Source organism: Burkholderia sp. FERM BP-3421, assembly GCF_028657905.1.
Taxonomy (GTDB): domain Bacteria; phylum Pseudomonadota; class Gammaproteobacteria; order Burkholderiales; family Burkholderiaceae; genus Burkholderia.
The window spans coordinates 1948733-2410105 of sequence record NZ_CP117781.1 but is presented as its reverse complement, the minus strand read 5'-3'; the positions used below and the strand labels follow the sequence as shown (position 1 = coordinate 2410105).

349 protein-coding genes, 1 tRNA gene and 21 pseudogenes (2 of these 371 only partly in view) are annotated in these 461373 nt (G+C 68.9%); 225 read left to right on the top strand and 146 right to left on the bottom strand.

The genetic code is table 11. The annotated features are described in order from the left end of the window. From Bsp3421_RS13470 to Bsp3421_RS13415, 12 genes are all read left to right on the top strand, one after another. On the top strand, positions 1-811 hold the 3' portion of the coding sequence (locus Bsp3421_RS13470; RefSeq protein WP_443111447.1) for an ABC transporter substrate-binding protein. Its footprint begins 131 nt before the window's first position; 811 of the gene's 942 nt are visible here — the last part of the coding sequence; its start codon lies off the left edge, out of view; its stop codon occupies positions 809-811. A gap of 27 nt (positions 812-838) precedes the next feature. After that, a complete protein-coding gene (locus Bsp3421_RS13465; protein WP_273996442.1) occupies positions 839-1840 on the top strand; it encodes an LLM class flavin-dependent oxidoreductase in 1002 nt (333 codons plus the stop codon). Between the two features lie 27 nt (positions 1841-1867). Then, positions 1868-3190, top strand: coding sequence for an LLM class flavin-dependent oxidoreductase (locus Bsp3421_RS13460; RefSeq protein WP_273996441.1), 1323 nt, complete (start codon positions 1868-1870; stop codon positions 3188-3190). A gap of 25 nt (positions 3191-3215) precedes the next feature. Next, entirely contained in the window at positions 3216-4994 is a 1779-nt protein-coding gene (locus Bsp3421_RS13455; RefSeq protein ID WP_273996440.1) for an amino acid ABC transporter permease/ATP-binding protein, read from the top strand. After that, the gene (locus Bsp3421_RS13450) at positions 4994-5962 is read left to right on the top strand and encodes an ABC transporter substrate-binding protein (RefSeq protein WP_273996439.1); all 969 of its coding nucleotides are present in this window, start codon (positions 4994-4996) and stop codon (positions 5960-5962) included. Before Bsp3421_RS13455 ends, Bsp3421_RS13450 begins: the two co-directional genes overlap by 1 nt. Positions 5963-6705: 743 nt before the next feature. Beyond that, a complete protein-coding gene (gene fdnG, locus Bsp3421_RS13445; RefSeq protein WP_273996438.1) occupies positions 6706-9777 on the top strand; it encodes a formate dehydrogenase-N subunit alpha in 3072 nt (1023 codons plus the stop codon). A gap of 10 nt (positions 9778-9787) precedes the next feature. Further along, on the top strand, positions 9788-10702 hold the full coding sequence (gene fdxH, locus Bsp3421_RS13440; protein WP_273996437.1) for a formate dehydrogenase subunit beta: 915 nt from the start codon (positions 9788-9790) through the stop codon (positions 10700-10702). Next, on the top strand, positions 10699-11325 hold the full coding sequence (locus Bsp3421_RS13435) for a formate dehydrogenase subunit gamma (RefSeq protein ID WP_252987206.1): 627 nt from the start codon (positions 10699-10701) through the stop codon (positions 11323-11325). Before fdxH ends, Bsp3421_RS13435 begins: the two co-directional genes overlap by 4 nt. A 146-nt stretch (positions 11326-11471) precedes the next feature. Next, positions 11472-12413 carry a formate dehydrogenase accessory protein FdhE gene (fdhE, locus tag Bsp3421_RS13430; protein WP_273996436.1) on the top strand — a complete coding sequence of 314 codons (942 nt, stop codon included), beginning with the start codon at positions 11472-11474 and terminating at the stop codon, positions 12411-12413. Then, positions 12410-13867: an L-seryl-tRNA(Sec) selenium transferase gene (selA, locus tag Bsp3421_RS13425; protein ID WP_273998390.1), complete on the top strand. Its 1458-nt coding sequence runs from the start codon at positions 12410-12412 to the stop codon at positions 13865-13867. The genes fdhE and selA overlap by 4 nt, the downstream gene beginning before the upstream one ends. Next, positions 13864-15786, top strand: coding sequence for a selenocysteine-specific translation elongation factor (gene selB, locus Bsp3421_RS13420; protein WP_273996435.1), 1923 nt, complete (start codon positions 13864-13866; stop codon positions 15784-15786). The genes selA and selB overlap by 4 nt, the downstream gene beginning before the upstream one ends. Before the next feature lie 25 nt (positions 15787-15811). Next, positions 15812-15907, top strand: a tRNA-Sec gene (locus tag Bsp3421_RS13415). Between the two features lie 247 nt (positions 15908-16154). Here the strand turns inward: Bsp3421_RS13415 and Bsp3421_RS13410 are convergent. The 3 genes from Bsp3421_RS13410 to Bsp3421_RS13400 all read right to left on the bottom strand — a co-directional run bounded on the left by Bsp3421_RS13410 (position 16155) and on the right by Bsp3421_RS13400 (position 18783). Beyond that, complete coding sequence (locus Bsp3421_RS13410; protein ID WP_273996434.1) at positions 16155-16757, bottom strand: hypothetical protein; 603 nt, start codon at positions 16755-16757, stop codon at positions 16155-16157. Positions 16758-16828: 71 nt separating this feature from the next. Further along, positions 16829-17515, bottom strand: a complete 687-nt coding sequence (locus Bsp3421_RS13405) for a hypothetical protein (RefSeq protein WP_273996433.1) — start codon at positions 17513-17515, stop codon at positions 16829-16831. 296 nt (positions 17516-17811) lie between these two features. Next, on the bottom strand, positions 17812-18783 hold the full coding sequence (locus Bsp3421_RS13400; protein ID WP_273998387.1) for an AraC family transcriptional regulator: 972 nt from the start codon (positions 18781-18783) through the stop codon (positions 17812-17814). A gap of 94 nt (positions 18784-18877) precedes the next feature. On the opposite strand from Bsp3421_RS13400, the gene Bsp3421_RS13395 reads away from it, so the two are divergent. Next, a complete protein-coding gene (locus Bsp3421_RS13395) occupies positions 18878-19708 on the top strand; it encodes an oxidoreductase (RefSeq protein WP_273996432.1) in 831 nt (276 codons plus the stop codon). A 234-nt stretch (positions 19709-19942) separates the two neighbouring features. Here the strand turns inward: Bsp3421_RS13395 and Bsp3421_RS13390 are convergent, their stop codons facing one another. Then, complete coding sequence (locus Bsp3421_RS13390; protein ID WP_273996431.1) at positions 19943-20692, bottom strand: SDR family NAD(P)-dependent oxidoreductase; 750 nt, start codon at positions 20690-20692, stop codon at positions 19943-19945. 23 nt (positions 20693-20715) lie between these two features. Next, entirely contained in the window at positions 20716-21591 is an 876-nt protein-coding gene (locus Bsp3421_RS13385) for a MaoC/PaaZ C-terminal domain-containing protein (RefSeq protein WP_273996430.1), read from the bottom strand. A 243-nt stretch (positions 21592-21834) separates the two neighbouring features. Between Bsp3421_RS13385 and Bsp3421_RS13380 the strand changes: the two genes are divergently transcribed. The 3 genes from Bsp3421_RS13380 (at position 21835) to Bsp3421_RS13370 (ending at position 25032) form a co-directional block, all read left to right on the top strand. After that, on the top strand, positions 21835-22986 hold the full coding sequence (locus tag Bsp3421_RS13380) for an acyl-CoA dehydrogenase family protein (RefSeq protein WP_273996429.1): 1152 nt from the start codon (positions 21835-21837) through the stop codon (positions 22984-22986). 381 nt (positions 22987-23367) lie between these two features. Beyond that, the gene (locus Bsp3421_RS13375; RefSeq protein WP_273996427.1) at positions 23368-24237 is read left to right on the top strand and encodes an IclR family transcriptional regulator; all 870 of its coding nucleotides are present in this window, start codon (positions 23368-23370) and stop codon (positions 24235-24237) included. A 33-nt stretch (positions 24238-24270) separates the two neighbouring features. Then, a complete protein-coding gene (locus Bsp3421_RS13370) occupies positions 24271-25032 on the top strand; it encodes an IclR family transcriptional regulator (protein ID WP_273996426.1) in 762 nt (253 codons plus the stop codon). A 106-nt stretch (positions 25033-25138) separates the two neighbouring features. Here Bsp3421_RS13370 and Bsp3421_RS13365 read toward each other — a convergent pair whose 3' ends face one another. From Bsp3421_RS13365 to Bsp3421_RS13350, 4 genes and pseudogenes are all read right to left on the bottom strand, one after another. Continuing rightward, positions 25139-25990 (bottom strand): HpcH/HpaI aldolase/citrate lyase family protein, encoded by an 852-nt coding sequence (locus Bsp3421_RS13365; RefSeq protein WP_273996425.1) that lies wholly within the window; start codon positions 25988-25990, stop codon positions 25139-25141. Positions 25991-25993: 3 nt separating this feature from the next. Continuing rightward, the gene (locus Bsp3421_RS13360; protein ID WP_273996424.1) at positions 25994-27184 is read right to left on the bottom strand and encodes a CaiB/BaiF CoA transferase family protein; all 1191 of its coding nucleotides are present in this window, start codon (positions 27182-27184) and stop codon (positions 25994-25996) included. A gap of 8 nt (positions 27185-27192) precedes the next feature. Then, positions 27193-28044, bottom strand: coding sequence for an acyl-CoA dehydrogenase (locus Bsp3421_RS13355; protein ID WP_273996423.1), 852 nt, complete (start codon positions 28042-28044; stop codon positions 27193-27195). A 69-nt stretch (positions 28045-28113) separates the two neighbouring features. Further along, a pseudogene (locus tag Bsp3421_RS13350) lies at positions 28114-29286 on the bottom strand (acyl-CoA dehydrogenase family protein). A gap of 110 nt (positions 29287-29396) precedes the next feature. Between Bsp3421_RS13350 and Bsp3421_RS13345 the strand changes: the two are divergent. Continuing rightward, the gene (locus Bsp3421_RS13345) at positions 29397-30326 is read left to right on the top strand and encodes a LysR substrate-binding domain-containing protein (protein WP_273996422.1); all 930 of its coding nucleotides are present in this window, start codon (positions 29397-29399) and stop codon (positions 30324-30326) included. Positions 30327-30723: 397 nt separating this feature from the next. Here the strand turns inward: Bsp3421_RS13345 and Bsp3421_RS13340 are convergent, their stop codons facing one another. Continuing rightward, complete coding sequence (locus tag Bsp3421_RS13340; protein ID WP_273996421.1) at positions 30724-32598, bottom strand: alkaline phosphatase family protein; 1875 nt, start codon at positions 32596-32598, stop codon at positions 30724-30726. Between the two features lie 513 nt (positions 32599-33111). Then, the gene (locus tag Bsp3421_RS13335) at positions 33112-34704 is read right to left on the bottom strand and encodes a S53 family peptidase (protein WP_273996420.1); all 1593 of its coding nucleotides are present in this window, start codon (positions 34702-34704) and stop codon (positions 33112-33114) included. On the opposite strand from Bsp3421_RS13335, the gene Bsp3421_RS13330 reads away from it, so the two are divergent. Further along, entirely contained in the window at positions 34703-34858 is a 156-nt protein-coding gene (locus tag Bsp3421_RS13330; protein ID WP_273996419.1) for a hypothetical protein, read from the top strand. The two genes, Bsp3421_RS13335 and Bsp3421_RS13330, sit on opposite strands and share 2 nt — an antisense overlap. A gap of 643 nt (positions 34859-35501) precedes the next feature. On the opposite strand, the gene Bsp3421_RS13325 is transcribed toward Bsp3421_RS13330, so the two are convergent. From Bsp3421_RS13325 to Bsp3421_RS13310, 4 genes are all read right to left on the bottom strand, one after another. Continuing rightward, on the bottom strand, positions 35502-36263 hold the full coding sequence (locus Bsp3421_RS13325) for a class I SAM-dependent methyltransferase (RefSeq protein WP_273996418.1): 762 nt from the start codon (positions 36261-36263) through the stop codon (positions 35502-35504). A 60-nt stretch (positions 36264-36323) separates the two neighbouring features. After that, positions 36324-37526 carry a multidrug effflux MFS transporter gene (locus tag Bsp3421_RS13320; protein ID WP_273996417.1) on the bottom strand — a complete coding sequence of 401 codons (1203 nt, stop codon included), beginning with the start codon at positions 37524-37526 and terminating at the stop codon, positions 36324-36326. Between the two features lie 90 nt (positions 37527-37616). Further along, positions 37617-38132 (bottom strand): GNAT family N-acetyltransferase, encoded by a 516-nt coding sequence (locus tag Bsp3421_RS13315; RefSeq protein ID WP_273996416.1) that lies wholly within the window; start codon positions 38130-38132, stop codon positions 37617-37619. A gap of 196 nt (positions 38133-38328) precedes the next feature. Then, complete coding sequence (locus tag Bsp3421_RS13310) at positions 38329-38586, bottom strand: YjhX family toxin (RefSeq protein ID WP_273996415.1); 258 nt, start codon at positions 38584-38586, stop codon at positions 38329-38331. Between Bsp3421_RS13310 and Bsp3421_RS13305 the strand changes: the two genes are divergently transcribed. Beyond that, positions 38585-38755, top strand: a complete 171-nt coding sequence (locus tag Bsp3421_RS13305) for a hypothetical protein (protein ID WP_252985715.1) — start codon at positions 38585-38587, stop codon at positions 38753-38755. The genes Bsp3421_RS13310 and Bsp3421_RS13305 overlap by 2 nt on opposite strands. A gap of 283 nt (positions 38756-39038) precedes the next feature. Further along, positions 39039-39812, top strand: coding sequence for a CDP-diacylglycerol diphosphatase (locus tag Bsp3421_RS13300; RefSeq protein ID WP_273996414.1), 774 nt, complete (start codon positions 39039-39041; stop codon positions 39810-39812). Between the two features lie 44 nt (positions 39813-39856). On the opposite strand, the gene Bsp3421_RS13295 is transcribed toward Bsp3421_RS13300, so the two are convergent. Beyond that, positions 39857-40600 (bottom strand): GNAT family N-acetyltransferase, encoded by a 744-nt coding sequence (locus Bsp3421_RS13295; protein ID WP_273996413.1) that lies wholly within the window; start codon positions 40598-40600, stop codon positions 39857-39859. Between the two features lie 270 nt (positions 40601-40870). Here Bsp3421_RS13295 and Bsp3421_RS13290 point away from each other — a divergent pair, with 270 nt between their 5' ends. The 11 genes from Bsp3421_RS13290 to Bsp3421_RS13240 all read left to right on the top strand — a co-directional run bounded on the left by Bsp3421_RS13290 (position 40871) and on the right by Bsp3421_RS13240 (position 52026). Next, entirely contained in the window at positions 40871-41908 is a 1038-nt protein-coding gene (locus Bsp3421_RS13290) for a Dyp-type peroxidase (protein WP_273996412.1), read from the top strand. Continuing rightward, positions 41901-42695 carry a family 1 encapsulin nanocompartment shell protein gene (locus Bsp3421_RS13285; protein WP_273996411.1) on the top strand — a complete coding sequence of 265 codons (795 nt, stop codon included), beginning with the start codon at positions 41901-41903 and terminating at the stop codon, positions 42693-42695. The genes Bsp3421_RS13290 and Bsp3421_RS13285 overlap by 8 nt, the downstream gene beginning before the upstream one ends. A 101-nt stretch (positions 42696-42796) precedes the next feature. Continuing rightward, positions 42797-43681, top strand: a complete 885-nt coding sequence (locus Bsp3421_RS13280; RefSeq protein ID WP_273996410.1) for a LysR family transcriptional regulator — start codon at positions 42797-42799, stop codon at positions 43679-43681. A 142-nt stretch (positions 43682-43823) separates the two neighbouring features. Continuing rightward, positions 43824-44756, top strand: coding sequence for an AEC family transporter (locus tag Bsp3421_RS13275; protein ID WP_273996409.1), 933 nt, complete (start codon positions 43824-43826; stop codon positions 44754-44756). 61 nt (positions 44757-44817) lie between these two features. After that, positions 44818-45738, top strand: a complete 921-nt coding sequence (locus Bsp3421_RS13270; RefSeq protein ID WP_273996408.1) for a DMT family transporter — start codon at positions 44818-44820, stop codon at positions 45736-45738. 580 nt (positions 45739-46318) lie between these two features. After that, entirely contained in the window at positions 46319-47071 is a 753-nt protein-coding gene (locus tag Bsp3421_RS13265) for a hypothetical protein (protein WP_273996407.1), read from the top strand. A gap of 68 nt (positions 47072-47139) precedes the next feature. Next, positions 47140-48249 carry a glycosyltransferase family 4 protein gene (locus Bsp3421_RS13260; protein ID WP_273996405.1) on the top strand — a complete coding sequence of 370 codons (1110 nt, stop codon included), beginning with the start codon at positions 47140-47142 and terminating at the stop codon, positions 48247-48249. Between the two features lie 164 nt (positions 48250-48413). After that, complete coding sequence (locus Bsp3421_RS13255) at positions 48414-48782, top strand: VOC family protein (protein ID WP_273996404.1); 369 nt, start codon at positions 48414-48416, stop codon at positions 48780-48782. 36 nt (positions 48783-48818) lie between these two features. Then, positions 48819-49853, top strand: coding sequence for an alpha/beta hydrolase family protein (locus tag Bsp3421_RS13250; RefSeq protein WP_273996403.1), 1035 nt, complete (start codon positions 48819-48821; stop codon positions 49851-49853). Between the two features lie 348 nt (positions 49854-50201). Then, a complete protein-coding gene (locus Bsp3421_RS13245) occupies positions 50202-50657 on the top strand; it encodes a GNAT family N-acetyltransferase (RefSeq protein ID WP_273996402.1) in 456 nt (151 codons plus the stop codon). A gap of 55 nt (positions 50658-50712) precedes the next feature. After that, positions 50713-52026 carry an Nramp family divalent metal transporter gene (locus Bsp3421_RS13240; RefSeq protein ID WP_273996401.1) on the top strand — a complete coding sequence of 438 codons (1314 nt, stop codon included), beginning with the start codon at positions 50713-50715 and terminating at the stop codon, positions 52024-52026. 33 nt (positions 52027-52059) lie between these two features. Here the strand turns inward: Bsp3421_RS13240 and Bsp3421_RS13235 are convergent, their stop codons facing one another. Continuing rightward, positions 52060-53403 (bottom strand): cation:proton antiporter, encoded by a 1344-nt coding sequence (locus tag Bsp3421_RS13235; RefSeq protein WP_273996400.1) that lies wholly within the window; start codon positions 53401-53403, stop codon positions 52060-52062. 748 nt (positions 53404-54151) lie between these two features. Here Bsp3421_RS13235 and Bsp3421_RS13230 point away from each other — a divergent pair. From Bsp3421_RS13230 to asnB, 7 genes are all read left to right on the top strand, one after another. Then, positions 54152-54439: a hypothetical protein gene (locus tag Bsp3421_RS13230; RefSeq protein ID WP_273996399.1), complete on the top strand. Its 288-nt coding sequence runs from the start codon at positions 54152-54154 to the stop codon at positions 54437-54439. Positions 54440-54598: 159 nt separating this feature from the next. Next, positions 54599-55495, top strand: a complete 897-nt coding sequence (locus tag Bsp3421_RS13225) for a 2OG-Fe(II) oxygenase (RefSeq protein ID WP_273996398.1) — start codon at positions 54599-54601, stop codon at positions 55493-55495. Then, positions 55476-57275, top strand: coding sequence for a fatty acyl-AMP ligase (locus Bsp3421_RS13220; protein WP_273996397.1), 1800 nt, complete (start codon positions 55476-55478; stop codon positions 57273-57275). Before Bsp3421_RS13225 ends, Bsp3421_RS13220 begins: the two co-directional genes overlap by 20 nt. A gap of 14 nt (positions 57276-57289) precedes the next feature. After that, a complete protein-coding gene (locus tag Bsp3421_RS13215; protein WP_273996396.1) occupies positions 57290-58750 on the top strand; it encodes an acyl-CoA-binding protein in 1461 nt (486 codons plus the stop codon). Then, a complete protein-coding gene (locus tag Bsp3421_RS13210; protein ID WP_273996395.1) occupies positions 58747-66033 on the top strand; it encodes a type I polyketide synthase in 7287 nt (2428 codons plus the stop codon). Before Bsp3421_RS13215 ends, Bsp3421_RS13210 begins: the two co-directional genes overlap by 4 nt. Beyond that, a complete protein-coding gene (locus Bsp3421_RS13205) occupies positions 66030-67064 on the top strand; it encodes a TauD/TfdA family dioxygenase (protein ID WP_273996394.1) in 1035 nt (344 codons plus the stop codon). The genes Bsp3421_RS13210 and Bsp3421_RS13205 overlap by 4 nt, the downstream gene beginning before the upstream one ends. Before the next feature lie 46 nt (positions 67065-67110). Then, positions 67111-68952 carry an asparagine synthase (glutamine-hydrolyzing) gene (gene asnB / locus Bsp3421_RS13200; RefSeq protein WP_273996393.1) on the top strand — a complete coding sequence of 614 codons (1842 nt, stop codon included), beginning with the start codon at positions 67111-67113 and terminating at the stop codon, positions 68950-68952. Positions 68953-68982: 30 nt separating this feature from the next. Here asnB and Bsp3421_RS13195 read toward each other — a convergent pair whose 3' ends face one another. Both Bsp3421_RS13195 and Bsp3421_RS13190 read right to left on the bottom strand, forming a co-directional pair. Next, positions 68983-69444 carry a hypothetical protein gene (locus tag Bsp3421_RS13195; protein ID WP_273996392.1) on the bottom strand — a complete coding sequence of 154 codons (462 nt, stop codon included), beginning with the start codon at positions 69442-69444 and terminating at the stop codon, positions 68983-68985. A 52-nt stretch (positions 69445-69496) separates the two neighbouring features. Further along, positions 69497-72859, bottom strand: a complete 3363-nt coding sequence (locus tag Bsp3421_RS13190; RefSeq protein WP_273996391.1) for a type 2 lanthipeptide synthetase LanM family protein — start codon at positions 72857-72859, stop codon at positions 69497-69499. A 237-nt stretch (positions 72860-73096) separates the two neighbouring features. Here Bsp3421_RS13190 and Bsp3421_RS13185 point away from each other — a divergent pair, with 237 nt between their 5' ends. The 5 genes from Bsp3421_RS13185 to Bsp3421_RS13165 all read left to right on the top strand — a co-directional run bounded on the left by Bsp3421_RS13185 (position 73097) and on the right by Bsp3421_RS13165 (position 86258). Continuing rightward, positions 73097-73300 carry a hypothetical protein gene (locus tag Bsp3421_RS13185; protein ID WP_273996390.1) on the top strand — a complete coding sequence of 68 codons (204 nt, stop codon included), beginning with the start codon at positions 73097-73099 and terminating at the stop codon, positions 73298-73300. Next, positions 73300-79293, top strand: a complete 5994-nt coding sequence (locus tag Bsp3421_RS13180) for a non-ribosomal peptide synthetase (protein ID WP_273996389.1) — start codon at positions 73300-73302, stop codon at positions 79291-79293. The genes Bsp3421_RS13185 and Bsp3421_RS13180 overlap by 1 nt, the downstream gene beginning before the upstream one ends. A 5-nt stretch (positions 79294-79298) precedes the next feature. Next, entirely contained in the window at positions 79299-81122 is a 1824-nt protein-coding gene (locus Bsp3421_RS13175; protein ID WP_273996388.1) for a non-ribosomal peptide synthetase, read from the top strand. Further along, entirely contained in the window at positions 81119-85345 is a 4227-nt protein-coding gene (locus tag Bsp3421_RS13170) for a non-ribosomal peptide synthetase (RefSeq protein ID WP_273996387.1), read from the top strand. Before Bsp3421_RS13175 ends, Bsp3421_RS13170 begins: the two co-directional genes overlap by 4 nt. 232 nt (positions 85346-85577) lie before the next feature. Continuing rightward, entirely contained in the window at positions 85578-86258 is a 681-nt protein-coding gene (locus Bsp3421_RS13165; protein ID WP_273996386.1) for a hypothetical protein, read from the top strand. A 43-nt stretch (positions 86259-86301) separates the two neighbouring features. On the opposite strand, the gene Bsp3421_RS13160 is transcribed toward Bsp3421_RS13165, so the two are convergent. The 7 genes from Bsp3421_RS13160 to Bsp3421_RS13130 all read right to left on the bottom strand — a co-directional run bounded on the left by Bsp3421_RS13160 (position 86302) and on the right by Bsp3421_RS13130 (position 93053). Next, positions 86302-87114, bottom strand: coding sequence for a hypothetical protein (locus tag Bsp3421_RS13160; RefSeq protein ID WP_273996385.1), 813 nt, complete (start codon positions 87112-87114; stop codon positions 86302-86304). A 128-nt stretch (positions 87115-87242) separates the two neighbouring features. Continuing rightward, the gene (locus Bsp3421_RS13155; RefSeq protein ID WP_273996384.1) at positions 87243-87887 is read right to left on the bottom strand and encodes an ABC transporter permease subunit; all 645 of its coding nucleotides are present in this window, start codon (positions 87885-87887) and stop codon (positions 87243-87245) included. After that, a complete protein-coding gene (locus tag Bsp3421_RS13150) occupies positions 87874-89475 on the bottom strand; it encodes a transporter substrate-binding domain-containing protein (protein WP_273996383.1) in 1602 nt (533 codons plus the stop codon). Before Bsp3421_RS13150 ends, Bsp3421_RS13155 begins: the two co-directional genes overlap by 14 nt. Continuing rightward, entirely contained in the window at positions 89472-90272 is an 801-nt protein-coding gene (locus tag Bsp3421_RS13145; protein WP_273996382.1) for a class I SAM-dependent methyltransferase, read from the bottom strand. Before Bsp3421_RS13145 ends, Bsp3421_RS13150 begins: the two co-directional genes overlap by 4 nt. Positions 90273-90295: 23 nt before the next feature. Beyond that, on the bottom strand, positions 90296-91570 hold the full coding sequence (locus Bsp3421_RS13140; protein ID WP_273996381.1) for a TAXI family TRAP transporter solute-binding subunit: 1275 nt from the start codon (positions 91568-91570) through the stop codon (positions 90296-90298). 232 nt (positions 91571-91802) lie between these two features. Further along, a complete protein-coding gene (locus Bsp3421_RS13135) occupies positions 91803-91967 on the bottom strand; it encodes a hypothetical protein (RefSeq protein WP_273996380.1) in 165 nt (54 codons plus the stop codon). 48 nt (positions 91968-92015) lie between these two features. Further along, complete coding sequence (locus tag Bsp3421_RS13130; protein WP_273996379.1) at positions 92016-93053, bottom strand: alpha/beta hydrolase family protein; 1038 nt, start codon at positions 93051-93053, stop codon at positions 92016-92018. Between the two features lie 32 nt (positions 93054-93085). Between Bsp3421_RS13130 and Bsp3421_RS13125 the strand changes: the two genes are divergently transcribed. From Bsp3421_RS13125 to Bsp3421_RS13115, 3 genes are all read left to right on the top strand, one after another. Beyond that, positions 93086-93811 carry a TetR/AcrR family transcriptional regulator gene (locus Bsp3421_RS13125; protein WP_273996378.1) on the top strand — a complete coding sequence of 242 codons (726 nt, stop codon included), beginning with the start codon at positions 93086-93088 and terminating at the stop codon, positions 93809-93811. Positions 93812-93846: 35 nt separating this feature from the next. Beyond that, positions 93847-94122, top strand: a complete 276-nt coding sequence (locus Bsp3421_RS13120) for a hypothetical protein (protein ID WP_273996377.1) — start codon at positions 93847-93849, stop codon at positions 94120-94122. Between the two features lie 134 nt (positions 94123-94256). Further along, positions 94257-95318 (top strand): NAD(P)/FAD-dependent oxidoreductase, encoded by a 1062-nt coding sequence (locus Bsp3421_RS13115; RefSeq protein WP_273996376.1) that lies wholly within the window; start codon positions 94257-94259, stop codon positions 95316-95318. 231 nt (positions 95319-95549) lie between these two features. Here the strand turns inward: Bsp3421_RS13115 and Bsp3421_RS13110 are convergent, their stop codons facing one another. Together Bsp3421_RS13110 and Bsp3421_RS13105 are read right to left on the bottom strand one after the other, a co-directional pair. After that, positions 95550-96305 (bottom strand): anti-sigma factor family protein, encoded by a 756-nt coding sequence (locus Bsp3421_RS13110; RefSeq protein ID WP_273996375.1) that lies wholly within the window; start codon positions 96303-96305, stop codon positions 95550-95552. Next, positions 96302-96823: a sigma-70 family RNA polymerase sigma factor gene (locus Bsp3421_RS13105; RefSeq protein ID WP_252987964.1), complete on the bottom strand. Its 522-nt coding sequence runs from the start codon at positions 96821-96823 to the stop codon at positions 96302-96304. Before Bsp3421_RS13105 ends, Bsp3421_RS13110 begins: the two co-directional genes overlap by 4 nt. A 158-nt stretch (positions 96824-96981) precedes the next feature. On the opposite strand from Bsp3421_RS13105, the gene Bsp3421_RS13100 reads away from it, so the two are divergent. Both Bsp3421_RS13100 and Bsp3421_RS13095 read left to right on the top strand, forming a co-directional pair. Beyond that, on the top strand, positions 96982-98073 hold the full coding sequence (locus tag Bsp3421_RS13100) for a catalase family peroxidase (RefSeq protein ID WP_273996374.1): 1092 nt from the start codon (positions 96982-96984) through the stop codon (positions 98071-98073). Beyond that, positions 98073-98606, top strand: a complete 534-nt coding sequence (locus tag Bsp3421_RS13095) for a cytochrome b (protein ID WP_273996373.1) — start codon at positions 98073-98075, stop codon at positions 98604-98606. Before Bsp3421_RS13100 ends, Bsp3421_RS13095 begins: the two co-directional genes overlap by 1 nt. Before the next feature lie 272 nt (positions 98607-98878). Here the strand turns inward: Bsp3421_RS13095 and Bsp3421_RS13090 are convergent, their stop codons facing one another. The 3 genes from Bsp3421_RS13090 to Bsp3421_RS13080 form a co-directional block, all read right to left on the bottom strand. Beyond that, positions 98879-99370: a GNAT family N-acetyltransferase gene (locus tag Bsp3421_RS13090; protein ID WP_273996372.1), complete on the bottom strand. Its 492-nt coding sequence runs from the start codon at positions 99368-99370 to the stop codon at positions 98879-98881. Between the two features lie 257 nt (positions 99371-99627). Continuing rightward, positions 99628-100872: an NAD(P)/FAD-dependent oxidoreductase gene (locus tag Bsp3421_RS13085; protein ID WP_273996371.1), complete on the bottom strand. Its 1245-nt coding sequence runs from the start codon at positions 100870-100872 to the stop codon at positions 99628-99630. 25 nt (positions 100873-100897) lie between these two features. Further along, a complete protein-coding gene (locus tag Bsp3421_RS13080; protein ID WP_273996370.1) occupies positions 100898-101251 on the bottom strand; it encodes a RidA family protein in 354 nt (117 codons plus the stop codon). A 269-nt stretch (positions 101252-101520) separates the two neighbouring features. On the opposite strand from Bsp3421_RS13080, the pseudogene Bsp3421_RS13075 reads away from it, so the two are divergent. From Bsp3421_RS13075 to Bsp3421_RS13060, 3 genes and pseudogenes are all read left to right on the top strand, one after another. Next, positions 101521-102163, top strand: a pseudogene (locus Bsp3421_RS13075) (helix-turn-helix domain-containing protein). Between the two features lie 227 nt (positions 102164-102390). After that, positions 102391-103050: an RNA polymerase sigma factor gene (locus Bsp3421_RS13070; RefSeq protein WP_273996369.1), complete on the top strand. Its 660-nt coding sequence runs from the start codon at positions 102391-102393 to the stop codon at positions 103048-103050. Between the two features lie 417 nt (positions 103051-103467). Beyond that, positions 103468-103955: pseudogene (locus Bsp3421_RS13060) on the top strand (periplasmic heavy metal sensor). A 250-nt stretch (positions 103956-104205) separates the two neighbouring features. Here the strand turns inward: Bsp3421_RS13060 and Bsp3421_RS13055 are convergent. The 4 genes from Bsp3421_RS13055 to Bsp3421_RS13040 form a co-directional block, all read right to left on the bottom strand. Continuing rightward, on the bottom strand, positions 104206-105285 hold the full coding sequence (locus Bsp3421_RS13055) for a hypothetical protein (RefSeq protein ID WP_273996368.1): 1080 nt from the start codon (positions 105283-105285) through the stop codon (positions 104206-104208). A 487-nt stretch (positions 105286-105772) separates the two neighbouring features. After that, positions 105773-106018 carry a hypothetical protein gene (locus Bsp3421_RS13050; RefSeq protein ID WP_273996367.1) on the bottom strand — a complete coding sequence of 82 codons (246 nt, stop codon included), beginning with the start codon at positions 106016-106018 and terminating at the stop codon, positions 105773-105775. Next, positions 106015-107259, bottom strand: coding sequence for an alkaline phosphatase family protein (locus Bsp3421_RS13045; RefSeq protein WP_273996366.1), 1245 nt, complete (start codon positions 107257-107259; stop codon positions 106015-106017). The genes Bsp3421_RS13050 and Bsp3421_RS13045 overlap by 4 nt, the downstream gene beginning before the upstream one ends. A gap of 267 nt (positions 107260-107526) precedes the next feature. After that, positions 107527-109290, bottom strand: coding sequence for an aspartyl protease family protein (locus tag Bsp3421_RS13040; protein ID WP_273996365.1), 1764 nt, complete (start codon positions 109288-109290; stop codon positions 107527-107529). A gap of 390 nt (positions 109291-109680) precedes the next feature. On the opposite strand from Bsp3421_RS13040, the pseudogene Bsp3421_RS13035 reads away from it, so the two are divergent. From Bsp3421_RS13035 to Bsp3421_RS13020, 4 genes and pseudogenes are all read left to right on the top strand, one after another. Further along, a pseudogene (locus Bsp3421_RS13035) lies at positions 109681-111136 on the top strand (DUF1800 domain-containing protein). Positions 111137-111140: 4 nt separating this feature from the next. Next, positions 111141-112292: a DUF1501 domain-containing protein gene (locus Bsp3421_RS13030; protein WP_273996364.1), complete on the top strand. Its 1152-nt coding sequence runs from the start codon at positions 111141-111143 to the stop codon at positions 112290-112292. 78 nt (positions 112293-112370) lie between these two features. Then, positions 112371-112592, top strand: a complete 222-nt coding sequence (locus tag Bsp3421_RS13025; RefSeq protein WP_273996363.1) for a hypothetical protein — start codon at positions 112371-112373, stop codon at positions 112590-112592. 64 nt (positions 112593-112656) lie between these two features. Further along, on the top strand, positions 112657-113001 hold the full coding sequence (locus Bsp3421_RS13020) for a hypothetical protein (RefSeq protein ID WP_273996362.1): 345 nt from the start codon (positions 112657-112659) through the stop codon (positions 112999-113001). Positions 113002-113026: 25 nt separating this feature from the next. On the opposite strand, the gene Bsp3421_RS13015 is transcribed toward Bsp3421_RS13020, so the two are convergent. Further along, entirely contained in the window at positions 113027-114406 is a 1380-nt protein-coding gene (locus Bsp3421_RS13015) for a hypothetical protein (protein WP_273996361.1), read from the bottom strand. Between the two features lie 414 nt (positions 114407-114820). On the opposite strand from Bsp3421_RS13015, the gene Bsp3421_RS13010 reads away from it, so the two are divergent. Then, positions 114821-115930, top strand: coding sequence for a hypothetical protein (locus Bsp3421_RS13010; RefSeq protein WP_273996360.1), 1110 nt, complete (start codon positions 114821-114823; stop codon positions 115928-115930). A gap of 51 nt (positions 115931-115981) precedes the next feature. Here the strand turns inward: Bsp3421_RS13010 and Bsp3421_RS13005 are convergent, their stop codons facing one another. From Bsp3421_RS13005 to Bsp3421_RS12960, 9 genes and pseudogenes are all read right to left on the bottom strand, one after another. Beyond that, a complete protein-coding gene (locus Bsp3421_RS13005; protein WP_273996359.1) occupies positions 115982-117577 on the bottom strand; it encodes a hypothetical protein in 1596 nt (531 codons plus the stop codon). A gap of 46 nt (positions 117578-117623) precedes the next feature. Then, a complete protein-coding gene (gene sctT, locus Bsp3421_RS13000) occupies positions 117624-118430 on the bottom strand; it encodes a type III secretion system export apparatus subunit SctT (RefSeq protein ID WP_273996358.1) in 807 nt (268 codons plus the stop codon). Beyond that, a complete protein-coding gene (locus Bsp3421_RS12995; RefSeq protein WP_273996357.1) occupies positions 118427-118933 on the bottom strand; it encodes a type III secretion protein HrpB7 in 507 nt (168 codons plus the stop codon). The genes sctT and Bsp3421_RS12995 overlap by 4 nt, the downstream gene beginning before the upstream one ends. Then, complete coding sequence (gene sctN / locus Bsp3421_RS12990) at positions 118930-120261, bottom strand: type III secretion system ATPase SctN (protein ID WP_273998386.1); 1332 nt, start codon at positions 120259-120261, stop codon at positions 118930-118932. The genes Bsp3421_RS12995 and sctN overlap by 4 nt, the downstream gene beginning before the upstream one ends. Beyond that, entirely contained in the window at positions 120258-120974 is a 717-nt protein-coding gene (gene sctL / locus Bsp3421_RS12985; RefSeq protein WP_273996356.1) for a type III secretion system stator protein SctL, read from the bottom strand. Before sctL ends, sctN begins: the two co-directional genes overlap by 4 nt. Further along, positions 120959-121611 (bottom strand): annotated as a pseudogene (locus Bsp3421_RS12980) (type III secretion protein HrpB4). The gene sctL and the pseudogene Bsp3421_RS12980 overlap by 16 nt, the downstream one beginning before the upstream one ends. Further along, positions 121608-122355: pseudogene (sctJ, locus tag Bsp3421_RS12970) on the bottom strand (type III secretion system inner membrane ring lipoprotein SctJ). The pseudogenes Bsp3421_RS12980 and sctJ overlap by 4 nt, the downstream one beginning before the upstream one ends. Positions 122356-122400: 45 nt before the next feature. After that, positions 122401-122796 (bottom strand): type III secretion protein HrpB2, encoded by a 396-nt coding sequence (locus Bsp3421_RS12965; protein WP_273996355.1) that lies wholly within the window; start codon positions 122794-122796, stop codon positions 122401-122403. A gap of 16 nt (positions 122797-122812) precedes the next feature. Next, the gene (locus Bsp3421_RS12960) at positions 122813-123373 is read right to left on the bottom strand and encodes an HrpB1 family type III secretion system apparatus protein (RefSeq protein WP_273996354.1); all 561 of its coding nucleotides are present in this window, start codon (positions 123371-123373) and stop codon (positions 122813-122815) included. 220 nt (positions 123374-123593) lie between these two features. On the opposite strand from Bsp3421_RS12960, the gene sctU reads away from it, so the two are divergent. The 12 genes from sctU (at position 123594) to Bsp3421_RS12900 (ending at position 134442) form a co-directional block, all read left to right on the top strand. Next, positions 123594-124691 carry a type III secretion system export apparatus subunit SctU gene (gene sctU, locus Bsp3421_RS12955; RefSeq protein ID WP_273996353.1) on the top strand — a complete coding sequence of 366 codons (1098 nt, stop codon included), beginning with the start codon at positions 123594-123596 and terminating at the stop codon, positions 124689-124691. Next, the gene (gene sctV / locus Bsp3421_RS12950) at positions 124688-126742 is read left to right on the top strand and encodes a type III secretion system export apparatus subunit SctV (protein WP_273996351.1); all 2055 of its coding nucleotides are present in this window, start codon (positions 124688-124690) and stop codon (positions 126740-126742) included. Before sctU ends, sctV begins: the two co-directional genes overlap by 4 nt. Positions 126743-126753: 11 nt before the next feature. After that, positions 126754-127347: a type III secretion system protein SctP gene (gene sctP / locus Bsp3421_RS12945; protein WP_273996350.1), complete on the top strand. Its 594-nt coding sequence runs from the start codon at positions 126754-126756 to the stop codon at positions 127345-127347. Positions 127348-127548: 201 nt separating this feature from the next. Continuing rightward, positions 127549-128646: a type III secretion system cytoplasmic ring protein SctQ gene (gene sctQ, locus Bsp3421_RS12940; protein WP_443111513.1), complete on the top strand. Its 1098-nt coding sequence runs from the start codon at positions 127549-127551 to the stop codon at positions 128644-128646. Continuing rightward, positions 128633-129283 (top strand): type III secretion system export apparatus subunit SctR, encoded by a 651-nt coding sequence (gene sctR / locus Bsp3421_RS12935; protein WP_273996348.1) that lies wholly within the window; start codon positions 128633-128635, stop codon positions 129281-129283. The genes sctQ and sctR overlap by 14 nt, the downstream gene beginning before the upstream one ends. Positions 129284-129302: 19 nt before the next feature. After that, a complete protein-coding gene (sctS, locus tag Bsp3421_RS12930; protein ID WP_273996346.1) occupies positions 129303-129566 on the top strand; it encodes a type III secretion system export apparatus subunit SctS in 264 nt (87 codons plus the stop codon). Then, on the top strand, positions 129563-130444 hold the full coding sequence (locus Bsp3421_RS12925) for a type III secretion system protein (protein WP_443111446.1): 882 nt from the start codon (positions 129563-129565) through the stop codon (positions 130442-130444). The genes sctS and Bsp3421_RS12925 overlap by 4 nt, the downstream gene beginning before the upstream one ends. A gap of 178 nt (positions 130445-130622) precedes the next feature. Further along, the gene (hrpD5, locus tag Bsp3421_RS12920; RefSeq protein ID WP_273996345.1) at positions 130623-131621 is read left to right on the top strand and encodes an HrpD5 family protein; all 999 of its coding nucleotides are present in this window, start codon (positions 130623-130625) and stop codon (positions 131619-131621) included. 13 nt (positions 131622-131634) lie between these two features. Then, the gene (locus Bsp3421_RS12915) at positions 131635-131889 is read left to right on the top strand and encodes a type III secretion protein (protein WP_273996344.1); all 255 of its coding nucleotides are present in this window, start codon (positions 131635-131637) and stop codon (positions 131887-131889) included. 172 nt (positions 131890-132061) lie between these two features. Further along, a complete protein-coding gene (locus Bsp3421_RS12910) occupies positions 132062-132277 on the top strand; it encodes a hypothetical protein (protein WP_273996343.1) in 216 nt (71 codons plus the stop codon). An 88-nt stretch (positions 132278-132365) separates the two neighbouring features. Beyond that, a complete protein-coding gene (locus Bsp3421_RS12905) occupies positions 132366-132821 on the top strand; it encodes a CesT family type III secretion system chaperone (RefSeq protein ID WP_273996342.1) in 456 nt (151 codons plus the stop codon). A 169-nt stretch (positions 132822-132990) separates the two neighbouring features. Continuing rightward, positions 132991-134442 carry a helix-turn-helix transcriptional regulator gene (locus Bsp3421_RS12900; protein WP_273996341.1) on the top strand — a complete coding sequence of 484 codons (1452 nt, stop codon included), beginning with the start codon at positions 132991-132993 and terminating at the stop codon, positions 134440-134442. A 353-nt stretch (positions 134443-134795) separates the two neighbouring features. Here Bsp3421_RS12900 and Bsp3421_RS12895 read toward each other — a convergent pair whose 3' ends face one another. The 3 genes from Bsp3421_RS12895 to Bsp3421_RS12885 form a co-directional block, all read right to left on the bottom strand. Next, a complete protein-coding gene (locus Bsp3421_RS12895) occupies positions 134796-135563 on the bottom strand; it encodes a hypothetical protein (RefSeq protein WP_273996340.1) in 768 nt (255 codons plus the stop codon). A 144-nt stretch (positions 135564-135707) separates the two neighbouring features. After that, a complete protein-coding gene (locus Bsp3421_RS12890; RefSeq protein ID WP_273996339.1) occupies positions 135708-136175 on the bottom strand; it encodes an HrpB1 family type III secretion system apparatus protein in 468 nt (155 codons plus the stop codon). Positions 136176-136184: 9 nt separating this feature from the next. Continuing rightward, positions 136185-136460 (bottom strand): hypothetical protein, encoded by a 276-nt coding sequence (locus Bsp3421_RS12885; protein ID WP_273996338.1) that lies wholly within the window; start codon positions 136458-136460, stop codon positions 136185-136187. Here Bsp3421_RS12885 and Bsp3421_RS12880 point away from each other — a divergent pair. From Bsp3421_RS12880 to Bsp3421_RS12865, 4 genes are all read left to right on the top strand, one after another. After that, complete coding sequence (locus Bsp3421_RS12880; RefSeq protein WP_273996337.1) at positions 136447-137016, top strand: hypothetical protein; 570 nt, start codon at positions 136447-136449, stop codon at positions 137014-137016. The genes Bsp3421_RS12885 and Bsp3421_RS12880 overlap by 14 nt on opposite strands. Before the next feature lie 124 nt (positions 137017-137140). Next, positions 137141-138211, top strand: a complete 1071-nt coding sequence (locus tag Bsp3421_RS12875) for a sensor histidine kinase (protein ID WP_273998379.1) — start codon at positions 137141-137143, stop codon at positions 138209-138211. A 53-nt stretch (positions 138212-138264) separates the two neighbouring features. After that, positions 138265-139029, top strand: coding sequence for a response regulator transcription factor (locus Bsp3421_RS12870; protein WP_273996336.1), 765 nt, complete (start codon positions 138265-138267; stop codon positions 139027-139029). Beyond that, positions 139026-140534, top strand: coding sequence for a secretion protein (locus Bsp3421_RS12865; protein ID WP_273996335.1), 1509 nt, complete (start codon positions 139026-139028; stop codon positions 140532-140534). The genes Bsp3421_RS12870 and Bsp3421_RS12865 overlap by 4 nt, the downstream gene beginning before the upstream one ends. A 174-nt stretch (positions 140535-140708) precedes the next feature. Here the strand turns inward: Bsp3421_RS12865 and Bsp3421_RS12860 are convergent, their stop codons facing one another. Further along, positions 140709-141815 carry a type IV pilus twitching motility protein PilT gene (locus tag Bsp3421_RS12860; RefSeq protein WP_273996334.1) on the bottom strand — a complete coding sequence of 369 codons (1107 nt, stop codon included), beginning with the start codon at positions 141813-141815 and terminating at the stop codon, positions 140709-140711. 300 nt (positions 141816-142115) lie between these two features. Between Bsp3421_RS12860 and Bsp3421_RS12855 the strand changes: the two genes are divergently transcribed. The 10 genes from Bsp3421_RS12855 (at position 142116) to sctC (ending at position 153442) form a co-directional block, all read left to right on the top strand. After that, positions 142116-142613: a toxin co-regulated pilus biosynthesis Q family protein gene (locus tag Bsp3421_RS12855; RefSeq protein WP_273996333.1), complete on the top strand. Its 498-nt coding sequence runs from the start codon at positions 142116-142118 to the stop codon at positions 142611-142613. Then, positions 142613-144346: a PilN family type IVB pilus formation outer membrane protein gene (pilN, locus tag Bsp3421_RS12850; RefSeq protein ID WP_273996332.1), complete on the top strand. Its 1734-nt coding sequence runs from the start codon at positions 142613-142615 to the stop codon at positions 144344-144346. Before Bsp3421_RS12855 ends, pilN begins: the two co-directional genes overlap by 1 nt. Then, positions 144343-145638 carry a type 4b pilus protein PilO2 gene (gene pilO2, locus Bsp3421_RS12845; RefSeq protein WP_273996331.1) on the top strand — a complete coding sequence of 432 codons (1296 nt, stop codon included), beginning with the start codon at positions 144343-144345 and terminating at the stop codon, positions 145636-145638. Before pilN ends, pilO2 begins: the two co-directional genes overlap by 4 nt. Beyond that, positions 145628-146131 carry a type IV pilus biogenesis protein PilP gene (gene pilP / locus Bsp3421_RS12840; RefSeq protein WP_443111445.1) on the top strand — a complete coding sequence of 168 codons (504 nt, stop codon included), beginning with the start codon at positions 145628-145630 and terminating at the stop codon, positions 146129-146131. Before pilO2 ends, pilP begins: the two co-directional genes overlap by 11 nt. Next, positions 146128-147696 (top strand): GspE/PulE family protein, encoded by a 1569-nt coding sequence (locus Bsp3421_RS12835; protein WP_273996330.1) that lies wholly within the window; start codon positions 146128-146130, stop codon positions 147694-147696. Before pilP ends, Bsp3421_RS12835 begins: the two co-directional genes overlap by 4 nt. Further along, on the top strand, positions 147686-148762 hold the full coding sequence (locus Bsp3421_RS12830; RefSeq protein ID WP_273996329.1) for a type II secretion system F family protein: 1077 nt from the start codon (positions 147686-147688) through the stop codon (positions 148760-148762). The genes Bsp3421_RS12835 and Bsp3421_RS12830 overlap by 11 nt, the downstream gene beginning before the upstream one ends. 36 nt (positions 148763-148798) lie before the next feature. Continuing rightward, complete coding sequence (locus Bsp3421_RS12825) at positions 148799-149350, top strand: type 4 pilus major pilin (protein ID WP_273996328.1); 552 nt, start codon at positions 148799-148801, stop codon at positions 149348-149350. 30 nt (positions 149351-149380) lie between these two features. Beyond that, the gene (gene pilM / locus Bsp3421_RS12820; protein WP_273996326.1) at positions 149381-149863 is read left to right on the top strand and encodes a type IV pilus biogenesis protein PilM; all 483 of its coding nucleotides are present in this window, start codon (positions 149381-149383) and stop codon (positions 149861-149863) included. Further along, entirely contained in the window at positions 149863-151530 is a 1668-nt protein-coding gene (locus Bsp3421_RS12815; protein ID WP_273996325.1) for a PulJ/GspJ family protein, read from the top strand. The genes pilM and Bsp3421_RS12815 overlap by 1 nt, the downstream gene beginning before the upstream one ends. A gap of 109 nt (positions 151531-151639) precedes the next feature. Beyond that, complete coding sequence (gene sctC / locus Bsp3421_RS12810; protein WP_273996324.1) at positions 151640-153442, top strand: type III secretion system outer membrane ring subunit SctC; 1803 nt, start codon at positions 151640-151642, stop codon at positions 153440-153442. 233 nt (positions 153443-153675) lie between these two features. Here sctC and Bsp3421_RS12805 read toward each other — a convergent pair whose 3' ends face one another. Beyond that, on the bottom strand, positions 153676-154506 hold the full coding sequence (locus Bsp3421_RS12805; protein WP_273996323.1) for a lectin OAA family protein: 831 nt from the start codon (positions 154504-154506) through the stop codon (positions 153676-153678). Between the two features lie 742 nt (positions 154507-155248). Between Bsp3421_RS12805 and Bsp3421_RS12800 the strand changes: the two genes are divergently transcribed. Together Bsp3421_RS12800 and Bsp3421_RS12795 are read left to right on the top strand one after the other, a co-directional pair. Continuing rightward, the gene (locus Bsp3421_RS12800) at positions 155249-155824 is read left to right on the top strand and encodes a hypothetical protein (protein WP_273996322.1); all 576 of its coding nucleotides are present in this window, start codon (positions 155249-155251) and stop codon (positions 155822-155824) included. Between the two features lie 19 nt (positions 155825-155843). Next, positions 155844-162737 carry a beta strand repeat-containing protein gene (locus tag Bsp3421_RS12795; protein ID WP_273996321.1) on the top strand — a complete coding sequence of 2298 codons (6894 nt, stop codon included), beginning with the start codon at positions 155844-155846 and terminating at the stop codon, positions 162735-162737. 82 nt (positions 162738-162819) lie between these two features. On the opposite strand, the gene Bsp3421_RS12790 is transcribed toward Bsp3421_RS12795, so the two are convergent. Both Bsp3421_RS12790 and Bsp3421_RS12785 read right to left on the bottom strand, forming a co-directional pair. Next, positions 162820-163617 carry a transporter substrate-binding domain-containing protein gene (locus Bsp3421_RS12790; RefSeq protein ID WP_273996320.1) on the bottom strand — a complete coding sequence of 266 codons (798 nt, stop codon included), beginning with the start codon at positions 163615-163617 and terminating at the stop codon, positions 162820-162822. A 151-nt stretch (positions 163618-163768) separates the two neighbouring features. After that, positions 163769-164554, bottom strand: coding sequence for an alpha/beta fold hydrolase (locus Bsp3421_RS12785; protein WP_443111444.1), 786 nt, complete (start codon positions 164552-164554; stop codon positions 163769-163771). A gap of 294 nt (positions 164555-164848) precedes the next feature. Here Bsp3421_RS12785 and Bsp3421_RS12780 point away from each other — a divergent pair. The 4 genes and pseudogenes from Bsp3421_RS12780 to Bsp3421_RS12765 form a co-directional block, all read left to right on the top strand. Then, positions 164849-164968: pseudogene (locus tag Bsp3421_RS12780) on the top strand (transposase); the annotation flags it as partial. Positions 164969-165212: 244 nt separating this feature from the next. Then, positions 165213-165413 (top strand): polymorphic toxin type 15 domain-containing protein, encoded by a 201-nt coding sequence (locus Bsp3421_RS34370; RefSeq protein ID WP_443111512.1) that lies wholly within the window; start codon positions 165213-165215, stop codon positions 165411-165413. Beyond that, positions 165410-166054 (top strand): GAD-like domain-containing protein, encoded by a 645-nt coding sequence (locus Bsp3421_RS12775; protein WP_273996319.1) that lies wholly within the window; start codon positions 165410-165412, stop codon positions 166052-166054. The genes Bsp3421_RS34370 and Bsp3421_RS12775 overlap by 4 nt, the downstream gene beginning before the upstream one ends. 242 nt (positions 166055-166296) lie before the next feature. Beyond that, complete coding sequence (locus Bsp3421_RS12765) at positions 166297-166683, top strand: MerR family transcriptional regulator (RefSeq protein WP_273996318.1); 387 nt, start codon at positions 166297-166299, stop codon at positions 166681-166683. Between the two features lie 96 nt (positions 166684-166779). On the opposite strand, the gene Bsp3421_RS12760 is transcribed toward Bsp3421_RS12765, so the two are convergent. Beyond that, the gene (locus Bsp3421_RS12760; protein WP_273996317.1) at positions 166780-167631 is read right to left on the bottom strand and encodes a hypothetical protein; all 852 of its coding nucleotides are present in this window, start codon (positions 167629-167631) and stop codon (positions 166780-166782) included. A gap of 658 nt (positions 167632-168289) precedes the next feature. Between Bsp3421_RS12760 and Bsp3421_RS12755 the strand changes: the two genes are divergently transcribed. Continuing rightward, positions 168290-168817 (top strand): ATP phosphoribosyltransferase regulatory subunit, encoded by a 528-nt coding sequence (locus Bsp3421_RS12755; RefSeq protein WP_273996316.1) that lies wholly within the window; start codon positions 168290-168292, stop codon positions 168815-168817. 112 nt (positions 168818-168929) lie between these two features. Here the strand turns inward: Bsp3421_RS12755 and Bsp3421_RS12750 are convergent, their stop codons facing one another. After that, on the bottom strand, positions 168930-169349 hold the full coding sequence (locus tag Bsp3421_RS12750; protein ID WP_273996315.1) for a PPC domain-containing DNA-binding protein: 420 nt from the start codon (positions 169347-169349) through the stop codon (positions 168930-168932). A gap of 223 nt (positions 169350-169572) precedes the next feature. Here Bsp3421_RS12750 and Bsp3421_RS12745 point away from each other — a divergent pair, with 223 nt between their 5' ends. Then, positions 169573-169974, top strand: a complete 402-nt coding sequence (locus Bsp3421_RS12745) for a hypothetical protein (RefSeq protein WP_273996314.1) — start codon at positions 169573-169575, stop codon at positions 169972-169974. A gap of 39 nt (positions 169975-170013) precedes the next feature. Here the strand turns inward: Bsp3421_RS12745 and Bsp3421_RS12740 are convergent, their stop codons facing one another. After that, complete coding sequence (locus Bsp3421_RS12740; RefSeq protein WP_273996313.1) at positions 170014-170535, bottom strand: DinB family protein; 522 nt, start codon at positions 170533-170535, stop codon at positions 170014-170016. Between the two features lie 155 nt (positions 170536-170690). Here Bsp3421_RS12740 and Bsp3421_RS12735 point away from each other — a divergent pair, with 155 nt between their 5' ends. Next, positions 170691-171239: a TetR/AcrR family transcriptional regulator gene (locus Bsp3421_RS12735; protein WP_273998377.1), complete on the top strand. Its 549-nt coding sequence runs from the start codon at positions 170691-170693 to the stop codon at positions 171237-171239. Positions 171240-171287: 48 nt separating this feature from the next. Here Bsp3421_RS12735 and Bsp3421_RS12730 read toward each other — a convergent pair. From Bsp3421_RS12730 to Bsp3421_RS12720, 3 genes and pseudogenes are all read right to left on the bottom strand, one after another. After that, positions 171288-171991, bottom strand: a pseudogene (locus tag Bsp3421_RS12730) (GNAT family N-acetyltransferase); the annotation flags it as partial. 104 nt (positions 171992-172095) lie between these two features. Next, on the bottom strand, positions 172096-173355 hold the full coding sequence (locus Bsp3421_RS12725) for an S-layer protein (protein ID WP_273996312.1): 1260 nt from the start codon (positions 173353-173355) through the stop codon (positions 172096-172098). Between the two features lie 508 nt (positions 173356-173863). Next, positions 173864-174652: a sulfite exporter TauE/SafE family protein gene (locus Bsp3421_RS12720; protein WP_273996311.1), complete on the bottom strand. Its 789-nt coding sequence runs from the start codon at positions 174650-174652 to the stop codon at positions 173864-173866. 396 nt (positions 174653-175048) lie between these two features. Between Bsp3421_RS12720 and Bsp3421_RS12715 the strand changes: the two genes are divergently transcribed. The 3 genes from Bsp3421_RS12715 (at position 175049) to Bsp3421_RS12705 (ending at position 178163) form a co-directional block, all read left to right on the top strand. Next, positions 175049-175546 (top strand): hypothetical protein, encoded by a 498-nt coding sequence (locus Bsp3421_RS12715; RefSeq protein WP_273996310.1) that lies wholly within the window; start codon positions 175049-175051, stop codon positions 175544-175546. A gap of 178 nt (positions 175547-175724) precedes the next feature. Next, positions 175725-177647 (top strand): collagenase, encoded by a 1923-nt coding sequence (locus tag Bsp3421_RS12710; RefSeq protein ID WP_273996309.1) that lies wholly within the window; start codon positions 175725-175727, stop codon positions 177645-177647. A 144-nt stretch (positions 177648-177791) separates the two neighbouring features. Then, a complete protein-coding gene (locus Bsp3421_RS12705) occupies positions 177792-178163 on the top strand; it encodes an MAPEG family protein (RefSeq protein WP_273996308.1) in 372 nt (123 codons plus the stop codon). A 45-nt stretch (positions 178164-178208) separates the two neighbouring features. On the opposite strand, the gene Bsp3421_RS12700 is transcribed toward Bsp3421_RS12705, so the two are convergent. After that, entirely contained in the window at positions 178209-179396 is a 1188-nt protein-coding gene (locus Bsp3421_RS12700; RefSeq protein ID WP_273996307.1) for a YncE family protein, read from the bottom strand. Positions 179397-179926: 530 nt separating this feature from the next. On the opposite strand from Bsp3421_RS12700, the gene Bsp3421_RS12695 reads away from it, so the two are divergent. The 9 genes from Bsp3421_RS12695 (at position 179927) to pelG (ending at position 194533) form a co-directional block, all read left to right on the top strand. Then, entirely contained in the window at positions 179927-180397 is a 471-nt protein-coding gene (locus tag Bsp3421_RS12695; protein WP_273996306.1) for a hypothetical protein, read from the top strand. 27 nt (positions 180398-180424) lie between these two features. After that, complete coding sequence (locus Bsp3421_RS12690) at positions 180425-180784, top strand: DUF4440 domain-containing protein (RefSeq protein WP_273996305.1); 360 nt, start codon at positions 180425-180427, stop codon at positions 180782-180784. Between the two features lie 266 nt (positions 180785-181050). After that, complete coding sequence (locus Bsp3421_RS12685; protein WP_273996304.1) at positions 181051-183963, top strand: bifunctional glycoside hydrolase 114/ polysaccharide deacetylase family protein; 2913 nt, start codon at positions 181051-181053, stop codon at positions 183961-183963. Beyond that, complete coding sequence (locus Bsp3421_RS12680) at positions 183938-188308, top strand: tetratricopeptide repeat protein (protein WP_273996303.1); 4371 nt, start codon at positions 183938-183940, stop codon at positions 188306-188308. The genes Bsp3421_RS12685 and Bsp3421_RS12680 overlap by 26 nt, the downstream gene beginning before the upstream one ends. A gap of 43 nt (positions 188309-188351) precedes the next feature. Next, positions 188352-188900, top strand: coding sequence for a penicillin-binding protein activator LpoB (locus Bsp3421_RS12675; RefSeq protein ID WP_273998375.1), 549 nt, complete (start codon positions 188352-188354; stop codon positions 188898-188900). A gap of 43 nt (positions 188901-188943) precedes the next feature. Then, entirely contained in the window at positions 188944-190410 is a 1467-nt protein-coding gene (locus Bsp3421_RS12670) for a PelD GGDEF domain-containing protein (protein ID WP_273996302.1), read from the top strand. Continuing rightward, a complete protein-coding gene (locus tag Bsp3421_RS12665; protein WP_273996301.1) occupies positions 190397-191557 on the top strand; it encodes a sugar ABC transporter permease in 1161 nt (386 codons plus the stop codon). The genes Bsp3421_RS12670 and Bsp3421_RS12665 overlap by 14 nt, the downstream gene beginning before the upstream one ends. A gap of 8 nt (positions 191558-191565) precedes the next feature. Next, a complete protein-coding gene (gene pelF / locus Bsp3421_RS12660; protein WP_273996300.1) occupies positions 191566-193143 on the top strand; it encodes a GT4 family glycosyltransferase PelF in 1578 nt (525 codons plus the stop codon). Positions 193144-193162: 19 nt separating this feature from the next. Beyond that, positions 193163-194533: an exopolysaccharide Pel transporter PelG gene (gene pelG / locus Bsp3421_RS12655; protein WP_273996299.1), complete on the top strand. Its 1371-nt coding sequence runs from the start codon at positions 193163-193165 to the stop codon at positions 194531-194533. Between the two features lie 9 nt (positions 194534-194542). Here pelG and Bsp3421_RS12650 read toward each other — a convergent pair whose 3' ends face one another. Continuing rightward, positions 194543-195559 carry a diguanylate cyclase domain-containing protein gene (locus tag Bsp3421_RS12650; protein ID WP_443111443.1) on the bottom strand — a complete coding sequence of 339 codons (1017 nt, stop codon included), beginning with the start codon at positions 195557-195559 and terminating at the stop codon, positions 194543-194545. Between the two features lie 618 nt (positions 195560-196177). Here Bsp3421_RS12650 and Bsp3421_RS12645 point away from each other — a divergent pair. Continuing rightward, positions 196178-196720, top strand: a complete 543-nt coding sequence (locus Bsp3421_RS12645; RefSeq protein WP_273996298.1) for a DUF3592 domain-containing protein — start codon at positions 196178-196180, stop codon at positions 196718-196720. A gap of 165 nt (positions 196721-196885) precedes the next feature. On the opposite strand, the gene ahpF is transcribed toward Bsp3421_RS12645, so the two are convergent. From ahpF to phnF, 8 genes are all read right to left on the bottom strand, one after another. Further along, a complete protein-coding gene (gene ahpF / locus Bsp3421_RS12640) occupies positions 196886-198493 on the bottom strand; it encodes an alkyl hydroperoxide reductase subunit F (RefSeq protein WP_273996297.1) in 1608 nt (535 codons plus the stop codon). A 145-nt stretch (positions 198494-198638) separates the two neighbouring features. Beyond that, entirely contained in the window at positions 198639-199202 is a 564-nt protein-coding gene (ahpC, locus tag Bsp3421_RS12635) for an alkyl hydroperoxide reductase subunit C (RefSeq protein WP_273996296.1), read from the bottom strand. A 203-nt stretch (positions 199203-199405) separates the two neighbouring features. Next, the gene (locus Bsp3421_RS12630; RefSeq protein ID WP_273996295.1) at positions 199406-201106 is read right to left on the bottom strand and encodes a M4 family metallopeptidase; all 1701 of its coding nucleotides are present in this window, start codon (positions 201104-201106) and stop codon (positions 199406-199408) included. A gap of 621 nt (positions 201107-201727) precedes the next feature. Continuing rightward, a complete protein-coding gene (locus Bsp3421_RS12625) occupies positions 201728-202807 on the bottom strand; it encodes a lytic polysaccharide monooxygenase (protein WP_337995261.1) in 1080 nt (359 codons plus the stop codon). A 42-nt stretch (positions 202808-202849) separates the two neighbouring features. Continuing rightward, positions 202850-204457, bottom strand: coding sequence for an FAD-dependent oxidoreductase (locus Bsp3421_RS12620; protein ID WP_273996294.1), 1608 nt, complete (start codon positions 204455-204457; stop codon positions 202850-202852). A gap of 153 nt (positions 204458-204610) precedes the next feature. Further along, the gene (phnN, locus tag Bsp3421_RS12615; protein WP_273996293.1) at positions 204611-205159 is read right to left on the bottom strand and encodes a phosphonate metabolism protein/1,5-bisphosphokinase (PRPP-forming) PhnN; all 549 of its coding nucleotides are present in this window, start codon (positions 205157-205159) and stop codon (positions 204611-204613) included. Then, entirely contained in the window at positions 205156-205983 is an 828-nt protein-coding gene (locus Bsp3421_RS12610) for a DUF1045 domain-containing protein (RefSeq protein WP_273996292.1), read from the bottom strand. Before Bsp3421_RS12610 ends, phnN begins: the two co-directional genes overlap by 4 nt. Next, the gene (gene phnF, locus Bsp3421_RS12605) at positions 205973-206749 is read right to left on the bottom strand and encodes a phosphonate metabolism transcriptional regulator PhnF (protein WP_273996291.1); all 777 of its coding nucleotides are present in this window, start codon (positions 206747-206749) and stop codon (positions 205973-205975) included. The genes Bsp3421_RS12610 and phnF overlap by 11 nt, the downstream gene beginning before the upstream one ends. A 149-nt stretch (positions 206750-206898) precedes the next feature. Here phnF and phnG point away from each other — a divergent pair, with 149 nt between their 5' ends. The 8 genes and pseudogenes from phnG to Bsp3421_RS12565 form a co-directional block, all read left to right on the top strand. Further along, entirely contained in the window at positions 206899-207396 is a 498-nt protein-coding gene (gene phnG / locus Bsp3421_RS12600; RefSeq protein ID WP_273996290.1) for a phosphonate C-P lyase system protein PhnG, read from the top strand. Continuing rightward, positions 207396-208028, top strand: coding sequence for a phosphonate C-P lyase system protein PhnH (phnH, locus tag Bsp3421_RS12595; RefSeq protein WP_443111442.1), 633 nt, complete (start codon positions 207396-207398; stop codon positions 208026-208028). Before phnG ends, phnH begins: the two co-directional genes overlap by 1 nt. Continuing rightward, positions 208028-209179, top strand: a complete 1152-nt coding sequence (locus tag Bsp3421_RS12590; protein WP_337995260.1) for a carbon-phosphorus lyase complex subunit PhnI — start codon at positions 208028-208030, stop codon at positions 209177-209179. Before phnH ends, Bsp3421_RS12590 begins: the two co-directional genes overlap by 1 nt. Beyond that, positions 209176-210099 (top strand): alpha-D-ribose 1-methylphosphonate 5-phosphate C-P-lyase PhnJ, encoded by a 924-nt coding sequence (locus Bsp3421_RS12585; protein WP_273996289.1) that lies wholly within the window; start codon positions 209176-209178, stop codon positions 210097-210099. Before Bsp3421_RS12590 ends, Bsp3421_RS12585 begins: the two co-directional genes overlap by 4 nt. Next, positions 210096-210866: a phosphonate C-P lyase system protein PhnK gene (gene phnK, locus Bsp3421_RS12580; protein WP_252984902.1), complete on the top strand. Its 771-nt coding sequence runs from the start codon at positions 210096-210098 to the stop codon at positions 210864-210866. The genes Bsp3421_RS12585 and phnK overlap by 4 nt, the downstream gene beginning before the upstream one ends. An 8-nt stretch (positions 210867-210874) precedes the next feature. Continuing rightward, positions 210875-211636: a phosphonate C-P lyase system protein PhnL gene (phnL, locus tag Bsp3421_RS12575; protein WP_443111441.1), complete on the top strand. Its 762-nt coding sequence runs from the start codon at positions 210875-210877 to the stop codon at positions 211634-211636. 29 nt (positions 211637-211665) lie between these two features. Then, positions 211666-212799 (top strand): alpha-D-ribose 1-methylphosphonate 5-triphosphate diphosphatase, encoded by a 1134-nt coding sequence (locus tag Bsp3421_RS12570; RefSeq protein WP_273996287.1) that lies wholly within the window; start codon positions 211666-211668, stop codon positions 212797-212799. Between the two features lie 194 nt (positions 212800-212993). Then, positions 212994-213482, top strand: a pseudogene (locus Bsp3421_RS12565) (EAL domain-containing protein); the annotation flags it as partial. Between the two features lie 103 nt (positions 213483-213585). On the opposite strand, the gene Bsp3421_RS12560 reads toward Bsp3421_RS12565, so the two are convergent. Beyond that, positions 213586-214473, bottom strand: a complete 888-nt coding sequence (locus tag Bsp3421_RS12560) for a LysR family transcriptional regulator (RefSeq protein WP_273996285.1) — start codon at positions 214471-214473, stop codon at positions 213586-213588. Positions 214474-214573: 100 nt separating this feature from the next. On the opposite strand from Bsp3421_RS12560, the gene Bsp3421_RS12555 reads away from it, so the two are divergent. Beyond that, positions 214574-215164, top strand: a complete 591-nt coding sequence (locus Bsp3421_RS12555) for a LysE family translocator (RefSeq protein WP_273996284.1) — start codon at positions 214574-214576, stop codon at positions 215162-215164. A 2-nt stretch (positions 215165-215166) separates the two neighbouring features. Further along, the gene (locus tag Bsp3421_RS12550; protein ID WP_273996283.1) at positions 215167-215550 is read left to right on the top strand and encodes a cupin domain-containing protein; all 384 of its coding nucleotides are present in this window, start codon (positions 215167-215169) and stop codon (positions 215548-215550) included. A gap of 84 nt (positions 215551-215634) precedes the next feature. Here Bsp3421_RS12550 and Bsp3421_RS12545 read toward each other — a convergent pair whose 3' ends face one another. Together Bsp3421_RS12545 and Bsp3421_RS12540 are read right to left on the bottom strand one after the other, a co-directional pair. Next, positions 215635-216603, bottom strand: a complete 969-nt coding sequence (locus Bsp3421_RS12545) for an alpha/beta hydrolase family protein (protein ID WP_273996282.1) — start codon at positions 216601-216603, stop codon at positions 215635-215637. A gap of 408 nt (positions 216604-217011) precedes the next feature. Continuing rightward, the gene (locus Bsp3421_RS12540) at positions 217012-218238 is read right to left on the bottom strand and encodes an FAD-dependent oxidoreductase (protein WP_273996281.1); all 1227 of its coding nucleotides are present in this window, start codon (positions 218236-218238) and stop codon (positions 217012-217014) included. Positions 218239-218357: 119 nt separating this feature from the next. Between Bsp3421_RS12540 and Bsp3421_RS12535 the strand changes: the two genes are divergently transcribed. The 3 genes from Bsp3421_RS12535 to poxB all read left to right on the top strand — a co-directional run bounded on the left by Bsp3421_RS12535 (position 218358) and on the right by poxB (position 221685). Beyond that, the gene (locus Bsp3421_RS12535; RefSeq protein WP_273996280.1) at positions 218358-219152 is read left to right on the top strand and encodes an AraC family transcriptional regulator; all 795 of its coding nucleotides are present in this window, start codon (positions 218358-218360) and stop codon (positions 219150-219152) included. A 140-nt stretch (positions 219153-219292) separates the two neighbouring features. Beyond that, on the top strand, positions 219293-219820 hold the full coding sequence (gene ripB, locus Bsp3421_RS12530; RefSeq protein ID WP_273996279.1) for a (R)-specific enoyl-CoA hydratase RipB/Ich: 528 nt from the start codon (positions 219293-219295) through the stop codon (positions 219818-219820). Positions 219821-219960: 140 nt separating this feature from the next. Further along, positions 219961-221685, top strand: coding sequence for a ubiquinone-dependent pyruvate dehydrogenase (gene poxB, locus Bsp3421_RS12525; RefSeq protein WP_273996278.1), 1725 nt, complete (start codon positions 219961-219963; stop codon positions 221683-221685). Positions 221686-221700: 15 nt separating this feature from the next. Here poxB and Bsp3421_RS12520 read toward each other — a convergent pair whose 3' ends face one another. Continuing rightward, positions 221701-222507: a class I SAM-dependent methyltransferase gene (locus Bsp3421_RS12520; protein WP_273996277.1), complete on the bottom strand. Its 807-nt coding sequence runs from the start codon at positions 222505-222507 to the stop codon at positions 221701-221703. A 248-nt stretch (positions 222508-222755) separates the two neighbouring features. On the opposite strand from Bsp3421_RS12520, the gene Bsp3421_RS12515 reads away from it, so the two are divergent. After that, the gene (locus Bsp3421_RS12515) at positions 222756-223376 is read left to right on the top strand and encodes a response regulator transcription factor (RefSeq protein WP_273996276.1); all 621 of its coding nucleotides are present in this window, start codon (positions 222756-222758) and stop codon (positions 223374-223376) included. A gap of 14 nt (positions 223377-223390) precedes the next feature. Here the strand turns inward: Bsp3421_RS12515 and Bsp3421_RS12510 are convergent, their stop codons facing one another. The 4 genes from Bsp3421_RS12510 to Bsp3421_RS12495 form a co-directional block, all read right to left on the bottom strand. After that, positions 223391-225034, bottom strand: a complete 1644-nt coding sequence (locus Bsp3421_RS12510) for a S8 family peptidase (RefSeq protein ID WP_443111440.1) — start codon at positions 225032-225034, stop codon at positions 223391-223393. 841 nt (positions 225035-225875) lie between these two features. Then, complete coding sequence (locus tag Bsp3421_RS12505; protein WP_273996275.1) at positions 225876-226355, bottom strand: hypothetical protein; 480 nt, start codon at positions 226353-226355, stop codon at positions 225876-225878. Between the two features lie 55 nt (positions 226356-226410). Further along, positions 226411-227007 (bottom strand): nitroreductase family protein, encoded by a 597-nt coding sequence (locus tag Bsp3421_RS12500; protein WP_273996274.1) that lies wholly within the window; start codon positions 227005-227007, stop codon positions 226411-226413. A 99-nt stretch (positions 227008-227106) separates the two neighbouring features. Beyond that, positions 227107-227763, bottom strand: a complete 657-nt coding sequence (locus Bsp3421_RS12495; protein ID WP_273996273.1) for a cation diffusion facilitator family transporter — start codon at positions 227761-227763, stop codon at positions 227107-227109. A 272-nt stretch (positions 227764-228035) separates the two neighbouring features. Between Bsp3421_RS12495 and Bsp3421_RS12490 the strand changes: the two genes are divergently transcribed. The 7 genes and pseudogenes from Bsp3421_RS12490 to Bsp3421_RS12460 all read left to right on the top strand — a co-directional run bounded on the left by Bsp3421_RS12490 (position 228036) and on the right by Bsp3421_RS12460 (position 236461). Next, the gene (locus Bsp3421_RS12490; protein WP_273996272.1) at positions 228036-229451 is read left to right on the top strand and encodes a circularly permuted type 2 ATP-grasp protein; all 1416 of its coding nucleotides are present in this window, start codon (positions 228036-228038) and stop codon (positions 229449-229451) included. Between the two features lie 35 nt (positions 229452-229486). Beyond that, a complete protein-coding gene (locus Bsp3421_RS12485) occupies positions 229487-230428 on the top strand; it encodes an alpha-E domain-containing protein (protein ID WP_273996271.1) in 942 nt (313 codons plus the stop codon). Positions 230429-230436: 8 nt separating this feature from the next. Beyond that, positions 230437-231375 (top strand): transglutaminase family protein, encoded by a 939-nt coding sequence (locus Bsp3421_RS12480; RefSeq protein ID WP_273996270.1) that lies wholly within the window; start codon positions 230437-230439, stop codon positions 231373-231375. A 197-nt stretch (positions 231376-231572) separates the two neighbouring features. Then, positions 231573-234168 (top strand): annotated as a pseudogene (locus Bsp3421_RS12475) (circularly permuted type 2 ATP-grasp protein). Then, complete coding sequence (locus tag Bsp3421_RS12470) at positions 234159-235157, top strand: transglutaminase family protein (protein ID WP_443111439.1); 999 nt, start codon at positions 234159-234161, stop codon at positions 235155-235157. Before Bsp3421_RS12475 ends, Bsp3421_RS12470 begins: the two are co-directional and overlap by 10 nt. Before the next feature lie 167 nt (positions 235158-235324). After that, entirely contained in the window at positions 235325-235768 is a 444-nt protein-coding gene (locus Bsp3421_RS12465; RefSeq protein WP_273996268.1) for a hypothetical protein, read from the top strand. 294 nt (positions 235769-236062) lie between these two features. After that, entirely contained in the window at positions 236063-236461 is a 399-nt protein-coding gene (locus tag Bsp3421_RS12460) for a VOC family protein (RefSeq protein ID WP_273996267.1), read from the top strand. A 30-nt stretch (positions 236462-236491) separates the two neighbouring features. Here the strand turns inward: Bsp3421_RS12460 and Bsp3421_RS12455 are convergent, their stop codons facing one another. Then, positions 236492-236941: a GNAT family N-acetyltransferase gene (locus Bsp3421_RS12455; protein WP_273996266.1), complete on the bottom strand. Its 450-nt coding sequence runs from the start codon at positions 236939-236941 to the stop codon at positions 236492-236494. A gap of 415 nt (positions 236942-237356) precedes the next feature. On the opposite strand from Bsp3421_RS12455, the gene Bsp3421_RS12450 reads away from it, so the two are divergent. After that, a complete protein-coding gene (locus Bsp3421_RS12450) occupies positions 237357-237899 on the top strand; it encodes a GNAT family N-acetyltransferase (RefSeq protein ID WP_273996265.1) in 543 nt (180 codons plus the stop codon). A 91-nt stretch (positions 237900-237990) separates the two neighbouring features. Here Bsp3421_RS12450 and Bsp3421_RS12445 read toward each other — a convergent pair whose 3' ends face one another. The 3 genes from Bsp3421_RS12445 to Bsp3421_RS12435 form a co-directional block, all read right to left on the bottom strand. Continuing rightward, complete coding sequence (locus Bsp3421_RS12445) at positions 237991-238449, bottom strand: GNAT family N-acetyltransferase (protein ID WP_273996264.1); 459 nt, start codon at positions 238447-238449, stop codon at positions 237991-237993. A gap of 97 nt (positions 238450-238546) precedes the next feature. Beyond that, positions 238547-240169 (bottom strand): methyl-accepting chemotaxis protein, encoded by a 1623-nt coding sequence (locus Bsp3421_RS12440; RefSeq protein WP_273996263.1) that lies wholly within the window; start codon positions 240167-240169, stop codon positions 238547-238549. A 642-nt stretch (positions 240170-240811) separates the two neighbouring features. After that, a complete protein-coding gene (locus tag Bsp3421_RS12435) occupies positions 240812-241708 on the bottom strand; it encodes a LysR family transcriptional regulator (protein ID WP_273996262.1) in 897 nt (298 codons plus the stop codon). A 114-nt stretch (positions 241709-241822) separates the two neighbouring features. Here Bsp3421_RS12435 and Bsp3421_RS12430 point away from each other — a divergent pair, with 114 nt between their 5' ends. Next, entirely contained in the window at positions 241823-243064 is a 1242-nt protein-coding gene (locus Bsp3421_RS12430; RefSeq protein ID WP_443111438.1) for an MFS transporter, read from the top strand. 53 nt (positions 243065-243117) lie between these two features. On the opposite strand, the gene Bsp3421_RS12425 is transcribed toward Bsp3421_RS12430, so the two are convergent. After that, on the bottom strand, positions 243118-243822 hold the full coding sequence (locus tag Bsp3421_RS12425; RefSeq protein WP_273998370.1) for an SDR family NAD(P)-dependent oxidoreductase: 705 nt from the start codon (positions 243820-243822) through the stop codon (positions 243118-243120). Between the two features lie 177 nt (positions 243823-243999). Between Bsp3421_RS12425 and Bsp3421_RS12420 the strand changes: the two genes are divergently transcribed. Next, a complete protein-coding gene (locus tag Bsp3421_RS12420) occupies positions 244000-244929 on the top strand; it encodes a LysR family transcriptional regulator (RefSeq protein ID WP_273996260.1) in 930 nt (309 codons plus the stop codon). Between the two features lie 114 nt (positions 244930-245043). Here the strand turns inward: Bsp3421_RS12420 and Bsp3421_RS12415 are convergent, their stop codons facing one another. From Bsp3421_RS12415 to Bsp3421_RS12380, 8 genes are all read right to left on the bottom strand, one after another. Next, the gene (locus tag Bsp3421_RS12415) at positions 245044-245421 is read right to left on the bottom strand and encodes a cytochrome c (protein ID WP_273996259.1); all 378 of its coding nucleotides are present in this window, start codon (positions 245419-245421) and stop codon (positions 245044-245046) included. A 274-nt stretch (positions 245422-245695) separates the two neighbouring features. Further along, positions 245696-246763 (bottom strand): 2-aminoethylphosphonate aminotransferase, encoded by a 1068-nt coding sequence (locus Bsp3421_RS12410; protein ID WP_273996258.1) that lies wholly within the window; start codon positions 246761-246763, stop codon positions 245696-245698. A gap of 12 nt (positions 246764-246775) precedes the next feature. Continuing rightward, on the bottom strand, positions 246776-247936 hold the full coding sequence (gene aepY / locus Bsp3421_RS12405) for a phosphonopyruvate decarboxylase (protein WP_273996257.1): 1161 nt from the start codon (positions 247934-247936) through the stop codon (positions 246776-246778). Continuing rightward, a complete protein-coding gene (aepX, locus tag Bsp3421_RS12400) occupies positions 247933-249618 on the bottom strand; it encodes a phosphoenolpyruvate mutase (RefSeq protein ID WP_273996256.1) in 1686 nt (561 codons plus the stop codon). Before aepX ends, aepY begins: the two co-directional genes overlap by 4 nt. Beyond that, the gene (locus Bsp3421_RS12395; RefSeq protein WP_273996255.1) at positions 249615-250379 is read right to left on the bottom strand and encodes a phosphocholine cytidylyltransferase family protein; all 765 of its coding nucleotides are present in this window, start codon (positions 250377-250379) and stop codon (positions 249615-249617) included. Before Bsp3421_RS12395 ends, aepX begins: the two co-directional genes overlap by 4 nt. Before the next feature lie 43 nt (positions 250380-250422). Further along, on the bottom strand, positions 250423-251427 hold the full coding sequence (locus Bsp3421_RS12390) for an HpnL family protein (RefSeq protein ID WP_273996254.1): 1005 nt from the start codon (positions 251425-251427) through the stop codon (positions 250423-250425). Next, positions 251424-252227 (bottom strand): HalD/BesD family halogenase, encoded by an 804-nt coding sequence (locus tag Bsp3421_RS12385; protein ID WP_273996253.1) that lies wholly within the window; start codon positions 252225-252227, stop codon positions 251424-251426. The genes Bsp3421_RS12390 and Bsp3421_RS12385 overlap by 4 nt, the downstream gene beginning before the upstream one ends. After that, positions 252224-252907, bottom strand: a complete 684-nt coding sequence (locus Bsp3421_RS12380; protein WP_273996251.1) for a CDP-alcohol phosphatidyltransferase family protein — start codon at positions 252905-252907, stop codon at positions 252224-252226. Before Bsp3421_RS12380 ends, Bsp3421_RS12385 begins: the two co-directional genes overlap by 4 nt. A gap of 361 nt (positions 252908-253268) precedes the next feature. On the opposite strand from Bsp3421_RS12380, the gene Bsp3421_RS12375 reads away from it, so the two are divergent. Next, positions 253269-254783: an acetyl-CoA hydrolase/transferase family protein gene (locus tag Bsp3421_RS12375; protein ID WP_273996250.1), complete on the top strand. Its 1515-nt coding sequence runs from the start codon at positions 253269-253271 to the stop codon at positions 254781-254783. A 48-nt stretch (positions 254784-254831) separates the two neighbouring features. Here the strand turns inward: Bsp3421_RS12375 and Bsp3421_RS12370 are convergent, their stop codons facing one another. Next, complete coding sequence (locus Bsp3421_RS12370; protein ID WP_273996249.1) at positions 254832-255521, bottom strand: response regulator transcription factor; 690 nt, start codon at positions 255519-255521, stop codon at positions 254832-254834. 251 nt (positions 255522-255772) lie between these two features. Then, positions 255773-255994 carry a hypothetical protein gene (locus Bsp3421_RS12365; RefSeq protein WP_273996248.1) on the bottom strand — a complete coding sequence of 74 codons (222 nt, stop codon included), beginning with the start codon at positions 255992-255994 and terminating at the stop codon, positions 255773-255775. 474 nt (positions 255995-256468) lie between these two features. On the opposite strand from Bsp3421_RS12365, the gene Bsp3421_RS12360 reads away from it, so the two are divergent. Genes Bsp3421_RS12360 through Bsp3421_RS12350 form a run of 3 tightly spaced genes read left to right on the top strand, consistent with a single transcriptional unit; the run spans position 256469 to position 258175 of the window. Then, positions 256469-256936 carry a rhodanese-like domain-containing protein gene (locus Bsp3421_RS12360; RefSeq protein WP_273996247.1) on the top strand — a complete coding sequence of 156 codons (468 nt, stop codon included), beginning with the start codon at positions 256469-256471 and terminating at the stop codon, positions 256934-256936. Positions 256937-256976: 40 nt separating this feature from the next. Continuing rightward, the gene (gene epsC / locus Bsp3421_RS12355) at positions 256977-257933 is read left to right on the top strand and encodes a serine O-acetyltransferase EpsC (protein WP_273996246.1); all 957 of its coding nucleotides are present in this window, start codon (positions 256977-256979) and stop codon (positions 257931-257933) included. After that, positions 257930-258175, top strand: a complete 246-nt coding sequence (locus tag Bsp3421_RS12350; RefSeq protein ID WP_273996245.1) for a helix-turn-helix domain-containing protein — start codon at positions 257930-257932, stop codon at positions 258173-258175. Before epsC ends, Bsp3421_RS12350 begins: the two co-directional genes overlap by 4 nt. Positions 258176-258322: 147 nt before the next feature. Here Bsp3421_RS12350 and Bsp3421_RS12345 read toward each other — a convergent pair whose 3' ends face one another. Then, on the bottom strand, positions 258323-258499 hold the full coding sequence (locus Bsp3421_RS12345; RefSeq protein ID WP_273996244.1) for a hypothetical protein: 177 nt from the start codon (positions 258497-258499) through the stop codon (positions 258323-258325). A gap of 211 nt (positions 258500-258710) precedes the next feature. Here Bsp3421_RS12345 and Bsp3421_RS12340 point away from each other — a divergent pair, with 211 nt between their 5' ends. The 4 genes from Bsp3421_RS12340 (at position 258711) to Bsp3421_RS12325 (ending at position 264663) form a co-directional block, all read left to right on the top strand. Next, positions 258711-259643, top strand: a complete 933-nt coding sequence (locus Bsp3421_RS12340) for a family 2A encapsulin nanocompartment shell protein (protein WP_273996243.1) — start codon at positions 258711-258713, stop codon at positions 259641-259643. Further along, the gene (locus Bsp3421_RS12335; protein ID WP_273996242.1) at positions 259618-261624 is read left to right on the top strand and encodes a family 2A encapsulin nanocompartment cargo protein cysteine desulfurase; all 2007 of its coding nucleotides are present in this window, start codon (positions 259618-259620) and stop codon (positions 261622-261624) included. Before Bsp3421_RS12340 ends, Bsp3421_RS12335 begins: the two co-directional genes overlap by 26 nt. A gap of 389 nt (positions 261625-262013) precedes the next feature. Then, the gene (locus Bsp3421_RS12330) at positions 262014-263831 is read left to right on the top strand and encodes a DUF4153 domain-containing protein (protein ID WP_273996241.1); all 1818 of its coding nucleotides are present in this window, start codon (positions 262014-262016) and stop codon (positions 263829-263831) included. Positions 263832-264156: 325 nt separating this feature from the next. Then, positions 264157-264663 carry a GNAT family N-acetyltransferase gene (locus Bsp3421_RS12325; protein WP_273996240.1) on the top strand — a complete coding sequence of 169 codons (507 nt, stop codon included), beginning with the start codon at positions 264157-264159 and terminating at the stop codon, positions 264661-264663. A 264-nt stretch (positions 264664-264927) separates the two neighbouring features. Here the strand turns inward: Bsp3421_RS12325 and Bsp3421_RS12320 are convergent, their stop codons facing one another. Then, a complete protein-coding gene (locus tag Bsp3421_RS12320; RefSeq protein ID WP_273996239.1) occupies positions 264928-265287 on the bottom strand; it encodes a hypothetical protein in 360 nt (119 codons plus the stop codon). A 219-nt stretch (positions 265288-265506) separates the two neighbouring features. On the opposite strand from Bsp3421_RS12320, the gene Bsp3421_RS12315 reads away from it, so the two are divergent. Further along, a complete protein-coding gene (locus Bsp3421_RS12315; protein ID WP_273996238.1) occupies positions 265507-266979 on the top strand; it encodes an aminotransferase-like domain-containing protein in 1473 nt (490 codons plus the stop codon). 18 nt (positions 266980-266997) lie between these two features. On the opposite strand, the gene Bsp3421_RS12310 is transcribed toward Bsp3421_RS12315, so the two are convergent. From Bsp3421_RS12310 to Bsp3421_RS12295, 4 genes are all read right to left on the bottom strand, one after another. Then, on the bottom strand, positions 266998-267270 hold the full coding sequence (locus Bsp3421_RS12310) for a hypothetical protein (protein ID WP_273996237.1): 273 nt from the start codon (positions 267268-267270) through the stop codon (positions 266998-267000). A 71-nt stretch (positions 267271-267341) separates the two neighbouring features. Further along, a complete protein-coding gene (locus Bsp3421_RS12305) occupies positions 267342-268883 on the bottom strand; it encodes a class I adenylate-forming enzyme family protein (RefSeq protein WP_273996236.1) in 1542 nt (513 codons plus the stop codon). A gap of 70 nt (positions 268884-268953) precedes the next feature. Continuing rightward, positions 268954-270114 (bottom strand): aromatic ring-hydroxylating oxygenase subunit alpha, encoded by a 1161-nt coding sequence (locus tag Bsp3421_RS12300; protein ID WP_273996235.1) that lies wholly within the window; start codon positions 270112-270114, stop codon positions 268954-268956. A gap of 60 nt (positions 270115-270174) precedes the next feature. After that, the gene (locus Bsp3421_RS12295; RefSeq protein ID WP_273996234.1) at positions 270175-270582 is read right to left on the bottom strand and encodes a PaaI family thioesterase; all 408 of its coding nucleotides are present in this window, start codon (positions 270580-270582) and stop codon (positions 270175-270177) included. A gap of 111 nt (positions 270583-270693) precedes the next feature. Between Bsp3421_RS12295 and Bsp3421_RS12290 the strand changes: the two genes are divergently transcribed. Continuing rightward, entirely contained in the window at positions 270694-271389 is a 696-nt protein-coding gene (locus Bsp3421_RS12290; protein WP_273996233.1) for a TetR/AcrR family transcriptional regulator, read from the top strand. 10 nt (positions 271390-271399) lie between these two features. Here Bsp3421_RS12290 and Bsp3421_RS12285 read toward each other — a convergent pair whose 3' ends face one another. The 4 genes from Bsp3421_RS12285 to Bsp3421_RS12270 all read right to left on the bottom strand — a co-directional run bounded on the left by Bsp3421_RS12285 (position 271400) and on the right by Bsp3421_RS12270 (position 276361). Further along, positions 271400-272731 carry a cytochrome-c peroxidase gene (locus tag Bsp3421_RS12285; protein ID WP_273996232.1) on the bottom strand — a complete coding sequence of 444 codons (1332 nt, stop codon included), beginning with the start codon at positions 272729-272731 and terminating at the stop codon, positions 271400-271402. Then, on the bottom strand, positions 272728-274194 hold the full coding sequence (locus Bsp3421_RS12280; RefSeq protein WP_273996231.1) for a metallophosphoesterase family protein: 1467 nt from the start codon (positions 274192-274194) through the stop codon (positions 272728-272730). Before Bsp3421_RS12280 ends, Bsp3421_RS12285 begins: the two co-directional genes overlap by 4 nt. Before the next feature lie 113 nt (positions 274195-274307). Beyond that, on the bottom strand, positions 274308-275552 hold the full coding sequence (locus Bsp3421_RS12275; protein ID WP_273998368.1) for an NYN domain-containing protein: 1245 nt from the start codon (positions 275550-275552) through the stop codon (positions 274308-274310). Between the two features lie 158 nt (positions 275553-275710). Further along, the gene (locus Bsp3421_RS12270; protein ID WP_273996230.1) at positions 275711-276361 is read right to left on the bottom strand and encodes an HAD family hydrolase; all 651 of its coding nucleotides are present in this window, start codon (positions 276359-276361) and stop codon (positions 275711-275713) included. Between the two features lie 125 nt (positions 276362-276486). On the opposite strand from Bsp3421_RS12270, the pseudogene Bsp3421_RS12265 reads away from it, so the two are divergent. Next, positions 276487-277383: pseudogene (locus Bsp3421_RS12265) on the top strand (MBL fold metallo-hydrolase); the annotation flags it as partial. Positions 277384-277388: 5 nt separating this feature from the next. Continuing rightward, positions 277389-278798, top strand: coding sequence for an aminotransferase class I/II-fold pyridoxal phosphate-dependent enzyme (locus Bsp3421_RS12260; protein WP_273996228.1), 1410 nt, complete (start codon positions 277389-277391; stop codon positions 278796-278798). A 3-nt stretch (positions 278799-278801) separates the two neighbouring features. Here the strand turns inward: Bsp3421_RS12260 and panB are convergent, their stop codons facing one another. Together panB and Bsp3421_RS12250 are read right to left on the bottom strand one after the other, a co-directional pair. Then, positions 278802-279632: a 3-methyl-2-oxobutanoate hydroxymethyltransferase gene (gene panB, locus Bsp3421_RS12255; RefSeq protein WP_273996227.1), complete on the bottom strand. Its 831-nt coding sequence runs from the start codon at positions 279630-279632 to the stop codon at positions 278802-278804. Between the two features lie 112 nt (positions 279633-279744). After that, the gene (locus Bsp3421_RS12250; protein WP_273996226.1) at positions 279745-280071 is read right to left on the bottom strand and encodes a hypothetical protein; all 327 of its coding nucleotides are present in this window, start codon (positions 280069-280071) and stop codon (positions 279745-279747) included. A gap of 170 nt (positions 280072-280241) precedes the next feature. Here Bsp3421_RS12250 and Bsp3421_RS12245 point away from each other — a divergent pair, with 170 nt between their 5' ends. Continuing rightward, the gene (locus tag Bsp3421_RS12245) at positions 280242-281405 is read left to right on the top strand and encodes a serine hydrolase domain-containing protein (RefSeq protein ID WP_273996225.1); all 1164 of its coding nucleotides are present in this window, start codon (positions 280242-280244) and stop codon (positions 281403-281405) included. A 71-nt stretch (positions 281406-281476) separates the two neighbouring features. On the opposite strand, the gene Bsp3421_RS12240 is transcribed toward Bsp3421_RS12245, so the two are convergent. Both Bsp3421_RS12240 and Bsp3421_RS12235 read right to left on the bottom strand, forming a co-directional pair. Then, positions 281477-283504, bottom strand: a complete 2028-nt coding sequence (locus tag Bsp3421_RS12240) for a BCCT family transporter (protein ID WP_273996224.1) — start codon at positions 283502-283504, stop codon at positions 281477-281479. A gap of 255 nt (positions 283505-283759) precedes the next feature. Beyond that, a pseudogene (locus tag Bsp3421_RS12235) lies at positions 283760-285435 on the bottom strand (S8 family peptidase). Positions 285436-286388: 953 nt separating this feature from the next. On the opposite strand from Bsp3421_RS12235, the gene Bsp3421_RS12230 reads away from it, so the two are divergent. From Bsp3421_RS12230 to Bsp3421_RS12040, 42 genes and pseudogenes are all read left to right on the top strand, one after another. Beyond that, positions 286389-286625 carry a hypothetical protein gene (locus Bsp3421_RS12230; RefSeq protein ID WP_273996223.1) on the top strand — a complete coding sequence of 79 codons (237 nt, stop codon included), beginning with the start codon at positions 286389-286391 and terminating at the stop codon, positions 286623-286625. After that, positions 286622-286972, top strand: a complete 351-nt coding sequence (locus Bsp3421_RS12225; protein ID WP_273996222.1) for a hypothetical protein — start codon at positions 286622-286624, stop codon at positions 286970-286972. Before Bsp3421_RS12230 ends, Bsp3421_RS12225 begins: the two co-directional genes overlap by 4 nt. 342 nt (positions 286973-287314) lie before the next feature. Next, positions 287315-288259: a MurR/RpiR family transcriptional regulator gene (locus tag Bsp3421_RS12220; protein WP_273996221.1), complete on the top strand. Its 945-nt coding sequence runs from the start codon at positions 287315-287317 to the stop codon at positions 288257-288259. Beyond that, the gene (locus Bsp3421_RS12215; RefSeq protein WP_273996220.1) at positions 288256-289245 is read left to right on the top strand and encodes an isoaspartyl peptidase/L-asparaginase family protein; all 990 of its coding nucleotides are present in this window, start codon (positions 288256-288258) and stop codon (positions 289243-289245) included. Before Bsp3421_RS12220 ends, Bsp3421_RS12215 begins: the two co-directional genes overlap by 4 nt. Positions 289246-289275: 30 nt before the next feature. Then, positions 289276-291159, top strand: coding sequence for a dipeptide ABC transporter ATP-binding protein (locus Bsp3421_RS12210; protein WP_273996219.1), 1884 nt, complete (start codon positions 289276-289278; stop codon positions 291157-291159). 86 nt (positions 291160-291245) lie between these two features. Then, positions 291246-292802 carry a glutathione ABC transporter substrate-binding protein GsiB gene (gene gsiB, locus Bsp3421_RS12205; protein ID WP_273996218.1) on the top strand — a complete coding sequence of 519 codons (1557 nt, stop codon included), beginning with the start codon at positions 291246-291248 and terminating at the stop codon, positions 292800-292802. Positions 292803-292864: 62 nt separating this feature from the next. Continuing rightward, entirely contained in the window at positions 292865-293785 is a 921-nt protein-coding gene (gene gsiC / locus Bsp3421_RS12200) for a glutathione ABC transporter permease GsiC (protein ID WP_273996217.1), read from the top strand. Positions 293786-293792: 7 nt separating this feature from the next. Then, positions 293793-294695, top strand: coding sequence for a glutathione ABC transporter permease GsiD (gene gsiD, locus Bsp3421_RS12195; RefSeq protein WP_273996216.1), 903 nt, complete (start codon positions 293793-293795; stop codon positions 294693-294695). Continuing rightward, positions 294695-295774 carry a DmpA family aminopeptidase gene (locus Bsp3421_RS12190; protein WP_273996215.1) on the top strand — a complete coding sequence of 360 codons (1080 nt, stop codon included), beginning with the start codon at positions 294695-294697 and terminating at the stop codon, positions 295772-295774. Before gsiD ends, Bsp3421_RS12190 begins: the two co-directional genes overlap by 1 nt. Next, entirely contained in the window at positions 295771-296598 is an 828-nt protein-coding gene (locus Bsp3421_RS12185; RefSeq protein ID WP_273996214.1) for a M55 family metallopeptidase, read from the top strand. The genes Bsp3421_RS12190 and Bsp3421_RS12185 overlap by 4 nt, the downstream gene beginning before the upstream one ends. Positions 296599-297516: 918 nt before the next feature. Then, positions 297517-297780 (top strand): hypothetical protein, encoded by a 264-nt coding sequence (locus Bsp3421_RS12180; RefSeq protein WP_273996213.1) that lies wholly within the window; start codon positions 297517-297519, stop codon positions 297778-297780. Between the two features lie 833 nt (positions 297781-298613). Further along, entirely contained in the window at positions 298614-299864 is a 1251-nt protein-coding gene (locus tag Bsp3421_RS12175) for a pyridoxal phosphate-dependent decarboxylase family protein (RefSeq protein WP_273996212.1), read from the top strand. A 10-nt stretch (positions 299865-299874) separates the two neighbouring features. Beyond that, positions 299875-307797: a non-ribosomal peptide synthetase gene (locus Bsp3421_RS12170; protein ID WP_273996211.1), complete on the top strand. Its 7923-nt coding sequence runs from the start codon at positions 299875-299877 to the stop codon at positions 307795-307797. 16 nt (positions 307798-307813) lie between these two features. After that, positions 307814-308776 (top strand): TauD/TfdA family dioxygenase, encoded by a 963-nt coding sequence (locus Bsp3421_RS12165; protein ID WP_273996210.1) that lies wholly within the window; start codon positions 307814-307816, stop codon positions 308774-308776. 37 nt (positions 308777-308813) lie between these two features. Further along, on the top strand, positions 308814-311378 hold the full coding sequence (locus Bsp3421_RS12160; RefSeq protein WP_273996209.1) for a non-ribosomal peptide synthetase: 2565 nt from the start codon (positions 308814-308816) through the stop codon (positions 311376-311378). After that, complete coding sequence (locus Bsp3421_RS12155) at positions 311375-314848, top strand: amino acid adenylation domain-containing protein (RefSeq protein WP_273996208.1); 3474 nt, start codon at positions 311375-311377, stop codon at positions 314846-314848. Before Bsp3421_RS12160 ends, Bsp3421_RS12155 begins: the two co-directional genes overlap by 4 nt. Continuing rightward, positions 314730-315215 (top strand): annotated as a pseudogene (locus Bsp3421_RS34365) (condensation domain-containing protein); the annotation flags it as partial. The gene Bsp3421_RS12155 and the pseudogene Bsp3421_RS34365, both read left to right, overlap by 119 nt. 64 nt (positions 315216-315279) lie before the next feature. Beyond that, a pseudogene (locus Bsp3421_RS12150) lies at positions 315280-317194 on the top strand (non-ribosomal peptide synthetase). A gap of 120 nt (positions 317195-317314) precedes the next feature. Further along, entirely contained in the window at positions 317315-318556 is a 1242-nt protein-coding gene (locus Bsp3421_RS12145) for an alpha/beta fold hydrolase (RefSeq protein WP_273996206.1), read from the top strand. 7 nt (positions 318557-318563) lie between these two features. After that, positions 318564-318725, top strand: coding sequence for a hypothetical protein (locus Bsp3421_RS12140; protein WP_273996205.1), 162 nt, complete (start codon positions 318564-318566; stop codon positions 318723-318725). Between the two features lie 38 nt (positions 318726-318763). Continuing rightward, the gene (locus tag Bsp3421_RS12135; protein WP_273996204.1) at positions 318764-319441 is read left to right on the top strand and encodes a hypothetical protein; all 678 of its coding nucleotides are present in this window, start codon (positions 318764-318766) and stop codon (positions 319439-319441) included. Next, positions 319438-319971 (top strand): hypothetical protein, encoded by a 534-nt coding sequence (locus Bsp3421_RS12130; protein ID WP_273996203.1) that lies wholly within the window; start codon positions 319438-319440, stop codon positions 319969-319971. Before Bsp3421_RS12135 ends, Bsp3421_RS12130 begins: the two co-directional genes overlap by 4 nt. Positions 319972-320072: 101 nt before the next feature. Continuing rightward, complete coding sequence (locus tag Bsp3421_RS12125) at positions 320073-320690, top strand: ATP-binding cassette domain-containing protein (protein WP_273996202.1); 618 nt, start codon at positions 320073-320075, stop codon at positions 320688-320690. Between the two features lie 250 nt (positions 320691-320940). Continuing rightward, the gene (locus Bsp3421_RS12120) at positions 320941-321687 is read left to right on the top strand and encodes a thioesterase II family protein (protein ID WP_273996201.1); all 747 of its coding nucleotides are present in this window, start codon (positions 320941-320943) and stop codon (positions 321685-321687) included. Then, a complete protein-coding gene (locus Bsp3421_RS12115) occupies positions 321684-322784 on the top strand; it encodes an efflux RND transporter periplasmic adaptor subunit (RefSeq protein ID WP_273996200.1) in 1101 nt (366 codons plus the stop codon). Before Bsp3421_RS12120 ends, Bsp3421_RS12115 begins: the two co-directional genes overlap by 4 nt. Then, positions 322781-323455 carry an ABC transporter ATP-binding protein gene (locus Bsp3421_RS12110; protein ID WP_273996199.1) on the top strand — a complete coding sequence of 225 codons (675 nt, stop codon included), beginning with the start codon at positions 322781-322783 and terminating at the stop codon, positions 323453-323455. Before Bsp3421_RS12115 ends, Bsp3421_RS12110 begins: the two co-directional genes overlap by 4 nt. A 2-nt stretch (positions 323456-323457) precedes the next feature. Then, positions 323458-324816 carry an ABC transporter permease gene (locus Bsp3421_RS12105; RefSeq protein ID WP_273998367.1) on the top strand — a complete coding sequence of 453 codons (1359 nt, stop codon included), beginning with the start codon at positions 323458-323460 and terminating at the stop codon, positions 324814-324816. Further along, positions 324809-326194, top strand: coding sequence for a TolC family protein (locus Bsp3421_RS12100; protein WP_273996198.1), 1386 nt, complete (start codon positions 324809-324811; stop codon positions 326192-326194). The genes Bsp3421_RS12105 and Bsp3421_RS12100 overlap by 8 nt, the downstream gene beginning before the upstream one ends. A gap of 84 nt (positions 326195-326278) precedes the next feature. Continuing rightward, entirely contained in the window at positions 326279-328030 is a 1752-nt protein-coding gene (locus Bsp3421_RS12095) for a fatty acyl-AMP ligase (RefSeq protein ID WP_273996197.1), read from the top strand. 40 nt (positions 328031-328070) lie between these two features. Further along, positions 328071-330740: a non-ribosomal peptide synthetase gene (locus Bsp3421_RS12090; RefSeq protein ID WP_273996196.1), complete on the top strand. Its 2670-nt coding sequence runs from the start codon at positions 328071-328073 to the stop codon at positions 330738-330740. Positions 330741-330796: 56 nt separating this feature from the next. Further along, positions 330797-333889, top strand: coding sequence for an amino acid adenylation domain-containing protein (locus Bsp3421_RS12085; protein ID WP_273996195.1), 3093 nt, complete (start codon positions 330797-330799; stop codon positions 333887-333889). Beyond that, positions 333822-334061: pseudogene (locus Bsp3421_RS34360) on the top strand (hypothetical protein); the annotation flags it as partial. The gene Bsp3421_RS12085 and the pseudogene Bsp3421_RS34360, both read left to right, overlap by 68 nt. Positions 334062-334189: 128 nt before the next feature. Beyond that, positions 334190-337714: an amino acid adenylation domain-containing protein gene (locus Bsp3421_RS12080; RefSeq protein ID WP_273996194.1), complete on the top strand. Its 3525-nt coding sequence runs from the start codon at positions 334190-334192 to the stop codon at positions 337712-337714. Then, positions 337711-342459, top strand: a complete 4749-nt coding sequence (locus Bsp3421_RS12075) for an amino acid adenylation domain-containing protein (protein ID WP_443111437.1) — start codon at positions 337711-337713, stop codon at positions 342457-342459. The genes Bsp3421_RS12080 and Bsp3421_RS12075 overlap by 4 nt, the downstream gene beginning before the upstream one ends. Beyond that, positions 342341-342703, top strand: a pseudogene (locus Bsp3421_RS34355) (condensation domain-containing protein); the annotation flags it as partial. The gene Bsp3421_RS12075 and the pseudogene Bsp3421_RS34355, both read left to right, overlap by 119 nt. A gap of 82 nt (positions 342704-342785) precedes the next feature. Further along, positions 342786-343070, top strand: a pseudogene (locus Bsp3421_RS34350) (condensation domain-containing protein); the annotation flags it as partial. Positions 343071-343149: 79 nt separating this feature from the next. Further along, entirely contained in the window at positions 343150-346833 is a 3684-nt protein-coding gene (locus tag Bsp3421_RS12065; RefSeq protein WP_273996191.1) for an amino acid adenylation domain-containing protein, read from the top strand. 81 nt (positions 346834-346914) lie between these two features. After that, positions 346915-347127, top strand: coding sequence for an MbtH family protein (locus Bsp3421_RS12060; protein ID WP_273996190.1), 213 nt, complete (start codon positions 346915-346917; stop codon positions 347125-347127). 164 nt (positions 347128-347291) lie between these two features. After that, positions 347292-349004: a cyclic peptide export ABC transporter gene (locus tag Bsp3421_RS12055; RefSeq protein ID WP_273996189.1), complete on the top strand. Its 1713-nt coding sequence runs from the start codon at positions 347292-347294 to the stop codon at positions 349002-349004. Positions 349005-349042: 38 nt separating this feature from the next. Then, entirely contained in the window at positions 349043-349813 is a 771-nt protein-coding gene (locus Bsp3421_RS12050; RefSeq protein ID WP_273996188.1) for a 2OG-Fe(II) oxygenase, read from the top strand. Positions 349814-349921: 108 nt separating this feature from the next. After that, entirely contained in the window at positions 349922-358723 is an 8802-nt protein-coding gene (locus Bsp3421_RS12045) for a non-ribosomal peptide synthetase/type I polyketide synthase (protein WP_273996187.1), read from the top strand. Continuing rightward, positions 358723-360159 (top strand): glycosyltransferase family 4 protein, encoded by a 1437-nt coding sequence (locus Bsp3421_RS12040; RefSeq protein WP_273996186.1) that lies wholly within the window; start codon positions 358723-358725, stop codon positions 360157-360159. The genes Bsp3421_RS12045 and Bsp3421_RS12040 overlap by 1 nt, the downstream gene beginning before the upstream one ends. A 225-nt stretch (positions 360160-360384) precedes the next feature. On the opposite strand, the gene pcaG is transcribed toward Bsp3421_RS12040, so the two are convergent. Together pcaG and pcaH are read right to left on the bottom strand one after the other, a co-directional pair. Then, positions 360385-360981, bottom strand: a complete 597-nt coding sequence (gene pcaG, locus Bsp3421_RS12035; protein WP_273996185.1) for a protocatechuate 3,4-dioxygenase subunit alpha — start codon at positions 360979-360981, stop codon at positions 360385-360387. Between the two features lie 2 nt (positions 360982-360983). Next, positions 360984-361688 (bottom strand): protocatechuate 3,4-dioxygenase subunit beta, encoded by a 705-nt coding sequence (gene pcaH, locus Bsp3421_RS12030; protein WP_273996184.1) that lies wholly within the window; start codon positions 361686-361688, stop codon positions 360984-360986. Positions 361689-361793: 105 nt separating this feature from the next. Here pcaH and pcaQ point away from each other — a divergent pair, with 105 nt between their 5' ends. Continuing rightward, positions 361794-362783: a pca operon transcription factor PcaQ gene (gene pcaQ, locus Bsp3421_RS12025; RefSeq protein ID WP_273996183.1), complete on the top strand. Its 990-nt coding sequence runs from the start codon at positions 361794-361796 to the stop codon at positions 362781-362783. A 114-nt stretch (positions 362784-362897) separates the two neighbouring features. After that, the gene (locus Bsp3421_RS12020) at positions 362898-364370 is read left to right on the top strand and encodes a GGDEF domain-containing protein (RefSeq protein ID WP_273998366.1); all 1473 of its coding nucleotides are present in this window, start codon (positions 362898-362900) and stop codon (positions 364368-364370) included. A gap of 34 nt (positions 364371-364404) precedes the next feature. Here Bsp3421_RS12020 and Bsp3421_RS12015 read toward each other — a convergent pair whose 3' ends face one another. After that, positions 364405-364689 (bottom strand): hypothetical protein, encoded by a 285-nt coding sequence (locus Bsp3421_RS12015; protein ID WP_273996182.1) that lies wholly within the window; start codon positions 364687-364689, stop codon positions 364405-364407. A 2-nt stretch (positions 364690-364691) separates the two neighbouring features. Continuing rightward, positions 364692-365366, bottom strand: a complete 675-nt coding sequence (locus tag Bsp3421_RS12010) for an O-methyltransferase (RefSeq protein WP_273996181.1) — start codon at positions 365364-365366, stop codon at positions 364692-364694. Positions 365367-365681: 315 nt separating this feature from the next. Here Bsp3421_RS12010 and Bsp3421_RS12005 point away from each other — a divergent pair, with 315 nt between their 5' ends. Beyond that, positions 365682-366110 carry a hypothetical protein gene (locus Bsp3421_RS12005; RefSeq protein ID WP_273996180.1) on the top strand — a complete coding sequence of 143 codons (429 nt, stop codon included), beginning with the start codon at positions 365682-365684 and terminating at the stop codon, positions 366108-366110. 94 nt (positions 366111-366204) lie between these two features. Here the strand turns inward: Bsp3421_RS12005 and Bsp3421_RS12000 are convergent, their stop codons facing one another. Both Bsp3421_RS12000 and Bsp3421_RS11995 read right to left on the bottom strand, forming a co-directional pair. Then, positions 366205-367500, bottom strand: coding sequence for an APC family permease (locus Bsp3421_RS12000; RefSeq protein WP_273996179.1), 1296 nt, complete (start codon positions 367498-367500; stop codon positions 366205-366207). Between the two features lie 107 nt (positions 367501-367607). Then, positions 367608-371987, bottom strand: a complete 4380-nt coding sequence (locus Bsp3421_RS11995) for a DEAD/DEAH box helicase (protein WP_273996178.1) — start codon at positions 371985-371987, stop codon at positions 367608-367610. Here Bsp3421_RS11995 and Bsp3421_RS11990 point away from each other — a divergent pair. Further along, positions 371937-372491 carry a hypothetical protein gene (locus Bsp3421_RS11990; RefSeq protein ID WP_273996177.1) on the top strand — a complete coding sequence of 185 codons (555 nt, stop codon included), beginning with the start codon at positions 371937-371939 and terminating at the stop codon, positions 372489-372491. The genes Bsp3421_RS11995 and Bsp3421_RS11990 overlap by 51 nt on opposite strands. 6 nt (positions 372492-372497) lie before the next feature. Here Bsp3421_RS11990 and Bsp3421_RS11985 read toward each other — a convergent pair whose 3' ends face one another. Further along, positions 372498-373016, bottom strand: coding sequence for a metal-dependent hydrolase (locus tag Bsp3421_RS11985; RefSeq protein WP_273996176.1), 519 nt, complete (start codon positions 373014-373016; stop codon positions 372498-372500). A gap of 273 nt (positions 373017-373289) precedes the next feature. Here Bsp3421_RS11985 and ggt point away from each other — a divergent pair, with 273 nt between their 5' ends. Continuing rightward, positions 373290-375008, top strand: a complete 1719-nt coding sequence (ggt, locus tag Bsp3421_RS11980; RefSeq protein WP_273996175.1) for a gamma-glutamyltransferase — start codon at positions 373290-373292, stop codon at positions 375006-375008. A gap of 255 nt (positions 375009-375263) precedes the next feature. Next, a complete protein-coding gene (locus Bsp3421_RS11975; protein WP_273998365.1) occupies positions 375264-375929 on the top strand; it encodes a glutathione S-transferase family protein in 666 nt (221 codons plus the stop codon). Between the two features lie 221 nt (positions 375930-376150). Here the strand turns inward: Bsp3421_RS11975 and Bsp3421_RS11970 are convergent, their stop codons facing one another. Then, positions 376151-377488, bottom strand: a complete 1338-nt coding sequence (locus Bsp3421_RS11970) for a TolC family protein (protein ID WP_273996174.1) — start codon at positions 377486-377488, stop codon at positions 376151-376153. A gap of 370 nt (positions 377489-377858) precedes the next feature. On the opposite strand from Bsp3421_RS11970, the gene Bsp3421_RS11965 reads away from it, so the two are divergent. The 9 genes from Bsp3421_RS11965 (at position 377859) to Bsp3421_RS11925 (ending at position 388785) form a co-directional block, all read left to right on the top strand. Beyond that, positions 377859-378032 carry a hypothetical protein gene (locus Bsp3421_RS11965; protein ID WP_273996173.1) on the top strand — a complete coding sequence of 58 codons (174 nt, stop codon included), beginning with the start codon at positions 377859-377861 and terminating at the stop codon, positions 378030-378032. Between the two features lie 231 nt (positions 378033-378263). Further along, a complete protein-coding gene (locus Bsp3421_RS11960) occupies positions 378264-378446 on the top strand; it encodes a hypothetical protein (RefSeq protein ID WP_273996172.1) in 183 nt (60 codons plus the stop codon). 133 nt (positions 378447-378579) lie between these two features. Beyond that, positions 378580-380700, top strand: coding sequence for a peptidase domain-containing ABC transporter (locus tag Bsp3421_RS11955; protein ID WP_273996171.1), 2121 nt, complete (start codon positions 378580-378582; stop codon positions 380698-380700). Further along, a complete protein-coding gene (locus Bsp3421_RS11950) occupies positions 380697-381719 on the top strand; it encodes a hypothetical protein (RefSeq protein WP_273996170.1) in 1023 nt (340 codons plus the stop codon). Before Bsp3421_RS11955 ends, Bsp3421_RS11950 begins: the two co-directional genes overlap by 4 nt. A gap of 12 nt (positions 381720-381731) precedes the next feature. Continuing rightward, positions 381732-383027, top strand: coding sequence for an HlyD family secretion protein (locus Bsp3421_RS11945; protein WP_273996169.1), 1296 nt, complete (start codon positions 381732-381734; stop codon positions 383025-383027). Between the two features lie 10 nt (positions 383028-383037). Then, the gene (locus Bsp3421_RS11940; RefSeq protein WP_443111511.1) at positions 383038-384486 is read left to right on the top strand and encodes an OmpW family outer membrane protein; all 1449 of its coding nucleotides are present in this window, start codon (positions 383038-383040) and stop codon (positions 384484-384486) included. Between the two features lie 72 nt (positions 384487-384558). Continuing rightward, positions 384559-385503: a polyphosphate kinase 2 gene (gene ppk2, locus Bsp3421_RS11935; RefSeq protein WP_273996168.1), complete on the top strand. Its 945-nt coding sequence runs from the start codon at positions 384559-384561 to the stop codon at positions 385501-385503. Positions 385504-385688: 185 nt separating this feature from the next. Further along, the gene (ilvA, locus tag Bsp3421_RS11930; protein WP_273996167.1) at positions 385689-387278 is read left to right on the top strand and encodes a threonine ammonia-lyase, biosynthetic; all 1590 of its coding nucleotides are present in this window, start codon (positions 385689-385691) and stop codon (positions 387276-387278) included. A gap of 265 nt (positions 387279-387543) precedes the next feature. Beyond that, a complete protein-coding gene (locus Bsp3421_RS11925; RefSeq protein ID WP_273996166.1) occupies positions 387544-388785 on the top strand; it encodes an NRAMP family divalent metal transporter in 1242 nt (413 codons plus the stop codon). A gap of 226 nt (positions 388786-389011) precedes the next feature. Here the strand turns inward: Bsp3421_RS11925 and Bsp3421_RS11920 are convergent, their stop codons facing one another. Both Bsp3421_RS11920 and Bsp3421_RS11915 read right to left on the bottom strand, forming a co-directional pair. After that, the gene (locus Bsp3421_RS11920; protein WP_443111436.1) at positions 389012-390067 is read right to left on the bottom strand and encodes a DMT family transporter; all 1056 of its coding nucleotides are present in this window, start codon (positions 390065-390067) and stop codon (positions 389012-389014) included. Between the two features lie 13 nt (positions 390068-390080). Continuing rightward, positions 390081-390800, bottom strand: coding sequence for a YceH family protein (locus Bsp3421_RS11915; protein ID WP_273996165.1), 720 nt, complete (start codon positions 390798-390800; stop codon positions 390081-390083). A 132-nt stretch (positions 390801-390932) separates the two neighbouring features. Here Bsp3421_RS11915 and Bsp3421_RS11910 point away from each other — a divergent pair, with 132 nt between their 5' ends. Then, the gene (locus Bsp3421_RS11910) at positions 390933-391823 is read left to right on the top strand and encodes a class I SAM-dependent methyltransferase (RefSeq protein ID WP_273996164.1); all 891 of its coding nucleotides are present in this window, start codon (positions 390933-390935) and stop codon (positions 391821-391823) included. A 52-nt stretch (positions 391824-391875) separates the two neighbouring features. Here Bsp3421_RS11910 and Bsp3421_RS11905 read toward each other — a convergent pair whose 3' ends face one another. The 12 genes from Bsp3421_RS11905 to Bsp3421_RS11850 form a co-directional block, all read right to left on the bottom strand. Then, complete coding sequence (locus tag Bsp3421_RS11905; RefSeq protein ID WP_273996163.1) at positions 391876-394164, bottom strand: xanthine dehydrogenase family protein molybdopterin-binding subunit; 2289 nt, start codon at positions 394162-394164, stop codon at positions 391876-391878. Beyond that, entirely contained in the window at positions 394161-394643 is a 483-nt protein-coding gene (locus tag Bsp3421_RS11900) for a (2Fe-2S)-binding protein (protein ID WP_273996162.1), read from the bottom strand. Before Bsp3421_RS11900 ends, Bsp3421_RS11905 begins: the two co-directional genes overlap by 4 nt. Positions 394644-395045: 402 nt before the next feature. Then, positions 395046-396107 carry an FUSC family protein gene (locus Bsp3421_RS11895; RefSeq protein ID WP_443111435.1) on the bottom strand — a complete coding sequence of 354 codons (1062 nt, stop codon included), beginning with the start codon at positions 396105-396107 and terminating at the stop codon, positions 395046-395048. A gap of 84 nt (positions 396108-396191) precedes the next feature. Next, on the bottom strand, positions 396192-396782 hold the full coding sequence (locus Bsp3421_RS11890) for an IMPACT family protein (RefSeq protein ID WP_273996160.1): 591 nt from the start codon (positions 396780-396782) through the stop codon (positions 396192-396194). 289 nt (positions 396783-397071) lie between these two features. Then, entirely contained in the window at positions 397072-397521 is a 450-nt protein-coding gene (locus tag Bsp3421_RS11885; RefSeq protein ID WP_273996159.1) for a PaaI family thioesterase, read from the bottom strand. 59 nt (positions 397522-397580) lie between these two features. Beyond that, positions 397581-399407, bottom strand: coding sequence for a fatty acyl-AMP ligase (locus Bsp3421_RS11880; protein ID WP_273996158.1), 1827 nt, complete (start codon positions 399405-399407; stop codon positions 397581-397583). Further along, complete coding sequence (locus tag Bsp3421_RS11875) at positions 399395-400186, bottom strand: thioesterase II family protein (protein WP_273996156.1); 792 nt, start codon at positions 400184-400186, stop codon at positions 399395-399397. Before Bsp3421_RS11875 ends, Bsp3421_RS11880 begins: the two co-directional genes overlap by 13 nt. Further along, positions 400176-401474, bottom strand: coding sequence for a cytochrome P450 (locus Bsp3421_RS11870; RefSeq protein ID WP_273996155.1), 1299 nt, complete (start codon positions 401472-401474; stop codon positions 400176-400178). The genes Bsp3421_RS11875 and Bsp3421_RS11870 overlap by 11 nt, the downstream gene beginning before the upstream one ends. Before the next feature lie 12 nt (positions 401475-401486). Next, positions 401487-402389 carry a class I SAM-dependent methyltransferase gene (locus tag Bsp3421_RS11865; RefSeq protein ID WP_273996154.1) on the bottom strand — a complete coding sequence of 301 codons (903 nt, stop codon included), beginning with the start codon at positions 402387-402389 and terminating at the stop codon, positions 401487-401489. 42 nt (positions 402390-402431) lie between these two features. Further along, positions 402432-402704 carry an acyl carrier protein gene (locus tag Bsp3421_RS11860; protein WP_273996153.1) on the bottom strand — a complete coding sequence of 91 codons (273 nt, stop codon included), beginning with the start codon at positions 402702-402704 and terminating at the stop codon, positions 402432-402434. A 41-nt stretch (positions 402705-402745) separates the two neighbouring features. After that, entirely contained in the window at positions 402746-403717 is a 972-nt protein-coding gene (locus Bsp3421_RS11855) for an acyl-CoA desaturase (protein WP_273996152.1), read from the bottom strand. Further along, entirely contained in the window at positions 403714-404205 is a 492-nt protein-coding gene (locus tag Bsp3421_RS11850; protein ID WP_273996151.1) for a PaaI family thioesterase, read from the bottom strand. The genes Bsp3421_RS11855 and Bsp3421_RS11850 overlap by 4 nt, the downstream gene beginning before the upstream one ends. Before the next feature lie 1125 nt (positions 404206-405330). Here Bsp3421_RS11850 and Bsp3421_RS11845 point away from each other — a divergent pair. The 3 genes from Bsp3421_RS11845 to Bsp3421_RS11835 all read left to right on the top strand — a co-directional run bounded on the left by Bsp3421_RS11845 (position 405331) and on the right by Bsp3421_RS11835 (position 410022). Further along, positions 405331-405975: a LuxR family transcriptional regulator gene (locus Bsp3421_RS11845; RefSeq protein WP_273996149.1), complete on the top strand. Its 645-nt coding sequence runs from the start codon at positions 405331-405333 to the stop codon at positions 405973-405975. A gap of 469 nt (positions 405976-406444) precedes the next feature. Further along, positions 406445-407557, top strand: coding sequence for a GGDEF domain-containing protein (locus Bsp3421_RS11840; protein ID WP_337995259.1), 1113 nt, complete (start codon positions 406445-406447; stop codon positions 407555-407557). 740 nt (positions 407558-408297) lie between these two features. Then, on the top strand, positions 408298-410022 hold the full coding sequence (locus Bsp3421_RS11835) for a cation:proton antiporter domain-containing protein (protein WP_273996148.1): 1725 nt from the start codon (positions 408298-408300) through the stop codon (positions 410020-410022). Between the two features lie 39 nt (positions 410023-410061). Here the strand turns inward: Bsp3421_RS11835 and Bsp3421_RS11830 are convergent, their stop codons facing one another. The 6 genes from Bsp3421_RS11830 to Bsp3421_RS11805 all read right to left on the bottom strand — a co-directional run bounded on the left by Bsp3421_RS11830 (position 410062) and on the right by Bsp3421_RS11805 (position 416824). Continuing rightward, positions 410062-410832 carry an SDR family oxidoreductase gene (locus Bsp3421_RS11830; RefSeq protein ID WP_273996147.1) on the bottom strand — a complete coding sequence of 257 codons (771 nt, stop codon included), beginning with the start codon at positions 410830-410832 and terminating at the stop codon, positions 410062-410064. A 22-nt stretch (positions 410833-410854) separates the two neighbouring features. Further along, positions 410855-411853, bottom strand: a complete 999-nt coding sequence (locus Bsp3421_RS11825; protein WP_273996146.1) for an arabinose ABC transporter substrate-binding protein — start codon at positions 411851-411853, stop codon at positions 410855-410857. Between the two features lie 158 nt (positions 411854-412011). Further along, entirely contained in the window at positions 412012-413805 is a 1794-nt protein-coding gene (locus tag Bsp3421_RS11820) for a peptidoglycan D,D-transpeptidase FtsI family protein (protein ID WP_273996145.1), read from the bottom strand. A gap of 433 nt (positions 413806-414238) precedes the next feature. Next, complete coding sequence (locus Bsp3421_RS11815) at positions 414239-415789, bottom strand: methyl-accepting chemotaxis protein (protein ID WP_273996144.1); 1551 nt, start codon at positions 415787-415789, stop codon at positions 414239-414241. Positions 415790-415980: 191 nt separating this feature from the next. Continuing rightward, positions 415981-416118 (bottom strand): hypothetical protein, encoded by a 138-nt coding sequence (locus tag Bsp3421_RS11810; protein ID WP_273996143.1) that lies wholly within the window; start codon positions 416116-416118, stop codon positions 415981-415983. 103 nt (positions 416119-416221) lie between these two features. After that, positions 416222-416824, bottom strand: coding sequence for a nucleotidyltransferase family protein (locus Bsp3421_RS11805; protein ID WP_273996142.1), 603 nt, complete (start codon positions 416822-416824; stop codon positions 416222-416224). Positions 416825-416963: 139 nt separating this feature from the next. On the opposite strand from Bsp3421_RS11805, the gene Bsp3421_RS11800 reads away from it, so the two are divergent. Beyond that, positions 416964-417557, top strand: coding sequence for a cysteine hydrolase family protein (locus tag Bsp3421_RS11800; RefSeq protein ID WP_273996141.1), 594 nt, complete (start codon positions 416964-416966; stop codon positions 417555-417557). 308 nt (positions 417558-417865) lie between these two features. Here Bsp3421_RS11800 and Bsp3421_RS11795 read toward each other — a convergent pair whose 3' ends face one another. Next, entirely contained in the window at positions 417866-418513 is a 648-nt protein-coding gene (locus tag Bsp3421_RS11795) for a response regulator (RefSeq protein ID WP_273996140.1), read from the bottom strand. Continuing rightward, entirely contained in the window at positions 418510-420603 is a 2094-nt protein-coding gene (locus tag Bsp3421_RS11790) for a PAS domain S-box protein (protein ID WP_273996139.1), read from the bottom strand. The genes Bsp3421_RS11795 and Bsp3421_RS11790 overlap by 4 nt, the downstream gene beginning before the upstream one ends. A 274-nt stretch (positions 420604-420877) precedes the next feature. Here Bsp3421_RS11790 and Bsp3421_RS11785 point away from each other — a divergent pair, with 274 nt between their 5' ends. Continuing rightward, positions 420878-421345: a universal stress protein gene (locus Bsp3421_RS11785; RefSeq protein WP_273998359.1), complete on the top strand. Its 468-nt coding sequence runs from the start codon at positions 420878-420880 to the stop codon at positions 421343-421345. 142 nt (positions 421346-421487) lie between these two features. Here the strand turns inward: Bsp3421_RS11785 and Bsp3421_RS34010 are convergent. The 3 genes and pseudogenes from Bsp3421_RS34010 to Bsp3421_RS11775 all read right to left on the bottom strand — a co-directional run. Further along, positions 421488-425261, bottom strand: a pseudogene (locus tag Bsp3421_RS34010) (YadA-like family protein); the annotation flags it as partial. A 444-nt stretch (positions 425262-425705) separates the two neighbouring features. After that, positions 425706-425786 (bottom strand): annotated as a pseudogene (locus tag Bsp3421_RS34345) (ESPR domain-containing protein); the annotation flags it as partial. A 63-nt stretch (positions 425787-425849) separates the two neighbouring features. Beyond that, positions 425850-426338 carry a hypothetical protein gene (locus tag Bsp3421_RS11775; RefSeq protein WP_273996137.1) on the bottom strand — a complete coding sequence of 163 codons (489 nt, stop codon included), beginning with the start codon at positions 426336-426338 and terminating at the stop codon, positions 425850-425852. Positions 426339-426362: 24 nt separating this feature from the next. Between Bsp3421_RS11775 and Bsp3421_RS11770 the strand changes: the two genes are divergently transcribed. The 8 genes from Bsp3421_RS11770 to Bsp3421_RS11735 all read left to right on the top strand — a co-directional run bounded on the left by Bsp3421_RS11770 (position 426363) and on the right by Bsp3421_RS11735 (position 433502). Next, positions 426363-427418: a zinc ribbon domain-containing protein gene (locus Bsp3421_RS11770; protein WP_273996136.1), complete on the top strand. Its 1056-nt coding sequence runs from the start codon at positions 426363-426365 to the stop codon at positions 427416-427418. 107 nt (positions 427419-427525) lie between these two features. Continuing rightward, positions 427526-428545, top strand: a complete 1020-nt coding sequence (locus tag Bsp3421_RS11765) for a VTT domain-containing protein (RefSeq protein WP_273996135.1) — start codon at positions 427526-427528, stop codon at positions 428543-428545. Between the two features lie 204 nt (positions 428546-428749). Beyond that, entirely contained in the window at positions 428750-429790 is a 1041-nt protein-coding gene (locus tag Bsp3421_RS11760) for an isopenicillin N synthase family dioxygenase (RefSeq protein ID WP_273996134.1), read from the top strand. 65 nt (positions 429791-429855) lie between these two features. After that, positions 429856-430692 carry a MetQ/NlpA family ABC transporter substrate-binding protein gene (locus tag Bsp3421_RS11755; RefSeq protein ID WP_273996133.1) on the top strand — a complete coding sequence of 279 codons (837 nt, stop codon included), beginning with the start codon at positions 429856-429858 and terminating at the stop codon, positions 430690-430692. A 34-nt stretch (positions 430693-430726) separates the two neighbouring features. Then, the gene (locus Bsp3421_RS11750; RefSeq protein WP_273996132.1) at positions 430727-431395 is read left to right on the top strand and encodes a methionine ABC transporter permease; all 669 of its coding nucleotides are present in this window, start codon (positions 430727-430729) and stop codon (positions 431393-431395) included. A 142-nt stretch (positions 431396-431537) separates the two neighbouring features. Next, entirely contained in the window at positions 431538-432299 is a 762-nt protein-coding gene (locus Bsp3421_RS11745) for an SDR family NAD(P)-dependent oxidoreductase (protein WP_273996131.1), read from the top strand. 16 nt (positions 432300-432315) lie between these two features. Continuing rightward, a complete protein-coding gene (locus tag Bsp3421_RS11740) occupies positions 432316-433173 on the top strand; it encodes a CmcJ/NvfI family oxidoreductase (RefSeq protein ID WP_273996130.1) in 858 nt (285 codons plus the stop codon). Further along, positions 433170-433502: a hypothetical protein gene (locus Bsp3421_RS11735; protein ID WP_273996129.1), complete on the top strand. Its 333-nt coding sequence runs from the start codon at positions 433170-433172 to the stop codon at positions 433500-433502. The genes Bsp3421_RS11740 and Bsp3421_RS11735 overlap by 4 nt, the downstream gene beginning before the upstream one ends. A 142-nt stretch (positions 433503-433644) precedes the next feature. Here the strand turns inward: Bsp3421_RS11735 and Bsp3421_RS11730 are convergent, their stop codons facing one another. From Bsp3421_RS11730 to Bsp3421_RS11720, 3 genes are all read right to left on the bottom strand, one after another. After that, the gene (locus Bsp3421_RS11730) at positions 433645-435498 is read right to left on the bottom strand and encodes an alpha-galactosidase (protein ID WP_273996128.1); all 1854 of its coding nucleotides are present in this window, start codon (positions 435496-435498) and stop codon (positions 433645-433647) included. Positions 435499-435702: 204 nt separating this feature from the next. Next, the gene (locus tag Bsp3421_RS11725; protein WP_273996127.1) at positions 435703-436572 is read right to left on the bottom strand and encodes a MurR/RpiR family transcriptional regulator; all 870 of its coding nucleotides are present in this window, start codon (positions 436570-436572) and stop codon (positions 435703-435705) included. Positions 436573-437341: 769 nt separating this feature from the next. Next, on the bottom strand, positions 437342-437593 hold the full coding sequence (locus tag Bsp3421_RS11720) for a hypothetical protein (protein ID WP_273996126.1): 252 nt from the start codon (positions 437591-437593) through the stop codon (positions 437342-437344). 113 nt (positions 437594-437706) lie between these two features. On the opposite strand from Bsp3421_RS11720, the gene Bsp3421_RS11715 reads away from it, so the two are divergent. From Bsp3421_RS11715 to Bsp3421_RS11700, 4 genes and pseudogenes are all read left to right on the top strand, one after another. Further along, positions 437707-439701 (top strand): beta-galactosidase, encoded by a 1995-nt coding sequence (locus Bsp3421_RS11715; RefSeq protein ID WP_273996125.1) that lies wholly within the window; start codon positions 437707-437709, stop codon positions 439699-439701. 67 nt (positions 439702-439768) lie between these two features. Continuing rightward, a complete protein-coding gene (locus tag Bsp3421_RS11710) occupies positions 439769-441583 on the top strand; it encodes an RICIN domain-containing protein (protein ID WP_273996124.1) in 1815 nt (604 codons plus the stop codon). A gap of 654 nt (positions 441584-442237) precedes the next feature. Beyond that, positions 442238-443563, top strand: coding sequence for an amino acid permease (locus tag Bsp3421_RS11705; protein WP_443111510.1), 1326 nt, complete (start codon positions 442238-442240; stop codon positions 443561-443563). An 89-nt stretch (positions 443564-443652) separates the two neighbouring features. Continuing rightward, positions 443653-444759: pseudogene (locus Bsp3421_RS11700) on the top strand (IS5 family transposase). Between the two features lie 236 nt (positions 444760-444995). Here the strand turns inward: Bsp3421_RS11700 and Bsp3421_RS11695 are convergent. The 4 genes from Bsp3421_RS11695 to Bsp3421_RS11680 are packed head-to-tail and all read right to left on the bottom strand — an operon-like array spanning position 444996 to position 450584. Beyond that, a complete protein-coding gene (locus Bsp3421_RS11695; RefSeq protein WP_273996122.1) occupies positions 444996-446108 on the bottom strand; it encodes a Rieske 2Fe-2S domain-containing protein in 1113 nt (370 codons plus the stop codon). A gap of 24 nt (positions 446109-446132) precedes the next feature. Next, entirely contained in the window at positions 446133-447833 is a 1701-nt protein-coding gene (locus tag Bsp3421_RS11690; protein ID WP_273996121.1) for an NAD(P)/FAD-dependent oxidoreductase, read from the bottom strand. Between the two features lie 49 nt (positions 447834-447882). Beyond that, positions 447883-448968 carry a monodechloroaminopyrrolnitrin synthase PrnB family protein gene (locus Bsp3421_RS11685; RefSeq protein ID WP_273996120.1) on the bottom strand — a complete coding sequence of 362 codons (1086 nt, stop codon included), beginning with the start codon at positions 448966-448968 and terminating at the stop codon, positions 447883-447885. Further along, positions 448965-450584, bottom strand: coding sequence for a tryptophan halogenase family protein (locus tag Bsp3421_RS11680; RefSeq protein ID WP_273996119.1), 1620 nt, complete (start codon positions 450582-450584; stop codon positions 448965-448967). The genes Bsp3421_RS11685 and Bsp3421_RS11680 overlap by 4 nt, the downstream gene beginning before the upstream one ends. An 833-nt stretch (positions 450585-451417) precedes the next feature. Here Bsp3421_RS11680 and Bsp3421_RS11675 point away from each other — a divergent pair. The 3 genes and pseudogenes from Bsp3421_RS11675 to Bsp3421_RS11665 all read left to right on the top strand — a co-directional run bounded on the left by Bsp3421_RS11675 (position 451418) and on the right by Bsp3421_RS11665 (position 455576). Then, a pseudogene (locus Bsp3421_RS11675) lies at positions 451418-452204 on the top strand (transposase). A 176-nt stretch (positions 452205-452380) separates the two neighbouring features. Then, the gene (locus tag Bsp3421_RS11670; protein ID WP_273996118.1) at positions 452381-453550 is read left to right on the top strand and encodes an alpha/beta hydrolase family protein; all 1170 of its coding nucleotides are present in this window, start codon (positions 452381-452383) and stop codon (positions 453548-453550) included. Between the two features lie 226 nt (positions 453551-453776). Continuing rightward, positions 453777-455576: a methyl-accepting chemotaxis protein gene (locus Bsp3421_RS11665; protein WP_273996117.1), complete on the top strand. Its 1800-nt coding sequence runs from the start codon at positions 453777-453779 to the stop codon at positions 455574-455576. Positions 455577-455750: 174 nt separating this feature from the next. Here Bsp3421_RS11665 and Bsp3421_RS11660 read toward each other — a convergent pair whose 3' ends face one another. Then, the gene (locus Bsp3421_RS11660; protein WP_273996116.1) at positions 455751-455993 is read right to left on the bottom strand and encodes a helix-turn-helix domain-containing protein; all 243 of its coding nucleotides are present in this window, start codon (positions 455991-455993) and stop codon (positions 455751-455753) included. Positions 455994-456147: 154 nt separating this feature from the next. Between Bsp3421_RS11660 and Bsp3421_RS11655 the strand changes: the two genes are divergently transcribed. From Bsp3421_RS11655 to Bsp3421_RS11630, 6 genes are all read left to right on the top strand, one after another. Beyond that, positions 456148-456441, top strand: coding sequence for an H-NS histone family protein (locus Bsp3421_RS11655; protein ID WP_273996115.1), 294 nt, complete (start codon positions 456148-456150; stop codon positions 456439-456441). 104 nt (positions 456442-456545) lie between these two features. After that, positions 456546-457346 (top strand): Crp/Fnr family transcriptional regulator, encoded by an 801-nt coding sequence (locus tag Bsp3421_RS11650; RefSeq protein ID WP_273996114.1) that lies wholly within the window; start codon positions 456546-456548, stop codon positions 457344-457346. Positions 457347-457449: 103 nt separating this feature from the next. Next, positions 457450-457701, top strand: coding sequence for a hypothetical protein (locus Bsp3421_RS11645; RefSeq protein ID WP_273996112.1), 252 nt, complete (start codon positions 457450-457452; stop codon positions 457699-457701). 585 nt (positions 457702-458286) lie between these two features. Beyond that, positions 458287-459228, top strand: coding sequence for a TauD/TfdA dioxygenase family protein (locus Bsp3421_RS11640; RefSeq protein ID WP_273996111.1), 942 nt, complete (start codon positions 458287-458289; stop codon positions 459226-459228). A 204-nt stretch (positions 459229-459432) separates the two neighbouring features. After that, the gene (locus Bsp3421_RS11635) at positions 459433-461088 is read left to right on the top strand and encodes an ABC transporter permease (protein WP_273996110.1); all 1656 of its coding nucleotides are present in this window, start codon (positions 459433-459435) and stop codon (positions 461086-461088) included. Between the two features lie 57 nt (positions 461089-461145). Continuing rightward, on the top strand, positions 461146-461373 hold the 5' end (the start) of the coding sequence (locus tag Bsp3421_RS11630) for an arylsulfatase (RefSeq protein ID WP_273996109.1). It continues 1419 nt past the right edge of the window; 228 of the gene's 1647 nt are visible here — the first part of the coding sequence; the start codon lies at positions 461146-461148; its stop codon lies off the right edge, out of view.

Here is a 461373-nt window from a genome sequence, read left to right as displayed (position 1 = left end):
CGCCGATCCGGCCGCGATCCGCACGGTGCCCGCATCCTTCAAGTTCGTCGAGGCGGGCACGCTGACCGTCGGCATTTCGCCCAGCGATCCGCCGCTCGGCACGTACGCGACGGATGCGCGCACCGTCGTCGGTTTCGACGCGGATCTCGCGCAGCTGATCGCCGACAGTCTCGGCAAAAAGCTGCGGCTCGTGCCGCTCGCGTGGCCGGATTGGCCGCTCGCGCTCGACTCGGGCCGGGTCGACGTGGTGCTCTCGAACGTGACGGTCACCGAGGAGCGCAAGGAGAAATTCGATTTCTCGAGCTATCGGCAGGACCTGGTCGGCTTCTACGTGAAGTCGGACAGCCGGATCGCCGCGATCCGCGAGCCGAAGGACGTGGCCGGGCTGCGCGTGATCACGGATTCGGGCACGAACCAGGAGAAGATCCTGCTCGAATGGAGCCGTGAGAATGTCGCGAAGGGCCTGAAGCCGGTCGCGGTCCAGTATTACGACGACCGCGCGACGGCGGGCGTCGCGCTGCAGTCGGGCCGCGCGGACGCGATCTTCAGCGTCAACTCGATCTATGCGTACCAGGCGGCGGTGCAGCACGGCCGGATCCGGCTCGTGGGCACGCTGAGCGGCGGCTGGCCGCGCACCGCGGACATCGCCGCGACGACGCGCAAGGGCAGCGGTTTCGCCGCGCCGCTCACGCAGGTGGTGAACGACCTGATCCAGGGCGGCACGTACCGCAAGGTGCTGGACCGCTGGAGCCTGGGCTCGGAAGCGATCGATCGCGCCCGGACCAATCCGCCCGGCTTGCCGAAGCGCTGACCCGCCGCGACCTTCTCCCCGACGCCCATGACCTACGCCCTCTCATTGCTGGACAAGAGCCCGCTCGCCGACGGGGCGAGCGCCGCCGATGCCTTGCGTTTCACGGTGGCGCTCGCGCGGCGCGCCGAGCAGCTCGGCTATCGCCGCTTCTGGGTGGCCGAGCACCACGGCGCGGCCGGCCTCGCCAGTTCCGCGCCGGAGATCGTCGTCGCGCATCTGCTCGCGCATACCTCGCGGATCCGGATCGGCTCGGGCGGCGTGATGCTGCAGCACTACAGTCCGTTCAAGGTGGCCGAGACCTTCAAGCTGCTCGCCGCGCTCGCGCCGGGCCGCGTCGATCTCGGCGTCGGCAAGGCGCCGGGCGGGCTGCCGCTCACCACGCGCGCGCTGCAGTCGCGCCACGACAAGGCCAGGAAAGCCGATTTCGACGCGCAGCTCGCCGAGCTGAACGCGTTCCTCGACTGGGGCGTCGACGAGAACCATCCGCTCGCCGGCGCGCTCGCGATGCCGACGCCGCCCGAGCCGCCCGAACGGATCCTGCTCGGCGGCTCGCCGGACAGCGCGGCGCTGGCGGCGCGGCTCGGCTGGCAGTTCTGCTACGCGGGCCACTTCAACGGCGACGAGGACACCATCGCGCGCGCGCTCGACACCTACCGGCAGGCGAGCGGCCGCTCGCCGCTGCTCGCGCTGTTCGCGGTGGTCGCGCCGACCGAGGCGCGCGCGGCGCAGCTGATCGGCGCGCTGCGCATCTACAAGCTGAAGCTCGCGGGCGGGCAGAGCTTCAATCTCGGCAGCGCGCAGGCCGCCGCCGAATTCGCGCGGCAAAGCGGCGCGGCCGACTATCGGATCGACGAGCTGCGGCCGCACATCGTCGCCGGCACGCCCGACCACGTGCATCGCGAGCTGGCGGCGCTGAGCGCGCGGCTCGGGGTCGACGAATTCGTCGTCGACTCGCCGGTGACCGACTATGCGGCGCGTCTCGAATCGGTCGAACTGCTGGCGCATGCGCGGCAGTCGGCGCGCGCCTGACCCTCTTCTTGGCAAGCGGACCTCATCATGACCCAGCAATCCATCCCGTTCGGCATCATGCTGCAGGGCGGGGGCAGTCACATGAACGCGTGGAAGCACCCGAGCAACCCGCCCGACGCGAGCATCAATTTCGCGTTCATCGCGGACATCGCGCGCAAGGCGGAGGCGCTCGGCTTTGCGTTCGCGTTCGTCGCCGACGGCCTGTACATCAACGAGAAATCGATCCCGCACTTCCTGAACCGCTTCGAGCCGATCTCGATCCTGTCCGCGCTGGCCGCGCTGACCTCGAAGATCGGGCTGGCCGGCACGGTGTCGACGTCGTACAGCCAGCCGTTCACGGTCGCGCGGCAGTTCGCGTCGCTCGACGTGATCAGCGGGGGGCGGGCCGGCTGGAACGTCGTGACGACGCCGCTCGAAGGCACCGCGAAGAACTACGGCGCGACCCATCCTGAGCACGCGCTGCGCTACGAGATCGCCGACGAATACCTGAGCGTCGCGCAGGGGCTGTGGGACAGCTGGGACGACGACGCGTTCGTGCGCGATCGCGCGGGCGGCCGTTTCTTCGACCGCGACAAGCTGCATACGCTCGATCACGCGGGCCGCTTCTTCCAGGTCGCGGGGCCGCTCAACATCCAGCGCTCGCCGCAGGGGCAGCCGGTGATCTTCCAGGCCGGCTCGTCCGACGACGGCATCGCGCTCGCGGGCAAGTATGCCGACGCGGTGTTCACGCATTCGCCGTCGCTCGACGAGACCCACGCGTTCACGCAGCGCGTGCGGCAAAGCGCGCGCGATCATGGCCGGCGGGGCGAGGAGGTGAAGATCTTTCCGGGGATCGGGCCGGTGGTCGGGCGCACGGCCGCCGAAGCCGAGGACAAGTACCGCGCGATCCGCGACCTGCTGACGATCGACGAGGCGCTGGCCTACCTCGGCCGCTTCTTCGATCACCACGATTTCACGCAGTACCCGCTCGACGCGCCGTTTCCCGAACTGGGCGAGCTGGGCCGCAACAGCTTCCGCTCGACCACCGACCGGATCAAGGCCGACGCGCGCGCGAAGGGGCTCACGCTGCGCGAGATCGCGCTGGCCGTCGCGACGCCGCGCCCGGATTTCATCGGCACCGGCGAACAGGTCGCGGACGAGATCATCCGCTGGGTCGACGCGGGCGCGGCCGACGGCTTCATCCTCGGGTTTCCGGTGCAGGCGCAGGGCGTCGACGATTTCGCCGAGCTGGTGATCCCGGCGCTCGAGGCGCGCGGCCGCTACCAGCGCACGCTGCCCGGCCGCACGCTGCGCGACCACCTCGGGCTCGCGCGCAAGACGAGCCGCCACGCGGACTACGAACCGGCCTGAGCCGGTCGACAGGAGGGAATGGACGATGAGCGACACCACCCGGATCGTCGGCGGCGCGCTGCCCGCCCTGGGCGCGACCGCATCCGCCGACGCCGCGCGCTACCGGATCGTGCCGGCCCGCCATCGCGCGCGCACCGCCGGCACCGTGTTCGGCGTCGTGCTGATCGCGCTGGTGCTGCATTCGCTGTTCGGCAACCCGAACTGGGGCTGGCCGGTGTTCGCCGAATGGTTCCTGTCGGAGCCGGTGCTGTCCGGCCTCGCGCGCACGCTGTGGCTGACGCTGCTCGGCGCGCTGTTCGGCGTCACGCTCGGCGTGCCGCTCGCGCTCGCGCGCGCGTCGCGTTCGCGGGTGCTGGCGGCGAGCGCGTGGATCTTCATCTGGCTGTTCCGCTCGATCCCGTTGATCGTGCTGCTGCTGGTGCTGAACAATCTCGGCTACCTGTACGAGCATATCCGGCTCGGGGTGCCGTTTACCGACCTCACGTTCGTGGATATTTCCACCACCGAACTGGTGGGCCCGTTCCTGGCCGCGGTGCTGGGCCTCACGCTCAATCACGCGGCGTTTTCCGCCGAGGTGATCCGCGGCGGGATCCTGTCGGTCGACCAGGGGCAGCTGGAGGCCGCCGCCGCGCTCGGCCTGCCGCGCGCGCGCCAGGTTTGGCGGATCGTGTTGCCGCAGGCGATGCGCGCGATCCTGCCGACCGCGTTCAACGACCTGATCACGCTCGCGAAAGGGACGTCGATGGTGTACGTGCTGGCGATGCCGGAGCTGTTCTACACGGTGCAGGTCATCTATCGCCGCAATCTCGAAGTGATTCCGCTGCTGATGGTGGCGACCGTCTGGTATCTGATCATCCTGACCGTGCTGTCGGTGATCCAGGCGCAGGTCGAGCGCCACTTCGCGCGCGGCGCGCTGCGCAATCCGCCGCCGTCGCTGCTCGACGCGTGGCGCGCGCGCCGCGCTGCGGCGCGGCGGCCGGCCGCCTTGGCGCCGGCCCCGACACCCGCGCGCGGGTCGGGCTGGCAGTCCGGCGCGCGGCGGCCGGGCGGACAGGTCGCGATCCATCGCGTCTCGAAGAGCTTCGGTTCGCACAAGGTGCTCGACAACCTCTCGTTCGTCGCGGCGCCGGGCAGCGTGACGGTGATCCTCGGGCAGTCCGGGTCCGGCAAGTCGACGCTGCTGCGCACGATCAATCACCTGGAGCGCGTGGACGACGGCTTCATCGACATCGACGGCGAACTGGTCGGCTACCGGCGCGAAGGCGACACGCTCTACGAACTGAGCGAGCGCGAGGTGCTGCGGCGGCGCATCGACGTCGGGATGGTGTTTCAGAGCTTCAACCTGTTTCCGCACCTGAGCGTGCTCGGCAATCTGATCGAGGCGCCCGTCGCGCTGGGTCTCGCGACGCGTGACGACGCCGAGCGCGACGCGCGCGAGCTGCTGGCGCGGGTGGGGCTGGCGGCGAAGGCCGACGCGTATCCGCGCCAGCTGTCGGGCGGCCAGCAGCAGCGGGTCGCGATTGCGCGCGCGCTCGCGCTGCGGCCGAAGGTGCTGCTGTTCGACGAACCGACGTCGGCGCTCGATCCGGAGCTGGTCAATGAAGTGCTGGACGTGATCAAGGAACTGGCGCGCTCCGGCACGACGCTCGTGATCGTCACGCATGAAATCGGCTTCGCGCGCGAGGTGGCCGATACCGTGCTGTTCATGGAGCAGGGGCGCATCGTCGAATCCGGCACGCCGGCGCAGGTGCTGGGCGCGCCCGCGCATCCGCGCACCCGCGCGTTCCTGTCGAAGGTGCTGTGATGCGGCGCGCGACCGGGGCCGCCGAGCCTGCGCAGCCGCGCCGGCGCGCGTGGCTGGCGGCGCTGCTCGCCACGGGCGTCGCGCCGGCGTCGGCGTGGGCGGCGGCGACGGGCGCGCGTGCGGTGGACCTCGATCCGCGCCAGGCGGGCCGGGTGCGCGCCGAACCAGATCCGCGTGCGATCGACGCGGCGCGCGGCTATCGCTGGGCGGCGGCGGGCGCGTTCACGGTCGCGATCGCGCCGCATGCGCCGCCCGTGGCGACCTACGCGACGGACGCGCGGACGGTGGTCGGCGCGGACGCCGACTACGCGCAACTGATCGCCGACGCGCTCGGCCGGACGCTGCGGCTGCTGCCGATCGCGTGGGCGGACTGGCCGCTCGGCCTCAGTTCCGGGAAGTACGACGCGGTGATTTCCAATGTCGGCGTGACGGAGCAGCGCAAGGAGAAGTTCGATTTCACGACCTACCGGCTCGGCTTGCATGGCTTCTACGTGCGCGATGCGAGCCCGGTCAGGCGGATCGCCGGGCCGGCGGACGTGGCGGGCCTGCGCATCATCACCGGAGCGGGGACGAGCCAGGAGCGGATCCTGCTCGAGTGGAACCGGCGCAACGCCGCGCAGGGGCTGCGGCCGGCCGTGCTGCAGTACTACGACGACGATGCGGTCGCGCGGGTCGCGCTGCTGACGGGGCGCGCGGACGCCGAGCTGAATCCGGATGCGTCGCTCGCGTACGCGGCGGCGCAGGGCGCGGGCATCCGGCGCGTGGGCGGCGTGAACGCGGGCTGGCCGGCGAACGCGGATGTCGCGATCGCGACGCGCAAGGGCAGCGGTCTGGCCGACGCGCTGACGATCGCGACCAACGACCTGATCCGCGACGGCCGGTATGGGCGCGCGCTCGCGCGATGGGGCTTGCAGGACGAGGCGGTGGCGAAGTCGGAGACGAATCCGCCGGGCTTGCCGAGGTTTTGAGGGGAGGGGCGAGCGAGCCGCTTATCGGCACTCGGATTCGACGTCCGGGTTCGAAGCGGTGCGGAGGGCGCCTGGCGTTTGCAATGTTGTGTTTTGGGGTTGAGGCGATTATCCATATCCGCAGAAGCCCAGGTCGGCGATGGCGAGGGAATTCCGGGACGGACGGGGTGATTGGCCGAGATTGAGGTTGAATGGGGCTTCGCCTATATGGCGGTCCCGTCGCCATGAGCATCACGTCTCACTCGTGCGCGCCGTACGCCATGCCTTCCAGCCGCACCGACACCTTCAATTGCAGATCGCCGATCGACTGCTTCGACACCTCGGTCTCACCGCTGCCGGCATCGAGCGCCGTTTTCATCTTTTCCACGTCGGCGGGTGTGTAGCCGGCGTCTACCGACGCGAAGCAGAAATGAGGCGTCGGTCACGCATCAATTCCTGCCTGCGCCGACACCGCGATTTCGCCCCGCCGAATGCTCCGGATTCGTCCGATTCAGCGTGCCCAGGCGAAATTTCGCACCCGCATCTGATAAGCTTACGGCCCTGTAAGGCCGCCGTTCCTAGCCATCGTGCCCCTGTTGTCATATAACAGAAGGGCGTGCAGGCGAAAGTGCCGGCGGCCCGCCGCAGCCCAGGCTGCACGGCCTGGAACTTCGTCGAAGCGCAGCAGCAAGCGCGCAGCCGTCGTAGAATCCGGCCGGCACCGTAGTTTTAAGTGTCCCCCTAATACACCAGCCGAGACCACCATGCTACACATGTCCCGGCGCCAGTTCATGAAGGTGACCGCCACGACGCTCGCCGGCTCGAGTCTTGCCCTGATGGGCTTCTCGCCAGCCGAAGCGCTCGCCGAGGTGCGTCAATACAAGCTGGCGCGTACAGTTGAAACCCGCAACACCTGTCCGTACTGCTCGGTCGGCTGCGGCATCCTGATGTACAGCCTCGGCGACGGCGCGAAGAATGCGCAGCCGAGCATCATCCACATCGAAGGCGATCCCGATCACCCGGTCAATCGCGGCACGCTGTGCCCGAAGGGCGCGAGCCTGATCGACTTCATCCACAGCCCGAGCCGCCTGACGCAGCCGGAATACCGCGCGGCCGGCTCGGACAAGTGGGAGCCGATCTCGTGGACCGATGCGCTCGACCGCATCGCGAAGCTGATGAAGGAAGACCGCGACGCGAACTTCGTCGAGACGACGGAAGACGGCGCGAAGGTCAACCGCTGGCTGACCACGGGCATGCTCGCCGCGTCGGCGGGCAGCAACGAGGTGGGCTATCTGACGCACAAGACCGTGCGCAGCATGGGGATGCTTGCATTCGACAACCAGGCGCGTGTCTGACACGGCCCGACGGTGGCAGGTCTTGCCCCGACGTTTGGCCGCGGCGCGATGACGAACCATTGGGTCGACATCAAGAACGCTGACGTGATCCTGGTAATGGGCGGCAATGCCGCCGAAGCGCACCCGTGCGGTTTCAAGTGGGTGACCGAAGCGAAGGCGCACCGCAAGGCGCGGCTGATCGTGGTCGACCCGCGTTTCACGCGCACCGCCTCCGTGGCGGACTACTACGCGCCGATTCGCACCGGCTCGGATATCGCATTCCTCGGCGGGATCATCAATTACCTGCTGACGAACGACAAGATCCAGCACGAGTACGTGAAGAACTACACGGACTTCTCGTTCATCGTGCGCGAGGATTTCACCTTCAACGACGGCATCTATTCCGGCTACAACGCGGAGAAGCACGCGTATCCGGACAAGTCGAGCTGGGACTACGAGCGCGGCGAGGACGGCTTCGTGAAGGTCGACCCGACGCTCGCGCATCCGCGTTGCGTCTACAACCTGCTCAAGCAGCATTACTCGCGCTATACGCCCGAGATGGTCGAGAAGGTTTGCGGCACGCCGAAGGACAAGTTCCTCAAGGTGTGCGAGATGCTCGCGACCACCGCCGTTCCCGGCCGCGCCGGCACGGTGCTGTATGCGCTCGGCTGGACCCACCACTCGATCGGCGCGCAGATCATCCGCACGGGCGCGATGGTGCAGCTGCTGCTCGGCAACATCGGCATCGCGGGCGGCGGCATGAACGCGCTGCGCGGCCACTCGAACATCCAGGGCCTGACGGACCTCGGCCTGATGTCGAACCTGCTGCCGGGCTACATGACGCTGCCGTCGCAGGGCGAGCAGGATTTCGAAGGCTATATCCAGAAGCGCGTGCAGCAGCCGATGCGGCCGAACCAGCTCAGCTACTGGAAGAACTACCGCGCGTTCCACGTGAGCTTCATGAAGTCGTGGTGGGGCGACGCGGCCACGGTCGACAACAACTGGGGCTACGACTACCTGCCGAAGCTCGACAAGCCGTACGACCTGTTGCAGACCATCGAGCTGATGGCGGCCGGCAAGATGAACGGCTACATCTGCCAGGGCTTCAACCCGCTCGCGGCGGCCCCGTCGAAGGTCAAGACGGCGGCTGCGCTCGCCAGGCTGAAGTGGCTCGTGATCATGGATCCGCTCGCGACCGAGACGTCCGAGTTCTGGAAGAACCACGGCGACTACAACGACGTCGACGCGTCGCAGATCCAGACCGAGGTGTTCCGCCTGCCGACCACCTGCTTCGCGGAAGAGCGCGGCTCGCTGGTGAGCTCGTCGCGCGTGCTGCAATGGCACTGGAAGGGCGCGGAGCCGCCGGGCCAGGCGCGCAGCGATCTCGAGATCATGTCGGGGATCTTCCTGCGGATGCGCGAGGCCTACAAGAAGGACGGCGGCAAGTTCCCCGATCCGATCGTCAACCTGACCTGGCCGTACGCGGACCCGGAAAGCCCGACGCCCGAGGAACTCGCGATGGAGTTCAACGGCCGCGCGCTCGCGGACCTGCCCGACCCGAAGGATGCGACCAAGACGCTCGTGAAGAAGGGCGAGCAGCTGGCCGCCTTCGCGCAGCTCAAGGACGACGGCAGCACCGCGAGCGGCTGCTGGATCTTCTGCGGCGCGTGGACGCAGGCCGGCAACCAGATGGGGCGGCGCGACAATTCCGACCCGACCGGCATCGGCCAGACGCTCGGCTGGGCGTGGGCGTGGCCCGCGAACCGGCGGATCCTGTACAACCGCGCCTCGTGCGACGTGAGCGGCAAGCCGTTCGACCCGACCCGCAAGCTGATCGGCTGGAACGGCAAGACCTGGAGCGGCCCGGACGTCGCCGACTTCAAGGCGGACGAGCCGCCCGAGACCGGCATGGGCCCGTTCATCATGAATCCGGAAGGCGTCGCGCGCTTCTTCGCGCGCGCGGGGATGAACGAAGGTCCGTTCCCCGAGCACTACGAGCCGTTCGAGACGCCGCTCGCCGCGAACCCGTTCCATCCGAACAACCCGCAGGCGCTGAACAATCCGGCCGCCCGCGTGTTCCCGGACGATCGCAAGATGTTCGGCAAGTCGGACAAGTTCCCGTACGCGGCGACCACCTACCGGCTCACCGAGCACTTCCACTACTGGACGAAGCACGCGCGCCTGAACGCGATCGTGCAGCCCCAGCAGTTCGTCGAGATCGGCGAGGATCTCGCGAAGGACGTGGGCGTCGTGCACGGCGATCGCGTGAAGGTGTCGTCGATGCGCGGCTACATCATCGCGGTCGCGCTCGTCACGAAGCGGATCAAGCCGCTGATGGTCGACGGCAGGAAGGTACAGACGGTCGGCATTCCGTTGCACTGGGGCTTCAAGGGTCTGACGAAGCCCGGCTATCTCGCGAACACCCTGACTCCGTCCGTCGGCGACGGCAACTCGCAGACACCGGAATTCAAGTCGTTCCTGGTGAACGTGGAAAAGGCGTAAGGGGAACGAGATGGCATTGCAATCGCTTGATATCAAACGGGTCTCCGCCACCACCACCCCGCCGCCCACGGTGCGGGAGCCGGTGACGGGGAGCGTGGCGAAACTGATCGACGTGTCGAAGTGCATCGGCTGCAAGGCCTGCCAGACCGCGTGCATGGAGTGGAACGACCTGCGCGACGAGGTGGGCACGAACGTCGGCGTGTACGACAACCCGGCCGACCTGTCCGAGCATTCGTGGACCGTGATGCGGTTCTCCGAATACGAGAATCCGGACGGCAACCTCGAATGGCTGATCCGCAAGGACGGCTGCATGCACTGCGAGGATCCGGGCTGCCTGAAGGCCTGCCCGTCGCCGGGCGCGATCGTGCAGTACAACAACGGCATCGTCGATTTCCACGAGGAAAACTGCATCGGCTGCGGCTACTGCGTGACGGGCTGCCCGTTCAACGTGCCGCGCATCTCGAAGAAGGACCATCGCGCGTACAAGTGCACGCTCTGTTCCGACCGCGTCGCGGTCGGCCAGGAACCGGCCTGCGTGAAGACCTGCCCGACGGGCGCGATCGTGTTCGGCACCAAGGAGGACATGAAGCAGCACGCGGCCGAGCGGATCGAGGACCTGAAGGAGCGCGGCTTCGAGCACGCCGGGCTGTACGACCCGCAAGGCGTGGGCGGCACCCACGTGATGTACGTGCTGCATCACGCGGACAAGCCGTCGCTGTACCACGGGCTGCCCGACAACCCGTCGATCAGCCCGATGGTGAAGTTCTGGAAGGGCATCGCGAAGCCGCTGGCGGTCGCCGGCATCGCGCTGTCGGCGCTGGCGGGCTTCTTCCACTACACGCGCGTCGGGCCGAACGAGGTGACGGACGACGAGGAAGCCGCCGCCCGCGACGAGGCGCGCCGCATCAAGGAGGACGTGAAATGAGCCAGCGAGACCCGAACCTGATCGTGCGCTACACGCCGAACGAGCGCAGCAATCACTGGATCACGGCCATCACGTTCGTGCTGCTCGCGCTGTCCGGGCTCGCGCTGTTTCATCCGTCGATGTTCTGGATGACCGCGCTGTTCGGCGGCGGGCAGTGGACGCGGATCCTGCATCCGTTCGTCGGCGTCGTGATGTTCGTGTCGTTCGCGATCATGGTGGTGCGCTACTGGCACCACAACCTGCTCGACGCGGACGACCGCCAGTGGCTCAAGCAGATCGACGACGTGCTCACGAACCACGAGGAGAACCTGCCGCCCGTCGGCCGCTATAACGCCGGACAGAAGCTGCTATTCTTCACGCTGGTCGCCTGTCTGCTGCTGTTGCTGCTGTCGGGCATCGTGATCTGGCGGCGCTATTTTTCGTTCTACTTCCCGATCGGGGTGATACGCGCGGCGGCGGTCGTGCATGCGGCGGCGGCCTTCGTGCTGATCTCCAGCATCATCGTCCACATCTACGCGGCCCTGTGGGTGAAGGGCTCGATCGGCGCGATGGTGCGCGGCACGGTCACGCTCGGCTGGGCGCGCAAGCACCATCCGAAGTGGTTCCGCGAAAACGTGAAGTAAGCGCGCATTCCGCGTCCCGGCCGTTGCGCGCCGGGGCCGATGCGGCGGCCGGGCCGGCCGCGCCGGGCGCCTCGCGGCGCACCGCGCGGCCGGCCGCCGCGATCAGGGCGCCGATTGTTCGGCGCTTGTTTTTTTAGGGCACGCTCGTGACTAATGTGACACAGAAGATTCTCGATCCGAATGAAATCGCCACGCTCGATCATTCGGCCATTCCGCGCTTTCGCCTGCCGGAGCGCGGCACGGCATTCGCTGCGCGCGCGGCGCGCCTGCGCAAGCTCGCCGACCTGAACCCGATCAGCGGCTACCTGCGGCTGATGGCGACCGTCGTCGACGCGCAGCATGAAGCGCTGCAGACGCTCGACGGCCGGATGCCGTCGGAAGAATCGATCCGCCAGGCGCAGCAGCATTCGATGCCGCTCGCGCCCGCGCTGGCCGGCGAACGCGATCCGCAATGGCGCGAGGTGCTGCAGCGCGTGCTCGATCACGTCGAACGCGCGGGCCTCGTGAACCCGCCGCTCGCGAAGTTGATCGACGGGCTGCGGCTCAAGACGCCGGCCGAACTCGACGCGCAGGCCGACGCGATCGCCGCGCTGCGGCTCGCCGAGGTCGAGCCGGCGACGGCGCCGTTCATCATGGCGGCGCTGCAGGTCGTGTGGACCGACTACGCGACCCGCATCAAGCCCGCCGACGTGCCGTACCTCGACCAGCCGGGCCTGTGCCCGGTATGCGGTTCGCATCCGGTCGCGAGCGTCGTGCGCGTGGGCGGCCAGTATCAGGGCTACCGCTTCGTGCAATGCGGGCTGTGCACGACCGAATGGCACGTGGTGCGCGCCAAGTGCTCGCACTGCGATTCGACGAAGGGCATCGCCTATCACGGCATCGAGGGCGGCAGCGAGGCGGTGAAGGCCGAGTCGTGCGACGAGTGCCATACGTACCGGAAGATCGGCTACCAGGACAAGGATTACGAGTTCGAGCCGCTCGCCGACGATCTCGCGAGCCTCACGCTCGACCTGCTCATGAACGAGGCCGGTTACCAGCGCAGCACGCCGAACCCGCTGCTGTGGCCGGAACTGCCGGCCGACGCATGACGGGCGGGCCGGACGTGGGCGCAGCCGGGGCCGACGGGCGGCAGGCGCTGCTCGCGCGCGTGCCGTCGGTCGAGCGCGTGCTGTCGTCGGCGGCGTGCGTCGCGCTCGTCGCCGAGCATGGCCGCACGCGCGTGCTCGATGCCGTGCGCGCGTCGCTCGACGCGTGGCGCGACGCCGTGCGGCGCGATGCCGCGCATGCCGCACCGCTCGACGACGGCTCGATCGCCGCCGACGTGCGCGCGCGGCTCGCCGCGCAGGACGCGAGCCGGCTGCGCGCCGTGTTCAATCTGACGGGCACCGTGCTGCACACCAATCTCGGGCGGGCGCTGTTGCCCGACGACGCGGTGCGCGCGGTGATGCAGGCGCTCACGCAGCCGATGAATCTCGAGTTCGATCTGGCGACCGGGCGGCGCGGCGATCGCGACGACCTGATCGACGCGCTGATCTGCGAGCTGACCGGCGCGGAGGCGGCGACCGTCGTCAACAACAATGCGGCGGCCGTGCTGCTGAGCCTGTCCGCGCTGGCGGCGCGTCGCGAGGTCGTGGTGTCGCGCGGCGAACTGGTGGAGATCGGCGGCGCGTTCCGGATTCCGGACATCATGAGCCGCGCGGGCGCGAAGCTGCGCGAGGTCGGCACGACCAACCGCACCCATCTGCGCGACTACGCCGAGGCGATCGGGCCGCGCACCGCGATGCTGATGAAGGTGCATTGCAGCAATTACGCGATCAGCGGCTTCACGAAGGAAGTCACGCTGGACGAACTGGCGCCGCTCGCGCGCGAGCGCGGCCTGCCGGTCGCGGTCGACCTCGGCAGCGGCACGCTCGCGGATCTCACGCAGTGGGGCCTGCCGAAGGAGACCACGGTGCGCGAGACCGTCGAGGCGGGCGCCGACCTCGTGACGTTCAGCGGCGACAAGCTGCTGGGCGGCCCGCAGGCCGGGCTCATCGTCGGCCGCCGGGAGTTGATCGCGAAGATCAAGAAACATCCGCTCAAGCGCGCGCTGCGCGTCGGCAAGCTGACGCTCGCGGCGCTCGAACCGGTGCTGCGCCTGTATCGCGCGCCGGAGCTGCTGCGCGAGCGCCTGACCACGCTGCGCCTGCTCACGCGTGGGCAGGCGGAGATCGCGGCGACGGCGGAGCGGCTGCGGCCGGCGTTGCAGCAGGCGCTCGGCGCGGCCTATGCGGTCAGCGTCGAGCCGATGTTCAGCCAGATCGGCAGCGGGGCGCTGCCGGTCGACCAGCTGCCGAGCTGCGGGCTCGTCGTGCGCGCGGCCGACGGCAAGCGCAGCGGGCGCGCGTTGTTGCAGCTGGAGCGGCGCCTGCGCGCATGGCCGCGCGCGGTGATCGGGCGGATCGCGGACGACGCGCTGCGCCTCGATCTGCGCTGCCTGGAAGCGGCCGACGAGGCCGAGCTGATCGCGCAGTGCTTGCGCGAGGCGGGGTCGCACGCATGATCGTCGGTACGGCAGGACACATCGATCACGGCAAGACGACGCTGGTGCGCGCGCTCACGGGCGTCGACACCGATCGCCTGAAGGAAGAGAAGGCGCGCGGCATCTCGATCGAGCTGGGCTATGCGTATGCGCCGCTCGACAACGGCGAGGTGCTCGGGCTGATCGATGTGCCGGGCCACGAGAAGCTCGTGCATACGATGGCGGCCGGCGCGTGCGGGATCGACTTCGCGCTGCTCGTGATCGCGGCCGATGACGGCGTGATGCCGCAGACGCGCGAGCACCTGGCGATCCTGCAGCTGCTCGGCGTCGCGCATGGCGCGGTGGCGGTGACGAAGTGTGACCGGGTCGACGCGGCCCGGCTCGCGCAGGTGCGCGACGAGATTCGCGCCTGGCTCGCGCCGACGGCGCTCGCGCAGGCGGAACTGTTCGATACGCGCGCGACCGAACCCGACGATCCGGGCGTGGCCGTGCTCAACGCGCACCTGCGCGCCGCGGCGCGCGCGTGGCGTGCGCGCCGCGACGATGGGCTGTTCCGGCTCGCGGTCGATCGCGTGTTCACGCTGACGGGGCAGGGCACCGTCGTGACGGGCACGGCGTTCGCGGGACAGGTGCGCACCGGCGACACGTTGAGCGTGGTGCGCAGCGGCGAAGCGGTGCGCGTGCGCAGCATCCATGCGCAGAATCGCGCGACCGACGCGGGCCGCGCGGGCGAACGTTGCGCGCTCAACCTCGCGGGCATCGACAAGGCCGCGCTCGCGCGCGGCGACACGATCGCGGATGCGCGGCTCGGCGAGGCGTCGCCGCGTCTCGACGTCGAGCTGACGCTGCTGCCCGATGCGGCGCTCACGCTCACGCACTGGGCGCCGCTGCACGTGCATCTCGGCACGCTGCATCGGGTGGCGCATGTCGCGCTGCTGGACGGCGAGACGCTGGCGGCCGGACAGCGCGCGCGGGTGCAGCTGATTTTCGATGAACCGGTGTTCGCGGTGCCGGGCGACCGCTTCATCGTGCGCAATGCGCAGGCGACGCAGACGGTGGGCGGCGGGCGCGTGCTCGATCCGTTCGGTCCGGCGCGCAAGCGGCGCACGCCCGCGCGGCACGCGTGGCTCGATGCGCTCGCGGCCTGGCTCGATGAAGGCCGGCTCGACGCGCTGCTCGACGAGGCGCCGCTCGGGATCGGCACGGCGACGCTCGTGCATCTGACCGGGCTGCCGCACGAGGCGCTGGCCGTGCCCGCCGACGCGGTGCGCGTGGCCTTGCCGGGCAAGTCCGGCGATGCGGCGCTGCTGGTCGCGCGTCGCCACTGGGATGCGCTGCGCGCGAAGGTGCTGGCGACGCTGCAGGCGTTTCACGCGCGCTCGCCCGACGAGCAGGGGCCGGACGTCGCGCGCCTGCGGCGCATGGCCGCGCCGCTCGCCGACGATGCGCTGTGGCGCGCGCTGGTCGACGCGCTGGTCGCGGGCGGCGAGGTGGTGCGCAGCGGGCCGTGGCTGCACCTGCCGTCGCATGCGGTGAGCTTCGATGCGCGCGAGGAAGCGTTGGCGCGGCAATTGCTGCCGCTCGTGCAGGCGGGGCGCTACGATCCGCCGTGGGTGCGCGATCTCGGCTCGGCCACCGGCGCGGGCGAGGAGCCGGTGCGCGCGCTGCTGCGCAAGCTCGCGCGGCGCGGCGACGTGCATCAGGTCGTGCGCGACCTGTTCTATCACGGCGACGTGATCGCCGAGCTGGCGCGCGTGATCGCGACGCTGGCCGAGGCGCGCGGCGGCGCGGTCGACGCGGCGACGTTCCGCGATGCGACCGGGCTCGGACGCAAGCGGGCGATCCAGATCCTCGAATTCTTCGACCGGGTTGGGTATACTCGCTTCCATCGCGATTTACATCTGTTGCGCGCGGACAGCCGGCTGCTCGGTTCGTCGTAGTCGCGCGCATGTTTCACGTTCCCCGGGAAGGCATGCGTATCCGGTGGTGCGGCTGGGCTTCAAACCCAGTTGGGGGCGTCTACCGCTCCCAGGTCGGTTCGACTCCGGCTGCCTTCCGCCATGAGGCACGTAGATCGCCTCGGCAAACGCCCCGGGCAACGCGAACACTCGCGTAGCCCCGCGGCCTCTGCCGAGATCCCGGCGGCCCCGGCCCTGATGCAGCCGCATCGACTCATGTACCGGCATCGGCGACGCCTGCGCGATCGCCTTGAAGTGGGTGACCTTCTCCGCAATCGCGCGTCGGCGGTCGACCGACCTGACAACACCACCCGGCATGAGATCCGCGCGAAGCGGATCTCGGTGGCTGATTAGCTGCAGCTCTTCAGTGCGGCTCGTCTCACTGACGTCTCTACGCTGTGCGGGGTTGTGCCGGCCTCCATTGATTTCTTTGAGATCTTGGACGCTCGTACGAATATTGCAGCTGCGGCTGCATTGGCGTCGGCTGCGGCGCCTCCAGCGGCTGTTTTCCCTTTGCTGGCCGCGTTGGCCGCCTGAGCCACGATGCCACGCGTGGAGATGCTCGAATTCATGATTTGATTGATGGCACCAGGGACCTCCGCTATCCCCATCACGACTGAAAAGGCCTCTGTCACAACGTTAAAAATATCCATTACTTCGGCATCCGTATTGACGAACGGATCTCGATAGGCAGGGCTTGTCACCTGGTAACCCTTTGTCGGGCAGTCGTCGTATATTGCGGTGCCGGATCCATAATTCGCGGCCGTCATCGTGCACTGAGAGAGCGGCTTCCCGCCGACGATCCAGTCGCCGCTGCTGGATTTCTTGACTACCTTGTATGGGTCGCTTTGAGCAATCGAGGCATCGGATAATGAAAAAATGATGGCGATGCACGCCAGTGTTCTGATCTTGCTCGCCGAAATGGCTTGTTTGAAAATGGATGTGCTGTTCATCTTGTGCCTCACAGTGATATGGGATCTTTGGGTGGCGAAACTCAATCGACGTTTTGATTCGGCACGCATGCTCAGCATTTGTTTCCGAGACTTTGCACATATTTTTGAAGATCTCGCCCGCCGGTCATGTCATTGCCATCGAATCTCTTGATCACCGTCGGCCTGATTCCTTCGGCCGTGGACCACGGAACGGCAACTTCAAATCCACCATCGACTAATGGAACACGTAGAACCGCAGCATCTACTCCCCATTTTCTCAAGACATTTTTATCGCCGAGCTGATCCATAAGCGGCTTGTTGACGTCCAATCCCAGTGCCTTTTTTATATCGTTGGGATTTTTGGCATCCAGGTTAATGGTGATCTCCCTGACTTTGCCGGGAATCTTGGCTTGCGTGACTGCTCCGGCGACTTTGTCTGCTTTCCTGGGATCGCTCTCCCACATGGAGTCCGGCGCGCCAGCGTATGCCGCTGCGACATCTTGGCTCTCGCCCAAATACCAGGCCTTCCATTCCGGACTGTCGTTTCCGCCTGTTGGCGTCCGTTTTATTCCGTTCAACACTGAGTCGACATTCCCGTAGGTCACGCCGTGGTATCCACTGTATCCATCTTTCAAATCTCTCTGAGAGGTGATGACGTCATTGGGATTGGCTGAGGATGCGATGGGATAGGTCAGGGTGGTTGCCGTGATTGCGCCAGCTGCAATAAAGTAAAAATTCAACACCAGGCGAATGAGATTTGATTTAACTTTGCGATGCATGGCATGCTCCAGTTTAAATTAAATATCCCCGGTGCTTGGTAGCAAGAATCTTGATGGTATTGTCGTTTAATATGGGCATCAAAATTCGCGTTTAGTATGGCGGCGGCCAAACTCTATTTCGATGACGCGGAAATTAAAATTTTGTCGAACGCGCGTCATGGTCGACCCTCGTCGCGACGGAGATGGCGCGGGCGCCAAACATGCCCGCGTGGAGTCATCGATCGTGTCAAGCATCTCCAGGACGGTCGCCCACCCATTGATCGCGGACGAAGCTGTCGCTTCAGCTCATGCCCAATTCAATGCGACGACACATAGATCGCATCGGCAAGCGTCTCCGGCAACGCGAAACGCTCGCGCATCCGTCTCGTCTCCGCCGCCGGCGTCAACCCGAACAGGCGTTTGAATTCCCGGCTGAACTGGGACGCGCTCCCGTAGCCCACGGCGTGTCCCGCGGCCTCCGCCGTCAGATCCTGGCGGATCATCAGCAAGCGGGCCTGATGCAGCCGCGTCGACTTCACGTACTGCATCGGCGACACCCGCGTGATCGCCTTGAAGTGGCTATGGAAGCTCGGGATGCTCATGCCCGCTTCCTCGGCCAGTTGCGTGACGTCGAGGGGCTGCGCGTAGCCGGCATGAATCAGGCGCAGTGACCGGCCTATCCGGCCGAACTGGCCGCGCATCGCCAGCGCCTCGCGCATCGGCCCGCCCTGGGCGCCGGTGAGTACGCGAAAGTACAGCTCCCGCAGCAGGCCCGGGCCCAGCACGGCGGCTTCGAGCGGTCGATGCAGCGCCTCGAGCAAGCGCAATACCGAGGCTTGCATCGCATCGTCCATCGGCGTCGACATCATGCTCTGGGGGACGTGCACGGGCGCCATGCCGCCCGCGCGGTCGATCTGCGCCGCGAGTTCGGCGGCCAATGTGAAATCGAGGTGAAGATACAGCGCGAGCAGCGGATGCTCAGGCGTGGCGTCGGTTTCCATGTCGAACGGCACGGGCACGGAGACGGCCAGATAGTGACGCTCGTCGTACAGATAGAGCCGGTCGCCGAAGTAGCCCCGCTTGCGGCCCTGGCACACGATCACGATGCCGGGGTCGTACAGAACCGGCGTGCGCGAGAGCGCCCGGTCCGAGCGCAGGAGGCGCACGCTCGGGAGCGCCGTCAGGTTGTAGCCCTCGTCGGGCGCCAGCGCGCGCAGCAGGGCGACCATGCGCGCCCGGCTGCGACGGGGCAGATCCGGAGGCGGGTTCGAGATGCGCTTCAGGCTCATAGTTTTAGGCAAGATAATCAGCGGATCTTGGCTTATCCGATGCGGTTCGCCAGACTAACATGCATTCTCCAATCGACATTCGGGAGAAAGGCTCATGGCATCCGGCAAAATCCTGCTCATCACGGGCGTCAGCAGCGGCTTTGGCCGCGCGCTCGCGCACGAAGCGCTGGCGGTGGGGCACACGGTCGTCGGCACGGTGCGAAGCGCGCAGGCCAGGCGCGACTTCGAATCCCTGTCCGGGCAGGCCCGGGGGCGCGTGCTCGATGTGACCGATTTCGATGTGATCGACGGCGTCGTCGCGGACATCGAGGCCGATGTGGGCCCCATCGATGTTCTCGTCAACAACGCGGGCTACGGCCACGAGGGCATCATGGAGGAATCGGCGCTATCGGACATGCGCAAGCAGTTCGATGTGAACGTGTTCGGCGCGGTGGCGATGATGAAGGCCGTCCTGCCTCACATGCGCAAGCGCCGCCGCGGGCACATCCTGAACATCACGTCGATGGGCGGCTTCATCACCATGCCCGGGATTGCCTACTACTGCGGCAGCAAGTTCGCGCTGGAGGGGATTTCCGAAGCGCTGGGCAAGGAAGTCGAGCCGCTCGGCGTGGCCGTGACGGCCGTGGCGCCGGGTTCGTTCCGCACCGACTGGGCGGGCCGCTCGATGGCGCGCACGCCGCGCTCGATCGCGGACTACGACGCGCTCTTCGATCCGATCCGCAAGGCCCGCGAGGACAAGAGCGGCAAGCAACAGGGCGATCCCCGGAAAGCCGCGCGCGCGATGCTCGACGTCATCGCCGCGGAGCGCCCGCCCGCGCATCTGCTGCTCGGCAGCGATGCGCTCGGGCTCGTGCGGGACAAGCTGTCGGCATTGGCGCATGAAATCGGTGCATGGGAGGCCGTGACGGTCTCGACGGATGGTTGAGCGCGCAAGCAAGGGATGGCCCGGATCGTGGAGGCTTCCGCGCCGCCGCGTGACCGGGATATCCGCGGGTCGAGCGTGGAGCGGCAGCGTCGGGATTGCGCCCTGGCATCGATCTTGGCCCCCGGCGTTCGTTTGCGCATTCATCGATCGGGCTCGGCTTCCTGGATGCCGTCTATCGCCAGCCCGCGCTTGTTTCGCGACGGCGGTTGTCGTTCCTGCGACGTCGGTACAGGATCAACCGTAGCGCCCGCCCGTGACGTGCAGCACTTCGCCGCTGATGAAGCCGGCGCGCTCGCTGGCGAGGAAGGCCACGGCGTCGGCGACGTCTTCCGGGCGACCGGCGCGCTTGATCGGCTGGGCGGCCAGCGCGCGCGCCTTGATCGCCTCGTAGGTCGGGAGCGCCTGCACCATTTCCGTTTCCATGAAGCCGGGCGCGACGCAGTTCGAGGTGATGCCGTAGCGGCCTTCCTCCAGCGACAGCGCCTTGGCCATGCCGATCAGGCCGGCCTTGGCGGCGGCGTAGTTGGCCTGCGTGGGGTTGCCCAGGTAGGCGCGCGAGCTGATGTTGATCAGTCGTCCCCAGCCCTGCTCGATGAAGTGCGGCATGACGGCCCGGGCGGCCAGGAACGCGCCCTTGAGCATCACGTCGATGACGAAATCCCAATCGTCCTCGCTCATCTTCACCAGGTACGTGTCGCGCGGCGCGCCCGCATTGTTCACGAGAATGTGCACGCCGCCGAATTCCGCGACCGTTTCGTCGACGAGGCGTCGCACGTCGGCTTCGCGCGTGATGTCGCCCACGATGCAGTGCGCGGCGAGGCCGTCGTCCCGCAGCGCCTTGGCCGTGGCTTGCGCGAGTTCGGCATTGATGTCGGTGACGACGACGTGCGCGCCTTCCTGCGCGAGCCGGCGCGCCGTGGCCGCGCCGAGGCCGCGCGCGGAGCCGGTGACGATGGCGACCTTGCCGGTCAAACCCAGATCCATGCGTATCTCCTGAAAAGAACCGTTCAGCGCAGGTCGACCCGCGCGTTGTTCACTACCACCACGTTGCGTTCGACGGCGGTGACGCGCAGCGAAACCGCGCGGCCGTCGACCCACATCTCGGTGCGCAGCGTGTCGCCGGGCCAGGCCGGCGCGGTAAAGCGCACGCGCATGCCCGCGAAATGCTCGTCGTCGTAGTCGAGCACCGTGCGCAGCACCGCGTGCGCGGCTATGCCCATCAGCGCCATGCCGTGCAGGATCGGGCGCGGAAAGCCCGCCGACGCGGCCACGGCGGGGTCGGCGTGCAGCGGATTGAGATCGCCGCTCAGGCGGTAGATCAGCGCCAGTTGCGCGGGCGTGCGCAGCTCGCACACGCGATCGGGCGGGCCGTCGGGCATGGCGTGAGGCGTCGGCGGCGCGCCGGCGCCGCCGCCTGTGTCGAAACCGCCGTCGCCGCGCAACAGGCTCAGTTGCACCACGGTGGCAAGCAGGCGGCCCGTGTCGGCATCGGTGACGTCGCGCGTCTGCTGGAGAAGCGCGCCGGTGTTTTCTCCTTTGTCCCACAGGCCGGTGATGCGCGTCGCGCCCGTGACGCGGCCGCTGGCCGGCAAGGGCGCGTGCAGCCGGATCTCCTGCCCGGCGTGCAGGATCCGCTGCCAGGTGATGCCCGTGTCCGGCTCGCGCGCCCAGAAACCCGGGTAGGCGAGCACGTTCGCCATGGTCGGCAGCGCGCGCAGCGATCGACCGTCCTCGCCTTCGTAGACGTAGCGCAGTTGCCTCGCGTCGAGCGGGTCGGTTCCCAGCCCCAGGCCGAGCGCGTACAACTGCGTATCGCGCAGCGAATACGCATGCTCGATGGGGGCAAAGGGGCGGGCCAGCAGCGAATCGGCTTGGAGCGGCATGGCGTACGTGACGGCAGTGGACCCGGCTCGTACGATGCAACCGCGCCGGGCATGCCGTCAACGGATGGGCGCACAGTGTTCCGTACCTTGGCAGCAGCCGGGGCGGGTCGGGCCGCGCCGTCGCCAATACCCGCCGCGTCGGCGCGTTTTCATCTTCCGGAACGTTCTCCGCGAGGCGGTTGTTTCGCGCCGGCGGCCGGCGCACTATTGCGTCGATTCCACTCTCTTTCAAGGCGCGTCGACATGATTCGCGATCCGGAAACGCTCAATGGCCTGCTCGACTCCATCGCTCGATTCGTTCGCGAGCGCCTCCTGCCCAACGAGGCGCAGGTCGCCGAAACCGACGAGATTCCCGAGGAGATCGTCGCCGACATGAAGGCGATGGGCCTGTTCGGCCTCACCATTCCCGAGCGCTTCGGCGGCCTCGATCTGACCATGGAGGAAGAGGTGCTCGCGGTGTTCGAACTGTGCCGCGCGTCGCCGGTGTTTCGCTCGGTGCTCGGCACGACGGTCGGCATCGGCTCGCAGGGCATCGTGCTCGACGGTACGCCCGAACAGCAGGCGCAGTACCTGCCGCGCCTCGCGACCGGCGAACTGATCGCGTCCTTCGCGCTGACCGAACCGGAAGCCGGCTCCGATGCGGCCTCGCTGCGCACCACGGCGCTTCGGGACGGCGACGACTACGTGGTCAACGGCACCAAGCGTTTCATCACGAACGCGCCGCATGCGGGCATCTTCACGTTGATGGCCCGCACCAATCCGCAAGACAAGGGCGCGGGCGGCATCTCGGCCTTCATCGTCGACGCCGGGACGCCCGGTATCAGCTTCGGCAAACGCGACCGGAAGATGGGGCAGCAAGGCGCGCATACCTGTGACGTGATCTTCGAGAACGTGCGCGTGCCGGCCGCCAACCTGATCGGCGGAAAGGAGGGGCAGGGCTTCAAGACGGCGATGAAGGTGCTGGACAAGGGCCGCATCCATATCGCCGCGGTGTGCGTGGCCGTGGCCGAGCGCATGCTGTCGATGGCGTTGACCTATGCGCTGGAGCGCAGGCAGTTCGGCAAGCCCATCGCCGAGTTCCAGCTCGTGCAGGCCATGCTGGCCGACAGCAAGGCCGAGATCTACGCGGCCCGCTGCATGGTGGTGGACGCCGCGCGCCGACGCGACGCCCGGCAGCCCGTCGGCACCGAGGCGTCGTGCGCGAAGCTGTTCGCGTCCGAGATGTGCGGCCGCGTGGCCGACCGTGCGGTGCAGATCTTCGGCGGCGCGGGCTACATGGCCGAATACGCGATCGAGCGCTTCTACCGCGATGTGCGCCTGTTCCGCATCTACGAAGGGACGAGCCAGATCCAGCAGCTGGTCATCGCCCGCAACATGATCCGCGATGCGCAGTGACGCGCCGGGGCGTCGAGGCGGCGGCCGAGGCGGGCGCCGTTGCCCGTGGCGCCGGACGGCGGCCGCTCCTCGTCATGCGCTTCGCGCAAGCGATGTCCTGTTCCGTACATTGACCTGTTCCGGCGCAGCCGTTCCGCCAGGAAACGATCGGGAGCCGGCTGTCTCCCGCCCTGGGTGCGTCATTTCCATGCCCGCAGCGTTTCCAGAGTACGGAACAACCTGGCGCGACCATTGACTCGCTGGCGGTTGGCCCGTGTAATGCGAGGCATCGGACGTACTCATCCCATGCGTGCCGCCATGTCGCGCGGCGCGCCGCGGCGGCGGCCCGGAGCCGGGTTCAGCGCCGCGTTCACAGCCGAATCGAGGCAAACGGAGCAATCGATGCCGCCGCATGCACACCGGGCAACGCCGTCCCTGCCGGCGCAGCAGGACGCGAGGGGGCGCGATGCGCCGGATGCCGGCGGCGAGCGGGCGGAAGACGGGCCCGCATCGCAGGCGATGGTCGTTCCGCTGGCGCGGAGTCTCGCGATCCTGGCCGCGTTTTCGCCGCATGAGCCATGGCTCGGCAATCAGGACCTCGTGCTCGAAACGGGCATCCCCGCGCCGACGATCACGCGGATGGCGCGTTCGCTCGTCGCGCTCGGCTACCTGCATTATTCGCCGCAGCGCCGCCGGTATCGGCTGGCCGCCCCCGTGCTGTCGCTCGGCTACGCCGCGATCGCGCATGCCAACGTCCCGCTGCTCGGGCGGCTCGACATGCAGGCGTTCGCGAACGCGAGCGAAACCTATGTGATGCTCGGTACGCGGGATCGCCTCGACGTGATCGTTCTGGACACGTGCGCGAGCGAACCGGCGTCGGTCGATCTCAAGCTGGACGCGGGCACACGTCTGCGCATCGCGTCGTCGCCGATGGGCTGGGCCCTGCTGGCGGCCTTGCCGGAACTCGAACGCTTCTACCTGCTCGGCAACATCGAACGCAAGGCGGGACGCGACTGGCCCGGCCAGCGCCGCCGGATCAGCGGGGGTATTGCCCAGGTGCATGACGTCGGCTATTGCATGTCGCTCGGCGAATGGGAGCCGGACCTGACGATTCTCGCCGTTCCGCTGCGGGTTCAGGATCACGCGCCGCTCGTGCTGGCCTGTATCGGACGCAGCGCGAGGCTGGGGCGCGCGCGGGTCGAGCGGGAACTCGGGCCCAGGCTGGTCGCGGCCGCGCGGCATGTCCAGGCGCAGTCCGCCGTCATCGACTGACGCGCACATGGGCGAGACCGACAGGCAAGCAGCATGACGCTGACCATCGAACGCGGGCTCGACGTGCTCCACGCATTTCGCGGGGCCCGCACGCCGCTGTCCAATGCGGAACTGGTGCGGCGCACCGGTTTGTCGAAGGCGACGGTGTCCCGCCTGACGACGACCCTGATCTCGATCGGCTATCTGCGCAGGGTGGGCGGCGGGCGCTTGTTCGAACTCGGCGCCGGCGCATTGCGCATCGGACATGCGTATCTGGAAGCGAATCCCGTCACGCGCCTGGTCACGCCCGTGATGCAGCAGCTTGCCGACAAGCTGAGCTTCTCGGTTGCGTTGGCGGTGCCGCACCGGCTCGACATGGTGTATATCGCGTCGCGCGCGGGCGCCAGGATCGCCACGCTGCGGCTTGGCGTCGGTTCGCTGTTGCCGATCGCGTCGACCGCGGTCGGGCGCGCCTATCTGTATGGGCTGCCGGGCGAGGCGCGCGCGCCGTTGGTGGCCGAGCTGCTCGACGCGGCCGGAGACGAGGCGGACAGGGTTCGCGAGAACCTCGAGGCGGCGTTCGAGGATCTGCGGCGGTCGGGCGTATGCATGTCGGTCGGCGGCTATCAGCGCGACGCCTACGGCATTGCATTGCCGATCGTGATCGGCCGCACGCGCACGTTGATGGCGCTGAATTGCGGTGCGGTGGAGCCGGAGCCGGATGTGGCGGCGATCCGCGCGCGCGTGATTCCCGAGTTGAAGGCGATGGCGGAAACCCTGTCCTTCATCTTGCGCGACGTCGACTGCGCGCTTTGATGCCGGGACATGCCGGGTTCACTCGGGATTGACCGGGTCGCGTAGCGCGCACCCGGCGCGGATTCGCGCTCGGCGGCGGCTGCGGCGAGGCCGACCCGGCCGGCGCTCAGGCCCGTGCGCCGGCCACGATCGTCTCGGCCAGGCGGATGACGGGCAGGTCGACCATGCGTCCGTCGAGGCTGAACGCCGCGCCGCCGTGCCGCGCGGCTTCCTCGATCACGCGGTGCGCCCAGGCCTGCTCGTCCGCCGAATAGCCCATGACCTCGTTGACGCCGGCGACCTGCGCCGGGTGGATGCACAGCTTGCCGCCGAACCCGAACGCGCGGGCGCGCCGGGCGTCGGCCGCGAGACGCTCGGCGTCGTCGGTGCGGGTGGTCACGCCGTCGATCGGCGCGGGCAGGCGGGCGCGCCGTGAGGCGGCCACCAGCGCGTTGCGCGCGAAGGCCAGCTCCGCTTCGTCCGGCGAGGCGCGCATGCCCAGGTCGAGCTGGAAATCGAGGTGGCCGAAGGCGAGGCGCGCCACCTGCGGGTCGCGCGCGAGCGTGTCGGCCGCGTCCAGCCCGGCCAGCGATTCGACCAACGCCACGAGCCGCGCGTGCGCCCCAAGCTGTTCCGCGACGCGGCGCAGCGCGTGCGCGTCTTCGGACTTGGGCAGCATCACTGTGACGCCGTGCATTGTCCAGTCGCGCAGCAGCGCGAGGTCCGCCGCGTGCCAGGCGGTGTCGACGGCATTCACGCGCACGAGCGTGCGCCAGCGTTGTCCGGAGGTCAGCCGCGGCAGGTGCTGCGCGAGCTGCGCGCGTGCGCGGTCCTTGCCGTCCGCGGCGACGGCATCCTCGAGATCGATGATGACGCAGTCGGCCGCCGATTCGAGCGCCTTGGCGAAACGCTCGGGCCGGTTGGCCGGCACGAACAGCAGGCTGCGTGCGTGAAGGACGGGAGAGCGGGCGGTGGACATGGTTCAGATGACGCCTGCGGCGCGCAATCGTTCGATATCGGCCTCGCTGCGCCCGAGTTCGCGGAGGATCTGCGCGGTGTGCCCGCCCAGCGCGGGGACAGGGTCCATGCGCGCATCGAAGCTGTCGACCGTGGCGGGCGGCAGCAGCGCGCGCAGCTCGCCGGCGGGCGAATCAATGGTGCGAAAGCGCCGGCGGGCCTGGAGTTGCGGATGGGACCAGAGATCGCCGACCTGATTGACGGCGGCATTGGCGATCTGCGCGTCGTCCAGGCGCGCGATCACCTCCTGCGCGGTGAGGTCGGCGAACGTCTGTTCGATCACGGCTTGCAGCTCGGCGCGGTGTTCCGAGCGGCGCACGTTGGCGTCGAAGCGCGGATCGGTCGCCAACGCGGGGTTGCGCAACACGGTGTCGCAGAACGCCTTCCACTCGCGTTCGTTCTGCAGGCCCAGCATCACCACCCGGCCGTCGCCCGCCTTGAACGGGCCGTAAGGGTAGATGGTGGCGTGCGCCGCGCCGTTGCGGCCCGGGGGCGGCTGGCCGTCGTATGCGTAGTACAAGGGAAAGCCCATCCATTCGCCCAGCGCTTCGAGCATGGAGATCTCGACGTGCGAGCCCACGCCGGTGAGGCCGCGTTGCAGCAGCGCGCTGAGGATGCCGGTGTACGCATACATGCCGGCCGCGATGTCCGCGATCGAATTGCCGGCCTTGCTGGGCTCGTCGGGCGTGCCCGTGACCGACAGGAACGCCGCTTCGCTCTGGATCAGCAGGTCGTAGGCTTTCTTGTCGCGATAGGGGCCGTCGGCGCCGTAGCCCGAGATGTCGCAGACGATGAGCCGGGGATGCTTCGCGTGCAGCGCCTCGAACGACAGGCCCATGCGCGCGGCCGCGCCGGGCGCGAGGTTCTGCACGAGCACGTCTGCCTGGGCCGTGAGCTCGCCGAGCACGGCCTGGGCGGCGGGCTGTTTCAGATCCAGCGTGAGGCTTTCCTTCGAGCGGTTGGTCCAGACGAAGTGCGAGGCGAGGCCGCGCGTGCGGTGATCGTAGGCGCGCGCGAAGTCGCCCACGCCCGGGCGCTCCACCTTGATCACGCGCGCGCCCAGGTCGGCGAGCTGGCGGGTGCAGAAAGGCGCGGCGATCGCGTGTTCGAGCGTGACGACGGTCATTCCGCTCAGGGGGCCGGGTCGAGCTTGCATGGTCGGTGCTACTCCAGTTCGGCGCTGGCCTGCATGGCCAGCTGGCCCTGCGGGCCGCATGCCCACAAGCGGGCGGTGTGTGTCTCGAGCGCGCCGTTCACCGTGAACGGCGCGGTGTCGAACAAGGGGCTGACCGCCTTGAACGCGAAGCTGCGAATGGTTCGGTCGGGGTGCGCGCGGCGCAGCGCTTCCAGCAGCAGCGTGGCGATCAGCGGACCGTGCACCACGAGGCCCGGATAGCCTTCCTCCTGCGTCGCGTACGGCCGGTCGTAGTGGATCCGGTGGCCGTTGAAGGTCAGCGCCGAAAAACGCATCAGCAACACCGGATCGGGCGTGATGACGTGCGAGTATTGCGCGTCGTCCGGCGCGGGCCGCGGAGGCGGCGCGTCCGCCGCGGCGGGAGGCGGTGCGTCGCGATACACGATGTCCTGTTCTTCGCGGATGGCCACGCCTTGCGCGTCGCCGACCTCGTGCCGCACGGTCACGAAGACCAACCGGCCGCTGCGGCCCGACCTGCTCTTCACGTTCGTGATCGTGGAGCGTCGTTCGGCCGGCGCATCCATGTCCAGCGGGCGCAGGAACGCGAGCCGTCCGCCGGCCCACATGCGGCGCGGCAGCGTGACGGGCGGCAGGAAGCCGCCGCGCTGCGGATGACCGTCGACGCCGAGGTGGGACTGGCGCTCGCCCGGGAGAAAATACAGCCAGTGCCACAGCGGCGGCAGGGTCGCGGGCGGCGTGGCGTCCTGCGCGTAGTCCAGCGTGGCCTGCATGAGGCGGACAGGGGATGGCGTGATCCGGTCCGCGCGCGTTTCGCAGCGACCGATCCAGGCATCGAAGGAATCGGGATTGTCGAGACTCATGTCGTTTCGCTCATCGATGAGGGCAGGCGTCGGGCGTGTCGCGGGCGCTTGCGGTCGCCCTTGCCGCGCTCAATAGGAGCGGGGCAACTCCAGCACGTGCTCGGCCACATGCCCCAGGATCATGTTGGTGGAGATCGGCGCGACCTGGTACAGACGCGTCTCGCGGAATTTGCGCTCCACGTCGTATTCGCAGGCGAAACCGAAGCCGCCGTGCGTTTGCAGGCAGGCATTGGCGGCTTCCTAGCTGGCCTTGGCGGCCAGGTACTTGGCCATGTTGGCCTCGACCCCTGCGTTCTGCCGGGCGTCGATCTTCTCGCACGCGCGCCAGCGCATCAGGTTCGCGGCCTCCAGCTCGATGAACGATTCGGCCAGCGGAAACTGGATGCCCTGGTTCTGCCCGATCGGGCGGCCGAACACCTTGCGCTCGACCGCGTAGTCGCGCGCCTTTTCCAGGAACCAGTAGCCGTCGCCGATGCACTCGGCCGCGATCAGCGTGCGCTCGGCGTTCAGTCCTTCGAAGATCACCTTCAGGCCCTTGCCTTCGGCGCCCAGCAGCGCGTCCTCCGGCAACTCCAGGTTGTCGAAGAACAACTCGTTGGTCTCGTGGTTGACCATGTTGAGGATGGGCCGCACCGTGAGGCCATTGCCGATCGCCTGCTCCAGCTCGACGATGAAACACGACAGGCCGTCGCTCTTCTTCCGCACCTGATCGAGCGGCGTGGTGCGCGCGAGCAGGATCAGCAGATCGCTGTGCCGGACCCGCGAGATCCAGACTTTCTGGCCGTTGACGACCCACCGGCCGTCTTTCCTGACGGCCGTGGTCGTGAGCCTGGTGGTGTCGCTGCCCGTGGTGGGCTCGGTCACGCCCATCGACTGCACGCGCAGCTCGCCCGACGCGATGCGGGGCAGATAGCGCGCCTTCTGCGCATCGGTGCCGCTGAACACGATGGTGTTCATCACGTACATCTGGCCGTGGCACGCGCCCGAATTGCCGCCGGCGCGGTTGATCTCTTCCATGATGACCGACGCTTCGGCCATCGACAGGCCCGGGCCGCCGTAGTCCTGCGGGATCAGCGCGGCCAGCCAGCCGGCCTCGGTGAGCGCGGTGACGAACGCCTCGGGGTAGCCGCGTTCCTCGTCGATCTTGCGATGGTATTCGGGCGGAAATTGACGACACAGGCCGCGCACGGCGTCGCGGATCTCCTGATAGGCGTCGGGGGCGGAAAAAATGGAGGCGCTCATGAACCCTGTCTCGTCATTGGCGGGGATGGTCCATAATAAGTATTGATGGATGTCTGAAAAAATAGAATTTCCTGATCGATGTATCAGTTTTCGGTATCGAGGTATCCGCGATGGATCTCAAGCAACTGCGCGCCTTCGTCACCGTGGCCGAGACCGGCAACGTCACGCGTGCCGCCGCCCTGTTGAATCTCGTGCAGCCCGCCGTGTCGCGCCAGTTGCGCCTGCTGGAGGACGACATGGGGACGGAGCTGTTCGAGCGCGGCCGCCACGGCATGCAGCTCACGCCGTCGGGCAAGACCATGCTCGAATACGCGCGCCGCATCCTCAACGAGGTGGCGCGCGCCAAGGCCGAGATCCAGCCCACCGAGGGGCCGGTGGCGGGCATCGTCAGCATCGGCCTGCTGGCCAGCACGTCGGACCTGCTGGCCACGCGGCTGGCGGGCGAGGTCGCGCGACGCTATCCGCACATCCGCCTGCGGCTCACGATCGGCTATGCCGGGCATCTGCAGGACTGGCTCGAAGCAGGGGATGTCGACGCCGCGCTGCTGTACGGGCAGAAGGAGACGCCCGCGTTGCACGTCAAGGCGCTGATCGAGGAAAGCCTGTGGGCCGTGGCGGCGCCGTCCGCCGGGCTGTCGCGCAAGCGGCCGCTCGCGCTTGCGCGCGTCGCGAGCGAGCCGTTCATCTTGCCCGCCGCGCCACAGGGCCTGCGCGCCGCGATCGAGCACGCCGTGGCCGAGGCGGGGCTGACCTTGCGGGTGTTCGCCGAGACCAATGCGTTGAGCGTGCAGAAGGAACTCGTCGCGCAAGGCCACGGCTGGACGATCCTGCCGGCCGTGGGCGTGACGCAGGAGGTCGAGCGCGGCGTACTGAGCGCGGCGCCGCTGGCGCCCCCGGGCGTGCGGCGCACGATCGTGCTGGCGGCGCCCAGCAGCCGACAGGCCACGGCGCCCGTGCGCTGCGTGGTCGGCGTGCTGCTCGACTGCGTGAAGCACACGTTCGAAGCGGGCTGCTGGCCCGATGCGCGCTGGCTCGGTTAGGCGATGGTCCGACCGCCGGGCCGCGACGGTTCGCGCATCGGGGCGGTTCCGCGTGCGGACGGACGCTTGCCGGAGCGAAGCGTGGCGCGATGCGCTGGTCCGACGTGCATCGGATCGAGCGGACGATGTGCGGGGCGCGTGACGGTCCGGTGTCCGGATGCGTGTCGCGCGAGGCTTTTCCGTGGAGGCGTCGCGCGCGTGACGGCTTTCGATATGTCAGTGCGTCGACGAGCAGCGAGAAGGTGGACGACGCGTGGCGTCGATTCGCCTCGTAGCGGCGGCAGCCCTCGAACGTCTTGCGCCAGGGCGTCAGCACCTGAAGGCTCGAACTGAACGCGGGCGCTCGACCCGGTTCAGTTCGGCCCGGATGCGCGGGAGGCGCCGGGCGGCAAGCGGCTCAGAACGTCCAGGCATACCCCGCCGCCGACTGCGGGCCGAAGACCTGGCATGGGCTGTTGCCCGCGCTCAATACCAGCGAATCCGAGAGCGTGGTCCCCGCGGCCACGGTGTAGTGATACACCTTCTGGGCCGGGGTCAGCGCGTTGGCATAGACGATGAAGGTCGATGTCGCGGCCGATTTCGAGTTGTCGAAGTTCAGCGTGATCGAGGTGCCGCTCCGGCTGGCCGTGACCTTGTAGTTGTAGGGCAGCGGGGCGGCCGGCCGCGTACCGGCGCCGACGCCCGGCGAGAACGTGCTGGCGTCCGTGTAGGGATAGGGCGCGTACACCGAGTTGGGCCCGTTGCTCGGCTCCGTGATCTTCCAGCCGGTGACGTCGGTGTCGCTCGGCGTGTTGCTCGGCGACGCGAGGTTGAGCGTCTCCGTCAGGTCGCCGCACACGGCGCGACGCCAGGCCGAGATGTTCGCGCACTGGACCGCGCTCGCCGGATATCCCTTCGCCGCGAGCCAGGTTTCGAGGAAGCGGACGATCGACGTATGGTCGGACAGCCGCGATGCGACGCGGCCGCCCTTGCTCCACGGCGACACGACGATCATCGGCACGCGCGGCCCGAGGCCGATCGGCTCCGATCCGTAGGTCTCGTCGCCGAGATCGATGGGTGCGCCGCCCGCGGTCGTCAGGTTGTGCTTGCCGTAGCCGGCGAGCGGCGGAATCGGCGCGGGCACGTGGTCGAAGTAGCCGTCGTTCTCGTCGTAGGTGATGAAGATCGCGCATTTCCCCCAGACGTCCCTGCTGCCGATGATCGTGTTGATCACGCGTTCGGCGAACGTCTCGCCCGCGCTCGACGTGGCGGTCGGATGCTCGCAGTAGGTGTACGGCGCAACGATCCACGATACGGCCGGGAACGTGCTCTTGCCCTGCGCATCCTTGCCTTGCAGGTCGGCCTGCAGGGAGGCGATCAGCGCATCGGCCGAATGCGCGTCGTCGTCGCCGGATTTGCCGGCGTAGCTGCGCGCTTTCGCGATCTTGCCGGCGTCGCCGCCGCGCCGGAAGTTGTTGAAATAGGCGAGCCCGTTGTCGCCGTAGTTGCCGTAGCCCTGGTAGACCTTCCAGCTGACCTTGTTCGCTTCCAGCACGTCGGCGTAGGTCTGCCAGGTCCAGCCGTTCTGGCTGCCGCTGTCCTTCGCGATGTCCGACGTGGTGTTGCTTTCCCACAGATCGTCGTTCTCGACGATGTAGTGCTTCCAGAGCGGGTTGGTGATCGTGCCGCCGCCCGAGGTGCCGGTCCACAGGAACCGGCGGTTCGGATTGGTCGGGCCGAACAGCGAGCAGTGGTAGGCGTCGCAGATCGTGAAGGCGTTCGCGAGCGCGTAGTAGAACGGCAGGTCGGCGGGCTTCAGATAGCCCATCGTCCAGTAGCCCTTTTTCTGCACCCACGCGTTCCAGCTGCTCCAGGTCTGCTGCGATCCCTTCCACGAGTGATCGAGGTTGACGCCCTGGTAATTGACGGGCGTCGAGGTCCCGGGGTTGAGCGGGTAGGGCATCACGTTGGCGACGAGCTTCCCCGACGGGTCCTTGGCCGCATAGCTGCCGGACGACAGGTTCGGCTGATACCAGACCGGCTTGCCGCTCGGCAGCGGCGTCGGGTACGGGTCCGACAGGCCGCGTACGCCGGGCAGCATGCCGAAGTAGTGGTCGAACGAGCGGTTCTCCTGCATGAACACGATGATGTGCTCGATGCCGGCCAGCGTCGTCGGCTGGGTCGTCTGGGCGAGCGCGTTGCGGATCGCGGGGGGCAGCACCGATGCGACGCCGGCCGCCGCCAGCGTGTGGGTGCCCAGCTTCAGGAAGTCGCGGCGTTTTTTTGAGGTCATGGGGAGTCCGACTCGAGTTATCCAGCGATTGCGGGGGACTTCATCGTGCTCGTCGAAGGCACGCAGGACGATAGCCGTGCTGCATGAGACTAAGATGACAACGCGATAGCGAACGCCTGTCGCGTGGCGTATGACGCGGCGGGTGGGATAACTGGAGAGTGTGAAATCAAAAAGCGGGCGTGCCGACAGGATCCGACGGAATCCTGTCCAATTGCGACCGACGGCGGTGCGTGGAACCGACCCGATGGCGCTTGTCGGCGAGGTTGGCTCGGCGGCGCATGCGGCTCGCGCCGTATGGTGTCGCTCCGGGGCGACGCCGGGTGACGATGCGCGAGCGCATCGATGATGGCGACGATTGAAGAGTCGGAAATGATCGACGCTTCGGATTGGCCGGCGATTTTGTTTCGGATTGGGAATCAATGGGCGGCGTCGCGCGAGCCAAGCATCAGGTCCAATGAGATCGCCCCGGGTGACCCGGGGCGATCGACCTCGTGCGCGACGTGCGCGGCTGCTTTACTGCGTCAGCACGTTGATCAGGTTGGCCTGCGGGCTGCCCCAGCCCGTCACGAGGTCGAAGCCGGTCGTGGAGGAGAAGCTGCCGGACTTGCCGCTCGTGATGTCGTGGAAGGTCGACTTATACGTCGTGCTGAGCGCCCCCTTGACCTCGTTGTTCGCGTAGATCACCGGGTTGATGTAGCCGACCGGCGCCTTGCCGTTGTTGGCCGCCTGCTGGTTGGCGAGCGCGATGAAGCCCGCCCACATCGGCGCGGCGAAGCTCGTGCCGCCGTACTCGTTGGCGGTGCAGTCGGTCTGGTCCGAGCACACGTAGAACGTGAAGTTGGCGTTCGCGGCGACGTCCGGCCCGTTGCGCAACGTCTTCGAGCCCTTGTTCGTCGAGGTGATGATGCCGGTGGCCGCCTGCCATGACGGGATCTTGATGCCGTCCGGCGAAATGCCGCCGCCGCTGTCGACCCACGCCGTTTCAGACTTCCAGGCGCCCGCCGCCGAGCCTGTCGTCAGGTCGGTGCCGCCTACTCCCACGACATATGCGTCGTCGGCCGGCCACGCCTCGTTCGACGACGACCACGTCGAGCTGTCGCCCGACGCCGCGAAGAACGTCTGGCCCTGTGCGGCCATCTGCTCGAAGTACGGGTCCAGCGTCGTGTTGTCGGCCGGCGTCCAGCCCCACGAGCAGCCGATGGTCGTCGGCAGCGGGTTGGCGGTCGTCATCGCGCTGATGATCGCGGTGTCGGTGTTGCCGACGTACATGGTCAGGCTGGCGAGCCCGGGGGCCATGCCGAGCGCCTGCGTCATGTCGAGCGTCTGTTCGCCGTCGTCGCAGTTCTGGTCCTCGGTGCACGAGGTGCTGGTGCCGTCGGTCGAGGTCAGCGTGATCGGGACGTTGTTGGTCTGGCCGACGTTGTTGTAGTAGGTGGTCAGGTCGTCGAGATCGGTGCCCTCGTATTCCCACAGCCCCAGGTTCTGGCCGGCGCCCGTCAGCGCCGTGCCGCCGTAGTACGCGGCGCGCATGTCGCTGCCGAGGAACGAGGCCGACGGGCCCGAGCCCGTCGTCGCGCGCGGCGAAACGGCGTCGGCGGTGACGCCGAGCGTCTTCGCGACCGCGCTCCGCTTGACGTACAGCGGATGCGGGATCGAGTAGTTGTCGAGGCCCGAGACGTGCCAGAGCGGTTTTTCGAGCGCGGTGGTCGGTTCGCGGTCCGGGCCGTAGAACGTCCGGTTCTCGGTCGGATGCTGGTAGGTGCGGATCTTCACGTTGAAGGCCTTTTCGACCGAGGCGACCGGGCCCGAGACCTGGATGTCCATGCGGTCGCGATTGCCGCCCACGATCGTCAGGCCGGACTTGACCAGATACTGGGCGGCGGCCTCATAGTCCGCGAGCGTCGGGCCGAATTTCTCCGTGAACTGCTTCGGCGTGATGTAGTGGCGGAAGTTCGGGCTGGCGGGGTTGGTCACGTCGGCCACGAAGGCATCCAGGCCGGCCTTGTCGCGCAGGGGCAGCACGACGTCGAGTTTCATCGTCTGCGTCTCGGCAAGGCTGCTCGTCGCCATCGCCACCTTCGACGCGGCGCGCACGTGATGCGTCATGACCGCCGCGGCCTGCGCCGTCGCCGCGAAGCCGCATGCCATCGCCATGCCGATGGAGAGCGAGATCGCCGTCCTGGCCAGGCCGGATGATTTCCGGGAGAAAACGTTCTTGGTATCGTCGAAACGGTTCATCAGTAGCCACCTCATGAGTTGAGAGCGAATTGTGTTCGCCGCGATATTGGATAATCACTTCTCAAACGGACTACGTTCAGACACCTGATGATGCTTGGTTGTTTTTAAATAAACGCCATGAAGTTCGTGGTGCGAAATGTCATCTGCTGCGCCGCATTAATTTTTTTGACTGGGTAAGTCAATTGAAAAGAAATTGATGCGGTGGCTAGAAGCTAATTGAATTAATTTTGACGATCTACTGCGAAAAATGGTAGGGCGGAATCAGCGGCGTGTAATTTGAGATGCTCTTGAAGACACGTTGTCTTTCAATTCTGTCTGGTTATTTTTTTGTAAGGCGTCGTGGGGATTTTCGCGGGAAATATATTGATTCAGGGGATTGCGGGCTTCAGGCGGGGAAGGGCCGCCGGGGATGTATGACCGCATGCTTACGCAATGACAGTTGGGCTGTAAGCCAGGGGCCGGCGTGACGCGGTGGTCGAGATGGAGAATTCGGCCGCGATGCGGCGCGCGGTACCAGTCGGGTGCGCGATCCGGCGTGGTTTACGCCGGATCGCATGGCGCGCGGGCCGGTGCGGACCTGAGGTGGCTGTGCAGCAATCGGAGGCGCGACGGGGTGATGATGGGCCGAACCGAACCGGCGCGCCGCGCATCCCGGCGAGGCGCAATCAGATCGATTCCAGCACGAAAAATGCATATCCGTAGAAATCGGCGTATTTGGCATAAAGACCGATTTCATTAAAATGATCGTCAAGAATGAATTGCGCTTCCGGATTATCGATAAATGAAATCCGGAGATCGTCGATCTTTCTGCTGAGTGGCGTGTAATACTCGTCCCACCAATCCTCGGGTTTCATAATCAGATCGCCGCGCGCGAAATAATTGCATTCGGCGGCGATTTTCCGCAGGGAATCCATATTTCGCATCGCCGGATACACGGACCAGAAATCGCGCACGGAGGTCGGCGCATCGTTCCTGAGCCAGACAGGTTCCGCGATGGCGAGCATGCCGTTCGGTTTCAGGAGGCATCGCCATTCCCGCAGTGCCCGCTCGAAGCCGATCACGTACGCGGCGCCCTGGCACCAGATCAGGTCGAAGCTCGCGGGCTCGAAGGCGAGGGCGTTCATGTCGCCCCGGACGACGTCGAGGCGTTCGGCGAATCCGCGTGCCGCGGCTTTGCGTTCGAGCGCGCGGAGGAACGGCGCGTGGCAATCGAGCGCCGTGATGCGCGCGTTCGGCAGCAGCGTCGCGAGGTCCACGGTCTGCGCGCCCGTGCCGCAACCGATGTCGAGCACCTTCGCGTCGTCAGGCAGCGGCTGCGCCAGTGTCAGCGCCTGCATGGCGGTGCCCAGGCTGCCGGGCCCTTCGCGCGGAAGGTCGCCGTGCAGCGCGTCGAAAATACGTTGTTGGAGGAGGGTCTGGTTTTCCACGGAGTATGAAGAACGTCGAGTATCGGGAAGGGAGCCGATTCGGCCTCCTTCCCGGATGGATTACGGAGCGCACGCGCGGGCCGCCGCCCGGCCGCCCAGCGTGAAGCGCGTCAGGACGAGGGCCAGCAGCGCGCTCAGGGTCATGCCCGCCACCATCGGCAGCGGGCTGTCGCTCGAGAACAGGCCCATCAGGCCGGTCGCCACGGCGCCCGTCATCATCTGCAGCGTGCCGAGCAGCGCGGAAGCCGTGCCGGCGATGCTGCCGTGCGTGTCGAGCGCGAGCACCGAGGTGGTGGGAATCATCCATCCCATGAACGCGCTGGCGAAGAAGTACAGCGTCAGCAGCACCCACAGCCGGTCGCCGCCCGCGAGATAGTGCGCGAGCAGGGCCAGCAGCGCGACACTGCATCCGAGCACGCTGAAGCGGATCACCCGCGCGATGCCGAAGCGTTCGCACAAGGGCCCGTTGAGCTGGGCCGCGCCGAAGAACGCAGCCGCGTTCACGCCGAAGGCGATGCCGTAGAGCGTGGGCGACAGGCCGTAGTGCTCGATCAGCACGAACGGCGAGTTGGCCAGGTAGATGAAGAAGATCGCGAACGCGAAGCTGCCGATGAAGACGAGGCCGAGGTAATGGCGGTCGCGCAGCAGCTGCGCATAGGCGCGCAGGACGCTGCCGAGGCTGCTTTCGACGCGCGCGTCGGCGTTGCGCGTTTCCGCCAGCATGCCGGCGGCCAGCGCGAGCCCTGCCACCGCCGCGAACGTCACGGCCCAGAACACGCCGCGCCAGCTGGTATGGGCGATCACGACGCTGCCCACCAGCGGCGCGAGGATCGGCGAGACGCTGAGCACCAGCATCAGCAGCGACATCAGCCGCGCCGCGTCGTTGCCGGTATGCAGGTCGCGCACGACGGCGCGCGGGATCACCATGCCGGCGGCCGCGCCGAGGCCCTGCACGAAGCGCAGCGCGACCAGCGTCTCGATGCGGGTCGCGAGCGCGCAGCCGATGCTCGCGACGACGAACAGCGCGAGGCCGGCATAGAGCGGCGGCTTGCGCCCGACCATGTCCGACACCGGGCCGTAGAACAGCTGGCCGATGCCGAGCGAGACGAAGAACGCGGTGAGGCTCAACTGGACGCTGCCCATGTCCGCGCCCAGGCTGCGGCCGATGACCGGCAGCGCGGGCAGGTACATGTCCACGGCGAACGGCCCGATCGCGGAGATCAGGCCCAGGATCACGGCGACTCTGTAGAAACGGTGATTCATCGATTCATCTCGGTAATGGCGCGTGGACATCGGGCCCGCGCGCGGGGTGTATGCGGAGCGGGGCGCGCGGCGCGCCCCCGCGTCGCCGGTTTATTCGACTGCCTCGAAGGCCGCGTGGTACCGCACGTCGCCGGCGGGGACGTCGCCCGTCAAGGGCAGCGCCTGGAAATATTCCTGCGGGACGCCGGGCAGCGTCAGGCCCGGATGCGTCCGGAACCCGAAGCGCCCGTAATACGCGGGATTGCCGAGCACGACGCAGCCGTGGCCGCCGTGCGCTTTCAATGCGTCGAGCGCGGCCGTGATCAGCAGCGAGCCGATGCCGCGACCCTGCTGGTCGGGCTGCACGGAAACCGGGCCGAGACCGTACCAGCCGGCTGCGCCGGATGCGATCGCGACGGGCGAGATCGCGACGTGGCCCACGACCGCGCCGTCGTGTTCCGCGACGAGGGAGAGGGACAACTGTCCCGCGCGTCGCAGCGCGTCGACGATGAACTGCTCGGTATGGCTCGAATGCGTTTCGTCGCGGAACGCGGCTTCCGTGATCCGGTGGATGCGGTCGAGGTCGGCGTCGCGCTCGGGGCGAATGGTGATGGATGCGTGTTTCATGTCGGTTTGCCTGTCTTGCTCGATGAATGAGGGAGGGCGGGTGCGCCCTCCGTCGGTGTCGGGTCGTCGTTCGGGGTCGGTCGGGCCGCGATCGGTCGGGCCGCGAAGCCCGGCGGCTGACGACGGCCCGTTCCGGGCCTGCCGCCGGCCGCCGCGCGTATCGGGCGCGCATCGTCGCGACGTGGGCGCGCGCGCGTCAGCGGTTGTCCGCTTGCGAACGCACGGCGCGCAGCCCGGCCGGATTGACCCGATACGGCCGGCCGTCCTGGGACCGGATCAGCCGTTTGGTCTTGAGCCGGGTGAAAACGCTCAGCGTGCAGTCGGACAGGACGTACCCGTCGCGGGTGAAACACTGGGCGGATGTGATGTTGCCGGCCGCGTCGCGCGTCAGCACGATGCAGCCACCTTTGGCGAGGACGTGGAGGGTCCGTTGCTCGGGCCTGGAGAGGTTCATGTTGGAATTCGAACGCAGTAATCTGAATGTGCATAACCAGCGCGCACCAAAAACGGGTGCCCGCCAAGCTTTTTTGCCCATCGATAACCGAAACACCTTGCTTGCGCAGGGTTTGGGTTATCGGATTACCGCAATCTCCAACATACAGGCCTTGTTCAATGCAACGTAAAGGAAGCCCTTCGAGGGCCGGGATATCAGCAGGTGCCGGGCAACGTGCCAGCGCCACACCTGAAATATCGAGGTCGGGAGGATAGCACATCGGCGGCGCAGCGAAAAGCCGGCGGCCGCTGGCGCGAGGCGCGCGCACGCGCTCAAGGCAGACGTCGCGCGCGTCGAGGCGTCCCGTCGCGACGGCTTCGGCGGCGACGGCTCGCGACGCCGGTTTCCCTCCGGCCCGTCACGCTCTTATCATGCGTGCTGCGATGCGGGCCCTGTCAATTGTCGAGGTGTCGATGAATCGGAAAATCACGTTTTCCCTCGTGCCGGTTGTGCTGCTGGTCGCGGTTCTCGCGGCGTATTTCCTGTATGGTCGCGGCAATCCCCATGCGCTGTGGGAGATCGTCAGCCAGCGGTGCGTGCCGGACCAGACCGCGAACGGCAAACCCGATCCGTGCCTGAAGGTCGATCTCGCCGCGCAGTACGTGGTGCTCAAGGATCTGCGCGGCCCGTATCACGACCTGGTCATGCCGACCCACCGCGTGACGGGCATCGAGTCGCCGCTGCTTCAGGCGGCCGGCGCGCCGAGTTTCTTCGCGGCCGCGTGGAACGAACGCGGCCGCCTCGCGCAGGAATTCGGCAGGCCGATCGACGATGCCTATCTGTCGTTCGCGATCAACTCGAAATACGGGCGCTCGCAGGATCAGCTGCACATCCACGTGTCCTGTCTGAAGCCCGAGGTCTATCACCTGCTGGAAGGGGCGCAGCGCGACATCGGCCCGGACTGGGCGCCGCTCGCGCAGCGGATCAACGGGCACGTCTATCTGGCGAAGCGCCTCGGTTCGGACGACCTGGTCCGCGAGAATCCGTTCAGGATCGTCGACGCCTATGCGCGGCGCCGCGAGGACAGCATCGCGAAGTTCGGCCTCGCCGTGGTCAGGCTGCGGGACGGCGGCATGGCCTTGCTGGCGAATCGACTGGACGTCATCCCGGATTTCAACTGGGGCTCCGCGGAAGAAATCCAGGACTTCACGTGCGCGGTGGTCGGCGGCGCGGCCGCGCACCAGTAAGCGCCCGCCACCGCCTGCCGCGTTCCCGCGCGAGCGCGCCGCGCTTACACGTCGGAATCGGGCGACACGACTTCCCAGGTGCCGTACGTGGTCAGGCCGACGGAGCGCGCCAGCGCCACCGATGCGGCGTTGTCGAGCTGACAGCGATACTGCGGCTCGCATCCCTGCGCATAGGCATGCCGGCAGAGCGCGCGCACCACCTTGCGCGCGTGGCCGTGCCCGCGCGCGTGAGCGAGCGTGAGCACGCCGAGGTCGGCCAGGCGCGAGTCTTCCCACGCGTACATGCTGGCCGCGCTGACGAGCCGCTCGCCTTGGAACGCACCGAATACCGCCCGGTGCGCCAGTTCCACGTAGGCGTCGTCGAGGTCCTGCTCCGATGCGCACGACTCGAACGCGGCAAACGCCTCGGCATCGCGCGTCGTCAGCGCGCGCACGCCGGGAGGCTCGGGCTCCGCCAGCAGCGCGTATTTTTCCGCCGCCGAAAAGTAGAGCAGGTAATCCGCGCCATGCAGGACGAGGTTGGCGTCCGCGAGGCGACGGCGGAAGCTGTCCGCCGACGGCTTGCGCAGTTCACGCAGGCCCATGCGTCCGGCCAGCTCGGGCGTGACGACCGCCATCGCCAGGCCGTCGGGGCGCGTCAGCACCATGACCCGCGAATCGTCGTCGAGATCGGGATTGGCGGCGAGCGTGAAGCGCGCGTCGCGGTACAGGATCTCGCCGCTCAGGAACGACGCATTCCAGAAGTTGGAGATCGTGGTCGAGAAGCGAGGGGCCGGGCGGTCGGTCATCGTGTCGTTCGGTGGTGGCGTGATGGACGGGGCGCGGGCCGCCGGCGGCCCGCCCGGGTATCGGCGGCGCGTCCGGCGCGTCCAAGCGACACACGATCGTAACCGATGCGCATCGGCCTTGCAGGCGCCGCGGCCGGGCGGCTCCCCCGGCCTCGATCAGGCGGGACGCGGGGCCGCGCCGCACGCTGCGCGCGGCCGCGTCGCGTTGACAATCGACGACGCTGCATATAAGAATGAGTGCCCCCCGCCCCCCCAGAAGAGCGCGCGCCGATGCCCGTCGATCTCCCCGAACCGCAAGCCGTTTCCAGCCCCGTCACCCGCAGCGCCATCTTCATCGTCGCCACCCTCGCCGCCGGCGCGGCCCAGGCCGGCACCGTGCGCGCCTGGTGCGCCGACGTCGCGGCGCTGGTCCGCGCGGTCGGCTCGCGCGTGCCGGCCGGCAACCTGTCGTGCGTGTGCGGCTTCAGTTCCGGCGCCTGGGACTCGCTGTTCGGCGCGCCGCGCCCCGCCGCGCTGCATCCGTTCCGCGAGTTCGGCGCGGGCGGGCGCGTCGCGGCGGCGACGCCCGGCGATCTGCTGCTGCATATCCGCGCGGACGCGGCCGACCTGTGCTTCGAACTCGCGACGCAACTGCTCGCGCGTCTTGGCGACGCCGTCACGGTGGTCGACGAGGTGCATGGCTTCCGCTATTTCGATCAGCGCAGCATGGTCGGCTTCGTCGACGGCACGGAGAATCCGGTCGGCCGCGAGGCCGCGCATTTCACCGAGATCGGCGCCGACGATCCCGGGTTCGCGGCCGGCAGCTACGTGATCGTGCAGAAGTACCTGCACGACATGGCCGCCTGGAACGCGCTGCCCGTCGACATGCAGGAACGCATCATCGGCCGCACCAAGCACGACAACATCGAACTCGACGACACGGCCAAGCCGAGCTGGGCGCACAACGCGCTGACGTCGATCGTCGAGGACGGCGAGGAGGTCAAGATCCTGCGCGACAACATGCCGTTCGGCCGTCCCGGCGCGAACGAGTTCGGCACGTACTTCATCGGCTACGCGCGCACCCCCGCGCCGATCGAACAGATGCTCGAGAACATGTTCGTCGGCGTGCCGCCCGGCAATTACGATCGTCTGCTCGACTACAGCCGCGCGGTGACGGGCGGGCTGTTCTTCGTGCCGTCCGCGACGCTGCTGGAAACGCTTGCCGAGCGCGTGCCCGACGCGGCCGCGCCCGCTTCCGACGCGCCCGTTGCCGAGGTCGGCGACGGCTCCCTGAACATCGGCTCACTCAAAGGAACGCACCATGAATAACCTGCATCGTGAACTCGCGCCCATTTCGGCCGCCGCCTGGTCGCAGATCGAGGAGGAGGTCGCGCGCACCTTCAGGCGTTCCGTCGCGGGCCGCCGCGTGGTCGACGTCAAGGGGCCGAACGGCGCGGCGTTCGCGGGCGTCGGCACCGGTCACCAGCGTGCGATCACGGCGCCCCAGCAAGGCGTGGGCGCGCGGCTGCGCGACTATCGCGGGGTGGTCGAGCTGACGGTGCCGTTCGAGCTGCAGCGCGAGGCGATCGACGATGTCGAGCGCGGCTCCAACGATTCCGACTGGCAGCCCGCGAAGGACGCGGCCAAGGCGCTGGCGTTCGCGGAAGACCGGGCGATCTTCGACGGCTACAAGGCGGCCGGGATCGTCGGCGTGCGCGAGGGCGCGTCGAATCCGAAGGTCGCGCTGCCGAAGAGCGTCGCCGACTACCCGGCCGCGATCAGCGGCGCGCTCGAAGCGCTGAAGCTCGCGGGCGTCGACGGTCCGTATTCGGTGCTGCTCGGCGCCGATGCGTACACCGCGCTCAACGAGGCCAGCGACCAGGGCTATCCGGTCGTCGAGCACATCAAGCGCATCGTCAACGGCGAGATCGTGTGGGCGCCCGCGCTCACGGGCGGCAGCGTGTTGTCGACCCGGGGCGGCGATTTCGAGCTGCATCTCGGCCAGGATCTGTCGATCGGATATCAAAGCCACACGGACAAGCTCGTGAAGCTCTACTTGCGCGAAACCTTCACGTTCCTGATGCTGACGGGCGAGGCCTCGGTCCGGGTCGGCTGACCTGCCCGCGGCGCCGGCCGGTCCGCCGCGCGCCGCCCGCGCTCCTTCTTCCGGCCCCGCGCCGCCAGCAGGCGGACACGGGGCATCTTCCTCATCCCGCCATGTCACTCCGCGCCCTGAGAACCCTGGTCGCCGTCGCCCGTCATCAGACCTTCGCGCGCGCCGGCGAGGCGATCGGCCTCACGCAGTCGGCGGTGAGCCTGCAGATCAAGACCCTCGAAAGCGAATTCAACGTGCAGCTGTTCGACCGCACGCGGCGGCAGCCGATGCTGACCGAGGCCGGCCGCATCCTGCTCGCGCAGGCGGAGCAGGTGCTCGCGCTGTACGACCGGATTCCCGATGCGCTCAGCGACGAACAGCGGCTGGTCGGGCGGCTGCGCGTCGGCGCGATCCAGACGGCGCTGTCCGGCCCGCTGCCGGACGCGCTGCTGGCGATCCGGCGCGCGCATCCGTCCTTGCGCATCCACGTGTCGGCGGGCATGTCGATCGAGCTTGCGCATCGGGTCGCGGCGGGCGAACTCGACGCGGCCGTCACGACCCAGCCGGTCCGGCCGTATCCGGCCGGGCTCGCGTGGACGACGCTGTACGAAGATCGCTTCTGGCTGCTCGCGCCGCTGCAATACGCGACGCGCGATGCGCGCGCCTTGCTCGAGGCGCTGCCGTTCATCCGCTTCGACGCGCAGGCATGGGCGGGCCGGATGATCGCCGCCGAACTGCGTCGGCTCGGCGTGCGGGTGCGCGAGGAGATGGTGCTCGACAGCGCGGAGACGATCGTCCGGATGGTCGCGAACGGCCTCGGCGCGGCGATCGTCGCGCTGCCCGACGCAACGCTCGCGCGCCTGCCGCCCGTCGCGCGGCTGCCGTTCGGGCAGCCGCAGATGGGCCGCCCGGTCGTGCTGCTCGAACACCAGTCGCGCCCCGCGCAGCGCTTCGCGCAGGCCTTCGCCGCCCAGGTCGCCGAATCTGGCATGAGAATTTCTTATTGATCGCCCGAGAATTCACCATTATTTCCGTGGGTTCAACGTGCTAACTTGGCGACGTCGTCCATTCAACGAGCGTCACCATGTCGTACCGAGGGCGGGTTTCCATCGCGGCACATCGTGAGCCGCACGGCAGCGGGGCGCGACGATGAGCGCCGCCATCGTGCTGGCGCTCGCGCCGGTCGCGCTGCTGGTCGCGCTGGGCCATGCGCTCGCGCGCGGCGGTGTCGTCACCGCCGCGTTCTGGTCGCAGGCCGAGCGGCTCTGTTATTACCTCCTGCTGCCCGCGCTGTTCGCCGATCATCTCGCGAGCGTGCGTCTGTCGTCGCTGCCGGTCGCGCCGCTCGCGCTCACGCTGGTCGGCTCCACCGCGCTGGTCGCGGGCGGGCTCGCGCTGGCGCGTCCGCTCGTCCGCGTCGACGGAGCCGCGTTCACGTCGGTGTTCCAGGGGGCGATCCGCTTCAACAACTACGTCGGCGCGGCGGTCGCGGTCGCGCTGTTCGGCGCGCAGGGCGGGGCGCTCGCCGCCGTGTGCGTGGCGATCATCGTGCCGCTCGTGAACCTGATCTGCGTCGCGGTGTTCGCCTGCCACGGCGCGTTGCGTCCCGACGCCCGCGCGCTCGCGCGTCATGTGCTCGCGAATCCGCTCGTGCTCGGCTGCCTGCTCGGCATCGCGCTGCAGACGGCCGGCGTCGGCTTTCCGCCCGTGATCGCGCCGGTCGTGCGCGCGCTCGGCGCGGCGTCGATGCCACTGGGCCTGATGTGCGTCGGCGCCGCGCTGCGCTTCGGCGCGCTGCGCGCCTGGGCGGGGCCGGTCGCGGTCGCCTCGGCGTGCAAGTTCGTCGCGCTGCCCGCTGCCGCATGGCTGGTCGGGCATGCGCTCGGCCTGGGCGGCGCGGCGCTGACGGTCGCGCTGCTGTTCCAGGCGCTGCCGACGTCCTCCGCGTCCTACCTGATGGCGCGCCAGCTCGGCGGCGACGCGCCGCTGATGGCCGGCATCACCGCGCTCCAGACGCTCGCCGCGATGGCGGCCGTGCCGCTCGTCGTCGGCGCGCTCGACGCGTGGCCGGGCTGGCGCTGATTGTTCCTCTCGACTCGATCTCATGCATACCCGAACCGCCCCGTCTCCCCTCGATCAAGCGATGGCATCGTCATCGGCACCCGATGCGCCCGCGCGCGCCGCCATCTATGCGAAGCTGACGCTGGTCGCGTTGTTCTGGGGCGGGACCTTCGTCGCCGGCCGCCTGCTGGCCGGCGCGATGTCGCCGTCGCAGGCGGCGATGGGCCGCTTCGGCGTCGCCGCCGTGCTGCTGGTGTTGCTGGCGTGGCGGTACGAGGGCGGGCTGCCGCGACTCGATGCGCGCCAGGTCGCGACGACCTTCGCGCTCGGGCTGACCGGCATCTTCGCCTACAACCTGTGCTTTTTCGCCGCGCTGGCCCGCATGCCGGCCGGCCGCACCGCGCTGTTCGTCGCGCTGACGCCGATCGTCACCGCGCTGCTGTTGGCGGGCCTGCTGCGCGAGCGGATGTCGGCGACGCGCTGGATCGGCATCGGGATCGCGTTGTCGGGCGCGCTGCTCGTGATCGGTCGCGGGCACCTGCTCGCGCTGTTCAGCGACTTGCGCGGCACCTTCGGCGCGGGCGAGTGCTACATGCTCGGCGCGGTCGCGAGCTGGAGCGCGTATACGATCATCGGCCGCCACGCGCTCAAGGGGCTTTCGCCGCTGGCCGCGACGACCTACGCCACGCTGTGGGGGCTCGCGCTGCTGGTTGGCGCGCATCTGCTGACGCCCGCGACGGGCGAGGGCGCGGGCATCGGCTGGCAGGCGGCGGTCGCGATCCTGTACCTCGGCGCGATCGGCACGGTGGTCGGGTTCGTCTGGTATTACCAGGGCATTCGCGCGCTCGGGCCGGCGCGCGCGGCGGTCTTCACCAATCTCGTGCCGGTGTTCGGCGTGCTGCTCGCGGTCGGGCTGCTCGGCGAGACGCTGAGCCTGTCGATGCTCGCGGGCGGGGCGCTCGTCATCGCCGGGGTCGCGCTGGCCAATCGCGGAGCGCGCTGACCAATCGCGGGGCGCGCTGAGGCGGCGCGGAGCGTGGGCGACGCGGGTGGCGGTGGCCGGCCGTCGGGCGGGAGCGGGAGAGGCAACGCGAATCCGCTTTGAGCCGTCGCCGCGTATCCGCGCGCCCATTCGATTGTCGGCAGCGGTGCTGCCTCCGAGGTGCCGGCGCAGTGCGGACCTACCGGGTTTCGGTCACGCGCGGCGCAGGCCGGCTGGTGAAATCGGAAGAACCGATCCAGCAACACGCGAGCGCGAGCGACTGCAACCCGCGCCGCGGTCGGCGCGGCTCCCTGTCCGGGTGGAGCCCGCGGTGGCGCTTCCACCCAAGCGACGCGGACGGCTTCGGCGTTTTCGCGCTTTGCCTGCGCGTACCGACAGGCATGGTTTTCCGATTGTAAGGAAAAGAAGCGGATCGTCAGCACATCGAACTCGATCGCTCCGATGAGCGGTATGCTGTCGGGCACAGGAGCATGCGATCCCGATCCGCCGCCGCGCGGCGGACGAGGTATCCGTCGGCGCGCCCGTTCGCGCAGCGCCGACGGCGGCGCCTCCCGCTCACATGGAGAACAAGGAACCGTTCATGTCCGACACATTTTCGCTTGCCGTCGCCACGCCCTCGCATAGAGGGCTCTTCACCACGTCCTATGTCCGCAGCGTCTGGGGGCTCCAGAAAGCCTGCCTCGCTCGCGGGATACGTGTCGAACTCCTGACGTTGACCAATCAGAGCTTGGTCGACCGGGCGAGAAACATCATTACGAGCTTCTTTCTTTACAAGACCGACTACAGCCACATGCTGTTTCTCGACGACGACATGGGCTTCAATGTCGACGACATCATGCGCATGCTCGACTGGCATCAATACGACGTGGTGGCCGCCATGTATCCACGCAAGGAGATCGACTGGACCCGGATCAAGGAGGCCGTACTGGCGCATCCGGAGATCGACCCCGCGCTGTTGCCGCAGATAGCCGGCCAGTACGGGGGCATGCACACGTTCCTGCAGGAAGGCGATACGCCGGCGGGCGCGCTCGACGCGCCGATGCCGGTGCGCGAAACCGGCACCGGCATCATGCTGATTGCGCGTGCGTGTCTTGAGCATCTGGCGCAACAGAATATTCCCAGCGCCAAACCCGGCGGCGCGACGGACTTTCCCGTCCATGAATTCTTCAGCCAGAAAGTCATCGACGACCGGCTCGTCGGCGAGGATTTCTACTTCTGCAATCTCGTGAGGGAGCACGGCCGGACGGTCTATGGATGCGCGTGGCCCAATGTCGTTCATACGGGGACATGCGATTTCATCGGGGATTTTCCGTCGATTATGTCGCTATCCTGATCATTTGGCGTGGAAGGGATCTGGAATATCGACATCGGGCGTGGGCGGCGCCACATGGGGGTTTTTCAATGAAGCTGGCTTTTCTGGATCCGATGTCTTGGGACTACGACACGGAGACGCCCTTGCTCCGTCCACTCGGAGGCTCGCAATCGGCTTTGTGCTATCTGGCGGCCGAGCTGGCCAGGCAGGGCCAAGACGTCTCGATTATCAACGGCGCCAGCGAGCCGGGGCGAGATGCGAATGGCGTACGAATTCTCTCGTATCTTCATGCGCTTCAGGACACGACGCTGATGAACGGCTTTGATGCGGTCATTGTGCTGAATCTGGCTGTCGGCAACACGTTGCGAGACACGTTGGGAATCAAAGTCCCCCTTGTCTTGTGGACCGGCCATGCGTCCGACCAGCAAGCCGTGGCGCAACTGCGGCAGAGTCAGGAGCGCGCGGCTTGGCGGGGCTTTGCATTTGTCAGCCAGTGGCAGGCCGCCGCCTATCAGAGGGCATTTTCGATCCCGCCCGACAAGGGCAAGGTCATTCACAACGGGATCGCCCCTGCGTTCGCCTCCGAAGCCGTCTCTTTGCCCTGGTATGCCGGGCGACGCGATCCCGTACTCGCGTACACCAGCACGCCCTTCAGGGGGCTTTCCCATCTCCTCGACGCGTTTCCGGCCATCCGCGATGCGGTTCCGAATGTTCGTCTGAAGGTCTTTTCCAGTATGGCCGTCTACAACGTCGCTCCTGAGCAGGATGAGTACCAGGACATTTATGAACGTTGTCGTCGAATGGAGGGCGTCACGTATGTCAGCGCGATCAGCCAGCCGGCGCTGGCAAAAGAACTGTCGCAATGCGCCGCTCTGGCTTATCCGTCCGTTTTCGCTGAAACGTTCTGCATCGCGGCGGCCGAGGCATTGGCCAGTGGCGCAAGTTTGCTGACCACCAACTGGGGGGCGCTGCCATCCCTGTTCGGTGAGTACGGAGCGTTCATGGACCTGCCCTCGGATCATCGGGAATGGGCGCCTCTGTACAGTGCGCTCGTGATCGACAGCCTCGAGAGGGATCTCGCGGAGCCGGAGGCGAGTCAGATCCGACGGCAGGCGCGTATCGAAGCCGTGCGTCAACGTTTCTCCTGGCCGTCCTTGGCGGGATCCTGGGTCGGTTGGCTGGATGCCGTTCTCGCCTAGTCCGCTGGACGGAATGAATGGGGCTGGATACGGACAGGCCCGTTCTCAACAGGCGATTCGATGACGATCTCCCGTTCGCCTCACCTCATCGCACTCTGCTGACAGATTCTGACAGTGACGACGCGTAGGATCGGCGTCGTCATTTTCGTGTCAGGAGGACAACGATGACCGCACCCAATCTCGTGATTCTTTACGTCGACGATCCGCTGCGCAGCGCCGGATTTTATGAAAAACTGTCCGGCCGCGCGCCGGCGGCCGTATTCCCGACCTACGTGGCCTTTGCCTTCGACAACGGCTTGCAGCTCGGTTTGTGGTCGACGCGCGCGGAGAATTTCGTATCGGGCGGCACGGGGCATCGCTCGGAACTGACGTTCCTGGCCGACACCGAGGCCGAGGTGGACCGGCTCCACGCGGCATGGCGCGCGCTCGGCGTGACGATCGAGCAGGCGCCGATGGCGGCGGTGTTCGGGCGCACGTTCGTCGCGCTCGATCCGGACGGGCACCGGCTGCGGGTCTGCACCCCGGACAAATAGCACGGCCGGCGTGCACATCGAACCAGGAGGCGTGGCATGAAGGGCGACGTGGGGCAACGACAACAGGGCGACGCCGCGCCGCGCGTGGGCGGCGGCGCGGCGCGCCTGCGTCGGCGTGCGGCCTGCTGGCTGCTTGCCGGCGCGCTCGGCGCGGCGATTGCGCTACCCGCGACGCCCGCCGCGTCGGCCGAGGCGCTGTTGTCGCCGTTTCCGATCGAACGGGACGACCACAGCCGTATCGATTACTACCTCGAACGCCGCGCGCCGTCCGCGCGCGGCGGCACCTTGCTCGTGGTGCTGCAGGGTTCGGACTGCAACAGCGTCAGGCAAGTCGAGGCGATCCGCCGCGATCTGGCCGGCGTGCTGCCCGACGCGGATCTGCTGACGATCGAGAAGTACGGCATCACGGCGGCGTTGCCCTACAGCGCGGACCCGGACCGGCCGGATTGCCCGGCCGCCCATGTGGAGCACGACACGCCCATGCGGCGCGCGCGCGACGCGGCGGCGGTCGTTGCGCGGCTGGCGGCCGAGAACGGATACGCGAAGGTCGTGGCGATCGGCGGCAGCGAGGGCGGGGTCGTCGCGAACCTGCTGACGGCGCGCTCGACGCTCGTCGACGCGACGATCGCGTTCGGAGGCGGCGGCCGCTGGTTTCTCGACGACGTGCTGCATAGCATCGCAGTCTCCGATCTGCCTGCCGCGCAGCGCGCCCAGGCCGTCGGCGGCATGCGTGCGCTGGCCCGGTCGATCGCGGATGGCGAGCCGGTGCCCGCGATGAGCGGCCACGGCGTCGCATGGTGGCGGACCGTGTTCGGCACCGATCAGCTGGCTGTGTTGCGCGAGGTGCGTACGCCCGTGCTGCTGATCCAGGGCGCGGAGGACGAGGCGGCATCGACGGCCGCCGCACGGCGACTTGCCGTCGCGCTCGCGAGGGCGGGGCGCGACAACGTCCGCCTGGTGGTCTACCCCGGGCTGGATCATCGCCTGCGCGGGCCCGACGGCGTCAGCCAGATGGCGCGCGTAGCCGCCGACATGACGACCTGGCTGCGCGAACGCGGGTTCGCGGATTGAGCGGCCGCGCGGCGGCGGCAGGCAGCGGACCTTCGGTCCGCCGGCCGCGAGCCGCCGAAGCCGCGCCGAAGCCGCGCCGAAGCCGCGCCGAAGCCGCGCCGAAGCCGCGCCGAAGCCGCGCCGAAGCCGCGCCGAAGCCGCGCCGAAGCCGCGCCGAAGCCGCGCCGAAGCCGCGCCGAAGCCGCGCCGAAGCCGCGCCGAAACCGCGCCGAAACCGCGCCGAAACCGCGCCGAAACCGCGCCGAAACCGCGCCGAAGCCACGCCGAAGCCACGCCGAAACTGCGCCGAAACTGCGCCGAAGCCCCCGAAGCCCCGAAGCCAGCGCCGAACATCAACGGAACATGAACATGGATCCCCCCCGATACCGCGCCGCGACGCCCGGCGACGCCCGCGCCTGCATCGACTTGCGCGGCCGCACGCGCGAGAACGCATTCACCGAGGCCCGGCTGCGCGAGCTTGGCATCACCATCGACAGCTGGGCCGCGGGCATCCGTGACGGCAGCTTGCCGGGGCAGGTGTGCTGCGTTGGCGGCCGGATGGTCGGCTACTGTTTCGGCGAGCGCGACAGCGGCGAGATCGTCGTGCTCGCGCTGCTGCCGGACTACGAGGGGCGCGGCATCGGCCGCGCGCTGCTCGCGCAGGTGGTCGAGTCGTTCCGGGCGCGCGGGTTCCAGCGCCTGTTCCTCGGCTGCACGATCGATCCGGCCGCGCGTTCGCACGGCTTCCATCGCCGCCTCGGCTGGATTTCCACCGGCCGGCTCGACGCAGCGGGGGACGAGATCCTCGAACTGCGGCTCGCGTGAGCCGCGCGGCGGCATGCGTAAAATGCCGCTATCCGACTCCCGCCCCGCCGCCCCAATGCCTCTGCCGACCCTGCCCACCGCGCCGTTCTGCCCTGCCGAAGTCAAGGGCAGCATCGTCATCGACGCCGGCCTGTCGCGCTTCGCGAAACTGCGCCGCTTCGCCGGCCCGGGCCTGCTGGTGGCGATCGGCTACATGGACCCCGGCAACTGGGCGACCGATCTCCAGGCCGGCTCCCGGTTCGGCTACGCGCTGCTGTGGGTCGTCGCGCTGTCGAGCCTCGCCGCGATCTTCCTGCAGATGCTCGCGGCCCGGCTCGGGCTCGTCACGGGCATGGATCTCGCGCAGGCCAGCGATGCGCGCTACGGGCGGGTCGGGCGCGTCGTGCAATGGCTGACCGCCGAGGTGTCGATCATCGCCTGCGACATCGCCGAGGTGCTCGGCTGCGCGCTCGCGTTCAAGCTGCTGCTCGGCGTGCCGCTCGCGTGGGGCATCGTGCTCACCGCGCTCGATACGGTGATCGTGCTCGGCCTGCAAGGCAAGGGCTTCCGTCAGATCGAGGCGATCGTGCTCGGGCTGATCGGCACGATGGCGGCCTGCTTCATCGCGCAGCTCGCGATGGTGCCGCCCGACTGGCACGCGGTGGCGCGCGGCCTGATTCCGGGCGATCCCGGGCACGACCGCAAGGATGCGATCGTGCTCGCGCTCGGCATCGTCGGCGCGACCATCATGCCGCACAATCTGTACCTGCATTCGTCGGTCGTGCAGACGCGGCGCATCGAGGGCGGCCCGCGCGGCGCGCTGCGCGACACGCTCGCGATGGTGCGCATCGACACCTGGGTGTCGCTCGTGATCGCAATGCTCGTCAACGCGGCGCTCCTGGTGCTGGCCGGCGCGGCGTTCCACGCGACCGGACGCACCGACGTGGCCGACATCGAACACGCCTACACCCTGATCACGCCGATCGCGGGCAGCGCCGCCGCGCTGCTGTTCGGCGTCGCGCTGCTCGCGTCCGGGCAAAGCTCGACGCTGACCGGCACGATCGCCGGGCAGGTGATCATGGACGGCTTCCTGCACGTGAAGATCCCGTGCTATCAGCGCCGCCTGATCACGCGCGGGCTCGCGCTCGTGCCCGCGCTGATCGGCGTGCTGTGGCTCGGCGACGGCTCGGTCGGCGAGCTGCTGGTGTGGAGCCAGGTGTTGTTGAGCCTGCAACTGCCGTTCGCGATGTGGCCGCTGATCCGCTCGGTCAGCGATCGCGCGCGGATGGGCGAGCATGCGATCGGCGGCGTCACGCGCGTGGTCGCGTGGGGGCTGTTCGCGCTGATCTGCGGCACCAACCTGATGCTGATCGCGAGCGGCGCGCAGTGAGCGCGCCGCTCGACGGCGGCGATGCCGCTGCCGTTACGCGGGCCGGTCCGGCATCCGCGCGCGCAGCGCGGCGTCCGCCTCGGCCGCACCCGCTGCCGCGGCGCCGCCGCCCGGCTCCGCGAGCGTGGGCAGCTCGCCCAGCGCACGCGCGCGGCGGCCGTACACCAGCTCGAACAGCGGGGTGGTCATCAGCGTGGTCAGCACGGTCATCAGCACCATCATCGAAAACAGCGCCGGGCTGATCACGCGCTCCTGCATGCCGATATTCAGGATGATCAGCTCCATCAGCCCGCGCGTGTTCATCAGCGACGCGATGCCGAGGCTCGTGCGGTTGTCCTGGCCCGTGATGCGCGCGGCGAGCCAGCATGCGCCGGCCTTGCCGGCGACCGAGACGACGAGGATCGCCGCGGTCAGCGGCGCGAGCGCCGGCTCGGTGAGCAGCGTGAGGCGCGTGTTCAATCCCGAATAGGCGAAGAAGATCGGCAGCAGCAACGCGAGCGTGAACGGCTCCAGCTGCCGGCGCAGCTCGCTCGCGAGGCGCCCGCGCGGCATCGCCGCGCCGAGGATGAAGCCGCCGAACACCGCGTGCACGCCCACCCGGTCCATCGCGTACGCGGCGAGCATGAACAGCAGCAGCACGACCGACAGCAGGGTCGGGCCGACCTGGCGGTCGCGCTCGGCCCACTGGCCGAGCGGCGCGAGCAGGCGCGGCCCGAACGCGATCATGCAGACCGCGAAGCCGATGCAGCCGGTCACCGCGCGCCATGCGGCGGCGGCGTCGCCGCTGAAGGTCGCCAGCACGATCGCGAGCACGATCCAGGCGCCCGCGTCGTCGACTGCGCCGGCGGACAGCACCAGCGTGCCGAGCCGCGTGTCGTTCAGGCCGCGCTCGTGGATGATGCGCGCGAGCATCGGAAACGCGGTGATCGAGATGGCGGCCCCCATGAACAGCGTGGCCTGCAACGGGCTCGGATGGCCGGGAAACAACCCCGGCGTGTTCAGCAGCCATGGCACCAGCAGGATCGCGCCGGCGAACGGCGCGGCCATCCCGAACACCGACACGGCGATCGCGCTCTTGCTGTTGGCGCGGAAGTGGTCGCTCCGGAAGCCGAGCCCGACGATGAACATATAGAGGCCGATGCCGAGCTGCGCGCAGGCATACAGCACGCCCTTCGATTCCGGTGGGAAGATGGCTTGCTGCAGGGTGGGGGCGACGAGCCCGAACAGCGACGGCCCCAGCACGACGCCCGCGAGCATTTCGCCGACCACGCGCGGCTGCTTCAGCCAGCGCTCCGTCAGCCAGCCGACGGCCCGGCATGCGGCGATGATGACGAACAGCTGCAGGAAAAAGATGCTGCCAAGCTCGCTGAGCTTCACGATGGTCTCCAGGCTTGCGCGCGGCGGCCGCCGGCCGTGAGTCGTATGCGGCGGGAGAGCACGCGCGCCTGCCGGCGGGCGTGACGGACTGGATTAAACCATTCGCGCGCGGCGCGGCGCAATTCAAATATACAAACGCATCCGGACTGTCCGGATTCCATTTCATTCAATAAGAAAAAATAATGAAAGGCAATGCGTCGTGGAATGAGATGCGCCGCTTTGAATTTCCGGGAATTCACTGGTGAAATTCTGGCTTGTTCCGTCGGATTTGTCTCGCTTTGGACGGTTTCTTGCGGTCTGATTTTATCGAAAGCCAATCGTCCGGTAATAGTTGGATATTGGAAAAATAGAGGAAAAGTTTGTTTTCATTTCGATGGTCAATCGGCCGGATTGCTCGAAAAGCGTGATTTTAAAAGGGTAAACGAGAAGTGATGGCCGTTCCGGAAGCCGTCATTCTTTAATTAAGTGCTGGCTTCCAGTTTGATTGCATTGCGCGTGTGGCAGGAATGAAAAAATCGAATTCCTTGTGTTCATGGATCATTGGTTTAGCGCTTTCTGGCAAAAATTTTCGCTGTTCGTATATGAAATTAAATGAAATGCTATTAGGATCGAATCTTGCATAAAATAGCTTGAAAAATTGGATAGTGTGTCTCCATACTGAGGTGGGCGTGACGGCTCGCGGGCAGGTAGCGGGATTCCGGTCACGCTCATCATGTCAACATAATTTCCTGAGAGGTGTGTTATGGCGATGGACCAGCTGGTGGACTTCCTGAAGAAGTGCGACAAGCGGACCGACCAGAAGTTGTTCGAGGATGCCAAGGTTGCGACGAAGAACGGCGGCGACAAGGTTGCGTCGGCCGCGCACTTGATCGCCGAAGTGGGCAAGAAGAAGGGCTTCTCGTTCTCCGAGCAGGAAGTCACGCAATACATCCACTCGGTGAAGACGGACTACTACACGAACGCCACCGTCCGGACCCTGATGGACGCCTACTGCTCGACCAGCTGCCACATCGGCAGCCAGATCCAGCGGCAGTGATTTTCCCGGCGTTGCGCTAGGAAGCGGCCGCCCGCTGCGTTCCGAAAGGACGCGGGCGGCCTCCTGGCGTGCGGCGTGTGTACCGGTTCGCTTGATTTCCACCCGGTCGGCGCGGGCTTGCCGCGATCTCGGCCGGATGTGCTTCCAGGAGGATGACGTATGTCAGTGGCCCGATCCGCCGGCGCCCGCACGGTCATTTCCGTGCCGGACGAGGCCGAGCCGCCTTATCGTTTCGAGGAACTCGACGCCGCCGACCTGGCCGGGACGCGGCCGAACGGTCTCGCCGACATCAGCGAGGGCCGGGTCGACGGCCTGATCATCCACAACGCCTTTTCGCGCGAGGAGATCGAGCGCGTCTCGAGCCGCCTGACGCGGCGCGAGCCGCTGCCCGATTCGCCGTTCGGCAAGGTGCTGATCTACGGCCCCGCGCTGTATATCGCCGAATCGGATCTCGAGCGCTACCGCCGCGAGGCGGCCGAGTTCCGGGTGTTCTGCGCGCAGTTGTTCGAGGGCGGCCGCGATTTCTCCTCGCGCATCGCCGAGCTGCTGGGCGCGATGACGGGCGGCCGCGGCCTGCGGGTGCCCAATGCGCCCGACGGCGAACCGTATACCCACGCGACCGTGCGCGTGCTGGAAGTCGGGCAGGGCATCGGCTGGCATTTCGAGAATCAGTTCCTGCACGCGACGCGCGGCTATCGCCACCTGTCCACGCTGGTCAGCCATACCGATCATCTCGGCTTCTTCATCGTGCTCGAGGCGCCGCGCGCGGGCGGCGAGCTGATGCTGTACGGCATGCGCTGGGAAGAGACCGAATGGCTCGACAAGGAGCGCGGCGGCATCGCGCACACGGGCACGATCCGCGGCCGGCCGATCACCGACGTGATGGAGAACTATCCGCGCATGTCGGTGACGCCGCCGCCCGGGTCGCTCCTCGTGTTCAACGGCGGCACCATCCTGCATCGGGTCGTGCCGGTCGCGGAGGGCGGCCGGCGCGTGACGATCGGCGGCTTCATCGCGTTTTCGAAAGGGAGGCAGGATGTCTATTACTGGAGCTGACGTCGTCACGCCACCGCTCCTCGCCCCGGCGCTCTCCCTGCCTTGCTCCGATCTCAACCAGCTGCTGCGCGGCCGCGCCGAACGCACGCCCGAGCAGCTTGCCTATCACTTCCCGCGCAACGGCGACGAGCCCGGCGACGCGCTGACCTACGCGATGCTCGACCGCGGCGCGCGCGCCCGCGCGGCGCACCTGCTGCGCCACGGCCGCGCGGGCGACCGGGTGCTGTTGTTCCCGGGCGGCGCGGCGTTCCTGGTCGCGTTCTTCGGTTGCCTGTACGCACGGATGATCGCGGTATGCGTCGACCTGCCGCGCGCCGGCCGCCCGATGACGCGGCTCCTGCCGATCCTGCGCGAAGCCGCGCCGCGTCTCGCGCTCGGGCCGGACAGCCTGGCGGCCGACCGGCCGGATCTCGACGCGCTGCTGCGCGAGGCGGGCTGCACGCTGCTCGCGGGCGGCGGCGCCGACGCGCCGCTGCCGGCGGCGGACGTGCCGCTGCCCGGTCCGGACGCGCTCGCGTGGCTGCAATACACCTCGGGTTCGGTCAGCGAGCCGAAGGGCGTGATGGTCAGCCACGGCAATGCGCTCGCGACGCTGTGCGACATCGACCGCGCCTCGCGGCACGGCCCCGACAGCTGCATGGTCAGCTGGCTGCCGGTGTTCCACGACATGGGGCTGCTGTACGGCGTGCTGCAGCCGCTCTACAACGGCTTTCCGTGTCACCAGCTCGCGCCGATGACCTTCCTGCAGCAGCCGATGCGCTGGCTGCGCGCGATCACGCACTTCGGCGCGACGCACACGGCCGCGCCGAACTTCGCGTTCCAGCTGTGCGTCGACACCGCCGATCCGCGCCGGACCGCGGGGCTCGACCTGCATACGCTGAAGGTGGCGATCAACGGCGCGGAGCCCGTGCGCGACGATGTCGTGCGCCGCTTCGTCGAGACGTTCGCGCCGTTCGGCCTCGGTCCCGACGTGGTGTGCCCGGGCTACGGGCTCGCGGAGACGGCGCTGAAGGTCGCCACGCATCCGCGCGGCGCGCCGCTGCGCCGCTTCGCGATCGATCCCGCCGCGCTCGCGCGCGGCCGGGTGGCGGCGCGCTCCGAGGCGGACGGCGGACGCGTGCTGCTCGGACACGGCGCGAGCTGCATCGACGCGCGCGTCGAGATCGTCGACCCGCGCACGCTGCGCCCCTGCGCGCCCGATCAGGTGGGCGAGATCTGGGTGGCCGGCGCGGCGGTCGCGCAGGGCTACTGGCAGCGGCCGCAGGAGACCGCCGAGACGTTCGGCGCGCGGCTCGCCGACAGCGGCGACGGGCCGTTCCTGCGCACCGGCGATCTCGGCTTCGTCGCGGACGGCGACCTGTTCGTCACGGGCCGCCTCAAGGACGTGATCATCATCCACGGCCGCAACCACTATCCGCAGGATCTCGAACGCACCGCGCAGGCGAGCCACGCGGCGCTGCGGATCGACCACGGCGCGGCGTTCTCGATCGACGCGGCGGACGGCGAGCAGCTCGTGATCGTCCAGGAGGTGCGCCGCAGCCATCTGCGCGACCTCGACCCCGCGCAGGCGACCGACAGCATCCGCCGCGCGATCGCGGAGCTGCACGACGTGGGCAACGCGCGCATCGTGCTGATCGCGCCGGGCACGATCACCAAGACGACGAGCGGAAAAATTCAGCGGGCGGCCTGTCGCGCCGCCTATCTGGCCGGCACGCTGGCGCAGGTTCATGCGAGCGGCCGTCCTTACCAAGCCCCGGCCGACGGGGCGCATCTCGAGTGATGGGGAGACTTCACATGTTGTCAGCCGAGCAGCTTGAGCACTTCAACACCAAGGGTTGGGTGAAGGTCGATCTGTTTTCGCCCGCCGAGGTCGCCGTCATCCAGGATTGCCTGGAAACCAATGGCCGCCTGATCGAAGAGGCGGACGGGCAGCAGGTCATGACCTTCTTCAACAACGTGCTCGGACTCGAAACGCCGCGCGACCTGCACCTGTATCACGAGCCGCTGAAGGCGATGTTCCGCAAGCCGGAGCTGATCGGGAAGCTGAACCAGATGGTCGGTCCCGACCTGCTGCTGTGGTACACCAACGTGTTCTGCAAGATGCCGGGCCAGGGCGTGATCAAGTGGCACCAGGCGATCGAGCACTACTCGTCGAGCGACATCGATTTCTCGAAGAAGACCCTCGTCTATCCGGACGACGAGGAACGTCACGTGAACCTCACCGTGTGGGTCGCGATCGACAACGTGGATAAGGAAAACGGCTGCATGCGCTTCGCGAACGGCTCGCAGTCGACCGCGTTCGAGATCATCCCGAGCGCCGCGCCGGCGGCCGACGGCATCTTCGCGGGCATCAGCGCGCACAAGACGATCTGGCAGCGCAACCAGCAGTATTCGTTCGCCTACGCGTTCGACGAGAACGACTGGGAAGTCGAGGACGTGCCGGTGCGCGCCGGCCAGGCGATCATCTTCACCGAGCGCACCATGCACTGCTCGTATCCGAATCATTCGACGCGGCGCCGGCTCGGCATCATCGGCCGCTACGTCGGCCCGGACGTGCTGGTCTACCCGGGGCGGCAGACGCAGGAATGGATCGATGAAAACGGCCACGACGTGCGTCGCCACTACAACGTGCTCGTGTCGGGCGAGGATCGCTTCAAGCGCAACGTGGTGCGCGACAACCACGATCTCGACGCCGACGAAGTGGCGTTCCACGCGCTGTACAACGCATTCCGGCTCGGCCGCATCGCGCTGCCGGAAAACGAGGTCGGGCTGGAGCTGAGCGCGCTGGAGCAGCAGATCCTGTACGGCGACAACACGGAGCCGCAGCCGAACCCCGTGCTGCATCCGCGCCGCTTCGTGCAGTGGCAGGCGTGGCAGCAGCTGCGCGGCACCGAGCGCGGCGCGGCGATGCGTCGCTTCCATGCGCTGGCCTCGCAGCTGCCCACGCGCGGCGCGGGCGGCACGGCGCCCGTCGTGCAGGTGCGCGGCGCGGCGCGCGCGGCCGATCGCGAGGCGATCCAGGCCTGGATCGTCGCCTACCTCGCCGAGGCGCTGGGCCGGCCGGCCGAGGAGATCGACATCGAGGTGCCGATCGTCGATTACGGGCTGTCGTCGGTCGAGATCGTGCGGATGACGGGCGACCTCAGCGACTGGCTGTCGCGCGACCTCGCGCCCACGCTCGGCTACGACTATCCGACCGTCGCCGCGCTCGCGGGGCATCTCGCGCCCGCGGCGCATCCGGAACTGACCGCATGACGCGCGTGCAGGCGTCGGCGGCGCCGTCGGGGGCCGCCGCGCCGCGCGCGGGCGGCGTACCGGTCGCGATCGTCGGGATGGGTTGCCGGTTTCCCGGCGCGCGCGACGTCGCGGCGTTCTGGGCGCTGTTGCGCGACGGCGTCGACGCGGTGCGCGAGGTGCCGGCCGAGCGCTGGAACCTCGCGGACTTCTACGACCCGCGCGAGGACGCCCCGGGCAAGATGGTCACGCGCTGGGGCGGCTTCGTCGACGACGTCGACCAGTTCGACGCGGAGTTCTTCGGCATTTCGCGGCGCGAAGCCGAGCGCATGGACCCGCAGCAGCGGCTCGTGATGGAGACCGCGTGGGCCGCGCTCGAGGATGCCGGCATCTCGCCGCACAGTTTGCGCGGCGGCGACGCGGGCGTGTTCGTCGGGATCGGCAACACCGACTACATGCGCATGCTGTGCCGCGATCCGGACCGCATCGATCGCTACGACGGCACGGGCAGCACGCCCAGCTTCGCCGCGAACCGGCTGTCCTATTTCCTCGACCTGCACGGGCCGAGCCTCGGCATGGAGAGCGCGTGTTCGTCGTCGCTGGTCGCGCTGCATGTCGCGTGCCGCAGCCTGCGCGAGGGCGAGACCTCGCTCGCGATCGCGGGCGGGGTGAACCTCGTGCTGTCGCCGGACATGACGGTCGCGTTCTCGCAGGCGCGCATGATGTCGCCGACGGGCCGCTGCCGCGCGTTCGACGCGGACGCCGACGGTTACGTGCGCGGCGAGGGCTGCGGGGTGGTGATCCTGAAGCGGCTCGACGACGCGCTCGCGGCCGGCGACCGGATCCTCGCGGTGATCCGCGGTTCCGCCGTGAACCAGGACGGCACCAGCAACGGCATCACCGCGCCGAACGGCCAGGCGCAGCAGGCCGTGATCCGCCGCGCGTGCGCGGACGCCGGCGTCGCGCCCGCGCGCATCGGCTATGTCGAGGCGCACGGCACCGGCACGAAGGTGGGCGATCCGATCGAGATGCGCGCGCTGCAGACGGTGCTCGGCGAAGGGCGCGCGCCGGATGCATGGTGCCGGGTCGGCTCGGTGAAGACCAACATCGGGCACCTGGAGGCGGCGGCCGGCATCGCGGGCCTGATCAAGACCGTGCTGGTGCTGCGGCATCGGCAGATCCCGCCGCATCTGCATCTGCACACGCTCAATCCGTACCTCGCGCTCGACGGCACGCCGTTCGAGATCCCGCGCACGCTGACGTCCTGGCCGGACGGCGACGCGCCGCGCGTGGCCGGGCTCAGCGGCTTCAGCTTCGGCGGCACCAATTGCCATCTGATCGTCGAGGAAGCGCCGGTCGAGACGCCGCGCGCGCAGCCGGCGGATGCGGCGCGCGTCTGCCTGCTGCCGCTGTCGGCGCGCAGCCTGCCCGCGCTGCGCGCGCTCGCCGATGCCTTTGCGCGCGGGTTGAATGAGGATCGTACGGCGTGCGAACCGTCGCCGCTGGCCGCGCTGGCCGCGCTGGGCCGCACGGCCGCGCTCGGGCGCGCGCATTTTCCGCACCGCCTCGCGGTGACGGCGAACTCGCGCGCGCAACTCGCGACGCGCCTGTCGGGCTGGCTCGACGGCCGCGCGGACTGGGGCGGCGTGCAGCGCACGGCCGCGCGCCACGCGAGCCCGGACCTTGTATTCATGATGACCGGGCAGGGCGCGGGGCAGGTCGGCGCGGGCCAGGGGCTGTATCGCGAGCAGCCGGCGTTCCGGCGCGCGGTCGAGCGTTGCGATGACGTGCTGCGCGCCTTGGGCGCGCCGGGCGGGATCGGGCGGCTGCTGCGCGGCGAAGGGCCGCCGCCGCGCGCCGATGATCCCGAGCAGGTGCAGCCCGCCGTGTTCGTGCTCGGCTACGCGCTGGCCGAATTGTGGCGCGCGTGGGGCATCCGCCCGCGCGCGGTGCTGGGGCACAGCCTCGGCGAATATGTCGCGGCCTGCGTGGCGGGCGCGGTCGACCTGGAGCCGGCGCTCGCGCTGGTCGCGGCGCGCGGCCGGCTGACGGCGGCGCTGGCCGAGCCGGGGGGCATGGCGGTGCTGTTCGCCTCGGCCGAGACCGTGTCGGGCCTGCTGGCGCGCGAGCCGGGGCGCCTCGCGCTCGCCGCGTTCAACGGACCGCAGGCGACGGTCGTCTCCGGCGACGCGGCGGCGCTCGACGCGCTGCTGCAAGCGGGCGCGGCGCAACGCATCGAGGGTCGCCGGCTCGACACCACCCATGCATTCCATTCGCCGCTGATGCAGCCGATGGTCGAGGCGTTTCGCGCGGAGGCGGCGCGCGTCGACTGGCGGCCGCCGTCGATCCCGCTCGTGGCGGGACTGACGGGAACCGTCTGGCCGGCGGGGAGCGCGCCCGATGCCGACTACTGGTGCCGCCACCTGCTCGAACCGGTGCGCTTCGTCGACAGCCTGCGCGGCGTCACGGCGGGCGGGGCGAAGCTGCTCCTGGAGCTGGGCGCGGGCGCGGCGCTGACGCGCCTCGGCGCGCGCGGCGGGTATGGGGAGGCGGCGCACTTCATCGCGTCGCTGCCGCCGGACCGGGACGAGAGCGGCGCGCTGCTCGATGCGCTCGGCGTCCTGTACGCGCACGGCAAGGACGTGGACTGGCGCGGCGTATACGGCCGGGAGGACGCGCGTCCTGTCCCGCTGCCGGGCTACCCGTTCCAGCGCCAGCGGTACTGGTACACGGATACGCCGGCGGCGGCCGGCGCGTCGGCGATGGGCGCGGCGAACGAGCCGGCCATCGCGGAACGTCCGCCGCACGTGGACGGCGCACCGGCCGCGCCGGCTCGGGCAGCCCACGCCGACGACCATCGCGCGCCCGGGGTCGGCGCGCGCGCGGCCAGTGCCGTGGCGATCGCGTCTCCCGCCTTGCGCGCCGATGCGCCGGTGCGTCACGCGCCGCCGGCCGCCTCGCGCGACGCGCGGATTCTCGCGATCCTGATCGCGGAATTCGGCCGGCTTTTGCACGGCGACCCCGATGCGCTCGATCCGGACGCCTCGTTTCTCGAACTGGGCGCGGATTCGCTGGTGCTGGTCGATGCCGTGCATCGGATCGAACAACGCTTCGGCATCCAGATCAGCGCGCGACAGCTGTTTTCCGACATCCCGACGCCGCGCGCGCTGGCCGCGCATCTGGCCGCGCTCGCGCCGGCCGGTGACGAGGCCGACGAGGCCGACGCGAGGGAGCGGCCGGCGTCCGGCACGCCCGAGACGACCGCGACGACCGCGGATCGGGCCGCGCTCATCGATCTGATCCGGCAGCAGCAACGCTTGCTCGCGCAACAGCTTGCGCTGCTGCAGGCGAGCGCGGAGGTGACGCCCGTTCCCGCCGCGCGGCAGGCGACGCCGTTCGCGCTTGCCGCCGCCGCAGCGATCGCGCCGTCGGCCGCGGCTGTGCCGGCGGCGCTGAGCCCCACGCAGCGGCGCTACCTCGACCAGCTGACGGCGCGCTACGTGGCGCGCACGGGCGGCTCGCGCGCGCGCGCCGCGGCAAGCCGGGCGGCGCTCGCCGACAGCCGCGCGAGCGCCGGTTTCCGGCCCTCGATCAAGGAGATGCTGTACCCGATCGTCGGCAGTCACGGCGCGGGCGCCTGTTTTCACGACGTGGACGGCAACGCGTACCTGGATCTCACGATGGGCTTCGGCGTGTCGTTGTTCGGCCATCAGCCCGACTTCGTCGGCGCGGCGCTGACCGGGCAATGGCAGCGGGGCTTGCAGGTCGGTCCGCAGTCGCCGCTCGCGGGCGAGGTGGCCGAACTGATCCGCGACCTGACGGGCGTCGAGCGGGTCGCGTTCTGCAACACCGGCACCGAGGCGGTGATGACGGCCGTGCGTCTCGCGCGCGCGGCCACCGGCCGCACCAAGGTCGCGCTGTTCTCGGGTGCGTACCACGGCCACGCGGACGGGCTGCTGGTCGCCGCGCCGGGGCGGCCCGGCAGCGCGGGCGTCACGCCCGGCGCGGTCGCCGACGTGCTGATGTTCGACTACGGCGAGCCGCACGCGCTGGAGCAGATCGAGGCCTGCGCCGGCGAACTCGCGGCGATCCTCGTCGAGCCGGTGCAGAGCCGGCGGCCCGAGCTGCAACCGCGCGCGTTCCTGCGGCGGCTGCGCGAGATCGCGAACGCGCACGGCGCGGCGCTCGTGTTCGACGAGGTGCTGACCGGCTTCCGGATTCATCCGGGCGGCGCGCAGGCCTGGTTCGACGTGCGCGCGGATCTGGTCGCGTACGGCAAGATCGTAGGCGGCGGCCTGCCGATCGGCGTGGTCGGCGGTCGCGCGCGCTTCCTCGACGGCATCGACGGCGGCGCATGGGACTACGGCGACGCGAGCGGCCCGCATGCCGAGACGGTGTTCTTCGCGGGCACCTTCAACAAGAACCATCTGACGATGGCGACCGCGCGCGCGGTGCTGACGCACCTCAAGGCGGCCGGCCCGGCGTTGCAGGAGACGCTCAATGCGCGCACGGCGCGGCTCGCGGACACGCTCAACACGATGCTCGCGAGCCGCGGCGCGCCGGTGCGGGTCGCCCATTTCGGCTCGCTGTTCCGGTTCCAGGTGAGCGGCAATCTCGATCCGTTCTTCTACGGCCTCGTCGACAAGGGGCTGTACGTGTGGGAGGGGCGCACCTGCTTCCTGTCCACCGCGCATACCGAGGCCGATCTCGCGACGATCGTCGAGCGGGTCACGGCGGTCGTCGACGAGCTGGCGCAGGCCGGCTGGTTCGGCGCGCCGGCGGTCGCCGCGGACGATGCCGCTGCGGCAGCCGATGCTGCGGCGGCCGTCGCGCTGCCGTCGTCGGCGGCGCTGGGCCAGGATCTCGCGGGCACGCTCGCGCTGCTGCGCGCGCGCCACGATCTCGGCACCTACGCGCGCGGCATGGCGTGGCTCGAACGACGCGCGGTGGAGCATATCGACGCGGCGTTCGTCGCGCTCGGCCATCGCGCGCAGCCGGGCGCGGTGGTGACGGACGAGGGGCTGGCGGCCGAGTTGGGCGTCGTGTCCGCGCAGCGCCGCTTGTTCGGCCGGCTGTTGCAGATCCTCGCCGAAGAAGGGCGCCTCGAAGCGGACGGCCCCGGCCGCTGGCGCGCGCGCGCCGCCTCTGCGCCGATCGCGGCCGGCGAGCCGGCGAGCGCCGAAGGCGCGGCGGTGGCCCACGAGCGCGGCCTGCTCGAACGCTGCGGCGCGGCGCTGGCCGACGTGCTGCGCGGCGCGCGCCATCCGCTCGAAGTGCTCGCGCCCGGCGGCGATCTCGCGCCGCTGCGCACGCTGTACACCGCGTCGCCGATGGCGCGCGCGATGAACACGCTCGCGCGCGACGCGGTGGCGGCGGCGGTGCGCGCCGCGCCGGCGGACGCGACGGTGCGTCTCCTCGAAGTCGGCGCGGGCACGGGCGGCACCACCGCCTACGTCGTGCCGGCGCTGCCGGCCGGGCGCGTGGAATACGTGTTCAGCGATCTGTCGCCGCGTTTCCTCGACGACGCGCGCCGGCAGTTCGCCGAGTATCCGTTCATGGCCTACCGGCTGCTCGACATCGAACAGCCGCCGCGGCCCGACGAACAGGCCGACATCGTGATCGCGGCCAACGTGCTGCATGCGACCGCCGACCTGGGCCGCACGCTCGACCAGCTGCGCGCGCGGCTGCGTCCGGGCGGGCTGCTGTTCGTGCTGGAAGGCAGCGGGCGGGCGCGCTGGCTCGATCTCGTGTTCGGCCTCACCGACGGCTGGTGGCTGTTCGCCGATCACGCGGTGCGCCCCGACTATCCGCTGCTCGACGCCGATGCGTGGCTCGACCAGCTGGCCGCGCATGGTTTCGCGGACGCGGTCGCGCTGCGCTCCGGCGAGCGCGACGGCCCGGGCGCGCAGACCCTGCTGATCGCGGGCGCGGCGCGTCGTTTCGCGTTGAGCCCGATCCAGCACGCGATCTGGGTGGCGTCGCGGGTCGGCCCGCCGGGCGCGTACCACGAATCGCTGACGGTGAGGCTGGGCGGCGCGCCCGATCGCGAGGCGCTGGCTCAGGCGGTGCGCCTGCTGCTGCGCCGGCATGACGCGCTGCGCATGCGCGTCGACGCCGACGGCGCGCACCAGCGCATCGGGCCGCCCGGCGACGGGCTGGTGCCGGTCGCGTTGCCGGCGGGCGAGCCGCATGCGCAGGCGCGCGCGTGGCTCGACGCGGAGCTGGCGCGGCCGTTCGACCTGACGACCGAGCCGCCGGTGCGGTTTCACCTGCTCGATCTCGGCGACGACGCGCACGACCTCGTGGTGAGCGCGCATCACGTGCTGCTCGACGGCCTGTCGCTCGTGACGCTCGCGCGCGAACTGGGGCAGGCCTATGCGGCGCTCGCGACGGGCGGCGCGCCCGCGTGGTCCGCCGCGCCGTCGTTCGCCGCGCATCTCGAACGCACCGGCCCGGCCGCGCAGCCCGCGCGCTGGGCGGCGAGCCGCGACTACTGGCGCGCGCGGCTCGCGCCGCCGCTGCCGCGCATCGCGCTGCCGCTCGACCGGCCGCGCTCGGCGCGCCGCCCGCACCTCGGCGCGCGGCTGCGCGGCGCGATGCCGGCGGGGCTCGGCGATACGCTCACGGCGCTCGCGACGGCGCACGGCTGCACGCTGTTCATGGTGCTGCTCGCGGGCTTTCGCGTGCTGCTGCACGGCCTCGCCGGTCCCGGCGAGGCGCTCGTCGGCATCTCGGCGGCGGGCCAGAGCGCGGACGGCGAGGCGGCGCTGGTCGGCTGCTGCGTCAACGTGCTGCCGCTGCGGCTCGCCGATGCGCCGGAACAGCGCGTCGACGCCCTGCTCGCGGCGGTGCGCGGCGAGGTGCTGGACGCCTGCGATCATCAATGGGTGTCGCTCGCGGAGATCGCGGCGGACCTGGACCTGCCGCGCGACGCGGGACGTCCGTTGATCGACGTGCATTTCAACTATGACAAGGTCGAGGGGGGCGTCGGCTACGGGCCGCTCGCGGTGGCGTTCGAGACGAATCACGCGGGCGCCGCGCGTCGCGACCTGACCTGGAATCCGGTCGAGGTCGACGGGCAGCTCGCGCTGATCGTCGACTACGACGCGGACCTGTTCGACGCAGCGACGGTGGAGGGGTGGATGGACGACTATGCATGGCTGCTTGCGCGGATGGCGGCGCAGCCGGACTTGAGCATCGCGGCGCTGGCGTCCGAGCGCGCGGCGCGGCGCGCGCAAGCGCTCGCGCAACGCGACGGCGCGCGCCTGCGCACGGCGCGGCGGCGCGCCGGGGGGCCGGCATGAGCGGGGCGCTGCCGACGGGGCCGATGGGCGGCCCGGGGCTCGCGCGCCGCCAGGCGACGTCGCTCGCGGCGAACCGCTTCGTGGCGATCACGCGCCCGGTCGCGCCCGCGCGCCTGCCGCTCGTGGTCGAGGCGCAGCTGGCCGACCTGAGCCTGCCCGCGTGGGCGGCCGATCATCGCGACCTGATCGAGCGCGCGCTCGACGAAACCGGCGCGATCCTGTTCCGCGGCTTCGTCGCGCCGTCGGCCGAGGCGTTCCGCGCGTTCATGGCGGCCGTGTCGAGCGCGCCGATGGCGTATCGCTACGGCTCGACGCCGCGTCGCGAGGTGGAGCCGGGCATCTACACGTCGACCGAGTATCCGGCCGCCGAGACGATCCCGCTGCACAACGAGATGGCCTACGCGCGCGAGTGGCCGGCGCGCATCGCGTTCTGCTGCCGGGTGCCGGCCGCGCGCGGCGGCGAGACGCCGATCTGCGACAGCCGTGCGGTGCTCGCCGCGATTCCCGCCGCGACGCGCGCGCGTTTCGAGGCGCACGGCGTGATGTACGTGCGGCACTACCGGCCCGGCGTCGACCTGCCGTGGCAGCAGGTGTTCGGCACCGAGCGCCGCGACGAGCTGGCCGCCTACTGCTACGCGCAGGGCATCGAGCACGCGTGGCGCGACGACGGGACGCTGGCGACCTGGCAGGTGTGCCAGGCGACGCTCGCCCATCCGCGCACGGGCGCGCCGGTATGGTTCAACCAGGCGCACCTGTTCCATGTGTCGGCGCTCGCGCCCCCCGTGCGCGACGCGCTGCTGGCCCGCTACGGCGAGCAGGGCCTGCCGCGCAACGCGTGCTACGGCGACGGCGCGCCGCTGACGGCGGACGATCTCGCGGCGATCCGCGCGGCCTATGCGCGCGAGCGGGCGATGTTCGCGTGGCGGCGCGGCGACGTGCTGCTGCTGGACAACGTGCTCGCCGCGCATGGGCGGCAGCCGTTCGAGGGGCCGCGCGAGGTGGTGGTCGCGATGGCGGACCCGCGCCCATGACGGCGCGCGGCGCGCAAGCGCGGGGGGCCTGACGATGTGCGGCTTCGTGGGCTGCCTGGATCTGTACCAGCGGCGACCGGTCGACGAACCGGCGATCCGCTCGATGACGGCCGCGCTCACGCATCGCGGCCCGGATGCGGAGGGCGTGCTGATCGACGCGGGGTTCGGCGTCGGCTTCCGTCGCCTCGCGATCGTCGACATCGCGGGCGGCGACCAGCCGCTCCTGAACGAGGACGGTTCGCTCGTGCTGGTCTGCAACGGCGAGATCTTCAACGATCGCGAGCTGGCGGAGCGGTGGCTCGGCGGCCGCCATCGGCTCAGGACCCGCAGCGATTGCGAGGTGATCCTGCATCTGTACGAGGAGCTGGGCGACCGGCTGCTCGATCACCTGAACGGCCAGTTCGCGTTCGCGCTGTACGACCGCGAGGCGCGCCGCCTGCTGCTCGCGCGCGATCCGGTGGGGATCGCGCCGCTGTTCTACACGGTGGTCGACGGCTACCTGATCTTCGGGTCGGAGATCAAGGCGATCCTCAGGCATCCGAAGGTGCGCGCCGAACTCGATCCGGTCGGCCTCGACCAGGTGCTGTGCTTTCCGGGGCTGGTGAGCCCGCGCACGATGTTCTCCGGCATTCACGCGCTGCCGCCCGGCTGCGCGCTCGTGTGCGCGGCGGGCGCGCCCGTCCTCAAGCGCTACTGGGATCTCGACTATCCGGACGGCGCGGTCGAGCCGGCGCGCGATGTCGACGCCTACGTCGACGAGCTGGCCGCGTGCTTCGAGGGCGCGGTGCGCCGCCGGCTGCGCGCCGACGTGCCGGTCGGCGTGTACCTGAGCGGCGGGCTCGATTCCTCGCTGGTCGCGGCGATGATGCGACGCCTGCAACCGGACGCCCCACTGAGTTCGTTCGCGGTGGCGTTCGACGATCCGGCGGTCAGCGAGCAGCGCTACCAGCGCCTGATGGCCGACACGCTGCGCACCGAGCATCACGAGATCCGCTTCGACGACGACGAGATCCAGCGCCGCTTCACGCAGATGATCTATCACGCCGAATGCCCGGTGAAGGAGACCTACAACACCTGCGTGCTCGCGCTCGCGGAGACGACGCGCGCGGCCGGGATCAAGGTGGTGCTCGGCGGCGAGGGCGCGGACGAGTTGTTCGCGGGCTATCCGGGCTACCGGTTCGATGCGTTCGCCGCGCTGTCCGAGGGCGGCGCGCGCGTGCCCGACGCGGAGCTGCGCTGCCGCGAGCGGCTGTGGGGCGACGCGACGGTCGGCTACGAGCGGCGCTATGCGGAATTCGCCGCGCGCCGCGCCGCGCTGTACTCCGACGCGCTGCTCGATCGCTTCGAGACCGACGGCGATGCGTTGTCGACGCAGCTGGTCGACCCCGCGCGGCTGCGCGGACGGCATCCCGTGCACCAGCGCTCGTATCTCGACATGAAGCTGCGCCTCGCGGATCACCTGCTCGGCGATCACGGCGACCACATGCTGATGGCGCATTCCGTCGAGGGCCGCTATCCGTTCCTCGATCGCGAGCTGATCGAGTGCGCGCGCCGCATGCCGGCCGACCTCAAGCTGCGCGACTTCGAGGAGAAGTACGTGCTGAAGCGGATGGCCGCGCGCTGGGTGCCCGACGCGATCGCGCGGCGCGAGAAGTTCGGCTTCCACGCGGCCGCGAGCCCGGCGCTGCTGCGCTCGGGCGCGGCCTGGGTCGACGCGCTGCTGTCGCCCGAGCGGATCCGGCGCGACGGCTATTTCCGCGTCGACACGGTCGAGGCGCTGAAGGCGCGCTGCCGCGCGCGCGACACCACGCTCGACCCGCGCCATGACGACGACATGCTGCTCGTCGTGCTGTCGTTCAACGTGCTGCTGGACACTTTCTTCTCCTGACGCCGCCGGGCCGGGCGGCGTCGGGCCGGCTCACGCCGCGACGCGCCGCTCGCGCACCAGCATGTAGCCGCGCAGGTTGCCGGTCTCGGCGTCGAACTGCTGGATCGTGCGCACGCGCCGCGCCGGATCGATCAGCGTGAAGGTCTCGGTGGCGAGCACCGCGCCCGTCCGCGCGAGCCGCACGTCGAGCAGCAGCACGTGCGGCGCGGCTTCCGTCGCGGTCATGCGGAACGTGTCGTAGGGCGCATCGGGGCTCGTCAGCCGCATCACGCCGGGCGCGAACGCATGGCCGAGGAAGCGCCAGAGGTCGGCGCGGCCGTCTTCGTAGGTGTTCTCGTTGGACTGCACCCAGCGTCCCGCCTCGATCCGTTGCGTGACGACGCAGGCATAGCGCTTGATTTCACGGCCTTCCGTGTCGAGGCACTGGAAATCGCCGTGCCAGACACCGGTCAGGCGGGGCAGCAGAGCGAATTCGTCGAGTGTCAGGGGCATCGTGTCGATCTCCGGAAGAGGGGTGGGAAGGCGCTTCATGCGGGTCCTCGCGTCATTCGAACAGCAGCACGCTCGGCACGCGCGTGGGCGCGGCGAGCCGCAGCATCTGGTAGCCGATCCCGGCCGTGCCCTGGAACAGGCCCGGGTTGCGCGCGCTCGCGGGCAGGTTGCCGAACAGCCGGAAGCCGCCGGCCGTGTCGGCGCGCGCGAGGATCTGCGCGGCGAGGCGGCCGGCCTCGTCGCGCGCGGCGTCGCGCCCGGGATGCAGGCCGGCCGACAGCAGCGTGTCGACGAGGCCGAAGCCGCCGCAGCACAGATGGTCGAGCGCGGGCAGGCCGGCCGCGCGCGTGGTGGCGAGCGCGGCGTCGAGTTCGGCGCGGGCCTCGCCGCCGGCGGCGTCGGCCCCCGCGTCGAGCGCGAGGCCGGCGGCGCGCGCGAGCCCGATTCCGGGCGCGCCGTGGCACCAGCTGAGCGCGAAGCCGGGCGGATCGTCGGGCATGCGGTAGTCGGGCCAGTTGCGCGCGCGCACGTCATAGCACGCGCGCTCGTAGGCGATGCCGTCGCGCGCCGCCGCGCGGTAGTCGGGCCGCGCGGTCGCCGCGTGCAGCCGCTGCAGCGCGTAGGCGATGCCGGCCGCGCCGTGCGAGAAGCCGGTCAGCGGGATCGGGCCGAGCGTGCGCCACGCGGGCGGGAAGCCGGGGCGCGCGTGGCGGCGCGCGAGCAGATGGTCGCCGCAGGCGATCGCGGCGCGCAGCACGGCGGCGTCGCCGGTCGCCTCGTGCAGCGCGAGCAGGCCGAGCAGCGCGCCGGCCGCGCCGTCGATCACGTCGAGCCGGTCGTCGGCGGCGATCAGGCTCGCGTCGATGCCGCGCGCGGCCGCGCGGGCGCTGTCGAGCAGCGCGGCGTCGTCGCGCCAGCGCGCGATCCGGGTCAGCGCGTAGACGATCGAGCCGAGCCCGCTCGCGCCGCCGAGGCCGAGCCGACGCGCGAGCGCGCGGCCGTGGGCCGGCGCGGCGTCGTTGAACAGGCGGCGCACCGGCGCGAGCGTATCGGCGAGCAGCGCGGCGTGCGGATCGCCGCCGTCGCCGCGCGCGTGGGCGAGCGCGGCGAGGAACAGCGCGATGCCGCAGCGGCCGTCGTAGAGATTGACGCCGACCGGTTCGAACTGGAAGCGCCGCGCCTTCGCCGCGTAGCGCAGGCCGAGCCAGGTCACGCGACCGCGCGGATCGCGCAGCGCGTGGCCGGCCAGTTCGTCGGCGAGCGCGCCGGCCTGGGCGATCAGTTGCGCGGCGGCGGGGCCGGTCGAGGCGGGAGCGGGAGCCTGCGCGGGGCGGTTGAGGCTGCCGCGGGCGTCGGCATCGGCGGAGCGCGCGGACGCGCCGTGGTCGTGACGCGCGGAGCTGGCGAGGAAACTGCCGCGTATCAGCGCGAGCTGCAACGCGAGGTCGGTTTCGTCGAGCCCGCGCAGCCGCTCGATCACGCGCGCGACGCCGGTGCCGTCGAAGGCGTCCGGGAGCGGCGCGTCGACGCCGGCTTCGAGCGCCTGCGAGCCGCCCGTGGTGCCGAAGTAGGGAATGTCGAGCCGTTCGAGCGCGCGGGTTTCGGCGTCGAGCGCGGGCCACAGCGGCCCCGGTTCGGCGGCCGCGACGAGCGGCGCGCTCAGCCGGTCGAGCTCGATGCTGCGCTCGACGCCGTCGCGCAGGTGTTGCGGCAGGCCGGCCTGTTCGAGCGCCGCGCCGTACACCTCGGTCGGGCGCAGCAGGAAGCGCACCGGCAGGTCGTGCAGCGTCGCGAGCCAGCCGGCGTCGTCGAGCAGCGTCGCGCGATGGCGCGCGAGCAGCCGGTATTGCGCGGCGAAGCCCGCGCACAGGGCATCGACATGGTCGGCCGGCGTCGCCGGCCGGCCGGCGAGGGACGGCAGGTTGTCGTGGGCGGGCAGGCTCGCGTCGCGCGGCAGCAGCGCGATGCGGTCGGTGTTGACGCCGCTCCAGCCCAGCGCCTGCCAGGGCGCGGGCTGGCTCGCGCCGCGCCCGAGGCCGCTGATGTCGTAGGCGATGCGCGCCTCGGCGTCGAACGACCAGCGCGGCAGCAGGCCGCTGCGCAGCACCGAGTCCGCGAACGCGCGCGCATCCTCGTCGAGCGGATCGGCCGCGCGCTGCGCGGCGGCCGCGGGGCGCGGATGCATGAGGGTCTCGGTGTCGACCAGCACCGGATGCTCGCCCGCGGCGATCAGGTTTTCGCTGTGCAGGTCGTTCGCGTCGAGCGCATAGGCGAGGCACAGCAGCATGCCGGCGCGCCGGTAGAAGCGATCGAGCGCGGCGCGGTCCGCGCAGGGCCGCGCGCTCGCGCAGGTCAGCGCCCAGCCGTACGCGCCGCGATCGAGGTGGTCGAGGGTGGCGTGCGCGGGCGTCGCGCCGAGCGCGTTGCAGCGCGCGAGCAGCGCGTTGAACGCGATTTCCGGCGCGACGCTGCGCGGCTTGTAGACCACCGCGCCGCCCTGCGCGAAGCGCACGATCTTCACCGCGCGGCCGCCGTGATGCGCGTCGGACAGATCCTGGCGCAGCGCGGTCACCGGGCCGGGCGCGCCGCCCGCCGCGCGGCGCAGCGTGTCCAGGTCGGCCGCGAGCCGGTGCAGGAATTCCACGAGTTCGTCGCGCCAGTCCTCGAGCGCCGTGACGATCAGGCGGGCGAGCACCGGATAGGTGTCGAACAGCGCGGCATAGCCTTGCGCGCAGTGCAGCGCGACGAAGCGGCGATGCCAGTGGTCGGGGGGATCCTCGTCCAGGAACGGCAGGGGCAGGTTCAGGTGCGCGGGCCGGTCGGTCGCGAATTCGAGGCCCAGCGTGCGGCCCGCGAGGTCGGTCACGCGGCGCAGCAGCGCGCGCTCCGCATCGAGATACGCGGAGGGCGCGAACCAGTCCGACAGATCGCCGCCCGATGCGGCGCGCAAGGGCGCCAGCGCGTCGCGCAGCTGTTCGCGCGCCAGCGCGAGCGCCGGCAGCCACAGCGCCTCGAACGGCAGCGGGTCGTCGGGATCGAGCGCGAATCCGAGCGGGGTGGGCGCGCTCGCGAGCGGGGAAGGCGCGACGCCCGGCGCGTCCTGGACGAACGCGCGCGCCGCGCGCTGCAGCGCGCCGAACGTCGCGAGCCACGCCGGCAAGGTCGACGGCGCGGGCAGGCCGGGCGCGAGCGCGGCGAGCGCCGTGGCCGGCGCGATGCCGCTCCAGGCGAGCCGGCGCGTGAACAGCGCGGCATCGTCGCCCGCCACCGCCCGACGCCAGCGCGCGAGCCGCGCGGCCGCGACCGGCTGGTCCGCCGCCGGACAGCTGAAGCCGCTCGCCGCGGCGAAGGCGAGACGTTCGGGCAGCGAGCGGGCGCGCGCGGCGAGCTGGCGGAGCGTGTCGGGTCCGGTCATGGCCTGGTCATCCGACAGAGGTGCATCACGCCCGATTTCCGGGCGTCTCTTCAATCCTTCATTTTCATTCATTGCGAACAACCCATTTGATTATTCATTTTTATGAAATCAGAACAATCGAGGCGATCATTTATTTGATTGATTTTTAAATGGGGTAATAACCGGTTGCCCTGGTTTTAATGAACTGGGATTATAGGCGCGCCTTGGGTGGCGCGCGCCGGTTGTCGGACGGGATTTATGCTGATACGCTGGCTGCGCGCGGGGAGCGCGCAAAAAAAAGCAGAGGGCGGGGTGGTGCGGGTAATGGATTTTCCGTCTATTTTCCTTGACCGGAGCCTGGTAATGATTTTGACCGGCGTAATGCGTAATTGCTTTATTTCGAATAAACCCATTCAATTATTCCAGCGCGGCGATCGCAGGCGAGCCGGGGCCGGTTCGTGATGGCCGACGGATTCGGCCTATCCCCCCAGCAGCGCCGGGCATGGCAACTGGGCGCGGGCGCGCCGGCGTCGCCGTATCGGGTGTGCGCGACGCTCGCGGTGCGCGGCCCGCTCGATGCCGACGCGCTGCAGTCCGCGTGGCGCGCGATCGTCGCGCATCAGGAAATCCTGCGCACCGTCTTTCACTGCCCACCGGGCCTGACCGTGCCCTTGCAGGTCATCGGCGAAACCGGCCCGGCCGCGTCGTGCGGCCCTGACGACACGGCGCCCGCGCGCGCGTGGCAGGCCTTGCGCGATGCGCGCTTCGAGGTGGGCGCGAGCGCGCCGGTCCAGGCGCGGATCGTGACCGTATCGCCCGGCGAACATCGGCTGATGCTCGCGGCCTCGGCGCTGTGCGCCGATCCCGACAGCATCGCGGCGCTGGCCCGCGCGCTCGGCCGCGCGCTGAGCGGTGAGGCCGGGCCCGAGGTGGTCCAGCAGGCGGATTACGCGCAGTGGCAGAGCGAGTTGCTCGCTTCCGACGATTGGGCGGCGGGGCGCGCGTTCTGGCGCGACACGCTGCGTCGCGCGGCCGCCGCGCCGCGCGCGCTGCCGCTCGCGCATCGCGCGGCGGCGGAGGCCGGCTTCGCGCCCGCCGAACGGGCGCTGAGCGTGCCGGCCGGGACGGTCGACGCGCTGCGCGCTGCTGCGGCGGCGTGGGGCGTGTCCGCGCGCGCCTGCGTGCTGGCCGCGTGGCTCGCGACGCTCGCCCGGCTCGGCGGCGCCGACGCCGTGGCGATGGGCGTGCTGACCAACCTGCGGCGCTTCGATGAATTGGCGGAAGCGATCGGGCCGTTGTCGAAGGTGCTGCCGGTCGTGCTGGAGGTCGACGCGGGCGCGGGCTTCAGGGCGTTGGCCGAGCGCGTCGAGACGGCGCTGCGGGACGCGGCCGGGCAGGGCGACTGCTTCGCCTGGGACCCGGCGGACGACGCGCCGTCCTGCATGCCGGCGGGCTTCGATTTCCTCGCGCCCGAGCCGGCGGCGCACGGCGACGTGAGCGTGCGCGTGACGCGCGTGCGCGGCGCGATCGAGCGTTTCCAGATACAGCTGTCGTGCGTGATGGAGGCGGCCGGCGGCGTATGCGAGGCCGTGTTGCAATACGACGCCGGCTGTTTCGGCGAGGACGACGTCGCGGTGTACGGCGACGTGTTCACGCGCCTGCTCGGCGCGGCCCTGCAGCAGCCCGACGCCGCGCTGGACACGCTCGCGGGTCCGCCCGACGACGCGCTCGCGCCGCTGCGCGATGCGCTGCGCGCGTATCGCGCGCCGCCGGCGGACGGGCCGGGCGTCGACGTGCGGATCGCGGCCGCCGCGCACGACGCGCCCGAGCGGACCGCGGTGATGTGCGACGGCGAGGCGCTGACCTATCGCGAGCTCGACGCGCTGGCGAACCAGTGGGCGCGCCGCCTGATCGCGCAGGGCGTCGAGCCGGGACAGATCGTGCTCCTGATGGTCGAGCGCTCGGTGTGGCTGCCGGTCTACCTGCTCGCGATCCTCAAGGCGGGCGCGGCGTATCTGCCGCTCGACGCCGACACGCCGGCCGGCCGCGTCGAGCAGGTCGCGGCCGCGACGGCGGCGGTCTGGCTGCTGACCGACGTCGCCACCGCGCCGGACACGCTGCGCCGCATCGCGGCGGGCGACGCGCGCGCGGCGGTCGCCGCGTTCGATGCGGCGCCGCTGAGCCGCGCGACGGCGGGCGCGCTCGCCTACGTCGTGATGACCTCGGGGTCGACCGGGCAGCCGAAGGGCGTCGCGATCGAGCATCGGCAGCTCGCGCACTACGCGGACGGCGCGATCGCCCGCCTCGCGCTCGCGGGCTGCGCGAGCTTCGCGCTCGTGTCGAGCGTGGCGGCCGATCTCGGCTACACGATGCTGTATCCGGCGCTGCTGCTCGGCGGCCGGCTCGTGATCGCGGGCCGCCGCGACCGGCTCGACGCGGGCGCGCTCGCGCGCCGTTTCGAGGAGGCGGGCGGCATCGACTGCCTGAAGATCGCGCCGAGCCACCTGGTTGCGCTGCTCGACGCGAGCCCCGCGCCGGCCGCGCTGCTGCCGCGCGCGCGGCTGATCCTCGGCGGCGAGGCCTTCGAATTCGCGCTGGCCGCGCGGCTGCGCGCGCTCGCGCCCGACTGCCGGCTGTTCAATCACTACGGCCCGACCGAAACCACGGTCGGCGCGCTCGCGGGCGAGCTGCCGGCGGATCTCGCGGCATGCGCGTCGGCGACCGTGCCGCTCGGCGCGCCGCTGCCCGGCGTGATCGCCTATGTGGCCGACGCGGCGCTGCGCCCGGTCGCGGACGGTTGCGTCGGCGAGCTGTGCATCGGCGGCGGCGGCGTCGCGCGCGGCTACCAGCACGCGCCGGAGCAGACCGCGGCGCGCTTCGCGACGCTCGCGCCGCTCGGGCCCGACAGCCCCGCGGCGCGCTTCTACCGGACGGGCGACCGCGTGCGCCGGCTGCCCGACGGCAGCATCGAGTTCGTCGGCCGCGCCGATCGACAGGTCAAGCTGCACGGCTTCCGGATCGAGCTGGGCGAGATCGAGGCGGCGGCGCGCACGCATCCGCGCGTCGCGGAGGCCGCGGCGCTCGTGCGCGACGTGACGTCGGGCCACGCGGGCCTCGTGCTGTTCTTCAGCGCGCGCGGCCGCTGCGACGCCGACGACGTGCGCCGTCATCTGCGCGAACGGCTGCCCGCGCACATGCAGCCGTCGCGGCTCGTGCGGCTGGACGCGCTGCCGCTCGCGCGCAGCGGCAAGATCGACGCGCGCGCGCTCGCCGAAGCGCCGCTCCCGGCGGCGGACGCGGCCGGCCACGTCGCGCCGCGCGATGCGACCGAAGCGCGGCTCGCGGCGATCTGGGCGGAGGTGATCGGCGTCGCGCAGGTCGGCGTGCACGACGACTTCTTCCATCTCGGCGGCGATTCGATCCTGGGCATCCAGATCGTCGCGCGCGCGAACGACGCCGGCTTGCGCGTCAGCGTGCAGCACCTGTTCGAGCAGCGCACCATCGCGGCGCTGGCCGCCGTCGCGCTGCCGGCCCAGCCGATCGTCGCGGAGCAGGGCGCGGTGGCCGGCCCGCTGCCGCTCACGCCGGTCCAGCACTGGTTCTTCGAGCGCCTGCCGCCGACGCCGTCGCACTGGACCATGTCGCTGCTGGTCGAGGCGGAAGCCGATCTCGACGTCGCGCGGCTCGAACAGGCGCTCGCGCACACGATCCGCCATCACGACGCGCTGCGCATCGCGTTTGCCGAAGCGGACGGCCGCTGGCGCCAGGTCAACGAGGCCGAGGTCGCGCCCGGCGCGATCGACGTCGTCGACCTGACGGCATTGCCCGAAGGCGCACGCGCCGCCGCGCTCGACGCGCACGCGAGCCGCGTGCAGACGAGCCTCGACCTCGCGCGCGCGCCGCTGCTGAAGATCGCGGTTTACCGGCTCGGCGCGGCGCAGGGCGTGCGGATCCTGTTCGTCGCGCATCACCTGGTGATGGACGCGGTGTCATGGCGGCTGCTGACGGAGACGCTGCGCGAGGCCTACGCGGCGCTCGCGGCCGGCGCGCCGGTCGCGCTGCCGGCCAAGACTTCGTCGTACCGGCACTGGGCGCATGCGCTGGCCGCCTACGCGGCCTCGGACGACGCGCGGCATGGCGCGGCGCAGTGGCGCGCGCTCGCGGGCGATGCGCCCGCGCCGCTGCCCGTCGACCTGCCGGGCGGCGCGAACACGGTCGGCGCGGCCGCGACGGTCGAGGTTGCGCTCGACGCCGACACGACCCGCGCGCTGCTGCGCGACGTGCCGATCGCCTACCAGACCCGCATCAACGATGCGCTGCTGACCGCGTTGGCGCGCGCGCTGTGCGGCTTCACGGGCGGCGAGACGGTGTGCGTCGAGCTGGAGGGGCACGGGCGCGAACCGTGGTTGCCGGATGTCGACTGCTCGCGCACGCTCGGCTGGTTCACCGCGCGCTGGCCGCAATGGCTGCGCGTCGCGCGCGGCGACGACATCGGCGCGGCGCTGCGCGTGGTGAAGGATCAGCTGCGGCGCGTGCCGGACGGCGGCATCGGCTACGGCGTGCTGCGCTACCTCGCGCCGCCGGCGCTCGCGGCCGAATTCGCCGCGTGGCCCGAGCCCGAGGTCGGCTTCAATTATCTCGGGCAGGTCGACCAGATGTTCGCGGCGGGCGGCTGGCGTCTCGCGACCGGCGCGACCGGGGCGGAGCGCGCGCCCGAAGGCGTGCGGCGGCAGCTGATCTCGATCGACGCGATGGTGACGCGCGGCGTGTTGCGGATGCGCTGGACCTATGCGGGCGCGCTGTTCCGGCGCGCCACGATCGAGCGGCTCGCGGCGCGCTGCCTGGAGGCGCTGCGCGAGATCGTCGCGCATTGCGCGGCGGAGCTGCACGGCGCGTACACGCCGTCCGATTTCCCGCTCGCCACGCTGACGCAGGCGCAGCTCGACGCGCTGGCCGCGCGCTATGCGCGCGTCGAGCCGGGCCGGCTGTCGAATCTGCAGCAGCTCGTGAAGCTGCACTACCTGCTGGAGGACTACCGCGAGGAGCAATACCAGCAGATGCTGCGGCGGCTCGCGATCGAGGACATCTTCCGGCTGTCGCCGCTGCAGCAGGGGCTGATGTTCGACATCCTGTACGCCGACGATCCGTCGCTGTACAAGGTGCAGAAAGTGTTCGCGCTCGACGGCCCGCTCGATCCCGCCACCCTGCAGGCCGCCTGGGCCAAGGTCGTGGCGCGCCATCCGAGCCTGCGCACGGTGTTCGTGTGGGATGGGCTCGACGCGCCGGTGCAGATGGTGCTGAGCCATGTCGACGTGCCGTGGCGCGCGCTCGACTGGTCGGCGCTGCCCGCGGCCGAGCGCGACGCGGCGCTCGCGGCGTGCTGCGCGCACGAATGGGCGCAGCCGCTCGCGTTCGACACGCCGCCGCTGATGCGGCTCGCGCTCGCGCGCATCGCGCCCGACCGGCACCTGCTGGTGTGGACCCACCATCACCTGATCCTCGACGGCTGGTGCAATTCGGTGCTGTTCCGCGAGCTGTTCGAACACGTGCTCGCGTTGCAGACCGGGCGTGCGCACTATCCGCCCTTGCCGGGCCGCTATCGCGACTATGTCGCGTGGCTCGCGCGCCGGCCCGCCGGCATCGACGCCGCGTACTGGCGCGCGGCGCTCGACGGCCTGCCCGCGCTCGCGCATGCGCCGCTCGCGTTCGCGCGCGCGGCCGGCGAGGCGGCGCGCGACCCCGCGCCCGGGGGCGCGCCCGACAACTTCGGATTCCGGATCGACGCCGAGGCGACCCGCGCGCTGCAGGCGCTCGCGCGGCGCGCGGGGCTGACCGTCGGCGCGCTGCTGCACGCGGCCTGGGCGCTGGTGCTGTGGCGGATCGGCGGCTCGCGCGACGTGGTGTTCGGCGTGACCGTGGCGGCGCGGCCCGCCGAGCTGCCCGCGATCGAATCGATCGTCGGCCTGATGATCAACGTGCTGCCGCTGCGCGTGAGGGTCGAGCCGGAGCGCATCCTGGCCGACTGGGTGCGCGACGTGCACGACCGCCAGACCGCGCTGCTCGACCACCAGTACGCGTCGCTCGCCGAGATCCGCCAATGGGCCGGCGTGGAGCCGGGCCAGCCGCTGTTCGACAGCCACCTGAGCTTCGAGAACTACCCGGTCGACGACGACCTGCGCGCGGCGGCGCGGCCGCTGCGCATCGCCGAGGTGCATTCGTCGTATCACAGCGCGTTCCCGCTCAGCATCACCATCGAGCCGGGCGAGGCGTTCAGCGTCGACGTGAACTACGACCCGGCGCGCTTCGCGCGCGCCGACCTGCTGGCGGTGTTCGCGCGCTGGCGCGACCTGCTGCACGCGCTGCCGGCCGCGTTCGACCAGCCGGTTTCCGCCTGCCCGTTCGACATCCCCGGTGCGCGGCCGCTGGCCGCCGCCGTCACCGATTCCGAGGTCTAGCCATCATGCGCACACCGCAGCCGTTCATCCACGACTGGTTCAGCGACGTCGCCGCGCGCACGCCCGACGCGATCGCGATCGCGCACGGCGCGCGACAGGTCGCCTACGCGACGCTCGACGACGAATCGGACCGGCTCGCCAACCGCCTGCGCGCGGACGGCGTGGCCGTCGGGCAGACGATCGCGATCCTGGCCGCCGATCCGGTGCGCTTCGTGAGCGCCGTGCTCGGCGTGCTGAAGGCGGGCGGGGTGTTCGTGCCGCTCGATCCGCGCCTGCCCGCCGCCCGGCGCCAGGCGATCGTCGACGAGGTCGCGCCGCGCCTGCTGCTCGCGGACGCCGAGCTGGCCGTGGCCGCGCGCGAGCTGGCGCGCGGCGCGCCGCTGCTGACGATCGACGAGGCGGTCACGGGGCCGGCGGGCCGGCCGGGCCTCGCGCTCGACCCGGACGCGCCGTGCTACGTGTTCTTCAGCTCGGGCAGCACCGGGCGGCCCAAGGGCATCGTCGGCCGTCTGAAGGCGATCGATCATTTCATCCGCTGGGAGATCGGCGCGCTCGGAATCGGCCCGGACGCGCGCGTGTCGCAGCTGACGGCCACCGGCTTCGACGCGGTGCTGCGCGAGCTGTTCGTGCCGCTGTGCGCGGGCGGCACGCTGGTCGCGCCGCCGCGCCGCGATGCGCTGTTCGACGCGGCCGCGCTGCTGCGCTGGCTCGAGGACGAGCGGATCACGCTGCTGCACGGCGTGCCGTCGCTGTTCTTCGGCCTGCTCGGCGAACCCTTGCGCGCGGCCAACCTGCCGGCGCTGCGCCACGTCCTGCTCGCGGGCGAGGTGGTGCCGCCGGGCGCGGCCGACCGCTGGCTGTCGGTGTTCGGCGAGCGGATCGCGCTCGTCAATCTGTACGGCCCGAGCGAGACGACGATGGTGAAGTTCGCGCACCGGATCCGCGACGAGGACCGGCGGCGCGCGTCGATTCCGATCGGCCGGCCGATCGACGGCACCGAGGCGCTGCTGCTCGACGAGGCGCTCGCGCTGTGCGCGCCGGGCGCGGTGGGCGAGATCCATATCCGCACCGCGTATCGCAGCCTCGGCTATCTGAACCGTCCCGATCTGACGGAGGCCGCCTTCATTCCGAACCCGCACGGCGACGGCGATCCGGACGACCTGCTGTACCGCACCGGCGATTTCGGGCGGCTGGGGCCGGACGGCGTGTACGAGTTCCTCGGCCGCAAGGATGCGCAGCTGAAGATCCGCGGCGTGCGGGTCGAGCCGGCCGAGATCGAGGAGGCGCTGCGCGCGCATCCGGCGATCCGCGATGCCGGCGTCGCGGCGCTGCCCGACGGCGACGGGTCATTGACGCTGCGGGCCTGGGTGACCGCGCCCGACGGCGTGGACGAAACCGCGCTGCGCGCGTGGCTCGCGGCGCGCCTGCCGGATGCGCTGGTGCCGGGCGCGTTCGTCGTGGTCGCGGCGCTGCCGCGCACGGCGAGCGGCAAGCTCGACCGGGCCGCGCTGCCGGCGCTCGAACCGGTCGCGGCGGCCGCGCAGGCCGACACGGCCGCGCCGCCGCGCACCGACACAGAGCGCCGCCTGGCCGCGATCTGGTCCGCGGTGCTCGGCCGCGACCGGATCGGCGTGGACGACAACTTCTTCCGCATCGGCGGCCATTCGCTGCTCGTGATGTCGATGATGTCGCGCGTGCGGCGCGAGTTCGGCGATGCGCTGGTGTTGCGGCATTTCTTCGCGGGCCCGACGCTGGCTGCGTTCGCGCGCCAGATCGACACGCTGGGCGCGACGCCCGGCGCGGACGCGCTCGAGATCGGCGAGCTGTGAGCGTCGCGCAGCTGTTGGCGCAGCTCGGCGAGGCGGGCATCGCGCTCGTCGCCGATGGCGAGCGGCTGCATTTCGCGGCGGCGTCCGGCGAGTTCACGCCCGCGTTGCGCGATGCGGTGCGCGCGCGGCGCGACGCGGTGCTGGCCGCGCTCGGCGGCGGCGCGGGCCGCGCGCTCGCGGGCCGGCTGCCCCTGTCGTTCGCGCAGCGCAGCCGCAGCCTGTGGTATCTCGACCGGCTCACGCCGGGCCATCCGGCCTATCTGATGACGGGCCGCTTCCGGCTGCGCGGGGCGTTCGACGCCGCGCGCTTCGCACGGGCGCTGCGCGGGTTGGCGGCCCGCCATCCGTTCTGCCGCGCGGCGGTGCTCGAACAGGCCGGCCAGCCGGTGCTCACGATCGCGGCGGCCGTTGACGTGCCGTTCGACCGGGTCGACGTCGCGGGCCTCGCGCCCGACGAGGCCGGCGCGCGCGCGCGGCAGGCGCTGGAACACGCCGTCACGCAGCCTTTCGATCTCGCGCGCGCGCCGCTGCTGCGCGCGGTCGCCGTGCACCGCGCACCGGACGACTGGTGGCTCGCGTTCGCGATCCACCACCTGATCGCCGACGAATGGTCGATCGGCATCCTGATGCGCGAGCTGTCCGCGCTCTATGCGGACGGCGATGCGCGCGCGCTGCCGCCGCCGACCTCGGCCGAGGCGTTGCTGCAGGTCGCGCGCGCGGCCGGCGACGCGCAGCGCGAAGCCGACCTCGACCACTGGCGTCGCACGCTCGCGGCGCCGCTGCCGGTGCTCGACCTGCCGACCCGGGGGCCGCGTCCCGCGCGCCAGCAGATCGCGGGCGCGCGGGTGCGGCGCAAGCTGCCGGCGCGGCTCGCGGGCGCGATCGACGCGCTCGCGCGCCGGCACGGGGCGACGCCGTTCATGGTGTATGCGAGCGCGTTCCTGGTGGTGCTCGCGCGGCAGGCGGAACAGGACGAGATCGTGCTCGGCACGGTGGTCGCGGGACGGGACCAACCCGGCCTCGACACGCTGGTCGGCTGTTTCGTGAACACGCTCGCGCTGCGCTGCGACCTGTCCGGCGATCCGACGTTCGGTGCATTGCTGGAGCGGGTGCGCGGCGTCGCGCAGGCCGCGTACGCGCATGGCGCCACGCCGTTCGAGCGGGTGGTCGAGGCGCTCGCGCCCGAGCGCGATCCGGCGCGGCCGCCGCTGTGCCAGGCGGCGATCGTGCTCGAGAACGCGCCGGCCGGCGCGCTCGCGCTGCCGGGCGTCGATCTCGAATCGATCGACACCGATCCGGTCGCCGCGAAATTCGACCTGACCTTGGTGATCGCCGCGCGGCCCGACGGGCTGTATGCGATGCTCGACTACACGGTCGCGCTGTTCAGCGAGGACGCGATGCAGCGCCTGCTCGGCCAGCTGACGACGCTGCTCGATGCGGCGCTGGCCGCGCCCGACACGCGCTGCGCGCGGCTGCCGCTGCTCGCGGACGACGAGACGGCGCGGCTCGCGGCGTTCGAGGCGGGGCCGCCCGCGCCGGCGCGCGCGCCGTGCCGGCTCGATGCGCTGTTCGCCGCGCAGGCGCGCCGCACGCCGGACCGCATCGCGTTGTCGATGGCGGGCGCGGCGCTCGACTATCGCGCGCTCGAACGCTGGGTCGAGCAGGTGGCCGCGCAATGGACGGCGCGCGGCATCGGCGCGGGCGCGATCGTGGGGCTGTGCGTCGAGCGCTCGTTCGAGATGGTGGTCGCGGTGCTGGCGGTGCTGCGCACCGGCGCGGCCTATCTGCCGCTCGATCCCACATATCCGCCGGAGCGCCTGCGCGCGATGACGACGCAGACCCGGCTCGCCGCGCTGCTCACGCGCGCGGATGCGGCGCTGCCGGTCGGGCTGCGCGACGCGCTCGGCGACGCGCCGTGCATCACGGTGCCGCCGCGCGAGGCGGTGCTTGCGGCGACGGCGGCGGTATCCGTGTCTTCGGCATCCTCGGCCGTGGCAGCGGCCGTGGCCGCGTCTGCGGCGCCGAATGTGTCCAATGCGTCCAATGTGTCCGCCGCCTCCGGCGGCGCCGACCCGCTCGCGTGCGTGCTCTACACCTCGGGTTCGACCGCGCAACCGAAGGGGGTGCGAATCGGCCACCTGGGCCTGTGCAATCTCGCGCTCGCGCAGATCGACGCGTTCGGCATCCATGCGGACAGCCGCGTGCTGCAGTTCGCATCGCTGAACTTCGATGCGTCCACGAGCGAGCTGTTCAGCGCGCTGCTGAGCGGCGCGACGCTGTGCCTCGCCGAAGCGGGGCGGCTGCTCGACGATCTCGGCGGCGTGCTGCGCGACGAGCGGATCAGCGTCGCGACGCTGCCGCCCGCCGTGCTGCGCCTGCTCGACCCCCAGCCCTTGCCGGCGCTGGCGACGCTCGTCGTCGCGGGCGATGCGTGCCCGCTCGATCTGGCGCGGCACTGGGCGCGCGGGCGGCGTTTCCTGAACGCGTACGGGCCGACCGAAGCGAGCGTATGCGCGACGATCGGCGCGTTCACGCCGGCGCAGGACAGCCTGACGATCGGGCGGCCGATGGCGGGGATGGCGGTGCGCATCCTCGACGCGCAGGGCGCGCGCGCGCCGATCGGCGTCGCGGGCGATCTGTATATCGGCGGCGTCGGCGTGTCGCACGGCTACAGCGGCGCGCCGGCGCTGACGGCCGAACGCTTCGCGCCGGATCGGCACGCGCACGAGGCGGGGGCGCGCTGCTACGCGAGCGGCGATCGCGCGCGCTGGCGCGAGGACGGCCGGCTCGATTTCCTGGGCCGGCGCGATCGGCAGGTCAAGCTGCGCGGGATGCGGGTCGAGCCCGCCGAGATCGAGGCGGCGCTCGTGTCGCATCCGGCGGTGGCGGCCGCGGTGGTGGTCGCGCGTGCGGACGAGAGCGGCGAGCGCTATCTGGCCGCCTACGTCACGCCGCGCGCCGACGCGGGCGCGCCGCTCGACGAGACGGCGCTCAGGCGCTGGCTGCGCGAGCGCCTGCCGCCGCATCTGGTGCCGGGCGCGATCGTGGCGCTCGCCGCGCTGCCGCTCGGGCCGAACGGCAAGGTCGAGCATCGCGCGCTGCCCGCGCCGGACCTCACGCGGGCAGCCGCGCGCGCCGCGGTCGCGCCGCGCGACGATACGGAGGCGCGTCTGTTCGCGCTATGGCGCGGCATGCTGCCGGCGGCGGGCGCGTTCGGCGTGACCGACGATTTCTTCGCGCTCGGCGGCCATTCGCTGCTCGCGGTGCGCTTGCTGGCGGCGCTCGAACCGCTGTTCGGCCGGCGTCTGCCGGTCTCGGCGCTGGTGACCGCGCCGACCATCGAGGCGCTGGCCCGGCTGCTGCGCGATGCGCCGGCCGCCGCGCGCTGGTCGCCGCTCGTCGCGCTGCGCGCGCCGGGGCCGGGCGCGCCGTTGTTCTGCGTGCATCCGCTCGGCGGCAACCTGCTCGGCTATCTGCCGCTCGTGCGGCATCTGCCCGGCCGGTTCGCGGTCTACGGCCTGCAGGCGCCCGGCATCGACGCGGATACGCAGCCCTGCGCGAGCCTGGCCGAACTGGCCGCGCGCCATCTCGACGCCTTGCTGGCGGTCCAGCCGGCGCCGCCGTTCCTGCTGGCCGGGCATTCGTTCGGCGGCCTCGTGGCGTTCGAGATGGCGTCGCAGCTGCGCGCGCGCGGCCTGCCGGTGGCGCGCCTGATCGTGATGGACACGCCCGCGCCGATCGAGGCGAACCGCCCCGCGCCCGTCGTCGACGACGGCGAATGGCTGTTGCGGCGGGTGCGCGTGCTCGAACGCTTCGGCGACATCGATCTGGAACTGTCGGCCGACGCGTTCCTGGCGCTGTCGGCGGAGGCGCAGCGCGACCGCTTTCTCGCGCTGATGCGCGAGGCGGGTCTGCTGCCGGCCGATGCGGGGGCGGCGCTGGTGGACCGGGTGCTCGCGGTGCAGCGGGCGAGCCAGCAGGCGATCCGCGACTACCGGCCCGCACGCTACGACGGCGCGATTCATCTGATCCGCGCGGCCGACCACGCGAGCGCGGCGCGCGACGCGGACGAGGCGCGCGCGTTCGCGGACCCGTTGCTCGATTGGCCGGCGCTGACCTCGGGCCCGGTGATCGCGGCCACCGCGCCGGGAGACCACATCACGATGCTGGCGGAGCCGCAGGCGGCCGAGGTCGCCGCGATCCTGCACGACTGGCTCGCATGAGACGCGCGAACCGGGGGCGGCGTCGGATGCCGAATCGCGCGCCAGGTTGTGCGCGCAACGCAATGACCCGCATCGCGCGGCCCGCAAGCGGGCGCGCGGCGCGGACGTGACAGCGCGCGTCGGGCCGGCCGAGCAGGCCGGACGGCGCGCATGCGAGGCGGCTCGGGCGGCGCTGCGGCGCGGCCCGGGCCGCGAGAACGAAGCAGCACCTTGATCCGGAAAGGAGGAGCGCATGACGACAGCGGTTGCCCACGCTACCCAGAACACTTATCTTGCCTCGCTCGACGCGGCGATGACCCGCTCGCGCGCGATCGGCCTGTCCGAATACGAGACCCGGCTGGCGTTCGATCCCGCGCTGGCCGTTGATCTCGCGGCGGTGCGCGAGAAAGTCGTCGAGGATTTCTCGGACGGCTGGCTCGAGGACACGTCGGCGCTGCCCGGGCGCTGCTATCTGGTCGCGCGCGATCTGTCCTACATCCTGATGAACATGAAGATCCCGCACGCGATCACGATCGGCAACGTGCTGCTCGACGGCGCGCCTTATTTCACGACGACGCTCGCGTCGCTGCATGCGGATCTCGACGACGGCTATATCGCGAACGAGCCGGCGAACGCGCATTGCTGGATCACGCTGCTCGACGGCTCGATCGTCGACGGCACGCTCAATGCATCGATCGCGCACAAGGAGGGCGCGGCCGCGCCGATCCCGTTCGAGCAGGCGGTGTACGCGAAGCGCCACGACCAGCAGGACCGGCTCGACTACGTGCCGCTGCTGACGGGCTTCCACTATCACATGCGGGTGGTGACGAATCCGTACCAGGACCGCCACTACGAGACCTACATGAAGTGGTTCATCGACTATCGCAAGTGCGCGCAGTCCGACTGGTGGAAGGATCAGGTCGCGCGGCAGTGAGCGCCGCGCGCCGCGGGCGTGGCCCGCGGCGCGGCGGGCCCGCTCAGCGGGGCGGAATGGTCTTCCTGGTATCGATCGCGTACTTGTTCGTGCCGGTCTTGACCCAGTCGGTGCTCACGAGCGGCTGCACGCGGGTGATCTGCGCGACGCTTTCGAGGTTCTTCGCGATCTCGGTCACGCGGGCGTCGGTCGGATTGGCCTGGTAGGCCACCATCGCATCCCGGATCGCGACCAGCGTATCGAAGCGCTTCTGTCCGATGATGTATTTCGCGTTGGTCTCGAAGTTCTCGCCGGGATCATCGGTGCGGAACTGGCCCGACGGCCCGATGAACAGGTTGCCGGGCATCCAGGCGACGTATTCGAGGAAATCGTCGGTGCCCGGCGCGGTCGTGGCGCCGCCGGGTTTCACGTAGCCGCTGCCGAGCCGCTTCGCGAAGGTCGACGCCTGCTCCGCCGCCGCCGCGTTGCCGCCGCCGATCTTCGCGTAGTCGGGAATGTGGTTGCCGAGCATGGTGAAGTATTTGCCGGCGAGCGCCGTTCGCGACTGGCTTTGCCAGAGGAGATTGAAGAAATCCCGGATCGTGTTGTACGGGATGATGTGATGCCGCGATACGCCGATCGGATAATCGAGTCCGCTGCCCGATTTCGTGAGCGCGGTGTTGTAGTTGTCCAGGTTCGCATAAGGCTGGGAAGGCCGGTCGTTGCTGAAGGCGATCTTGTACTGGCCGGCCGGATAATCGCTGCCCTGCGCCGGCGGCGCTTGCTGCACCTCGGTCGTGACCTGGGCCATCGCGACCGATCGAACCACGCCGAAAGCCGTCAGAATACCGATCAACATGATGCGTTTCATTTTCATGGTGCGCTCCTGGTTGGTGATGTCTACAGCGGGAAAATAGGTGCTTCGACGACGTGCCGGACCGAATGGTCGCATTTGCGCGAAGGCGATCGTTTAATCGAAATCAGGCCGGCGAGGCGAATCCCGAATCAACTGAGGACGCGCCGGCCGAGCGCGCGTGAGAGCGCGCCGATCGCCGCCGTCGCCGACCAGCAGAACAGGAAGAAGCCCGCCATCGCATACAGGTACACCCACAGCATCACGCTGTTTCCGCCGGGCAGCGCGACGAGCGTGTTGCAGCGGCTCACCAGTTCCGGCACGCCGATGACCGAGGCCGTCGACGACGCCATCACGATCGTCACGCTGAAGCTGCCCCAGTCCGACACCAGCGCGGGCAGCGCCTGACGGCGCGCGGCCGGCGCTGCGCGCCGCGCGCGCGCGAGGCTGTCCGACACGAAGGCCGCGACCGCGAGCGAGAGCGCCAGCGCGGCCTTGAGCCAGGCGGGCAGCGGCACCTGCAGGCCGAGCGCGGGGAGCGTCAGCGTGTCGGGCAGCACGAACGCGAGATAGAACTGGAACACGAAGGTCGGGATGCCGCGCAGCAACGCGGTCGCGGCGCGACCCGCGCGCGCCCGCGCGCGGCGCGGCGAGGCGCGCAGGCGCGCGAGCAGCGCGCCGCACGACGTGCCGATCGCGAGCGCGGCCAGCGCGATCGCGACGTTCCACAGGAAGCCGCCCGCGAGGAACGGTGTCCAGGCGATCAGGCGCGCGGCGATGGGGTCAGCCGCGTTCATCGCCGAGCCGCCGTTCGATCCGGTTCAGCGCCCAGACGACCGCGCAGACCACCAGCACGAAGCACACGGTCAGGGTGTTCATCATGGTCGCCGCGTTGTCGTGCTCGACGATGATCGAGGTCGACACCGACAGCAGCTCGGGGACGGCGATCGCGCTCGCCATCATGGTCGCCTTGGTCACGTTGACGAGCAGCGCCGTGAGCGGCGCCGCGGCGCGCCGCAGCGCGATGCCGAGCGTGGCCGGCCGCAGCCGGAAGCCGGGCGTGCGCACGCGCTCGCGCGCCGCCGCGTCGTCGAGCGCGCGCATCACGCCCGCGCCGGTGCACGCGCTCAGCGCGAGCACGACCACCCAGAACGCATCGAAGCGCCAGTGCCAGCGCGCGGCCGCGAGACCGCCGACGCCGAACATCAGCACATAGGTTTGCAGCAGTGGCGGCGTCATCCGCGCCACGAGCGCGAGCCCGCGCAGCATCGCGGGCAGCAGCGGCAGCTCGCACGCGGCCGCGAGCGCGAGCCCCGCGCCGCCGAGTACGCTGCCCGCGATGCAGCACAGCGTGAGCGCGAGCGTGAGGCCGAGCGCATGCAGGAAGGCCGCGCGCTCGTAGTCGTCGTAGACGTAGGTCAGGTTGACGCCGGTGCGCTCGTAGACACTCAGGCCCCAGCGGCGCAGGCCCGTCACGTTCTCGGCCGTGACGAAGGCCGGATTGCGGCATGCGACCGGCCAGCCGCCGTCGGGCAGGCGGGCGCACAGATAGCCGCCGTCCGGCGTGCGGCGGGTCCACAGTGCATGCATGGCCGCGAGAAACGGCGAGGCCGGCAGGCGCCACTTGCGTTCGAGCGCGAGCAGCGTGCCCTGCCGGTGCCAGTCGGCCACCGCGTCGCCGAGGAAGCGCGCGAGCGGATCGCCGGCCGCGTCGCGCGCGATCGCGAGGGCCCAGGGTGTCGTCAGCGCGGACGGCAAGGCGATCCGGTAGCCGCGCCACGCGGGATCGCGCAGGTCGCCCGCGATCGCGGCGTCGTCGAACAGCCAGCCCGCGCAGCGGCCGTCGCGCACCGCGAGCTTCGCGTCGCGCCCGTTGCCGTAGACCTGCAGGTTCAACTGGTAGCGCAGCGCCACGGCCCGGTTGAAGTAGCTGCCCTGCGTCGCGCAGACCGTCGCGCCGCGCAGGTCGGCCCAGGTCCGTATCTCGCTCGCGGGCGGCACCATCAGCGTCACGCCCGACGCGTAGTAGTCGGGCTCCACCAGCGTCGCGATCCGGCGGCGCGCGGTGGTGTCCGCGAGCGTGGCGATCGTCACGTCGGCGCGGCCGTCGTTCAGCACCTGCAGGCGATTCACGCTGGTCACGCCGAGCGTGCGCAGCCGCACGCCGAGCCGGCGCGCGAGGTCGGCCGCGAGATCGTGCTCGAAGCCCTGCTGGCTCGCATCGGCCGCCAGCATGCCGAAGGGCGGATAGTCGGTCTTCACGCCGACCACCAGCACGCCGCGTTCGCGGATCGCGGCGAGCCGGTCGGCCGCCCGCGCGTCGCCCGCCGCGAGCAGCAGGCAGACCGCGAGCCACAGGCAGCCGGCGGGCGGCGGGCGCTTCATACGGCGACGGCCAGCACGCGGATGCCGTAGCCGAGCGCGGGCGGCAGCCGGCGCGCGAGCGCGCGGTCAAGGCGCGCGAGGCGGGGCGAACGCGTCACGCACCACTCGGGCAGCAGGCTCTCGGCCTCGCAATGGCGGAGCGCGAAGCCGGCGATCTCCAGTTCGCCGCGCAGTTCCTGGACCGTGTACAGGTGGTAGAAGAAGGTCAGCGCTTCGCCCGCCACGCGGCGCGTGAACGCGACGCTGCCGGGTTCGTCGAGCGGCGGCCGGGCCCGCGCGAGCGCGCGCATGAGCCCGCAGCGCGCGAGATCGAACGGCCGGCGGCGGCGGCGCGACGGCACCGACAGGATCAGCCGTCCGTCGTCGTGCAGCAGCATCCGCAGCCGGCGCAACGCGTCGATGCGCGCCGCGCGGTCGCCGAGATGGGACAGCACGCCGAACAGCAGCAGCGCGAGATCATGCGGGCCGGTGCGCGTGAGCGCGGCGAGATCGTCGTGCACGAAACACACGCGATCCGCGTGGGGCGTGCGTGCGAGCGCGTGCTCGAATTCGCGCAGCGACGCACCGGAGATGTCGTAGGCGGTCACGCGCGCAGGCGTGAGCGCCAGCAGCGCGAGCGCATAGCGGCCGTTGCCGCAGCCGAAGTCGAGGATCCGCGCCGCCTCGCGCGCGCCGTTCGCGAGCAGATAGTCGAGCGTCGCTTCGTTGGGGCGCGGGTAGCGGCGGCGATAGCCTTGGCCGCTGAAATAGCGGTCGTAGGTGTGCCGCATCTGGTCGGCGATGTATCGACTGAGCATGCAGGGCTCCGATGGCGAGGGGATCAGCCGCGCGCGGGCAGCGCGGTCTCGTGCAGGACGCGGGCGGCGCGCAGCTCGGCGAGCAGGTCGCCGATGTCCTGCCGCTCGTTCTCGATGCCGGTCTCGATGCGTTGCAGCAGCGCCCGGGCGCGCGCGGACAGCGGCCGGCTTGCCGCGTCGCGGCGGCGCAGCCACCACAGCGCGCCGTGAGCGAGCGCATGCACGCCGATGCGGCGGATCTTCTCGAGTTCGCCGATGACCTTGAACACGCTGGTCGCGAGCCAGAGCGCGAGGAGCGGCGCGAGATAGGCGTCGATCACGCTCGCGAGGGCGGGCGGCAGGTGCGCGTAGATCCACGGCACGCCGCTCGCGTAGAAGGTGTCGACGAAGCCGTTGGTCTGGCCCGCGCCGCCCGAGTCGCGCGGGAATTCGCCCGGGCCGTTCACGTAGCTGCCCGCGCGGTGCGCGTCGCGCATCGCGGCGAGCACCGCGTAGGCGGTCGCGGGCGGCAGGTCGCTGCGCGCGACCACCGAGATCGTCGCGGCGAGCAGCGGCACGTCGCGCTCGGGCACGTCGCGTTGCAGGTCGTAGATGCCGGCCGGCACGTGGACCTCCTTCAGGAACGGCAGCTTCTTCGTGATCGCCTCGCGCTGCGCAAGCGGCATCAGCGTCAGGTCCGGCCGTTTCGCGAGGTCCGCCATCAGCGCGCTGTCCGCGCCGAGCATGAACAGGCCGGCGTCGAATTCATGGGTCTTGAGGCGCTCGATCGCGTCGTGCAGCGGCAGGAATGCAATGCGGGTGTTGCCCGCATCGATGCCGCTGAGCGCGAAGATGCGCAGCAGGGTGCGGCTCGTCAGGCTGTGCTCGGGCGGCAGCACGAGCGACAGGCCGCGCAGGTCCGCGAACGACGCGTCGGGCCGCGCCGTCGCCACGTCGCGCTGCGCGAACACGAAGATCGGCTGCAGCTGGATGTCGCCGAGCGGGATCAGCGCGCTGTTGCCCGCCGCCGCATGGCCGTCGGCGACGAAACCGAGGTCGAGGCGCGCGCGCGGATCGGCCACGCGCGCGCCGATCTCGTCGGTGTTGGCGATCGGCACGATGTCGACCCGATAGCCGTGCGCCTCGAGCAACTGCTGGTACTGGCGCGCGGTCTGGTAATAGCTGCCGTCGACCGGGCCGGCCGCGATGCGCAGGTGGTGCGACGGCAGCACGTGCGCGGCCGCGCCGGCGAGGAGCAGCAGCACGATGAAGGCGGGCAGCAGCGGCGGGCGCTTCAGGTGGCGAAAGAGTGTGCGCATGTCGATGGATTCGGTCGGGACGGACGCGCCGTGCGTGGCGCGGATCGTCGGCATGCACGGTCCGCGCCGCGCGGGAGGGCGCGGTGAATCCATTCTGGGTGCGCGTCGCCGACGTTCCTATGGAGCAGGCGTCATGGGACGGATGGCAGGCGAGGCGGCAGGGGAAGGGGCGCCGCCGGCGGAGCGGGGGACGCGCGCGGGCGCGTCCGGTGGGTTTCGCGTGAGGGGGACGTTACAGCCAGCCCGGCCGGCCGCCGAGACGGGCGGGGCGGATGTTGCCGGAGCGGCGTTCCGGATCGTTCGTGTATTCCGGGTGATTCGACATGACGCCGGTGGCGCAACCTTCGAACAGGCACACGCTGAGGAACGCGAAGCAAATCGAGCGTAGCGATTTCATTGGGGTATCAAGAAAAGAAGAAAGGACGAAGACGGGAGACAAGATGATTCAATCCGCGCCGGGCGCGGCTTGCGCGTTGATCCAGCCGGTGAGCCGCGCGAGCGCGCCGGGTTCGTAGGCGCGCCTGCCCAGGCACGCGAACAGGGCCTGCTTCCACAGCGGCCAGTCCGATTCGAGCTGGTAGTCGAACCAGCGCGCGCGCAGCAGCGCATGGGTCGCCCCGGGCGCGATCTCCGCCAGATGGTCGGGGTGGCCGGCGAAGGCGCGGCGATAGGCGTTCGCTTCGTCGATCGGATCGACGTTGCGGTCCCACGCACCCCACAGCGCGAGCACCGGGCCTTGCATCGTCGCGAGCGCGGACGTCGCATCCTCCGCGTAGTTGAGCGTGATGAAGCGGAACCGGCGCGGTGCGATGTCGGGCCGCGCGCGCGGATCGGCCGGCGCGTGCGCGGCGCCGAACAGGCGGTCGTTGTCCGCGTATTCGGCGCGCAGGCGGCGCTCGATCGCGGCGCGGTCGGCGCCCTGCGCTTCCATCCGCTGCCGCGTGTAGTACATCCCCTGGGCGCGCCAGCTGACCGCGCCGCCGACGATCGCCGAGAAGGCCGGCCGGAACGCGCTCGCGACCCGGGGCACCACCCAGCCGCCCTGGGAGAAGCCGAGCAGGCCGATCGGATGCGCGCCCGCGGTGGCCTCCCGGACGCGCAGCCATGCGGCGCGCGTCTCGTCCGCGCGGTCCGCCATCGATTGATCGAGCCAGTCCCCGCCGCTGTCGCCGACGCCCGCCTTGTCCCACGAGAACACGCCGATGCCCGCCGCGAGCAGGCTGTTGACGAGCGGCAGGTAGTGGTCTTGATCGAAGCGCGTGCGCGGACCGTCGCCGTGCACGAGCAGCGCGATCGGCGCTGCTCGCCGGTGGCGCGGCAGCACCAGCGTGCCGGCCAGCTCGGCGTGGCCGGCGCGAAAGCGCAGCGGGGTGCTGTCGGCATCCTGCAACTCGAAGTCGGACAACCCGCGCCAGGCCCATGCGCCGAACGCGAACGCGACGAGCAGCGCCGGCAGGATGACGCGGGTGAGGGTCTTCTTCAAGGACGGGCTCCAGGAACGGGTCAAAGGCGTTCATGCTCGATGGCGGCGGGGACGGCCTGGCTGTCACGGCGCGCTTGACGCCCCGATGCGCATCGATAAATAATAGATCGAGCAGTCAGTCTATTAAAGAATGCGATGTTCGTCCAGTCAGGGAGTGGGCAATGAGAAAAGTCGATCCGGAAAAAGTGGAAGCGAAACGCCGACGGATTCTCGACGCGGCGATCGAATGCTTCGCGCGCGGGGGATTCCACGGCACCTCGACGGCGGAAATCTGCGCGGCGGCGGACATGAGCCCGGGCAACCTGTTTCATTATTTCCCGAGCAAGGCCGCGATCATCGAGGCGATCGCGCAGGAAGACCAGCGCGAGATGGCCGCCCTGTTCGCGCGCCATGCCGACGCCGCCGATGCATTGCAGGCGATCGCGGACATCGCGGTCGAGATGATGAAGCTCGGGAGCGAGCCGACCTATGCGCGCATCAGCATCGAGATCGCGGCCGAGGCGTCGCGCAATCCCGAGATCGCCGCGCTGTTCGCCGCGAACGAGGCGCGCGTGACCGACGGCATGGCGGCGCTGATCCGGCGCGGCATCGCGCAGGGCGCGATCGATGCGAGCCTGAAGCCGGAGTTGGCCGCGACCTGGCTGATCGCCCTCGCGGAAGGCGCGATCGGGCGCATCGTGCTCGCGCCGGGGTTCAAGGTGCGCACGCATGCGCCGGTGCTGCGCAAGCTCATCGAACGTTGGTTGCGCGCGCATTGAACGGAGGTATACCGGCGATTTCACAGGACACCGTCATGAAGCGAATTTTCGGAGTACGCTGGCGTACCGTCGGGCGCGTGCTGGTGCGCGTCCGGTGCAGCACGGCGATGTTCTCGTTGCTGATCCTGATCGTCGGGAGCGTCGCGAGCCTGGGTCATGCGGCGACACGCATGGATGCGCGCGCAACCGGTTCGTCAGCCAGTGCGGCGGGCGTCGGGCGGGACGGCGGCGCGGCGCGGGGGTGCGCTGCCGCTGGCCCCGGGCGTGCGGGGCAGGCGAGCCTGCGCGCGCGGCGAGAATGCGCCGCTTGAACGATCCGGCGACTTGAAGCGGTGGCATTCCCGCGCGTGTTTCGCCGCATGCGCGGGAGAACACCGAGAACCACACGGCGGCAGCACGACAGACGCGGCACGGGGCAAGCCGCGCGACAACACGGAGAAACGGGATGACGGACGGGATCGTGGTGGTGGGGGCGGGCATCGTCGGCGCGTCGATCGCCTATCACCTGGCGAGCCGGGGCGTGCGCGTGACGCTCGTCGAGCAGGACGCGCCGGGCGCGGGCGCGACCGGGCGCGCCTTCGGCTGGATCAATCCGGGCGCGGACGGGCCGCCCGCCGCCGCCGTGCTGCGCGCGCTCGCGGTGACCGAGTATCGGCGGCTCGAACGCGAGCTGGGCGTGCCGCTCGTCAACTGGAGCGGCGCGTTGACCTACGGCGCCGATGCCGGCGGCGCGGAGCCGATCGCGCGGGTCGCGTGGCTCGATCGCGAACAGGTCGGCCGGCTGGAGCCGAACCTGGTCGATCCGCCCGAGCGGGCGCGCTATGCGCAGGACGAGGGCGCGCTCGAACCGGAAGCGGTCGCGCGCCTGCTGGTCGAGCGCGCCTGTGCGCATCGCGCCGCTTATCTGGGCGAGACCCGCGTGCACGCGCTGTGTCGGGACGGCGCGCGCGTCACCGGCGTGCAGGTCGACGGCGGCGTGTTGTACGCGGACACGGTGGTGCTCGCGGCCGGCGTGCGGACGGCCGCGCTCGCCGCATCGGCGGGCGTCGTGCTGCCGGTGGACACGTCGCCGGCGATCCGGATCCGGGTGGCCGCGCCGCCGGGGCGGCTGCGGACCATCGTGTCGAACCGGGACTTCGAAGCGCGCGAGGCGGCGGACGGTTCGCTCGTGCTGGCCGAGGACTATCTCGACGACGATGGCCCGGATGGCCCCGAGGCCATTGCCGGGCGCGCGCTCGACGCGGTCCGGCGCACCTTGCGCGGCGCGGAGGGAGCCACGCTCGGCGAGGTCGCGGTCGGCCGGCGTCCGATGCCGGCCGACGCCGCACCCGTGATCGGCACGTGCGCCGATGCGCCGGGCCTGTACGTCGCGGTCATGCATTCAGGGGTGACGCTGGCGGCGGCCGTGGGGCGGCTCGTCGCCGATGCGCTGCGGCTCGGCGGCACGCCGCGCGCGCTCGCGCCGTGCAGTCCCGATCGTTTCGCCGGCGCGCGCCGATCGCGTTAGCGGGGCGGGCGGGATGCCGGCCGAGGGGCGGCGGGAGAAGGCCGGGCGACGCGCGCCGGCTGTCCCTGCCCGTGTTCGACGCGCGTCGCGCGCAACCGGGACGACGCGACGCGCATCGTCCCCATGCAAGTCAGTGGGTCATGCTGCGTTCCGGCCGTCCGGACAGGCTGAACCGTCGTTCTTGTCGGCGGCGGTTGCCAGGCACGGACGGAGCGGCGCGCATCGCGCCGCTCAAGTCTGCTGGTCGAGCGCCTGCGCGAGTGCCTTTTCGCCGAGGCTTCCGGCCGGCCCGACCACCGCGAAATTGAGCCCGTTCACCGATCCATACCGCGCCAGCAACGCGCCGTCCACCCGCTCCCCGGCCGCCATCAGCCGGTGCGCCGATTCCGGCGGCCGGAGGTAGAAGCTCAGCTTGCGGCCCGCGTCGTCCTCATAGAGCACCATCGCAGCCGCGCCGCGCTCGGTGGCGAACAAGCGCCCGCCGACCGGCCTGAACCCGGCCGCGCCCAGGTCCGGCAGCCTCGCCGACGCCCCCACGCGCTTGGCGAGCCATGCCTGCAAATCCTCCGCGCTCGCCGGCCGGTAATCCACCTGCGCGGTTTGATCGACCACCATCATCTTGTAGGCCTCGACCGCATCGCTCATCGGCGCGACGGGCGTCGGCGCGTTCCACCCGCGCGCCTGCCATCCGCCGAACGTCCCCAGTCCGATGCAGAAAATCAACGAAGCCGCCATCGCCAGGCGCATCCGCGCGCGTTCCGTCCGCCGCGCGCGGAGCGCCGCGGGATCGAGCGCCGGGTTGTCGGCCGGCATGCGCACGCTCTCCAGCGCCGCCCTCAACCGCTGCGCGTCCTGCTGCCAGCGCTGAACCTGTTCCGCGCGCGCCGGATGCAGCGCGAGAAAGCGCTCGACCGCGGCGCGCGCGTCATCGTCGAGCTGGCCGTCGACATAGGCCTGGAGGTCGTGTTCGTTCGGAGGGATGTTCATTTCTTCATCAGGCGGAGAGAAGGAGCGGGAAGCTCGCCGTCGCTGAGCTGGCGCAGCGCCTGGCGCGCGCGGGAGAGCCGCGACATCACGGTGCCGATCGGCACGTCGAGCAGGTCGGCGACTTCCTGGTAGCTGAAGCCCTCGACCGCGACGAGCAGCAGCAGGCTGCGCTGTTCGTCCGAGAGCCGGCCGAACGCTTCGAGCGTCGCGCGCGCCGCGAACTCGCGCTCGGCGGACGGCCAGTGCGCCTCATCGTCGTCGCCGAGACGGCCGAGCAGCCACGCGTAGCGCTTCGCGCTGCGCTTGCCGTCGAGAAACTGCCGATACAGGATCGTGAACAGCCAGCTGCGCAGCGAGGCGTCGTCGCGGCGGCTCGTCCAGCGCGACAGCGCGCGCTCGAGCGTCGACTGGACGAGATCGTCGGCCGCGTGGACGTCGCGCGCGAGCCAGAGCGCGAAGCGTCGCAGCCTGGGGATGAGTTCGCGCAAGGCGTCGTCGTCGAGGGCGGTGGAGGGCATGGCCGGGCCGGTTGCCGAAAGGGTCGAGATGCCGCGTAAGACGCCGGTCGGTGTCTATTATTCCATCAAGCAGAGGAAAAAATTTTCGTGGAATAAAGCGGTGCGGGTGGCGTCCTACGCGGGTTCGACAATGATCTGACGATCGGGAGCACACATTCATGGAGCGATCTTCTTCCTCTTCTTCGCCGCAGCGCGAGCCCGGGCGCGGGTGGTGGCGCTGGGCCGCGATCGGCGGCGCGGTGGCCGGCGTGGCCGTCGCGTTCGGGTATGCGGGCGGGTGGCTCGCGCCCGCGCGTCTGACCCCGCAGCGGCTCGTCGATGCGCTGCAGGCCAACGGCGGCGTTCATCCGGGTTACCGGCGCAATCACGCGAAGGGCGTGTGCGTGACCGGCTATTTCGAAGGCAACGGGGCCGCGAGCGCGTATTCGGTCGCGCCGTTCTTCAAGGCGGTGCGCACGCCGGTGGTCGGGCGCTTCGCGTTGCCGGGCGGGAATCCTTACGCGGCCGACAGCAGCGTGCCGATCCGCAGCCTCGCGCTGAAGCTGACCGCGCCCGACGGCGAGCAATGGCGGACCGGAATGAACGCGATGCCCGTGTTTCCCGTGGCGACGCCGCAGGCGTTTTACGCGCTGACGGTGGCGACCCACCCCGATCCGGCGACGGGCAAGCCCGATCCGGCGAAGGCCAAGGCGTTTTTCGGCGGGCATCCGGAGACGGGCGCGTTCCTGCAGTGGGTGAAGGGGGCGAAGCCGAGCGCGAGTTACGTCACGGAAAGTTATTACGGATTGAATGCGTTCTACTTCGTCGACGCGGACGGCCGGCGGCAGGCGGTGCGGTGGCGGGTCGTGCCGGAGCAGGCGGCGGGCGCCGGGGACGTCGCGACGGCCGCGGATCCGAACGTGTTGCAGCAGGACGTGACGCAGCGCATGGCGATGGGCGCGCAGAAATGGAAGCTGCTGGTCACGCTGGCGGAACCCGGCGACCCGGTGGACGACGCGACGAAGGTCTGGCCCGCGCAGCGGACGACGATCGATGCGGGGACGCTCGTGCTCGACCGCGTGGAGGCGCAGGACAGCGGGCCGTGCCGGGATGTGAACTACGACCCGACGGTGCTGCCGCAGGGGATTCAGGTATCGGAGGATCCGTTGCTGGCGGCGAGGTCGGCGGCCTATGCGGATTCGTATCTGCGGCGGACCAGCGAAGAGGCCGGCGTGGCGGGCGTGGCGCGATTGAGTGCGGAGGGACGGTGATGAAGGCTTCTACGACATTTGCCTGGCCGGCGAGGGTGCTGCATTGGGTGATGGCCGCGATGATCGTCGCGATGCTGTTTATCGGCGTGGGGATGGTGTCGTCGGTCTCCGGGCGGCATGCGGTGCTGGTGGCGATCCACAAGCCCCTGGGGATCGCCGTGCTGGCGCTGGCGTGCGTGCGGATCGTGGTGCGGCTCGCGTCGACGCCGCCGGCATTGCCCGAGGATCTGCCCGGGTGGCAGAAGTTCGCCGCTCACGGGTCGCATCTCGTGCTGTATGCGCTGATGGTCGCGATGCCGTTGATCGGGTGGGCGATGCTCTCGGCCGGCGGCTATCCGGTGACGCTGGGCGGCGGCGTGCAGCTGCCGGCGCTGGTGCCGGCCGATCCGGTGGCGTTTGCGTGGCTCAGGGTCGCGCATCGGCTGTTGGCCTATCTGTTCTTCGCGACCTTCCTCGCGCATTTCGCCGCCGCGCTCTATCACGGGCTGATCCGGCGGGATGGGGTGCTGAGGGCGATGGTCGGGCGCGGATGAGGGCGGCTTGCGTTTCGCGGCGGTGGTGACGGTCGCCGAAGGCGGCCGTCGGCAACGCGCGGTGGTGTCGCCCGGCCGACGTCACCGCGCCGTCTCGGCAGACCGGGTTCGATCCACGGACATCGGGCGCCGGACATCGGGCGTCGGCGATTTCCGTCGCCGAAGGCTCCGGTCGATTTCATCGAGCGTGAATGCGCCCGGATCGCCACCGGACATCGCGTACGCAGGGCCGGCGACCGGCAGTCGAGCCGGCCGCATCCCCTTTCGAACCCTCAGAGCGTCATGCTCATTTCATGCCACGCCATGCCGCCGTGCGTCGACGCGGAGGGCCGTTCGTAACGGAAGCCGAGCCGCTCATACAGCGCGACATGGCGGTCCTTGCACATCAGATGCAGCGTGCGCTTGCCGAGCGCCTTCATGCGCTCGACGAACGCGCGCATCATGCGCGTGGCATGGCCGCGCCCCTGGTGACGCGGATCGATCGCCACCGACATGATCACGACGCGCGGCCCGTCCGGATCGTGCCCGACCAGCTCCTTGAACGCTTCGTCCGACATCACGACCTCATGCGCGCAGCCGCTGTTGATGAAGCCGATGACCTCGCCGTCCTGCTCCATCACGAGGAAGCCGGCCGGATACCGGCGGATCCGCGTGGCGATCTTCTCGCGGGTGGCGGCTTCGTCGCCTTCGTAGGCGGACGCCTCGATGGCATGGCACGACGCGAGATCATGCGGGGAAACGATGCGGAAGCAAGGATCGGACATACGATTCGACTCGACGAAAAAGCAGCCCCGGACTGCGGGAAACGCGGGTCTTGCATGGTACGCGCCGCGCGCCGGCCCTGCGCTGAAATTCGCTCAGCGGACCGTGCACGGCATGCATGCGGCGCGCGCGCCTTCAGCCGTTGCGCGCCAGCGCCGCATGCGTGTTTTATCGACTTCACGGCCGGCGACCGGGCGGTCCGTTGCACGGGACGCCGGCCGCGATGGCGGCGGCGTCCCGTTGGGGGCGCGGCGCCGGATCAGCGGCCGCGCAGGAACCGTTCGACGGCGAATGGACGCGGATCGACGAAGGGCGGCGCGCCCGTCATCAGGTCCGCGAGCAGCCGGCCCGTGGCCGGGCCGAGCGTGAAACCATGGTGGGCGTGGCCGAACGCGAACCAGAGATCGCGGTGGCGCGGGGCCGCGCCGATCACCGGCAGCATGTCCGGCGTGCAGGGACGACAGCCGAGCCAGGGCGTGTCGTCGACGCGCGCGCCGAGCGGGAACAGGTCGCGCGCGACCGGCTCGACGGCGTTCAGCTGGACGGGCGTGGGCGGTGCGTCGCGGCTTGCCAGCTCGATGGCGGTGGTCAGGCGGATGCCGCGCGTCATGGGCGTGATCAGATAGCCGTGCTCGACATCGAGGACCGGGCGGTTCAGGCGCGCGCCCGGTTGCCGCGCGTAGTGCATGTGATAGCCGCGCTTGACCGCGAGCGGCAGTGCGTAGCCGAGCCGCGCGCACAGCAGGTCGGACCAGGGCCCGAGCGCGATCACGGCGCTGTGCGCGTCGAGCGGCCCCGCGTCGGTGTGCACGCGCCAGCCGGCTTCGAGCGTCAGCGCGTCGCCGCGCACGACGCGCCCGCCGAGTCGCTCGAAATAACGGGCGTAGGCGGCGACGAGCGCCTGCGGATCGCTGATCGAGCACGAATCGGCGTAGCGCAGCGCGCCGATCAGCGCGGGATTGAGCGAGGGTTCGGCGGCGCGCAGCGCGGCCGCGTCGAGCGTGTCGAAGCGCACGCCGTATTCGGTGCGCCAGCGTTCGGCGTCGCGGGTCTCGGCATCGCGCGCGCGGGCGCTGCGGAATACCTTGAGCCAGCCGCCGTCGCGCAGCAGTTCGCCGGCGTTCGCCGCGCCGATCAGCGCGCGGTGCTCGCTCACGCAATGCGCGATCAGCGGGGCATAGGCGCGCGCGATCGCCGCGTGCCGGTCCGGCCGTGAATGACGCCAGTAGCGATACAGGAACGGCGCGAGCGCCGGCAGCGCGGCGGCGTGGTAGCGCACGTCGGGCGAACCGTTCAGCGCGTATCGCAGCAGCGCGCCGAGGCCGCGCGGGAACGCATACGGATAGACCCCTTCGCGCTGGATCAGCCCGGCGTTGCCGAACGACGTCTCGCCGCCGGGCGCGCCGCGCTCGACGAGCGCGACGGACAGCCCGCGCTGTTGCAGATGCACGGCGACGGACACGCCGATCATGCCGCCGCCGAGGACGAGCGTATCGAATTTCATTGGAGGTTCCTGGTGGGCGCGCGGCTCAGGCGAGCGCGGTGACGGCGATCCCCACGTCGAGACCGGGCTTCATCGGCCGCGACTGCACGCAGGCGCGGGTCGGCGCGTGGCCGGCGGGCACCCAGGCGTCCCGGACCGCGTTGAACGCGTCGAAGTGCGCGGCGTCGCTGAGCCACACGTTGGCGGTGACGAGGCGGGGCTTGTCGACGCCCGCCGCCGCGAGCAGCGCGTCAATGCGCGCGAGCACCTCGGCGGCTTGCACCGCGAGCGGCGCGCCCGCGCTGTCGGGCACCTGGCCCGCGAGAGGCACGATGCCGTTCGCGATGACGACCTGGCTCATGCGGGCGCCGGTCTGGAGACGCTGGATTTCACGGGACATGATGGCGACCTTCGAGACGCCGGCCGCGGCGGCGGGCGGGGGTGGAAAAAAGCGGGCGACCGCGCCGGACGGCGCGGGGCGGCCGGCTCGCCGCGAGGCGCGGGCAGCCGGGCGTTCGGAGGAAGCGGGCGCTGGCGGCGGGCCGCCCGATGCTAGAGTGATCATCCCGTCCCTTCCGTGGCGATTTCGATGAAAATTGTCATATACGAGAAAAGTAATTCTCGTATATGACAAAATCTGTATTCACGCGCAGTCCGCCGAGTATCCGCATGCCCCGATCGACCGATGTCTTTCCGCCTTCGCCCGCCGAGCCGACGCAGCTCGACCACCAGACCGTCGGCGCGCGCCTGCGCGACGCGCGCAAGGCGCGCGGCCTGACGCTCGCGGCGCTGTCCGAGCGCTCGGGCATTGCGGTCTCGACGATCTCGAAGGCCGAGCGGGGCGATATCGCGCTGACCTACGACAAGTTCGCGGCGCTGACCCAGGCGCTCGGGCTCGACTTCGACGCGGTGTTCCGCCGCGCGGAGACGCCGCCGGGCGGCGCGCTCGCGCCGTCGTTCACGGCGGCGGGGGCGGCAGATGGTTTACGACACGCCGAACTATGCCTACGGGATGCTCGCGAACGACCTGATCGGCAAGCGCATGGTGCCGGTGCGCGCGCGGATCCACGCGCGCGCGCTGAGCGATTTCCCCGAGTACATCCGGCATGCGGGGGAGGAGTTCGTGTTCGTGTTGAGCGGCGAACTGGAATTGCGCTTCGAGACGGGCGCCGCGTTCCGGCTTGAGGCCGGCGATAGCTTGTATTTCGACAGCGGCGTCGGGCATGTGTACCTGAGTCTCGGGGACGAGGATGCGGAGGTGGTTGCGTGCTGCCTCGGGGACGTCGGCGAGCGGCCGCGCAACGCGATTTGAGCGCGTGGGGGCGGGGCGGGCTGGGCGTCGAAAAAAATCTTGGCGGACCGCGACGGATTTTGCCGCCTGCGGCGTTTAATCCGCAACGGGGCCGCGTCGGCCCCCCGCGTGGAGAAACCCGCATGTCGCGCCTTGTCACCCGTGTTGCGCCCTTTGCCGCGCCGGCTTGTTGCCGCGCGGCCGTCGTATATTGACGAGGCGCGCGCGGTCGCGTCGCGCCCAACCCTATGCCGGCCCTTGTCCTTTCGTTCCGGGAGTTTCCAGGTGAGCAATCACCGCATCGCCGTGGTTCGGATGCGCGGCGGCCGTGCGCGGAGCGTGCGCCGTTGAACGAGCACGATCCCGACGCGGAACTGGTGGCGCGGGTCGGCGAGCGCGATCCGGCCGCCGTGCGCACGCTCGTCGCGCGCAAGCTGCCGCGCCTGCTCGCGCTCGCGACGCGCCTGCTCGGCGACCGGATGGAGGCCGAGGACGTCGCGCAGGAGGCCTTCGTGCGCGTCTGGAAGCAGGCGCCGGGCTGGCGCACCGGCGAAGCGAAGTTCGATACGTGGCTGCATCGCGTCGCGCTGAACCTGTGTTATGACCGGCTGCGCGGGCACCGCGAGGAGCCGGTCGAGGTCATGCCCGAGACGCCCGACCCCGGCCCGACGCCCGATGCGCGGCTCGAATCCCGCGCGCGCGATGCGCGGGTGCGCGCCGCGCTGGCGGCGCTGCCGGCGCGGCAACGGGAGGCGCTGGTGCTGAATTACTACCAGGAGCTGTCGAACCTGGAGGCCGCGGCGCTGATGGGGATCAGCGTCGACGCGTTGGAAAGCCTGCTCGCCCGCGCGCGGCGCGGCTTGCGCGCACAACTGGCCGGCAGCGGCCCCGAAGAGGACTTGCGATGACACCCGAGAGATTCCGTGCAATCGTCGACGCCTACGGCGCTGACGCGGCCCGCTGGCCGCTTTCCGAGCGCGATGATGCGCAGGCGTGGGCCAGTGCGCATCGTCGCGAGGCGGAGGGGATGCTTGAGGCCGCTGCGTCGCTCGATGATTGGCTCGCGTGTGATGTGGCGGTGCGGCCGGATGAGGCGCTCTATCGTCGGATCGTGGCGGGGCGCCGGTGCGGGCCGGGCGGGTGAGGTGGGTTGGGTTTGGGTGGCCTGGCGTCGCGCTGGCGGGGATCGGGATTGTGGGCGGGGTGGCTTGCGCGTTCATGGTGTCGTTCATGCTCGTGACCGGGGCAACGCGTGGCGGGTATGACGCGCCGGAATCGTCGTATCTGGCGACCGGGTTCGGACATGCCTCGGAATGGAGCGGCGAATGAACGACCGCTCGTTGAAATTCACCCTGCTCGGGTCGGTGATCGTCAATGCGTTCCTGCTGGGCGGGATCGCGGGGCGGCTTATGCGTGGTATGCGGGGGGGCATGGGAAGGTGGGGGCGCCGGCGCAGGCGCATCCGTTGAGGTTTGCTGCGAATGGGTTGTCTGATGCGCGCCAGGAGGCGTTCGCCGATGCGTTGAAGGATGCGCGGCATGACGGGAAGGCGTTTGCGCGCGCCGGGCATGACGGGCGGCAGGATGTGTTGGGGTTGTTGGCCGCGCCGCAGTTGGATCGTGCCGCGCTCGATGCGGCGCTTGCTCGGACCAGGGAAGCGGATAGTGCGTTGCGTGCGCGGGTCGAGCAAGGGGTGGCGGATTTTGCGGGGACGCTGACGCAGCAGGAACGGGCGAAGTTCGCGGAAGGGCTGCGCGAGAATGGGCAGTGGCGGTTGCCGGCGCCGAGGAAGCCGGGGGCGGCTGGGCAGTGAGGGGGGAGGTTTGGTTGTATTTGTGAAGTCTTAATGGACGCTTCTTTTCTTCGTGAGAGGATGCCGGCGGTCAGGTGTGCAGCTTCGTTGCGGGCGCATCGGGTTCCGTTCTATGGATTTCACGTCTCGCATTCATGTCATTCAATCCACCGCGGGAAATTGCCCGATTTATCGGTGACGCCACGCTGGTGCCCGATACCGTCGGCGAATCGCCGTGCTCCGTTCGGCATTTCTTGCGTCGTGGCCACCGTCACTGAAGTTGAAGGGGAATGTCCATTGTACGGTGCCTGATTATCTTGGGTGGGACTACATTGCCATGGATGTCGCAGTACACCACGAGGCCCGGATGATCAGGATCACCGCATAGCGTGTAAGGTCCGTTTGAGGTTGCCATGCCTGGTGCCGCTGGCGCTGCAGCAGGTGCCAAAACCGGTGCGACTGCCGCCGTGTCAGAGACTTTAATGAGTGCCGCGGTGCCATCGTCGTCGACAGCCCAGGCCGTGCTTCGCAAGAATGGATTCGGGCCGACCGATATGTGAATTGCCGCTTTCTCGCTTGCTGCGACTACGTGTTTACCAACCGGAAGAATGACATCGGCGCTCGGCACAAAGCTGACAGTAATGGTGTTCTCGTCTGTCAACTTTGACTCTACTCCACCTCCGACCGTAAACGGACCAACACCTACCTGTACTTGACCATTCGCGTCGGTTAGGTAAGTGATATCGAGTTGAAATGTATTTCCTAGATCTGCTTGAGGCGCCAGCGGGTTCAAAGCAGAGAAGCAAGGTAGCGGGTCACCGTTCGCACTATTTTTCTGTGCCGCTTCTATCAGATCAGCCCGTAGAAGCAGGAGCGCTTTAGCAATGGGGGCGTCGTCGAGACTTGTATTCTGAAGCTTTGTATCCTTATAGATATCGGCATAGTAACCAGACGGCTCGAGCCACTCGTTAAACACCAACGTGCTGGTAGCTACGTTCTCGGTTGAGAGGGATGGTTTGATAGTCAGCACCGGGGTGATCTTGCCGCTGGCATTTCCGGAAATAGTCGTATCGAGTTTTGTCAACAAAGTCACCTTGATGCTTGTGATATTGAAGTCGATCGAACCGTCACCGCACCAGAATCCACCACCCTTGGGGCTTGCGAATTTCTGTGAGGGTTGTCGGGTTTTCTGGACTAGATAGACACCCACTTGTCGTTTAATGTCGGTTTGCACGTCTTGCACACGACTGAGATCAATTGCCGTTACGGCACTGCCACAGCCTGTAAGTAGTGTAGCCCAAATTGTAGAGGAAAAATTCAAGATATTGAATAATCGCGCAAGAATCTTCATGGTTCCCCTCCGCGGAGTCGAAAGAGACAAGGTGTTGGCGAATTTTTGCTAAGCGAATGAAATTTGCGACGTAAAGATCGGACGGAAATATGCTTGGGTAGATAATTCGTTATTGATTTAATTAAATCCCAGTTTCTATTTCGGAGATATTATTATTTATATTTGATATTTATTTTTCATGTTTGAATGTTCGGTATGATTGGCGTGTCTCTGGAGTAGTTACTGATTTTAATTAAAAATTAAGATGCTGTGCGTTCTGCCAGTCCTCTATATGCGCAACTCCGAACAGTGGTTGGTACATTCGTGTACCAACCTGTTGGGTCGAAAAGTCGGCGTGTTTCGTTATATATTTGATGTTCCTCCTGAGGCAGTGATTGAAGTGAAGCAGTCGCATGAATGGCGGATTCCATGGATTTGATAAGCGAGAGAGGTTGCCCGAATACCGACAGTCAGTCTTGCGTTCCCCCGGTGTTCCACGATGTCTCTTTTACTTGTTAGGGCCGTGCTCCCTCTGCCGCCGTATCTCACGCTCCTTCAAGAGCCGCGGCATCAGTTCCTTGATGTACTCTCTCGCATCGCCCCGCGTTGACACTCGCGCGAAGCGCTGGTGCGCGGCGTCCTTGCCGACCAGATCCACGTGGGCCTTGCGCAGCACGTACAGCAGCCCCATCAACGTGCTGGACTCGGGCACGCGTTCATGGTCGCGCTTATGCGCGGATGTCGTCTTGTTCATGTTCCTATACTCGTCGGGCAGTCCTGGCGACACGTATGAGTGATCAGCGACAGCACGTCCCTAGCATTCTCGTCACGATCCGTCAGCGGTTGCAGGCCAAACAGGCGTTCAACAGTCGCGAGCACCGAGCAGTGATCGTACGGTGTGTTATCGACCTGCCCTTGAGCAACCCAAGGCGACACAACGATCGCGGGAACGCGCACGCCATAGACATCGAATCCGAATCCACTGGCGTTCAGCGTCGCGGCCGCGCCGTCGTTCGGAGGAACAGCGTGACCGGGCTTAACTGAATCGTAGAAGCCACCATGCTCGTCATAAAGAATCAGCAAAAGGCTCCGATCCCACAACGGCGAGTTACGGATCGCGCCATACACACGGGCAACGAGTTGGTCACCCGCGGCAAGAGTGTCCATCGGATGCTGCGAACTCCCGTTCTCATAGGTATCGCTCACGACATCGCCGTAACCCGGTTCGATGAACGTATAGCGAGCCGTATACCCCGAGGCGAGGTCCGCTTCGAAGTGCGACAGGTCGTCGACATCCGTAAAACTGATGCCCTTGATCGACGCGACCTGCGGTATGTGGCCGAGTAGGTCCCCTAGATGATCCTGATAAAGGCGGTAGTAGCTTTTACCGAGCGCATCGAAAATCGATCCTTTCGGATAGCCGAAGCCATCCAGGTTCTCCCATATGGCCATTTCCGCCGAGGTCGGCGAATGATCGAGCCCGGCCGACGACGCGCCATGCAGGAAATAACGATTCGGCCAGGTCGGACCGGGCAACGACGAATGCCACCCGTCACAAAGCACGAACTCCGTCGCAAGCTGGAACAGCGCGGGACACTGCGTACGGGCGTCGACGCCTTTCATGACGGCCCCCACGTCGCCGCTTTGCGGCGGCGTGCCTTGAGTCCGGGTGGTCGCATAGTTCGAGACGAAACCGGAGTTGTCGACGGAGGGATAGGGCTGCCCTTGTTGAAACTTCGCATTCGCGCCGCACAGCTGCTCAAGCACATCCGTGAATTCATGCCCGGGATCAGTGGGCATCGGGTCGGGCGCGCCGTCGCCGAACGCATAGGTAGCACCGTTGTAGGTATTGGCGTTTCCATTGGTAGCAGCGACGATTCCAGGAATACCGGACAGCGCGAACAGATGGTCGAAGGACCGGTTTTCCAGCATCAGCACGAATACGTGCTGGATGATCTGGTCCAAACCGTTACCGGCCGCAGCGTTTGCATTCATGAATGCGTACTCCCGTAGGTCACACGACGGCCGGTCTATTTTTCTGATTTCGTGGACGTCGGATCACGCAGAATCTTCGCTGCATCAGACGCAGCTTTTTGCCCCGTTGCCATGTTCGCCGCTCGAAATACTCTCATCGATTGATGCGGTCGATTGACCATAATCCTATGAAGGGGTAAGCGAAATTTCAAGGCATCCATGTTCCGAGGAACATGGCTGACATCCGCCGCCAAGCAACCATTCGGCGATGCAGCACTGACGGTTTCCTTACTGCACATAATCCCTTGGCTGCACCGCCAACTCGAGAACCGAACCCGCCCGTAAAACCGTGAGCCTGATAGGCGCGTCATCGCGCGTCCTAAGCCTGGACTTGATCGCCAACACCACGGCCCCCGATACCTCCCGCCCATTGATCCCGATAACGCGATCGCCTTCCCGCAGCCCGACCTCGGCCGCCGGCGAACTTTCCCTGACATAGCTGACGTTTGCCACACCGCTGTTCGCATACTCGATCCCGAAACCCGCTCTGTTATAAGCCGAGGGAAGGGGGCGGCCAGACACATCGGATTGCGCGATCCACAGCCGCCGCGCCTTGTAATCGAACGTCACGGCGCACGACCCCAGCAATGCGTCGCCCACATCGGCGGCGAATTCCGAATCGGTGTTCAGTCCGCTGTCGACGCTGGAAAACATGCCGATGACATCGGCAAAGGTCACGGTTCCGATCGTGACCGACGAGATTCGCCCGGCCTGGATCGTGCTGCCTCCGCCCACGGCGGACAGCGATCCCCCGATGTCATACAGCCGCTCGGGCATTGCCGTGGGATGCGCGATACCGAACGTCCGATTGACGAGAAGCGCTCCATTGAATCCGGTATCGAGCCAGAAATAGTCGGCCACGCCATTCATCGCGCCTTCCACCACGGGCACGGTGTGATCGAGCGCGATGACAGAAGCCGCCGAACCGCCGGCCGTCGCCTCTCCAGGTTGAAGCGAGAGGCTGATCGTCCGGTTGGGAAAATCGAAAGTGGTTGTAAACCGCGCAAGCACTTCATAGCCGATCAACCCGGCATCCTGCGGGGCGACGCCATTCGAAGCGCCGTCCCTGATGGAAACAAACTGATCTCGCAGATGGGCCGACCCGATGCGCAGATCCCCGATCTTCGCGAAGCGGATCGTGGTCGCCGCACCGGTTATCCCCGTCTCCTGTCCTTTCCCGAACAGCTTGAGTCCTGCGGCATCGGCGGCGGCCCGCGACATCATCAGCGCGCCGCCGCTGTCGAACAGGAAGCTGAACGGTCCTTTCCCGTTGATGAAGACGTTGACGCGTGGTTTCCCGCTTCCATCCATCGGAATCGTCGTGGTGTCGCCGCCGTCGATCCAATGATCGCTCGACGTGGATGCCGGTTTTTGGGCGCGTTCATCGACCCGATCCGAGGCAGCGCCCGTCCGCACCCGAACGGCGCGCAGATCCCACTGATTCCCGTCGCGATCCACGATGCGTTGCCTGAAAGGAATGACGCGATCGCCAACGCGACGATAGTCCGAGTAGGTCGTCGAGGCGACATCCGGTTCGTCTCTCCGGGACCAGCGCAGCGGCAGATGCGTCACGCGGGAAATCCAGGCGGTTGTCGCCTTGCCGCCTTGCGGCGATACGCGCAGCGTGTCGGCGGGCGTTCCGTGGAGCGGCTCGGTGCCCGACGACCGGATGCTTGCCGGCCAGCACTTATTCGCTATCCCGCCGCTCAGCCAATAGGCATCGCTCACGATGCCTTCCCGATAGCCGGCGAAATCCGCGTCGCTGACGATGCCGCCGGCATCCTTGACCCATGCCCGAGCACCCGATACGCCGAAAGAGAAATCCGCGGGGCCCGTATCGGTAACCTGGAGCGTCGCTATGTGTCTGCGCGGATCGACCGCCGCGAAGAACTTCCCGACGAGCCCCTTCGAACGGGCGGTCCCTTCGATCAGGAACGGACGACAGTCCGTCAGCCCATTGGAAGAGGAGGGAATATCACCGGGGCTGCTCATGCTTTGTCCCGTAACCGGGCGCGCCTCTCCGCTATCCGCCCGTACCGCACCGGCCGTCAAGGCAGCGACGCCCAACACGATCGAGCAAGAAATTTGGACAGGGATGAATCGCGGAGCAGGCATAGGCAGGCTGTACGAACCGAATGCGAGGGAAATCGATTCTACGATGCGCAAAAATTGCCGACATCAACCGGGCCGCCGGGAATACGCAAGCCTCCAACCCATCGCCATCCAATACGAAATCCCGGCGCATATCATTGACCGAACGCCGACTCGCCACCCCCGCATTCGACCGGAACGCCCGGAAAGCAAAAAAAATTCGCCGCAACCGCGACGGATTCCCACGCCCCCTCCGTTTAACGTTCATCTCTCCCGCGCGAAGGAACGAGCATGTCCCCCTCTCCCGATCCGGCCTCAGCGGCGATCGCGATGAACCGCTTCGGGCTCGGCGCGCGTCCGGACGAAGCGCCGCCCGCCGATCCCGCTGCGTGGCTGCGCGCGCAGCTCGACCATTACGACCCGGCATCCGCCGCGTGGGCGTCGGAACCCGATTCCGCGACCCTGTTCGGCGCGTACGCGCAAACCCGCCAGCAGGAAAACCGCGCCCGCGCCGCCAAAGCCCCCTCGGACACCCCTACGGCATCGACATCCGCCGCGGCCTCCGGCACGGACCCCCGCCCAGCAAGCCACGCGCAAGATGCTGCGCGCCGAGGTCGGCGACCGTTACCGCTCGGCGGTCGACGCCCGCGTCAACAGCGCGCTCGTCACGCCGACGCCCTTCGTCGAACGCCTCGTGCATTTCTGGGCGAACCACTTCGCGGTCTCCACCGAGAAACCCCAGGTCGCGATGCTCGCGGGCGCATTCGAACGCGAAGCGATCCGCCCGCACGTGCTCGGCCGCTTCGAGGACATGCTGGTCGCCGTCGAGCAACATCCGGCGATGCAGTTCTTCCTCGACCAGAGCGCGTCGGTCGGCCCCGACAGCCCGGCCGCGATGCGCGCCGCGCAGCGCAATCCGGCTCGACCGCGCGGCCTCAACGAGAACCTCGCGCGCGAAATCATGGAGTTGCACACGCTCGGCGTGCGCAGCGGCTACACCCAGCAGGACGTGACGGAATTCGCGCGCGCCTTGACCGGCTGGAGCGTCGCGAACCTCCAGGACGCGACGCGCCTGGGCGCGACCCCGGGCACCTTCGTGTTCCGGCCGGCGCTGCACGAGCCGGGCTCACGCACGGTGCTCGGCCGGCGCTATGACGACAACGGCGAAGGCCAGGCCCGCGCGGTGCTGCACGACCTCGCCGTCGCACCCGCCACCGCGAAGCACGTCGCCACCCAACTGGCCCGGCATGTCGTCGGCGACCAGCCGCCGCCCGCGCTGGTCGAACGCCTCGCCGCGCGCTTCACCGAAAGCGGCGGCGATCTCCCGACGCTATATCGCACGCTGATCGACGCCCCCGAGGCCTGGTCGCCCGCGCCCGCGAAGTTCAAGACGCCGTGGGACTGGACCCTGTCCGCGATGCGCGGCCTCGGCTGGCGCGAGGTGGGCAACCTGCGCGCCGCGCCGCTGCTGACCTAGCTCGGCCAGCCCGTCTGGCGGCCCGGCTCGCCGGCGGGCTATGACGATCTGGCCGCGAGTTGGGCCGCGCCCGACGCGCTGGTGCGGCGCGTCGAGGTCGCGCAGCGCTTCGCGGCGCGCGCGGGCGATGCGTTCGATCCGCGCGCGCTCGGCGCGCAGCTGTTGCCGGGCACGCTGGGCGCGCCGACCGCGCAGGCGATCGCGCGCGCCGAAAGCACCTCGACCGCGCTCGCGCTGTTGATGGTGTCGCCGGATTTCCTGAGGAGATAGCACGATGATGTCCCGCCGCCATTTCATCCGCGTCGCCGCCGCCGGCGCGGGCGCGCTGCTCGTCGCGCCGCGCATCGCGTTCGCGCGCGCCGGCACCGAGCAGCGTTTCGTGTTCGTGATCCAGCGCGGCGCCGCCGACGGGCTCAACATCGTCGTGCCGTACGCCGAGCCCGCCTATGCGACCTTGCGCGGTCCGCTCGCCGTGGACCCGGCCGCCGCGACCAAGCTCGACGGCACTTTCGCCCTGCATCCGTCGCTGGTCGAGACCGCGAAGCTGTACGCGGCGCGGCAGGCGTTGTTCGTGCATGCGATCGCCTCTCCGTACCGCGACCGTTCCCATTTCGACGGCCAGAACGTGCTGGAAACGGGCGGCCGCGCGCCGTACCAGGTGAAGGACGGCTGGCTCAACCGGCTCGCGGGCCTCTTGCCGCCCGCGCGCACGCCGGCGATCGCGTTCGCGCCGACCGTGCCGGCCGCGCTGCGCGGGCGCGTCGAGGTGGCGTCGTACGCGCCGTCGGGCCTGCCGCCCGCGCCGGACGATCTGCTCGCGCGCGTGACCGACCTGTATGGCCGCGACGCGCAGCTGCGCCCGTTGTGGGACGAAGCGATGGCCGCGCGCGGGCTCGCGGGCGATGCCAAGGCGCGGCAGGACCCGGCGGGGCTCGGCAAGTTCGCCGCGACGTTCCTCGCGCGCGACGACGGGCCGCGGCTCGCGATGATCGAGACGGGCGGCTGGGATACGCACAGCGCGCAGAACCCGCGCCTCGCCACGCAGCTGAAGGGGCTCGACACGCTGCTCGCGGCGTTGCGCGACGGGCTCGGGCCGGTGTGGGACCGCACCACGGTGCTGGTGGCGACCGAATTCGGCCGCACGGCGGCCGTGAACGGCACGGGCGGCACCGATCACGGCACCGCGTCGGCGGCGCTGCTGGTCGGCGGCGCGGTGACGGGCGGCCGCGTGATCGCGGACTGGCCGGGATTGCGCCCGGGCGATCTGTACGAGGCCCGCGACCTTCGCCCCACGGCGGCGCTCGATGCGCTGATCGCGGGCGCGGCGGCCGAGAGCCTCGGGCTCGATCCGCAGCGCACGGCCGCGACGCTGTTCTCGCAGGCGGGTGCGTCGCCGCGTCCGATGAGCGGCCTGGTGCGAACCTGAACGCGATGCGGTCGGACGAGCGGGGAAGGGTTTTTTGCAGTCAACGTGTGTTTTAAAACAAGGCGAACAGGTGTGTCGATGAAGAGGAATGTGCCGGTGCGGAGTCTGGTGTGGGCGGCGGGGGTGGCTGTCGTGTTGTCGGCGTGCGTGGTGGAGCCGGCGCGGCCGCCGCAGCCCGAGCCGATCGTGGAGGTGATGCCTGTCGCGCCGGGGCCGGCCTATCACTGGGTCAAGGGTCACTACCGTTGGGAAGGCAACCATTGGGGCTGGGTGCATGGCCGCTGGGCCCAGGGGTATTGATGTGTGAACGGCGTCGTGGAGCGGCGTGTCGCGAAGGGCGGCGGCGGGTGAGCGAGTGCGCTTGATGGACGCGTATACGCTGGTCGGGCTTGCGTGGGTCGTGGTGATCGTCGTGGGCGACCGGCTGGTGGCGCGTTGGCTGCGCGACGACGAGGAGGAAGACGGCGAACGCGCGACGCGCCCGCCGTCGACACGCGGCGCGCGGGAGCCCGAGGCAGGCCGGACGGATGAGGAGACCCGGCCGGGCGCGGGCGCGACCGGCGCATCCGTGCGGGACGGCGCGTCGCGCATGGAGGCGCAGCCGCGTTGTGCCGCCGTTGCGCAGCGCGTCGCCGAATCGGGCCGCGTGGCCGGTTCGACGCCGTCGCCGAACGGGCGCGACGACGATACGCCGGAGGCGAAGCCGTGACGCCGCGTCCCACCGCCCGCGAGCATTATTTCCGCACCAGCCGTTGATAAGGAAACAGCGAACCGGCCGGCAGGAAGACAAACTGCTGCGGATCGCGCACGGGCGTCACGCTGCTGATCGATTGATACGGATGGACGGGCCCGCCGCTGGCCTGACGCCACGTAAAGCCTGGAAACGTCTTGTCCGGATAGGATTCGAGGTAGCGCTTGATCTGGGCCCGGACATCGTCCTCGTTGCCGGCGGTGCCGAGGATGACCGTGTCGTCGATCTTGCCCGTCGCGCCGAATCCCCCGAATTTCCCGAAATGCCGGGTGGGCTCGGTAAACACGTCGAGTATGCCGAAGCGCGCGTCGCGGCCGGCGTCCAGTGAGTAGATGTAGCCGAAAGTGGCCGCTTCATCGCGATCCAGGCCCTTGATCGAGGACAGCGCGTGATCCCAATGCCCATTGGGCGGGGTTGCGCCGGGGACGATGTTGATCAATCGGCCGGTCGGCCAGCGCACCATGTTCACGCCGGATTCGAATGCCGTGAGCCGCCCCGGCTCGCGGATCCTCCAGCCCTTGAAGTAGAGCAGCGCCTTGCTCTCGAAGGCCCAGCTTCCGTCGTCGAGCGTGAGCTGCAGGATCGGCTCGCCGTTGTCGACGAGGTCTTTGAGGGTGCTCAGCCTGGTGATGCCGTCGCCGAGCTTGTCCTTCACGGCCTGCCGAATCACCAGTTGCTCAGGCTCTCCGCGCCCGTTCCGCACGATCGTCACGGCCGTGATGGTCAGCGTGTTGGTGGGGAAGAAGCCCGTTCTCGACATGCGCGTGATGCTGCCGCCATAGCCGAGTATGTCCTGCACCCGTCCCTGGGTCGTGTCGCCGTAGATCCAGGAGAGCACCTTCGATTGCACGATCGAGGCGGCGGCCAGCGCGATCCCCGCTTCCTGGACGATGCCGGTCTTGGAGACGATGAGGCCCACCACGCCGTAGATTTCCCCGAGGGCGGAAAGAAACGTATCCCGGAGTTCGACGTTGTCGCTCGAATCGGACAGCATGCAGTTGTAGACCGCCGCCGTGCCGCCGTTGCCCGTGACGTCGTTGTAGACCGTGGTGGTGGTCGAGATGAATCCCCTCGCGGCGGGCAGGTCGGGATAGTGGATGCGAAGCGTGAAGGCGGGCGTCGCCGGATGCTCAGGGTCGTTGACCGCCACGCTCAGCAGCGCGCCGTGTTCGCCGATGGCGACGTCGAACGAGCAATTGTCGTCGTGCTCGATACGGAACCAGGGGCCGGCCGCGGCGATTTCCGTCGAGATGATCCTGCCGGCCAGTTTCCGGGCGGAGGCGGGCTCGGTGCTGTCGGCGTGTCCGTGCCATTGGGTGATCACAGGTTTCCCGACTTCGATCCCGTCCGGAAACATCATCACGAGACTCTCGCCCACGCGGTGCGACGGCCATTGTGCTACGCCTTGATAGAGATTCATGTTGCATGCCTTCATCGTTGAGAGGTGGGAGGGGAGACCTGGCGCAGCGACGGCGGAAGGCCGGCGGGGGCGGCGGGACGGCCGACGCGGCGCGGACGGTCGATGAGCCTGCGCGGCGAAGCACCTGCTTGCCCGCGCGCAGGCGCGCCTTCGAAACCGGTTGATCCATCGGCGTCGGCGTCGGCGTCGGCTTCGCCGCTTCGCCCGCTTCGACGCCGCTTCGTCCGCCGCGCCGCTCGACGCCCGCGATTGCGCTATATCTCTGCCGCAGGTGCGCGACGCGCATGCCCCGTCGTGCGCGCCGTGCGTTCAGGCGCGCACGGCGCGTCCTTGAATCCAAGCGGAAAGACCACTGTCATGAGTTCCTCGTCGATTTCGGCCATCGGGCGCGCATCGCTCCAGCCGCACGTCACGCCCGCGCCAGGCTCGACCAATGCCTCCGCGAGCCCGGCGCCGCCGCGACCGCCCGCGCCGCCGCGCAGCCGTTCGGGCGGGCCGCTCAACCGGTTTCAATCGTTTTCCGCGAACCAGAGCACGCGCACCCAGACCGAGGCCGCGGTCGCGCATGCCACGCCGGCCGCGTCCGTCACGGTCGCCGCCGTGGTCACGACAACCGAGGTGCGGAACGAGCCGGAGGCGGCGACCACGCACACGTCGTCGCCTTCGCCTATCGACGCCTTCCGCGCGCAGGTCCGCGGCATCGCGTTCTCGATGCCGCCGTTGCAGCAGCGGATCGCCGAGCTTGGCAACCTCGTCGAGGCATGCACGACGTTCCTGCATGAACAAGGGACGCTCCGGATCGTCGGTCGTGACGAACTGATCGAACACGTCGCGCGGGACATGGAGGCAGGCGATCAGGCGGCGGCGCACGGTCAAGGTCTGGCCGCTGCGCGCGCATACATCGACACGAGCCTCGCGTCGGGATTCGCCGCGCGGCATCTGGACGGCGCGCCGATCCACGTGCTGGCCGGAGCCGACGGCAGCCACTTCGCGCGTCGCGAGGTGCTGCGCCTGCTGTCGGCGCACGAGGGGCGGACGGAGATCGAGAGGGAAAACAACGACGCGGACCTCGATGAAGCGCTGGCGGAAGCGGTGACGCGTTTGATCGAGCGGGAGCGGGGCGTGGACGTCCCGAACGCCCACCCCCACGCGTATCGCGCGGCGGCCGGGATGCTGCTGGGCCTGGCCGATGCAAGCGAGGGGGTCAAGCGCGGCATGCTGCAGGCCTACGTGCAGGGCGGTGGCGAGAAGACGCTCGTCGATGCGATGGCGGCGCACCGGGAGGCGCGAGCCGGGCACAATCAGAGCGTGGACGACGCGAGCGCGCATGCGCTCATGGCCGGGGTGCTCCGGGAGACGGTCGGCGCACTGCGCGGCCACGTGTCGCTGCAGCAGGCGATCGGCGGCTGCGTCGCGCCGACGATGCCGAAACGGGATGCGGACCCGGGCACGCGGTTCGCACGATAAGCCCGGGCGGGGCCGGCGCGGGGTCGCCCGGCCCCGCACGGTCGACACGATTCACCGTCGCCGCAATACGTCCCGCATCGCCACGATCTCGCCTTCCGTGCGTTCGCCGTTCGCCGCGCGTTCGGCCTGCGCGCGGCCCGCTTCGGTCGCGCGCGCGTGCGCGCTCGCCGGATCGTTCGCAAGCCCGATCTCGATGCGCCGCACGATCAGGCTTTCGATCGCATAGCGCGCCTCGCGCCCGCGCATGCCGAGATCGCGCATCAGCCGGTACGCATTGCCGAGATGCGGGTCCTGTTCGATCCGCTCGCACAGCACGCGCCGCTGCTGCGTGATGGACTGTCCCGGCGCATGCACCGCGCGATGAAACGCATGCAGCGTCGCCGCGCCGTCTCCCGCATAACGGTCGAGGTCGCGATCGATCAGCGTGAGCGCATGCGCGGCCACGAGGTCCGCGCGTTCTTCCTTGCGCGCCGTCGCCTTGCGCTCGTCGATCAGCCGCCCCGGGAAAATCCGTCCGAACAACTGGCGATCCGCATCGGGCCGGCTGTGCTCCTTGAACATCGCGTGCATCGCGTCGCGCGCGGCGGCCGGCGTGTCGACGGGCACCGTCGCCGGATCGAGCGCGAGGCGTCGCGACAGCGCGCCGCGCTCGATCTCGCGCGCCTTGTCGTTGCGCCATTGCTGCTTCACGCCGCGCATGCCCTTGCCGACATCGAGCGCGTTCACGAGCCCGAGCGCGAAGCCCGCCTGCTTCGCGCCGAGCGCCGCGGCCCCGGCCGGCGCGGCGGCGAGCCCGTGCGTGCCGGCGATCAGCGCCGCGCCCGAGGCGATCCCGATCACGTTGCGGCTGAGTTCGTAGCCGGCGCGGCTCATCCGCTTGCCGGCGACTTCATCGCGGATGTAGAGCGTCAGCAGCACGTCTTTCGCATGCGCGCGCTCGGCGGCCCGCTCCGGATCGGCGCCGGCCGCGAGTTTCGCGAGCTTGTCCGGGTCGTAGCGGAACGCGCCGTCGCCGTCGCGGGTCAGGATCAGCGTGTCGAGGCGCGGCCCGGGCCCAGGGCCTCGCGCGGCCGCCCGGAAGGCGCGGACGTCGGCGTCGAGCATCGCGTTCAACTGCTTGTCATAGCGCTTGTGCTTGCGCCAGGAGGCGAACAGCGCATGGCTGTTCAGGCTCGCGCCCGCGCCTTCGTGCGCGAGCCCCGCCGCGAGCGTGCCGATGCCGAGGTGGGTGGCCATTGCGCCGTGTTGCGCCGTGGCGACGGCGTTCAACAGCGGGCCCTCGGGACGGATGCCGTTCAGTTCCAGCGGCGTGAATCCCGGTTCGCCGCGTTCGAACGCCTGCCCGGGCTGACGCGGCGCGGCCGGCACCTGGAACGCGACCGGCTGCGGGGGCGGCGGCGGCGCGACCGCGTTCGCCTCGACGTGCGGAATGCCCTCGAACCAGCGGTCGGCGCGCGCAGGCGCGGGCGGCGTCGGCAGGCGCGGCGGCGCGCCTGCCTGGCGCGCGGGCGGCGCGTCACGCAGGGGGCCGCCTCCGCGCGGCCCGGCTGTCCCGCGCGCCCGGTTGCGCGGCGGCGCGGCGTCGTGCTCGTGTCCGGCGGCGGACGGCGTGGTGGACTGAAACAGGCGCGAAATCAGGCGAACCATGACGACATCCCTCCTGGGCAGGAAAAAACGCGGCGCGGCCGCGCGTTCAATGGCCGGTCATCTGACGCAACTGCTGGGCGAGCCCGGCGAGCGACAGCTGCGCGTGCATTTCGCTGACGAAGCGGCCGGCGAGCAGCGCCACGATCAGGATCGCGACCGCGCCCTTGAGCGGCTGGCTGATCGACATCACATCGAATTTCTGCGCGGCCTTCGCGACGAACGCGAGGCCGACGTCGATCAGGAGCAGCATCACCATGACCGGCGTCGCGAGCCGCGCGACCATGTCCATCAAGCCGGCGAGCCGCGCCTGCGCGAACGCTTCGAGCAGCGGCGCGGGGATCGGATCGAAGCTCGCGAGCGGCCACCACTGGTAGGACTCGTAGAGCGCGCCGAGCAGGAAGGTCATGCCGCCGAGCAGCCAGAACGCGGCGATCGCGAGCTGGCTCAGCAGGGTCGCCATCAGCGACGCCTGCGAGCCGGAACTCGGGTTCTGCACCTGCAGGTTGTTGTAGCCGGCGAGGTCGTCGATGTAGGTGCCGATGCCTTCCGCCGCCCAGAACACGGTCGAGGCGGCGAACGCGAGCACGAGCCCGATCAGCGCTTCCTTGACGGCCACGACGAACAGGAACGCGCCGTGCAGCTGCGGAATCAGCGCCTGCTGGCCGAACGCGACGAACAGGCACCACACGGCCGCCGCGCCGGTGCGCAGCGTGCCCTTGAACACGCTGTCGGCGGTCGCGGGCAGGATCGTCATCAGCACGAGCAGGCGCGTGCTGCAGATCCCGAGCAGCGTGATGAAGCCGATCAGCTGGTCGCCGAGCGGCTGAAGCGGGAACAGGTCGTGGGCGTTCATGCGCGGCTCTCCCGGCCGGCGAGGCGGCGGGCCAGCACGCCTTCCTCGATTTCCTCGTCCTGCAGATCCTCGGCGGCGGCCTCGGCGGCGCGCGCGAGCCGCTGGATGCGTGCGCGCACGACCTCGACCTGGGCGTCGTTGCGGGCGATCCGCCGCGTGGTGTCGGCGAGCCGCTCGGTGCATGCCTGCCAGGCGGTGCGCAGCCGCGCGCAGTGCGTCTCGGCGAGCGCATGTTCGTCGAGCAGCGTGTCGCGGTAGCGGCGGCACGCGCTGTAGTCGCCGATCGTGAACGGATCGGTGCCCGACGCGAGCGCGCCGAGGCGGGCCGTGTAGCGGTTCGCGGTATCGAGCGCGGCCTGCGCGCGCGCTTCGCCGTCGGCCAATTCGGCGGCGGCGGCGGCCTGGGCGGCGCGTTCGCCGGACTGCTGCTCGCGCAGCGCGACGCCGCGCTTCTCGCGGCGCGCGAGCAGGGTCTCGAACGCGCGTTGCTGGCGCGACTTCATTGGACCAGCTCGTGCAGCGCGGCCAGCGTTTCCTCGGCCGCCATGTATTCGTCGGTGCGCTGGTTCAGGAACGCGCGGATCCGGTCGATCTTCGCGACGGCCTCGTCGGCGGCCGGATCGCTGCCGGCCTGGTATTCGCCGAGCTGCAGCAGCGTCTCGATCTCGCGGTGCTTGGCGAGCAGCTGGCGCAGCCGGCCGGCCGCGCCGATGTGCTCGCGCGTGGTCACCTGCGGCATGATCCGCGACAGGCTGCCGAGCACGTCGATGGCCGGATACTGGTTGCGCGCGGCGATGTCGCGCGACAGGATGATGTGGCCGTCGAGAATGCCGCGCACTTCCTCGGCGATCGGGTCGCTGCCGGAATCGTCCTCGGCGAGCACGGTGTAGAGCGCGGTGATCGAGCCGCGCTCGCCCATGCCGGTGCGTTCGAGCAGGCGCGGCAGCTCGGCGAACACCGAGGGCGGGAAGCCGCGCCGCGCGGGCGGTTCGCCGGCCGCGAGGCCGATTTCGCGGCCGGCGCGCGCGAAGCGCGTCAGCGAATCCATCATCAGCAGCACGCGCTTGCCCTGGTCGCGGAAGTATTCGGCGATCGCGGTCGCCGCGTAGGCGGCTTTGGCGCGCTCGATCGAGGAGCGGTCCGAGGTCGCGCACACGACCACCGAGCGCGCCATGCCGTCCTCGCCCATGATCAGTTCGACGAATTCGCGCACCTCGCGGCCGCGCTCGCCGATCAGCGCGATCACGTTCACGTCGCACGACGCGCCGCGCGCGAACATGCCGAGCAGCGTGCTCTTGCCGACGCCCGCGGGCGCGAAGATTCCCATCCGCTGGCCTTCGCCGAGCGTGATCAGGCCGTCGACGATGCGCACGCCGGTCGCCATCGAGGCGTCGACCATCTTGCGCGACATCGGGTTCGGCGGCGGCGCGAGCACCGCCGGGCGCATCTGGTCGCACGCGAGCGGGCCGCGGCCGTCGAGCGGTTCGCCGAAGCTGTCGATCACGCGGCCGAGGATGCCGTCGCCGACTTTCACGGAGAGGGGCCGGCGCAGGCCGATCACGCGGGTGCCGCGATTGATCTCACCGAGCGCGCCGAACGGCGACAGCAGCGCGACGTTGCGCGTGAAGCCCACCACCTCGGCATGCTGGAGCAGCGCGCCCGACGGGCTGCGCAGCTCGCACAGCTCGCCGAGCGTCACTTCGAGGCCGACGACGCGCAGCAGCGTGCCGATCACTTCGAGCACCTTGCCCGTCATGTTGACGGCGGGATCGATCGCGAGCCGCGCGGCCATCGCGTCCGCGATGCGGGACAGGTCAGTCATCGTATTCATGTGTGTCGGGCATCCTCGAGCGCGCGGGACAGGGCCTGGCGGATCGCGCCGAGCTGGGTGTCGAGGCTCGCGTCGACGGTGCCGAAATCGGATTCGCACAGGCAGGTGCCGGGCGCGACGCGCGGTTCGACCAGCACTTCGACCGGCACGTTGCGGCCCTGCCGGCGCCACGCGTCGGCCAGTTCGCTGAACTGCGCGCGGGCGGTCTCGTAGTCGGCGTCGCAGACCCGCACGGTCAGGTAGCTCGCATCCGCGACCACCCGTTCGACGGTCTCCGCCGCGCGCGCGAACAGGCCGCGCGCATCTTCGGTGCGCACCATCTGCTGGACCGCGGCCGCGACCAGCTCGGCGAGCCGTTCGCGCATGCCGTCGCGCACGCGGCGCTCTTCCTCGAAGGCGTCGGCGGCGCGCGCGTGCCAGTCGGCGAGCGCCTGCGCGGAGCCGGCGTCGTAGCCGCGCGCGTAGGCGTGGTCGTGTTCGAGACGGGCGGCGTCGACCAGCGCGTCGGCCTGGGCGCGTGCGTCGGCGAGCACGCGCTCGGCCTGTTCGGCGGCGGCGCGCAGCACCGCTTCGCGTTCGGCCGCGAGCGCATCGAGCGCGTCGGCGAGCGCGGCGACGGTTTCGAATGCGTCGCGGGGCAGCACGCCATGCGGCACGTCGAGACACAGATCGTCGGCGAGCGGGACGCCGTGGTTTTTCAGCCAGACAACCATGACCACTCCGGATGTTGAGCGAGCAGGCGCGCGAGCAGCGCCGCGCCGTCGCCGTTGGGCGCGGCGTCGGCGAGCCAGGGCGGGCACGCGGCGTCGCGCGGCAGGGCGAAGCGCACGGCGCGCGTCGGGCCGGCGGGCGACCACGCGCGCTCGCGCTCGAAGCGGCACCAGCCTTCCCACGCGAGCGTGTCGTCGGACTGCCCGGCGAGCGGCGGGGCGGCGTCGGCGCGCGCGCGCGGCGCATCGGGCAGCGTCGCGAGCGCGCGCGCCGCGTCGGCCCCGACCCAGGCGGCGAGCCGCGCTCGGCTCGCGCGGTCGATCCAGTGCCGCAGTTCCGTGTGCCGCGCGAGCAGCGCGCGCGCAGGCGCAGCAGGCGCAGCGCGTCGTCGATCGGCAGCGCGGCGAGCCGGTCGGCCGGCGCGTCGAAGCCATCGAGCGCCGGCGCGGCGTGACCGAGCGTGCGCAGCAGCAACTGCGAGCAGGCGGCGCGCAGCGCCGGCGCGTGCGCGTGCATCGTGGCGACGAGCGGCGCGAGCGCGCCGTGCCAGCTCACGTGGACCCAGTCGGCCGCGCGACGCAGGTTCGCGTCGTAGCCGGCCAGCCAGCGCGCGCGGTCGCTCACGCCGGGCGGGCTCATGACGCGGCCGCCTTCGGCGCGGCGGCGCCCGACGCGGCGGCGCCCGGCGCGGCCGTGGCGCCCGCGCGGCGGCGCCACCACAGCGCGCCGCCCGCCGCGAGGCCGAGCAGCGCGACGAGCGCGGCCACGCCGGCCGCGAGCCATGCGCCGCCGGCTTTCTGCGCGGGCGCGGCCGCGGCGAGGTCGACGGGGTCGGCCGCGACCGAGGTGACGCTGACTTCGTCGTAGGTCAGCCCCTCGACGCTGTGGACGACGAGGTTCTTGATCTGCGGCGTCAGCGTCGCGAGGTTCGCGCTCGGGCGGTACTTGATGAACACCGATGCCGACGAGGGCTTGACGGTCTGCGCGAGCGGATCGTTGTTCGGCAGCACGATGTGCACGCGCGCGACCACGACGCCGTCGATCTTCGACAGCGTGTCCGACACACAGCTCCTGCGACACGCCGTAGATGAAGCGCACCCGCTCCTCGGTCGGCGTCGAGACGAGGCCGTCCTTCTTGAACAGCGCGCCGAGATCGTCGTAGCGCGCGGCGGGCAGGCCGTGCGCGCGCAACACTTCCATCGCGCGCACGATCTGCTTGTCGTCGACCGCGAGCGTCCAGGTCTTGCCGGCGTCGGGAGTCTTTTTCTGCGCGTCGATGCCGTTTTGCAGCAGCGCGGCGAGCATCTCGTTGCAGTCGCGCTCGGCCAGGCCGCCGTACAGCTCCTGCTGGCAGCCCGCGAGCAGCGCGCAGGCCAGCAGCAGCGCGCCGAGCGCGGCGCGGGAAGGGGGGAACGGGGCGTTTTCATGTCACTGGTTCTTCATCAGCGAGCCGATCGCGTCCTTGGTCGACGTGACCACGCTCATCTTGGCCTGCAGGTCGATCTGCATCGCGGCCGCCTCGGCGGACAACTGCATCGACGCGGCCAGCATCTCGTTGAGCGACAGCTCGCCCGCATGCAGGCTCAGGTACTCGGTGTTGTCGAGCACCTGGCGCATCTGCGTGTCGGCGGTCTCGACCAGCTTCGAGATCGCGGTGGTCTGCTGCGCGTGCGCCACGGGCGCGGCGGGCGTCGCGCCCGCCATCAGCGCCTGGAAGCGCTCGGCGCTGGCGGCCGGCACGTCGGCCGCGGCGGCCTGGGTCGTTTCACCCAGCGTGGTGTCGAGCGCGCGTGTGAGTTCGGTGACGGAAAGCGTGGGATGCATACGGGCCTCCAGGGGCTTACATGCGCAGGAACTGCTGATGCGCGAACGCGGCCTGCAGGTCGAAGCCGGCCGTGGTGGGCGCGTCGGCGGCGGGCTCCTCGAGCGCCGCGACCGATTCCGGCAGTTCCCAGACGCCCGTGCGCTGCGCATGTTCCTTCGCGAGCAGCACGTCGTTCTGGCGTTCGAGCGCGCGCACCAGCGCGATCGCCTGCGCCGGGCCGCCGGCCGCGAGCACCTCATCGGCGGCGAGCCGCCATGCGGAATCGCGCTTGCCGTGCAGCGCGAGCGCCAGCAGCGCGCGGCCGTAGTTCGCGTTGGACGAGCCGTTGGCGATGTCGGAGAAGCAGCGCGCGGCGTCGTCCCAGTTGCCGAGCGCGACGTGCAGCATGCCGTCGAACATGTCGGCGGCCGGCAGCTGCGGCGCGAGCACGCGCAGCGCGTCGATCAGGAGGCCGATGTCGTAGGGATCGGCGGCGGGGCCGTCGAGGGCGCCGCCGAGCGAGAGGTTGGCGGCGTCGATCAAGCCGTTCAGCGCGGCCTGGTTGCAGCGCAGGTAAGTCGGCCGTGAATCTTCCATGGTGTGTGCTCCGCGTGACGTTGAAGAAAGCGTGTTGGTCTGGAGCGCAAGGTAGCAGCGCCGCGCGGCCGGCCGGCGCGCGATGCGAAGCACGCGCGCCGGAGGCGAAGCGGCGCGCGCGCTTCGCGTCGGACGGCGCGGCTTCGGGTCCGCGCGGGGCGCGCGCGGGCGGCGCGGCTAAGGTACGCGTCGTTACGACTCTCGACAGGAGCGGACGGCGATGGCCGACGCAGAAGAGAAAACCGAAGAGCCTTCCGAACAGAAGCTGAGGAAGGCGCGTGAGAAAGGGCAGGTCGCGAAGAGCAAGGACATCGCCGACGTGGCGACGCTCGCGATGGTGATCGGCGTGCTGTCGACCGGCGAGGCGATGCTGGGCGGCGGGCTCGAACATCTGATGCGCACCGCGCTCGACTTCGTCGCGAGCGAGCGCTCGCCGCAGGCCGCGCTCGCGACGCTGTACGCGCTCGCCGGCGACGCGGTGTGGCTGACGCTGCCGTTCGCGGCCGGCGCGATTCTCGCGGGCATCGGCTCGCAGGCGCCGCAGGCGGGCTTCATGATCACGCTCGAACCAGTGATGCCGAAGCTCGATTCGATCAGCCCGATGGCCGGGCTGAAGCGCATTTTCTCGCTCAAGGCGCTGCTGGAGCTGGCCAAGACCATCGTCAAGGCCGTGGTGCTGCTGTGCGTGGTCTGGAAGGTGGTGGTCGGCTTGTTTCCGCTCGTCGCCGCGAGCATCTACGAGCCCGCGCCGCAGTTGTCGCGCGTGCTGTGGACGTTGCTGATGAAGCTGCTCGGCGTGGTGCTGATGGTGATCGCGGTGCTGGCCGCGGCCGACTACAAGATCGCCAAGATCATGTTCATCCGCCAGAACCGGATGGGCAAGGAGGAGATGAAGCGCGAGATGAAGGAGTCGGACGGCGATCCGCACACCAAGGGCGAGCGCCGCCGCCTCGCGCGCGAATTCGCGACCACCCCCGGCCCGCGTCAGCGGATGGGGCAGGCGAACGTGCTGGTCGTGAACCCGACCCACTACGCGGTCGCGCTGCGCTATGCGCCCGACGAGCATCCGCTGCCGCGCGTGATCGCGAAGGCGCTCGATGCGGGCGCGCTCGCGCTGCGCCGCGAAGCGCATGCGCTCGGCGTGCCGATCGTCGGCAATCCGCCCGTCGCGCGGGCGCTGTACCGCGTCGAATGCGACGACGCGATCCCCGACGCGCTGTTCGAGACCGTCGCCGCCATCCTGCGCTGGGTCGAGGCCGTCGCGGGCGCCCGCGATGCCGACCCGGCGTCCGTTTCTCCCGATGCGAGGCCCGCATGATGCTCAAGACCCTCAAACTCCCCGCCGGCGGTGAAGTCGGCATCGCGGCGCTGGTGGTGGCGATCGTGTCGCTGATGATCCTGCCGCTGCCGCCCGAAGTGATCGACGTGCTGCTCGGCATCAACATCGCGATCAGCGTGACGCTGCTGATGGTGACGATGTATGTCGGCAGCATCGTGTCGCTGTCGGTGTTCCCGTCGGTGCTGCTGTTCACGACGCTGTACCGGCTCTCGCTGAACATCGCGTCGACCAAGTCGATCCTGCTGCACGCGAACGCGGGCGACATCATCGAGAGCTTCGGCGAACTGGTGGTGGGCGGCAATCTCGTGGTCGGGCTGGTGGTGTTCCTGATCATCACGACGGTGCAGTTCATCGTGATCGCGAAGGGCTCGGAGCGGGTCGCGGAAGTCGGCGCGCGCTTCACGCTCGACGCGATGCCGGGCAAGCAGATGAGCATCGACGCGGACCTGCGCGCGAACATCCTCACGCCCGAGGAGGCGCGCCGCAAGCGCGGCACGCTCGCGAAGGAAAGCCAGCTGCACGGCGGGATGGACGGCGCGATGAAGTTCGTCAAGGGCGATGCGATCGCCGGGCTCATCATCACGCTCGTCAACATCGTGGCCGGCATCGCGATCGGCGTGATGTACCACGGCATGACGGCCGGCGAGGCGGCGAACCGCTTCTCGATCCTGTCGGTCGGCGACGCGATGGTGTCGCAGATCCCGTCGCTGCTGATCTCGGTCGCGGCGGGCGTGATGATCACCCGCGTCGCCGACGATCACGACGACGGCGAGGGCAGCTCGCTCGGTTCGGAGATCGCGCGCCAGCTGGGCACCAGCTATCGCGCGCTGTATTTCGCGGCGGTGCTGCTGATCGGCTTCGCGGCCGTGCCGGGTTTCCCGGCCATGCTGTTCCTGCTGCTGTCGTTCATGCTCGCGTTCGCCGGCTACCGGCTGCAGAAGGGCAAGCGCCGCGCCGTCACGCGCGGCGAGCCGGTGGTCGCGCTGCAGCGCGCCGGCGCGAAGAGCAGCACGCCGACGATCCTGCCGCGCGCGCCCTTGTTCACCTGCGCGATCGGCGTGCGGATCGCGCCCGATCTCGTCGCGCGGCTCGCGCCCGCCGCGCTCGACCAGGCGTTCGACGAGGAGCGCGCGAAGCTGCAGGAGGAGCAGGGGCTGCCGTTCCCCGGCATCACGCTGTGGACGAGCGCCGAGCTGCCCGAATCGACCTGCGAGGTGCTGATGCGCGACGTGCCGCAGTCGCGCTTCGAGCTGCCGCCCGGCCAGACGATGCTGCCCGACGCGGCGGCGGACCCGGCGCTCGCCAGCCGCTGCACCGAGCGCGGGCCGGCGGGCGGGCTCGCGCGCAGCTACTGGATCGACGACAAGGCGGTGCCGGCCGAGCAGCGCGCGTGGCGGGCCGAGCAGGTGATCGCGCACGAGACGATCGCGCTGCTGCGCCGCAATGCGCACCTGTTCCTCGGCATCCAGGAGACGCAATGGATCCTGGATCAGCTCGGCCTCGACTATCCGGGGCTGGTCGCGGAAGTGCAGAAGGCGCTGCCGACCCAGCGGATCGCGGACGTGCTGCGACGCCTGCTCGAAGAGCACATTCCGATCCGCAACGCGCGCGACATCATGGAAAGCCTGATCGCGTGGGGCCCGAAGGAGAAGGACATGCTGATGCTCGCCGAGTACGTGCGCGGCGACCTGTCGCGCTATCTCGCGTATCGCGCGGCGCGCGGCGGGAAGCAGCTCGCGGCGGTGCTGCTGGACCTGCCGGTCGAGCAGCACATCCGCCAGTCGATCAAGCAGACGCCCGCCGGCAACTTCCTCGCGCTGCCGCCGGAGCAGGTGCGCTATCTGGTCGACAGCATCGCGTCGTTCGTCGGCGTCGCGCCGCGCGACGACGTCGTGCTGGTCACCTCGATGGACGTGCGGCGGTATACGCGCCGGATGATCGAGGCGCGGCTGGGCTGGCTCGCGGTGTATTCGTACCAGGAGCTTGGCGATCAGGTCGAACTGCGGCCGCTCGGCCGCGTGACGATGTGAGCGGGGCGACGATGAGCAGCGTCGATCTGCGGCCGTTGCGCATCATCGCGGGCGAGGGCGCGGAGGTTCCCCGCGCGACGGGCGGCCGCGCGGCCCGGCGCGGCTTCGACTACGCGCAGCTGCTGCGGCGCGCGCCGGCGCCGGTCGCGCCGGCCGCGCACGATGCCGACCCGCGCCGCGAGCGCCGTCCCTCGCGCGATGCGGCCACGCCGTTCGCGCGCGAGCCCGACGCGCTGCCCGATGCGCAGGGACGCCAGGCGATGGCGCGCGCCTGCGCGGGGGCCGACGGCTTCGTCAACCAGGTGTTCGCGCAGCAAGAGCGCATGGTGCGCATCGCGGACACGCTCGCGGGCGAGATCGCCGCGTTGTGCGCGGAGGACGCGGGCGCGCAGTGGGACCTGAGCATGCCGCTCGATCCCGCGCTGCTGCCGGCCACGCTGCTCCACGTGGCGCTTTCGCATTTCGATCTGCGGCTTCGGTTCGAGACCGCCGACGCGGCCACGCGACAACTACTCTCCACTCATCGCGCGCTGCTGCATGCGCGCCTCGACACCTTGCTCGCCCACCTGGGCGTGCCGCGCGCGATCGACATCGACGTCGCCTGAGCGCCGCGCCCGAGAACCAGCCCGAAATCGACCATGGACGATCTGCTTATCGAATTACCGGCGGCCGATGCCGTGGCGACCGATGTTGCGGCGACCGTTGCCTTGGCAACCGACGCCGCGCCGGCCGATGCCGTAGTGGCCGACGCCGCGGCGGCTGATGCCGCGGCCGCCCTTGCGGCGGCCGGCGCGGCACCCGTCGCAATCCCGCCGGACAGCATCGCCGCGCGCCCGACCGCGGCCGACATCACCACCGTCCTGCCGCTGCCCGCCTTCGACACGTGCGACGCCGCGCTCGCGCGGGTGCTGGCCGATGCGCGCCTGCCGGCATGGCTCGCGCGCTTTCCCGGGCTGTCGGAATGGCGGGCGGCCGAGCCGTGGCCGAGCTTCGAGCGTCCGGGCCTGCTGAGCCTGCGGCTCGGCGAGGCGACGGCCCGCATCGGCTTCGATCTCGCCGCGTTCCCGGCGCTTGCCGTCGTGGCCGCGCCGGCGGGCGACGCGCGCGGCGATGCGAGCCTGTCGCTGCGCGCGGCGCTCGCGAGCGCGCTGCTCGCGCCGCTGCGCGATGCGCTGGCGGGCGCGGGGCTCGACGACGTGACGATCGGCGCGCTGCGCGCCGCGCCCGCGCCGCTGCCGCCGCAGGCGGGCCGCGCGTGGCGCTTCCAATGGAATGACGCGCCGTGCGCGTGCGTGCTGGTGGACATCGAGCCGGCCTGGCTCGACGCGCTGGCCGCCCGCGTGCGCGGCGCGGCCGGCGCGCCGCTTGGCGATGCGCTCGCGCGCGTGCGGCTGCCGGGCCGGGTGCGGCTCGGCACGCGCCGGCTGCCGCTCGACGTGGTGCGCGGCCTGCGGCCGGGCGACATGCTGCTCGGCGTGACGCCGGCCGGCTTCGGCACGGCGGAGGGCGCGCCGCTGCGCGCATGGTGGGGCGCGCGCGGCGCGCGCCAATGGCATGCAATGGTTTTGATGGAGGACACGACGATGACGATGACCGATACCCCCGAGATTGCGAACGACCTCGACCAGCCGGTCGAAACCGAGGCCGAGACGCCCCCCGAGCCGGCCGCGCTGGGCGCGCTGGAACTGCCGGTGCACATCGAGATCGACACGCTGTCGCTCGCGGTCGCGGAGCTGGCGGCGCTGGGCCCGGGCTACGTGCTGGAGCTGCCGGTGCCGGCGCGCGCGGTGCCGGTGCGGCTCGTCGCCTACGGGCAGACGATCGGCGCGGGCGAGCTGGTGGCGGTCGGCGCGCATCTCGGCGTGCGGATCAGCCGGATGGTGGGCGACGATGGTTCAGTTTAACGACCTCACCGGGCTGCTGCTCGCCGTGCTCGTGATGAGCATGGTGCCGTTCATCGCGATGGTGGTCACCTCGTACGCGAAGATCGTCGTCGTGCTGGGGCTGCTGCGCAACGCGCTCGGCGTGCAGCAGGTGCCGCCCAACATGGTGCTGAACGGGATCGCGATCCTGGTCTCGCTGTACATCATGGCGCCGATCGGCTTCGCCGCGCAGCAGCAGCTGCAGGGGCAGGCGCTGTCGCCGCAGCCGACGCAGGCGATGCTGCAGGCGTTCGGCGCGGCGCGCGAGCCGTTCCGCAAGTTCCTCGCCGCGCATTCGCGCGAACGCGAGAAGCGATTCTTCCTGCGCTCGGCCTCGGTGGTGTGGCCGAAGGAAGCGGCCGCGCAGCTGCACGAGGACGACCTCATCGTGCTCGCGCCCGCGTTCACGCTCGCGCAGATGACCGACGCGTTCCGCATCGGCTTCATCCTCTACATCGCCTTCATCATCGTCGATCTCGTGATCGCGAACGTGCTGATGTCGATGGGGATGAACCAGTTGCAGCCGACCAACGTCGCGATCCCGTTCAAGCTGATGCTGTTCGTCGTGATGGACGGCTGGTCGACGCTCGTGCACGGGCTCGTGCTGACCTATTCCTGATCTGGAGGAGAACCCGACGATGGAAGTCGACGACCTGATCCGTCTGACCACGCAGGGCATGATGATGTGCCTCTACATCTCGCTGCCCGTGGTGCTGGTGGCGGCATTTTCCGGGCTGGTGATCTCGTTCGTGCAGGCCATCACGTCGCTGCAGGAACAGAGCATTTCCTATGGCGTGAAGCTGGTCGCGGTGACCGTGACCATCGCGATCGCCGGCCCGTGGGCGGCCAGCGAGATCCTGCATTTCGCGCAGCAGCTGATGAGCGCGGCGGTGCCGTCGTGAGCCGCGTGCTGAATGCCCCGAACCAGGCGGCGCAGGCCGCGCAGGCCATGCAGACGGCGCGCACCGATGCGCGCCGGCGGCGGCTGGTGCGCGCGCGCGCCGCGAGCACCTACGGCCGCTACGCCACGCGCTTCGCCTATGCGAACGGCGCGCAGAACCTCGCGACGGCCGCGCGCAACCAGATGCTCGGCAAGCTGAAGCCGCGCCCGAAGACGACGGCGCCGACCCGCCGCCGCAAGCGCGCGGACAACCAGAACGAAGCGGTCGATTCGGGCGAGGAGGACGTTTCCACGCACGCGCACGTCGCCGGCCACGAGGAGCACGAGCGGCATTCGGGCGGCCAGGGCGGACGCGGCGGCCAGGGCGGCCAGCAGCAACGCGAACGCGACGACGGCGGCGCGCGCGTGCTGGCCTTGCCACGCGTGCGCAAGGGGCGCGCGCAGGGGGCGGGCGCCGCCGCGCCGCGCATGTTCAGCAGCGTGGCGGCCGGCGGGGCCGACGGCGTCGAGCGCGAAAACGCGTTGCGCCATCTGTGGGCCGACACGCTGCTGCAACTCGGGCGACGCGCGGAACAGGAGCCGGCTGCGCGACTGACCGCCACCTTGCTCGCGCACAGCGCGGATCTGCTCGCGGCGCGGCTGCGCAGCGGCCCGTTGACGCCGATCGGTTGGGCGGGCGTGAAGCAATTGCTGGTCGACGCGATGGGCGGCGAGCCCGCGCCGCGCCAGGCCGGCGCGGACGGCGCGCGCGCGCGGTCGCATCGCCTGTTGCTGCCGCTGATGCTGTTCCAGATCGAGCGGCCCTCGACGCAGGTGCAGGCGCAGCGCGCTTTCGCGGCCGTCGAGACGCTGCGGCGCGGCGCGGCGGCCGCGCGCTGAGCGCAGCCGGCGACGCGATGCTTCGCAAAAACGTCGCTGGATTCGCATCGCGGCAGTGGCATCGGGACCGTCGGCCCTATTCTGACGACATGGCGAATCGATGAGCCGCCGGCAGCAAAGCAGTCAGGCCGCCACGATTCGATGGGCACCACGAACGATTCAAGGCAAGGAGAGTGGAATGAAACTGCTGCGTATCCTGACCGGCCTGCATGCCGGCGCGGAGATCGCGCTCGAGGCCGGCGAACACCGGATCGGCGCGAACGACGACGCGGCGGTGCGCATCACCGACTGGCGCGACGGCGACCTGCTGCTGACGATCGACGCGCAGGGCGTGGTCAGCGCGCGCCGCGCCGCGCCGGTCCCGGCGGAGACGGCCGAGGATCCGTTCGACGCCGACGGCTCGCCGCTGCTGATGCTCGATTTCGTGCCGGTGCCGTTCGGCGAGACGGCCTTGTGCGTCGGCCCGGCCGACGGCGCATGGCCGAGCGACCTGGAACTGCTGGCCGCCTTGTGGGCGCCGCCGCCGGGCGCGGAAGCCGCGCGGCGCGGCGCGCAGCGCAAGCTCGCGGCGGTGGCGGCGGCGGTCGGCGCGCTGGTGGCGGGCGGTCTCGCGACGGGCACGATGCTGGCGAGCGCGCATCCGCGCACGGTGGTGCGGATCGAGACGCCGGACGCGCTGGCGCGGCGGCTCGACGCCGAACTGAAGCACGCGGGCTACCGCGAGCTGCGGGTCGCGCCGCGCGGCGCGATGATCGCGGTCACCGGCATGGTGGCGACGCCGGCCGACGACCTCGCGGTGCGCAAGCTGTTCGACCGGATCGCGGCGCGGCGGGTCGAGCGTCAGTACGACGTGGCGCAGGACGACGCGCAGAGCATCGGCGAATCGCTGGGCGTGGCGGGCGTGACGGTGGCCTATACGAGCGGCGGCCGGTTCCGCGTGACGGGCGACGTGCCGGATCTCGCCCGCCTGAAAGCGGCGGTCGAGCGGGTGCGGGCCGATGTCGGGCCGAACGTCGCGGCGATCGAGGTCGAGGCGCGCCAGTCCGGCGCCGCGCCGACGCCGATCGCGTACTCCGGGATGCTGGAGATCGGCGAGGTGCGCTACGTGGAGACGCCGGATGGGGTGAAGCATGTGTTCGCGGGCGCGTCGCCGGACGACGCGCACGATTTCAACTGACGGGGGAAACAGCATGTACGAAGCATTGGAACGGGTCGCGGCCGAGGTGGGCTCGCTGGAGCGGGCGCTGACGGCGCCCGACGCGACCGCGCGGGTCGGCGCGATCCGCACGGCGCTCGGCGAGACCGCCGAGCGGCTGAGCGCGGCCACCTCGCAGGCGGCGAACGACTACGACCGCGACGCGATGCAGAAGATCTATCGCGGCCTGCTGGCGGCGCAGCGCATCGTGCTGGCCTTGCAGGAAGCGAACGCGCGGGCCGCGGCGTAACGGCGGCAGGGGTATTGCCGCGCCGCGCGCGGGCGCCCGGTTTCCCGGCCCGAGGGCCGACCCGGACGAATCGCGGGCGACGCGGTCAAGCAGGCGGCTGGCCGGCAATTCCGCCGGCATGGCCGGATCACCGTGAATGCGTGGGAACACGCGCTATTTTTGGAGAATCGCAATGGGTCTGAATCCGATGAGCTTGGTGTCGGGACTGATGGGTGACGCAGGCATGGCTGACGCGATCGGCAGCATCGAGAAGTCCGCTCAGCAAGGCATGGCACTGTCGAACGCGGCGACGCAGGCGCAGATGCAGATGCAGGAAACGACCGTCAAGAACGACGTCAAGAAGCAGGCCGTCAAGATGCTGGCCGACGCGGCCAAGCCCGCGCAGTAAGCGGGGCGTTGCCGGGTATCGCGGTTGGGCAGCCGGCGCGCGCGCCGGCTGTCTTGTTTTGAGCGCGGGAGATCACGAGGGAGCAGTCATGAGTTGGGAACGGTATGTGCAGATCGTCACGGAAGTGTGCGCGGTCGTCGATCTGCCGGACGTCGACTATGTGCTCGAAACGCGTTCGATCGACGTCGAGGGCTTCGACGTACGTCTCGACTACTTCGACGACGATCCCGAGTCGATGTACGTCAACTTTCATTTCGGGATCGTGAGCGCGGGCCGCACGCTCGCGATCTACCGGCTGCTGCTGGAGGCGAACCTGCTGATCTACGCGCAGGACCAGGCGCAGCTCGGGCTCGACGCGGACACGGGCGGCATCGTGCTGCTGATGCGCCTGCCGCTCACGCCCGACGTGAGCGGCGAGACCGTCGCCGACCTGTTCGCCCACTACGCCGAGCACGGCCGCTACTGGCGGCAGAACATCATCGAGTCCGGCGACGAGATGTTCGAGGGGATCGCCTCCGGCGAGTACTTCTGGCTGCGGGTCTAGCCTCGGGCGGCCCGCCGGGCAATCGTAACGGATCGTCACAAACTGCTGCGCGAAGTGCCTCCGGACGAGACGATAGCGCCATGCCTCCACGCAACACCACGGCCCCAGGCCCGCTGCGCGGAGTGTTCGAGCCCATTTGTCTTTGCCATCTCCAGCAGGAGGATCCGCCATGTTTTCGACTCTGTACTTCGCCACCGCCGCCGCGCTTGCCCATCCCGCCGCGCATGAAGGCTATGCCGCGCGCGTGCTCGACGGCCGCTTCGCCGATGCGGCCGCGTTCGTCGCCGCGCGCTGCGACGTCGAGCCGGGCGGCGCGGGCGTCGACCTGCGCGACATGCAGGCCTATGCCGATATTCAACTCGCGCTCGGCCGCCATGAAGAGGCCGAGGAAACCTTCCGCCGCGCCCAGCGCCTGCTGCGCGACGCGCGCGACCAGACCCGCGTGATGACCTGCCGCAACGCCAGCTGGCAGGCGTTCTTCCAGAACCGCTTCGGGGTGGCGCAGGCGGGCTTCCAGCGCATCGTCGACGATCGGGCCGCGCTGCCCGCGCAGAAGCTCGAAAGCCTGTTCGGGATGTGCGTGGTGATGCACCACCTGGGCCGCGCCGACGCGGCGATGGCGGCGCTCGACGTGCTTGATGTCGCGGCGGCCGGTGTCGCGACGGCCGCCGGCGCCGATCCGCGCTGGGGGCAACTGGCGGGCGCGCTGCGCGCGGACCTGCTGCTGCAATACCAGGTCGGCTGCGCGGATGCGCTCGACGATCACGTCTACTGGCGCTCGGTGCTGGCCGACCTGCCGCCCGGCGCGTTCGCGGAACCCGATTTCGCGATGGACGATGCGCCGCTGCTGCTGCGCCTGCGGCTCAGCTATCTTCACGAAGTGCGGCGGCTGGCGGACGGCGATCATGCGGCGCTCGCGCGGATCGACGCGCACGTCGACTGGTGCGCGAAGGCCGGCATCGGCGAATACCAGCGCAGCGTGCGGCTCGAAGTCGCGCTCGCGGCGCTCGCGGGCCGCGCGCCGAACGTGGCCGACGCGATGATCGCGCCGTATCGCGACGCGGCCGCGCGCTGCGGCACCCACGTGCGCTGGACCCTCGACTATCTGTATTGCGCGGCGAAGGTGCGCGAGCAGCAGGGGCGGATTCGCGAATCGGCGTCACTGTACGGGCGTTATGCGCTGGCCTCGGTGCGGCACGTGCGTTCGGACGGAGCGGCGCTCGCGCCGGCGCTGGCGATCGCGCGCTGCGGCACCCAGGCGGGCGCGCCGAGCGACGACGTCAGTGCGCGGCTGCCGGGCAAGTATCGGCGCGCGTATCGCTACCTGATGGAGCGGCTCGATCAGCGCGATCTGTCGGTGCGCGAGGTCGCGGCGCACATCGATGTGACCGAGCGCGCGTTGCAGGCCGCGTTCAAGGCGCACCTGGGCCTGACGCCGAGCGAACTGATCCGCCGCCAGCGCATGGAACGGATTCGCGGCGAGCTGCTGTCGGATGCGCCGCGCGCGGAAAGCGTGTTGGAGATCGCGAGCCGCTGGGGCATCCAGCATCGCTCGACGCTCGTGAACGGGTATCGGCGCATGTTCGACGAAGCGCCGTCGGAGACTTTCGAGCGCGCGTAAGGCGGCGTGCGGGACGGTAGCGGGGCGCGGGTCCGATGGGGTCCGCGCCCCGTTGTCGTATACGGGGATGTTGTGCGTGGTGAGCGGGTGCCGGTGTGTGTTCGAGGCGGCGCGGTTGGCGTTTTTCGAACGAGTGCAAGACGGCGGGCTGCACGAGATGGGCGCGTGGAACCACTGGCGTTCTCGCCTCGTTGTCGTGCGGTCGGGAGATTGCGCGTTGCGACCGGGGCGCGGCGCATGTCTGACGAGGCGCGTTCGGAGCCCTTCGAACACGAACAAGACCACGCTCGGCATATCGGCCGCTCGCGGATCGGCCGGACGCCCGCGCGCATGACACGCGCGGTATCGGCGGTTTACGACTGCACGGCCTTCTTGAGCATCTCGATGATCTTCTGCGCGAAGCTGTTGAGCAGCTCCGCGATGGCCATCTTCTGGGTGGCGCGCGCGAGCGCCTGCTGCATCACGATCGCCTGATCGGCCGCGTGGTCGATCTCCTGTATGGAAGGCATGCCGGAGGCCGCGAGTGTCTGGCCGGACGCATGCGTGTTCGCGGTGGCGTGGGTCGATGTCGCGTGGACCGTCTGGGCTTGGATCTCGGCAGCCTCGGCCTTGGCCGGAGCGGCCGTATGCACGGGCGCGGCCGTGGTTTCCGGCTTCTCGGTGGATGCCGCATTGCCCGAATCCGACACGGGCTTGTGCGTCGGGGTCGCGTCGATGGTTTGCGGCTGGACTTCGGCGGTCTCGGTCTTGGTCGGTGTGGGCGCAGGCGGCGTCGGCGTCGCGGGCGCGGACGCGGCGGGCGCTGGCGGCTGCCCGGCGGCCTTCGCCGCGCCTCCCGCATCCGACGTGGGCTTGGCCGCATGCATGCGGGCCTGCAGGCGCGCCTTCGGGCTGAACGGCTGTGCGATCTTGCGCCCGGACGGCGGCGACGGCGCGGCGTTCTGTTGCGTCACTCCCGGTTTCTGCCGCTTTTTCTGCAGCTCGGCGGTGGGATGCATGGTGCTGCCCGGGCGTTTCGTCGCCTGGGGCGTGGCGCCCGTGCCCTGATCCGCGCCGGACATGGGTGCGGACGAGGCCGGGGTGTGCCGGATCGGGGCCGGTGTGCTGCCGATGGGGTTCATGAAAAGTCTCCTTGGCGTTGGCGTACAAACACGCCCGTGGTTCGGTAGAGGCCGCATGCGAGCGGCGGGACGGCGGGCTGCCGTGCATGAGGCGAGCCTGCGCGGCGGCGTCGAAGCGCGACGCCGGCCGCGCGATCGGATCGATCAACCGCTGTCCAGGTGCCGCGCCCACTGTTGCCGATCGAGCCGCAGCAGGTGGCCGATGCGCACGGCCACGTCGTCGGCCGCCGACGCGGCCAGCGTCTCGACGCGCAGGAAGCGGCCGACGAGCGAGGTCGACGCCTCGTCGCCGGACAGCAGCACGGTCTGCACGTAGCGCCGCCAGTCGTCGTCGTCGATCGAATACAGGCACCAGCCCTGCAGCGCGGCGCACAGCGGCGTGCCGCGATCCTGTTCTTCGAGCGTGCGCAGGATGTGCAGCGCGCCGATCCAGTCGCGCCGGCTGATGCGCAGGCGCACGTCGCACAGATCGACCGCCGCGCTGCGCGGTTGCAGCACGCGCAGCGCCAGCAGCAGTTCGTCGAGGTCCGCGTGGGCGTTCGCGCGCAGCCCCGCCGAAAACACCGACAGCAGGATGCGCGACGCCGCCGCGTTGCAGGGTTTGATCGCCATGACAGGGCTTTAAACAGGAACGAGTGGAAGCATGGCCGCGATCATGGCGTTCCGCGCGCGGGGCGGGATGCCCTGCGCGAAGCCGCGTTGCGCCCGGCGAAGCGCCGCTGCGCCGGGCGGCGGCCGGCGCGCGGCGGTTCGGCCCGCGCGACGTCGCTTCGCGCGGCGCGCCGCGCGCGCGCGCCGCTTTCTTAAGCTTGTCGGCGAACGGATGGCGCTGGATGCGTTCACCGTTCGCTCCTTTTTCTTTTCCTTTTCAACGAGGGCGCACATGACCTGCATCAACAGCATTTCCGCGAACACCATTCATCCCCAAACGAACCAGACGAACGGCTCGTCGAGCAGCCGCGACGCCAAGATCGAACAGCTGCTCGAAGAGATCGAGCAGCTGCTGATGGGCGACGACGACAGCGGCGGCGGCGACGATGTCGGCGCGCCGGGCAACAGCACCGGCGGCAACGACAACTCGGTGGGGAACCACGGCGGCAACGGCAACGGCAACAACCAATCGGTCAACGGCCAGAACAACGGCGGCGCGGCGGGCCAGGGCCTGCACGACATCAAGCTGAACACGCGGGCGGGCGGCGAGGCGCTGCACCTGAAGGAAGACTCGCAGGGCAACCTGTACAACGGCAGCGGCAATTCGGTCGGCACGATCGACAAGGACGGCAACGTGTCGTTGAACTCGGGCGCGACCAAGGAACTGGAGCGCCTCGAAACGGGCGGCAATCCGTTCGTCGACGCGCACGTCGGCGCGCGCGGCGCGGGTGGCAACATGCAGTTCTCGGCCAACGAGGTGACGGTCAGCACCGGCGACCTGAACCAGAAGGCCGATTTCTGAGCGTGCGGACGGGCGGCACTGGACAAGCGCTTTCGAATCGGTACACACTGCGCGCTCGCGAGGCCGCGCCGTGGCCCGCCCGTTTCACCGCCGAATCAATCGCCCGCCGGAGTCGAACTTGAGCGTGCCGCACGGGGCCGAGGCCCGCAGCTTCCAGATCATGCAGGACCATCAGCCGTGGGGGACGCTCGCGCTCGATGCGAGCGGCGCGATCGTCGCCGCGACCGCGCGCGCGCAGGCGCTGTTCGGCCGCGCGCTGCCCGTCGGGCTGGCGGTCGGCGCGCTCCTGGGGGAGACGCTCGAGGCCTCGGCGGGCTCGTTGTTCGAACAACTGACCCAAGGGCTCGAATTCGCCGCCGGCCCGGCCGTGCTGTGGCTCACGCTGCAGCCGGTGGACGGGGATCCGCAGATCGCGGCGACGGTGTCGGTCGTCGACGTGTCGCCGCTGCGCCGCGCGCTCGACGAACGCGTGGCGTCGCTGCGCTTCCTGGCGCATGACCTGCGCTCGCCGCAGAATTCGATTCTCGCGCTGACCGAGCTGCGCGACGCCGATCCGGCCGCCTTCGAGGCGTGCGGCGGCTTCGCGCGCATCGCGCAGCTCGCGCGCCATGCGCTGCTGCTCGGGCAGGATTACCTGGTCGCGTCGGCGGCCGACGACCTGCGCCACCATCATTTCGTCCGCTTCGACCTGCGCCGCGTGCTGCGCGATCTCGTGCCGAAACTCGAGGTCGGCGCGGTGTATCGCGGCGTGGCGCTGCAACTGTGGCTCGGCGACGCCGAGCCGCTGTGGCTGAACGGCGCGCGCGTGTTCATCGCGCGCGCGTTGCAGAACCTGATCGACAACGCCGTGCAGGCGTCGCGCCAGGGCGCGCGCGTCGAGATCCGGCTGCGGGTGCGCGACGCCTACGCGGAACTGACGGTGCGCGACTGGGCGGGCGGCCTGCCGGGCCTCACGGCCGACGGCCGGATGACGGATTTCGCGCCGCTCGCGAAGCGCGGCTCGATGGGCTTCGGCCTCGGGCTGCAACTGGCCGCGCAGGTGGTGGCCGCGCACGCGGGCGCGCTGCACGCGGAATCGAACCAGGGCGTCGGCACCGTGTTCGTGGTGCGGCTGCCGCTGCTCGTGCGCGCCGCGTCGCCGCAGGTGCCCGACGGCATCGCGCGCTGGCGCGCGAGCGTGTCGCCCGACGGCTGAACGCGCGCGTCGCCGCTTGTCTTTTTCCTGTCCTTACCGTTTCCGAGTTCACGATGTCCGACCCGAATATGCAGCGCACCGTACAGCAGCCCAAGCAGATCGTCGTCGTCGAGGACGATCCGGTGCAGCGCACGCTGCTCGTCACCTGGCTCAAGGCCGAAGGCTACCGGGTCGAGGCGTTCGAGAACGGGCTCGACGCGCGCAACTTCCTCGGCGACAGCTGGGCCGACCTGCTGATCCTCGATTGGGATCTGCCCGGCATGACGGGCGAACGCCTGCTCGGCTGGGTGCGCGGCCGCGCGCGCTCGATCGTGCCGGTGATTTTCCAGACCGTGCACTCCGACGAGGAGGACATCGTCAAGATCCTCGACGCCGGCGCGGACGATTTCCTGATCAAGCCGCTCGAACGGCAGACGCTGCTCGCGCGCGTGCGCGCGCTGCTGCGCCGGTTCGCCGCGCTGTCGGCGGACAGCGGCCGCATGCAGGTCGGCGCGCACGTGCTGTCGCGCGCGACGCTGACGGTGTCGGTGGGCGAGGCCGCGCATGCGTTCAGCGCCAAGGAGTTCGATATTCTGTGGCACCTCGCCGCGCATCCCGGCACGGTCGTGCAGCGCCAGGACTTGCTGCGGCTCGTGTGGGGCGTGGAGGCGGCCGCTCAGACCCGCTCGGTCGACATGTACGTGAGCCGGCTGCGCAGCCGGCTGAAGGCGGCCGGCATCGCGTGGACCGTGCAGGCCGCGTACGCGACCGGCTATCGTCTCAACCTCGGCGAGGCCGCGCCCGACGCCGCCGCGCCCGATACGCCCGCGCCGCGATGAGGCGGCGCGCGGCGGCCTGGGCGGCGGCGGCCGTCGTCGGCGCGCTGGCCGGCCCGGCCGGCGCGGTGCCGGTGGCGTGGCCCGCGCAGCGCTTCGACGCGCCGCGCGGCGCGCATGCGGCCGACGCGTTGCAGGTGCTCGCGCGCGTCACCGGCGTGGCGATCGAGGCCGGCGCGGCCGCGTCGTGCCGCTTCGATCCGCCCGGCGCGCTGCCGCCGCAGCGCTTCGTCGAAGCCGTCGCCGCCGCCTGCGGTCTTGCGTGGTACTACGACGGCGCGGTGCTGCAACTGACGCCGCCCGCCGCGTTCCGGCGCGTGGCCGTGCGGCTCAACTACGCGACGCCCGCCGAGCTGCGCGCGGCGCTCGCGCGGCAGAAGATCGTCGATCCGCGCTGGCCGCCCGGGATCGATGACGCGACGCGCATCGCGCGGATCGCGGGCCCGTCCCGCTATGTGGAGCTCGTGCTGGCCGCGGCGCGCGCGCTGGACCAGGCCGCGCAGGCGAGGGTGCGTACCGCGACGCGCGCGGTGCGGCTGCGCGCGCGCGACGCGGCTGATCGCACCGTGCGCGGCGCGACGGGCGAGACCGTGCTGCCGGGCCTCGCCTCTCAGTTGCGGCGCAGACTGGAGCAGGACGGCGCGCGTCCGCGAGCGCTGCCGGACCTCGTTGAATTCACCACCGCGCTGCCGATCATCGATGCGGATGCGCGCTCGAACACCGTGCTGATCCGCGACGTGCCGTCCCGGCTCGACGCCGATGCACGGCTGTTGGCCCGGCTCGACACCATGCCGACCGCGTTGCGCCTGGACGTGTTCGGCGCGTCGATGCAGTCGGGGGCATTCGCTGCGCTCGGCCTGCGCGCTGGTTCGGATACCGCCGCGCCGCGCGTGACGGTGGAGCCGGCCGGGTGCGCGGCGCTGCGCGCGCGGTTGGCGCGGCTGGCCGCGCACGGCGAGGCGAGGGTCGACGTCGAGCGCTCCACGCTGACCGCGCCCGACGGCAGCGCCGACTTCGAGCAGCAGCAGCGCAGTTACGTCGCGACCGATGGGCGCGTGTTGAACGCGCGGCGCGCCGGCTTCGCGATGCGCATCACGCCGCGCGAGGCCGCCGAGCCGAATCAGCTCGCACTCGACATGCGGATGGTCGAACGCTGGGTGGGGCAGGCGGACGGCGATGCGCGCGACACCTCGCTCGCCGCGACGCTCGCGCCGGGCGCGTGCGCGGTGCTGACGCTGCCGGGCACGCGCGATGCGAGCCGGGTGGTGCTGGTTTCGCCGGGCGTCGTTTCGCCGGGCGTCGCTACGCCGGGCGTCGTGACAGCGGCTGCGGCAGGAGGCGCCGCCACGCTGCCGGTCACCACGCTGCCTGTCGCCGTGGCCGTCGCTCGCGCCGCTGCGCCCGCGTCATCCCTGCGCGCGCCCCTCAAGCCCGTTCCCACGCCCACCCGCGTGGCCTCGCGCGGCGACCTCGGCTTCCTGAACCAGACCCGCCTGATCGCTAATTGATGTAAATCGCATTCATGATTTAAATGCGATCGGTGTCCGAATTAGCTCACGGATAAAAACCCGCCGATTTGAATGTTCGAGGCGAATTGATCAATATCGAAGCGAGCCTGTTTATCGAGTTTTTTTCGAATTTTAGTGTGATACGGGAAATCAGGATTGTCACGCCGATTCGATTCATCTCGAAACAATCGATTGCATCATTTCATTTAACTCAATGCGGTTGTAGCTCGCGCGCAGCGCGTCCTTGTGCGTGATCCGCCCGCGCGCGACATGCGCGGCGAGATCCTCGTTGAGCGCGCGCGACATGTTGTCCTCGCGCCGGCGCAGGAATTCGTTGACGAGATGGAGCTTGGCCGGATCCGCGATCAGCTTGGCGACCTGGTTGTTGTTGTTGAACAGCAGTTCGCTCGCGAGCACCAGGCTCTCGCCGTCCGCGCTCGGCACGAGGCCCTGGCAGACGATGCCGATCAGCGATTCCGCGAGCGCGACCGCGTGCCGGTCGCGCTGCTCGGACGGGAAGAACGACAGCAGCTTGTTGAGCGCGCTGACCGCGCTGCCCGTGTGCATGGTGGCGAGCACGAGGTGGCCCGACTCGCCCGCCTGCAGCAGCGTGTCCGCCGTCTCGGCGTCGCGCACCTCGCCCACCATCACCACGTCCGGCTTCTGGCGCAGCGCCTCGCGCAGGCCCAGCGGGAAATTCGGGGTATCGGTCGGCACTTCGCGCTGCGAGATGATCGACTGGCGGCGCTCCAGATAGTATTCGATCGGCTCCTCGATGGTGACGATGTGGGTGTTGCGGGTGGCGTTCACATGCTCCAGCAGCGACGCGATCGTGGTCGTCTTGCCCGAGCCGGTGGGCCCGGTGACGAGGATGATGCCCTTGGTGTTGTCGAGCATCGAGCGCACGTAGCCGGGCAGGCCCAGCTCGTCGAGCGGCAGCGGCGTGAGCGGCAGGCGGCGCATGGAGATCACGATTTTGCGGCCGCCGCCCGCCCGGTACACGTGGCAGCGCAGCCGGCAGCGGGTCAGCACGAACGGGCGGTCGAGCGTGCCGCGGGCGAGCGCGGCTTCCCAGTGCTCGTCGATCGCGTCGAGGAGCGGGCGCATCTCGTCGAACAGCACCGGTTCGTCGCTGGTCTCGATCCAGCCGCGCGGCGTCTTGATCGTGACCGGACGGTCCTGTTCGATATGGATGTCGGTGAACATCTGCTTGAGGTCGATCAGGCCGAGCACTTCACCCGCGAGATCGCGAAGCGGTGCGGCAGCGGCAGGCTGGTTCATCTTTATTTCGATCGGATTGAGCGGCGCATTGCGCGCGCGGCGGGTGAAAAAATTGAATGGTCTACTGAATTTTGCACGCCAACTAGCTTTTGTCAAACTGTTCGGGGTATATTTGCCGCGCCATAATGATTTAAATAAAACGAATTCACACGCGCGCCCATTATGTAAGGCATCGGTAATCCCCGGACCGGGATACCGGACATGGCTGGCGCGGCGCCCCGGGGGCCCGAAATCCGAACGGTCGGACATTGTCCGGCGTCGGCGGGCGGCGCAAGGGTGTGGTCTAGTCACGAGGGAATCATGATGCAGGGCGCCACGGCCGCCGCGGCCGCGTATTTCGCGGCCGCGCTCTTCGCAACCCATTGCGCGGCAAGCAGCTTGCCGCTCAAGGGGGATCCGTCCGGCGCGGGGGCGCCGGATCATTTCGACCACGCACCGCTGACGGCGGACGCCGCCGCGGCGACGCCGTGGCCGGTCGCGACCACGGCCGCGCCGGCCGCGTCGCCCGTCGCAGCCGCGCCGGCCGCGCCCAGCGCGCCGCTGCCCGCCTGGGACGTGCGCGCCTCCGACGGCACCATCCGCGGCGTGCTGACGCGCTGGTCGCGCAGCGCCGGATGGCAGCTCGTCTGGGATGCGCCCGTCGACTTCAGCATCGATGCGCAGGCCACGCTGCACGGCTCGTTCGAAGACGTGCTGCAGGCGCTCGTCGCGAGCCTCGGCCGGACCTCCACGCCGATCCAGGCGATTCTCTATCGTGGCAATCATGTGTTGCGCGTCGTCGCGCAAGGAGCGGGCTGATGCGCCTTCTGTTCGGAATTTCCCTGCTGGGCGCGGCGTTGCTGGCCGGCTGCACCGGCCTTCGCCAGCATATCGACCAGGACGTGCAGCGCGCGGACGATGAATCGACGGCGCTGATGCGGCGCGCGGCCGACGGCGACAGCCGCGTGCATGCGCTGCCGCCCGTGGTCGTCGACGACGGGCTGTGGGTGTCGGCGGGCACGGTCAAGCTGCGCAACGACACGACGCTGCCGCCCTTGTTCGACGAACCCGCCTCGTTCGATCGCGCGGTGTCCTCACTGTCCGAGTTCGCCGCGCAGATCACGCGGCTCACGCAGATCCGCACCCAGGTCGCGGCGAGCGCGATGCAGGCCGCCGCCCGTTCGCAGGGCGGCGGCGCGGACGCGGGCGCGGCGGGGCCGCCCACGCTGCTGAACGCATCGGGCGAGCGCTCGGTGCCGCCGCTGCCGCCGGGCATGCCCGCGGGCGGCGGCGCGCGACCGGCCGGCGGCGACGGCGGCGGCGGCGCGACCGCGTTCGCGCCGGTGCGCGTGCTGTATTCGGGCGGCACGCTGCGCGGCCTGCTCGATGCGGCCTGCGCGCGCTTCGGCGTGTACTGGAAGTACGACGACGGCGTGATCCGCTTCTTCTATACCGACACCCGCACGTTCCAGGTCAACGCGATTCCCGGCGATTCGTCGCTGAACGCGTCGGTCGTGAGCGGCGCGACGAGCGACAGCGGATCGAGCGGCGGCAGCGGCGGCTCGGGTTCGGGCGGCAGCGGCGGCGCGGTCAGCACGCCGGGCCTGACCGCGAACAACACCGCGAACACGGCGGTCGCGTCGCAGCTGTCGGTGTTCAACGGCTTGCAGAGCGCGATCCAGTCGATGCTGTCGCGCTACGGCAGTTCGGTCGCGTCGCCCGCGACCGGCTCGATCTCGGTGACCGACACGCCCGACGTGCTCGAACGCGTCGCCTCCTTCATGAACCAGCAGAACCTCGCGCTGTCGCGCCAGGTGCTGCTCAACGTGACCGTGCTCAGCGTGACGCTGTCGGCCGAGGATGCCTACGGCATCGACTGGTCGGTGGTCTACAAGACCTTGTCGGCGAGCTTCGGCATCACCAATACGTTCTCGAGCGGCGTGACGGCCGCGCACACCGCGATGTCCGCGGCCGTGCTGAGCCCGACGAGCCGTTTCAACGGCACCAAGCTGCTGATCACGGCGCTGTCGCAGCAGGGCAAGGTGCGGCGCAAGACCTCGGCGTCGGTGACCACGCTGAACAACCAGCCGGTGCCGGTGCAGGTCGCGACCCAGACCGGCTATCTCGCGCAGATCTCGACCACCAATACCGCGAACGTCGGTTCGTCGACCGCGCTCACGCCGGGCACCGTGACGACGGGCTTCAACATGACGCTGCTGCCGCACGTGCTCGACGACGGCACGGTGATGCTGCAGTTCTCGACCAACATCTCGTCGCTGCTGCGCCTGAAGGATGTGTCGAGCAGCGACGCGAGCAACGCGATGAAGATCCAGACGCCGGAAGTCGACACGCGCAACTTCCTGCAGCGCGTCTCGATGAAGTCGGGCGAGACGCTCGTGATCAGCGGCTATGAAGGCACCAACGACAACCTGAACCGCCAGGGCGTCGGCACGCCGGAGATGATCGCGCTGGGCGGCGGCTACGATGCGCAGCGCAGCCGCGAGGCGATAGTGATCCTGATCACGCCGGTGACGCAGCGAGGCGGCGCGTGACGGAGGAGGCAGGCCGCGCCCAGGTGGTGCAGATCGGCCGCCAGCGCTTCGTCGGCGGGCTGTTCTGGCAGTCGCTGTCGCGCCGCAACGAGTGGCGCGCCGAGGCGGCCGAGCTTGCGCGCAAGCTGAAGTTCGACCTGATGGTGCTGCGGATCGACCGCGGCGTCGCGGCGGCCGGCTACGCGCACACGCGCGACGGCTTCGCGGCGGGGCACCTGTCGCTGGGCGCGATGGTGTCGCGCGCGATCGCGATCGAGGGCGCGTTCTACAACGGCCGGCGCCAGCCCGCGCCGAACTGGCTCGGCGCATTCGCGCTGCCGGACGGACGCTGGGCCTACTTCGCGGTGCGCGACCACGCGTTCGTGCCGAACGGCGACTGGATCGGCAGCCGCGAGGAAGCGCTGGAGCGGCTGCATACCGATTACGCGTGGGGCGGCTGGAACGTCGTGATCGGCGAGCCGGAGCTCGAACGGCAGGGCTTCCAGAATTTCCAGCCGAAGCGGATCGAGGATCTGCTGCCGCGCCGCGGCGGCCGGCCGCGCACCGAACGCTGGTGGGCGCTGCGGCCGATCGAGCGGCGGCTGTCGCCGCGCACCGCGCTGATCGCCGCCGTGCTCGCGTGCGCGACGGTGGGCGGCGTGCTGGGCTACCTGCACTATCGCGCCCAGCGCGAGGCGCGCGAACAGGAGGCGGCGCTCGAACGCACGCGCGCCGAACTGGCCGCGCGCCAGGCGAGCGGCGTGCAGCTCGCGCATCCGTGGGCCAATCAGCCCGACGTGCGCGCGTTCGCGCGCGCGTGCGCCGCGCGCTTCGGCCGGCTCTCGCCCGGCGGCTGGCAGCTCGACCACTACGAATGCACGACGGACACGGTCCGTTACGCGTGGACGCGCAACGGCTCGAACGTGCGCTACCTGCTCGCGGCGGAACCCGGGGCGGTCATCGACACCGACGGCGAGCATGCGACGCTCGAGATGCCGCTCGCGCTGACGGCCACGGGCGAGACGCCGCTCGACGAAGATTCGTCTGCGAGGACGCAACTTCTGTCGCGGCTGCAAATGCTCGACGCCGTCGCTAAACTCGATTTGCTGCCGGGGGAAACGGTGACGCTGGGGCCGCTCGACGCGCCCTCGGCGACGCTGCGCGGATGGCGCGCCTACCGCCTCAACGCGAGCCTCGGCGGGCTCGCGCCGGCCGATTTCATGCAGGCGGTCGCGGTGCCGGGGCTGCGCGTGCGGCGCATCGCGTATCAGAACAATCAGTGGACTGTCGAAGGGGTGCTCTATGCGAAATAGCGGTCAGATCCGGTGGCTCGGCGCAGGGTGCGCGATGCTCATGGCGAGCGCCGCGTGCGCCGCGCCGGCCGACGACGGCGACACCGCCGCGCGGCTCACGCAGCTGCAGAGCGAGACGGTGTTGTTGCAGGCGCAACTGAAGAAGCTCGAAACCGAGCAGCAGGTGACCGAGCGGGCCGCGCAGCTGGCGCGCGCGCGCGGCATCGGGCAGGGCGCGCAGCTCGCGGTGACCGCGATCGAGGGCGTCGGCGCGCGCCGCTTCGCGACGCTGCGCATCAACGGCGGCGCGGAATTCGAGGTGCAGCGCGGCGACCAACTGCCGGGCGGCGGCCGCGTGACGGCGATCGAGCCGGGCGCCGTGGTGGTGTCGAACGGCGGCCGCACCTACCGGCTGTCGACCGCCTCGGCGGGGGCGGCGGGCGTCGGCGCGCCGCTGCCGCGCGATGCGTCGCTCGCGCCGCCGCTGCCCGCCCTGTCGGCGAGCGGATCATGAACGAGGCCCCGTCATTGTCGGGCGGCGCGCGCGGGCGTGAGCCGCGCGCCGTCAGCGAGGCCGGCGATTTCGCCGCGAGCGTCGAGGAGCGCAAGTTCGTCTGCCTGATCGACGACGGTCGCCTGCTGATCGCCGAAGGCCACGAGAAGAACCCGTTCGTGCTGTCGTACCGCGCGCGGCTCGACCGCATGGGGCGGCCGTACCGGCCCACGCCCGTGACGATGCTGCAGGTGCGCGACGCGTACCGGCAGAGCACGACGGGCGGCGAGCGGCTCGATCACACGGTGATGCAGGTACTGGCGAAGGAGCTGATCGCCCGGGCATGCCGCGAGCGGGCTTCCGACATCCACCTGCGCGTGCGGCGTTTCAGCACGGAAGTGTTCTTCCGGATCCACAACGAGCTGACGCGGGTCAACGAGCACACGCGCGAGCATGGCGAGCGGCTGCTCGCGACGCTGTATGGCGCGATGACGACCGTGTCGGACAACAGCTACCGGCCCAGCGAGCGTCAGGACGCGAGCATCGGCGACCGCGACAAGCTGCCGGACGACCTGTACGGCGTGCGGATCGCGACCACGCCGACGAGCGACGGCAACCTGATGGTGCTGCGGCTGCTGTACAACGACGCGGGCGACGCGACCGATCTGGCCGCGCTCGGCTTCGCGCCGGAGCACATCGCTGCGTTCGATGCGCTGCGCACGCAGCCGCATGGGATGAACATCATCAGCGGGCCGACCGGGTCGGGGAAATCGACCACCTTGCAGCGGATGCTGGCCGCGCAGATCGACGAATCGCACGGCAGCCTGCATGTGATCACGGTCGAGGATCCGATCGAGTATCCGATCAGCGGCGCGGTGCAGACGCCCGTCGCCAATGCGCAGAGCGAGGAGGCGCGCGCGACCGCGTTCGCCGCCGCGATCACCAATGCGATGCGGCTCGATCCGGACACGATCATGATCGGCGAGATCCGCGATCGCGCGTCGGGCCAGACCGCGCTGCGCGCCTCGATGACGGGGCACCAGGTCTGGACGACGGTGCATGCGAACAGCGCGCTCGCGATCGCGGACCGCCTGATCGATCTCGGCTTGCCGGCGCGCATGGTCACCGATCACACGGTGGTGTCCGGGCTGATCAGCCAGCGCCTCGTGAAGCTGCTGTGCCCGCATTGCAAGGTGCGGCTCGGCGAGCGGCCCGACGCGCTGGAGCCGGGGCTGCTCGGGCGGGTGCGGCAGGCGCTCGACGGCCGCCTGCAGGACGTGTGCGTCGCGGGCGACGGCTGCGACGCGTGTCGCGGGCTCGGCACGATCGGCCGCACGGTGGTGGCGGAGGTCGTGCTGCCGGATGCGCGGCTGTTCGAGTACCTGCGCGAGGGCGACAAGGTCGGCGCGCACGAGTACTGGACCGGCACGCTGGGCGGCGTGACGCTGGCCGAGCATGCCTTGCGCAAGATCGCGGCGGGGCTCGTCGATCCACGCGGCGTCGAACGCGTGATCGGCGCGCTCGCGCCGGTGACGAACGAGGCGCGCCAGCAGCTGGCGCTGGTCGGGTTCAGCTATGGCACTTGAGCTGAACCGGCGCTGGGCGCGGGTGTGCCTGAACGCCGACGAGCGGCTGCGGATCTACCGGAAGATCGCGAAGATGCTCGGCAACGGGCTGCCGCTTTTGAAGGTGCTGGAAGAACTGGAGTGGCGCGCGTCGCATGAGGGGCGCAAGCCGAACGAGCCGATCGCGATCGTGCTGTCCGAGTGGCGGCTCGCGGTGCAGAACGGCCGGATGCTGTCCGAGGCGATGGAGACCTGGGTGCCCGCGACCGAGCAGATGATCGTCTCGGCGGGGGAGCAGGCGGGGCGGCTCGAGGCCGCGCTCGAATCGGTGACCGACATCGTGCTGTCCGCGCGGCGCATCCGCGGCGCGATCACGAGCGGCGTCGCATATCCGGTCGGGCTGCTGGTGATGGTGCTCGGGTATCTGTATCTGTTCGGGACGCGCGTGATTCCGAAGTTCGCGACGATCGCGGATCCGACCCACTGGCATGGGGCCGCGCGCTCGCTGTATGTGATGTCGGGGTTCGTGCAGGACTGGATGCTGCTGGTCGTGGCGCTGATGATCGCGGCCGGCGTGGGGCTCGCGATGTCGCTGCCGCGCTGGCGCGGGTCGCTGCGGCTGTACGCGGATCGCGTGCCGCCGTATTCGATCTACCGGCTGGTGGTGGGCAGCGGTTTTTTGATCGCGTTCGCGGCGTTGCAGGGCGCGGGCGTGACGGTCGAGCGCGCGCTGCTGAAGATCGGCGCGATCTCGGGGCCGTGGCTGCGGGAACGGATCGACGACACCCTGCTCGGCGTGAAGTCGGGGCTCAACGCCGGGGAAGCGTTGCGGCATACCGGCTATGAGTTTCCGTCGCGGGAGATCGTCGAGGATCTGTGCATCTACGCGGAGTACGGCGGCTTCGACGCGGCGCTCAAGACGCTCGCCGACGAGTGGCTGGAAGAGGGCGTCACGCGGATCGCGGCGCAGATGCGCGTGCTCAACGGCGCGGCGATCGTCGTGCTGGCGCTCGTGATCGGCTGGCTCGTGATGGGCTTTTTCGGAATACAGCAGGAAATTGCTTCGATGACACGCGCGATGCATTGATGACAGCGCGCATTTTTGGAAACCAGGAGAACCAACGTGAAAGAACTCGCCGCACCCGCCGCCTTTCGGCATGAGCCGGCTTTTTGCCGCCGTCACCACAAGCAGCGTGGCGCGTCGCTGCTGGAAAGCATCGCGTATCTCGGCGTGGCCGCGATCGTGATCGTCGGCGCGATCGCGCTGTTGGGGTCGGCGTTTTCGAGTGCGAATACGAATAAGTTGACGCAGGAGCTGAATGCGATCCAGACGGGGACGCGGAAGCTTTATATGGGGCAGATGAATGACTATGGGAAGGTGCCGATGAACGCGAATTTGATCGCGGCAAAGGTGTTTCCGGGAACGTTGACGCCGGCTGCGCAAAACGTGGTTTCGAACACATGGGGCGGGACCGTCACCGTAACCGGAGTGGGACAGACTTTCACGGTGGTCTATACGAAAGTGCCACGGGACGTGTGCATCAATACGCTGACTGCAGGTGGAAACTGGCAGTCTGCATCGATTGGTACAAAAGCATTGCCTTATCCAGTTTCACCCGATGATGCGACAGCGAACTGTACCGATAACGCGACTGTTACCTGGACGTCGAACTAACACGGCAGTACTGCTCAAACAGCCGCACCCATGTACGCCCTCGCCATCGTCCTGATCCTCGCCGCGCTCGGCGGCGTCTACACGACGCTGCACGGCGACGATTCCACATCGTTGCCGCCGCAGCAAGTCGCGCAGGCGCTCGCCGAGAATCTCGCCGTGTACCGACAGGCGACGCTCGACTATGCGCGCCAGCATCCCGGCACGAACCGTGCGGTCAGCAATGCCCAGCTGACGCCGCTGTTTCCCGCGTGGTATCGGACCGCGAACCCGCTCTGGCGCAACTATGTAGCGGATCGCACCGTGGTCACCTACGCGGCGGCGCGCCCACCCGTGAACATCGTCGGCGAGATCGAAACACTCGCACAGGGTTCGCTGTTCGCAGGGCAGGCATACCGGGGCGCGGTCGTGCACTCGGGCTTCACGAATGGAACCCTGCCGGCGAACGGCGTACCGCTGCCGGCCGGCGTGACGATCGCCGACGGCCTGCCGGTCTGGATGGGACAAGCATACTGATGCGATATGGAATGATGCGTCGCCGCGCGCGCGGCTTCACGCTGATCGAGGTGCTGGGCGCGCTCGCGGTGGCGGCGATGATGCTGATCGGCATCGCCGCGATGATGGACACGTCGATCGACGACGTGCGCGCTCAGCAGGCCGCGAAGTACCAGGAACAGGTAACGGGCGCCGTGACCCGCGCGCTGAAGCGCGACTACGACGCATGGATGCAGAAGGCCGGCACGCAGACGCCGGTGGTCATGCCGTTCGCCGATTTGCAGACGAATGGCGATCTGCCGCAATCATTGCAGTTGAAGAACGCCTTTGGCCAGTCGACCTGCGTACTGGTCAAGAAGTCGGCGAACGGCAAGGGGCTCGATGCGCTCGTCGTGACAACCGGCGGCGAAGCAATCCGGGACGTCGACCTGGGCCCCATCGCGGCCGGCTCCGGCGCGGGCGGCGGTTCGATCGCGGCATCCAATCCCGCCGAGGCGCGCGGCGCCTACGGCAACTGGATCATCAATCTCGCGACCTACCTGGGCGGCGGGACGCCAGGCTGCGGCCGGCCCGGCCCGGGCCACCTGGCGAACGAAATCTTCTTCAACGGCCCGGGACAGCAGATCAACAGTGACTATCTGTACCGCGTCGGCGTTGGCGGCCATCCGGAAGCGAACGCGATGCAGGTGCCGATCTGGCTGTCGGGCACGATCCAGCTCGATCGCGCCGACCCGGCCAATTGCGGGACGGCGAGCGGCTTCATGAACGGCAAGATCGCGGCGGACCTGAACGGCAACGTGGCAAGCTGCCGCAATGGCTACTGGCGAGGCGCGGGCGGCCACTGGAAGGAGCCGGTGGCGAGTGCAAGCCAACTGCCGAATGACGCGAGCAACGAACGTGGCGACGTGCGCCTGACGCTCGATTTCTACCGCGCGTATTCCTGGACCGGCGCGGGCTGGCAAGCGCTCGCGGTCGACCAGAAGGGCAACCTGATCGTCCCCGGCATCATCGCGGCGAACATGCTGGAGATCACGGGGCAGGTCGTGGTGAACACCTCGTGCTCGCCGGATCCCGATCCTGCCCGGAAGAACGCCGGTCAGGTGTCGATGGGCGCGGACGGCCAGCTGCTCACCTGCCAGGACGGCAAATGGCTGCCGCAGTCCGGCATCAAGATCGGCAGCACCGACAAAAGCTGCTCGATCCTCATGGTCACCTATGGCGCGAGCGACTTCTCCTGCCCGGATGTCTTCACCGGCCCCTATACGTCTCCCTACGTATCGCATTCCGAAGACGGCACCTACACCTACGTCATCGAACGCCCGGTGACACTCAACAACAACGGCCTGATCTCCGTGAGCGCGTATATGCACATGGCCTACGCGCTCTGCAACAAGACGGGCCGGCAGGGGCAGATGCGCCTCATCGTCCAGATCGTCGACAAGCGCAACAACGCGGTCATCGCGAGCAACGAGGCGCAGTCGACGAAGCTGATCGACGATTCGTCGACGATCAACGTCACGCTGAACCAGGCGGCCGAGCCGGGGAACGGCTACAAGGTCGTGCTGTCGAGCAACTGGGCGACGTACGACCAGGACGCGACGCCGTGGCAATCCACCTACTGCAACAGCAAGAGGACGTTCCTGCAAACGCCGCTCGTCACCGGCTGGACCATCAATTCGTTCTATTGAACGGCGCTTCGCCGCGCGCGCCACCCTGCGTGCGCGGCTGCGGTCTACTGCGAGGGTTCCTATCACAGAGCGTCGGCCCGCCGGCCGCGCCCGCCCTCCGGACCGACCCATGAAGGCCAAGATTCCCGTTTTGCTGTCCCTGCTCGCCGCGCTCGCGAGCGCGCCCGCCGACGCCGCGCCGGTACGCTGGCGCAGCCCCGAGATCCAGTACGCGGCGGAAGGCAAGGACGTGAAGGACGTGCTGCGCGACTTCGCCGCGAGCCAGAACATCGCCGCGAACATCGCGCCCGACGTGAGCGGCGTCGTGAGCGGCAAGATGAAGATGCCGCCGCAGAAATTCCTCGAAACGCTCGCCTCCTCGTTCGGCTTCGTCTGGTACTTCGACGGCACGGTGCTGTACGTCACGCCCGCGAACAGCATGAAGAGCACGCTGCTCAAGCTCGACCATGCGACCACCGGCGACCTGCGCGACCTGCTCGAACAGATGAAGGTGGCCGACCCGCGCTACCCGATCGCCTACAGCCCGCAGCAGCGCACCGCGCTTGTCGCGGGGCCGCCGCGCTATGTCGAACTGGTGTCGAGCGTCGCCGCGCGGCTCGATGAGAACGCCGTCCGCACGGGCGGCGCGGTGATCCGCGTGTTTTCGCTGAAGCACGCATGGGCCGCCGATCGCGACGTGAGCGTCGACGGCAAGACCGTGTCGATGCCGGGCGTCGCCTCGCTGCTGAACCACATGTACCACCCCGAGAGCGGCAAGTCCGGCTCGCAGACCACGGTCGGCCGGCCGATCGGCCGCGCCGCGCCCATGACCGATCTCGGCGGCGGACAAAGCGGCGGGACGCCTTTGCCGCCGCTGCCGCCTTCCATGCAGGCGGGCGCGGGCTCGGGCGGCGACCCGCGCGCGTCCGGCGGCTTCGCGGCCATGCTCGCGGGCGTGGGCAACGCGCGCGCGGCGGCCGAGCTGCCGCCGGGCGCGCCGGCCGGTGACCCGGGCGGCGGCGCGGGCGCGCCGGCCAACACCGGCGGCCCGTCGGAACTGCCGGTGATCCAGGCGGACCCGCGCACCAATTCGATCCTCGTGCGCGACTTGCCGGAGCGGATGTCGCAGTATCCGGACCTGATCACGCTGCTCGACGTGAAGCCCCGCCTGATCGAGATCGAGGCGCACATCATCGAGATCGACGAGGGCGCGCTGCGCCAGCTCGGCATCGACTGGCGCGCGCACAACAGCCACCTCGACATCCAGACCGGCACCGGCACGACCGCGCAGAACAGCTACGCGAACGGCTCGCTGAATCCGACCTTCGGCTCGATCTCGCTGTCGGGCAGCGGCAGCGGGGGCGGCGCGAGCGTGGGGGCGACGCCGCTCGGCCTGTCGCTGACCGCCGTGCTCGGCGACGCCGGGCGCTACCTGCTGACCCGCATCAACGCGCTCGAATCGACCAATCAGGCGCGCACCGACGCGAGCCCGAAGGTGACGACGCTCGACAACATCGAGGCGGTGATGGACAACAAGACCCAGTTCTTCGTGCGGGTGGCGGGGTATACGTCGGCGGATCTGTACGGGATCTCGACGGGGGTATCGCTGCGCGTGCTGCCGATGGTGATCGAGGAAGGCGGGCGCACGCAGATCAAGCTCGACGTGCGGATCGTGGACGGCGAGCTGTCGTCGCGCACCGTCGACAACATTCCGGTGATCAATTCGAGCGAGATCAGCACGCAGGCCTTCATCGAGCAGGGGCAGGCGCTGCTGATCGCGGGCTACAAGGTCGATTCGCGTTCGAGCATGCTGGCCGGCGTGCCGCTGCTGTCGAAACTGCCGCTCATCGGCGCGCTGTTCCGCTCGACGGACAAGCAGGATAGCCACACCGAGCGGCTGTTTCTGGTGTCGCCGCGGGTGATCGAGCCGTGATTGAACGTGGTGATGACATCGTGCCCGCGCGCAACGGGCAGCGGTCCCGACGATCCGGAACGGCGATGCGCGCCGGTCGGGCGGACAAGCCGACGCAGAGAGGCGCGGCAAGGATGGAACATGCGGCGGCGCGCCGCCGCATGACGAAGCGCGGGCTTTCCGCGGCGTCCCGCCCGCCGCGGCGCGCGGCGGGCGGGACCTTCCTCCCGGCGCGGTGAGGCGCCGGGACGCGCTTACTGCGTCAAGGCCGTGGCGCGGAAGGCGATCGGGCCTTCGCCGCTGTAGGTCATGCTGCCGTGGAACGTCTTGCCGCCGTCGCCGGAGGTGATGTAAAGCTCCACGACCTGCTGGCCCGCGCGGCAGCCGAGCAGCCAGGTGCCGCCCGGCTGCCACGGCGCGGACGTGCCGCCCCACTGGTTCTGGACCGCGTAGTTGTTGCCGGTGGCCAGGGTTCCCTTGAAGCCGATCGGGCCTTCGCCGGCATAGGTCATGTTGCCGTTCAGCGTCTTGCCGTTGTCGGTCGACCCGATGCTCACCGCGACGGCGGCCTGGTCGCGTGCGCCGATCACCCAGACGCCGCCGTTATGCCATTGCGCGGCTGATCCGCCCCACTGGTTCTCGACCGCGTAGACGCCGCCGTCGGCCTGCTGGCTCTTGAAGCCGATGGGGCCTTCGCCGGCATAGGTCATGGAGCCCGCGAGCGTGACGCCCTTGTCGCCGGACTCGATGTTGAGCGCGACCACGTTCTGGTTGGTGCGGCCGCCGATGACCCACGTGCCGCCCGGATGCCAGGGCGCCGTGTTGCCTCCCCACTGGTTCTCGACCTGGTAGGTGTTGCTTTGCGTGAGCGTCGCGCGGAAGCCGATCTTGCCTTCGCCGGCATAGGTCATGGTGCCGGTGAACGTGCGTCCGCCGTCTCCGGACTTGATGTCGAGCGCCACGACGTTCTGGCCGGAGCGGCATCCGAGCACCCACATGCCGCCTTCGTTCCACGACGCCGATGCGCCGCCCCATTGGTTCTGCACGTGTTGAAGATTGTTGAAACCCTTGCTGGTATTGGCCATTTTTATTCTCCATGGATAGTGCGGCTAGCGTGGGAAGTCAGCCCACGTGCAAAGAACGATCCCGCGCACGGTTGCCGTTGTCGCGCGACACATGGCCTCCGGACGACGGCGGCCGGTGATCGCGGAATCGCTCGGACGATCGAGTCGCATTGCGTCGGCGGTTCGCGCCGATCAGGCGCTGGGTGCGAAGGGCCGCGCGACTCGCCCATGAAAACTAGAGTGCGATAGCAATCCTAACAACTACTAGAACATGTAGGCATGCGATCTATCTTGATGTGAGTCACATCCGCCGATGCGCATGGCGTGAAAGCGGTCCGTTCGAACCGGTTCCCCGATGGATGTAGAGGAAACCTCGACGATTGAACCGGTCCACAGCGCTGCGGTCATCCGATCTGTCGTGCGGATGGCAATGACGCGAGGCGCGTGCGGTCCCACGCGATTGTCGCGTCGAATGACAAACGGAACGGCCATCGTTGACCGGATCGGGCATTGGGTTATTCCGCTTGCTCAGCAATAAGAAACCCTTGAACCAATCAGTCGCATAAATCGATATTTGGTAATATGCCGTAACGAGCGAGATCGCAGGGAAATCCGTAATAAAAATGTAATTGTCCGTTTTTATTAGACCAGCCCGAATAGACGCCTATTCCCGATGAGACCTTGGTTTGCCACGCCAAATGCGCTGCGTTCAGCCCGCGCGCGGCATTTTTTCCTTATGCGGTGGATATTGGCGAAATTCTTCATGACACAGCGCTTGCGTCCGCTCGTCATCGCCGCGCTCGTGCTGTCGGCATGCCATGTTCCGCACCTGAACGCGGAGACGATCTATCAGCCGCGCGGCGATGCGAAGGCGCCGTGGACGCCCGCCTCGGGCGAATCGCTGCAAGCGCCTTTCTGGATCAGGCTCGACGCCGATGTCGCGGGCAGCCGGCACATCATTCCCGATTTCGTCGCGAACGGAATCTCCACCATGAAGCTCGCGTTCTCCTATCCGGACGATGCCCGGCGCGTTCGCGGGCTGGATGCGATCGGCTGCGGCGCGGACGCGGCGCGCCGCAGCAGCCCGGTGCCGTTGCGCGTGCGCGTGTATGCACTGGGCGCGCGCACGCCGACGTTGATCAGCGATACCCATGAAACGCAATCGATTTGCGAGGGTTGGAGCCGGCTCGACGTCGATGTCATTCTCGGCGAACTGAATGGGCTCGTCGATGGCCGGCATTACGCCATCGTGCTCGATACGCTCGTGCGCCACCCCGAATTCAAGGCCGAAGGGGTTGGCGTGTATTTCCTGTTGTCGCGTTCTCACCATTCCAAATAATCAAAAATAGGATTGCTGCATGACATATTCCATCACCATCCATATGTCCGCGCCCATGACCCGGGAGTCGAATGGCGCGGCATCGCCGACCGGACACATGTGGTATTCGATCGACGACGGCAGCGGCAAGGATCCCGCTTCGTTCGGCTTTGCTCCGAGCGACGATTACAACGGCCAGCCGTTCGCGCCGGGGAAGGTGTACCGCAACGACAACAGCACCTATCTCGACGAGAACGCGACGACGGGCGGCCCGAGCATCGTGACCAAGACCTACACGATCAGCGCGGACCAGTACGGCACGCTGCTCGCATACGGCAGCGAGCCGGGCAAGTTCGGTTTCGATGCGAACACCTACAACGGCCTGTCGAACAACTGCATCAACTTCACCTGGACCGCGCTGCAGGCCGCCGGCATGAATCCGACCGGCTACCAGGGCACGTCGCTGCCGATCCTGAATCCGAAGGACGTCGAGTACAACATGAGCGTCGTGAACTTCGCGAACCAGTTCATCGACGACCAGCAGACCCGCATCGATTTCGAGAAAGTGCTGCTCGCGACCTACGGCACGAGCCAGGCCGCCTGGAACGTGCTCGATCGCAGCTTCAACCAGATGATGTCGGACCTGAGCAGGGAAGCCGTCGCCGCGCACATGACGCTGGGCGAGTACATCAAGTCGCAGTTCTCGGATCGGCTGAGCGCGGCCGAGAAGGTGCTGAAGCAGACAGGCATGAAGCTGGAGGATCTGGTGCGCGGCGCGACGCCGGACATGAGCGGGCTGATCTCCCGTTTACAGGAGATGTTCCATTCCGCGTTGCAGCCGATGGACCCGCTCGTGCTCGACCTGTCCGGCAACGGCGTGAAGACGATCGGGATCGGCGCGGGCGTGCACTTCGACTACAACGGCACGGGCTTCGCGCAGCAGACCGCCTGGGTGACGCCCGACGAGGGCATCCTCGTGTGGGACAAGAACGGCGACGGCCAGATCGTCGGCAATGAGTTGATCGGCAACGCCGGCACCAATACGGCCGCGGCGGCCGACGCCGGATTCACGGCGCTCGGGTCGCTCGATGCGAACGGCGACGGCGTGATCGACGCCAAGGACGCGGCCTACAACCAGCTGCGCGTGTGGGTCGATGCGAACAGCGACGGCAAGGTCGAGACGGGCGAACTGAAGACGCTCGCGGAACTGGGCATCACGTCGGTCTCGCTCGCCCATACCGGCGAGAACGTGAAGGATGCGAACGGCAACCTGCACCTCGCGATCGGTTCGTTCACGACCGCGGACGGCCGCACGCATACGATGGAGGACGTCTGGCTGAACGTCGACACCGCGCGCACCGTCAATCTCACGAACGTCCCCGTCAGCGCCGCGATCGCCGCGCTGCCCGACGTGCCGGGCTTCGGCAACGTGCACAGCCTGCGCGCCGCGATGGCGCTCGACGCGAGCGGCCAGCTGCAGTCGCTGGTCCAGGCGTTCCTGGGCACGAAGGACCCGGCGCAGCGCACGCAGATCCTGACCACGCTGCTGTACACCTGGGCCGGCGTCGCGCAGCACGATCCGGACGGTCGCGACAACAACATCTATCACCACGTGATCGACGCGCGCAAGATCGAGACGCTCGAAGCGTTCCTCGGCCAGCGTTACGCGGTCAACTACGGACAGGGCGCGGACCCGAACCCGCGTCACGCGGGCGCGGACCTGCTGTCGTCCGCGTTCGACCAGCTGTCCCAGGCCGTCGCGGCGCAGCTGCTCGCCCAGACCGAGCTGAAGGACCTGTATGCGCAGGTGCGGGTGTCGGTCGGCGCCAATGGCCTGCCGCAGGTCGATGTGTCGGCGCTGGTGGCGTCGCTGAAGCAGGCCTGTGCGCAGGACCCGGCGGGCTTCGCCACGCTGATCGGCGATCTCGGCAATGCGCTGAAGAACGACGACGCATGGGGCAGCGCGGTGCGCACGGCCCTGACGTCGCAGGGTGACTGGAACCAGCCGGGATTCCCGCGCGCGCTGGCGGGGCTGGGCGCGAACGTGATCGTCGCGGATGCGGCGCATCTGTCCGTGAGCGGCCGCAACGGTGTCGACAACCTGCTCGTCGGCATCGCCGGGGCCGCGCTGCAGGCGGGGTCCGGCGACGACACGCTGGTGGCGGGCGCGGGGGACGAGACCCTGGCGGCCGGCGCGGGGCGCAATACCTTCGTGCTGTCGGAGACGATCGGCAAGGTGACGCTGGTGGAAGCTTGGAAGACGGGCGGCCGCAACCAGGATACGGTGCGGATCGGCGCGGGGCTGTCGAGCGCGCAGACGCGGGTGCTGCGTGATACGTCGAATAATCTCGTGCTGGCGTTCGGCGGCGAGCGGCAACTGACGATCCGCGGCTATTTCTCGAGCGCGTCGAACCAGCCGACGATCGCGTTCGCGGACGGCGCGACCTGGGATTACACGTCGGTGACCGACCGGCTGGTGTTCACGGACCTCAGCGCAGGCAACCAGTACTTGAGCGGCTTGCAGGGCGTGAACAACCGGATCGTCGGCGCGACGGGCGACACCCTCAATGCCGGCAACCTGAACGACACGATCACGGCGGCCAGGAACAACACGCTGAACGCCGGCGCGGGTATCGATACGTTCATCGTCAGCAAGGGATTGGGGCTGGTGACGCTGAACGAGACGCCGAACAAGACGGGCGGCGCGAACCAGGATGTCGTGCAACTGGGCGCGGGCATCACGGCGGCGGGCACGCAGGTCACGCGCGACTTGCAGAACAACCTGATCCTGAGCTTCGGCGACGGCGACCAGCTGAAGATCACCGGCTACTTCAGCCAGGCAGCGAGCCGGCCGGCGATCGTGTTCGCCGACGGCACGAACTGGAACTACGCGACGGTCACGGATCAACTGGTGTTCACGGATACGAGCGCGGGCAACCAGTACCTGAACGGTTTGCAGGGCGTGAACAACCGGATCGTCGGGGCGGCGGGCGATACCCTCAGCGCCGGCAACCTGAACGATACGATCACGGCGGGCAAGGGCAATACGCTGAACGCAGGGGTGGGCGTCGATACGTTCATCGTCGGCAAGGGCCTGGGGCTGGTGACGCTCAACGAGGTGCCGAACAAGTCGGTCGGAGAAAATCATGACGTGGTGCAGCTGGGCGCGGGCATCGCGGCGGCGGGCACGCAGGTCACGCGCGACTTGCAGAACAACCTGATCCTGAACTTCGGCGACGGCGACAAGCTGAAGATCACCAGCTACTTCAGCCAGGCAGCGAGCCGGCCGGCGATCGTGTTCGCCGACGGCACGAACTGGAACTACGCGACGGTCACGGATCAACTGGTGTTCACGGATACTAGCGCGGGCAACCAGTATCTGAACGGTTTGCAGGGCGTGAACAACCGGATCGTCGGGGCGGCGGGCGACACCCTCAACGCGGGCAACCTGAACGACACGATCACGGCGGGCAGGAACAATACGCTGAATGCCGGAGTGGGTATCGATACGTTCATCGTCGGCAAGGGCCTGGGGCAGGTGGTGTTGAACGAGACGTCGAGCAAGTCGGGCGGCGAGAACCAGGATGTCGTGCAACTGGGCGCGGGCATCACGGCGGCGGGCACGCAGATCACGCGCGACTTGCAGAACAACCTGATCCTGGGCTTCGGCGACGGCGACCAGCTGAAGATCACCAGCTACTTCAGCCAGAGCGCGAACCGGCCGGCGATCGTGTTCGCCGACGGCACGAACTGGAACTACGCGACGATCACGGACCAATTGGTGTTCACGGATACGAGCGCGGGCAACCAGTACCTGAACGGTTTGCAGGGCGTGAACAACCGGATCGTCGGGGCGGCGGGCGACACCCTCAACGCCGGCAACCTGAACGACACGATCACGGCGGGCAGGAACAACACGCTGAATGCCGGCGCGGGCATCGATACGTTCGTCGTCAACAAGGGCCTGGGACTGGTGACGCTGAACGAAACGTCGGGCAAGTCGGGCGGCGAGAACCAGGATGTCGTGCAACTGGGCGCGGGCATCACGGCGGAGGCGACGCAGATCACGCGCGACTTGCAGAACAACCTGATCCTGAGCTTCGGCGACGGCGATCAGCTGAAGATCACCGGCTACTTCAGCCAGAGCGCGAACCGGCCGGCGATCGTGTTCGCAGACGGCACGAACTGGAACTACGCGACGATCACGGACCAACTGGTGTTCACGGATACGAGCGCGGGCAACCAGTACCTGAACGGTTTGCAGGGCGTGAACAACCGGATCGTCGGGGCGGCGGGCGACACCCTCAACGCCGGCAACCTGAACGACACGATCACGGCGGGCAGGAACAATACGCTGAACGCCGGCGCGGGTATCGATACGTTCATCGTCAACAAGGGCCTGGGACTGGTGACGCTGAACGAGACGTCGAGCAAGTCGGGCGGCGAGAACCAGGATGTCGTGCAGCTGGGCGCGGGCATCACGGCGGCGGGCACGCAGATCACGCGCGACTTGCAGAACAACCTGATCCTGGGCTTCGGCGGCGGCGACCAGCTGAAGATCACCAACTACTTCGGCCAGAGCGTGAACCGGCCGGCGATCGTGTTCGCAGACGGTACGAACTGGGACTATCTGTCGATGACCGATCAACTGGTGTTCACGGATACGAGCGCGGGCAACCAGTACCTGAACGGTTTGCAGGGCGTGAACAATCGGATCGTCGGGGCGGCGGGCGACACCCTCAACGCGGGCAACCTGAACGACACGATCACGGCGGGCAGGAACAACACGCTGAATGCCGGCGCGGGCATCGATACGTTTGTCATCGGCAAGGGCCTGGGAACGGTCGTGCTGAACGAATCGTCGAGCAAGTCCGGAGGGGCGAACCGCGACGTGGTGCAGCTGGGCGCGGGCATCGCGGCGGCGGGCACGCAGGTCACGCGCGATTTGCAGAACAACCTGATCCTGGGCTTCGGCGACGGCGACCAGCTGAAGATCACCAACTACTTCAGCCAGGCGTCGAGCCGGCCGAAGCTGGTGTTCGCGGATGGCACGAGCTGGAACTACACGTCGGTGACGGACCGGTTGGTGTTCACGGATACGAGCGCGGGCAACCAGTCTCTGAGCGGCCTGCAAGGCGTGAACAACCGGATCGTCGGGGCGGCGGGCGACACCCTCAATGCCGGCAACCTGAACGACACGATCACGGCGGGCAGGAACAACACGCTGAATGCCGGCGCGGGCGTCGATACGTTCATCATCAACAAGGGCCTGGGGCAGGTGACGCTCAACGAGACGTCGAGCAAGTCGGGCGGCGCGAACCAGGATGTCGTGCAGTTGGGCGCGGGCATCACGGCGGCGGGCACGCAAATCACGCGCGATTTGCAGAACAACCTGATCCTGGGCTTCGGCGGCGGCGACCAGCTGAAGATCACCAACTACTTCAGCCAGGCGTCGAGCCGGCCGAAGCTGGTGTTCGCGGACGGCGCGAACTGGAGCTACGCGACGATCACGGACCAACTGGTGTTTACGGATACGAGCGCAGGCAACCAGTACCTGAACGGTTTGCAGGGCGTGAACAACCGGATCGTCGGCGCGGCGGGCGACACCCTCAACGCCGGCAACCTGAACGATACGATCACGGCGGGCAGGAACAATACGTTGAATGCCGGCGCGGGCGTCGATACGTTCATCGTCAACAAGGGATTGGGACTGGTGACGCTGAACGAAACGTCGAGCAAGTCGGGCGGCGCGAACCAGGATGTCGTGCAGCTGGGCGCGGGCATCACGGCCGCCGGCACGCAGATCGCGCGCGATCTGCAGAACAACCTGATCCTGAGCTTCGGCGGCGGCGACCAGTTGAAGATCACCAACTACTTCAGCCAGGCGTCGAGCCGGCCGAAGCTGGTGTTCGCGGATGGCACGAACTGGAGCTACGCGACGATCGCGGATCAACTGGTGTTCACGGACACGGGCGCGGGCAACCAGTACCTGAACGGCCTGCAAGGCGTGAACAACCGGATCGTCGGCGCGGCGGGCGACACCCTCAACGCGGGCAACCTGAACGACACGATCACGGCGGGCAGGAACAATACGCTGAATGCGGGGGCGGGCGTCGATACGTTCATCGTCGGCAAGGGCCTGGGGCAGGTGGTGTTGAACGAGACGTCAAGCAAGTCGGGCGGCGTGAACCAGGACGTGGTGCAGCTGGGCGCGGGCATCGCGGCGGAGGCGACGCAGATCACGCGCGACTTGCAGAACAACCTGATCCTGGGCTTCGGCGGCGGCGATCAGCTGAAGATCACCGGCTACTTCAGCCAGGGCGCGAACCGGCCGAAGCTGATGTTCGCGGACGGCACGAGCTGGAACTACGCGGCGGTGGCGGACCGGCTGGTGTTCACGGATACGAGCACGGGCAACCAGTATCTGAACGGTTTGCAGGGCGTGAACAACCGGATCGTCGGCGCGACGGGCGACACCATCAACGCGGGCAACCTCAACGACACGATCACGGTGGGCAGGAACAACACGCTGAACGCCGGCGCGGGCATCGACACGTTCATCGTGAATCCGGGCACCGGGCGCGTATCGTTGACGGAGACGCCCAGCAAGTCGGGCGGATTGAATCAGGACGTGGTGCGTTTCGGCAGCGGCGTCGCGAGCGACCAGCTGTGGCTGCGCCGCGTGGGCAACAACCTCGAAGTGGACGTGATCGGCACCACCGACGCGCTGACCCTGAACGGCTGGTACAGCGGCTCCGGCCACGTGCACACGCTCGAGGCCGGCGACGGCAAGGTGCTGAACGATACGCGCGTGGCGAATCTGGTCGATGCGATGGCGGCGTTCTCGCCGCCGCCGGCGGGGCAGACGAGCTTGCCGGCCGCCATCGCGCAGCAACTCGGGCCGGTGCTGGCGGCAAGCTGGCAGAAGCCCTGACGAAGCGGCCCGGGCGCGCGCGGGTCCGGCGGCCCGGGCGTCGAGGCGGCGCGCGGATCGATCGCGCGCCGCGGGCGGGCGCTTATGCGCCCGGCTTCGTATAGTCCGCGCCGAACCAGCGCACCGAGATTTTCGTGAGCGTGCCGTCCTGGCGCAGCGTATTGAGCGCGTTGTCGACGGCCGCCGAGAATTTCGGATTGCCCTTGCGGACCGGGATGCCCATCTGCGTCTCCCCGCCCTTGACCGTCGCGCCCGGTTTCAGCGGCAGGTTCGAGGTCTTGATCAGGTAGGGCAGCATGAGGCGGTCGTCCATGCTCGCGTCGACGCGTTTGGCGGCCACGTCGCGCAGCTTTTCGGGCGCGCCGGGGTAGGTGAGCACGGTGACGCCGGGAATCGTCTTCGCGAGGTCGGCGAAATTGGTGCCGAGCGTCACGCCGATCTTCCGGCCGTTCAGCGCGCCGGGCGCGCCGTAGTCGTGCGGATCGTCGGCGCGCTGGATCAGCTGCGCGGCGGAATACAGGTAGGGCTGGCTGAAATCGATCGCCTCGCGGCGCTGCGGCGTGATCGTCACCTGATTGACGATCACGTCGAACTTGCCGGCCTGGAGGCCCGCGATGATCCCGCTCCATTCGACCGCGATGAACTGCGGCTTCACGCCGAGCCGCGCGGCGAGCGCGCGCGCGACGTCGATGTCGAAGCCCTCGAGTTCGCCCTTTTCATTGCGATAGCCGAACGGCGGGTAGGTGCCCTCGATGCCGATCTTCAGCACACCGCTCGATTTGACGGAATCGAGCGTGTCGGCCGCATGCGCGGCCGGGGCGGCGAGGCTCAGCGCGACAGCCGCGCAGCAGGTGGAAAACAGGACGGACAGCGGTTTCATGCAATCTCCGGGGGAAGGGGAAGCCAGGGCCGGATTGGGGCCGGCTGGGGGATTGTCGCGCGTTGGGGGCGCGATGGGAATCCGGAAAACAATCAGGCGGCCTGAGCGAGGCGCGGGGCGTCGATCGGACCGGATGCCGCGGCGCATTCCCTCAGCGCGCCGCCGCGTCGACAAATCCCGCCAGGTCGCGATTGAAGCGATCCGGCGCTTCGACGAACGGCGCATGCCCCACATCCGGATACAGCAGGCTGCGGACGCGCGGATTCAACGCCTTGGCCCGGGCGATCGCGGGCCCCGGGTTCACCAGCGCATCCTCCGCACCGTAGATCAGCAGAATCGGCGCCTTGGCCCGGGCAAGCCCCCCGGAGGCATCGACGCTCATCGACGGCACCGCGCGCTGCATATCCCACGACGCCATCGCGGCGCTCGCCTGCAATCGCGCGAAAGTGGCCGGGTCCGGCAGCGTGTGGAAGCAGCGTTCGAGAAACGCGCGCTCGCCGTCGAGATGCGTCTTCAGGTCCGCGGACGTCATGTCGCGATACACCTGCTGATGCGGCGCGATCTGATCGGGCTTCAGTTCGATCACGCCGTCGACGTACACCGCGCCGGCGATTTCGCCGTCGCCGTGGGCCGCGAGATAGTTCGAGATGACCGCGCCGCCGAGCGACCAGCCGACCAGAACCGGGCGGCGCGCGTGCGAGGCCCGGATGATGGCCGCCAGATCGTCGGCCCAGCGGCGTCCGTCGCGGTAGGCGTCGAGGCCGGCCGGCTTGTCCGAGAGCCCGTGGCCGCGAAGATCGTAGGTGATCAGGCGATAGCGCCGCAGTTGAGCGCTGTTCAGTTGTGCATCCCAGTTCAAACGGCTGCCGAGCAGCCCGTGGATCAGGATGATGCTCGGGCCGTCGGGGTTGCCGGCTTCCTGCACGGCGAGCGTCACGCCGCCCGGCGCGGTGACTGTCCAGGTCCGGGTCGGGGGGCTGGGCGCTGGCCGCCGTTGACGCGACCATCAACGCGCCCAGGGTAAGCAGGGCGAGGAGCCTTGAAGAGAAGAGACGGGAGAACATGAGCGGGATTCCATTCGGATGACGAGGAGCCCCACTCTCAACCCTCACGCCCATGTGAGGGTCAAGCGAAAAGGTGTTAGTGCCGGTTTACATTCGATGAGTTTTGTCTTTTGCACAAGCTAGTCAAGGTGATTCGAACGTTCCTGAGTGGCGAGGTATGGGCGTAAATCGAATCGGTTTTGCTGGGCAAGGACGGCGATCCAGGACGTGTGGAGGCGGACAATCGTTGGTTTGTCGAAGCTGTTCTCTGGATCGACCGAACGGGCTGCCCGTGGCGCGATTTGCCAAGGATCTGCGCACGGGCGTGGTGATTGCCGGCAAATGTGACCTGAGGCGGCATTTTGTAGCCAGTTAAGCAGTGAGTCGTACGTCGATACGGGGGGCAGCCTTGGGCCGCTAGCGGATTCGGAATGATTCAGATTCCGCAGATCGGTAATGAGGTGGTCGTGATTTTTCTTGACGGTAAGCTATGACTGCGGCGAGCGAGCCAATACAGTTGCAAGCAAGCTTGCAGCGCTGCATGAGCCAGATATGGTTGCAGGTGGCTGGGCGCATCCAGATCCGACTCGCATGGGAAGCTCGAGTGTCAATTCCTCGATTGGTGGGAGTTGGAACCAGGGCGATCGCCTCTCAACCATGGAGGGAGGGGCGAAGGACGCCATTTCGAGCGGTAAGGGTGACGCCTTGATGAACGTCAAGCTAGAGCCTTGTCGCGGAAAGGGAATGAGATGAGAGACGAAGATTTTGAGCTGTTTATCGAAAATTTTGGGGAAGCCACGAGTCGTATCGAGGTGCCTCAAGCAAGCATTGATAAGTTCGAGAAGAAGTTGCCCGATCAACTTCTGAAGTACTGGTCCGACGAAGGTTGGGCGGGCTACTCGAACGGCTTATTCTGGATCGTGAATCCGGATGAATATGAAGACGTTCTCGATATGTGGCTGGAGGATACGATCTTTGAAGAAGTCGACAGCTATCACGTCATCGCTCGAACGGCGTTCGGGAAGTTGTATGCATGGGGTGAGAAAACGGGGCCGAGCTTGACGGTTTCATGCCCGACGCATTCTCTTATTGCTCTGGAAAAGGACTTGAAGGGGCCGCTCAAGAATCCCGACTTTCGTGTTCAGACATTTTTCGGTGCCAAAACGTTGAGCGAATGTGACTTTAAGGACGAGGCCAAGCTGCCGCTATTCAAACGTGCTGCTGGCAAGCTCGGACCGCTTGAGTCGAACGAGATGTATGGTTTTGAGCCGGCTCTGATTGCCGGTGGTCAAATGAGTCTCGATCATCTGAAAAAGGTCAATCTGGATGTTCATTTGACGATCTTGCGGCAGCTTGCGCCGCCGAAAATCCCATTCCTGAACACCCCGATCTGATAAAGCACAACCGTTAAGATGACTGACGAATAGTCTGCAGAGGAAGTCGCCGAGATGAGGGACGAGGACTTTGGAGTTTTCATCGATGACCTTTTCTTTGTTCGGGCGCGCACGAATTGGTCGAGCATCTTCATCGTGTCGCCACTCGATACGACAAACTCGAGGGCAACTATCTCGCCTTCGCAGCGCTTGCCTGCGCCTTTGGGCCGTTGGTGAGAATGTGACCAGACGTTACCTTACTCATGCCCGACTCCGTCACCCCCAACCCGCTCAGCATCGGCGCACTCGCGCGCGCGACCGGCGTCAGCGTGCGCGCGATCCGTCACTACGACGAACAGGGTTTGCTCACGTCCGCGCGCGCGGGCAACGGCTATCGGGTGTTTCCGCGCGCGGCCGTGGCGCAGGTCAGGCAGATCCAGCGCATGATCGCGACGGGCTTCAGTCTGGTCGAGATCCGTTCCTTTCCCGACTGCATGCGGATGATCGAAGGCGCGAAGGCATGCACCGAGACCACCGACGCGCAACGCAGGCGGCTCGCGTCCATCGAACGCCAGATCGCCGATCTCGAACGCCGCCGCGTGCGGCTGTTGAAGACCTTGAGCGAAGGACGGATTCCGCCGCTGGATTGAGCAGGGTGGCCCGATGCTGCGCGTCCATGTGGGCCGCCGTCGGCGTATCTGCCGCTTACGGCGGCAGGACGCGTGCCTGGCTCGGCTGACACGGCATCACGGGCAAGCGGCGTCGCTGTAAACAACCAGCACGTTCGCGCCGCCACCGAGCGGCTCGGAGCCGTTCCATGAAAGCTGGACCACCAGAACACTCGTGCCAATCCCATATACCTGAGTCGTGCCAAGAACGGTGACGCCTTGCAAATACAAGGCAGCGATTTTCTTGGTCAGCGGGATGGTGACGTTGATCGTGTTGGTGCCTCTCGTGAACGTCACGTTGTAGTCCCGTGTGCCGGCGCCGGTATTGCCGATGTATTGAACTACGGTACTGGAGCGGAATTGGATTCCAAACAGATCGGTTGTATTGGTGCTCGCGGCCGCATTGACGCTGCCGGCTTTCACTGCCTTCCGGGTGATGCCCGTGTTCAATACGCCGCTCAGCGGCTTGTATTCATTCCAGGCGTTAGCGCCAGCTCCAGCGCCATATATAAGCGATCTTGTTTGATATTCACCGCGTTCCAGCCAGGTGTAGGTGAGGATGTCGCCCGGGGAGGAACCGGCCTGATCGGCGTTCTGGCTTGCCAAACGATCCTCCGCGCCGGTAGCGATCACCTTGTTGTAGCTGGCCGCGACTTCATCGCTCGCACTGTCGAACGGGCTCAATCCCGATTTGTCGGCAACGGCGCGCTGGTACAGGTCGTACTTCCGCAGCAATTCCCTCAGCGCATCCTTACCCGTCAGCGCATGGGCGGCGATTCTTTGAGACGCGGCGTAATCGTAGCCCGCGTTCGGAAGAAGATTCGACGGCTCGCCGGCGGCGAAAGTCTGCGGGGCCTGGCACAGCAATACGGTGGTGCAGGCAATACTCAGGCAGATTGACTTCATATGCGAAATGGAAAATCTCGACATTGCGATCTCCTCGGGAAGATTATCGACACGAAGTTTTCAGCACAGCGAGAACCATGTTAAGTAAGAATTCCGAAATGTCGGTGACCGTGCGTTCTTTTTGGTTTTTTGCTCCGGCTTGGCAAGTACCGTCAATGCAAGATTCGACGAGAACCGTTCCTTGGTTGATGAAATTGGGTTGAATATATATGCACGGGTATTCAGGGCCTCGTGCACGCGTGGCGAAACCGCCGTCGGACTCGTCGGCTTGCGGCGGCTTCGATACCGGGATGCCGTCGTTCGACCGCTGACGATTGCGGGGAAAAGCGCGACGCGCGCCGATACGATGCGAGGTTTACAAGCAAAACCGCCTATGGGAGTATCGGCGCATGGACACCTTCGATATGCGCATCGCGCTTCATCACCACCACGCCGACATTCCATCGCGCCGTGGTTCGTTACGTCCATAGCAGGAGGCAGGGAGGCAATCAGTCCATCCCCTTCATGCTCACAACGACCCAGGCGCCTTCGGCGCCTTTTTTTATGTCCGCTACCAGGAGAACCGACATGACCATGATCCGTGGAACCCGTTTTGTCGTGGGCGAGGAAGCCGCCCGCATGCGCGCGCTCGAAAACCGTTTCCGGAGCTACCTTCACTGAAGCCGGGGCGGAAGAGGCGATCGTGCCGGCCTTGTGGTCCCAGGACACGTTTGTCGAGAAGGCCGGCGGCAGCGAGATCATCGGCCAGATGTGGGCGTTTCCGGACAAGAAGGGACGCCCGTGCTGCCTCATTCCCGAGGCGACGGCGCTGTTCCAGGAGCGCTGCGCGGCGTTGCTGGGGCGTCGGAGAGAGCGGCAGCTGTTCTATGTCGCGCGATGCTATCGCTACGAGCGGCCGCAGGCCGGGCGCTATCGCGAGTTCTCGCAACTGGGCTTCGAATGCCTCGGCCCCGATCCCGAGCGCGCCCTGGCGCGCAGCCAGACGCTTGCGACGGGCTTCCTCGATGCATTGGGCGTGCGCTACGACATCGACCGCTCGGCAAGGCGAGGGCTCAGCTACTACCTGGACGGACGGGGCTTCGAGATCCGCTGCGCCGAACTGGGCGCACAGCAACAGGTCGTCGGGGGCGGGGCGTATCGCGAAGGCGCGGGCTTCGGCATCGGCGCGGAGCGGCTGGCGCTGGCGATGACGAATCAAGGTCTACTGTAGCCGCGAGGGGCTGCGCGCCGGCTCGTGGCCGAGCGCGTGGCCCGATGAGGACCCGGCGGGAGGGGGCATCAACGATACCGAGCGCGGGCGAACGGACCGCAAGACACGCGAATCAAACCGGCCCCTCATCGTCATCCCCCTTGTTCCGGATCACCAGCTCCGGATACCCGGTCCCGTCATCGCGTTCGCGCGCGAAGCTGTGCCCGGGCAGCAGCGCGAGCAGGATCTCGGCGGTCGTCCTGACCCGGCAGCCGCGCGCCACATGACCGCCGTACACGCGCCCGTCCGGGTCGGCCACCGACATGTGCAAGTGCGCGCCGTCGGGCGAAACCGAGCCGGCCAGACTCAGGATCTCGAGATCGCGGCGCAGTGTCGTGGGCGTTTCCGCGCCCGCGAACCGCAGTTCGGCGATGCTGAGACTCCCGATGCCCTGGAGCACGAAGGCCGCGTGCAGCGCCTGCTCGCGCAGCGCGTGTTCGAGGGCGGCGCGCACGTCGTCGCCGGGCGCGAGGCGCAAAGGATGGATTCGCATGCTCGGTCACCTGTTCGTCAGCCATGACGTCAGTCATGAAGCGGAGGCCGATCGGGAAGGGATGCCGTCAGGAACGCGCGATCGACCGGTGAGAGTCTGCCTGATTTTCGCTTTCCGGATGCGCGGACGCCGTCAGGCGCGACACAGGCGTGTGCAGAACGCCGCGCAATCGGCCACCATGTCGACCTCACGACACGACGAGACCCCCACGAGGATTCACCGCATGCCGCGCGCATCGATCGTCATCCGCACGCTGTTCGCCCTGTGCCTGCTCGGCGCGACGTTCAACCACGGCCTGACGATCGTCCGGCATGGCTGGCTGTGGGACTACGGCCTGGGCATCGACGTCCCGCTGTTCAGCCGCCTCTACTGGGATGCGCTGACCTTTCTCGATCCCCTGGCCGCCGTCCTGCTGTTCGCGCGGCCCCGCGCCGGGGTATGGCTGACGGTGTGGGTGATCGTGAGCGACGTGCTGCACAACACCGGCTACGTCGCCCGGCTCGGGCTATGGCTCGCGCCGTTCTATCTGGCCCAGGTGGCGTTTCTCGTCGCCGTGCTGGGCCTCGCGCACGTCGCCCTGCGCGGATCGAGCGCGCGACGCGAGACCGGCGCGCGCCGCGTGTGAGGGGCAGCGGCGTTGAAACCCGCGCATGAGCCGCGCGCGTTACGCGGTTGTCTTGCCGTGTCGCCGCCGCGCGGGATCGTCCTGATGGAGATGCACGGCATAGGTGTCCCAGGGCATGCGCATGGCCGTATCGGAGCGCCCCGACACCTGCGTCAGGATCCGGCCCACCTCGCCGCGGTGATAGGTCCCGTGCAGGACGACATGGGTCAGCATCTCTTCCCGGGTCATGCAGCCGTCGTCACCGTCGGTGAAGGTAAACGGAACGGCCTGCGACAAGCCAGCGGGCGTCACCCGGGACACGTGGTCGAGATACCAGCTGTCGAGCGCCGCCAGTTCCGAACGAAGCGCATCGAGGGTGGGCGTGTCGGGGGTGTTGTTCGCGGCGAAGCCGTGCGGCTCGCCCTGCAGATGGCCCGCGAAGATCTTGCCCACCACGAGGCAATGATTCATCGCGCGCAGCGTGATGCGGCGCTCGTCGGGAAACCGCGCGGCGTCCAGCTCCGCGATTCCGTTCAGCATTTCCTGATTCGCCCACGCCTGATAGCGAAGCATCCGTGACATCAATTCGCCTGCACTCATGGCATCTGTCTCCACGTCCTAATAAAATGTGAGCCCGGTGTACATAATCGACGAGGGAGGGCCGCATGTCCACTCGTGTTTCCGCGCGCGGCGCGGCGATGCGCAAAGCGCCACGGCAAGCCCGCTCCAGGGCGACCGTGGAGGCGATCATCATCGCGGGGGCTCGCATTCTCGATGCGCGGGGCTGGCCGGGATTCACGACCAACGAGGTCGCGAGCGTGGCGGGCGTCAGCATCGGTTCGCTTTACCAATACTTTCCGAACAAGATCGCCCTGATCGATGCGATCCGCCAGCGGCATTTCGACGACGTCCTGGCGGTCTTGCGGCGCGCCGGCGAAAGCAGCCGCGGCCCGCGGCGCCGGGTCGAGGGCCTGGTGACGGACATGATCGCGATTCACGACGAGCATCCGGCGCTGCACCGCACGCTGCTCGACCTGCCCTGTTCGGAAGAGGCGCAATCCTCGGTCGACGCGTTTCACGAGGCCTACCTGCGCGGCTATGGCGCGGTGATGGCGGCGTATCAGGGTACGGCGGGCGCCAAGGTCGATGCGGTGCGGGTGCAGGTGCTGTCGTCGGCGGTCGAGGGGGTGATCCACAACGCGGCCCGGCGTGGCGTTCTCGCGCGGCCCAAGCTGAAACGCGAACTCGTCGGCCTGGTGTGCCGCTACCTGGAGCAGGCGAACTGAGCGGCGGCGCCCGGGTTCGACGCCACAGCGGTCCACCTACGCCCCCAGCGCCGCCCGGACCTCGGTGAGCGAGCGCAGCTGCCGCCCCTGCGCATCGACATTGCCGTCCGCGAGCCACGCCTCGAACGCCGCGCGCCGCGCCGGCCATTCGTGGTCGACGATCGCGTACCACGCGGTATCGCGGCTGCGCGACTTGTAGACGAGCGCCTGACGGAAGATCCCCTCGAAACTGAAGCCGAGCCGCACCGCGCTCTGGCGCGACGGTGCGTTGAGGCTGTCGCATTTCCACTCGTAGCGGCGATACCCGAGTGTCTCGAACGCATGGCGCATCAGCAGGTAATGCGCTTCCGTCGAGGCGCGCGTGCGCTGCAGCGGCGGCGCGAACGACACCGAGCCGACCTCGATCGCCCCGTTGGCCGGATCGATCCGCATCAGCGCCATCGTGCCGACCGCGCGCCCGCTGCGCGCGCGTCGCGCACGACGAAATGCAGCGGATCGTCGCCGGCCTGCACGCGGGCGGCGTAGGCGTGATAGCCGGCGGCGTCGGCGAACGGCCCGACCGTCATGTAGGTCCAGTCGCGGCCGTCCGGCGCGAGCGCGTAGGCGGCATACAGCTCGGCCGCGTGGCGGTCGGCGTCGAGCGGTTCGAGCGTGCAGTGGCGTCCGGCGAGCGTGACGCGGGTGGGGCGGGGGCGGGGCGTCCAGCCGTCGAGCGCGGGGCCGATCGGCTGCTTGTATTCGTTGGTGCGCATCGGTGATCCTGACAGCGGTGAACGAGAAACCGAATCACACGATACCGGGCTATTCAGCGCGCGAATAGAGCCAGCCGCCCCGGCCGGCCTGGAGCCACCCGCCCTCAGCCCTTGACCGTCACGAACACCGGGTTCGAGTAGAACCACAGGTCGCTGTAGTTGCGCAGGTTGATCGCGTTGAAGCGCTGCGCGTTGTCGGGGTTGTCGACGCGCGCGTCGGGCAGCGGATTGCCGTCCTGCGTCTCGCCCGGCACGTTGACGCCGAGGTTGGTGCCGCGCAGCCGGTAGTAGCGGTTCTTCGTCGCGACCACGTCGTAGCTGACGGTGCGGTAGCCGTCGCGGTCGGTTTGCCAGTCGGCCTTCGTGAAGGTGGCGATCACCTTCGTGCTGTCGTTGGTCGCCTTGTCGTAGCCGGGCGTGCCCGGCAGCGCGCGCGGCGCGACGTCGCCCGCGATCAGGTCGACGTGGTCGACCACCGGCTGCACGTTCGCGCTCGCGCTGCTGCCGACCGTGAATTCCATGTTGTTGCGCGACGGGCTCTTGAAGCGGAGCGTCAGGCGCACGGTGCGGCCGGGCGCGACCGTCAGCTCGCCGCCCATCTGCGCGCGGTTCGCGCCGTCGGCGGCCTGGAAGTCGAGCGCGTCGACGAGATCGCCGAACACCGCGAACACGCGTCCCGAGCGCAGGCCGTCGAGCAGCGCGCGCAGGCCGGTGCCGGTCATCCAGACATGGGTCTTCGCGTACTCGCCGGGGTAGTAGCCGCTGCTGTTGCGATTGTCCGGCGACACCTTGAAATGATGGTCGGAATCCGCGATGGTCCAGATCCGCCGGCCTTCGCCGAGCAGCGCGTCCCATACGCCGCCCACCTGCGCGACCACGTAGTCCGCGCCGCCGTAGGTGCGCGCCTTCAGGTTGGCCGGCACGTACGCGCTGTTGTAGCCGCCGCGGTCCGGCTCCATCTGGTTGCCGACCAGCCCCTCAATCGCGAACGCGATGTCCGGCGCGATGTCGTTGAAGGCGCGGAAGTCGGCCGCCTTGTACTTGTCGGCCGAGCGCGACGGGTGATTGAACAGCAGGTAGCTGGTGTCGGGATGATGCGCGCGCAACCAACGCAGCGCGGCGAGGGCGTCGTCGTGGGTGGTGTAGGCGCGTGCGTCGGCCGCGTCCCAGGCGGCGACGTCGGCCGGCGCGAACTGGCTGGCTGGCCGGCTCGTGAACAGGTACTCGAAGTGATTGAGCGCCTGCGCGTCGGGGGCGAGCGGCGCGCCCGAGAAGATGCCGACGTTGCCGTGGTCGTGGGTCGGGATGTCCCATTCGACGGCCGAGTAGATCAGCTTGTCTGCATAGCGGCCGGCCGCCTGCAACTGCTTGATGCGCGGCAGCTTGATCGTCGCGGATGCCTTGCGACATCGGTATGCCGGCGCTGTCCGGCAGCGTTGCGCCGGTGTGATCGCGATGCGACACGCGCAGATGGTCGGTCAGCGCGATCCAGTCGAGGTTCGATTTCGTCAGGCCCTGGTCGAGCACGGTGTCGAGCGGCGTCTGCGCGTCGTCGGACTGGGTCGTGTGGACATGCAGGTCGCCCGTGGTCCAGCGGCCGGCCACCGGGGTCGGCGTCGGCGTGCCGGGCCCGGGATCGGCCGGGCGGGTCGGCGGTGGCGTCGCTGCGGAGGGGGCGGGCGGGTCGTCGTCGCGGCAGGCGGTGAGCAGCAGGGCCGTGGCCAGGACGAGGCCGAGCGGGCGGCGAAGCGCGGGGCGGGGCATGAAACGAAGCGGGGCGGACATGAGGCGATCGACGGGAACGAAAGGTCCGCAGCCTACGCTTACAAAATGACAGCGATGTTATCGGTCCGTAAGCCGGGCCGCCCCGCTTCAGGCCAGCGCGTGATAGACGAGATACCCACCGGTCGGGATCAGCATCAGGTAGCAGAGCGCGGTGAAGCGCGCGGGGCTGATGCGATCGTTCAGCGTCTTGCCGGCCGCGATCCCGAACGGCACGACCACCGTCAGCACGAGCGCGGTGCTCCAGCTCGTGCCGTCGAGCAGGTGCAGGCTCATGTAGCCGAACAGCTTCACGTAGTTGCCGATGAAGAAGAACAGGATCGTGGTGCCCGCGAGCACGGCCTTGCCGAGGTTCTGCGGCAGCAGGTAGAACGAGATCGGCGGCCCGCCGGAGTGCGCGACGAAGGTGGTGAAGCCCGACAGCAGGCCGCAGATCGCGCCCACCTTGCGGTTCGGCGCGACGCGCGCGGCGGGCCCGCCGTGGCTCGCGCGCGCCTGGGCGCGCATCCTGGCGAACCAGTTCACGACGAAGCCGAGCGTCAGCAGGCCGACCAGCAATTGCAGGTAGCGGTCGTTCAGCAAGCGGAAGCACAGCATGCCGAGCCCGATGCCGAGGATCAGCGGCAGCACGAGGATCTTCAGGTTCTCCTTGTCCCAGGTGCTGGGCGGATACGCGCGGATCGCGAACAGGTCCATGAAGCAGATGCTCGGCGCGAGGATCGCGGCCGCCTTGCCCGGGCTGATCGCGAGCGACAGCAGCGGCACGCCGATCAGCGAGAAGCCGCCGCCCAGGCTGCCCTTCGAGAAGGCGATCACGAAGATCGTCGGAAACGCGATCAGGTAGAACAGCGGATCGGCAACGGGCATCGGAAAGGTCATGGGGCGCGCGGCTCGGCGAAAGGGCGCGTGGCGGAGTGGCCCATGCGCGGTCAGTCGGAGCGATGCCGGGGCGGGGCCGCTGGTGGGGCGCGGCGGATTCGCCTCGGATCGCGGCGGGGAAATCACGACTCAGTGAGGATAGGCAATCACGCAGGCCGGATTAAATTACATTTTGATTGGAGAAATCCGCGTATCCGGCGGAAAAAGAATAAGCGAATCCCTGCGTTTTATTCGAATACCCGTTATCCGCGCGGGGGGATGCGCGGCCGTCGCGCGGCGCGGATGCATGCGCCGCCGGAACGTGCGGCGCCGGCAGGAGCGCGGGGGCGGGTAAAATCATGCCTTTGCCCGCATGCGCGACCCGCGCGCGGGCGCTTGACGACGATTCCCCGACCCATGAGCGATACCGATTTTCAAGGCGACGACGACGTGATTCACGAGAGCGGCCTGTGGCGCGACGACGGCTGGACCGCGCGCGTGATCAAGAACGAGGACGACGACGGCTGGGCGGTCGAGATGATCCGCGACGGCGAGGCGGAGCCCGCGCTGGTCGGCCCGTGGACCATGGGCCGCGACAAGAAGAACCCGAAGCCGCTCGATTCGGGGGCCTTCCGCACGCTCGTGAAGACGGCGTCGGAGGTGTTGCGGCGTCACGAGCAGCAGCGTCACGCGATGCTGCACAAGTCCTTGATCGTGTGGACGGACGGCGAGGAAGTGCAGGTCACGCTCGACATCGTGCCCGACGAAGACGATCCGCACGCGATGCTCGGCGCCAGCGCGGCGGACGGCACGTCGCTCGCGCGGGTGCGGGTGTCGGCGGGATACCGGCTCAGCCAGGAGAACGCGCTGAAATGGATTGCGGCGGAGTATGCGCGGCCGGATACGGATCGCTGATCGAAAAAACGGCAATCCGCATAGTGTGCTTCTGAAATATTGAATAATTCGATCGATTAATCCATTACGCTATTGATCTAGATTGAAAATTCAATGTAATGTGCCGTAATGAAATTGACGGCAAGGATTCCAACGTTATAGATTCGCTCTCTCATTAAAAAACAAAGAGAGGGCATGCATGAATATGACAACGTTTGCGCGCGCGGCGAGCCGCGGCGCGGCCGCGCTCGCGGTGCTGGGCGCGCTCAGCGCGCCGGCCGCGGCCGACACGGCGCCCGCGCGGGCGCCGCAGTCGCGCATGCCGCGCGCGCCGCAGAACCTGCCGTTGTCGCCGGAGCAGGCCGCCTACAACCTGCCGCTCAGCAAGCAGGACCGCGCGACGCTGCAACAGTCGACGCAGCCGCGCCAGTCGGGCCTGCGCAGCAAGCGCAGCGCGGCGGCCGACGACGGGTGCCGCGACATGAACGCGCTCGCGGGTTATCGCGGCGCGGCGCTGGCCGACTATGTCGTGAACCTGCCCGACTACGAATGCCATTACGGGCTGTTCTCGGTCGACAAGACGCTCGCGGCGAAGATCTTCAGCGGGGAGAACGTGCACGCCGTGGCGAGCCGCCTCGTGCAGGATCTGTACCGCTACGACGCGAGCAATCTCGCGCTCGTGAACCTGCTGATCTACCTGCGTTCGGCCTATTACCAATACGACGTGAGCGGCGTCGCCGACCAGGTGCCGGGGCTGGCGGTCGCGCTGCGGCCGTACATCCGCCAGAGCATCGAGGGCGAGGCGCTGTTCCGCGATAATCCGCGCGCGCCGAGCACGGCGAGCGAGCTGATGAAGCTGATCACGAACATGAAGGACGAGGTCTACTACGTGCCGCAGCTCAAGGCGCGCGTGGCCGCGTACACGGCGAGCCCGGCCAATCCGCAGGCGGCCGCGCCGTTGCAGCAGACGAGCGCGGCGGGCGGCTTCACCGGCCTGCTCACGGTGTTTTTCTACGCGCACCAGCGCGCCGATGCGCCGGCGGTGCTCGGCAGCGATGCGTCGCTGCCGGAGACGCTGAACCGCTTCGTCACCGCGAACCGTGCAAGCCTGCTGGGTACGCGGGCCGCGTACCAGCTCGCCGACGCGGCGCGCGAAACCTTCCGCTTCCTGCGCTATCCGGCGCAGCAGCCGCGCGTGAAGCCGATGATCCAGCAGTTGCTCGCATCGACCAGCATGACGGGCCCGGACAGCGACCTGTGGCTCGCGGCGGCCGAGTCCGTGCAGTACGGCGATCCGGAGCACTGCGCGGACTACGGCGTGTGCGACTACAAGGGCAAGCTGTCGGCCGCGGTGTTGACGCAGCGCTATGCCTGCGACGCGCACATCCGGGTCGTCGCGCAGCAGCTGACCACGCCGCAGATGCAGTCGGTGTGCGCGACGGTCGCGAAGCAGGAGGATTACTTCCATCGCATGCTGAAGACCAACCGGCAGCCGGTCGCCAACGATCGCAACGAGACCATCGAACTGGTGGTGTTCAGCGACTACGACAACTACCGCAAGTACGCGTCGGTGCTGTACGGCATCAGCACGGACAACGGCGGCATGTACCTGGAAGGCGATCCGGCCAAGCCGGGCAATCAGGCGCGCTTCATCGCGCACGAGGCGTCGTGGCTGCGTCCGGCGTTCAAGGTCTGGAACCTCGAGCATGAGTTCACGCACTATCTCGACGGCCGCTTCGACATGGCCGGCGATTTCGCGGTGAGCACCGCCCAGCCGACCGTCTGGTGGATCGAGGGCGTGGCCGAGTACCTGTCGCGCAAGAACGACAACGCGGAATCGATCGAGGCGGCGCGCAGCGGCCGCTATCGTTTCTCGGAGGTGGTCAAGACGCGCTATGCCTCGGCCGACTATGTCGCGCGCGCCTATCGCTGGGGCTACATGGCCACGCGCTTCATGTTCGAGCGGCATCGCTCCGAAGTCGACACGATCGTCGCGCGTTTCCGGCGCGGCGACTACGACGGCTACGCGACCTACCTCGCGGATCTCGCGCCGCGCTACGACCAGGAGTTCGCGGATTGGGCGCGCACCGCGACCACCGCGGGCGAGCCGCCGCAGCCCTGAGCCGCGTCCGCCGCCGCCTCGCGCCGAAATGGCGCGCCGCGGCAGAGGCGGACGTCTAGAAAGCGGGTGCGCGGGCAGGGAGGCGGGATGCTAAGCTCTGCCCTATTTTGACATTCAACGATGTAACGATAGGGAGACGTAGCCATGAACATCTCGCAGACCTGCCTGCTGATCGTCGCGCTGTTGCCGTTCGTCTGGACCATTTGCGCGAAGTCGCAGAAGGGCTACGACAACCGCGATCCGCGCGGCTATCTGGCCAGGCTCGAAGGCTGGCGCGCCCGGGCGGCCGCCGCGCACCAGAACTCCTGGGAAGCGCTCGCCCTGTTCACGGCGGCGCTCGTCGTCGCGTGGCACAACGGCGCGAATCCGCAGCGCGTCGACCTGCTCGCGATGGTGTTCGTCGCCACCCGCGTGCTGCACGGCCTGCTGTACCTGCTGAACTGGGCGCCCGTGCGTTCGCTCGTGTGGTTCGTCGGGATCGTCTGCATCGTCTGGCTGTTCGTCGCGGGCGCCTGACCGCACGCGGCGTCGCCGCGTCGTCCGGCGCGCGTCCGGCGCCGCTCAGCGCGGCGTCGTGCGCAGCGACGACGGCCCGCCCGTCAGCGCGATGCGCTCGCCGGTGTCGCGCAGCCTGCCGCCATTGACCGCATAGAGCGCGAGCTGGCGCTCGACGTTGAACTGCACGATCAGGTGCCGGCTGTCGGCGGTGAACACGATGCCTTGCGCGGCTTCGCCGCCCGGCAGTTCGGCGGTCTTGACCGCGCGGCCGTCGCGGATCGCGAACAGCAGCACCTTGCCGAGCGTGTGCCGGCCGGGGTTGTCCGGTGTCAGGTTCGAGCCGTCCATCGCCTGCACGCCGATCCACTTGCCGTCGGGCGAGATCGCCACGCCCTCGGGCAGCGACGGCACCGTGAGGTGCTGGACCGCACGGAACGGCGCATGCGACACGTCGATCAGCGTGATCGTGTCGGCGTCGCCCGCGAGCTTGCCGGTGTAGCCCGGCAGGCCCGCCAGGCCCACATTGCTGACCACCGCCCACTTGCCGTCGCTCGACACGTCGACCGTGTACGGCGCGACGCCCGCGCTCAGGCGCACGCCGCTGTCGGTGACGGTCGTGCCGTCGACGTCGAGCACGGCCACGCCCCCTTCGTCGCGCAGCGAGACGAGCGCGTGCCGGCCGTCGTGCGTGAAGCTGATGCCGGCGAGGCGCTTCGCGCCGATCTTGAGGCTGTCGAGCAGCCGCACCGAGCGGCCGTCGATGGCAAGCACCGACACCTTGCCGTCGAGATTCGCCGTGAGCGCGAGCCGCCCGGCGCGATCGATCGCGATGCCTTGCGGATGCGCGCCGAGATCGATGCGGGTGACGGCGGGCGGCGTCGCGTCGAGATCGACCACTTGCAGGAACGGATCGTAGAACAGCTGCTTGGCCGCCTGATCGTAGCGGGTCGGCGCGCCGACCAGCGCGACGCGCGCGTCCGGCGTGATCGCGACGGCCTGCGGCGGGCCCTGGATGCCGTTTTCCACGTCGACCTGGGTTTTCACGCGCGGCGGGAATACGCTCGCATCGAGCAGCGTGAGCGTGTCGGCGGGCGGGTCGGGCAGGTAGGTGTCGCGCCCCGCGACGCGCTGATACTTGCCGTCGTTGCCGGAGACGATCCAGTCGGCGGCGTGCGCGCCGATGGACAGCGCCGCGAGCGTCAGGCCGGCGAGTGCGCGGAGCCGGAATGCGCGCGTGACGGATGCATGCATGGTGAAGCCTCCCTGTCGTTGGTCGAATCTGGGTCGCATGGGGCGAGGATCGAGCGGGCGGCCGCGCGCGTGGGGCTTTGTGGCGCGAGGCCGATCAGCACAGCCGGACGGCGAGGCCGAGCAGGATCTTAGCGCGTCCGTGCGCGACGCGGCTTGACGACCGGCATGGGTGCGTCAATCGAACCCGCGCCAGTCACGCGCGCGGCCGGCGCGCCGCCGTCCCGCGCGGCCGGATGCGCCTTGAGGACATCGAGCCACGCGCGCACCTTGTGCTTAGCGCGTCCGTGCGCGACGCGGCTTGACGACCGGCACGGGTGCGTCAATCGAACCCGCGCCAGGCACGCGCGCGGCCGGCGCGCCGCCGTCCCGCGCGGCCGGATGCGCCTTGAGGACATCGAGCCGCGCGCGCACCTTGTGCTTAGCGCGTCCGTGCGCGACGCGGCTTGACGACCGGCACGGGTGCGTCAATCGAACCCGCGTCAGTCACACGCGCGGCCGGCGCGCCGCCGTCCCGCACCGCCAGACGCGCCTTGAGGAAATCGAGCCACGCGCGCACCGGGCCGAAACGCCTGCTCGCCGCGGGCGTGCTGATCGAGTGCGCGGGCATCCTGATGCTCGCCGCACCGTGGTCCGCCGGGCACGACGGCGGGCTGGCGCTGGCCTACGCGGTGCTGGGCTTCCGCGGCAGCCGGTGTTCAAGCGCCGCGCAAAGCGTCGCGTTTCTCGACGTGCCGCCCGCGCGGCTCGGGCAGGCGGGCGCGCTGTGGAACGTCAATCGCCAGCTCGGCTTCTGCCTGGGCGTCGCCGTGCTCGGCAGCACGCTCAATGCATGGCTGGCCGGAACGGGAACCGGATCCGACGATGGGGCGGCGGCCCTGCCGGTCTATCGCGCGTGCCTGCTCGTCGCGGCCGCGCTGACCCTGCTGCCGTTGCCGCTGATCGCGCGGCTGTCGAGCGCGCACACCGGGCGTCTGCTGCGCGGCGACGCGATCGTTGCTTGATGCCGACACGCTGAGAGGAAATGTTTCATGACGGAATCCAATCCGTTTTTCGATGAAGTGCGCGACGCGCACGTGGAGATCGAACGCTGGCTGTCCGGCGAAGCGCCGGCCGGGCATTTGCCGACGCTGCGCGCGCGTTTCTCGCCCGCTTACTCGATGGTGACGCTGGCAGGGGCGCGCCTGGATTTCACCGCGCTGACGGCTTTTTTTGCACAGGCGCGGGGCGCCGTGATCGACGAACTGGAACTGATCGGGCAGGGCGACGGACGCGCCGTGGTCGGTGATCGCGAGCACCAGGCCGATGCGGCCGGGCAGGCCACGCTGCCGCTCGACGGCGGTGTTCGCGCGCGACGGCGCAGGGCGTGTCGTGTGGCTGCGTCTGCATGAAACCGCCTGCGCGGCGGGCTGACGCGCAGGTGCGCGAGCGCGTATCGGCGCGGGCGGTCGAGGTGCTTCGGCCATGCGGCGCGGGCGAGCGGCCGGCATGCCCGACGACGTCGACGGACGGCCGATTTTTCCGGCGTTTGCGCCATGCATGATTAATCGGCGATTCGATTTGCGTGCCGCTGAGGTTTGACTACAATCGCCCTATCTCATCATAGCGGGCGTTGTGGTCGCAGCGCGGGACCGACTGCCAGCGCAGCACGTGAAGAATGACAAGAAGACGCCGCTGTTCCGTTGCCGACCCGTGCCCGCCGCGATCCTCCGGATACCTGGAGCGACGGTGCATATCGGCAGCCGGGCGGCGCGCGCGCGCGGGGGCGGTCTGGCTGATCGCCTGCGCGTTCGCGTGGCTCGGCCTGACCGCTGCCCGGCCCGCGTGGGCGGACGAGGCGCCGTCGCCCGCCCAGCCCTCGTTCGCGCTGTACTACGGCGCGCAGCCGCCGGTCGAATTGTTGTCCGCCTACGATGTCGCCGTGGTCGAGCCGGACAGCGGCTTCGACCCGCGCGCGCATGTCCTTCCGCACACCACCTGGTTCGCGTACGCGAGCGTCGGCGAAGTGCAGCCGTCGCGCGCCTATTATGCGGATCTGCCCAAGTCGTGGCTGCTCGGCAGCAACGAGGCGTGGGCTTCGCGAGTGGTCGATCAGAGCCGGCCCGAGTGGCCCGCGTTCTTCGTCGAGCACGTGATCCGGCCGCTGTGGGACAAGGGCTATCGCGGCTTCTTCCTCGACACGCTCGACGCCTGGCAACTCGCCGCGCACACCGACGACGCGCGCGCCCGCCAGCAGGCCGGCCTCGTCGCGGTGATCCGCGCGATCCACGCGCGCTATCCCGAGGCCAAGCTGATCTTCAACCGCGGCTTCGAGATCCTGCCGGCGGTGCACGGGCTTGTCTACGCGGTGGCGTTCGAGTCGCTGTACCGCGGCTGGAATCAGGCGCGGCAGCGCTACACGGCGGTGCCGGAAGCCGATCGCGCCTGGCTGCTCGCGCAGGCGCGCACGATCCGCACGCAGTACAACGTGCCGGTGGTGTCGATCGACTATTGCCCGCCCGCCGACCGCACGTGCGCCAGCGACGCGATCACGCGGATTCACGCGGACGGCCTCGTGCCGTTCGTGACCGACGGCGCGCTCGCGACGATGGGCCGCGGCGCGAGCGCGCCGCTGCCGCGCCGGATCCTCGTGGTGCAGGACCCGCCCGCGCGCACTGACCTGAACGTGTCGCCCGGGGTGCGCTACCTGGCCATGCCGCTCGGTTATCTCGGCTACCTCGTCGATTACGCGGACGCGCGCGCGCCGCTGCCCGCCGGCCCGCTCGCGGACCGCTACGCGGGCATCGTGCTGTGGCTCGACAACGACGTGCCGCGCGGCCGCGCCTATCGCGAATGGCTCGGCGCGCAGATCGACGCGGACGTTCCGATCGCGATGCTCGCGTCGTTCGGCACGCCGCTCGATGCGCCGTTCGCGCGCAAGCTCGATCTCGAGGTGGTCGACGGGATCCCGGCGGGCGCGCGGCTCGACGTCGCGTCCTATGACCCGGCGCTGATGGGGTTCGAGATGAAGCCGCGCGCCGATCCGCACGACTACACGGCGGTGCGGGTCGGCGCGCGCAGCCGGTCGCTGCTGCGCCTGCGCGCGGGCGGCGTCGAGATCGACGGCGCGGCGCTGACGCCGTGGGGCGGCTACGTGATGCGGCCGTTCGGCGTGTATCAGCTCGGCGGGATCAATCAGGCCCGCTGGGTCACGCAGCCGCTCGCGTTCCTGCGGGCCGCGCTGCGCCTGCCGGACGACATGCCGGTGCCCGACACCACGACCGGCAACGGCCGTCGGCTGCTGATGTCGCACATCGACGGCGACGGCTTCGCCTCGCGCGCGGAGTTCGCCCAGGCCGGCCTGCCCGAGAACCCCGCCGTGCCGCTGTATTCGGGCGACATGCTGTACCGGCTGCTGCGCGATTCGGGGATGCCGACCACGGCCTCGCTGATCGAGGGGGAGGTGTCCGACGACGGACCGTATCGCGCGTTCTCGCCGCACCTGCGCGCGCTGGGCGCGAAGATCTTCGCGCTGCCGAACGTCGAGGTCGCCACGCATACCTATACGCATCCGCTGCAATGGATGCGGGTGACGGGGCTCGGCGTCTCGGACGACAAGGATACGGTCACCGAGGGCGGCGGCGGCGCGCATGCGAGTGGGCTGTCGATCGATATCCCGGGTTACCGCTTCAACTACGAACGCGAAGTCGGCGGCTCGATCGACTACCTGAACCGCACCGTCGCGCCGGCCGCGAAGCCGGTGCGGATGGTGCTGTGGAGCGGCGATTGCCAGGTGCCGTCGCCGGTGCTGAAGGCGGCCTACCGGGCGGGCGTGCTGAACATGAACGGCGGCGACACGCTGATCACGAAGAGCTACCCGAGCTGGACCGCGATCGCGCCGCTCGGCGTGATGAAGGACGGCTATTACCAGGTGTTCGCGCCGAACCAGAACGAGGAGTTGTACACCGACCTGTGGCATGGCCCGTTCTACGGCTTCACGCGCGTGCTCGAAACCTTCGAGATGACCGACCGGCCGTTGCGCTTCAAGCCGATGGACATCTACTACCACATGTTCTCGGGCACCAAGCTCGCGTCGATGAAGGCGCTCGAACTGATTTTCAAGGCCGTGCTCGCGCAGCCGGTGATGCCGCTGTTCGCGTCGGACTATGCGCGCAAGGTGCTCGATTCGCTCGACATGAGCGTGGCGCGCGACGGCGACGCCTGGGTGGTGCGCGGCGGCGGCGCGCTGCGCACGGTGCGCCTGCCGGCGGGCAAGGCGCCCGACCTGCGCGGCGCGACCGGGGTGGCCGGCTACGCGCCGGGGCCGGGCGGCACCTACGTGCACCTGACGGGCGCCGCCGCGCGCTTCACGGTGGTCGACGCCGCGCGCGCGCCGCACGTGCCGTACCTCGCCGATGCGAACGGCGAGCTCGAACACTTCGAACGCAGCGCGCGCGGCTTCTCGTTCGACCTGCGCTCGACCGTCGCGCCGCGCTTTCGCGTCGCCGACGCCGGCGCATGCCGCGTGAGCCAGCGTCCGCTTTCCTCCACTGCCTACCGCCTGCATGTCGACGTCGTCTGCGACCGCTGAACGCCAGCGCTTCTTCACGCTGCCCGCGATCCTCGCGCTCGGCGCGCTGCTGGGCGTGCTGCTCGGTTTCGCCTATCCGCGCGGCGCGCTGGAGGCGCGGCTGCTCGCGGCCGGCCGCGTCGACGGCCTGACGGTCGCGTATCTGGAGGCCTGGCTGCGCATCGATCCGGGCAATCCGGACGTCCAGGCCGCGCTGACCCGCGCCTATCTGAGCGGGGAGCGGCTCGCGGACGCGGAGCGCATGCTGGAGCGACTGAAGATCTCGACCGATCCGGCGGCGCGGCGGCGCGCGCTGGTGATCCGGCTCGCGCTCGCGCAGCGCCGGCTGTATACGCTCGCGCCGCGCGATCCCGCGCGCGCCGCGCCGCTGCGCGAACTCGATGCGCTGCTGCGCGAGGCCGATCGAGTCGAATGGGACGTCGACGCGCTCAAATCGCTGGCGGGGCAGGCGCGCGGCCTGGGCGACGATGCGCTCGCGGCGCGCTTCTATGCGCGGCTCGTGACGGATGATCCCGCGCATGCGTCGGCGTGGCTCGCCGAATTGGCGGCCACGCGGCTGGGCGGGGGCGAGTATCGCGCGGCCGCCGATGCGTGGTTCGCGCTGGAGGCGCGCGCGACGACGCGCGCGGCGCGGCGCGAGGCGTTCATCGCCGGGTTGAAGGCGTTGCAGGCGGGCAATGAGCTGCCGGGCGCGATGGCGGCGGCGCAGGCGCATGCGGGCGATCTGGCGGACGACCCGGATACGTTGCGGTTCCTGTCGAATCTGGCGATGGCGGCGGGGCGGCCCGATCTGGCCGCGCAGTACGTGAAGCGCCTGATGCAGGTGCTGGGCGATGCGGGCAGGCAGGGGCGGACGCGGCTTGCCGCGTATGCGGCGGGCGGGCCGGGCGCGGTGGCGCCACATGACGGCCGGGTCGCGGCGCAGCGCACGGCGCGGAGCGTGTGGCTGCGGGCCGCGTGGTATCGCGGCGGCGGGCAGCCGCGCGGGGCGGGCGTGGCGGATCGCGGGGGCGGAGGGGTGTCGATCGTGAGGATCGCGGCGACGACGGCCGCGCCGGGCGCGGGTGGCGCAGGTGCGTCGACGGGGATCAACGCGGGCAACGCGGGCAACGCGGGCAACGCGGGCAACGCGGGCAACGCGGGCAACGCGGGCAACGCGGGCAACGCGGGCAACGCGGGCAACGCGGGCAACGCGGGCAACGCGGGCAACGCGGGCAACGCGGGCAACGCGGGCAACGCGGGCAACGCGGGCAACGCGGGCAACGCGGGCAACGCGGGCAACGCGGGCAACGCGGGCAACGCGGGCAACGCGGGCAACGCGGGCAACGCGGGCAACGCGGGCAACGCGGGCAACGCGGGCAACGCGGGCAACGCGGGCAACGCGGGCAACGCGGGCAACGCGGGCAACGCGGGCAACGCGGGCAACGCGGGCAACGCGGGCAACGCGGGCAACGCGGGCAACGCAACCAACGCAACCAACGCAACCAACGCAACCAACGCAACCAACGCCAAACAAAAAGCTCAGACCGGCGACTACGAACTCGCCTACCGCGTATTCCTCGCGAACGGCGACGTCGCGGGCGCGGAGCGCATCGCGCAGACCGCGCTCGAACGCGATCCGCAGGCGCTCCCGTGGCGCGAGCGGCTCGCGCAGGTCGCCGAGTGGAACCACCATCCGGACGTGGCGCTGCGCAACTATCTCGCGCTGGCGCAGGCCCGGGGCGGCGCGAACGATTGGCGGCAGGTCGCCCGGCTCGCGCCCGGCCTGGACGATCAGGCCGCGCTGCTCGCGGTGACGCTCTACGAAGCGGGCCAGCACCCGGGCGACCTCAAGCGCATCGACGACGTGGTCAACGCCTACGAGCGCAACGCCGACCCCGACGCCGCGCTGGGCTTCCTGCGCGCGCGCTTCGACGGCCCGCTCGGCCGCGCGGCGCGCGAGCGCTACGCGCAGGTCGCGGAGCGCAAGGGCGACGACGATCTCGCGCTGCGCGCGTGGCGCGATCTCGAACGCGCATACGGCCCGAACGCCGGCTATGCGCTGCACATCGCGACCTTGCTGTATGCGCGCACGCAGTTCGATGAAGCGCTTGCCGCGCTGCGCGACGCGAAGGGCGCCGCGACGCCGGGCGATACCGATTTCTGGCGTTTCTACGCGATGCTGGGCGCGTCGGGGCAACGCGAGCGCGATGCGGGCGCGGGCTATCGCGCGCTGCTCGCGGGCGGCCACGCCGGGACCGACGACGTCGAATCGATGATCAGCTTCAGCGAGCGTTCGCCGCTCGATGCCGGCCGGGTGGCGGAGTACGGCTATCGGCACGGCGGCACGGTGCGGATGCTGACGCAGGCGCTGTACTACTACGCGCGCGCGCATGCCTGGGCGCGCAGCGCCGCGCTGCTCGCCTCGTTGAGCGACGCACGGCGCGCCGAGGCCGAGCAATCGGCGACCTTCCTGCTGGCGCGCGCGCAATACGAGCGCGAGCGCGGCCGGCCGGCGGCCTACGGGCGCGATCTCGAACGCGCGCTGGCGCTCGCGCCCGACAGCGCGGAGGCCCAGACGAGCTGGCTGTGGTACCTGGTCGAGCACGGCAGCGACGCGCAGTTGCAGACGGAACTGCGACGCCGCGCGCGCGATGCTCAGACCGATTCGACGCTGTGGCCGCCCACCGTGGCGGCATGGCTGCGGCTCGGCGACGGTCGCGCGGCGCTGCACTACCTGCGCCGGCAGGGCGAGGACGGCGCGCGCGGCCCGCTGTGGCGGCTCGTCTTCGCGGATGCGCTCGAACAGGACGGCCGCGCGGACGACGCGTGGCGTATCCGTCGCCAGGTGTGGCTCGCTCTGGCGGCGCGCCGTCGCCCGCCGGACGCCGCGCCGCTGCCGGCGGCCGAGGCGGACGAACTGCGCGGCCGCCGGGTGGCGCTCGCGACGCTGTTCGACAACGGCGATCGCGCGCGCGCGGTATTGATCGACATGCTGCGCGCGGATCGTCCCGACGACGACGACGGCGCGCCGTCGACGCCGCCCGCGTCCGACGCTCTCGCGCTGCTGCCGCCCGAACGCCGGCAGGCGATCCGCGAGGAGCGCCAACTGTACTCGGCGATCGCGCGCGAGGCGGCGGTGACCTGGGCGCAGGCGCAGGGCGAGCCCGACCTCGAACGCGCATGGCTCACGCGGCTCTACGTCGTGCGCAGCGCGCGGCCGATCTACGCGGAGGCGCAGCAGGCGGTCGATGCGGGCGACACCGTCACGCTGACGCGCCTGCTCGATACGCTGCCCGACCAGATCCCGCGCCAGAACCGCATCGACGCGCAAGTGCTGACCGGGCGGCTGACCGATGCGCAATCGACGGCGTACGACGCGCTGGTGCGGACGCCGCTCGACGATTCGTTGCACGCGCAAGCACGCGAGCGACTGTTGTCGAATGCGCAGTCGGTCGACGTGGCGGTGCGCTACAGCGACCAGGGGCCGCTGCGCTTCAACGAGGAGACGGTCACGGCCGGCGTGCGCCTCACGCCGTCGCAAAGCCTGCAGCTGCGCTACCGCGAGCGCGACCAGACCGCCGATGCGAGCGCGCTGCCGGGCGTGCCGCGCCATGAGCGGCTGCTCGATGCGATCTATCGCCATCAGGGCATGGACGGCGACCAGCAACTGACGGTCGGCCGTCGCGATGCGCTGCGCGACTTCACGACGGCGCGCCTCGACGGCCGGCAGTCGCTCGGCGGCGGCTTGACGCTGCGCTACGCGGCCGGCTACAACCAGCCCGCGACCGAAACCGCGCAGCTGACGGTCGGCGGCGTGAAGGATCTCGCGTCGCTGGGCCTCGACTACCCGTTCGATCCGCACTGGTTCGGCAGCGGCCGCTACGAATACGCGCGGTTCCGCGGCCAGGACCGCTCGGTGCTCGGCGACGGGCATCTGATCGATCTGAGCGCGGGCTACAAGATCAAGTCCGACTATCCGGACTACACGATTCGCGCGGTGTTCTCGCACGGCCAGTACCGCAGCGCGAACGGCGCGCCGGGCGCGCGCCTCGCCGTGCTGCTGCCGCCCGGCACGCCGTTGACGGCGGCCGCGTTCATGCCGCAGACCTTCACGCAGGGCGCGCTGCTGTTCTCGTTCGGCGACGACCTGCCGGACGGCTATTCGAAAGGCTGGCGGCCGATGTTCTCGGGCGGCCCGCTGCGGGATTCGCGCGCGGGCTGGTCCGGGCAGGTGCAGGTCGGCCTCGTCGGCAGCCTGTTCGGCGGCGATCAGGTGTTGCTGTACGGCCTGTACCAGGGGGCGTCGTCGAACCATTCGACGTCGGTGAAGGAACTGGGCGCGCGTTACCGCCTGTTGTATTGACGATTGATTCGAGGAGATGTCGATGAGCTTACCTAACCTCTCGATGCACGCCGCCGCGCCCGGCCGCCGCGCGACGCGCGCCGGCGTGGCGTGGCTGACGGCGGCCCTGCTGGGCGGCTGCGCGGTGGTCGACCAGAGCGCGCCGCCGCCCGTCGCGAAGGGCGACGCGTGGACCGTGCTGCCGATCGCCAACCACACGGAGACGCCGCAGGCGGGCCAGCGCGCGGCCGCGATCGCGCAGGGCCTGCTGCGCGCATACGGCTACGCGAACCTCACGCCGTATGCGGGCGGCGGCGACGACGAAACCCTGTTCGACCCGGCCAAGCCCGACGCGCAGCAGAACGCGCTCAACTGGGCCCGCCAGCAGAACATCCGTTATGCGCTGGGCGGCGCGGTCACCGAGTGGCGCTACAAGGTCGGCGTCGACGGCGAGCCAGCCGTCGGCTTGAGCTTCGACGTGATCGACGTGGCGTCGGGCAAGATCGTGTGGACCGGCACGGGCAGCCGCACCGGCTGGAGCCGCGACGCGCTGTCGGGGGTCGCGCAGAAGCTGGAGCGGGACCTGCTCGCGCCGCTCGCGCGCGCGCAGTGACGGCCGCCTTCGTCATCAACCCTGGAGCGGGCGCACGATCGCGATGAATACGCAGGCATCGGACAACCCCCGCGGCGCGGCGCGCCGGCCGCGCACCGCGCGCGCGACGGGCGCGACCGGCTGGTGGAGCGGAATCATCGCGCCGCCCGCCGGATCGGCGCGCCATCGCGCGGTGGCCGCGCTCGAAACCGTCGGGCTCACGCTCGTCGCGATCGCGGCGTGCCGGGCGCTGTCGCACGACGATCCGCTGCTGGTCGGCAGCGGCTTCGGCTGGATCTGGCTCGTGCCGGTGCTCGTCGCGCTGCGCTACGGTTCGGCGGCCGGCGTGCTGTCGGGCCTGCTGCTGCTCGTCGCGTGGCACGTGCTGTACGCGGCCGCGCCGCCCGCGGTCGGCGCGCTGAACGCGCTGGGCCCGCTCGCGCCGGCGCGGCGCTTCCCGCTCGGGTTTTTCTTCGGCGGCTTCTTCCTGACGCTGCTGGCCGGCCAGTTCGGCGACATCTGGCTGAACCGCCTGCGCCAGAGCCGGATCGCCAACGATTATCTGGCCGAGCGCCTCGCGATCCTGACGCGCGAGCAGTTCATGCTGCGGCTCTCGCATGAACGGCTGGAACAGGATCTGCTGAGCCGGCCCGCGACGCTGCGCGATGCGCTCGCGCGGCTGCGCACCCTGGTGCTCGCGCAGGAGCCGCACGAGGCGGAGCAGGGCGAGGTCACGCTGCGCGGCGCGCAGGCGTTTCTCGACGCGGCCGCGCAGGCGACCCAGCTGGAGGTCGCGAGCGTGCACGCCTGGCGCGCCGGCGCGCCGGCGGGCGACGCCGCCGCGTCGATCGGCCGGCCCGCGCCGCTCGATCCGCGCGACCCGCTGCTGCGCGAGGCGCTGGAGGCGCGCACGCTCATCCACGTCGCCGGCGCGGCCGAGCAGGTCGCGGCGGCGAGCCGCTATCTCGCGTGCGTGCCGCTCGTCGACGCGCAGGGCGAGATGGCGGGCGTGGTCGCGATCGAACGGATGCCGTTCCTCGCGCTGACGCGCGACAACCTGCAATTCCTGCTCGTGCTGTGTTATTTCTACGCGGACGGCGTCCGCCACGCGACGGTCACGCGCGACATGCTCGCGGCGTTCCCGGCCTGTCCGCACGGCTTCGCGCTCGACTACGCGCGGCTCGTGCATCTGCGGCGCGCGACCCACGTCGAATCGTCGATCGTCGCGCTGGTGTTCGACAACGACGCGCGCAGCGCCGCGTGGTACGAACACGTGCTGCGCACGCGGCGCTCGCTCGATGCGCAATGGTCGCTCGACGGCCACGGCCGGCGCGCGATCCTGACGCTGATGCCGTTGTCGAGCGGCGGCGCGGTCGAAGGCTATCTGCTGCGCATCGAGAACAGCTTGCGGGCGCAATTCGGCGTCACCTTCGAAACCGCGCACGTCGCGGTCTACTCGATGCGCGTGCCGGTCGACGAGCCGATCACCGCGCTGCGCGATCTGCTGGAGCGAAGCGGTGTCGGCGCCTGACGCGCTGCGGCCGGCCGGCGAGGCCGGCGCGCCCGCGCGAGGCACGGGCGCCGCATGGCTGCCCGGGCTCGCGGGCGTGGCGTTGCAGGTGGCCGGCTTCGCGCTCGCGGCGCGCGGCATCGCCGACCCGTCCGTGCAGGCGCTGGGCGGGCTGCCCGCGCCCGCGATGCTGGGCGCGGCGGCGGCGCGCGCGAACACGGGCGCGCTGCTCGTGTGCGTGGCGGTCGAGGCGCTCGGCGCGGCGCTCGTGGCGCTCGGCTGCGCGAGGTGGCTGTCCGCGCGCGCGCGGCCGGTGGGGCGCGGCGGGCTCGCCTTGCTGTGGGGCCTGAATTTCGCGCTGCCGATCGGCGGCCTGGCCTGCACGCTCGGCGCGCGCGCGCTGGCCGCGCTGCTCCCGGATAACAGCGCGCACCTGCCGGTGGTGCGCGTCGACGAACCGGCCTTCACCGAATACCTGCTCGGCGCGGTGTCGTACGGGCGCGGCGCGCGCCTCAAGGCCGAACTGCGCAACGCCGAGGCGAGCACCGATTTCCGCATGACCGCGCTGCTCGCGATGCAGGCGCTGCCGGCGCGGACCGTGTCGCCGGTTTTGCAGGAGATGCTTGCCGATCCGCTCGACGACATCCGGCTGCTCGCCTATGGCAGCCTGGAGAACAAGGAGAAGGCGCTGACCCAGAAGATTCTCGCCGAGCGCGCGAAGCGCGCCGCCGCGCGGGCGCTGCCGGCGAGCGAGCGCGCGCGCATCGACAAGGCGCTCGCCGAGCTGTACAGCGAACTGATCTACCAGCAGCTGGTGACGGGCGACGTGCATGAGCACGCGATCGGGCAGGCGGACCACTTCGCGATCTCGGCGCTGACGCTGACGCCGCACGACGCCGCGTTGTGGCGGCTGCGCGGCCGGCTCGCGCTCGCGCGCCGCGACCTCGCCGCCGCGGATCAGATGCTGGGGAACGCGATCGCCTGCGGTTTTCCGCGCGACCGGCTGGTGCCGTACCTGGCCGAGTCGGCCTACTGGCGGCGCGATTTCAGCGGCGTGCGCCGCCTGCTCGGCGAACTCGACCGGCGCACCATCACGCCGGTGCTGCAGGCGACGCTCGACTGCTGGGCAACGCCCGCGCCGCCCGATTCCCACGCCAACCGCTCATGAGGGCCGTCATGCCGAATGCCGTCTCGTCCGGACTGCCGCGCGCCGCGTCGGCGGATGTCCTGTTGCTGCTGGAAGGGACGTTCCCGTATGTCAGCGGCGGCGTGTCGAGTTGGGTGAACCAGATCATCCGCGCGTTTCCCGAGCTGCGCTTCGCGCTGTGCTTCCTCGGCAGCCGCGAGCAGGACTATGCAGGCATGCAGTACGCCTTGCCGGACAACGTCGTCCATCTGGAAACGCACTACCTCTACGACTTCGCGCCGCCGCCGCTCGTCAAGCCGATGCGCGGCGATCCCGGCGCGTTCGCGCGCTCGGCGCAACTGCACGACAGCCTGCGCAACCCCGCGATGCGCGACCTGAGCGCGCGCATGCTCAAGGACATGCTGACTGACCTGCGCCCGGGCGGCGCGCTCGGCGAGGACGCGTTCCTTCATTCGAAGGAGGCATGGCAGTACCTGACCGACCAGTACCGCCGGTTCTGCACCGATCCGTCATTCGTCGATTACTTCTGGACCGTGCGCATCATGCACAAGCCCCTGTGGCAGCTTGCGCGGATCGTCGAGCAGCTGCCCGCCGTGCGCGTGCTGCATACCGCGTCGACCGGCTACGCGGGCTTCCTGGGCGCGCTCGCGCATTACCGGCAGGGGCGGCCGCTGCTCGTGTCCGAGCACGGGATCTACACGAAGGAACGCAAGATCGACCTGTTCCAGAGCGAATGGATTCGCGACAACCGCAGCCTGTTCGAGCGCGACGTCTCGCAGGTCGCGTACTTCCGCGACCTGTGGGTGCGCTTCTTCCAGTCGCTCGGACGCGTGTGCTACGACGCGGCGCAGGACATCGTCGCGCTCTACGAAGGCAACCGGCGGCGCCAGATCGCCGACGGCGCGCCGGCCGCGCGCACCGCGACGATCCCGAACGGCGTGAACCTGCCGCGCCTCGCGCCGCTGCGCGCGCAACGCGCGGCGACGGTGCCCAGGACGCTGTGCCTGATCGGACGCGTGGTGCCGATCAAGGACATCAAGACCTTCATCCGCGCGATGCTGACCGTGCTGCGCCGCATGCCCGACGCCGAGGCCTGGATCGCCGGACCGGAGGACGAGGATCTCGCGTATGCGCAGGAGTGCCGCGCGCTCGTTGAAAGCCTCGGGCTGAAGGACAAGGTGCGCTTCCTCGGCTTCCAGAAGATCGACGAACTGCTGCCGAAATGCGGGCTGCTGGTGCTGAGTTCGATTTCCGAGGCGTTGCCGCTCGTCGTGCTCGAAGGCTTCGCGGCCGGCGTGCCGTCGGTGACGACCGACGTGGGCTCGTGCCGGCAGCTGATCGAGGGCGCGCCGGGCGAGGACGCGGCGCTCGGCGCGGCCGGGCGCGTCGTGCAGATCGCCGATCCGCGCGCGCTGGCCGAAGCCGCGCTCGACCTGTTCGACGACGCGCACTGGCGCGCCGCGCAGCGCGCCGGCATCGCGCGGGTCGAACGCTATTACACGCAGGAGCGGATGGTGGGGTCCTACCGGACGCTCTATCAGCGCCTGGCTGCCGCCGACGACGCGACCGGGGCCGACGCGACCCGCGCCGCGTCCGCGCACGGCTGATCGCACGGGAGCCGCCGGGATGGCCGGAATCGGATTCGAACTGCGCAAGATGCTCCGTCGCAATACGCTGACGGGGCTGATGCAGGCCTATGCGTATGCGGGATTGATCGGCGCGGGGCCGTGGGTGCTGTCGATCGTCGGGATCCTGCTGATCGGCGTGCTGAGCCTGCCGTTCGTGCTGCCGACCGGGCTCATCACGCAGTTCCAGGTCTCGGTGACCTACCTGATCGCGGTGTCGCTCGTGCTGACCGGGCCACTGCAACTCGCCTACACGCGCTTCACGTCGGACCGCCTGTTCAAGGAGCGGCGCGATCCCATCCTGTCGAATTTCCACGGCGTGATGGCGGTGGTCACGCTCGGTTCGGTCGGGCTCGGCGTGCTCGCGTCGCTGACCCTGTTCCGCGCGCAGACGCCCGGCTACCGGATGCTGATGCTCGCGGGCTTCGTCGTGACGGGCAACATCTGGATCGCGACGATCTTCCTGTCCGGGATGAAGCGCTATCTGTCGATCATCGTCGTGTTCCTGATCGGCTACACGGCCACCACGGTCAGCGCGCTTGCGCTCAACCGGTACGGCCTGAACGGCCTGCTCGCGGGGTTCGTGTTCGGCCAGACGCTGCTGCTTTGCGGCCTGCTCGCGCTGATCTACCGCGACTATCGCAGCGAACGCTTCATCTCGTTCGAGATGTTCTCGAAGCGCTACCGCTATCCGTCGTTGATGCTGATCGGCCTGTTGTACAACCTCGGCATCTGGATCGACAAGTTCATGTTCTGGTATGCGCCGGGCACCGGGCAGCCGGTGATCGGGCCGCTGCGCGCGTCGCTGATCTACGACATCCCCGTGTTCCTCGCGTATCTGGCGATCCTGCCCGGCATGGCGGTGTTCCTGCTGCGCATCGAGACCGATTTCGTCGAGTACTACGATGCGTTCTACGATGCGGTGCGCGAGGGCGCGTCGTTGCAGCATATCGAGCGCATGCAGCGCGCGATGGTTGAATCGCTGCGCACGGGGGTGTGGGAAATCATCAAGGTGCAGTCGATGGCGGCGCTGTTGCTGTTCGCGGCGAGCCCGGTGCTGCTGCGCTGGCTCGGGATTCCGTCGCTGTACCTGCCGCTGCTCTACATCGACGTGATCGCGGCCAGCATGCAGGTCGTGTTCATGGGCGCGATCAACGTGTTTTTCTACCTCGACAAGCGCGGGATCGTGCTCGGGCTGGTCGGGGCGTTCGTGGCGATGAACGCGGGCTTCACCGCGCTCACGCTCGGCGCGAACCCGGCCACCTACGGCTACGGCTTCGCGGGGGCGCTGCTCGTCGCGATGCTCGCGAGCCTGTACCTGCTCGACCGCAAGCTCGACGCGCTCGAATACGAGACCTTCATGCTGCAATGAGCGGCGCGCTCAGCGCGCGCCGCCCTTGCGCTCGCGCTTGATCGCGTACATCGCCTTGTCCGCGCGGTCGATCAGGCCGGTCATGTCGGTGCCGTCGTCGGGCAGCACCGCGATGCCGACGCTCACGCCCAGGTCGAGCCGCTGCCCCTCGAATTCGAACGGCTGGGCGACCCGCTCGGTCATCCGCTCGCTTTGCTGCTCCGCGTCGGCGCGCCCATGGATGCCGGGCAGGATCACGCCGAACTCGTCGCCGCCGAGCCGCGCGACGGTGTCGGAGCGGCGCGCGGAGCCGCTGATCCGCATCGCGGCCTCGCGGATCGCGGCGTCGCCGACGCGGTGCCCGTAGCGGTCGTTGATCGGCTTCAGGCCGTCGAGGTCGAGATTCAGGATGCCGAGCACAGCCGACGAACGCGTCGCGAGCTGGATCGACTGGCGCAGCCGGTCGTAGAACAGGGCGCGGTTCGGCAGGCCGGTCAGCGCATCGTGGGTGGCTTGCAGGTAAAGCTCGTTGGTCTCGTTGCGGGCCGCGTGGTACATCGCGGCGGCGATCAGCTCGGAGATCAGTTCGAGCACCTGGATGTCGTCCTCGGTGAAGGCGTTGACTTCGGGCGACATGACTTTCAGGACGCCGACGGTGGTGTCGAGGTGCCGGAGCGGCGTGACGATCATCGAGCGCAGGCCGACGCGGCGGCAGGCTTCGCGATCGACGCGATCGTCGAGTTCGGAATCGTCGCAGCGCATGATGCGGCCGCTCTGCACGCACAGCCCGGACAGGCTGCCGACCCGCTTCAGGCGCAGGCCGAGCAGGTGGCCGGCGATGCCGGAGGCGGCGCGGTAGACCATTTCGTCATGCTCGGCGAGTTCGACGACCGCGCCGTGCGCGTGGGTCAGGTGCTGGCCGCGTTCGGCGACGAAGGCCATCACGCCGCCGAGGTCGAGCCCGAGCTTCGCGATCTCGGTCTGGGCGCGGACGATTTCGAGGAGCGTTGCGTTGCCGGGCGAAGCCGGCGGGGTGGTGGTCGGCACGATCGTTTCCTGCGGCGAGGACGCGGGGACGTGGCGCGACGGTCCGGCGCGTCGGGGTCAAAAAGGGTGCGGCTTGAGTGAACCGGCGGCCCCCCGGCCGACGGTGCGGTAGGTGTGAGAATAATGGAAAACGACTGGGTTGGGAGCGGTCGCGGGCGGGGCGGAGTGGGGGGATATTACGAATCTGTGCTGGATGGAAATGCTTGTGACGGATAGTTGGCAGAGAAGTGAGAGTCTGACAAATTGATTGTCTATCGCGCGCGGCTGCATGTCTGATTCGAACCACGAAAAGAGGAGTTCGCATGTCTTGGCACCATGGAGACTATCTGGCGCTCGCGCAAGGTGTCGTCCCTGCACTTGCTATTCCTGGTGCATTCGGTGTGGTTTTCTTACAGGAATGCGTTCACCGTGAATCCAACCAAGGCGTCGGGCCGGAGGCAGCCACTTCCCGCCATTCGACTTAACTTCGCCTAAGATTGAGAATCGGGCGCAGGCTCCATCACGCGGAATCATCGCCGCCGCGAAACGTCTTGAAGACAGGCGCATCTTGCCCTGCCGACATGCCAGTCGAACATCGCCGACCCGCAACCCGTACTCAAACACCGAGATGCGTCCACCATGAACGGCTTACCCTCTCGCGGCGCGCGGGCGACACCGAAGCCGGTACGAAAGAGGCTGATTGCGTTTTATGTGCTCGCTTTCGCGGCGGCTGGCGGGTGGATGGGCTACGGCGTTCTGGATGGGTGGCACTGGCAGGATGTCGAGCAAAACTGGGAATCAACCGGCGGGACCATAGAAGCCGCATACGTTCACGAGATCCTGAGCCACCGCCGTATCCGTTGGGAGACCGGCTGGATCTACTCGTATTCAGTGAACGGGCGGAAATACGATGCTGAAAGCAACGCACTGAATCGTGCCTACTCTGCCCATTTGTTTATATCCGAGCGGCAAGCCGAACATGACAAAGAGACACGGCCCATTGGGAGTCGTGTGCCCGTCCACTATGACCCGGCTGCACCACAGCGTTCCGTGCTGGACCCCGCGACCGATAGTCCTCTCGATTGGTTCGCCCTGGGCCTGTCGGGAATTTCCATCTGCGCCGCGATCCTGAGCGCGGCCATGCTCGTGAAGACAATCAAAAAACCTAAGCCCGACGCCTGAGTTGCGCGCCGAAAGAGGGCGTCCAGGGTCGATGGAAACTTCCAGGAAACAAAAAAATGCCCTCATCCCACGCGTCGCCGCGCGAAGACGAGGGCCAAGGTAGAGCCGTGAATTCCGTGAATTCCGTGAATTCCGTGAATTCCTTGAATTCCCTCTAACCGCCGCTCAGGCGACTTCCGCTTCCGCTTCCTCTTCCTGCTTCACCACCACCTGCGCGGCATCCTGCGCATCCTGCCGGATCAGATAATCGAACGCGCCCAGCGAAGCCTTCGCGCCTTCACCGACGGCGATCACGATCTGCTTGTACGGCACGGTCGTCACGTCGCCCGCCGCGAACACGCCAGGCACCGACGTCGCGCCGCGCGCATCGACCACGATCTCGCCGTGCTTCGACAGTTCGACCGAGCCCTTCAGCCATTCGGTATTCGGCACGAGGCCGATCTGCACGAACACGCCTTCGAGATCGACGCGCTTGATCTCGCCGCTGCGCAGATCCTCATAAACGAGCCCATTGAGCTTCGCGCCGTCGCCCGTCAGTTCGACGGTCTTGGCCTGCGTGACGACGGTCACGTTCGGCAGGCTGAGCAGCTTCCGCTGCAGCACCTCATCCGCGCGCAGCTGCGCGCCGTATTCGATCAGCGTCACCTCGCGCACGAGCCCGGCGAGATCGATCGCCGCCTCGACGCCCGAGTTGCCGCCGCCCACCACCGCGACGCGCTTGCCCTTGAACAGCGGACCATCGCAATGCGGGCAGTACGCCACGCCGCGGCCGCGATACTCACGCTCGCCCGGCACGTTGATCTCGCGCCAGCGCGCGCCCGTCGCGAGCACGATCGTCTTCGCGCGCAGCACCGCGCCGCCCGCGAGCCGGATTTCATGAACCGCGCCCGGCGCCAGCGCCTCGGCGCGCTGCACATCCATCACATCGACGTCGTACTGCTTCACGTGCTGTTCGAGCGCGGTCGCGAACTTCGGCCCTTCGGTGGCCTGCACCGACACGAAGTTCTCGATGGCCATCGTATCGAGCACCTGTCCGCCGAAACGCTCCGCCACCACGCCCGTCGCGATGCCCTTGCGCGCGGCGTAGATCGCGGCCGCCGCGCCGGCCGGCCCGCCGCCCACCACCAGCACGTCGAACACCGGCTTGGTCGCCAGCGCCTTCGCCGCGCGCGCCGCCGCGCCGGTATCGAGCTTCGCGAGGATTTCCTTGACGCTGCTGCGCCCCTGGCCGAACGACTGCCCATTCAGGAACATCGTCGGCACGGCCATCACCTGACGCGCTTCGACTTCCGCCTGGAACAGCGCGCCGTCGATCGCCACGTGGCGGATGCGCGGATTGATCAACGCCATCACGTTCAGCGCCTGCACGACATCCGGGCAGTTCTGGCAGGACAGCGAGAAATACGTCTCGAACGCATACTCCCCATCGAGCGCGCGAATCTGCTCGATCACGTCGGCATCGAGCTTCACCGGATGCCCGCCCACCTGCAACAGCGCGAGCACCAGCGACGTGAATTCATGCCCCATCGGAATACCGGCGAAACGAATGCCGGCCGGCTTCCCGGGCTCGCCGATCGAGAACGACGGCGTGCGCTCCGCATCGTCGCGACGCTCGATCAGCGCGACGCGCGGCGACAGCCCCGCGATCTCCGCGAGCAAGGCCCGCAGTTCCTGCGATTTCGCGCTGTCGTCGAGCGACGCGACAAGCTCGATCGGACGGCTGATTTTTTCGAGGTGCGACTTCAACTGCGTCTTGAGATTGGCGTCCAGCATGGCGATTGGGATTCCGTGTCGAAAGAGTGAGCCGCGAGCGGCGTCCGCGCATCGCGCGACGAAAGGGCGTGCGGGGGAAGTCCCGCCGGGAGGGAAGCGCACCGGCGCGCGGCCGGTGCGCGGCGGCCCGTTCGGGCCGAGCGGGTCAGATCTTGCCGATCAGGTCGAGCGACGGGGTCAGCGTGTCGGCGCCCGGGGTCCACTTCGCGGGGCAGACTTCACCCGGGTGCGCGGCGATGTATTGCGCGGCCTGGACCTTGCGCAGCAGCTCGCCAGCGTCGCGGCCGATGCCGTTGTCGTGAATCTCGCACAGCTTGATCTCGCCTTCCGGGTTGATCACGAAGGTGCCGCGCAGGGCCATGCCTTCTTCTTCGATCAGCACATCGAAGTTGCGCGAGATCGTCAGCGTCGGGTCGCCGATCATCGGATAGCGGATCTTCGAGATCGTGTCCGACGTGTCGTGCCATGCCTTGTGCGTGAAATGCGTGTCGGTCGACACCGCGTAGATCTCGACGCCCAGCTTCTGGAAATCGGCGTAGCGGTCGGCCAGATCGCCGAGTTCGGTCGGGCACACGAACGTGAAGTCGGCCGGGTAGAACACGACGACCGACCACTTGCCCTTCAGCGTTTCTTCGCTGACCGACACGAAGTCGCCGTGGTGGTACGCGGTTGCCTTGAACGGTTTGATCTGGGTGTTGATGATCGGCATCTGCACTTCCTCTGTTTCGGTGTGTGGTAAGGAAGCGCCAGTATGGCGAGACGATGCGCGGCTGTGAAATTGCTTGTCTTAATGGTGCACATCGTGAATTTCTATGTGGGCCGGCAAGCCCGTCGCAGCGGGCTTGCCGGCCCATCGAGGTCAGGTGCGCGCGTCGCGGCGGGTGCGACATCCCGCCGCGACGCGCGGCTGCGTCAGTTCACGCCCACGGCGCTCCAGGCGCGGGCGACCGCCGCGCTTTCGGCCGAATTCGTGCCGTACAGGTCGTTCGCCGCCGAGATCGACGCGCGCCGCGCATTCGGATAGCTGGAGTTCGCGTTCAGGTACACGGTCAGCGCGCGATACCAGATCTTGCCGGCCTTGTCGCGACCGACGCCGCTGAAGCTGGTGTCGCCGTTGCACACCAGCTGGCTCTTCGACAAGCCGGTGTCGGTCGACGGTACGGTCGGGCCTTCCGACAGCAGGTAGAAGAAGCGGTTGCCGACGCCCGACGAGTAGTGCGGATCGTGACGCGGGTTCGACCACGAGAAGCCGCCCGACGGATAGCAGCTGTACGAGCGGCCGTCGAGATCCTGCTTGTACATCTTGCGCAGGCCGCCGCTCACCACGCTCGCGCCGATCACGTAGTTGCCCGGGTCCTTCGGGCTGTTCGCGTAGAACTTGACGAGCGTGCCGAAGATGTCGGAGGTCGATTCGTTGAGGCCGCCCGCGTCGCCCGAGTAGTTGAGGTTCGCGCTCGCCTCGGTCACGCCGTGGCTCATCTCGTGCCCGGCCACGTCGATCGACACGACGGGCCGCGGCAGGCGGCTGCCCGGTTGGCCGTCGCCATACACCATCACGTGCGAGGGCATCCACGCCGCGTTCGCGCCGGTCGTGCCCGCGCCGGTGTCGAACACCACGTGCGCGTAGCTCTTCACGCCTTGCCCGTCGTTGAACACGCCGTTGCGGTTGTGGACGGACTTGTAGTAATCCCAGGTCATCGCGAGGCCGTAGTCGATGTCCGCGGCGACGGTCTGGCGATCGCTGGTCGTGTTGTTGCCCCACACGTTGGTGCTGCTCGTGAAGATCGACAGGTTGTTGCCGCCCTGATCGATGTCGCCGGCCTCGAGCCCGCGGCCGTCGTACACCGAGCCGCCGCCGCGTGTCGGATCGAGCAGGCGGTAGGCGTTGGTGCCGGTCTGGTCGGTGATCAGCGACAGATTGCCGTAGTACAGAGAACGGCCGGTGCCGGTCGCGGCGGACGACTTGATCAGGTCCTGCGCATCGAGCAGGGCGCCCGTGCGCGCATCGACGTAGTAGAGCACCGCCTCGCCGTGCGTATCGTTCGCCTTGCCGAGCACGCGCACCGCGTACGCGAGGGTCGGCGCGACGTCGCGTGCGAACACGACGAGTTCGGGCGTATCGACGCGGCGCACAGACGCGCCGAAGCGCGCGGTCGCGGCGCGTTGGGCCGCCGTCGCGCCGACGTCGGGCGCGTTACGGACCACGAAGCGTTCGCCGACCTTGCCGATCTTGCCGGCGAGGTTGATCGGCGCGGCTTGCGTCAGGCTTGCCTGCTTCAGTTGCCCCTGGTTCGAGTGCACGACGATGTCGCCGCCGATCACGGCCAGCCCGCCGTAGAAGCGATCGAAGCGCACGTGTTCGGTGCCGTCGGGATCGACGATCACGTCGCGGACCTGGAACTGATCGCCTTCCGTCGGCGCGTTCGCCTGCGCGGCCGCGAATTTCAGCGAGCGCGCGGCGGGACCGGCGGAGAGGTTGAAGCTGCTCGGATTCTGCTGGACCAACTGCAGCGCCCGGTCGACTGTGGCCTGCTGGTCGCCGCCTTGCGCGAAGGCGCTCAGGGTCGCCAACGAAAGCGCGGTAATGGACAGCAGGCAAGTCAGTTTATTCATGTAAACCCCCAGATAATGAATGAATGCGTGAATATTGATAAGTGAATTAAGCGCAAGCATTAAAACTGTAGAGGTACTGTGAACTGCAGGAGGCATCCTAGAAGTTCAATTTTGTAATTACAAGATATTTACCAAAAAATTAAAGTTTGATTAGGATCAAATACATCGAGTCAGCTGTTGGTGAGCAATCTGAAATGATCCGGGAGGCGAGGAAAATGGAATCGTTGCCTTGTCAGCCTTGATGGGCGGGCGTGAACAAAGTCGGGGAAAGAATTCGCGGGATTGATGGCGGTTTCGATGCCGGCGGCGGGCGCGGCGCGAGCAGCCGTTTTTATGCTGTCGATACGCTGTCGGGTAAGCTGTGTCGAATTTACTGCGGGCGGGAAAAAGAGGAAATATGTTCCGAAATACTCATGCGCGCATTGAATGGCGGAATTGTCGCGAGGAATCTCGTTTATCGCATGAGTGGGCGATATTATTCATTCCGGCGATGCAAAAAAAGGCGGCGCATCGCGTAAACGATGGCCGCCAACGGCGGATACCGAGGGAATATCCGCAGACACACACGAGGTCCGGCGTTAGTGCCGGAGCCGGCCGGGCAAGCGCCCGGCGCGGCTGACGTCAGTTGCTGCCGATGATGCTGAGCGCGCTGCTGGTGTTCGGTTTCAGCCAGACCTTGTTGGCCGCTGGCTCTTTCGCGTCGAATTCCACGGCGTTGCCGCTGCGTTTGCCGATTTTCACGGTGTTGCCGTAGTGGGCGAGCAGGTCATTGAGCTGCCGGCTCCAGACGGCGGGGTCCGCGTTCCGCGTGGTGATCGGCACGCGCAGGTCGATCTGTTCCTCGCCCTGCGCGCCGCCCAGCACGCGGAAGCGCACCTGCTGGCCCGCGCGCGGCTTGAAGCCGGCCTCGACGAGCGCGCGGTCTTCCTGCCACGGGAAGCTCGCGGTGTTCTCGTCGGTCGAGATCGACACGTCGCTGCAGTTGAAGAAGCCTTCGTTGCCCGCATCCATGCGCTGCCAGTAGCTGTAGATCACCGCGTCGCCGGTGCGGCCGGGCGGCAGCGTGACATCGAGCTTGTAGAGCGACGTGACCGACGACATGTGGCCTGCGCCGTTCGCCGCGATCGGCTTGGGAGCGGGGGCGTCGTAGATCTGTTGCAGGTCGTCCCAGCGCAGCGGCGCGGCCGCGTTGTACTGCGGCTTCGAGATGAAGATGCGCATGCGCGCCGGATTGTGCGACTGGGTGTTCTCCCACACGAGTTCGACGTGGCCGTTGCGCGGCACGAGCCGCGTCTTGCGCCACTGCGCGGCGGGTACATCGAGGCCGGCCTTGCTGCGGTCGCCGCCCGCGCACAGCTGGCCGTCGGGCACGGCTTCCTTGAGTTTCGCCAGATCGTTGCCCTGGCCGACCGGATTGGCCGACACCTCGTTCCACTGCGTGAACGGATAGGCGGACTGGTTGCCCGCGCGGAACGCGGCGCGGCAGTCGTCGTGCGGAATCGCGGAACCGTTCTCCGGATACCAGTAGCCTTCTTCGATGCGGCACTGGTATTGCCGCGCGATCGGATAGCCGACCGCGCCGTGCGCGGCCGCCGGCCGCACGGGCGCGAGCGTCGCGCCGACTGCGGCGAGCAGCGACAGCGCCATGTATCGATGCAGCGTGGGGCGCGCGCGGGTCGCGGAGCGCATGGACGATTTCATCGGGCCTATCTCCTGGAGGGCGAAGGTAGCGTGCGGGTTGTCTCAGGGCGTCGCGCCGAGCGACATCGCGTGATGGAACACGTTGTGCGGGTCGTAGGCGCGCTTGGCCGCGACGAGCGAGTCGTAGAGCCCGCCGTAGTACAGCTCGCCCCAGTGGTAGCCGGCCGTGCCGGGCTGCTCGCCCGTCAGCATGTCGACGTCCGGGTAGTTGATGTAGCACCCTTCGTAGCGCGAGCCGCGCAGGGCTTGCGACGCCGGATACGGCGTGCCGTTGAAACCGTCGTGCCGGTACACGGCCCAATAGAACTCGCGCAGCCAGTCGACGTGCTTGGCGTCGTTGAGCGGGTCGGTCCAGTAGGTCTGGTATTGGAGCTTGAGGATCGAACTGCGCTGCGGCACGGCGGTTTCGTTATGCGCCGGGTCGAAGTGCGGATTGCCGGAGAACGCGTGATTGACCGCGCCGCCGTAAGAGTCGACCTGCACGAGCGACTGCGCGAAGTCATCATCCTTGGCGTGCGTCTTGCTCAGATAGCGATGAAGCGCATCCAGCTCGTGCTCTGTGAAGCGCTGCTTCATGTACGCGGACTTGTACTTGCCGCGCTGATTGGCGCCGGAGCCGTTGAACGTCTGCGTCGCGTAGAGCCAATCCATCACGCGGGTGTTCGTGGGCAGCCCCTGCGCGCTCAGCGTCTTCGGATGGCTGCCGATGAACGGGTGGCCCGCGCCCGGCAGGTACGCGCTTTGCAACGCTTGCTTGAATGGCGCGAGGGCCTTCAGGAACGCGAGCAGCGGGCCGAGGTCGGCGACGCCGCCGTCGCGATCCGTGTACTGCACCGTGAGGCCGATATTGCCCGCGCTCACGTGAGTGAGCTTCAGCAGCGTGAACAGTCCGTAGGTGTCGGTTTCGGTGTCGGCCGCATGAAGGAAGTCCGCATAGGCGTTGACGAACGCATCGAATTGCGGGCGGCCCGCGTCGATGAACTGGTCCCAGGGAAACTGCAGCTGCACCACCACGACCTCGCCCGGCGCGACCGGCAGGTCGTCGAAGTAGTAGTGGGTGATGAGCCCCGCGTTGTTGCCGCCCGCGCCGCGGCACAGCCGGAACAGGTCCGCATGCTGGCTGGCGTTCGCATGCAGCAGTCGCGCCTTGCCGTTGTCCGCGACGAGGATGTCGACGCCCGAGAGCCAGTCGACGGTCAAGCCGTTCAGGCGCGACAGCAATCCGTAGCCGCCGCCGCTGATGTGTCCGCCGAGCCCGACGGAATAGCACGAGCCGCCCGGAAGCGTCTTGCCGGTGTTGCGGTACAGGCCCAGGTAGCTGTCCCAGTTCTGGTTGCCGGCCGCGAGACGGAAGCCGTAGCGGCGGCCGCCCGCGCTCACGTCGGTGTCGATGCCGGTCAGGTTGCCGATATCGATGATGACGCCGCCTGGGTTGTTGGAAACGAAGCCTTCGTAGCAGTGCCCGCCGCTGCGCAGCGTGGGGCGCAGCTGGTGCGTGAGGGCATGGTCGAGCGCCTGCTGGGCTTCGGCGGCGTCGTTGCAGACCAGGATCCGTTGCGCGGCTTGTTCGGGGGCGGGCCAGCGCAGGTTGAAGCCTTTTTTGAGCGTGTTGTAGCGTGCATCGGTCGAATCGATCGGAATGTAGCTCAAACGCCCTCTCCCAGAGATGCATGCCGCCCGGCGGCGGTCGTGTCGTTTTGGGTCCTGCCGCGCGGCGGCTCGGGACAATCTCGTCGGAAACGATTAATTAAATGGTAGATGACCGACGATCTTGCGGGGAGCTACTAGAAATAGGAGTGGCGCTCAGGGGTGCTCGCGTAGCAGGGCGATGAGTGCGCGCCCCGCATCGTCGAGCGTGCCGGAGTTGTCGAGCGTGGCGATGCGGGTGCCGCCGGGCGCGCGCCATTCGACCTGGCGCGCAAGGCGTGCGCCGATCTGCTCGGCGCTCTCGCGGCCGCGCGCGGCGAGCCGCGCGGCCAGCACGTGCGGCGCGGCGTTCACGTGCACGACGCGCAGGCGCGGATAGCGTGCGAGCGCCGTGGCCAGATGCGCGCGCGAGCCGTTGACGACCACCGTGCAGCTGGCCGCGAGCCATTGGTCGATCTCGATGCCGATGCCGTAGCGCAGCGCATGGCTCGACCATTCGAGCGCAAACAGGCCGCGCGCGGACCGCAGCGCGAACGCTTCGTCGCTGAGCGCGACGTGGTTCTCGGGGCCGCTGTCGGCGCGGGTGATGTAGCGATGCGCGAACAGCACCGGCTCGCGCTGCAGGCGTTCGCGCGCATAGGCGAGCAGGGTGTCCTTGCCCGCGCCGGACGGGCCCATCACGTAGACGAGTCGCGCGTCGCTCATGGTTGCGTGCGCAACGTGTCGAACGGCAGTCGCCGCCACAGCACGAACGGCGCGCCCGGCGCGGGTTCGACGAACAGCGCCGCGCCGGTCGCGGGCAGCGGGCCGAGGCCGGGCGCCGCCGCGCGCCACCAGTCGAGCAGGATGCCGCGCTCGGCGGGATCGTCGAGCGAATCGGAGAGGGTCATGTGGAAGCGGAACTCGTCGAGCACGTACGGATAGCCCCAGGCGTCGAGCAGCGCCTGCTGGCGCGGCGTGAGCGGCTGCGCGCGTCGCGCGTCGCGTTCGCGCGCCGAGGGCGTCGCGCGCAGCGGCGTGAAGGTGCGCAAGGCATCCTCCGCGAGCGCGCGCATCGCGGCCTCGTCCGCGTCGGTGGCGGGGCGCAGTGCGACGAAGCGGCCGAGCGCGGCGGCCGTGACCGCGAGCGCGAAGCCGCGCTGGCGTCCCGCCCACTGCTGCGCTTGCGCGAGCAGATCGGCGGGCGTCACGCCGGCGGCGAGCCGGAACGGCGGCATCAGCGTGCCGTGCCAGCCGTAGCGCGCAGGCGCGACGGTGAGGTCGGCCAGCGGACGCGTGAGCGCGGGCGGTTGGGGGCGGGGATCGGCCGCGCCCGTGTCGGTTGCGCTTGAGCCGGGCGAACATGGTTCAGCCGAGCTTGAGTCTGCCGGGACCGAGGCGGCCGGGCCTGAACCCGCCGCCCCGCTTTCCGGATCACGGCCGAGCCACGCGCAGCCCGCGCGCCACCACGCGCTGTCGCGCGGCGGCGCGTAGTAGATCGCGAAGCGCGCCTGCGCGGGCCAGCGGGCGAGGCCGTCGTCAGCGCGCATCGCCGGGCACGTCGTCGTTGTCGATCACCAACTGCACGCGGTCCGCCGCGAAATGCGTGACCCCGTACTTGATCGGCCGGCCTTCCAGGTCGACGTCGACGTTCTCGACCCACAGCACCGGCTGCTGCCGGTTGAGATTCAGACGTCGCGCGACGTTCGCCTCGGGCAGCACGCTGCCGATCCGGCTCCACTTGCGCAGGTAGTCGGTCACGCCGTATTCGGCGAGCGCGTCGGTGACGCGGTCATGACGATCGAGCGCATCGGGCAGATCCGCGAAGCGCGCGGCCGGATAGCTGCTGTGCGCGTAGGTGAGCGGCACGCCGTCGGCTTCGTGGATCGATTCGATGCGGTACACATAGGCGCCCGCACGCAGCCCGAGCGCTTTCGCGACGACCGGGTCGGCCTTCACGCGCGCGGCTGACAGCATCCGGCCGCCAGCCGTGTGCTGATGGCGGGTCAGGTTCTCGGTGAAGCGGGTGCGCCGGCCGATCGTGTAGTCGATCGCGCCCGACTGCACGAAGGTGCCGCGCCCCTGTTCGATGCTCACGAGCCCCGAGGCGGCGAGCCCCAGCACGGCGCGCCGCACCGTGTGGCGGTTCACGTCGAAGCGCTTGGCCAGCTCGCCCTCGCTCGGCAGCCGGCCGTCCTCGCCGAAGCCGTCCGCGGCGATCTCCGCGGCGAGGATCTGCTCGATCTGCCGCCAGACGGCCACGCCGCCGCCGCGTTCGAGCGGATGGGGCGTATCGGGCATTTCGTTCGATGTCATGGTGGTGTCAATTCCTTGCGATGCAATGAGCGCGCGGCGCATTGTAGTGTACCGCCGCCGGCGGGACAGATCGCATTTTACATCTAAACGTCTAGACGTTTAGATGGGATGGTGGTTAAATTTCGCTGCCTGGACTTCGTGGAGTGCCGATGAACCCCTGTTCTAGTTCCGATGCCTGTTTTTCCCCGGCCGCGCGGCGCGCCTGGCTCGCCGTGCTGGCGCGCGCGCCGCGCGATGCACTGGCGAGCGCGCTCGAGCGCGTGCTGGCCGGCGGCGCGCCGCCGGCCTATGACTGGCTGCGGCCGCCCGAGATCGGCCTTGCGATGGTGCGCGGGCGGATCGGCGGCACGGGCGATGCGTTCAACCTGGGCGAGGCCACCGTCACGCGCGCGACCTTGCGCCTGCGCGCGGCCGAAGTCGGGCCGCCGGCGACCGTGGGCGTCGCCTGCCACCTGGGGCGCGACAAGCGCCGCGCCGAGCTGGCCGCGCTGGCCGATGCGCTGCTGCAGCTGCCCGAGCGGCATGCGCGGGCGCACGCCGAGCTGATCGAGCCGTTCCGCGCGCAACAGGCCGCCGAGCGCGCGGCGCGCGCACGCGAGACCGCGACGACGCGGGTCGAATTCTTCACGATGGTACGAGGCGATTGATGACAGACAGCATGACGCGCGCGCGCATCGCGATCGCGGATATTCCGGCCGGCTTCGGCGATCCGGTGCATGACACGCAGCAGGCGTTCCGCGCGCTGCTCGACGCGCTCGCGCGTCCGGGCACGATCGTCCGGCTCGCGCCGGCGGCGGGCGAGGCGGATCTCGCGCGCGGCTCCGCCGCCGCGCCGGCCGCGTTCGCGGCGCTGCTCGCGCTCGGCGACGACAGCACGCCGATCTATCTCGACACGCCCGATCCGGTCTTCGCATCGGCGCTGCGCTTTCATACCGGCGCGCCGCTGGTCGACGCGCCGGCGGGCGCATGTTTCGCCTACCTGCACGAACCGGCCTCGGCGGCCGCGCTCGAACGCTTCGCGCTCGGCGCGCCCGATGCGCCCGAACAATCCGCGACGCTGTTCGTGCGCGTCGACGCCTTGACGGGCGGCGCGCCGGTGCGCGTGCAGGGGCCCGGCATCGACGGCGCGCGCACGCTCGCGCCGGTGGGGCTGCCGGCGGCGTTCTGGGCGGCCCGGGCGGCCTTCGCGCCGCTGTTTCCGTGCGGGATCGACGCCTATCTCGTGTGCGGCCGCGAGCTGCTCGGCCTGCCGCGCACCACGACAGCGGAGGTGGCCTGATGTACGTCGCCGTCAAGGGAGGCGAGCGCGCGATCGAAGCGTCGTGGCGCTTGCTCGATGCGGCGCGGCGCGGTGCAACCGCGCTGCCCGAGATCAGCGTCGCGCAGATCCGCGAGCAGCAGCGGCTCGCGGTGGCGCGCGTGATGACGGAAGGCTCGCTGTACGACGAGGAGCTGGCCGCGCTGGCGATCAAGCAGGCGGCGGGCGATCTGGTCGAGGCGATCTTCCTGCTGCGCGCCTATCGCACCACGCTGCCGCGTTTCGGCTGCACCGCGCCGCTCGATACGGATGCGATGCGGATCGCGCGGCGCATCTCCGCGACCTTCAAGGATATTCCGGGCGGCCAGTTCCTCGGGCCGACCTACGACTACACGCAGCGCCTGCTCGATTTCGCGTTGCTCGCGGAGCAGGGCGACGCGCCCTCGGCCGCGCCCGCCGCCGCGCCGGCCGGCGCGGCGCGCGTGCCTGATCCTGAACCTGAACCGATGCCGCGCGTCGTGTCGCTGCTCGATCGCGAAGGGCTGATCGAACAGGAGATCCCGACGGCGGATGCACCCGAACCGGGCGACCTGTCGCGCGAGCCCCTGCGTTTTCCGGCGGACCGCGCGCTGCGCCTGCAGAACCTCGCGCGCGGCGACGAGGGTTTCCTGCTCGCGATGGGCTACGCGACGCAGCGCGGCTACGGCCATTCGCATCCGTTCGCGGGCGAGCTGCGCTTCGGCGCGGTCAGCGTCGAGCTGGCGCTCGATGAACTCGACGGCGAGACGGTCGAGATCGGCGATCTCGACGTGACCGAATGCCAGATGATCAACCAGTTCGCGGGCGGCAACGGCGTGCCGCCGTCGTTTACGCAAGGCTACGGGCTCGCGTTCGGGCATTCGGAGCGCAAGGCGATGGCGATGGCGCTCGTCGACCGCGCGCTGCGCGCGCACGAGCTGGGCGAGACGGCCGACGCGCCGCCGCAGGATCCGGAGTTCGTGCTGCTGCATAGCGACAACGTCGAGGCGTCCGGCTTCGTGCAGCACCTGAAGCTGCCGCATTACGTGGATTTCCAGGCCGAGCTGGAGCTGGTGCGGCGCTTGCGCGCGGCCCGCGCGCCGGATGCGGCCGCGCCGGCGGACCACCCCGCCCAAGAGGAGGCAGGACGATGAAGCCGATCGACGAGAGCCCGCCCGACGGCGCGGGCGACTACAACTTCGCGTACCTGGACGAGCAGACCAAGCGGATGATCCGTCGCGCGCTGCTGAAGGCGGTGGCGGTGCCGGGCTACCAGGTGCCGTTCGCGTCGCGCGAGATGCCGCTGCCGTACGGCTGGGGCACGGGCGGGATCCAGGTCACGGCGGCGTTGATCGGCCGCGCCGACGTGCTGAAGGTGATCGACCAGGGCTCGGACGAGACCACCAACGCGGTCAACATCCGGCGCTTCTTCGCGCGCACGGCCGGGGTCGCGACGACCACCCGCACCGTCGACGCGACGTTGATCCAGACCCGCCACCGGATCCCCGAGACGCCGCTGACCGAGCGTCAGATTCTGGTCTACCAGGTGCCGATGCCCGAGCCGCTGTTCAAGCTGGAGCCGCGCGCGAGCGAGTGCCGCAAGCTGCATGCGCTGGCCGACTACGGGCTCATCAGCGTCAAGCTCTACGAGGACATCGTGCGCCACGGCGGCATCGCGACGACCTACGACTATCCGGTGATGGTCAACGGCCGCTACCTGGCCTCGCCGTCGCCGATTCCGAAGTTCGACAATCCGAAGCTGCACATGAGTCCCGCGCTGCAGCTGTTCGGCGCGGGGCGCGAGCAGCGCATCTATGCGATTCCGCCTTATACGCCGGTGCGCAGCCTGGATTTCGACGACCATCCGTTCGAGGTGCAGCGCTGGGACAGCGCGTGCGCGCTGTGCGGTTCGCACGAGAGTTTTCTCGACGAGATGATCGTCGACGATCGCGGCACGCGGATGTTCGTGTGCTCGGACAGCGACTACTGCGGCGAACGGCGCGGCGACGCGCCGGACGTATCCACGCCGGCCGCGCCGCCGCGCGCGCCGCACACCGAGGGGGAACCGGCATGACGCCGCTCTTGAGCGCACGCAATCTGACCAAGCGCTTCGGCGGCCGCAACGGCTGCGCGAACGCGAGCTTCGACCTGTATCCGGGCGAGGTGCTGTGCATCGTCGGCGAGTCCGGTTCGGGCAAGACCACCTTGCTGAACCTGCTCGCGCTGCGCACCGGGGCCGACGCCGGCGCGCTGCACTACACGCGGCGCGACGGCGCGCGCGTCGATCTGTTCGCGCTGCCCGAGCCGCAGCGCCGGCAGCTGATCCGCACGGAGTGGGGCTTCGTCCAGCAGAATCCGCGCGACGGGCTGCGATCCGGCGTCTCGGCGGGCGCGAACATCGGCGAGCCGCTGATGGCGGTCGGCGCGCGCCACTACGGCCGGCTGCGCGAGACGGCGGCCGACTGGATGGCGCGCGTCGAACTCGACACGGGCCGCATCGACGATCTGCCGTCGACGTTCTCGGGCGGCATGCAGCAGCGGCTCCAGATCGCGCGCAACCTCGTGATCGGCCCGCGCCTCGTGTTCATGGACGAGCCGACCGCCGGCCTCGACGTCTCGGTGCAGGCGCGCCTGCTCGACCTGCTGCGCACGCTGACCGCGACGCTGCACCTGTCGATGCTGATCGTCACGCACGACATCGGCGTCGCGCGCCTGCTCGCGCACCGGCTGATGGTGATGCAGCGCGGCGAGATCGTCGAGGCGGGCCTGACGGACCAGGTGCTCGACGATCCGCAGCATCCGTACACGCAGATGCTCGTGTCGTCGGTTTTGCCAGTATGAGGACCAGCATGGAAGCGAACCAATCATTTCGGCCCGCGCAGGTGTTCGCCGGACATCCGGCGCGGATGGTGCACGCGGCGGGCGTCGGCAAGACCTTCGTGCTGCACGGGCAGGGCGGGATCCGCATCGAGGCGCTCGGCGACGTGTCGCTCGACGTCGACGCGGGCGAGTGCGTGGTGCTGACCGGGCCCTCGGGCGCGGGCAAGAGCACGCTGCTGCGCTGCCTGTACGGCAACTATCTGGCGAGCGCGGGCGGCATCGCGATCCGCGAGCCGGCGCGCGCTCACGTGGTGGTGACCGAGGCCGAGCCGCACGAGGTGCTGCGGTTGCGGCGCGACGTGGTGGGCTATGTCAGCCAGTTCCTGCGCGCGATTCCGCGGGTCGGCGCGCAGGCGCTGGTGGCCGCGCCGCTGATCGCGCGCGGGGTGGACGAGGAAGAGGCGAACGCGCGCGCCGCGCGCCTGCTCGAACGCCTGAACGTGCCGCGCCGACTGTGGCCGCTCGCGCCCGCGACGTTCTCGGGCGGCGAGCAGCAGCGCGTGAACATCGCGCGCGGGCTGATCGCCGGGCATCCGGTGCTGCTGCTCGACGAGCCCACCGCGTCGCTCGACGCGGAGAACCGCGACGCGGTCGCGGCGCTGATCGTCGAAATGCGCCGGCAGGGAACGGCGATCGTCGGTATCTTCCATGACGAGGGGACGCGCGACCAGGTCGCGACCCGTTGCGTCGAACTGCGTGCGCCGTCGCGGCAGGCGCGCGCCATCCAATGAAGCAAGCTGGGCGAAAGCTGGAGAAAGCGATGTTGATCAGCAATGCGCGCGTTGTCACGCGCGACGAAGTGTTCGTGGGCGCGGTGCAGGTCGAGGACGGCGTGATCCGCGATGTGGCGCGCGGGGCGACCGCCGCGCGCGAGGCGCAGGACTGGGGCGGCGACTACCTGCTGCCCGGGCTCGTCGAACTGCATACCGACAACCTGGAGAAGCATCTCGCGCCGCGCCCGGGGGTGGTGTGGGACGTCGATGCGGCGTTCGTGATCCACGACGCGCAGATCGCGGCGGCCGGCATCACGACGGTGTTCGATTCGCTCGCGATCGGCACGCGCCTGAGCGTCGGCGTACGCGGCCGCGACATGCAGACGCGTTGCGCGGAGGCGCTCGCGCGCTTCGAGCGCGACGGCCTGCTGCGCGCCGAGCATTTCCTGCATCTGCGCTGCGAGGTCGCGACCGAGGACGTGGTCGAGGTGTTCGGCGCTCTGGAGCGGCATCCGCTGCTGCGGCTCGCGTCGGTGATGGACCATACGCCGGGCCAGCGCCAATGGCACGATCCCGCGCAGTGGCGGCGCTACCAGGAGCGGCATGGCCGCTGGAGCGACGAGCAGGCGGCGACGCTGCTCACCGAGATGGCCGACGAGCAGCAGCGCTTCGCGGACCGGCACCGGCGCGAGATCATCGCGCGCTGCGCGGCGCTCGGCGTGCCGGTCGCGAGCCACGACGACACGGTGGTCGAGCATGTCGAGCAGGCGGCGGCCGAGGGCATCACGCTGGCGGAATTCCCGACCACGCGGGTTGCCGCGCAGGCCGCGCGCGCGCATGGTCTCGCCACGATCATGGGCGCGCCGAACGTGATGCGCGGCGGTTCGCACTCGGGCAACGTGTCGGCGCTCGAACTGGCGCGCGACGGCCTGCTCGACATCCTGTCGTCCGACTACGTGCCGTCGAGCCTGTTGAGCGCGGCGTTCGAACTGGTGCGGCTCGCCGGCTGGACGCTGCCGCGCGCGATCGCGACGGTGTCGGCCGAGCCGGCCGTGCAGGCGGGGCTCGTGGATCGCGGCGCGATCGCGCCGGGCCTGCGCGCGGATCTCGTGCGGGTCGCCCTGCATGGCGATCTGCCGGTGCCGCGCGAGACCTATCGCGCGGGGCGACGGGTCGCTTGAGGGCCGCGCGGCGCGCGGACGCAGGACGGTTCGCGCGCCGCGCCGGACGGTCACGCGACCGGGGCGGGTTCATGCGGTCGCTGCGCCGGATCGCATCGGCATACGCCTGCGCGTTCGCGAAATCGATCTTGTCGACGTCGATTCCATGACGCCGGCACGCATCGCCGACTGCCGCGCGCGGCATCGCGCCGTCCCTCAGCGACCTGATGACCATTCTCAGCGAGACCGCGTTGCCGGCCGAGTGCCTGCAACTCGAATTGCTCGAAAGCATGGCGATGAACACGCGCGAGGAGATCGGGATTCTGTTGCGGGAATTGGCCACGCGCGGGATCAGTCTCGCGATCGACGATTTCGGCACGGGGTATTCGTCGTTCGTGTACCTGCAGGATCTGCCGGTCGATACGCTGAAGATCGACCGGTCGTTTCTCACGGACTGCGGCTCGGGCAGCCCGGACGACGCGATCGTGCGCGCGATCGTGGCGATGGGGCGGGCGTTGGGGCTCGACGTGGTCATGGAAGGCGTCGAGACGGAACGGCAGCTGGCGTTCCTGCAGGAGATCGGGTGTCACCAGGTGCAGGGGTTCTTGTTCGCGCGGCCGCAGCCGGCGGAGCAACTGGTCGAGATTTCGCTGGGGCGCGGGAAGGCGGCGGCCGATCGCGGGGCGGAGGCGCTGGCGGAGTGAAGGGGCGGCGTTGCATGCGTGGTCGAGCGTGCGGGTCGTGCCTCGCGCCGTGGGTATCCGTCGAGGCGGGGCGGGCAGGAGCCGACGCACGTCGCGGGGCCTGTCACGCGATCTTCGCACTCCCCCCTCGCGTCCCTGCATCACCTGCCATCGATTCCCGCACATAGCGCGCAAACTCCCGCGCCGCCGGCTGCGCCGCGCCCGGCAGGCGCAGGCAGATCGCGAACGGCGGCAGCGCGGGCAGGCCGGCCTCGCGAGGCGTCAGGATGTCCAGGTCGCCTGGCACCGTGGAAACGAGCCACGCCGTGATCGCAAGACCCGCGCGCACCGTCGCCGCCGTCGCCTCAATATTGCCGCTCTCGAACACCGTCCGCCACGCAATGCCCGCGTTCGCCAGCGCGCCGAGCACCACCGGACGGAACGCGCAGCGCGCGTCCACCATCGACAGCGGCAGCGGCCGTTTCTGCCACGCCTCGCTGCCGCGCCCCGTGACCCACGCCAAGGGTTCGATGCGGATCACGTCGCCCTCGGCTTCGCTCGCGACGTATTCGATCAAGGTCACATCCACGCGGCCGCTGTTCAACGCCTCGTCCAGCTCCGGCGACGCCGCGCACACCAGCGAGATCTCCACGTGGGGATGCGCGTCGGCGAACGCCTTCATCGCGGGCACGAGCGGCGTCACGAGATCGTAAGGCACGCCCACGCGCAGGCTGCCGCGTAGCGGCTGGGCGGTCATGTCGGTCCAGATCTCGTCGTTCAGCCGCAGCATCTGGCGCGCCTTGACGAGAAACTGCTCGCCGTGCCGCGACAGTTCCAGCTTGCGCGTCTTGCGCACGAACAGCACGCAGTCCAGCGCGGCTTCGAGCCGTTTCACCTGCTGGCTCACCGCGCCTTGCGTCATGTGCAGCCGATTCGCCGCGACCGTCATGCTGCCGCTGTCGGCGACGGCGACGAAGGTGCGGATCAGATCGAGGTCGAGGTTGCGGGTCATCGACGCATTATGCGGCGTAATGGATCGCATCAAAATTATTCCATTTGCTGATGTATCGACGCCTTGTACAGTACGAGTATCGTTCCCCGGATTGGCCCCGATGACCTCGATCCTGCCGCTGCTCCTGTTCGTCGCCGTCGCGACCGTGACGCCGGGCGGCGCGACCATGCTCGCCACCGCCTCGGGCGCGCGCTTCGGCTTCATGCGCTCGATTCCACTGATGCTCGGCATTGCCTTGGGCCTCGCGTTGCTCGCCGCCGTCGCGGCGCTCGGGCTCGGCGGTCTGCTGCTCGCGCTGCCGTCGCTGCAAACGGGCGTGAAGGCGCTCGGCTCCGCCTATCTGCTGTGGCTCGCGTGGCGGATCGCGCGCAGCGGGCCGCCGAACGCCGGCGACGGTCCCGCGCGCCCCATCACGCTCGCCAACGGTTTCGTGCTGCTGTGGCTCAACCCGAAGAGCTGGGCGATGACGGTCGGCGCGGCGGCGTCGTTCGCGTTGCTCGCGAGCACCCCGAACCGGCTCGCGATGCTGCTCGGCGCGGCGTTCGGCGTGGCCGCGTGCGCGTCGCTCGCGCTGTGGTCCGCGCTCGGCGTGCTGCTCGCGCGGCGCCTGCGTACGCCGCGTCACTGGCGCATGCTCAACGTCGTCATGGGCGTGCTGCTCGCCGCGTCCGTCATTCCGACCTGGAGATAGACATGTCATCCCATCCGTTTGCCGAATCGTTCGACCTCGAAGCGGCGTTCGCCGACGTATCCGAGTATTGGTCGCCGAAAGTCGTGGCGCAGGTCAACGATCAGTACGTGAAGATCGCCAAGGTGCGCGGCCAGCTCGTGTGGCACGACCATGCGCACGAGGACGAACTGTTCTTCGTCGTGCGCGGACACCTGAGGATCGAATACGAGGGCGGGCGCTTTGTCGATCTGCCGGCGGGCTCGATGCACGTGGTGCCGCGCGGCACGCTGCACAATCCGGTCGCCGACGACGAATGCTGGGTCGTGCTGGTCGAGCCCGTGCAGACCCGGCATACGGGCGAGGTGGTCTCGCCGTTGACGAAGCCGATCGAGGCGCAGCTGCGCTGAGTGCGTGCGGGTCGGCGTGGGCCGCGCGGGCGCTCGATTACCGTCGATGTCGATGTCGATGTCGGCGACGTCGAACCTTGTCCGTTACGACGGCCCTTGCCGCGTCAGTTGTTGACGGAAGAACGCAAGCACCTCGCCATTGAACGCCCGATGAAACGCGCCGCGATCGAAATCCGGCTCGTCGGCGCAGATCTCGCGCGCAACCTGCGCGAAGGCAGCCGAGCAGGGCGCCATGAAGGAAAAGTGCCGGGCGTGCGGCACGACATGCACCGCCGGTTTCGCCGGCAGCTCGCCGACGAGGTTCGCGACGCTCTCGGGCGTCACGCCGCCTCCGCCCAACTCGGATCGCCAGAGTTGGACGGGAATCTTGAAGTTCGAGAAGCTTTCCGCCGAGAAGAAGAGGGCGACCGGATCGGCGATCACCGCCGCCTTGATGCGCGGATCATGCGCGAGCGCAGGCGGTTCTCCCTTGCGCACCTGATCGCAGAGCGGCGTATCCACGCCGTCGCACAAGCGCAGATGCGTTCCAAACGAGGGCTCGGCGCCGATCGCGACGAGCGCGGAGTATCCGCCGCGCGAGAAGCCGAAGATGCCGATGCGGTTTGCGTCGATGCGGTCCGAGGCCCGCCACGAGCCCAGCATGAAATCGATCAACCGCTTGATGTCCGCTGGCCGCTCGACGAGCACCGGGAAATCGTTGATGCGGGTCGCATCCGTTGCATTGTCGCCGGGGTGGTTGATCGCGGCGACCACGAAGCCCGCATCGGCCAAGGCCTGCGCCGTGTCGGCGTGATCGAGGAACGCGCCGCCCCGGCCATGCGAGATGACGACGAGCGGATGCCGCTCGCCCGTGACCGGGCAATCCCTGGCGACGGAGAGGACGATCGGGCCGAGGGCTTCGTCGCGGGGCGCCTGCTTGCACGGATACCAGACCGCGCCCTTGAGCGCGTGAAGCGGCCCGTTGCCGGGAATCTCGATGAACTGAAAGCCGGCGGCTTGCGCCAGTGAGGTTCCGATGCACCAGGCCGCGACGAGCATGCAGATACGAATCATGGTTCTTCCTGTTCTATCCGCGCATCGCGCCTCGACATCGCGCCTGGAACCGGGCGTCCACGTTACCCGCGTTGATTGCGGGCGCAAGCATGTTCCGCATCATCCCGGCATGCGAGATCCGGGGCGACTATTGATTTCGTCCGACAGCGGACCGTGGACAGTTGATTGCCCACTGCCCACTGCCCACTGCCCACTGCCCACTGCCCACTGCCAACCGCCAACCGCCAACCGCCAACCGCCAACCGCCAACCGCCAACCGCCAACCGCCAACCGCCAACCGCCAACCGCCAACCGCCAACCGCCAACCACCAACCACCAACCACCAACCACCAACCACCAACCACCAACCACCAACCACCAACCACCAACCACCAACCACCAACCACCAACCACCAACCACCAACCACCTCACTCCGCCGCAAGCGCCGATCCGAACAACTTCATTGCGGCCCGATCGGCCATCCCGAGCGCCGCATTGGCGCGCGTACGCAACGCCGCGTGATAGTCGCGCAGCGCGACAGGCCAGCCCGCGCCATATCCGGCCCGCGCCGCCGCGAGGCGCGCGACGAGATCGGCGGCGTCGGCGAGCGCGGTATTCGCGCCGACGCCGCCCGCCGGGCTCATCACATGGATCGCGTCGCCGAGGAACGCCAGTGGCGCGGGCGGCGGCGTCGCGCCCAGCGCAGGCGCGCGGCGCACCGGCTGGAGCGCGACCGACTCCGGCTCCGCGTGGCGCAGCAGCCGGCGCACGCGCGGATGCCAGTCGCGGGTCCAGTGGTCGACGCTGTGCAGCCAGACATCGGCGTCGGCCCGCCGGCCGATCGGCTCGACGCGCGCGAGCCGCGTCTCGGGGCCGATGAACGCCCAATACAGGTAATCCTCGACCCGGCTCAACCCGGCCGGGCGCAGCGCATCCGGGCAGGATGCCGCGAACGGCGCGCCGAAGCGCATCGCGTCGAGCACGGCGGCGAAGCCGTCCGCGCCGATCACGGTCGTGCCGGTGCCGAGATCGTCGCCGGCCAGCGCGCGCAGCGCGGGCGTGAGCGGGGTGCGGCCATACAGGCAGACAGTGCCCGTCGCACGCGGTTCGGCCTCGGGCAACGCGCGCCTGCGCAGCATCGAGTGCACGCCGTCGGCGGCGACCAGCACGCGCGTGCGCCGCGCGCTGCCGTCGGCGAATTGCGCGGTCACCGCGCCGTCCTCGGCCGGCGCGTAGTCGACGCACGCCTGGCCGAAGTGCAGATGCGGGCCGAGATCCTGCATCAGGATCTCGCGCAGCGTGAGCCGGTGCGCGCTCAGGTCGCCGGGGCCTTCCTCGGTGGCGGACGGGGCCCAGTTGTCGGCCGCGCGGCCGTCGAGCGCCGCGAGCTGAGGGTCGACGCAGCGGCCCGCCGAGGCGCTGGCCGCGCAGGTGGCGCGGAACAGGTCGTAGCGCGCCTCGGGCAGGCACTCGGCGAGCGCCTGCCGGCCCATGGCGTCGATGCGGATCCGGTAGCCCTGGGTGCGGCTGTGCGGCGCGGCGTCGCGTTCGTAGACGTCGAACGGAATGCCCGCGCGCCGCAGCCCCTGGGCCAGGCACAGCCCGCCCAGGCCCGCGCCGATGATGGTGACGTGTAACGGCTCGATTTGGTCCATGCGTGTGATCCCACGAGAAAACGACAGGGATTCAGGATGCGCCCGAACGGGCTGGTTAAGATAACCGCATTGAGACCAGAAATAATGAAAAACGGCCAATGCGCGCGGAGAACACGACGATGGCGAACCTGGATTACGCGGATGCCCTGGACGGGCTGGCGCTGTGGGTGCTCGAAGGCTCGGACGCGCCGGAGTCCGAGTTCCGGCTCGGCACGCGCGAGTACGACTGGCACAGCCACCGGCGCGGCCAGTTCTTCTGCATCGAGAGCGGGCTGCTGCACGTGCACACGGCGCGCGGCGCGTGGCTGCTGCCGCCGCACCGCGCCGGCTGGCTGCCGCCCGGCACCGAGCATCGGATCGGCGTGAGCGGCGTGATGCGCGGCTGGGGCGTGATGATCGCGCCGTCGAGCTGCGCGGCCCTGCCCGACGCGCCGTGCGTGGTCGGCCTCAACGAGCTGCTGCTCGCGCTGGTGCGGCGCGCCGCGCGCTGGTCGAACAGGGCGGCGCTCGCTCCGGCCGACGAGCGTCTCGTCGCGGTGCTGCTGGACGAGATCGCCGCCGCTCCGCGCGAGGCCTTGCATCTGCCGATGCCGGACGATCCGCGCCTCGCCCGGCTGGCGCGGCGGATCGTGCGCGAGCCGGGCCGCGCGCTCACGCTCGACGCGCTGGCGGGCGAGGTGGGGCTGTCGGCGCGCAGCGCGCGGCGTTTGTTCGTCGCGCAGACCGGCATGAACTTCGTGCACTGGCGGCAGCAGGCGCAGCTCGCCTATGCGCTCGAACGGCTCGCCCACGGCGATGCGGTGGGCGCGATCGCCGATGCGCTCGGCTATGCGACGCCGAGCAACTTCATCGCCATGTTCCGCCGCGCGCTCGGCGCGTCTCCGGGCAGCTATTTCGCGCCGGGCGCGCGCTGAGCCGCGCCCGGCCTTCTGTTTTTCCGAAGGCCGGCCTCGGCAATTCCGGGTTGTCCGGCGCGCGGGCGCATGGGGAGAATGGCGCGCGGCGCGGCGTGTCGGCGCGCCGCTCCATCCATCCGCCTGCTTCGGGAGCCAGCATGAGCACAGTCCTGTCCGCCTACCGCCAGATCGGGGAGCATCGCTATCGCGAGATCGCCGGCCTGTATTACGAGGATTTCGAACCCGGCGCGATCTACGAGCACCGGCCCGGCCGCACCATCACCGACGTCGACAACATCTGGACCACGCTGCTGACGATGAACAGCCAGCCCGTGCATTTCGACGCGGCCTACGCGGCGCATACCGAGTGGCGCAAGCTGCTCGTCGACAGCACGTTCACGCTCGCGCTGCTCACCGGGATGAGCGTGCGCACGGTCAGCGCGAAGGTGGTCGCGAATCTCGGCTGGGACAAGGTGCGCGCGACCCGGCCGGTGTTCGCGGGCGACACGCTGTATGCGGAATCGACCGTGCTGGGCAAGCGCGAATCGGCGAGCCGGCCGACACAGGGCATCGTGACGGTGGAGACGCGCGGCCTGAACCAGGACGGCGCACTGGTGATGCGTTTCGAGCGCACCATGCTGATCCACAAGCGCGGCCACGGGCCGGAGGCCGAGGCGAACTACTGAGGCCGCGTGCGCACGCGGGACGACGGAAAGGAGTAGGGTGTCACGGGTCCGCGCGCGGCCGGCCGTCGGGGCCGGGGCCCGGATCGGGCCCGCGCGCGGGCCGCCTCTCATTGCGTGTCGTCAACGATAGGGAGCACAGCATGGCCAAAGCCACGATAGCCGACTACCTCGCCGCCACGCTCGCCGCCGCCGGCGTCGAGCGGATCTGGGGCGTGACGGGCGACAGCCTCAACGGCCTGTCGGACAGCTTGCGACGGCTGGGATCGATCCGCTGGATGCATACCCGCCACGAGGAGGTGGCGGCGTTCGCGGCCGGCGCCGACGCCGCCGCGACGGGCCGCCTCGCGGTCTGCGCGGGCAGTTGCGGGCCGGGCAACCTGCACCTGATCAACGGTCTCTACGACTGCCATCGCAACCACCAGCCGGTGCTCGCGATCGCCGCGCACATCCCGTCGTCCGAGATCGGCCTCGGCTACTTCCAGGAAACCCATCCGCAGTCGTTGTTCCGCGAGTGCAGCCACTATGTCGAGCTGGTCTCGAATCCCGCGCAGTTTCCGCGCGTGCTCGCGACCGCGATGCGCACCGCGATCGAGGCGCGCGGCGTCGCGGTGCTCGTGGTGCCGGGCGATGTCGCGCTGAGCGAGGCGCCCGAGGAGGCGGCGGGCTGGGCGTCGAGCAGCGCGCCCGCGACGCTCGCGCCCGCCGACGCGGACCTCGACCGGCTCGCCGCGCTGCTCGACGCGGCGGGCGCGGTGACGCTGCTGTGCGGCAGCGGCTGCGCGGGCGCGCACGACGAGGTGGTCGCGCTGGCCGATGCGCTGGGCGCGCCCGTCGTGCACGCGTTGCGCGGCAAGCAGTACGTCGAATGGGACAACCCCTGCGATGTCGGGATGACGGGCCTGATCGGCTTCAGCTCCGGCTATCACGCGATGATGTCGTGCGACGCGCTGGTCATGCTCGGCACCGATTTCCCATACCGCAATTTCTACCCGCCGCACGGCAACATCGTGCAGATCGATCGCCGCCCGTCCGCGCTGGGCCGGCGCGCGCCGCTCAAGCTCGGCCTGGTGGGCGACGTGCGCGCGAGCGTGCGGGCGCTGTTGCCGAAGCTCGCGCGCAAGAGCGACCGGCGCTTCATCGACAACGCGCGCCGCCACTACCAGGAAGCGCGCCAGGGCCTCGACGAACTGGCGCGCCCGTCTGCGCCCGGGCGGCCGATTCACCCGCAATACCTGACCCGCATGGTCGATCGTCTCGCGGCCGACGACGCGGCGTTCGCGGTCGATGTCGGCACGCCCACGCTGTGGGCCGCGCGCTACCTGACGATGAACGGGCGGCGCGCGCTGCACGGCTCGTTCAACCATGGCTCGATGGCGAACGCGCTGCCGCAGGCGCTGGGCGCGCAAGCCGCGGCGCCGGGCCGGCAGGTGATCGCGCTGTCGGGCGACGGTGGCCTGTCGATGCTGCTCGGCGACCTGCTGAGCGCGCGCCAGCTCGACCTGCCCGTGAAGATCGTCGTCTACAACAACAGCTCGCTCGGTTTCGTGGCGATGGAGATGAAGGCGGGCGGCTATCTCGACACCGGCACCGACCTGAGCCCGACCGATTTCGCGGCGATCGCGCGCGGCGCGGGCATCGACGGGATCCGCATCGAGCACGCGGAAGCGCTCGAGGACGGGCTGCGCGACGCGTTCGCGCGGCCCGGGCCGGTGCTGGTCGACGTGGTGACCGCGAAGCACGAACTGGCGATGCCGCCGAAGCTCCAGTGGGCGCAGGCCAAGGGTTTCAGCCTGTACATGCTGCGCGCGGTGCTGAACGGGCGCGGCGACGAGGTGCTCGAACTCGCGCAGACGAACCTGCGCTGAGCGCCGCGCGCGGCGTTACGCGGCGTCCTTGACGGTGACGTAGGCCGCCGTCGCGTAGGGCACCGTGACGACGTCGCGGCCGCGCAGCGCGGGCTCCGCATCGATCAGCGCGCGCAGCCGGGCGTCGAGTTCGGCGCGCGCGGCCTCGGGCAGCGCGGCGATGAAGCTCATCGAGCGCACCCGGTTCAGGATCACGTCCTCGGGCGCGCCCGTATGGCCGTGCGCGAAATGTTCGACGCGCAGCGGGCCGAAGCCCGGAAACGGAAAGGCCGCGCGCCACGCGCTCGTGTGGTGGCGCGGCACGCCGCCCTCATGCTGGTTGACGAGCGCGTCGATGCGCGCCACCCAGTCGACGCGGGCGTCGCGGGTGTTCCAGATCAGCCCGAGCCGGCCGCCCGGCTTCAGCACGCGGTGAATGTCGGCGAGCGCGTCGCGGCTCGCGAACCAGTGGAACGCCTGCGCGCAGACCACCACGTCGACCGAGGCGTCGGGCAGCGGCAGCGCCTCGGCCGCGCCGGCGAGCGCGGTCACGCCGGGCAGCGCGGCGAGCTTCGCGCGCATCGCGTCGACGGGCTCCACGGCGATCACGGTCGCGCCCGTCGCGACGAGGCGCGGCGTGAACTTGCCGGTGCCCGCGCCGAGGTCGACGACGCGGGCGCCGGGGCCGAGGCCGAGCGTGTCGCGCAGCCAGCCGTCGACGGCGGGCGGGTAGTCGGGGCGGCCGCGCACGTAGGCGTCGGCGGCCGCCTCGAAGCCGGCGGCGGCGGCGGGATGGACGGGCGGCGGGTCGGGCTCATGGGGCGGGGCTCGCGGGAGGAACATGGGCGATCATAAGGCGCTTCGCACCCGTGCGCGCCGCCGCCGCGCGAAAACCGTCGCCGCGGGCGTTTTCATTCGATTAAATCAATTGCTGATAGTAAATGCCCGGTCATTATTTCCTGATGGATGGAAATGCGTGAATTCAATTCGCCGAATTGGACTTTAGTATTAGGCCCTCTTAAGATCTGAGTCCCACTTAATATCTTTACCGCTGAGCCGGCCTCTCCCTGCCTGCCGCACGGCCCCACCCCATGAAAATCCTGATCATCGACGACCACCCGGTCCTGCGCGCGGGCGTGGCGGCGCTGCTGCACCAGGACGCCGCCGATACCGAGGTCGCGCAGGCGGGCACGCTCGCCGACGCCCTGCGGATCGTCGCCGAGCGCGACGACCTCGACGCGGTGGTGCTCGACCTGATGCTGCCCGGCACCGACGGCTTCGCCGCGATCGGCGAGCTGATCGACGCGCGCCCCGATCTGCCGGTGATCATCCTGTCATCGTCGGAGGACCCGCACGACGTGCGCAACGCATTCGCGCACGGCGCGTCGGGCTACGTGCCGAAGTCGTCGAGCCGCGGCACGCTCGCGGCCGCGATCCGGCTCGTGCTGAGCGGCGATCTGTACGTGCCGCCCCTCATCATCGAGTCGGTGTCGTCGATCCGTTCGTCCGGGCTGCGCAAGAACGCGCTGACGGTGCGCCAGATCGAGGTGCTGCGCTGCGTGTGCGAGGGGCTCGCGAACAAGACGATCGCGGCGCATCTCGGCCTCTCGGAGAAAACCGTGAAGGCGCATATCACCGCGATCTTCCGCGCGCTGAACGTCGTGAACCGCACCCAGGCGGCGATCGCCGCGCGCGAGGCCGGCCTGATCTAGCCGCCGCGCGGCCGTCAGCCGACGGCCATCCTCAGCGCGGCAGCCGCGTCGAGCACGCCCGCGCCGGGCGGCGCGACGCTCGGGCAGGCCGCGCGCGTCGCCGCGCCGGGGCGCGCGGTGGCGACCAGGATCGCGGCGATGCGCGCGGGCGTGAGCGTCGGGTTCGCCGCGACCATCAGCCCGACCACGCCGGCCACCTGCGCGGCCGCGTAGCTCGTGCCGCTCTGGCTGTCGTAGATCGCGGGGCCGGGGGTCGTGAGGCCGGCGCTGCTGGTGCTCAGGATCTGCGAGCCCGGCGCGCTGAGCGTCACCTCGTCGCTGAAATTGCTGTAGGACGCGCGGCGCGCGAGCGCGTCGGTCGCGCCGACGGCGATCACGCCGCGGCAGTTCGCGGGCGTGTCGAGCGCGGTCGCGCTGCCGCTGTTGCCGACCGCCACCACCACGCTCACGCCCTGCGCCGTCACGTCGTCGATCGCTTGCTGGAACGTGGTGCCGCACGGGCCTTCGCCGCCGAAGCTCAGGTTGAGGACGCGGGCCGGGTACGGATTGGCGGCAACGCCCGCGACCGGCAGTCCGGCCGCCCAGCGCATCGCGTCGACCACGTCGCTGGCCGCGCCGCCGCATTTGCCGAGCACGCGCACGGGCAGGATCCGGCCGGCGCTGCTGATGCCGGCGATGCCGATGCCGTTGTTGGCGGCCGCGCCGATGATGCCCGCCATCTGCGTGCCGTGCCAGGTGCTGTTGTGTATGCCGGCGATGCAGTTGTAGAACGGCGTGCCGGGCGTGTTGAATTCGTCGGAGGTGACCCAGTCGCCGGGATCGGTCGCGTCGGCGCCGCGGCTGTGGCCGTTGTTCGCGGTGGCGAGGCTCGTGATGAAGTCGTAGCCGGGCAGCAGGTTGGCCGCCAGATCCGGATGCGGCAGGTAGCCGGTGTCGAGCACGGCGACCACGGCCGTGGGCGCGCCCGTCGTGATGCGCCACGCATCGGGCAGGTCGATGCCGCCGACCGGATCAAACAGGTTCCACTGGCGCGGATACTCGGGATCGGTCGGCAGCGCGCGCGGCGCGACGCGCAGGTCGGGCTCCGCGTAGGCGACCTCGGGGTCGGCCGCGAAGCGGCGCGCGAGCGCGGCGGCGCTCGCGGCGTCGAGCGCGGGCGTGAGCGACAGCAGGGTGGCGCCGTCCGACAGCGCGCGGGCCGGCCGCGCCGGCGCGGATGCCGCCGCGCCGGCGGCCGGCGCATCGTGCGCGATGCGCGCGATCACGGCCGCCATGCGGGTGCCGGGGTCGGGCGCGGCGGCGCGGCGCAGGGCGGCTGTGGCCGTTGAAACTGTTGAGGCGGCGTCCTGTGTCTCGGCGCGCAGCTTGACGATCATGCGCTCGACGGGGGCGGCGTTCACGGCCGCCGGCTCGATGGCGCGCACGGCGGCGAGCGTGGGCGTCGGGCACGAAGCTGTGGGCGTTTGCGCGGGCGCCGCCGCAGGGGGCGCGGCTGGGGAGGCGGCAGCGGCGGGCGGTGAGGCGGCGGGCGTGTCGCCGCCGCCTCCACCGCCGCCGCATGCGGCAACGAGCAGCATCGCGGCGAGGGCCGCGAGGCCGGAACCCGGATGGATCGGGAGGTGTGGTGCGCGCTCGGGGATCGGATGTTGGCCGTGCATGCTCGCTCCTTCCGGACCCGCCCGCTGCTGCGCGATGCGCGGCGGCCGGCCGGTCCAGGTGAGGCGAGACCGCAGATATCCTCGCATGGGTCGGGACATGAGGCGGCCCCGCCGGGTTGGGTTGCGTTGCGTTCTGGTTCCGCGCCGCTCTGCGTCGGGCGGGGCGGCGTGCTGCGCCGCCGTGTCCCGTGCGCGTGATGCGATGCGCGGGATGAACGTGAATATCGCGGACCCGTCATGCCGTGTAAATTGGCCGAAGGTCGCGCACGTGAGTCAAAGGTCGTAGTCCTGAATGGACATAGGTCCGCGTGAAATGTGAACAGGGCCGTGGAGAAGCGAGAGGAAAAAGCCGGGAAAAATCCCGTGACCAATACGCGCGCCATTCGGGAAATGATGGTATATGGCGCACGGGAAAGTCTTCGGAAAGTGCGCGATTACCTGCCAGTTGATAAGGAATGCGTGATATTAGACGGCATGCCGCGCGAGAGGCGGCGGTCGCGATTCATTCGTGTGAGGAGGGCGCGCGGGTCGGTCTTGCGTGGTATCGCATCGGCGCGGCGACGGCCGGATTCCCGCATGACCGGCGGGAATCCGGAACGTTTGATCGGGATAGCGAATCGTCAGCGAATGCCGAAATGTCTTTGTAGGTCGCTTCTGACAATGCTTGTATTGTCCGGCCTTGTATCTGACAGAAAATGAAGTCGCTCGGCGGGTGGGTCCTCGTATCCCGTCGGGCAGCTTGGTAGCGTTGATCCTAGGTTCCCCCCGGACACCAGGATCTTTGGCCGCCACGTCCGCCGGGCGGGCGTGGCGGTTTTTTTGCCGGACGGCGAACGCCGCCTCAATGCATGTACGTGACCAGGCGCGCGCGGTCGCGAATCTCGAGACCCGCGTCGAGCAGCGAAATGGAAAACCAGCGGGTGATCTTCAGCACGCCGCTCACGGTGATGGGCGGCAGCCATCCGGCAAGGATGCGCAGCGCAGCTTCGCTGCGGGTCGACTGCAGGTGCGCGATCGCCTGCAGCAGCGACGCCTCGTCGTTCGCGAGGTCGTTCGCGCAACGGCAGCGCGTGTCGAGTGGGCGCGGCGATGCGCCCGTGAGCGTCGTCATCATCATGTCGAACTGGTCGAGACCGTCGACGCGCAAGCCCGCGTCGAGCAGCACGTCGCGCCACGAACGCTGCTCGCGCGCCGCGCCGCAGTCCGGATGGAGCCAGGTGCGCACGGCGGTCAGGATGATGCGTTCGGCAAGATCGGCTTCCCCGGCGGGCGTTTCGTCGAGCAGCGAATGGTTGCGGGCGGCCGAGCGATGGAAATTCATGGAGCCTCCTGATGAGGTCGGGCCGGCCGATGGCCGGCGCGTGGAAAGAGGAGCGTCAGCGCGCCGGACCGCGCCATTCGCGGACATAGGCGTCGCGGGCCGGGCGGGCGACCGCGCTCGCGGGCGCGACGGGCGTGCCGACGTAAAGAAAACCGAGCACCTGTTCGTTCGGCGCGAAGCCGAGCGCGTCGTGCAGCGCGCTCGCGCGCGAATCCGGGCCGCTGGCCCAGAAGCCGCCGTAGCCGAGCAGGTGGACCGCGTTGAGCAGGTTCATCGCGGCGGCGCCGACCGCGAGCAGCTGCTCGCTCTCCGGCACCTTCGGATGCGCGCTGAGCGCCGCGCCGAGCGCGATGATCAGCGGCGCGGCGAGCGCTTTCTGGCGGCGGTGTTCATGCGCGCCGGCCGGCGCGTCGGGCGTGCGCGCGGCCGCGCAGGCGACGAACAGGTCGCCCAGCGACTCGCGCGCCGCGCCGCGGATCAGCACGAAACGCCAGGGCCGCAGCGCGCCGTGGTCGGGCGCGCGCAGCGCGGCGTCGAGGATCGTGTCGAGCGCGTCGCCGTCGGGCGCGGGCTCGGTCAGCGGCCAGTGCGAGCGGCGCGACAGCAGCGCCTGGAGCGGGTCGGCGGCGGTGACGGGAAGGGCGGCGTTCATGAGTCGGAGTCAATGCGATGGATGTCGCCATCATCGTACAAATCCGACTCAATTGCAAATGATTCTCATTTGCGAAATAAGCACGAAATATGTGCCAGATCAGGAACCCTGCGCCGGGCGGCCGGCGAAGCCCGGCCAGCAGGCGCAGCCGCGCCGGACGAAGCCGCTGCCGGTCTTGATCACGATCGCGCCGATCGCGAGCGCGGCGAGGTCGTCGAGACGGCCGAGGCCGGCCAGCGCCGCGCTGGCCGCGCCGGTGGCGAGCAGGGCCGACAGCGCGTCGGCGCGGACATGCCAGCCGCTGGCCGCCAGCAGCGCCGAGCCGGTCTCGCGCGCGCGGCGCAGCATCCAGCGCGACAGCGCGGCCTTGCCGGCGAGCGTGACGGCGAGCAGCGCGAGCGGCAGGGCGCCCGGCTGCACGGCGGGCGGCGCGCCGAAATGGCGGGTCGCCTGCCAGATCATCTGCGCGCCGGTCGCGACGAGCAGCGCGCCGAGCCCGGCGAGCGCGATCGGCTCGTAGGTGGGGCGGCGTTCCGGCGGCAGTGCCGCGTCGAGGCGGCAAGCGAGCAGAATGAGACCGTCGGCGGCGAGATCGATCGCGGCGTGCAGGACATCGGCGAGCAGGCCGGACGAATGCGCATGGGCCGCCGCGATCGCTTCGATCGCGAGCAGCAGCAGATTGGCCGCGAGGCTCAGGGCAAGGACGCGGGTCGTGGCCGCGTGGACGGAGGGCGTGGCGCGCGACAAGCGCTGCATGGCGTGGGGTTCTGTCGTTTAGGCGTAGCGTGCAACGGTACGGGGGCTCGATGGCAGCCCGATGACACGCGCGTGCGCCAAGCCGGGGCGGCGCGCTGCGCCGGCGCGGCGCATGCCCGCGCCGGTCGGCCCGTGCGACGCACCGCCCTGGTGCGCGATGGTGCGCGGGCGTGCCGGAACCGGTCCTGCGCGCGCAAGGCACGCTCCTTGCTGGATGAAATGCGCGCCGGCCCGGCATCCGTGATGCCAGACAAGAACGTGGGAGTAGTCCGATGAAACCGTTCGATGAAATGCTGCAACCCGGCGATACCGTGAGGGCGCCTTACGCGCGCCTCAAGCAATGGCTCGACGCGCAGGATCCGGCGAGCCTCGCGCAGAAGGCGCGCGACGCGGAGAGCGTGTTCCGCCGCACCGGCATCACGTTCGCCGTGTACGGCGACGCCGAGGCCGCCGAGCGGCTGATCCCGTTCGACATCGTGCCGCGCGTGATTTCCGGCCAGGAGTGGAGCCGGTTGTCGCTCGGCATCGAGCAGCGCGTGATGGCGCTCAACGCCTTCCTCGACGACATCTACCATCGCCAGGAGATCGTGCGCGCGGGCATCGTGCCGCGCCACCTGATCGCGCGCAACAGCGCGTTCCTGCCGGAGATGATCGACTTCCGGCCGCCCGGCAACGTCTACACCCACATCATCGGCGTCGACATCGTCCGCACCGCGGAAAACCAGTTCTACGTGCTGGAGGACAACGCGCGCACGCCGTCGGGCGTGTCGTACATGCTGGAGAACCGCGAGACGATGATGCAGCTGTTTCCCGAGCTGTTCCAGCAGGTCAAGGTGCGGCCCGTCGAGACCTATCCGCAGCTGCTGCGCCAGTCGCTCGCCGCCGTCTGCCCGCCGGGCGTCAACGCCGCGAACCCGACCATCGCGGTGCTGACGCCGGGCATCCACAACTCCGCGTACTACGAGCACGCTTTCCTCGCCGACCAGATGGGCGTGCACCTGGTCGAGGGCAGCGACCTGCAGGTGGTCGGCGGCCGGGTCGCGATGCGCACCACCGAGGGCTTCCGGCCCATCGACGTGCTGTATCGCCGGCTCGACGACGCGTTTCTCGACCCGCTCACGTTCCGGCCCGACTCGGTGCTCGGCGTGGCGGGGATCATGGACGTCTATCGCGCGGGCGGGGTGACGATCGCGAATGCGCCCGGCACGGGCATCGCCGACGACAAGGCGATCTACTCGTACATGCCGGAGATCGTCGAGTTCTACACGGGGCGCAAGGCGCTGCTCGAAAACGTGCCGACCTGGCGCTGCGCGGAGCCCGACAGCCTGAGCTACGTGCTCGCGCATCTTCACGAGCTGGTGGTCAAGGAGGTGCACGGCTCGGGCGGCTACGGCATGCTGGTCGGCCCGGCCGCCTCGCGCGCCGAGTGCGAGGCGTTCGCGGCGAAGCTGCGCGCGCGGCCCGCGAACTACATCGCGCAGCCCACGCTCGCGCTGTCGACCACGCCGATCCTGACGGAGAAGGGGCTCGCGCCGCGCCACGTCGACCTGCGGCCGTTCGTGCTGGTGTCGGACCAGATCCGCATCACGCCGGGCGGGCTCACGCGGGTCGCGCTGAAGGAGGGCTCGCTCGTCGTCAATTCGAGCCAGGGCGGCGGAACCAAGGACACCTGGGTGCTCGCCGACTGACGGCGCGCGCGGCACAACGATCGGAGTGGACCCCCATGCTTCTCGGACGGACGGCAAGCGGCTTGTACTGGATGTTCCGCTATATCGAGCGCGCGGAGAACACCGCGCGGATCGTCGATGCGGGATTGCGGATGGCGCTCACCCGCAGCGCGGACGCGCCGGCGGAATGGTCGTCGGTGCTGGTCAGCTCCGGCGCGGATCACGGCTACCGGCAAAAACACGAGGTCTACGCGGCGGACAGCGTCGCCGACTACCTGCTGCGCGATCGCGACAACCCGTCGAGCGTGCTGTCGTGCGTCGAGTACGCGCGCTCGAATGCGCGCATGGTGCGCACGGCGTTGACGCGCGAGGCGTGGGAGAGCGTCAACAGCGCGTGGCTCGGCCTGACGCGCGCGCTGGCGCCGCCGATCGCGCCGAGCGGCCTGCCGGCGCTGCTCGACGAGATCAAGCGCGAGACCGCGCTGATCATCGGCAGCTTCTACAGCACGATGCTGCGCAACGAGATCTTCGATTTCGCGCAGCTCGGCGCGTTCATCGAGCGCGCCGACAACACCGCGCGGATCCTCGACGTGAAGTACCACCTGCTGCTGCCCTCGGTGTCGCATGTCGGCACGATCCTCGACAACTACCAGTGGGAGTCGATCCTGCGCTCGGTCGCCGCGCACCGCTCGTATCGCTGGGTTTACGACGTGCAGTACCGGCCGCTCAACATCGCGGACTACCTGATCCTGAACGACCGGATGCCGCGCTCGCTGCGTTTCTCGTCCGGCCGCATCGTGACGAGCCTCGGCCATCTCGCGAAGGACTACGGCGTCACGCACGGCTGCCACGAGACGGCGGCGCAGATCCGGCAGACGCTCGACGACAACACGGTCGAGCGGATCTTCAAGCACGGCCTGCACGAATTCCTGACCGATTTCATCGCCCGGAACAACAGCCTCGGCCTTGAAATCGCCGACGCCTACAACTTCGACTGAGAGCCATCATGCGACTTGCGATCCGACATATCTCGCGCTTCAGCTTCGACGAATCCGCCGCCTACGCGCTGCAGCGCCTGCGGCTGCGACCGCAGAGCGGCCCCGGGCAGACCGTGCGCGCGTGGCAGGTGACGGTCGACGGCGTCGAGCCGACGCTGTCGTACGCGGACGGCCTCGGCAACCGCGTCGACCTGGTGCGCCGCGAGCGCGACCGCGCGGGAATCGTGGTGACCGCGGCCGGCGTGGTCGAGACCCGGGACCGCGCGGGCATCGTCGGGCCGGTCGACGGCTATGCGCCGCCGTGGGTGTTCGAGCGCGAGACCGAGCTGACCCAGGCGGGCGATGCGGTGCGCGCGCTCGCGGCCGAATTGCCGATCGAACCGCGCAGCCTCGACGCGCTGCACTGGCTGATGACCGAGGTGCACGGCCGGGTGGCCTATGCGCCGGGCGAGGGCGAGGCCGCGGACGATGCGGAGACCGTGCTGCGCACCGGCGCGGGCACGAGCCGCGACCACGCGCATGCGTTCATCGCGGCGGCGCGCGCGCTGGGCATCCCGGCGCGCTACGTGTCGGGCTATCTGCTGACCGACGCGCCGCTGCAGCGCATCGCCGAGGCCTTGCAGGCGGTCGGCGTGGCGCAGCAGGTGCAGCAGATGGCGTATGAGGCGTCGCCCGCCGCCGCGCGCGCGGGCGACGCGGAGCGGCAGGCGGGCGCGCCGCGCGACGGGGCAGTCGGCTCGCCGCCGTCGGGCCATGCGTGGGCGGAGGCCTATGTCGACGGGCTCGGCTGGGTCGGTTTCGATCCGTTCATGAATCGCTGCCCGGACGAACGCTACGTCCGCATCGCGACGGGCCTCGACCAGCGCGATGCGCGGCCGGTCCACGGGATCGGCGCGCGGCTCGTGAGCGTCGAGATCAACGTCGCGCAGGCGCCGGAGCTGGTCTGAGCGGCGCGCCGGGGCAGGGCGCCGCGCGGTGGGCCGCGCGGGAGGCGGGCGGGAAGCGGGAGGGCGACGGGATGATACGATGCGCGCTGAACGGGCACGCCGCGCCGGCCGATGGGCGGGCGCGCCGGGCTGCCCGTGCCTGACGAGTCGACATCGTGCCTCCTCTTTCCTCCGACGATCCGAGCGCCGCCGACGCGATGCATACGCTGTTCGACAGCGGCGCGGACGCCGCCGCGCTGGGCGCGGCGCTTGCGGCGCGCGCGAGCGCCGGCAGCTACGACGAGGCTGCGCGGCAGCGCGGCCGGGTCCGGCGATGCGCTCGCGCCTGCGTGGCGCGCCTTCTTCACCCAGCTGGGCAGCGTCGGCTTCGCCGACCTCGACCGTCGCGCCGACGCGCTCGCGCGCCGCATGCGCGAGAACGGCCTGGCCTATCAGCCGCACGGCCTCGACGATGCCGCGCCGCGCCCGTGGTCGCTCGACCTGCTGCCGCAGATTCTGACGCCGCGCGAGTGGCAGGCGATCGAGCGCGGCGTGCTGCAGCGCGTGCGCCTGCTGAACGCGATCCTGAGCGACATCTACGGCGAGCAGACGGTGCTGCGGCGCGGCCTGCTGCCGCCGTCGCTGGTGACGGGCCATCCGGGCTACCTGCGGCCGATGCGCGGCGCGCGCGCGCCGGGCGATACCTGGCTGCACGTCGCCGCGTTCGATCTCGCGCGCGGGCCGGACGGCGAGTGGCGCCTGATGGCGCAGCACACCCAGGGGCCGACGGGGCTCGGCTACCTGCTCGAGAATCGCGTGATCGTGTCGCGGTTGTTTCCGCGCGCGTTTCGCGGCCTGCGCGTGCAACGGCTCGCGGCGAGCTATCGCGCGCTGCTGCGCAGCCTGCAGGAGCTGAGCCCGGCCGGCAAGAACGCGCGGATCGTATTGCTGACGCCCGGCCCGCACGCGGCCACCTATTTCGAGCACGCGTATCTCGCGCGCTACCTGGGGCTCACGCTGGTCGAGGGCGGCGACCTGACCGCACGCGACAACCACGTATACCTGAAGACGCTGAGCGGGCTGGAGCCGGTGCACGGGATTCTGCGGCGCGTCGACGACGATTGGCTCGATCCGCTCGAACTGCGCGCCGATTCGCTGCTGGGCGTGCCGGGCCTGCTGCAGGCCGTGCGCGCGCGCAACGTGCTGGTCGCGAACCTGCCGGGCTCCGGCTTCCTGGAATCGCCGGGCGTGCTGGGATTCCTGCCGCGCCTGGCCGAGAGCCTGCTGGGCGAGACGCTGAGCCTGCCGGCGGTCGCCTCGTGGTGGTGCGGCGAGCCGGCCGCGTGCGCGGAAGCGCTGTCGCAGCTCGCGCGCGCGGTGATCCGGCCGACCTTTCCGGCCGGCGTGCAGGCGGGCGGCAGCTTCGAGCCGGTGTTCGGCGCGCGGCTCGCGCCGGACGAGCTTGCCGCGTGGCGCGCGCGGATCGCCGAACAACCCGCGCATTACACGGTGCAGGCCGACCTGCCGCTGTCGCAGGCGCCCACCTGGCCCGGCCGCGCGCAGGCCGGCGACGGCGGCGCGCGCATCGTGCCGCGCCCGCTGCTGCTGCGCGTGTTCGCGCTGGTCGACGGCGCGCGCACCTGGCGCGTCCTGCCGGGCGGCCTCGCGCGGGTGGGCGCGCGCGAGGCGCTGTTCGATGCGCCGATGCCGCACGGTGGCAGCAGCGTCGACGCGTGGGTGATGACCGACGGGCCGGTCGACGCGACCACCTTGCTGCAGACCCATCTCGGCCCCGACGATCTGGTCGGCCGGCCGCGCGCGATTGCGAGCCGCGCGGCGGAGAATCTGTTCTGGCTGGGCCGCTACACGGAGCGCGCGATCAATCTTGCGCGGCTCGCGCGCGCGGCGCTCGAACGCCTGCGCGGCGAGGACGACGTGGAAAGTCTCGCGCACCTGCACCTGCTCGACGCGCTGTGCCGCGTGCACGGCTTGCTGCCGTTCGATACGCCGGCGGCGGCCGAGGCGCCGCAGGCGTTCCAGCAGGCGCTGGTGCGCGCGCTCACGACGCGCGCCGGGCGCGATGCGGGCATCGCATCGTGCCTGTTCGGGATGCGCGGCGCGGCCGCGGCGATCCGCGAGCGGCTGTCGCGCGAGCAATGGCGCCTGATCGACGATGCGGCGCAACTGTTCGAGGTCGGCGACGCGGACGACCCCGAGCCCGAGGATCAGCTCGGCAGCGGCGCGCTGCAGTTGCTCGAACGCCTGAACCTGCTGCTGTCCGCGATCACCGGTGCGCAGACCGACAACATGACGCGCGACGACGGCTGGCGGCTCCTGACGATCGGCCGGCAGATCGACCGGCTCGATTTCCTGGCCGGCGTGCTGCGCCGCGCGTTCGAGGATCGCGCGGTGCTCAAGCAGGACGGCTTCGAACTCGTGCTGGAGCTGTTCGACAGTTCGATCACATTCCGATCGCGGTTCCAGCGCTGCTTCGACGTCGCGCCGCTGCTCGCGCTGCTGGTGCTCGACACGGACAATCCGCGCGCGCTGGCCTGGGTCGCGCAGTCGCTGCGCGGCCGCCTCGAAAAAGTCGAGCGCGGCGAGGGCTACGCGCTGTCGGAACTGGCGGAAGGCATTCCGGAGATCAAGGGCTGGTCGCTGGCCGCGCTGTGCGAGGTGGACGACGCGGGGAATCATCCGCACCTGATGGCGCGGTTGGAGGCGAGCGTGAAGGCGGTGCGGGTTCTGTCGGACCGGATCGGCGAACGCTATTTCAGTCATGCGCGGGACGCGGGCAGGGCGCTATGGGGATGAGCGGAACCGACGACCGCGCGCCCGGCGCGACGGAGGACGACGCGCCGTCCCGCCTGCTGCGCGTCACGCACGACACGCGCTACCGCTATGCGGCGCGGGTGGAGTCGGCGCAGCACCAGGCGCGCCTGAGGCCGCTCGACACCGCGCGGCAGCGGGTGCTGGACTTCGCGCTGGAAATCGCGCCGACGCCGCACGGCATGAGCCGCGAGACCGATTCGTTCGGCAACCAGCGCACCTCGTTCGCGCTCGATCAGCCGCACGACGAGCTGACGGTGCGCAGCCGCAGCCTGGTGCGGACCCGCGCGCCCGCGCTGTCGGCGGGACGGCGCGGCGAACCGCCGCCCGCGATCGCGCAGCCGACGGCGGGGCAGGCGAGTACGTGGGAGGCGGTGCGCGAGCGGCTCAGCTATCGGGCGGGGCGCGCATTCGACCCGGCGAGCGAATTCGTGTTCGCGTCGCCGCAGGTGGCGTGCGATCCGGCGCTGGCCGCCTATGGCGCGGTGAGCTTCACGCCGGGCCGGCCGTTCGTGCAGGGCGCGTGGGAACTGATGCAGCGCATCCATGCGGAGTTCGCGTACGCGCCGGACAGCACCGACGTGTCGACCACCGCGCTCGACGCGCTGCGGCTCGGGCGCGGCGTGTGCCAGGACTTCGCGCACGTGATGATCGGCGCGCTGCGCTCGCTCGGGCTGCCCGCGCGCTACGTGAGCGGCTACCTGCTGACCGAGCCGCCGCCCGGGCAGCCGCGCCTGATCGGCGCGGACGCATCGCATGCGTGGGTCGAGGTGTACGACCCGGCGTGGCCCGAGGACCACGGCTGGCTGCAGCTCGATCCGACCAACGATCGCGCGCCCGGCGACGACTACGTGATGCTGTCGGTCGGCCGCGACTATGCGGACGTGACGCCGCTGCGGGGCGTGATCCGCGGCGGTGGGGCGGGCCAGGTGCTGACGGTCGGCGTGACGGTCGAGCCGGTGCCCGCCGGGTAGCGGCGGGTGGCGCCAGCGGGCGCGCAGCGGTCCTGCAAGGGGATCGTCGGGGGGGCTGTATCGATACTGTTACATGTCTTACAAGGTCCGATCCGGGAAATGACAAATAACCTGCGGCGCTTCGCTATACTCGCGGTCGTTTTCATCCCCTGAATAAAGGCCGTTCGATGTCGAAGAAATTCATCCAGATCCTTGCGGTCGCGGCGCTGACCGTAGCCGCGTCGGTGCCGGCGCTGGCCGGCGGCGATATGAACAATGCACTTGGCGGCGCGCTGGGCGGCGTCGCCGGCGCGGCGCTCGGCGGCGCGGTGGGCGGCAGCACGGGCGCCGTGATCGGCGGCGCGGTGGGCGGCGGCGCGGGCGGCGCGGTGACGGCGAACCGTCGCGAGCGCACGGGCGCGATCATCGGCGGCGCGCTGGGCGGCGGCGCGGGCACGGCCGCGGGCAACGCGATGGGCGGGCGCACGGGCGGCCTCGTCGGCGCGGCGGTGGGCGGCGGCGCGGGTGCGGCGCTCGGCGGCAACGTGTCGCGGTCGAATTCCTATGAGGAAGATCGCGGGCGCGGCCATTACAAGGGCAAGCACCGCCATCACCATCGTCGCGATTATTGAGGACGGAAGGTGTCGCGGGCGGCGTGAGGCGCCGTTTGCGACGCGGGAAGCCGGGGCGCGTCGTGCGGTTTGCATGCGCGGCCGGCGTCCGAGCTTGCTGAAACGCCGGTTATCCGGCGTTTTTTTGTTGTTGCGGGATGTTTGTCCAGGGGGCGCGGCGACAGGTCGCGCGCCGATGATGCGTAGGAAATGCCGGGAAGCGGCCGGCGTCGTTGGCTTGTAGAATCGGCGCGCATCGTCCGCGAGCGCTCGATCTCGCGCGATGCCTCATGTCCTCCACGGGAGCAGACCGCGATGCAGCTTCTCGATCATGTGTCGATCGGCGTCCCCGATCTCGATGCGGCCCGGCCGTTCTACGACGCGATCATGGCCGCGCTCGGGGCGGACAAGGTCTACGATCGCGCCGACGCCTTGGGCTACGGCGCGCGTTGCAATGCGCGCGACACCGCATCGACCTGTCTTGCCGTTTATCTGGATCCGGCCATCGTCGGCGCGAGCCGGCGGCATTGGTGCTTCAAGGCGGCGACCCGCGCGCAGGTCGATGCGTTCTTCGCGGCGGGCCTCGCCACGGGCGGGCGCTCGGACGGCGAACCGGGCCCGCGCGCGCACTATCACGACAGCTATTACGCGGCGTTCCTGTTCGATCCCGCCGGCAACCGGGTGGAAGCCGTGTGCCATGCCGGGCGGGAATGAAGCGCGAGGCGGCAGGCCGGCAGCCTGCCGCTACAGGTGTTTTTCCATGAAGACGCTGAGCCGGTCGGGCCGGTAGTCGGCGAACGGCGGGCGTTCGACGAAGCCCGCCGTGCGATAGAGCCGCAGCGCGGCATGGCTGTGGATGCCGGTTTCGAGCCGCAGCACGCGCACGCCGTGCCGGCGGGCATCGGCCTCCAGCGCATGCAGGATCGCCTTCGACAGGCTCCGGCCGCGCGTATGCGGCTCCACCCAGATCCGTTTGACCTCGGCCCATGCGCCATGCAGCACGAGCGCGCCGGTGCCGATCGCGTGGCCGTGGGCGTCGCGCGCGACGTGGAAGCGGACGTGGGCGGCGCGCAGCGCGTCGAGCGGGAGGTGGTGGTTGCTTTCCGCCGGATACAGGCGCGCGGATTCCGCTTCGCCGCGTTCGAGCAGCGCGGCGATCTCGGGTTGCGCCGGATCCTCGGTTCGGATGTGCATCGGCAGGGAGCGGGCAGAACGATGACGAGGCGATTGTCGGCGAATCGGGAAGGGTTGTCGATTCGGGTGTCGACGGACGACCATTGACACCCGTGGCGGACTGGATGCACATTCGGATCCATGCGCCCAGCCGTTTTTATCCTCGTGCCCGCCGTGCCGCTAGCGATGATTTCGATTCAGCCATTGCCGGGGATGGGCGTGCGCTAGACGCACGAGAAGGCTTCATTGCCTGCAAGGCCCCGACGGAAACCGCCGGGGCTTTTTTGTTGGCGGGTGCGGTCGGGCTTCGCTCCTGTTGAAGAGAAGAGAGGTTCGGGATGGATGTTATGGACGATTTTCGCGGGCCTGGGGCGCGCCTTGCGCGGCGCGCGCGGGGTGGGCGCGCGTTCAGGGGCGGCGCGGGTGGAGGGCGGCCATGATTCTCTGCGACGCTACCCTCGAAGCGGCGGAGGAGATCGCCGCGGTGCATGTCGCGTCGTGGCAGGCGGCCTACCGGGAACTGTTGCCGGCCGCGTTCCTGGCCGCGTTGTCGATCGAGCGGCGCGCGCAGGGATGGCGCGCGCTGCTGCGCGACGGCCGTACGCGCGTCGTGCTCGCGCGGGCGCAGGATGGCGCGCTCGCGGGCTGGGTGTCGTTCGGCGCGAACCGCGACGAGGACCTGGACGCAGCCTGGGGCGAAATCGAGGCGCTGTACGTGCGGCCGGACGCGTGGCGGCAAGGCGTCGGCGCACGTCTCGCGGCACGGGCGTGCGCGGCGCTGCGCGACGCCGGCTATACGCGTGTGTCGCTGTGGGTGCTGGAGGGCAACGCGCAGGCGATCGCGTTCTATCGCCGATTGGGTTTCGCGCCCGACGGCGCATCGGCGCCGGTTGCGATCGGCGGCGCGCACCTCGTCCAGGTGCGGTATGGCATGGAATTGGCGGGTGTCATGGAAGGGCGGCCGGCGGCGGATGATTGACGCGCGGTGCGCGCCGTCCGCGCAGGCGATGATGGCACGCCTGAGTGGTCGGCTGCGGGCAGTCCGTCACGGTGGTGCGCGTATGCGCGGCTCAATCGCCGAGCGGCTTGGACATCTCCACGTGCGTGGCCTGATAGCCGAGCCGGCCGTACAGGCGCAACGCACCTTCGTTATGGCCGAACACATGGAGGCCGAGCTGCCGCAGGCCGGCGTCGCGCGCCCACGCCTCGGCAGCGTGCAGTGCCTGCGTGCCGTAACCGTTGCCGCGATGGTTCGGCTGCACGAACAGATCGTAGATGAATCCGGACTCGCCGCGCAGGGTCTGGGTTCGTCCCAGCCATAGATACCCGACCGGCTCGTCCGCATCCGGATCGACCAGCACGAACAGGTGTTGCGACGGCGTCCGGACGCCATCGGGCAGCAGCTTGAGCAAGGACTCCTCTTCGCGCGCGGCGGCTTCCTCCGCGGTGCCGCCGTCAGCGCGCAGCGTGTCGGCGGCGTAGTGGTTCAGCGTGTCGGCGCGGTAGGCCGCGAACGCGGCGTCGTCCATCGGGACCAATTCGATACGTCGTGAGGCGTGCGTTGAAGGCATGGAGGGGCAGGCGTCGTGAGTGGGCGGAATGGCTGGATGATAGCCCCACCAGCACTCACGCCGGCATCAACATCGCCCGCGCCGGATGCCGGGGCGTCGGCGCGCCGGGCGCGAACCCATCGGGCGGGTTCGCGAGCTTGAAGATCTCGACGGCCGCGAGCATGTCGCGCGCCTGCTCCTTGAGGTTCTCGGCCGCGGCCGCGCATTGCTCCACGAGCGCCGCGTTCTGCTGGGTCGCCTGGTCCATCTGGGTCACGGCCTGCCCGATCTGCGCGACGCCGACGCTCTGCTCGGTGCTCGCCGCGCTGATCTCGCCCATCAGGTCGGTGACGCGCGCGATCGAGCCGACGATGTCGCGCATCGTCGAACCCGCCTGATCGACCAGCGCGCCGCCGTGCACGACGCGCTCGATGCTCGCGCCGATCAACTGCTTGACCTCCTTGGCGGCGTCGGCGCTGCGCTGGGCGAGATTGCGGACCTCGCCCGCCACGACCGCGAAGCCGCGGCTTTCTTCGCCGGCGCGCGCGGCCTCGACGGCGGCGTTCAGCGCAAGGATGTTGGTCTGGAATGCGATGCCCTCGATGATGCCGACGATGTCGGCGATCCGCGCGGAGCTGCCGTTGATCTGCTTCATCGTGCCGACCACCTGCTCGACCACCGCGCCGCCTTCGGTCGAGATCGTGCACGCGCTGATCGCGAGCTGGTTCGCCTGCTTCGCGTTGTCCGCGTTCTGCCGCACCGTGGAACTCAGCTGTTCCATCGTCGCCGAGGTTTGTTCGAGCGCGCTCGCCTGTTCCTCGGTGCGCTGGCTCAGGTCGAGGTTGCCCTGCGCGATCTGCGCGCTCGCGGTCGCGACGTTCTGCGCGTTCAGCCGCATCCGTCCGACGATGCCGGCCAGGCTCGTCTGCATCGTTTCGAGCTGCGCCATCAGGCTGTCGCGGTCGCCGCGCTTCAGCGTGATATGCACGCTGAGATCGCCGGCCGCGACCCGGCGCGCGAGCGCCGCGGCCTCGCCGGGTTCCGCGCCGAGTTCGCGGCCGATCGAGCGCGTGATCCACAGGCCGAGCGCGGCGGCGATCGCCACGCCGGAGAGGATCACGAACAGGAACACGAGGCGCATCGTCTCGTAGCGTGCGCGCGCCGCGCCGAATTCGAGCCGCGCCTCGCTTTCCTGCAGCTTCTGCAGCGCCTCGTTGCTCGCGCGCACCGGCTGGAACAGCGGGCGCAACTGCTCGACCACGATGCGGCGCGCCTCGTCGCTCTGGTTCGCGCGCAGCGCGGCGACGACCGGCTGCAGGCCGCGCTCGATGAACTGCTGGCGCGCGGCCGCGAACTGCCGCGCGAGCTGCTGCTCCTGCGGCGTGAGATGGGTGGCCTGGTAGGCGAGCCACAGCCGGTTCGACGCGACGGCGTTCTCCTCGACGATCGCAATGCTGGCCGCGACCGCGGCCGGATCCGGCGTCAGCGCCGCGGAAGCGAGCGCGAGCCGGTCGCGCATCAGGCGGTCGCTGATTTCCGCAAGCTGCCGGGTGGGCTCCAGCCGGTCGCTGTAGACGCTTTCCAGTGCCGCCTCGGTCTTGTGCACGCCCCACAGGCCGAAGCTGCCGATCAGCAGCAGCAACACGGACAGCAAGGTGATCAACAAGGTGAGCCGGGTGGCAATTTTCAACTGGTTCATGGGAAGCCTTTTCGAGTCGAATGAAGATGAACGACGCGCACGATCCGACGTGGTGCGACGCTGCAACCGGCGCGCGATGCCCGCGCGTGCATCGCGATGCGGAGCCGCGCATGCGTGTCGGGTCGAGCGGGCAGGACCAGATGAAATCTAGTGGCTTTCGATGGGCCGATATATAGGCCCAGTCTGATTTACAGATCGGAATTCAGGTGTTCTGAAATTTTGGATAAAGCGGGGGCGGTGCGTCGTCCGGGGGAGGAGGCAGGCAAGGAGGGGGATGGCAGCGCGCGGCGCGTTCGAGTGCCGGCGCATGGCGCGTGGGCGCGCACTCCTGTTATCGGCGGTGCGGCGGGGTTCTTTATGACAGGGGCAAACGCGCGAGCGAGGAATGTGCGGGGCGCCCTCATCCTTCCAGGCGTCTCAATCGTGCGCCGGCAACGGCGGCCGCCGCTCGACAAGGTGGTGCCGCGTCGAGATGCGGCGAGCGCGTGCGGCGCGATTCGCGCGGGGCGTGGACGGCGCGCACGAATCGCGCGCCATGACGCGCGGCCGCTGTCGCGACGGCTCGCGGCCGGATGGTTGTACGTGCAAGGATCGTCAGTGGTGCGCGTGGACGCGTGTGTTGGCTTCGTCCCGCATCGCGGCTCAGCCGAGCATGGCGGGCAGATGGCTTTCCAGCAGCGCGAGCGCCGCGCGCGTCTTGGCCGGGATCGGGCGAGCGGCCGGATAGAGCGCATGCAGCGCGAAGCCCGGCACCGTGTAGCCGGGCAGCAGCGGCACGAGCGTGCCGGCAGCGAGCGCCGCCGCGCAAACGGGCGCCTGCAACACGCCGATTGCCGCGCCCGCGAGGATCCATTCATGGACGGGCCGCCAGTGGCTCGCATTCCACGCGACGGTCAGGCGCGCCTGGACGAGCTTGCCGCTGGCGTCGACGAGCGGCAGGTGCTGGTCGCCGAACAGGCCGGCCACGCGTGCGAAGGGATGCGCGATGAGCGCCTGCGGCGTAGTGGGCGCGTCGTGGTGTTCGAGATAGGCGGGTGAGGCGACGAGCACGCGCCGCACCTCGCCGAGACGGCGCGCGACGACATTGCCGACGCCGGGCTCGCCGAGCCGCAGCGACAGGTCGACGCCTTCCGTGACCGGATCGACCACGCGGTCGTTCAGCACGAGATCGACGTCGAGTGCCGGATGGCGTTCGCGCAGGCGGGCCAGCAGCGCAGGCAGGACGACTTCCCCGAGGCCCTGCGGCGCGGCGAGCCGCAGCGTGCCGCGCACCGCGCGCTGGTCGCGCGCGACCGCGTCCTGCGCATCCTGCGCGGCCGCCAGCACGATCCTGCTGCGTTCGTAGAAACGCGCGCCGGCGTCGGTGCAGGACACCGCGCGCGTGCTGCGCCTGAGCAGGCGCGCGCCGAGATGCTGTTCGAGTTTTTCGATGCGTTCGCTGACGGCTGGCTGGCCGATGCCGAGGTCGCGCGCCGCGGCCGACATACTGCCGCGCTCGACGACGCGCACGAAGATGCGCATGGCTGAGAGGAGGTCCATGCGCGCGATCGTATCAGTTTTGCCGATGAGTCAAATCGGCGTGGGATGCCTACCGGGCGGGGGGCGCGGTGCTTAGGCTGTGCGCATCTCGACTCATGACGACAGGTGCCCTGGATGGCAACGCTTGATTTACGACGGCTTGGTCCGTGTTTGTTGGCCATCGCGATCGACGCGATGGGTTTTGGTCTCGTGTATCCGATGATGTCCGCGCTGTTCGGGGATCCGCATTCGAGCCTTCTATCGCCGGATGCCGCGCCGGCTTGGCGCAACTTCTGCCTCGGGCTTGGCTACGGCGTCTATCCGTTCTTCATGTTCTTCGGTTCGTCGTTGATGGGCGCGTTGTCCGATGGGTTCGGGCGGCGCAGGATCCTGCTGGTGTGCGTGCCGGGGCTGTCGGCGAGTTATTTCATGATGGCGTTGGGGGCGATGCTCCCCAGCCTTTGGCTGCTGTTGGCGGGGCGTGGACTGAGCGGCTTGATGGCGGGCTGTCAGGGCATCGCGCAGGCCGCGATCGTCGACGTGAGCCGGCCTGAGGACAAGGCGCGCAACATGAGCGTGATGTCGATCGCGTTCAGCGCCGGGGTGATCGTCGGGCCGGTGTTGGGCGGCGTGGCGTCGGATGCGTCGATCGCGCCGTGGTTCGGGTACGGCACGCCGTTCATCGCCGTGGGGGTGTTGGCGCTGGGGTGTGGGGTCTGGACGTGGGTAACATATCGCGAACCGGTTGCCGCGTCGGGTTTCGCGCGGGTCGATGTGCTGCTGCCGATCAAGATCATCGTGGAGGCCGCGCGGCATCGGGAGATCGCGTGTCTGTCGGGGGTCTTTTTCCTGATGCAGGTGGGTTATGGCTTGTATCTGCAGACGATCATGCAACTGCTGCAATCGCGGTTCCACTACGCGAGCCATGAACTCGGGCTGTTCAGCGGGATGATCGGCGCGTGCTTCGTGATTGGGCTGATGGTGGTGGTGAGGTTGATGCTGCGGGTGTGGGGCGTGATCGACATCGCGCGGGTCGGGTTGCTGATGGCCGGCGTGGCGCAGATCGCGGCGTCGCTGGTGCCGGGTGCGTGGCCGCAGTGGGTGCTGGGCGCGTTCGTCGGCTGCTTCGATATGGTGGCGTACACGATGATGTATACGGCATTTTCGGACGCGGTGCCGGAAGCGCGGCAGGGGTGGGCGCTCGGGGTCGCGGGATCGGTGATGGCCGTGGCGTGGGTGGTGACGGGGGCGTTGAACAATGCGCTGCCGGTGTTTGGCGAGGCGGGGCTTTTGATGGTGGGGGGCGTGAGCTTTGTCGTGAGCTTCGGGTTGATGAGCGCTTATGGGCGCGGGCGGCAGCTTGCCCAGGCCGCTTGACGCCGCGCGGCTCGCGGCGGCCCGGAGTCACCGGTCCGTCGCCGCGCCGCTCGTCACCACGGAACGGCTCGCCCGAGGTAATCGAGGTAATGCAGGCCGGTGCGACCTTCATACGCTTCGATCGTGCCGATCAGGTTCGGGATGCTCTCCTCGATGCCGAGCCGCGCGCCGGGGCCGCCCATGTCGGTGCGCACCCAGCCGGGGGCCATCAGCAGCAGGGTTTTCGCTTCGTTTTGGTGGCGTGCCGCGTAGCTGCGCATGAACATGTTGAGCGCGGCCTTGCTGCCTCGATAGACCTCGTAGTTGCCGTTGGTGTTGTTGGCGAGGCTGCCTTGTCCCGATGACATCACGCCGATCGTTCCGGCCGGTTGCACGAGGTCCTGAAGCGTCGCGATGACCCGCATCGGGCTGAGCGCATTCGTCACCATCACGCGTATGAATTCATCGGTCGAGACGTCGGCGATCGTTTCGTGATCGGCATTCTTGACGCCGGCGTTCACGAACAGCACATCGATACGCCGGCCGTCGAGGCGAGCGCGCAACGCCGCGACTTGTTCCGGAATCGTGATGTCGACCGCTTCGACTTCAAGCGCGCCATGCGATGCGCTTGCGACCTGGCGCAGCTTGTCCATCGAGCCCGCGCGCCCGGTGGCGATCACGTGCCAGCCGCGCTTGAGGGCTTCCACGGCCATCGCGAAGCCGAGCCCGCGCGATGCGCCGATGAGGAGGAGGGTCTTGGGGGATGAGGTGGGTTGCATGAGTCGTTTCCAGTGAGTCGGGCCTGATCGGACGCCGTGCCGGCGCAATGCGCTCGGTACGGCGGGTGAGTGAAGGCACTTTATCGGCGAACCAGACATGGCGGAAGACGCAGCACTTGAACTTATATAATGCACCGAACGCCATGTCTTATGGCTCCTTTGGCCTGAAGGTCCGCTATGTCCGATCCCGACTTGAACCTCCTCATTGCGCTCGACGCGCTGCTGGCCGATGGCAGCGTGGTGGGCGCTGCGCGTCGGCTGGGGCTGAGCGCCTCGGCCATGAGCCGGACGCTGGCCCGGCTGCGCGAGGTGACGGGCGACCCGCTGCTGGTCCGCGCCGGGCGCCGCATGGTGCTGACGCCGCATGCCGAGGCGCTGCGACAACGCGCCCGGGGCGCGGTGGACGAGGCGCGCGCCGTGCTGTGTCCGGCGGAGGCCGAGCCTGAGTTCGACACGCTTCGGCGCACCTTCATCATTCGCGCCAATGACGGCTTCGTCGAGGTGTTCGGCGCGGCGCTGATCGCTGAGGTGGCGTCGATCGCGCCGTTCGTGCGCCTGTATTTCGTGCCCAAGCCGGAGAAAACCGCGACGCAGCTGCGGGAGGGGGCGGTGGATCTCGAGATCGGCGTACTGGGCGGGATGGGGCCTGAAATTCGCATGCAGGCGCTGTTTCGGGATCGGTTTGTCGGGGTGGTCAGGAAGGGGCATCCGCTTGCAAAGGCGCGCAAGGTGACGGCGGAGCGGTATGTCTCGTTCGGTCATGTGGTCGCGTCACGCCGGGGGCGCGGCGAGGGGCCGGTGGATGAGGCGCTCGCGGCGCTGGGGCTGGAACGAACGATCGTCGCGGTGGTGCCGAGTTTTCCGGCGGCGCTGGCGGTGGCGCAGGCATCGGATCTGATCGCGCTCGTGCCGGCGTCGTTTCTCGGTGTTCGGTCGGGTGCGCAGGGACTTTCGCCGGCGTCGTCCATTCACGCCTTCGAATTGCCGGTGGCGACCGGGAAAATCACCGTGTCGCAGCTGTGGCATCCGAGGCTGGAGGTCGATCCGGCGCATCGGTGGCTGCGGCAGCGGGTGTTGACGGTGTGTCGGCGGGGGATGCCGCAGTGATGCAGCTGGGTGAGCCTGTTTGATCGCGCCGGCTGGCGGCCTCGTCGAACTTGCGTGGCGGCTTGACCCGCAGGTAATGCGCGTGAGCCGGCAGAATTGGCATTTATCTCAAAGTTACTGATTTTTCAAAATCACGCTGCTCAGATATTGATTCAAATCGCGAAAATCGTTGATGGTCCAGTGATAAGGAGGGAGTTTTACGCCATTTTCCCGTAACGTCTTTGGAATCAGGTCGCCATTTGGGCGAAGTATTATTGACGATACAATGACTCCCGGATAAGCGATTAGCCGCTTTTTGAACGCGGACGTCGTAAGGTCGGGGGTGGGTGGGCTGCTCTTGTTGGCCAATGGCCCTGTTCCCTTGACATCTGTTCCATGACACATGGCACATCTTGCTAAAAATATCTTTTTCCCATTGCCGCTATCCGCAAAGGATGGCGATGTTTGAATGAATAATAAAATTCCTAGTGATGCAATGAGGGATGTTTTCATTTTCTCGTGGCAAGCAAGGAAGGCAGGAGCGGCCAGATAAGACCGTGAATCGAAGATGCCGGCCTTGTCGTGGCGAATGCATCGTATCCGCCGGCAGAAAGGCTTTTTGAGGTCGCTTGCGACCGGGGCGTTAGGGGCAAGTCATGGCCATTCAGTTTTCGAGGATGGTGTCGAAAGTCTCATCGGGATCGGGCATCGACATCCATGACGATCTGCAAATAACCAAAAAAACGGAGCCCAAGGGCTCCGTTTCTCGCATGCGCCAAACGCGCCGTTACCGCATCAACGCATCGAACTCCGCCAACAACCGATCCACATCCGCCGGCTCGATCGCGCCCATCGTCGAGATCCGGAACAGCGTGCTCGACAGCCCGCCTTGCCCTGCATAGATCACGAACCCGCGCGCCTTCAACCCGTCGTGCAGCGCTTCATACCCGACCACCTGCGGCAGCCGATACGCGCGCAGCACCACCGACGAAGCCCCTTCGGGCAACACCAGCGGCATACCCCGCGCGGCGAGCCCGGCCTGCGCCCGATCCGCCAACGCCTTGTACCGCGCATGCCGGGCGCGCCATCCGCCGGCCTCGTCGAACTCGCGCAGCGCCTCGACCAGCGCGTAATACGCATGAACCGACGGCGTAAACGGCGTATTCCGCTTCGCCTGCAACGCCGCGAGCCTTCCCAGATCGAGGTAATACGTCCGGCGCGCGGCCTTCGCGAGCGCATCCTGCCGCACGATCACGAACGCGGCCCCGGGCACGCCATGCAGGCACTTGTTCGCCGTCGCCGCAACCGCGTCGATCACGCCGCCCGCAAAATCGATCGCCTCGGCGCCGAAGCTGCTGACGCCATCCACCAGCATCCGCACCCCCCGTGCCCGGCACACCGCAGCCACCGCATCGAGGTCGTTCAACCTACCTGTCGTCGTCTCATGATGAATCACGGCGACATGGGTAATGCCGCGATCCGCATCGAGCCGCGCCGCGATCTGATCGACGTCCGGCGCGTCCATCCACTCATGCTTGAGCACTTCGTGCGCGATCCGATACTGCGCCGCGATCTGCGCAATACGCTCGCCATACACGCCGTTCTCGACCACGAGCAGCTTGCCGTCCTCGGGCACGAGGGCCGCGATCATGCTCTCGACAGCGGCCGTGCCGGACCCCGTCATCAACACCGCGGACCATTCGGCCGGATCCAGCTCATACGCAGCCACGAGCCGCGCGCGCGCCTCGTCCTGCAAATCGAAGAACTCGCTTTCGCGATGGCACAGATCGGTTTGCAGCAAGCTCTGGCGCACGCGTTCCGACAGCGTCACAGGGCCGGGATTAAGCAACAGCATGGTGAATCTCCTTCAGGCTTGCGTCGCGCCGATATGGCGCATCAGGCGCGTCTTGACGTCGACGGGCGTCACGGTCGGGCGGGGCAGCCCGTCGGGCACGCCGGTGCGGATCGACAGGCACGCGAAACGCACGCCATTCGCATCGCGCGCGTCGAGCGCCGCGTCGATCACATCGACCGTATCGCCTTCGAACGCGGCCGCATAACCGCACGCGGCGGCCACGCCGGCAAACGACACATGCGGCGACACCGTCGCCTGCCCCCCCGTCGATTCATGCGCGCCGTTGTCGAGCAGCACATGCGTGAGATTCGCCGGCCCATACGCGCCGAGCGTCGCGAACGCGCCCATGCGCATCAACGCCGCGCCGTCGCCGTCAACGGCAACCACATGCAGATCGGGCCGCGCGAGCGCGAGGCCGAGCGCGAGCGTCGTCACGCAGCCCATCGAGCCCACCATGTACAGCTGATTCGCCCGATCATCGAGCGCATACAACTCACGCCCGCAAAACCCCGTGGAAGCCAGCACCACGGTCGATTCAACCGGCGTCCCGGCGATCACGCGCGCGAGCGCATCCTGCCGCGTCGGCCATGCTTCGGGCGCCACATCCGAACGCAGCGTGCGCACCGCGGCCGCCGCAGGGCGCACGGGCCGCTCGCCCGCCTGCAGCGGATACGCGGCAACGCTGCCTTTCTGCATCACCAGCGCATACGGCCGGCCCGTCTCGTCCATGTGCGCGATCGCGCGATCGAGCGCCGGGCCGATCGCCTCGGCTTCCGTCGGGAACAGTTCCCACGGAATCTCCATCGTGTCGAGCATCGCCGGCGTGACCGGCCCCATCAGCGCATGCTGCGGCTCATCGGCCACGCCGGGTTGACCGCGCCACGTCACGATCAGCAACTGCGGCAGGCGGAACGTCCAGGTCAGCGAGGTCAGCGGGCTCACCGCGTTGCCGAGCCCGGAGTTCTGCATCATCGCGATCCCGCGCCGCCCGCCGAGCGTCGCGCCCGCGACGAGCGCGACGGCGTCGCCTTCGTTCGCGGCCGACACGTAATGCAACTGCGGATCCTGCAGCACGTAATTGATGAACGGCGTCAGGTAAGAGCAGGGCACGCCCGCATACGAGTCGAAACCGCGCGCGCGCGCGGCCTCGACAAACTGCGCGGCTTCGATCATTGCGCGGCTCCGTCGTTCGCGCGCTGTTCGGAGATCGGCGTTTGCTCGTGCGCGAAATCGCCCGCGCGACGGAAATCCTCGAGGTCGTTCACGCCGCGCCAATGACCGTGCACGTACTGCACTTCGATCTTCTCGCCGCCTTCGATCAGCGCGTTCAGCAGCGCCGGGACGTCGAGCGTGTCGAAGTCCGGACGCGCCTGCAGCGTGGCGAGCAGCGCCTTCAGGCGGGCCACGCCCGCGCCGCGCACGTTCAGCAGGCCGATCCAGCGGCCATGCGGTTCGCCCGCGCCTTCGCTCGACACGCGTTGCAGATGCGCCTTCTGGCCGAACAGGCCGCGATCGTCGCCGGCGGAGCAGAACGCGAAATCGCGCACGCTCTGGTTGGTCGGCTGGGTCAGCGACGAATCGACGACCACGCTGAATTCGGCATCGCTTTCCGCGAGGTCGCGCAGGATGTAGCTGCGGAACAGCAGGTCGCCGTAGGAGATCACGGTGTCGCCCGTCAGGCGCTCGGCCGCGCACGCGAGCGAGGCGAGTTCGCCGGTGCTGGCGTGGCGTTCGTTGACCACGAGCTTCACGCCGGAGGTGTCGATCGCGTCCGCGCGATAACCGCCGACCACGGTGATGTCGTTCACGCCCTGCTTCTTGAAGCCGTCGACGAGCCAGCGCAGCAGCGGCTTGCCGGCGACGGGCAGCATCACCTTGGGCTTGTCCTCGGTGACGGCCTCGAGGCCCTTGCCGCGGCTCGCGGCGAGCACGATCGCGGCGTTCGACGCGCGCGACGACGAGGACAGGTAGATGCGCTCGGCCGCCGAATACTCGTCGGCGTCCTGCAGACGGAAGATCTCGTTGACGCTCGCGACGCGGTCTTCGACGTTGATCAGCGTCTGGTTCTCGTGGATCTCGCGTGCGACGGCCTGCATCGCGGACGCGGATGCGCGGATCAGGTGGTTCGCCCAGATCACGGTGCTGATGCCGGCCTGGCGGAACACGTCGGTCGGCGTGCTGTAGTACTTGGTCGGCACGATCACGAGCGGGGCCTTGCCGCTCCATTCGCGCGCGAACTGGAGAATCTCGTCGGGACGCGACAGCTTGCTGTGGATCAGGATCGCATCCGCGCCGGCTTCCGCGTATGCGTTCGCGCGGCGCAGCGCCTCATCCATGCCCCAGCCGGCGATCAGCGCCTCGACGCGCGCGACGATCGAGAAATCCGGGTCGCTCTGCGAGTCCTTGCCGGCCTTGATCTTGCCGCAGAACTCATCGATCTCGGCGAGCGGCTGGCGTTCGCCGTCGATGAAGCTGTTGGTCTTCGGGAACTGCTTGTCCTCGATACACACGCCCGCGATGCCGCGCTGTTCGAGCTTCCTCACGAGCCGGCGCACGTTGTTGAAGTTGCCGTAGCCGGTGTCGCCGTCGAGCAGGATCGGCAGGTCGCTCGCGTCCGCCATGAATTCGAGCGTGTCGACTACCTGGGTCCAGCTCGCTTCGTTGTTGTCGCGCACGCCGTATTGCGCGGAGATCGCGAGGCCCGAGGCCCAGATCGCCTTGAAGCCGGCCTCGCGGACGATCCGCGCGGACAGGCCGTTGTGCGCTTCCATCAGGAATTCGAGGTCCTGGCTGACGAGCATGCGGCGCAGGCGCGCGCTGCGCGATTCGGAGAAATTCGGTTCACGGGCGTTCATCGTGCCACTCCTACGGTGCGTTGAATCTGCGGCAGCACTTCCTGGCTCGCACGCGAGACGTCATTGGGAAAATCGATTTCGATCCACGGGGCGCCCGTGACATCGGCAATCTCGAAATCGCGACCGCCTTCCAGCAGCAGGTCGCGTACCGCTTCTTCATGCGGCAGGTTGGCGCGGCCGCCGTCGACGTAGCCGGCGACGATCTCGGCCAGCCGGCGCGCGGTGTCCTCGCGGAACCGGAAGAAGCCGACCGATTCGCCGATCGTGTCGTACTCGAGGCCGACCGCGAGCTGCTTGCGCAACTCGACCGGCACGCCGTTCTTCGCGCACAGCTTGACGGGCTCGTCGCCTTCCTCGAAGCCGCGGTCGATCAGCAGGCGGTCGGTGGGGCGCTCGGGGTCGGCCACGAGCGCATGCAGGATGCTGTCGTCGTACAGCACGTCGGCGTCCATGATCAGCACGTCGCCGCCGCGCGTCATCGGGCCGGCGGCGGTGTGCAGGGTCAGCACGCTGCCGAGGTCGTAGCGCGGGTTCAGCACGATCTCGGCGCGGCGGCCGAGGCGTTCGAGTTCGGCCTCGACCTTCTCGGACTGGAAGCCGAGCGCGAGCACGACCTCGGTCACGCCGACCGCGTCGAGCAGCCGGAAATGGCGTTCGAGGAGCGACACGTCGTCGAAGCGCAGCAGGCACTTCGGGTACTGCGCCTCGGGCGGTTGTTGCAGACGCAGGCCGAGGCCCGCCGCAAGGATGATGGCTCGCATGTGTTTCTCCACGCAGGGTAATGCCGGCCGGCCGCGTCGCGGCTCAGTCGGCAAGCGGCTGCGGCGCCGCGCGGCGCCGTTGCCAGTTTCGTTCACGGTAATGCAGGTACAGGATGCCGGGCAGGCCGAGCGCGAGTTCGCGCGCGCGCTTCGCGAGCGACAGCGCGAGCGCCGCCTCGGGCGGGAGCCCGACGAGCGGCGCGAGCAGCAGATAGCCGCCTTCCTGCGCGCCGAGCGAGCCGGGGATCGCGAACGCCGCGCCGCGGATCGCCTGGCCGACGCTCTCCAGCAGCAGCGCATCGAGCCAGCTGACCGGGTGGCCGAGGAAGTGCAGCGCGAGCCACACTTCGCCCGTGCCGACCACCCAGCCGACGAAGCTGAGCCAGAAGGTCGACGCGACCCGGTCGCGGCGGCGGTACAGGTCGGCGACCGCGGCGTCGATTGCGTCGGCGCGCGTGGCGAGGCCCGACCAGTCGCGCGGACCGAACAGCTTCGACACGAGGCGCAGCCCGCGCCCGAACAGGCCGCGCCGCTGCGCGACATAGAACGCGAGCGCGAACAGCGCGAGCAGCGCGGTCGCGATCAGCGCGGGCGTGCGCAGGTGCGACACCGAATCATGGCTCGCGTACAGGCTGAACGCGGCGATGCCGACGAGCGCGAACAGCAGCTGCGCGAGCGCCTGCATCGTGGTGCTGACGGTGATCGCGGCGGCGGCTTCCTGCATCCGCACGCCCTGCTGCGAGAGGTAGCGCACCATCAGCACCGGGCCGCCGATCTGCCCGGCGGGCAGCAGGCTGTTGACCGATTCGCCCACCCAGCGCGCATACAGCGCCTCGCGCATCGACGCGCCGCGCGTGCCGGCCGGGAACATCACGGCGATCGCCCGCGCATCGATCACGAGCGGCACCAGATGGAAGGCCGCGACGAGCGCGAGCCCCCAGCCGGCCGTGAGCAGCGTCGACGCGACGGCGCCGAAGCCTTGCCAGGCCAGCAATGCAACGAACAGCGCTGTCCCGATCGACAGCAGGATCATGCCGGCGCGCGTCATGAGCCCTGGGTGCGGCGCGCGGCCAGCTGACGGAACACCTGGCGGAAGCCGAAGTACGCGATCGCATCCTTCATGTTCGAGATGAAGCGCTTCCAGGGACGCATGCCGGGATCGGTCACGTATTCGAAGGTCAGCGACACGCGCAGCTCGTTCTCGCCGAGCGGCGTGACGCGGTGGCGCAGCTTGTCGCCGTCGAACAGCACGATGCCGCCGTGCGCGATCTGCACCGAGCCCGGCTCGTCGGCGACCGCCGGGTTGCGCGTGTGCAGCTCGTAGTCGAGCCGCGACGTCGATTCGTCGATCACGCCGAACAGCAGCGTGTAGCGGCGGCCGTCGTAGTACGAGGTGTCGTAGTGCCAGCCGATGTGATCGCCGGGGCGGGTGTAGTAGTACAGCGCGTACGCGTGCGGATCGTCTTCCGGCGACAGCAGCAGGGTGTCGCCCGTGATCTTCTCGAGGAAGCCGATCAGCGCCTTCGAGCGGTACAGCTCGGCGATGTACGGCGCCTTCGCGTCGATCGTGTGCCGGCTCACGCTGCCACCCTGCTTGTGGCCGGGCAGGTAGTTGCGGTTGATGTCCGCCTGCAGCGCGCGCGCGGCGTCGGCGAGCTTGCCGGCCGCGTCCTTCGGCAGGAAGTCGTCGAGGTACAGGAACGCGCCTTGGCGCGTGTAGTGCTGTCGCAGGCCGGGCAGGTCGAGTTCGCCGACGCGGGACGCGACGGCGCGGTCAGGGGGAAGCCCCGTGCCCTGCGCCGTGGAAGGCGAGGTCGGCACGGTCTCTGCGCCTGTATGGAGGGTCATTTGGTGACTTGGATTTCGGTTGGATTGGGCGCGGCGCGGCCGCGGCGCACGATGCGCCAGTAGTCGGCCACGACCCACGCGGCAAAGAGCGGCGCGCCGATCGACGCGGCCAGCAGGAAGCGCTCCACGCCGTCGAACAGCGTGACGAGGGGCAGCAGGTAGAGCACGTCCTCGGTCTCGAAGCCGCCGACGAACGCCTGCTTGGTGCCGGCCTTGCCGGCGAACGATTCGATCCGCATCCGCAGGAAGAAGATCAGCGCGACGGCCGCGCCCGCGAGCGTGCCGAGCAGGACCGGATTGGCGGCCATGCGGCCGCCCGTGGCGACAATCCCGGCGCCCATGCTGACGAACAGCGCGACCGTGATCAGCGCGTCGCTCGCGAGGTCGTAAAAGTGGCCGATCTTGCTGGATTTGCCGCTGATCCGCGCGAGTTCGCCGTCGGTATGGTCGACGAAGTTCGACAGCACGATCAGGAACGCGCCCGCGTTGATCCAGCGGAAGCCGCCCTGCGCGAGGCAGTACGCGCCCGCGAGGCCGATCAGCAGGCGCAGCGTGGTGAGGTGGTTCGGCGTGACCGGCGTGTCGATCAGGGGCGTGACAAGCCAGCGGGCCAGCCGGGCATCCCAGGTGCGGGGCGGCGGGCTTGCCGTGGTGATTTTGTTGGTGGTTCTCTGGTCCATCGGCGGAATATATACGGATTTGTAATTTATTGCTTTTTGATGACCAAAAACCTTGATTCTACCGGCTTCTCACGCAGATTGGCGGCTTGCCTGCTCCGCCTCTCCAATCCCATGCGCGACAATCGGGGTTGGATCGGTGAGTCGCGTCCGACGGACGGGCCCGCCGATACCCGGCAAATCCGGCAAGGGAGTTTTGCAGCGGGGCAATCCTATGCCGGGCAGCCGCTCTGCGATACTCCGGCCGTGCCTCGCGGCCGGCCCCGAACCGGACCGGCCGCGAGGGCAGTGCGCCGCGCCCGAGACACCCCGCTGCGGCAACTTCGTCGTGATTGATACCAAGACAACCGTTCGACAACCAGCCATGCCAACCTCTCGCATCCTCGCTCCCCATCTGCGTTCCCTGGTCCGCACCGCGGACGAAGCCGCGGCGTTGATCGCCCCCGGCATGACCGTCGCGATGAGCGGCTTCACCGGCTCCGGTTACCCGAAGGCGGTGCCGGCCGCGCTGGCGGCCCGCATCGGCGCCGCCCACGCGCGCGGCGAGGCTTTCCGGATCAACGTGCTGACCGGGGCGTCGACGGCGCCGGAACTCGACGGCGCGCTGGCCCGGGCGGACGGTATCTCGATGCGGCTGCCGTATCAATCTGATCCGACCCTGCGGGACAAGATCAATGCCGGCGAACTCGACTACCAGGACATCCACCTGAGCCATGTCGCGCAATACGCGTGGTTCGGCCTGTTCGGCGAGCTGGACGTGGCGGTGGTGGAGGTGGCGGGGATCCGCGAGGACGGCCTGCTGATTCCGTCGGCGTCGGTCGGCAACAACAAGACCTGGCTCGATCGGGCGCAGCGCGTGATCCTCGAGGTGAACACGCGCCAGCCGCTCGGGCTCGACGGCATGCACGACATCTATTACGGCACGGCGCTGCCGCCGAACCGGGTGCCGATTCCGCTCGTGAAGAGCGGCGACCGGATCGGCGAGCCGTATCTGCGCTGCGCGCCGGAGAAGATCATCGCGATCGTCGAGACCGACGCGCCGGACCGCAGCAATGCGTTTTCGGCGCCCGACGCGACCTCGAAGCAGATCGCCGGGCACCTGCTCGACTTCCTGCGCCACGAGATCGCGCGCGGCCGGCTGCCGGCCGACCTGCTGCCGCTGCAGTCGGGAGTGGGCAACATCACCAACGCGGTGCTGGCCGAGTTGGGCGCGGGCGGCTTCAAGGGCCTGACGGCTTTCACCGAGGTGATCCAGGACGGCATGCTCGACCTGCTCGAGAACGGCACGCTGAGCTTCGCGTCGGCGACCGCGCTGTCGCTGAGCCCCGACGCGGTCAAGCGTTTCGCGGACGAGATCGACCGTTTCCGCGACAAGATCGTGCTGCGTCCGCAGGAGATCAGCAACCATCCAGAGTTGGTGCGCCGGCTGGGCTGCATCGCGATGAACGGGATGATCGAGGCCGACATCTACGGCAACGTGAACTCGACCCACGTGATGGGCACGAAGATCCAGAACGGCATCGGCGGTTCCGGCGACTTCGCGCGCAACGGCTACCTGTCGTGCTTCATGTCGGCGAGCACGGCGAAGGGCGGCGCGATCTCGCGGATCGTGCCGATGGCGAGCCACGTCGACCATACCGAGCATGACGTGGCGGTGGTGGTGACCGAACAGGGGCTCGCGGACCTGCGGGGGCTGTCACCGAAGCAGCGCGCGCGCGCGATCATCGCGAACTGCGCCCACCCGGACTTCCGGCCGATGCTGGCGGACTACTTCGAGCGCGCGAGCCGCGAGAGCTTCGGCAAGCAGACGCCGCACCTGCTCGGCGAGGCGCTGTCGTGGCACGAGCGCTACGTGCGCACGGGCTCGATGAAGCCCTGAGGGTCTCACCCGCGGGCGGCGCCCGGCCGCCCGCGTCCGCCTGCCGCGTCACGACGGCTTGCGCGACGCGAACAGCTCGAGATCGTTGCGCACGCCGAGCTTGCGGAACGCCGACTGCTTCTGCGCGCTGATCGTCTTGCGGCTGCGCGAGAACTTGATCGCGATTTCCGACACCGTCATCCCGTTCAGGCAGCAGCGCAGCACCTCGTGCTCGCGCGGGCTCAGCTGCGTCTCGGCGAGCTGGGCGGGCGAACTGGCCGACGTCAGCGTCACGGTCGGCGCCTCGCGGCCCGCCCGGCCGTCCCGGGCGGGCGGCACGATGCTCGCCAGTTCCATGCTCAGGTAGGTCTTGCCGCGCGCGACCACGTGGACCGCGTGCGCAAGCTCGCGCAGATCCTGGCTCTTGCCGATGAAACCTTTCGCGCCGGCCCGCATCATCAGGTTGACGGTCGCGGGCACCTCGATGCTCGATGTCATGAGGATCTCGCAGCGCTGGAAGCGGGTGTGCACGAGGCGGATCAGGTTGAGGCCGTCGATCTCGTCGGGACCGAGCACGTAGTCGAGCAGCACGACGTCGACCTGATGGGATTCGAGCCAGCGCAGCAGATCGCGCGAGCGCGAGAAATTCCCGCGGACATCGATGTCGGTCTTGTCGGCCAGGTAGTGCTCGATGCCGTGCTGGACGGCGGCATGGTCGTCCAGGATCGCGAGCGTGATCGACTTGCGGTTCGAGATCATCGGCTGCCTCTTGTGTTGTAGATGGAACGGCGGCGGGGTCGCGTGCGGCCAACCCGGGAGGGCCTGCATCGCCGGCGACGCCCAGGTCGATTTATCCCGTCCGGGGGAAATTCGGGCAGCGCCCGCGCGGGGCGAGGCGGCAGTCAGGCGAACGAATTCAGATGGCATGCGCGTGGCAATCGATATACCGGCTTCAGGTGAGTGTGCGTGTGCTGGCTGGAGGGTGATATTGAGGTTTCGTTATTCTGTAATCAATCTGTCCGGTGTCCATAGGGTAAATCCGATTTTTCATTTTCAGGGCGGCCGGAATGGCGCTCTGGTAGTGGATTTTGCCATCGGATCGAGTTGGTGGGGGTGGTGCGGCTTAAAAGGTTGGGATTGCATGTAATGATTTGATTTTTAATGTGATTTTTGTGCTTTTTGCCCAGTTCTGGAACTGCTTTTGTCGATGGGGAGGGTTGGTTTTTAGGCATATTCTTATATCCCAATGCTTAAATTTGAGGGTGTGCCTGATCGGCCGGGCAGCCGCTTGATTACTTCTGAGGTGACAAAAATAAAATGCATTGTGCCAGGAATGTATTTGATTTCGATTGAATGGGCTTGCTCTCGCGAGTGTTGAATAATATTGAGATTCGCCGTGCGAAGCGTCGTGAATTCGCTTGAGGATTTCCAATGAGCGTGCTGCGCGTGAAGAGAAAAGTCACACATTCACAGCAAGGGCGACGCGCGGGGCGCTGTCCGCATTGATCCTGGCTGGGCGAAGCAGGTTCATGATCCGGCCCCACCCATCGCCTGCGCGGCGGGCTTCTTAGGAAATGAAAAATAATTGGTTCGGCTTGGGGCGTGGCTCTTCCATAGTGGGCGCCTGATGGCTATAGGCGGCGGACGCCGCCGGCCCGATCCCATGTGGCGCGCCCGCGCGGCGCGCAATCCCGAAGGAGATGACGATGACAACCACACTCGAAGAACGACCGCTCGACGCGATCCTGCAGGCGGCGCGCGACGTAGCCGCCGCGGCGGGCCTCTCGTACGCGGGCGGCGTGGCGCCGAGCGACGCGTGGGGCCTGGTCACGCGGGGCGCGGCGCTGCTCGTCGACGTGCGCACCGCCGAGGAGCGGGCCTTCGTCGGGCAGGTGCCGGACAGCCTGCACGTGGCCTGGGCGACCGGCACGAGCCTCACGCGCAATCCGCGCTTCGTGCGCGAGCTGGAGGCGAAGACCGGCAGGGAAGCCGTCGTGTTGCTGTTGTGCCGCAGCGGCAATCGCTCGGCGCTTGCCGCCGAGGCCGCCGCGAAAGCCGGCTTCACGCAGGTCTACAACGTGCTCGAAGGTTTCGAGGGTGAACTGGACGAGGCCGGACACCGCGGCGCGATCAACGGGTGGCGGCGGCATGGGCTGCCGTGGCGGCAAGACTGAAATTCGGATCGCGCGATTTGGAACCTGGGAGGCAGTGGCCGTGGCGGTATTCGACATCGATGACATCGTGCAATCGCTTCAAACCGTGCGCCAGCGCTGGCGTGAAGTACAGCGGCGCTCGCTGGAGCCCGGCGGGCGGGATCTGCCGGCCCGCGAGGCGCTGGCCGGCATCGTCGACGCGCTGAAGGGCGTGTTGTTCCCGATGCGCCTCGGGCCGCCCGATCTGCGTCAGGAAAGCGAGAATCTTTATGTGGGGCATGCGCTCGACGAGGCGCTGCACGCGCTGCTTGCGCAGGCGCGCCTCGAGTTGCGCTACAAGCACCGCCAGCAGGCGGACGGCGGCGACGAGGCGGCGCTCGACGCCCGCGCGGCCGATGCGGCGCGCGTATTCGCGGCGCGCCTGCCCGGCATCCGCGCGCTGCTCGACAGCGACGTGCTGGCCGCCTATCACGGCGATCCGGCGGCCGGCAGCGTCGACGAGGTGCTGCTCTGTTATCCCGGCGTGCTGGCGATGATCCATCACCGGCTCGCACACGAACTGTATCGATTGGAACTGCCGCTGCTCGCGCGGATCGTGGCGGAGCACGCGCATGCGGCAACCGGGATCGACATTCATCCGGGGGCGCGGATCGGCGCGGGTTTCTTCATCGATCACGGCACGGGCGTCGTGATCGGCGAGACCGCGATCATCGGCGAGCGGGTGCGCGTCTATCAGGCGGTCACGCTCGGCGCGAAGCGTTTTCCGCGCGATGCGGCGGGCCATCTCGAGAAAGGGCTCGCGCGGCATCCGATCGTCGAGGACGACGTGGTGATCTACGCGGGCGCGACGATCCTGGGTCGCGTGACGATCGGACGCGGCGCGGTGATCGGCGGCAACGTCTGGATCACGCAGGACGTGCCGCCCGGCAGCCACGTCACGCAGGCCGTGTCGCGCAGCGACGCGGCGCGCGACGGCGCGGCATCTGTACCGGCCCGCACGGCGGGGGCGCTGTCATGAGTGCGCTGGTGCGCCGGTTCGGCAGCGCGGTTCGCGCGCAGCGCGAGGCGCTTGCCTGGTCGCAGGAGCGGCTCGCCGAGCATGCCGGGCTCAACCGCTCGTATATCGGCGAGCTGGAGCGCGGCACCGCGATCGCCTCGATCGTGACCGCGGACAAGCTCGCGCGCGCGTTCGGCGTGCCGCTCGCGCGGCTGTTGCCGGTGGGCGAGCCGGAGGAGCCTTCGGTCGTGGCGGCGCGCTGACGGCCGCGCCGATCGTCGCGGGCAGGGCGGATGGACGGGCGCGGCACGAAAGGGAGAGACGGCGGAGATCGGTCATGGCGCTCGTCCAAGCGGCTTCGATTATTTGATCAATATCGAATTCAATCGAGAGCGCCTGATTATTGTCAATCAATCGTATTGAATGGTTTGTTGGCAATATTTTAAGAAATGAGATGCTGGATTGATGATTCCGCTGTTGAGTTGGCGATGCCTTTCGTCTCCCCGAAAAACTTCCTGGATTTTCCAACGCACCATGCCGCCGGGCATGGCCTGCCGCGCATTTCCGCCCTGGCTGCGGCTTCGCATGCTCGATTCCCGAGGGTGCCCGGGTCATCGATCGGCGATGCGCCTGCAAGAACGCGGCCCCGGGTCATCAAATCTGAATAATGCCGATGTTTGACCATCAATCGGTTTAATTTGATGGCTATAGCATGTTGAGCGTCTTATTCAATCCTCTTCATAATTCCACTTCATCATAAGCTTTGCCGTTTTTCTTCTATAGACCCCGGAGCCACCTATGTCGACGATAGTGAGCGGCCAGACAGCGCTCGGCGATAACGCAGCACGGCAACTTGCCAATGCCACCAAGACCATCCCGCAGCTTTCCACGATCACGCCGCGCTGGCTCACGCATCTGTTGCAATGGGTGCCGGTCGAGGCGGGCATCTATCGGCTGAACCAGGTCCGGAATCCGGAGGCGGTGCGGGCCGCGTGCACCGCGCGCGAGGACGAGGGCGTGCTGCCGCGCACCTTCGTGCCGTACGAGGAGCAGCCGCGCGAATACTTCCTGAACGCCGTGAGCACCGTGCTCGACGTGCATACGCGGATCTCCGATCTCTACAGCAGCCCGCACGACCAGATCAAGGAGCAACTGCGCCTCACGATCGAGACGATCAAGGAACTGCAGGAAAGCCAACTGATCAACAACCCCGACTACGGCCTGCTCGCGAACGTCACGGACGAGCAGCGCGTGTTCCCGCTGACGGGCGCGCCGACGCCCGACGATCTCGACGAACTGCTGAGCCGGGTCTGGAAGGAGCCGGCGTTCTTCCTCACGCATCCGCTCGCGATCGCCGCATTCGGCCGCGAATGCACGCGGCGCGGCGTGCCGCCGCCGACCGTCAGCCTGTTCGGTTCGCAGTTCCTGACCTGGCGCGGCATTCCGCTGATCCCGTCCGACAAGGTGCCGGTCGCGGACGGCAAGACCAAGATCCTGCTGCTGCGCGTCGGCGACAAGCGTCAGGGCGTGGTCGGCCTGTACCAGCCCGGCGTCGCGGGCGAGCAGGGCCCGGGCCTGTCGGTGCGCTTCATGGGGATCAACAACCAGGCGATCGCGTCGTATCTGATTTCGCTGTACTGCTCGCTGGCCGTCCATTCACCGGATGCGCTCGCGGTCCTCGATGACGTGGAGATCGGCAAGTACCATGACTATCCGGACACCTATCGCTGATCGCGCCGGGTCGGCGCTGCCGGACCTGCCGGCGCCGCCCGTGCCGCCCGGCTTGCCCGACCCGGCCACGCTCGCGCGGCTGGCGACGGAGTTCCTCGCCGCGCTGCCCGGCCAGCCTGCCGCCCCCGACATCGCGACGGGCAGTGGCGCCGTGGGCGGCGTGCCGTCCGCGCTGCCGGCCGCCGCGCCCGCGCTGGTCTCGCTGTCCAATCCCGTGCCGCCGGGCTCGCCGCTTGCCGGGCCGGGCGGCGCCGGGACCGGCGTGCCGGGGCTGTCGTTGCCGCAGGGCAAGGTGGCGGGCGCGAATCTCGCCCCCGCCGCGCCCACCCACGTGCTGTCGCTCGGCAATCGCGCGCCGGCGCTCGCACCGCATGCGGCCGCCGCGAACGGCTTGCCCGACACCGTGGTGTCGATCGCGCCTGCGCTGGAGCCGCGCCTCGGCGGCGCGGCGCTCGGCGTGCCACAGGCGGACGGGCTTGCGGGGCGCGACGCGCGTCCGGAGCCGGCCGCGGCCGCGTCGCCGTACTACTTCGTCGACGCGTCGCGGCACGGCTGGCCGCGCGAAGCGCCGGATCTCGTCGTGCCGTCGCACGACGCCGTGTCGCCGGAGACGTTCGGCCTGCCCGGTGACGACGCGCTGCGTGCGTTGCTGTCGAAGGGCGCGCCGGGCGGGGCGCCGTCGACCGATGGCGCGTCGCGCTATTTCATCGACGATGCAGCTGCCGCGCCCTGGTCGCGCGGCGCGGTGGGCGGCGCGCATCCGCCGTTCGACGTGCAGGCGGTGCGTCGCGACTTCCCGATCCTGCAGGAGCGCGTGAACGGCCGGCCGCTCGTCTGGTTCGACAACGCGGCCACCACGCACAAGCCGCAGGCCGTGATCGATCGTCTCGCGTATTTCTATGCGCACGAGAACTCGAACATCCACCGCGCCGCGCATGCGCTGGCGGGCCGCGCAACGGATGCCTACGAGCAGGCGCGCGACACGGCGCGGCGTTTCATCGGCGCGGCGTCGTCGGACGAGATCGTGTTCGTGCGCGGCACGACCGAGGCGATCAACCTGATTGCGAAGAGCTGGGGCGCGCAGCATGTCGGCGCGGGCGACGAGATCATCGTGTCGCATCTCGAGCATCACGCGAACATCGTGCCGTGGCAGCAACTCGCCGCGGAGAAGGGCGCGACGCTGCGCGTGATTCCGGTCGACGATTCGGGGCAGGTGCTGCTCGACGAATACCGGAAGCTGCTGAACGACCGCACCCGGATCGTGTCGGTCACGCAGGTGTCGAATGCGCTCGGCACGGTCGTGCCGGTGAAGGAGATCGTCGAGCTGGCGCATCGCGCGGGCGCGAAGGCGCTCGTCGACGGGGCGCAGTCGATCTCGCACATGCGCATCGACGTGCAGGCGCTCGATGCCGACTTCTTCGTGTTCTCGGGGCACAAGATCTACGGCCCGACCGGCATCGGCGTGGTGTACGGCAAGCGCGCGATCCTCGACGACATGCCGCCCTGGCAGGGCGGCGGCAACATGATCGCGGACGTGACGTTCGAGCGCACGGTGTTCCAGCCGCCGCCGAACCGTTTCGAGGCGGGCACCGGCAACATCGCGGATGCCGTGGGTCTCGGCGCAGCGCTCGACTACGTGAGCCGGATCGGCATCGAGAACATCGCCCGCTACGAGCACGACCTGCTCGCCTACGCGACGCATGCGCTCGCGCCGGTGCCGGGCGTGCGGCTCGTCGGGACGGCGCGCGACAAGGCGAGCGTGTTGTCGTTCGTCTTGAAGGGCTATACGACCGAGGAGGTCGGGCAGGCGCTGAACGAGGAGGGCATCGCGGTGCGTTCCGGCCATCACTGCGCCCAGCCGATCCTGCGCCGTTTCGGGCTGGAGACGACGGTGCGGCCGTCGCTTGCGTTCTACAACACCTGCGATGAGGTCGATGCGCTGGTGGATGTCGTGCGGCGTCTGGCGGCGCGGCGCGGGTAGACGCGGGCAGGCCGGCGGGTTGGGGTGGACGGCGCGGGCTCCTTGCGGGGCCCGCGCTTTTTCATGGTTCGTCGTCGCGGAACGCAGGGGAACGCGGCGTGGATCGTGAGGAAGGCGTATTCCCCGTCGCGATACGCGCGGGCCCGATGCCTGACGACCTTGATGGAGGGATGCCTTCGACGACGTCGGCGCCGATCGATGGCGGGACGCTTGGGCATCGATCGACGGTCCCCGACAGCGCCGTCGAATTCCTCCATCGCGTTCGCGCGCGGGGTATCGGGAACGGCGCCGCCTCGTGGCAGGCTTGCGTTGACGCTACAATCCCACCGGTTGCGACCGTCGGGTCGGTGTGAACGCAAGCGAAAACATTATCGGGAGTACGAGAGAATATGCAAAATCATCAGCCGGGGACACTGCAGGCCCCTTCGGGAAAAGATCTTTTCGTCCCGCGGCTCCTGATCGGCCTCTTCCAGGGATTAATGCTGTATCTGCTTCTGAACGCGGCAGCGCATCGCAGCGGCATCGCGACCGTTCCGCTTCTGTTCTTTCCGCTGCTGCTCGTCGGCCTATTCATCCCGCCGGTATGGATCGTGGGCCTGCAACGGATGAGATGGGCTCGGCTCGCGATGTGGACGGTCCTGCTTGCTGCGGTCGTGGCGATCCTTGGCTGTCACGACGCGTGGCGATCGGTCGGCATCGACGCTGCCGGGATACAACCATCGGGCCGCGCCGAGGTTCCGCTGCCGTCGATGGCCGTGACCTTCTACAGCGGCGCGATGGTGTTTATTGCGTACTGCCTCGTCCTCGCCGGGGAGTCTGCAAGGTCGTGGTTTGCTCCGTACGAGTCGTACTTCGAGTGCAGTTGGAAACTCGTGTTGCAGGTGTTGCTGTCCGGGATGTTCGTAGGCGCGCTGTTTCTCGTGCTCTGGCTGGGCTCGGCGCTCTTCCTCCTGCTGAAACTGGATTTCCTCCAGCAACTCCTGCATGAAGCATGGTTCAACGTTCCCGTGATCGCGATGGCGTTTGCCTCGGCCCTCCATGTCACCGATGTGCGGCCGGACATTATCCGGGGCTCGCGCACGCTCATCCTGTCGCTGCTCTCGTGGTTGCTCCTGGTCCTCGTCGTCCTCGTCGGCGGATTCCTCGCGTCACTGCCGTTCACGGGGCTTGGATTATTGTGGGCCACGAAGTCCGGTGCGTGGATTCTGCTCGGCGTGGCGGCGCTACAGGTCGTGTTCATCAACGCCGCCTTGAAGAGCGGCCTGGAGTCCGACCAGATATCGCGCGTTCTGCGGGTCTGCATGAGAATTGCATGCCTGATGCTGCCCGTCCTGGTGATACTCGCAACCTACGCCCTCGCGTTGCGGATCAGGCAGTATGGATTCACGCCGCATCGCGTTTTGGCCTGCTCGGGCGCATTCGTCGCTTACTTCTACGCCATCGGCTACGCATGGGTCGCGCTCACCCGCACCGGCAACCTGGCGAAGATCGGGTCTGTCAACGTGGTCACGGCCTGGGTGTCGCTGGCGGTTCTCGTGGCCGTATTCACGCCGTTGGCCGACCCCGCACGTCTGTCGGTGGCCAGTCAGGTGGACCGTCTTCTGGCCGGGAAGGTCGTCGCCGAGGATTTCGACTACGACTTCCTTCGGTACGACGCCGCAAGATATGGCCTGCAGGCGCTCGCGCGACTGCGGGGGGAGACGCGCGGATCGAATGCCGAAACGATTCGCGAACTGAGCGCGCGGGCTGCGAATCAACCCGGTTCAAGTCGTTGGAACGCGACCCGCCCGGACGCCGCGGCGCTCGCTCGCAATATCGAGTCGCGTACGCCCGGGCAATCGGTTCCGGGGGCGTTTCTCTCGACGGACTGGGCGCGGAGCACGCAATACGAAACGCTTCCGGTCTGCCTGCGCTTTCGCATAGAGAAGTGCGACGCTTATTTCGTCAACCTGACCGGGGAGCGCCAACCCGACGTTGTGCTCGTGCCGAACAACGGAAGCGTCGGATACGTGTTTGGTCAGGCCGGCAATGGGGATTGGCAACTTGTCGGACAATTTTCGATCGCGCCGGATTGCGTCGCGATGCGCGCCGCCTTGGCGAAGGGAACGTTTCAGCTCGTCGAGCCTCGACGGCGAGACATTCAGATCAATGGTCGACGCATCGAGGTGAAAGCGGCATGGGCGCCTGACGCGGCGTGCTCGAAGTAAGCGAGCGTACTGGAGGATGAGCGCCCACGGCCGCCAGCCAAGGGCGACGTCGACGTGCCGGCAGAATGATGGCCGCCGCGGGGGCAGGCATGGCGCGGTCGGAACTCGGTTGCGGTGCGTCTTTGAATCCGCTAAACGCGCGGATCATTCGAATAGCCGCTATCGGGTGGGTCGAGAGGCCTCCCTGGGTTGGTAGACGACTGCCACTGAATTCCGCGAGGAATTTTTGTTGGCGAGCGGGCGGGCAACCATGACGAAACGAAACAACGTCATGCGCGGCGTTCCGCTAGGATCGACCTTTCCTCCACGCTCGATATGCCGCCTCATGATCGAATTCCGCCTGCTGGACCTGGCCGATGCCGCCGCGTTCAAGACCTTGCGCCTCGCGGCCATCGATAACGCGCCGACCGCCGTATGGCCGACTCGCGAGGAGGAAGCGGCCGCGTCGCTCGACGCGTGCGCGGCGCGGATTCGAACCACCCCGAATCAGGCGGTGGTCGGCGTGTGGATCGACGGCGTCCTGGCCGGCATCACCGGAGTTCGGCGCGAGCCGTTCGTGCAGGTTAGTCACCAGGCGCTGATCTGGGGCGTGTTCGTCGATGCCGCGCACCGCGGCCAGGGATTTGCGCGTCGTCTGGTCGACGCGGCGATCGAACATGCGGCTGCCAACTGGGGCGTGGTTCAGATCAAGCTGTGCGTGAATACCGAAAACGTCGCGGCGAAGACGCTGTATGAATCGCTCGGCTTCGTGACGTTCGGGATCGAGGCGCGCTCGATGCGGGTCGCGGGGCGCTTTTACGATGAAGCGCATATGGTCAAGAAGCTGGATTGAGCGGGAGCGTGGAGGCGAATCCGGTCGGAGATGTCGCGCAGCGTGCATGGCGAGGTTTCGTTGCGCGCGCATCGATGATGGTGCGGCGGCCTCGCCGAGGCCGGCGATACATACCTTGCGCTCGGGGCCGGGTTGAGCGCTCCGGCGCGCGCCGCATTCGCGTGGGCGGCAGTGGGCGCATCGCCCTCATCCAGGCCGGGTACGGGCGGCGGCCGTCTCGTGCGGCCTGACCCGACCCGGGCGAGCCCAGGCGCGCGCGCTACCTCACCCCGACGAGTCGCGCGCGCCTCGGGCGGGAACCGTCCCCAGCGCGCGCGGCAGGCCAAGCTTGCCGATCCAGCCCGCGAGCGCGCTTCTCCACCACGGCGGCGGCGCGTCGACCAGGCCGCTCACCGCCCGCCCGCTATCCGCGGTCCATTCGACATAGGCGTCGTCCGTGAGCGTATGGGCCTCGCCTTCGTCGAGCACGATCGTGAGCGCGGGCGCGGCGCCCGACAGCCAATGCAGCGCGGCATCGCGGCAGGTGACGCGCAGCCGGCCGTGCAACGCGACCAGCACGCTGCCGCGCTTGAGTTGGCGCGCGTGGCGCGCGCCGGAACAACAGCTGAGTTCTTCGGTGGACATGTCGCTATCCCAGATCGTTTCGCGCGCGGCATGGATGTGCCGCGCTTCGCGGCCGGGTTCGGCCGTTGTCGGATAGCTTAAGAAAGCGCGCCCATGGACAACAGATCCAGCCGTCGTGAATCTGTTGCGCAGCAGACGCGGCCCGCGCGTATCTGTTACCGTCCGAATTCCGTTGATCTGTATCTGGCGCCCAGTCAGCCAAATGGGCACGATCCCCCGATGAAACCGAATCACGACGCGCGCCGCGCGTATCTGCCGCTCGCCGACGAACCCCTGTACGAACGCCTGGCCGAGCACTATCGCCGGATCATCGCAGCCGGCACGCTCGCGCCCGGCGACCGCATGCCCTCGGTGCGCGCGTTGATGGACCAGCACGAGGTGAGCCTGTCCACCGCGCTGCAAGTGTTCCGGCGGCTCGAGGACAGTGGCTGGCTGACCGCCCGGCCGCGCTCCGGCTACTTCGTGCGCCGGCCGGCCGCGAAGCTGGCGGCGCTGCACGAACCCGATCTGCCGTCGCTGCCGCTCGCGGCGGACTACGTCGGCCTGCACGCACGCGTGTCGCGCGTGGTCGAGCGGGCGCGCCAGCAGCCCGACGCGCTGAACCTCGGCGGCGCGACGGCCGGCGCTGCGCTGTATCCGGCCGAGCGGCTCCAGTCGCTCGCGATCCGCGCGCTGCGACAGCGGCCGACGCTGTTGACGGAGCCGGGGCAGGACGCCGGCGCGCCGGAATATCGGCAGGCGGTCGCGCGTCGCGCGCTGTCGTATGGCGTGACGGTGTCGCCCGACGAGGTGCTGGCGACGAGCGGCAGCGTCGATGCGGTGAATCTCGCGCTGCGCGCGGTCGCGAAACCGGGCGACATGGTCGTGATCGAATCGCCGGCTTTCTTCGGGCTGTTGCAGATCCTTGAAAGCCATGGGCTGCGCGCGCTGGAGATTCCGACCAGCCCGACCACCGGGATCTCGCTCGAAGCGCTCGACGTGGCGCTCGCCGCCTACGATTCGATCAAGGCGATCGTGGTCGTGCCGATCCTGCAGAACCCGCTCGGCTGCATCATGCCCGACGAGCGCAAGGCCGAACTGGTGGCGCTGGGCGCCCGCTACGGCGTGGCGATCATCGAGGACGACCCGTATCGCGAACTCGCCGACGACGCGGACCGGGCAAGACCCGTCAAGGCCTGGGATCGCGACGGCGGGGTGATCTACTGCCCGTCGTTCAACAAGGTGCTGGCGCCCGGCATGCGGCTCGGCTGGATGGCCGCGGGCCGCTGGCACGCGCGCGTACGGATGCTGAACTTCACGCAAAGCCGCCACAACGAGGCGCTGTCTCAGGCGGTGGTGGCCGAATTCATCGGCTCGGGGGCGTTCGACCGGCATCTGCGCCAGCTGCGCGAGCGCTTGCGCGCGCAGCGCGAGCAGACGGTCGACGCGATCGCGCGGCATTTCCCGGACGGCACGCGGCTCAATGCGCCGCCGGGCGGCTTGCTGCTGTGGCTGGCGCTGCCGGAGCACGTGCGTTCCGAAGCGTTGTTCGACGCGGCGCTCGCGCGCGGCATCCGGATCGCGCCGGGGGCGATCTTCTCGAATTCGGACCGCTTCGACGCCTGCATGCGCGTGAGTTGCCCGTATCCGTTCGATGCGCGGCTGGACGCGGCGTTTCACACGCTGGGCGGGCTGGTGCGGGAAGCCGCCTGACCGGCGCGGCCGCGCCGATCAGCGACCGGCGGTCTGGGCGGCGAGATGCTGCCGGATCAGCGACAGGTAGCGGTCGCCCACCGTGTGGTCGACCTGCGAGCGCGGCATGGGGCGGCGCACCGCCTGCGGCGGCCATACCCCGAGATAGCGGCAGACCGCCGACAGATAGGGCTTGCGAACGCGCCCCATTTGCACCGCGGCGCGCTGCACGCGCTCGTCGCCGACCTGGCTGCGCAGCCAGACGAGGATTTGACGGTCGGTTTCATTGACGATACGGACCAGGTGTTCCATCGCACACCCCACTGGATATCAATACAGTACTGTTAATATATCCAGTATTCGGGCGGTGTGCAACAGGTGCGTCAATCGTCGTCGCCGGCCCCCGAGCGGGCCCGTTCGCGCAGCGTCGTCTTGACGACCTTGCCCACGCCGCTGCGGGGCAGCGCGTCGACGAAACGCACCGCCTTCGGGCATTTGAAGCGGGCGAGCCGCGCGCGGCAGGCGTCGAGCAGCGCGTCGCCCGTGACGGTCGCGCCGGGCCGGCGCACCACGAACGCGATCGGCGATTCGCCCCATTTTTCGTCCGGGACGCCGACCACCGCGGCCTCGGCGACGCCGTCCTCGGCGAGCAGCACCCGCTCGACCTCGGACGGATAGATGTTCTCGCCGCCGCTGATGATCAGGTCCTTCAGGCGGTCGATCACATACAGGAAGCCCGCCTCGTCGAGATAGCCGAGGTCGCCCGTCGCGAGCCAGCCGTCGCGCAGCGCGGCGCGGGTCGCGCCGGGGTCGTTCCAGTAGCCCGCGAACACCACCGCGCCCGCGCACTGGATCTCGCCGCATACGCCGGCCGGCAGCGGCGCGCCGGTGTGCGGATCGACGATGCGCAGGCGGTTCAGGAACGCCGCCTTGCCGTGCGAATCGGCCTTGGCGGGGTCCATCGCGGCTTTCCAGAACGTCAGCGCGCCCGTCACCTCGGTCAGGCCGTACACCTGCTGGATGCCGACGCCGAGCGCGGCCCACGCGTCGATCAGCGCGCGCGGCACGGTCGACGCGCCGCACACGATATGCACGAGGCTCGACGGATCGGCGTCGACCTGGGATGCCGCCGCGAGCAGCGCGCTCAGCATCGCGGGCACCAGCATCATCGTGGTGATCCGCTCCCGGCCGATCACGCGCCAGATGGCCGCCGGGTCGAAATCGGGCAGGAAGTACACCATCGTGCCTTTCTGCACGCTGGTCGTGAGCGGCATCAGCCCGCCGATGTGGAACATCGGCGCGACGAGCAGGAAGCGGTGGCTGTCGAACCAGTCGAGCGTGCTGGAGGTGCCGTGCGCTGCCGCGAGGAAATTGTCGTGGGTGAGCATCGCCCCCTTGGGGCGGCCGGTCGTGCCCGAGGTGTACATGATGACCGCGGCGTCGTCGCCGCGCCGCGTGGCGGGCGGGCAGGGCGGCAGCGCGGGCGCGGCGGCGTCGACGAGGTCGTCGAAGCGCGGGTCGCGCGCCGCGTCGCCATGGCAGACCAGCAGGTCGAGCCCGCCGCAGCGCGCGCGCAGCGCCTCGACGGCCGGCGCGAACGCGGCGTCGTAGAACAGCGCCCGCGCGCCGCTGTGGTCGAGCATGTAAGCGAGTTCGTCGACCTGCAGGCGCCAGTTCATGACGACCACGATCGCATCGGCGCGCGATGCGCCGAAGATCGCGGTCGCGAGCGCCGCCGAGTTCTTGCCGTAGACGGCGATGCGGTCGCCGGGCGCGAGGCCCGCCGCGCGCAGCCACGCGGCGAAGCGCGTGCAGCGGCGGTCGACCTCCGCATAGCTGTACCGGTAGTCCGGCCCGACGAAGCCCTCGTGCGTCGGCGCGAGATACGCGCGATGGGCCAGCAAGTCGCTCAGGTTGTAGTTCATCACGGAAATTCCTGGAGACCGGGGGCGAAGGTGCGGGGCGCGCGTGTCGCGGCCCCGCAGGCGGCACGGGCTAGCTCGCCGCCGGGTCGTCGAGCGCCGCGTCGATGCTGTGCTGGAACATCGCCAGCAAGCCTTCCTCGAGGCCAAGCGTATGGTACTCGTTGGCGCCGTTGGCGAGCCCGAGCTGCACGTCCTCGGCGACCGCGAAGTCCTCCAGGTCGAACACCGCGTCGTTCGTATACGTGAAGCGCTTCGCGAGCGCCCGCTGGCCTTCCTCGCCCTCGAACTGCGACGGGCGATAGAGCATCTCGTGGGTCCAGATGGTGCGGTCCGGCGCCTCGGGGTAGAACGCGTTGATCGACACGTAGTCCGGATGCAGGATGAAGAACGTGTTCGGGAACAGCGTGTAGTACACGGAGGCGAAGTCGAGGATCCGGCGTTCGTGCGGATCGGTGTCCAGCAGGTCGAGGAAGTTGGTGCGCGCCGCCGCGAGCCGGATGTGCGGGCCATGCTCGTAGTGCGCGATCACGCCCTTGCGGAACGATTGCGCGAGCGTGGTCCGGTGCAGGTAGGGCACGTGGTAGCCCTCGAGATAGGTCTTGATCAGCAGCTTCCAGTTCGCATGCTTGACGACCTGGGTCTTGCGGAACGACACCAGGTCGCCGAGGCCGAAGTGGTCGAGATCCTCGCCGATCGGCCCGAGATAGGCGTCGAGGTCGAGCGTCGCGCCCGGCGTCGGATGGATCCACACGAGGCCGCCGCGTTCGACCACGGGCAGCGCCTTGAGGTTGAACGCGTCGTGGTCGAGGTCGGGGAAGTTGTAGGATTTCGTCACGCCCTTCAAGCGGCCGTCGAGATCGTAGGTCCAGCCGTGGAACGGGCAGACGAACGCTTTCAGGCACGGCTCGGTGCCGGCCACGAGGCGCGCGCCGCGGTGCCGGCAGGTGTTGAGGAACGCGCGCAGTTCGCCGTTCTTGTTGCGCACCACCACGAACGGAAAGCGCGCCCAGTCGCTGACCAGATAGTCGCCGGGGTTCCGCACGCGGGATGCGTGGCCCGCCACCAGCGGATACGCGCGGAACACCGTGCGCATTTCCTTCGCGAGGATCTCCGGATCGGTGTACTTGCCGACCGGAACCTGAACCACCTTGCCGAGCATGTCCTGGTCGCGCTGCCGCTCATGCAGCGCCTGCAGCGTCCGCAGGGTCTCGACCTGCACTTCGTGTTGCATGTCTCACTCCATGTCTCTGTCACCGCCCGCGTTCGCGGGTCGGCCGCCCCCGTCCGCCCCTCAGGCCGACGGCACCACCGTGCCCTGTGCAAGCGCGCACAGTTTTTCCTCGCCGTCCTTCACCGCATATACTTCGCATTGGCAGACCGCTTGCCGCTTGCCGATGCTGCGCGCCTTGGCACGCGCGATCAGGTGGGTGCCGACCGCCGGGCGCAGGTAGTTGATCTTGAATTCGGCGGTCAGCGCGTCGCCGTTCAGCGCGATGCCGCCCGCGAAGGTGATCGCGTTGTCCGCGAGATAGCTGAGCACGCCGCCATGCACGAAGCCGTGCTGCTGCTTGAGATGGTCTTCGATGGTGACGGTCAGTTCCGCGCTGTCGCTGGTCGCATCGGTCAGCTGAGCGCCGATGTGCTGACTGAAAGGCTGGCTCGCGAAGATTTGTCGCGCCAATACCTGGATGTCGCTCACGTGTCTCTCCTTTGAATGTTTTAGTTAGGCGTTTCGTGCGTGGCCACGGCCGAGAATCGCCAAAATAGATTCTAGGACGGGTGTATTCACAACGTGTCCGGATTTCCGATCATGCAGCGACAGATTCCCGAAACGCGCGACAGCTCGCGCAGGCGGCCGCGGCAATCGCGCGCGCGGCAGACCTCGCTGGCCTTGCAGGAGGCCTTTGTTCGGCTTTTGACCGAACGCGAATACGACGCGATCACGATTCGCGAGATCGTCGGGCTGGCCGGCACGGGGCTCGGCAGTTTCTACGAGTACTTCGCGAGCAAGGAGGATCTGGCGCGCGTCTGCCTGCACCTGCGTTCCAAGCGCGTGCTGACGACCTTGCATGCGCTCCGGATGCCGTTGGCCGGCCTGCCGCTCGACGCCGTGGTTCCGGCCGTCGTGGCCGGCTTGCTCGATGCGCACCGGGACCAGCCCGCGCAGTGGGCCGCGCATTACTTTCTCGAACGCAGGCTGTCCGACGCGCGCGCCTACGCAAGCATGTATGACCGTTTCGTGCGGGAGTGGGCGCAACTGCTCGACGCGGCGGCCGACCTGCGCGGCGGCGCGTCGATGGAGGTGGCGCGCACCTGCCAGACCATCGCCTACGGCATGATCGCCCACGCGCATGTCCGCCAATTCGCGGGCGCGGGCGCCGGCGATGCGATCGATTACGCGGCGCTGACGCAGCACTTGCAGCGCGCCTTGCTCGCGTATCTGAATGCGGCCGCCGCGCCGGCGCCGCCGTTCGTCACGGCGGCGCCGGTCGCCGACGTCGTGTAGCGCGCCGCGCCTATTTCGCGGCGCCGGCCTTCGGCATCAGGTCGACATAGCGTGCATCCGTCAGCGTGCGCAGGAACGCGACGAGGTCGTCGACATCCGTCTCCGTCAACGCGGGCGGCGTGCCGGGCCGGCGGTTCATCGGCGTCGAGTTGACGTTGATGTTGCCGCGATAGGCCGCGGGGACGTCGTCGAAGCCTGGCTTGCCGTGATACCAGCGGGCGGGGTCGGTCGAGCGCGTGTTGTAGAACGCGACCGCGTCGCGCAGCGTGTCGAACACGCCGTTGTGCATGAAGGTCTGCCGCACCGCGACGTTGCGCAGGCCCGGCGTGCGCAGGTAGCCGCACCATTGTGTCGGGTCGGGCCAGCGCAGGCGCGCGGCCGTGTCGCACAGCCCGTTGTCGAAATGGCGCGGGTCGCGGTTCGCCGGCAGCGCGCGGTTGCGCGGCACGGCGATCGCGTCGTAGCCGAAGTCGGTGAACAGCGAGCGCGCCGGCCGGCTCGACGTGTCCGACAGCGCATGACAGCTCATGCAATTGCCCTTGTCCGGATTCTTGAACAACGCGAGCCCGCGCAGCTCGGCCGCCGACAGCGGCGCGCGCCGCGTCAGGTAGGCGTCGAAGCGCGACGTGAAGGGCGCCATCTCGTCGCTCTGCAGGTAGGCCTGCAAGGCCTCGCCGAGCGCGCGCGTCATGCGTTCCGGATCGCGACGCACGGCCGGGCCGAAGCGCGCCGCCAGCGCGGGCGCCAATTCGGTGGCCTCGACCTTGCGCAGCAGCGCGGCGGGCGATGCGTTGTTCATCTCGTTCGGATCGAAAAGCGGGCCGCGCGCCTGCTCGGCGAGCGTATCCGCGCGGCCGTCGCTGAACAGGCCGCCGAACGGCGCGGGCGCGGGGGCGTCGTCGTCCTGGTAGAAATGGCGGCGCGGCACGTAGCGCACGTACAGCAGCGACGGCGCGTTGCGCGCGCTGAAGCGGCCGGGGCGGCTGCCTTCGGGCACGCCGGGGCCCGCCAGCGCGGCCGCCGACAGCGTCGGCGCGAACGCGCGGGCCGGGTCGTGGCAGCCCGCGCACGACATGCCGCGCGGCTCCGACAGGCGCGGATCGAAGAACACCCGCCGGCCGAGCGCGACCAGTGCGGGATCGGGACGGAACACGGCGGCGGTCGCGTCGATCTTCGCCGGCACTTGCGGCGTGCCGTGCCCGATCACGTCGAGCACGCGCTGCGGGGGCGCGCCCGGCAGCAGCACCGTGGTCGCGTCCTTGGCGGCGAGCGCGGTCGCGCCCGCCGCCAGCAGCGCGAGCGCGACGAGCGTGCGCGCTGCCGGGGCGAGACGCGCGCTCATGGCGCGACGAAGCCGGTCTTGTCGCACGCGAGCGTCGTGCCGGACTGGTCGCAGGTCGCGAGCAGCTTGCCCGCCGCCGTGTAGGCCTTGAAGGTCCAGCTGTTGGCCGGCGCGGCGCGCCGCTCCATCATCAGGAACCCGAAGCTGTTGTTGTGCGACAGCCGCTCGATCACCGCGCCCGGCGCGGGCGTGAGATTGGCCGGGAACGGGTCGGGCAGCGCGACGTCGAGGTTGTCGCCGCCGTTGCCGGACACGATCGTCGCCGGATGCCCGGACGAGAAGTTGATCGCCTGGAAATCATGCACGTGGCCATGCAGCGCGACCTGCACGCCGGGCGGGTAGTAGGCCTGCGCGTTGAGGCTCGACATCACCGACTGCAGGGCGAGGTTGCCCGGCGCGGGCGTGCTGCCCGCGATCGGCGCGAACGCGAGGATCGGATGGTGGTTCGTGAAGATCGTCGTGGTCATGCCGGCCTGGCCCGCGAGCCTGGCGACGGCCTGGAACTGCTTCTGGTAGATCTGGAATTGCGGATCGCTCGTCTTCAGCGCGGCGCGGCCCACCTTCGCGGTGTCGAACACGATCACCTGCGAACCGCCGCCCAACTGCACCGCGTACGGGTCGGAGTAGTTCGCGCCGGCGTCGTTGGCGGGATCGTCGCACGAGCGCGCGGCGGCATAGGGGCGCGGATCGAGGAAGCGGAACCAGCCCTGGCCCGCGCGCGCGCATTCCTCGTGGTTGCCGCGCACCACGACCCACGGCGCTTTCGCGAGCAGCGGCGCGGCCGGCTTGAACAGGTCGGCCTGCCAGGCATCCCAGCCGTAGCCCCACGGGCTGTCCTTGCAGCCGGCGATGTCGGACGGGCAGGCGTTCTCGCGGTAGTGATAGTCGCCGATGTGCATGACGAGATCGGGGGCGAGATTCGCGACGCTCGCCGCGATCGTCGCGAGCGGCCAGACGCCGCTGTCGTTGCAGGCCTGGAACGCGTTGTCGGCCTTCTTCATCCGGCAGCCGGTGTCCGCGATGATCGCGATCCGCTGCGGCTGCGCCTTCGGCAGCGGCAGCGTGCGGCCGGCCACGCTCACCTGTTGCGCGCCCGCGGGCAGCGTCGCCTCGCAGACCGCGACCGGGAACGCCGACGGCTTCGAATCGGCGGGGTCGCTCGCGGTCGTGCGCAGCGGCACGGTGCCCGCGCCGACCCGCAGGCTCATGCGCGAGACCTGGCCGTCGCGCGTCAGCTGCGGGCAGATCGGGGCCGAGGCGTCGGTCGGGCGATAGGACGTGACGGCGCGCGCGATCGCCTGGTTGCCGTCGCCGATCTCGACCCAGGCGGCCTGGACATGGGTGGCGGCGCTCGCCGCGTCGGGGGGCGGCGTGTCGATGTCGCTCGTACACGCGTACAGCAGGATCGCGCCCGAAAGGGCGACGAGGAAGGCGGCGGTGCTTCGTGGGGTAGGTCGATGCATGGTCGTTCCTGTTGGAAAGACGTAAAAATACGCATGACCGATGTAAGAAATATGAAGCCGCCCCGTAGGGAAATCCCGGGCGCGCGCGGATGGCTCCGCGCGCGCCCGCGGAGTCAGGCGTCGCCGGCCGGGGTCTCCGCGGCCTTGCGCGGTCGCCGCGCGCGCGGCGCGGTCTTGCGCGGGGCCTTGGCGGGCGCGCCTTCCGGCGCGGGCTGGGCCGTGGGGGCGGCGGGCGGCGCGGGTTCGGCGCTCGCCTCGGCGTCGGTCGCGCGGGGCGCGGCGGCCTTGGTCTTCTTCGCGGCGGTCTTGCGCGTCCGCGGGGCTTTCTTGGCGGGGGCCGGCGCATCGACGGCGAGCGGCGCGTCCGCTTGTGCGTCGCCGGCTTCCACGCGGCGCGTCTCGATCTCGACGGGCGCGGCGGGCGCCTCGGTCACGAGCGGCGCGCTCTGCTCGGGAGCGGGCTTGTGCTTGCCCTGGCCCTTGCGGTGGCCCTTCCTGCCCGAGCCGCCGGCCGGCTGCGCCGGCGCGGCGCCCTCGGCCGGCTTCGAGGCGTCGGCCGGGGCCGCGGCGGTTTGCAGCGAGCGGAACACGAAGGTGCCCGACTTGTCGTCGCGGCCGATCTCCAGCAGGCCGCGCGCCTGCGCTTCCTCGAGCAGGTTGCCGAACGCCCGGAAGCCGTAATAGCTCTCGTTGAAGCCGGGCTTGCGGCGCTTGATCGCGCTCTTGAGCACCGACGCCCAGATCTTGCCGCTCTCGCCGCGCTCCGACGCGAGCGCCTCGAAGGTCTCGACCGCGATCGAGATCGCCTCCGCCTTGCGCGCATCGCCGTCGTGCTTGCGCTGCTTGTCGTCGTCGTTGGTGCGCTTGGCGGTCGTGCGCGCTTCCTGCTTGGCGTTCGCGCGCTGCTGCTCGCGCGCGAGGTCGTCGTAGAAAATGAATTCGTCGCAGTTCGCGACGAGCAGGTCCGAGGTCGAATTCTTCACGCCCACGCCGATCACGCGCTTGGCGTTCTCGCGCAGCTTCGAGACGAGCGGCGAGAAATCGGAGTCGCCGCTGATGATGACGAAGGTATCGACGTGCGACTTCGTGTAGCACAGGTCGAGCGCGTCGACGACGAGGCGGATGTCGGCCGAGTTCTTGCCGGACTGGCGCACGTGCGGGATCTCGATCAGCTCGAAGCTCGCTTCATGCATCGAGGCTTTGAAGGTCTTGTAGCGATCCCAGTCGCAATAGGCCTTCTTCACGACGATGCTGCCCTTGAGCAGCAGCCGTTCCAGCACGGGCTTGATGTCGAATTTCTCGAACTTCGTGTCGCGCACGCCGAGCGCGATGTTCTCGAAGTCGCAAAACAGCGCCATGTTGACGCTTTCCTGGGGTAAGGCCATGTGTTCTCCAACCGGTCGCCCGGAGTCGGGCGGAATCTGCATTGCGCACATGATAACGGGTCGCGCCGGCGCGCCTGCCGGTTTTTTGGGCGCGACCGGGCCGCGTGGGCGCCCGGAGGGAGAAAGCCGGGTCAGCCCGCGATGAGCGCGGCCACTTCCCCGATGTCGCTGCCGACCGCCTGATGGCCGCGCGCGCGCCATTCGGCCTGCGACGTGGTGCCGGTCACCGCGCCGATGAAACGCATGCCGGCGGCGTGCGCGGCGCGGGCGTCGACCTCGTGATCGCCGACGTATACGGCGTTTGGCGCGGGCACCGCGAGACGCGCGAGCGCGAGCAGCAGGGCGTCGGGATTCGGCTTGTGGCGCAATACGTCTTCGTGGCCGATGATCAGGCCCACCGAATCGCGCAGCCCGGCGGCGTCCAGAATCGCCTCGATGCGGTGACGGAACTTGCTGGAAACGATCCCGATCTCGACGCCGAGCGCGCGCAGGCGGGCAAACAGCGCGGGCACGTCGGGATAGAAGCGCGTCATCGCCACCATCACCTCGTCGGCGCGTTCGACGAAGCGCCGCGCGAACAACTGCGCGCGCTCGGGATCGTCGTCGTCGGCCAGCATCCGGTAGGTGTCGGGCAGCGGCAGCCCGATCGCGGCGAAGATGCGAGCGTCGCTGACATCGTGGATGCCCAGCTGCGTGAGCGCATGGCGGGTGCATTCGGTTACCGCGGTGGAGGAATCCGCGAGCGTCAGGTCGAAATCGAACAGCACGGCTTGGATGGTCATGGCGCGGCCCGGGAGGCGATGGAGGCATGGGGATGCGGGAGTGTAGCGCGCTCGCGCCGAGCTTTCCAACCCGACCGCAAACCGCTAGGCTTGGCGGCAAATCCAACGCATGCAGGAGACCGACGATGTCCATCCGCTCACTGGCCGCGGCCTGCCTCGCGGCGGCGGCGCTGGCCGCCGGCGTGCCCGCGCGCGCGGCGGACGCCGCGCCGTTCAGGATCGCGGTCTACAACCCGGGCGCGAAAAGCGCGTTTCCGGTGTCCGCATCGATCGTTGAAGGCCGCCGCGAGGTGCTGCTGATCGACGCGCAGTTCCAGCGCAACGACGCGGAGGCGCTCGTCGATCGCTTGAAGGCGAGCGGCAAGACGCTCAAGACGATCTACATCAGCCATCAGGATCCCGACTACTACTTCGGCCTCGATACCGTGACCGCCGCGTTTCCGGACGCGATAGTCGTCGCGACGCCGCAGACGGTGGCCGGCATCCGCGCGCACAAGGACGGCAAGCTCGCGTACTGGGGGCCGATCCTGAAGGACAACGCGCCGCGCACGCTCGTCGTGCCCGCGCCGCTCCACGGCGACACGCTGACGCTCGAAGGCCGCAGGCTGAAGATCATCGGGCTGCGCGGCCCGAGCGCCGGGCGCACGGTGCTGTGGATTCCCGCCTTGCGCGCGGTGGTGGGCGGCGTGCCGATCGCCGCGAACCTGCACGTGTGGATGGCCGACACGCCGACGCCGCAGGCGCGCCGCGCGTGGCTCCGGCAACTGGCGCGGATCGCCGCGCTGAGGCCGACGCTGGTGGTGCCCGGGCATTTCCTGCCGAATCCCGACGGCAGCGAGCCGCACACGCTCGCCGCCGTCGCCTTTACCCGCGACTACGTGCGCGCGTTCGACCAGGAAGCCGCGCGCACGCGGAGCGCGGCGGAGTTGATCGAGGCGATGCGGCGACGCTATCCGAACCTCGGCGACGTCGAGGCGCTGGAACTGGGCGCGAAGGTGGTGAAGGGCGAGATGAAGTGGCCGGCCGAATGACCGCACGCACCGACCCGCCGCCGCAATTCGCCTATCAGGCCGCATACCGCCACCTGCACGCGCTGCTCGACGCGGATGCCGATGCACGGCGGCGGCTGCCGTCGCTGCGCCGGCTTGCCGACGAATTGCAGGTCTCCGTGCCGACGATCCAGTATGCGTACGCACTGCTCGAACGCGAGGGCAAGGTGGTGGCCGTGCCGCGCTCGGGCTACTTTCCGGCCGCCGGGCGGCTGCAACCGGCGTGGCGCGGCGAGAATCGCCTCGACGCCATCTACGTGAACGCGCGGCGGCCGGGCATGCTCGCGCTGTCGAGCGACGCCCCTGCGCTGCTGCTGTCGCTCGATCATCCGCTGCGGGCGGCCGAGCGCATCCTCGCGCGCGAGGATGCGCGCCGGCAGCCGCCGTTTCCCGAGCCGTTCGGCGCGCAGGCGCTGCGTGAGGCGCTCGCGCGGCGTCATGCGGATGCGCCGGCCGGCTGGCGCGCGGCCGACGTGCATATCGCACCCGACTGGCGCGGTGCGCTCGATACGGCGCTCGATGTGCTCGGCCTGGGCGGTTGTGCCGCGCTGGTCGAGATGCCGTGTTCGTGGGCGCTCGTGCGCGTATTGCAGGCGCGCGGGATGCGCATCGTGCCGTTGCCGGTGCGTGGGCGCGGCGCGCTCGATGTCGACGCGGCGGCCGCGTTGCTCGCGCGCGAGCCGATCCGTTGCGCGTTGCTGTCGTCGGGCGTCGGCGTGCCGGGCGGCACCGCGCCGGGCGCGGACGAACAGGCGGCGCTGGCCGCGCTGCTGGCGCGCCGCGGCGTCTGGCTGTTCGAGAACGACCGCTACGGCGATCTTTATTTCGGCGCGGCGCCGTCGCGCTATCGCGACCATGCGGACCCGGAGCGCCTGATCGTGTATTCCGGATTCGACAAGCTGGTCGGCGGCGAGGCCCCGCATGGGTATTTGCTGAGCCGGGGCGACACCGCGCGCAGGCTCGACGGCGCGTGGCTCGCGCGCGCGTTCCGCAGCGCGCCGCTGCGCGAGCGCGCGCTCGCGCGGCTCATCGAGACGGGCAAGCTCGCGCATCACGCGGGCCGGCTGCGTCATGCGCTCGCCGACCGGATGACGCGCATGCACGCGCTGCTGCGCGCCGAGGCGGCGGACCTGTTCGAGATCACGCCGCCGCGCGGCGGCGCGGCGTTCTGGCTGCCCGCGCGCGATGCCGGCATCGACATGGGGCGGGTCTGCGACACGTTGCTCGCGCAACGGATCGTGATTGCCCCGGGCGAGGTGTTCGGCACGGACGGCGCGTTTCGCCATTGCCTGCGGCTGTCCTACACCGTCGATTGGTCGAGCGACATCGGCGGGGCGATCCGCGCGTTGGCCTCGGCCGTGCGCACGCAGGCGCGCGCGGCGCGCTGAGCGTCATTCCGTCGTGGGGCGCACGCCGAAGCAGTGACGCAACTCGGGGAACGCGCCGCCTCGCACCTCATCGGCGAACGCGGCTGCGGCATCGCGGATCAGCGCCGCCACGTCCGCGTACTGTTTCGCGAAGCGCGGCGGCGCGTCGCCGCTCAGGCGCAGGATGTCTTCCGTGACCAGCACCTGACCGTCGCACGCGGGCGACGCGCCGATGCCGATCGTCGGTGCGCGCGATTCGAGCGTGATCGCGCGCGCGACCGGCTCCGCGATGCCTTCCAGCACCAGCGCGAACGCGCCGGCGTCGTCGTGCGCGCGCGCATCGGCGCGGAGCCGTTCCGCGGCCGCGTCGCCGAAGCCCTGCGCCTTGAAGCCGCCCAGCGCGTGCAGATACTGCGGCATCAGGCCGAGATGGGACATCACCGGGATGCCGCGCTCGACGAGGAAGCGCACGGTGGGCGCGAGCGCGCTGCCGCCTTCGAGCTTGACGGCCGAGGCGCCCGAGCCGGCGATCAACTGCGCGGCGTGGCGGTACGCCTGCTGCGGCGATTCCTGGTAGGTGGCGAACGGCAGGTCGACCACCACGCAGGCCTGCCGGGTGGCGTCGACCACCGCGCGCGCATGCGCGCTCATCTGCGCGAGCGTGATGTCGAGCGTGGTCGGGCGGCCGTACGCGACCATCGCGGTCGAATCGCCGACGAGGATCACGTCGACGAACGGATCGATCAGTTCCGCGACGGGCTTCGAATAGGCGGTCAGCGACACGATCTTGCGGGCGCCCTTGAGCGCGGCGATGGCGGGAATGGTCAGGCGGGACGGGGATCGATGCAGGCTCATGGCAGGTTCGCGGGGAATCGGAAAGAAGACGACCCGCTCATGGTAGGGCGCGCGCGCCGCCGATCCCATGCACAGCGGCGCGCGTAAAACCTGTACAGCGCGCGGTCGCGCGTCAGCCGCGCGGGCGGCGCAGCCGGCTGATCGCCCGCCACGCGCAGCCGGCGCTCGTGGCCGCGATGCCGGCGAACACGATCAGCACGCCGAGCCCGAAGCCGGGCGGCATCTCGCCCGAATCCGGCGACGCCGGCGGGGCGAACGCCATCAGGCCGCTGCCCGCGACGATCAGCGCGATGCAGGCGAGCCAGTAGAGCCGTCCGCGCGGACGCGCGCAGGCCTGGTACAGCGCGCAGCCGAGCCCGAACAGGTACAGCAGCGCGAGGGCGCCGAGCGCGATCAGGTCGGTGGCGGATTGGGTGGTTGAGGCGAGGGCGGAGGTCATGGCGAAGCGAGGAAACGGAACACGTCGCGACAGTATCACAGCGATTCCGACGCAATACCGGCGACATGCCGCGTGCGGACCATCCCAAGATGGCCCCACGTCACGCAGGGTTGTACGCGATCGCGCGGACCTGTCTAGAATCACCGGTTTCCGACCCCGAGGGCAACACGATGGCAACCGAGTTTGATCCGGCCGCATTGGCCGGCCGTCTGGACCGTATATTCGAGACTGCGCTGCGCGAGCGTCGCATCGTGGGCGCGGTCGCGATCGTCGCGCGACAAGGCGAGGTGGTGTATCGCCGTGCGCATGGGCACGCGGAACGCGAGACCGGGCGGCCGATGCGCGAGGACACGCTGTTCCGTCTCGCCTCGGTCACCAAGCCCTTCGTGGTGGCCGCGGTGCTGCGGCTCGCCGCCGAACGGGTGCTGACGCTCGACGATCCCGTGACGCGCTGGCTGCCCGGCTTCGCGCCGACTTTGCCCGACGGTCGCGCGCCGACGCTGACGGTGCACCAGCTGCTCACGCACACGGCCGGTCTCAGCTATGGCCTGCTCGAAGCGCATGACGGGCCGTACCATCGGCTCGGCGTGTCCGACGGGCTCGATCTCGCGGACGTCGATCTCGCCGAGAACCTGCGCCGGCTCGCCGCCGCGCCGCTCGCGTTCGCGCCCGGAGAGGGCTGGTGCTATTCGCTGGCGCTCGACGTGCTGGGCGCGGTGCTCGAACGCGCGACGGGCGTCGCGTTGCCGCAGGCGATCGAGCGGCTGGTCGGCGCGCCGCTCGGCCTGGCCGATATCGGCTTCGTCGCGCCGGCCGACTTCGCGCCGCGTTTCGCGGCCGCCTACGCGAACGCCGAGCCGGAGCCGGTCGCGATGACCGAGAACCAGGACGTGCCGCTGCCGGAAGGGCATGGCGTCGCGGTGCGCTTCGCGCCGTCGCGCGTGTTCGAGCCGTCCGCGTTTCCGTCGGGCGGCGCGGGCATGTATGGCACGGCCGATGCCGTGCTGGGTCTGCTCGACGCGTTGCGCACGGGCGGCGACGGCTTCCTGCCCGCCACGCTGATCGAGGCGGCGCGCACCGATCACGCGCCCGGCGCGGACACGCGCGGGCCCGGCTGGGGCTTCGGCTATGCAGGGGCGGTGCTGTCCGATCCGGCGCTCGCCGATTCGCCGCAGAGCGCGGGCACGGTGCAATGGGGCGGGGTGTATGGCCAGAGCTGGTTCATCGATCCCGCGCAAGAGCTGACCGTGGTGCTGCTGACCAATACCGCTTATGAAGGAATGTCGGGACCGTTGACGCTCGAAGTGCGCGATGCGGTGTATCGCGGGGATTGACGCGCCGACGCGCCGACGCGCCGACGCATGACAGGCGGGCGCGGCCGGCGATGCGGCCGCGCCCGGCCATGTCAAGGCTGGCCGTCCGCGCCGGCGTGGCCGGGCGCGCGGTTCAGCAGATGGGTGCGCCGGTCGGCGGCGAGCGACACGTAGCGCTCGTACTGGCGCAGCACGTCGGCGATCACCTCGTCGCCGTGCAGGTACTCGATGTCGTAGCCGAGCCGGCCGTCTTCGAAGAACGTGACGACCTCGTGGATGTGCGCGCGCCGCGCTTCCGGCTCGGCCGCCTCGCGCACCAGGAACGCGGGCGCGGACTTGTGCGCGACCCGCGCGCCGTACACGAAGTCGCGCTGGTCGGGCGTCGGCACGGTGAGGCGCACCGTGTTGTCGTCGTCGCGCTGCACGCTCGCATCGACGCCGCGCGCGCGCAGTTCGTCCGCCACCTTGCGCAGGGCCGGCAGCACGATCTCGGCGATGAACTGCCGCGCTTCCGTCTCGGTGGTCTGCCGCAGGATGTGCGACAGCCGGTGACGCCAGTGCTGGCCGGTCCAGAAGTTCGTGGCGGGCGCCATGTCCTGCGAATAGTGCGCATGGTCGGCCATCAGGCCGCGCCACAGCCCATAGCAGAGCGCCAGCATGATCAGCGCGACCGGCAGCGCGGCGATCAGCGTCATCGCCTGCAACGCCTTCAACCCGCCCGCGACCAGCAGCACCGCCGCCGTGACGCCGAGCAGCGCGGCCCAGAACAGCCGCTGCCAGACGGGCGAATGCGTGGCGCCGCGCGTGGCGATCGCGTCGATCACGAACGCGCCGGAATCGGCCGAGGTCACGAAAAACACCGCGATCAGCAGGATCGCGACGATCGACAGCCACTGCGACAAGGGCAGGTACTCGAAGAAACGGAACAGCAGCGCGTCGACCGAGCCGGCCGTCTGCGCGAGCGCGCCGGCGGCCACGTGCGTGTCGAGCCAGATCGCGCTGTTGCCGAACACGGTCATCCAGACGAGATTGAACGCGGTGGGCACGAGCAGCACGCCGACCACGAACTGACGAATGGTGCGGCCGCGCGAGATGCGCGCGATGAACATGCCCACGAACGGCGACCACGACACCCACCATGCCCAGTACAGGATGGTCCAGCCGCCGAACCAGCCGGCCTCGCGCGGCGGCGCGTAGGCGTAGGTGCGGAACGACAGCTCGACGAGGTTCGACAGGTACTGGCCGACGTTGTCGGCGAACGCGCCGAGCAGGAACGCGGTCGGGCCGGCCACCACGACGAACGCGAGCAGCAGGAACGCGATCATCAGGTTCAGCTCGGACAGCCGCCGCACGCCCTTGTCGAGCCCGCTCGCGGCGGACAGGCCGGCGAGCAGCACGACGAGCGCGATCAGGCCGACGCGGAACAGGTTGCCCGAGGTATCCCAGCCGGCCACCGTATGCAGTCCCGCGCTGATCTGCAGCACGCCGTAGCCGAGCGTGGCCGCGATCCCGGCCACCGTGCCGACCAGCGCGAACGCGTCGACCGCGTGGCCGATCCAGCCGTTCACGCGTTCGCGCAGCACAGGATAGAGGCCCGAGCGCAGCGTCAGCGGCAGGTTGTAGCGGAAGCCGAAATAGGCGAGCACGAGGCCCATCACGCCGTAGATCGCCCACGCGTGGAAGCCCCAGTGGAAGAAGGTCATCAGCATCGCCTCGCGCGCCGCCGCGGGCGTGCCGCCCTCGACGGTCGGCGGCTTCAGGAAATGCTGCATCGGTTCGCCGACGCCGAAGTACATGAGGCCGATGCCCATGCCGGCCGCGAACAGCATCGCGGTCCACGACATGAAGCTGAATTCGGGCTCGGCGTCGTCGGGACCGAGCTTGATGTCGCCGAAGCGGCTCGCGGCGATCAGCACGAGGAAGATCAGGAAGGTCGTGACGGCGAGCACGTAGAACCAGTCGAAATGGCCGATCACCCATTGCTGGCCGGTGCTGAACAGCGCGCCGGCCTCGTCGGGGCGCAGCGTGCACACGACAAGCAGCGCGCCGATCACGGCGAGTGATGGAATCACGACGGCCGCCTTGAAGGTCGTGCGTGGTGCGGGAGGGGTTTGGGACATGGCGTTGGCATCCAGGGAAAGGGCATCACTGGGCGAGGCACCGCTGCGCCGGCGGGGTGCGCCGGCAAGCCCGAATGCGGCGGGCTCGTGTGATGTTACCCGGTGGAACGGCTGCAAGGGGGCAATGCAGGAGGGTAGGTCAGCTGACGAATTGTAAGCTATCGACTCCGCAGCCGGATATTTCTCCGCACAACGCAACAACGCAACTGCGGCCATCCCGTCGGTGAGGCGGGATGGCCGCAGTGCGCATGCCGCTCAGTTCGACGTCGCGGCGCTCACCGCGGCCTTTGCATCGAGGATCCCCGCGCCCGGCGGCAAGGCGCTGCATGTCGCGGTGGCGGCGACGGGCGACGGACGGGCCGTGGCCGCGAGCTTCCGCGCGATCTGCGCGGGCGTCAGCGTCGGGTTCATCGACAGCATCAGCGAGATCACGCCCGCCACCTGCGGCGCGGCGAGGCTCGTGCCTTGATCGGTCGCGTAGGTGTCCGCCGCCGGCGAGGTGGTGCCCGCGTTCGAGGTCGACAGGATGGCGGTGCCCGGCGCGCTCAGGGTGATCAACGGGCCGAAGTTGCTGTAATACGCGCGGCGGCCGGTGTTGTCGGTCGCGGCGACGGCGATCACGCCCTTGCAGTTCGCGGGACGATCCTGCGAGGTCAACAGCCCGTCGTTGCCGGCCGCGACCACCACGCTCACGCCGACCGCATTGACGTCGTTGATCGCCTGCTGGAACGTGCTGCCGCACGGGCCGGTGCCGCCGAGGCTCAGGTTGATGACCTTGGCCGGATGCGTGTTGTTCGGCACGCCGGCGACCGGGATCCCGGCGGCCCAGCGCATGGCGTCCGTGATGTCGCTGTCGACGCCGCCGCACTTGCCGAGCACGCGCACCGGCAGGATCTGGCTGTTCCAGTTCACGCCCGCGATGCCGATGCCGTTGTTGGCCGATGCGCCGATGATGCCGGCCACCTTGGTGCCGTGCCATTTGCTGTTGTGCGGCGGCTCCTTGCAGTAGCGAAACGGGCCGGTCGGATCGTTGATTTCGGCCTGCGTGACCCAGTCGCCCGGATCGGTGGCGTCCGGGCCGCGCGTCTTGCCGTTGTTGCTGGTCGCGACGCTCGTGATGAAGCTGTAGCCGGGCAGCAGGTTCGGCGTGATGTCGGGATGCGGGCGGTAGCCGGTGTCGAGCACGGCGGTCACGAGGCCGGGCGCGCCCGTGGTCAGGTTCCAGGCGAGCGGCAGGTCGATGCCGACCGTGGGCGATGTCAGGTTCCATTGTTGCGGGAACATCGGATCGGTCGAGATGGTTCGTGCGAACACGCGGCGGTCCGGTTCCGCGTAGGCGACGTCGGGGTCGGCCGCGAAGGCTTGCGCGAGCGCCGCGGCATCGGTGGCCGCCATCGCGCGGCCGAGCGACAGCAGCGCGGCGCCGTCCGACAGCGTGCGCGCCATCTGCACGGCGGCCGGCTGCGCGGCGCTGGCCGCGTAATTGCGCGCCTGGCTGTTCTGCGCGCTCGGCGCGTTCCAGTTGGTCATCACGCGCTGGATCACGGCGCTGACGCGGGCCGGATCGCCGGCGCTCGCCGCCATGATGCGGGCTCCGGAAGCGGACGACATGGTGGTCGGCTGCAGCTTGATGATCACGTGGTCGACCGGCGCGTCCTGCGTGACGGAACCGGGCGTCGTGCCTGATGAGGGGGACGACGTGGTTTTTGCCGCGCAGGATGCGTTCGAACTCGACGGAACCGAAGTGCTGGGCGCCGGTGCGGTGGGGGCGGGGGCGGGGTAGCCGGCGAGGACGGCGAGGGCGGCGGCGCGCCGTCACCGCCGCCGCCGCAACCGGCGAGGGGAATGAGTACAGAAGCGGAAAGGATGCCTGCGAGCACGCGCGTCCGGCTGGGCCGTGCGGGGGGGAGGTTGAAACTTTTGACGCTCATGTTGCCTCTCGGACTGATGGTTCGAAACCGCTATCCCACGGTCAAGGCGGTCGAGATCCGATGGCACCGGCAGGCCGGAAGCGTCCTCGTATTCGTTCGCAGTCCGACACGCGGCATGGATCTTTCCCATGTCCCCGTCGAATTCGGCGCTGCTTTGCGAGGACCATGAATTGGGGTAACGGCGTCCTTTAGCAATTCTTAATGGTTGAACGAAAATGATTTGAATGAAATTTTTTTCGAGGGCACCCGACCGATGTGAATCGGACCTGAAGTTGGATCGCAATTATTTTTTTGTTGAGATTGGTTGACAATCAAGCCGCGCATTGCTGTCCGATATGGTGGTAAGGACATGCCAGATGTACCGTGCGTCGGGCGATGGGCAGCGCGAGATCAACTCGGATCGGAAGCAGCGCGATTCAGCGCGCCGCATCGGGCGTCGCGACGTTTCGTACGAGCGCAGAGGGATGCGCCAATGGGCGCGACGGCTTCACCAGAGATTGCGGCGAGCATGTGAGGCGGCATCAACGCGACACGAGGCCCCGGGACCTGTCGCGATCCCGGCGCCGCAGCAGCGCCTCGCGGTATTCAGGCGACGGTATGGGTTTCTGATCGTCGATTAGCATAATTGGCAAGCAATTTCGGTTTAATTTTTAGTTTTCTTGTATATAAGCGTCGCTGAATATTTTGATATTTGTCTCGATGTGTGTGCGTCCGACGTCAACGAGTGAACACGCGTCCGTGATTGCGATAGCGTTATCTCCAAGTCGCGCTTCGCGTACGGCGGGCTCCTTCGCGCGTCATGCCTGAAACACGCAAGCGTTGATGGTTCTCAAGCCTTTTTGCTCATGATCAGGCATACCCGATGCGAGATGCCGGTTGTCCGTGTGGAATGCGGGCATGGCGCACACGAAGTCTTTGACAGGGTACGGCCACACCATCCGAGAGGACCGGCCATGCCGCTTACCCGCACGTTCACGCTGAACGGTGCGTCACTGAGCACCCTGGAATGCCTCGGCATCGCGGGCGTTCGTCGCGGCGCTTTTCGTCTCCGTCCAGCCGGGCCGACAGGACGTGGCGAAGGGTGCACGGCCGTCAACAAGCTCGCCGCGAGGCTGCGCGCGCGGGGCGCAGCGATTCCGGTTCCTGGCGCCGCGATGAAGGCCGATGCCATCATCGAGGTGCGGTCATGAAAATCGCGCGGTTCGCCCTTAACGTCTTCGCAACACTCGCGATCGGCTATGCGCTTTCGCGCTGGATCGACCGGTTGCCGTACGAATTCCCGCCGCTGCCCGCGACAATCACGGCGGCCATGAGCGCGCTCGGCATCGACACGATTGCCCATGCCGACGCCATCGAAGCAAGCGGCTTGCTCGTCATCATCGCGGCATCGCTCGCCGTCGCCGCGCTGCTCGTCCGGGTCGCAAATCGGCTCTTCGTGCATCGGCGGCGCGCATGGAAGAGGCGGTCTGAAGGAACAGTCGTACCTCGATGCGGTCTTTCGTCCATGCTCCGGTCCCGGAAGAACCGCCAATCCTGACGCGACGCGTGAACACGTGTCTCTCGGTGGGCCGTCGTTCGACCTCGCCTCACCATCAGTCGGCGTGAAGCTCGACGCGAACCTGCTCAGGCGAGTTTTTCACGTCCGTCGCAGCGTGTTGCGCGCACGAAATCGCCGGTCTCGCGCATCGCGGCTTGAATGTCGGCTGGCCGTTCCCCGCCCGGTTCGACCTCTTCCGCGTTCATTCCCCGGCCGCAGCCCCCACCAGACCCGCCCCCAGCCATCCGTACTTTCCCGACCCACTCCGCGATGAAAATTTATTTTTTTCTTTTCGGAATTTGTGTAAATTAACTTTCATTCAGATTTCGCCGCGCCGCTCCCATGCCTCATCTCCCTCCGCCCGGGTCAGCTGACATCGAGTCTGCGATCTCAGTCCGGATCGCCGCCGTGCTGTCGTCGCTCACGCCGATTCATCGGCGCATGGGCGAATACGTGCTGGCCAATCCGTTCCGCGCCGCGACCATGCACATCGACGAGCTGGCGAACGCGGTCGGCGCGTCGGTCGCGACCGCGAACCGGTTCGCGCGCGCGCTCGGCTTCGACGGTTATCCCGCGCTGCGCGCGGCGCTCGTGCGCGGCTTCGAGGCCACGCTCGCGCCGGTCGAGCGCCTGCGTTCCGCGCAGGAGCAGGAGGCCGCGATGCGCGGCGGCGAACTGATCGACGCCGCGTTCACGCAAGCCGTCGCCAACCTCGAACGCACCCGCGCCCAGCTCGAACGCGCGCACGTCGAGGCCGCGGTCGATGCGATCCTCGCCGCGCGCCGCATCTTCATCCTGGGCGCGGGCGCGAGCGGCTTTCTCGCCGGCCTGATGGAGCACGCGCTGTCGGTGTGCCATGACCACGTGCAATCGCTCGCGATGGTGGGCGGCCCGACCAACGCGGCGCGCCGGCTGTTCAGCGCCGGGCCCGGCGACCTGGTGATCGCGATCGCCTTCCCGCGCTATGTGCGCGACACGGTCGAATTCGCCCGCCGCGCCGCCGCGCAGGGCGCGACGGTGCTCGCGCTGACCGACGGCCCCGCGTCGCCGCTCGCGCCGTTCGCCTCGCTGTCGCTGTACGTGACGGCCGAGCGCCGGCTCGCCGCCACCTCCGAGGCCGCCGTGCTGACGCTGATCGAGGCGCTCGTCGATGCGGTCGCGCATCGCGCGCGCCGTTCGGCGCAGGCCGCCGCCGACATGACCGAATTCGTGCTGCCGTGGCTCGTTGCGCCGCAACCGGCAGCCGCTCCTTCACCCCGCAATCCCTCCCGTTCGAAAAAAACATGAATCCGACCGCTGTCGTAGCGATCCACGGCGGCGCAGGCACGATCCTGCGCCAGGCGATGAACACCGAGACCGAGGCGCGCTATCGCGCCGAGCTGAATGCGATCCTGGCCGCCGCGCAGGCCGTGCTGGCCGACGGCGGCAGCGCGCTCGACGCGGTCAGCGTCGCGGTGCGCCTGCTCGAGGACTGCCCGCTCTTCAATGCCGGGCACGGCTCGGTCTACACGTCGGAGGGCCGGCACGAACTCGACGCGGCGGTCATGGACGGCGCGACGCTCGCGGCCGGCGCGGTGTGCTGCGTGACGCGGCTGCGCAACCCGGTGCTCGCCGCGCGGCGCGTGATGGAGGCGAGCGAGCACGTGATGTTCTCGGGCGCGGGCGCGGAGGCGTTCGCCGCCGCGCAAGGCCTGGACCTGGTGGAGCCGGACTATTTCGCGACCGAGTTCCGCCGCGAGCAGTGGCTCAAGGCGCGCGACGCGAGCACCGCGCTGCTCGACCACGATGCGTCCACGCTCGCGTTCACGCAGGGCCGGCGCGCGCCGGAGCCGCTCGATCCGGATCGCAAGCACGGCACGGTCGGCGCGGTCGCGCTCGATCGTCACGGCCACCTGGCCGCCGCGACCTCGACGGGCGGCATCACCAACAAGCAGCCGGGGCGCGTCGGCGACACGCCGATCATCGGCGCGGGCTGCTATGCGAGCGACGCGACCTGCGCGGTGTCGGCGACCGGCACGGGCGAGATGTTCATCCGCCTCGCCGCCGCCTACGACATCGCGGCGCAGATGGACTATCGCGGCGCGTCGCTGCACGACGCCGCGCACGACGTGGTGATGAACAAGCTGCCGCGCATCGACGGGCGCGGCGGCGTGATCGCGATCGACCGGCTCGGCCGGGTGGCGATGCCGTTCAACACGGAGGGGATGTACCGCGGTTACGCGCGGGTGGGCGAGGCGCCCGTCACCGCGATCTATCGCGACGAGGCGGCCTGACCGGCAGGCCGAACAGGAGGAGACCCAGACATGAACAACAACCGAGCCGCCGCCCCGAACCTGCCCGACGCCCGCGTGATCGCGGTCGACGATCTGTCGGTGCGGTTTCGCCGCGAGGGCGTCGCGTTCGACGCGGTGCGCCACCTGTCGTTCCACGTCGATCGCGGCGAGACGCTCGCGATCGTCGGCGAATCGGGTTCGGGCAAGTCGGTCACGTCGCTCGCGCTGATGCGGCTCGTCGAGCACGGCGGCGGCGCGATCACGGGCGGCGCGATGCATCTGCGCCGGCGCGGCGGCGCGCTGCTCGATCTCGCGCGGGCGTCGTCGGCGACGATGCGCACGGTGCGGGGCGCGGACGTCGCGATGATCTTCCAGGAGCCGATGACCTCGCTGAACCCGGTGTTCACGGTCGGCGACCAGATCAGCGAGGCGATCGCGCTGCACCAGGGCAAGTCCGCCGCCGAGTCGCGCGCCGAGACGCTGCGCCTGCTCGATCTGGTGCGGATCCCCGAGGCGCGCCGCGTGTTCGCCCGCTATCCGCACCAGCTGTCGGGCGGCATGCGGCAGCGCGTGATGATCGCGATGGCGCTGTCCTGCAAGCCCGCGCTGTTGATCGCGGATGAGCCCACCACCGCGCTCGACGTGACGATCCAGGCGCAGATCCTGCAACTGATCCGCGGGCTGCAGGACGAGATGGACATGGGCGTGATCTTCATCACGCACGACATGGGCGTGGTGGCCGAGGTCGCGGATCGCGTGCTCGTCATGTATCGCGGCGAGAAGGTCGAGGAGGGGCCGGCCGACGCGTTGTTCGCCGCGCCCGCGCACACCTACACCCGCGCGCTGCTCGCCGCGGTGCCGCGGCTCGGCGCGATGCGCGGCACCGAGTCGCCCGCCAAGTTTCCGCTGTTGCGCGCCGAAGTGGCCGGCGCGGCGCCGGCCGAGGCGGGCGCGGCGCAGCCGGCCGTCGACCGCGACGCGCCGCCGATCCTGCGCGTGCGCGATCTCGTCACGCGCTTTCCGGTCAAGAGCGGCCTGCTCGGGCGCGTGTCGCAATACGTGCACGCGGTCGAGCGGGTCAGCTTCGAGCTGCGCGCGGGCGAGACGCTCGCGCTGGTGGGCGAGTCCGGCTGCGGCAAGTCGACCACCGGGCGCTCGCTGCTGCGGCTCGTCGAGAGCCAGAGCGGCTCGATCGAATTCGACGGCCGCGAGATCAGCGCGATGAAGGGCGCGGAGCTGCAGGCGCTGCGCCGCAATATCCAGTTCATTTTCCAGGATCCGTTCGCGTCGCTGAATCCGCGCATGACGGTCGGCTTCTCGATCATGGAGCCGCTGCTCGTGCACGGCGTCGCGAGCGGCCGGGCCGCCCAGCAGCGGGTCGACTGGCTGCTCGAACGCGTGGGCCTGCCCGCCGACGCGGCGCGCCGCTATCCGCACGAATTCTCCGGCGGCCAGCGCCAGCGGATCGCGATCGCGCGCGCGCTCGCGTTGAATCCGAAGGTCGTGATCGCGGACGAGTCGGTGTCGGCGCTCGACGTGTCGGTGCAGGCGCAGATCGTCAACCTGATGCTCGACCTGCAGCGCGAGCTGGGCGTCGCCTATCTGTTCATCTCGCACGACATGGCGGTGGTCGAGCGCGTCAGCCATCGGGTCGCGGTCATGTATCTCGGCCAGATCGTCGAGATCGGCCCGCGCAGCGCGGTGTTCGAGGCGCCGCGCCATCCCTATACGAAGAAGCTGATGAGCGCGGTGCCGGTGGCCGACCCCGCGCGCCGCCATGCGCCGCGCGTGCTGGCCGCCGACGAGATCCCGAGCCCGATCCGCGCGCTCGGCGACGAGCCGGTGGTCGCGCCGCTCGTCGCGGTCGGCCCGGATCACTACGTGGCCGAGCACCGCATCGGCGGCGCGTACTGAGCGTGCCCGCCCCGTACGCCCTACAACAACCCGTTGCCGCACGACGGCATGTCCATTTCCAGACCGCACCGCAGGAGACTCGCCCGATGAACCAACCGTCCCAATTCCCGTCCTTCCGTCTTCGCGCGCTGGCGGCCGCCGGCGCGTTCGCGCTGATGGCCGCGCTGCCCGCGGCCGCCCAGCAGACCGCGGTGATGGCCGTCGATTCGACCTTCACGACGCTCGACCCGTACGATTCGAACGACACGCTGTCGCAGGCGGTGACGAAGTCGTTCTACCAGGGCCTGTTCGGTTTCGACAAGGACATGAAGCTCGTCAACGTGCTGGCCACGAGCTACGAGGCGAGCCCGGATGCGAAGGTGTACACCTTCAAGCTGCGCCAGGGCGTGAAGTTCCAGGACGGCACCGATTTCAACGCGAATGCGGTGAAGGTGGTGTTCGACCGCGTGACCGATCCGGCCAACAAGCTCAAGCGCTACAACATGTTCCGCCGCATCGAGAAGACCGAGGTGGTCGATCCGTACACGGTGCGCGTCACGCTCAAGGAGCCGTTCTCGGCATTCATCAACGTGCTCGCGCATCCGTCGGCGGTGATGATCTCGCCGACCGCGCTGAAGAAGTGGGGCCGCGACATCGCGCTGCATCCGGTCGGCACGGGTCCGTTCGAGCTGGTCGAGTGGAAGCAGACCGACGATCTCAAGGTGAAGAAGTTCGCGGGCTACTGGAAGAAGGGTTATCCGAAGATCGACGCGATCGACTGGAAGCCGGTGGTCGACAACAACACGCGCGCCGCGCTGATGAAGACGGGCGAGGCCGATTTCGCGTTCCGCATTCCGTTCGAGCAGGCGGGCGACCTCAAGGGCAATCCGAAGGTGGACGTGGTCGAGCGCGCCTCGATCGTGCAGCGCTACGTGAGCCTGAACGTGCAGCAGAAGCCGTTCGACAACCCGAAGGTGCGCGAGGCGCTCAACTACGCGGTGAACAAGGAAGCGCTCGCGAAGGTCGCGTTCGCGGGCTATGCGACGCCGTCGACCGGGATCGTGCCGCAGGGCGTCGACTACGCGGTGAAGCTCGGCCCCTGGCCGTACGATCCGGCGAAGGCGCGCGCGCTGCTCAAGGAGGCCGGCTATCCGAACGGCTTCGAGACGGTCCTGTGGTCCGGCTATAACAACTCGACGTCGCAAAAGGCGATCCAGTTCGTCCAGCAGCAGCTCGCGCAGGTCGGCGTGAAGGCGCAGGTGCAGGCGCTCGAAGCCGGCGAACGGGTCGCGAAGGTCGAGAGCGTGCAGGATCCGGCCAAGGCGGGCGTGCGCATGTACTACATCGGCTGGTCGTCGTCGACCGGCGAGTCGGATTGGGCGATCACGCCGCTGCTGGCGTCCGCATCGTTCCCGCCGAAGCTCGTGAACACCGCGTACTACAGGAACGACGCGGTCGACACCGATCTCTCGCAGGCGCTGCAGACCACCGACCGCGAGAAGAAGGCCGAGCTGTACGCCGACGCGCAGAAGCGCATCTGGGCCGACGCGCCGTGGATCTCGCTGGTCCAGGAAAAGATCGTCTACGCGCGCAGCAAGCGCCTGCAGGGCGCGTATGTGCTGCCGGACGGCTCGTTCAATTTCGACGAGATCTCGATCAAGTAAGGACGGCTCGCGCCGTCGACGCGCGGCGGCCCGGCCGCCGCGCGTAACCTGGGCTTTCGCCTATGCTGAATTTTCTTGTCAAACGACTGCTGGGGCTGCTGCCGACGCTCGTGATCGTCGCGGTGCTGGTGTTCCTGTTCGTGCACCTGCTGCCGGGCGATCCCGCGCGGCTCGCGGCCGGGCCGGAAGCGGACGATGCGACGGTCGCGCTGGTGCGCGCCGATCTCGGCCTCGACCAGCCGATGCCCACCCAGTTCGTCAATTTCTTCGCGCGGATCGCGCATGGCGATTTCGGCCTGTCGACCCGCAGCAAGCGGCCCGTGACGACCGAGATCGGCGAGCGCTTCATGCCGACCCTGTCGCTGACTGTGATCAGCATGCTGTGGGCCACGCTGTTCGGGATGGGGATCGGCATCGTCTCGGCGGTCTGGCGCAATCGCTGGCCGGACCGGCTCGGCATGACGCTCGCGGTGTCGGGCATCTCGTTTCCCGCGTTCGCGCTCGGCATGCTGCTGATGGAGATCTTCTCGGTCAAGCTCGGCTGGCTGCCGGTGGTGCCCGACGGCACCTGGAAGAGCTACGTGCTGCCGTCGCTGACGCTCGGCGCGGCGGTGGCCGCCGTGATGGCGCGCTTCACGCGCGCCTCGTTCGTCGAGGTGCTCAACGAGGATTTCGTGCGCACCGCGCGCGCGAAGGGCGTGCGCGAGCCGGTGGTGGTGCTCAAGCACTGCCTGCGCAACGCGATGATCCCGGTCGTCACGATGATGGGCCTGCAGTTCGGCTTTCTGCTCGGCGGCTCGATCGTCGTCGAGGCGGTGTTCAACTGGCCGGGGCTCGGCCGGCTGCTGGTCGACGCGGTGACGATGCGCGACTACCCGGTGATCCAGGCGATCGTGCTGCTGTTCTCGCTCGAATTCATCCTGATCAACCTGACCGTCGACCTGCTGTACGCGGTCATCAATCCGACCATCCGTTTCAAGTGAGGCGCGCATGAACGCGACTGTCCAAACCCCGCCGGCCGCCAACGCCGCCGGCGCGCACACGATCCGCACGCCGTGGCGCGAATTCTGGCGCAAGTTCCGCAAGCAGCACGTCGCGCTCGCGGCCGGCGTGTTCGTGCTGCTGCTCGTGGTGGTGGCCATCGCCGGGCCGCACCTGGTGCCCTACGATCCGGAAAACTTCTTCGACTACGATGCGCTCAACGCCGCGCCGTCGGCCGCGCACTGGTTCGGCGTCGATTCGCTCGGCCGCGACATCTTCAGCCGGATCGTCGCGGGCACCCGCATCTCGCTCGCGGCCGGCTTCTTCTCGGTCGCGCTCGGCGCGGTGATCGGCACCTTCTTCGGCTTGCTCGCGGGCTATTACGAAGGCTGGTGGGATCGCGTGACGATGCGCGTCGCCGACGTGCTGTTCGCCTTTCCCGGAATCCTGCTCGCGATCGGCGTGGTCGCGATCCTCGGCAACGGCATGGTCAACGTGATCTGCGCGGTGGCGATCTTCAGCATTCCGGCGTTCGCGCGGCTCGTGCGCGGCAACACGCTGATGCTCAAGCAGATGACCTACGTCGAGGCCGCGCGCAGCATCGGCGCGTCCGACTGGACGATCCTGATGCGCCACATCCTGCCCGGCACCGTGTCGTCGGTGGTGGTGTACTTCACGATGCGGATCGGCACCTCGATCATCACGGCGGCGAGCCTGTCGTTCCTCGGGCTCGGCGCGCAGCCGCCGACCCCGGAGTGGGGCGCGATGCTCAACGAGGCGCGCGCCGACATGGTCACCGCGCCGCACGTCGCGCTGTTCCCGAGCCTCGCGATCTTCCTGACCGTGCTCGCGTTCAACCTGCTCGGCGACGGGCTGCGCGACGCGCTCGATCCGAAGCTGGAGCGCCGCTGATGGACGCCGCCGCGCAAGGTGCCGCGCCGCGCGTCGGCGTGCTGCCGTCGGGGCCGCTCGACAGCCTCGCGGACGTGGCCGGCGTGACGGTCGGGCACGTCACGCTCGCCGCCGGGCCGCAGCAGACCGGCGTGACGGTGGTGCGTCCGCACGCGGGCGACCCGTACTGCGACAAGGCGCCGGCCGGCGCGGCGGTGATCAACGGCTTCGGCAAGAGCATCGGGCTCGTGCAGGTCGAGGAGCTTGGCGTGCTCGAGACGCCGCTCGCGCTGACCAACACGTTCGGCGTCGCGGCGCTGGCCGAGGCGCAGATCCGCGCGGCCTGCGCGGCGAATCCGGAGATCGGGCGCGGCTGGCCGACCGTGAATCCGCTCGTGTTCGAATGCAACGACGGCTATCTGAACGACATCCGCGCGCTCGCGGTGACGCCCGCGCATTACGCGCAGGCGCTCGCGGCCGCCGGGCCCGCCTTCGCGCGCGGCGCGGTGGGCGCGGGGCGCGGCATGGCGTCGTTCGATCTCAAGGGCGGCATCGGCAGCGCGTCGCGCCTTGCGCGCGCGGCGCAGGCGGACTGGACCGTCGGCGCGCTCGTGCTCGCGAACTTCGGCCGGCTGCCGATGCTCACGATCGACGGCGCGCCGCTCGGCCGGCTGCTCGCGCGCCGCGCGCAGGCGGCGGCCGAGGCGCGGCCCGAGCAGGGCTCGATCATCATGCTGATCGCCACCGACGCGCCGCTGTCGTCGCGGCAGCTGAAGCGCGTCGCGCTGCGCGCGGCGGCCGGGCTCGCGCGCACCGGGTCGGTTTACGGCCACGGCAGCGGGGACATCGCGCTCGCGTTCTCGACGGCCTACACGGTCGGGCACGATGCGCAGCGCGTCGCGCTGCCCGCGCTGCTCGCCGACGCGACGCTCGATCCGCTGTTCGCGGCGGCGGCGGAGAGCGTCGAGCAGGCGATCGTCGACGCGCTGTGGCAGGCGCATACTGTCACCGGCCGCGACGGCCACACGCGACGCGCGCTGCGCGACGTCGCGCCCGATTTCAACGAACTGCTGCGCGCCGCGCGCGCCCCATCCCGATGAAAATTCTGATCTCGACCGATATCGAAGGCGTGGCGGGGGTCTTTCATTCCGAGCAGGTCCGCGCCGGCAATCCCGAATACGAGCGCGCGCGCCGCTGGATGACCGCCGAGGCGAACGCGGCGATCGAAGGCGCCTACGCGGGCGGCGCGAGCGAAGTGTGGGTCAACGATTCGCACGGCGGGTTCCGCAACCTGCTGCCCGACGGCCTCGACGACCGCGTGCGCGTCGTGCTCGGCAAACCGCGCATGCTCGGCATGATGGCCGGGCTGGAGGCGCGCCCCGATCTGGTGTTCATGGTCGGCTATCACGCGAAATCGCAGGCGCGCGGGATTCTCGCCCATACGATCAACAGCTTCGCGTTCGCGCAGGTGCGGCTCGACGGCGAGGAGGTCGGCGAGGCGGGCCTGTACGGCGCGCTCGCGCAGGAGTACGGCGCGCGGGTGGCGCTTCTGTCCGGCGACGACGTCTTCGTCGCGGAAACCGGGCCGTGCTTCCCGGCCGCGCGCTGCGTGGAGGTCAAGCAGGCGGGCGGGTTTTCGAGCGGCGCGTCGCTCACGCCGTCCGCCGCGTGCGCGGCGCTCGTCGCGGCCGCGCGCGAGGCCGTCGCGACCGCCCGCGACGCGGGCCATCGGGCCGGCCCGCACGCGCCGCGCGCGGTGCGCTGCGAACTGCGGGTGCAGACGCCGGCGCTGGCCGACCTGTTCTGCCAGTGGCCGGCGCTCGAACGCATCGACGGCGTCACGCTGCGCTTCGCGGCCGACACGGTCGAGCATGCGGTGAGAATGCTGAACAGCCTGTCCGCGATGTCGGCCGTGCTGCGCTGACGGCGCGGCGTCTCTGCGTGCGAATGCCGTGGCAATCTTGAGCCGTCGAGAAGTCTGGCAGGCACAGATCACCACTGTCCGCGACAAAAAGACAGGCATCGAGACAAGACGTGATGATATTCCCGTCGCGTCGGATCGTTGCTGGACGGGATAGCACGATGCGGGGCTCTTGATGAGCGCGCGGCGAGCGCGGCCCCGTCGACCCGGACACAAACTCACACGACCGTTGATGAATCCAGGGGGCATCGAAACTCGCGTGGCCGGCACGATGTCCACGCGAGATGGAGAGGTCTCGTTGCAATACCTGGACGCGTCGGCGCGATTCTGCACGGACGTTGTTACATCCGGCTTCGGCATGAGGGCGACGTAATCGCGCTTCATCGTTTTCACGAAGGGCTCGGTGGTGCCGTTGGTCCGCTGACGGTGGACCTGCGTCATCACCGGCAGCAGTCCAGTGTCGCTTGAGCAGCCGGTTGTTTCGTTATCCATCTAAACTGGGCCGTTGTCGCCCAGCCACTCCATTCTGCGGGCGGCCGACGATCGGCAAGCCGATCGTTCTTCGCGCTGCCTCGTGATTGCTCGTTCAATCTGACGATCCGCACAACGCGCGGCCGCGGCCGGCAACGGCTTCGATACGCGACGCGCGACCCGGTGAATCTGCACGAGTTTCCCTCGTCGTGATCGAGGGCGGTCGACGAAGTGGTCGCTCCGGTTTTTAAACTGGTGACGACTTTATTTGGGCCTGCGGGAGTCGAGGTGCCTCGCGATAATGACTGGGGTGCTCCTTGATCGTGGTCTCGCCGACACACAAATCGACAACGCCGTTATCGAAGCCGTGGTAATTTCAATTTGCGGCATGACCGTTCTATTTAATCGGATGCCGAGTATCGGGTATGGCTCTCTATATGGCGGCCGTGTATGTCAAACTGGTCATCCATTGGGTGGATGCTGATTTGCGTCACCATTCATGCGCTGAACCTGTTAATGATGCGAGGTTTCAAGGAAGCTGCTTTCCTTTACATTTCTGCGCTGAAGCGTAACCATCCAGTGCTGTATGGAAAAGGCGGGCTGCATATTGAGGTGACAATCGCAATGTTGAGCGCGGCTCATGGAAAACCAAGAATCGGCGTATTTTCCTCAATCAGATTGACACACGCGATCCCGACAGGATTTTCGGCATGAGGCGGATCGGGTGCGTCAACTCGGCCAGTTACCCGTATTCCGGTATTTGCCGATCGCGTCCCGCGGCGATTCGTTGTCGCCTCGCGGAGGAGCGTGCGTTGACGATGCCGTTTATCCGCTCGACTGCCATCCCGCCGCCTATGCCCGCTGGACGCGCACGATTTCCAGGGCGGTGGTGGCCTGCGTTTCCGGTCTGGTCATGGCAAGGCCGGTTGGCCGTCTGCGGGCGCGCTGGTCCGGCCGTTCGCGGCGCGCCGGCCTGTTGTCGCACATCCGCGTATTGGCGAGGCGACGGTGTCGTTGAAGCGACGCCGTGCAGTGATGACGTTTGCCTGGCGATTATCCACGGATCGGTGGAAATCATCCCGAAGTGATGAATCACCAGATATGAGGCAAGTCCAGTATCCGCATATTTTTTTGAAACTCGATTGTGGAAGTTCTTGACGAATGCAGGTGGTGCTGTAAGTATGTGCGCTCTAGTGCACTTGCTCTAGTCGGTGTATCTGGATTTTTCAGGTCTTGCGGCTTTGCTGCAAGAGGTTCAATGCGACGAAATTCGTTTCTGGCGGTTGATCGAATGGCGGCACTGATTTCAGTGCGTGTCATTTCGATGGCAGTTATCCAAAAATCCTTCGTTCGGTAATGAGTTTGTCGCAAAGCCACGCTGGCGACCGGAGAGGCAAGTCGATCCGCGCTTCTGCCATGCATCGGCGTTTTCTTGCTCGGGCGCCGTTGCTGGGCAGGCGATTCAAATGTGAGCGTGGCGCGGGGCGCCGGCATTTTTGACTATTCCTTGTTAATGGCGGCGGAAAAATGATGCGCCGGATTGATGGATGAATAAGCCTACGACATGGTTGCCGGGCGCCAATCCCGAGCACGTGCGGCAACGCCTTGGCGAATTCCGCCGCTTGGACTGGGATCATCGCGGAGGCAGGCTGCCCCTGCATTGCTATTTCGCCAATGAGGAAGTCGATGGCTTGGCCGACGACGCGTACCGCATGTTCGCTCACGCCAATGCGCTTGCTCCACAAGCGTTTCCCAGCTGCCATGCGATGGAGGCGGAAATCGTGTCGATGGGGCTGTCGCTGTTCGGCGGCGGGGACGGCGGCGCCGGCAACGTCACCTCGGGCGGCACCGAGAGCATCATCCTCGCGGTAAAGGCCGCGCGCGACAAGGCGCGCGCGGAACGTCCGATGCGCCGGCCGAACATCGTGATCCCTTCGTCGGCGCACCCTGCATTCGACAAGGCCGCGCAACTGCTTGACCTCGACGTGACCCGGGTGCCGGTCGCGGCGGACTACCGCAGCGATGTATCGGCGACGGCGGCCGCATTGAATGCGGATACCGTGCTGATGGTCGGATCGGCGCCGTCGCTTCCGTACGGCCTGTTCGACCGGATCGCGGCGCTGAGCGAGCTGGCTTTGCAACGCGGGATCTGGCTGCACGTGGATGCATGCATCGGCGGTCTGCTGGCGCCGTTCGTTCGAGAGATCGGCCGGCACGTACCGGCGTTCGACTTCCGCCTGGAAGGCGTTCGCTCGATATCGGCGGATCTGCACAAATTCGGCTACGCGTCGAAGGGCGCCTCCCTGATGTTGTATCGGCATACGGCCGACCATCGATTCCAGATCAGTCGTTTCTCCGCTTGGCCCAAGGGCGAGTACGTCACGCCGACGCTGGCGGGCACGCGCTCGGGCGGCCCGATCGCCTCGGCGTGGGCCGTCATGCATTTTCTCGGACAGGACGGTTATTGCGCATTGGCCGAGCGGCTGATGCGATTGCGCGATCGCTATCTGAGCGGGTTCGATCGCTTGCCGGAGCTGATGGTGCTCGGCGAGCCGGAGCTGTCCGTCTTGTCCGTGACGGCGCCGCGGATGGACATCTTCGCCATCGCCGAACACATGCGCCGACGCGGCTGGTACATGAGCATGGTCGCCAACCCGCCCGCCATCCAGCAGACCGTCAATCTGGTTCACGAGCCTGTCGCGGATCGCTACTTCGATGACTTGCGCGAGACGATCGCCGGGCTGTCCGCGGGCGACGCGCAACCGATGCATGCGCCACGTCAAGTGGTCACCTACTGAGGTGGATTCCATGAGCAACCTGATGGGCGACGAGCGGACGATCGTCGATGTCCTGCACAGTCACGCGCGCGTCCGTGCGAACGCGACTGCATTCACGTTCCTGCAGGAAGACGGGGAGATCGGCGATGCGCTGACGTTCCGGGATCTCCATCGCCGTGCGCTCGCGATGGCCGACACGCTGAGGCGCCATTGCGCGGTGGGCGACCGTGCGTTGATCCTGCTGCCGACAGGGCGCGATTATCTGACGGCGTTCTTCGGGGCGCTTTATGCGGGAGTCGTCGCCGTTCCGCTGTTTCCGCCGACCCACCGGCGCCAGCTGGATCGCTTGCTGGCGATCCTCGACGATTGCGCGCCGCGCGTTGCCCTGGTGGAGGCGCTCGATACCGGGCATGCCGCGGCGCGCGACGCGCTCGCCGCGCTTGCCGCGCGCGACGTGGTTCTCGTGCCCGCCCTCGAGGAGGCCGCCGCTCATGCTGCAAAGGCGCACGTCGCGTCGACGGTGAGCGGCGCGGACCTGGCGCTGCTGCAATATACGTCGGGCTCCACCGGCAAGCCCAAGGGGGTGATGGTCACGCATGCCAACCTGGTGCAAAACGCGTTCGCGACCGCGATGGCGCGGGGGCCGCAACCCCACGACGCCTCGGTATCCTGGTTGCCGCTGTTTCACGACATGGGGCTGCTGTTTGGCATGCTGCAGCCGCTGTATGGCGGCTTCCACGGCGTGCTGATGCCGCCCTCGGTCTTCATGCGACGACCGCTACGCTGGCTGGATGCGATCTCCCGGTTCTCCGCGACCTGGTCGTCCGCGCCGAACTTCGCGTTCGAGCGTTGCATCCGCGGCATTTCCGACGCCGAGCTGGCCTCACTCGATTTGAGCAGATGGCGTACCGCCCTCAACGCGGCCGAGCCGATTCGTCCTGCGACGATGCGGCGGTTCATCGAGCGTTTTGCGGTATGCGGTTTCCGGCCCGAGACGATGGCGCCGGGATATGGCCTGGCCGAGGCGACGCTGGTCGTGACGCTGTCGCGCCCCGATGCCCGGCCGCGCCTCCTGCACGTCGACAAGCACGCGATTGAGCAGGACTTCCGGCTGGTCGACGGGACGGAGCAGACTCTGGTTTGCTGCGGCTCCCATGTGCAAGCCATGCAGGTCGCCATTGTCGATCCGGACGCGAAGCGGGCGCTTGGCGACCGGCAGGTCGGCGAGGTGTGGCTCCACGGTCCCGGCATCACCGCCGGATACTGGAACAATCCGGCAGCCACGCGCGAGCGCTTCGAAGCCACGATGACCGACGGAGACGGCCGGCACTGGATGCGTACCGGCGACATGGGTGCGCTGGTCGACGGCGACCTCGTCATCAGCGGCCGCCTCGATGACATGCTGATCGTGCGAGGCCGGAACATCTTTCCCCAGGACGTCGAGAACGCGGTCACGGAAGCCCATGCCGCGCTTCGGGTGGACGGTGCGGCGGTCTTCCTGATGGATGGCGGGGACGGCGCAGACGAGGTGGCCGTCGTGGCGGAGGTGAATCGCGACGGCTTCGAGCCGGAGCAGGTGGTGAGGAGCATCTGCTCCGCCGTCGTCGAGCAGTGCGATGTCGGCCCGGTGCACGTGGTGCTCATCCGTGGCGGCACCCTGCCGCGCACCTCCAGCGGGAAAGTGCAGCGCAAGCTGACCCGGTCGCAATTGCAGGCCGCGACGCTCCGCGCGGTTCATCACTGGCGGATGCCCGCGGCATCGTCGGAACCGGTGTACGGCCCGGCGGCGCCCGGTCATGACGGCGCTGCCGCGAGCGGACCGGCCGTCGCGGCGCCGGTCGAGGCCGAATTGCTTGGCTGGATTCGGACGCGGCTCGGCGAGTTGAGCGGATTCCCGTTCGAAGCGGTCGATCCCGACCAGCCGTTCGCGCAGCATGCGATCGATTCGCTGCGTCTCGCTTCTCTGAGCGATGCGCTGTCGCGGTTCGCAGGACGGGACGTGCCGGTAAGCAGCTGGTGGAATCATCCGACGCCTCGCGCATTGGCGCGCTTTCTCGAGCGGGGCATCGTGGCGGCGGAGGGTCATGGCGCGCCGCCGCCGCGATCGTCGGCTTGGCGCGAACCGGCGGCGATCGTCGGCTATGCGTGCCGCCTGCCTGGCGTGTCGAGCACGGATCGGCTGTGGCCGATGCTGGCGAGCGGGGAGGATGCGATCGCGGCGCCCTCTGATCATCGTCCCTGGATGTCGTCGGGACAACGCGCGCATGCCGGCTATGTCGACGGGATCGACCGATTCGATGCGAGATTCTTCGGCATCAGTCCGATCGAGGCGCAATACATGGATCCGCAACAACGCCTCTTTCTCGAGACGGCGTGGGAAGCGCTGGAACGATCCGGTCAGTCGGCCGAGGCGCTGCGCGGCAGCCGCACCGGCGTATTCGTCGGCGTTTCGACGGGCGACTACGGCCAGATGCTGATGGCGCGGGAAGCCCGCCATCGCTACTGCGCGACGGGCGCGACGGGCAGCATCATTGCGAATCGGCTGTCTTATTTGCTGGACCTGCGCGGCCCGAGCCTGGCCGTCGACACCGCGTGTTCATCGTCGCTGGTCGCGCTGCATCTCGCGATGCGCTCGTTGCGCGACGGCGAATGCGACCTCGCGATCGTCGCGGGCGTCAACATGCTGTTGAACCCGAATTTGACCGAAGTGCTGAGCGAAGCCGGCATGATGTCCACCGACGCCCGCTGCCACACGTTCGATGCCCGCGCCAACGGCTACGTGCGCGGCGAAGGGTGCGGGGTCGTCGTCATTCGACGGCAGTCCGATGCGCGTGCGCGCCGGGACAACATCCTGGCCGTCTTGCTGGGATCGGCGGTCCAGCAGGATGGCAGGACCAACGGCATGACCGCCCCGAGCGGGCTCGCCCAGCAGGCCGTGCTGCGCGCCGCGTTGAGCGACGCCGGGGTGTCGCCCGGCGCCGTCTCCTATATCGAGGCGCATGGCACGGGCACGGCGCTTGGCGATCCGATCGAGGTCGAGGCGTTGCGGGCGACGCTGGACGGGGCGGGGCCGGCGCCGGATTGCTGGATCGGCTCGGTGAAGGCCGCGATTGGTCATCTGGAGGCGGCCGCCGGTATCGCGGGCATCATCAAGGTGCTGTGCATGCTCGAGCACCGCTCGATTCCTCCGCAGGCGAACTTCGCCAACTTGAACGCGCGCATCGACCTGAACGGCTCCCGGCTGCGGATCGCACGATCGCCGGCGGCGTGGGATGGCGGGCGGCGGCGTGTGGCAGGGGTCAGCTCGTTCGGATTCGGGGGAACCAGCTGCCATGTGATCGTAGCCGAGCCCGAGGCCGGGCCGGAGGCCGGCGACGCGCCAGACCGGTGCGCCTCGCCGCATCTCGCCGTGGTATCCGCGCCGGACGAGCGCAGCCTGCGCGAGGGCGCGCGCGCGCTTGCCGAGGCGTTGGCCGGATCCACGCTGGACCTCGAATCGATCTGCTTCACACTGGCGACGGGACGCGTCCATCATGCCCGCCGTGCCGCGTTTGTCGTCCGGGATGTCGCGCAGTTGCAGGCGGAGGTTGCGAAGCTGGCCGTCGGCGAGGGCGGGGCAGGCGCTGTTGCGCCGCGCATCGTGCTGGCGTTCGGCGACTGGCGTTCCGAGGGCTGTCGCCGGGCCGCGGCGTCGATGGCGGCGAACGGCATCGACGCCTACGCACGGCACGTGAGGGCGTTCGACGCCACGCCGACGCCGGACGGTTCGCGAGACATCGCGGACGCGGCAGCGTCGGGGGAACGGCTGGACGTCCTGCGCCACCAATACGCGCTCTACTGTCTGCTCCGGGAATTGGGGCTCCCGGTGGCCGCCGTGACCGGCGCCGGGCGCGGCCAGCTTGCCGCGGCGGCGGCGAGCGGGTGCCTCGAGCTCGACGACGCGGTCATGCTCGCGTCGGGGGGGCGCTCGGCCGCATCGGTTCGCCTCGCGGCAGCTCAGGTGCCGTGGGTCGGCGCGCGCTGGCTGCTCGAACCCGGCGACATCGAAGCAGCCGGCCTGGAACAACCGGAATCGTCGAGCCACGGAGAGGACGCGCCGCAATTGATCGTCGAGCTCGGTACGCCGGCGGTCGAGCCGGATCGGCGCGGCGAGCGCGTCCACTGGAACGGCGATGCGGGCGCGGAAGGTCTCTATGCGCTGCTTGGCGCGCTGTACGTACGCGGTTGCACGCTGGCATGGGAGCGTTTGTTTACGCATGCGGGGGCGCGGCGGGTCGTCCTCCCGGGTTACGCATTCCAGCGCGAGCGCTACTGGGCTCCCGAACTGGACGCTGTGCCGGCATCCGGCAGGCCGCAAGCGCCTGCCGAGGTCGCCGCACCAGACGAAGCCGCCCCCGACGCGAGCGCGGGCGCGCCGAATGCCGTGTCGATCGACCTGATCCTGGCGATCTTGCGGACCACGCTGAATGACCCGGCGCTCGAGTTCGACGACAACATTTTCAACCGTGGCGCCGACTCGATCTCATGTATCGAGATCGCTGCGGATGTGAAGGAGCAAACCGGTTTCGAGCTGTCGCCCCAGGATATCTTCTCGTCGCCGACCGCGCGGAAGATCATGGGCAAGATTCGCCCCGCCGATGCAGGCATTCCGGTCGCCGCCGCAGGTGTGCCGGCCGGGCCGCGTCCGTTGTCGTATTCGCAGTTGCGGTTGTGGTTCCTGGAGCAGGTCAGCCCGGGCGACTCGCTTTACAACATTCCGGCGGCGTTGAGCGTCGAGGGCGAACTCGATGTCGATGCGCTGGGCAGAACCTTCGACGCCGTGGTCGCCCGGCACGCTGCGCTGCGATCGCGCTTCGTGGAAATCGACGGGGAGCCGGCGCAGGAAGTGCTGGCTGCGCCGGCGTCGCTCATGTCGGTGCAGGACCTGTCGCATCTGCCGCTCCACGACGCTCAGCGCGAAGCCCTCCGGCAGGCCGAACGCGAAACCCGCGTTCCGTTCGACCTGACGCAAGGGCCGCTTTTCAGGGCGCGTCTGTTGCGGCTGTCGCCGCGCCTGCACGTCGCGCTCGTGACGATGCATCACATCGCGTCGGACGGCTGGTCGATCGGCGTGTTCTCGAGGGAAATGGAAGCGCTCTATGCCGATTTCGTAGCGGAGCGCGAACCTTCGCTTCCGCCGTTGCCAATCCAATACGCCGACTACGCGGAGCATCAGCAGCGCTGGCTCGGCGATGACGTGGTGCGGCCGCAACTGGAATTCTGGACGCGCGCGCTCACGGGCGCGCCGACGCTGCTCGCGCTGCCGACGGATCGACCCCGCCCGCCGGTGCAGGCCCATCGCGGCGCACGGGCGCATTTCAGCATCGATGCGGAGCTCGCCGCCGCGCTGCATCAGATCGGGCGCGAATCGAACACCACGGTGTTCGTCGTGCTGATCAGCGCGCTCAATCTGCTTCTTCATGCCTACAGCGGGCAGCGGGATATCTGCATCGGCACGCCTGTCGCCAATCGCAGCTGGACCCAGGTGCGGGACCTGATCGGCTTCTTCGTCAACAACCTCGTCATTCGCACCCAGGTCGATCCGGCCGAGTCGGCATCCGACACGATCCGCCGCGTCCGCGATTTCGCATTCGAGGCCTATGCGAATCAGGATGTGCCGTTCGAGCGGGTCGTCGAGCAGATCAATCCGGTTCGCAGCCTTGCGCATTCACCGATCTTCCAGGTGTTTTTCGTTCTGCACCACGCGCCGATGGGCACCATGCGGACCACGGGGCTGCATTTCAAGCCGCTGATGGTCGAGCACGGCACAGCGAAATTCGATCTGACGCTCGAGTTGACGGAAGTCGACGGGCGGCTCGACGGCTGGTTTGAATACGACCTGGGTTTGTTCGATCCGGCGACGATCGAGCGGATGGTCGAGCACTTCCGGCTCGTGCTGCGAAGCATGGTCGACCGACCGCAGGCCGCCGTCGCCTCGCTGGATTTCGTTCCGCCCGACGAGCGCGCGCTGACGCTCGAAGCAGGCCGGCCGATCACCCGCGCGGCGGCGCACGGTGCGCGGACTGCGCAGGCACTGTTCGAAGCGTGGGCGCGGCGTGCGCCCGATCGCATCGCGCTCGAACATGACGGGCGCCGCTACACGTACCGCGCGCTGGACGACGAGGCGACCCGGCTCGCACACGCGTTGCGCGATCGCGGTGTCGGCGCGGAATGTGTCGTCGCGGTGTGCCAGGAACTGGCCGGACCGCTCGTCGTGTCCCTGCTGGCGATCCTCAAGGCGGGCGCGGCTTATCTGCCGCTGGACCCGAATCATCCGGATGCGCGCCTGCGGTTCATCGTCGACGAGGCGCGGCCCGCGCTGGTGCTCGCGTCGCACCGGCTGCTGACGCGGCTGCCGCCGCTCGGTTGCCCGGTATGGGATGTGGATCGCGCCGCGTGGAACGATGCGCAGCCGGCCGTCGGCGAATTGCCCCGGCCGGATCCGGTCCAGGCGGCCGTGATCGTCTACACGTCGGGATCGACGGGGCGGCCCAAGGGCGTCGTGATCGATCAACAGAATCTCGCGAACCGGCTGGCATGGATGGCAGGCGCGTATCCGGCGTTCGAGCAGATGCGCTTCGTGCAGAAGACGGTAATCAGCTTCATCGACTCGATCACCGAGATGCTGAGCCCGCTGTCGTGCGGCGCCACGCTGTGCATCGCGCCGGACGCAACGGCCGTCGATCCGCTCGCGTTGGCGGATTTCATGGCGCGCGAGCGGATCGACGGCATCGTTCTGGTTCCGTCGTTGCTGAGAGAAATGTTGCGACCCGAGGACGCGCCGCACCGGCTCAAGACATTGAAGGCGATCATCAGCAGCGGCGAGGCGATGCCGGCCGACCTGGCGCGACAGGTTCTCAGGCGCTTGCCGCAGGTCGACCTGATCGACTGCTACGGGTCGTCCGAGGTCGGCGACGCCAGCGCGCATGCCTGTACCGAGGCCGACGTCGAGCGCGGCGCCATGCCGCTCGGACCGGCAATCGACAACACCCGGCTGTACGTGCTGGGAGAAGCGCTGCAGCCGGCGCCGGTCGGCGCGCAAGGCGAGATCTGCATTGCTGGCCGGGCCGTGGCGAGAGCCTACCTGAACCGGCCTGCGCATACCGCCGAGCGCTTCGTGCCCGACCCGTTCTCGGGAATCGCCGGGGCGCGTATGTTCCGCTCCGGGGACATGGGGCGCCGCCTGGCCGACGGCGGCATCGAGTTCCTCGGCCGGCGCGACCACCAGGTCAAGCTGCGCGGATTCCGCATCGAGCTGGGCGAAGTCGAAGTTGCGATCCGGGCCGAATTGCCGGGCGCGCGCGTGGTGGCGATCGTGCGGGAAGATCAGCCGGGCGATCGGCGCCTCGTGGCATACGTTGCCGGCTCGGGGCCGGCGTGTGGGGAAGAGGGTTGGGAAAACGACGGGGAAGACCGCGAGAACGACGCATCGGCGGCGCTCAAGGAGCGTCTGCGGCGGGTGCTGCCGATGTACATGATGCCTTCGCACATCGTGTTCATCGACCGTTTGCCGATGACGGCCAACGGCAAGGTCGACCGGCTCGCGCTGCCGGTGGCCGGGCCGCTCGCGACGCGCTTCGATGCGCCGAGCGGCCCGACCGAGGAGCGGCTGGCGGCGATCTGGCGCGAGGTGCTCGGCATCGAGCGGGTCGGCCGGTGGGACTCGTTTTTCGATCTGGGCGGCCATTCGCTGCTCGCGGCGCAGGCGCTCGCGAAGGCAAAGGTCGTGTTCGAGGTGGCGCTGCCGATGCGCAGCGTGTTCGAGGCGCCGCGTCTTGCCGACATCGCCTCGCTCGTCGACGCGGCGCGGGGCCGCCCGATCGACTTTCCGGTTCAGGTGACTGTTCAGGATGAAGCCGAGCAGATGAGCCTGAGCGATCTTGCACTGTTGACCGACGAGGAACTCGATGTCTGATGTCTTGGAACAAGGCATGCGCGAATACGTGCTGCCCGGCGCTGAATCGCCGTATGTTTTCGAAGCGGACGAACCGGTCGCCTGCTTGAACGATTGGCTTGCGCGTCACCGCGAACGGTTGGCCGCCAGGCTGCGCCAGCATGGCGCAATCCTGTTGCGCGGCATGGGCGTCGATTGCGTGGCGCGTTTTCGCGAGACGGTGGAGCACCTGACGCCCGATCTGCTGGAGGCATACGAAGCGCCGACGCCGCGCCGCAAGATCGCTCCCAGCGTCTTTACGTCGACCGAATTCCCGCCGGACGAGACGATCGCGTTGCATAACGAGATGTCGCACTGCGCGAGCTGGCCCGATTACGTGTGGTTCTACTGCGCCCAGGCGGCGGAGCAGGGCGGCGAGACGCCGATTGGAGACAGCCGGCGGATCTATCGGCAACTGCCGTCGCCGGTCCGGGATGCGTTCGAGTCCCTCGGGCTCCTGTACCGGCGCGTATTCAACACGCGAGGCGACCTGCTCGACTGGCGGACCGTCTTCAATGCGCAGACGCCGGCCGAGGTGGACGAGTATTGCCGCTCCGCCGGCATCGAGTCCCGGTGGCTGGACGACGGCCGGCTGGTGACCACTCGCCGTCGCGATGCCGTTGAGCGGCATCCGCTGACGGGCGAGAAGGTGTGGTTCAACCAGGCGCACATCTTTCACAGCTCCAATATGCCCGCGCCGCTTCGCGCGGTGCTGGCCGGTAATGCGGAGCAGGTGAGCAATCTGCCCTACGACACGCTGTTCGGGAATGGAGAACCGATTCCCGACGCTTTCCTCGACGCGGTGCGCCTCGTCATGAGCGAATGCGAAGTGCGCTTTGCGTGGCGGCAGGGAGATGTGATGCTGGTCGACAACCTGCTTGCCGCTCACGGCCGGAAGCCGTTCTCCGGCATGCGGCGGATCCTCGTCGCGATGGCGACGCGTACGCCCCGCTCGATCTAAATGGCAGATTCAACGATCCGGAAAGCAGGAGACGAAAATGACCGACCATTCCAACGCTGACGTGGTATCCCGCCAGGCATCCGAGGCGCCGGCGCTCAATCTCCTGCCGAGCCGGCTCTTCGACGCCCGGACGCATGATGCGCCAGGCGCGTCATCCACCGTCGGACTCGCCTGTTCCCCCGCGACCGCGCAACGATTCCGGGCCGCGCTGTCCGGCGACGCCGGCGCGGCAGGGTTGACGCTGGGTCTCTGCACGCTGGGGACGGCGTTGATGCGCTATGCCGTTTGCGCGGACCTGTCGCTGGGCGCCTTCGTTGCCGACTCGGCGGGTCTGCGGGGCCTGCCCGTGCGGCTGGACATCGTCGGGACGGCGAGCCTGCGCGAGCTCTTCGCGCAAACCCGGCGGCAGCTGGTCCGGGGCATGCGCGCCGTCACGGATCCGCAGGATTCACTGGCGGCGATGGACGCGGCGCTCACCGTCGATACGACAGGCGGCGTCGTCGGCATGTCGATGGGCGCCCGCTACGCGTTCGGCCTCGAACTGCATGGGGATGCGTTGCGACTGACGCTGTCGTCGCCGTGCCTGTCGGACGCCGAGCCTTATCAACAGGCATTCCTCGAATTCTGGCGCGCGACGATCGAGGCGGTGCTCGATGCGCCTGGCGCCGCGTTGCGCGAGGTGGAGATCGCGTGCGGCGACGCGGACGCGGATGCGGTGCCCGGTTCCGATTTTCCCGCGCCTCGGCATCGTCATTTGGCCGCGGCATTTCGCGAGCAAGCGGCGCTTTCTCCGGATGCGCCGGCCGTCGTGGACCAGACGAAGCGGCTGAGCTACGCGGAAGTCGACCGCCTCTCCGACGGCCTGGCCGTCTACCTCCGCGCGAATGGCCTGGGGCCGGAGGGGCGCGTCGTGATCGGCGGCGAGAAGCAGGTCTGGTCGATCGTCGCGATGCTCGGCGTGCTGAAGGCGGGGGGAGCTTACGTGAGCCTGAATGCGCGCATTCCTGCGCAGCGCCTGCAGGAAATTCTCGCGCACAGCGACGCCCGGGCGGTGATCGCCCCGTCCTCGCTGGTCGAGACGGTGGGTTACGACGCCCTGTCGGACGATGCAGCCCGAGGTTCGAGACTCGTGATCCTGTTCGAGGACATCGACTATCTGGCGCGCAAGCACGCCGGAACCGACCTCGGGCGCGAGCCGGCGGGCGGCGAGGCACTTGCGTATGTTGCTTACACCTCCGGCTCGACCGGCCAGCCCAAGGGGGTGGCCTGCACGCACGCAGGGGTGCTCAATTTGTGCGATTGGTTCAATCGCCGCTATCCGTCCGCGCTTCATCCGAACGTGCTCCAGTTGACGGAGCTGGGTTTTGATCCCAGCGTGGAGCAGGTGTTCGCGACGCTGCTGCACGGCGGCTGCCTGTACCTCGCGAACGTCGAGGACCTCCGGGCCGATGCTCACGGATTCCTCGTCGAGCGCGACATCAATCTACTCAACGCGACGCCGCAGTTGCTCTGGTCGCTGCTGGCCGAGGCGCCGCGGGTGCACAGTCTGCGCACGGTCATCACAGGCGGCGACCGGTTGCCGCCGGCGCTTCAGGACACGCTGCTGCGGAAAGGCTACGCGCTTCACAATCACTATGGGCCGACGGAGACCACGGTCGACGCGTGCGCATGGGCGGCGGTCGAAGGAGCGCCGGCGACAGTCGGCAAGCCGCTCGACGGCGTTCAGGCGCGGGTGCTGCTCGACGACGCGTCGATCGAGTGTCCGCCGGGGGTGGCCGGGGAAATCTATATTGGCGGGGCGGGGGTTGCGCGCGGCTACCTCGGGCAGCCGGGCTTGACCGCCCAAGCTTTCGTTCCGGACAGCAGCCGGCCTGGGCGGCGCCGGTTCCGCTCCGGAGACAGAGGCTTGCGCAATCTGGAAGGGGAGATCGAATTGCTCGGTCGCCTCAATCGCGAGATCAAGGTTGGCGGCGCGCGCATCGATCCCGCCGAGATCGAGCAGGCGCTTTCCCGACTGCCCGGCGTGTGCGGCGCCGCGCTGGTGGCGCGTACGGGCCGGGCCGGGCAGGCGGTCCTCGATGCGTTCGTCGAGAGCGATGCGCCGCTCGATCTTGCCGCGGTCCGGCAGCAGTTGCGCGCGACCTTGCCTGAATACATGCTGCCGAGCCGTATCGTGAGCATCGCGCGACTCCCGACCGATGCCAATGGCAAGATCGACCGCGCGGCCCTCGCGACGTATGGATCCGAGCGGAGCGCCGTGAATGAACCGCGCACGGAATTCGAGCGCGATCTGCTCGGCATCTGGCGCGAGGTGCTGGGCCATCAGTCGATCGGCATGGACGAAGACTTCCTCGATCTGGGCGGCAACTCGCTGCAAGCCGCGCGCATGATCGTCAAGATCTACGAATCGTTCGGCACCAACGTGAGCCTGTCGGAGTTTTTCGCAAGCGGCAGCATTGCCGGCTGCGCGAACATGATCGAGCGCCGGCTGCTCGACGGCGCGGCACCGGAGGTCTTGACGGCGCTGGGTGCGGCCGTCGGCATGGCGGACGGGTTGCCGACGGCGTCCGGTCGTGCGCTGAACGAGGTGCCCGGGGCATGAGCGACGCTGCCCGTCAGGAGGTCCTGGCCGAGTTGCGTCGCCGGCGCGTGGCGCAGATCGAGGCCGGCATCGTCGCGGGGGAGACGACCCGGCCGCGCCGTCTGTCGTGGGCGCAGGAACGGCTCTGGTTTCTCAGCCAACTCGAAGAGCGCGGGGAATACAACCTGATTTTCGCAGTCCGTATTTGTGGGGACTTCGATCGTCATGCGTGGGATCGTGCGATCACGGCCGTCGTCGCGCGCCATGCGATTCTACGTACGCATTTCATGTCGATCGACGGGCGACCGTATCAGGTCGCGTCGGCGGGCTCGTTTTCCGCCGAATTTGTCGATCTCGGCGAACTCGACCGGCCCGACGACGCACTCGACGACGCACTGCGCGCCGAGAGTACGCGACGCTTCGACCTGTCCACCGGTCCGTTGCTGCATGGGCGGGTGCTGCGCAAGTCGGCCAGCGAACATGTGCTGATCATCAATGTTCATCACATCGTGGCCGACGGCTGGTCGATCGGCGTGTTCGCGCGCGAGGCGACCGATCAGTATGGCCGCGAGTGCGGTGCGCAGATGCCCGCGCCGCAGCCGCTGGCGATTCAGTATGCCGACTATGCCGAATGGCAGCGGGATCAGGATGGGAGCGCGTTCGAATCGCGTGCGCTCGACCATTGGCGGGAGGTGTTGAAGGGGGCGCCGCCCGTATGCAATCTGCCGACCGACCGGCCGCGGCGCGCGTCGCGAGGCGAGCGCGGCGGGGTTCACCCATTCGAGATCGCTCCTTCGCTCTACGAACGCGTGCAGGCGACGGCCCGGGAGCATGCCACGGCGCCGTTCTCGGTGCTGTTGGCCGCCTTTTTCGCGTTGCTGCACCGTTTCAGCCACGACCGCGATCTGTGCGTCGGGACGCCTGTCGCCAACCGCGGCGCGAGCGCCGTCGAGCCGCTGATCGGCTTCTTCGTGAACATGGTGACGATGCGTTGCCGATTGACGCCGGAGATGACTTTCGCCGCATTGCTGGATCACGTTGCCCGGTTGTCGACCCAGGCGCTCGAGTATCAGGCGGTGCCGTTCGCGAAGGTCGTTCAAGCGCTCAATCCCGAGCGCAGCCTGAGCCATGCGCCGTTGTTCCAAATTGTATTCTCGCTGCAGAACACGCCCCACGGCGTGCTGGATTTTCCGCGGGCGACCGTGGAGCCGGTGCCCGTCGCCACGATGGCTGGCGCCAAATACGATCTGCTGTTCGGCCTCGTCGAGCAGTCCGGACGGTTGCACGGAGCCATCGAGTATGACACCGGGCTTTTCGATTCCCGGAGCATCGATCAAATGGCGCGCGCATACATCACGTTGCTCGACGATGCGCTGGCGCATCCGCGCGCATGCGTGGGAGAACTGCGTGTTCTTTCCGTCGATCCATCGAGCCTTGCGTTGCGCGTGACCGATTCCGTCGTCGAGCAGGCGCCATTCGAAGGTGCGATGGCGATGTTCGAACGGGTTGTTGCGAGCGTTCCGGACCGCATCGCGGTGTGCGCCGGTTCGCAAACGCTCAGCTATGCACAGCTCTGGCGGCGCGTGGTGCGCTTGGCGCGTCACTTGAGCGATCTCGGCGTCGGGCAGGAACAGCTTGTCGGCGTGTGTCTCGACCGCGGCGTCGATCTCGTCGTCGCGCTGCTCGCCGTGATGCGTGCGGGCGGCGCGTACGTCCCTCTCGATCCGGCCTATCCTGCCGAGCGCACCCGGTTCATTCTCGAAGACACCCGGGTCGGCGTCGTGATCGCGAGTGCAGACCTGCGCGCTGGTCTGCCCGACGTCGAGGCGCAGACGATCTGCCTGGGCGACGCGTATTGGGCTTGCGACGAGGAGGCGGCATCGTTTTGTCCGGACGAGCTTGCCCGCGAGGCCGCGCGGATGCCCGGCGGGCCGCATCCGGAGGGCGCCGCCTACGTCATTTACACGTCGGGATCGACAGGACGGCCGAAAGGCGTGGCGATCCGGCATCGTAGTCTGGACGTCTTCCTCAAATGGGCGCACCGCAGGTATGGCCGGGAGGCGTTCTCGTTCGCGCTGGCGAGCACGTCGATCTGCTTCGATCTGTCGGTATTCGAGATCTTCGCGCCGCTCACCGGCGGCGGTACGGTGTTGGTCGCACAGGACGCGCTCGACCTCGTGAACGTACCGCAGCGGAACCGGCTTACGATGATGACGGTGGTGCCGTCGGCGCTGGCGGCGTTGGCGCGCGACGATGTCTTGCCGGCGTCGTTGCTCGTCGTGAACGTCGCGGGCGAGGTGCTGACGCGGGCCGTTGTCGACGAGGCGCATGGGCGTGTGCCGCGCGCACGTCTATTCAATTTGTATGGTCCGTCCGAGGACACGACGTTCTCGACGGAGTTCGAGGTCGGCCAGGGCGCGTCCGGGGAGCCGAGCATCGGCCGGCCGCTGCCGGGCACGGTGGCACATGTGCTGGACGAGCGGCTGGAGCCGGTGTCGAAGGGGGTGGTGGGCGAACTGTACCTGGGCGGCCGGGGCGTGGCGCGAGGATATCTGGGGAAGGCGGGGCTGACGGCGGAACGGTTCGTGCCGGATCCGTTCGAGGCGGGGCAGCGGCTGTATCGCACGGGCGACCTGGTGCGCAGCCGTTGGGATGGGCAGCTGGAGTACATCGGGCGGGCGGATCGGCAGATCAAGTTGCGCGGGCACCGGATCGAGCTGGGTGAGATCGAGGGCGTGCTGGCGGCGCATCCGGAACTCCAGGCGGCGGCGGTGGTGCTGGCGTCGGGTTCGGGAGGCGCGCAGGGGCTGGTTGCGTGCTGCGCGCCGCGCACGGCGGTTGAGCCGGAGGCGCTGCGCGTGCGGCTGCAACGCCATCTGGCGGAACGATTGCCGGGCTACATGGTGCCGGCGCGTTACCTGATGCTGGAGCGCCTGCCGCTGAACGCGAACGGCAAGGTCGATCGGGGGCGGTTGCAGGATCTGGGCGGGCAGGCATGGAACGCGGGCGGTGAGGATCGGCGGCCGTTGCGCGGGCGTCATCAGCATGCGGTGGCGCAGATCTGGAGCGAGGTGCTGGGCCGGGCGGAGATCGGCGCGACGGACGATTTCTTCGAACTGGGTGGTCATTCGCTGCTGGCGACTCAGGTGCTGGCGCGGCTGCGGGAGCGGCTGGGCGTGGAGATGGCGCTCAAGACGCTGTTCGAGCATCCGCGGCTGGACGCGCTGGCCGAGTGCGTGGCGGGAGCGGCTGGGCGGGCGGATGCGCCTGCGCTGCGCCGGCGGGGAGGCGGGCCGCTGGGAGGCGTCGTGGGGTCAGCAGCGGTTGTGGTTCCTGGACCGGCTGGAGCCGGGCAGCGCGTTCTACAACATCAGCGTGACGGTGCACCTGCATGGCGAAACGGACAGCGGGTCGCTGCGGGAAGGGTTGCAGCGGCTGCAGGACCGGCACGAGATCCTGCGGACCGTGCTGATCGGCGGCGAGCAGGATGAATCCGGCGTCTGGCAGGACGTGCTGGCGCGCGGCGCGCAGCCGCTGCCGTGGACCTTCGAGGACTGGCGTTCGCGCGGCGAAGCGGCTGCCGGGCAGCGCTGGCGGGAGCTGGCCGGCCAGGAGTCGGGTCGAGGCTTCGATCTTGCGAAGGGACCGTTGTGGCGAACCTGCGTGATCCAGTGCGACGATGCCCACGCGGTGCTGATCATGACGCTGCATCACGCGATCGCGGACGGCTGGTCGATGTCGGTGCTGGTCGACGAGCTGGCGGCGCACTACGAGGCTGCGCGAGCGGGGCGCGACAGCGGGCTGCCGGCGTTGCCGGTGCAGTACGCGGACTACGCGCAGTGGCAGCGCGAGTGGCTCAGCGGCGCGCGGCTGGAACAGCAGCTGTCGTACTGGCGCGAGCAGCTGCGGGGCAGCAGCGGGGGTGCTGGAATTGCCGACCGACTACGCGCGTCCGAGCGTGCAGCGTTACCGGGGTGCGGTGCACAGCTTCGAGCTGGACGGGACGGTGCTGGCGGATGTGAAGCGTATGGCGTCGGAATCGCAGTCGAGCGTCTTCATGGTGCTGCTGTCGGCGTTCTACGTGCTGCTGTGGCGGTACAGCGGGCAGAGCGATCTCAATGTCGGGACGCCGGTGGCGAACCGTCGGGAACAGTCGCTGGAAGGGTTGATCGGGTTCTTCGTGAACACGCTGGTGTTGCGTTGCGAGGTGGGCGACGATCCGAGCTTCGACACGCTGCTGGCGCGGGTCCGGGAGCTGACGCTGGAGGCGCAGCAGCATCAGGACCTGCCGTTCGAGCGGCTGGTGCAGGAGCTGAAGCCCGAGCGCGATCTCGGCCGCGCGCCCTTGTTCCAGGTGATGCTGGTGCTGCAGAACACGCCGCAGCACCGGCACGACCTGCCCGGACTGCGCATCGAGGCGGAACCGATGGAACCGGGAACCGCGAAGTTCGACCTGAGCCTCCAGTTGACCGAGCACGAGCAGGGCCTGTACGCGGCGCTCGAATACAACACGGACCTGTTTGCGCCGGGCAGCGCATCGGCATTGGCCGATGGGTATGCGCGGCTGTTGGCGGAACTGGTCCGGACGCCGTCGCGTCGGATCAGTCGATGCGAGGCTGCACCGGAACCCCGGCGAGTTCCGGGGCTGGCGCCGTCAGGGGATCTGCTGCGCGCGCTGCGCGAATCGGGGCGGCGGCATGGTGCGCGTTCGGCGGTGAGCGGAGCCGGCGAACACCTCGACTACACGACGCTCTGGCGGCGTGCCCGCGCGGTGGGGCAGGCGCTGCGGCAACGCGGCGCGGGGCCGGAAACGCGGATCGGCCTGTGCATGGAGCGCACGCCGGATCTGATCGTGGGGATGCTGGGCATTCTCGAGGCGCATGCGGCCTACGTGCCGCTGGACCCGCAACTGCCGGAAGCGCGCTTGAGGATGCTGCGCGAGGATAGCGGCCTGTCGCTGGTGCTGACGCACGGGCCGACGGAGGCGCTGGTCGAGCGGATCGGGCCGCAAGCGAGCGTGCTGCTGTCGGCGTGCGAAGCCGAAGGCGCGGAGCAGCGCGATGCGGAATACAGCGATGAGGCGATGCCGGCGGCGGGTCTGGCCTATGTGATTTACGTCGGGTTCGACGGGCCGACCCAAGGGCGTGTCGATTACGCGGGGCGGGCTGCTGGAGCTGGCGCAGGCTCAGATCGCGGCCTTCGGTATCGGCGCCGAGAGCCGGGTATGCCAGTTTGCGTCGATCGGTTTCGATGCGTCGGTGTCGGAGATATTTACGAGCGTGCTGAGCGGCGCGTGCCTGGTGATGGCGGAGGACGTGCAGGAAGCGGACCGTCTGGTGGCATGGCTGGAGAAGGAAGCGGTCAGCCACGCGACGCTGCCGCCGGCGCTGCTGCAGTTGTTGCCGGGCGGGGGGCTGCCGGCGCTGGGCACGCTGGTCAGCGCGGGAGAGCGTTGCAGCTGGGAGATCGTGCGGGACTGGGGCGAGGGGCGTCGGCTGATCAATGCATACGGACCGACCGAGGTGACGGTGTGCGCGCGGGGCGAAGTGGCGGAGACGGCGCAGCCGTGGGCGCGGGTGCCGATCGGCGAGGCGCTGCAAGGTGCGGAACTGTACGTGCTGGACGAAGGGATGATGCCGAGCATAGCGGGCGGATCGGGGAAGCGTACGTTGGAGGAACGAGGCTGGCACGGGGCTACCTGGGTCGTCCGGGTGCGAGTGCGGAACGTTTCGTGCCGCATCCGTGGCGCGGAGCGCGTTTGTACCGGACGGGAGACCGTGTCCGGGTGCGGCCGGACGGATGCCTGGAGTATCTGGGAAGGCAGGACGAGCAGGTGAAGATCCGTGGCGTGCGGGTGGAGCCGGGGACTGGAGGCGACGCTGCTGGGGTTGAGGGGTGAGCGCGGCGGCGGTGGCGGTGGTCGGGACGGCGGAGGGAATGCGCTCGACGCGTATGTGGTGGGCGAGGTGGAGGCGGCGGAGTTGAGGCGGCAGTTGCGAGCGCGCCTGCCGGGCTATCTGCAGCCGCGGGGCCTGCATCGGCTGGAGGCGTTGCCGCGCACGGCGAACGGCAAGCTGGATCGTCGCAGGCTCAAGCCGGTCGAGGACGGGGGTGTGGAGGCGAAGGGCGGGCCGGCGAGCGTGACCGAGGCGGAGCTGTGCCGGTGCATGGAAGCGGTGCTGGCGTGCGGGCCGGTGGGGGTGGAGGACAGCTTCTTCGATCTTGGCGGGAACTCGTTGTCCGCGGTGCGCTTGACGACGGTGATCCGCGAACGGCTGAAGCTGCAGATCCAGGTGCGCGACGTGTTCATGTTCCCTTCGCCCGCCATGCTGGCCGGGCGCGTGGAGCACGGCGGGGGCCTGCCCGCGGGATCGCTCGTGCCGCTCAATCACGGCGGGCATGACGGCGGTGGTCGAGTTTATTGTGCGCACACGCTGTCCGGCGAGGTCGGCATCTATCGTCCCCTGGCGAGCCGCCTGGACTGTCGGGTTCATGGTTTGCGAGATGAAAGCGGCGCGCTCGAACCGGAACAGGCGGAACTGGAGGCGCGTGGGCACGCGTTCGCCAGGACCATCCTGAATGAAGGGCGCGGCGATGGCCCGACGGTGATCCTCGGCTGGTCCTTCGGCGCTTGCGTTGCGCTCGAGACCGCGCGGGCGTTGCGTGCGGCCGGGGCGGCGGCGGAACTCGTGCTGATCGAGCCGGCGGATCTCGATGTCCCGATTTCCGACAATAGAGAGCAGGTCATCCTCGCGCTGTTCATGCAGGAGTGGCGGTCCGCATTCGACCTGGCCGCCGGGCGGGACTTGCCGACCGTGCCGTCCACGCTGGAAGAACTGTATCGTCTGGCGCTCGATCAAGGCGTACTACCCAGGACAATTGAGCTGGCCACGCTGCGCGAGCGCTTCAGTCGGTTCCGCCGCAATCTGAACGCGCTGTGGCACTATCGTCCGTTGGACTATGACGGACCGGGCAGAGTGATTTGGTCGGAGAATGCCGACAATGCGGATCATCGCTCCGTCTGGAAAAAGATCCTGGCTAATGTGAAGCACGACATTGTGCCGGGAACTCATCGGAGCGTAATGAGGAATCCCGGAATAACGCGGATCGATTCATTGGTGAGAAAATGCCTGATTGGTCCAATCGATGATCAATCGTCTTTAAAGACGATTGCCATGGACTTCAACTTACTGAACTGATGGCGATATGACATTATTTATTTTTCTGGCTCTCATGGTGGTGTGTCTTGTTTTGTCTCGATATGTGGCGATTCGAAAACGCTTGAATCCGACATTCTGGACGATTGCCGGCTTCATTCTGGGGCCGCTGGCCTTGATCGCCGTACTGATCGCGCCAAGCAAGGCGTGACGAGCGGGCAACGCGAACGAGCTTGAAACAAGGGAAACATGCGAACCTGGCCAATGTTGTGGCGATTGCGGCTGCGCTTGTTGCGGCATGACCTGGCATCCGACCTCCGTCGCCACCGGGATGTCGTGATCATCCTGTTGTCGCTGCTTCCGTTCGGCGTGGAATTCGTCGGCTGGCCGTTCGCGGCGATCGGTCGCGCGACCGCGCATTCGGTCGCGCAGGCCCTGGCAGGCATGGCGCTCCTGGCGGCCGGGGCCGCTTCATGGGCGCATGCGTTCAGACGATCCCTGGGCGGGGGCGGCTTCTACGGCTATCTGCGGTGCTTGCCGATCCCGCGCGCGGAACTGAGGCGGCTGGACACCCTGGTGTTGCTGATCGCGAACTTCCCGCTGTGCGCGTCGCTCGGTTCGGGGATGGCTCAATCGTCCAGTTGCAGCGCGACGGATCACGGCTGCATGGCGCTGTACGGATTGCGCATCGCGTTTGCGTTCGGCGCGTGCCTGCTCGTTCAAATCGCCACGCTGCGCCGCGCCTGGGAGGGCATCGCGATGGCCGTCGCGGCGTGCGCCTGGCTCTCGATCGCGCTCTGGGTTCAGTCCCGTGCACCGGCCATTGCATTGACGTGCGCAGGCGTCGTTTTTTGTATCGCCGTGCTGTCCGGTCGGCGGCCCTGGCCGCACCGGTCGTCTCGGCCCGCCCGCGGGAGAACGACATGATGCGCTTTCTCGGGCGGACGATCGAGGTGACGGTGCGCTGCGCCGTGCGCGAGCAGGGCGTCTTCCTCATCGCCCGACTGGCCGCCATCGCGACGGCAGCCGCGGCGTTGCCCTGGTTGTTGAGGCACCTGAACAATCCAGCGGACGCCGTGAAACTGCTGGTCGTCGCTCTCGGCCTGGGCGCGTTGGCGCTGTCGGGCCTGCCCGCGCAATTCGCACGCCGGCGCAACGCCCAATCAGCGTGGCTGCGCAGCCTGCCGCGCCGCGCCTGGTGGTGGAGCGTTGCCGATGTCACGGCATTCAATCTGATCGGCATCGCTGTCGTCATACCGTTGTTTGCGGGTGCTTTCTCATTGCATCTTTTTTCCCTCGCCGAATTAATTTCGATAATCGTCTCATACTGGTTGATTTTAATCGCATTCGGAATTATGTTTACCGCTGCTCCCGAAATGTCGTTTGGATGGGCTGTTATCGTTCTGATGGGTTGGTCGATGATGGTGTTATCGCTGATCGGAAGAATCTCCACGTGATATATCAAAACGAATTCGTAAATGATGTTCGCGCGAACGAGCGTGCCGCGGTTCTGGTTCGGGCTGTTGGTGTTTGCAAGTCATTCGGTTCGCGCAGCGTGTTGAACGACTATTCGCTCGAGTTGGGAATCGGCCTGCATGCATTGGTGGGGCCCAACGGCGTCGGTAAATCGACTTTACTGGCGATTCTCGCCGGTGCGCTCGATCCCGATCGGGGAAATGCATTCATCTGCGGCCATCTCCTGAACGACGACGATTTGCAAGGGCGCGCATGCGTGGGCTATATGCCGGACGTCCGCCATATCTATCCGTTCATGACCGGGAGCGACATGCTGGATCTCGTGCGCGCGGCGAAGAACCTTCCACGCACGGCAGGCGGCGATGTGGTCGACGGTTTTTTGTTGAATCCGCACCTGCGCGTGGCGTTCGGTGACATGTCGGAGGGCACCCGGCGCAAGTTCTGCATCGCGGCCGCGTTCATCGGCGACGCGCCGGTCCTGTTCCTCGACGAGCCGACGAATGGCCTCGATTCCCGGTCGCTCGATTTCCTGCGCGCCGAGTTGACTCATCGTTCGGCGGCGGGGTGCGTGCTCGTCGCCACCCACGACACGGACATCGTGGACGCGCCTGGGGTTCGTGTGGTTTCGCTGCAGGCTGCGCAGCGAGACGGCGCGGCTCAAGGCGCGGCAGCGGAAGCAGTGGATCAGTCGATGCGTTGAACCTCGCGGGCAACGCGTCTTACCAGAGCGGGCGGACGGCGCGACGCTGAACGACGGCCCTCGCAAATTTGATATCGAGATTCTGAACGATGGCGTACGCCCGTCGGGGGACGACTCGCGCCTGCGAGTTGCCGGCGAGCGAGCCCATCGGTTGCCCGGCCGGCATCGATAAGGCAGTGAAGGGATGCCCGAAGGACCCGCGTTTCGATCCGAAGAACGCTTGATATGTTTTCTGGCTTATCGCTGACGAATGACGAAAACACAGACGACCCTCTTCTGCCTGCCGTATGCGGGTGGGGACAGCCGAATCTACCGAGACTGGCCAGCTGCGTTCGATCCGCGCGTCATGGTATGCGCGCCGGAATTGCCGGGGCGGGGCAAGCGATGCGGCGCACCGGCCTTTCGGGACATGGCGCGTGCGACGGAATACCTCTACCTGGAACTCGAACGCCTCGCGCCATCCCGGGTATGCCTGTTCGGTCACAGCATGGGCGCCTTGCTCGCTTTCGAGCTGGCGAAAGTGATCGAAGCGCGTCGGCCCGGCATGCTTGCCCACTTGTTCGTTTCGGCGCATCACGCGCCGCGTCTGAAAACGGCGACCCGGCCTGTTCACACGCTCGAAGACGACGCGCTTATCGAGGCACTGCGCGAGCTTGGCGGCACGCCCGACGAAGTGCTCGACAGCGCCGAGCTGATGACCTTCCTCACGCCGACGATACGGGCGGACTTCGAGATGTGTGAAAACTATCGCTATCGCCGCGCGGCGCCGCTGGCGGCCGATATCACCGCGCTCAGCGCTATCGACGACAGGCGTCACAGCGGCGACCGCATGACGGATTGGCGATTCGAAACGACCGGCGCGTTCGAATCCTTCGTACTGCCAGGTTCGCATTTTTTCATTCACAGTGCTCACGCCGAACTGTTGAGCCGCGTGCGCGATACGCTGTCCCGGGTTCTCGCCTGGTCGGACGCGCCCGAGCAACAGCCGATCGCATGATGATGAAAAAAGCGCTCTGGCGGATTGTCCTGGTGTCGGTCGCAGCGATGGGCGTCGCGGTCGCGCTATGGCTGACCGCGGGCCCGCACGATGAAAAGGGGCTCGCGGTGCGTCGGCTGTCGGTCGACCGGGGGCCGGTGGAAGAACAGGTGCGCGTCACCGGCGTCGTGTCCAGCCGCGATGAGGTCGACGTTGCCGCGGAGGTGTCCGGACGCGCGGAAGCGGTGTCCGTGGATGTGGGCAACCAGGTCCAGGCCGGCACGCCGTTGCTGCGGATCGACGCTGCCGAAGCGATCGCCGACCTGCGCGCCCAGGAGGCCGAGCTGCGTCGGGCCGACGCGGAGGTGGCGAGCAAGCAGTCGCGCCTGAGCGATGTGCGGAAGGACTGGCAGGCAGGCGGCGAAGCGCTTCAGAAAGTGCGGGACGCCGAGGCCGATCTGAGCATCGAGGAGGCGCGTCGCGCCAGAACCCGCGCCGACTTGAGTCTCTCGCGCATGCGTGCGCAACGATACGTCCTGAAGGCGCCGCTGGCAGCAACCGTCACGGATCGGTCGATCCATCCCGGTGAATACGTCCAGGCAGGCAAGACCTTGCTGGTGCTCACGCCGACGAAGGGGCTGCAGATCCTGGCTCGGGTCGAGCCGGCCGATGCGCCGCTCATGCGAGCCGACCTGTCGGCATGGGTCTCGGTCGACGCCGAACCGGACGTCATTGCGCATGAGCGCGTGCTGCGCATCGATCCAGCGATCCGCGACAGGAACGGCACCGACTATTTGGGCGTGTGGATCAGCTTGTCCGATCAGCGATTAGCACTGCGCCCCCAGCAGCAGGTCGACATCAGGATCGTCGTGCGCTCGCGCGACGCCGTGGTCCGCGTGCCGGCCGAGGCGCTCGTCACGCGGAACGGCAGGAGCGTGGTCTGGGTCGTTGCCGGCGGCAAGCTGGCGTTGCGGCCGATCAGCACCGGGATCATCGGCGATCGCTATGCAGAGGTACTCGGTGGGCTGCAGCCGGGGCAGTTCGTGGTCGTCGCGAGCGGAACGCCTCTGCGCGAGGGCGCGCCGGTTGCTTCGACGCCCATCGGGGGGAAGCCATGATCCGAATTACCGACGGGCGTAAGACCTATCATCGCGGACAAACGTCGCTCGACGTTCTGAAGGGCATATCGGTCCACATCCCCGAACATGATTATGTCGCGATCATGGGGCCGTCCGGGTCCGGCAAGTCGACGTTGCTGAACGTGCTCGGCTGTCTGGACGTGCTCGACCAAGGCCAATACGAATTGGCCGGACAACGCATCGACAACGTGAGCCTCGGGCAACTGGCCCGGATCCGCAATCGCCGATTCGGGTTCGTGTTCCAGCTCTTCAACCTGATCCCGCGACTGAGCGCACAGCGCAATGTCGAACTGCCGATGATGTATGCGGGGATCGCGCCGGCCGAGCGCGCGCGCCGCGCGCGGGAGGCGCTCGCGAGCGTGGGGCTGCAGGCGCGTTGCGATCATTCTCCCGCCGAACTGTCCGGCGGCCAGCAGCAGCGCGTGGCGATCGCGCGCGCGATCGTCAACGAACCCGACATCATCATCGCCGACGAGCCGACGGGCAGCCTGGATTCGACGTCGGGCCAGGATGTCATGGCGCTGTTCCGCGACATGCATGAGCAGGGCAAGACCATCATCATGGTCACGCACGAACTGGAGATTGCCGCGCATGCGGAGCGCGTGTTGCGGCTGCGCGACGGCGTCATGGTGGAGGACTCCCGCTCGTGAGCATGCGAAGAGTCGACTCGTCGCGCGATGTGTCCGGCGGCTCGCGCGAGAGCGGTCCGGAGCGCGCGGACGCCGGCACGCCTCGCGCGACGCTTGCCCGCGTCGGCGATCTATGGCAGCTCTGGCTGGATGTCGCCAGGCAGGCGCTGCTGAGCCTCGGCGACCGACGGCTGCGCTCGGGGCTGAGCATCCTGGGCATCGCAATCGGCATCGCGGCCGTCATCCTGATCAGCGTGGTCAGCCGGGGAGGACGCGAGGTCGTCGACTCGGAGCTGCAGACATTTGGTCTTCGGTCGGTATGGATCTACCGTGACCGGACCATGACCGATCCGCGCCGTATCGTTCGCGCGGGCACCGGCATCGACAACGACGACTATCAGGCCATCGTTCAGTCAGGATGCTGCGATGCGCTCGCCAGAATCACGCCGGTCGTCTATGCGGGACAGGGACTGTCGAATGTGATCAGATCGGGGCGCCGCTACAGTCAGGTTCGAATCGAAGGGGTCGGCGCGGATTACATGGAGATCAACAACGATTCGATCTCGGTGGGCCGCGGTTTCATACCTGGAGATTTCGAGCGGCGCCGCAAGGTCGTCGTGATCGGTGAACGGGTGCGGGCCGATTTGTTCGGCGACCAGATCGACCCGCTCGGGCAAGAGATCCAACTGGGCGATCTCAAGTTCGAAGTCGTCGGCGTGCTTGCCCGCAAGGACCGGACCTTGTTGTCGAGCATCGGGTCCGCGGGCGGGCAGGACACGAACAGCCGGCTGCTCGTGCCGTACGGGCGCGTGCAGGCGCTCAACGGCGGCACGGCCATCGACATGCTGCAAGGCGCGCTGGCGAGCGACAAGGAGCGGGCAAGCGTCGCGACGTCCCAGGTGACGAGCCTGCTCAAGCGGCGTCACCGCGACGACTACGACTATCACGCCGAGACGATGGAGCAATACATCGGCACCGCAAATGCGATTCTCGGCGGCGTATCCAAGATCGGCATCATCGCGGCATCCGTTTCGTTGCTGGTCGCCGGGTTGGGCATCCTGAACATCATGAGCACGTCGGTGCTCGAGCGGACGCGCGAGATCGGCCTGCGCAAGGCAATCGGCGGCAGCGACGGCGCGATTCTTACCCAGTTTCTCCTGGAAGCAGGCTTCATCAGCCTGCTCGGCGGCGTGGCGGGTGTCACGCTGGGCTTGCTGTCCAGCGTGCTCATCGTGAAGCTGACCGGTTTTCCGCTGGCGCCGTCGATTTCGATGATCGTGCTGGCACTCGTGATTTCCGCGTTTGTCGGTGTCGTGTCGGGTTTCTATCCCGCGTATCGCGCAGCCAAGCTGCGCCCGGTCGAGGCGTTGCGTTATGAGTAGCCGACTGTCCGCGCTCCTCATGTGCGGGTGCGCGATTGCCGCGCCGGCATGGGCCAATTCTGTCGATCAGGCGACGCTCATTCCCCACACGCTCGCGCAGGCGGTCGACATCGCGACCTCGAACAGCCTGGCGATCAAGGTCGCGGACGCGAGCACGCAAGGCGCCTCGGCCCGCGTGCGGCAGGCCCGCTCGAACTTTGGGCCGACGGTGAGCGTGAAGGCCGATCTGCTGCACACGAATAATTTCGATTCGTTCAGCGACACCCAGGCATCGGTGTCGATTCCCTCGATCGGTCTGATGTCTACCGTCGACATCACCCGCTCGGTGCCGAAGTACCAGTTCACGCCGGCGCTGCGTATCGACTACAACCTGTACAACGGCGGCTACGATTCAGCGGCGCTGTCGGAGGCGCATCTGCGCGAGAAGGCGGCCGAGACGGAGCGGGATATTGCATCGCGGGCGGTGGCGCACGACGTTGCGTCGAGCTATCTGCAACTGCGGCGGGACTGTCTGTTGCACGAACTCGCCGCGCAGCGGCTGACATTGTCCGTCACGAAAGCAGGGTATTCCGCCCGGCAATACGCCGGTGGGCGCGTGTCGGATATCGAGAATCAGGCTTCGCAACTGGCGTTGACCGAGAGCGAGCTGGAGGTTCGTTCGAGGTCGATCGACGTCCAGACTTCGTACGCGGCGTTTCTCGCCGATCTTTCCAGGCCGGATGAACCCGGCGGCTCGCCGGAGGTCGCATGCCGTTTCGAGTCGACCCTCGCCGGTGACATGGAGATGCTCGCGCATCTTGCCGCCGGCGATCCGCAAATGGAAAGGCGCGGGTATGAACTGGAGGCGGCCTATGCCCATGTGGACGCCGAGCGGGCCGGCTTCAAGCCCAAGGTCAGCCTGTTTGCCCAGTACACCGGCATCAGTCGCTCGAATACGGACACGAACTTCAGTCACGTCGGCCGTCGCGATTTTATCGTCGGCATTCAGTTTACCTACACCTTGTTCGACAGATGGTACACCCGCTCCCGGGTCGACGAAAGCCGGGCCGAGGCGCAACGTATCAGCTGGCGCAACCAACAGGTGGCGGAGGATCTGGCCAAGGCGCGGCGAAAGAGCGAGATGCTGGTGCGTGGTGCGGAAACCCAACTTGAACTGTCGAGCAGCCGTCTCAAGCTTTCCAGCGCACGTCGCGCGCTGGCCGCGCAGCGCCTGGCGTCCGGGACTGGCACTTCGATTGCGCTGGATGAGGCGAAATCCGAAGAGCAGATTGCACTCCTGAATGTATCGGTGGCCGAGGTCGATGTGGCAATCAATCGACTTGGCCTGTTGTTTCCGTCACCCTCCAAGAGGTATCCCGATGAAACAAATCCTGCGTAATCCATCGCTTGCGGCGTGTCGGTTGCAGGAAAACCGTCTATCGACGGCGCCGGCCGCTCATCGAGATCTCGAAACGGGGAACGCATGATGATCGCCGCACCGTTGCCGGACCCGGGTATGACAGACGGCGCGCGGGCCGAATCGAAGGCGACCATCATCGATTCCTTGCTGCGGTGGGCCGACACCGATCCGGAGCGCACCGCCTTTCATGTCGTCGACGGCGACAATTGCAGCTCGTTGACCTACGCCGCGCTGCGTCGCCGGGTTGCCCGGCTGGCGCGAACGCTGGCCTTCCAGCCCAATCCGGATGCGCCGGTCCTGCTGATTTTTCCGACGGGCCTCGATTTTATCGTCGCGTTCCTGGCCTGCCTGGCGTCGGGGCGGCCGGCGGTACCCGTCGCGCCGCCCCGCAACGCCCGACAGGCGCGTGCGACCGGCGTCGTGGCCGCGAGCGCGCGACCGACGCTGGCGCTTGCCGATGCGGAGACGATCGCGCGTTGCGAAAACTGGATCACCACCGACCCGGTGCTTGCCGACCTGGAGTGGCTCTCGATCGACGATCTGTCGTCCACGTTCGACGATACGCCGGAACCTCTCGGCATCTCGCCGTTGCCGCGGCTCGCCTATCTGCAGTACACGTCCGGATCGACCGGCAATCCGCAAGGCGTCGAGATTTCTCATGCCAATGTCATGGCCAACGCGGTTGACATCGCGGCCGCATTCGAGCTGGATCCGGCTATGGTCAGCTGCAGTTGGCTGCCGCACTACCACGACATGGGATTGCTGGCGGGCGTGCTGGTGCCGCTGGCTACCGGCATGACCTGCGTGCTGATCTCGCCGATGACGTTCCTGATGCGCCCGCGCAGTTGGTTCGAGGCAATCGATCGGTTCCGCGTCGACGTGAGCGGCGGGCCCAACTTCGCATTGGACCTGTGCGTTTCCCGGATTCCCGAAGCGGCGCGCGCGGGTCTCGATCTTTCGTCGCTGCGGCTCGTATTCTGCGGCGCGGAGCCGGTGCAGGCCGCGACGCTGCAGCGCTTCGCCGATGCGTTCTCGCCCGCCGGCCTGAGCACGGCCGCGCTTTACCCGTGTTACGGACTGGCGGAGGCGACCCTCTGGGTCGCCGGCCGGCGATCCGGATTGGACGGCGTCGCGAGCTTCGAGCGCCGCTTGCTTGACCGTGGCGAGGCGTTGCCGTCGGCGGATGGTCCGGGCGCTCGCCGTCTCGTGAGTTGCGGCGCGTGGCGCGCGCCTACCGAGGTGCGCATCGTGTCCGAAGCAGGTGCGCCGCTGCCCGACGGCCGTCTCGGCGAGATCTGGATCGCCGGGCCGGGGGTGGCCGGCGCTTATTACCGAAACCCGGAGCGGTCGGCCGAGGTATTCGGCTGGTCGACCGACGGCAGCCCCCGGCATTTCATGCGCACCGGCGACATCGGCTTCGTCCATCAAGGGGAATTGTTCATTGCGGGGCGCTTGAAGGACGTGATCGTCGTCGCCGGCCGCAATCTGCATGCCGTCGACGTGGAAGAGGCCGTGCGCCGCGAGGCGCCCGAGTTCGGTGCGACGGCGATCGTCGCGTTCGGGCTGGAGCAGGAGGAGCGCGAGACGCTGCATGTGCTCGTGGAACGTCCTCCGAAGTACGACGGCGATGCGCATCGCGTGTTCGACAAGGTGCGCACCGCGCTGACCGCGGAATTTGACGTCGGTCCACACACGCTCGTGCTGGTCCGGCACGGCAGCCTGCCTCGTACGACGAGCGGCAAGCTGCGTCGTCGCGAGTGCCGGGAGCGGTTCGTTCGCGGCGATTTTCCGCTCGATGCCCAATCGCATGCTTGATTCCAGCCAACCACCGTCAAGTCGAACGACGCAACGTCCCATGACCAGCAAGCTCGAATCGCTTTCCCGGAGGCAGGTTCACTTCCTCTTGTCGCAGCTCGACAACGGCCAGTATCTGAAAGAGGTGTTTCCGTTGACCGAAGGCCAGCGCGGCCTGTGGTACCTCGCTCAGATCCGGCCGGATTCGGCTGCCTACAACCTGCCGCTCGCGTTCGAGTACGACGGCCGGCTCGACCGTTCGCGTTTCGAGGCCGCGCTCGCCGCCGTGCAGGCCGAGTTCGAGGTGCTGCGTTGCGCGATCCGGCGTCTCGACGATCGGCCAGTGCATCTGGTCGAACCGGCGGCGCCGATCGCGGTGCGGGAGGTCGATCTTTCGCACCAGCCGGTGCTCGCCGACGCCGAAGCGGAGGCGAAGGCGTTACTTGCGGACGAGGTGGCGCGGCCGTTCGACCTGAGCGTCGCCCCGCTGCTTCGTTGTCTGATCGTCCGCTGTTCCGGCGACCGTGGCTTTGTGGCGCTCACGTTCCATCATGTCATTGTCGACGGCGGTGCGCTGCTGGTGATCGCGCGGCGGCTCGCCAGGCATTACAACGCTGCGGGGCCGCGCGCCGCGTCGGTCGAGCCGCTCAGTGCGCTGCCGTTCCGCGAGTTCGTACGGGCCGAGTCCGCGTTGCTGGCGTCGCAGCGGGCAGAAGAGCAGGCGTCGCGCTGGCGCGATGTGCTCGCGCACTGGGAGCCGTCGGGAGCGGAAGCGGAGGTTCCGCCTTCGCCGGGCGAGATGGCGTCGGGCTGTTCGCACGCGGCCGCGCTGCGCATCGATCGAGAGGCCGTGCGCCGGTTTGCTGCCGAGCGTGACATGACGCCGTTTCACATCTTCTTCTCCGCGTTCGCGATTTTGCTGCATCGTCTGACCGGGCGTTCCGACTTGCTGATCGGCATTCCGGTCGCCCGCAGGACGGTCGAACGCTTCCAGGCGACCGTTGGTTTCATGGCCAACCTTGCGCCGATGCGCATGCGCCTGACGGGCGACGACCGTATCGAGGATGTCCTCCGCCGGTCGCGGGATGCATACGTCGCGATTGCCGATGTGTCGGAGCTGCCGTTCGAGCGGCTTCGGCCGCTGCTGGCAGCGCATGGATCCACCGAGGTGCCGCTCGAACATGTGTTTGCGTTTCAAACGCTCGATGGCATCGGTGCTTCGCTGGACGGTGTGCACTGGCAGTCGATGGTCTTGCCCCGCGCCGAGTCGAAATACGGTCTGACCTTTGAGCTTTCCCTGTATCCAGGCAAGGTCGGACTCGTGCTGGAGTTCGATCGCGAGCGGTGGTCGTCGACCGCGGTGCAGTCGCTCGTATCCGCCTATGAGACGGTGCTTCATCGCATCCTGGACCATTCCGGCGGTTCGGTCGCCCGGTTTGGGCTGGGCGCGGCGCCTGAGCCGTTGCCCCGCCCGGAGGAACAGAACGGAGCGCACGTCGATCCTCGTACGCTGCCCGAGGTACTGGGCGAGCGCGTCGCGGAAGGCGGAGAGCGTATTGCGGTGGTGGACGAAAGCGGCAGCGTGAGCTACGGGGCGTTGTGGTCGCGCAGCGCTCGCGTGGCGGCAGGCCTGTCGGCGCGGGGCCTGGGGGTGGAGAAGCGCGTGGGCCTGTGCATGGGGCGCGGGGCGGACGTGGTGGTGGGCATGCTGGGGATCTTGCGTGCGTCGTCGGCCTATGTGCCGCTGGATCCGCAATACCCGGCGCAACGCTTGCGCTATCTGATCGAGGACAGCGGCGTCGAGGTGGTTCTGACGCAGCGGGCGCTGCGCGGGGATCTGGAAGCGCTGGGCGTCGGCGTGCCGCTGGTGGACATCGAGACGCTCGAGGCGCATGACGCGGCGGCGCCGGCGGAGGAGGGCGCCGCGGGACCGGCGCGGCTGGCGTACGTGATTTATACGTCGGGTTCGACGGGTGCGCCGAAGGGAGTGGAGGTCACGCACGCGAACGTGCTGCGGTTGTTGAATACGACGCGCAAGCAATTCGGTTTTGGAGCCGAAGACGTGTGGAGTTGCTTCCATTCGACGGCGTTCGACTTTTCGGTCTGGGAGATTTGGGGTGCGCTGCTGCATGGTGGCCGGCTGGTGATGGTGCCGCACTGGGTTGCGCGTGCGCCGCGCGCATTCTGCGAACTGTTGCGCGAGCAGCGCGTGAGCGTGCTGAACCAGACGCCGTCGGCATTTTTCCAGTTGCTGCAGCAGCCCGGATTCATCGAGTCGGCGCCGGGCTGGGGCCTGAAATGGGTCATCTTCGGCGGAGAGGCGCTGGACAGCCGGCGCCTGGCCCGGTGGTGGTCGCATCATGGGGGGGACGGCGGCACGCGTTTCGTCAACATGTACGGGATTACGGAAACGACGGTGCACGTCACCTATGGAGAGATTCTCGATCCGGAGAAGGCGCACCGGAGCGTGGGCGATCCGTTGGGGGATCTCCGGGTGTACCTGCTGGACGCGAGCGGGCAGCCGGTGCCGCCGGGTGCGGCGGGGAAATCCACGTGGGGGCGCAGGGTGGCGAGAGGCTACCTGGGGCGGGCGTCGTTGACGGCGGAGCGATTCGTGCCGGACGCGTTCGGAGGAGCGGGTGCCCGGCTGTATCGATCGGGGATCTGGGCAGGCGCCGTCGCGACGGCACGCTGGAGTATCTGGGGCGTATCGACCAGCAGATCAAGCTGAGGGGATACCGGATCGAACCCGGGGAGATTGCGCAGTCGCTGCGGGGATGCGAGGGGGTGGCGGACGCGCATGTCGAAGTCAGGACGGGAGCGGACGGCGATCCGCAGCTGGTGGCGTATGTCGTGCTGGATGAGGGGGCGCGGTGGCAGGGCGCATCGGCGCTGCGGGAGGCGATGCTGGGGCGTCTGCCGGCGCACATGGTGCCGCAGCAGTGGGTCCGGCTGGAGGCGATGCCGCTGACCGCGCACGGCAAGCTCGATCGGCGCGCGCTGCCCGCGCCTTCTGGTGCGGGCGACGGGGAGCGCAGCGCCGACGGGGCGCCACTGACCGCGACGCAGGAACTGCTATGCGCGGTCTGGGCGAAACTGCTCGGGCATTCCGAGGTTGGCCTCGACGACAATTTTTTCGACCTTGGCGGTGATTCGATCCGCGTGCTCGGCGTGCAGCGCGCGGCGCGCGCTCACGGTTGCGCCTTCAGCGTCGAACAACTTTACCGGCACCCCAGCGTACGCCGGCTCGCGCATCATCTGGAGACGCCGGTCGATAATGAACCGGATGAAGCCGACCTTCCCGAGGCCGCTCTCCAGGATGGGCCCGCGGATGTGGAGGCGGTTTATCCGCTCACGAAGCTGCAGCAAGGCATGGTGTTTCACGCGGAGCGCGAGCGTGAGGCCGCAGCTTATCGCGACGTATTTGCACTCTGTTTTCCCGGCGTGTTCAATCGCGTCGACTTCGAGCGCGCTCTGGAGACATGCGTGCTTTCGCATCCGGCATTGCGAACCGTGTTCCGCTTGCACGCACACCCCGAACCCTTGCAATGGGTGCTGCGTACGGCCCCGCTGCCGCTCGTCGTCGAGGACGCGACCGATGCCGCCGACGATGCCGCGTGGCTGAATGCGCTGATCGAAGACGACAAGCGGATTCCGTTCGACGTGGAAGCAGCGCCTTTGTGGCGCATGCGCGTGCAGGTGCGCGAAGGCGATGCGTTCGCACTGGTGCTGTGCTTCCATCACGCCATCCTGGACGGCTGGAGCGTGGCCAGCTTCTTGTCGGAACTGATCACCGCCTACCATGACAGGACGCCATCGCCGGCGACGGCGGCAAACGGTGTCGGCGTGATGCATCGCTATGTGTTGCTCGAGCGCGCGATGCTTCGCTCCGACGCGGCGGCCGAATGGTGGAAAGCGCGCATGGATGCGATGCCGACGGCCAGGCTGTCCGCGCGCCAGGTCGCGAACGGGGCGCTGCAGCGGGCGACGATTCATTTCGAGCCGTTGCTCGTCGATCGGTTACGCAAGCGCGCTTCGAGCGCCGGATTGCCGCTGCGCGTCATGCTGCTGGCCGCGCATGGCGAAGTGCTGAAGGCGATCACCGGACAGCGAAGCGTTTCGACGGCTGCGGTTCATCATGGTCGTCCGGAAGTCGAGCGGGCTGAGCGGGCGCTGGGTCTGTTCCTGAACGTGCTGCCCTACGAGGCGTCGACCGTGACCGGGGACTGGATCGAGACGGCCGAGGCGCTGTTCGCGCAGGAGCGCGACGCGATGGCCTATCGCCGCTATCCGGTGCTTCAGGCATGGGCGCAAGGCGGGCAGCCGATGCCGTTCGACACGATTTTCAACTTCACCCATTTCCACGTCTACGACGCGGTGCGCGCCCGGAGTGCGTTGATGCCGCGGGCGGTCGACGTGTTCGAACAGACCAACTTCGGGCTCGTTGCGGGATTTTCCACCGATCCGATCGATGGCGGCCTGAGGCTGACGCTGAGCTGCGCGATTCCGGGATGGAGTCTGCCTCGCCTGGAAATGGCGCTTGCGTTGTATCGACAGGCGATCGATCAGATCGCGGATGCGCCGCGGCAGCGTCCGCGCGTCGGACAGCTCGACAGCGCCGCGCGCGCGGCGTGCGTCGAAGCCGCGCGCGCCGTGCGCAGCCGGCAGTCTCTCCCCCGCAGCGTGCTCGCACAGGTCGTCGCGCAGGCGGATCGCAACGGCGGAGCGCCCGCCGTGATCGACCATCGTCGGACCTGGAGCTACGCGGATCTCGTCGACGGCGCGGCGCAGCTCGCCGTCCGATTGCGCGCGCAGGGCGTCCGGCCCGAATCCGTCGTAGGTGTGATGCTGCCGCGCGGCGGCGACCTGTTCGCGGCCTCGCTCGGCGTCTGGTATGCCGGGGCGGCCTATTTGACGCTGGATCCCGAATTGCCGCCCGCGCGCCTGAAGGCGATGGCAGACGACGCATGCTGTGCGTGCATCGTCACGGACGAGCCGTGGCTCGACTTCTGGCAAGGAACGACGGTAGTTCCGGTCGAGAGCGTGCGTGCGCCGCGTTTGCCGCGGCTTGCTCAGCCTGACCTCGATGACGCGTCGCTCGCTTATGTCATTTTCACGTCCGGTTCCAGCGGTGCGCCGAAGGGAGTGCAGATCACCCAGGAGGGGCTGAGCGAGCTGGTCGAGTGGCATATCGATCGCTTTGCGCTTGGCGCTGCCACCCGATCGTCCCATGTTGCGGGTCTTGGCTTCGATGCGGCGGTTTGGGAGCTTTGGCCCACGCTGTGCGCGGGCGGTACGGTCTATCCGGTCGACGACGCGTTGCGGCTCGACGTGCCTGCCTGGCGAAGCTGGCTGACGGACCACCGCATCACCCTTTGCTTTGCGCCGACGGTCCTGTGCGAACAACTGTTGTCCGAACCGTGGGATGCGACCGCGTCGTTGCGCTACCTGTTGACGGGAGGGGAGGCATTGCGTCAGCGGCCGCGAGCGGGAATGCCTTTCAGGCTTTTCAACCAGTATGGGCCAACCGAGGCGACGGTCGTCGCGACGAGTACCGAAGTCGAGGCGTCGTCGGTGGATGAAGGAACGATTCCGATCGGCCGGCCGCTGCCGGGCACGGTGGCACATGTGCTGGACGAGCGGCTGGAGCCGGTGTCGAAGGGGGTGGTGGGCGAACTGTACCTGGGCGGCCGGGGCGTGGCGCGAGGATATCTGGGGAAGGCGGGGCTGACGGCGGAACGGTTCGTGCCGGATCCGTTCGAGGCGGGGCAGCGGCTGTATCGCACGGGCGACCTGGTGCGCAGCCGTTGGGATGGGCAGCGAGTACATCGGGCGGGCGGATCGGCAGATCAAGTTGCGCGGGCACCGGATCGCGGGTGAGATCGAGGGCGTGCTGGCGGCGCATCCGGAACTCCAGGCGGCGGCGGTGGTGCTGGCGTCGGGTTCGGGAGGCGCGCAGGGGCTGGTTGCGTGCTGCGCGCCGCGCACGGCGGTTGAGCCGGAGGCGCTGCGCGTGCGGCTGCAACGCCATCTGGCGGAACGATTGCCGGGCTACATGGTGCCGGCGCGTTACCTGATGCTGGAGCGCCTGCCGCTGAACGCGAACGGCAAGGTCGATCGGGGCGGTTGCAGGATCTGGGCGGGCGGGCATGGAACGCGGGCGGTGAGGATCGGCGGCCGTTGCGCGGGCGTCATCAGCATGCGGTGGCGCAGATCTGGAGCGAGGTGCTGGGCCGGGCGGAGATCGGCGCGACGGACGATTTCTTCGAACTGGGCGGTCATTCGCTGCTGGCGACTCAGGTGCTGGCGCGGCTGCGGGAGCGGCTGGGCGTGGAGATGGCGCTCAAGACGCTGTTCGAGCATCCGCGGCTGGACGCGCTGGCCGAGTGCGTGGCGGGAGCGGCTGGGCGGGCGGATGCGCCTGCGCTGCGCCGGCGGGGCGGGGAGGCGGGCCGCTGGGAGGCGTCGTGGGGCCAGCAGCGGTTGTGGTTCCTGGACCGGCTGGAGCCGGGCAGCGCGTTCTACAACATCAGCGTGACGGTGCACCTGCATGGCGAGCTGGACAGCGGGGCGCTGCGGGAAGGGTTGCAGCGGCTGCAGGACCGGCACGAGATCCTGCGGACCGTGCTGATCGGCGGCGAGCAGGATGAATCCGGCGTCTGGCAGGACGTGCTGGCGCGCGACGCGCAGCCGCTGCCGTGGACCTTCGAGGACTGGCGTTCGCGCGGCGAAGCGGCTGCCGGGCAGCGCTGGCGGGAGCTGGCCGGCCAGGAGTCGGGTCGAGGCTTCGATCTTGCGAAGGGACCGTTGTGGCGAACCTGCGTGATCCAGTGCGACGATGTCCACGCGGTGCTGATCATGACGCTGCATCACGCGATCGCGGACGGCTGGTCGATGTCGGTGCTGGTCGACGAGCTGGCGGCGCACTACGAGGCTGCGCGAGCGGGGCGCGACAGCGGGCTGCCGGCGTTGCCGGTGCAGTACGCGGATTACGCGCAGTGGCAGCGCGAGTGGCTCAGCGGCGCGCGGCTGGAGCAGCAGCTGTCGTACTGGCGCGAGCAGCTGCGGGGCAGCAGCGGGGTGCTGGAATTGCCGACCGACTACGCGCGTCCGAGCGTGCAGCGTTACCGGGGTGCGGTGCACAGCTTCGAGCTGGACGGGACGGTGCTGGCGGATGTGAAGCGTATGGCGTCGGAATCGCAGTCGAGCGTCTTCATGGTGCTGCTGTCGGCGTTCTACGTGCTGCTGTGGCGGTACAGCGGGCAGAGCGATCTCAATGTCGGGACGCCGGTGGCGAACCGTCGGGAACAGTCGCTGGAAGGGTTGATCGGGTTCTTCGTGAACACGCTGGTGTTGCGTTGCGAGGTGGGCGACGATCCGAGCTTCGACACGCTGCTGGCGCGGGTCCGGGAGCTGACGCTGGAGGCGCAGCAGCATCAGGACCTGCCGTTCGAGCGGCTGGTGCAGGAGCTGAAGCCCGAGCGCGATCTCGGCCGCGCGCCCTTGTTCCAGGTGATGCTGGTGCTGCAGAACACGCCGCAGCACCGGCACGACCTGCCCGGACTGCGCATCGAGGCGGAACCGATGGAACCGGGAACCGCGAAGTTCGACCTGAGCCTCCAGTTGACCGAGCACGAGCAGGGCCTGTACGCGGCGCTCGAATACAACACGGACCTGTTTGCGCCGGGCAGCGCATCGGCATTGGCCGATGGGTATGCGCGGCTGTTGGCGGAACTGGTCCGGACGCCGTCGCGTCGGATCAGTCGATGCGAGGCTGCACCGGAACCCCGGCGAGTTCCGGGGCTGGCGCCGTCAGGGGATCTGCTGCGCGCGCTGCGCGAATCGGGGCGGCGGCATGGTGCGCGTTCGGCGGTGAGCGGAGCCGGCGAACACCTCGACTACACGACGCTCTGGCGGCGTGCCCGCGCGGTGGGGCAGGCGCTGCGGCAACGCGGCGCGGGGCCGGAAACGCGGATCGGCCTGTGCATGGAGCGCACGCCGGATCTGATCGTGGGGATGCTGGGCATTCTCGAGGCGCATGCGGCCTACGTGCCGCTGGACCCGCAACTGCCGGAAGCGCGCTTGAGGATGCTGCGCGAGGATAGCGGCCTGTCGCTGGTGCTGACGCACGGGCCGACGGCGGCGCTGGTCGAGCGGATCGGGCCGCAAGCGAGCGTGCTGCTGTCGGCGTGCGAAGCCGAAGGCGCGGAGCAGCGCGATGCGGAATACAGCGATGAGGCGATGCCGGCGGCGGGTCTGGCCTATGTGATTTACACGTCGGGTTCGACGGGCCGACCCAAGGGCGTGTCGATTACGCGGGGCGGGCTGCTGGAGCTGGCGCAGGCTCAGATCGCGGCCTTCGGTATCGGCGCCGAGAGCCGGGTATGCCAGTTTGCGTCGATCGGTTTCGATGCGTCGGTGTCGGAGATATTTACGAGCGTGCTGAGCGGCGCGTGCCTGGTGATGGCGGAGGACGTGCGGGAAGCGGACCGTCTGGTGGCATGGCTGGAGAAGGAAGCGGTCAGCCACGCGACGCTGCCGCCGGCGCTGCTGCAGCTGTTGCCGGGCGGGGGGCTGCCGGCGCTGGGCACGCTGGTCAGCGCGGGAGAGCGTTGCAGCTGGGAGATCGTGCGGGACTGGGGCGCGGGGCGTCGGCTGATCAATGCATACGGACCGACCGAGGTGACGGTGTGCGCGAGCTGGGGCGAAGTGGCGGAGACGGCGCAGCCGTGGGCGCGGGTGCCGATCGGCGAGGCGCTGCAAGGTGCGGAACTGTACGTGCTGGACGAAGGGATGATGCCGAGCATAGCGGGCGGATCGGGGGAGCTGTACGTTGGAGGAACGAGGCTGGCACGGGGCTACCTGGGTCGTCCGGGTGCGAGTGCGGAACGTTTCGTGCCGCATCCGTGGCGCGAGGGAGCGCGTTTGTACCGGACGGGAGACCGTGTCCGGGTGCGGCCGGACGGATGCCTGGAGTATCTGGGAAGGCGGGACGAGCAGGTGAAGATCCGTGGCGTGCGGGTGGAGCCGGGGGAGCTGGAGGCGACGCTGCTGGGGTTGAGAGGGGTGAGCGCGGCGGCGGTGGCGGTGGTCGGGACGGCGGAGGGGAATGCGCTCGACGCGTATGTGGTGGGCGAGGTGGAGGCGGCGGAGTTGAGGCGGCAGTTGCGAGCGCGCCTGCCGGGCTATCTGCAGCCGCGGGGCCTGCATCGGCTGGAGGCGTTGCCGCGCACGGCGAACGGCAAGCTGGATCGTCGCAGGCTCAAGCCGGTCGAGGACGGGGGTGTGGAGGCGAAGGGCGGGCCGGCGAGCGTGACCGAGGCGGAGCTGTGCCGGTGCATGGAAGCGGTGCTGGCGTGCGGGCCAGTGGGGGTGGAGGACAGCTTCTTCGATCTTGGCGGGAACTCGTTGTCCGCGGTGCGCTTGACGACGGTGATCCGCGAACGACTGAAGCTGCAGATCCAGGTGCGCGACGTGTTCATGTTCCCTTCGCCCGCCATGCTGGCCAGGCGCGTGGAAGACGACCTTTTCGCATCGAGCGACGCGCAGGCAATGGAGAGCGCCTTGCAGGCGCTCGATGGACTCGATGATGCCGAAGTGGAGCGCCTGCTCGCTCGAACGGAGCTTGGCGACGATCAGGAGGCCTCTGCCACGGGCATTTCCGCTTCCAGCGACGGGAGCATGCATTCGAAGGGGATCATATGAGCGTGTCCGACCAACTTGAAGGACTCTCGCCGCAACGTCGCGCGTTGCTGCTGAAATTGTTGCGTCAGCGAGGCGTTGGCGCGGAACTCGACGAGGTGCCGCTGCGCCGGCGGGGCGGGGAGGCGGGCCGCTGGGAGGCGTCGTGGGGCCAGCAGCGGTTGTGGTTCCTGGACCGGCTGGAGCCGGGCAGCGCGTTCTACAACATCAGCGTGACGGTGCACCTGCATGGCGAGCTGGACAGCGGGTCGCTGCGGGAAGGGTTGCAGCGGCTGCAGGACCGGCACGAGATCCTGCGGACCGTGCTGATCGGCGGCGAGCAGGATGAATCCGGCGTCTGGCAGGACGTGCTGGCGCGCGACGCGCAGCCGCTGCCGTGGACCTTCGAGGACTGGCGTTCGCGCGGCGAAGCGGCTGCGGGGCAGCGCTGGCGGGAGCTGGCCGGCCAGGAGTCGGGTCGAGGCTTCGATCTTGCGAAGGGACCGTTGTGGCGAACCTGCGTGATCCAGTGCGACGATGCCCACGCGGTGCTGATCATGACGCTGCATCACGCGATCGCGGACGGCTGGTCGATGTCGGTGCTGGTCGACGAGCTGGCGGCGCACTACGAGGCTGCGCGAGCGGGGCGCGACAGCGGGCTGCCGGCGTTGCCGGTGCAGTACGCGGATTACGCGCAGTGGCAGCGCGAGTGGCTCAGCGGCGCGCGGCTGGAGCAGCAGCTGTCGTACTGGCGCGAGCAGCTGCGGGGCAGCAGCGGGGTGCTGGAATTGCCGACCGACTACGCGCGTCCGAGCGTGCAGCGTTACCGGGGTGCGGTGCACAGCTTCGAGCTGGACGGGACGGTGCTGGCGGATGTGAAGCGTATGGCGTCGGAATCGCAGTCGAGCGTCTTCATGGTGCTGCTGTCGGCGTTCTACGTGCTGCTGTGGCGGTACAGCGGGCAGAGCGATCTCAATGTCGGGACGCCGGTGGCGAACCGTCGGGAACAGTCGCTGGAGGGGCTGATCGGGTTCTTCGTGAACACGCTGGTGTTGCGTTGCGAGGTGGGCGACGATCCGAGCTTCGACACGCTGCTGGCGCGGGTCCGGGAGCTGACGCTGGAGGCGCAGCAGCATCAGGACCTGCCGTTCGAGCGGCTGGTGCAGGAGCTGAAGCCCGAGCGCGATCTCGGCCGCGCGCCCTTGTTCCAGGTCGAATTCATTCTGCAAAACACGCCGAAGGCGGAATTCAGGTTGCCCGGTTTGCGGATCAGCAGCGCAGCCAACGAAAGCCATACCAGCAAGTTCGACCTGACGTTCGAGTTCACCGAACGAGAATCCCGCCTGGACGGCGTGATCCGCTACAGCACGGATTGCTTTGCTCCGTCCACCGCGGAACGTCTTGCCAGGGGGTACAGCCATCTTCTGGGTCAACTGTCGGAGAAGCTGAAGCAACCGATCTCTCGCCTGACCGTGTTGTCGCCGGCCGACCGGCAGATCGTGGTGCATGGTTTCAATGCCACGGCCAGGGATGTGGGCGGCACGCGCCTGCTGCATCGTCGCTTCGAAAGCCAGGCCGCATCGACCCCCTCGGCAACCGCGGTACGTTTCGAAGGCGCATCGCTCAGCTACGAGGAACTGAACCAACGAGCCAATCGCCTCGCGGTCCGGCTTCGCGGACTGGGGGCGGGGCCGGACCGGCTGGTCGCGCTTTGCTGCGAGCGTTCGCTCGACATGATGGTCGGGCTGATCGCAATCCTGAAGTCCGGCGCGGCCTATTTGCCGTTGGATCCCCACGGCCCACCCGCGCGCATGCGCTCGACGCTTGTCGAAGCGGCTCCGATGGCCATGCTGACGCTGGCTCGCCATCGCGGCGCGCTCGACGCCATCGATCTGCCGATCATCGAACTGGACGCGGAACCGGATGACGCGGAGATGTCGCCCGCCGACGGGAATGCCCCGTGGCCTTGCCGGCCTGGGAATCTGGCGTATGTCATCTACACGTCCGGTTCCACCGGGCGGCCCAAGGGCGCCATGTTGACGCACGAGGGAATCTGCAACCGGCTGCAATGGATGCAGGACGAATATCGGTTGCAGGCCGACGACGTGGTGCTGCAGAAGACGCCGCTCACCTTCGACGTGTCCGTCTGGGAGTTGTTCTGGCCGCTGCTGACGGGAGCCTGCCTGGAGATCGCGCCGCCGGACAGTCACCGCGATCCTGGCCTGCTCGTCGACCTCGTGCGCCGCGCAGGTGTGACAACCCTGCACTTCGTGCCATCGATGCTGCAGAGCTTTCTGGATCAGCCGCATGCGCCGCAATGCACGTCATTGCGGCGCATCGTCTGCAGCGGCGAAGCACTGAAGGCCGCCACGCGCGACCGCTGTTTCGAACGGCTGACTTGCGCGCTGCACAACCTATACGGGCCCACCGAGGCATCGGTCGACGTCAGTCATTGGCAGTGTCGGCTCGATGAACGTGGGACGGTTCCAATCGGGCGGCCGATTGCCAACACCGAACTCTACATCCTCGACCCGAGCGGCGAGCCGGCCCCGATCGGCGCGAGTGGCGAGCTGTTCATCGGCGGCCTCGGCGTCGGTCGCGGCTATCTGGCACGACCGGATCTGACGGCGGCGAGTTTCGTGCCCGATGCGCTGTCGGGCCGGCTCGGCGCACGACTGTATCGCACGGGCGACCTGGCGCGCTGGCGCGAAGACGGCTCGATCGAATTCCTGGGACGCCGCGACTTTCAGGTCAAGATCCGCGGCTTCCGCATCGAATGCGGCGATATCGAGGCTGCGCTGATGCGTCATCCGGAAGTGACCGACGCCGCCGTCGTCGCTTGCGGCGACGACGCGCGGCGGGCGCTCAATGCCTTTGTCGTGCCGCGCCTGGAGCAGGCGGATGCGGCAGGCGACACGGCACGGACCCGGGCGTGGGAGCAGGTATTCGACCAAACCTATGCCGAGCCGTCGGCCGAGGAACGCGCCTTCAACGTCGTCGGCTGGAACAGCAGCTATACCGGCGACGCGCTGCCCGACATCGAAATGCGCGCGTGGGTCGATGCGACGGTGGATTCGATCAAGGCGTTGCGGCCGCGCAGGATCCTCGAAGTCGGCGTGGGCACGGGGCTGTTGATGTTCCCGCTGTTGGCGTCGTGTGAGCGCTATGAAGGCTGGGACATTTCCGGCACCTCGATCCGCTATCTGCGAGAGACGCTGCCGCAGTTCGGCGAGATGGCGGACAAGGTGCGGCTCGAACAGCGCGGAACGGATGCGATGCCGCAACTGGCCGATGGCAGCTTCGATTGCATCGTACTGAACTCGGTGGTCCAGTACCTGTCGAGCGCCGCTCAGCTTGAGCAGGTCATGGACGCCGCGGTGCGCGCGCTGGCTCCGGGAGGAACGCTGTTCGTCGGCGACGTGCGGCATCTGGGCTTGCTCGACGTCTTCCATGCCTCGGTGGCCTGGCATCAGGCGGCGCCGGATCTTACCGCGGCGGAGATCAACCGACGCGCCATCGAGGCGGTGACGCACGAGACCGAACTGGCGCTCGATCCTCGGTTTTTCCTCGATTGGTCGCGTTCGGCGCAGCGGGTGAGCGCAGTCGAAATCAGGCCCAAGCTCGGCGGCTATGTGAACGAGCTGTCCCGGTTCCGCTACGACGTCGTCATGCATGTCGAATGCGCAGCGCGCGAGATCGAACCGGAATGGATCGACTGGTCGACGGTGCAGGCGGATGCGAGCGAGGTCTGCGCCATGCTGCGGGAAGATCGGCCGCAGGTGCTGGCATTCCGCTCGATCGCCAACCGTCGCAGCGCCGACGATTGCCGCCTCGCCGGGCTATTGCAGCGGATGCCCACTGCGTCGCGCGACAGGGTGGAAGACGCGCTTGCGAAACTGTCGCGCTCGCTCGATCAGGATCCCGATGCGTGGGCCGCGCTGGCCGACGCCGCGCAATACTGGGTCTACCTTGACGGGCTCGGCGCCGATGGCGCTTTCGACGCGCTGCTGATCCGGCGCGAGGACGGGGAGACTCACCGACCGGTGATTCGCTGGCCAGGTGTTCACCGCGCGATGATCGCCCGTCGCAGCAGCAACACGCCGGCTTTCGGCCATCGTGCCCGCATGCTGGCCGGCGAACTCAAGCATGCGCTCGCGCAGGAATTGCCGGCCTACATGCAGCCCTCGGTCATCGTGGCATTGCCGGCGTTGCCGCTGAACGCGAACGGCAAGGTCGATCGGGGGCGGTTGCAGGATCTGGGCGGGCAGGCATGGAAGGCGGGCGGGGAGGATCGGCAGCCGTTGCGCGGGCGTCATCAGCATGCGGTGGCGCAGATCTGGAGCGAGGTGCTGGGCCGGGCGGAGATCGGCGCGACGGACGATTTCTTCGAACTGGGCGGTCATTCGCTGCTGGCGACTCAGGTGCTGGCGCGGCTGCGGGAGCGGCTGGGCGTGGAGATGGCGCTCAAGACGCTGTTCGAGCATTCGCGGCTGGACGCGCTGGCCGAGTGCGTGGCGGGAGCGGCTGGGCGGGCGGATGCGCCTGCGCTGCGCCGGCGGGCGGGAGGCGGGCCGCTGGGAGGCGTCGTGGGGCCAGCAGCGGTTGTGGTTCCTGGACCGGCTGGAGCCGGGCAGCGCGTTCTACAACATCAGCGTGACGGTGCACCTGCATGGCGAAACGGACAGCGGGTCGCTGCGGGAAGGGTTGCAGCGGCTGCAGGACCGGCACGAGATCCTGCGGACCGTGCTGATCGGCGGCGAACAGGATGAATCCGGCGTCTGGCAGGACGTGCTGGCGCGCGACGCGCAGCCGCTGCCGTGGACCTTCGAGGACTGGCGTTCGCGCGGCGAAGCGGCTGCGGGGCAGCGCTGGCGGGAGCTGGCCGGACAGGAGTCGGGTCGAGGCTTCGATCTTGCGAAGGGACCGTTGTGGCGAACCTGCGTGATCCAGTGCGACGATGCCCACGCGGTGCTGATCATGACGCTGCATCACGCGATCGCGGACGGCTGGTCGATGTCGGTGCTGGTCGACGAGCTGGCGGCGCACTACGAGGCTGCGCGAGCGGGGGCGCGACAGCGGGCTGCCGGCGTTGCCGGTGCAGTACGCGGACTACGCGCAGTGGCAGCGCGAGTGGCTCAGCGGCGCGCGGCTGGAACAGCAGCTGTCGTACTGGCGCGAGCAGCAGCGGGGCAGCAGCGGGGTGCTGGAATTGCCGACCGACTACGCGCGTCCGAGCGTGCAGCGTTACCGGGGTGCGGTGCACAGCTTCGAGCTGGACGGGACGGTGCTGGCGGATGTGAAGCGTATGGCGTCGGAATCGCAGTCGAGCGTCTTCATGGTGCTGCTGTCGGCGTTCTACGTGCTGCTGTGGCGGTACAGCGGGCAGAGCGATCTCAATGTCGGGACGCCGGTGGCGAACCGTCGGGAACAGTCGCTGGAGGGGGTTGATCGGGTTCTTCGTGAACACGCTGGTGTTGCGTTGCGAGGTGGGCGACGATCCGAGCTTCGACACGCTGCTGGCGCGGGTCCGGGAGCTGACGCTGGAGGCGCAGCAGCATCAGGACCTGCCGTTCGAGCGGCTGGTGCAGGAGCTGAAGCCCGAGCGCGATCTCGGCCGCGCGCCCTTGTTCCAGGTGATGCTGGTGCTGCAGAACACGCCGCAGCACCGGCACGATCTGCCCGGACTGCGCATCGAGGCGGACGAGGCATTCCTGGACGAACTCAATCGAACATCGAAATTTGACTTGATGTTGGCCGTCGCGGAGCAGGACCGTGGCCTGCGTTGCAAATTCCAATACGACGCGGATCTCTTCGAGGCCGAGACGATCGGGCAAATGGCAGGCCATTTCCGCCGCGTACTGGTCGAGGCGATGGAGGATCCAGGCCGCAGATGCTCCGCCATTCCGCTGCTGTCCGATCAAGAGCGCGAACGCGTCCTGCACGGCTTCGTGAACGACGATCAGACGTTTGCGCCGTCTCGCAGCTTGCCCGAGGTACTGGGCGAGCGCGTCGCGGAAGGCGGGGAGCGTATTGCGGTGGTGGACGAAAGCGGCAGCGTGAGCTACGGGGCGTTGTGGTCGCGCAGCGCTCGCGTGGCGGCAGGCCTGTCGGCGCGGGGCCTGGGGGTGGAGAAGCGCGTGGGCCTGTGCATGGGGCGCGGGGCGGACGTGGTGGTGGGCATGCTGGGGATCTTGCGTGCGTCGTCGGCCTATGTGCCGCTGGATCCGCAATACCCGGCGCAACGCTTGCGCTATCTGATCGAGGACAGCGGCGTCGAGGTGGTTCTGACGCAGCGGGCGCTGCGCGGGGATCTGGAAGCGCTGGGCGTCGGCGTGCCGCTGGTGGACATCGAGACGCTCGAGGCGCATGACGCGGCGGCGCCGGAGGAGGAGGGCGCCGCGGGACCGGCGCGGCTGGCGTACGTGATTTATACGTCGGGTTCGACGGGTGCGCCGAAGGGAGTGGAGGTCACGCACGCGAACGTGCTGCGGTTGTTGAATACGACGCGCAAGCAATTCGGTTTTGGAGCCGAAGACGTGGAGTTGCTTCCATTCGACGGCGTTCGACTTTTCGGTCTGGGAGATTTGGGTGCGCTGCTGCATGGTGGCCGGCTGGTGATGGTGCCGCACTGGGTTGCGCGTGCGCCGCGCGCATTCTGCGAACTGTTGCGCGAGCAGCGCGTGAGCGTGCTGAACCAGACGCCGTCGGCATTTTTCCAGTTGCTGCAGCAGCCCGGATTCATCGAGTCGGCGCCGGGCTGGGGCCTGAAGTGGGTCATCTTCGGCGGAGAGGCGCTGGACAGCCGGCGTCTGGCCCGGTGGTGGTCGCATCATGGGGGGGACGGCGGCACGCGTTTCGTCAACATGTACGGGATTACGGAAACGACGGTGCACGTCACCTATGGAGAGATTCTCGATCCGGAGAAGGCGCACCGGAGCGTGGGCGATCCGTTGGGGGATCTCCAGGTGTACCTGCTGGACGCGAGCGGGCAGCCGGTGCCGCCGGGTGCGGCGGGGAAATCCACGTGGGGGCGCAGGGTGGCGAGAGGCTACCTGGGGCGGGCGTCGTTGACGGCGGAGCGATTCGTGCCGGACGCGTTCGGAGGGGGAGCGGGTGCCCGGCTGTATCGATCGGGGGATCTGGGCAGGCGCCGTCGCGACGGCACGCTGGAGTATCTAGGGCGTATCGACCAGCAGATCAAGCTGAGGGGATACCGGATCGAACCCGGGGAGATTGCGCAGTCGCTGCGGGGATGCGAGGGGGTGGCGGACGCGCATGTCGAAGTCAGGACGGGAGCGGACGGCGATCCGCAGCTGGTGGCGTATGTCGTGCTGGATGAGGGGGCGCGGTGGCAGGGCGCATCGGCGCTGCGGGAGGCGATGCTGGGGCGTCTGCCGGCGCACATGGTGCCGCAGCAGTGGGTCCGGCTGGAGGCGATGCCGCTGACCGCGCACGGCAAGCTCGACCGGCGCGCGCTGCCCGCGCCTTCCCGTGCGGGCGAGACCGACATGTCGTCGGGACGTTTGGCCGACACGTTCGAGGAACGGGTCGCTCTTCTGTTCGCTCGCATCCTCGGCGTGCCGGTCCAAGGCACGGATCAGGACTTTTTCATGTCCGGAGGGCATTCGCTTAGCGCGACGCGCCTGCTTGCCGCCATCGAGTTGGAATTCGGCGTTCGACTCGGCGTCAAGCAACTGTTCCTCGGGCCGACCATCGGCGACATCGCCAAGAATATCCGCGCGACGCGCCGTGCCGCGCTGCCGCCGATCGAGCGTCAGCCGGCCCGCCCGTTCTATCCGGTATCGCACGCGCAACGGCGTATTCTCTTGACGGACCAGATGGATGCGCTGGCCTATGTGCAGGCCTACAAGTTCGAATGGATGGGGACGTTGGACGAGGCCGCGATGCGGGCTGCGTTCGAGTTCGTCACTGCACGGCATGAAATCCTGAGAACGACTTACCACATGCACGAAGGCGATTACGTGCAAGTGGTTCATGCGGAGATGCCCGCATCGGTGTCGACGCTTGTCGCGGACGACGACGCGTCGCTTGATCGAATCGCCGACCAGGTGCTCCAGCAAGCGCTGAATACGCCGTTCGATCTCAGCCGCGGTCCGCTGCTGCGGGCGGTATGCGTACGGGGGGCGGCCGCACAGCATCGCTTCTGCCTGAGCATGCACCATATCGTGGTCGATGGTTGGTCGATGTCCCTGCTGGGCAACGACATCGCGCGCGCCTATCGGGCGGCGCTGCGGGGGCAGACGGCGCATGCCGCCCCGCCGCGCGTGCAATACCGCGATTTCGCCGCGTGGCATAACCGGCTGATCGAGGAAGGCGGCTTCGACGCCGACCGCGACTATCAACGCGCGCTGCTGCGTGAGGCGCGGGCGTGCCGGCCATTGCCCACGGATGTGGTCCGGCCGCGCCGCCCCAGCTACCGAGGCGCGATCGTGCATGACCGTTTATCTGCGGACGTCGTGCGCCGCTTGCGTGAGCTCGCGACGGCTGCGCACGCAACCGACTTCACATTGACCTTGGGGTTGCTGCTGTGCGCATTGCATGAGTGGACGGGCGACGCTCGCTTCTCGATCGGGACCGTGGCATCCGGCCGTCATCATCGCGACGTCGACGAAACGGTCGGCTTCTTCGTCAACACGCTGACGCTGGTTTGCCCGATCGATCCGTCATGGAGTTTCGTGCAGCTGCTGGATGCCGTGCGCGACCGGGCGGCCACCGCGTTCGACCATCAGGACTACCCTTTCAATCTCGTCGTCGACGAAGCACCGGCCGACTCGCGGGCCCGAACCTTGCCGTTCGATCTGCTGTTGATCGTGCAGACCATCCACGACGAGCCGCCGGAAGCCGAGGCGGCAGGCGACGAGCCGCGGGTTCTGGCGTGTCCGCAGGAAGTGCGGCGCAGCCTGTTCGATCTGAAAGTCGAGGTAGTGCCGATCGCCGACGACTGGAGGATCAGCATCGAGTACGCCACCGATGTTTATCGTCGAGAAACGGCAATCAACCTCATCGAGAAAATGCACCGTTGGGCAAATACAGTCGCCAATGCGCACGACGTTGCATTGGAGAAACTCGCGCATCTGAAATCCCCTCATTATCTGGATGAGGATTTTGATCTTGCTATTTGATCGGGATTTGGAAATTTTTCTTTAAAGAGATTTAATCTCAATCGAATCCTTGTACAATTGATCGTCACCTTGGGAGGTCGTATGACAGCAGAATACGAAGATACGCGTGAATATGTCGTCGTGATGAATGATGAAGAGCAGTATTCCATCTGGCCGTCCGAGCGTGAATTGCCGCCTGGCTGGCGTGAGGCGGGAAAGCGGGGGGTGAAGGCCGAGTGCCTGGCCTATATCGAAGAAGTCTGGGTCGATATGCGGCCGCGCAGCCTGAGGCTTGCCATGGACGGCGCATCCTAGTCATCCGAAAAGAAGCGTCTTTCATTACCGGGATGTGCTGGAGCAGGTGTTGATGTTTTTGCCAAAATTCCTCTTAATATAAGTCACGCTTATTATTCGAGGGGCGCTCATCTCTTGTTGCGTTCGGTGGAAATCACCGACGGGCCGGTATGCCGAAGGTTTTCATGCTTTCCAAAGTAAACGACTTCCTGTTGCTTACCGGTACCAGGCGGATAAGCCTTGCTGCGCTTTCAATATCCGCGGTGGCGAGCGGTGCGCTGAACATCGCACTCGTGTCCCTGGTCGGCGAGACGCTGCGGCACGCCTCGCAGGTCGATTTGCCATGGCATTTCTGGCAATTCCTGCTGGGCGTGCTGCTTTATCTCCTGGTGTTGGGATATCTGCAGATCAGCGTCGTGCGCATCAGCGAGTTGGCCGCGGCGGCGGTTCGGCGGCGCTTTGCCGAACAGTTGTTTCGCGCGCCCTTGATCGACAGCGAACGGGTGTCTCATCACCTCAAGCAGGCGGTGATGGGGCGCGACGCGAATATCGTCGCGGCTGCCCTGTCGAGCCTGATCGCCGTCATCGCCTCCGTCGTCACGGTCATTGGGGGGCTCGTCTATCTTTTCATGTTGTCGGCGCAAGCCGCCGCCGCCGTATGCATCGTCATCGTCGCCACGGTCGTTCTCTATCAGATTTATTTGAACCGGTTGTCGAAGCCGCTCGGGCGCGCGTTTGAAATCAATGATGAATTTTTTGGTTTCAGTGAGGATCTGATTCGCGGCGCGAAGGAATTGAAGCTGGACAGTCGATTCTCCGTGCGATTCATGCATGACGATCTATTTTCGTCACTCGACCGCGCCACCTCGGCCTTGATCGATGTCAAGGTGCGTCAGCAGAATGCGGGACTGGTGAGCGCCATTGCTTTTTTCCTGCTGATCGGCGTCACGGCGTTCGTCCACCGGATATATGGCGGTTTCGATCCCGCCCTGGCCATGAGTTTCGTCCTCACCCTGTTGTTTCTCAATATGCCGATCCAGAACGCGATCATGCGTCTGCCGGTGCTGGGCGAGGCGATGGTCGCGCTCCGGCGCATCAGGGAGCTTCAGGGGCGTCTGGGCCGCGAAGCCGAGCAGAGGAAACCGCGAGGCGGCGCGGCTTTTCCGGCCGACTGGCGGCACCTGGAATTGCGTCATGTCGGCTTCCGATATGACGCGGACGGCGACCATCGCTTCGGCCTGCGGGACGTCGGGCTGGTTGTCGAGCGAGGAGATCTGGTCTTCATCGTCGGCGGCAACGGCTCGGGCAAAACCACCTTGTCCAAGATCATCATGGGACTCTACGTCCCGACGAACGGCGAGATCCTGCTCGACGGCCAGCCGGTCTCCGACGATTTTCCTGCCTATCGCGACCAGTTCAATGCGGTGTTCAGCGATGCGTATTTGTTCGCGCGCGACCCGGCCGCGCTGGATACGGGCTCGCGTTGGCGCTTCGACGGCCTGGTGCGCGAATTGAAGCTCGCGCCGCGCATGCAGCGCAACGGGCGGCTCGATGTAAAGGCCCTGTCGCAAGGGCAGTGCAAACGCCTCGCGCTGGCGCTGGCGCTGAGCGAGGACAAGCCGATCCACTTCTTCGACGAGTGGACCGCCGACCAGGATCCGGAATTCAGGGCGTATTTCTACGAGACGTTCTTGCCCAGGCTCCGCGCCGAAGGCAAAACGATCTTCGTTATCTCGCATGACGATCGATTCCATCATCGCGCTGATCTGCTCGTCCGGATGGATGCAGGACGGATTCACTCCGTCGAACGCAACGGATCTCCGCGTCCGGAGCAGGGGCGTGGCGCATCCGACGTCTATCCGGTTCGCGACGACGAACGCGCTCCGAACATTGAATAGCGCCTGTTATACGGCGAATCCAACGAGGCACTGACATCATGAAGGCGACCTATTCGACAGACCACTTGCTGGTCATCGACGATTTCCTCGAGCCGGAGCAATTCGACGTGGTGTCGAAATACATCGCGGCGCGCCGCTTTCCTGGCCGCATCAATTTCATCGGCAAGAACGTGCGCTACGCGCTGAACAGCAGCATTCATCTCACGTCCACCGGCAAGACGCTCGCGCCGGATCTGGCACGGGAGACGGCGCGCGGGCGGGTCGTGCAGGCGGTGCCGGCGGGAAATGCCGCCGATCTGGTCACGAATCGGTTCAGCACGCTGGCGCACCTGTTCGAACCGGTCGTGGGGAAGATGGACGATCGCTGGTTCGGCTACACGCGCGATTTCTATCGTTCCAACACGGGCGCGGGCCTGCTCTGGCACCGGGACACGGAGGTGTATAGCGGGGCCTTCGTGTTCTACGCGTCGGCGATGTGGGACGCGAACTGGGGCGGCGAACTGTGCGTCCAGCCCGCGCCGCTGCCCGATCTGAGGCAACTCTCTCGCGCGCAAAAGATCGACGGTCTCGATCGCGGCACGTTCTTTTATCCGAAACCGAATCGGCTCGTCTTTATCAAGGGCGGCACGCCGCATCGGGTCAGTTCCGTGGACGCATCGGCCGAGGCGCCGCGTTTCACGGTCGCCGGTTTTTTTCTGACCGAGGCCGGGGTGCGCCAACGGCAGGGCGAACTGATGCGTCGGTACGTCGACGCGCCGGTGTTTCGTCGCTTGACCATCGACGCGAGCTTGCGGCTATTTCGCCGTTAGAGGCGCACGCGGCTGCGGCAAAGTCCCGCCGCGGCCATGGCCCGCGCAAACGCGCATGTGCCGCGGATTCCGCGGTGACTGGAAACGCATTCGACGACTGATGCAACGATGAACGATTCACGCGACGACATTCGATCTCACCTGACCACGAGTCTTGCGCAGTTCAAGAAGTGCGCGGAAGCGGATATCGATCCGGCGGCGACATTCGCGTCGCTGGGACTCGGTTCGCTCGATAGCGTCGAACTCGCTGCACGCCTCGAGGCGTGGCTGGGCCGGCCGGTTGCGCCGACGGTCTTCTGGGATCATCCGTCGATCGACCAGCTCAGCGCAGCGCTTTCCGGCGTCAAGGCCGGTCGCGTCGTCCCGAGCGCCGCGCCGAAACCGCATGAAGTCACGAGCGGCGCGGCTGCGCCGTTGGCGGTCGTGGGCATGGCTTGTCGATTCCCGGGGGCCGCCGATACGGCGGCATTGTGGACGCTTCTCTCGACGGGCGGTCATGCGATCAAGCCCGTGGCGGAACGGCGCTGGCCCGCTTGCCCCGACGACGAGCAGGCCGGCCTGCTGGACGCGATCGACGGTTTCGACGCCGGATTCTTCGGCATCTCACCGGCCGAGGCCGCCGATGTCGACCCGCAGCAGCGTCTATTGCTCGAAGTCGCCTGGGAGGCGCTGGAGAACGCGGGAATACGGCCGCGCGCGTTGAAGGCGTCGCGCACGGGGGTGTTCGTCGGCATCAGCTCCTGCGATTACGCGCGTACGCGTGCGACCGACGCTGAAGGCACAACCGTCTACGCGGCTGCCGGCGCCGCGCACAGCATTGCTGCGAACCGCATCTCGTACGTGCTGGGGCTGAACGGGCCCAGCCTCGCCATCGACACAGCCTGCTCGTCGTCGCTCGTCGCGCTGCATGTCGCGGCGCGCAGCCTTGCTGAGCGGGAATGCGATCTGGCGATCGTCGGCGGCGTGAACGTGATTCTCGATCCCGACCTGCAGCATGCGTTTCGCCGCGCCGGGATGCTGGCGCCCGACGGGCGCTGCAAGGCGTTCGACAACAGCGCCGACGGCTACGTGCGAGGCGAGGGGTGCGGCGTGGTGGTCATGCGCCGTCAGGACGACGGCGAGCCGGGCGCGGCGCTGGCCATCCTGCGCGCGACCGCTGTCAACCAGGACGGAAGAAGCAACGGGCTTCTCGCGCCCAACCGCGAGGCGCAGGTCACGGTGGTCCGGGAGGCGCTGGCCAACGCAGGGCTCACGCCGCGCGACATCGATTATCTCGAGTGTCATGGCACCGGCACGCGACTGGGGGACGCGATCGAACTCGGCGCAATCGCGGAGTCGCTGCTCGCTGCGCGTGACGGGCGTCCGCTGCCTATCGGTTCCATCAAGGCCAACCTCGGACATCTCGAGGCTGCGGCGGGCATGGCGGGGCTGATCAAGGCGATCCTGGTGCTGCGGCACCGCACGGCGCCGCCGCTGCGGCTGCCGACCGGCCTGAATCAGGCGGCCGACGCGTATGCCGCGCTGCTGCGATGTCCCGACGGCGCGGAGCCCCTGCCGGCAGCCGGCGCCGGTGGGGCGATCTGGCATGCGTCGATCAGCTCGTTCGGATTTGGCGGTACCAATGCGCACGCGATCCTGTCGTCGGCGCCGCGGCAGATGAAGCGCGCGGGTCTGTTGCGTGAAAAAGGGCGCCTGCTGCTGCTTTCGGCCCGCGAATCCGCTGACCTCGGGCCGGTGGCGGCCCGCCTGGTCGAGTGCCTGCGGGCCGGCGCGGCGGCTTCGGACGTGTGTCATACGTGGAACGCCGAGCGCGAGGCATGGGCGCATCGCAAGGCCGTGCTGGCCGCCGACGATCAGGAATTGTGCGCCGAACTCGCGCGTCTGGCGGCGGGGGCCGTCGTTCAAGCCCGGCTGTCGCGCACGGGTTCGCGCGCCGGCCGCGTGGTGTGGCAGTTCCCGGGCCAGGACGCGCAGCGGCCGGGGATGGCGCGTGCGTGGTACGAGTTCAGCCCCGATTTCAGGCGTGCGCTGGATCGGGCCTGCGCGGTGGCCGACGCTTGTCTCGGGCAGCCGCTGCTGCCGCTCCTGCTGGGCGACGATCACGAGCCCCTGCGAAACACCTCGCTTGCCCAACCCGCGTTGTTCTGCCTCGAGTGGAGCTTCGCCGAATGTCTGACCCGGTGGTTTCCCGGTATCGAGCCCTACCTGACCGGCCACAGCCTGGGCGCCTATGTGGCTGCCTGCAGGGCAGGCTGCTGGTCGCTCGAACATGCGGTCGAGCTGGTCGTCGAACGCGGCCGTTGCTTCGAGCGCGCGGCGGACCAGAGCCGAATGATCGTCGTGCGCGCGGACCCCGAGCGCGTCGCGGCCGTATTGGGCGAGCAGGGTGAACGGGTCGATATCGCGGCAGTCAATGCCGCACACCAGCTCGTCATCGCGGGCGTCGCGGCCCATGTCGATGCCTGTCACGAAACCTTGACGGCGGCGGGTTTGTCGAGCCGGGTCCTGAATCCTCGGTATGGGTTTCATTCCCGCGCAATGGACGAAGCCATCGCGCAGTTCGCCGGCGCACTTTCCCGGGTTCAGGCCAAACCGACCCATACCGCACTGATTTCGGATCTGAGCGGCGAGATCCTGCCCGCCGGGACCGTGCTCGATGCGGATTACTGGATGACGCACGCGCGCCGGACGGTCCGTTTCGACAAGGTCCATGCGCGCGTTGCGGAACTCGACCCGGACTGCGTGATCGAGCTCGGCCCCGGCTCCGCGCTCACCGCCCTGGCATGCGAGAACGGCTTGTCGAGCGCTCAGGCCGTCAGTGTCGCACCCGCGCGAACGGAGGCCTGGGAGGGCTTGCTCGCGATGATCGGGCGCGCGTTCGAACAGGGTGTCGAATTCGACTGGAAGGCGTTCGGCCGGCCGTTCGGCTGGCGCCGCGTGGATGTTCCCGGCTATCCATTCGAACAGCGCCGCTACTGGAAGCCCGGCTTGCATGAAGGGCAGCCTGCCGGGCCTCAATCCCAACCTCTACCGGTGTCCAATATGAGTGAGCCGACCCGCGATCCGAGCATCGCCAATGCGATTGCCGCTGAACTTGCCAAGGCGCTGCGCGTGCCGGAGGAGCGGATAGACCGCGATGCCAATCTCCTGGATCTCGGCATCGACTCGCTGATGCTGATGGGCGCGATCGACTTCATCGAATCCCGCTTCGGCGTTCGTTTGTCGGTCTCCGAGTTCTTCGGCGAACTCAATACGGTCCATCGAATCGCGGCGCGCCTCGATGCGGCGCAGGCGATCGACGCGGCCGGCGCGGCTTCGATCGGGAACGCTCCACCGAGTCTTGCGCCGCATGAGGCAGTCGACGCGTGGCGCGCGGCGCCCGCCAACGCCGAATCGTTCCGAGCGCTGTTTCAGCATCAACTCGATACCGTGTCGCGCATCATCGATCGTCAACTCGCGGCGCTCGGCCAGGCGTCCGCCGACGTGCCGATGACGCCGGCGCCTGCCGCGCAGCGCGCCTCCGCCGAACGCGCCGCGCCGCCCGTCGTCGCATCCCGCGCAGTTGCGCTCATGCCGTTTCAGTCGGGGAAGGGCGTCGAGAAAGCGTCGCGCACCAGCCGCCAGGACGCTTATCTGCGGCAGTTCGCCGAGCAGTACAACCGCCGGACCTCGCGTTCGAAAGCGTACGCCGACGCACATCGCCTGCGCCTCGCGGACAATCGGATGGTGTCGGGGTTCCGGCTGGGCACGAAGGAACTGGTCTATCCGATCGTCTCGGAGCGCGCACTTGGCGCACACATCTGGGACATCGACGACCACCGCTATCTCGACCTGACGATGGGCTTTGGGGTCGCGCTCTTCGGGCACAACGCCCCCTTCGTCGCGAAGGCGCTGCGGGTGGGCGTCGATCAAGGCTATTCGCTGGGTCCGCAAAGCAGCCTGGCGGGCGAGGTGGCCGGCCTGTTGTGCGAGATCACGGGTCATGAGCGGGCAACCTTCGCGAACACGGGTTCCGAGGCGGTCATGCTCGCGGTGCGCCTCGCGCGCGCGGCGACCGGACGCCCGTGGGTCGTATTGTTCGCCGGCTCGTATCATGGCACGGCCGATACGGTCATGGCGCGCCCTGGCGAGCGCAGCGCGTTGCCGTTCGCCCCCGGCATCACGCCGCGCCAGATCGAGGACGTCGTGGTGCTCGACTACGGCGCGGCCGAGTCGCTGGACTTCGTGCGCCGTCACGCCGACCAGATCGCCGCGGTGTTGGTCGAGCCGGTGCAAAGCCGCAACCCGTCGTTGCAACCCAGGGCGTTTCTCCACGCATTGCGCGCGCTGACTCGCGCGACGGGGATCGCGCTCGTGTTCGACGAAGTGCTCAACGGCTTTCGCATTCATTTGCGAGGCGGCCAGGGCCACTACGGGATCGAAGCGGATCTGGCCGCCTACGGAAAAATCGTCGGCGGCGGCCTGCCGATCGGCATGGTGGCGGGCGCGGCGCGTTATCTGGATCACATCGACGGCGGTGCCTGGTCATACAGGGACGATTCGTATCCCGCCGTGCCGATGACGTTTTTCGCCGGGACGTTCTGCAAGCATCCGCTCGCGATGCAGGCCGCCAAGGTGGTGCTCGAGCGCCTGAAGTCCGAGGGCGAAGCCATTGTCACCGAGACCAATGCCAAGACCACGCGCTTTGTCGAACGCGTCAATGCCGCTACGGCGGCGTTGGGCGTCGACCTGCACGTCGCCCACTGTGGCTCGCTGTTTCGCATTCCCCAGTTGCCGGACATCGAGTTGCTGCACTATGGGCTGATCAACCGAGGGCTTTATATCTGGGAAGGGCGGAATTGCTTCCTGTCGCATGCGCACGACGATGCGGAGCTTGAACAGGCCGCCACGACCTTTGGCGAGGTCGTCGGCGAGCTGGCCGAGCACGGTTTTCTCGGCGTCGACCCGGGCAGCGGACCATCGGGGGCGAGCGGCAACCGGGGGGCGCGGTCGACGCCGGCGGCGGAAGAGCCGGTCGCGCTCAGTACCGAGCAGGTGCAGTTGCTTGCGTTGTTCGATCTCGACGATCCTCGATGGTCGGCCTACAACGTGCCCGTGGCGATCGAGATTGCCGGCCGGGTCGATGCCGGGCGACTGGAGCGCGCCTTCCAGGCGGTCGTCGGGCGGCACGAGGCATTGCGGATGCAAGTGGCGGTCGGTGCGGAGCCGACGTTGCGGATCGCGACCCAGGCCGAGCCGGCCCTGCAATGCCTGAGCATCGAGGCGCCGACGCTCGATCGAACGCTGGCGGAACTGCTGCGGCATCGTTTCGATCCCTATCGCGAGTATCCGATACGGGCATACCTGATCGGGCTCGACGACGGTCGCAGCGTGCTGTTGCTGCTCATGCACCACCTGCTCGTCGACGGCTGGTCCGCGGGCATCGTGCTGGAAGATCTGCTGCGCTTCTACGATGCGCCGCCGACGGCCGATATCGAACCGGCGCCGCTGTTTCGCCGCGTCGTCGCCCGGCGGCGCGAAGCGAGGCGCTCGGATGCGTACCGAGCGATCGGCGCACGCCTGCGGACGCGCTTCATCGAGCGGGATGTGGTCGGCGCGGCGGTCGGCGAGCTCGGCGGGACGGCCGGGGGGCAGGACCCGTGGCGTGCGCATCAATGCGTCCACGTGTTCGAGGCCGCCGACGCCGAGCGCCTGGCACGGTGCGCTCGCGAACGCGGGATGACCTTGTTTCAACTGTTGGTCGCGGCCTATGGTGCGGCGATGCACCGGGTCAGCGGTCGGCGCGACATCACGCTGGCTGTGCCGGTCGGCGCGCGCAGGACCCGCGAGGAGCACGGGCTGGTCGGCTATTGCTCGAATCTCTGCCTGATCGCGTCTTCCTGCGGCGAAACGCTGGCGGACCTGCCGGCCTATGCCGCCAAGGTCAAGCAAGCGCTGCTCGACACGCTGCAATGCGACGAATATGCGTATGCCGATCTGGTCGACGATGCCCGTCGACTCGGCCGCTTGGCCGCGATTGCACCGGATGCGGTGATCAACCTCGAGCGACGCGCCGATATCGCGCCGGGCTCGCTTGACGGATTGCGCTGGCGTCCGGTCATGAACGAGCATGTGGCATTCCCGCAATTCGTTAATTTCATCGATGACGGCGAGCGGCTTTCGCTGGCAATCGACCATATCGCGTCCGTGCCTGCCGACGCGCTGTTGCAGGCGTTCCTGACGTCGTTGTCCGAACTGGCCCACGGGGCCGCGGCCGTTCCCGGCGTGCCCTCCGTTCTCCCCGCGCCGGCGCCGGAGCCGCTCGACGAAGACGGCGACGGGTGGCTCGCGGCCTTTGTCCGCCATGCGCTTCGCGAGCCTGAGCGGACGGCGTTGCGGCAAGGCGGCGCGGTGTACACGTACGGCGAGCTGCTCGCGCGCGCGCTGTGCGTCGCGCGCGCGATCGCGGGTCAGGGGATCGCGGTTGGGGAGCCGGTCGGCGTATGCATGGAGCCGGGGCGGGATCGTGTCGCGGCGTTGCTGGGTGTACTCCTGTCCGGGGCATGCTATGTCCCGCTCGATCCGTCGTATCCGCGAGAGCGCAATGCATACTGTCTGAACGATGCAGGTGCGCGCGTCGTGATCGTCGAGATGCGGACCGTGCCGCTGCTGTCGCTGCCTGCCGGATGTCGCGCGCTCGATTTCGCCGCCTGCGTCCCGGATTCGCGCTCGAACGCCGATTCGCTTCACGGACTGCGGCGCGCGGCGCCCGGCTCGCTCGCCTACCTGATCTACACCTCGGGCTCCACCGGAATGCCCAAGGGTGTTGCGGTTGCCCGTTCGAGCCTCGATACGTTCCTGTTGGACATGACCGGGCGCTGGTCCGTCACGAGTCGCGACTGCTTCGTGAATCTGACGCCGATGTCGTTCGATATTGCGGCGCTGGAGGTTTTCCTGCCACTCGTCAGCGCCGCGTCGTGCGTGATGCTGACGAGTGAGCAACGGCTCGACGGCGTCGCGCTGGCGGCGGTGATCCGGGACCAGCAGGTCACGGTGCTGCAGGCGACACCCGGCACATGGAGGTTGATACAGGAGGCGCAGGCGAGGCTGCCGGCTTTGCGGATCGGCGCGATCGGCGGAGAAGCGCCCCCGCGCGGCATGGTCGATTACATTCAGTCCCTGGGGGCGGACGCGTGGAACCTGTACGGCCCAACGGAAGCAACGGTCTGGGCGTCCGCATGGCAAGCCGATCGCTCCGATCGGGTCTTGCTGGGCGAGCCGCTGGCAGGCGTCGAGCGTTACGTGCTGGACGCCGAGGGCGACGCGGTCGGCGTGGGGGAGACGGGTGAGTTGTACCTCGGCGGAACCGGTCTGGCGCTCGGGTACTGGAAGCGCCCGGGCTTGACGGCATCGCGTTTCGTGCCGCATCCGTGGCGCGGAGACGGCGCCCGGCTCTTCCGTACCGGCGACGTGGTGCGACAGCTCGCCGATGGTCAGTTGCAGTTCCTCAATCGCATCGACGATCAGGTCAAGCTGCGCGGCTATCGCGTCGAACTCGGCGAAATCGAGGCCGTGGCGCACCTGCATGCCGGTGTCGCGCAAGCCGTATGCCGCCTGGACAATGGCGCAGACGAACCGCAACTGGTGCTGTATGCGAGCCCCCGGCAAGGGGGCGCACTCGAAAGTCATGCGCTGCGGCAGTATCTGGCGCGTCATTTGCCCGCGTACATGGTGCCGGCGCGGATTGTCGTCGTGGACGCGTTCAAACGGACGCCGAACGGCAAGGTCGATCGAGGCGCGCTGTCGGCCCCGCAGGGCGTCGAGGCGTCAGCGCCGCCAGGCGAGGTGGAGGCGCCCTTGCTGGAAGGGATGCTCGCGATCTGGCGCGATGCACTGGACGATGCCGAGCTGACACTCGATACCGACTTCTTCGACGCGGGCGGCTACTCGCTGCGGGCGGCGAAGGTGATTTCACTGTCGCGCCAGCGTCTGAATCTGACGGTCAAGTACGACGACATCGTTGCTGCGCCGACCGCCCGCGCGTTGACCTGTCGTTTGTCGGGCGGGACGGGGGATGCCCGAGTGAACGAAACCGGCGCGGCCGAGGTGGACCAGCATGAGGATCCGTCGCTGTTCCGGCCGCCGCGGCCCGAGGTGTTGCCCACCGGCACGACATGGGCGCATGTCCGCTTCGTGCTGAGCGTGCTGGCGATGCATGTTCCGGCCGTGCCGCTCGTGCTGAGCTACAAGATGGTCAGGCGCCTGGCCCCGTCATTGGGCGCCCGGCTTCGCCGCGCCTTGCCGCGTTTGTTCGCGCGCACGCTGCTCTTTGCCGCGGGCGCGCGCGTCGAGGTGTCCGGGTTGCAGCACATTCCGCGCGACGCGCGGCCATTGCTGGTCCTGTCGAACCACGGCGGGCGCTTCGATGCGTACCTGCTGATGGCCAACCTGCCATTCGCGTACAAGTCGTTCAGCTCGAACGAAGATCATGTGACGACCGAAAAGCTGACGCTGTTCTCGTGGATCGAAAGGACGTTCGACCTGACGTTCATGCACGACAAGCGCGATGCGGAGGCGACGGAGCACGAGTTCCGGCGGGCACGGGACTATCTGGGGCGCGAGGGGCGGCTCGCGCTGTTTCCCGAAGGCGGGATGAGCGGGGCGCGCGTCGCGCCCGTGGGCGAGGCTTGCTGTTTGTTGGCGGCTCAGACGGGGGCGTTGGTCATCCCGGCCGCCATCGTCGATTCACACCGGTTGTACGAGTCGAACGGCGCGCGCTATGCGCCGGCACGGGTGCATGTCCGCTTTGGCGAGCCCATCCGGTTCGACGGCGCAGGGGGCAATGTGCGGCAGATGGCCGTCGCGATGCGCAAGGTGCTGCAGGATCTGCTTGACGATACCGTTAACGTCGCTCGACGCCAGGAGTGCTGATGCGAGTCGCTTTCAATCACTATCGTACCCAGCGCACGAGCAATGGCGCACTGTATTTCTATTCCGAGACCAGCAAGTTGCTGACTCAGGCGGCACCGGCCGGGGTGCATCCGGAACCGCACGATGTATTCGAACTGCTGCGGCAAGACGAACGTGACCTCGCGCGCTTCGTCCGACGCCTGGGGCCCGACGATGTCGTCGTCTGCAATGCCGGACCATACGGCCATTTCTACCACTATCTGCGCGAGCGTTACGACGGGCGCTTTCGAATCATCCGGGACATCCGCACCAGTTCATGGGGCGGCTACCACTTCCAGGAGATGCTTGCCGGGCCATTGAACCGTCCCGGGGACCTGGTGCTGTTTCCGTCGGAATTCTGCCGTGCGTATTTCATCCATCATCATGCGGCATCGCTCCATGCCGGCAACACCGCGGTGAGCTACCCGCTCGCGACCTCGTTCCCTGCAACCCGCCCGGCGCGGCCGCGTCCCGCCCGCGGCCTGCGCATCGGCTATCTGGGACGGGTGAGCGCCGACAAGAACTTCGCCCAGGTACTCGACTTCCTGGCGGCCGTGCGCCGGGATGACCGAGCGGCGTCGCTGCAGGTCGCGGGGCACGTCGAGGGGCGGTCGGCGGCGCGCGCGATGCAGGTCGTTCGGCGCGAACTGGAGGCGCGCGGCATTCCGGCGGATGCGGTCGCCTATCACGGGCACTTGCCCTACCAGAAGATCTGGGCGTTCTTTGAACAGATCGATGTCTTTTTCTTTCCGGCGGTATCCAGCGTCGAATCGCTCGGTCGCGTGTTGCTCGAAGCCCAGCACGCCGGCGTCTCCACCATTGCCGGCGGCTATGCCGCTGCGCCCGAGATCCTGCCCGAAGCCAATCTGCTGGACATCGATTTCCGGTGCGATACGGCATTTGACATGGGCCAACCGTTCTCGTTTGGCAGCGTGCGCCTGGAAACCGTGGCCGAGACGATCCGGGCGTGCACGCCGGGTGTGCCGCGCAGCCGGAGCGCCTGCTACAGCGAGCAGGTCTATCTTGACTACGTGACGGGCGAACCTGCGCCCGCGCCCGCAGCGCCTGTCGCTCCGCGGGTGCAGGCGTTCATCCGGGCGCTGGAGATTCGTCACGATCTGTCGGTAACGAGCGGGGCGGATTCGCTTGCACTGCTGGGGCCGCTGCTGCAGGCGTTCAACGCCTATCACGACAATCGGCTTTCGTCTCGGCTGCTGCGGCTTGTCCGCGCGACGGGACGATCCGATGCGTACCCCAATCAGCGCAGCCTTCATGTGCATCGGTTGCTGGCGCCGGGGCAGCGGCTCCTGCCGTCGCACGCGCGCGAGCATTGCGCCGCCGCGGGTTATCGGCCGGTTGCCGTGCTCAACGGCGAGCATCTTGCGTCTGCTGACCGGCATGCGCGGCAATCGGCTTGACGGCGGCGTGGCGTCATCGCGCACGGCGGCTGATCTCGTGCGGACGGGTTGACGGCGGCGTGGCTTTGCCGCCGTCCGGCTTCGAGATCCGCTGAGCAGCGCGGACCGGCACAAGCCGGTACGCGCGCCACGCGTTCCAGCGCGCACCGGCCGCCGGCGGCATGTGCCGTCCGATGAGCCGCGGGCGGAAGGTTTCTTCAACCGCTTGAATTCCCGCCTTTGATGTCAGAGATCGAAGAACACCGTTTCGCGCGCGCCCTGCATGTGGATGTCGAAGCGGTACACCGGCACGCCGCCCGCGGCCTGCGGCTCGCGGCGCGCGAGCAGGGTGGCGCGCCGCTCGGCCGGCACCCGCGCGAGCACCGGGTCCGCGTCGTTCGCGGCGGTCTCGTCGTCGAAATACACGCGCGTGAACGCGTGCGTCAGGATCCCTCTCATCATCACCGTGACGTCGACGTGCGGCGCGCCGCCGTCCGGACCTCGCCCGGGCTTCACGGTTTCCACGACATAACGCTGCGCCGCATCGGTGCCGGTGCCGACCCGCGCGAAGCCCGTGAAGCCGAGCGCGGCCGCGTCGGCGCGCGAGGCCGGGTAGCGGCCCGCGCCGTCGACCTGGGTGAATTCGAGCACCGCGTCGCCGACCACCTGGCCGTCGCCGTCGAACACCTGGCCGACCAGCCGCACGTGCTCGCCCGCCGCATGGGGCGCGGCGATCGTCGCGGTAAACAGGCTGGTCAGATCGTAGTGATACTGCTGCGGGCAGAGGCCGTAGGCGAAGTACGGGCCGACCGTCTGCGACGGCGTCTGTTTCAGGGTCGTCATGTTCAACGCTCCAGCGGGGTGGCGTCGCGGCCGCGCAGCACGATGTCGAATTCGTAGCCGAGCGCGTAGCCGGGTTCGGTGGTGCCGATCTCGAAACGCGAGACCAGCCGCTCGCGCGCGTCCTCGGGCGTGCCCTGGAAGATCGGATCGAGCGCGAGCAGCGGATCGCCCGGAAAGTACATCTGCGTGACGAGGCGCGAGCCGAAGTAATCGCCGAACAGCGAGAAATGAATATGATTCGGTCGCCAGGCGTTCGGGTGGTTGCCCCACGGATACGCGCCCGGCTTGATCGTCAGGAACCGGTACCGGCCGTCGGCGTCGGTCAGGCAGCGGCCCGCGCCGAGGAAGTTCGGGTCGAGCGGCGCATCGTGCCGGTCGACCTTGTGCACGTAGCGGCCCGCCGCGTTGGCCTGCCAGATCTCGACCAGCGTGTCGCGCACCGGGCGGCCGCCCTCGTCGAGCACGCGGCCCGTGACGATGATGCGCTCGCCGAGCGGCGCGCCGTTCTTCACCGCGTTGCGGGTCAGATCGTGGTCGAGCGCGCCGAGATCCTCGGCCCCGTAGACGGGCGCATGCTGGTCGCGCAGCTTTTCCCGCAGCGGAATCAGCGGCCGGGTCGGGCCGCGCTTCACCGACGAGCGGTAGTCGGGGTGGAGGTAGGCGGGATGCGACGGCCAGTCGCGCGGCGCGAGGTAGGAATCGTCCATCGCGGGTCTCCGGGTTGATTGGAAGGATGGGGGACGCCCTGACTTTAGCGAATCCGGAAAGTTATGCAAAATGACGTTTTTTCGATCGTCGTATAACCATCCGTTATGCAAAACCGTATCGCCGACGCGCGCGTCAAGTTCCGGCACCTGCAGTGCTTCCTCGCGGTCGCGCAGTTCGGCGGCGTGCAGCGGGCGGCCGAGAGCCTCTCCATCACCCAGCCGGCCGTCTCGAAGACGATCGCGGAGCTGGAGTCGATCCTGGGCGTGAAGCTGTTCGAGCGCAGCCGCCAGGGGGCGCAGCCGACCCGCGACGCGCAGCTGTTCCTGCCGCACGCGAGCGCGTGCGTGCTCGCGCTGCGGCAGGGCGTGAGCCTGCTGGCGCGCGGCGGCGGCGGCGCGGCCGCGACGCTCGAGATCGGCATGCTGCCGACGGTCGCGGCCGCGCTCGCGCCGCCGCTGCTGAAAGCGCTCGCCGCGCAGTGGCCGCGCCTCGTCGTGCGGATCGCGACCGACGCCAACGCGGCCCTGCTGGCGCGCCTGAAGGCGGGCGCGATCGAATGCGCGATCGGCCGGCTGTCGGAGCCGGAGCGCATGGTCGGGCTGACGTTCGAGCAGCTTTACAGCGAGCCGCTCGTCGCGGTCGTGCGGGCCGGCCATCCGCTCGCCGCGGACCCCGCGGCGGCGGCCCGGCTCGCCGGCTACCCGGTGGTATTGCCGCCTTACGGCACGCTGATCCGGCAGGCCGCCGATCAGCTGCTCGGCGCGAGCGGCGCGCCGCCGCTCGAATCGTTCGTCGAGGCGCTGTCGGTCTCGGTCGGCCGCGCGCTCGCGCTCGACAACGACGCGGTCTGGTTCGTGCCGCGCGACGCGGCGCGGGCCGATCTCGCGGCCGGCGCGCTGGTGCTGCTGCCCCTGCCGGCGGCCGGCGCCGACGAGCCGGTCGGCCTGATCCTGCGCACCGATACGCAGCCGTCGGCGGCGGCCCGCACGCTGATCGAGGCGCTGCGCGCGGTGGCGCATGCGCGCCGCGACGCGGGGGCCGCGGGTGGACCCCGACGACGCCGTGCACGGGGGGCGGCCGCGCATCGTACATAATGCCCGCTAGGCAGGTTTCCAATTCGATCAAATAGCGTCGCGGTTGTTTATACAAGCACAAGCATGAAATCCAGACATGCCGGGGTGCGCAGTCGTCGGGGCGCAGGGCAGCGGATGCCGTTGGGCTACGCAGTGATTGCCGGAGGCGTGGCGGTCGCGATCGTCATGATGTCGATCTGCGCCGCCATTCTGCGCGACAGCCGCGCGGACGCCTTCGAGCGCGCGCAGGACGGCGCGCGCAATACCTTGCTGATGATCGAACGCGACATCGCGCGCAATTTCCGCATCTACGACCTGACCTTGCAGGGCGTCGTCGAGGGCGTCGACAAGCCCTGGGTGGCCGCGCTGCCGCTTGCGCGCCGCCGCGAGGTGCTGTTCGACCGGGGCGCGGCGGCGAAGTGCATCGGCATGATCTACGTGCTCGACGAGACGGGGCGCGTCACGCTGACCTCGCGCGACGAGCCGTTGCCGGTGATGCATTTCGCGGACCGTGATTTCTTCACCGCCCAGCGCGACGCGTCCGACCGGGGCCTGTACGTGAGCGCGCCGTATCGCGCGCGGCTGCGCGACGGCGATCCGAGCATCGCGCTGTCGCGCCGCCTGCAGGCCAGCGATGGCCGGTTCGCGGGCGTCGCGGTGCTGGTGGTGCGGCTCGAGTATTTCAAACAGCTGTTTGCCGGGCTCGAGGTCGGCCCGCACGGTTCGATCGTGCTGCTCCACGCGAACGGCCAGCTCGTGATGCGCACGCCGTTCGACGACGCGCTGCTCGGCCGCGAACTGCGCGACACCGGGCAGTTCGGGCGCATGCAGTTCGGCCGCTCGGGGTCGTTCACCGAGGTCTCGGCGATCGACGGCGTGCGGCGCAACTTCCTGTACCAGCGGCTCGAAGGCGTGCCGCTGATCGTGCAGGTCGCGACGGCGGAGCAGGACACCTATGCGGACTGGCGCGAGCGCGCGTGGCGCTTCGGCGTGTTGACGGGCGCGTTCAGCCTGGCGTTCATCGGCATGAGCATCTGCCTCGCGTACTCGCTGTGGCGCAAGTCGGCGGCGGAAGCCGCGCTTGCGCGGCTCGCGCGCACCGACAGCCTGACGGGTCTCTACAATCGCCGCACGCTCGACGAGACGCTCGAGCGCGAATGGCGGCGCGCGGTGCGCGGCGAGCGGCCGCTCGCGATCCTGTTCGTCGACATCGACCACTTCAAGCGCTACAACGACGCCTACGGCCATCAGGTCGGCGACGAGGTGCTGGCGCGCGTCGCGCGCTGCATCGACGGGCAGGCGGGGCGCGCGGGCGACGTGGTCGCGCGCTACGGCGGCGAGGAGTTCGTGGTGGTGCTGCCCGACACCGATCCGGCCGGTGCGCGGGTGGTCGCGCAGCGGATGCGGGTCGCGGTGCGCATGCTCGGCATCGCGCACGTGCGCTCGGATGCGGGCATCGTCACGGTCAGCATCGGCGTCTCGGTGTGGGAGCCGCGCCACGGCGCGGCGGCGCCCGAGGTCGGCGCGGTGGTCGAGGCGGCCGACCAGGCGCTCTACCAGGCGAAGGCCGGCGGGCGCGACCGGGTCGTGTACCTGGGGCTCGCGTGAGGCGCCGCCGGCGCCCGGCGGCGGCGCGCGCGTGTCAGAAGTCCGGGCGCACGGTCGGCATCACGTCGCGCCGGTCGCCGAACACGCTGAAGAACGCGCTCGGCGGACGGATGGCGTCGTCGTGATTGAACAGGTTGTTGGCCTGCCACGACGCCGCGACGTGCTGGTTGATGCGAGAGCCGAGCCGGGCGTTGAAGATCGCGTGGCCGCCCTGCTTGACGCCGCGCGAGATCCAGGTCCGCGCGGGCATGCCGCCGCCGATCGATACGCCGCGCAGCGGGCCGTGCGCGACCGGGCCCGCCGCGCGCCTGCGCGACACCGTCAGCGTCCCGACGCCGCCTCGCCGACCAGCGCGATCGTGAAGCCGTCCCAGCCCTTGCTGCCCACGGTCTGCAACGCGGTCGCCGTCAGGCGCGGCTCATCCGCCATCCGATCGAAAAACCGCCGCACGCCGTGGACGCGCGGATCGTCGCTGTCCGGATTCGCGACCTCGCCGTCGCGCACCACGTTGTCGCCGACGATCAGCGTGCCGGGGCGCGACAGCTTCAGCGCCCAGTCGAGGTAGGCGGGATTGTTCTCCTTGTCCGCGTCGATGAACACCAGGTCGAACGGGGCGTCGCCGGGCAGGCGGCGCAGGCTGTCGAGCGCCGGCCCGACGATCACGTCCACGGTGTCGGCGAGGCCTGCCGTCGCGAGATTGGCGCGCGCCACCTCGGCATGCCGCGCATCGGCTTCGAGCGTGACGACCCGGCCGCCCGGCGGCAGCGCGCGCGCGAGCCAGATCGTGCTGTAGCCGCCCAGCGTGCCGATTTCCAGAATGCGGCGCGCCTGGATCATGCGCGCGAACAGCGCCAGCAGGCGGCCCTGGTTCGGCGCGACGTCGTGCGCGGGCAGGCGCGCGGCCGCGTTGGCCGCGAGCACCTGTTCCAGGACGGGATCCGACGGGATGAGCCGATCGGCGATATAGGCGTCGACGCGGGACCACTGTGCCTGCATGGCGTGCTCCGGTGAGTGGGACGAACGGGACGAACGGGACGAACGGGACGAACGGGACGGGCGAGCGGGACGCGCGGCGTCCCGGACGAAGCGTTCATTGTCGCGTACGGGCGCGTCCCGCCCAAGTCCGCACCCGTGAGGAACGACACCCGGGGCGTCGTGACGAGCGGTCCATTTTGCGCGCCGGACCGAGCCGCTAAGGTTGAGTCATCCGCCGGCCGAGCCGTTGAGCGCGCCGGCGGATCCAGCCCGCGCGGCGGCGGCGAGCGCCGTCCGGCCGGCGGGATCGATCGCAGCACCTTCAAGGAGAGCGTCATGGCAACACTCGTCAACATCACCCAGGGCACGCCCAACGCGGTACAGATCTGGGGATTCCACGATCCCTGTTCGGTCCGCGACGTGGCGGCGGCCCTGAACACCATCGCAGCGGGCCTGAGCGGCGAGGGCCACACGATCCACATCATGTCGGGCACCCACGGCTACTGCAGCGGGCAGGTCGGCGCGGTGGCCACGCGCGACCAGCGCTTCGCGCAGGAGGATCGCGCGCTCGCGTCGCCGAAGACGAAGGACAACAAGGCCGTCGCGCTGGCGGTGCATGACTTCAACACCGGCACGCTGGCCGCGCCCGACTACGTGACGGCGGCGATGTCGAAGCTGAATACGGACATGCGCGCCATCGTCGGCACCACCACGGGCACCGCCACCTTCCTGCTGGCGTATTGCTGCAGCGCGGGCACGCGCTGACGGGGCGGACGACGCGCGGCATCGGGATGCGCGGCGGCGTCCGGATGCCGCGCGTCGTGACGGCCGGCGCGCCGCGCCCCGGGCCGGGCGCGCCTCAGCGCGCGCGCCGCGGCGCGAACCGCAGGTAGAGCAGCGCCGCCGCCGCGAGCCCGAGGGCCCAGGCGAGATACCAGCCGGTCGTCACGAACAGCGCGGCCACCGCGACGAGCGCGATGCACGCGCAGCGATGCGCGAAGCCGCCGCGCGGCAGCAGCTTCATCGCGGCGGCCGCGCCGAGCGCATAGACGAGCACGAAGCAGCCCGACGTGACGAGCACCAGCGGCTTCGGCCCGACGCCCGCCAGCACGGTGGCGACGAGCGCGCCGCCCGCCAGCGCGGCGAGCACCGCGAGGCTGCGGCGCGGCACGCCGCCCGTCTCGCTGCCGTGCGCGAACCAGGCGGGCAGCGCGCCGTCGCGGCCGAGCGCCGCGCCGAGCATGGCCGCGCCCGCGAAGTACGCGTTCATCGTGCCGAGCGTCAGCAGCAGCGCCGCGACCGTGGCGAGTCCGCCCGCCGCGCCGCCGATCCCGCGTTCGATCAGCGCGGCGAGCGGCGCGCGCGATGCGCCCGCCGTCGCGCCGAGCACCAGCACGCTCGCGGCGGCCACCGACAGGTACAGCAGCCCGACCACCACGACCGCGACGGCGGTCGAGCGCGGCAGGTCGTGGGTGGGGCGGCGGAATTCCCCGGCGAGATGCGTGATCGCCTCCCAGCCCGCGAAGCTCCAGACCAGCAGCGCCGCCGCATGGCCGACCGCGAGCCAGCCGTGCGGCGCGAAGGGGTGCAGGTTGTCGAGGCGCGCATGCGGCGCGGAGGCGAGCACGGCGGCCAGCAGCAGGGCCACCAGCAGCGCGGACAGCACGACCTGCATGCGGCCCGACACGGTGACGCCGTACGCGTTGGCCGCCGCGACCGTCGCGATCAGCAGCGCGGCGGTGACGATCTCGGTCGTGGCGCCGCCGCCCAGCATCGCCGCCACGTAGGCGCCGCCGAACAGCGCGGCGGCGGGCGCGCCGGCCGGCACCGCGAAGTAGAAGCACCAGCCGACGATTGCCGCCGCGCGCGGGCCGAAGGCATTGCGCACGTAGGTCGAGACGCCGCCCGCATCGGGGTAGCGCGCGCCCAGCGCGGCGAAGGTCGCGGCGAGCGGAATCGACAGCAGCACGAGCGCGGCCCAGGCGAGCAGCGACGCGGGCCCGGCGACCTCGGCCGCGAGCGCGGGCAGCGCGATCACGCCGGTGCCGAGCACCGCGCCGACATAGAGCGCCGCGCCCTGCACGATGGTCAGCGAGCCGGACGCGGGGGCGTGCCGGGCGGCGGCGAGTGCGCCGCTATCGGCGGAATGGGGCATCGGGTGTGTCTCCTGAGGAAAGCGGGCCGCCTGCGATGGGCGGCGCGGGGTGGGTGAAGCGAGCGACGATGGTAGCGGATCGCGCGGCGGCGCGCTTGGGGCCGCGCTCAACGCCGATGCGCGAGCCGCAGCCGCGCGTCCTCCTGCTCGGCCGGCGCGAGGCCGTCGGCGTAGACGAACTGGCCGGCGACCAGCGACGCGATCGGCACGCCGTCGCGGTACAGCACGCGGTTGCCCGTGAGCGCCGGCACCTTCGCGCCGGGCAGCAGGGTGCCGGCGAGATTGAGCGGATCGGCCCCGCTCACGCAGGTCAGGCGGCCGTCGGGCGGCTGGCGGCGGATCTCGCGCAGCACCGGGATCGCGTCCGGCAGCGCGAACTGCTCGCCCGCGAGCCCCGCGATGAAGCGCCCGCCGCGAATCTCGCCGCGTGCCTCCAGGCGCTGGCAGACGCGCAGCAGCTCGCGCCAGCTCGGCAGCCACGCGGCCTCGCGTTCGAGCAGCCGCCAGCACAGCACGCCATAGCGGCGCAGCAAGGTCCAGACGACGTGTTCGAGCGTGTCGCGCGGCGTCGCGCCGGGGTTCGGCGCGGGCGACGGTTCCGGCGCGGCGGCGGGCGCGGGCCGCTGCACGAGCGCCCAGCGGCCCGCGTCGTCCATGCCGCCGAGCAGCGCGCCGCCGTGCCGGGTGCGCGGCGCGCGATAGCCGCCGCGTTTCACGCTCGGCTTCAGCAGCGCGCGCAGGCCCGCGAAGCTGTCGGCGTGCGCGAGGCCCGCCGCGACCAGCTCGCCGAGCGCGCCTTCCAGTTCGACCGGCAGCAGGTGCGTGTCGGCAAGCAGTTCGTCGAAGAACATCGCGCCGTGCGCGGCGAGCGCGTCGCGCACCCGCAAGCCGCGCGCCGACAGCGCGACGGCGGCCTCGGGTGCGTGCAGCGTCTGCCAGCGCGCGAGGTCGCGGCGCGGCAGCAGCACGATCGGCGTGGTGCGCACCGGCGCGCTCGCGCTTTTCGCGGCCGCGCCGATTCGCGCCCAGGCCAGCTTGCCCGACCGGCACAGCGTGTCGAGCCCGCCCGTCAGGTAGTCGCCGAGCCGGGCCGGCAGCAGTTCCTCCTCCCACGCGCCCGCCGCGGCCTCGAAGCCTTCGAGCTGCGCGACCACGGCGGCGAGCGCCTCGGGCCCCGCGCCGCGCGTGTCGGACGCGACCCGCTGCCAGTGGATCAGGAAGCGCATGAAGTCGGCGCGCTCGACCGGTTCGATTTCGCGCCGCAGCCGCTTGACCGTGTAGCGATGGATGCGGGCCAGCAGATGGCGTTCGCACCATTCGTCGTCGGTCGCGCCGGGCGAGAAGCGGCCGCGCATCACGTAGCCCTCGGCTTCGAGCGCGGCCAGCGCGGCGTCGAGCGTCGCGGGCGGCAGCCCGAGCGGGGCGGCGATCGCGCGCACGGTGAGCGGGCCGAAGCCGGTGAGGCGGGCGCGCAGCACGTCGACCAGCGCGGCGGCCGGTTCCCAGCCGGCGTCGAAGCCGGCGGGCGGCTTGAGCGGCGGCGTGACGCGCGCGCCGGGATAAAGCGCGCGCAGGCAGGCCACGCGCTCGGCCGGCAGCCACAGGCCGCCGCCGTCGACGAGCGCGACGCGCGCGGCCCGCTTGCCGGCCGCCAGCGCATCGAGCCAGCCGCGCCAGCCGTCGCGCGCGTCGACCTCGGCGTCCGCGAGGCACGCGAGGCCGAGCAGCGCATCATGCATTTCATCGGCGTCGCGCACGAGCGGCCACGCCTCGTCGCGCACCGCGTCGATCGCGCCGGGGTCGAGCGCGCCGAGATCGTCGGCGGCCTCCGGGTCCTGCCAGCGGCGCGCGCGCACCGCCTGGGTGCGGCGCTCCTCCAGCGGCGCGTCGTCGAGGAACGCATAGGGCTTCGCGTTGAGGATCTCGGCCGCGAGCGGCGACGGCGCGGGCAGGTCGCGCGCGACGAGTTCGATCGCGCCGCGCTCGATGCGGCGCAGCAGCGCGAGCCAGCCGTCGGTGTCGAGCGCGTCATGCAGGCAGTCGTCGAGGGTCTGGTCGACGAGCGGATGATGCGGCACCTCGCGCTCGCCGACCAGGTTCTCCGCGCACGCGACCTGATCCGGGAAGACGGTCGCGAGCAGGTCCTCGCTCTTCATCCGCTGCAATTGCGGCGCGGTCTTGCGGCCGCCCGTGTAGCGCGGCAGCGCGAGCGCGGTGGTGGCGTTCCAGCGCCAGCGCACGCCGAACAGCGGCGCGTCGAGGAGCGCCTGGACCAGCACGTGCTCGGCGCTCGCGGGCCGCAGGTAGCGCCACACCTCGTCGAGCACGAAGCTGTGCGCGAGCGACAGCGACAGGATGATCGCGTCGTCGGTCGCGGCCGCCTGCAATTCGAAGTTGAAGGTGCGGCAGAAACGCTTGCGCAGCGCGAGCCCCCACGCGCGGTTGATGCGGCTGCCGAACGGCGTGTGGATCACGAGCTGGGTGCCGCCCGATTCGTCGAAGAAACGCTCCATCACGAGCGTGTCCTGGGTCGGCAGCGCGCCGAGCGCCGCGCGGGCGCGCGCGAGATAGTCGACGATCTGCCGCGCGGCCTCGGCGGGCAGCGCCAGATCGTCGGCGAGCCAGCGCAGCGCGGGCGCCGTGCGGCTCGCGTCGGCGTCGTCCGCCGCCTGGATCGCGCCCTGCGCGAGCAGCGCGTCGAGGCGCGCGCGCAGCCGCGCGACGCCCAGCGACAGCTCGTCGCTGCGGCCCGGCGCCTCGCCGATCCAGAACGGGATGTTCGGCATCTGCCCGTGCGCATCCTCGACGCGCACGCGGCCCGACTCGACCCGCAGGATCCGGTACGACTGGTTGCCGAGCTGGAACACGTCGCCCGCGAGGCTCTCGATCGCGAAATCCTCGTTGACGGTGCCGATGGTCAGGCCCTGCGGTTCGAGCAGGACCGTGTAGTCGGCATTGTCGGGAATCGTGCCGCCCGAGGTGACGGCGGTCAGGCGCGCGTTGCGCCGCCCGCGCACGGTGCCGCCGACCACGTCGCGATGCAGGTACGCGCCGCGCGCGCCGCGCCGGCTCGTGAAGCCGGTCGCGAGCATCGCGAGCAGCTCGTCGAAGCGTTCGCGCGGCAGCGTCGCGTAGGGGGCGGCGCGGGTCAGGCAGCGATACAGCGCGCCTTCGTCCCATTCCGCGCTGCCGACTTCGGCGACGATCTGCTGCGCGAGCACGTCGAGCGGTGCGTGCGGGATGCGCACCGCATCGAGTTCGCCGCGCCGGATGCAGTCGAGCAGCGCCGCGCATTCGACCAGCTCGTCGCGCGACAGCGGAAACAGGCGGCCCTTGGGCACGCCGCCGACGTGGTGGCCGGAGCGGCCGACGCGCTGCAGGAACGGCGCGATCGCGCGCGGCGAGCCGAGCTGGCAGACCAGGTCGACGTCGCCGATGTCGATCCCGAGTTCGAGCGAGGCGGTCGCGACGAGCAGCGTGAGCTTGCCGTGCTTGAGCCGCTGCTCGGCGTCGAAACGGTATTCCTTCGCGAGGCTGCCGTGATGGGCCGCCACTGCATCGCGGCCGAGACGGTCGGCGAGATGGCGTGCGGCGCGCTCGGCCATGCGCCGCGTGTTGACGAACACGAGCGTCGTGCGGTGCGCGGCGGCCAGCTCCGCGAGCCGGTCGTAGATGCGCTCCCACGCGTCGGTCGCCATCACGGGTTCGAGCGGGATCGGCGACAGTTCGAGCGCGAGATCGCGCGTGCGCGCGTGGCCGATGTCGACGATCGCGCAGTCGGGCGGCGCGTCGGCCGGGCCGCCGACGAGAAAGCGCGCGACCGCGTCGATCGGCTTTTGCGTCGCGGACAGCCCGATGCGCGGCAGGCGGCGGCCGGCGAGCGCGTCGAGGCGTTCGAGCGACAGCGCGAGATGGCTGCCGCGCTTGTTGCCGGCCAGCGCGTGGATCTCGTCGACGATCACGGTGCGCGCGGTCGCGAGCATGCGCCGCCCGGACGCCGACGACAGCAGCACGTACAGCGATTCCGGGGTGGTCACGAGCAGGTGCGGCGCGCGCTTGCGCAGCGCGCTGCGCTCGGCCTGGGTGGTGTCGCCCGTGCGCACCGCGGTGCGGATCTCGGGCGCGGGCAGGCCGCGCTGCGCGAGTGCCTCGCGGATGCCGGCGAGCGGGGCGTCGAGGTTGACGTGGATGTCGTTCGACAGCGCCTTGAGCGGCGATACGTAGACCACGAGCGTCGCGTCGGGCAGCGCGCCGTCGTGGGCGAGCGCGTCGCGGACCAGCGCGTCGAGCGCGCACAGGAACGCGGTCAGGGTCTTGCCGGAGCCGGTCGGCGCGGCGACGAGGGTCGAGCGGCCGGCCTGGATCAGCGGCCACGCGGCCGCCTGCGCGGCGGTCGGCGCGGCGAAGCGGGACGCGAACCACGCGGCGACGGCAGGGTGGAACGCATCAAGCGCGGTGTTGGCGGAGCGGGTGGCGGCGAGATCCATCGAGGCTCGGAAGCGGGCGGCGCGGCGGCCGGCGAAGACGACCAGTGTGCCAGACATCGGTGCGGGGCGCAGGCGGCGCGGCGGGCGCGAGCCGGACGGCGGCCGTTCACGAGCGCGCCGCCGGGGCTCGGTCGAGAGGGCTGCGGCGCAGGCGTGGAGGCCGGAGCGAGCGAGGCGCGCGAACCGCTCGGGGCGGTGCGCTTTCCGAATGCCCCGAGCGGGGCCGGACCTCTCGCGCGAAACCCGCTGCAAACCGACCAACTGTCTCTCGTCCTGGCCGCGCTGCTGTCGGCGTTCGCGGCGACGCCGCCGGGCGCCCGCGTGACGAAGGACGGCGCGCCGGCGCCGCTCGATGTGCGGCGCGGCCCGGGTGAGGCGAGGCTCCGCCCGAGCGCCGTGCCGTTCGGCGCGCATGACTCATCCAAGCGGCGAACGCGTGCGCGCGGTCGCGGCAACGGGCGTGCTGCGCCGGCTTTCCTGATCGAGATGCGCCGACGGCGTTGATTGCGGCTATGCCGCGCGCAGCCACGCGAGCCAGTGGCGCAGCGGCTCCACGCGCTCCCAGGCTGCCTGCGTGAACCACAGCGCGCCGCTCCATGCGGCGGCCACGACCAGCAGGTCGCAGCGCCCGCTGTTCCACCAGCGCAGCGAATGACGCTTCCACAGCCACGGCACGCCGAGCGGATTCGGCCAGTCGGCGAGCAGGTGCATCAGGCCGCCGCAGGCGAAGCCGAGCAGCGGCGCGGCCCACAGCGGATGCGTATCGAGCGCGCGGTAGGCCATCACGAACGCGGCGAGCCAGCCGAGCCCCCAGTGCGTGACGGTGCGGTGCGTGACCCACAGCCGCCGCGTGCGGCTCCACCAGGCGACTTCGAGCCAGTCGGGCGCGGTGCCGCCCGCGACGCCCGCCGCGAATGCGACGAAGATGCCGACGTGCCACGGGCCCGCCGCGCCTGAATGCGCGATCAGGGTTGACGCGATGAGACCGGCAGCCCAGCCGGTCGCGTGATGTGCTGCCTGTGATGCCATGTCGACCTGCGTGTGTGCGCTGCAAAAAAGAAAGGGCGCTATCTTCGCAGAACGACGCATGCGTGGCGCATGTCGATGCATAAAACAGTCGATATCGCGACTAACGGCTACTATCGACGGCTTGGCGCGCGGCGGGATGCGGTCTGTTGCGGTGCGGCGGGATGGCGTCGGCGCGGCCCGCGGGCTTTTTGTATACCGACGCCACCATGTTATAAGCGCTGAGTGCATGCGTCGGCATGCATCCAGGACAACCCGTTAGGTGGGAGACAGGCAATGCGCATCGTGAATCGCTTCAGTACTTCGGCCGCCGTCGCGCTCGTGACGGCCGGCGTGACGGGCTTCATGCCGGTCGCGCCCGCGTTCGCGAAGGACGCGCCGCGCGCGGTGCTGACCAGTTCGGCGGTCGCGGTCGCCGACAAGTACAGCGCGGACGCGGCGGAGCAGATCCTCAAGGAAGGCGGCAACGCGATCGACGCCGCGGTGGCGATCGCGTTCACGCTGGCGGTCACGTATCCGGAGGCGGGCAACATCGGCGGCGGCGGCTTCATGACGATCTACAAGGACGGCCAGCCGTACTTCCTCGACTATCGCGAGCGCGCGCCGCTCGCGGCGACCCGCGACATGTACCTCGACAAGGAGGGCAAGGTCGTGCCGGGGATGAGCCTGTACGGCTATCGCGCGGCCGGCGTGCCCGGCACCGTGGCCGGCATGTGGGATGCGCAGAAGCGTTTCGGCAAGCTCAAGTGGAAGCAGGTGCTCGCGCCCGCGATCCACTACGCGCGCGACGGCTTCGTCGTCGACGAGCAGCTCGCGCAGCGCGGCGTCGACGCCTCGAAGGAATTCGGCGGCAAGACCAACTACGACCGCCACTTCGGCGCGATGAAGGCCGGCGCGACCTTCAAGCAGCCGGATCTCGCGGCGGTGCTCACGCGCATCTCGAACGACGGCGCGAAGGATTTCTACGACGGCAAGACCGCGGGCCTGATCGCGGATGCGATGAAGAAGGGCGGCGGGCTGATCACGCGCGAGGATCTCGCGCAGTATCGCGCGGTGTGGCGGCAGCCGATCGAGGCGAACTGGAACGGCTACCGCGTGATCACCGCGCCGCCGCCGAGTTCGGGCGGCATCGGCCTCGTGCAGCTGCTGAAGATGAAGGAGGACCGCAAGGCCGACTTCGACGGCGTCGCGCTCAATTCGCCGCAGTACGTGCATCTCGTCGCCGAGATCGAGAAGCGCGTGTTCGCCGATCGCGCGCAATACCTCGGCGACCCCGACTTCTACAAGGTGCCCGTCGCGCGGCTGACCGACGACGGCTACATCGCGCGGCGCGCGGCCGAAGTGAACCCGAGCGCGCCGTCGGACACCAAGAGCGTGCAGCCGGGCCTCGGCACCGCGATGCCGGAGAAGGCCGAGACCACGCACTTCTCGGTGGTCGACAAGTGGGGCAACGCGGTGTCGAACACCTACACGATCAACGGCTATTTCGGTTCGGGCGTGATCGCCGACGGCACGGGCATCGTGCTCAACGACGAGATGGACGATTTCTCCGCGAAACCGGGCGTCGCGAACATGTTCGGCGTGGTCGGCAGCGACGCGAACGCGATCGAGCCGAAGAAGCGGCCGCTGTCGTCGATGTCGCCGACCATCCTGACCAAGGACGGGCGGGTCGCGCTCGTGATCGGCACGCCGGGCGGCTCGCGGATCTTCACGTCGATCTTCCAGGTGATCAGCAACATCTACGACTTCAAGATGCCGCTGAAGGAGGCGGTCGGCGCGATGCGTTTCCATCACCAGCTGCTGCCGCCGAACACGATTTTCTGGGAGCCGTACCACCCGATCGACGGCGAACTGGCGAAGGGGATCGAGGAAAAGGGCTACACGCTGAAGGGGCAGGATTTCAGCGGGGATATCCAGGTGATCCAGATCGACGGCAATACGCCGGAGGCGGTGGCCGATCCGCGCGGCCGGGGCGTGACGCGGATCATCCGCTGAGCGGGTCCTCGACCTGACGCCCGGGCGCGCGCCCGGCGTCGAGCGCCGCCGCGCCGCGAGGCCCGGCGGCGATTTTTTTGGGTTCATCATGGATTTCCATGGCGGCCGTCGCGCAGCCCGCATGGGCGGGGTGTCGAGGTTCGAGAAAAAAGTCGCCGGGGGATGTCGATTCCGCCCGCGTCCGGCCGTCGAGCAGATGTGCGCGGGCGTGTGCGTCCGGCGCGCATCGAGACAGCCAACCCAGGAGAAACCAGCATGAGCGCTCCACTGCTCCCCGTCATCACCGTCTTTGAACGGTCGCCCGATCGCGGCCGGGGCCTCGCGCGCGACATGCGGGTCCGCTGGGCGCTGGAAGAAGCGGGCCAGCCTTACGCGGTTCGGCTGGTTTCGCTCAGTGCGATGAAGGAACCCGCGCATCGCGCGCGTCATCCTTTCGGGCAGATTCCGACCTATGAGGAAGGTGAACTCGTGCTGTTCGAATCAGGGGCGATCGTGCTCCATGTCGCGGAGCGCCATGCGGGCCTGCTCCCCGACGAGGCGAACGCCAGGGCGCGCGCGATCGCCTGGATGTTCGCCGCGATCAACACGGTCGAGCCGCCGATCCTCGATCTCCAGACCGCCCGGTTCCTGGAGAGCGACCAGAGCTGGTCCGCGCAGCGCCTGCCGCTCGTCCAGGAGCGCATCCGCGGCCGGCTGGGCGAGCTTGCCGAGCGCCTGGGCGGCGCGGATTGGCTCGACGGCGCGTTCAGCGCGGGTGACCTGATGATGGTGGCGGTGCTGATCCGGTTGCGGGCATCGCGCCTGCTGGACGCATATCCGAACCTCGCCGCCTACGTCGCGCGCGGCGAGGCGCGGCCCGCGTACCAGCGCGCCTTCGCGGCGCAGTTGGCGGTTTTCACCAGCCAGTCGCCGGCCGGCTGACGACGGCCGGCTGAGGCGTGGCGTCGTCATGGGTTTGCGCCGCGTCCTGGATGGCTCCTTCGTGCTTTCGCCTCGATAACACCGTGGACGCCGCGTCCACCGCGCGCGGATCTCGGTGCGGCTGAACGTCAGCGATCGGGCGCCCGGCGTCGGAACCGTGTTCGTCCGGCGTGGCGCCCCGGCATTCGCCCGGGCGCCATGCTTGCCGGAACGCGCGCGGCTCAGCGCGTCGTCGTCGCGGCGGGGGCGGCGTTGCTGTCGAGGAAGCCGTCGACGGCGACGAGCGACTGCTCGTCGAGCGTGCCGAGGATGCTCTTGAGTTTCAGTTGCAGCTTCAGCGCGTCGAGATAGCTGTCGAACAGCTTCTGACGGATCGTCGAGATGTCGGTGCGCAGGTTCAGCGTTTCGTAGGTCGTGCTGTAGCCGACCTGATGCGCCTTCAGCGACGATTCGTAGGCGAGCCGCGCGGCCTGCAGCGATTGTTGCAGCGCACGGATGCGCGTGCCGATCGATTCGAGCGCCGACAAGGTTTCGCGATGGTCGGTGCCGAGCGTCTGCTCGACTTCGCGCAGGCGGTTCTGGTACTGCGTCGCCACGTGTTCCGCCTCGACCTGCCGGTAATACACGCTGCCGCCCGAGAAGATCGGGATGGTCACCTGCACGCCCACCGCGCTCTGGTGGAAATCCGACGAATCGGTCAGGCCGCGCAGGTTCGGATTGAGGCCGCGCGAGTAGGACGCGAACAGGTCGACGGTCGGCAGGTGCTCGGCGCGGATGCGTTTCGCGGCGAGCCGCGCGACCTGCACGTCGCGATACGCGCGTTGATAGGCCGGGTTGTCCTGCGGCTGATAGTCGCCCGACGGGATGCGCGGCGAGGTGCCGCGCATCGCGAGCCGCGGCCAGCGCGCGAAATCGATGGTCGAGCCGAGCAGCGTCTCGTAGCGCGCGCGGCGCGCCTCGACCTCGGTGCGCGCCACCACCGAATCGGATTGCGCGAGGCTGCGGCGCGCCTCGATCTCGGCCGTGTCGCCGATCGTCTTCATGCCGAGCTGCGCCATGCGGCGCGTATCGCTTTCGAGCCGCGTGAGCGCGTTCACCTCGTCGTCGGCGGATTGCTGCTTCTCGCGCGCGCTGAGCAGGTCGAAACACGCGTCGGACACGCGCAGGATCAGCTCCTGTTTCGCCACCTCGAACTGCTGGCGCGCCGATTCCTCGAATTCCTTCGCGCGGCTCAGATCGTACAGATAGGGCATGTTGAACAGCGCCTGCGTGACCTGCGCCGCGCCATACGCCGCCGTGCTGTTGCTGGAGACATCGAGGCCGAACAGGTTCGCGTGGGTGCCGTAGCGGCCCCATTCGAGCTGCATGCTGGCCTGCGGCAGCATCTGCGCGCGGGCCTGCGGATACTTCTGCCGCGCGGCGTCGTATTCCGCCTGCGCCTGCAGGAATTTCGGATCATTCGTGAGTGCGTGCTGATACGCGTCGTCGAGACAAAAGGCGAATGCGCTGGAACCGGTGCCCAGTAGCGCGACCGCAACGCCGACCATTAGGTAAGTCATACGAACATTCACGCTGTGGAAATTTCTTGATAGGTGAAAACCCGTACGCCGAAATGCGGTTGTCATGTACGCGCCGCGTGTTTCAAACATCGTCGCCTCCATCCTTCGCGCAGCGCCAAGGCATGCGCGCATTCATTTAAACGTTTTAATTGAGAGGTTTAAACAGATGCCGCTTTAGTATCATTTTCCGACGCCGAAAAACCCTTATATAAGACCGGCCGGCCACCTTGTATCCAAACTGAGCGCATGATAGCCTGAATTCGGCTCGTAATCGTGGCGATAATCAAATAAATGTCGTTCGATTATTAATGCCATTGGCATATCAATGAAGGTTCTCTGCGTCATCTTTATTCTTTACGAGGAGATAGTTATGAAGGTCATGACGATGGAACAGGCCAAGCAAGTGCATGGCGGCGGCCCGATCAGCTCGCTGGGCAGCCTCGCGGTGGCAGCCGCACCGGTGATGACGGCGCTCGGCCAGTTCCTGCCGACGCTCGGCGGCTACCTGCAGAACCCGAAGTCGTTCAACAGCAACGGCAAGTAAGGGCGCGCCAACGCCCGCGCGGGGAGGCGCCCCCCGCGCGAAACAGGTGTATCAGAATGAAAAGCCATTCCGTCGTCAATTGGAATAAATAACGATTATTCCCGAATTCCGGATATTGACCGGCGGTGAATCAGGAGACAGCGATGTCGAGGCATCCTCGCGCGCGGCGGGCCGGTCGGGCCGTCGGTAAACGGGCGGGACGATGACATCCACGGAGATAAGGCCACCCCAATGCAAGCCATCTCGAAACAGCAGGCACGCCAGATCAACGGCGGCGGTTCGATGTACGCGGGCTCTGCCGCGTACACCGTCGCGCTGGCGAACCAGGCGATCACCCCCGTGATCAACGGGCTCATGACGCAATACCAGGCGCAGGCCGCCAGCCAACTGAAAATCGCGCTCGGGTCGAGCTGACCCGCGTCCCGCATTCGCCGCCGCCGCGCCCGGCTGACCGGGCGCGGCGCCCGTGTCGCGTCCGCGCGCGGCCGTTTCGCGACGGCCGGCTTGCGCGCGGACCGGCCTTGCCGTGTTCAGCGTATGTCCGCCCATGCTGTTCAATACGAATAAAGTCAGGCCAGTCCTGCAAGACGAGGTGACGGAGTGCGGTCTGGCGTGCCTGGCGATGATCGCGACCTGGCACGGCCGGGAGACGACCCTGCGCACGCTGCGCAACCGCTATCCGGTGAAGATCGATTCCGGCTTGTCGTTCTTCGATCTGATGGAGATCGCGAACGACCTCGGGATGCGCGCGCGCGGGCTGCAATTCGACGCGGCCGAACTCGATGCGCTGAAGCTGCCGTGCATCCTGCACTGGGGGATGAACCACTACGTGGTGCTGACCCAGGTCTGCTACGGCACCGTGCACATCATCGATCCGGCGCTCGGCGAGACCCGCCTGCCGCTCACGCAGGCGCTCACGCACATCACCGGCTACGCGCTGGAACTCAATCCCGACATCGGTTTCAAGCACGCGGGGCCGGGCGACCGGATCCGGCTGCGCGACTACCTGGTCGGCCTGACGGGAATCCGCAAGAGCATCCTGCTCGGCGTCGCGGGCGGAGTGGCCGCGCAGTTGCTGCTGCTGCTCGGGCCGTCTTACGTGCAGCTGACGATCGACGAGGCGCTCAAGAAGACCGACATCGACATCCTGTACCTGCTGACGATCCTGTTCGGCATCGTGTTCCTGTTCGACACGCTGTATGCGAACCTGGTCGGCAACATCAAGAGCTACCTGCGCAACATCGTCGCGCAGCAGTTGTCGTCGAACATGGTCGGCCATCTCGCGCGCCTGCCGATCGCCTATTTCCTGTTCCACAACACCGGCGATTCGATCTCGCGCGTGGCCTCGGTGGCGGAGATCGGCCGCTTCCTGGTCGACGGGCTGATCGGCGGGCTGCTGAACGTGGTGACCTGCGTGCTGACGCTCGTGCTGATGCTGTATTACAGCCCGGTGCTCGCGGGCATCAGCCTCGCGGGGATGGTGCTGTTCGCACTGAGCCGCCTTGCGATCCAGCCGCAGCTGCAGGACGCGATGTCGCAGATCCTGACGCGCGGCGCGGAGGCCGATGCGCTGCTGATCGAGAACATCCGTTCCGCGCACTCGATCAAGCTGCTGTCGTCGGAAACCTCGCGCAGCAACCTGTGGGTCAACGCGTTCACGCAGAAGCTGCAGGCGATCCGCCAGCAGGAGCGCCTGCAACTGCTGTTCGACGCGATCTCGAAGGGGATCGTGCACGTCGAGCAGCTCGTGATCGTCACGTACGGCGCGTGGCTCGTGATGCACGGGCAGAGCACGATCGGCATCATCTACGCGTTCATCCAGTACAAGAACCTGTTCGCGGACAAGTTCATCGACTCGATCCAGCTTTACCTGCGGCGCAACATCCTGCAGGTGCACATGGATCGCGTGGCCGACGTGCTGCAGGCCGAGACGGAGGAGCCCGCGCCCGATGCGGCGGTGCGGCCGATCGACGGCTTCGACGGCGCGCTGTCGATCCGCGCGCTCAGCTATACGCCGAAGGGCGGCAGCCGGCCGATCCTGCACGGCATCGACCTCGACGTGCCGGCGGGCGCGAAGATCGCGATCGTCGGCCGCACGGGCAGCGGCAAGACCACGCTGCTCAACCTGATCTGCGGGCTGTACGCGCCTGCGCCCGGCGCCGTGTTCGTGGGCGGGGTCGATCTCACCGAGGTCAACCTGCGGCTGTACCGCCGGCACATCGCCGCCGTCACGCAGTCCGACCAGCTATTTCGCGGCACGATCCGCGACAACATCACCAATTTCGCGCCCGCGCCGCGGCTGACGGCGATGTTCGAGGCAGCCCGGCTCGCGTGCATCCACGACGAGGTCGAGCAGTTGGACCATCGCTACGACACGCCGCTCGGCGATACGCAGAAATTCCTGTCGGCGGGGCAGATGCAGCGCCTCCTGATCGCGCGGGCGCTGTACTGCGAACCGCGCCTGCTGATCCTCGACGAGTTCTCGTCGAACCTCGACCAGGCGACCACCCACGAGATCTGCCGCAACGTGCTGACGCTGCCGTGCACGATCGTGCTGGTCACGCACGACGCGTCGATCCTGTCGATGGTCGACCGTATCTACGAGATGCGCGACGGGGTGCTGAGCGTCGCGGATCCGGCTCACTATCTGGCGGAGGCGTCGCGATGAACCTGCTGCGGCTGTTCCTGTTCAATGCATTTTCCTACGCCTATTTCGTGCGCCGCGTGGTGCGGCGCGTCGCGCTCGCGCGGCCGCCCGAGCGCGGCCTGCGCATGATGAACGGTTGCGCGTGCACCTGCCTGCGGCTGTTCCCGTCGATCCGCCAGTCGATCGAGACCTCGGTGAGGCATCTGCTCGGCGCGCATCTGAACGACGATCCGCTGCGCATTCGCGGCGTGGCGAACGGCATCGTGCGCGAGCTGTTCGAGGCCGAGGCGGCGGGCCTGATGCTGCGCTCGCACAGCCTCGCGTCGATGAAGGCGCTGCTCGACCGGATGGATTGCCACGGCGAGCCCGAGCTGCACGAGGCGCTCGCGCGCGGCGGCCCGCTGATGCTCGCGGGGCTGCATTTCGGCAACCTGATGCTGTTCGTCACGAAGCTTCGGTTCCTGGTGCCCGCCGATCGCAAGCTGATGATCGTGATGCACAAGGACGCGCCGGGCGCGTTCTTCGACGATGCGAACCGTCTCGTCAACGAATACGGCGCGGGCCGGATCGAGCTGATCGACATCGAGCAGCGCGTGCATCTGCGGCGGCTGGTCGTGAGCCTGAAGCGCGAGCAGCCGGTGTTCCTGCTGTTCTCCGACCTGCACGGCCGCTTCGGCAAGACCAACCCGTGCCGCCTCGGCGGGCGCTGGGTCAGGCTCGCGGGCGGCGGGGTGAAGCTCGCCGTCGAGCACGACATTCCACTGCTCGTCTCGTATGCGACCGGCGTGCCGTTCCGCGACCGCTGCGCCGTGCATTTCGTGCAGTTGGACGCGCCCGTCGCGCCGCGCTTCCTCGGCGACGCCGAGCAGCGCTCGCCGGTGCTGGCCACGCACCAGCGCATCGTCGACCGGCTCGAGGCGGCGCTCCTCGCGCACCCTGAACAATGGCACTTCTGGGAACACTTCACGCCCTACCTGATGCCTTCGCCGCTGCTGGAGCCCGATGCGTACGCCGCGTCGCGCGCGTGGCGCCATTCCTGACGAGCCGACCCCATGCCCACCTGGATCACGACGCTTCGAGAACAGAAGACGCCGCGCAAGCTGATGCGCGGCACGACGTTCGGCACCGTCATCAACGGCGTGGTCGACGTGCCGGTGTCGATGCGCTTCTTCTGCTACCTGTCGATCGCGATGTTCGCGGCGTTCATCGTCGCGCTGATCAACCTGACCTATGCGAACACCGAGAGCGTGATGGGCATGCTGACGCCGCGCGCGGGGCTGATCGGCGTCGGCGCGCCGCCGGGCTGGGCGGTGCGCGACGTGTTCGTCGGCAAGGACCAGCGCGTGCGCGCGGGCGACAAGCTGCTGAGCGTCACGCGCGACACGAGTTTCGTCACCCAGGTCAACAACGTGCAGGGGATGCGCGAGGCGATCAAGCGGCAGCGCGTCGAGGTCGATCAGCAGATGGACGCGGCGCGGCTCGAATACCGCTCGACGCTCGACCAGATCAATCAGCAGATCGGCGCGCTCGGCGAGAGCCGGGGCTTGATCGACAAGCAGATCCAGGACCAGAAACGCATCATGTCGGAGTACGAAGAGCGGCGCGGGCGCGTGAAGCAGCTGCTGGACGAGCAGGTCGTCACGCTGGAGCAGTACAACCAGGTGAACACGCAGTTCCTGCAGGCGAGCCAGGCCTACCAGGACCTGCTGCTGCGCAAGGCCGACCTCGTGAAGAACGGCATGAAGCTGCGCGGCGACCTGGAGACGGTGCAGAGCAAGTACGACGGCTCGAACGCGGAACTGAAGATCAAGCAGGAGGAGTTGAATTCGAAGGAATTCAATATCGACGAGACCGTGAACCAGGTGCTGTATGCGCCGGCGGACGGCCAGATCGTGCGGCTCGACGTGGTGAAGGGCAGCGTGATCGACCCGCCCGGCACGCGCGTGGTCGAGATCCTGCCCGCGCGCGCCGACGGCCTGATCGCGGAGCTGTACATTCCGTCGTCGAAGGCCGGCTTCGTGAAGCCGGGGCAGGAGGTGAAGCTGGCCTACGGCAGCTATCCGGTCGAGAAGTTCGGCACCTATCGCGGCAAGCTGCTGTCGGTGTCGCCCGTCGCGTTCACGGCGAAGGAGCTGAACCTGCCGGCCGATTCCGGGCCGCCGCAGACCTATTTCAAGTGCTGGGTCGAGCTGTCCGACCGCGCGCCGCGCTTCGAGGGCAAGCCGCTGGCGCTGAAGGCGGGGATGACGCTGAAGGCTGACATCGTGCTGGAAAAGCGCAGCCTGCTCGAATGGTTGTTCGAGCCGCTGTACCGGATCCGCCAGCGGATGTTCGGCACGCCGGCCTGAGCCGATGCGGATCGGCTCGTCGCACCGTCGTCCCGGCACCCCGCGCAGCGTGCGCGCGCCGCTGCATGCGCCGCTGCGTACGCCACTGTCCTGCTGGCTGGGCGCGACGCTGATCGCGTGGGCCTGCTCGGCGCACGCGCAGGGCCTGCCGCGCGCGCCGCTCGGCGCGGACGGCATCGGTTTCCTGCCGGGCGGCGACGCGCCGGGTTTCGACGCGGACGCCTGGGGGCCCACGCTCGCGCCCGGCGAGCGGCGCGCGCGGCCGGTCGGCCCGCCCGTGGAGGCGATGCCGCCGCCCGAACCGCGCCGCCTGAGCGCGGAAAAGCTCACGCTCGGCCAGCGCGCGCCGGGCGCCGCGCCTGCCGCGCCGCCGGGGCGCGACGGCATCGGCTTCGCGGACGACGACAGCGACGGCGACGACGGCCGCCCCCGCCGCGACGCCGACGCCGAGGCGTCGCCCGCGCCCGCGCCCGGCGGCGCCGAGCCCGTGCGGCCGCCGGCGGGCGCGTCGCCGCGCTTCGTCGCGGGCGTGCGCTACGACCGGATGCCGTACGAACTGCATCCGATCGACCCGGATCGGCTGCCCGATCTGCCGGCGGCGCAGGGGCCGTCGCTGATGGAGCAGCTCGAAGGCGACGATCGCAACATGATCGGCGTCGGCTGGCACTTCGTGGCGACCACGGGCCGCTCGACGCCGGTCGTGACGAAGACGGGCGCGCTGGGGCTCGGCAGTTTCACGAACCCGGGCAGCCAGGTCTCGCTGAGCAACACCAACACGCTCGCGATGACGTTCACGCATTTCTTCACCGAGCACTGGGCGGCCGAGCTGGGCGCAGGCATTCCGCCGATCCTGACGCTGCGCGGCCACGGCGGCATCGGCCTGCCGCTCGACAAGATCTTCCCGGGCGTGTCGGGCAAGCTGCCGCTGATCGACCTCGGCAATGCCGACAGCAATCCGCTCGGCTCGACGCGCGCCTGGCTCGCGTCGACCGTCTTCAAGTACTACCTCGGCGAGCGCGACGACCGCTTCCGGCCATTCGTCGGGCTCGGCATCAGCTATGCGCGCTTCACCAGCACCAATCTCACGGCCGTGTTCGACCGGAAACTCGCGTCGCTGGGGGGATTGCTGGCGGCGGGCGACAAGATCGGTTCGCTGCAGTCGCTGCTGCAGGACCCGGACGCGATCCAGAAGCTGCTGGAGGCGGGCGCGAATCTGGCCTTGCCGGCGCACACGACCGTGTCGGCGACGATCAAGAGCGTCTGGGAGCCGGTCTTCACGGTCGGCGCGAGCTATCAGATCACGCGGCGGCTGTGGGTGACGGGCATGATCACCTATATTCCGCTGCGCACGACGATCACGCTCAACATCAACCAGCCGAGCGGCGTGCTCGCGTCGAACACGACGGATATCGCCGCGAATCCGGTGCTGGGGACGGTTCTGCTCAATTATCGGTTTTGAGCCGGTAATCCCGCTGACATTCGCACCTGCGATAATCGGGGCAATACCCTGCGATGCGGAAGGAGGCGGAACATGAACGAGAACGATGCGCGGCCCGGCGCGACGGACCTGCACGGGCGGCGGCGCCAGCTTGAGGAAGACCTGGTCGACGCCTACGACGAAGAACTCGAAATGGAGCTGGACGACCGCCGTTTCGACAGCGACGACCTGCTGTTCAGCGCCGAGCGTCGCGAGGCGCGCAAGCACTATTTCCGCGAGCTGTTCCGGCTGCAGGGCGAACTGGTGAAGCTGCAGGACTGGGTCGTGAGCACCGGCCACCGGCTCGTCGTGATCTTCGAGGGCCGCGACGCGGCCGGCAAGGGCGGCGTGATCAAGCGCATCACGCAGCGCCTGAACCCGCGCGTGTGCCGTGTCGCGGCGCTGCCCGCGCCGAACAACCGCGAGCGCACCCAGTGGTATTTCCAGCGTTACGCCGCGCATCTGCCGGCGGGCGGCGAGATCGTGCTGTTCGACCGCAGCTGGTACAACCGCGCGGGCGTCGAGCGCGTGATGAACTTCTGCACCGACGATGAGTATGAGGAATTCTTCCGCTCGGTGCCGGAGTTCGAGAAGATGCTCGCGCGCAGCGGGATCCAGATCGTCAAGTACTGGTTCTCGATCACCGACGAGGAGCAGGAGTCGCGCTTCCACAGCCGCATCGAGGATCCGCTCAAGCAGTGGAAGCTGAGCCCGATGGACCTGGAAAGCCGGCGTCGCTGGGAGGATTACACGGCGGCGAAGGAAGAGATGCTCGCGCGCACGCACATCCCGGAGGCGCCGTGGTGGGTCGTGCAGGCGGTCGACAAGAAGCGCGCGCGCCTGAACTGCATCCACCACCTGCTGAGCCAGGTGCCGTACCACGAGGTCGAGCGCGAGGCGGTGCAGCTGCCGAGTCGCGAGCACCACGCCGACTACATCCGGCGTCCGGTGCCGGCCGACATGATGGTGCCGGAATTGCCTCCGCCGTCGGGGGATTGACAAACGCGCGGGCATCGCCGATGCTTGCGCCCATGAACCGTCACGGCTTTCCGATCGCGCGCATTATTACCATCATTCTCCGAATGGTGGGTTAGCGCACGTATCAAGCTGTCACGACAACCCGCCCCACGAGGCGGGTTTTTTGTTTCCGTCTCCTGGGATCCGACACGCACCAGGAGCTTCCCATGCAGACCTTCGACGCGGCGCTCGCCGAGCCCGACACCGAGACCGACGCCGCCGCGCCCCGCGCCCGTCCGTTCGACGCTTACCTGAAGCGGATCCTGAATGCGCGCGTCTACGACGTCGCCGTGGAAACCGCGCTCGAACCCGCGCGCGATCTGTCCGCGCGCCTGCGCAATCCGGTCTGGCTGAAGCGCGAGGATACCCAGCCGGTGTTCTCGTTCAAGATCCGCGGGGCGTACAACAAGATGGCGAACCTGCCCGCCGACGTGCGCGCGCGCGGCGTGATCACCGCGTCGGCGGGCAACCACGCGCAGGGCGTGGCGCTCGCGGCGGCGCGGCTCGGCGTCAAGGCAACCATCGTGGTGCCGCGCACCGCGCCCCAGGTGAAGGTCGACGCGGTGCGCGCGCATGGGGGCGCGGCGGTCGAGGTGGTGCTGGCCGGCGAGTCGTACAGCGACGCCTATGCGCACGCGCTCGAACTGCAACGCGCGCGCGATCTCGCCTTCATCCCCGCGTTCGACGATCCCGACGTGATCGCCGGCCAGGGCACCGTGGCGAAGGAGCTGCTGCATCAGCACCCGGGGCCGATCCACGCGATCTTCGTGCCGATCGGCGGCGGCAGCCTCGCGGCCGGCGTGGCGGCCTACGTGAAGGCGCTGCGCCCGGAGATCCGCGTGATCGGCGTGCAGACCGAGGATTCGTGCGCGATGGCGCAGTCGTTGCGCGCGGGCGAACGGGTCGAGCTGGCCGAGGTCGGGCTGTTCTCCGACGGCACGGCGGTCAAGCTGGTCGGCGCGGAGACGTTCAGGCTGTGCAGTCTGTATCTCGACGAGGTATTGACGGTCGACAGCGACGCGCTGTGTGCGGCGATCAAGGACGTGTTCCAGGACACCCGCGGCGTGCTGGAGCCCGCGGGTGCGCTCGCGGTGGCCGGGGCGAAGCGGTATGCGGCGCGCGAGGGGATCGAAGGCCGGACGCTCGTGGCGATCACCTCGGGCGCGAACATGAACTTCGACCGGCTGCGCTTCGTCGCGGAGCGCGCCGAGGTCGGCGAGGCGCGCGAGGCGGTGTTCGCGGTCACCTTGCCCGAGGTGCGCGGCAGCTTCCGGCGATTGTGCGAACGGATCGGCGAGCGCAACGTGACGGAGTTCAACTACCGCATCGCGGATGCGCGCACGGCGCATCTGTTCGTCGGCGTGCAGATCCGGCAGCGCGACGAATCGGCCCGGATCGCGGCCGATTTCGAGGCGCACGGCTTCGCGACCGTCGATCTGTCGGGCGACGAATTGGCGAAGCAGCACGTGCGCTACATGGTCGGCGGGCGTTCGCCGCTCGCGCGCGACGAGCGGCTGTTCCGCTTCGAGTTTCCGGAGCGGCCGGGCGCGCTGATGAAGTTCCTGTCGGCGATGGCGCCCGACTGGAACGTGAGCCTGTTCCATTACCGCAATCAGGGTGCCGATTGCAGCTCGATCCTGGTCGGCCTGCAGGTGCCGCCCGCCGACGAGGCGGCGTTCGCGGGATTTCTCGCGACGCTCGGCTACCCGTATCGCGAGGAAAGCGGCAATCCCGCGTACCGGCTGTTCCTCGCCTGACGCAGGCGGGTCAGCGCAGCTTCCAGATGCCCCAGATGGCGATCAGCAGACCGGCGCCGAAGCCGATGCCCAGCAGGAGGTAGGTGTTCATGACGAGGGGGAGGCGGGTTGCGGGGTTCCCGCATTATCCGCGCGCCACGGCGCCGCGCGGGCGTGTAATCGCGCTGAAGGGCGCGCGCAGGCGCGGTGACAGAAGCGGGGCGCTACAATCCGCGCGTCGCCGTCGAGCCGATCCGGTTCGGCCGTTATCCATTCTTGGCCGCCCATGTCAGGTTCCACCGCACCTCGTCCGCTTTCCGCTTCCCGCCTGCGCTGGCTGGCCTTGTGGGGGCCGGGCCTGCTCGTGATGCTCGCCGACTGCGACGCCGGCAATGTCGTCACGGCGGCGCAGGCCGGCGCGGAATGGGGCGCGCGCCTGCTGCCGCTGCTGCTCGCGCTGATTCCGCTGCTGTACGTGGTGCAGGCGCTGACCGTGCGGCTCGGCATCTTCACCGGGCGCGGTCACGGCGAGCTGGTGCGCGCGCACTTCGGCGCGGGGTGGGCGTGGGTCTCCGTCGCGGGCCTCGTGGTGGCCGTGCTCGGCTCGCTCGTGACCGAGTTCACCGGGGTCGCGGGCGTGGGCGAGATGTTCGGCGTGCCGCGCGGGGTGAGCCTCGCGCTCGCGGTGCTGGTGCTCGTGCTGGTGGCGCTGACGGGCTCGCACCGGCGCGTCGACAAGGTCGCGATGCTGATCGGCGGCTTCGAGCTGATGTTCTTCGCGGTCGCCTGGAAGGCCGCGCCCGACTGGCACGCGCTCGCCGCGCAGGCCTTGCGCCCGCCGCTCGGCGATCCGCATTTCGCCTACCTGGCCGCCGCGCTGATCGGCGCGACCTTCAATCCGTGGATGGTGTTCTACCAGCAGGCGGCCGTGGTCGACCAGCGGCTCGGGCCCGACGACTATCGCGCGGCGCGCGTCGAGACCGCGCTCGGCGCGGTGCTCACGCAATGCCTGACTGGGGCGGTGCTGGTCGCGGCCGCGGCGACGCTCGCGGGCGCGCCGCATGCGCTGCAAAGCGTCGGCGAGATCAGCGTCGCGCTCGAACCGGTGATGGGCGCGGCCGCCGCGCGCGTGCTGTTCGGCGCGGGCGTGCTGGGCGCGTCGATGGTCGCGGCGATCGTCTGTTCGCTGGCGCTCGCGTGGGGGCTCGGCGAGGTCGCCGGCTATTCGCGCTCGCTCGAAGCGCGGCCCGCGCGCGCGCCGTGGTTCTACGGCATCTACGGCGCGGCCGTCGTGGGCTGCGCGGGGATCGTATGGGCGGTGCCTGACCTCGTGTCCTTGAACGTCGCCGCGCAGGTGGTCAACGCGGTGATGCTGCCGCTCGTGATCGGCCTGCTGGTCGCGCTGGCGGCGACCGCGCTGCCGCCCGCCCAGCGCCTGCGCGGCGCGCGGCTATGGAGCGTGGCGGCGATCGCGCTGGCGGTCAGCGCGGCCGGGGTCGCGGGCGCGGTGTTCGGCTGGCTCGCGTGAGCCGGGGCGAGGGGGCGCTCGACGCCTCGGTGGAACATGTCGCCGACAGCGCCGCGCGCTCTTGAGCACGCACGCAGTGCCAGGATGGGCATGGCGGAGCCGATGCCGCCCCGGCCGATCCGGCTCGCGCGGAGGCGGGCCGGATCGGGTTCCGTCTTGCCGTGCGTTTGCTTGACGGAACGGGCGGCGAGCCGCCCGCCCCCGCGATCCGTCGCATCGGCGCTTTTCAGTGCGAATGCCGGTGGTGGATGTCGGGATAGTGCGCGTGCGTGTGCGTGATCGGCAGGTGGCGATGCGGATGCGCATGCGGCTCCCGTCCATCCCACGCGAAGTCGTGTTCGTGCTGGTGGTGCGCGTCGTGCGAATGACTGTGATGGTGCTCGATGGGCTCGTGGGTGTGCGGATGCGCATGGCGCTCGCGCAGATGCAGCGCGACGCCCGCGGCCATCAGCAGCGCGGCCGGCCAGAACGTCACGCCGGGCCACGCCGGCCACAGCAGCAGCGACAGCGCGACGCCGATCAGCGGCGCGACCGAGAAATACGCGCCGGTGCGCGCGCTGCCCAGGTTGCGCAGCGCGACGACGAACAGCACGAGGCTCACGCCGTAGCCGGCGAAGCCCGTCACCAGCGCGGCGGCGGCCACGCCCGCGCCGGGCAGCGGCGCGCCGAGCGCCGCCGCGATCGACAGATTGACGACGCCCGCCGTGAGCCCCTTGATGCAGGCGATGACGACCGCATCGTGGGTCGACACCTTGCGCGTCAGGTTGTTGTCGATCGCCCAGCATGCGCAGGCGCCCGCCACCAGCAGGGCGCCCGCCGTCAGGCCGCCCGGGCCGGGCTGCCAGGACAGCAGCGCGCCGCCCGCGACGATCGCGAGCATGCCGAGCAGGATCTGCCCGTCGACGTTCTCGCGGAACACGATCCAGGCGATCAGCGCTGTGAACACGCCTTCCAGATTCAGCAGCAGCGCGCTCGTCGCGGCGGGCGTGGCGGCGAGCCCGAGCATCAGCAGCGCCGGCCCGGCGACGCCGCCCGCCGCGATCGCGGCCGCGAGCCACGGCCATTCGGCGCGCGGAATGCGGGCCGCGCCCGCGGGCGGCCGGCGCAGCAGCGTCACGATCGCGAGACCGAGGCCGCTGCCGAGGTAGAACAGCCCCGCGACCATGAACGGCGACAGGCTGCCGAGCAAGGCTTTCGCGAGTGGCGTCGTGGCGCCGAACAGCGCGGCGGCGAGGAGGGCGGTGAACGCGGCGGCGTGCGGGCGGCCGGTACGCATGGACACGAACGGCGGAGGATCAGGGGGCGATGTCGAACGGGCCCGGGTCGATGCCCAGCTCGCCGGCGAGGTGGGCGACGAGCGCGCGCAACTGCGCCAGCTCGGCCGCGAGACGGTTCTGCTCGGCCTTCAGCGCCTCGAATTCGGACGGCGAGACCGCGCCGTCCTCGGCCGCGGCGAAGGACGCGGCCCGCGCCGGCGCGTCGTCGATCGCGACCTCGCCGCACAGCAGGTGCGCCCAGCGGCTCTCGCGCTCGCCCGGCATGCGCGGCAGCTTGACCGCGAGCGCGGGCGCGCGCTCGGCCAATTCCTCCAGGAACGCCTCGACCGAGGAGATATCCGCGAAGTTGTGCAGGCGCGCGCTGTTCAGGCGCAGCTCGGCGGCCGTCTGCGGGCCGCGCAGCAGCAGGACCGTCAAGAGCGCGGCGGCCTGCGTCGGGATGCCCAGCACGCGGTTCAGGTTGTGCTCGAAGCGCGGCACGCGGCTGCTGCTGCCTTCCGCGACGAGGCTCAGGCGCTTCAGGCCGTCGATCACGGTGAGGATCTCGGCCTCGGTCGCGTTCATCACCGGCGCGCGCGCGGTTTTCTGATTGCAGCCGGCGGCAAGCGCGTTCAGCGACAGCGGGTAGGTGTCGGGCACGGTGTGCTGCTTTTCGACCAGGACCCCGAGCACGCGGGCTTCGAGGGCGGTCAGCGCGCGCAGCGCGGGGCGGGAGGGCATGTCGGGCGTGGCATTCATCGGCGTGGCATCACAGTGAGCGGCGAATCGGGGGCGGCGCGGGGCGGCCCGCGCGTCGCCTCAGATGATAGCCGGCCCGGCGCGCTTGGGCGAGCCTGTCGGCCGCGTTTACCTACACTGTGACGCAGCTTCATGGTGAAGCGACGGGAGCGCGCGATGAAGGAAGGGACGGATGGGCGGGACGCGGCGCCCGACGGCACCGCGGTGCGGGTGGCGTTGTGGCGGGCCATGCATGTGCTGGGCGACCCGCCGCCGCACGTGTTCGACGATACGCTCGGGCTGCGCCTGGTCGAGCCGGAGGGCGACTGGCGCAGCCGGCCCGACGTCGGCGCCGACGGGATCCGCGGCTATCGCGCCTCGATCGTCGCGCGCGCGCGTTTCATCGAGGACCAGATCGAAGCGGCCGCGGCGGCGGGCGTCGCGCAGTACGTGATCCTCGGCGCGGGGCTCGATACGTTCGCGCAGCGCCGGCCGGAACTGGCCGCCCGGCTGCGCGTGTTCGAGATCGATCGCCCCGGGCCGCAGGCCTGGAAGCGGCGGCGGCTCGACGAGACCGGGCTCGGCGGCGCGCCCGGGCTGCGCTTCGTGCCCGTCGACTTCGAGGCGGGGGCGTCGTGGTGGGCGGCGCTCGCGGCCGCGGGCTTCGACCCCGCGCAGCCGGCCGTGGTGGCGTCGACGGGCGTGTCGATGTACCTGACCCGGGACGCGAACCGCGCGACGCTGGAACAGCTTGCTTCGCTCGCGCCGGGCTCGACGCTCGCGATGACCTTCATCGTGCCGCTCGATCTCGTCGCTCCCGCGGAGCGCGCGCAGCACGAGGCCATGTACGCGCGTGCGCGGGCTTCGGGCACGCCGTTCCAGAGCCTGTTCCGCCCCGAGGAGATCGTCGCGCTCGCGCGCGAGGCCGGGTTCGCGCGGGCGCGCCACTTCGCGACGGCCGACCTGGCGCAGCGCTATTTCTCGGGGCGCAGCGACGGGCTGACGCCGGCCGGCGGCGAGATGTTCCTGGTGGCGGAGGCGTAGTCAGGGGCAGGGCGCCCCCGGCTGCGCCGGGTCGCGGGATCGGCGGAACGGCTCAGGCTGCGTGCGCGTCGGCCTCCGCGCCCGACGCGGCGCGCAGCGCGCGCAGCACGCGCGCCGGCGTGAACGGCACTTCGCGCAGGCGCACGCCGGCGGCGTCGAACACGGCGTTCGCGACCGCGGCCGCGCTCGGCACCGATGCCGATTCGCCCGCGCCCATCGGCGGCGCGTCCGGGCGTTCGAGCAGCAGCGCGTCGATCTCGGGCACCTCGTCGAAGCGCAGGAGCGGATAGGCGCCCCAGTCGAGGGACGTCGCGCCCGCGCCGTCGAAGCTCACGGCTTCCTTCAGGATCCGGCTGAGCGACTGGATCACGTTGCCGTGGACCTGATGCCGGACGCCGTCCGGATTGATCATCTGGCCGCAGTCGTGCGCCACGCAGACCTTCGTCACGCGGATCCGGCCGGTTTCGCGGTCGACCTCGACGTCGCAGACCCACGCGGCCCAGGCCGCGCCGTAGCCGGGAAACTTGCTGTGGAAGTAGCGCGCATAGGCCATCCCGCGGCCGCGCAGGATCCGCTGGTCCGCCGGCGCCGGCGTGCGGTGCGCGGGGCCGTCCACCCACCGCGCGCGCGCCTTCAGCGCGTCGAGCAGCGCGATCGCGCGCGGATCCTGCAGATAGCGCAGCCGATAGGCGATCGGATCTGCGCCGGCGCGCTGCGCGGCCTCGTCGATCCAGCACTCGTGCGCGAACACGTTCGGCAGGGCCGATACGCCGCGCAGCCAGGACGCGCGCACGATCGGCGCGGCATCGAGCGCGACGACCCGCAGCGCCGGGTACGTGTATTGCGGGATCGCGGTGCGGTCGCCCATCTGCTCGACGATGGCGTCGTTCGGGGCGACGCCCGTCAGCACGAGCGGCAGCGTCGTCGCGTTGTTGGACGGATAGCAGGTCTTGAGTTCGTAGGCGGCGACCGCGTGCGCCGCATCGAGCGCGCCGCGCACGCGGATCAGCTGGGCGGTGCCTTTCGGCTCCCAGCCTGCTTCCTGGTCCCGCATCAGTTGCACGCGCACCGGCCGGCCGACCGCCTGCGACAGCAGCGCGGCGTCGGCGCTCACGTCGTCCGCGCAATTGCGGCCGTAGCAGCCGGACGCTTCCAGGCGCGTCACCTGGACCTGCCCGGCGGGCCGGCCGAGCAGGCGCGCGAGGTCGAGGCGCAACGCGTGCGGATTCTGCGTGCCCGACCAGATCTCCGCACGCGTGGCGTTCACGTCGGCCACCGCGCACGACGGGCCGATCGACCCATGCATCTGGTACGGCCACACATAATCGGCGTCGAGCCGCTGCGCGCCGGCCGCGAGCGTCGCGTCGAAGCCGGGTGTTTCATGCAGCGGGCGCGGCTGGGACGGATGCGCAAGCAGCGCCTGATGCAATTGATCCGGCGCGAGGTCGGGCAGGCCGCGCCAGTCGCGCCAGCGCACCGTCAACGCGCGCATCGCGGCGATCGCCTGTTCCTCGCGCTGCGCGACCACGCCGACGAAATCGCCCTTGACCACCACCTCGACGACGCCCGGCAGCTGCGCGATGGAGGTCCGGTCGACGCCGAGCAGGGCGCGGCCGAGCGGCGCGCTGCTGTCCGCGCCCGCATAGGGCGGCCGGATCACGCGGCCATGCAGCATGCCGGGCAGCCGCACGTCGTGCACGTAGACCGGCGCGGCGCGCACCTTCGCCGGGATGTCGACGCGCGGCACGCTCGCGCCGACATAGCGGCGGCGCGCGGGTGTCGCGACGGGCGGATCGTCCGGCGCGAGCGGCACGTGCAGGTCCTCGCCGCGCACCAGCTCGCCATAGCCCGCGCGCTGAGCGGGATGGTCGCGCGGATACGCGTAGCCGTCGTCGAGCGAGAGCGCCTCGACGGGAAGGGCGAAGCGTCGCGCGGCGCGCTCCGCGAGCAAGGCGCGCACCTGCATGGCCGCGCGGCGCAGCGGGACCGCGCTGACCTGGAGGGTCGCGCTGGCGATCGTCGGCCCCTGGTCCGGCGTGCGGCGGGTGTCGCCGAGCACCATCGTCACCTGCGCGAACGCGACGCGCAGTTCGTCGGCGACGATCTGCGCGAGCGCGGTGCGTACGCCGGTGCCGAGATCGACGTGGCCGCTGAACGCGGTGATCGTGCCGTCGGCGCCGATCGCGATGAAGCTGTCGACGCGATCCGGCGAGGGGCCGGGCGCGGTCGGCCCGGCGTCGCTCGCGGACGCCGCGCGCGGCGCGAGCGGCAGCGCGCAGCTCACGATCAGCAGGCCGCCGGCTTTCAGCAGGCGGCGACGGGTGGCCTCGAAGCGGTTCATTGCGCGCGCTCCTTCAGCAGGGTGCGCGCGTGTTCGGCGGCGTCGAGGATCTCGACGTGCGCGCCGCAGCGGCACAGGTTGCCGTTCAGCTCGCTGACGATGTCGTCGCGGCTCGCATCCGGCTCGCGGGCGAACAGCGCCGCCAGCGTCATGATCATGCCGTTCGAGCAGTAGCCGCACTGCATGGCCTGCCGGTCGACGAACGCCTGCTGGACCGGATGCAGCCGTTCACCGTCCGACAGCCCTTCGAGCGTCGTGACCTGCCGGCCGCGCACCGCCGCGAGCGGCATCACGCAGGCGCGCGTGGCGACGCCGTCGAGCAGGACCGTGCATGCGCCGCATTGGGCGAGGCCGCAGCCGAACTTCGGCCCGTTCAGCCCGAGATCGTTGCGCAAGGCGTAGAGCAGCGGCGTGGCGCCGTCCGGGGTGTCGAGCCGCACCTCGCGGCCGTTGATGTGAAACGCGATCGACGATGACATCGGAATACCTTGTATTGAGTGTTGTTTTAATCGGTAGGCGCGTGGCGACGCGTGGCCGGTTCGTCGGGCCGAGAGGCTAGGTCGTGGCGGCGCGGGGTGGATTATTTCATGCGCGGGGGCGGACGGGGGCGACGGCGACGCGGCGTCGCATGGGGCGGCGAGCGCGCGTCGCGGGGAAACGCAGGATGGCGGCCGCGCGGGCGGATCGAGGTGCGTTTTTCAGGGCGGCGAGGTGCTCGCGCGTGCGGCGGTCGTCGGGACGCACGGACACCTTGCATGTGCCGCCGGGCGTCGCGTCGTATCGATCGGGCGGTGCCGGGCGTGCGGGCCGGATGAGCGGGGGCGTTGGCGGCCGCGCGCGCGACGCACGGTGCGAACGCCCTCGGTTTCAGCGCATCGGATTCAGATATTCCACAGCTTCGCGGTATCGAGGAGGCGCGCGCGCAGCGCCTCGATCTCCCGATCGAGCGTGATCGACAGCGATACGAAGCCGGACAGCCGCGCGGGCGTGTCGTCGGGCGCTGCGCCGGCGGGCGGGATCGCCGCCGGCTGGAGCCGGCCGAGCGCGCCGAATTTCAGCGCGCGTCCGGCGCCCACCAGCATCGCGCGGATGCGCCGGCTGTCGTTCGCGAGCGTGTCGACGGCGTAGGTTCGCCCGGCGAGGTCGTCCGACGCCGGTTGCGCGCCGGACAGCATTTCCAGCGTGCTGATGCAGCGGCGCAGCCCGCGCTGGATCGCTTCGAGCTGGGCGAGCGACATCCCGGTCTCCTTCGCGACCGACGGCATCAGCGAACGCAATTGCACGAGCAGCGAGCTGATGCGGGCCATGTCCTTCAGGTGCGCGGCGTCGTCGACCGGTTGCGCCGCGGCGATGCGCGCATAGACGGCGGAGCAGCCGCGCAGCGCGTCGGCGAGCGCGTAGCGCCACGAATAGGTGGCGTAGAGCGGCAGTGCGAAGGAAAACGCGAGCGCGATCGCGATGCCGACGAGCACGTTGACCGCGCGCCACAACCCGTCCGCGATCTCGTTGTCGCCATGTCCGGCGACGATCACCATCGTGATCGCGGACAGCAGCGCGATATAGCCGGCCTTGCCGATCGCGTGATACGCGCACAGCCCGCAGGCGATCGCCATCAGCAGCGGGGTGAGCAGCGACCAGCCGGAGGCGGATTGCAGCACGATCAGCGACAGCCCGGCCGCCGCGCCGATCACGGTGCCGAGCGCGCGCTCGGCGGCCTTCTTGCGGATGTTGCCGTGATGTTGCAGGCCGCCGATCACGATCAGCACGGTGATGCTGGCCCATTCGCCGTGTGGCATGCGCAGTGCGCTCGTCAGCGCGATCGAGACCAGCACGCTCAACGCGACGCGGGCGGCGTGGATCAGCTTCGCGTGGCGATAGCGGCGATACGGGTCGAGCAGCGGCCGCAGGGCGGCGCGCCAGAAGGGAAGCGTGGACGGCATCATGATCTCGGACGGGCGGCAAGGAAATTCGCAGCACGAATTTTCTCACAGGCGGAACCGGCCGCCGGGCGCGCGCCGCGAGGCGGCCTATTCGAAGGCGGGAAACCCCGCGCGGCCTTGCGTGAGGTCGAGCAGGGCCGCGCGCGCCGCGTCCTGCGCCGTGGCCGGCAAGGTGATCACGAGCCGCACCGTCATCGTGTAGGCGGAGTCGACGAGCGTATAGCCTTCCTGCTCGATCCAGCGTCGTATGCGCGCCTCGTCGGGGTAGCCGAGTTCGATCGCGAGCCGCGCGAGCGTGATCCGCTCGATCCGCTCCGCGTTCAGCAGCGCGGCGGCGATCGCGTCGGTGTAGGCGCGCACGAGGCCGCCCGCGCCGAGCTTCACGCCGCCGTAGTAGCGCACCACCGCCGCGAGCACGCCGTCCAGGTCGTGATGGCGCAGCACTTCGAGGATCGGCCGGCCCGCGGTGCCCGACGGCTCGCCGTCGTCGGACATGCCGGACTGGCCGCCCGCGAGCAGCGCCCAGCAGACATGGGTCGCCGTCGGATGCTCGGCGCGCAGGCGTTGCAGTTCCGCCATCGCGGCGTCGCGGTCGGCGACGGGCAGCGCGTAGGCGATGAAGCGGCTCTTGCGGATCTCGAGTTCCCGGGTGTAGGAGGTGGCAAGCGAGTAGGTCATGGTCCGGGGGACAGGGGAAGAAAATCGACGCAGCGCGTCGGCGGCGCGGTTGCCCGACGTGGACGCGCGTGAGCATCGGACGACGCGACGCGATTTTACCGTGGCGTGTATCGAGGCACGCCGGTGCCGTGTCGCGGCGGGGGGCGCGCGTGGCTCGGGCATGCCGGAATCAATCTTCCGGAAGATTGATTCCATTGACGAATATCCTGTGTGAAGCGCGGGTGATCGCGTCGTTTTCGATGCTTCCCGGTTGGACGCAAGCCTTTGCGCCGCCGCGACCCGGCTCAGGTCAGGCCGGCTTCGACTCGGGCCGCCCTGGCAGATTGCGCGCCGTGGCCAGCAAGGTGGCGCAGAGCGTTTCCTCGCCGTCCCGGCACGAATACACGCGCGCTTCCGCGACGGTCATCAGCTTGCCGGCATCGATCACGTAGCCGCGCGCGCGCAGCATCGTGCCGTTGGCCGGACCGACGATCTTGAGCGTGCAGTCGATCGTGGCGTTGACCCAGCCCGGCGGCAGCAGCGTGCCCGCCGCCGAGACCGCCGCGAAGTCGGCCGCCGCGAAGATCGGCGTGGCCTGCAATTGCCCGGGCCGGAAGCTCAGACTGTCCTGGTACGGCAGCGTCAATTCCACCTCGCCCGGCTCGATCCGGATGAAGCGCAACTGCAATGTCTGCGCGGCCGGCATCGACATCACCAGCGCTTCGATCGGGTGGACGAGCGTTTCGCTTTGGGGGGACATGCCAGGTTCCTTTTCCTGCCGGTCGAGCCGGCAGGTCGACGGTGGGTGACGGGCGCGATTCACGCGTGCGCATCGGCGCTTACGTCGCGCAGCGTATCGGCGAGGAAGCGGCGCTGGGTTTCGCGACGACGGATCTTGCCGCTGGAGGTGAGCGGGACGCTGCCGGGTGCGACGAAGCGCACGGCATGCAGGGACACCTCGAATTCCTGCAGCACCGCCGCGCGGACCGCGGCCGTGGCGCGCAGCCGGTCGAAATGGCGTCGCTGTTCCCGCGCCACCTCGATCACGAGGCCGATCCGATCCGCGTCCAGCGGGAAGGCCGCGGCCTCGCCGAGGCCCGCATACGCGCGCTGCGCGGCCCGTTCGAGGTCCTGCGGATAGAGGTTGCGCCCACGCACGATCAGCAGATCCTTGCGCCGGCCGGTCACGTAGACTTCGCCCGACTCGTCCACGAACCCGAGATCCCCCGTGCGCAGGTGCGGGCGCGCGTCGGGATCGCCGTCGATCACGGCGTGGAAGGTCTCGGCCGACGCGGCCGGGTTGTTCCAGTAGCCCGTGGGCACGTGCGGGCCGCGCACCCAGATCTCGCCGATGCGCCCGGGCGTCAGCGCCCGGCGGGTATCGGGATCGACGATCGCGACTTCGCTGCCCGAGACGGGCGCGCCGCAGCCGACCAGCGTGCGCGTGTCGTCGTCCGAGCGGGGCGGCGTGATCCGGCCTTGCTCCAGCGCCGACCGGCTGGCATCGAGCAGCACCGGCCGGGGGCGGCTGCCGCCGCAACTCACCACCAGCGTGGCTTCGGCGAGGCCGTAGCAGGGATAGGCGCTGCGGCCGTCGTACCCGAGCGCGGCGAAGGCGGCGTGGAAGCGCGCGAGCGTGTCGGCGCGCACCGGCTCGGCGCTGCTGAACGCGACCTTCCAGCACGACAGGTCGAGCGGTTCCGCGAGGATGCGCGCGGCGCGTTCGATGCACAGATCGTAGGCGAAGTTGGAGCCGCCGCTCGAATGCGCGCGGTAATGCGAGATGGCCCGCAGCCACAGCCACGGCGCCTGCGCCATCTGGGCCGGCGACATCAGCACGCAGCGCCCACCGAGATAGAACGGTTCCAGCAGGTTCGCGATCAGGCCCATGTCGTGATAGAGCGGCGTCCAGCCGACGTAGCACGCACCCCAGGGATTGTGGATGGCCAGGCGCTGCATCTCGAGATTGGCGAACAGGTTGGCCTGCGAAACCATGACGCCCTTCGGCGTGGAGGTGGATCCCGATGTGTATTGCAGGAAGGCCAGCGGCGCATCGATCGGCGCCGCGCCGATACCCGACGCACCGGCGCCCGACGCACCGGCGCCCGACGCACCGGCGCCCGACGCACCGGCGCCCGACGCACCGGCGCCCGACGCATCGGCGCCCGACGCGTCCGCAGCGAGCGCCGAGCCGACGGCTGTTTCGACGACCGGCAACGCGCGCAGCGCCTCGACGTCGCCCAGCGCGTCGCGCACGGCCGCCGCCTGTCCCGTCGTGCACAGCAGCAGCGCCGGCGCGCAATCGCTCGCGACCGCGATGGCCGCGTCGCGCATGCGGCCCCGGCGCGCGGGCACCACCGGGACGGGCACCATGCCCGCGCGATGGCAGGCGAAGAACGCCACGACGAACGCGAGCCCCGGTTCGAACATCAGCAGGATGCGCGCGGCGGGCGCGGCCTGCGCGAGCAGCATGCGCGCCAGGCCGCGGCTCGCCGATGCGAGCTGCGCATAACTGAGACGCTCCTGCTCCACGTTCTCCGCGCCGAGGAACAGAAACGCTTCGGCGTCGGGCTGCTGCGCGGCCCAGTGGCTGACCAGCGCGTTGAGCGTGGCATGCGCGGGCGGGAGCGGCGTCAGTTCACGCATTGCGGCGCTCCGTGCGGATGCGCGGCGCGGATCCCGGCCAGCGCGTCCTGCAGCCGCTGCCGCACCCGCAGCAGTCCCTCGGCCGTGAAGAAGTGCGTACCGGGCATGGCTGCCTGCTCGAAGCCCGCGCCCGCGAGCGCGCGCCACGCGTTCAGTTCGTGCAGCGGCACGATCGGATCGTCGTGTCCGTGCAGGGCGAGCAGCGGCATCGGCAGCGGGGCGTCCGGCGCTTCCTGGTATTCGTCGGACAGGCGCAGGTCCGCGCGCATGATGGGCAGGAACAGGTCGCGCCACTTCGCGCTCGCGAGCAGCGGCTGCGCCATGCCGCCGAGCGCGCGCAGCGCCTCGATCAGCGCCGCCTCGGGGAGGTTCCAGAGCGCCTCGCCGCGCAGCGGCGCGGTGGGCGCGCGCCGGCCCGACACGGCGAGCAGGGCCGGGCCGGCGTGGCCGTGCGCGAGCAGCGCGCGCGTGAGCCGGTAGGCCACCAGCGCGCCGAGACTGTGGCCGTAGAAGGCATAGGGCGTGTCCGTCTCATGCTGATCGAGGAACGCGCGCAGCAGCGGCGGCATCAGGGCCTCGACCTCGGTGAACGGCAGCGGCTCGGGCGCGCCCGGCCGGCCCGGCAGCTCGACGAAGCGCAGCCGCGAACCGGCGGGCCAGGTCGTGCACCAGCCGTTGTACGACGCCGCGCTGCCGCCGGCGTGATGGAAGCAGTACAGCACCGGAGAATGCGGGGCGGCGGCATTGTCCGGCGCCGTCACGATCCACTTATTCGCCATCGACGCCCCTGGCGGCGAGCGTCTCGTCCGCTTCGGCCAGCGCGGCGAGAAGGCGGCCGCGCAGCGCGGCCGGGCCGCGCAGGATCAGGCTCTCGGATTGCCAGGTGACGCCGGTCGGATCGAGATCCCAGGCCGGATAGCGCGCGAGCAGCATGTGCAGCGCGCGCTCGGCCTGCAGGCGGGCCAGCTGGCCGCCCAGGCAGGCATGCAGGCCGTAGCCGAAGCCGACGTGGGGCGCGCCCGTGCGCAGGCAATCGAAGACGTCGGCGCGCTCGAACACGTCCTCGTCGCGATTGGCCGCGCCCATGCAGGCGAGGATCTGTTCGCCCGCCGCGATCGCGATGCCGTTCACCTCGGTGGCGGTGCGTGCGACGCGCTTGGTGAACTGCAAGGGCGTGTCGTAGCGAATGCTCTCCTCGACCGCGCGCTCGACGAGTTCAGGCCGTTCCCGCAACAGCGCGAGCTGCCGCGGATGCCGGACGAGCGCGAGCACGACATTGCCGATCAGCGATTGCGTGGTCTCGGTGCCGGCCACGTAGAACATGACGCACGCGAACGCGACTTCCTCGTGCGACAGCCGGTCGTCGTCCGCGCGCGCGGCCACGAGGTCGCGCACCACGCCTTCGTGCGCGGCGGCCGGGCCGTCGGCATGCGCGGAGAAGAAGTCGATCAGCCAGGCCAGCGATTCGGCGGCGCGCACGTAGTCGCGCCGTCCCATCATGCCCGGATCCAGCAGCAGGCGGACGTTGTGCACGTGATGCGCGATGTCGGCGCGATGCGTCGCCTCCACGCGCATCCAGCGGCACAGCACGTGCACGGGCAGCGGCCGCGCGAGGGCGGCGATCAGGTCGGCCGGTGCGCCGTCGTCGAAGGCGCGCAGGCAGGCGGCGATCTCATCGTCGATCAGGGGCGCGAGCCGCGCGACCGCGCGCGGCGTGTAGGCCTGGTTGACCAGCCGTCGCAGGCGTACATGCGCGGGATTGTCGGTGAACACGATCGAACTGCGGATGAAGCGATCGATCTGATCCAGGCGCTCGACGCGCAGCCTGGACGCCATGCGCTGGATGGTGTCCGGGATCAGCGCGACGCTCAGGTCGCGATGCTTGAGCACGGCCAGCACGTCGTCGTAGCGTGTGAGGATGCGCGTGCCCAGCGCCTGGAGACGGGGCGCTTCGCGACGCATCCGGGCGTAGGTCGGATACGGATCCTGGACGAAGTCGGGATGCGTCGGATTGAACTTGAACGCGGGCGCAGTGGCGGTTGCAGTCGCGGGCTGACGGGATTCCATGCGGGTCTCCGTTCAGGCCGTGGCCATCTGCCGCCAACTGCTGCCGATCGGGCGCAGGGCCAGGCGCAGCAGGGCGATCTTGCCCATGTAGAAGCCGGCGGACGATTGCGTGAGATAGCGTTCGTAGCGCGCGGTGGTGTCCTCGCCGACCAGTTCGACGGCCGCCGCGCGATGCTTCTTCAGGTTCGCGGCCCAGGTCTCGGTCGTGCGCGCGTAGTGCAGCCGATGGTTCACCACGTCGGTGATCTCCATCACGCCGTCGGCCGCCGCGGCGATTTCGGCGAGCGTGGGCAGATCGGCGTCGGGGAAGATCTCCTGGTTGATGAACTGGCTGGCTTCCTCGCGGCGCATCGTGCCGTAGGCGATCGTCTGCAGCGACAGGCGGCCGCCGGGCGCGAGCCACGTGCGGCAGGCCTCGAAGAAGTCGCGATACACCTGGATCTTCTGCGCGACGGTGTCGCTCGGCTTGGCGAAGTGCTCGAACGCGCCGATCGACACGATCGAATCGTAGGGCGCGGCAGGGCGATGATCGACCCAGTTCTCGAGCCGCACCTCGAACTTCGGATGGTTCAGCTCGCGTACGCAGGCCGCCTGATCCTCGCTCAGCGTGAGGCCGACGATCCGTTGCAGCCCGGGCAGCTCCGCGGCCGCCCGCATCATGCCGCCCCAGCCGCAGCCGATGTCGAGCAGGCGCGTCGCGCGGTCCGCGCGCGCGTGCTGCAGGTGATGCTCGATCTTGCGTCGCTGCGCGAGCGCGAGCGGTTCGGTGGCGGCGGGCGTCCACAACGCCGACGAATACGACATCGTTTCATCGAGCCACAGCGCGTAGAACGCGCGGCTCACGTCGTAGTGATAGCGGATGGCGTCGGCCGACCCGCCATACGTCGCATCCTGCTGCTCCAGCCTTGCCGTCATGTCGTGCTCTCCTGTCCAGGTTCCGGGTGCGCGGCGCGAGGTCTACGCGCCGGCGCCTTCGCTCACCACGCGCTCGGCCAGCACGGCGCCCATGCCGTCGAGCGTGCTTTGCGAGAAGAAGATCGAGGGCGGGATGTCGATGCCGAGCCATTCCTCGAGCTCGATCAGCATCGACGTGATCAACGCGGAATCGAGGCCCAGCGTGTCGAACTCGCTGGCCGGATCGATCGAGTCGACCGGTACGTCCAGGACGCCGGCGATGTAGTTGCGGCACCATTGAACGATGTCTTCGGGGCGTTTCGCGGGGGTGTTCATGAGCGGGTGTCTCCTTGGGATTGAAGGGATGCGTCCTGTTCTCAGCGCGCGGCGGCGCGGCGCATTTCCAGCTGGGCCCGTTCCGGCACCTTGATGTCGCGCGCGAGACCCAGCACGCCCATCAGCCAGATGAACCAGTAGCCGGGGTCGACGCGCCACCACCGAAGACCGAACCAGGCCGAGCCCGGGAAGGCGTGATGATTGTGATGCCAGCTCTCGCCGAAGATGAAGGGGGCGATCAGGCCGATGTTGCGGCTCTTGTCGCGCGTCGCCCAGCGGCGCGTGCCCATCATGTGACAGAGGGAGTTGAGCGACCAGATGCCGTGCTCGAGCACGAACATGCGCACCATGCCGCCCCACAGGAAGCCCATGAGCAGGCCGCTCCAGGAGCGTTCCACGAGGGCGCAGAACAGCGCCGGCAGCACCAGCCCGAGGATCACCCAGCGCTGGTAGTGCTTGTGGATCCACGCGATGGTGCGATCGCGCATCAGGTCGGGCGCGTAGTGCACGACGCTCGGGTACGGGTGCGCCATCATCCAGGTGAGGTGGGCGTGCAGGAAGCCGCGCAGCCGGCCGCGCCAGTCGTCGCCGTGAAGATTGGGCGAGTGCATGTCGCCGTCCGCGTCGCTGCGCTCGTGATGGCGTCGATGCATGGCCACCCAGGACAGCACGCTGCCTTGCCCGGCCATCGCGCCCGTGATGGCGAGCGCGTTGCGCAGCGGCCGCGCCGCCACCCAGGACTTGTGCGCGAACAGGCGGTGGTAGCCGGTGGAGACCCCGAGCCCCGTGACGGTCCACATGACCAGGAACGCCGCGAGTTCCGGCAGCCCGGGACGCAGCACCGGGATCAGCAGCAGCGCGACGACGGTGAACAGCGCGGGCAGCACGTCGTGCAGGATGAAGTGTCGGCGCTGCTTGCGATGCAGGAACGGATCGTTGATCGTGAGGCGCGCGTTGGCCTTGCCCGGCGTCTCGCGCGTATGGATGGACTGGAATTCGGATTCGAAACTCACGATGGCTCCTTGTCCTGGGGACTGAGGCCGGCGGCGGGCTGCGCGCGATCGGCGATGGCGAACAACGCGCGCGCCTTGGCCACCGGACGTCCGTCGGCGGTGAGGGCGGCGTCGGCGAAGGCGAGGTGCTTGCCCACCTTGTTGACGGTGACGTGCGACTCGACCCAGCTGCCCAGCGCCGCCGCGCCCAGGTAGTCGATCGTGAGGCTGGCCGTGACCATGCTGAGCGTGGGTTCGCGCGAGAAGGCGGTCACGTAGCCGAGCGAGACGTCGGCGAGCGTGGCGATCAGGCCGCCGTGCAGCGTCGATACGCTGTTGAGGTGTTGTTCCAGCACGCGCAGGCCGAGGCTGAAGCCCGTGTCGCCCGGGCGATAGAACAGCGGCCCCACGAGATCGAGGAACGGGCTGCTGCGAAACAGCGGCAAATAGCCGTCCGGCGGCGCGGCCGAGGTGGAGGCGGGGTTGGCTTCTGTCGAGTCGTGAGGCATGTTCCATCCTTCGTTTATCGCTGATGAAAGCAAACCCGGGATAGTCGCGCCGGATGACGCGGGCCGTCCGGCGACGTATCGATATTCGGCGCGGCGCGGATGGGCCGCTGCATCTCGATCGGGATTTGCCATCGATTAACCGTGGCGATGCGGCTTCGTGCACGTCAATGCCATTGCGCCGGCGCGACGCGCGCGAGGTCGGCTATCGGACGACGCGTGTTTCACGACGACTTCCACGGGGCCACGATGCGCCGCGCGACATGCTGATTGCACAGCGGAACCGTTTCCCGACAGCGTCTGCATGGGAAAACCCGCCAGGCAAGTTTGATTCTGTCCGTTGGCAACACGCGGCCGCGAACGACCGCTTCACCGCTTGGGTACGCCGGGGCCGTCGACGGTGGACGACGGCCATCCGGGCTGCTGATTCAGGATCTGGAACGAACGGATGGATCGTCTCGGAATCCGGATCGCCGCCGCCTCGCGACGGTCAGCGCAAGCGGCTGGCGACCCGTTTTATCTCGTAATTGTCGGGATGATTGGACCTGACATTGGATGCGCAAAATAGCTGCCCGAATGGGCAGGGTGCCAGTGAATTTGCATATGATGCAATGGAATTGCGCAGGGAGAAATTCAAAGGGCCGGAATCAGCGATATTCCGAGGTTTGTGCCATATCCATGGCGATTTTTTGATGAAACGGCGGTGGGCGGAGTGAAAAAATAAATAAATAAAAATGCGCGACGCGTCGCTTGACGATACGGTTATTTCATTTCCATTTCCCATTGGATCGGATTTCAGGAATAGGGCAAGAGAATGAATGCGCATCGGTATTCGCTGCGCGTTTCGGCAACGCGGTTTGCGCGGACTGATTCAGGTAACGTTGAGCCTGTTGCACGAAATACCCGGACACAAGCATCGCGCCATTCGAGCAGCCGCCCCGGACGAAGGGCGGAACCCCGTGCCCCGCCCATGTCACGGCGACGGGCGCTGACGGCGGGTCATTGCGCTCGTGGGCGCCGTACACATCCGCGGCCCACCCGGGCCCGGTTCGATCGCGAGGGTGAGGTATGCATGCGTGGAGAGAGACGTACCTGGACGCCTTTGCAGCGGCCAGAACCGAAGATGAGGTGTTTCAGGAGTTGCGGGTCGCCGCGCGGGAACTGGGCTTCGAGCGGTGCTCGTTCGGAATCCGCGTGCCCTTTCCGATCAACAATCCGCAATTCACGTTGCAGTCGGACTATCCGGAAAAGTGGGTCGAGCGCTACGTGGACCGCAATTATTTCGCGATCGATCCCACGGTCCGCCACGGGCTCACGCAGACGCTTCCCCTGATCTGGCAGGCCGGCGGCCAGACCCGGCAGGCCGAGTTCTGGGAGGAGGCCGCGCACCACGGCCTGCGCTACGGCTGGTGCATGCCGACCCGCAGCCGCGCGGGCGTGAGCGGGCTGGTGACCCTCGCGCGCTCGGCCGAGCCGGTCGACAAGCGCGAACTGGCGGACAAGGGCTACCGGATGTCGTGGCTGGCGACCGCATTCAGCAGCGCGATGAGCGAGTACCCGCAGGGGGCGGACTACGCGGTCGAGCTGACCGCGCGCGAACGCGAAACGTTGCAGTGGTCGGCGGCCGGGAAGACCTATGCCGAAACCGGCAAGATCATGTCGATCGACGATCGGACCGTGAAGTTTCACCTCGTCAATGCGATGCGCAAACTGAATGCGATGAACAAGACCGAGGCCGCGGTCAAGGCTGCGATCCTGGGGCTGCTGGTTTAGGCGTTGGTTTAGGCGCTGAGACTAGCGCTGGGATTGGCGCTGGATTGGCGCGGCGCGGGCGGGCGTGGCCGGCGTGGGTAGGCAGTCGTCGCCCCGATGCCGTTGCTGACCGGTGATGGATGACCAGTGATCGGCGATGAGCGATGGGCGATGGCACGCGGGTCCGCCGGCGTGGCGGCGCATGGGGCGCGCGAGACGTGGCCGGTCGCCGTCGGCAAGCCGTGGCGCACACGACGTTGGGCGCGGGGCGCCGCCGCCGCGCGGCGACCGAGCGTTCGCGGGCTCGGCTCGTCGTGGCGGCGATGGGGGGCGGCGTCCGGTCGCGTCACGGCGGCCCGAGTGAGTGCGTGCCCGAGCGACTGGGCGCGCGGCGGCTTTGGCGCAGCCGATCGTCGATTCGCCGGGCGCGCCTGAACGCACACCCCTCAAGCTCGCGCGCGCGCCGCCGATATCCAGGCTGTCGAGCGCCGTGTCCGCTCGCGCTCTCCTATTGTTCAACGTGAGCTATTCCGATCCCCTGTTCCTGCCGACCGAGGTCCGTGCGCTGATGGACACCGTGCTGCGCAATGAGCGCACGCTGCGGCGGTTTCAGGACATCGAGCTGGCGCTGATCGGCGCGGCGGGGCTCGCGGCCTTCATCGACGCGCTGTTTGCGCGATTCCCGGCGGAGTTCTCGCTCGACGCGGTGCGGGTGTGGCTCGATCGCGCGCAGCCGCTCGCGGCGGAGATCGTCGACGACGCGCCGCATCCGGACGTGACGGCGGATCTGCCGCTCGGGGCCTGGCTGATGCGCCTGACGGCCGGCGGCGTGCCGTGGCTCGGCGCGCCCGGAGCCTGGGCCGGCGCGGCGTTCGGTCCGGCGGGGCCGGCGCGCGTGGCGAGCGCGATCGTGCTGCCGCTGCGGCTCGGCGACGATCGCGCCGCCCGTACGATCGGCTGCCTGTGCCTGGGCAGCGCTGATCCGGAGCGGTTCGCGCCGGGCATGGCGACCGATCTGCTGGAACGCTTCGCGCGCATCGTTGCCGCGAGCCTCGACAACGTCGCGCACCGCGAGCGCCTGCAGCGCCTCGGCATCACCGATGCGCTGACGGGGCTCGCGAACCGCCGCTACTTCGACGAACGTTTGCGGGAGGCGGTGCTCGGGGCGGCGCGCCGGCAGGAGACGATCGCCTGCCTGTTCTTCGACATCGACCGTTTCAAGCAGATCAACGATGTGCACGGACATGCGGTGGGCGACCGCGTGCTGGTGGCGGTCGCCCACTGCGCGCGTTCGCAGCTGCGGGCGGGCGACACGCTCGTGCGCTACGGCGGCGAGGAGTTCGCGGTGCTGCTGCTGCGGACCGCGCGCAACGAGGCGACGGTGGTGGCCGAACGGGTCCGGCACGTGGTCGCCGCGCTCGAGCTGGACGTCTCCGACACGCACCCGATGGCGCTGCGGGTGACGGTGTCGATCGGCGTGTCGGTGCGCACGATCGAGGAGCCGGTCGACGCGGCGGGCGCGGTTGCGCGGCTGCTGGACGCGGCGGATGCCGCGATGTATCGCGCGAAGCGCAACGGGCGCGACCGGGTCGAATTCGCCTAGCCGGCGCGGCGGGCTGCGCCGCGACGGGGCGGCCGACCCGGGGCGGCGCGCGACGGGCTTGACCGGGCGAGGGCGGTGAGCGCCGGCCCGAAACCGGAAGCCCGAAACCGGAAGCCCGAAACCGGAAGCCCGAAACCGGAAGCCCGAAACCGGAAGCCCGAAACCGGAAGCCCGAAACCGGAAGCCCGAAACCGGAAGCCCGAAACCGGAAGCCCGAAACCGGAAGCCCGAAACCGGAAGCCCGAAACCGGAAGCCCGAAACCGGAAGCCCGAAACCGGAAGCCCGAAACCGGAAGCCCGAAACCGGAAGCCCGAAACCGGAAGCCCGAAACCGGAAGCCCGAAACCGGAAGCCCGAAACCGGAAGCCCGAAACCGGAAGCCCGAAACCGGAAGCCCGAAACCGGAAGCCCGAAACCGGAAGCCCGAAACCGGAAGCCCGAAACCGGCGGCCCGAAACCGGCGGCCCGAAGCCCGAAGCCCGAAGCCCGAAGCCCGAAGCCCGAAGCCCGAAGCCCGAAGCCCGAAGCCCGAAGCCCGAAGCCCGAAGCCCGAAGCCCGAAGCCCGAAGCCCGAAGCCCGAAGCCCGAAGCCCGAAGCCCGAAGCAGGGTCGGATCGTTCGCCGCACGCCGTCATCGGCCCGCCGCGGCCCCGTGATATTTTGATTCGCGCGCCCATTTGCCGCGCTGATCCCTTATCCTTGTCGGCTTACTAAAATATTACGTTCAAAATGGAGCGCGGATGCCTCATGACGTCAGCCTGATTGCGTTGCTCGCGACCGGTTTCGGTCTCGCGATGATCTTCGGTTACCTTGCCTCGCTCTTGAAGATGCCGCCGCTCGTCGGCTATCTGCTGGCGGGCATCGTGATCGGGCCGGGCACGCCCGGCTTCGTCGGCGATCTCGCGCTCGCGCAGCAGCTGGCTGAAATCGGCGTGATGTTGCTGATGTTCGGCGTCGGGCTGCATTTCTCGCTGGGCGACCTGCTCGCGGTGCGCAAGATCGCCCTGCCGGGCGCGATCTTCCAGATCGGCGTCGCGGCCGCGCTCGGCTGCGGGCTCGCGCTACTGTGGGGCTGGAATATCGGCGGCGCGCTGGTGTTCGGGCTGTCGCTGTCGGTCGCGAGCACGGTGGTGCTGCTGCGGGCGCTGGAGGGTCGCGGGCTCGTCGAATCGGTGAACGGGCGGATCGCGGTCGGCTGGCTGGTCGTCGAGGATCTCGTGATGGTGCTCGTGCTCGTGCTGCTGCCGCCGCTCGCCGGCCTGCTCGGCGGCGCGACGCCCGACGCCGCGCACGGCGGCGCCCCGGGCGGCAGCCTGTGGGGCACGCTCGGCACCACGCTGCTGAAGGTCGGCGCATTCATCGCGCTGATGCTGGTGGTCGGCAAGCGGGTGTTCCCGCGCATCCTGTGGCTGGTCGCGCGCACCGGCTCGCGCGAGCTGTTCACGCTGTGCATGATCGCGGCGGCCGTCGGCGTCGCGTTCGGCGCGGCGAAGCTGTTCGACGTGTCGTTCGCGCTCGGCGCGTTCTTCGCCGGCATGATGATGCGCGAATCCGAGTTCAGCCGCCGCGCCGCCGACGAAACCCTGCCGCTGCGCGACGCCTTCTCGGTGCTGTTCTTCATCTCGGTCGGGATGCTGTTCGACCCGGGCATCCTCATCAACGAGCCGCTGCACGTGATCGAGGTCGCGGCGATCGTCGTGATCGGCAAGACCCTGGCCGCCGTCGCGCTCGTGCTCGCGTTCCGCTATCCGCTCAACACCGCGCTGACGGTCGGCGCGGGCCTCGCGCAGATCGGCGAGTTCTCGTTCATCCTCGCGAGCCTGGGGCGCGGCCTCGGCCTGCTGTCGGCCGAAGGGCAGAACCTGATTCTCGCGGTCGCGCTGATCTCGATCGCCCTGAATCCGCTGCTGTTCGCGATGATCGAGCCCGCGGCCGCCTGGATCCGCCGGCATTCGGCGTTCGCGCGACGCCTCGAGTCGCGCGACGATCCGCTCGCCGCGCTGCCGATGTCGACGCCGCAGACGCATCTGACCGGGCAGGTCGTGATCGTCGGCTATGGGCGGGTCGGCACCCGGATCGGGCAGGCGCTCGACGAGCGCGGCATCGCGTACGTTGTGGTCGAGCAGAACCGCGAGCGGGTCGAGAAGCTGCGCGAGGAGGGCGTCGCGGCCGTGTCGGGCGATGCGATCGAGCCGATCGTGCTGGTGCAGGCGCACATCGCGCGCGCCGGGATGTTGGTGGTCACGCTGCCCGACGTGTTCGACGTCCGGCAGATCGTCGAGATCTCGCGCACGCTCAATCCGACCATCGAGATCGCGCTGTGCACCAACAGCGACGACGAGGCGTCGCTGCTCGTCAACGAAGGAATGGGCACGGTCTTCATCGGCGAGACCGAGCTGGCGCGCGGCATGACCGACCACGTGCTGTCGCGCATGACGCCGCACGTGCCCAAGCCCGCGCATTGACGCGACGCGCGGGCCGGCGCGCCCGCCGCGCGCGGCCTCTCAGTCGAACGATTCCAGCGTCAGTTCCTGCGCCATCACCCGGTTGCCGGCGAGCAGCCCGCCGTCCACCGGCAGCGCGACGCCCGTGATCACGCGGGCGGCCGGCGAAGACAGGAACAGCGCGGCCTGCGCGACGTCGTCCGGCGTCGCGAAATCATCGAGCGGATACCACTTCCTCAATTCGTCGAACACGCGCGGGTTCTGCTTCACGCGCGCCTCCCACGCGGGCGTCCTGACCGTGCCCGGACACACGATGTTCGCGCGCACGCCGCGGCGGCCGTATTCGATCGCAAGCGACTTCGTGTAGCTGACGAGGCCGGCCTTCGCGGCGCTGTAGGCCGGGTGGCCGAGCGCGTTCATGCCGTTGACCGAGCCGATCACCGTGATCGCGCCGCGACCGAGCGCGAGCATGCCGGGCAGCACCGCCTCCACGCTCACGTAGGTCGCGGTCAGGTTCGCGTCGAGGTCGGCGCGCCACGACGCGATCGTGGTGTTGCGCAGGGTCGTCGACGCGGCGGTGCCCGCGTTGGCGACCAGCACGTCGACCGCCGGATGCGCGGCGAGCGCCGCCTTCAGCCGGGCGGGATCCGTGAGGTCGTCGATGATCGGATGGACGTCGCCGGGGCCGAGCGCGTCGAGGAACGCGCGCAGAGCGGCCGCGTCGCGATCGAGCGCGAGCACGCGGCCGCCGGCGGCGGCGAAGCAACGGGTCAGCGCCTGGCCGATGCCGCCGGCGGCGCCCGTGATCAAGGTGGTGCGGGGAGTCGTCATGTCGGTTCCTTGCCTCGCGCGCTCAAAGGCCCAGCGACGCGCGCGCCTGTTTTTCGTTGTCGCGCGTGATCAGCGTGCCCGAGGTCAGCACGACGGGCGGCGGCGCCTGGTTCTTCGTGATCCACTCGTACATGTTGACCGACGTGTCGTAGCCGTGTTGGCGCGGATTCAGCAGGATCGACCCGTAGAAGCCCGTCGGCTTCGGCTTGGCGAATTCGTTCATCGCGACCTGGCTGCCGTTGATGCCGACCGCGACCATGCTGTCCGCGCCGATCCCGCGGCCCTCGGCCGCGCGCACCGCGCCGACCGTGGTGTCGTCGTTCGAGCCGAACGCGACCCAGTGCTTGAAGTTCTGGTGCTTGGTCAGCGCGATGTTCGCCGCGTTGAACGCGCCTTCGGTGTCGGCCGTCATTTCGGGGGCGTCGATCACGTTCGCGGCCGGGAAGCCGGCGGCCTTCAACGCGTCGACCGCGCCCGTGGTGCGCTCGCGCGCGGTCGGCAGCTGGTCGTAGGCGAGCCGGATGATGCCGACCTCGGCGGGATTCCAGCCGCGCCGCCGGGTCTCGGCGGCGATCGCCTGACCGACCTGCTGGCCGATCTTGTACGCCGAGATGCCCATGTGCGGCACGTTGGCGAGGGGCGCGCCCTTGCCGTCGACGAGCTGGTCGTCGACCGACATCAGCTTCATGTCGTAACGCTTCGCCTTCGCGACGATGCCCGGCCCGAGCTTCACGTCGGGCGCGCAGATGATCACGCCCTGCGCTTTCTGCGCGGCGAGGCTGTCGAGCGCGGTGGAGACTTTCTCGCCGCTCGGCGCGGCGATCTTGACCAGCGTGAAATGCTTGTCCTTGGCGGCCTGCTCGGCGAAGCGCCATTCGTCCTGGAACCAGGGGTCGTCGGGCTGCTTCACGATGAAGCCGATCTTGACGGGGGCGGCGTCCGCCCGTGCGACGACGGGGGCCGACAGGCATGCGCCGGCGGCGATGCCGGCCAGCACCCGCTTGGTCCAGTGAAATCCCATGATGTCTCTCTCCTGAGCGCCTGATCTTGGAAGGACCGCGCGGGCGGTCGCACGGACGTCGCGCGGGGGCGTCCGTGGTGCGGGAGATTGTAGGAGGGAGGCGGCTCGCCGCTCAAATATTGCGCGGCGATCCTAAAGAATGGGATGGGCGGGGCGGCTCAGGTTTTCGGCTTGGCGGCCGGCTTGGCGGCCGGCTTGGCGGCCGCGGCGGCCTTGGTCGGGCCGGGCGGCGCGTCGGGCGGCACGCCGAGCAGCTGCAGCGCGCCGCTCGTGACGCCGGAGAACACCGGGCCCGCGACCGTGCCGCCATAGTAGCTGCGGCCGGCCGGCTCGTCGATCATGACGGCGACGATCAGGCGCGGGTTGCTCATCGGCGCCATGCCGGCGAACAGCGCGCGGTACTTGCCCTTCGCATACGAGGCGCCGACCTGCTTGCGCGCGGTGCCGGTCTTGCCGCCGATCCGGTAGCCGTCGACGCGCGCGGCGCGCCCGGTGCCGCCTTCGCCCGCCGCCATTTCCAGCATCGAGCGGATCGCGGCGGCGGTGGCGGGCGAGGTCACGCGGTGGCCGCGCTGCGCCTCGAGCGCGTGGACGTCGGTGTTGTTCCGGAGCAGCGAGACCGGGTGGATCGTGCCGTCGCCCGCGTACGCGGTGTAGACCTGCGCGATCTGCAGCAGCGACATCGACAGCCCGTAGCCGTACGCCATCGTCGCCTGCTCGATCGGCCGCCAGCGCTTGTAGGGACGCAGGCGGCCCGAGGCGACGCCCGGGAAGGTCAGTTCCGGCGCGCGGCCGATGCCGTATTCCTGGTACTTGTTCCAGATGGTCTCGGCGGGCAGGTTCAGCGCGAGCTTGGCGAGCGCGACGTTGCTCGACTTCTGCAGCGCCTGCGCGACCGTGAGCGAGCCGTGGTTCGAGGTGTCGTGGATGACCGCGGGGCCGATCTTGTAGCTGCCGGGCGCGGTGTTGATGAGGGTCTGCGGGCTGACCTTGCCTGCGTCGATCGACAGCGCGATGACCACCGGCTTGATCGTCGAGCCGGGCTCGAAGGTGTCGATCACCGCGCGGTTGCGCAACTGCTGGCCGGTCAGGCGGGCGCGGTCGTTGGGATCGAAGGTCGGGTAGTTCGCGAGCGCGAGGATCTCGCCGTTCTGCGCGTCGAGCACGACGACGCTGCCCGCTTGCGCGTTGTTCGCGAGGATCGCCGACTTCAGCTGCGCGTAGGCGAGCTGCTGGATCCGCCGGTCGATCGTCAGCTCGATGGTGGCGCCGTGTTGGGCGGGCACGAGCGGGCGGGTGTCGGATACGATCCGGCCGAGCCGGTCGCGGATCACCTCGCGCTGCCCGGCGGTGCCGGACAGGCGGTCGTTGGTGGCCAGCTCGACGCCTTCCTGGCCGTGATCCTCGACGTTCGTGAAGCCGACCACGTGCGCGGCCGATTCGCCTTCCGGGTAGAAGCGCTTGGAATCCGCGACCTGGGTGAGGCCTTCGAGACCGAGCTTGTCGATCCGGGCGGCGGTCTCGGGATCGATCTGGCGCTTGAGCAGCACGAAGCTGCGCTCGTTGTTCAGGCGGCGCTTGAGCTCGGGGAGCGGCATGTCGAGCAGCTTCGCGAGCGCGGGGTACGCGGCTTCGTCGACCTGCTTCGGATTCGCCCAGATTTCGTAGGTGGACAGGCTGACGGCGAGCATCGCGCCGTTGCGGTCGACGATGCGGCCGCGCATCGCATCGAGCTCGATGGTGCGCTGGTAGCGTTTCTGGCCCTGGCCGGCATAGAAGTCCTGATTGGCGATCTGGACCCAGAAGGCGCGCGCGATCAGCGCGCCGAAGGCGAGAAACACGAGGATCACGACGAACTTCGAGCGCCACATCGGCAGGCTCGCCGACAACATCGGGTTCTTCGCGACGGCGAGGTACGGCTCGGAGGCTTTCGACTTCTTCTTCAGGGTCATGGACGGGCGGGTGGACGGCAAACGCGCCCCGGTGGAGGACGCTTCTAGGGGGTGATTGTAATAAATGCGTAATCGCGATGTGTGGAAGTCGCGCGATTTCGGTTAAAACACTGTCAAATCGTGGTGGAGTGCAGACAAATTCGGGACGGAGAGGCGGGAGGCGGAGAGGCGGAGAGGCGGAGAGGCGGAGAGGCGGAGAGGCGGAGAGGCGGAGAGGCGGAGAGGCGGAGAGGCGGAGAGGCGGAGAGGCGGAGAGGCGGAGAGGCGGAGAGGCGGAGAGGCGGAGAGGCGGTGAGGCGGAGAGGCGGTGAGGCGGTGAGGCGGTGAGGCGGTGAGGCGGTGAGGCGGTGAGGCGGTGAGGCGGTGAGGCGGTGAGGCGGTGAGGCGGTGAGGCGGTGAGGCGGGCGGCCCGATGGCCGCCCGCGCGGGTCCGTCAGGCCGGCAGCGCGAATCGCGTGACCGCCGAGCGCAGCGCGTCGGCCTGGTCGCGCAGGGAATGCGCGGCCGCGGCCGCCTGCTCGACGAGCGCCGCGTTCTGCTGCGTGACCTGATCCATCTCGCCGACCGCGCGGTTCACCTGCTCGATGCCCGCGCTCTGTTCGCGCGACGCGTGGCTGATCTCCTCGAGGATCTCGTTCACGCGCCGCACCGACTGCACGATTTCCCCCATCGTCGCGCCTGCATGGCTGACCAGCGATGCGCCATGCCCGACCGTCTGGTTCGACGATTCGATCAGGATCTTGATCTCCTTCGCCGCGGTCGCGGAACGCTGCGCGAGCGTGCGCACTTCGCCCGCCACCACCGCGAAGCCGCGTCCCTGTTCGCCCGCGCGCGCCGCTTCCACCGCCGCGTTCAGCGCGAGAATGTTGGTCTGGAACGCGATGCCGTCGATCACGCCGATGATGTCGCTGATCTTGGTCGAGCTGTCGGTGATCGCGGTCATCGTGCGCACCACGTCGTCCACCACCGCGTTGCCGCGCTGCGCGATCTGCGCCGCCTGGTCGGCCAGCTCGGCGGCCTGTGCGGCGCTGTCGGCGTTCTGCCGCACGTTGGAGGTCATTTCATCCATGCTCGACGCGGTCTGCACGAGCGCTGCCGCCTGCTCCTCGGTCCGCTGCGACAGGTCGGTGTTGCCGGCCGCGATTTCGTTCGCGCCGACATGGATGTTGTCGGTGCCGAGCCGCACGCGCGACACCATGTCGACGAGGCTCGCCTGCATCGCGTGCAGCGCATGGAGCAGGCTCGCGCCGTTCTCGTGGCGCACGTCGACGTGCGCGGTCAGGTCGCCCTGCGCGATGCGCCGCGCGGTGCTGACGGCGTCCTCGAGATCGCCGCCGAGGCTGCGGCGCACGCTGCGCAGCACCAGCGCCATCAGGCCCGTCGCGATCAGGCCGAGCACGAGCGTCATCGCGAACCAGCGGCCGATGCTGGCGAGCACCGCCGCGCGCACGTCGTTCATGTACATGCCGGTCACGAGGTACCAGTCCCACGGCGCGAAGCGCTGGACCACGCTGGTCTTCTCGACCGGCGTGTCGTTGCCGGGCTTCGGCCACAGGTACTCGACGTAGCCCAAGGCGCCCTGATTGCCCGCCTTGACGATCTCGACGAACAGGTGCTTGCCCGCCGGGTCGGTCATGCCCGACACATCCTTGCCGGTCAGCTCGGTTTTGATCGGATGCATCACGATCACGGGTTTCGAATCGTTGATCGAGATGTAGCCGTCGCCGCCGTAGCGCATCGCGGCGATCGCGACGAGCGCCTCGCGCTTCGCGTCGGCTTCCGACAGCGCGCCTTGCTGCGACAGCTTGTAGTAGTGGTCGGTGACGTGATAGGCCTGATTGATCAGCGCGGCCAGCTGGTCGCGGCGGTCCGAGATCATCGATGCACGGTTTTGCCATGCGCCCAATGCTCCGATCAATAACAAGCCCAACCACAGAACGACGATCATCGACGCGAGCTTTTGATTCAGAGTCAGGTTGCGCATGGTGGTCCGCAAGGAGTCGAGTGGCCCGCACCGATGGTGCGAATGGGGATCACTGTTTGTCGGCCGGGCGCGCGGCCGGGCGCAGACAGGGAATTCCCTAGGCGACGAACGGGCATGATGGTGCCACGCCGTGCGGAAACGGCGGGCAGCCGGGGCGTCGCGTTGACCGGACCCGTGGCGTGCTTGCGGGACTACACAGGGTCCTTGCTGGGGGGGCCTTCGGGCGGTTCCTGCGGACGTTCGTGATGGCCGGGCGCGAGCGGATCGTCTTCCGGATCGCGGGTGGGATCGGCGGGTGGGTCGGGCAGCGGCGTGGTGTGGTCGGACATCGGCGTCTCCGAGGTCGCGGGGCGCCGTCGCACGGCGACGGCCATCCTTTCCGTTATAGCCAATCGGCGGACGCTTTGCCGGGCGATCGTGCGTCGGCGCGAATCAAGCGGGCGAGGCGGGCGGCGCGAGGTCGGCGGGGGTGTCGACGTCGCGCAGCACGCCGGGGTCGTCGAAGTCGAGCAGCGTGACGGGGTGCGTCGTGAGCAGCGTGCGCGCGCCCGCGTCGCCGTCGAGCGCGACGAGCGCCTCGTAATGGTGCGCGGCGAAGCCGACCGGATGGCCGCGCTGGCCGCGATAGGCGGGCGCCACGATCGAGGCCGCGCCGCTGTCGAGCGTGCGGGCGAGCGTCTCGATCGTGGCGGGCGCGATCCACGGCATGTCCGCGAGCGCGACGATCCAGCCATCGGCGTCGGCGCTCGCGCGCACGGCGGCGGCGAGGCTCGCGCCCATGCCGCGCTCGGCGTCCGCGGTATAGAGCACCTGGCAGCCCGCCTCGTTGAGCAGCAGCGCGAGCCGTTCGGCGCCGGGGCGCACGATCGCGATCACGTCGGCGACGGCGGTCGCGAGCCGGCGCGCGGCGGCGACGGCGACCGGCGTGCCGTCGGCGAGCGGAGCGAGGAGCTTGCTGTGCACACCGCTCGGATCGAAGCGGGTGCCGAGGCCCGCGGCCAGGAGGACGCCGGTAGCGAGTGAGGCATGAGTCATGGCGGCGTCGGCGGGGGAAATGTGCTGCGATTGTGCAGGGCGGCGCGCATGATCGCAAGTACGGTGTATTCCGGAGAACGAACGCTACAATCGCGGCATCCCGATCCGACCACACGCGACCCATTCGCGACATGCCGACATGAACCAGCCCGCGCGCCTCGATGCGAATGCCGCCTTGTTGTTGATCGATCTCCAGCAGGGCATTCATCACCCGAAGCTGGGGCGGCGCAACCAGCCCGATGCGGAGGAGCGGATCGGCGAATTGCTCGCCTGCTGGCGGCGGACGGCGCGGCCCGTCGTGCACGTGCGCCATGTGTCGCGCGATCCGGACTCGGTGTTCTGGCCGGGGCAGCCCGGCGCGCTGTTCCAGGCGGCGTTCATGCCGCGGGCGTCGGAACAGGTGGTCGAGAAGCAGGTGCCGGATGCCTTTGTCGCGACGGGGCTCGAGCGCCGGCTGCGCGAGCGCGGCATCGCGCAGCTCGTGATCGCGGGGGTGATCACGAACAACTCGGTGGAATCGACCGCGCGCTCGGCAGGCAACCTCGGTTTCGAGACCGTGGTCGCCTCGGATGGCGCGTTCACGTTCGACCGGTGCGATCTGGCGGGCAGGCTGTGGCGCGCGGAGGAGATCCACGCGTTGTCGCTTAGCAATCTTGCAATGGATTACGCGCGCATCATGACGACGGCGGAAATCGTGGGGCTGGCGGAAGAGGCGCGGCGGGGCGAGGGGTGACGTGCGACCGCGCGCCTGTCCGGGGGGCATGCGGCTTTCGGCAATGCGCGGAACCTGGGGCGCGGCGCGCCTTCCCTCGGGTTTCGCGTGACGAATGCGTTGCCGGGCGGTGCGCGGCGCGCCCGGTGAACGGGCTCGGATCGGCGCATCGGCGCGCGCGAAAGGGGCAGCAGCAGGTACGCCGCGCGCGAAGCGGACCACGCCATCAGCGGGCGATACGGTAGGGAGACGCGGAGATCACTCTAGGGCCGCGGCCGGCGCCTCACATCATGGGAGCGATCGCGCGTGAAGCGGCCGCGCGGCGCCCCTCAACCCTCATCCACGTCATCGACCAGCTTGTGCCGCAACGCATAGCGCACGAGCGCCGCTTCATGCGGCATCTGCATCTTCTCCAGGATCCGCGTCTTGTAGGTGCTGACGGTCTTCGCGCTCACGCACAGCTCCTGCGCGATTTCCGACAGCGTCTGCCCGACCGCGATGCGGCGGAACACGTCGAATTCGCGGTCGGACAGCCGGTGGTGCGGCAGCGTGTCGGCGGGCTCGTTGAGGCTCTGCGCGAAGCGCTCGGCCATCGCGAGGCTGACGTACACCCCGCCCGACGCCACCTTCGTGACCGCGCCGACTAGCTCGGCGCTCGCGCTTTCCTTGGTCAGGTAGCCCGACGCGCCGGCGCGGAACGCGCGCACCGCGTATTGCTGCTCGGCATGCATGGTGAGCACGAGGATCCGCAGCGCGGGCTTCTCGTCCTTGATCTGCTTGATCAGCTCGACGCCGTTGCGGCCGGGCATCGACAGGTCGAGCACCAGCACGTCGGCCGGCGTCGAACGCACGAGCGCGATGGTGGTGGTGCTGTCGAACGCCTCGCCCGCGACGTTGAAGCCGGTGGCGCTGCGCAGAATATGGCGCAGACCGTCGCGCACGAGCGCGTGATCGTCTGCGAGTAGGACCTGGATCATGAAGGCGACGTTTCCTGTTGGATCGATTGCAGCGGGAACGTGACCGTGATCGAGAAGCCGCGGTCGCGGCCGGTATCGATCGTCACCATGCCGCCCAGCATGTGCGCGCGTTCGCGGATGCCGATCAGGCCGAACGACTTGTCCAGGCGGCGCGGCGCGGCGTCGGCGTCCGGCGCGCCGCGGCCGTTGTCGGCGATGCGCAGCGTGCAGTTGCCCTCGTCGATCGTCAGCGCGAGCGCCACCTCCGTCGCGTCCGCGTGACGCGCGACATTGGTGAGCGCCTCCTGGACGATCCGGAACAGGGTGGTCGCGCCGTTGCTGTTGAATGCCGTATCGCCGGGCTCGATGTCGCGTTCGACCTCGATGCCGTAGCGGTTCGTGAAATCCTGCGCGAGCCATTCGATCGCGGGCACGAGCCCGAGGTCGTCGAGCATCACCGGGCGCAGATCCGCCGCGATGCGCCGCACCGACGCCACCGTCGAGTCGATCAGCCGATGCATGCCGCGCAACTGCTCGGGCACGGCGGGCGTGGCGCCCGGCGCCGGGTGGGCGAGCGCGTGCTCGAGCGCGGACAGGTCCATCTTCAGCGCGGTCAGCTGCTGGCCGAGATCGTCGTGCAGCTCGCGCGCGATGCGGGTCTTTTCTTCCTCGCGCACGTTCTGCAGGTTCGCCGACAGCTCGCGCTGCTCCTCGCGCGACTGGCGCAGCGCATCCTCGCCGCGCAGCCGCGCGGTGATGTCGCGCAGCATCACGGTGTACAGCTTGCCGTTGCCTTCGCGGATCTGCGAGATCGACGCCTCGATCGGAAATTCCTCGCCGCTCGCGCGCTGGCCGAACAGCACGCGCTGCCGGCCCATCTGTCGCTCCGATACGCCGGTCACGCCGAACTGCTCGACGTGCTTCGCGTGCGCGCCCCGGAAGCGCTCGGGAATGAAGCGCGACAGCGGCGCGCCGATCGCTTCCATCGCCGATACGCCGAACACGCGTTCGGCCATCGGATTGAAGATCACGACGGTCTGTGCTTCGTCGATCGTGATGATCGCTTCCATCGACGAGCGGATGATGCCCATCATCCGGGCTTCGTTGAGCGAGCCCGGCGCGTCGACGACGACGGTCGCGCGGCGACGCACGATCTGATAGAGCGCGGCGGCCAGCACGGCCGAACCGGCGAGGCCGCCCGCGACCAGCGCGGTCCACAGGTCGGCCGCGCCCGCCGTGCCCGCGCGGATGTCGGCGGTGTAGGCGAGCGTGAGCGTGTCGCCGCCGAAGCGCAGGACGTCGGTCTGGCGCCACTGCCGGCCGGGCATCGCGATATCGTCGGTGCCGGCGTCGGCCGCGAACAGCGGCGTGAGGTCGCCGGCGCGCGAGGCGCTGATGCCGATGCCGCGCTCGTCGGCGCTCGCCTGCTCGAATACGCGGCGCACGTTCAGCGAGGCGAACACGAAGCCTTCGAGCGCCGCGCGGCGCACCTCGCGCGACACCGGCACGCTGTCCGGCCGGTAGACCGGCAGGAACAGCGTCAGCGCGGCCGGATGGCCGTCGCTCGCGTCGCGGACCGCGAGCGCCACCTGGCCGGTGTCGGCCGCGCGCCAGAGCGCGCCGGCGTCGCGCGCGCCCATGTCGGCGGGCAGCTCGACGGTGGGCGGCGCGAAGCGGGTGACGCTGATCGGCAGCGTGCTGGGCGGGCCGCCCGCCGCCGTCGCGCCGGGCCGCGCGGCGGCGAAGCCGAGCGCGCGCACCGGCGTGCGGTTGCCGTCGAGATCGAGCGTCGAGACGTAGGTGTTCCAGGCGTCCTGGCCGGGTGCGCGGACGAGCGAGAGCGCGCCGCGCGCGCCGTCCAGCGCGGCCGCTCCCGCGCTCAGCTCGCGGCGCAGGGCTTCGGTCAGGTGCGTGGCGCGCCGCTCGAAGCGGGCATGCGCGGCGGCTTGCCAGCGCGCTTCGACGAAGCCGGCCACGCCGAGCGAGGCCGCCGCGCCGAGCGCGAACGCGACGAGTGTGATCGACGCGGGACGGGCGTGCAGCCACGAAACACGCGCGGCGTCCGTGGTGCTCGCGTCGCCGTGTCGGGAAGAGGTTCCGCTAGCGGTCATGAATCTCTACGATGACGGAACCCGGCGCCGGTGGTCCGGCGTCTGTCGCGGCGCGCGAGCCGGGGTCCCGTCCTGAATGGACAATGTGAAATTGTGCGCGTTTTACTTGTTTTTTGCCAATCGGAACCAGACCCGCGTCTTGCGCGGGGGCGTGCGTATCGATGCCGCACGTGTGTTCCGGAGGCTTGATGCGGGTCAAGCAGGCCGGGCGGGCGGCGCGCGAGACTGCTGGTGGAACGCGTTTCACGCGGTTTTTCCGAATCGGGAGAGGCTTATGTACAAACGGATCTTCGTGGCGGTCGACGGCAGCCACAGTGCGCAGGTTGCGCTTGATGAAGCGATCAGGATCGCCGTTGCCGGCGATGGAATGATTACCGCGGCGTGCGTCGTCGAGCATCGGTCGCAGCTGGTCGATGTCGAATCCGGCTTCGCCGAGGCCGGAGACGATCGGGATCGGGCCGTCGAGGTCGCGACGGCGGCGCTCGAAGCGGCGCGCGCGCAGTTCGAACGCCATCGGGTGAAGGGGTCGGTGCGCGCGCTCGATGCCTACGGCGAGGACGTGGCGACCGTGCTGATGCGGACCGCGGGCGAATTCGACGCGGACCTGATCGTGATGGGCACGCGTGGGCGTCATGGCCTGCGGCGACTGCTGCTCGGCAGCGTCGCCGAATCGTTGTTGCGGCTCGCCGATCGTCCGGTGTTGCTGCTGCGCGATGGGCCGGAGCCCGCGCGACGGGCATAAAAAACGCCCGGAGGCCGGGCGTGAAGGCACGAGAACTGCCAGGCGCGCCGTGCGGCGCGCCTGCTCTCGTTGTCAGTCTAGAAAGCGTGCGTCGCGCCGCATTGATCCAGATCAATGTTGCGCGCGACGGCGCAGTGCGATCTCACCACTCGTAGCCGACCTGCGCGCGCACGCCCGTGTCGCCGCTCGACGTCGCCGCGACGCCGCCATTCACGAGCCAGCGGCCGTTTTCCGAGCGGTGCGTGACGCTGACGGCGACCGCCTTGCCGCTCTTGTAGCTGCCGACGCCGACCTCGGCCACCGTGCGGCCCGGGGCCGACGGCGTGAGGTTCGGCATCACGAGCGCGGCGGCGATACCCGAGTAAGCGTTTTTCGCGACATCGTTGATGGCGCGGTTGGTGTCGTTGAAGCGCTGGTCGGTGTAGTTGTTCGCCTGGCTCACGCCGGATGCGACCGAGCCGTTCAACTGGTTCAGGTTCACCGCATCGGTGCCCTGCGTGCCGGGCGCGACGTTGGTGATCTGGCGCTGCTGCTCCGCGCTGCCGACCGACACAACGTTGTTGCGGCCGCCGTCATTCGAGTTCGAGCCGATCGCGACCGAGTTCGAGCCGGCGGTGACGGTCGGACGATCCGTGCCGTCGCCCTTCGAGTCGGCGGCGATGCCCGAGTTGCTCGTGACCGACGTCGACAGGTTCGAAATCTGGTTGTTGATGTTCGTCACGCTCGTGGACAGCGAATTCACCGTGTTGTTGGTGGTCGACAGGCTGGTGGACAGCGAGCTGATGCCGGTCGAGGTGGAGGTCGACAGCGATGTCACGTTGCTGTTGGTGGTCGACAGGCCGGTGGACAGCGAGCTGATGCTGGTCGAGGTCGAGGTCGACAGCGACGCGACGTTGCTGTTGGTGGTCGACAGACCGGTGGACAGCGACGCGACATTGCTGTTGGTCGTGTTCAGGCTTGTCGACAGCGAGGCGACATGGCTGTTGGTCGCGAACAGCTGGCTGCCGTTGACGGCATCCGTGCTGTCGGCGCTCACACGGCCGGCGGCGACGTTGGTGACCTGGCGCTCCTGGCCGGGCGCGCCGACACTGAAGGTGCCGATCGGGTTCGCGCCGGCGTAGCCGCCGAAGGTCACGCCGCCGACGCTCGACGACGAGACGCCGACTGCGGCCGAAGTCGTCGCGCCGTTGCCGATCGCCACCGAGTTGGCGAGGTTCGCCTTCGCGTTCGGGCCGATCGCGACGCTGTTTTCACCGGTGGCTTCGCTGTCCGCCTCAGTCGAGTTCGCGTGGAAGTACTTGATGCCCTTCGCATTGATGTTGTCGACCGCGGCGCCGACGTTCTGGTTGGTGGTGGTCGTGCCGTCGTTGTTGTAGGTGACGTACGACGGCGACGAGATCTTGCCCGTGGCGGGATCGTAGGTCGCGCCGCCGCCGAGCGCCTCGGCGGTGCTCGTGCCGAGATTGGTCGTGTTGGTCGTGATCGAGCTGAGGCTCGTCGACAGGGAGCCGATGCCGGTCGAGGTCGAGGTGGACAGCGATGTCACGTTGCTGTTGGTCGTGCTGAGGCCGGTGGACAGCGAGCCGATGCCGGTCGAGGCGGAGGTCGACAGCGAGGTGAGAGTGCTGTTGGTCGTCGACAAGCCGGTGGACAGCGAACCGATGCCGGTGGAGGTCGAGGTCGACAGGGAGGTGATCTGGCTGTTGGCGGTCGACAGGCCGGTCGAGGTCGAGGTGGACAGCGACGTGACGTTGCTGTTGGTCGTGCTGAGGCCGGTGGACAGTGAACCGATGCTGGTCGAGGTGGAAGTCGACAGGGAGGTGAGGTTGCTGTTGGTGGTCGACAGGCCAGTGGACGTCGAGGTGGACAGCGACGTCAGGTTGCTGTTGGTCGTGCTGAGGCCGGTGGACAGCGAGCCGATGCTGGTCGAGGTGGAAGTCGACAGGGAGGTGAGGTTGCTGTTGGTGGTCGACAGGCCGGTCGAGGTCGAGGTGGACAGCGATGTCAGGTTGCTGCTGGTCGTGCTGAGGCCGGTGGACAGCGAGCCGATGCTGGTCGAGGTGGAAGTCGACAGCGAGGTGAGGTTGCTGTTGGCGGTCGACAGGCCGGTGGACGTCGAGGTGGACAGCGACGTCAGGTTGCTGTTGGTCGTGCTGAGGCCGGTGGACAGCGAGCCGATGCTGGTCGAGGTGGAAGTCGACAGGGAGGTGAGGTTGCTGTTGGCGGTCGACAGGCCGGTGGACGTCGAGGTGGACAACGACGTCAGGTTGCTGTTGGTCGTGCTGAGGCCGGTGGACAGCGAGCCGATGCTGGTCGAGGTGGAAGTCGACAGCGAGGTGAGGTTGCTGTTGGCGGTCGACAGACCGGTGGACGTCGACGTCGACAACGACGTGATCGATTCGGTTGCGGTATCGAGCAGACGCGTGACGGCGTACAACTGGCTGCCGTTGATGCCATCGGTGCTGGTTGCGGTGATGCGGCCGGCGGCCACGTTAGTCAGTTGGCGCTCCGCGCCGGCATCGCCGATGCTGACCACACCAGTCGGGTTCGCGCCCGCGAAGCCGTTGAGTGTGGTCGAGCCGACCGTCGCGCTCGATACGCCGACTGCGTTTGCCGTCACCGATTTCGCGCCGAGCGCGACGGAATTGTTCGTGGCCGCGACGGCGCCCGTGCCGATCGCGACGGCATCAGCGCCGGTCGCGATGCTGTCGGCACCGGTCGAGTTCGCGTGGAAGTACTTGATACCTTGGCTGTTGATGTTGTCGATGGCCGAGCCGACGTTGTTGGCGGTCGTCGTCGTGCCGTTCGCGTTGTACGTCGTATAGGACGGCGCGGAAATCGTGCCGGTGCTCGGATCGAAGCCTGCACCGCCGCCGAGTGCCGCCGCCGTGCTGTTGCCGAGGTTGTCTGTCTTCGTTTGCAGCGTGTTCACGCTGGTCGACAGCGAGCTGATACCGCTGTTGGCGGTGGAAAGGCCGGTCGAAGCGGACGACGAGAGCGAAGTCACACTGCTGTTGGTCGAGCTGAGGCCCGTCGAAAGCGAGCTGATACCACTGTTGGCGGTGGAAAGGCCGGTCGAAGCGGACGACGAGAGCGAAGTCACACTGCTGTTGGTTGAGTTGAGGCCGGTCGAAAGCGAGCTGATACTGCTGTTGGCGGTGGAAAGGCCGGTCGAAGCGGACGACGAGAGCGAAGTCACACTACTGTTGGTCGAGCTGAGGCCGGTCGAAAGCGAGCTGATACCGCTGTTGGCGGTGGAAAGGCCGGTCGAGGCGGACGACGAGAGCGAAGTCACACTACTGTTGGTCGAGCTGAGGCCGGTCGAAAGCGAGCTGATACCGCTGTTCGTGGTGGAAAGGCCGGTCGAGGCGGACGACGAGAGCGAAGTCACACTGCTGTTGGTCGAGCTGAGGCCGGTCGAAAGCGAGCTGATACTGCTGTTCGCGGTGGAAAGGCCGGTCGAAGCGGACGACGAGAGCGAAGTCACGCTGCTGTTGGTCGAGCTGAGGCCGGTCGAAAGCGAGCTGATGCCGCTGTTCGCGGTGGAAAGGCCGGTCGAGGCGGACGACGAGAGCGAAGTCACACTGCTGTTGGTCGAGCTGAGGCCGGTCGAAAGCGAGCTGATACCGCTGTTAGCAGTGGAAAGGCCGGTCGAAGCGGACGACGAGAGCGAAGTCACGCTGCTGTTGGTCGAGCTGAGGCCCGTCGACAACGAGCCGATCCCCGTCGACGCCGACGTCGACAACGATCTGATCGCGGTCGATGCCGAGGTCGACACGGTGGTCAGCTGGCGCACATTGACTGCATCGGTGTCCTGCGTACCGCCCGCGACGTTGGTGATCTGCCGCAGCGTCGTGCCGTTGCCGACCGACAGCGCGCCCGTGGTCGTCACGTTGGTACCCGAGAAGCTCTCGACGACCGCGCCGCCCGCGCGGTTTGCGACCGAGCCTGCGCCCAGCGCGACCGCGCCGATTTGCGTCGAGGTCGAGGCCGCGCCCAGCGCCATGCCGTCGGTCTGGCCGACCATGCTGTTGGCGCCGAACGCGATGCTGCCGCCGCCGCTCGCGTTGAGCGTGCGCGCATTGGTGCCGATCGCGATGGTGTCCGCGTTGATGGGGGTGAGGCCGCGCGTGCCGCCCGGCGAACTGTCGGCTTCCGCGCCCGAGCCGATCGCGATGCCGCGGATCGAGTACGCGATGGAACCCTTGCCGCCCGCCGCGTTCTGGGCGCCGATCGCGATCACGTCGCCCGTGCCGTCGCCGTCCGTGCCACCGCCCGCGAGATAGGTTGCCTGCGCGCCCGTCGAGCAGGCGATGCCCAGGGCCAGCACCAAGGCGCTTACCGCGGACTTGTTCGGCTTGCCGCGCGACGATGTCAGTTCCGACGTCGCGATCCACGCGCCGAGTGCTTCGTTCCAAATGCTGCGATAAGTGCGATTCATGGTGTCCAACCCCTCTGAATGACGTGATGAGTTCACCGATCAATCAGTCAGAAGAGGTCAGATTTAATCGGCATGAAATATGGCGTAATGAATTTGAAAGTGAATTTTATTGAGACAAAGGTCAGATAAAAACACGTCAACCGATAAATTCTGTAAATTTGACGTTAAATATTGAAAAATGACGTCATCTGACAATCTGGCGAGATGTAAATTTTCCCGTTTCTTGTCAAGTTCCGTTAATTCAAGAGGGTCAGCAGAAAAAGGCATGCAAGCGGTTGGAAGGTCGATTGAAGGCGCGCGGAAGGCTCGCTGAAAGATAAAAAGGCGCGTGAACTGCGACAAGCTGTCGCAGTTCACGCGCCTTTTTAAAGATGCTCTTTTAATGCTTGAATATCGAGAGGGTCGGATAATCGAAAATTGCCCGGAAATAATCATTGGAATCAAAAATGATTTGAACAGGCAATTGATATGAAGATTGATTGCCGCGTGCGATGGCGCGATCATGGCGGCGGGCGCGGAGCCGGTGGCGGATGACGCCGGCGCGCCCGGCATCCGTTTCTTCAGGAGGGCGATACGATGTCGAAGGGCTTGCGCGTGGCTGAGGTCTGGTATCAGCGGGCGTTGTGGATCATTGCGGTGGTGTTTGCCGTGTTTCTGGCCGGGCTGGGCGGCTTGATCGTCGGTGACCTGCCGCGCGTGGCGGCCGACCTGCAGCGCGATACGTTCGTCGACCTGGCCGCGGCCCGTCCGCTCGATGCGCAACTGGCGGCGCTGTCCACCCGGATCACCGCGAATCGTGATGCGCTCGATCAGGCCGGCGTGCTGCTCGATGCCGCGCGGCAGGACACGCGTCAGGCGCGCGAGGCATTCCAGGCGACGGCATCGGCCCGGCACGTGACGGACCGTGCGGACGAGGATCCGTCGGTACTCGGCCATGCACGCGCATTCGAGGGCGCGACGCAGCGCGAGCGCGCCGCCGAGGCGAAGCTGGCCGATCTCAAGCAGCAGGGGGCGGCGTTCGAACGTGAGCGCGACGGCCTGACCGCGGCGCGCGCCGCGCTCGATGCGGCCGCGCAGACGCGTCTCGACGCGGCGCTCCGTCGCCAGGAACTGCGCGTGTTCGGTGTGCGGCTGCTGTTCACGCTGCCGCCGGTGCTGATCGCCGGCTGGCTGTTCGCGACGCAGCGCAAGAGCCGCTACTGGCCGTTCGTCTGGGGTTTCATCCTGTTCGCGCTGTATGGATTTTTCGTCGAGCTGGTGCCGTATCTGCCGAGCTACGGCGGTTATGTGCGCTATCTGGTCGGGCTGGCCGTGACGGTCGCGGCGGGCCAGTACGCAATCCGCGCACTTGCGCGCTATCTCGAGCGGCAGCGTAGCGAGGAGCAGCAACCCGATGCGGCCCGGCGCGGCGCGATCGATTTCGTCAGTGCCTATGCGCAGATCGACAAGAAGATCTGTCCCGGGTGCGAACGCCCGCTCGATACGGCCGACTCGCAGCGGAATTTCTGTCCGCACTGCGGCATCGGCGTATTCGACGCGTGCGGGCAGTGCCGCGCGCGCAAGAACGCATTCAGCCGCTTTTGCCCGGCATGCGGCGCCCAGGCCGCGCCCGGGGTCGCAAAACAGGTGTAATCAAACGCGTCTAGAATGCGGAAGATACCGGTTTACGCCACGGGAGCGCCGAGGCATGCTGCCGGTCGGGGCGGCCCGGCGGCCGCCCCGCCTTCGAGGAGCGCCCCGTGTGGCATTTTCCAGTCGCAATTCCGTCGTCGCTCGGCCCCTGGGCCGTCTTCCTGAGCGTCCTCATCACGCAGCTTGGGATGCCGGTGCCGGCCGTGCCGATGCTGATCCTCGGCGGCACGATGGCGGCGATGGGGCAGGCTTCCTACGCGGGCATGCTGTGCGCGGCGATCGGCGCGACGATGCTGGCGGATTCCCTGTGGTTCTTCGCCGGGCGCCTGCGCGGCCGGCGACTGCTCAACGGGCTCGTGCGCTTCTCGTTGTCGCTCGACACCACCGTGCGTATCGCGCGCAACGTATTCGAACGCTATGGCGCGCCGCTCCTCGTGCTCGCGAAATTCCTGCCGGGCCTCGGGCTCGTGTCCGCGCCGCTGCTCGGCACGACCGCGGTCGGCGTGCGCGTGTTCCTGCTGTGGGATCTGGCCGGTGCGTCGCTGTGGGCGAGTGTCTGGCTGTTCGGCGGCGCGCTGCTGCATGAGGAGATCGTGCAGCTCGTGCTGTGGGTGCGCCACAGCGGTGGCACCATCTTCGACGCGTTCGCCGCGATCTTCGTCACCTTCCTGCTGTACCGATGGGTGCGGCGCGTGCAGTTCCGGCGCTGGCTCGGGAAGGTGCGCATCACGCCGCAGCAGCTCGACGAGATGATGAAGTCGAACGAGCCGCCGCTGATTTTCGATGCGCGGCCGCGCGCGGTGCGCGAGAAGGAGGCCTACCGGATCGCAGGCGCCTATCCGCTCGATCTCGATACCCCCGAGCAGCTGGATCCGGTGCTGCTCAAGCGCGCGATCGTCGTGTACTGCGTGTGCCCGAACGAGGCCACCGCGAAGCGCATCGTCGCGCAGCTGCATCGCAAGAACATCCGCGATGTCCGCGCGTTGAAGGGCGGCCTCGACGCCTGGGAAAAGCACGGCTACCCGGTCGAACCGCTGCCGTCCGATTTCGACGGGACACGCTACACGGTGCATCAGGAAGAGACCTCGGCCGGCGAATACACGGTGCGCGCCAGCCTGTCGAAGTAAGCCGTTCATCCTCCGCCGGGCCGTTCGGCCCGCGCTTTCACCGCGCCGCGCGTCCGGCGCGGCTGCGTATTTCGCGCGCGCTCGCGCCACCGATTCCGGCATATCCATAGCGGATTTTGTTGTTTTGCCGCGATTTCCCGCTTTGTTAGCATCAATTTCCCGCGATGCCTACGCTTTCCAGACTTTCTGCCGGAATCACGCACCATGACGCTGCAACAAGACGAACAGGCCCGCGCACTGCCCATCCTCGATCTGTCCGACTTCGATTCCGCCGACGCCGCCGCGCGCGACGGTTTTCTCGCCGCGCTGCGCCATGCCGCGCGCGATGTCGGTTTCTTCTATCTGCGCGGTCACGGCATCGATCTCGCGCTGGGCCAGTCGATCCAATCGGCCGCGCGGCGTTTCTTCGCGCTGCCGGAGGCGGACAAGCTCGCGCTTGAAATGGCGAATTCGGCGCATTTTCGCGGCTATACGCGCGCCGGCGACGAGCTGACGCGCGGCCGGCGCGACTGGCGCGAGCAGTTCGACATCGGCGCGGAACGGCCGGTGATCGCGCAGCAGGCCGGCTTGCCGGCCTGGACCCGCCTGCAAGGGCCCAACCAGTGGCCGGACGCGCTGCCGGACCTGAAGCCGGCGCTGCTGCGCTGGCAGCGCGAGCTGACGGGCGTCGCGATCCGCGTGCTGCAGGCGTTCGCGGTCGCGCTCGCGCAGCCGGCCGATGCGTTCGAGGCGATCTACGGCGCGACGCCGAATGAACATATCAAGCTGATCCGCTATCCGGGCCGCGAGGCGACGGGCGACGATCAGGGCGTCGGGCCGCACAAGGATTCGGGATTCCTGAGCTTCCTGTTGCAGGACGAGCAGGGCGGGCTGCAGGTGGCGGCGGACGACGGCGGATGGATCGATGCGACGCCGTTGCCGGGCACCTTCGTCGTCAATATCGGCGAACTGCTGGAACTGGCGACCAACGGCTATCTGCGCGCGACCGTGCACCGGGTGGTGACGCCGCCCGCCGGCCGCGACCGGCTGTCGATCGCTTTTTTCCTCGGCGCGCGTCTCGACGCCACGGTGCCGCTGCTCACGCTGCCGCCCGGGCTGGCCGCGCAGGCGCGCGGGCCGGCGAGCGACCCGGACAACCCGCTGTTCCACGAGGTCGGGCCGAACTACCTGAAGGGGCGGCTGCGCTCGCATCCGGACGTCGCCCGCCGTCACTACGCCGACGTGCTCGCCGCTCAGGCGGCCTGACGCTTATCGCATCGCGGCCGCGCGCTCGCGCGGCGCTTCCTGTTTCCTTTTCCCGTGGGTGTGCCATGTTCGATTTCGTTTCCGGACGCTGCGTCCGTCTGTTGACCGCCTGGGCGGTGTCGTTCGCGGTCGTCGCGCCCGCCGGCGCGGCCGATGCGCCGCCGCTGCGGATCGCCGCCGACGCGATTCCGCACGCGGAAATCCTCGCGTATGCGCAGAAGATCACGCCGGGACTCAAGCTCGACGTGATCGAGATTCCGAACGGCGTGAACCCGAACGAGCTGCTCGCGCACGGCGACGTCGACGCGAACTATTTCCAGCACGTGCCTTATCTGCATTCGCAGGAGGCGGCGCTGGGCCGCAAGTTCGTGGTCGCGGCAAGCGTGCACATCGAGCCACTCGGCGTTTACTCGCGCAGGTACCGCCGTTTCGATCAGGTGCCGGAGGGCGCGACGGTCGCGGTGCCGAACAACGCGGCCAACCTGAGCCGCGCCCTGTTCCTGCTGCAGGCGCAGGGCCTCGTGACGCTCAAGCCTGGCCTCACCGGCGTGGATCGCAGCCTCGCGACGCCGCGCGACATCGTCGCGAACCCGAAGCACCTGAAGGTGCTGGAGATCGAGTCGCCGCAGCTGCCGCGCGCGCTCGACGACGTCGCGCTCGCGGTGATCAACGGCAACTACGCGCTCGAAGCCGGGCTGTCGCCCGCGAAGGATGCGCTCGGGCTCGAGCCGGTCGCGGGCAACCCGTATGCGAACGTGGTGGTGACGACGCCGCAGCTGGCCGGCGATCCGCGCATTCGCAAGCTGGCCGACGCGCTCGGTTCGCCGGCCGTCGCGCGGTTCATCCGCGATCGCTACCAGGGCTCGGTGATCCCGGTGCATGCGCCGGGAGCGGGGTCGTGAGGCGCGTCGTCGGCATGACGGGCAGGGAGGCGCGATGAATCCGCAGGATTGGAGCGAGGTGGCCGCGCTGGTCGCGACCGGCACGCTGCAGACGCTCTACATGGTCGCGCTCGCCACGCTGGCCACGATCGCGGGCGGCCTGCCGCTCGGCGTGCTGCTGTGCGTCGCGCGCAAGCCCGGCGTGTTCGATGCGCCGCGCGCGGCGGCCGTGCTCGGATTCGCGATCAACATCGGACGCTCGGTGCCGTTCGTCGTGCTGCTGATCGCGCTGATTCCGCTGACCCGTCTCGTGGTCGGTACGAGCCTCGGCAGCACGGCCGCCGTGGTGCCGCTCGCGATCGGCGCGATCCCGTTCTTCGCGCGCGTGGTCGAGGCCTCGCTCGACGAGGTGGATCGCGGTCGCATCGAGGCGATCGTCGCGATGGGCGGCACCGCGCGTCACGTGGTGCGCGACGTGCTGCTTCCCGAGGCGTTTCCGTCGCTGCTGGCGGGGCTGACGCTGACCGTCGTGATGCTGATCGGCTTCTCTTCGATGGCGGGCGTGGTGGGCGGCGGCGGGCTCGGCGATCTCGCGATCCGCTATGGCTATCAGCGCTTCAACCAGCGCGTGATGCTCGCGACCGTGGTGGTGCTGGTCGTGCTCGTGCAGGCGGTGCAGATGTCGGGCGATCGCCTGACACGGGTGCTCGCGCAACGACGCTGACGCGCATACCAGCGTCATCCGCAGGGTTTTCGAAACGGACTATGCTCATCGGGCCATGCAAAGAGGGGTTTGCAGTGGTGTCGATAAGCTTAGTCCGTTTTGTTCTTTTCATCGCCGGGTCCGGCGAGATAGGGTGAATGACATGACAGATCAATCGCAGTCCGCTTCTCGTCCGCTCGCGTGGGTCGCGGGCGTCGGCGCGAGCGCGGGGCTTGGTGCGGCGGTGGGGCGGCGCTTCGCACGGGAAGGCTATGCCGTGGCGCTGAGCGGCCGCACCGCGGCGCGCGTGGAAGCCGTCGCGGAGGAGATCCGGGCGCACGGCGGCGTCGCGCACGCGCTCGTCGGCGACATCGCGAACGAGGACGACGTGCGCCGCATCGCGGGGCGGGTGCGCGAGCTGGGTGCGTTGCGCGCGGGCATATTCAACGCGGGCAATGCGGTGCGCGGCCCGACGCTCGAACTGCGCGTGGCCGATTTCGAAGGCGCGTGGCGCACCAACGTGATCGGCGGCCTGCTGTTCGCGCAGGCGGTGCTGCCGCAGTTGCTCGACGTGGCGGCGACGAACGAGCCGCGCAGTCTGCTGTTCACGGGCGCGACCGCGTCGCTGCGGGGTCGGCCGCCGTTTGCCGCGTTCGCGTCGGCGAAGGCGGGCCTGCGTTCCCTCGCGCAGACGCTCGCGCGAGAGTTCGGGCCGCGCGGCGTGCATGTCGCGCACGCGGTGATCGACGGCGGGATCGACGGCGAGCGGCTGCGGCAGGGCGCGCCGCAACTCGCCGCGCTGGCGGGCGAGGATGGGCTGTTGTCGCCCGACGCGATCGCCGACAGCTACTGGCAGTTGCATCGGCAGCATCGCAGCGCGTGGACGCACGAGCTTGACCTGCGCCCCTACAAGGAATCGTTCTGACTGACGAGGAATCGCGATGAGCACGGTACTGGAACAGCATCCGCCGGTATGCGGCGGCGAAGTGGAGGCGGAAGTGAATTACCTGGCGCCGGGCGTTGACCGGCCGGTGGCCTATACGTTCGAGCCGCCGCCGGGCACGCCGTGGGTGACGGGCGCGCTCGCGCCGCACCGCGTGACGATCCGCGACGCGCGGCCGCTCGCGGCCGCGGGTGAATTCGGGCTCGACGTCAGCGGTTTCGAGCTGCGCGCGCATCGCACCGCATTGACGGATTTCTCCGATGACGCCGTGATCCGTTCGGTGTACTACGCGGAAGTCGACGCGCTGCTGCGCGCCGCGACCGGGGCGGAAAAGATCGTGATCTTCGATCACACGCTGCGCGACAGCGCGCAAGGCTCGCGGGCGACCGCTTCGCTGCGCGAGCCGGTGCGGCGCGTGCACAACGACCAGACCTTCGTGTCGGCGCCGCGCCGCGTGCGCGACCATCTCCCGGCGGAGGAGGCCGAGGCGCGCTTGCGGCAACGCTTCGCGATCGTCAACGTGTGGCGGCCGCTCGATGTCGTCGAGCGCCTTCCGCTCGCGCTGTGCGATGCCCGCTCGATCGCGCGCGGGGATCTCGTGCCGAGCGATCTCGTCTACCGCGACAAGGTCGGCGAAACCTATTCGATCACGGCTAATCCCGCGCATCGCTGGTACTACTTCCCGCGCCAGCGTCCGGACGAGGTGGCGCTCCTGAAGATCTACGATTCGCTCGACGACGGCCGAGCGCGCCTGACCGCGCACACGGCATTCGACGATCCGACCACGCCCGAGACGGCGCCCGCGCGACGCAGCATCGAGGTGCGCGCACTGGTGTTCTGGCCGCCGGGCGCGTGACGTTCGCCGGGCGATTCGCGCGGCGCGGCACAACGCGCGGCGTCGGCCGCGCCTGTATTGCCGCCATCGATCATGTTGCTCGGCTGTTTGGTTGTTCGGCGACGGCGGGCGTGGCGGGGCGTGGCGATCTGGTGTCCGGCGGGGCGATCGACGCTTACCGGGCGCGCCATGCCCGCGTCATCCACAGGGTTTTCGAAGCGGGCGAGATGTATCGGGCCGCAACCCGCTTCGTGCCGGCGAACATGGCCTGCCGCCCGGCTCCGGCCGCCGACATGGATCGACGCGCGCCGAATCGCGAAGCAGGCAGGGAGTCGGAAACCCTGCGATGACATGGGATTCGGCCAGGAGCGTCAAGCCGGCGCGGCATGGCCCGGGGCAGCCCATCCCTGTTTGCGAGTTGGACTGCCCCGGCGCTGCAACTCACGTCCGGCCTCGAGTGCTGCGCGCCGGACCCGATGCGTTCTCCGGCAATCAGCTTGCCGGCGCGGCGAGGTGCGGTGCGGCCCAAAGCTGGTTCGACTGGTTCACTCCGCACGAATACAGATCGACCGGCGTGCCGACCGCCCCCACCGCGCCCTGATACACGTCGACGCAGCGTCCATCCGCGGCGGCGACGAGTTGTCCGGCGAGCTTGTAGGCGAAGCGCTGCTTCTTGTCCTGCGCGCTGCAGGCGGCGAGCGTCGCCCATTGCCCGGATGCGCCGTTGACGGCGCCGGTGCTGTCCGGAGCGGTCGAGCTCAGGCACAGGCCGGTGCCCGCGAGCTGCACGGTGCCGTCGGTGTTGCGGCTCCACCGCTGTGCCGGCGCCGCGCTGCAGGCGGCCAGCGTCACGGCCGCGCCGGCCGTGGCCTGGTTGGCGTTCATGCAAAGCGGCGTCGCGCCCCAGTCGGTCTGGGTCGCTTCGATCTCTCCCGTCGGCGTCCAGCCGCCGCAGGTGCCGCTCAGCTTCACCATCGCATTGTCGTGCGCGCCGATCGACACCTGCAGCCGGCTGGTCGCGCTCGACGTGCTGTGCGCCCACAGATCGCGCACGGCCAGCGTGCAAGGCGAGCCGCCGACGCCGGTCTTGTAGCCGAGATTCGCGAACGGCAGCGTATAGTCGACGGACGTGCTCCCCTTGTTCAGCACGACGACCGCGAGCCCGCCGTCGGCGAGCGGCTTGGCGACCACGTCGATGCCGGCGCTCGTCGACGGATCGTCGCGCGACACCCGATAACCGCCGATGCCGAGCGCATCCTGGTCGACCGCGATCACCTCGGCGTTGGTCAGCGTCGCGAGCGATTGCTTCAGGTGGGCGTCCTGCGGATTCGCGGCGATCTTGCGCGTATCGGCGCTGATGATCAGCGGCGCGGCCAGCGCGGACCACAGCGCCATCTGGCTGCGCTCCTCGGCGGGCGTCAAGCCGTTGTCGCCGATCAGCAGCTGGTCCGGGTCATTCCAGTTGCCGGGCGAGACGTAGCGGGACAGCGCGATCGTGTCGTTGTAGCTCTGGTAGACGCCTTCCTGATACGCGTCCGCGTTGTAGTAATCCCAGGGATCGCCGACCGGCCGGCCGTTCGCGTCCACCGAGGTGGTCTTGATGTCCGGGCCGGTTCGCCACATCTGGCCGAGCGGGCGCACCCAGGCGAGCGTCGCGTACTTCGACGGCCCGCCGGGGCCGTAGCCCGCCGGCGCGGATTCGTCGAACAGGATCTTGCGCGGCGAGCCGGCCGTTGCCTGGCCAAGCGCGTCGGCCATCTGCTTGAAGAGTTGCTGCGGCGTCGCGTTGCCGGTCGCGCCGCAATTGTCGAGTTTCAGCGCGTCGACGCCCCATGCGGCATAGGTTTGCGCATCCTGTTGCTGGTAGCCTTGCTCGCCGGCGGCGACGCCTTGGCAGGTTTTCGCGCCGGACGTGTTGTAGAGGCCGACGAGCATGCCGGCGCCGTGCACCGAGGTCGCGTAGGCGCCCAGGTCGGGATCGAAGCCGGGCTGTTGCGAGCCGCCCCAGCGCGTGGCGCCCTGGATCTGGCCGGCGCCGTTGCGCATCATCCAGCAGTCGTCGACCATCAGCATCGTGTAGCCGGCCGACACGAGCCCGGTGCCGCGCATCGCCTCGGCCTGATCGAGCATGAAGCGCTGAAACGAATAGCCGGCGCGCGCGCTGCCGTCGAGCGGTGCTTGCGGGACGCATTGGAAACGCGCCCAGTCGTTGAAACCCATCGGCGGCGTCAGCGACAGCGGCGTGTTGGTGTTGGCGGCGACGGGGTCGGCGTAGGCCGCATGACTGAGCCAGAGCGGCACGCAGGCGAGCGCGCCTGAGGCGAGTCGGACGAACGGAATGCGCATTCGATTCTCCAGATGGGCGGGCAGAAGGCCGCGCGGGCGCCGTCGCGCCGTTCGCGCCGGACTCTGCTGGATCGGCGGTCAAAGGACAGGCAATGCTCGGTCGTTTCGGGAGGCGATCTACATTTGGATTCCTAAATTAATGGGTGAAATGAAGACGGAGCGGGCAATAGGCGGCGCAGGGTGTCGCGCCGCGCAGCTCGGCGGTCAGGAGGCGCCGCGTGGCTTGCGCGACGGACTCGAATGCAGCGCGGCTTTCGCGCGGCGGATTTTTTCCAGGACCTCGCCATCCTGATTGAGCGTGACGCCGAGCGCGATCGTGTCGATCGCGCAGAGCTGCACGATGCGCGAAACGCCCGGCATGTTGGGGTCGATCGCGGTGGGGAGATGAAGGATGATCGGAACATCGACGAGCGCGACGAGCGGCGCGCCCGCATTCGTCAGCGCGATGGTGGTCGCGCCGCGCTTGCGGGCGATCCTGATGCTGTCGTTGATCTCTTCGCTGCGGCCCGCGTGCGAGATCGCGAAAACGACGTCGCCCGGTTCGACGAGGCCCGCGTGCAGGCGCTGCAAGTGCGCGTCGGAAAAGGCGCTCGCCGGAATGTCGAGCCGCAGGAAGCGCAGCAGCGCATCCTGGATTACCAGCCCGGAACCCGAGCCGACGCCGATGAAGATCACGCGCCGGGCGCTCGAGATCGCGCGGATCGCCGCATCGAGTTCCGCCGTATGGATCGTCTCGCAGGCGTGCTGGATGCCGGCGGCCGTCGTGCGGAAGACCTTGTCGACGAGCGTGGCGGTGGTGTCGTCGCGCTCGATCGACGCCTGCGAATAGGACAGGCCGCCCGCGAGGCTTTGCGCGAGCTTCACCTTGAAATCGCGCAGCCCGTCGGTGCCGACCGCTCGACAGAAACGCGTGACGGACGGTTCCGACACCGCCGCGCGGCGGGCGAGTTCGGTAATGCTCGCGTGCAGGGCGAAATCGACGTCGTCGAGCACCAGATCCGCGACTTTCTGTTCGGCCGGACGCAGTTCGCCGAACAGCTTGCGGATGTGCGGAATCAAATTGGGCGCTGACACGGTACTCCCTGGGTGCGCGTGCGGCGCGCGGCGGCGGCAGATGCGAGGCCCGTGGCGTCGATCCAGGCATCTGCCGCTGTTCGCGTCGGCCGCACCGGTGTGGCGAAGCGGTCATTCTAAGGTCTGACGCGGGTGCCCGGCCCGCCTGGCGGCACGTCATCTCGCATCGGGCAGCGTCGCCGGGCATGCGCGGGCCTGGCCCGGAGTGGCGTCGCGTGGCGTGCGCTGCGTGCAGGGTTCGCACGTCGGCGAGCCGTTCTGTCGGGCCGGTCGGCGGCGAATCCGTGGTGCCGGCGCGGACGAGCCCCGGATCGCCAAGCGCCGCGAGACGACGACGCGATGCGCAGCCGCTGCCGCCGCCCGCGTTCTGGACTAACCCGAACTGGTTCATCTGTCCGTCCCCTCCCTGGTGCCCGGCGGATGCTGAGGCCCCGCTCCTGTGCCGCGGTAGTGTAGATCAATGTATGAAAATTTCAAACATGAAAAGAAAGGCCGTTCGCACTTTCCGATCGGTGCCGGATTGTTTCGTTTAAAAGGCTTGATAGCACGTTAATGATGGGGCGATCCATACTGGAGCGTGAATCGATCCAATATGTAGGATTTTTACAAGGCGATGATCTCGAAGCGAGCGCCTCGTGTGTCGGGTCGATTGGCAACACGTCGGTCGGTCGAACGGGAGCGGCGATGCCGAGCCCCGTCATGCGGGCATGGCGGCGATCGTCGCGCCGCTGCCGAAAGGACGGGGTCCGGCACGGCGTTGCATCCGTCATCAGGATGGGCCGTCGCCCCGCATTTCCCTTGAGCCGGATTCGACGCCATGAAACAGCCGATACGAATCCTCGATGCCGAGGACATGCTGGGATGCAGCAAACAGGCGATGAAGCCGAGCGTTTTTGGGATTCAACACGATCTTGCTGACAAATCGAGATTTGCCATGTAGGATTTTTTCAAGAAAACAAGACGAGCGGAAGGCCGGGCCGTTGCGACGGCCCGGCTGCTGCGATAGGCACGGGTCGTTCACGTGCGGATCGCGCGGATTGATCAGGTCCGCGCCGCTCGCTATGGAATCCTAATGAGAGACAGGCTCGCGCAACGGAGAAAACCCGCTGCGCGATCACAACGAGGGCGGGCATGATGACGAACAGAAGAAACTTCCTTGCGTTCACGACGCTGGCGCCGGTCATGGCCGCGTGTGGCAGCGGCGGCGGCGGCGGCGACGGCACGGGCGGTGGCGGGCCGCGGTCGACGTCGGCTGCGGCCGGCGTCGACTCGTCCGTCGAGGCGGCGCAGGCGCCGCAACCGAGCAGCTGCGGGCGCCATACGTTCGCGTTCGCCCGGAACGGCGCGGCATTCCTGCTTGACGGTCGCGTATTCCAGATCCGCAGCGGCGAGATGCACCCCGCGCGGATTCCCGTCGAGTACTGGCGTCATCGGATCCGGATGGCGAAGGCGATGGGGATGAACACCATCGCGCTCTACATCATGTGGAATTACCACGAGTCGGCGCCGGGCGTATTCGATTTCCACACGGACAACCGCGACATCGCCGCGTTCATCCGGCTCTGCCAGGACGAGAACATGTGGGTGCTGCTGCGCCCCGGCCCGTACGTGTGCGGCGAGTGGGACCTGGGGGGCATGCCGTCCTACCTGCTGCGCTATCCCGACATCCAGCTGCGCGTCAATTCGACCACCGACCCGCGTTACATGGCCGCGGTGTCGCGCTACATCGCTCGGCTGGTGCCGATGGTCGCGCCGCTGCTGGTCGGGAACGGCGGCCCGATCCTGATGATCCAGATCGAGAACGAGTTCGGCTCCTATGCGCGCGATCCGGCGTACATGGAGGAGATTCGCCAGCTGTGGGTGAACGGCGGGATCAACGGCCCGTTCTACACGGAGGACGGCCTGACGCAGCTCGAACAGAACCAGTCGAACGTGACGGGCGGCGCGATTGCATTGAGCGGCGGGACGGCTGCCGACATCGCGACGGCGCGCACCCGTTATCCGGACGTGCCGGCGATGGCGGGCGAGGTGTATCCGGGCTGGCTCACGCATTGGGGCGACGCGGTGCTGCAAGGAACCGCGACCGACATCACGACGACGCTCGACGCCCTGATGCGCGGCAAGTTGTCGTTCAACCTGTACGTGATCCACGGCGGCACGAGTTTCGGCTTCTTTTCCGGCGCGAACACCGACGGGACCAGCGGCGAGTATCAACCGGACATCACGAGCTACGACTATGCCGCGCCGATCAGCGAGCAGGGCGTCGCCACCGCGCACTACCTGCGCTATCGCAAGCTGATCGCCGGCTACCTGCCGACGCCGCTGCCGCCGGTTCCCGCACCGGTTCCGACGCTCTCGGGCGTCGCCGCGATCACGCCCGCGCCGTTCGCGTCGCTGTGGGACAACCTGCCGGCGGCCTTGCCGGCGGAGCGTCCGCAGCCGTTCGAGGCGTACGGCCAGGCATTCGGCCTCGTGCTGTATCGGCGGGCGCTGCGGGGGTATGCCGGGGGCGTGCTGACCGCAACCGACGTCCACGACTACGCGACGGTGTACGTCGACGAGCACTATGCGGGCGGCATCTCGCGCGCCGCGCTGCCGGCCGATTACGCGCAGGCATTCAACCTGACCCATCATGCGCCGCTGACGCTGTCTCCCGCGCTCGCGACGTCCCCCGCGCCGACGCTCGACATCCTGGTCGAGGGGATGGGGCGCGTGAACTACGGCCATGCGATCGTCGATCGCAAGGGCATCCTGCAGTCGATCGCGCTGCAGCCGAACGGCGGGGCCGACGCGGAACTGCTCGATTGGGGCGTGCATCTGCTGCCGTTCGACGCCGCGTACGTGGCCGGCCTGCGGCCCGTCGTGACGAATCCGAGCAGGAGCGGCCTGTTCTTCAAGGCGACGTTCAACCTGAATGCGGCCGCGGACACCTATCTCGACATGAGCGCGTGGACGAAGGGCTTCGTCTGGGTGAACGGCCGCCACCTCGGCCGCTACTGGAAGATCGGGCCGCAGCATCGGCTCTATTGTCCCGCACCGTGGCTGCGGCCGGGGCTCAACGAAGTCCTGGTGTTCGATCTGCATCAGGTCGACAGCCGGCCGATCGCGTTCGCCCGCACGCTCGCCTGAGCGGCCGTTTTCATTCGGCCGGCGGCGGCCGGCTGCCTTCGATCCGTTTCAGATTCCGGGAGATACCATGAAATCGACGCTACGATGGCTTGCCGTGATGTGCGCGAGCAGCGCGCTCGGCATGGGGGGCGCGCACGCGGCGACGTTCAGCGCGGCATCGGCGGTGCAGGCGAGCCCTGTGTCCGACAGTCCGAACTCGCTGTTCATCGATCGCAACGGCGCGTTCTACGTGCAGAACGCGTTCGCGCAATACGACGACGTGCCCGCCAATCATTACTGGAAGTTCTACACGGGGCCGAACGTGGATTCGCTGACGGAGTCCGCCGCGCATTCCCAGTACGACACCCGCGTGCTGTGCAACGCCAGGAACCCGGTCGCGATCGCGCTGTTCGGTCAGCCGGTGAAGTCGCACACCGGTTACACGCAAGCGGACTACTGCGACCTGATCGGCGTGTGGGTGGATCCGGATTCGGGCGACTGGTACGGGATCGTTCACAACGAGCTGTTCGGCAACGACCCGCGCGTCGACGCGATCTCGTATGCGATTTCCACCGACCAGGGCGCGAACTGGACGCTGCAGGCGCCGATCCTCACGTCGCCCTACGGCCGCGGCGATCCGAAGACGCCGTATTACTACTACGGCGACGGCGATCCGCGCCTGTACGTCGACAACGTGTCCGGTTACTTCTACCTCTTCTACACGAGCCGCATCCTGGGGCAGAACGGCAACCCGAGCGGCTTCGACAACTACATGTGGGCGCACGCCGCGCGCGCGCCGATCAGCGACAAGATGAAGCCGTCGTCGTGGCGGAAGTTCCACGACGGCAAGTGGGAGCAGGCGGGCGGCACGAACTGGACCTGCGACGCGGCGACGGCCGCCGCGACGCCGTGCGCGGCCGCGCCTGTGTCCAGCGCGCTCGAATCGAACCTCGCGGGGCCGGCGACCGACCTGAGCGCGCAAGGCGGGCCGGCCGCCGACCAGACGGGCGGCGAGACGTTCGCGCCGCCGGCGCAGGGCGCGGGCGACCTGCTGTCGGCCGGCTATACGAACGGCACGATGCGCGTGATGAGCGTCGCATGGAACGTGTACCTGCAGAAGTACCTTGCGATTGCCGAGGACCGCACGATTTCGAATCCCGGCACCCGCGAGTTCGACTACGGCGCGCCGGCCACGACGCTGAAGTTCTATGTGTCCGACGATCTGGCGACGCAACGCTGGGCCTTCGCCGGCAGCGTGCCGTATTCGTCGACCTCCTGGTATCGCTGGTTTACCGACAGCGTGTCGAAGACGTCGGCCGCGACGCTCGGCAGCACGTTCCGCACGTATTGCGTATTCGGTTCCTGCTCGAAGTACGATGCGGAATACATCGACGTGACGGTCGCGCTCGAGCCGGCGAAGGGCCACGCGCCGGCGGCGTACGCCGATGCGGGCGGCGTCACGGTGCCGGTCGCGTCCGGGTCGAGGCGGGTGTACATCGTGCATCCGGGCAGCGCGGCGACGAATCTGCCTGCCGCCGCTGACGGCGCATGGACGCTGGACGCCGTCGGCGACGGCTTTTTCACGCTGCGGCTCGGCAAGCGCTATCTCGGCGTGGGCGGCGGCGCTGCCGGACGCGCCTGGGGCGCGGCGCCGATCTGGACGTCGAGCGCCGCGGGCGCGCGGCAGCAATGGTATTTCCAGAAGATCGGCGATGGCGCGGCCGGCGGCTATCGGCTGGTCAATCGCGACAGCGGGCTCGCGCTGAACGTGCCCGGCAGCGCACTGACGGCGAACCTCGCCGGCGTGGCGACCGTGCCGATCCGCAGCTGGGATGCGGCGCCGCGCGCGTCGATCGCGGTGTGGCCCCGGGCGCAGCAGGCGTTGCGCCTGGTCGCGAAGTGAGTCGCGCGCGCGGATGAGGCGGGGATCCTGGCGCGAGCGCACGTTGCGCCGACGACGCAGTGGCCGGGTCAGGCTCGTCGAGCATCGCCGCGCGTGTGCGATGGTGGGCCGGACGCGCGACGCTCACCGGGCGATCCGTTTAAGGCGGCATTAAGGCCGGTGTCAGTCGCGCGTAAAAATCGGTGGCGGGCGGGCATGAATTATCTCTATAATCGTTCCTGCATTTTGACCGACCGCGCGAGATTGATTTAAGACGCCAATACACCGTCCGAGGTTCGCCTGTCGAGCATCGCATTGCTGGAGCGCCGCGCCTTTGCGCGGCGCGCGCCAGCGCCCGTCCCGCGGGCGTGAGCGCGCTTCTGTCGCCGGCGGCGAAAGCCGATCCTGGATATAGCCGGCGTCCGGCCCGATCGCAGCGAATTAACGCATTCGCATTATTGCGAATACGGCGTTGAATCCGATCGATTTCGAATCATTTTCGATGCCAATCCCAATGCGCATTCCGTGAATGGCATGCGGGACTTCGCTCGCGCCGGTCGTTTGATCCGACACGACAACGGCAGCGCGCGACGGCACGCCGCCAGGAGGCAGATCCCAGTGAAAGCGCAAGACGAACAACTGCATCGCGGCCTGGAAGAGCGGCACATCAACCTGATGGCGCTCGGCGCCACCATCGGCGTGGGCCTGTTTCTCGGCTCCGCCGCCGCGATCCGCACGGCCGGCCCGGCCATTCTGCTCACCTACATCCTCGGCGGCGTCACGATCTTCCTGATCATGCGCGCGCTCGGCGAGATGGCGATCCACAACCCGGTCGCGGGCGCGTTCAGCCGCTACGCGCAGGACTATCTCGGGCCGCTCGCGGGCTATCTCACGGGCTGGACCTACTGGTTCATGTGGATCGTCACCTGCATGGCGGAAATCACCGCGGTCGGGGTCTACATGCACATGTGGTTCCCCGACGTGCCGAACTGGATCTGGACCTTCGCCGCGCTGGTGCTGATGGGCGCGGTGAACTTCATCGCGGTCAAGCTGTACGGCGAGTTCGAATTCTGGTTCGCGCTGATCAAGATCGTGACGATCGTGCTGATGATCGCGAGCGGCGCGCTGATGATCGTGTTCGGCTTCGGCAACGGCGGCGTCGCCACCGGCATCTCGAACCTGTGGACCCACGGCGGCTTCATGCCGAACGGCTTCACGGGCGTGATCGATGCGCTGCCGATCGTGATGTTCGCGTATCTCGGCGTCGAGATGCTCGGCCTGACGGCGGGCGAGGCGCGCAATCCGGAGAAGTCGCTCGCGAAGGCGGTGAACTCGGTGTTCTGGCGCGTCGTGATCTTCTACGTCGGCGCGCTGTTCGTGATCATGTCGATCTACCCGTGGGATCAGATCGGCACGCAGGGCAGCCCGTTCGTGATGACGTTCTCGCGGCTCGGCATCCCGGCGGCGGCGGGCATCATCAATTTCGTGGTGCTGACGGCGGCCTTGTCGTCGTGCAACAGCGGCATCTTCAGCACCGCGCGCATGCTGTACAACCTCGCGCAGCAGCGCCAGGCCCCGGCCGGCCTCGCCTCGGTGAACCGGCGCGGCGTGCCGGTGTACGGCGTGTTGATCTCGGTCGCGCTGCTGCTGATCGGCGTCGTGCTCAACTATTTCGCGCCGCAGAAAGTGTTCGTGTGGCTCACGTCGGTGTCGACCTTCGGCGCGATCTGGACCTGGTGCGTGATCCTCGTCGCGCAGCTGCGGTTCCGCCGCCATCTGTCGCCGGCGCAGTTCGCGCGCCTGCCGCTGCGGGTGCCGTTCTATCCGCTGTCGTCGTTCGTCGCGCTCGCGTTTCTCGCGTTCGTGGTGGGCCTGATGACGCTGTCGCCGGACACGCGCGTCGCGCTGGTCGTCGGCCCACTGTGGATCGTCGGCCTCACCGTGTTCTATTTCGTGTACCACGCGGGCCGGCGCGCGCCGGTCGCGTCGCCCGACGCCTAGCAGGCTGTTGAATTTGGATACGGTGTAAACGGGCCCTGAGGGCGGTGCGTTAGAGATATCGTGTTCATGATCTTGAGCAGGCGAGAGCGATGCGCGGAATGGACGAGATGCAAGAACCGCTGTTCACGACGGTGAAGCTGGAAGACTTCGTGCCGGCCGATCATCCGTTGCGACCGCTTCGGTTGCTGGTCAATCAAGCGCTGAAGCGACTTAACGGATTGTTCGGCACGATTTATGCGGACAGCGGCCGTGCGTCGATTCCCCCCCCGAGAAGCTGCTGCGTGCGTTGCTGCTGCAGGTGCTGTACTCGGTGCGCAGCGAGCGCATGCTGATGGAGCAGATGCGCTACAACCTGCTGTTCCGCTGGTTCGTCGGACTGGCGATCGAAGACGCCGTCTGGGACCACTCGGTGTTCTCCAAGAACCGGGATCGTCTGCTCGAGCACGAAGTGGTCGAAGCGTTCTTTACCGAAGTCATGAGCTTGGCCGACAAGCAAAGGGCTGCTCTCCAGAGAACACTTCTCGGTTGATGGCACGCTGATCCAGGCGTGGGCCAGCCACAAGAGCTTCCGGCCCAAGGACGGTTCGGACGATCCACCGGCCGGCGGTGGCCGCAATGTCGACACCGACTGGAAGGGCAAGCGGCGCAGCAACGACACGCATGAATCGAGCACTGATCCGGATGCGCGCCTGTTCCGAAAGGGGCGGCAAAGCGGAGCCATCCTTTGTTATCAGGGGCACATCCTGATGGAGAACCGCTCGGGCTTGGTGGTGGGCGCAGTGGTCAGTCACGCGGACGGTTTCGGCGAACGCGCGAGTGCATTGCGCCTGCTCGATTGCGTACCGGGTCGTCACGCCAAGACGCTCGGTGCCGACAAGGGTTACGACATGCGCGACTTTGTGCGGGATTGCCGAACGCGCAAAGTGACGCCGCACGTCGCGCGCAACGACACGCATCAAGGCGGCAGCGCGATCGACGGACGGACGTCGCGGCACGCCGGTTATGGCATCAGCCAAGTGATTCGCAAGCGCATCGAAGAGCACTTCGGCTGGGGCAAGACCGTCGGCAGGATTCGGCAGACCGCGTATCGCGGCATCAAGCGGGTCGACCAGCACTTCAAGCTGACGATGCTGGCGAGCAACCTGACTCGAATGGCCCGAATACTGGCAGCGGTGCCGCAAGGAGCCACGCGATGAGCCGCCCGAGCGCAGCAGTTGCGTGGCAACGCGCCGGCCGGTCCGCTCTCCAGCGGCGCATCCGGCACGATCCGTCTGCAACTCAGCGGCCAATCGCATACGAAACCCTTTTAAACCGTGCCCCGATCGCCAAAGCGAGGCGCTTTTCAACAGCCTGCTAGCGCCTGTCGTGAACCGATCCCGATAAGCGGCAAAGCGCATGGCATCTCGCGGGCCGCCGACTCGCGCATCGCCGCTCATTCGCGGCCGCGCGGTCGAGCGGTCGTCTCGGCGACGCGGTCGACCCAGTCCCGGTAGAACGCGCGGTACTTGAGCACGAGCTTGTCGTACTTGCTGTACGCGCCGCCGCCGTCCGGCTTCATCCCGTTCCAGATCTTGACGTCGTACCCCGCGGCCTGTCTGGTCTGCAATCCGAACAGCACGAAGTCGGTCGCGCGGCGCAGGGCGCCGCCCGCCTTCCTGATCGAGATGAGCATGTGCATGACGTTCTTGCCGTCGCTCACGGGCGTCACGCACTGGAGCAGCTTGTATTTGGCGTCCCCGTCCAGGGCGACGGTCATGACGCACCCGCCGGGGTAGCCGTCGAAGTGCAGGTTCATCTGCGACATGTTGAGGCCGAGCGCGCGCGACAGCATGCCGAGGGGGCCGAAGTAGCGGTCCACGGTGAAGTCGATCCCGGCGCCGAACCACGCGCCCGCCCGCGCCAGCGACTCGACCTCCGGCCACCGGCGCCAATCGTCGAAGAGCTTGAGCTCGAAGGCCGTGACCGGGAGCGCGTGCACGGGCGTCGCGTGCTGCGCGTCGTAGAAGTTCTCGACGATCCGCAGGACCGCCGTCGTCGTCTCGAACGCGAAGTGCAGGTGCATGTAGTCGCCGTTGTCGACGTCGGCCGCGGCGATTTCGGGCAGCGGGTGCAGCGGCTGCGGGGAGCCGTACCAGACCCACACGTAGCCGTATCGCTCGGTGGTGGCCAAGGTCGGCTGGCGCGCCCCGCGCGGGACCGGCTCCAGCCGGCGCACCGCAAGGCTGTGGCCGGGGATGTGAACGCATTGGCCGTGCTCGTCGTACCGCCAGTGGTGGAACGGGCACTGGATGCACCCGTCCATGACCCGCCCGTCGGCCAGGTTCGCGCCGAGGTGCGAGCAGTGGCGGTCCATCACCACGGCCCGCCCCGTCGCGCCGCGCCACGCCACGCACGGACGGCCGAAGAGCGTCAACTCCGTCGGCTTGTCCTTGAGGTCGTCCGAGCGCATCGCGACGTACCAGCTCGCGGCCAGGCGCGTGGTCGCGTCGTACGCCCCCGGGGAATGCTCCCGGGTGCCCGCTTGATCCAATTGAACGTCGTTCATCGTTTTCGTTCCGGCGTCGGCCGACTACTTCAGCGCCAAGCCGATGCGGGTCGTGACGTACGCCTTGAGCAGCGCGAACATCGGGTTGTAGTCGAAGTACTTTTTCACCTCTGCCGGCGCGCTGGTTTGCGTCCAGTGCATCAGCTTCATCGCCGGCAGCAGGCTGTACTTCGAGTTGTTGAGCTGCGGCTTGGCCCCGGTGATGCAGTACCCGAAGCCGAACATCGGCCTGGCGAAGTCGCGTTCGTCGATGAGGGCGTGGATCCGCGCCGCGGCTTCCTCGGCCGGCTTGAGCCCGGCGCTCACGGCCTCGACCTCGGCTTTGGCGTCGTTGAACAACTGGTAGTAGCCCTCCATGTCCGCGCACAGGTACCCGAGGTACGGTGGGTCGTTGTCGAGGTGATCGAGGTCGCCCTCGTCACGCGACGCGCGGAACCTCGCGTGGGCCTGCACGAGCCGGAACTGCCCGAGGATCGTGCCGACCGCCCACAGCCGGTGGAACGCATCCCACAGGCGGAAATCCGAGAACGCCGTGTAGCAGCAGCTGACGAAATCGTCGTTGTGGTCCAGGAGCTTCTGCTGCAGGCGCTCGATGTACTCGAAGCGCTCGGGGGAGAAGTCGTCGTCGCGCAGCGCCTTGATGAGGCGCGCCGCGAGCGCGTGGATGGTCACCGCGGTGTTCTCGAGCCCCCGGGAGAAGAGCGGGTCGATGAAGCCGTTCGCGTGCAGCATCAGACAGTAGCGGTCGCCGACGCAGGCGCTCGACGAGAATTGCAGGCGGTCGGTCCTGACCCAGTCGCGCACCGGCACGGCGTCCCGGAATTGCGCTCCGATGCTCGGGAAGCGCGCGAGGAATTCATCGAATTCCTGCTGCGCGGAGATGTCCGTTTTCGGGTGGACGCGCGGGTCGAGCTGCAGGCCGACGCTCACCAGGTTGTTGGTCGACCGCGGGTGGTTGTTGAACGGAATCACCCAGAGCCAGCCGCCCGCGAACATGTGGTGCAGGGTCCCCTCGTGCCAGCGCCAGCGCTGCCCCTTGACCTTGAAGATGTCGTCGAACGGCTTGACCCCGAGCATGTGCGTGTAGAGGCTGCGCGAGTGCGTCTTGAAGCGACACGGCTCCTCGCGGAGCTTGAACTTGGTCGCGAGCGGCGCGCGAGGGCCTCCGCAGTCGATCATGTACCGGCCGGTGAACCGTTCGCCCTGGGCGGTGGTCACCGCGACGCCGTCCTTGTCGGCGTGGTATTCGGTCGCGTTCGTCTTCTGGCGGACCGTGCAGCCGTATTGAATGGCGGCCTGCAACAGGTAGGCGTCCACGTCTTGCCGGTAATAGTGGCTCTCCGGGCCCCACGGCAGCTCGGGAATGACGCACTGCGTGAACTCCTTCGGGTCGTGCTCCTGGCCGGGCTTGTGGAACACGAAGCCGAAGTTGCGCTTGATGCCCGTGCTCGACGCGACGTAACGCTGCGTCGCGTAGAACGACGTGATGCGGTCGAGCTCCGGAATGCCGTAGCGATCGGCGATGATGCGGTTCATCAGCGACGTCTCGGGGATCGACGATTCGCCGATCGTGAACCGCGGGTGCGACGACTCCTCGATGATCAGCACGCGAAACTGTTGTTTGGCCAGGATGGCGCCCATCTGGGTGCCGGACATGCCCGAGCCGAGGATGATCACGTCGTAGTGGTTGCTATCGCGCCCGTTCGCGGGGTTCAGCTGAGTCATGGGGCAACTCTCCTGGTGGGATGGAACACAGGGCCGCACGCGTCAGGCGTCAGGACTCGTCGAGCGCGGCGCGGAGGCGGGCCCGCACGGCGCGCGTGAGCGTGAGCAGATCGCCGAGCATGCTGGGCGCGTATCCCCCGCTGCCGATTGCGGGGCCGCTGCGGCCGACTTCGTACGTCCGCTCCGCCAATTTGAGGTGGGGTGCGCGGAAGCGCAGCAGGATCTCGAAGACCCGGTCGAGGGCCGCCAGCCCGGCCCTGACGGACTCGTCCCGCGCGCCGAACGCGTGCGCCTCGCCGAGCGCGCGGTCGACCAGCGCCGGCTCCCCGGCGAACCGCGCGTAGACCGCCCTGAACGCGGGAAGCACGTAGGGCAGGTAGGTCTCCTTGAATTCTCGGTAAGTGGGGTGGTCCGATTGTGAGCCCCATAGGACGTGCTCCAGCACGAAGAGGGGCATTTCCACGGCACCGGGGCCGAGGTAGCTCTGGCCCCCGACTCGAATCGGTTCGTAGAAGGGGCGCAGTTCGTCGTAGAAGACCTGCACCGAGATGAAGCGGAACGCGTAAACGATCGATTCGACCATTTTATGAAGATAGGCCGCCAGCTCGTCGCATCCTTGCGCGAACGCGGGCGATCGCAGGGGCACGTCGGACAGCTCGACGGTCAACGCGATGGCCGCCTCGAGGTTTGCCATCGAGATGCGCACGCTCGCGAGCAGGTGCGCTTCGTCGCTGAGCCCGGTGTAACTCCGCTGCGCGTCGGCCGTCGCGGGATTCCAGACCGTCACATGCAGGAGCGTCTCGCGCGGTGGCAGGCCGGTCACACGCGCCAGGTCGAGCAGCACTGGTTCGAGCCCGGGCACCACGTCCGTGGGTTCGTGTCCGTGCCGCTTGAGCGACCCCAGGAAGAACCCGATGTCCCGCATCGCGGCGGCGGCTTCGACGAAGCCCCAGCCGGAGGGCACGCCGCGCGCCGGGAGGAACTCGTGCAATAGGCCAACGATGCCGGGCACGTCCTTTTTACGGTTCAGGCCCGGCAGCTGCAGAACGAGCGCCCGCGCTTGCAGCGGATCGCAGGCCGCCACCGCGGCGTGCGTGGCCGCGAATGCGCATACCCGGTCCAGGGCGCGCATCATGACAGGGTTTCCGGCGCCGCGAGCGTCGGCCCGGGCTGACTGCGAGACGGCCCCGCGTCGCCCCCGCGCAGCGACCGCAGGTAGTCGTAGTTGGTCGGCAGGCTCGTCCGCAGACGCTCGGCCTCGCGCCGGATGCGGGCGAACATCGCCTCGGCCTTCTCGATCGACTCCGGTCGGTGCTGCAAGAGCGGCAGCGACCGGTCGGGCAGCATGCCCAAGCCGGCAAAGACGCAGTAGTAGTTTCCGTTCAACCAGAAGTTCTTGAATTCGTAGTCGAAGGTCTCGTAGTACGTGGAATCGTCGAACGACGTGGTGGTCAGCGGCAGCCCGGCCTTGTAGCGCTCAACCTTCTCTTTGATCGCGTCCGAGAGCCGCAGGTCGTGCCGGTTCGCGAGCCAGAAAGGCGTGTCTTCGCGCGACGTGGTGAAGTAGTGCGCCTGGACGAAATCCCGGCAGTCGTCGAACATGTGGACGATCTCGGCGTTGAACGCGTCGGCCAGGCGCGGATCGAACGCGGTATCGGGGAAGTGCTTCACGAGCTGATAAAGCGCCGCGTAGATGAAGTAGATTCCCGTCGATTCCAGGGGCTCCAGAAAGCACGACGACAGCCCGATCGCGACGCAGTTGTTGACCCACGCCCGTCCGTTGCGCCCGACCCGGAACTTGATCTGGTTGAGCGGCTGCTTGTCCGAGAGGCCCCAGAGGTCGAGGAAGTCGGCGGTGGCCTGGTCGCGCGAGGTGAACTTGCTCGAGAAGACGTAGCCGCTGCCGAACCGGCCCAGCATCGGTATCTTCCAGGTCCACCCCGCGTTCATGGCGATCGAGGAAGTGTACGGCTCGATCCCCACGCGCGCGTCTGCGTTGGGCACGGCGCTGGCGACCGCGCTGTCGCACAGCAGGTAGTCGGACATGTCGATGAAGGGTTCCTTCAGGGCCTGGTTGATCAAGAGCCCCCGCATGCCGGAGCAGTCGATGAACAGGTCCGCTTCCAGCGTCCGTCCCTCCTTGGTGGACAGGCTGGAGATGTAGCCGCGGTCGTTCAGGTGAACCCCCTCGACCTCGTCGACCACGCGGCTCACGCCGCGTTCGACGGCCCAGCGCTTCAGGAAGTCGGCCACCAGGTGCGCATCGAAGTGCCACGCGTGGGACATCTGGCGGGTGCCGTCGGGCAGGCACGGCGCGAGCTTGTCGTCGAGCGCCTCGGGCTGCGGGTAGCAGGCGTACTCCATCGGCTGCCGGAAGCCCTGTTCGCGCTTGCGAAGCCAGTAGTGGGTAAGCGGCACGCCGTCGCAGTTCGGCACGGTGCCGAACAAATGGTAGAAGTAATCGTCGCGCGAGCGGTCGGGCGATTTCCTCCAGTTCACGAACTTGATGGCGGCCTTGAACGCGCCGTTCACCTGGGGCATCCACTCCCGCTCCGGTATCCCGAGGAAGTCGAAGAACACCTTCTGCAGATTCGGGATGGTCGCCTCGCCCACGCCGATCCGGGGAATCGCCGCGGATTCGATGAGCGTGATGTTCGCCTGCTGCTGGAGCGCCCGGACGAGGTACGAGGCGGCCATCCAGCCCGCGGTGCCGCCGCCCACGATGACGATATTCTTGATGGGGTTGCTCATCACACTCTTCCCATAGGACTTAAAACCTGAATGGATAGTGCCGTCTTATCGGACTGAACTCGCCACTCGTCCGGTAACGCGTCATAACGTGTCTGGCTCATCACGACAAATCGACAAATGACACCGGGAAGGCATGGTGAATCGCAACGAAGTTGGGCAGCGCTGCGTGAAAGAACTTCCCCTCGCCGCATCACCCGACCACAGCACGCCGTCCAGCGCACCGGTCCGCAGCAGAGGACGCACTGGCCCCTCCGACGAGACCGTCTTTCGGGTGCCTGCCACGTCTCCAGGGCAGTGGGGGATGTCCATCAACGCAATACCCGGACACCGTTGCCTGCATCCCGAGAGGGTGATGCGAGGCTGTTTTTCTCTCAACTTAAACAAAAGGACAACTTAGCAATATGAGTCGCTCATCGCACCGTCGGCGCACCGCGTAAGGGATGCCGCATCAACAGATTGACTTGCCGATGCGGCATCGTCATTAGCGCATCGAGAGGTTCGGACAACGTCAGCTTCGCGAGGCTTGCCATCCCATGTACGTAACCTCTCCGATACACCTTAGCAATGTTAACGACGGGTATCTCGCAAAATTTCATATCAATCTGAATTGATCCAGAGGAATACTCAATCCCGGAAAATATCGGCGAAAGGAGAGGGCGCGCCGATGGATTTTTGTATAAAAAGTGAAATTGAATACAGAATTAAAATAAAAATAAATCCGTCGCCATTTCTGAGGCAAAGATGCCAACCTTGGCGCATTTCGGCGGTCTTGGCCTGCTGCCCGCGTTTAGGGGGTGTGATGAACTTGGCCGCTGGTCGGACGAGACGTCGGGATGCAAACCCGCAAGCCTTATCGGAGCGATGCAAGCGACGAACAACGGTCGTTCGTCGTGGCGTATCTGGCGCTGGTGCGAGAAGGCGGTGAACAATGCCGCCACGCGCTTCACGAGGTATTCAATGCGCCGCGCTGGTAGTTCCGAAGCGGCGCGCCGCGGCGCATGTCGCCTATTGACCTGCTCTCGTGGGAAGCACTCTGTCAACCGACGCAGCGCTGGAGGCGAGCGGGTTGTTTCGAGGCGATCGTGCATGGCCTGCGAGAACTGTCGAGCGCGTGCGATGAGGGCAAAGCGCAACCCGGCGCCATGATCCGGGACAGCCGCACATTGCAATCGACACCGGAATCCGGCTCGCACGCCGCAAGGGTTCGAAAGTGCATCTGGCGGTTGATACTCCGGGTCGGTTGCCGGCGCGGCAAGTGGCACCGGCCCATGAGCAGGATCGCGCGCAGGTCGAGCAATTGGCCCATGCGGGACAGGAATCGACCGGCCGGAGGTTGACGCTTGCGTATCTGGATCAGGGCGATACCAGCGAAGCGACTCGTCAGGCTGCACAAAGCCGCTGCATCGAATGGAGGGGGCAAGCACACCGAGGCCATACGTGGTTTCGTGTTGCTGCCCGGACGCCCGGGTGGCCGAGCGCCGCTTCGCACGGGCCGCGCGCCTTTGACGCCTCGCGCGCGGCGATGAACGGTTGTCTCACACGCTGGCCGGATTCCATGTCCTCGCCTTCGCTTGTCTGATGCGGCCCAAAATCATCGACTTCATTCATATGGGTTCATGACAGGCGCCAGGCGTCGGGCGCTTGCGTGCCGCGCGCGACGTCGCATTGGAGTTGCGACCTGGCGGGCCGCCAGTCGCACCTTGCGCGCCGCGCGCGCGACGTAGCATGATGCGGCGTTGGCCCGGGCGGCCGTGCTGCGCCGCCCGGTTTTCTGTCGGTTGACTGTAAGGCGGATCATGGAACGGGCGCGAGCGGGATGGCGCGCGGCGGCCTGCGTGCTGTCGTGCGTGGTGATGTGCGCGTGGGGGCGGCCCGCCGAGGCGGCCGGCATGCGCGATGAGATCGTCAAGGTCACGAAATCGCACGGCCTGTTCGGCGTGAAGCTGACCGCGCGGATCTACGCGCCGCCCGGCGACGGGCCGTTTCCGCTGATCGTGATCAATCACGGCAAGGCGAACGGCAATCCCGCATTCCAGAAGGATCGCGGCTACTACTTCCAGGCGCGTGCGTTCGTGCAGCGCGGCTATGCCGTGATCGTGCCGACCCGGCAGGGCTTCGGCTCCTCCGGCGGCCTCTACGCGGACGGCGGCTGCAATATCGCCGAGACCGGCCGCCTGCAGGCCGACGACATCGAGGCGGCGATCGGCTATGCGAAATCGCTGCCCTATGTCGACGCGGCGCACATCGTCGTGATCGGCCAGTCGCAGGGCGGACTCGCGACGATGGCGCTCGGCGAGCGCAACCTGCCGGGCGTGGTGGGGCTCATCAACATGGCGGGCGGGATGCGGCGCGAGCGCTGCATCGACTGGGAGCGCGCGGATGTCGACGCCTACGCGCAATATGGCGCGAAATCGGAGGCGCCGTCGCTGTGGATGTACGGCGACAACGATTCCTACTGGGGCCAGACGCTGCCGAAGGCGATGCACGACGCCTATGTCGCGGCGGGCGGGCGGGCGGAGTGGGTCGATTACGGCGTATTCGGCAGCGATTCGCACCAGACCTTCGCGTCGCGCAGCGGCATGCCGTTGTGGCTGCCCGCCTATGCGCGTTTCTTCGCCGCGCTGGGGCTGCCGTTCGAGGCGCATAGCCTGCGCGGCGAGGGCGCGGGGGCGGATGGCGCCGGGCCTGCCGGCGCGGGACCGGACGTCGAGGATCTCGACGCGGTGCCCGTGACGGGCGCGGGCGGAAAAGGGCTCTATGCGGCGTTCCTCGACGCCGATCCGCGCGCGCATCGTGCGTTCGCGGTATCGCCCGACGGCCATTGCGGCTACGCGGTCGGCGATGACGCCGCGCGTCTCGCGCTCGCGCATTGCGCGACGCATACGCAGGCCGCCTGCGAACTCTATGCGGTCGATCAACAGGTCGTGTATCGGCACGCGGCGCATGCGGGGGCGAATAGCGAATAACGAATAGCGAATAACGCGGCGCGAAGCGCGCACGGCGAAGCGCGGCGCGCATGACACGGCGCAAGGACACGGCGTGAAAAGTCCGGTGGACGCTTAAATCAGACGAAAGCGACGGGCGCGCAACGGCTCGGGATCCGGACATTGTCCTCAAGAAAAGCGGGGGCGGGCCGTATACAGAGACACCTGCCAATCGGGCGTCCCGCTCCCTACCAAGAGTCGCTGCCACATGTTTTCGTCTATCCGCGCCCGTATCATCGCCGCCAGTGTCGGCATCGTCGTATTCGCACTGGTCATCAGCACCCTGCTCAACTATCTCGTCAGCAAGTCCTACAACGACGAGTCGATCAACCAAAGCCTGATTGCCGTCGCGAACGGCCACGCGGTCGGGATTCGCGACTGGGTCGCATCGAAGAGCCAGATGGTCGCGTCGCTGCAGGACGCGGTGCTGTCGCCGGATCCGCTGCCCGCGCTGAAGCAGGTCGCGGCGGCGGGCGGCTTCACCAACGTCTACGTCGGCTACGCGGACAAAACCGCCAAGTTCTCCGATGCATCCGGCATCCCGCCCGATTACGACCCGACCGGCCGCCCGTGGTATCGGCAAGCGGCCGACGCCGGCAAGCCGATCGTCACGCCGCCTTACGTCGATGTCGGCACCGGCAAGCTGGTGGTCGCGTTCGCCGTGCCGGTGGTGCGCGACGGCGCGGTGAAGGCGGTGGTGTCGGGCGACGTCGCGATGGACAGCGTGATTGCGAACGTGAAGGCGATCCATCCGACGCCCGCGAGCTTCGGGATGCTGATCGACAGCAGCGGCCATATCGTCGCGCATCCGGATTCGAAGCTGACCTTGAAGCCGGTGGCCGATTTCGCGCCGGACCTGAAGAACGTCAATCTCGCCTCGCTGGCGAGCGCCGATGCGCCGCTTGAAGTGAAGGTCGGCGACGAGACCAAGCTGGTGCGCGCGCTGCCGATCACGGGCACCGACTGGTATGCGATCGTCGCGCTCGATCGCGCGGAGGCGACGGCCGGCACGAAGCTGATGCTGACGACCGAGATTGTGTCGATGATCGTGATCGCGGTGCTGGCGTCGCTGATCGTCGGCGCGATCACGGCCACCGCGTTCCGCCGGCTGTCGATGGTGCGTCAGGCGATGGCCGCGATCGGTTCGGGCTCGGGCGACCTGACCCAGCGTCTGCCGGCCGACGGCCGCGACGAAGTCAGCGACATCGCGCGCTCGTTCAACGCCTTCATCGACAAGCTGCACGACGTGATGGTGCAGATCCGCGACGCGAGCGAATCGGTGCGGACCGCCGCGAACGAGATCGCGGCCGGCAACCTCGACCTGTCGTCGCGCACTGAGTCGGCGGCGGCAAGCCTGGAGCAGACGGCTGCCTCGATGGAGGAGATCACCGCGACGGTCGGCCAGTCGGCGAGCGCGGCCGGGCAGGCCGACGAGCGCGCGGCGGCGGCGTCGAAGATCGCGTCGCACGGCGGCGTGGTGGTGGCGGACGTGATCGCGACGATGGAGAAGATCGAAGGGGCGTCGAGCCGCATCGGCGACATCATCGGCGTGATCGACGGCATCGCATTCCAGACCAACATCCTCGCGCTGAACGCGGCCGTCGAAGCGGCGCGCGCGGGCGAGCAGGGCCGCGGTTTCGCGGTGGTCGCGGCGGAGGTGCGCAGCCTCGCGCAGCGCAGCGCGCAGGCGGCCCGCGAGGTGAAGGTGCTGGTCGAATCGACGGTCGAGAGCGTGGGGGCGGGATCGAGCCAGGTGCGCCAGGCCGGGCAGACGATGAACGAGATCGTGACCAACGTCTCGAACGTGACGACCATCATCTCGGAGATCACGCACGCGGCGAACGAGCAGACGCGCGGCATCCAGGAAGTCAACCGCGCGGTCACGCAGCTCGACGAGATGGTCCAGCAGAATGCGGCGCTCGTCGAACAGTCGACCGCGGCGGCGGCCGCGCTCCAGACCCAGGCCAATGCGCTGGCCACGACGGTGGGCCAGTTCCGCGTCGCCTGATCCGGCGATCGCGCGCGGCGTCCCGGGCGGGTGCCGCGCATTCAATGGCATTTCCAAAGTAATTGGTATCAGGTATGCCAAAAAATCAACCTGAAGTCAGTAATGATCCTTTGGCTGATCCGCAAAGAAATTCATATTGAAATTCGGTTGAGTATTGTTTCATTTCATGTGAACTCAACCGCCTGCATCCATTAACTCGAGGACGGCGTCGCCGGGTGCCACGCCGCAATGGCGGCACCAGTCCAGATAGAACAGGATGTCGACGTAGCGTTCGCCACGTTCGATCTTGGATAGATAGGATTGGTCGATCCGCAGGCGCTCCGCGAGCTGCGTCTGGGTCAGGCCGGCTGCTCTCCTCAGCGCCCGCAGGTGGGTGCGGAGGATGACATAGCGAGGATGGTGAATGGACGGGAGCATGGGCGAATGCTCCCTGCTGAATCAAAATAGGCCACATTGGCCTATTTCGGATATGATAACTGAATCCTGACCGCGGAATAAAAATCATTCAAACAACAGGCATGGTTTTGATGCTCGCGGGCCGGGGTTGTCGGATTCATACGGGGAATGGGTAATGGCAACATACAAGGAATTGCTCGCCAGACTGAATGATTTGACGCGGCAGGCGAGAGTAGCGAGGGATGCGGAGCTGCAAGCCGTGGTCACCGAAATTCGGCAAAAAATCGCCGACTACGGGCTGACGCAGCGTGATCTGTTTCCGCCCCGCCTGGGGCGGCCGAAGAAGGACGAGCAGCGCCCGAAGCCGCGCTACCGCGATCCGAAGACGGGCGCCACCTGGACGGGCCGGGGCCGCGCGCCCGCCTGGATCGTCGGGCAGGAGCGGGAGCGCTTCCTGATCGACGAGTGACCGGGCGCGGGTGATAAGCACATAAAAAAGAAGTCTTTTACGCGGGCGCGGAACGCTGGTTAGATCGGACGGATTGTCCCTACGCGCAACGTGCCGGCGTCTCCATGAGCGTATTCACCGAAGCAGTCCTGCCCGCTCGCAGCGGCGCGCCCGCGCGCGCGGCCCTGCCGTTCACGCCGTACCGCGACGGCCGTTCGCTCGACCCGGGCACGCGCCGCGCGATCCATGCGGCCTTCACGGCCAATCCCTGCCTGCGCGACTGGCCCGCGCACTCGATCGATGCGCTGTGCGATACCGGGCGGCTGCGCACCTGGATGCCGGGCGAGCTGATCTTCGCGCGCGACGCGCCCTGCGACGATATCCAGGTGGTGCTGTCGGGCGCGATCGAGATGAGCTGGACGAGCGCGTCCGGCGCGCGCGCGGTCGCCGTGTACATGTGGGCGAACGAGGTCATCAACTTCATCCCCGTGATCGACGGCGGCGGTTCGATGCACGACCAGCGCGCGCATGGTCCGACCACGCTGTTCCATATCTCCCGCGCCGCGCTGTTCGAGCAGTTCGCGCGCGAGCCGCGCCTGATGCGCGGCGTGCTCGACCTGATCTGCATGCGCAGCCGCGCGCTGCACCGGCGCATCGGCAAGCGCGCGCTGTCGGGGTTCCGCGCGCGGCTCGCCGATCAGCTGCTCGTGCTCGCGGAGTGGCATGGGCAGGCGACGCCGCGCGGCATCGAGCTGACGATCCGGCTGTCGCAGGAGGATCTCGCGTCGCTGCTGGTGGCGTCGCGGCAGAGCGTGAACAAGGAAGTGCGCCGGCTCGTGCAGCAGCGCGTGATCGACGCGCAGTACAGCCGGATCACGATTCTCGATCTGGAGGCGTTGCGGGCGATCAGCGAGCGGGACGAGTAGCAGGCCGGCCGGGGAGGGGCGTTTCGCAGGCCATTTCCGCACGCCATCCTTCTATTGTGTCCGCTGCGTCCGGCGCGACTCGGCGATGCCGATGGGACGGCTCATGTCGCGCGCGTTGCCCGCTCCGCCACCGTTCGATCCGCTCGGGAATCCTGCGTCGAAGGCGGCGCTCGCGTTCGACGGCGCGGCCTGGGACGGTCGTCGTCCCGTGTCGAGCGCGCTGAAACCCGCGTCGTCCCGGCGTATCGTTCTGATCCCGTTCCTGCCCGCATGCGTGGCGATTGGCGAGGCCGCCGCACGGGTCCGCCTGCGCATGAGCGCCGCCATCCGATACATGCCCCGCTTGACGGCTTGACGGCGATCGATGTCGTCGCGCGGGCGGGGCGCGCGAGCAAGGAACGCACGGCAGCCGGCCTCCTGGTCGGCTTGCGCCTGCTTCTCCAGCCTTGAACGGTGCGCGGGCGCGCAGGCGGTCTCCCGGATCTTTCTCCATGATGCCGCGACGATGGGCGAAAGCGCAGGTTGAACGCGGCCGCCGTCCGGCGACCCGCGCACTCACGATTTCAGCGGCGCGGCCCGTTCCGCCCCAGCGCACGAATCCCGCTGAGGTTTGCACGCCGTCCGCCATAACGGTATGCCAACATCTTCTGTCAAATGTCCAACGCGCGATAGATTCGGCGCGTCCGGTCCGCCAATAATGCATTCCAACACCTGATCCAGACCGGACTCCCGACGTGCCGAACGCCTTCATCCCGTTGCCTGCCCCGATCCGCGCGCCGCACACGCCGCGACACGGTCGCCGCTGTCGCTGAGCCTTCGCGCTCGCCGTCCGGCGCCGCCGCGCCGGTCTCTCTCGATCCGTTCCGTTCCATGTTCGTCCTGCGCGCCATCGCGGCGCGCCGGCCTTGTGCCGTCCTTCACTCATAGAGGAATCCGCATCATGACCACGCTCAGCCTTGCCGCCTCGAATTCGCTCGACATCCATCCGGTCACCGGCCGCATCGGCGCCGAGATCCGCGGCGTCCGCTTGTCCGGCGATCTCGAACAGACGACGCTCGACGCGATCCGCGCCGCGCTGCTCAAGCACAAGGTGATTTTTTTCCGCGCCCAGACGCATCTCGACGACGTCGGGCAGGAAGCCTTCGCGAAGCGCCTGGGAGATCCCATCGCGCATCCGACCGTGCCGGTCGTCGACGGCACCGCGTATCTGCTGGAACTCGATTCGCATCGCGGCGGCCGCGCGAATTCGTGGCACACCGATGTGACCTTCGTCGACGCCTATCCGCAGGCGTCGATCCTGCGCGGCGTGACGATTCCCGAGGTCGGCGGCGACACCGTGTGGGCCAATACGGCGAGCGCCTACGACGATCTGCCGCCGCCGCTGAAGGCGCTCGCCGACACCTTGTGGGCGGTGCACAGCAACGAATACGACTATGCGACCCATGCGCGCGTGGGCGAGGCCGGGCGCGATGCCGAGGCGCTCAAGCGCTACCGCGAGGTGTTCGTGTCGACCCGCTACGAGACCGAGCATCCGGTCGTGCGCGTGCATCCGGAAACCGGCGAGAAGACGCTGATCCTCGGCCACTTCCTCAAGCATTTCGTCGGCGTGACGCCGAGCGGCTCCGCGCATCTGTTCGAACTGCTGCAAGGCTACGTGACGCGCCTCGAAAACATCGTGCGCTGGCGTTGGCAGGCGGGCGACGTCGCGATCTGGGACAACCGCGCGACCCAGCACTACGCGGTCAATGACTACGGCGATGCGCATCGCGTGGTGCGCCGCGTGACGCTCGCGGGCGATGTGCCGGTCAGCGTCGACGGCCGCCGCAGCGTGACCCGCTTGCGCGAGCCGAACCCGGCCGCCGTCGCGACGAAAGCCGCCTGAGCGGCGTTTTTCCACCCCATCGGAGCGCACGACACCATGAAGCTCTTTAATGGGACCTGTCGCTGTGGGTGCGCAACCTGCTCGACAAGCGCTACTACCTCGCCTCGTTCGCGAGCTACAACGGCGCCTACACGGCGTCGGTCGGCGACGAGCGGATGTTCGGCGCGACGCTGCGCTACGACTTCTGACCCGGGAGAGCCCGTCATGAGATCGAGCCGTTCCGTTTCCTCCGCATGGCCGCTGGCCGGCGCACCGGCCGCGTCGCGCCGCACCGGGGCATTCAGCGCGCGCACGCTGCAGCGCGCCGCGGGCCGCCGCGCCCGCGCCGGGCGCTGGCGCGCGCTGTCCGGCGCGGCGCTGCCGGTGCTGATCGGCGCGCTCTGGTGGTACGCGACGCAGCGCCAGTGGATGTCGCCGCAGATCCTGCCCGCGCCGGGGCTGGTGTGGCGCACCGCGCTGGAGCTGGCGGCCGACAACCTGTTCGCCCAGCTTGCGACGAGCCTGGCGCGGCTCGCGAGCGGGTTCGCGGCGGGCGTGCTTGGCGGGGCGCTGCTCGGCGCGTGGATGGGCGCGTCGCGGCGCGTCGACCGCGCACTCGCGCCGCTGTTCTATGCGCTCGCGCAGATTCCGACGCTCGCGTGGCTGCCGCTGCTGATGGTGGTGCTCGGCATCGGCGAGGCGCTGAAGATCGCGCTGATCTTCAAGGCCGTGCTGGTGCCGGTCGCGATCCATACCCAGCTCGGCGTGCGCGGGGTGCCGCCGCGTCTGCGCGAGATCGCGGCCGTCGCGCGCCTGTCGCGCGGCGCGACGCTGCGCCGGCTGATCGTGCCCGCCGCGCTGCCGCCGTTCATGACCGGGCTGCGCATCGCGCTCGCGCAGGGCTGGCTCACGCTGATCGCGGTCGAACTGCTCGCGTCGTCCGAGGGGATCGGCTACCTGATGGTGTGGGGTCGGCAGATGTTCCAGCTCGACATCGTGTTCGTCTGCATCGCCGTGATCGGCCTGACCGGCTTCGCGATGGACCACGCGCTCGGGCGGATCGAGCATCGCCTCGTCTACTGGCCGCGCGGCGCGCTCGCCGAGCATCCGCGCGCGGCGCGGCGGGGCGCGTTCGCCGCGCTCCAGGGGGCATGGCTGCCGCTCGCGCTGTTCGCGGCGTGGGCGGTCGCGTCGCGGGCCGGCTGGGTCGACGCGCGGCTCCTGCCCGCGCCGCGCACGGTGCTCCTGAGCGCATGGCGCGATCTGGCGAGCGGCGCGCTGCCGGTGCCGCTCACGCACACCTTGCTGCGCGCAGCCGAGGGGCTCGCGCTCGGCGTCGCGGCAGGCGTGCTGCTCGGCCTCGCGCTGGGCCTGAGCGGACCGTTGCGCCGTCTGGCGGGACCGACGCTCGCGGCGCTGCGGCAGGTCGCGATCTTCGCGTGGATTCCGCTGCTGACCGCCTGGGCGGGCATCGAGGATCTGTCGAAAGTGATCTTCGTCGCGCTGGCGGCGTTCTTTCCGATGCTGGTCGCCGCGACGCGCGCGGTCGAGGGCCAGTCGCCTCAGCTGGCCGAGGTGGCGCGCGCGCTGCGCCTCTCGGGCGGGCAGCGGCTGCGCCTGCTGGTGTGGCCGCAGATCGCGCCGGGCCTGTTCGCCGGGCTGCGGCTCGCGCTCGTCTATGCGTGGCTCGGCGCGATCGGCGCGGAGTACTTCATGCCGTCCGGCGTCGGCATCGGCAGCTTCATGCTCGACGCGCAACAGCTGTTCCGCATGGATCGGCTGCTCAGCGCGGCCGTGGTGGTCGGCGCGCTGGGCGCGACGTTCGGCTGGCTTGGCGGCCGGCTGGAGGCCGCCGCGACCCGTTGGCGGGGGCCGCGTTGAGCGCGCCGTCGTCGCATCGTATTTCATTTTCTGTTTCGTTCACTGACCAGGAATGCCATGACTGAGCCTGTTTCGCGCCGCACGCCGGCGTCCCGACCGAACTTTCTCGTGATCGTCGCGGACGATCTCGGCTTTTCCGATCTCGGCGCGTTCGGCGGCGAGATCGCCACGCCGAACCTCGACGCGCTCGCCCATGCGGGCGTGCGCTTCACCGATTTCCACACCGCCTCGGCCTGCTCGCCGACCCGCTCGATGCTGCTCACGGGCACCGATCATCACGTGGCC

Excerpts from the sequence above, each read along its gene's own strand:
- Bsp3421_RS13465 (WP_273996442.1), top strand. The coding sequence starts at position 839 with ATGACCTACGCCCTCTCATTGCTGGACAAGAGCCCGCTCGCCGACGGG.
- Bsp3421_RS13460 (WP_273996441.1), top strand. The coding sequence starts at position 1,868 with ATGACCCAGCAATCCATCCCGTTCGGCATCATGCTGCAGGGCGGGGGC.
- Bsp3421_RS13455 (WP_273996440.1), top strand. The coding sequence starts at position 3,216 with ATGAGCGACACCACCCGGATCGTCGGCGGCGCGCTGCCCGCCCTGGGC.
- Bsp3421_RS13450 (WP_273996439.1), top strand. The coding sequence starts at position 4,994 with ATGCGGCGCGCGACCGGGGCCGCCGAGCCTGCGCAGCCGCGCCGGCGC.
- fdxH (WP_273996437.1), top strand. The coding sequence starts at position 9,788 with ATGGCATTGCAATCGCTTGATATCAAACGGGTCTCCGCCACCACCACC.
- Bsp3421_RS13435 (WP_252987206.1), top strand. The coding sequence starts at position 10,699 with ATGAGCCAGCGAGACCCGAACCTGATCGTGCGCTACACGCCGAACGAG.
- selA (WP_273998390.1), top strand. The coding sequence starts at position 12,410 with ATGACGGGCGGGCCGGACGTGGGCGCAGCCGGGGCCGACGGGCGGCAG.
- selB (WP_273996435.1), top strand. The coding sequence starts at position 13,864 with ATGATCGTCGGTACGGCAGGACACATCGATCACGGCAAGACGACGCTG.
- Bsp3421_RS13410 (WP_273996434.1), bottom strand. The coding sequence starts at position 16,757 with ATGAACAGCACATCCATTTTCAAACAAGCCATTTCGGCGAGCAAGATC.
- Bsp3421_RS13405 (WP_273996433.1), bottom strand. The coding sequence starts at position 17,515 with ATGCATCGCAAAGTTAAATCAAATCTCATTCGCCTGGTGTTGAATTTT.
- Bsp3421_RS13400 (WP_273998387.1), bottom strand. The coding sequence starts at position 18,783 with ATGAGCCTGAAGCGCATCTCGAACCCGCCTCCGGATCTGCCCCGTCGC.
- Bsp3421_RS13395 (WP_273996432.1), top strand. The coding sequence starts at position 18,878 with ATGGCATCCGGCAAAATCCTGCTCATCACGGGCGTCAGCAGCGGCTTT.
- Bsp3421_RS13390 (WP_273996431.1), bottom strand. The coding sequence starts at position 20,692 with ATGGATCTGGGTTTGACCGGCAAGGTCGCCATCGTCACCGGCTCCGCG.
- Bsp3421_RS13385 (WP_273996430.1), bottom strand. The coding sequence starts at position 21,591 with ATGCCGCTCCAAGCCGATTCGCTGCTGGCCCGCCCCTTTGCCCCCATC.
- Bsp3421_RS13380 (WP_273996429.1), top strand. The coding sequence starts at position 21,835 with ATGATTCGCGATCCGGAAACGCTCAATGGCCTGCTCGACTCCATCGCT.
- Bsp3421_RS13375 (WP_273996427.1), top strand. The coding sequence starts at position 23,368 with ATGCCGCCGCATGCACACCGGGCAACGCCGTCCCTGCCGGCGCAGCAG.
- Bsp3421_RS13370 (WP_273996426.1), top strand. The coding sequence starts at position 24,271 with ATGACGCTGACCATCGAACGCGGGCTCGACGTGCTCCACGCATTTCGC.
- Bsp3421_RS13365 (WP_273996425.1), bottom strand. The coding sequence starts at position 25,990 with ATGTCCACCGCCCGCTCTCCCGTCCTTCACGCACGCAGCCTGCTGTTC.
- Bsp3421_RS13360 (WP_273996424.1), bottom strand. The coding sequence starts at position 27,184 with ATGCAAGCTCGACCCGGCCCCCTGAGCGGAATGACCGTCGTCACGCTC.
- Bsp3421_RS13355 (WP_273996423.1), bottom strand. The coding sequence starts at position 28,044 with ATGAGTCTCGACAATCCCGATTCCTTCGATGCCTGGATCGGTCGCTGC.
- Bsp3421_RS13345 (WP_273996422.1), top strand. The coding sequence starts at position 29,397 with ATGGATCTCAAGCAACTGCGCGCCTTCGTCACCGTGGCCGAGACCGGC.
- Bsp3421_RS13340 (WP_273996421.1), bottom strand. The coding sequence starts at position 32,598 with ATGACCTCAAAAAAACGCCGCGACTTCCTGAAGCTGGGCACCCACACG.
- Bsp3421_RS13330 (WP_273996419.1), top strand. The coding sequence starts at position 34,703 with ATGACCGCCGCGGCCTGCGCCGTCGCCGCGAAGCCGCATGCCATCGCC.
- Bsp3421_RS13335 (WP_273996420.1), bottom strand. The coding sequence starts at position 34,704 with ATGACGCATCACGTGCGCGCCGCGTCGAAGGTGGCGATGGCGACGAGC.
- Bsp3421_RS13320 (WP_273996417.1), bottom strand. The coding sequence starts at position 37,526 with ATGAATCACCGTTTCTACAGAGTCGCCGTGATCCTGGGCCTGATCTCC.
- Bsp3421_RS13315 (WP_273996416.1), bottom strand. The coding sequence starts at position 38,132 with ATGAAACACGCATCCATCACCATTCGCCCCGAGCGCGACGCCGACCTC.
- Bsp3421_RS13305 (WP_252985715.1), top strand. The coding sequence starts at position 38,585 with ATGTTGGAATTCGAACGCAGTAATCTGAATGTGCATAACCAGCGCGCA.
- Bsp3421_RS13310 (WP_273996415.1), bottom strand. The coding sequence starts at position 38,586 with ATGAACCTCTCCAGGCCCGAGCAACGGACCCTCCACGTCCTCGCCAAA.
- Bsp3421_RS13300 (WP_273996414.1), top strand. The coding sequence starts at position 39,039 with ATGAATCGGAAAATCACGTTTTCCCTCGTGCCGGTTGTGCTGCTGGTC.
- Bsp3421_RS13295 (WP_273996413.1), bottom strand. The coding sequence starts at position 40,600 with ATGACCGACCGCCCGGCCCCTCGCTTCTCGACCACGATCTCCAACTTC.
- Bsp3421_RS13290 (WP_273996412.1), top strand. The coding sequence starts at position 40,871 with ATGCCCGTCGATCTCCCCGAACCGCAAGCCGTTTCCAGCCCCGTCACC.
- Bsp3421_RS13285 (WP_273996411.1), top strand. The coding sequence starts at position 41,901 with ATGAATAACCTGCATCGTGAACTCGCGCCCATTTCGGCCGCCGCCTGG.
- Bsp3421_RS13280 (WP_273996410.1), top strand. The coding sequence starts at position 42,797 with ATGTCACTCCGCGCCCTGAGAACCCTGGTCGCCGTCGCCCGTCATCAG.
- Bsp3421_RS13275 (WP_273996409.1), top strand. The coding sequence starts at position 43,824 with ATGAGCGCCGCCATCGTGCTGGCGCTCGCGCCGGTCGCGCTGCTGGTC.
- Bsp3421_RS13270 (WP_273996408.1), top strand. The coding sequence starts at position 44,818 with ATGGCATCGTCATCGGCACCCGATGCGCCCGCGCGCGCCGCCATCTAT.
- Bsp3421_RS13265 (WP_273996407.1), top strand. The coding sequence starts at position 46,319 with ATGTCCGACACATTTTCGCTTGCCGTCGCCACGCCCTCGCATAGAGGG.
- Bsp3421_RS13260 (WP_273996405.1), top strand. The coding sequence starts at position 47,140 with ATGAAGCTGGCTTTTCTGGATCCGATGTCTTGGGACTACGACACGGAG.
- Bsp3421_RS13255 (WP_273996404.1), top strand. The coding sequence starts at position 48,414 with ATGACCGCACCCAATCTCGTGATTCTTTACGTCGACGATCCGCTGCGC.
- Bsp3421_RS13250 (WP_273996403.1), top strand. The coding sequence starts at position 48,819 with ATGAAGGGCGACGTGGGGCAACGACAACAGGGCGACGCCGCGCCGCGC.
- Bsp3421_RS13245 (WP_273996402.1), top strand. The coding sequence starts at position 50,202 with ATGGATCCCCCCCGATACCGCGCCGCGACGCCCGGCGACGCCCGCGCC.
- Bsp3421_RS13240 (WP_273996401.1), top strand. The coding sequence starts at position 50,713 with ATGCCTCTGCCGACCCTGCCCACCGCGCCGTTCTGCCCTGCCGAAGTC.
- Bsp3421_RS13230 (WP_273996399.1), top strand. The coding sequence starts at position 54,152 with ATGGACCAGCTGGTGGACTTCCTGAAGAAGTGCGACAAGCGGACCGAC.
- Bsp3421_RS13225 (WP_273996398.1), top strand. The coding sequence starts at position 54,599 with ATGTCAGTGGCCCGATCCGCCGGCGCCCGCACGGTCATTTCCGTGCCG.
- Bsp3421_RS13220 (WP_273996397.1), top strand. The coding sequence starts at position 55,476 with ATGTCTATTACTGGAGCTGACGTCGTCACGCCACCGCTCCTCGCCCCG.
- Bsp3421_RS13215 (WP_273996396.1), top strand. The coding sequence starts at position 57,290 with ATGTTGTCAGCCGAGCAGCTTGAGCACTTCAACACCAAGGGTTGGGTG.
- Bsp3421_RS13210 (WP_273996395.1), top strand. The coding sequence starts at position 58,747 with ATGACGCGCGTGCAGGCGTCGGCGGCGCCGTCGGGGGCCGCCGCGCCG.
- Bsp3421_RS13205 (WP_273996394.1), top strand. The coding sequence starts at position 66,030 with ATGAGCGGGGCGCTGCCGACGGGGCCGATGGGCGGCCCGGGGCTCGCG.
- Bsp3421_RS13195 (WP_273996392.1), bottom strand. The coding sequence starts at position 69,444 with ATGCCCCTGACACTCGACGAATTCGCTCTGCTGCCCCGCCTGACCGGT.
- Bsp3421_RS13190 (WP_273996391.1), bottom strand. The coding sequence starts at position 72,859 with ATGACCGGACCCGACACGCTCCGCCAGCTCGCCGCGCGCGCCCGCTCG.
- Bsp3421_RS13185 (WP_273996390.1), top strand. The coding sequence starts at position 73,097 with ATGCTGATACGCTGGCTGCGCGCGGGGAGCGCGCAAAAAAAAGCAGAG.
- Bsp3421_RS13180 (WP_273996389.1), top strand. The coding sequence starts at position 73,300 with ATGGCCGACGGATTCGGCCTATCCCCCCAGCAGCGCCGGGCATGGCAA.
- Bsp3421_RS13175 (WP_273996388.1), top strand. The coding sequence starts at position 79,299 with ATGCGCACACCGCAGCCGTTCATCCACGACTGGTTCAGCGACGTCGCC.
- Bsp3421_RS13165 (WP_273996386.1), top strand. The coding sequence starts at position 85,578 with ATGACGACAGCGGTTGCCCACGCTACCCAGAACACTTATCTTGCCTCG.
- Bsp3421_RS13160 (WP_273996385.1), bottom strand. The coding sequence starts at position 87,114 with ATGAAAATGAAACGCATCATGTTGATCGGTATTCTGACGGCTTTCGGC.
- Bsp3421_RS13155 (WP_273996384.1), bottom strand. The coding sequence starts at position 87,887 with ATGAACGCGGCTGACCCCATCGCCGCGCGCCTGATCGCCTGGACACCG.
- Bsp3421_RS13150 (WP_273996383.1), bottom strand. The coding sequence starts at position 89,475 with ATGAAGCGCCCGCCGCCCGCCGGCTGCCTGTGGCTCGCGGTCTGCCTG.
- Bsp3421_RS13145 (WP_273996382.1), bottom strand. The coding sequence starts at position 90,272 with ATGCTCAGTCGATACATCGCCGACCAGATGCGGCACACCTACGACCGC.
- Bsp3421_RS13140 (WP_273996381.1), bottom strand. The coding sequence starts at position 91,570 with ATGCGCACACTCTTTCGCCACCTGAAGCGCCCGCCGCTGCTGCCCGCC.
- Bsp3421_RS13135 (WP_273996380.1), bottom strand. The coding sequence starts at position 91,967 with ATGAAATCGCTACGCTCGATTTGCTTCGCGTTCCTCAGCGTGTGCCTG.
- Bsp3421_RS13125 (WP_273996378.1), top strand. The coding sequence starts at position 93,086 with ATGCTCGATGGCGGCGGGGACGGCCTGGCTGTCACGGCGCGCTTGACG.
- Bsp3421_RS13120 (WP_273996377.1), top strand. The coding sequence starts at position 93,847 with ATGAAGCGAATTTTCGGAGTACGCTGGCGTACCGTCGGGCGCGTGCTG.
- Bsp3421_RS13115 (WP_273996376.1), top strand. The coding sequence starts at position 94,257 with ATGACGGACGGGATCGTGGTGGTGGGGGCGGGCATCGTCGGCGCGTCG.
- Bsp3421_RS13110 (WP_273996375.1), bottom strand. The coding sequence starts at position 96,305 with ATGAACATCCCTCCGAACGAACACGACCTCCAGGCCTATGTCGACGGC.
- Bsp3421_RS13105 (WP_252987964.1), bottom strand. The coding sequence starts at position 96,823 with ATGCCCTCCACCGCCCTCGACGACGACGCCTTGCGCGAACTCATCCCC.
- Bsp3421_RS13100 (WP_273996374.1), top strand. The coding sequence starts at position 96,982 with ATGGAGCGATCTTCTTCCTCTTCTTCGCCGCAGCGCGAGCCCGGGCGC.
- Bsp3421_RS13095 (WP_273996373.1), top strand. The coding sequence starts at position 98,073 with ATGAAGGCTTCTACGACATTTGCCTGGCCGGCGAGGGTGCTGCATTGG.
- Bsp3421_RS13090 (WP_273996372.1), bottom strand. The coding sequence starts at position 99,370 with ATGTCCGATCCTTGCTTCCGCATCGTTTCCCCGCATGATCTCGCGTCG.
- Bsp3421_RS13085 (WP_273996371.1), bottom strand. The coding sequence starts at position 100,872 with ATGAAATTCGATACGCTCGTCCTCGGCGGCGGCATGATCGGCGTGTCC.
- Bsp3421_RS13080 (WP_273996370.1), bottom strand. The coding sequence starts at position 101,251 with ATGTCCCGTGAAATCCAGCGTCTCCAGACCGGCGCCCGCATGAGCCAG.
- Bsp3421_RS13070 (WP_273996369.1), top strand. The coding sequence starts at position 102,391 with ATGCCGGCCCTTGTCCTTTCGTTCCGGGAGTTTCCAGGTGAGCAATCA.
- Bsp3421_RS13055 (WP_273996368.1), bottom strand. The coding sequence starts at position 105,285 with ATGAAGATTCTTGCGCGATTATTCAATATCTTGAATTTTTCCTCTACA.
- Bsp3421_RS13050 (WP_273996367.1), bottom strand. The coding sequence starts at position 106,018 with ATGAACAAGACGACATCCGCGCATAAGCGCGACCATGAACGCGTGCCC.
- Bsp3421_RS13045 (WP_273996366.1), bottom strand. The coding sequence starts at position 107,259 with ATGAATGCAAACGCTGCGGCCGGTAACGGTTTGGACCAGATCATCCAG.
- Bsp3421_RS13040 (WP_273996365.1), bottom strand. The coding sequence starts at position 109,290 with ATGAGCAGCCCCGGTGATATTCCCTCCTCTTCCAATGGGCTGACGGAC.
- Bsp3421_RS13030 (WP_273996364.1), top strand. The coding sequence starts at position 111,141 with ATGATGTCCCGCCGCCATTTCATCCGCGTCGCCGCCGCCGGCGCGGGC.
- Bsp3421_RS13025 (WP_273996363.1), top strand. The coding sequence starts at position 112,371 with ATGAAGAGGAATGTGCCGGTGCGGAGTCTGGTGTGGGCGGCGGGGGTG.
- Bsp3421_RS13020 (WP_273996362.1), top strand. The coding sequence starts at position 112,657 with ATGGACGCGTATACGCTGGTCGGGCTTGCGTGGGTCGTGGTGATCGTC.
- Bsp3421_RS13010 (WP_273996360.1), top strand. The coding sequence starts at position 114,821 with ATGAGTTCCTCGTCGATTTCGGCCATCGGGCGCGCATCGCTCCAGCCG.
- Bsp3421_RS13005 (WP_273996359.1), bottom strand. The coding sequence starts at position 117,577 with ATGGTTCGCCTGATTTCGCGCCTGTTTCAGTCCACCACGCCGTCCGCC.
- sctT (WP_273996358.1), bottom strand. The coding sequence starts at position 118,430 with ATGAACGCCCACGACCTGTTCCCGCTTCAGCCGCTCGGCGACCAGCTG.
- Bsp3421_RS12995 (WP_273996357.1), bottom strand. The coding sequence starts at position 118,933 with ATGAAGTCGCGCCAGCAACGCGCGTTCGAGACCCTGCTCGCGCGCCGC.
- sctN (WP_273998386.1), bottom strand. The coding sequence starts at position 120,261 with ATGAATACGATGACTGACCTGTCCCGCATCGCGGACGCGATGGCCGCG.
- sctL (WP_273996356.1), bottom strand. The coding sequence starts at position 120,974 with ATGGTTGTCTGGCTGAAAAACCACGGCGTCCCGCTCGCCGACGATCTG.
- Bsp3421_RS12965 (WP_273996355.1), bottom strand. The coding sequence starts at position 122,796 with ATGCATCCCACGCTTTCCGTCACCGAACTCACACGCGCGCTCGACACC.
- Bsp3421_RS12960 (WP_273996354.1), bottom strand. The coding sequence starts at position 123,373 with ATGGAAGATTCACGGCCGACTTACCTGCGCTGCAACCAGGCCGCGCTG.
- sctU (WP_273996353.1), top strand. The coding sequence starts at position 123,594 with ATGGCCGACGCAGAAGAGAAAACCGAAGAGCCTTCCGAACAGAAGCTG.
- sctV (WP_273996351.1), top strand. The coding sequence starts at position 124,688 with ATGATGCTCAAGACCCTCAAACTCCCCGCCGGCGGTGAAGTCGGCATC.
- sctP (WP_273996350.1), top strand. The coding sequence starts at position 126,754 with ATGAGCAGCGTCGATCTGCGGCCGTTGCGCATCATCGCGGGCGAGGGC.
- sctR (WP_273996348.1), top strand. The coding sequence starts at position 128,633 with ATGGTTCAGTTTAACGACCTCACCGGGCTGCTGCTCGCCGTGCTCGTG.
- sctS (WP_273996346.1), top strand. The coding sequence starts at position 129,303 with ATGGAAGTCGACGACCTGATCCGTCTGACCACGCAGGGCATGATGATG.
- hrpD5 (WP_273996345.1), top strand. The coding sequence starts at position 130,623 with ATGAAACTGCTGCGTATCCTGACCGGCCTGCATGCCGGCGCGGAGATC.
- Bsp3421_RS12915 (WP_273996344.1), top strand. The coding sequence starts at position 131,635 with ATGTACGAAGCATTGGAACGGGTCGCGGCCGAGGTGGGCTCGCTGGAG.
- Bsp3421_RS12910 (WP_273996343.1), top strand. The coding sequence starts at position 132,062 with ATGGGTCTGAATCCGATGAGCTTGGTGTCGGGACTGATGGGTGACGCA.
- Bsp3421_RS12905 (WP_273996342.1), top strand. The coding sequence starts at position 132,366 with ATGAGTTGGGAACGGTATGTGCAGATCGTCACGGAAGTGTGCGCGGTC.
- Bsp3421_RS12900 (WP_273996341.1), top strand. The coding sequence starts at position 132,991 with ATGTTTTCGACTCTGTACTTCGCCACCGCCGCCGCGCTTGCCCATCCC.
- Bsp3421_RS12895 (WP_273996340.1), bottom strand. The coding sequence starts at position 135,563 with ATGAACCCCATCGGCAGCACACCGGCCCCGATCCGGCACACCCCGGCC.
- Bsp3421_RS12890 (WP_273996339.1), bottom strand. The coding sequence starts at position 136,175 with ATGGCGATCAAACCCTGCAACGCGGCGGCGTCGCGCATCCTGCTGTCG.
- Bsp3421_RS12880 (WP_273996337.1), top strand. The coding sequence starts at position 136,447 with ATGACCTGCATCAACAGCATTTCCGCGAACACCATTCATCCCCAAACG.
- Bsp3421_RS12870 (WP_273996336.1), top strand. The coding sequence starts at position 138,265 with ATGTCCGACCCGAATATGCAGCGCACCGTACAGCAGCCCAAGCAGATC.
- Bsp3421_RS12865 (WP_273996335.1), top strand. The coding sequence starts at position 139,026 with ATGAGGCGGCGCGCGGCGGCCTGGGCGGCGGCGGCCGTCGTCGGCGCG.
- Bsp3421_RS12860 (WP_273996334.1), bottom strand. The coding sequence starts at position 141,815 with ATGAACCAGCCTGCCGCTGCCGCACCGCTTCGCGATCTCGCGGGTGAA.
- Bsp3421_RS12855 (WP_273996333.1), top strand. The coding sequence starts at position 142,116 with ATGATGCAGGGCGCCACGGCCGCCGCGGCCGCGTATTTCGCGGCCGCG.
- pilN (WP_273996332.1), top strand. The coding sequence starts at position 142,613 with ATGCGCCTTCTGTTCGGAATTTCCCTGCTGGGCGCGGCGTTGCTGGCC.
- pilP (WP_443111445.1), top strand. The coding sequence starts at position 145,628 with ATGCGAAATAGCGGTCAGATCCGGTGGCTCGGCGCAGGGTGCGCGATG.
- Bsp3421_RS12835 (WP_273996330.1), top strand. The coding sequence starts at position 146,128 with ATGAACGAGGCCCCGTCATTGTCGGGCGGCGCGCGCGGGCGTGAGCCG.
- Bsp3421_RS12830 (WP_273996329.1), top strand. The coding sequence starts at position 147,686 with ATGGCACTTGAGCTGAACCGGCGCTGGGCGCGGGTGTGCCTGAACGCC.
- pilM (WP_273996326.1), top strand. The coding sequence starts at position 149,381 with ATGTACGCCCTCGCCATCGTCCTGATCCTCGCCGCGCTCGGCGGCGTC.
- Bsp3421_RS12815 (WP_273996325.1), top strand. The coding sequence starts at position 149,863 with ATGCGATATGGAATGATGCGTCGCCGCGCGCGCGGCTTCACGCTGATC.
- sctC (WP_273996324.1), top strand. The coding sequence starts at position 151,640 with ATGAAGGCCAAGATTCCCGTTTTGCTGTCCCTGCTCGCCGCGCTCGCG.
- Bsp3421_RS12805 (WP_273996323.1), bottom strand. The coding sequence starts at position 154,506 with ATGGCCAATACCAGCAAGGGTTTCAACAATCTTCAACACGTGCAGAAC.
- Bsp3421_RS12800 (WP_273996322.1), top strand. The coding sequence starts at position 155,249 with ATGACACAGCGCTTGCGTCCGCTCGTCATCGCCGCGCTCGTGCTGTCG.
- Bsp3421_RS12795 (WP_273996321.1), top strand. The coding sequence starts at position 155,844 with ATGACATATTCCATCACCATCCATATGTCCGCGCCCATGACCCGGGAG.
- Bsp3421_RS12790 (WP_273996320.1), bottom strand. The coding sequence starts at position 163,617 with ATGAAACCGCTGTCCGTCCTGTTTTCCACCTGCTGCGCGGCTGTCGCG.
- Bsp3421_RS34370 (WP_443111512.1), top strand. The coding sequence starts at position 165,213 with ATGGTTGCAGGTGGCTGGGCGCATCCAGATCCGACTCGCATGGGAAGC.
- Bsp3421_RS12775 (WP_273996319.1), top strand. The coding sequence starts at position 165,410 with ATGAGAGACGAAGATTTTGAGCTGTTTATCGAAAATTTTGGGGAAGCC.
- Bsp3421_RS12765 (WP_273996318.1), top strand. The coding sequence starts at position 166,297 with ATGCCCGACTCCGTCACCCCCAACCCGCTCAGCATCGGCGCACTCGCG.
- Bsp3421_RS12760 (WP_273996317.1), bottom strand. The coding sequence starts at position 167,631 with ATGTCGAGATTTTCCATTTCGCATATGAAGTCAATCTGCCTGAGTATT.
- Bsp3421_RS12750 (WP_273996315.1), bottom strand. The coding sequence starts at position 169,349 with ATGCGAATCCATCCTTTGCGCCTCGCGCCCGGCGACGACGTGCGCGCC.
- Bsp3421_RS12745 (WP_273996314.1), top strand. The coding sequence starts at position 169,573 with ATGCCGCGCGCATCGATCGTCATCCGCACGCTGTTCGCCCTGTGCCTG.
- Bsp3421_RS12740 (WP_273996313.1), bottom strand. The coding sequence starts at position 170,535 with ATGTCACGGATGCTTCGCTATCAGGCGTGGGCGAATCAGGAAATGCTG.
- Bsp3421_RS12720 (WP_273996311.1), bottom strand. The coding sequence starts at position 174,652 with ATGACCTTTCCGATGCCCGTTGCCGATCCGCTGTTCTACCTGATCGCG.
- Bsp3421_RS12715 (WP_273996310.1), top strand. The coding sequence starts at position 175,049 with ATGAGCGATACCGATTTTCAAGGCGACGACGACGTGATTCACGAGAGC.
- Bsp3421_RS12710 (WP_273996309.1), top strand. The coding sequence starts at position 175,725 with ATGAATATGACAACGTTTGCGCGCGCGGCGAGCCGCGGCGCGGCCGCG.
- Bsp3421_RS12705 (WP_273996308.1), top strand. The coding sequence starts at position 177,792 with ATGAACATCTCGCAGACCTGCCTGCTGATCGTCGCGCTGTTGCCGTTC.
- Bsp3421_RS12700 (WP_273996307.1), bottom strand. The coding sequence starts at position 179,396 with ATGCATGCATCCGTCACGCGCGCATTCCGGCTCCGCGCACTCGCCGGC.
- Bsp3421_RS12690 (WP_273996305.1), top strand. The coding sequence starts at position 180,425 with ATGACGGAATCCAATCCGTTTTTCGATGAAGTGCGCGACGCGCACGTG.
- Bsp3421_RS12685 (WP_273996304.1), top strand. The coding sequence starts at position 181,051 with ATGACAAGAAGACGCCGCTGTTCCGTTGCCGACCCGTGCCCGCCGCGA.
- Bsp3421_RS12680 (WP_273996303.1), top strand. The coding sequence starts at position 183,938 with ATGTCGACGTCGTCTGCGACCGCTGAACGCCAGCGCTTCTTCACGCTG.
- Bsp3421_RS12675 (WP_273998375.1), top strand. The coding sequence starts at position 188,352 with ATGCACGCCGCCGCGCCCGGCCGCCGCGCGACGCGCGCCGGCGTGGCG.
- Bsp3421_RS12670 (WP_273996302.1), top strand. The coding sequence starts at position 188,944 with ATGAATACGCAGGCATCGGACAACCCCCGCGGCGCGGCGCGCCGGCCG.
- pelF (WP_273996300.1), top strand. The coding sequence starts at position 191,566 with ATGCCGAATGCCGTCTCGTCCGGACTGCCGCGCGCCGCGTCGGCGGAT.
- pelG (WP_273996299.1), top strand. The coding sequence starts at position 193,163 with ATGGCCGGAATCGGATTCGAACTGCGCAAGATGCTCCGTCGCAATACG.
- Bsp3421_RS12645 (WP_273996298.1), top strand. The coding sequence starts at position 196,178 with ATGAACGGCTTACCCTCTCGCGGCGCGCGGGCGACACCGAAGCCGGTA.
- ahpF (WP_273996297.1), bottom strand. The coding sequence starts at position 198,493 with ATGCTGGACGCCAATCTCAAGACGCAGTTGAAGTCGCACCTCGAAAAA.
- ahpC (WP_273996296.1), bottom strand. The coding sequence starts at position 199,202 with ATGCCGATCATCAACACCCAGATCAAACCGTTCAAGGCAACCGCGTAC.
- Bsp3421_RS12630 (WP_273996295.1), bottom strand. The coding sequence starts at position 201,106 with ATGAATAAACTGACTTGCCTGCTGTCCATTACCGCGCTTTCGTTGGCG.
- Bsp3421_RS12625 (WP_337995261.1), bottom strand. The coding sequence starts at position 202,807 with ATGAAATCGTCCATGCGCTCCGCGACCCGCGCGCGCCCCACGCTGCAT.
- phnN (WP_273996293.1), bottom strand. The coding sequence starts at position 205,159 with ATGAGCGACGCGCGACTCGTCTACGTGATGGGCCCGTCCGGCGCGGGC.
- Bsp3421_RS12610 (WP_273996292.1), bottom strand. The coding sequence starts at position 205,983 with ATGCGCGCTGACGACGGCCTCGCCCGCTGGCCCGCGCAGGCGCGCTTC.
- phnF (WP_273996291.1), bottom strand. The coding sequence starts at position 206,749 with ATGACATCGAACGAAATGCCCGATACGCCCCATCCGCTCGAACGCGGC.
- phnG (WP_273996290.1), top strand. The coding sequence starts at position 206,899 with ATGAACCCCTGTTCTAGTTCCGATGCCTGTTTTTCCCCGGCCGCGCGG.
- phnH (WP_443111442.1), top strand. The coding sequence starts at position 207,396 with ATGACAGACAGCATGACGCGCGCGCGCATCGCGATCGCGGATATTCCG.
- Bsp3421_RS12590 (WP_337995260.1), top strand. The coding sequence starts at position 208,028 with ATGTACGTCGCCGTCAAGGGAGGCGAGCGCGCGATCGAAGCGTCGTGG.
- Bsp3421_RS12585 (WP_273996289.1), top strand. The coding sequence starts at position 209,176 with ATGAAGCCGATCGACGAGAGCCCGCCCGACGGCGCGGGCGACTACAAC.
- phnK (WP_252984902.1), top strand. The coding sequence starts at position 210,096 with ATGACGCCGCTCTTGAGCGCACGCAATCTGACCAAGCGCTTCGGCGGC.
- phnL (WP_443111441.1), top strand. The coding sequence starts at position 210,875 with ATGGAAGCGAACCAATCATTTCGGCCCGCGCAGGTGTTCGCCGGACAT.
- Bsp3421_RS12570 (WP_273996287.1), top strand. The coding sequence starts at position 211,666 with ATGTTGATCAGCAATGCGCGCGTTGTCACGCGCGACGAAGTGTTCGTG.
- Bsp3421_RS12560 (WP_273996285.1), bottom strand. The coding sequence starts at position 214,473 with ATGACCCGCAACCTCGACCTCGATCTGATCCGCACCTTCGTCGCCGTC.
- Bsp3421_RS12555 (WP_273996284.1), top strand. The coding sequence starts at position 214,574 with ATGACCTCGATCCTGCCGCTGCTCCTGTTCGTCGCCGTCGCGACCGTG.
- Bsp3421_RS12550 (WP_273996283.1), top strand. The coding sequence starts at position 215,167 with ATGTCATCCCATCCGTTTGCCGAATCGTTCGACCTCGAAGCGGCGTTC.
- Bsp3421_RS12545 (WP_273996282.1), bottom strand. The coding sequence starts at position 216,603 with ATGATTCGTATCTGCATGCTCGTCGCGGCCTGGTGCATCGGAACCTCA.
- Bsp3421_RS12540 (WP_273996281.1), bottom strand. The coding sequence starts at position 218,238 with ATGGACCAAATCGAGCCGTTACACGTCACCATCATCGGCGCGGGCCTG.
- Bsp3421_RS12535 (WP_273996280.1), top strand. The coding sequence starts at position 218,358 with ATGGCGAACCTGGATTACGCGGATGCCCTGGACGGGCTGGCGCTGTGG.
- ripB (WP_273996279.1), top strand. The coding sequence starts at position 219,293 with ATGAGCACAGTCCTGTCCGCCTACCGCCAGATCGGGGAGCATCGCTAT.
- poxB (WP_273996278.1), top strand. The coding sequence starts at position 219,961 with ATGGCCAAAGCCACGATAGCCGACTACCTCGCCGCCACGCTCGCCGCC.
- Bsp3421_RS12520 (WP_273996277.1), bottom strand. The coding sequence starts at position 222,507 with ATGTTCCTCCCGCGAGCCCCGCCCCATGAGCCCGACCCGCCGCCCGTC.
- Bsp3421_RS12515 (WP_273996276.1), top strand. The coding sequence starts at position 222,756 with ATGAAAATCCTGATCATCGACGACCACCCGGTCCTGCGCGCGGGCGTG.
- Bsp3421_RS12510 (WP_443111440.1), bottom strand. The coding sequence starts at position 225,034 with ATGCACGGCCAACATCCGATCCCCGAGCGCGCACCACACCTCCCGATC.
- Bsp3421_RS12505 (WP_273996275.1), bottom strand. The coding sequence starts at position 226,355 with ATGAATTTCCATCGCTCGGCCGCCCGCAACCATTCGCTGCTCGACGAA.
- Bsp3421_RS12500 (WP_273996274.1), bottom strand. The coding sequence starts at position 227,007 with ATGAACGCCGCCCTTCCCGTCACCGCCGCCGACCCGCTCCAGGCGCTG.
- Bsp3421_RS12495 (WP_273996273.1), bottom strand. The coding sequence starts at position 227,763 with ATGCAGCGCTTGTCGCGCGCCACGCCCTCCGTCCACGCGGCCACGACC.
- Bsp3421_RS12490 (WP_273996272.1), top strand. The coding sequence starts at position 228,036 with ATGAAACCGTTCGATGAAATGCTGCAACCCGGCGATACCGTGAGGGCG.
- Bsp3421_RS12485 (WP_273996271.1), top strand. The coding sequence starts at position 229,487 with ATGCTTCTCGGACGGACGGCAAGCGGCTTGTACTGGATGTTCCGCTAT.
- Bsp3421_RS12480 (WP_273996270.1), top strand. The coding sequence starts at position 230,437 with ATGCGACTTGCGATCCGACATATCTCGCGCTTCAGCTTCGACGAATCC.
- Bsp3421_RS12470 (WP_443111439.1), top strand. The coding sequence starts at position 234,159 with ATGGGGATGAGCGGAACCGACGACCGCGCGCCCGGCGCGACGGAGGAC.
- Bsp3421_RS12465 (WP_273996268.1), top strand. The coding sequence starts at position 235,325 with ATGTCGAAGAAATTCATCCAGATCCTTGCGGTCGCGGCGCTGACCGTA.
- Bsp3421_RS12460 (WP_273996267.1), top strand. The coding sequence starts at position 236,063 with ATGCAGCTTCTCGATCATGTGTCGATCGGCGTCCCCGATCTCGATGCG.
- Bsp3421_RS12455 (WP_273996266.1), bottom strand. The coding sequence starts at position 236,941 with ATGCACATCCGAACCGAGGATCCGGCGCAACCCGAGATCGCCGCGCTG.
- Bsp3421_RS12450 (WP_273996265.1), top strand. The coding sequence starts at position 237,357 with ATGATTCTCTGCGACGCTACCCTCGAAGCGGCGGAGGAGATCGCCGCG.
- Bsp3421_RS12445 (WP_273996264.1), bottom strand. The coding sequence starts at position 238,449 with ATGGACGACGCCGCGTTCGCGGCCTACCGCGCCGACACGCTGAACCAC.
- Bsp3421_RS12440 (WP_273996263.1), bottom strand. The coding sequence starts at position 240,169 with ATGAACCAGTTGAAAATTGCCACCCGGCTCACCTTGTTGATCACCTTG.
- Bsp3421_RS12435 (WP_273996262.1), bottom strand. The coding sequence starts at position 241,708 with ATGGACCTCCTCTCAGCCATGCGCATCTTCGTGCGCGTCGTCGAGCGC.
- Bsp3421_RS12430 (WP_443111438.1), top strand. The coding sequence starts at position 241,823 with ATGGCAACGCTTGATTTACGACGGCTTGGTCCGTGTTTGTTGGCCATC.
- Bsp3421_RS12425 (WP_273998370.1), bottom strand. The coding sequence starts at position 243,822 with ATGCAACCCACCTCATCCCCCAAGACCCTCCTCCTCATCGGCGCATCG.
- Bsp3421_RS12420 (WP_273996260.1), top strand. The coding sequence starts at position 244,000 with ATGTCCGATCCCGACTTGAACCTCCTCATTGCGCTCGACGCGCTGCTG.
- Bsp3421_RS12415 (WP_273996259.1), bottom strand. The coding sequence starts at position 245,421 with ATGAAAACATCCCTCATTGCATCACTAGGAATTTTATTATTCATTCAA.
- Bsp3421_RS12410 (WP_273996258.1), bottom strand. The coding sequence starts at position 246,763 with ATGCTGTTGCTTAATCCCGGCCCTGTGACGCTGTCGGAACGCGTGCGC.
- aepY (WP_273996257.1), bottom strand. The coding sequence starts at position 247,936 with ATGATCGAAGCCGCGCAGTTTGTCGAGGCCGCGCGCGCGCGCGGTTTC.
- aepX (WP_273996256.1), bottom strand. The coding sequence starts at position 249,618 with ATGAACGCCCGTGAACCGAATTTCTCCGAATCGCGCAGCGCGCGCCTG.
- Bsp3421_RS12395 (WP_273996255.1), bottom strand. The coding sequence starts at position 250,379 with ATGCGAGCCATCATCCTTGCGGCGGGCCTCGGCCTGCGTCTGCAACAA.
- Bsp3421_RS12390 (WP_273996254.1), bottom strand. The coding sequence starts at position 251,427 with ATGACGCGCGCCGGCATGATCCTGCTGTCGATCGGGACAGCGCTGTTC.
- Bsp3421_RS12385 (WP_273996253.1), bottom strand. The coding sequence starts at position 252,227 with ATGACCCTCCATACAGGCGCAGAGACCGTGCCGACCTCGCCTTCCACG.
- Bsp3421_RS12380 (WP_273996251.1), bottom strand. The coding sequence starts at position 252,907 with ATGGACCAGAGAACCACCAACAAAATCACCACGGCAAGCCCGCCGCCC.
- Bsp3421_RS12375 (WP_273996250.1), top strand. The coding sequence starts at position 253,269 with ATGCCAACCTCTCGCATCCTCGCTCCCCATCTGCGTTCCCTGGTCCGC.
- Bsp3421_RS12370 (WP_273996249.1), bottom strand. The coding sequence starts at position 255,521 with ATGATCTCGAACCGCAAGTCGATCACGCTCGCGATCCTGGACGACCAT.
- Bsp3421_RS12365 (WP_273996248.1), bottom strand. The coding sequence starts at position 255,994 with ATGCCTAAAAACCAACCCTCCCCATCGACAAAAGCAGTTCCAGAACTG.
- Bsp3421_RS12360 (WP_273996247.1), top strand. The coding sequence starts at position 256,469 with ATGACAACCACACTCGAAGAACGACCGCTCGACGCGATCCTGCAGGCG.
- Bsp3421_RS12350 (WP_273996245.1), top strand. The coding sequence starts at position 257,930 with ATGAGTGCGCTGGTGCGCCGGTTCGGCAGCGCGGTTCGCGCGCAGCGC.
- Bsp3421_RS12345 (WP_273996244.1), bottom strand. The coding sequence starts at position 258,499 with ATGCGAAGCCGCAGCCAGGGCGGAAATGCGCGGCAGGCCATGCCCGGC.
- Bsp3421_RS12340 (WP_273996243.1), top strand. The coding sequence starts at position 258,711 with ATGTCGACGATAGTGAGCGGCCAGACAGCGCTCGGCGATAACGCAGCA.
- Bsp3421_RS12335 (WP_273996242.1), top strand. The coding sequence starts at position 259,618 with ATGACTATCCGGACACCTATCGCTGATCGCGCCGGGTCGGCGCTGCCG.
- Bsp3421_RS12330 (WP_273996241.1), top strand. The coding sequence starts at position 262,014 with ATGCAAAATCATCAGCCGGGGACACTGCAGGCCCCTTCGGGAAAAGAT.
- Bsp3421_RS12325 (WP_273996240.1), top strand. The coding sequence starts at position 264,157 with ATGATCGAATTCCGCCTGCTGGACCTGGCCGATGCCGCCGCGTTCAAG.
- Bsp3421_RS12320 (WP_273996239.1), bottom strand. The coding sequence starts at position 265,287 with ATGTCCACCGAAGAACTCAGCTGTTGTTCCGGCGCGCGCCACGCGCGC.
- Bsp3421_RS12315 (WP_273996238.1), top strand. The coding sequence starts at position 265,507 with ATGAAACCGAATCACGACGCGCGCCGCGCGTATCTGCCGCTCGCCGAC.
- Bsp3421_RS12310 (WP_273996237.1), bottom strand. The coding sequence starts at position 267,270 with ATGGAACACCTGGTCCGTATCGTCAATGAAACCGACCGTCAAATCCTC.
- Bsp3421_RS12305 (WP_273996236.1), bottom strand. The coding sequence starts at position 268,883 with ATGAACTACAACCTGAGCGACTTGCTGGCCCATCGCGCGTATCTCGCG.
- Bsp3421_RS12300 (WP_273996235.1), bottom strand. The coding sequence starts at position 270,114 with ATGCAACACGAAGTGCAGGTCGAGACCCTGCGGACGCTGCAGGCGCTG.
- Bsp3421_RS12290 (WP_273996233.1), top strand. The coding sequence starts at position 270,694 with ATGCAGCGACAGATTCCCGAAACGCGCGACAGCTCGCGCAGGCGGCCG.
- Bsp3421_RS12285 (WP_273996232.1), bottom strand. The coding sequence starts at position 272,731 with ATGAGCGCGCGTCTCGCCCCGGCAGCGCGCACGCTCGTCGCGCTCGCG.
- Bsp3421_RS12280 (WP_273996231.1), bottom strand. The coding sequence starts at position 274,194 with ATGCATCGACCTACCCCACGAAGCACCGCCGCCTTCCTCGTCGCCCTT.
- Bsp3421_RS12275 (WP_273998368.1), bottom strand. The coding sequence starts at position 275,552 with ATGGCGCTGTTTTGCGACTTCGAGAACATCGCGCTCGGCGTGCGCGAC.
- Bsp3421_RS12270 (WP_273996230.1), bottom strand. The coding sequence starts at position 276,361 with ATGACCATCCAAGCCGTGCTGTTCGATTTCGACCTGACGCTCGCGGAT.
- Bsp3421_RS12260 (WP_273996228.1), top strand. The coding sequence starts at position 277,389 with ATGACCGCACGCACCGACCCGCCGCCGCAATTCGCCTATCAGGCCGCA.
- panB (WP_273996227.1), bottom strand. The coding sequence starts at position 279,632 with ATGAGCCTGCATCGATCCCCGTCCCGCCTGACCATTCCCGCCATCGCC.
- Bsp3421_RS12250 (WP_273996226.1), bottom strand. The coding sequence starts at position 280,071 with ATGACCTCCGCCCTCGCCTCAACCACCCAATCCGCCACCGACCTGATC.
- Bsp3421_RS12245 (WP_273996225.1), top strand. The coding sequence starts at position 280,242 with ATGGCAACCGAGTTTGATCCGGCCGCATTGGCCGGCCGTCTGGACCGT.
- Bsp3421_RS12240 (WP_273996224.1), bottom strand. The coding sequence starts at position 283,504 with ATGTCCCAAACCCCTCCCGCACCACGCACGACCTTCAAGGCGGCCGTC.
- Bsp3421_RS12230 (WP_273996223.1), top strand. The coding sequence starts at position 286,389 with ATGCCGCTTACCCGCACGTTCACGCTGAACGGTGCGTCACTGAGCACC.
- Bsp3421_RS12225 (WP_273996222.1), top strand. The coding sequence starts at position 286,622 with ATGAAAATCGCGCGGTTCGCCCTTAACGTCTTCGCAACACTCGCGATC.
- Bsp3421_RS12220 (WP_273996221.1), top strand. The coding sequence starts at position 287,315 with ATGCCTCATCTCCCTCCGCCCGGGTCAGCTGACATCGAGTCTGCGATC.
- Bsp3421_RS12215 (WP_273996220.1), top strand. The coding sequence starts at position 288,256 with ATGAATCCGACCGCTGTCGTAGCGATCCACGGCGGCGCAGGCACGATC.
- Bsp3421_RS12210 (WP_273996219.1), top strand. The coding sequence starts at position 289,276 with ATGAACAACAACCGAGCCGCCGCCCCGAACCTGCCCGACGCCCGCGTG.
- gsiB (WP_273996218.1), top strand. The coding sequence starts at position 291,246 with ATGAACCAACCGTCCCAATTCCCGTCCTTCCGTCTTCGCGCGCTGGCG.
- gsiC (WP_273996217.1), top strand. The coding sequence starts at position 292,865 with ATGCTGAATTTTCTTGTCAAACGACTGCTGGGGCTGCTGCCGACGCTC.
- gsiD (WP_273996216.1), top strand. The coding sequence starts at position 293,793 with ATGAACGCGACTGTCCAAACCCCGCCGGCCGCCAACGCCGCCGGCGCG.
- Bsp3421_RS12190 (WP_273996215.1), top strand. The coding sequence starts at position 294,695 with ATGGACGCCGCCGCGCAAGGTGCCGCGCCGCGCGTCGGCGTGCTGCCG.
- Bsp3421_RS12185 (WP_273996214.1), top strand. The coding sequence starts at position 295,771 with ATGAAAATTCTGATCTCGACCGATATCGAAGGCGTGGCGGGGGTCTTT.
- Bsp3421_RS12180 (WP_273996213.1), top strand. The coding sequence starts at position 297,517 with ATGTCAAACTGGTCATCCATTGGGTGGATGCTGATTTGCGTCACCATT.
- Bsp3421_RS12175 (WP_273996212.1), top strand. The coding sequence starts at position 298,614 with ATGAATAAGCCTACGACATGGTTGCCGGGCGCCAATCCCGAGCACGTG.
- Bsp3421_RS12170 (WP_273996211.1), top strand. The coding sequence starts at position 299,875 with ATGAGCAACCTGATGGGCGACGAGCGGACGATCGTCGATGTCCTGCAC.
- Bsp3421_RS12165 (WP_273996210.1), top strand. The coding sequence starts at position 307,814 with ATGCGCGAATACGTGCTGCCCGGCGCTGAATCGCCGTATGTTTTCGAA.
- Bsp3421_RS12160 (WP_273996209.1), top strand. The coding sequence starts at position 308,814 with ATGACCGACCATTCCAACGCTGACGTGGTATCCCGCCAGGCATCCGAG.
- Bsp3421_RS12155 (WP_273996208.1), top strand. The coding sequence starts at position 311,375 with ATGAGCGACGCTGCCCGTCAGGAGGTCCTGGCCGAGTTGCGTCGCCGG.
- Bsp3421_RS12140 (WP_273996205.1), top strand. The coding sequence starts at position 318,564 with ATGACATTATTTATTTTTCTGGCTCTCATGGTGGTGTGTCTTGTTTTG.
- Bsp3421_RS12135 (WP_273996204.1), top strand. The coding sequence starts at position 318,764 with ATGCGAACCTGGCCAATGTTGTGGCGATTGCGGCTGCGCTTGTTGCGG.
- Bsp3421_RS12130 (WP_273996203.1), top strand. The coding sequence starts at position 319,438 with ATGATGCGCTTTCTCGGGCGGACGATCGAGGTGACGGTGCGCTGCGCC.
- Bsp3421_RS12120 (WP_273996201.1), top strand. The coding sequence starts at position 320,941 with ATGACGAAAACACAGACGACCCTCTTCTGCCTGCCGTATGCGGGTGGG.
- Bsp3421_RS12115 (WP_273996200.1), top strand. The coding sequence starts at position 321,684 with ATGATGATGAAAAAAGCGCTCTGGCGGATTGTCCTGGTGTCGGTCGCA.
- Bsp3421_RS12110 (WP_273996199.1), top strand. The coding sequence starts at position 322,781 with ATGATCCGAATTACCGACGGGCGTAAGACCTATCATCGCGGACAAACG.
- Bsp3421_RS12105 (WP_273998367.1), top strand. The coding sequence starts at position 323,458 with ATGCGAAGAGTCGACTCGTCGCGCGATGTGTCCGGCGGCTCGCGCGAG.
- Bsp3421_RS12100 (WP_273996198.1), top strand. The coding sequence starts at position 324,809 with ATGAGTAGCCGACTGTCCGCGCTCCTCATGTGCGGGTGCGCGATTGCC.
- Bsp3421_RS12095 (WP_273996197.1), top strand. The coding sequence starts at position 326,279 with ATGATGATCGCCGCACCGTTGCCGGACCCGGGTATGACAGACGGCGCG.
- Bsp3421_RS12090 (WP_273996196.1), top strand. The coding sequence starts at position 328,071 with ATGACCAGCAAGCTCGAATCGCTTTCCCGGAGGCAGGTTCACTTCCTC.
- Bsp3421_RS12075 (WP_443111437.1), top strand. The coding sequence starts at position 337,711 with ATGAGCGTGTCCGACCAACTTGAAGGACTCTCGCCGCAACGTCGCGCG.
- Bsp3421_RS12060 (WP_273996190.1), top strand. The coding sequence starts at position 346,915 with ATGACAGCAGAATACGAAGATACGCGTGAATATGTCGTCGTGATGAAT.
- Bsp3421_RS12055 (WP_273996189.1), top strand. The coding sequence starts at position 347,292 with ATGCTTTCCAAAGTAAACGACTTCCTGTTGCTTACCGGTACCAGGCGG.
- Bsp3421_RS12050 (WP_273996188.1), top strand. The coding sequence starts at position 349,043 with ATGAAGGCGACCTATTCGACAGACCACTTGCTGGTCATCGACGATTTC.
- Bsp3421_RS12045 (WP_273996187.1), top strand. The coding sequence starts at position 349,922 with ATGAACGATTCACGCGACGACATTCGATCTCACCTGACCACGAGTCTT.
- Bsp3421_RS12040 (WP_273996186.1), top strand. The coding sequence starts at position 358,723 with ATGCGAGTCGCTTTCAATCACTATCGTACCCAGCGCACGAGCAATGGC.
- pcaG (WP_273996185.1), bottom strand. The coding sequence starts at position 360,981 with ATGACGACCCTGAAACAGACGCCGTCGCAGACGGTCGGCCCGTACTTC.
- pcaH (WP_273996184.1), bottom strand. The coding sequence starts at position 361,688 with ATGGACGATTCCTACCTCGCGCCGCGCGACTGGCCGTCGCATCCCGCC.
- pcaQ (WP_273996183.1), top strand. The coding sequence starts at position 361,794 with ATGCAAAACCGTATCGCCGACGCGCGCGTCAAGTTCCGGCACCTGCAG.
- Bsp3421_RS12020 (WP_273998366.1), top strand. The coding sequence starts at position 362,898 with ATGCCGTTGGGCTACGCAGTGATTGCCGGAGGCGTGGCGGTCGCGATC.
- Bsp3421_RS12010 (WP_273996181.1), bottom strand. The coding sequence starts at position 365,366 with ATGCAGGCACAGTGGTCCCGCGTCGACGCCTATATCGCCGATCGGCTC.
- Bsp3421_RS12005 (WP_273996180.1), top strand. The coding sequence starts at position 365,682 with ATGGCAACACTCGTCAACATCACCCAGGGCACGCCCAACGCGGTACAG.
- Bsp3421_RS12000 (WP_273996179.1), bottom strand. The coding sequence starts at position 367,500 with ATGCCCCATTCCGCCGATAGCGGCGCACTCGCCGCCGCCCGGCACGCC.
- Bsp3421_RS11995 (WP_273996178.1), bottom strand. The coding sequence starts at position 371,987 with ATGGATCTCGCCGCCACCCGCTCCGCCAACACCGCGCTTGATGCGTTC.
- Bsp3421_RS11985 (WP_273996176.1), bottom strand. The coding sequence starts at position 373,016 with ATGGCATCACAGGCAGCACATCACGCGACCGGCTGGGCTGCCGGTCTC.
- ggt (WP_273996175.1), top strand. The coding sequence starts at position 373,290 with ATGCGCATCGTGAATCGCTTCAGTACTTCGGCCGCCGTCGCGCTCGTG.
- Bsp3421_RS11975 (WP_273998365.1), top strand. The coding sequence starts at position 375,264 with ATGAGCGCTCCACTGCTCCCCGTCATCACCGTCTTTGAACGGTCGCCC.
- Bsp3421_RS11970 (WP_273996174.1), bottom strand. The coding sequence starts at position 377,488 with ATGACTTACCTAATGGTCGGCGTTGCGGTCGCGCTACTGGGCACCGGT.
- Bsp3421_RS11965 (WP_273996173.1), top strand. The coding sequence starts at position 377,859 with ATGAAGGTCATGACGATGGAACAGGCCAAGCAAGTGCATGGCGGCGGC.
- Bsp3421_RS11960 (WP_273996172.1), top strand. The coding sequence starts at position 378,264 with ATGCAAGCCATCTCGAAACAGCAGGCACGCCAGATCAACGGCGGCGGT.
- Bsp3421_RS11955 (WP_273996171.1), top strand. The coding sequence starts at position 378,580 with ATGCTGTTCAATACGAATAAAGTCAGGCCAGTCCTGCAAGACGAGGTG.
- Bsp3421_RS11950 (WP_273996170.1), top strand. The coding sequence starts at position 380,697 with ATGAACCTGCTGCGGCTGTTCCTGTTCAATGCATTTTCCTACGCCTAT.
- Bsp3421_RS11945 (WP_273996169.1), top strand. The coding sequence starts at position 381,732 with ATGCCCACCTGGATCACGACGCTTCGAGAACAGAAGACGCCGCGCAAG.
- ppk2 (WP_273996168.1), top strand. The coding sequence starts at position 384,559 with ATGAACGAGAACGATGCGCGGCCCGGCGCGACGGACCTGCACGGGCGG.
- ilvA (WP_273996167.1), top strand. The coding sequence starts at position 385,689 with ATGCAGACCTTCGACGCGGCGCTCGCCGAGCCCGACACCGAGACCGAC.
- Bsp3421_RS11925 (WP_273996166.1), top strand. The coding sequence starts at position 387,544 with ATGTCAGGTTCCACCGCACCTCGTCCGCTTTCCGCTTCCCGCCTGCGC.
- Bsp3421_RS11915 (WP_273996165.1), bottom strand. The coding sequence starts at position 390,800 with ATGAATGCCACGCCCGACATGCCCTCCCGCCCCGCGCTGCGCGCGCTG.
- Bsp3421_RS11910 (WP_273996164.1), top strand. The coding sequence starts at position 390,933 with ATGGTGAAGCGACGGGAGCGCGCGATGAAGGAAGGGACGGATGGGCGG.
- Bsp3421_RS11905 (WP_273996163.1), bottom strand. The coding sequence starts at position 394,164 with ATGAACCGCTTCGAGGCCACCCGTCGCCGCCTGCTGAAAGCCGGCGGC.
- Bsp3421_RS11900 (WP_273996162.1), bottom strand. The coding sequence starts at position 394,643 with ATGTCATCGTCGATCGCGTTTCACATCAACGGCCGCGAGGTGCGGCTC.
- Bsp3421_RS11895 (WP_443111435.1), bottom strand. The coding sequence starts at position 396,107 with ATGATGCCGTCCACGCTTCCCTTCTGGCGCGCCGCCCTGCGGCCGCTG.
- Bsp3421_RS11890 (WP_273996160.1), bottom strand. The coding sequence starts at position 396,782 with ATGACCTACTCGCTTGCCACCTCCTACACCCGGGAACTCGAGATCCGC.
- Bsp3421_RS11885 (WP_273996159.1), bottom strand. The coding sequence starts at position 397,521 with ATGTCCCCCCAAAGCGAAACGCTCGTCCACCCGATCGAAGCGCTGGTG.
- Bsp3421_RS11880 (WP_273996158.1), bottom strand. The coding sequence starts at position 399,407 with ATGCGTGAACTGACGCCGCTCCCGCCCGCGCATGCCACGCTCAACGCG.
- Bsp3421_RS11875 (WP_273996156.1), bottom strand. The coding sequence starts at position 400,186 with ATGGCGAATAAGTGGATCGTGACGGCGCCGGACAATGCCGCCGCCCCG.
- Bsp3421_RS11870 (WP_273996155.1), bottom strand. The coding sequence starts at position 401,474 with ATGGAATCCCGTCAGCCCGCGACTGCAACCGCCACTGCGCCCGCGTTC.
- Bsp3421_RS11865 (WP_273996154.1), bottom strand. The coding sequence starts at position 402,389 with ATGACGGCAAGGCTGGAGCAGCAGGATGCGACGTATGGCGGGTCGGCC.
- Bsp3421_RS11860 (WP_273996153.1), bottom strand. The coding sequence starts at position 402,704 with ATGAACACCCCCGCGAAACGCCCCGAAGACATCGTTCAATGGTGCCGC.
- Bsp3421_RS11850 (WP_273996151.1), bottom strand. The coding sequence starts at position 404,205 with ATGCCTCACGACTCGACAGAAGCCAACCCCGCCTCCACCTCGGCCGCG.
- Bsp3421_RS11835 (WP_273996148.1), top strand. The coding sequence starts at position 408,298 with ATGCCTCATGACGTCAGCCTGATTGCGTTGCTCGCGACCGGTTTCGGT.
- Bsp3421_RS11830 (WP_273996147.1), bottom strand. The coding sequence starts at position 410,832 with ATGACGACTCCCCGCACCACCTTGATCACGGGCGCCGCCGGCGGCATC.
- Bsp3421_RS11825 (WP_273996146.1), bottom strand. The coding sequence starts at position 411,853 with ATGGGATTTCACTGGACCAAGCGGGTGCTGGCCGGCATCGCCGCCGGC.
- Bsp3421_RS11820 (WP_273996145.1), bottom strand. The coding sequence starts at position 413,805 with ATGACCCTGAAGAAGAAGTCGAAAGCCTCCGAGCCGTACCTCGCCGTC.
- Bsp3421_RS11815 (WP_273996144.1), bottom strand. The coding sequence starts at position 415,789 with ATGCGCAACCTGACTCTGAATCAAAAGCTCGCGTCGATGATCGTCGTT.
- Bsp3421_RS11810 (WP_273996143.1), bottom strand. The coding sequence starts at position 416,118 with ATGTCCGACCACACCACGCCGCTGCCCGACCCACCCGCCGATCCCACC.
- Bsp3421_RS11805 (WP_273996142.1), bottom strand. The coding sequence starts at position 416,824 with ATGACTCATGCCTCACTCGCTACCGGCGTCCTCCTGGCCGCGGGCCTC.
- Bsp3421_RS11800 (WP_273996141.1), top strand. The coding sequence starts at position 416,964 with ATGAACCAGCCCGCGCGCCTCGATGCGAATGCCGCCTTGTTGTTGATC.
- Bsp3421_RS11795 (WP_273996140.1), bottom strand. The coding sequence starts at position 418,513 with ATGATCCAGGTCCTACTCGCAGACGATCACGCGCTCGTGCGCGACGGT.
- Bsp3421_RS11790 (WP_273996139.1), bottom strand. The coding sequence starts at position 420,603 with ATGACCGCTAGCGGAACCTCTTCCCGACACGGCGACGCGAGCACCACG.
- Bsp3421_RS11785 (WP_273998359.1), top strand. The coding sequence starts at position 420,878 with ATGTACAAACGGATCTTCGTGGCGGTCGACGGCAGCCACAGTGCGCAG.
- Bsp3421_RS11775 (WP_273996137.1), bottom strand. The coding sequence starts at position 426,338 with ATGCCGGGCGCGCCGGCGTCATCCGCCACCGGCTCCGCGCCCGCCGCC.
- Bsp3421_RS11770 (WP_273996136.1), top strand. The coding sequence starts at position 426,363 with ATGTCGAAGGGCTTGCGCGTGGCTGAGGTCTGGTATCAGCGGGCGTTG.
- Bsp3421_RS11760 (WP_273996134.1), top strand. The coding sequence starts at position 428,750 with ATGACGCTGCAACAAGACGAACAGGCCCGCGCACTGCCCATCCTCGAT.
- Bsp3421_RS11755 (WP_273996133.1), top strand. The coding sequence starts at position 429,856 with ATGTTCGATTTCGTTTCCGGACGCTGCGTCCGTCTGTTGACCGCCTGG.
- Bsp3421_RS11750 (WP_273996132.1), top strand. The coding sequence starts at position 430,727 with ATGAATCCGCAGGATTGGAGCGAGGTGGCCGCGCTGGTCGCGACCGGC.
- Bsp3421_RS11745 (WP_273996131.1), top strand. The coding sequence starts at position 431,538 with ATGACAGATCAATCGCAGTCCGCTTCTCGTCCGCTCGCGTGGGTCGCG.
- Bsp3421_RS11740 (WP_273996130.1), top strand. The coding sequence starts at position 432,316 with ATGAGCACGGTACTGGAACAGCATCCGCCGGTATGCGGCGGCGAAGTG.
- Bsp3421_RS11730 (WP_273996128.1), bottom strand. The coding sequence starts at position 435,498 with ATGCGCATTCCGTTCGTCCGACTCGCCTCAGGCGCGCTCGCCTGCGTG.
- Bsp3421_RS11715 (WP_273996125.1), top strand. The coding sequence starts at position 437,707 with ATGACGAACAGAAGAAACTTCCTTGCGTTCACGACGCTGGCGCCGGTC.
- Bsp3421_RS11710 (WP_273996124.1), top strand. The coding sequence starts at position 439,769 with ATGAAATCGACGCTACGATGGCTTGCCGTGATGTGCGCGAGCAGCGCG.
- Bsp3421_RS11705 (WP_443111510.1), top strand. The coding sequence starts at position 442,238 with ATGGCGCTCGGCGCCACCATCGGCGTGGGCCTGTTTCTCGGCTCCGCC.
- Bsp3421_RS11695 (WP_273996122.1), bottom strand. The coding sequence starts at position 446,108 with ATGAACGACGTTCAATTGGATCAAGCGGGCACCCGGGAGCATTCCCCG.
- Bsp3421_RS11690 (WP_273996121.1), bottom strand. The coding sequence starts at position 447,833 with ATGACTCAGCTGAACCCCGCGAACGGGCGCGATAGCAACCACTACGAC.
- Bsp3421_RS11685 (WP_273996120.1), bottom strand. The coding sequence starts at position 448,968 with ATGATGCGCGCCCTGGACCGGGTATGCGCATTCGCGGCCACGCACGCC.
- Bsp3421_RS11680 (WP_273996119.1), bottom strand. The coding sequence starts at position 450,584 with ATGAGCAACCCCATCAAGAATATCGTCATCGTGGGCGGCGGCACCGCG.
- Bsp3421_RS11670 (WP_273996118.1), top strand. The coding sequence starts at position 452,381 with ATGGAACGGGCGCGAGCGGGATGGCGCGCGGCGGCCTGCGTGCTGTCG.
- Bsp3421_RS11665 (WP_273996117.1), top strand. The coding sequence starts at position 453,777 with ATGTTTTCGTCTATCCGCGCCCGTATCATCGCCGCCAGTGTCGGCATC.
- Bsp3421_RS11660 (WP_273996116.1), bottom strand. The coding sequence starts at position 455,993 with ATGCTCCCGTCCATTCACCATCCTCGCTATGTCATCCTCCGCACCCAC.
- Bsp3421_RS11655 (WP_273996115.1), top strand. The coding sequence starts at position 456,148 with ATGGCAACATACAAGGAATTGCTCGCCAGACTGAATGATTTGACGCGG.
- Bsp3421_RS11650 (WP_273996114.1), top strand. The coding sequence starts at position 456,546 with ATGAGCGTATTCACCGAAGCAGTCCTGCCCGCTCGCAGCGGCGCGCCC.
- Bsp3421_RS11645 (WP_273996112.1), top strand. The coding sequence starts at position 457,450 with ATGTCGCGCGCGTTGCCCGCTCCGCCACCGTTCGATCCGCTCGGGAAT.
- Bsp3421_RS11640 (WP_273996111.1), top strand. The coding sequence starts at position 458,287 with ATGACCACGCTCAGCCTTGCCGCCTCGAATTCGCTCGACATCCATCCG.
- Bsp3421_RS11635 (WP_273996110.1), top strand. The coding sequence starts at position 459,433 with ATGAGATCGAGCCGTTCCGTTTCCTCCGCATGGCCGCTGGCCGGCGCA.